This is a genomic window from Alsobacter sp. R-9 (genome assembly GCF_054612375.1).
In genome coordinates, this window is sequence record NZ_JBTSWJ010000003.1 from 167,956 (window position 1) to 543,065 (window position 375,110).

Consider the following 375,110-nt stretch of genomic DNA (forward strand, 5'->3'; position numbering starts at 1 on the left):
CTTCTCGAGCGTCCGTTCGATCATGCCGTCCCCGCGCGAATCAGCGTGCCTTCACCTGCACCATATGCGCAGGCGCGGCGCCAGCGGATGACTCACGGGGCGCAATCCCCATGGGGAGACGGGGCGGGACCCCGCCCGCCGGTCAGTCGTTGGCCTCGGGGGGCAGGAAGTCGACCTCGTGCTCCTGCGACAGGGCGATGATGCGCGGGATGTCGGTGAGGTCGTGGAGCGCGTCGAACAGCGCCTCGAGCTTGCGCGACGGCGACACCCAGAACAGCGCCCGGGCCGGCTGGTCGGACTTGTTGAAGTAGCCGTGCGGGATGCCGCGCGGCATGCGCACGAGGTCGCCGGCGCGGGCCTGCGTCCAGACGCCGTCGAGCTTGAGGTCGAGGACGCCGTCCAGCATCAGGATGAACTCGTCCTGCGTCGGGTGGATGTGCACGGGCACGAACTGGCCCGGCGCGCTGTTGGTCTCGAAGGCGAAGGTCGAGTCGCAGGTGGCCTTGGGGTAGTAGACCTGCCCCAGAATGTTCCAGACCTTGCCGCGATAGCCCTCGCCGACGCGGGTGATGCCCTTCTCCAGATCGCCCATGGTGTCCTCCCCCCGACGGCCGTTCGCGACGGCCCGACCCAGCATGGCCGGGCGGCGGGCGGGAGTCCATGCGTCGGCCCGAGCGGCCACAGGAGCCCCCGCTGCTCCGCGCCGTGCGGCCGGGAGGCCCCCACCCCCTGCCCCTCCCCACGAGGGGGAGGGGAGAAGGGCAGGGCCGGCCGGAGGCGGAGCGGCGTGGAGGAGGGGTATCGATGGGCCTTGGCGCCGCGCCGGGCGGTGGAACCCGACCGTGGCGGGGGCCGACTCAGGCGGTGCCGGCTGCGGAAGAGGCAGGCTCAGGCCCGGTGGCGCGGCGAACGTTGCGCCCCCGCGACCGCCCGCGGCGGCGGGAGACGACGCCCGATCAGGCCTTCTCGACCGGCAGTCCGGTGGCGGCGAGGTCCTTGAAGCCGCCGGCGTTGAAGACGTTGGCGTAGCCCATGTCCTTCAGCGTCTTGCCGGCCAGCGCCGAGCGGCCGCCCGAGGCGCAGTGGACGAGGATGGTGGCGTCCTTGCTGAAGGCCTTGTCGTGGTAGGGGCTGTCCGGGTCCGCCCTGAACTCCAGCATGCCGCGCGACACGGCGACGGCGCCGGCGATCTTGCCGGACTGCTGCACCTCCGTGGGGTCGCGCACGTCGAGCACGAGGACGCCGCCGGCGCGGATCTTCTGGGCCGCCTCCTCGGGGGCGAGCTTCGGCACGACGGCGTTGGCGGCGGCGAGCATGTCCTTGACGGAAGAGGGCATCGGCGGGGTCTCCGGTGGCAGGCGATGGCGATGACAGCGACAGGCCGGGGAATCCGGCCCGCCGCTCCTGGAGGATAGCAGGTCTTCACTCGGCCGGGATCGCCGACGGGGCGGCTGCCTGCGCCCGGTTGCGGAACACCAGCCACGCGAAGAACGCCATGTCGGCGAAGACGACGATGGAGGAGACGCCGGCAATGGGGTCGCCAATGTCCCGTCCGGAATGGACCAGGCCGACGCCGACCGCCAGCACCACGGTGGCGACGATCCACACCCACACCTGCGCCAGCGCGGCGCGCGAGCGGTCGAGCGCTGGGTGCAGGTGGTAGAAGATTCCGAAGAGGAAGAGCGACACCCAGCCGAGGAGGTTGAGGTGCGCATGGGCCGGATGCGTGCTGTGGTCGCCGCTGGCGGCCATCGCGATGCCCCAGCCCATCCCCACGAGGACGAGCAGAACAGCAGCCTGGAAACTCAGGGTTGAAGCCTTCATCGGGACGCTCCTGCAAGGCGGCGGTCGCCGCGGGGGAATCGCGCAGGGACGGCGCCGCGGCCGGAGGACGATCCGGCGTGAGCGTGGCCGTAAACCACAGACGCGACACGGGAAATCATGCCACCACCGCGTGTGGCGCACAATGCGATTGCAGGACGTCGGAGGTTTTTGGTGCGTCCCGGGCCGGACGAGGCCGCTCATCGGCTGGGCCACGGGCGCGGGCCGCTGCCCGCTCCCGCCCCTCATCCGCCCCTTCGGGGCACCTTCTCCCCGCCTGCGGGGAGAAGGGTATCCCCGGCCTCCGCACGGTTCCTCCGGACGGGCGCGCGGGTGCCGCGGCCCTTCGCCCCGCTTGCGGGGAGAAGGTGGCGCGAAGCGCCGGATGAGGGGCGGCGGGCCAAGCGTGCGAAGCGCCGGATGAGGGGCGGCGGGCCAGGCGTGCGAAGCGCCGGATGAGGGGCGGCGGTCCAGGAGCGCGAAGCGCCGGATGAGGGGCGGTCGGCGAAGAGCGGGGGCGGCGGATGGGCGGAGCCCCTCCTATCTCAGCAACATCGAGACGAGTGCACAGCCACGCGGAGTGTCAATCGGCATTGTCATGTACAATGTCACTGTTGCATCGCACAAAACTTCCGACGAGCTTTATTGAACAGCTGTAACGTGGAGAATAGTTCCACGAACGACGGCTGTTATTCCAAAGGCTAAGTAGATTTACCGATCACGAAGGATTGAAGCCGGCTGAAGCTGAACCATCTTCCACCGGTCCTCCGTGGGAGGGGGGCAAGGGCAACGGCCGTGACGCCCCCGAGCGGGTGCGCGGCCCCAATGGAGGGTAACGCATGTCGGCTGTGGTCGGATCCACGGTCGCCGAACGGCGCAGGCCGATGACCCGCGAGGAGAAGCGCGTCATCCTGGCCTCGTCCGCCGGCACCATCTTCGAGTGGTACGATTTCTATCTGTACGGCTCGCTCGCCGCGATCATCGGCGCGCAGTTCTTCTCGGCCTTCCCGGAGGCCACGCGCAACGTCTTCGCGCTGCTGGCCTTCGCCGCCGGCTTCCTCGTGCGCCCGTTCGGCGCGCTGTTCTTCGGCCGCCTGGGTGACCTCGTCGGCCGCAAGTACACCTTCCTCATGACCATCCTGATCATGGGTGCGTCGACCTTCATCGTCGGCCTGCTGCCGTCCTACGAGACGATCGGCTGGGTCGCGCCGGTGATCCTCATCGTGCTGCGCATGCTGCAGGGCCTCGCGCTCGGCGGCGAGTACGGCGGCGCGGTGGTGTACGTGGCCGAGCACGCCCCCCCGGGCCGCCGCGGCTACTTCACCTCGTGGATCCAGACCACGGCGACCCTCGGCCTGCTGATGTCGCTGATGGTCATCCTGGCGGTGCGCAGCTGGACCGGCGAGGCGGAGTTCGCCAAGTGGGGCTGGCGCATTCCGTTCCTGCTCTCGATCTTCCTGCTCGCGATCTCGGTGTGGATCCGCATGCAGATGGAGGAGAGCCCGGCCTTCAAGAAGATGAAGGAGGAGGGCACCCAGTCCAAGGCGCCGCTGTCCGAGGCCTTCGGCCAGTGGAAGAACGCCCGCTTCGCCGTCATCGCGCTGCTCGGCCTCGTCGCCGGCCAGGCGGTGGTCTGGTACACGGGCCAGTTCTACGCCCTGTTCTTCCTGCAGAGCATCCTGCGCGTCGACATGTTCACGGCCAACGTGCTGATCGCGTGGTCGCTAATCCTCGGCACGGCGGGCTTCATCGTGTTCGGCTCGCTGTCGGACCGCATCGGCCGCAAGCCGATCATCCTCGCCGGCTGCCTGCTCGCCGCGCTGACGTACTTCCCCGTCTTCAAGTTCCTCTCGGAGACGGCGAACCCGATGCTCTTCAAGGCGCAGACCACGGCCAGCGTCGTCGTCGTCGCCGACAAGGACCAGTGCTCGTTCCAGTTCAACCCGACCGGCACGTCCAAGTTCACCAGCTCGTGCGACATCGCCAAGGCGACGCTCGCCCGCAGCTCGGTCAACTACACCGTGCAGGAGGCGCCGAAGGGCTCGGTCACGAAGATCAAGATCGGCAACACGGAGGTCGCCTCCTACGAGGCCGGCTCCCTGACCGCCGAGCAGGCGAAGACGGTCCCGGCCGCCTTCACCAAGCAGGTCAACGACGCGCTCGGCGCGGTGGGCTACCCCGTCGCCGGCGTGAAGAACGACACGATCGTCAAGATGTCGGGCTTCTTCGACATCTTCCGCGCCCAGACCTTCACCCTCGTGCTGGTGCTCACCTACCTGGTGATCCTGGTGACGATGGTGTACGGCCCGATCGCGGCGGCGCTCGTCGAGCTCTTCCCGACCCGCATCCGCTACACCGGCATGTCGCTGCCCTACCACATCGGCAACGGCTGGTTCGGCGGCCTGATGCCGGCCACGGCCTTCGCGATGATCGCCCAGTCCGGCGACATCTTCTTCGGCCTCTGGTACCCGATCGTCATCGCCATGATGACCTTCGTCATCGGCATGATCTTCGTGCCGGAGAACAAGGACAAGGACATCTTCGCCGAGGACGCGGCGCGCTGAGCGCCGCCGTCACCGGACGGACCGCAACGAGGCCGGCCCCGCGAGGGGCCGGCCTTCGTCGTCGATGGGGGCCGTGCGGCGGGGCCGCGAAGACGCCCGCGCAGGCGCGCGGCGGGCGGAAGAGGTCCCGGTGGGCTCCGTGACCGGGGTTGGCGCGGGGAACTACAAGGGTGGGAGCCAGGACCGCCCTTCGCGACCGCCGGAGGTTTCCGGACCGGTAACACGCGGTCTATCGGCAGCGCGAAACGCTGTCGGAATTGCGAAGCTCAAGCTGCCCTGCCGGCGGCCGGGCGGGACGCGCGGCCGGCCTGCAGGGTCTGCGACGGGCGCTCCCCGAAGGCTGCCTTGTAGGCGGCGGCGAACTCGCCGAGGTGCGAGAAGCCGCAGTCGAGCGCCACCGAGGTGACCGTGTCGCCCGTCGAGGGGGCGCCGAGGCGCTCCCGCGCCGCGGTCAGCCGCAGCCCGCGCAGGTAGCCGGTGATCGTGGTGTCGAGGTGGCGGCGGAACAGCATCTGCGCGGCGCGCAGGCTGACGCCGGCCTCCCGGCCCATGGCCTCGAGCGACACGTCGTCGAAGGCGTGCGCGTGCAGGTAGTCGAGGCAGCGCCGCAGCGTCGCCGGTTCCAGCGCCGCCGCCGCCTCCGGCAGGCCGGCGGCGGCCGACAGCAGGTGGGCAAGGCGGATGGCGAGCAGCTCGTCGTTGGAGCGCTTGAAGGCGTCCAGCGCCAGCAGTGCTGCGGGCGCCTCGTCGAGCGACCGGCAGATGGCCGCAGCCTGCGCCACGAAGGCCGGGGCCTCCGGCAGGCCGGCGAGGCCGAAGCTGGCGTCGAGCGCGGCCTCGGCGCGGGCGGAACTGCCGAGCGCCTCCATCAGGCCCTGGATCCGGGCGCGCTCGGCCGTCACCACGGTGGAGGCGTAGCGGCCGGGTACAGTGGTCGTGACCGGCGCCGCGGGAAGCAGGCAGGCGTCGCCGCGCGCCCCGAAGCTGCGTTCCACGCTGCCGGAGGCGAGGCGGATCTCGCCCATCGTGGGGATCTGGACCCGGATCAAGCCGTCGGGCTCGATGTCGACGGCGTAGGGCGAGCAGCGACCGGAGATGAGCGACGTCGTGCCAAGCCGGACATGGTTCGCGACGAGCATCATGCTGTCTCGGCCGCTGGGAAGGGAGACCCGCCTGACCCCCGGATTTCGCCCTTTGATGCTGGCGTAAATCTCGTCAGGATCGGTGGATCGTACAGCCGGGAACCGGATGAGCGATAGCACGAAGCCTCCAGCGGGGGGTCACGGATGTGACCGACCGGGCAACGAGGCTAGCAAACCAGAGCTTGGCCGGTGTCGGTAAGAATACGTACATCCGATTGTATAATTGCGTCGTCACGGCTGGAGATTGCGCCGATTTCACAGGCAAGCCGCGCGTGAGCACGCCCGTTTTCCTCGCCGTGCTCGTCGCCGCGCTGCTGCATGCCAGCTGGAACGCGGTGCTGAAGGTCCGAATCGAGCCGCTGCTGGCGATGACGCTGGTCAACGGCGGCGCCGGCCTGTTCGGCGCGGGGCTGATGCTGTGGACCGGCTTCCCCGCCGCGCCGTCCTGGCCCTGGCTGGCGGCGTCCACCGTGCTGCATCTCGGCTACGCGCTGGCGCTGACGCAGGCCTACCGGCGGGCCGACATGGGGCTCGTCTATCCCATCGCCCGCGGTTCGGCGCCGCTGATGACCATGCTGGGCTCGCTCGTGCTGGTGCGCGACCCGCTGGCGCCGCTCTCCGTCGCCGGCATCCTCGTGCTGGCGACGGGCATCGGCCTGCTGGCGCTGCGCGGCCGCAGCGGCCTCGACCGCTCCGCCGTCCGCTGGGCGCTGCTGACGGCGGTGACGATCTCGCTCTACACGCTGGCGGACGGCATGGGAGCGCGCGCCGCCGGCGACCCGCACGCCTACATCGCGGCGGTGTTCCTGTTCGACGGCCTCACCTGCCTCGCCTTCGTGGCCGGCCTGAGGGGCCTGCGCGGCATGGCGCCGATGCTGACCGTGCTGGGCCCCGGCCTCGCCGGAGGCGCGGCCGCCTTCGGCGCCTACTGGATCGCGGTGTGGGCGATGACGCAGGCCCCCATCGCCCTCGTCGCCGCGGTGCGCGAGACGAGCGTGCTCTTCGCCACCGCCATCGCGGTGATCGTGCTGCGCGAGCCGCTGATGCCGCACCGCATCGTCTCGGCCGTGCTGATCGTCGCCGGGCTGGCGCTGATCAGGATGGGGTGAGGGCGCGGACACCTCGTCCGCCGCGCGGGCGCGGGCTGCTGCCCGCTCCCGCCCCCCTCGTCCGCCCGCTGCGCGGGCACCTTCTCCCCGCAGGCGGGGCGAAGGTGGCCCGAAGGGCCGGATGAGGGGCCGCCCGCCGAACGGATTATTTACGGCGCATGGGATGAAGTCGGGCGCCTGCAACCCGAGCGACCGCGCCGATGAGCCTCCCCCATGCGTCCCCTTCGCGGGACGCCGCAACGCCGCTGGCCGGCCAGCGCCGGGCTCCCTGGCCACCCGGTCTCGTCGCCACGCTCGCCGCGTGGGCGGCGGCGACGGCGATGGCCGTGGCGTCGGCGCGCGACGTCGGGACCGTCTTCGGCGATACCGACGACGCGATGCGCCTCGTTCAAGTGCGCGACCTGCTCGCCGGGCAGGGCTGGACCGACCTCGTGCAGCACCGGCTCGACCCCGGCGCCGGCATCCCGATGCACTGGTCGCGCCTCGCCGACCTGCCGCTGGCGCTGGCGATCCGCGGGCTGGAGCCGTTCATGGGCACCCGCGCCGCCGAGGTGGCGGCGATGACGTGGTGGCCGGCGGTGCTGCTGCTCGTCGCCATGCTGGCGCTGCGCGCCATCGCCGAGCGCCTCGCGGGACCCGCCGCCGCCGGCTGGGCGGGCATCGCCGCAGCGGTGCTGGCGGCGAGTTCGCTTGCCATCGTCTGGCAGTTCGCGCCGGGCCGGATCGACCACCACGGCCTGCAGGCGACGCTGCTGCTGTGGGCCTTTGCGAACCTCCTCGCCGGCCCCGCCGCGCGCCACGGCGTCGCCGCGGGCCTCTGCAGCGCCGCGGCGCTGGCCGTGGGGCTGGAAACGCTGCCCTTCCTCGCCATGGTCGCCGGCGGCGCTGCGCTGGTGCTCGGACTCGACCCCGCGACGCGGCGGGCGGCGGCGGGCTACGGCCTCTCCTTCGCCGCCGGCACGGCCGCGCTCTATGCCGGCACCATCCCCGCCGCCCGCTGGGGCGTGGCGGCCTGCGACGCGCTGTCCCTGCCGTGGCTGGCCGCCGCCGTCGTCGGCGGCGCCGGCCTCGCCGCGGTGGCGCTGCTGCCGGCCGCCCGGACCTCGACGGCGGCGCGCGTCGGCGGGCTGGTGATGGTGGGCGCCGCTGCGGCCGCCGCCGTGATCGCGATCGATCCCGCCTGCCTGCGGGGCCCCTACGCGAAGCTGGACCCGGCGCTCTACGCCGCGTGGCTCGACAACGTGCAGGAGACGCTGCCCCTTCATCGGGTCTGGGCGGCGAACCGCTCGGCCGCGCTGGTGCTCGGCGCCGGGCCGCTGCTGGCGCTGGCGGCGCTGCCGTGGCTGGCGCGGCGCACCCGGGCGGCGCCGATGGCGCGCACGGTCCTCATCGCGTGGGCCGTGGCTTTCCTGATCGCGCTGGCGCTCGGCCTCGTGCAGCAGCGCATGATGTTCTACGCCAACGTGCTGGCGCTGCCCGTCCTCGCCGCCACCATCGGCCTCGTCGCCGAGCGGCGCCGGGAGGCCGGCGGCTCGCCCGCCGTGGCGCTCGCCGCGGGGCTCGTCGTCGCCAGCTCCGCCACGCCGACCCTCGCCGTGGCGATGGTGCCGGGCCTCGCCGGGGCGGGGGACACCGCAGCGGTGACGGCGCAGACCGGCTACCGCCAGTCCTGCTTCTCCACGGCGAGCTACGCGCCGCTGCGCGGCCTGCCGCCCGGCATCGTGGCGGCCTTCGTCCACAGCGGGCCCTTCATCCTCGCCGGCACGCCGCACGCCGTGCTGTCGGCCCCCTACCACCGCATGGAGCACGGCATCCTCGCCGGCTACCGCTTCCTCGCCCTGCCGCCGGACGAGGCGCGGGCGGCGGCGAAGCGGCTCGGCATCCGCTATGTGGCGGCTTGCACCGCCGCCGAGGAGGTCGAACACTACGCCGCCACCGCACCCGACGGGCTCGCCGCGCGGCTGATTCGCCGCGAGGTGCCCGGCTGGCTGGCGCCCGTGCCCGGCGCTCCGCCGGGCCTGCTCCTCTACCGGGTGCTCGACCCCTGAGCCGGCGCGGCCGGCCCCGACGGAGAGCCGGCATGCCGCGTCCCTGGTCCCCCGCACGGTTGGCGCTCGCCCTCGTCGCCGCCCCGTTCGCGCTGTTCGCGGCCCGGCCCGCCGCCGCCGCCGAACCGGCCGCGCGCGACCTCTTCGGCGCCGTCGCCGGGCCGACGACGACGCTGCCCGCGACGCCGGTCGGCAGCTACGCCAAGGGCTGCCTCGCCGGCGGCGTGATGCTGCCCACCGAGGGCCCGCACTGGCAGGCGATGCGCCTGTCGCGCAACCGCAACTGGGGCCACCCGGCGCTGGTCGCGATGCTGACCTCCTTCGCCGCCAAGGTGCCGGCGACGGCCGGCTGGCCGGGGCTGCTGGTGGGCGACATCGCCCAGCCGCGCGGTGGGCCGATGAAGACCGGGCACGCCTCCCACCAGATCGGCCTCGACGCCGACGTCTGGCTCACGCCGATGCCGTCGCGCGTGCTGTCGCGGCAGGAACGCGAGGACATGATCCCCCATGAGATGGTGGCCGCCGACGGGATGGACGTCGACCCGGCACGCTGGACGAAGGCGCACGTCGCCCTCATCCGCGCGGCGGCCATGGAGCCGCGCATCGAGCGGGTGTTCGTCAACCCGGCCATCAAGAAGGCGCTGTGCCGCGAGGCGGGGACGGACCGCGCGTGGCTCGCCCGCGTGCGGCCGATCTGGGGCCACACCTTCCACATGCACCTGCGCATGGCGTGCCCCGCCGCCTCGGACGACTGCGTGCCGCAGGAGCCGCCGCCCGGCGGCGACGGCTGCGGCAAGGAACTCGACTGGTGGTTCACGAAGGAGGCCCGCGCGCCGGCGAAGCCCTCCAGGCCCGTGCCGCCCATGACCATGGCCCAGCTGCCCCCCGCCTGCCGACAGGTGCTGACGGCGCCGTAGCAAGGGAGAGGTGCCGCGCTCTCTCTTCTCCCCGCCTTCGGGGAGAAGGAAAGGGGCCGTGCACCGGTCATCTGCCGCGTCTCCGGCTTCGATTAAACGAAGAAAAATGTGAAATTATTCGATTCACATCACCTCCCGTTCTGTTTGACAAACCGAACGGACGTCCCTAAAGAACAAACACGCGCCGATTTGAGCGAGCAGCTTGCTGGGCGCGGCGGGGCCGGAGCGATCCGGGACCCCGGGACAAATGCAGCTAAAGCGCCGCGGGCGAGGCCTGATCATCCTCCGTCCCACGACCGCACCCCCTGCACGTGGAACACGATAGGAGGACCGCCATGGTCACGATCAGCCGCCGTTTCGCCCTCGCAAGCCTTGCGTTCACGGGTCTTGCCGCCGCCACCCTCGCCGCCGCGCCGGCCTCGGCGCAGGTGAAGGAGATCCGCATCGACTGGGCCACCTACAACCCGGTCAGCCTCGTCCTGAAGGACCAGGGGCTCCTCGAGAAGGAGTTCGCCAAGGACGGCATCACCATCCGCTGGGTGCAGTCCGCCGGATCGAACAAGGCGCTCGAGTTCCTCAACGCCGGCTCGCTCGACTTCGGCTCGACGGCGGGCGCCGCCGCGCTGGTCGGCAAGATCAACGGCAACCCGATCCAGTCGATCTACGTCTACTCGCGCCCCGAGTGGACGGCGCTGGTGACCAAGGGCGACAGCCCGATCAAGACGGTCGCCGACCTGAAGGGCAAGCGCGTCGCCGTGACCCGCGGCACCGACCCCCACATCTTCCTCGTGCGCGCGCTCGCCGAGAACAAGCTCACCGAGAAGGACGTGAAGCTGGTGCTGCTGCAGCACGCCGACGGCCGCCTGGCGCTGGAGCGCGGCGACGTCGAGGCGTGGGCCGGCCTCGACCCGATCATGGCCGCGGCCGAGATCGAGGGCGGCGCGCGGCTGTTCTACCGCAAGCCGGAGGCCAACACCTGGGGCGTGCTCAATGTCCGCGAGGAGTTCGCCAAGCAGAACCCCGAGATCGTCAAGCGCGTGCTGAAGGTCTACGAGGAGGCGCGCAAGCAGTCGCTCGCCAACAAGGCCGAGCTGACCAGGAGCCTCGTCGCCGCGACCAAGCTCCCCGACACCGTCATCGCCCGCCAGCTGGAGCGCACCGAGCTGACCTTCGGCCCGATCGGCCAGCAGCAGGCCGACACCATCGTCGCCGCCGGCATCGCCCTGCAGGAGGCCGGCGTGCTCGACGCCAAGCTCGACATCAAGGCGGTCGTCGCCGGCCTGATCGAGCCCAAGTACCTCGGCTCCTCCGCCACGCAGTAAGCCCGCACTCGACGGCACGGCGCGGGCGGGGCAGAGTGCGCCGCCCGCCGCCGGACCGGATGCCTCCAACGCATGTCGATCCCCTCTCCGATCATCGCAGACGAGGCTCTCGCGGCGCCGCAGAAGGCGCCGCGATCGCGCGTCCCCTCGGCCCGGATGCTGCTCGGCCTCCTGCTGCCGCTCGCGCTGGCGCTCGGCTGGGAGCTCGCTGTGCGCGCCGGCTGGGCGCAGGGCCGGCTGATGCCGCCGCCCTCGCGCATCCTCGACACGCTCGCCGACCTCGCCCGCTCGGGCGAACTCACCACGCACATCGTCGCCACGCTGCTGCGCGTCGCCGCCGGCTTCGCGCTGGGCGCCGCCGCCGGCACGGTCATGGGCGCGCTGGCCGGCACGTCGGACACCGTGCGCCGCATCTTCGACCCCAGCCTGCAGGCGCTGCGCGCGGTGCCCTCCATCGCCTGGGTTCCGCTGTTCATCCTGTGGCTCGGAATCTTCGAGGCGTCGAAGGTGGCGCTGATCGCGGTCGGCGTGTTCTTCCCCGTCTATCTCGGCGTCGCCGGCGCCATCGAGGGCATCGACCGCAAGCTGGTCGAGGTGGGCCGCGTGTTCCGGCTGTCGAAGTTCGACATGGTGCGCCGGGTCGTCCTGCCCGCGGTGCTGCCGGCCTGGCTCATCTCGCTGCGCTCGGGGCTCGGCCTCGGATTCATGTTCGTGGTCGCCGCCGAGTTCATGGGCGCGTCGGAGGGGCTCGGCTACCTGCTGGTCGACGGCCAGCAGATGGGCCGGCCTGACCGCATCCTCGCCGCCATCATCACCTTCGCGCTGCTCGGCAAGCTGTGCGACACCATCCTCGTCCAGTCGACGCGCCCGCTGGTGCGCTGGCAGGACACCGTGCGCGACAGGCTCTGAGCGATGTTTGTCGTCGAGGCCCTGTCCAAGACCTACGCCGACGGCACGCGCGCGCTGTCGGGCATCAACCTCAAGGTCGAGGCCGGCGAGATCGTCGCCCTCGTCGGCGGCTCGGGCTGCGGCAAGACCACGCTGCTGCGCCTCGTCGCCGGGCTCGACCAGGCCACCGAGGGCCGCATCGTCGTCGACGGCGAGACGATCCTCGCGCCGCACCCCTTCGTCGGCATCGCCTTCCAGGAGCCGCGCCTGCTGCCCTGGCTCACCGTGGCCGACAACGTCGCTTTCGGCATCCACGACCTGCCGGCCGGCGAGCGCGCCGCCCGCGTCGCCGACGCGCTGGAGCGCGTCCACCTCGCCGAGCACGCGAAGCGCTGGCCGCGCGAGCTCTCCGGCGGCCAGCAGCAGCGCGTCAGCATCGCCCGCGCGCTGGTGGCCAGGCCCCGCGTGCTGCTGCTCGACGAGCCCTTCTCGGCGCTCGACGCCTTCACCCGCGCCAGCCTGCACGAGCACCTGCTCACGCTGTGGGAGGCGAGCCGGCCGACCGTCGTCATCGTGACGCACGACGTGGAGGAGGCGGTGACGCTGGCCGACCGCGTGGTGGTGATGCGCCCGCGCCCCGGGCGCCTCTACGAGTCGATCACCGTCGGCGCGCCGCGCCCCCGCGACAAGCTGGCGGTGGGCTTCGACAAGGCCAAGCGGCGGGTGCTCAACGCCCTTGACCGCTCGCTCAAGACATCCGACACCGAGCCCCCGAAGACGGCCGACAGCGGCGCCGCGCTCTGGTGGTAGGCGTCGCCCCGGCATCAACGACACACAGGACGGAGACGGTCATGGACGCCGACGCGCTGCGCGCCCTGCAGGCCCCCATCAAGGCGAAGTACCGCGAGGCGCCCGACGCGGCGGTCATCACGCTGAAGGCCTCCGGCGAGGTCGACGAGAGCAAGATCGCCTGCAAGCTGGAGACCGGCCGCGCCATCGTCGAGGCTGGCCTGCACCCGGCCTCCGGCGGCACCGGGATGGAGCTGTGCTCCGGCGACATGCTGCTCGAGGCGCTCGTCGCCTGCGCCGGCGTGACGCTGAAGGCCGTGGCCACGGCGCTCGAGATCCCGCTGCGCCGGGGCACCGTGCGCGCCGAGGGCGACCTCGACTTCCGCGGCACGCTCGGCGTCGACCGCGAGGCCCCCGTCGGCTTCCGCGAGATCCGCCTGACCTTCGACGTCGACACCGACGCCCCGCAGGAGAAGCTCGACTCCCTGCTCAAGCTCACCGAGCGCTACTGCGTCGTCTTCCAGACGATCAACCAGAAGCCGCAGCTGACGGTGCGCATGAACCGCGGCTGAGCGGAGGCCGGCGGGCGTTCATCCGAGGGTGGGAGCCCGCCCGGAGAGACCCCCACCCCTGCCCCTCCCCACAAGGGGGAGGGGGCGCCGGCGCGGTCGAAGAGCCCTTCTGAGGGCGCTGCGGCTCTGCGCCATGGATGCGGGGGCCCGGCGGCGATTGACTGAACGTGGAGCCCCTGCTCGGAGAGACCCCAACCCCTCCCCACAGGGGGAGGGGATGCCGGCGCGGTTGAAGAGGCCTGTTGACGGCGCCTCGGTTGTGCCCGGCGCGCTCCTGGACCTTCCCGCCCGAGAACATCGAAAAGGCCCGGACCTCTCCGCCCCCCTCCCCCTTGTGGGGAGGGATCGGGGGTGGGGGTCACTCCGCCTTCATGTCTTCCCACCCGCCATGGCGGCCGGCCACGGGCCTTGTCCGGCTCATGCTGCGGCCCGTCTCGCCCCGGCGCCACCTCAAGCCCGGACCTCTCCGACCCCTCCCCCTCGGAGGGAGGCATTGGGGGGTGAGGGGCGCGTCAGGGCGGGGTCGCAGTCGTCCGGATGGCCGGCGGGATGGCTCCCCGCGCGGTTCTGCGATACCACAGCTTCAGGCGTACCCCCGCGAGGGCAGCATGAACGTGACCATCCGGCCGGCCGGCGAGGCCGACCTCCCGGCCATCCTCGACATCACCAACGACGCGATCCTCAACACGACCGCGATCTGGTCGCACCATGCGACGGACCTCGAGAGCCGCCGGACGTGGCTGCGCGACCGGCAGGACAAGGGCTACCCGGTACTGGTCGCCGACCTCGCCGGGACCGTCGTCGGCTTCGCCTCCTTCGGCGACTTCCGCCCCTGGGACGGCTACGCCCACACGGTCGAGCACTCGATCTACGTGCACCGCCACCACCACGGGAAGGGTGTCGGCAAGCAGCTGATGCCGCCGCTGATCGAGGCGGCGCAGGCCCTCGGCAAGCACGTCATGATCGCCGGGATCGAGGCCGGCAACCGGGCCTCGATCCACTTCCATCACGGCTTCGGCTTCGTCGAGGCGGGGCGGCTTAAGGAGGTCGGGTGGAAGTTCGACCGCTGGCTCGACCTCGTGCTCATGCAGAAGACGCTGGCCTGACCGCCGCCGCGCCCGGCTGGTCCGGGCGCCCGGGACGGGCGATGGTCGGCGGTCGTTCCCCCACCGTCCCCGGACACGCTCCTCGCCCGTGACGCTGCTCGTCTTCCTCGCCGGCCTCGCCAGCGCCATCCTGCACGCGGGATGGAACATGGCGACGCGCCAGCGCCCGGACCCGGGCACGGCCTTCGCCTCCGTCGTCATCATGAGCGGCGTCATCTGCGTGCCGCCGCTGCTGTGGCTGGGCCTGCCGAGCCGCGAGTCGCTCGTCTGGATGGCGGTCGGCGCCGTCTTCAACGTGCTGACGATGCGCCTGATCATGGCGACGTACCGGCGCATGCCCTTCGCCGTGGGCTACCCGATGATCCGCGGCACGTCGCCGCTCGCCGTGGCGCTGATGGGCTTCGGCGTCTTCGGCGAGCGCATCTCCACGCTCGGCGCCGGCGGCGTCGCGCTCATCTCGTCGGGCGTGTTCCTGCTGGCGCTCTCGGGCCGCCGGGCCGGCGAGGCCGACGGGAAGGGCATCGCGCTGGCCATCGCCGCCGGCCTCTCCAACGCCTGCTTCGTGCTGGCCGACGCCCGCGGCGTGCGCCTGTCGGGCGACATCTGGACCTACGGCATGCTCGTCGCGGCGGTGAATGCGCTGCTGCTGGCGGTCCTCATGAGGCTGGAGAAGGTCGACATCGTCGGCGCCATCCGCCGCACCTGGGCGTTCTCCAGCGCCGCGGCCGCGGTGTCGATGCTGTCCTATTTCGCCATCCTCTACGGCTTCACGCATGGGCCGACCGGGCCGGTGTCGGCGCTGCGCGAGACGAGCGTGTTCTTCGGCGTGCTGATGGCCGCGACGATCCTGCGCGAGCGCATCGGACCGCTGCGCTGGACGGCGGCCGGGCTGGCGGTGGCGGGCATCGTGCTGATCCGCCTGTCCTGAGCCTCCCGGCACCGCAGGCGCCGGCGCGATGGCGAATTGACGCGGCCGCGCGAAAGGGGCAGGCAAAGGCGGCGGGTGCGCGCACCCGCCGCCCCGCCCCGACGACCGTGACCCGCATGGCCTCTGCCGCCCCCCCCTTCCAGGCCTCCCCCGTCTTCGACCGTGCGGCGCTGCAGGCCGGCGCCCGAAAGGCCCTCCTGGAGGCCGGCCAGGACCAGGCCGCCCGGCGCGCCGCCGTGGTCGGCGTGCTGCGCGAGGCGCTCGGCACCGGCCGCGAACGCGCCCGCGACCTGCTGGAGAAGGAGCGCAACGGGCTCAACTGCGCCTGGCGCCTGTCCGACCTGATGGACGCCATCGTCGTGACGCTGCACGACCTCGCGGTGCGCGAGCTCTATCCGGTCGACAACCCGTCGTCGTCGGAACGGCTCTGCGTCGCCGCCGTCGGGGGCTACGGGCGCGGCACGCTGGCGCCGGGATCCGACGTCGACCTGCTGTTCCTGCTGCCCTACAAGTCCACGCCGTGGTCCGAGAGCATCGTCGAGGCGATCCTCTACGCGCTGTGGGACCTCAAGCTGAAGGTCGGCCACTCGGTGCGCACCGTGGAGGAGTGCATCCGCGAGGCCAAGGCGGACATGACCATCCGCACGGCCATGCTGGAGGCGCGCTACCTCGCCGGCGACACCGGCCTCTACCGCGAGATGGAGGAGCGCTACGACCGCGACGTGGTGCAGGGCACGGCGGCCCAGTTCGTCGCCGAGAAGCTCTCCGAGCGCGAGAAGCGCGTCGGCCGCGCCGGCTCCTCGCGCTACCTCGTCGAGCCCAACATCAAGGAGGGCAAGGGCGGCCTGCGCGACCTGAACACGCTGTTCTGGATCGCCAAGTACGTCTACCGCGTGAAGGACACGCAGGACCTCGTCTCCGCCGGCCTGTTCGACGAGGAGGAGCGCCAGCTCTTCCTGCGCTGCGAGGAGTTCCTGTGGCGGGTGCGCTGCGAGATGCACTTCGTCACCGGACGGGCCGAGGAGCGGCTCACCTTCGACCTGCAGCGCCTCGTCTCCGACCGCATCGGCTATGCCGGGCGCGGCGGGCTGTCGTCGGTCGAGCGCTTCATGAAGCGCTACTTCCTCGTCGCCAAGGACGTCGGCGACCTCACCGCCATCGTCTGCGCGGCGCTGGAGGCCCGCCACACCAAGCCGCGCGCCATGCTGGACCGGCTCGTCGGCCGCTTCCGCCGCTCCGGCCGCGCCATCGCCGACAGCGCCGACTTCGTCATCGACAACGACCGCCTCGGCGTCGGCAACCCCGACGTGTTCCGCAAGGACCCGGTCAACCTGCTGCGGCTCTACCGCCTCGCCGACAAGCTGAACCGCCTCATCCACCCGGATGCCAGCCGCCTCGTCACGCGGTCGCTGAAGCTGGTGGACCCGGCGCTGCGCCGCAACCCCGAGGCGAACCGGCTGTTCCTGGAGATCCTCACCTCGCGCAACGCGCCTGAGGTGGTGCTGCGCCGCATGAACGAGTCGGGGCTGCTGGGCCGCTTCATCCCCGAGTTCGGCCGCGTCGTGGCGATGATGCAGTTCAACATGTACCACCACTACACGGTGGACGAGCACCTTCTGCGCTCGATCGGCATCCTCGCGGACCTGGAGAAGGGCCTCCTGAAGGAGGAACTGCCGGTCGCCAACGAGATCCTGCCGACCATCATCAACCACCGCGTGCTGGCGGTGGCGCTGTTCATCCACGACATCGCCAAGGGCCGGCCGGAGGACCACTCCACCGCTGGCGCCCGCATCGCGCGCAAGCTCGGGCCGCGGCTCGGCCTCGACGAGGCGGAGGTCGACAACGTCGCCTGGCTCGTCGAGCACCATCTGGTGATGTCGACGACGGCGCAGAGCCGCGACCTCTCCGACCCGCGCACCATCGAGACCTTCGCCGCCACGGTGCAGACTCTGGAGCGGCTGAAGATGCTGCTCGTGCTCACCGTCTGCGACATCAAGGCGGTGGGTCCGGGCGTGTGGAACGGCTGGAAGGGCCAGCTGCTGCGCACGCTCTACTGGGAGACGGAGATCGTGCTTGCGGGCGGCCACTCCGCCATCGACCGCCAGCAGCGCGTGCGCCGGGCGCAGGAGGAGCTGCGCCGGGCGCTGCCGGGCTGGTCCGACCCCGACCTCGATGCCTATGTCGCGCGCCACTACCCGGCCTACTGGCTCAAGGTGGACCTCGCCCGCAAGGTGAAGCACGCCAAGTTCCTGCTCGCCGCCGAGCAGGAGATGCGCTCGCTGTCGACCGAGGTGGCGACGGACGGCTTCCGCGGCGTGACCGAGCTCACCGTCGCGGCCCCCGACCACCCGCGCCTGCTGGCGATCATCACCGGCGCCTGCGCCGCCGCCGGGGCGAACATCGTCGATGCGCAGATCTACACGACGACGGACGGGCTGGCGCTCGACACGATCTTCATCTCGCGCGCCTTCGACCGCGACGAGGACGAGCTGCGCCGCGCCGGCCGCGTCGCGCAGCACATCGAGCGCGCGCTGAAGGGCGAGACCCGCATCGCCGAGGCGGTCGCCGCCCGCGCGCCGGAGCGCCCGGTGTCGAAGGCCTTCACCGTGCCGCCGGACGTCGTCATCGACAATGCCGTGTCGGCCCGCTACACGGTCGTCGAGGTCAGCGGCCTCGACCGTCCGGGCCTCCTCTACGAGCTGACGACCGCGCTCGGGAAGCTCAACCTCAACATCGCCAGCGCGCACATCGCCACCTTCGGCGAGAAGGCGGTCGACGTCTTCTACGTCACCGACCTCACCGGCACGAAGATCGCCAACCCGGCCCGCCACGCGGCCATCCGCCGGACCCTTATCGAGGTGCTGGGCGGCAACGGCACGAAGGACAAGGAGCCCGTGCGCCCGAAGCCCGTCGCCGCGGGGCGGTGAGGCCGAAGGGGCCCCCGCTCACAGGCGCCGGCAGAACACCGTGGTGTCGCACAGGCCGCCGTCGGGCCAGAGCGCGTAGTCGGGGATGACGCCGCAGCGCTCCCAGCCGAGCCGCGGGTAGAGGCGCTCGGCGTCGGAGCCGGTGGCGGTGTCGAGCACCAGCACGGTCAGGCCCCGCCTGCGCGCCTCGTCGTCGACGGCCCCCATCAAAGCCGCTCCGATTCCGCGGCCGCGCGCGCTGGCGTGGACGAGCAGCTTCGACACGTCGGCCCGGTGCGGCTGGTTGGGCTTGGTGGCCGGGATGAGCTGTGCCGTGCCCACGGCGCGGCCGCCGTCGAACGCGGCGAAAAGCACGGTCCGCCCCGCCGCCACCTCGTCGATCACGCCGTCCCACCACGGCTGCGCGTCGGCGGGGCCAAACGGATTCATGAAGCCGACGGAGGCGCCGCCGTTGACGCAGTCGACGAGGATGCCGACGAGGTCGTCCCGGTGGGCGCGGGCCGCGGCGGCGTCGAGGATGCGGATGTCGTGCGGCATGGCGGCTCCGGGTGCTGGGCGGTCAGGCGGGCGTGCACAGCACCACGGCGTAGCGGGCCGGGGTGCTGCCGGGATTGTGGAACACGATCGGCCGGTCGAGGTGCATGTGCAGGCAGTCGCCTGCGGAAAGCCGCGTGGTCGCCTCGCCCCAGGTGAGGTCGAGCGTCCCCTCCAGCATCCAGACACACTGCTGGGTCGGACGGCCCGTCCACACCGCGTCCATGCGCACGGTCTCGCCGGGCGGGAAGGTGACGTCGACGATCTCGAGGGGCGAGCCGGACACGCGCGGCGACACGTTGCGGCGGACATAGCCGGAGGCCGGGTCTCGCCACACGGCCTGGTCCGCGGCGCGCGACAGCGGCGAGGCCGCCTCCGGGCCAGCGGCGAAGAAGGCGGACAGGCTCACGTCCATCGCCGCGCAGAGCTTGCCGAGCAGCGCCGCCGTGGGGCTGGCCTCCCCGCGCTCGATGCGCGAGATCATGGCCCGGCTGACGCCCGAGGCCGACGCGAGGCCATCCATGCTGAGCCCGCTCGCCGCGCGCAGGGCGCGCAGGCGGTCGGCGATGAAGCGGTCGTCGGCGATATCCATTATCGTACCATAGACTCTACTATGGTAGCGTCAAGGTTGCTCCCGAGCCCCGTCGCCAGCCGACCCGGCCGTGCCGAATCCGCGGCCATTCGTGCCAGCTCCGCGGCCGCAATTCTCACGCTCCCATCCCTCCGCCGTCATCCCCGGCGGCGCGCAGCGCCGGGAAGGGGATCCAGCGGCCCCGGCATGGGGAGGGCTGGCGAAGTGGGCACGCCTCGCCGACGGACGCGGTCCTGGATCCCCTTCCCCTCCGCGGCTTCGCCGCTCCGGCCGGGGATGACGGGGGAGAGGCGGACCGGGCGGGGATGAGGGGGGCTACGCAGAGGTGGCCGGAGGGGTCGAGCCGGCGGCGATGGCTACGGCGTCGGCGGGTCAGGCGCGATAAGGCCGCTTCCTCAGCGGGCGGCGACCTTGTCCTCGATGCACTCCCAGATGGAGACGGCGAGGTCCGGGCCGCCGAGGCGCTTGATGGCGCGCAGGCCGGTGGGGGAGGTGACGTTGATCTCGGTGAGGTGGCCGTCGATGACGTCGATGCCGACGAAGATCAGGCCCATGTCCCTGAGCGACGGGCCGATGCGGGCACAGATCTCGCGCTCGCGGTCGGAGAGCTGGGTGGTCTCGGCCGCGCCGCCGCGCACCATGTTGGAGCGGATGTCGTTGGGGGCGGGGACGCGGTTGACCGCGCCGAGCGGCTCGCCGTCGACGAGGATGATGCGCTTGTCGCCGTCCACCACCTTCGGCAGGAAGCGCTGCACCACCCACGGCTCGCGGAACGTCGCGGCGAACATGTCGTAGAGCGAGCCGAAATTGGGGTCGTTCACCGACACCTTGAACACCGCCGCGCCGCCGTTGCCGTAGAGCGGCTTCATGACGACCTCGCCGTGCTCGGCGCGGAAGGCCTCGATCTCGGCCCGGTCGCGCGTGATCAGCGTCGTCGGCATCAGGTCCGGGAAGCTCGTGACGAAGATCTTTTCCGGCGCGTTGCGCACCTGCGCGGGGTCGTTGACGACGAGCGTCTTCGGGTGGACGCGCTCCAGCAGGTGCGTCGAGGTGATGTAGGCGAGGTCGAAGGGCGGGTCCTGCCGCAGCAGCACGACGTCGAAGTCGGAGATGGCGCGGCGCTCGCTCTCGCCCAGCGCGAAGTGGTCGCCCTTCACGTCCTGCACGCGCAGCGGCTGGACCGGGGCCGAGACGACGCCGTCGCGCATCGAGAGCTTGTCGGGCGTGTAGTAGAAGAGGTGGTGCCCGCGCGCCTGCGCCTCGAGCAGCAGCGCGAAGGTGGAATCGCCGGTGATGTTGATGCGTTCGATGGGGTCCATCTGGACGGCGACGGTCAACGGCATGGCGATCGGTCCCTCGGTCTCGGCGTCCGGCGCAGCAGGCGGGCTGTTGCGGCGCACCTTGGCCCGCCGGCCCCCGTCTGGCAACGCCCCCGGCCGCCGTCCGGTCCCGCGTCAGGCGTCGACCGGGAAGGCGTCCTCGACATGGCGGGGCCAGCGCCACGGCGCCAGAAGCACCGCGTCGCCGCGCAGCGCGTAGCGCTCGCACCACGGGTTGCGGCTGCGCCAGTGGGCGATGGCGCGCGCGAGCCGTCGCCGCTTGGGGCCGTCGATGGCCTCTGCGGCCGCGTCGAGCCCCGCCCTCCGCTTCACCTCGACGAACACCACCGTGTCGCCGCGCAGCGCCACGATGTCGATCTCGCCGCCCCCGCCGGCGTGGTTGCGGGCGAGGATCCGGTACCTCTTGAGGGCGAGGAAGGCCGCAGCAGCAATCTCAGATTGTGATCCTCGGCGCAGCGCGGCCTGCCGTTCGGGGCGGCCGCGCCGCCCGGTCATCCGCCCTTCACCAGGGCGACGGCCCGGGCGTAGACGCGCTTGCGGGGCTGGCCGGTCTCCTGCGCCACCACCGCGACGGCATCCTTCACCGACAGGTGGGCGAGCGCGGCCCTCAGGCGGTCGTCGAGGGAGGCGTCGTCGACGCGGGCACCGTCGCCGCTGGACGGCGGACCGATGAGCACGACGATCTCGCCCTTCGGGTCGGGCTCGCCCGCATAGGCCTCGGCGAGCTCCGGCAGGCGGCCGCGCCGCACGGTCTCGAACAGCTTGGTGAGCTCGCGCGCCACCGCGGCCGGCCGGTCGCCGAGGACGGCGGCGGCGTCGGCCAGCATCTCGGCGACGCGCCGCGGGCTCTCGAAGAACACCAGCGTGCCGGGGATGTCGCGCAGCACCTCCAGCCGCTCGCGCCGCCCGGCGGACTTGGGCGGCAGGAAGCCCTCGAAGAAGAAGCGGTCCGTCGGCAGGCCCGCCACCACGAGCGCGGCGAGCACGGCGGAGGGGCCCGGCACCGTGGTGACGGCGTGCCCGGCCTCGACCGCGGCGTTGACCAGCTTGAACCCCGGGTCGGACACGAGCGGCGTGCCCGCGTCGGAGACCAGCGCCAGCGCCTGCCCTTCCGCCAGCCGCGCGAGGAGCTTCGGCCGCATCTCCTCCGCGTTGTGCTCGTGGTAGGGCACCAGCGGCGTGGTGATGCCGTAGTGGGCGAGCAGCGTGCGGGTGACGCGGGTGTCCTCCGCCAGCACCGCGTCCGCCGCGGCCATGGTGGCGAGCGCGCGGAACGACACGTCGCCGAGGTTGCCGATGGGCGTGGCCACGACGTGCAGGCCCGGCGCGATCGGCGCCGCCTCCGCCCGCATGCCGAAGGCGGTGTAGGCCGAGGCTGGCCCCGCCGCTGTGGCCTTGTTGCTGCTCATCGGGCGATTCTCATGGTCGGCGGACCTTGGCATGGCGGCCGGGCTTCGCAAAGTCGCCCTCGTTGGGTTAACAATCGCTCCCGGAGGCCGTGCACGCTCAGGATGCAGCCGTCGGGTTCGCCACCGCGACGCCGCCGCAACCGACCTCGTGGCAAGGCCGTGGAGGAGGAAATCCGGTGTCGCGTATGCTCGAGAGCGCAGGTCCCGTCCCGTCCCTTCTGGCGCGCTGGCGCCCCGTCGCCGTGGCCGCCGCCGCCGCCCTGGGCCTTGCCGCGTGCACGACCGCGGGCCTGCCCGGGCTCGGCGGCTCGGAGCAGGCGCCGTCCGGCTCGGCCGAGGTCCCGGTGATCCCCGGCAAGGTCCGCGTCGGCCTCATCCTGCCGCTGTCGGCCGCCGGCAGCCTCGGCGCCGCCGGCAACTCCCTCAAGAACGCGGCCGAGATGGCGGTCGCCGAGTATCCGGGCTCCAAGGTGCAGCTGATCGTCAAGGACGACCGCGCCGAGGCCGGCGCCGCGCGCGAGGCGGCGCAGCAGGCGCTGGGCGAGGGCGTCGAGATCATCCTGGGCCCGTTGACCGCGCCGTCGGTGCAGGCCGTCGGGCAGGTGACGCGCGGCGCCAACCGCCCGGTCATCGCCTTCTCCACCGACGCGACGGTCGCCTCCCGCGGGGTCTACCTGCTGAGCTTCATGCCGGAGTCCGAGGTCGACCGCATCGTCGAGTTCGCGGCGAGCCGGGGCAAGCGCTCCATCGCGGCGATGATCCCGACCACCGCCTATGGCAACGTGGTCGCGGCGGCCTTCCAGGAGGCGGCCTCCCGTCGCGGCCTGCAGGTCCCGGCGCTGGAGCGCTACGACCGCAACGGCATCGACTCCGCAGCCAAGCGCATCGCCGCGCTGGGCGCCGGGGCCGACGCCCTGTTCGTGCCCGACAACGCCGAGGGCCTCGCCGCGGTGACGCCGCTGCTCGCCTCGAACGGCGTGCGGCTGCAGCTGCTCGGCACGAGTGCCTGGGACGGCGCCTTTGCCAACCGCGGGTTGCAGGGTGGCTGGTATGCCGCGCCCGACAAGGCCGGCTTCAACAGCTTCGCGGCCCGCTATCGCGCCCGCTTCGGCAGCGAGCCCGCCCGCGTCGCCTCGCTGGCCTACGACGCCGTGTTCCTCGTCGAGGCGCTCTACGCGAAGTCGGGCTCGGCCGGCTTCTCGGACGCCACGCTGACCAATCCGGAAGGCATCATCGGCACGGACGGCCTGTTCCGCTTCCGCCCCGACGGTACCAACCAGCGCGGGCTCGCCGTGCTGCAGGTCGGCGCCGGCTCGGCGACCGTGGTCAGCCCCGCGCCGCGCAGCTTCGCCGGCGGCGACGGCACCTGAGGGGAAATCGCGTCCTCGCCGCGCGGGCGGCAAGGTCTGCCACGCCACTCGCCGCCGCTCAGGCGGCGAGATCGGCGACGATGGCGTCGAGCACGGGGAAGCCCTCGCGCGAGACGCGCAGGCGCTTCTCTGCCGTCACCTCGACCAGGCCCTCGGAGACGAGGCTCTCGACCCGCCGCGGGTCCAGGCTGCGGCCGGACAGGCGCGCATAGCGCTCCGGGTCGATCCCCTCGGTGAGCCGCAGGCCCATGAGCAGGAACTCGTCGCCCTCCGCCTCGCCGGACAGGCGCTCGGCCTCGATCACGCCGTGCCCCTCGGCCTCAACCTTGGCCAGCCACGCCTCCGGCACGAGCTCGGTGGACATGGCGATGCGGCCGGTGCCGGTCGAGAGGCGGGCGTGGGCGCCCGGGCCGACGCCGGCATACTCGCCGTAGCGCCAGTAGACGAGGTTGTGGCGGCACTCGGCGCCCGGACGGGCGTGGTTGGAGATCTCGTAGCCCGGCAGCCCGCGCGCCTCGCAGATCTCGCGCGTCGTGTCGTAGAGCGCGCGTGCCGTGTCGGCGTCCGGGACGACCAGCCGCCCGGCGTCGCGCAGGCGCTCGAACATCGTGCCCGGCTCGATGGTCAGCTGGTAGAGCGACAGGTGCTCGGCTGCGCGGTCGATGGCCTCGTTCAGCTCGGCCGCCCAGGCGGCGGGCGTCTGGCCCGGACGGGCGTAGATGAGGTCGAACGAGTAGCGCTGGAAGATGCCGGCGGCCATGCCCACCGCTTCCATCGCCTCGGAGGCCGAATGCAGCCGGCCCAGCGCCCGCAGGTCCGTGTCGTTCATGGCCTGCACGCCGAGCGACAGGCGGTTGACGCCTGCGGCGCGGTAGCCGCGAAGGCGCGTCGCCTCGACGCTGGTGGGGTTGGCCTCCAGCGTCACCTCGACATCGGAGGCGACGCTCCAGTGGGCGGCGATGGCGTCGAGGATCGCCGCCACGGTTTCCGGCTGCATCAGCGAGGGCGTGCCGCCGCCGAGAAAGATGCTCGTCACCGTGCGCCCCGGCGCCAGCCCCGCCTGGTGCGCGATCTCGCGGCCGAAGGCGGCGGCGAAGCGCGGCTCGTCGATGCGCTGGTGCCGGACGTGGCTGTTGAAGTCGCAATAGGGGCACTTCGACGCGCAGAACGGCCAGTGCACGTAGACGCCGAAGCCGGCGTCGAACGGAGGATGAGCGGTCATCCCGCTCATGTCGCGGTTTTGGGCCGCGAACGCAAGCGCAGGGATTGGGCAGCAGCCCCGTCCTAGGGGGTGACCCGGCGCAGGGTGAGGTTGATGCGCCCGCCGCGCTCCAGCAGGGTCGACGAGCCGGGCAGGATGCGGTCGATGCCGTGGAAGGCGAGCCGGGCCTCCCCGCCGAACACGAGGGCGTCGCCGGAAGCGAGCTTCACCGAGCGCGTCGGCCCGCCGCGGCTGGTGCCGCCGATGCGGAAGACGGCGGTGTCGCCGAGCGACAGGGACACGACGGGCGCGTCGAACGTCTCCTCGTCGCGGTCCTGGTGCAGGCCCATCCTGGCCTCGGCGCCGTAGTAGTTGACCAGGCAGGCCTGCGGCTCGCGCGGCTCGCCGGCGAGGTCCCGCCACGCCCGCAGGGCCAGCGCCGGGATCGGCGGCCAGGGGGCGCCGGTGACGGGGTGCACAGGCTGGTAGCGGTAGCCGGCCGCGTCCGAGACCCAGCCCAGCGCCCCGCAGTTCGTCATGCGCACGGAGAACGGCTTGCCGGTGCGCGGCATCGTCGGCGTGAAGAACGGCGCCGCCGATGCCGCCTCGCGCAGGTCGGCGACGAGGTCGGCCTGCTCGGCGGGGCTCAGGTAGCCGGGATGGACGGTGACGCCGGGCTGCAGGACGAGCATGGGGTGATGGTCTCGGGACGTCCCCGTCTTGGCGCCATCCCCTTCCCGACCGACAGCGCCGGTCGCCGGGGCCGACGGCGAGGTGTCAGCCCGCGAGCACCTGCTTCGAGGCCACCGTCGAGTCCGCGTTGAGGCGGTAGACGAGGGGGACGCCCGTATCGAGCTCCATCGACGGGATGGTCTGCGGCGTCAGCCGGTCGAGCACCATCACGAGGGCGCGCAGCGAGTTGCCGTGGGCGGCGACGACGACGCGCTCTCCGCGAAGCACGCGCGGCAGGATCTCCTGGCAGTAGTAGGGCAGCACGCGCGCCACCGTGTCCTTGAGGCTCTCGCCGCCGGGAGGGGCGACGTCGTAGGAGCGGCGCCACACGTGCACCTGCTCCTCGCCCCAGCGGGCGCGGGCGTCGTCCTTGTTGAGGCCCGAGAGGTCGCCGTAGTCGCGCTCGTTCAGAGCAGCGTCGCGGATCGTCGCGAGGCCCGGCTGGCCGAGTTCCTCCAGCACCAGCCGGCAGGTGTGCTGCGCGCGGGTGAGGGCGGAGGTGTAGGCGACGTCGAACCCGATGCCGAGCGCCTTCAGCCGCTGGCCGGCGGCCCTCGCCTCGGCGATGCCCTTCTCGGTCAGGTCCGGGTCCTTCCAGCCGGTGAACAGGTTCTTGAGGTTCCAGTCGCTCTGGCCGTGGCGGACGAGGACGAGCAGGCGGTCCATGGGCGGTGTCTCCGGTCGGGAAGTGCGGTCTGTCCGCGGAGGCCTTAGCGGATTTCGCCGCCGCGCGCCCCCGCGACCTTGGTTCAGTCGGTAAGGCCGAGCACGTCGGCCATCGAGTACAGGCCGGGCTTGCGCCCGCGGGCCCACAGCGCGGCCTTCACCGCGCCCTTGGCGAAGAGGGAGCGGTCCTCCGCGATATGCGTGAGCACGAGGCGCTCGCCGGGTCCGGCGAAGACGACGCTGTGCTCGCCCACCACCGTGCCGCCGCGCAGCGACGCGAAGCCGATGGCGCCTGGCTTGCGGGCGCCAGTGATGCCGTCGCGCCCGCGCTCGGAATGGTCCTTCAGGGGGATGCCGCGCCCCTCGGCCGCCGCTTCGCCGAAGAGCAGCGCGGTGCCTGAGGGGGCGTCCACCTTCATGCGGTGGTGCATCTCGACGATCTCGATGTCGAAGTCCTCGCCCAGCGTCGCGGCCACCTTGCGGGTCAGCGCCGCGAGCAGGTTGACGCCCATGCTCATGTTGCCCGAGCGCACGATGGTGGCATGGCGCGCGGCGGCATCGAGCTTCTCGAGGTGGCTTTCCTCCATGCCGGTGGTGCCGACCACGTGGACGATGCGCGCCTGCGCCGCCAGCGCCGCGAACTCGACCGTGGCGGCGGGCGCAGTGAAGTCGAGCACGCCGTGCGCCTGCGCGAAAACGGGGAGGGGATCGTCGGTGATCAGAACGCCGGTCGCGCCGATCCCCGCGAGAAGGCCCGCGTCCTGCCCCAGCGCGATCGACCCCTTCTGTTCGATCGCGCCCGCCAGCGTGGCACCGGAGGTCTCGTGGATGGTCTTGATCAGCATCCGGCCCATGCGGCCGGCGGCGCCGACGACGACGAGACGCATTTCGCTCATGGGTGCCTCCCTTGGCTGCGGGCGGTATAGCGCGCGCCGACCGGCGGCGGAAGACGGCGTCAGAACCGCTTGGTCAGGACCGGCCGCCCGGCGCCGAGACGCCGGACGTCCTCCGGCATCCGGGCGGCGTCGACCGCCAGCCATCCGCGGCGGAACAGGAAGTCGACCGCTGCCCGGCTGCGCGCGGTGATGAGCCCCTGACCGAAGAAGGCCCAGCGCGCGAACTCCTCGACCGCCGTCAGCAGCGCGGTGCCGACGCCGCGGCCGCGCCAGTCCTCCAGCACGCACAGGCTCTCGACCGCGAGCACCCCGTCGAGCTCGCCCACCACGGCGACCGCCACCGCCTCGTCCGTCGCGACGTCCTGCCCGACGAACACGCGCCCCGCGGCGGCATAGGCGTCGATGAGGTCGGCCTCCACCGGGTCCCCGGCGCGGCGGGCGAGGTCCGCCAGGACGGGTGCCTCGCCGACGGCTGCGAAGCGGATCGACAGGCCGTCGGCGAGCTTGCGCTTCATGGCGTCCCTCAGGACGGCTGGGGCCCGTCGTAGCCCTCGATGATGATGAGGTCGCCGACCGACGCCGTGAGGCGGTGCTTGATGGCGGCCTGATACTCGGGGGATTCGTAGCACGCGACCGCCGTCGCGTAATCGGGGAACTCGATGACGACGTTGCGGGAGCGGGCGCTGCCCTCCCTCACCTCGTGGCGGCCGCCGCGCACGATGAAGCGCGCCTTGTACTTGGCGAAGGCGGCGGCGTTGGCGGCACGGTAGTTGTCGTAGGCGGCCGGGTCGGAGACGTCGACCCGCGCGATCCAGTAGGCCTTGCTCATGGCTGCGGTCCCTCGTAGGCCTCGACGACGATGAAGTCGCCGGAGCTGCCGTTCTTGCGGTGCTCGCGGGCCGCCTGGTACTCGGGCGACTGGAAGTAGCGCTTTGCCTGCTCGTAGCTCTCGAACTCGAGGATGACGTTGCGGGGGCGGATCTCTCCCTCCAGCGCCTCCGACCGGCCGCCGCGGGCGAGGATGCGCGCCCCGTACTTCTGCATGGCGGCAAAGGCGCCCTTGGCGTATTCGGCGTAGCTCTCGCTGTCGTTCACCGTGACCCGGGCGATGATGTAGGCTTTCGGCATGGGCGTCCTCCTGCTGTTTCGCTGGCAGACAAGACCATGCACCGCGGCCGGTCAACCGGTGGCGAGGCGGGTTCCGGCCGGCGTGGCCGCTGCGCTGGCGACGCTGCTTTTCGCCACGTGCCCCGTGGCCGCCAGGCCCCTGCCCCCGCCGCCGGCACGCGACGTGCTGGTCTGCCCGTTCCCCGCTCCCGACGACGTGACGGCACCCCTGCTCGTCCAGCAGGAGGACGATGGCGACGACTCGTCGGACGACCCGTCCGGGGACGGTTCGGACGACGATGACGAGGGGGACGACGACGCCGGCGACGGCTCCGGCGACGACGGGGGATCGGACGGCCCTTCCGGCTTCGTCGCCGCCCAGGGCTGCGTGAAGATGGGGTTGACGCTCGACGCGGGCGTCACCGTCGGGCGCGTCGTGCTGCCGCGGCTCAAGGGGCTCGGCCGCCTGCAGGGCGTGACCACCTACACGCCCAAGAGCACGTTCGACCTGTGGCACACCATGCCGTCCGACTGGGGCGACGTGACGACGCGCCTCGAACTGGAGACCGTGCCCGGCTCGAGCGACCTGAGCCGCGCCTCGATCCAGGTCGGAGCCGTGATCGCGGGCGTCGAGACGTCGTTCTTCGACGCCTGGTCGGCGGACGAGTTCTCGTTCCGCGCGCTCGCCTCGTCGCAGTCCCCGACGCTGCTGGGCGTGGTCGGGCGGCCGAGCGACCGGGCCACGCTGTCGATGTCGCTGGAGGACACCACGTTCCGGCGCGTCGCCGTGTTCGGCTATGCCGGGCAGGCGATGCCGGACGTTGTGGGCCGCCTGCGCTACTACACGGCTCCCGTGGACCTGACGTTCAGCGCGGCCTTGCGCGAGACGCGCCTGACGCTCCCCGGTGCCTCGACCATCCACGGTGTCGCGGCGCTGGCGAGCGCCAGGATCACCGTCCCGACGGCGCAGGACGGCAGCTACGTCATCGTGCAGGGCGCGTGGGCCGACCAGGCGCCGGGCTACCTCGGCGTCTCCACGCGCACCAGCGTCTTCGCCATCCCGCTCGGCAACGTCCTCGACGCGGCGGTGGCGGAGAAGGGGCGCGGCTGGAACGCCGCGCTCGTCGGCAACTGGCAGTGGGCGGAGACGTGGGCCTCCGCCGCCTTCGTGTCCTACGTGTCGCTGGACATCCCCGGCACGGCGGGCACCGGCCGGCTGAAGTCGACGCGCGGCGCGGCCAACGTCACCTGGCAGGCCTCGCAGACCTTCACCATGACGGCCGAGGTCGGCGCCGCCCGCTTCGATTCCGGCATTCCGCTGGTGCCGTCCTCGCGCAGCTACCAGGTCATCCTGTCAATGTCGCAGGCCTTCTGAGCGCGGTCAGGCCGCGCGCATGCCGCGAGACGGCCGGGTCGCGGCGAGCGTGAACTGTCCCGCGAGCGCCTCCAGCCGTGCCGTCTCGTCCTCTGTGGAGCGGATGGCCGCGTGGGTTTCCTCCACGAGCGCGGCGTTCTGCTGCGCCACGTCGCCGAGCCGGTTCACGGAGTCGTTGAGCCCCAGGATCGTGCGGGCCTGCTCGCTCGAGGTCTCGGCGATCGTGGCGATGACCTCGGTGACGTCCGACACGGCCGTGAAGATCGAGCCGAGCTGGTTCGACGTCTCCTCCACCAGCGACACGCCGGACGCGATCTCGCTCTGCGCCTGGTCGATCAGGGCCTTGATCTCCTGCGACGCCTCGGCGGCGCGCTGTGCGAGAGTGCGCACCTCCGACGCCACGACCGCGAAGCCGCGGCCCACCTCGCCGGCGCGCGCCGCCTCGACGGCGGCGTTGAGCGCCAGCAGGTTGGTCTGGAAGGCGATGCCGTCGATCAGCTCGACGATGTCGGAGATGCGGCCGGAGGAGGCGCTGATCCGGTTCATCGCCTCGCGGGCGGAGTTGAGCACCGCGCCGCCCTGCTGGGCCTGCGTCTCGGCCGAGCGGACGACGGAGGCGGCCCTGTCGGCGCGCGTCGCGTTCTCGCGGATGCCGGCGGTGAACCGGTCGAGGGCGGCGCAGGTCTCGGTCACGGTCGCCGCCTGCTCCGAGGTGCGGTTGGCGAGGTCGTGGATGCCCATCGAGATTTCGCCGGTCGCCGAGCGCACGGCGAGCGCCGATTCGTTGAGCCGCGCCATCGCCTGCGACAGGCTGTCGGCGAGGCTGTTGGTGCCGTCCTTCAGGGAGCCGAACGCCCCGCGGTACTCGCCGCGGATGCGCATCGTCAGGTCGCCTTGCGCCAAGGTGCTCAGCACCATGATGGTCTCGCCGAGCCCGTCGTCGATGGTCTGGACGAGGTCGTTGAGCCGGCGCGACACGGCGAGCATGTCCTTGTCGCCGTCCGTGGCCGAGATGCGCTCGGAGAAGTCCCCGCGCGCGGCGGCGTCCACCACCACGCCGATCTGCCGGGTGAGTTCGCTGAGCACGCGGCGCCGGTCCTCGGTGGCCGCGAGCTCCGTCTGCATGCGGCGGTATTCCTGCTCGGCCCGCTCGTCGATGGCCTGCCGGAAGACGGCGATGGTGCGGGCCATCGAGCCGATCTCGTCCGTGCGCGCGGTATGGGGGATGGGGACGTCCGTCTTGCCGCGGCCGATCTGCTGCATCGTGGCGTCGATCTCGGCGATCGGCCGCACGACGCTGCGCCCGACGAGCGCGTAGAGCGCGCCCGCGGCGGCCAGCGACAGCAGCAGGCTCCCGATGGCCAGCAGGTCGGCGAGGCGCCGCGCGGTGGAAGCCTTGGCCTGTGCCGACCGCGCATCCTCCTCGAGCACGTCCCCGGCGGCCTCCATGGCGCCCTCGAGGGCGGTGAAGCGCTTGTCGAACAGGGGCATCTCGGCCAGCGCCGCGGCGCGATCCTTGAACGCGAGGGCGGCGATCCGCTCGGCCTGGCTGATGTATTCGTCGAGCGGGACCTGCAGTTCGTCGAGCCGGGCCTTGCTCTCGGCGGTGGTGACGATCCGGCGGGTCGAATCGATCTTTTCGCGGAACTCCCGGGCGTGCTCGGCCGTCTCGCGCTGTGTCTGCGCGCCGTCCTCGCCGGAGTCCGAGCGCAGCAATGCGGCATAGACGTCCGCCCGCAGCCCGTCGTGCAGCATGTCGCCGACGGTGTGGTTGCGGATCGCGACCGCCGACGTGGCGATCTCGTCGATGGCCGCGCCGAGATGCTTGGAGGCGAGATAGCCGCCGCCCGCGATGGAGCCGGCGAGAAGCGCGAGGAACAAGCAGAAAAATGCAGCCCGATGCTTGAGCGACGACATGACAATGAATTCCGGAGTTACAACGTGTCCGGAACGTTAAACGCTGAACGTTACTTTAGGTCTAATCGATGACTTGATGTCGATCATCCCTGACGGACGATCAGGACAGCGCGGCGGCAATCTCTTCGACGATCGACTGGGCTGCACGCCGGGGATCGCTCGCCTGCGTCACGGGCCGGCCCACGACGAGCCGGTCCGCCCCGGCGGCGATGGCGCGCGCGGGCGTCATCACGCGCTTCTGGTCCCCGACGGCCTCGCCCGCCGGCCGGATGCCGGGCGTGATGAGCGCCAGCCGGTCTCCCACCGAGGCCCGCATCGCGGCGACCTCCTCCGGCGACAGGATGAGCCCGTCGACGCCCGCCGCCACGGCCTGCGAGGCGCGGCGCGCCACGAGGTCCTTCACACCGAAGGCGTAGCCGGCCTCGGCGAGATCGCCGTCGTCACAGGAGGTCAGGACGGTGACCGCAAGGATCTGCAGGCCGGACGTGCTCCGACCGGCCACGGCCGCCGCCATCGTCTGCGGGTAGGCGTGGACGGTCAGGTAGGTGGCGCCCAGGCCGGCGACGCGCTCGGTCGCCTTCTGCACGGTGTTCGGGATGTCGTGCAATTTCAGGTCGAGGAAGACCTTCTTTCCGCCGCGCACCAGGTCCCGGACGAGGTCGAGCCCGCCTCCGTACACGAGCTCCATGCCGACCTTGTAGAAGCTCACCGCGTCGCCAAGCCGCTCGACGAGGGCATTCGCCTCGGCGACGGAAGGGACGTCCAGCGCCACGATCATCCGGTCGCGGGCGTCGGCGAGGCGGTCGCTCATCAGGGCTCTCCGATTCTGGCGTCCTCCAGGGCGCGCCAGGGGTGGAGCACGGCGAGGCTCTCCCTGTCAAAGGCGATCACGTTGCCGCCGCCCGGCGGCTGGTCATGGATGCGCTGGATCGGCAGCCCGGCGAGCGCGCAGTAGAGCAGGGTGCCGACGCCGCCGTGGCCGGAGAAGGCGACGTCGCCCGCAGGTGCCTCGGCCAGCGCCTCGCGGACGCCGCGCAGCACGCGCGCCTGCGCGTCGGCGGCCCTCTCCCAGCCGCGCACGCTCTCGAGCGGGCGGGCGAAGAAGGCGTCCGCCATCCGCTCGAACTCCGGCGGCGGCAGGAAGCCCGTGGCGGAGCGGTCGTTCTCGTGCAGCCCGTCGCGCACCGAGACCGGCGCCCGGGAGGAGGTGGCGAGCAGTTCGGCCGTCTCGATGGCCTTGGTCTCGTCCGAGGACACGACAGCGGCCAGTCCCCGCACCCAGGCCCGGTCTGCGACGGCGACGAGCCGGGCGCGGCCGGCGTCGGACAGGGACCACTTCGGGACCGGCACCGCCGGGTCGATCTTCACCTGCGGGTGGCTGACGTAGAAGACCCGGGCCATCGCTCAGTCGCGGCCTGGTCGCCGGTCACGGCCCCGCAGCGCCGCGTCGGCCGCCACGTGCGTGTCGGGCCCCTCGAGGTGGGCGTTGATCTTGCGCAGCAGGTCGAGCGTCGGTTGCAGCCGACGGTCGTCGCGCACCCGGTCGGCGGTCTCCTCGAGCACGTGGAGCACCTTCTCCGTCCGGTCGAGGAAGCCGTCGCGCATGCGTCCGGTCTGCACCCTCAGCTTGCGCAGCAGCTCGGGCTCTGCGCGCGGCAGCGTCTCGTCCGCACCGGCCGAGCGCCGGTACACCCAGACGCGCGCCGGGGGGATGTTGCGCCAGACCGGCGCCGACACCGTCGACGCCACGCCCGGCCCGCGCGGCACCGGCGAGACGAGCCCGTAGGTGAACTGGACGAAGGGAGCCTCCGGCGCCATCAGCCCGAAGGCCCGGATGAGCAGGTGCGCGCGCTCTTCCTCCGGTCGCGTCAGCAGCGGCAGGCTCGACACGACGGCCGCCGCCGGCTGGTCGAGCAGGCCGCGCAGGGTGTCGTCGAGGCGGTAGGCATCGCCCCGCACGACGCGGGCGCGCGGGAAGCGCTTCGCCAGCAGCTTGCAGAACTCGGGGTCGTATTCGACGAGGACGAGCCGTTCCTGCGCGATCCCGCGCTCGATGAGCGCCTGCGTCACCGGCCCGGTGCCCGGCCCGAGCTCGATCACGGGACCCGGAAGGGTCGGGTCCACCTCGCGCGCCATCGCGCTGGCGAGGAACGGACTGGAAGGCGAGATCGCGCCCGTCAGCAGGGGATTGTCGAGCCAGCTGCGCAGGAAGCGCGCTTCGTCCTGGAAGGTCCTCGCGAGATGGGTCCCCGGCCCGCGCCGTGAGGACGGGCGCGAGGACCGGCGCGGAAACGGCGGTTGGGACGGCACGTCGTCGCTCCTCCGTCGGCCTTGACGGCCCGTGGGCGGGCGTTGGACCACCTCTACGGCCGGGAAGGGTAGTCGGACCTCCGCGGCCGTCAACCTCGGGCTCGGCCGCTACTCGCCTCCGCCCCCGAAGAAGTCGCGCACGCGGGAGAAGAAGGACGCGCTTTCCGGCTGCGTGTCCTTCGAGCTCTCCTGCTCGAACTCGCGCAGGATCTCGCGCTGGCGGGCGTTGAGCTTCTGCGGCGTCTCCACGACGATCTGGATGTAGAGGTCGCCCTGCTCGCGCGCCCGCAGCACCGGCATGCCGCGCCCGCGGATACGGATCTGCTTGCCCGTCTGGGTGCCCTCCGGCACCTTCACCGGCACCTCCTGGCCGTCGAGGACGGGCACGGCGAGGTCGCCGCCCAGCGCCGCCGTGACCATGCTCACCGGAACGCGGCAGAACAGGTCCGCCCCGTCCCGCTGCAGGAACGGGTGGGGCTTGATCGACAGGAAGATGTAGAGATCGCCCGACGGCCCGCCGCGCAGGCCGGCCTCGCCCTCGCCGGCGAGGCGGATTCGGGTGCCGTCCTCGACGCCCGCCGGGACGTTGACGGAGAGGGTCCGCTCGCGGGTGACGCGGCCGGCGCCGCCGCAGGAGCGGCAGGGATCGTCGATGGTTTCGCCGCGGCCGCCGCAGCTGGGGCAGGTCCGCTCGATCGAGAAGAAGCCCTGGCTCGCCCGCACGCGGCCCTGGCCGCCGCAGGTGGAGCAGGTCTTCGGCTTGGACCCGGGCTTGGCGCCCGAGCCCGAGCAGGCGTCGCAGGCCACGGAGGTCGGCACCTTGAGGGTCGCCGTCTTCCCCTTGTAGGCCTCCTCCAGCGTGATCTCGAGGTTGTAGCGCAGGTCCGAGCCGCGCTCCCGGCCGTCCGGGCGCCGCCCGCCGCGGCGTCCCGAGAGGTCGCCGAACAGGTCCTCGAAGATGTCCGCCATCGACGAGGCGAAGTCGCTGCCGAAGCCGGGGCCGCCGCCCATGCCGCCGTTCTCGAAGGCGGCATGCCCGAAGCGGTCGTAGGCGGCGCGCTTCTGCGTGTCGCTGAGGACCTGGTAGGCCTCGTTGAGCTCCTTGAACTTCGCCTCGGCCGCCGTGTCGCCGGGGTTGCGGTCCGGGTGGTACTTCATCGCGAGCTTGCGGAACGCCGACTTCAGCTCGGCTTCCGTCGCGGTGCGGCTCACGCCGAGGAGCTCGTAGTAGTCAGCCTTGGCCATGGTCGTCGTGTTCAATCCGGAGTTGCGGCGTCAGGGTCCGGAAGGGCCGGCCAGGACGAAAGCGGAGGGGCACGTCACGTCGCGCGTCACCGTCTCCCAGATCGCGGCCGCGCTCAAGGCCCGGCGTCCGTCCTGTCTCGCGGAAAACGTGGCCGACGGCGCCGGAGGCAGGTCGACCCTCGGAAACCGGAGGCGGCCGGGATCGCTCCCGGCCGCCCTGCGGATCAGGCCCGCTTCTTCTTGTCGTCGTCGCCGACCTCGCGGAAGTCGGCGTCGATGACGTCGTCCTTGGCCCCGCCGGCGGGATCCTGGTCGTCACCGCCGCCCGCGTTGGCCTCGTACATGGCCTGGCCGATCTTCATCGAGAGCTGCATCAGCTCGTTCGTCCTGGCCTTGATGGCCTCGACGTCCTCGGTGCCGATCGCGGCGCGCAGCGCCGTCACGGCGCCCTCGACCGCGGACTTGTCGGACGCGCCGGCCTTGTCGCCCAGTTCCGCCAGGGACTTCTCGGTCTGGTGGATGAGGCTCTCGGCCTGGTTGCGGGTCTCGACGAGCTCGCGCCGCTTCTTGTCCTCGGCGGCATGCGCCTCGGCGTCCTTGACCATCTTGTCGATGTCGGCGTCGCTGAGGCCGCCCGAGGCCTGGATGCGGATCTGCTGCTCCTTGCCCGTCGCCTTGTCCTTGGCTGACACGTTGACGATGCCGTTGGCGTCAATGTCGAACGTGACCTCGACCTGCGGCACGCCGCGGGGCGCCGGCGGCAGCCCGACGAGGTCGAACTGGCCAAGCAGCTTGTTGTCGGCCGCCATCTCGCGCTCGCCCTGGAAGACCCGGATCGTGACCGCCGTCTGGTTGTCCTCGGCGGTGGAGAAGACCTGGCCCTTCTTGGTCGGGATCGTCGTGTTGCGGTCGATCAGCCGGGTGAACACGCCGCCCAGCGTCTCGATGCCCAGCGACAGCGGGGTCACGTCGAGCAGCAGCACGTCCTTGACGTCGCCCTGCAGCACGCCCGCCTGGACCGCGGCGCCGATGGCGACGACCTCGTCCGGGTTGACGCCCTTGTGGGGCTCCTTGCCGAAGAACTGCTTCACGGCCTCCTGGACCTTCGGCATGCGCGACTGGCCGCCGACGAGGATGACCTCGTCGATCTCGGCCGCCGAAAGGCCGGCGTCCTTGAGCGCCTTGCGGCAGGGCTCGATGGTCTTCTGGACGAGGTCGTCGACCAGCGCCTCGAACTTGGCGCGCGTCAGCTTCAGGGTCAGGTGCTTCGGGCCGGAGGCGTCGGCCGTGATGTAGGGGAGGTTGATCTCCGTCTGCATCGCGGAGGACAGCTCGATCTTCGCCTTCTCGGCGGCCTCCTTGAGGCGCTGCAGGGCGAGCTTGTCCTTCTTCAGGTCGATGCCCTGCTCCTTCTTGAACTCGTCCGCCAGGTACTCGACGAGGCGCATGTCGAAGTCTTCGCCGCCCAGGAACGTGTCGCCGTTCGTGGACTTCACCTCGAACACGCCGTCGCCGATCTCGAGGATCGAGACGTCGAAGGTGCCGCCGCCGAGGTCGTAAACGGCCACGGTGCCCGACTTCTTCTTGTCGAGGCCGTAGGCTAGCGCCGCCGCGGTGGGCTCGTTGATGATGCGCAGCACCTCGAGACCGGCGATCTTGCCGGCGTCCTTGGTGGCCTGGCGCTGGGCGTCGTTGAAGTAGGCCGGGACGGTGATGACGGCCTGCGTCACGCCAGTGCCGACGAAGGCCTCGGCGGTCTCCTTCATCTTCTGAAGGATGAAGGCGGAGATCTGGGACGGCGAGTACTGCTTGCCGTCGGCCTCCACCCAGGCGTCGCCGTTGCCGGCGCGCGTGATCTTGTAGGGCACGAGGCCCTTGTCCTTCTGCGTCATCGGATCGTCGTAGGTGCGGCCGATGAGGCGCTTGATGGCGAAGAAGGTGCGCTCGGGATTCGTCACCGCCTGGCGCTTGGCCGGCTGGCCGACGAGGCGCTCCCCGTCGTCGGTGAACGCGACGATGGACGGCGTCGTGCGCGCGCCCTCGGCGTTCTCGATGACCTTCGGCGTCGTGCCTTCCATGATGGCCACGCACGAATTCGTGGTGCCGAGGTCGATTCCAATGACTTTAGCCATGTATTGTCCCCTTTCGCGGCGAGACCGCCGGGCCCCGCAGGCGCTCCGGCCGTGACGTCCTTCAACCCCCTCGCGAAGGTCGCCGGACGTGTGGTCCCCTCAGGATTTCACGGGGGTTTCCCGTGTTCCCGCGGTATATAAGGAGGGGCTTATGGGGGCGCAAGGCGCGAGCGTCGCAAAGCCGTGGGCAAGCCCGTGCCGGCCGTCGACAGCCTTTCGACGCCGTAACCGACGCATCGAGGCCACAGCCCGCGCCGATCTGGCGAACGGGGGCGACAGGCCGCTCGCGCCGGCTGGCGGGCCTTGCTAGGGTCCCGCCGATGATCGCGGCGGTTCGGCACCTTCCGGCGGCGGTTCTCCTGGCGGCGCTGGCCGCAGGACCCGCCCAGGCACAGCTCATGCTTCCGGGCGCACAGGCCCCGGCCGGCGGCGGCGCGCCCGCCGCACCGGGCGGGTCGGCGCCGGGCACCGTCGTGCCGGGAACGCCTCCCGCGCCGCCACGGCCCGTCGCCGTGAAGGCTCCGGCGGAGTCGGCGGTCCTCGGGCGCACGCTCTTCTTCAACGGCACGCGAGGCCGGCTGGTCATCGAGCGCAAGGACAAGACGGCCCTCCAGGTGACGCTCATCGCCGTCGGGGAGAAGATGTCGGCGCCCGGCCAGGCCTGCGGGCTGGATCTGGGCGGCGGCAAGCCGCTCGACATGACTCCCGTCGGACGCCCCGACGGCGTGCCGCGCTACCGCATCGACATCCCGGCCTGCGCCCTCGACGTCGACCTCCTCGATGGGTCCGTCCTCGTCAGCGGCCCGACGGCCGCCTGTCCCTTCCCGGAAGGTGACTGCCGCATCGATCCGCGTGGCATGTGGGGCCCCAACCCCGGGTCGCTGGAGAGCCAGCTGCGCGCGATCGAGAGTGACCGCGCCGCCGCCGATCGCGCGGTGCGCGAGAACTTCAAGGCGCTTCTCGCGCGCACCAAGGACAAGAACGGCGTGAAGGCGGTGGCCTCGGAGCAGGCGGGCTTCACCTCGGAGCGCGAGACGGTCTGCCGCGACTACTCCCGCGAGAGCGTCCACGGGTTCTGCTCGGCCCGTTTCACGGAGCTGCGCGCGGCCGAGCTCGCGGCCCGCGTCGCCGCGCTCGGCGGCCCGCCGCCCGTCGCCGCTCGTCCCCCGAGGCCGCGGCCGGAGGGCCAGCCGGGCCAGCCGGGAGGGGCGGCGCCGCCGTCCCAGCCCGCCGCGGCACCCGCGCCGCCACCGCCGGCGCCGTCGCGCTCGATCTTCGATATCTTCCGCTGAACGTCAGGTCGTGCCGACGAGGCCGGCCTCCCAGGCGAGCATGGCCTGCTTGCGCGCCACGCCCCAGTGGTAGCCCGTCAGCGACCCGTCGCGCCCGATGACGCGGTGGCACGGGATCACGAAGGAGATCGGGTTCCGTCCCACCGCACCGCCGACCGCCCGCGCGGCGCCGGGAGGGTGGCCGAGCGTCCTGGCAAGGGCACCGTAGGTCGTGGCGCCTCCCACCGGGATGCCCGCGAGTTCCGTCCAGACGGCGACGTCGAAGGCCGGGCCCAGCAGGACGACGGGCAGCGGATCGCTCCACCGCTGGGGCGAGAAGGCGGCCTCCGCCAGCGGCCCCGTTGCCCCGCTGTCCGGCCGCAGGGCCGCCGCGGGCCAGCGTCGGCGCATGTCGTCGAGGGCCGCCGCCCGGTCGCCGTCGTCCACGAATCCCAGCGCGGCGAGTGCGCCGTCGCAGGCGAGGACAAGGGCCTCGCCGAACGGCGAGGGATGGAAGCCCCACGACAGCCGCAGCCCGTTGCCGCGCACATGGTGGGGCGGCGCCTCGAAGCGGACCGGGAGCACCACCGTCCGCGACGGCCGGCTGAGCAGGTCTCCGCCGCCCTGTGCGTCGCCGACGAGGCTGCGCGCGTGACCCGGGCTCCCGGCCAGCGCGAACCCGGGGACCGACAGCCCGCCCCAGCGCTGCAGGAGAGCGTCGAGTTCGGCGCGACCGAGCCCCATCCGCAAGGCGGCGGCCTCGAGCGCGGCCGGCGAGGCCGACGTGGTGGAGAGTGTGGCGACGAGCCGGCGGATCAGGGCGTAATCGGCGACCGGCCCCGAGCCGGCGGGGCCCGTCACGCCCCGAAATCGGGTCCGCGACGCGCCCGGGCGAGTGCCCGGCCCAGTTCGTCGCCGAAGCTCGCCTTCTCGTCCGGGGTGAGGAAGTGGCCCACGCTGACGCTGCGGCCGCGCGACACCAGCGCGAGCTGCTGCACGCCGAACTCCTCGTGCTCGATTCGGTCGAGCCGGGTCCACACGGGGTTGAACCGGTACTCCGCCGGCTGGCCGCGCAGGGGCACCTTGCGCAGCAGGAGCTCCACCGGGCTCACGGTGACCTCCTCGTAGCTGCGCGCCTCGTTGCGGCTCGTGTGGAGGGCGAACCAGATCAGGGCGAAGTCGAGGCCGTAGAAGCCGGCCACCGGCCAGAAGCCCATCACCACGAAGGGAATGCTGGCGGCCATGCTCGCGCCGGCAACGAGGAGCAGCACGAGCCGGTAGCCGCGCAACCCGAGCGAGCGGTGCGGATGCAGCACGGCGCTGAACAGGGGGCGCTCGGCGGGGTGTGGATCGGGGGAGACGTGCGACATCGCGGCCTTGCCGTTCGAAGACACCCCTCACTATAACGCGGGCATGCCCGCGCGAAAGACACCCTCACGACGGCTTGAAGCCGCACCCGGCGCCGCCCCCTCCCGCCGGAAGGCGGGGGTGAACGCCAAGGCCGCGGCCCCGGCCGGGACGGCCAAGGCGGCCGCAGCCGGAGGAAAACGCAAGACCCGCGCCCCCAAGCCGCTCGAGGCGCCGCTTGTCGCCGAGCTCTTCGCCCGGTTCCGGGAGGCCAACCCCGAACCGAAGGGCGAGCTCGAGCACGTCAACCCGTTCACCCTTCTCGTGGCGGTGGTGCTGTCGGCGCAGGCGACCGACGCCGGCGTCAACAAGGCGACCCGGCCCCTCTTCGCCCTCGTCGACACCCCGCAGAAGATGCTGGACCTCGGCGAGGACCGCCTGCGCGACGCCATCAAGACCATCGGCCTCTTCCGCAACAAGGCGAAGAACGTCATCGCCCTGTCGAAGCGGCTCGTCGAGGAGTTCGGCGGCGAGGTCCCGCAGGACCGCGCCGTGCTGGAGACGCTGCCCGGCGTGGGGCGCAAGACCGCCAACGTCGTCCTCAACATGGCCTTCGGCCAGGAGACGATCGCAGTCGACACGCACCTTTTCCGGGTGTCGAACCGGATCCCGCTGGCGCCGGGCAAGACGCCGCTGGCGGTCGAACTCGGCCTCGAGCGGATCGTGCCCGCCCCCTACCGGCTGCACGCCCATCACTGGTTGATCCTGCACGGGCGCTACGTCTGCAAGGCGCGCAAGCCCGAGTGCTGGCGCTGCATCGTGTCGGATCTCTGCCGCTTCGAGCCGAAATCGACGCCGGGCAAGCCCGTGAAGGGGACTGAAGACGCAGCCGAGGCTTGACCGGCCGCGCCGGCGCCCGACCTTTGGGTCGATGGTCCCGGGGCTGCTGATTCTCCTCGCCTGCCAGCTCGTCGGCGAAGTCGCGGCGCGCGGGCTGTCGCTGCCCGTGCCGGGGCCTGTGCTCGGCCTTCTTCTGCTCGTCGTTGGCCTGCTGGCCTGGAACCGCTGGCGCCCGTTCGACGACGCCGCCCTCCAGGAGAGCAGCGTCGGGCGGGTCGCCGCGGCCCTTCTCGCCAACCTCGCGCTGCTCTTCGTGCCCGCCGGCGTCGGCGTCACCCAGCACCTCGGCCTGGTGGGCGAGCACGGCGTGGCGCTGGGCATCGCCCTCGTCGTCTCCACGTTCGTCACGCTGCTCGTCACCGTCGGTGTGTTCCGGGCGGTGAAGCGCATGACCGGCGGCGACGCCGGTCCGGGGGAAGGGTCCGCATGACCGCCTCCACCCTGTGGGTCTACCTCGCCGCATCGCCGCTTCTGTGGCTCACGATCACGCTGGCGGCGTGGCTGGTGGCCGACGGGCTGGCGAAGGCCAGCGGCCGCCATGCGCTCGTGAACCCCGTGCTGATCGCCGTCGTGTTGGTTGCAGTGCTGCTGCGCTGGACCGGGACCGACTACCGCACCTATTTCGACGGCGCGCAGTTCGTGCATTTCCTGCTGGGCCCGGCGACGGTGGCGCTCGGCATCCCCCTCTACCGCAACCTCGCGCTGGTGCGCCGGAACCTGCTGCCGATGGCGGCGGCGCTGGCCGTCGGCTCCGTCGTGGCCGTCGTCTCCGCCGTCGGCATCGCCGCGTTGCTCGGCGTGCCGCGCCCGGTGCTGGTGTCGCTCGCGCCGAAGTCCGTCACGGCCGGCATCGCGATGGGCGTGTCGGAGGCGCTCGGCGGCGTGCCCTCGCTGACGGCGGCGCTGGTCATCACCACCGGCATCATCGGCGCCGTCATGGTGACGCCGCTGATGAACGCGCTTGGAATCCGGGACTATGCGGCGCGGGGCTTCGCGGTGGGCCTTGCCTCGCACGGCATCGGAACCGCACGGGCCTTCACGGTCGATCCGGTGGCGGGGACGTTCGCCGGCATCGCCATGGGGCTCAACGCCGTCGTGACGGCCGTTCTGGTGCCGCTTCTGGCGACGCTGGTCTGATCAGCCCCAGACAAGGAGGCCGGCGAGGCCTGCGGAGCCGACGATGATGCGCCACCACGCAAACAGCCCGAAGCCGTGCCGCGACACGTAGCCGAGCAGCCAGCGCACCACGAAGATGCCGGACACGAAGGCCGCGATGAAGCCGACGACGATGGCCGCCGCGTCGTTCAGGTCGAGGACCTTGTAGTTCTTGTAAAGGTCGTAGGCGAAGGCGCCGGCCATGGTCGGCATCGCGAGGAAGAACGAGAACTCAGCGGCGGCGCGCTTGTCGGCCCCCATCAGCATCGCCCCGACGATCGTCGCGCCGGAGCGCGACACGCCCGGGATCATGGCAAGGCACTGGCACACGCCGATCTTGAGGTACATCGACAGCGGGAACCGCGTGGCGTCGTCGTAGCGCGGCTTCAGCGGCAGGTCGTCGACCACCATCAGGATGAAGCCGCCGACGATCAGCGCGATGCACACGATGAGCGGGTTGAACAGGACGTCCTTGATGAAGCCGTGCAGCACCACGCCGATCAGCGCGGCCGGCAGGAACGCTACCAGCACGCCGATCACGAAGATCCGTGCCTGCGGGTTGCTCGGCAGCTCCAGCGCGATGCCGAGCAGCTTGCGGAAATAGACGAGCAGCAGCGCCAGGATCGACCCGAACTGGATCAGGACCGAGAATGTCTTGGAGAACTGGTCGTCGCCGAAGCCGAGGAAGTGCTGGGCGAGGAGGAGGTGCCCCGTCGAGGACACCGGAAGATATTCCGTGAAGCCCTCCAGCACGCCGAGGATGGCGGCCTTCAGGACCATGATCATGTCCATGGCGTGCAACCCCCGTTCGCGCCTCGCAGACACCGGCGCGAATCGGGTTGTTCGTGCCGCGTCCGGGTTTTATACGGGGCACCCGGCCGACGCCACCTGCCAGCCCATGGTCATGATTCCTTAACCAGCCCCGTCGCATGGCCCAGAGCCGCAGCCATCTTCCCGCCCTTCTCGCAGTCCAGTAGCCGAAGGCCATGGCGACGCTCTATCACCACCCGCTCTGCCCGCATTCGCGCTTCGTGCGCCTGGTCCTCGGCGAGTTCGGCCTCGAGGCCATGCTCGTTGAGGAGCGCACCTACGAGCGGCGCACTGACTTCCTGACGATGAACCCGGCCGGGACGACGCCCGTCTTCGTCGAGGAGCAGGCCGGCCCCGTGCCCGGCGCCTCCGTGATCGCGGAATATCTCGACGAGACCCGCGGCCTCGCGCTCGGCGAGAAGCGGCTCCTGCCGCTCGACCCGCGCGGCCGCGTCGAGGTGCGCCGGCTGGTGGAGTGGTTCAACGGCAAGATGTTCGACGAGGTGACCACGCATCTCGTCGCCGAGAAGGTGATGAAGCGCTTCATGCCGGCCGAGGCCGGCGGCGGCGCTCCGGACATGGCGGCGATCCGTGCCGCGCGCGCCAACATCCGCTATCATCTCGCCTATGTCGGCTGGCTCATCGGCACGCGCAACTGGCTCGCCGGCGACCGGCTCACCTATGCCGACCTCGCGGCGGCGGCACAGCTTTCGGCGGCGGATTACCTGGGCGACGTGCCGTGGCACGAGAACGAGACGGCCAAGAACTGGTACGCCCGGGTGAAGTCCCGCCCGTCCTTCCGTCCGCTTCTGGCGGACCGGATTCCGGGGACGGAACCGGCCGCGCATTACGCGGACCTGGACTTCTGAGCGGCGCCGGCCTCAAGGCGGCGGTGCGGGCGGCGGCCCGGTCGCACGGCTTCGACGAGGTGCGCGTCGCCTTGCCAGACGCCATCCCGGACGCGCCCGCCCGGCTCGCCGCGCACCTGGCCGCCGGCCACCATGGCGACATGGACTGGATGGAGGAGACCGCCTGCCGCCGCGCCGACCCCCGCGTGCTCTGGCCCGAGGTCCGCAGCATCGTCATGCTGGGCACGAGCTACGCGCCGCAGGACGACCCGATGGCCACGCTGGCACGCCGCGACCGCGGGACGATCTCGGTCTACGCCCGCTCGCGCGACTACCACGACGTCATCAAGGGCCGCCTGAAGCAGGTGGCCGGGGTGCTGGCCGCGCGGGGCGGCGCGCAGGTGAAGGTCTTCGTCGACACGGCGCCGGTCATGGAGAAGCCGCTCGCGGCGGCCGCCGGCCTCGGCTGGCAGGGCAAGCACACGGTGCTGGTGTCGCGCCGCCACGGGTCCTGGCTGTTCCTCGGCGCCATCTTCACCACCGCCGAGCTGCCGCCGGACGCGCCGCACCGCGACCACTGCGGCTCGTGCACGCGGTGCCTCGACATCTGCCCGACGCAGGCCTTCCCGGCTCCCTACCAGCTCGATTCGCGGCGCTGCATCGCCTACCTCACCATCGAGCACAAGGGCCCGATCCCGCGTGCCCTTCGCCGCGGCATGGGCAACCGCATCTTCGGCTGCGACGACTGCCTCGCCGTCTGCCCGTGGAACCGCTTTGCGCAGGCCTCGCACGACCAGAAGCTGGCCGCCCGCGCCGACCTCGACGCGCTGCCGCTCGCCGATCTCGCGGACCTCGACGACGCGTCCTTCCGCTCGCTCTTCGCCGGCACGCCGGTCAAGCGCACGGGCCGCGACCGGTTCGTCCGCAACGTGCTCGTCGCCATCGGCAATTCGCGCGACCCAGGGCTGGCGGAGGTTGCGGTCCGTCGGCTCGACGATCCGTCGGCCCTGGTCCGCGGCGCCGCGATCTGGGCCCTGGCGCAACTGCTGCCCGCCCAGAGGTTCGACGCCCTGCGGCGCGAGAGGATGCCCCGGGAGGACGAGCCGTCCGTCCGGGCGGAGTGGGAGGGGCTCGACCCGTGAACCTGTTCGTCTTCGGCTACGGCTACACCTCGCGGACCCTCGTCCGCATGGCCCGCGACCGTTTCTCCGGCGTGACGGCAACCGTGCGCAGTCCCGCGAAGGCGGCCGCCCTGGCCGCCGACGGTGTCGTGGGCCGGGTCTTCGACGGCACCAGCGGTGACCCGGCGATAGCCGCCGATCTCCAGGCGGCCGACGCGGTGCTCGTGTCCGTGCCGCCGGACTCAACGGGCGACCCGGTGCTGCGGGCCTATGCCCGCGAGCTCGCCTCGTCTGCGCGGCTGCGATGGATCGGCTACCTGTCGACGGTCGGCGTCTACGGGGACCACGACGGCGGCTGGGTCGACGAGACGACGCCGCCGGCGCCCGTGAGCGAACGGTCGGTGCGCCGGCTCGAGGCCGAGAACGCATGGCTGGCGCTGGGCCGGGAGAGCGGCAAGGCCGTCCACGTCTTCCGGCTGGCGGGCATCTACGGCCCGGGGCAGAACGCCCTCGTCAACCTGCGCGAGGGCACTGCGCGGCGCATCGTGAAGCCCGGGCAGGTCTTCAACCGCATCCATGTCGAGGACATCGCCGGGGCCGTGCTGGCCTCGCTCGAGCGGCCTTCGGCGGGCGCAGTCTACAATGTGACGGACGACGAGCCGGCGCCGCCCCAGGATGTCGTGGCCCACGCGGCGGGTCTGCTCGCGGTGCCGGTGCCGCCCGACCTGCCGTTCGAGACGGCGACGTTGTCGCCGATGGCCCGCAGCTTCTATGGAGAGAACAAGCGCGTCTCCAACGCGCGGCTGACGCAGGAACTCGGCTATCGCCTGCGCTACCCGACGTATCGCCAGGCGCTGCAGGCGCTCCACGCGGCGGGGGAGGGGCGCTGAGCCTCAGGCGGCCTCGCTGCCGAAATGGCCGAGATAGCGTGCCGGGATGAACTCCGTCGGCAGCACGACGAGCACGTCGGTCGTGCCGAACTGGTGGTCGACGACGGCGCCCTCGCCAATGCGGGCGCCGAGCCGCAGGTACCCCTTCAGCAGGGGCGGCAGGCCGTGAAGCGTGCGCCGCGAATCGACCGCGCCCACCGGCAGGAGGTCCACTGGCGCGCGGCGGGACGGCAGCGCCGAGACGCGCCAGAGGTCCGGCGCGGCTGCGTGATGGTGCAGGAACGACAGGGCCTCGACATGCGCCGCCGGGTTCGTCCCCTCGAGGCTCGCGCAGCCGAACATGACGTCGACCCGGTGGTGCCGGACATAGGTCCAGATTCCCTGCCACAGCAGTTCCACGGTCCGCTTGTCACGATAGCCGGGCAGCACGCAGGAGCGCCCCAGCTCCATGAAGCGCCGGTGCGGGTTCGCCGACAGCATGGGATCGATGTCGAACTCCGCCGCCGAGTAGAAACCGCCCGCGGCGTCCGCGCGCTCCTGCCGCAGCAGCCGGTAGGTGCCGACGACCGCCGGGACGGGTCGCGGGCCCCTGCGCGTCAGCACCATGCGGGGCGGCGCATCGTGGTCGATGACCAGAAGGTGGTCGCAGAAGGCATCGTAGCCGTCCATGTCGCGCCGCTGCAGGCGCGACATCATGTCGGGGATCGCCGACATCTCCTCGTAGAAGACGCGGTAGCGCAGGCGCTGCGCCCATCGCACCTCGCGGGCCGTGGTCGCGAGACGGACCTCCAGGCGCCCGAGCCGGCCGAGGCTTGCCGGAAGCCCGGCCGTCGCCGGCGCGGCGGCACCGCCCGGGGGCGGGAGCAGGAGGCGGGACCCGCGTTGCAGTCCGTCGAGCAGCCGGCCGGCCACGGGGGCGAGGGGCAGGGACGACAGGACGGGACCGCGAGGCGGCATGCGGGTTGGCTCCGGTGGCTCGACGGCGTCGGCACCGTCAGCTCAAACATAGGGTCCTGACGCTGATGTGACAAAGATGACGGCGGTCGCTCAGGCCATGCGGGCCGCGGGCAGCGGCGTGGCCAGCGCATCGACGAGCACCTGCTCGCTGACCGGCTTGCCGATGGCGTCGTCCATGCCGGCGGCCAGCGCGCTGCGTCGGTCGTCGTCGAACACGTTGGCCGTGAGCGCGATCACGCGGGCCGCCGGGCGGCCGTGCTCGCGCTCCAGGGCCCGGATCCGCCGCGTCGCCTCGTGCCCGTCGAGGCGGGGCATGCGCACGTCCATCAGCACTACGTCCGGCAGGCGCGCGAGGCCGCGGCAGGCGTCGGCGTAGTGGTCGACGGCGGCGAGCCCGTCATGCACTCGCACCACGGTCGCCCCGTTGCGCTCGAGCATGCGCGTGGCGAGCAGCGCGTTGATGTCGTTGTCCTCGGCCAGCAGGACCGCGAGGCCACCGAGCCTGTGGCGCGCGGCCTCCGTGCGTTGCGGCTGCATCATCCGGCCCGCCGGTGTGCCGTCTTCGCCGGCGAGCCGAGCCGCCAGCGCGCCCTGCCGCAGAGGCTTCACGAGATATCCGTCGAAGCCGGCCGCGGCAGGCGGTCCCAGCGTCCGCCGCTCGAAGGGAGACATGAGGACGAAGCGCCGGGCAACGCCGGCGGCGACCGCAGCCGCTGCCACGGCGCGGAGCGGTTCCTCGCCGAGCGCGCCGTCGACGACGAGCAGGTCGACCGGATGCCCGCCGCGAAGCCGCTCCGCCGCGTCCTCGGGATCAGGCGTGATCTCCGTCGCGACGTCCGCGTTGCGCAGGCGCGCGGCGAGATAGGGCGCCTCGAACGGCGACCGAGACACGATGAGCGCACGCCTGCCGCGCCACTGGGAGAGCGGCGTGGAGGCCTCGGCCGGCGCAAGCGTCGGCAGCGGGATTTCGAGCCGGAACACAGAACCGACCCCGGGGTGGCTCGCGACGGCCAGCGTTCCGCCCATCCGCACCGCGAGCCGGCGGGATATGGCGAGGCCGAGACCCGTGCCGCCGTGGCGCGACGATGCGGAACCGTCCACCTGCTCGAACTCGTCGAAGATGCGCTCCAGCCGGTCCGCCTCGATTCCCGGCCCCGTGTCGGCCACCTCGAAGACGGCGCGGCCGGCGGTGTAGGACATCCGAACGCCCACGCCGCCGCGCTCTGTGAACTTCACGGCGTTGCCGGCGAGGTTCATCAGCACCTGCCGAAGGCGCGCGGCGTCGCCCAGCACCTGCGCCGGGACCCCGGGCTCGACCAGCCCTGCGATCTCGATCCCCTTGCCCTGCGCCCGTGGCGCTAGCAGCTCGACGACGCCCTCCAGGAGTGGCGCAGGCGAGAACGGCTCCTCGGCGAGATCGAGGCGTCCGGCCTCGATCTTGGAGAAGTCGAGGATCTCGTCGAGGATCGAGAGCAGTGCCTCGCCGGACGTCTTGACGGCGCGGGCATAGGTCGCCTGCTCGGCGTCGAGGCGCGTGCCGGCGAGCAGGTCGGTCATCCCGAGGATGCCGTTGAGCGGCGTGCGGATCTCGTGGCTGACGGTGGCGAGGAAGCGCGACTTCGCCTCGCTCGCCGCCTCCGCCCGGGCCCGGGCCTCTGCCAGCGCGGCCTCCGACTGGCGTCTTTGCGTGACGTCCCGGCCAACGGCCTGGATCTCCGCGCCGCCGCCGCGGCCGTTGCGCACCGGGGTCTGGACCCAGGCGATCCATCGGGTCCCGCCGGGCGTCTCGAAGGCCTGGTCGAAGCTCTCGGCCCCGTCGACACCGGCACGGGCCGGCTCGCTCCCGGCGAGCGTGAAGGCCGTCCCGACGAGGTCCGCGGCGGGGCGTCCGACGAGCGTGGCGAACGCGTCGTTGACGTAGGTGAGCCGCCCGCGGGCGTCGCGCCGCACGATGACGTCGCCCTGCCCCTCGACGAGGCTGCGGTAGCGGTCGGCGTTCTCGCGGAGCTCCCAGATCGAATCCTGAAGCCGCTCGCGGGCCTCCTCCCCGGCCTTCACGAGGCCCTCGAGCCGGACATGATCGCGGATCATGAACACCAGCGCGACCAGTGCGCAGACCGTCACGGCCGCCAGCACGCACACGGTCACCGCCGCCAGCGTCGGGTCCGCCAGTGCCTGCGCGAGGCTCGCGCGCCAAGTCTGCGAGGGTACGGTGCCGTCCATGCTCCACCAGCCGCGGGCATGGTGGCGCAGAGGGATTGATTTTCCGTTGGCCGGCGACTCAGGGGCCCGGATCGGCTGCGCGGCGGTACGACAGGGCCTCCGCCAGATGCACGCGCCCCACCTTCTTGTCCCCGTCGAGGTCCGCGATCGTGCGGCCGAGCTTCAGCACCCGGTGGAACCCGCGGGCGCTGAGGCGCAGCGCTTCGGCGGCCTGTCGCACAAGGGCGAGGCCCTGCGCGTCCGGTGCCGCGACCGCGTCCAGCAATGAGGGAGGGCAGGCCGCGTTCGTGGTGGAGGCCGGCAGTCCAGCCGTCTCGTAGCGCGCCGCCTGCCGGCTCCGGGCCGCGGACACGCGGGCGGCGACCGCGCGCGACCCCTCGCTCGGCGCCGGCAGCATCAGGTCGGCGGGACTGACGGCCGGAACCTCGAGCGAGAGGTCGATGCGGTCGAGCAGCGGGCCCGACAGCCGGGCCTGGTACTGGGCCATGCAGCGGTCGTTCGGCTGGCGCTTGCAGGCGAAGCCGGCCTCGGTCGCGCGCCCGCACCGGCAAGGGTTCATCGCGGCCACCAGCTGGAAGCGCGCCGGATAGACGACGCGGCGGTTGGCGCGGGCGATGGCGACGGTCCCCGTCTCCAGCGGCTGGCGCAGGCTGTCGAGCACCTGCGGCGTGAACTCCGGGAGTTCGTCGAGAAACAGCACGCCCTGGTGCGCGAGCGAGATCTCGCCCGGGCGCGCCTGCATCCCGCCGCCCACGAGGGCGGCCATGGAGGCCGAATGGTGCGGCGCGCGGAACGGGCGCCGGTCGGTGAGCGCGCCGTCCGCCAGCAGCCCGCCCATCGAGTGGATCATCGACACCTCGAGGAGCTCGGCGGGGGCCAGGGGCGGCAGGATCGAGGGCAGGCGCATGGCCAGCATCGACTTGCCCGCGCCAGGCGGTCCGCTGAACAGCAGGTTGTGCCCGCCGGCCGCTGCAATCTCGAGGGCCCGCTTCGCCGTCTCCTGGCCGCGGACGTCGCCGAGATCGGGGGCGTCGCCGGCGGGCGGCCGGATCGCCGGCTCCGGCGGCGCCAGCACCTGGATGCCGCGGACGTGGTTGGCGAACTGGATCAGCGAGCGCGGCGCGATGATGGTCATGTCGCGTGCCGCCCACGCCGCCTCCGGGCCACAGGCGTGCGGGCAGACGAGCCCGTGCCCGCGGCCGTTCGCCGCGATGGCGGCCGGGAGCACGCCCGATACCGGCGTGGTCGAGCCGTCGAGGGCCAGCTCGCCCAGCACGGTGAGGCCGTCGAGGCTGTCCGCCGGAATCGCGCCGATGGCGGCCATCACGGCGAGCGCGATCGGCAGGTCGAAGTGGCTGCCTTCCTTCGGCAGGTCGGCCGGGGCGAGGTTCACCACGATCCGTCGCGACGGCAGCGCCAGTCCCGACGCCACGAGCGCAGCCCGGATGCGTTCCCGGGATTCGCCGACCGCCTTGTCCGGCAAGCCGACGACGATGAAGTTCACGGCGCCGGGGATGATCTGCACCTGCACGTCGACCGGACGCGCCTCGATACCCTCGAACGCCACCGTGGAGACGCGCGTCACCATGCCCGGGGACCCCGTGGACATCGGGCAGTGCTGCGGCTGACGGGCGGTTCGAGATTCAACGGGCGATGAAGGAACGGATGAAACGAGAAGGCACCGGCAATGCCCGAAGGATGCGGCCGCGGCTGCAAGTCGTCAACGATCGAGGCCTTGCCCGCAGGAGATTATTCATCCTTGGTTGAGTATGCTCATTTTCACAATTTCTAGTGTCATGTTTTCCGCCTTGCCCATTTCATCGAGCAAACCGACGTGCTGCGCCTGATCATCATTGGCGAATCCGCCGAAACGGCACTCTCCTGGTCTGCGCGCCTCGGGCCCCGCTGTGCCGCCGTATCGATGGGCGTCAACGAGGCGGCCGTGCGCGGCTTCGACGCCGGCGCAGACCTGATCGTGGACATCGATCTCGGCAATGTGGAGCAGGTGCAGAAGTTCATCACCGCCATGCGCCACAACGTGCTGTCGGGCCACGTGCGGCTCTTCGCCGTTGGCGAGCCGGGCGGCAGGGACCACACGCAGGCCGCCGTGCTGGGCGCGACGGGCACCGTGACGCGCGGCGCGTCCTCCGCCGAGATCGGCGCCCTGCTTGCCGGCCTGACCCTCCCGCGCCCGCCGGATCTGACGGGCGTGACCCCGGGCCTTCGGCGCGGTCTCGATTCCGGCCACGGCCTCGTCAGCCACTTCATGGGGGGCGGCCGGGTCGACCCCGTCTTCGTCGACGCGGCCGCGGCGGACATGACTAGAGCCGTCGCGGACGAGGGGCTCGGCCGGTGGATCGAGGCCGTGCGTCGACACCACCGCGGCACGTTCCAGCACTGCCTGCTCGTCGGCGGCCTCGCGGCGGGCTTCGCCAGCCACCTCGGGTTCCGCCGTGCCGATCTCCACGCCCTTGCGGTCGCCGCGACCCTTCACGACGTCGGCAAGGCCCGCGTGCCGGCGGAGATCCTCGACAAGACGTCACCCCTCACGCCGGCCGAGGCCGACCTGCTCCGGCGCCACCCGGAGGAGGGCCACGCCATGCTGACGAACTCCGGGACCTTCGACCCGGTGACCCTCGACGTCGTCCTCCACCACCACGAGCGGCCGGACGGGACGGGCTATCCTTTCGGGCTCCAGGGAGCAGACGTCAGCGATCCGGTCCGCCTCGTCTCGATCATCGACGTCTTCGCCGCCCTGATCGAGGAGCGCTCCTACAAGCCGAGCCTGCCGCCTCAGGCCGCCTTCGAGGCCCTGCGCCAGCATGGCCCCCGCCTGGACCAGGCGCTCGTGCGCGCCTTCCAGCCAGTGGCGATGGCCTGCCGCGGCGAGCAGGATGATGCGGTCAGCCGCCTTCGCGGCACAGCTGCCTGAGCCGGTAGAGCGCCTCCAGCGCTTCGCGGGGGGTCATCGAATCCGGATCGAGCCCCGCGACGGCCTCCCGCACGGGGTCGGGTCCCGTGGCAACCGGTGACGTCGGCGCCGCCGAGGACGGTCGTGACGCCGCAAACAGCGGCAGATCGTCGACGAGTTTCTCCACCGGCGCCTGCCGGTCCGCCGCCTCAAGTTCGTCGAGGATGATGCGCGCCCGCTCCAGCACGGACCGCGGCAGGCCGGCGAGCTTGGCCACCTGCAATCCGTAGCTGCGGTCCGCCACGCCGGGCACGACCTCGTGCAGGAAGACGACATCGCCCTGGAACTCGGTGACGCGGACCGTCGCGGTCATCAGCCGCGGCAGGCGGCGGGTGAGGGCGGTCAACTCGTGGAAGTGCGTGGCGAACAGCGCCCGGCAGCGGTTCACGTCGTGCAGGTGCTCGATGGTCGCCCAGGCGATGGACAGGCCGTCGAAGGTCGCCGTCCCGCGCCCGATCTCGTCAAGGATGACCAGCGAGCGGTCCGTCGCCTGGTTGAGGATCGCCGCCGCCTCGATCATCTCGACCATGAAGGTGGACCGTCCGCGGGCGAGGTCGTCGGCGGCGCCGACCCGCGAGAACAGCCGGTCCACCACGCCGAGATGGGCGTGCCGGGCCGGCACGAAGCTGCCCATCTGCGCCAGCACGGCGATGATGGCGTTCTGGCGCAGGTAGGTCGACTTGCCGGCCATGTTGGGGCCGGTGATGAGCGCGACCCGGCCCGAGGACGCGCCCGGAAGGGCGGAAAGGTCGGAATCGTTGGCCACGAAGGGTTGCCCCTGCTCCGCCAGCGCCGCCTCCACCACCGGGTGACGCGCCCCCGCGAGCGAGAAGGCGAGCGTTTGGTCGACGCGCGGCCTGGTCCAGCCGCCGCGATCGGCGAGGTCGGCGAGCGCCGCGGCCACGTCGATCTCGGCCGCCGCGTCGGCTGCCGCCTTGATCGCCTCGCCGGCCCCGAGGACGAGGCCTGCCATCCGGTCGAAATGGGTGAGTTCGATCGCCAGTGCCCGGTCTCCGGCGGACGCGATCCGGCTCTCCAGGTCGGAGAGTTCGGCGGTCGAGAACCGCATGGCGTCCTGCATCGTCTGGCGGTGCACGAACCGCTGGTTGTGCGGCGGCCGCAGGAAGCTCTCGCCCGCCGCCTGAGGCACCTCGACGAAGTAGCCGAGGAAGCTGTTGTGCTTCACCCGCAGCGTGCGGACAGCCGTCTCCTCGGCATAGCGGGCTTGCAGGCCGGCGATGACGCGCCGGCTCTCGTCGCGCAGCGCCCGCGTTTCGTCGAGCACCGGGTCCGCGCCGGGCCGGACGAAACCGCCGTCCCGGCGCGCGAGCGGCAAGTCCTCTGCGAGCATGTCGGCCAGCGCCGGCTCGAGGCCGTCGTCCGGCGCACGCAGGGCGTCCACGGCGCGGGCAAGCTCCGCCGGCAGGATGGCAGCCTCGGCCAGCATGCCCGCAAGGTCGCGCGTCGTGCGCAGTCCGTCGCGGACGGCCGCGAGGTCGCGCGGCCCGCCGCGCTGGAGCGAGAGGCGCGCCAGCGCCCGCGCCATGTCGGGCGTGCGCTTCAGCGCGTCGCGAACGCGGATCCGCAGGTCGGGGTCGTCGACCAGCCACGCCACGGCGTCCAGCCGCGCGTCGACCGCGGCCGGGTCGACCAGCGGCCCGGCGATGCGCTCGGCCAGCAGCCGGCCGCCGGCCGGCGTCAGCGTGCGGTCGATGGTGGCCAGCAGGCTCCCCTGCCGCTCGCCGGACAGCGTCCGGGTGAGTTCCAGATTGGCCCGCGTCGCTGCGTCGATGCGCATGACCGAGGCGGCGACCGCCCGCGACGGCGGCGACAGGGGCGGCCGCGCGCCCAGCTGCGTGCGCTCGACATAGGCGACGGCAGCCGCTGCCGCCGCAGTTTCGGCGCGGGAGAAGGGGCCGAAGCCGTCCAGCGTCGCGACGCCGAAGAACGTCGTGAGGCGCCGCTCGCCCGCCACGGCATCCAGACCGTCCCGGGCCAGCGGCGTCACCGCCGACCGCGTCTCCCGCCACAGGGTCTTGAGGTCGGGGTCATCGAGGACGCTGTCGGGAACGACGATTTCCCGCGGATCGAGCCGCGCCAGTTCGGATGCAAGCTCGCCCGGTTCAGCCTCGCCGACGACGAAGGCCCCCGTGGAGATGTCCACGCTGGCGAGCCCGTAGATCCAGCCGCCGGCGGGCGTGCGCACGCGGGACACGGCGGTGAGCCAGTTGGAGCGCGCGGGCTCCAGCAGCGTCTCCTCGGTGATGGTGCCGGGCGTCACGAGCCGCACCACGTCGCGGCGGACGACGGCCTTGCCGCCGCGCTTCTTGGCCTCGGCGGGGTCCTCCGTCTGCTCGCACACCGCGACGCGAAGGCCCGCCGCGATCAGGCGTTGCAGGTAGTCCTCGGCCCGCACGACCGGCACGCCGCACATCGGGATATCCTGCCCGAGGTGCTTGCCCCGCTTCGTCAGCACGATGCCGAGCACCCGCGAGGCGACCTCCGCGTCCTCGAAGAACAGCTCGTAGAAGTCGCCCATCCGGTAGAACAGGATGCAGTCGGCGTTCGCCGCCTTGATCTCGAGGTACTGCTCCATCATCGGCGTCACCCGGCCATCGGCGGCGGCGGGCTGCACGGGAGAGGGGACGGCGGGCGCGTTCATGGCCGGCACGCTACCAGAGACCCCGGTGCGGTTCAGCCGACCGCCGGTCGTCATCCCCAGCGAGGTTGGCCGCGCAAAAGCGGTTCCCACGGCCGCAAGTCGTGCTCTAAGGTGACCGCCCCGCCGCATCACACGCCCGTGACCCGACCGAGAACGCCATGCCGAACGACCAGCCCCTGAAACGCACGCGCCCCACCATCAGCGACCAGGAGGCGCTGCAGTTTCACCAGCAGGGGCGGCCGGGCAAGCTGGAGATCGTGCCCACCAAGGCCATGGCGACGCAGCGGGACCTGTCGCTCGCCTACTCACCCGGCGTCGCGGTGCCGGTGAAGGCCATCGCGGAGGATCCCTCGCGGGCCTTCGACTACACTACCCGCGGGAATCTGGTCGCCGTCATCTCCAACGGCACGGCCATCCTGGGCCTCGGCAACCTCGGCGCGCTGGCCTCCAAGCCCGTCATGGAAGGCAAGGCGGTGCTGTTCAAGCGCTTCGCCGACGTCGATTCCATCGACCTGGAGGTCGACACGGAGGACCCGGACGCCTTCATCAATGCCGTGCGCTACCTCGGCCCATCCTTCGGCGGGATCAATCTCGAGGACATCAAGGCGCCCGAGTGCTTCATCATCGAGGAGCGCCTGCGCGAGCTCATGGACATCCCGGTGTTCCATGACGACCAGCACGGAACGGCCATCATCGCCGCCGCCGGCATCCTCAACGCCATGCAACTGACGGGGCGCGACATCAAGACGACGAAGCTCGTCTGCAACGGCGCCGGCGCCGCTGGCATCGCCTGCCTCGAGCTCATCAAGGCCATGGGCTTCGCCCCCGAGAACGTCCTGCTCTGCGACACCAAGGGCGTGGTCTACAAGGGCCGCACCGAGGGCATGAACCAGTGGAAGTCGGCGCACGCCGCCGTCACCGACGCGCGCACGCTCGAGGACGCCATGAAGGGCGCCGACGTGTTCTTCGGGCTTTCGGCCAAGGGAGCGCTGTCGGCCGACATGGTCCGCTCCATGGCGCCTGACCCGATCATCTTCGCCATGGCGAACCCCGACCCGGAGATCACGCCCGAGGAGGCGCATGCCGTCCGCCAGGACGTCATCATCGCCACCGGACGCTCGGACTATCCCAACCAGGTCAACAACGTCCTCGGCTTCCCCTACATCTTCCGCGGCGCCCTCGACGTGCGCGCGACGACGATCAACATGGACATGAAGATCGCCGCGGCGCTGGCGCTGGCCAAGCTGGCACAGGAGGACGTGCCGGACGACGTCGCGGCCGCCTACCAGGGCGCGCGCCCGCGCTTCGGCCGGGACTACATCATCCCCGTGCCTTTCGACCCGCGGCTGATCCACGTCATCCCGCCGGCGGTGGCGCAGGCGGCGATGGACTCCGGGGTCGCCCGCCGCCCCATCGTCGACATGGCGGCCTACAAGGCGCAGCTCTCGGCGCGGCGCGACCCCATCGCCGGCGCGCTGCAGCGCATCATCGAGCGCGTGCGCCGCTATCCCAAGCGCGTCGTCTTCGCCGAGGGCGAGGAGGAGCAGGTCATCCGCGCTGCGGTGTCCTTCGTCAACCAGGGCTTGGGCAAGGCCATCCTCGTCGGCCGCGAGGACCGCATCTTCGAGACGGCGGCCTTCGCCGGCATCGACCTCGAGGGGAAGGACGGCGTCGAGATCCACAACGCGCGCCTGTCGCACCGCAACGCCGCCTACGCGCACTACCTCTACGAACGGATGCAGCGGAAGGGCATGCTGTTCCGCGACTGCCAGCGCATCATCAACCAGGACCGCAACCACTTCGGCGCCGCCATGGTGGCGCTGGGCGACGCGGACGCCATGGTGACCGGCGCCACCCGCAACTATTCGGTGGCGCTGGGCGACGTGCGCAACGTCATCGACCCCAAGCCCGGCCACAAGATGATCGGCGTCTCGCTGGTGCTGGCGCGCGGCAAGACGGTGCTCGTCGCCGACACGGCGATCACCGAGATGCCGACGGCGCAGGAAATCGCCGACATCGCCGTCGAGGCCGCCGGCGTCGCGCGGCGCCTCGGCTACGAGCCGCGCGTCGCGCTGCTCGCCTTCTCGTCCTTCGGCCATCCGCCGGGCGAGCGTTCCGCCAAGGTCATCGAGGCGGTGAAGATCCTCGACCAGCGCCGCGTCGACTTCGAGTACGACGGCGAGATGGCCGCCGACGTGGCGCTGAACAAGGAACTGATGGCGCAGTACCCGTTCTGCCGCCTGTCCGACACGGCGAACGTGCTGGTCATGCCGGCGTTCCACTCCGCCTCGATCTCGACGAAGATGCTGCAGTCGCTCGGCGGTTCCACCGTCATCGGCCCGCTGCTCGTCGGCCTCGACAAGGCCGTCCAGATCGTGCCGCTGGGTGCCAAGGACAGCGACATCGTCAACATGGCCGCCCTCGCCGCCTTCAACGTGGGCGGGTAACGCGGCTTTTCCTGACGTCGAACGTGTCCTCGCGGGACGGGCCCGTACCCGTCCCGCTCATGAATCCTGAACTGCTGGCCGGAGTCCGTCCTTGGCATCCCCCACCACCGTCGTCTTCGATATCGGCAACGTCCTCCTCGACTGGGACCCCCGCCACCTCTACCGCAAGGTGTTCGACGACCACGACCGGATGGAGTGGTTCCTGTCGACCGTCTGCACGCCGGCCTGGAACATCGAGCAGGACCGCGGCCGCACCTTCGCCGAGGCGGTGGCGCACCTTGTCGCCCAGCACCCGGACCTGGAACCGGAAATCCGCGCCTTCGACGAGCGCTGGCCGGAGACGGTGAGCGGCGTGATCGACGGGTCCCGCGACATTCTCGAGCGACTGCGGTCGGAGAAGGTGCCGGACTACGCCATCACCAACTTCTCTGCCGAGAAGTTCGCCCACGCCCGCGTCCTCTGGCCGTTCCTCGACGGCTTCCGCGACGTGGTCGTGTCGGGCGAGCACCGCATGCTGAAGCCGGATCCGGCCATCTACCACCTGCTGCTGGACCGCAACGGCCTCGCCGCCGGCGACTGCGTGTTCATCGACGACTCGCCGAAGAACGTGGAGGGCGCCCGGGCCGTGGGCATGCACGCGCTGCACTTCACCACTCCCGAACAGTTGCGCCGCGACCTCGCCGGGTTGGGCTTCCCGGTCTGACGGACCACCCGTCGGCACCGCCGACGCGCGGCGTCGTCGTGAAAGGCACGGCGGCCGCGGGGCCTTGCCAACGGCCCTTTTCGGCGCCAAACCCCGGCCGATGCGCCGCTTCGACACGCCCCTGCCCATCGACGAGGTCCTCGACCGTCTCGCCGGCACGCTCGCCGGGCGGGCGTCCGCAGTCCTCGTGGCGCCGCCGGGCGCCGGCAAGACGACCCGCGTTCCGCTCGCGCTGCTCGACGAACCCTGGGTGAAGGGCGGGCGGATCATCCTGCTCGAGCCCCGGCGCCTCGCGGCGCGCGGCGCGGCGGACCGCATGGCCCGCACGCTGGGCGAACAGGTGGGGGAGACCGTGGGCCTGCGTGTGCGCCTCGGCTCCCGCATCGGCCCGAGGACGCGCATCGAGGTGGTGACGGAGGGCGTCTTCACCCGGATGATCCTCGACGATCCCGAACTCTCCGGCGTCGCGGCGGTTCTCTTCGACGAGTTCCACGAGCGCTCGCTCGACGCCGACCTTGGCCTCGCGCTCGCCCTCGACGCGCAGGCCGGGCTGCGCGAGGACCTCCGCATCCTCGTGATGTCCGCCACGCTCGACGGCGCCCGGGTCGCGGGGTTGCTCGGCGATGCGCCGGTGATCTCCAGCGAGGGTCGCGCCTTCCCGGTCGAGACGCGTTATCTCGGCCGCGACCCGCGACAGCGCGTCGAGGAGGAGGTGGGGCGCGCCATCCTGCGGGCGCTGGCGGAGGAGGCGGGTTCGGTCCTCGCCTTCCTGCCCGGGCAGGGAGAGATCCGCCGGGTCGAGACCCTGCTGCAGGAGCGGGTGCGCGACCCGGCCGTCGACATCGCCCCGCTCTATGGCGCCATGGACCAGCGCCAGCAGGATCTGGCCGTGCAACCGGTTGCACAGGGTCGCAGGAAGGTCGTGCTGGCCACCTCCATCGCCGAGACGTCGCTGACCATCGAGGGTGTCCGCGTGGTCGTCGACAGCGGGCTCGCCCGCGTGCCGCGCTTCGAGCCGGCCATCGGCCTGACGCGTCTGGAGACCGTTCGGGCCTCGCGGGCGGCCGTCGACCAGCGGCGCGGCCGGGCCGGGCGCACGGAACCGGGCGTCTGCTACCGCTTGTGGGAGGAGGCGGCGACGGGCGCGCTGCCCGCCTTCTCGCCGCCGGAAATCCTCGCGGCCGACCTCGCGGGCCTCCTGCTCGACTGCGCCGCATGGGGCGTCGCCGATCCACGCGACCTGCGCTTTCTCGATCCGCCCCCGGCGCCCGCGCTGGCAGAGGCGCGGGCCTTGCTGGAGGGCCTCGGCGCGCTCGACGAGTCCGGCCGCCTCACGGATGAAGGCAAGGCCATCCGCAACCTGCCCTTGCCGCCCCGACTTGCGCGGATGCTGGTGAGCGCCGGCCGTACGGGAGACGCCGGCCTCGCCGCCGACGTCGCGGCAGTCGTGGTGGAGCGCGGCCTCGGCGGCGACGGCACGAACCTCGTCCACCGGTTGGAGGCCTACCGGCGCGATCGCTCGCGACGCGCCGAGGACATGCGCCGCATGGCGCGCGGCTGGGCCGGTTCGGCCGGGCAGGGCGGCGGACCGGGCGATCCGGTCGATGCGGGCCGGATGCTGGCTCTCGCCTTTCCGGACCGGGTTGCCAGGGCCAGGGGGGCGCCGGGGACGTTCCTGATGGCCAACGGCCGTGCCGCGTCGGTCGAGCCGCATGATCCGCTGGCGCGCGAACCGTACCTCGCCGTGGCCGAGATTGCCGGCGCGGCTGGCGCCGCCCGCATCCTGCTGGCCGCCCCCCTCTCCGCCGAGGATATCGAGGCGGATTTCGCCGACCGCATCGTCGAGCGCGACGAGGTGACCTTCGATCGCGCCGCCAGCGCCCTTCGTGCCCGTCGCACCCGCCGGCTCGGCGCCCTGTCGCTGGCGGAGCGCCCGCTCCCTGTGCCCGCCGGTCCGGAGTCGGCGCGCCTGCTGGCCGAGGGGGCCGCCGCGGTGGGCATCGAGCGGCTGCCGTGGACGAAGGCGCTCGACCAGTGGCGGCACCGCGTGGCGTTCCTGCGCCGGGCCGATCCCGCCTTCCCTGACCTGTCCGACGCGGCGCTCGCGCAGACCGCCGCGTCATGGCTCGCTCCCTTCCTTGAGGGCAAGACCGCTCTTCCGCAGATCGGGGCGGACACGCTCGGCGACGCGCTGCACGCCCTGCTGCCGTGGGACTTGGCCCGAAGGCTGGACGCCGAGTGCCCGACGCACTTCGAGGCGCCGACCGGGAACCGACACGCCATCGACTACGAGGCGGAGGAGGGGCCGGTCCTCGCCATCCGCGTGCAGGAGCTGTTCGGGCTCAGGGAGCACCCGTCCGTCGCCGGCGGCAGGCTGCCTCTGGTGCTGCACCTGCTCTCGCCGGCCCACCGGCCGATCCAGATCACCCGCGACCTGCCCGGGTTCTGGCGCGGGTCCTGGGCGGCGGTGAAGACGGAGATGAAGGGCCGTTATCCCCGCCATCCCTGGCCGGACGACCCCGCGTCGGCCGCCCCGACGGCCCGCGCCAAGCCGCGCGGGACGTGAGGCACGGCCAGGCCGTGGCCGGTCAGTTGCCCCAGCGCTGCTGCCAGCTGCGTTCGCCGAACATGCAGTTGGAGCGCGGGGCCTCGACCTGCAGGGGCGTGTACTGCGCCGGCACCATCTGCGCGGGCATTTCCGCGGGCGGCGCGAGGGCGATCTCCAGCAGGATCTTGGTGCGCGTCGCATCGATGAACTGGTTGCGCTCGCGGATCGGGATCATGAACGACCCCGGCCCGCCGATCACGCAGTCCGAATAGTACTCGTCCAGCCGCTCGACCTCGGGGTAGCCGAAATTGGGCCGGTTCAGCATCACCGGCAGGCCGTTGATGGTGATCCCGCGCGCGACGGCGTCGTCCCGGGCGATCGTCACCGGCCGGCCCTGGTTGTTGGAGCCGTCGCCGGAGATGTCGATGACCTGCTTCAGGCCGTGATAGCCGTTGTTCTCGATCAGCGGCACGGCGAAGTCGATCGCCCCCGAGATCGAGGTCCGGTAGAGCCGTCGGGTCGGCCGGTCGACCAGGCGGCTGATGAAGTCCTCCGCCGACGCCGGGCCGTCGATCACCATCCATGGCACGATCACGTCCTGCGAGGCGCTCCCCGCCCATTCCATGTAGGTCACCGCGATCTTGCCGTTCACGCCCTTGCGGATGGCGGCGTGGATCTCAGGCGAACGAAGCGCCTCGATATAGCCCTGCCGCTGCAGGGCCTGCTCCTCGGGGTCCATCGAGTAGGACACGTCCACGGCGAGGACGAGTTCGACGTCGACCTCCTCCGCCCCGCCCTTGGCCAGCGCGGGGACGGTCGCCGCTGCGACGGAGCCGAGGAAGAGGGCCGCCAGCGCCAAACGGCGGACGCTGTTCCGGAAGGAAAGGCTGGTCGTCATGCCGTTCTCCCGTGTCGGACGATGCCGAGTGTGCCACCGGTGCCGGCAGGCTCCAATCCCCCGCCGGCTGCGGCCTTTGCCCGCTTCACCTCGGGCGGGGCGCATGCCATGGTGCGCGCCAGACGGAGCGAATGATGGCCCCACGGCCATGGCTTCGCAGTTCACAAAGAGGGGAACATTCACATGCGTTCATGGATCCTGGGCCTTGCCGCCGCGGCCAGCCTCGGCGGGGCCGCCGTTGCGCAGGACGTCAAGCCGGCAATCGTCTATGACCTCGGCGGGAAATTCGACAAGTCCTTCAACGAGGGCGTTTACAACGGGGCCGAGCAGTTCAAGAAGACGACCGGCATCGAGTACCGCGACTTCGAGATCCAGAACGACGCGCAGCGCGAGCAGGCCCTGCGCCGCTTCGCCCGCGACGGCTTCTCGCCGATCCTCGCCGTCGGCTTCAGCCAGGCGACCGCGCTCGAGAAGGTCGCCAAGGAGTTCCCGAACACCAAGTTCGCCATCATCGACATGGTGGTGGAGCAGCCCAACGTGCAGTCGATCGTGTTCAAGGAGCACGAGGGCTCGTTCCTCGTCGGCCTGCTGGCCGCCAAGGCCTCCAAGACCGGCAAGGTCGGCTTCGTCGGCGGCATGGACATCCCGCTGATCCGCCGCTTTGCCTGCGGCTACGTGCAGGGCGTCAAGTTCGCCAACGCCCAGGGCGAGGTGTTTCAGAACATGACCGGCACCACCGGCGCGGCGTGGAACGACCCGGTGAAGGGCGGCGAACTCGCCAAGGCGCAGATCGACCGCGGCGCGGACGTGGTCTACCACGCCGCCGGCGGCACGGGCGTCGGCGTTCTGCGCGCCGCCGCGGACGCGGGCAAGCTCGGCATCGGCGTCGACTCCAACCAGAACGGCATGCACCCGGGCAAGGTGCTGACCTCGATGCTGAAGCGCGTCGACACCGCGACGATCACCACCTTCACGCAGGCCAAGGAAGGCAAGTGGAAGCCGGGCGTCTCGGTGCTCGGCCTCGCCGAGAACGGCGTCGGCTGGGCGCTCGACGACAACAACAAGGCCCTGATCTCCGCCGACATGAAGGCCGCCGCCGACAAGGCCGCCGCCGACATCGTCTCGGGCACGATCAAGGTGCACGACTACATGTCCGACCAGAAGTGCCCCGGCTGAGGGCGCTCGACGGCGCTCCCCGGCCGGTGCCGGGGAGCTGCCATCGTCCCGCACATCATCGCCCGGATGGCCCGGCGACCTGTGGCGTCGGGCGCGCGGGGATGACCCCGCGTGACGCCGGCGGCCCCGTTTCCCCACTCCGCGATCCGCGCCCGTGACAGCCGCGTCCCCCGCCATCCAGCTCGTCGGGATCGACAAGCGCTTCGGTGAGGTCCACGCCAACAAGGCCGTGGACCTGACGGTCGGCGCCGGCACGATCCACGGCATCGTCGGCGAGAACGGCGCCGGCAAGTCGACGCTGATGTCGATCCTCTACGGCTTCTACGAAGCCGACTCCGGCGTAATCCGGGTGGCCGGCCGGCCCGTCTCCATCCGCGCTCCGCGCGAGGCCATCGCCGCCGGCATCGGCATGGTCCACCAGCACTTCATGCTGGTGGAACCGCTCTCCGTGCTCGACAACGTCATGCTCGGCGCCGAGGGCGGCGCCCTGCTGGCGGGAGGAGCACGCCGCATCCGCGCCGAGCTCGACCGCCTCGGCCGGGACTACGGCCTCGTCATCGACCCCGACGCGACGGTCGGCGACCTCCCCGTCGGCCTGCAGCAGCGCGTCGAGATCCTCAAGGCCCTCGTGCGCGGCGCCGAGGTGCTCGTCCTCGACGAGCCGACGGCGGTGCTGACGCCGGACGAGGCGGACGCCCTGTTCCGCCTGCTGAAGATCCTTGCCGGCGAGGGCAAGACGATCATCCTCATCACCCACAAGCTGCGCGAGATCATGGCCGTCACCGACACCGTGTCGGTCATGCGCCGCGGCGAGATGGTGGCGACGCTGCCGACGGCGTCGACCTCGCCGTCGGAGCTCGCCGAGCTGATGGTCGGCCGCCGCGTGCTGCTGCGCGTCGAGAAGGCGCCCGCCGCGCCCGGGCCCGTCCGCCTCGCCGTCGACCGGCTGGTCGTCCGGGACGCGCGCGGCACGCCGCGTGTCGACGACGTCTCCTTCGAGGTGCGCGGCGGCGAGATCGTCGGCATCGCGGGTATCGCCGGAAACGGCCAGAGCGAGTTGCTGGAGGCACTGGCCGGGATGCGGCCGCTGGACGGCGGCAGCATCGCTGTCGACGGCACCGTCCTGCCGCCGGAGGAGCGCGATCCGTTCCGGCTGCGCCGGCGCGGCCTCCTCCACGTGCCGGAGGACCGCCTGCGCATGGGCCTCGTGCCGCCCTTCGAGGCGTGCGAGAGCGCCATCCTCGGCTTCCAGCAGGAGGCGCGCTACGGCGCGGGGCCGGTGATGGACCGCGGCGCGGTCATCGCCGACACGGCGGACAAGATGGAGGCCTACGACGTGCGTCCACGGGCGCCGCTGCTGAAGACGTCGAAGTTCTCCGGCGGCAACCAGCAGAAGCTGGTCCTGGCCCGCGAGATCGAGCGGGCCCCGCACGTGCTGCTCGTCGGCCAGCCGACCCGCGGCGTCGACATCGGCGCCATCGAGTTCATCCACCGCCGCCTCGTCGCGCTGCGCGACGCGGGCGTGGCGATCCTGCTCGTGTCGGTCGAGCTCGAGGAGATCATGGGCCTCGCCGACCGCATCCTCGTGATGTGCGGCGGCCGCATCACCGGCGAGCGGTTGCCGGACGCCACCGACGAGCGCGACCTCGGCCTGCTGATGGCCGGTGTCGACGAGCGCGTCGGCCAAGGCGCAGGTTCGGGAGCGGCGGCATGAGTGCGGCGCCCATCGAATTGCCGCGCTGGGTCGACCTCGTGCTGGTGCCGGCGCTCGCCGTGGTGGCGGCATTCTTCGTCGCCGGCCTCGTCGTGCTGGCCATCGGCGAAAACCCGCTGCAGGCCACGGCGCTGCTGCTGCGCGGCGCGCTCGGCAGCGGCGAGGGCATCGGCTTCACCCTCTACTACGCCACCAACTTCATCTTCACGGGCCTCGCCGTGGCCATCGCCTTCCACGCGGGGCTCTTCAACATCGGTGGCGAGGGGCAGGCGACGCTGGGCGGCCTCGGCGCGGCGCTGATGTGCCTCGCGTTCCCCGGCCTGCCCGGCTGGCTGCTGGTGCCGCTCGGTGTGCTCTCGGCGGCGGCGTTCGGGGCCGCGTGGGCCTTCGTTCCCGCCTACCTCCAGGCGAAGCGCGGCAGCCACATCGTCATCACGACGATCATGTTCAACATGCTGGCCTCGGCGCTGCTCGTGTACCTGCTCGTCAACGTCATGGGCAAGCCGGGGTCGATGTCGCCGGAGACGCGCACCTTCTCGGCCTCGGCGCACGTGCCGTTCATGCACGAGATGCTCGGCGCGCTGGGGCTGAAGGTGCCGACGTCGCCACTCAACCTGTCGTTCCTCCTGGCGCTCGCCTGCGCCGCCGCAATGTGGGTGCTGATCTGGCGCACGCGCCTCGGCTACGCCATCCGCACCGTCGGCGCGAACCCGACGGCGGCGGTCTATGCCGGGCTCTCCATCGCCCGCGTCACCGTGGTCGCCATGCTGATCTCCGGCGCGCTCGCCGGCCTCGTCGCCGTCAACGAGATCATGGGCGTGCAGGAACGCCTGCTGCTGGAATTCACCGCCGGCGCCGGCTTCATCGGCATCGCCGTGGCGCTGATGGGGCGCTCGCACCCGGTCGGGATCGTGCTGGCCTCGATCCTGTTCGGGGTGCTGTTCCAGGGCGGCACCGAACTGGCCTTCGAGCGCCCCGCCATCACGCGCGACATGATCGTGACGATCTCCGGCCTCGTCATCCTCTTCGCGGGGGCGCTCGACGGGCTGTTCCGCCGGCCGCTCGGCGCCTTCTTCGCGCGACGCAAGGGAGGCTGACCCGTGGACTGGCTCTCCATCGGCATCACCGTGTTCGACAGCGGTGCCCGCCTTGCCGTGCCGCTGCTCTTCGCCTGCCTCGCCGGCCTCTGGTCGGAGCGGTCCGGCGTGGTCGACATCGGGCTCGAGGGCAAGATGCTCGTGGCCGCCTTCGCCGGCGCGGCGGCGGCGCACGCCACCCACAGCGCCTGGGCGGGCCTCCTCGCCGGCATCGTCGTCTCCGTCGGCTTCTCGCTGGTCCACGGCTTCGCCGCCATCACCCAGCGCGGCAACCAGATCGTGTCGGGCGTCGCCATCAACATGCTGGCGGCAGGGCTCACCGCCCTCGTCGGCAACGCGTGGTACGGCCAGGGCGGCCGCACCCCGCCGCTCGAGGGCGCCGCGCGCTTCCAGCCGCTGACGCTGCCCTTCGCGGAGGCGATCCGTCCCGTCCCAATCGTCGGGCCGCTCTACGCCGACGTGCTCTCCGGGCACACGATCCTCGTCTACATCGCCGTCGCCGCGACGGTCGTGACGGCGTGGGTGCTGGCGACGACCCGCTTCGGCCTGCGGCTGCGCGCCGTCGGAGAGAACCCGGCCGCCGTCGACACCGCCGGCATTTCCGTCACGGCGCTGCGCTACGCCGCCGTCGTCATCGCCGGCGTGCTGTGCGGCCTCGGCGGCGCCTATCTCTCGGTCGCCCAGGCGGCGGGATTCCTGCCGCTGATGACGGCGGGCAAGGGCTTCATCGCGCTGGCCGCGCTCATCTTCGCCAAGTGGCGCGCGTGGCCGGCATTCTGGACGTGCCTGCTGTTCGGCCTGCTCGACGCCGTCGCCATCCGGCTCCAGGGCGTCGTCATCCCTGGCCTCGGGCAGGTGCCGGTGCAGGCCATCCAGGCGCTGCCCTATGCCCTGACGGTCATCCTGCTGGCGGGCTTCATCGGCAGGGCCATCCCGCCGCGGGCGTCGGGCCTGCCCTACGTGAAGGAACGCTGACATGGCCGACGCGCCCGAGGCAGGTGAACCCGAGGCAGGTGCCCCGGAGGATCTGTTCGCCGCCGCCTTCGCCGTACGCGACAGGGCCTACGTGCCCTATTCCCGCTATGGCGTGGGTGCGGCGCTGAGGACCAAGAAGGGCACCGTGTTCGTCGGCTGCAACGTCGAGAACGCCTCCTATCCCGTCGGCACCTGCGCCGAGGCCGGCGCCATCGCCGCCATGGTGGCCGGAGGAGAGGAAGATATCGTCGAGATCGCCGTGGTGGCCGAGGGCTCGACGCTGGTCACGCCCTGCGGCGGATGCCGCCAGCGCATCATGGAGTTCGGCGGGCCGCAGGCCGTGGTGTGGGCAGGCGACTTGCGCGGGCGGCGGCGGCGCTTTACGGCAGAGGGCCTCCTGCCGCACGCCTTCGGGCCGAAGTCCATGGCGCTGGAGTGAAACCGCCGGGACCACCGCCCATGACCGCCTCCGTCGACGACGCCGTCGCCGCCCTCGAACCCCGCCTCGGCGGCCCCGTCGACCTCGCCGTCGTGCTCGGAACCGGGCTGGGCGGCTTCGCCGAGGCGGTGACGGACCCGCTCACCATTCCCTACGCCGACATTCCCGGCTGGCCCTGCGGCAATGTCACCGGACACGCCCATCGCCTCGTGGTGGGTGTCCTTGAGGGCCGTCGGATCGCCGTCCTCCAGGGCCGCGCCCACTACTACGAGACCGGCGACGCCGCCGCGATGAGGACGCCGATCGAAACGCTGCGCCGTCTCGGCGTTTCGACGCTGGTCCTCACCAACGCGGCGGGCTCGCTGAAGAAGGACATCCTGCCTGGCCACCTCTGCCTGATCACCGACCACATCAACCTCTCGGGCGGAAATCCCCTGATCGGTGACCGGGGAGACGGCCGCTTCGTGCCGATGAACGACGCCTACTCGCTGCGGTTGCGAAACCGGATGAAGCGCGCGGCCGTTGCTGCCGGCGTGAGGCTTGCCGAGGGGGTCTACTGCTGGATGTCCGGCCCGTCCTTCGAGACGCCGGCCGAGATCCGCATGATCCGGACGCTCGGGGCCGACCTGGTCGGCATGTCCACCGTTCCGGAGACGATCCTCGCGCGCCGCTTCGGCATTGATGTGGTGGCGGTCTCGATCGTGACGAATTTCGGTGCGGGACTGGAAGTCTCGGCGCCCTCCCATGCGGAGACCAAGGAGGTCGCCGCCACGGGCGGGATCGCACTGCGCCGCCTGCTCAACGCCTTCGTGAAGGGGCTCGACGATGTCTCGTGAAGCCGACGCCGCGCTGGCGCTGCGCCTGTTGGGCCTGCTCGACCTGACGAACCTCGAGGCCAACTGCGGACCGGCGGAGATCAAGCAACTCGTTGCCCGGGCCGTCGGCGAGCCGGCGCCCGTCGCCGCCGTCTGCCTTTGGCCCCAGTTCGTGAGCGAAGCGTCGCGTGCGCTGCGAGACACGGGCGTCACGGTGGCCACCGTCATCAACTTCCCGGCGGGCGGCGAGGATCTCGAGCGCGTGCTCGAGGACATGGAGGAGGCGCTGGGCGACGGCGCCCAGGAGATCGACCTCGTCCTGCCCTACAAGGCGTTCCTGCGGGGAGAGACGGCGCTCGCCACCGACATGGTGCGCGAGGCCAAGGGCGTCGTCGGCGACAGGCGCCTTCTCAAGGTGATCCTCGAGACGGGTGCCTTTTCCGACACCGACAGCATCGCCGCCGCCTCGCGGCTGGCGATCGGTGCAGGCGCGGACTTCCTCAAGACGTCGACGGGCAAGATCGCCGTCTCGGCTACGCCTGAGGCTGCGCGCGTGATGATCGGCGAGATCGCCCGCGCGGGCCGCCGCGTGGGCTTCAAGGCTGCGGGCGGCATCCGCACCGTGGGGGACGCCGCGCTCTATCTCCGTATCGCGGAAGAGGCGATGGGCGCAGGCTGGGCGACGCGCGACACCTTCCGGATCGGCGCCAGCAGCCTCCATGCCGCGCTCGCGACCGCGGTCACGGGCACTGCTCCCGCCGCGCCGCAGAAAGGCAGCTACTGATGCTTCCGCAGGAAATCATCCGCAAGAAGCGCGACGGCGGCGAGCTCAGCACCGGCGAGATCGCCTTCCTCATCCGCGGCCTCGTCTCAGGGGCGGTGACGGAGGGACAGGCGGCGGCCTTCGCGATGGCCGTGTTCTTCAACGGCATGTCGGTACGCGAGCGCGTGGCGCTGACGCAGGCCATGACGGGCTCGGGGTCGACGCTGGAGTGGGACCTCGACGGCCCCGTCCTGGACAAGCATTCGACGGGCGGCGTCGGCGACAATGTCAGCCTCATGCTGGCGCCTGCCGTGGCCGCCTGCGGCGGCTTCGTGCCGATGATCTCGGGTCGCGGCCTCGGGCACACCGGCGGTACGCTCGACAAGCTGGAGTCGATCCCTGGCTACCGTGCGCAACCGGACGTCGCTGCCTTCCGAAAGGTGGTCGCCGACGTCGGCTGCGCCATCATCGGCCAGACCGAGGATCTCGCCCCGGCCGACAAGCGCCTCTACGCGATCCGTGACGTGACCGCGACCGTCGAGTCCGTGCCGCTCATCACCGCCTCGATCCTGTCGAAGAAGCTCGCCGCCGGGCTCGACGGTCTCGTGATGGACGTGAAGACGGGGTCGGGCGCGTTCATGCCGACCTTCGAGCGCTCGACCGAACTGGCCGAGAGCCTCGCCCTGGTCGCGACGCAGGCGGGACTGCCCACCACCGCGCTGATCACCGACATGAGCCAGCCGCTGGCCTCGGCCGCCGGCAATGCCGTCGAGGTGATGAACGCGATCGCCTATCTCGCCGGGGATCACCGCGACGAGCGCCTCCACCAGGTCGTCGTCGCGCTGGGTGGCGAGATGCTGCAGCTCGGCGGCCTCGCCGAGAGCGTCGAGGACGGCTGGGCGCAGATCGACGCCGCGGTCGGGTCCGGGCGCGCCGCCGAGGTCTTCGCCCGCATGGTCGCCGAACTGGGGGGCCCCGGAGATCTCCTGGAACGGCCGCAGGCCCATCTTGCGGAAGCTCCCGTGCGCCGGCCGGTGCACGCGCCGGCGGCGGGCTTCGTGCGCGAGATCGACGTCCGGGCCGTCGGCCTGGCCGTCGTGGCGCTCGGCGGCGGGCGCACTCGGCCGCAAGACCAGGTGGACCCGGCCGTGGGCTTCACCGGCCTCGCCGAGCTCGGCGCGGAGGTCGGCCCGGATGCTCCCATCGCCATGGTGCATGCGCGGACGGACGCCGCGGCGGATGCCGCGGCTGCGGCCCTGCGGGCGGCATACCTCATCGGCGAGACGGCACCCGAGGCGGAACCGACTGTCCTCGCCCGGTTCGCCGCGACGGGCGACGAGCCCGCCTCGACCCCACACTGAGGCGGCGACGCATGACGATACTGGTCGTGGCCCAGGGGAACATGGATCCGCGCGCATGGGTGGCGCGGTTCCGCGAGGTGCTGCCGGGCCGCGACGTGGTGATGGCCGGCGAGCCGTTCGACCGGCGGGCCGTCCACTACGCCGTGACGTGGAAGCATCCGCCCGGCGCGCTCGCCGGACTGCCGAACCTCTCCGCGATCTTTTCCCTGGGCGCCGGCGTCGATCACCTGATGGGGGATCCGCGCCTGCCGGACGTGCCCGTCGTGCGCGTGGTGGACGACGACCTCACCCGGCGGATGAGCGAGTACGTGGTCTTGCACGCTCTGCGGATCCTGCGGCAGCACGACCGCTACGTCCGCCAGCAGCATGAGAAGGTGTGGCTGGACGACGACGCCCAGCCTTCGGCGCGCGACGTCCGGGTCGGAATCCTCGGCCTCGGCGTCCTCGGGCAGGATGCGGCCGCGAAACTTGCCGTAATGGGCTTCGACGTCGCGGGCTGGAGCCGCACCCGGCGTCCCCTGCCGGGTCTCCCGACGTTCGCCGGAGCCGAGGAACTGGCACCGTTCCTCGCCCGCACGAACATCCTGGTCTGCCTGCTGCCGCTCACGCCGGCGACGACGGGCATCATCGACGCACGGATGCTGGCGGGGCTGGCGCGCGACGGCCGCGTCGGCGGCCCCCACCTGATCAACGCCGGGCGGGGCGGGCTGCAGGTCGAGGCGGACATCCTCGCCGCGCTCGATGCCGGAACGCTCGCATCCGCGACGCTGGACGTGTTCCAGACGGAACCGCTGCCGCAGGAGTCACGGCTGTGGACGCACCCTCGCGTCACGGTCACGCCGCACAACGCGGCGATGTCGTCACCTCCCGCCATCGCCCGATTGATCGCCGAGCAGATCCGCCGGCACGAGGCCGGCGAACCGTTCCTGTACCTCGTGGATCGCGAGCGCGGCTACTGACTGGCGCCGAAAGGCCTTTCAGGCGCCGGACTTGATCTCGATCCGCCGGCTCGTGCGGGTGGTGTCCGCCGCCCGTGGCACCGTCACCTTCAGCACGCCCTTGTCGAAGCTCGCTTCGATGCGATCCTCGTCGACCTCGAAGGGAAGGGCGAAGCGGCGCATGTAGGTGCCCTCCGAGCGTTCGACGAGATGCCAGTGACGCGCCTCGTCCTTCTGCTCCGTCTCCGACTTGCGCTCGGCCTTCAGGGTGAGGACGTTGTCCGCGACGTCCAGCGCGATGTCCTTGGGGTCGATGCCCGGGAGGTCTGCCGTCATCTCGAGGCCGGCCTCGGTCTCTGACAGGTTGACGCGAGGCGTCAGGAAGCCGACCGCCCCTGCCGATGGTTGCGACGACGGCCATTCGCGCGTGAAGTCGTCGAGAAGACGGTCCATCTCCCGGCGCATGGCGGTGAAGGGATCGCCCGACCGGGCGATGCCGGTGCGGTTGAACGGAACGAGCGAACGGAAATCCATGACGTCACCTCTCGGTTCACGTGTCGTGCCCCCGAGGCGGGACCGCGGCCGGTCCCGGCCACTGCATGAGCAAGATGTGCGTTTACACCCGTTCGGCTTCAAGGGCCTTGAGGAGGCTCAAGGCGCGTGACCCAGCCGCCGGCGTCCCGTCACCGGTCCGCCGCCCTTGGCAAGGATCCGCTCCACCGCGACGTCCAGCGGCTCGCTCCGGACGAGCATGTGATACCCGTTCGCATGCAGGAGAACCTGCCCGTCGCGCATAATCCCGACATGTCCCTTCCAGAACACGAGGTCGCCCCGGCGCAAGGGTTCGTCCGGCGGAAGCGGGTGCCCGAGGCCGCGCTCCTGCATGTCGCTGTCGCGTGGGGCCGCCATGCCCGCCATGCCGAGCGACACCTGCACCAGGCCGGAACAGTCGAGGCCGAGGCTCGACCGCCCGCCCCACAGGTAGGGGACATCCTCGAACCGCTCGGCGACTGCGACGAAGTCCGGCTCGGTCACGCCGAGCGGCGCGAGGTGGGCGGCGAAGATCGCGCCCTGCGGCGTCACTGCGAAGTCGCCCTGTTGCCGCAAGAACTCCACGCGGCTGCCGATCGACAGCGCGCAGACGGGCGGCAGCTTGATCGAGGGGCCCGGATAGAGAAACGTCCGCATCGTCGTCACGCGATGCGTGGGCTCGCCCGTGGTGTCGATCAGCGCCCCGGCAGGAAGCCAGCCGACATATCCATCGTGGTCGAGTTGTCCCCAGGCCCAGCCCTCGTCGTCGATGTCGTAGACCGTCACGGTGTCGCCGTGCAGCGCTTCCGTGTCGAGCGGCGCGTCAGGGGCCGGAGCGCGGCGGAGAGGCGCCACGGCGTCGAGCACCCGCATCCTGCGCCCCTCTGCGTAGCGCGGCGCCTCCACGACCCCGCGCAGGTGCGCGGCGGCGAGGTCCGGGCGGACCGGCGTGATGCGGCGGTCGAATGCGGCGGCCTGGCTCATCGTGGAAGGTCCTTGCTGCGGGCGACGATAACGTCTCCCAGGCGCTCCACATAGAGTGCGCCCTTCACCGTCCTCTGCACGACGACGTTGCGCCGGTCGGCCTCGTCGCGCCGGCGGGCGACGAGATCCATCTTGCCCATCGTGTCGAGCGCGCGGGTGATGGCAGGCTTGGTCACCCCGAGCTTGCGTGCAAGGCCGCGCACCGTGTGGGGGGGCGGCTCGAGATAGATGGTCAGCAGGATCGCGATCTGGCGGGCCGACAGGTCCGGATCCTCGTCACGGACGAGGTCCAGGTTGACGTCGTGCCAGAGTTTGAGGGCCTGCGACGGACGCAACGGGAGGGTCATGCGGGCGGCGGTCCGGTCGTGTCAGGCCGGCGCACGCGCCGGCCGGGGGGTCCGAGGCAGCGCCGGCCGGGTCAGGGGCGTGGAGGGAACCGCTCGTGCAGCAGCGCTGCGACGAGGCGGGCCGCCTGTGGCTCGCCACCCTCCGGTCGTCCGGGCTTGGCAGACGGTACCCACCCAAAGATGTCGAAATGAGCCCACGACTTGGCCTTTTCCACGAAACGCCTCAGAAAAAGCGCTGCGACGACCGATCCGGCGAAGGATCCGCCCGAGACGTTGTTCATGTCGGCGATCTTGCTGTCGATCATCGCATCGTAGGCGGACCACAACGGCATGCGCCAGACCGGATCGTTGACGGCGGAACCCATTCTCACGATGTCGGCGGCCAGCGTCTCGTCGTCGGTGTAGACCGGCGGCAGGTCGGGTCCCAGCGCCACGCGGGCGGCACCCGTGAGGGTGGCGAAGTCGACGAGCAGCGCGGGCTCCTCCTCGTCCGCCAGCGCCAGCGCGTCGGCCAGGATGAGGCGACCCTCGGCGTCCGTGTTCCCGATCTCCACCGTGAGGCCCTTGCGGCTCTTCAGGATGTCTCCGGGGCGGAACGACGTGCCGGAGACGCTGTTCTCGACGGCCGGCACGAGCACGCGAAGGCGGACCGGCAGCTTCGCCTCCATGACGATCCGCGCCGCCGCCAGCGCCGTCGCGGCGCCGCCCATGTCCTTCTTCATGAGGAGCATGCCGGCGTCGGTCTTCAGGTTCAGGCCGCCGGTGTCGAAGCACACGCCCTTGCCCACGAGGGTCACGCGAGGATGGGCCGGATCGCCCCAGGTGATGTCGATCAGCCGCGGTGCCCGTGCCGATCCGCGACCAACGGCGTGGATCAACGGGAAGCTGTCGGCAAGGAGATCGTCGCCCGTCGTCACCCGTATCGTCGCCCGGCAGCGCGCGGTCAGAGCGCGGGCGTGGTTCTCGAGTTCCGCCGGGCCCATGTCGTTCGAGGGCGTGTTGATGAGGTCGCGGCCGAACGCCACGGCCTCGGCCTCGCGGCTCACCGCCTCGGCATCGACGCCCGCCGGAACCACGAACCGCGCGCCTCCACCGTTGCGGGCGCGGTAACGCGTGAACCGATAGGCGGAGAGAAGGATGGACAGCGTCGCGAGGTGGGCGTGGCCGGGCAGGCCCTCCAGCCTGTAGACCCCGGCCGGCAGCGATGTCGCGAGGCGCCCGGCATGGAACGGGTTCGGTGTCCCGGTCGTGTCGGCGCCGAACAGCCACGCAGCGATGGAGCCGTCCGGGCCCGGCAATGCGAGGATCTTCCCCGCCGCGCCGTCGTATCCCTGCGCGTCGGCGAAGGCGACAGCCGCGGCCGCCACCGTGGACGCGGCATCGCGCCAGCCTGAGGCGGTGACCACATGGACCGGCACCGCCTGTGCGGCGGCCTGATCGGAAGCATCGACGAGGAGAGGGTGCACGGCGGGCTCCGGCTTGGGATCGCCCGTCGCTGATAGCACGACGCCGGTCCGCGGCAAGCGCCGAAGCGGACCCCCGCCGGGCCTTTAACGAAGCGTTAGGGTTAACGCTTTATTGCTCGTCCAAGAGTTGCTGACGTCGCATCGACGGCGCAGCGGTTGCAGATTGCGAGCCGAGGCCATGGTCATGCCCGTTCCGGACCGTTCGTCCGCCTTCCGCACCCTCCGGATGGTGGCCGCCGTTTCCCTTCTCGCCCTCGCGACCGCCGGCTGCCTGAAGAAGGACGGCGACGTGACGGGCTCGCTGGCGACCCCGGCGAGCGGCACGCCCGAGGCGTGGCGCGCCTATGCCGACGAGTGGGGCAAGCGCTACGACGCCAAGCCCGGCGACAAGACGGCTTCGCTCAACTACGCCCGCGCGCTGCGTGCCCTGGATCAGCGACAGCAGGCCGTCGCGGTGCTGCAGTCCGCGGCGCTCAAGAGCCCGAAGGACACCGACATCCTCGCCGCCTACGGCAAGGCCCTCGCCGAGAACGGCGACCTGAAGCAGGCGCAGGAGGTCCTCTCCCGTTCGCACACGCCTGAGCGGCCGGACTGGCGGATCCTCTCCGCCCAGGGCGCCGTCGCCGACCAGATGGGCGATCACCTGCAGGCCCAGAGCCTCTACGCCGCCGCCCTGAAGATCCAGCCGAACGACCCGGGCGTTCTATCCAATCTCGGCCTGTCCTACGCGCTCTCCAAGCAGTTGCCGCAGGCCGAGCAGACGCTGCGGCTCGCCGCCGAGCAGCCCACGGCCGATGCCCGCGTGCGCCAGAACCTCGCGCTCGTCCTCGGCCTGCAGGGGAAGTTCGGCGAGGCGGAGACCGTCGCCCGCCGCGACATGAACGCGGTCGAGGCCGCGCAGTCCGTCGCGTCGATGCGCCAGATGGTGTCGCAGCCCAACAGCTGGGCGAAGATCAAGGCGGCCGACGGCGGCGGCAAGACGACGACCGTCGCGAAGTCCCCGGCGACGGGCACGTCGGGATTCGCGAGCGCGGCGAAGGGCCGTCCGCTCGCACTGGCACCGGCCGCGTCCGCAGAGGACCAGTAAGCCTGACGGTCCACTGACCGCTGGACCCCAAGCGTCTTTCCGCCGATTGAGCCCGGTTCGCCCGCCCTTCGCCCACAGCGGCTAGTGCGCGCGTGCCGGCGCGCCCGTGTGCAGTCGCGTCGCGAACATCTTCGCCATCACGGCGGGGACCGCGGCGAACGACAGGGTGCCGAGGATGACGGCGAAGATGATCCCGACGTCGTTGTGCGCCACCTTGAAGATCAGGGCAAAGACGAGGACGCCGACGATGGGCGCCGCGACGAGCGTCGCGACGAGGCCGAGCGTTTCGCGGCTGGTGAGGTCGTTCCGGAACATGTTTCCCCCTGGGGCTGTGCAACGCGGAGTGTCTGGTGCGCTCCCGGACAGGCGGGGGATGACCTGTTCTCAGCAGGCTACATCGGCGCGATGGCGGGCTGGCATCCGGACATCTGCGGATGCGTGCATCAGTTCCAGCCGAAAACCTGGATCACCGCCGGCACGAGGATGACGATCAGCAGGACGGGAAGGAAGAACAGGATCATCGGAACGGTGAGCTTGGGCGGCAGCGCGGCGGCCTTCTTCTCGGCGGCGTTCATGCGCTCGTCGCGTCCTTCCTGGGCGAGCACGCGCAGAGCCTGCCCGAGCGGCGTGCCGTAGCGCTCGGCCTGCACGAGGGCCGTGGCGACGCTCTTCACCGTATCGAGGCCGGTGCGGTTGGAAAGGTTCTCGTAGGCCTGGCGACGATCCTGCAGGAACGACAGTTCCGCCGTCACGAGCGAGAGTTCCTCCGCGAGCGGGATCGACTGGGTGCCGATCTCCTGGGCGACGCGGCGGAACGCCTGCTCGATCGACATGCCGGACTCGACGCAGATCAGCAGCAGGTCCAGCGCGTCCGGGAAGGCGAGGCGCATCGACTGCTGGCGCTTGGTGATCTGGTTCTTGAGATAGATCTCCGGCGCCTTGATGCCGACGAAGGCGCCGCCAAGCGAAACCGCGAACTTGACCATGGACGGCTGGTCGGTCTGCCAGAAGAAGAACGCCCAGACGGTCGCCACCACGAACATCGTGATCGGCATCACGAGGCGGAAGAAGAGGAAGCCGATCTCGGCCTGCGGGCCTCGGTAGCCGGCCATCGTCAGCTTGGCCTTGGCGTCGTCCGTGCCGAGCCATTTGCCGAGCTGGAACTGCTCGACGACGTGCTTCATGTAGGCCTTCGGCTGCTGGCGCAGCGTCGGCCGTTGCTCCTGTCCCTGGCGGTTGAGCCTCTCGCGCTCGCGGGCCCGGATCATGTCGCGCTCGACGGCGACCGCCTTCATCCGCTTGTTGAGCTGGTCGGAGGCGAGGAGCGGCATCGCCAGCGCGAGCACCGTGGCCGCGGCGGCGATGGCCGACAGTGCCATGACGATGAACTGCGGATCCGTCAGTTTGTAGGCGATCGAGGGCAGCATCGCGTCGCCTTCAGATGTCGAAGTTGATCATCTTGCGCATGACCAGGACGCCCAGCAGCATCATGAACGCGCCGATGCCCATCCAGATGCGGCCATGGATCGTGGTCCACAGCAGGCTGATGTAGTCGGGGCTGGTGCCGTAGACGAGCACGCCGACGACGATCGGCAGCGAGCCGATGATCGCCGCCGAGGCCTTCGCCTCCATGCTCATGGCGCTGATCTTGCCGCGCATGCGCTTGCGGTCGCGAATGACGCGCGAGAGATTGTTCAGCACCTCGGACAGGTTGCCGCCAGACTTCGCCTGGATGTTGATGACGATCGCGAAGAAGTTCGCCTCCGGCACCGGAACGCGCTCGTAGAGCTTCATCACCGCCTCGCCGACGGGCATGCCCATCGTCGTCGCTTCCATGATGGTGCGGAACTCGGTCTTCAGCGGTTCCTGCGCCTCGTTGGCGATCATGCGCATGCAGTCGTTGAGCGGCAGGCCGGAGCGGATGCCGCGGACGATCACGTCCATGGCGTTCGGCAACTCGTCCGTGAAGCGCTTGATGCGCCGCTTCTTCAGGTAGTTGAGCATGAAACGCGGCAGGCCGAGCGAGCCGACGAACATGCCCACGGCCGCGCCGATCGGGTTGCCGAGCGCCACCATCAGGACGATGGCGGTGACGAGGCCCATGATGACGCTGACGAGGAAGAACTTCTTCTTGTCCCAGTCGAGGCCCGCCTGCATCAGCCGGCGTTCCAGCGTGAGCTTCGTGATCTCCTTCTGGCGGCTCTCGAGCTCGCGAAGGCTGGTCGCGATCTTCTCCTTGCGGTTCGTCTGGGAGACGGCCGCCTGGCGCGCCGCGGCGTTTCGCACGGGCTGTCCGACGAGCGCCTTCGTGCGTTGCTCGCCGCGGCGCGTGCCGGAGATGTACGGGTAGACGAGCGCGTAGGCCACCCCGCCGACCGCGAGGGCGGCGAGGGCGCCGACGGCGAGGCGGCTCATGTCCATGGGCCGGGCTCCGCGCGCGAAATCGGGGCGGCGTCAGGTAGTCTTGGCTTCATCCGCCACCTCCATGGCGTCGAGCGCGGCGGCCAGCCGCTTCTCCTCGCCGTAGTAGCGGGCGCGCTCCCACATCCTGGGGCGTCCGATGCCGGTCGACATGTGCTTGCCGATCAGGCGGCCGTTCTGGTCCTCGCCCATGATGCGGTAGACGACGAGGTCCTGCGTGACGATGGTGTCGCCTTCCATGCCCACCACCTCCGTGATGTGCGTGATGCGGCGCGAACCGTCGCGCAGGCGTGCGGCCTGCACGATGACGTCGACGGACGACACGATCATTTCGCGGATGGTGCGCGACGGCAGCGAGAAGCCGCCCATCGTGATCATGGACTCGATACGGCTCAGGGCCTCGCGCGGCGAGTTGGCGTGCAGCGTGCCCATCGAGCCGTCATGGCCCGTGTTCATGGCCTGCAGGAGGTCAAACGCCTCCGGTCCGCGCACCTCGCCGACGATGATGCGCTCGGGACGCATGCGCAGGCAGTTCTTGACGAGGTCGCGCATCGTGATGGCGCCCTGGCCCTCGAGGTTGGGCGGGCGCGTCTCGAGGCGTACCGTGTGCGGCTGCTGGAGCTGCAGTTCCGCTGCGTCCTCGCAGGTGATGATGCGCTCGTCGTCGTCGATGTAGCGCGTCAGGCAGTTCAGCAGGGTGGTCTTGCCCGAGCCTGTGCCGCCTGAGACGACAACGTTGCAGCGCACGCGGCCGACGATCTTGAGGACGTCGGCACCCTCCGGCGAGATCGAGGCGAACTTGACCAGCTGCTCGAGGGTCAGCTTGTCCTTCTTGAACTTACGGATGGTGAGGGCGGCGCCATCGATGGCGAGCGGCGGCGCGATCACGTTGACGCGCGAGCCGTCGGGCAGGCGCGCGTCGCAGATCGGCGAGGCTTCGTCGACGCGGCGGCCGACCTGACTGACGATGCGCTGGCAGATGTTCATCAACTGCCCGGCGTCACGGAATCGGACGTTCGTCAGCTGGATCTTGCCGCCCACTTCGATGTAGGTCCGTGTCGGCCCGTTGACCATGATGTCGGCGATGTCGTCGCGCGCCAGCAGCGGCTCCAGCGGCCCGTAGCCGAGGACGTCGTTGCAGATGTCGTCGAGCAGTTCCTCCTGCTCGGCGATCGACATCACGAGGTTCTTGAGCGCGATGATCTCGTTGACGATGTCGCGGATTTCCTCGCGCGCCGCCTCGCTCTCCAGCTTGGACAGCTGCGAGAGGTCGATCGCCTCGATCAGGGCGCCGAAGATCGTGCTCTTGGTCTGGTAGTACTCCTCGGACTTCGCCCGGTCGACCGGGGCCGCCTTCGGAGGAGCTGCGGCGCCCGGCATCGGCATCGCCGGGCTCACGGGGTCCGGCGCGCGCGCCGGCGCCAGCGCCGCGGCCGTCGGGGGCGGCGGGGCGGCGGGTGTGACGCCGAACTGGGAGCGCTTGCCGAACATCCTGGTTCCAAAATCTGCCGTGCGCGATTTACCGAATTGCTAAGCCTGCCACCTCAGGTTGCGCGCGTCGTCACGCCCGCCTGCGAAGCCTCCCGAGCAGCGGGGCGAGGATCGAACCCTTGTGCTTCTTGGTCTCGACGCGCCCGATCAGGACCCGGGCGAGGTCGACGAGCGCCTCGTTGATCTTTCCGTTGGCCTGGACCTCGGCGATCATCTGGCCGTTGTTGGCCGCGGTGCCAAAGAGCTGCGGGTCGAACGGGATGACCGCCGACGGCTCGCACTCGAGCGCCTTGGCGAAGTCGGCCACCGGGATCTCCGGCCGCTTGGGAACGCCGGCCATGTTGAGGACGAGCTTGGGCTTGCGGTCGTTGGGGCGTGCCGAGCGCAGGACGTCCATCAGGACCTTCGCGTTGCGCAGGTTCGCGAGGTCGGGCGACGCGACGAGGACGATGTCGTCCGCGCCGATCATCATCCGGCGCGACCACGCGGTCCAGACGTGCGGGATGTCGAGCACGATGCAGGGCGTCGAGCTGCGCAGGATCTCGATCACCCCGTCGAAGCTCGTTTCCTGGAAGTCGTAGAGCCGGTCCAGCGTCGCGGGGGCCGCGAGCAGGCTGAGCGTCTCCGAGCACTTGGACAGGAGGCGGTCCAGGAAGTTCGCATCGAGGCGCTCGGGCGAGAACACGGCCTCGGCGATGCCCTGCGGCGGATCCTGGTTGAAGTCGAGGCCGGCCGTGCCGAAGCCGAGGTCCATGTCGGCGATCACGGTGGCGGTGGAGAGCGCCTTGGCGATCGACCAGCCGATGTTGTGGGCGATCGTGGAGGAGCCGACGCCGCCCTTGGTGCCCGTGACGGCGATGGTGCGTCCCAGAGGTTCCGCCCCCGGCGCGTTGTAGAGGTCGGACAGCGCGCCGATGAAGCCGAGCGTGTCCACCGGCGTGATCAGGTACTCGCTGACGCCGCGACGGATCAGCTCGCGGTAGAGCCCGACGTCGTTCACGTGGCCGATGACGAGGACCTTGGTGCCCGCGTCGCAGCTCTCCGAGAGCTCATCCAGGGACGACAGGAGCTTCGGGCCGTCTCCGGCCGCGAACTCGAGCACGATCACGTTGGGCGTCGGGGCGGTGCGGTACATCTCGACCGCCGCCGGTGCGCCGCCCATCTGAACCTTCAGGAAGGCCTTGTTCATGCGCCGGTCGGCGCTGGCCTGCTCGATGACGGTGGCGACATCGGGCGTCTCGCAGAAGGCCTGGATGGCAATCCGCGGCACGGGGCCCACGTGGACCCCCGCCTCTGTGCCGTCCAGACGTCCCGGGCTGGCAGCGTTGGCCATCGTCAGTTGCCTCCCGTCGCGACGCTGTTGGCGACGCTCGCCGCTTCGCTCTTCCACTGCGTGGAGGGATCGGTGCCCTTGCGCGCGTCGTCGAAGACCTTCATGCGGCGAAGCACGTCAGGCCGTGTCTCGGCCCGCGGGCGCTGGAGGTCGAGGGGATCCTCGACCTGCGCGGCGATCGCCGTCTGGTAGGCGCATCCCGCGTTGAAGTAGGGCTTGTTCTGCCACCCCTGCAGCGTGGCGCCTGTGCCAGTGATGTCCTGGTTGAAGTTGCCGCACTGCGTCATCACCTTGGCCTGCAGCTTGGTGTACGACAGGCGCACCGGCGAGGCGATCTCGCCGGCCGGCGCCTCGTAGGTGGTGCTGCGGACGAGGCCGTGCGGGACGCCGTTCGCCGCGAGGCCCGAGCGCACCGCGGCGGCGCCCTGGTGGCTGCGGCCGGCGCCGGGCGAGGGCACGAACATCATGATCGGGCCCTGTCCGTGCATCCGGTAGTCGGCGACGAACTGGCGCAGGTCCTGCGCCTGCCGGGGGTCGAGGCCCGGCGCGTTCCGGCCGACGAAGAGGTCGAGATCCGTCGGCGCGTTGACGAGGGCGATCGGATGGCGGAGCCGGTAGTCGTCGGGATAGGTGGATCCCGTGGTCATGCCGTCCGACTGGCACGCGGCGAGCGGAGCCGCGAGCAGGGCGAGTGCGGCGACACGCCGGAGAGCACGCAGGGGCGGCCTTTGGTCGGTGGAGCGCGGAGCCATCGCGGTCGTCCCTCTGTGCGTCAGTCGATCACGAAGCCGGCCCGGCCGCGGTACGAGGCGGGGGCAGGGGCGCCGGCGGCGCCGTAGATGCGGTTGAGGCGGCCGAGCAGGATCGCCTGCGGGTCGCTGGAGTCGGAGTACCCGTCGTCCGGCCGGGCCAGCGCCGACTGGCTGTTGGCCTTGGCGATGTAGGGCGTGACCATGATCAGCAGCTCGGTCTCGCGCCGCTCGTAGTCGCGGGACCGGAACAGGGCGCCGAGGATCGGTAGGTTCATCAGGCCGGGGACGCCGTTGATCACCTGGCCGCTGGAGTGCTGCATCAGGCCGGCGGACATCAGCGAGGCGCCCGAAGGCAGCTCGACAGTCGTCTCCATCTTGCGGGTCTTGAAGGCCGGCGCGTTCGAGGCGACGGCGCGCAGCTGGTTCTCGTAGTCGAGGTCGGTGACCTCGGTCGAGACGTGCAGGCTGATCCGGCCTTCCGACTGCACGATCGGCGTGAAGTTCAGCGCCACGCCGATCTGGCGGTAGGTGACGCTGATCACGCATTGCTGTTGGTTGAGGATGTTGGTCGTGCACGACTCGCCGGACGGCACCGGGATGTCGCCGCCGGCGGTGAACTTGGCGCTCTCGCCCGAGATCGCCGTCAGGGTCGGCTCGGCGAGGGTCCGCATCAGGCCGGCGCGTTCGGCGGCCCTCAGGGCCACGTTCGTGCTGCCGCCCAGACCGCCGCGGGCGAGCGTGTCCGAGATGACCTGCCGCTGCAGCGTGAGCGGGTTGTCGGTGACGAAGCTGCCGGCAATGTTGCCGATCTGCCATTCGCCCGCGACGTTGATGCCCAGCTGCTTGAGGACGACGCGCTGGATCTCGGCCACGGTCACCTTGAGCATGACCTGGTCCTTGCCCTTGACCGTCAGCGAGTTGACGACCTGGCCGGCCACCGCGACGCCGCCCACCGCGCTTGTCGACACGAAGCCCTTGGCGATGTCCATGGCCTGCAGGGCGTCTCCCGCGGACGCCACCTGCCCCGTGAGGACGATCGTGTCGCCGACCGGCACCACGTTGATCTGGCTCGACGGCATCGCCGCCTTGAGCGTGCGGCGCAGGAGGTTCAGGTCGCGCCCGATGTTGATGTCGATGTTGGCGATCTGCCGGCCCTCGCCGTCCATGATCACGACATTGGTCTGCCCGTCGGCCTGGCCGATGATGAAGATCTTCCGGCTGGAGCGGACGACCGCGTTGGCGACCTTCGGGTTGGCGACGAACACCTCCTTGGCGTCGCGCGGAAGATCGACGATCACCGACTTGCCGATACCCAGCTCGATGCGCCGTGGGTTCCCGGCGTCCGACTCGGTGACCGTGATGTTGGTCGGGATGACCGTCGTCTGCGCCGAGAGCGGCAGCGAGGCCGCCAAGAGCGCGATGGCCGCGAAGGCGACCTGACGGGCGATCGGCGGAAGGGATGGGGAGGTGCTCATCTCGCTGCGTGCCATGGCTGTCGGGTTCCGTCGCGTCATGATCGTCACCGCTGCGATGCGGTGCCGTACCGCACGATCGTCAGGCTGTCGTCGTCGGTGCGCGCCGCGACGTTGTCGGCCTTGTTGGCGTCCTGCAGGCTGCGCAGGGACAGGGAGAGCTGGCCCAGCCGCTGGGCCAGCGAGATAATCTCGACCTGGCGCGGGTCGAGTTCGAGCGTCGCCGTCTCGCCGACCACCACCTTCTCGCCGTTGCGCTCCTGGATGTTCTGGCCGATCGCCAGCACCCGCACGTTGCGCAGCAGCGTCTCGCTGACGAAGACGTCGGTGCCGGTGACCTTCGAGGCCGCCTCGTCACGCGAGGTGCGGATCACGTCGACGCGGTCGTTCGGGAGGATGAAGCCGCCGGCGGTGTTGGCGCCGCGGTTGTCGATGGTGATGGCAAGGGCCCGCGAACCGGAGGGAAGCAGCGCCGACATGACGCCGCCCTGGTTCGCCTTGATGATCTTCTCGGTACGGATCGGTTCGCCCGGGATCATGGCCATCCGCGCGATGGCTCCGCCGAACTCGGTCAGCGCGTTGGGCTGCTCGGCCTTGGTCACCATGCCGGGCGAGGTGCCGTCGGCGGGCCAGGTCTGCCACCGCAGTTCCTTGCCGGTGATCGTCGATCCCAGCGGGATCTCCACCGCCGCGACGAGGACGTCCGTCGTCCGGATCGACTGCTGGACGACCGGCGCGGGAGCAGGCGCCTCCGAGGTGCCGGAGGCCAGATAGGCCGCGACGACGCCGGCGACGAGGGCGATGCCGAGAACGAGGAGACGAGCGGGGTTCATGACGCCTGTTGGTCCGTTGCTGGTGCGGGGCACAGTCCGGATTACAGCCGTGACGATCGTCTTCTTATGGTTAAGGAAACGTTGAAAATTCGCGTAATGCGGGAAAAACGGGCGTGATCAAACCTTTGCGATCACCCGTCGCGGGCTCATGGCCGGCCGCGACCGGCCTTCAGCCTCCGGTCGCGAGTCGCCATAGCGGGCTGCCCGGGTAGACGGCGAGTCCCCCCGCGGCGAGGGCGATGCCGTAGGGAATGCCCGTCTTGGGATGATGAAGGTGGAGGAGCCACGGCATGTTGGCGGCCACGCGAGGCAGGGGGAAGGTGCGGAACTGAAGCAGGCCGAGCGTCAGCGCCCCGCCGAACAGCGACGCGGCGATCCCGTAGTCGAGCAGGCTGTCCCAGCCCAGCCAGAGGGCCGTCGCGGCCGCGAGCTTGGCGTCTCCCCCGCCGATCCATCCGGCCGCGAACATGCCGAACGTGATCGCCAGCACGAGCCCGCCCGCGGCGAGGTGCCAGCCATACGCCGCGAGCGGAAGCCCGAGCGCCAGCGACACGACGATGAAGCCGCAGACAAGGGTCAGCGAGACCTTGTTGGAGATCCGCATCGACACAAGGTCGCTCGAGGCCGCATAGGCCATCAGGGCCGGAAAGAGGAGCAGGATCAGCAGATCGGTCACGCCTGGGGGTCCTGTCGAAACGGAGCCCCGACGCTAGCGCGGGGTTGTTGTCGGCCGGTTACCGCCGCGAATGCAAAGGCCCCGGACGATGCCGGGGCCCCTTCGTCCGAAGCGAGTTGGCGGGGTCAGTTCGCCGACTTCACCGCATTGCCGATGTTCGTGAACGTCTGCGAGAGGTTGCCCTTCAGCGTGCCGAGCGCGCTGATCAGGCCGACGGCGATGATGGCCGCGATCAGGCCGTACTCGATCGCGGTAGCGCCGGACTCGTCGTTCATGAAGCGGGAGAAGAGGGTCGTCATGTTTGGCTCCTGTCGTCTGTTGGCCCGTCAGCCGGTCGCTTGTTTGTTGTGCCTTTCGGCCTGAGCGGAGCGGACGCTATCGGCGCCGTGTTGCGGCCAAGTTAATTCGAATGCCGAATAAACAACCTAGGGTCGAAAAGACCGCATCGGTTACCACGCGATTAATCTTTTCTTCGCAATCCGAGTGAATCCGCCCGTCGATGGCGGGAACGCTTGCAATCAACGCTGGAGAATCGACGTGGCCGCCCCGGTGCACGAAAGGGCGGATCCGGCATGCAGGTGCGTTGAGGAATTGTTCACCATTCCGCAGGCAAATAAAGGTTGCATCAACCTCGTTTCACCCAGGGGTTGGCCCGGTCGTGTGGAGCGCTTTCGCCATGCTGAAGAGGTCATTGGGGATCCTCCTCGCCGCGTCGGTCGTCGCGACCACGCCTGCGGTCGCTCTGGACGCGATCACCGTGAAGACCGACCATGCGCAGGTGCTCAAGCTCCCGCCGCGCACGAACACCATCATCATCGGAAACCCGATGATCGCCGACGTGAGCGTCCAGAAGAACGGCTCGATGGTCGTCACCGGCAAGAGCTATGGAACCACGAACCTGATTGCACAGGACTCCACGGGAGCCGTCATCGGGGAATCGATCATCAAGGTGGAAGCGCCGACCGAGGATACCCTCGTCCTCCAGAGGGGCCTCGAGCGCGAGACCTACTCGTGCACGCCCAAGTGCCAGCCCACGCTGAGCCTTGGCGACGTCCAGCGGCACTTCGACGGCGTTTCGGGGCAGACGGCGAACCGCAACGGCCTGGCGAAGTAATGCCAGACTCGATCGATTGCTCTTGATCGATCCTGTGCACCGCCGGTTAAGCGTAACCAAAACGATAATCAAGCATCAACGGTTGAAAAACCTCCCGGGTGCATCCTGACGTTCCCAAGTGAGAGCAGTCTCACGAGACGGAGGCGTCTGATGCTGTCGAAGACGGGCGGTGAACGGTGCGGGCAGAAGGGCCGCGGCGGAGCCCGGCTCTTGTCCCGGTTCGGTCGCGACCGTCGCGGCTCGACTGCCGTGGAATTCGCCATGCTGGCGATCCCGTTCCTGAGCCTCGTCTACGCGATCTTCGAGACGTCGATGGTGCACATGACGGGACAGGTCCTGCAGACCGCCGTCACGGACGCCTCGCGGCTGATCATGACGGGCCAGGCCCAGAATGCGAAGTACACCGGGGTGGACTTCAAGACGGAGGTCTGCAAGCGCGTGAAGGCGACCTTCGACTGCCCGAACCTGCTGCAGGTCGACGTCCAGACCTTCCCGAACTTCGCCTCGGCCACTGCGCCGCCGCCGCCGATCAAGAACGGCAAGCTGGACAGCACGGGCTTCGGCTTCGTGCCCGGCGGCCCCAACCAGATCGTCGTCGTTCGTGCGGCGATCGAGTACCCCATCGTCGTGCCCCTGATCGGCCAGACGATGGTGAACCTCGCCAACAACCGCCTGCTCATCATGGCTTCGGCCGCGTTCAAGAACGAACCCTACAACTGATGTCGGCCACCCCTCCCGTTCACGTCACGCCCGTCGCGTCGCGGCAGCGGCCTTCGCGCGCCCGCCGCGTGCTGGCACGCTTCGCGCGTGACCGGAAGGCGGTCGCGGCGGTCGAGTTTGCCCTGCTGCTGCCGGTCATGCTGACGCTGTACATCGGGTCGGTCGAGGTAAGCCAGGCGCTCAACGCCGACCGCCGCGTGGTCCTCCTGGCAAGAACGGTCGCAGATCTGACGACGCAGTCCTCGAAGCTCAACGCCACCGACATGAACGGCATCGTTGCGGCCGCGAGCGCCGTGCTCTCGCCGCTGTCGACGGCGAATGCCAAGATCCGGATCACCAGCGTCGCGATCTCGGGCTCTGGCTCGCCCGACCCGAAGGTCGCCAATCCGGCCTCTGTATGCTGGAGCTACCAGCAGGGGTGGTCCGCCTACGCGCGCGGCACCCTCCTCAACCAGACCCAGATCCCATCCGCGCTGCGGGCCGAGCCCGGGACATCGATCATCTTTGCCGAGGTGGAATTCACCTACAAGCCCGTGATCGGCTACGTGCTCACCGGGTCGATGACGATGACCGAGAAGATCTACATGCGGCCGCGCATGTCGACCTATGTCGAGCGCAGCGACCTCGCCAACAACGGCATTCCCAACCCGACCACCGGCCCCTGCACCTGACCTGCGGCGCCGGAACGCCGCCCGGGGCTTCAGATCGACTGGTTGTAGGCTCCGACCTCGGGGTTCTCGCGCAGGATCGCGTCCACCGCGGCGAACATCTCCCGCATGCGCCCCTCCGCCACGGGGCTCTCGATGACCACAACAAGCTCGGGCTTGTTCGACGAGGCGCGCACCAGCCCCCATGTGCCGTCGTCCACCGTCACGCGCACCCCGTTGACGGTCACGATGTCGGTGATCGAATGGCCGGCGAGCCGTTCTCCCGACGCCCGCAGCGCTTCCATCCGCTGCGTAACGCGATCGACGACGTCATACTTCACCTCGTCGGCGCAGTGGGGCGACATGGTCGGCGTGCCGAAGGTCCTGGGAAGGGCCCGGTAGAGGTCCGCCATCGAGCGGCCGGGGTTGCGGTCCAACATGTCGAGCACCGCGATCGCGGTGACAAGGCCGTCGTCGTAGCCGCGGCCCACGGGCGCGTTGAAGAAGAAGTGCCCTGACTTCTCGAAGCCGGCGAGGGCGCCGAGATCCTGCACGCGGCGCTTGATGTAAGAGTGGCCCGTCTTCCAGTAGTCCGCCCTGACGCCGTTGGCGGCCAGAACCGGGTCGGACGCGAAGAGGCCGGTCGACTTCACGTCGACGACGAACGTCGCCCCCGGATGCAGCGAGGAGAGATCGCGCGCGAGCATCACGCCGATCTTGTCGGCAAAGATCTCGTTGCCCTCGTTGTCGACCACGCCGCAGCGGTCGCCGTCGCCGTCGAAGCCCAGCGCGAGGTCGGCTCCGTGCTCGCGCACTGCATGCGCCATCGCATGCAGCATCTCCATGTCCTCGGGGTTCGGGTTGTAGCGCGGGAACGTGTGGTCGAGCTCGGTGTCGAGCGGGATGACCTCGACGCCCAGCGCCTCGAGGATGCCCGGCGCGAAAGCACCGGCCGTGCCGTTGCCGCACGCCGCGATGGCCTTGATCCGACGCTTGAAGGGCGCGCGCCGGGTCAGGTCGGCGGCGTACCGGGCCGGGAAGTTCTCGACGAAGCGGTAGGACCCGCCCGGCGCCGTCCGGAAGGCGCCCGACAGCACGATCTCCTTGAGCCGCGACATCTCCTGCGGCCCGAAGGTCACGGGGCGCTGTGCACCCATCTTCACGCCGGTCCATCCGTTGTCGTTGTGCGAGGCCGTCACCATCGCCACGCACGGCACGTCGAGATCAAACTGGGCGAAGTAGGCCATGGGCGAGATCGCGAGCCCGATGTCGTGTACCGTGCAGCCGGCGGCCATCAGCCCGCTCGTCAGCGCGATCTTGATCGAAGCCGAGTAGCCGCGGAAGTCGTGCCCGGTGACCACTTCCGGCTTCACGCCCAGTTCCCGGATGAGCGTGCCGAGGCCCATGCCAAGGGCCTGGACGCCCATGAGGTTGATCTCCTTCTCGAACAGCCAGCGCGCGTCGTACTCGCGGAAGCCCGTCGGCTTCACCATCGGCTGGGTCTCGTAGGCCAGCGTGTTGGGGCGCAGGGAGGCGACAGGCGTCGGGAAAGCGGCGTGTTCTGCCTTCATCGTCATCGGCATCGAAGCCCCATTGCAAGGCGGACTCGCACGCCTGCCGGCGCGCTCTCTGAACCGCACATCGCACGGATCGACCGAAAGGTCACTGTCTGAGGACGAGGGTTCCGCTGTTCACGGTAAAGCTGGAGAGCCGCTTCAGGAATGACATCCCGAGAAGGCTCGTCTGCAGCCGACCGCTGGGCATGACCAGTGCGTCGACGTCCTGCAGGCGAATGCGGTCGATCTGCATCTCGCGGATCCGGACCGGCGCGGCCTTGATGACACCGTTCGCCGTGCTCACGCTGACGCGAAAATCGTTGGCCGAGGGGAAATAGCCGGCGCGCGAGGCATCCTCGGCGGAAAGGGCCACGGTCGACGCCCCGGTGTCGACGAGCATCGAAAGCCTGACGCCGTTGATCTGAGGCTGCGCCATGAAGTGGCCCCGCGAATCCTGGGCCAGCATCACGACGCTCCCGGTCTCCGGTGCCGACCTGGCGGCCGCGCTGGCAGAACCGCTCCCTGGCGCATTGCCGGTCGTCGCCACGCCGCGCGCCATGTGCGCGCCGCCCCACGCGGCGGCGATCAGGATGACGGCGGGGACTGCGACCTTCATCATGGACGGAACCGTCTGTTCGGACCGGCATGATGATGGCAGCCAACGCTTTCACCGCCGTGCGGACGATCGCATGCAATCGAGCGCGCACGGCAACCGCCGGTTCACCACGACGAGGTCAGGCCTGGAACCCGGCAACGGCCTCGTCGATCGCAACTTTGCGCGGAATGCTCGTCTGGGCGCCCGCAGCGGCGCAGGCGAGGCTCCCGGCGGCAGCGGCGCGGGCGAGGGCGAGCGTGAAGCCGAAGCCGGCGTCGAGGGCTGCCGCGAAAGCGCCGCAGAAGGTGTCGCCGGCCGCCGTGGTGTCGACGACGGTCACCGGCATCGCGGGGACCCTCCGTCGCACACCTCCCGTCCAGCCGACGGCTCCCTCTGCGCCCAAGGTCACGACGGTCGCGACGCCGTGCCGGGCATCGATCTCCCGCGCGATGCCATCGGGCTCGCCCTTCAGCCCGAGCGCTCCTCCCACCACCGCCACCTCGTGCTCGTTGACGATGAGCACCGAGAGCGCGGCCATCAGGTCCGCCGGGATGGCTCCAGCCGGGGCGGCATTCAGGATCACGCGGGCACCGGCGGCACGGGCCCTGGCTGCGACCTGCGTTGCCTGCTCCTCCGGAACCTCCCTCTGCAGCAGCAGCGTATCGCGCTCCGTCCATGGGTGATCGTCGAGAGACGATGCCGACGCGGCGGCATTCGCACCGGCCGCGACCACGATTGCGTTCTCGCCGGCCGCATCGACGCTAATGAACGCCGCTCCCGTCGGCGCACCGACCCGCGCCACGCAGGTACAGTCGACGCCATCGGCGACGAGCAGCGAAAGCGCGATGTCAGCGAAAGGATCGTCTCCCACCGCTCCCGCCAGCCGTACCGCGGCGCCGGCCCGTCGCGCGGCCAGGGCCTGGTTCGCGCCCTTGCCCCCGGGAATGACGGCGTAGCCGGGCCCCAGCACCGTTTCGCCGGGTCGGGGGATGGCCGGCACGCGGGTAACGAAGTCGACGTTGACGGAGCCGAAGACGACGATCATCCGATTGTCCTCAGGTGGCCTGCCACGCCGAGACGAAGGCTTCGGCCCGCTCCCGCACAGCCGCCACGTCGAGCCCCGGCCTGTAGAGCGCCGAGCCGATGCCGAAGCCGTGCACGGGCCCGCCGCGATACTCCTTGAGGGACTGGGGCGTGACGCCCCCCACCATCACCAGCCGCGTCCCTGCCGGCAGAACGGCAGCCATGGCCTTCGCCCCGGCAGGGCCGATCACCTCGCCGGGAAAGAGCTTGAGCACGTCGGCACCGGCGTCGAGCGCCGCCATGGCCTCCGTGGGCGTCATGACCCCTGGAGCCGACACCAGTCCCAGCGCCTTGCTCTGCGCGATCACGCTCGGGCTCGCGTTGGGCGAGACGATGATCTGTCCTCCGGCCGCGGCCACGTCGTCGACCTCCCGCGATCGATAGACCGTGCCAGCGCCGACGACGGCCCGGCCGGCGAGGGCGGAGCCGAGTGCGCGGATGCTGTCGAGCGGCGAGGGGGAGTTCAGCGGCACCTCGATGATCGTGAAGCCGGCCTCGACCAGCGTCTCGCCGACGGGAACGGCTTCGTCCGGCCTGATGCCTCTCAGGATCGCGATCAGCGGGCAGCGCGCGAACGCGGTCTCGAAAGTGGCGAGATGGGACATGGCACGCTCCTCAGAACCCGTCGCCCGCCGCAGCAGAGATGGCGCGAAGGCCGGCGAGGAAGACGACGTCGGGCGCAGCAACGCGGTGGCGCCGTCCACGGTCCGTCAAGGCAGTCGAGTAGGCGCGGGCGTAGGCGCCTTCCGCCACGAGCACGATCTCCTCGTCCGGCGTTCCCATGGCCAGCGCATGGTCGATCTCGGTCCCGATGAGGAGCCCGGAGAGGAACGGCGAGACCTGCGCGCCCGGCATGTCTCCCAGCAGCACCGACGAGCGGGCTGCGAACAACTGGTGCGTCAGGCCGCCGGGGCGTCTTGCCGCAGCAAGCCCTTTTGCAAATCCAGCCTCGTCCGCCGGTTCCTCGGCCAGCCGCCCGAGGATCGTGTGGTCCTTGAACGTGGCAAACAATTCGCCCGTCATGAAGGTCGCGAAGGAGCGGATGGTGCCGCCGCGCAGCTGCGCCCACTTCCCGTGCGTCCCCGGCATCACGACCGTCCCGTCGGAAAGCCCGCATCCGGCGAGCTTCGTCTCCTCCCCGCGCAGGACGTCCGGCACGCCGGCGGCGTCGCGACAGGACAGGCCGGGCACGATCGCCGCGGTGCGACCGCCTCCGATGTCGACCCGGGCCAGAGACTTGGCGATCCCCGAGACGTCCGTGGGGCATGAGACGTAAGGCGCCTCGAACCAGCCGTTGCGGCTGCCGATCATGCCCGCCATGACGACCGGCAGCCGTGGATGAGCGTCCAGCCATGACCCGACGTTTCGACGCAGCGTCTCGGGAAAGCCGCCCGGCGGGACGGTCAGGATGCCGTCGTCTGCGCTCTCGGTGGCGACCACGGCGCCGTCCTCGCCGAGGAGCCATGCCCGCAGCCGCGAGGTGCCCCAGTCGATCGCGATCAGTGCCGGTTGTGCCAAACGGGGGTCCTCCCGGCCACGAAGTCTCGACCGCCGGACGCTATCAGACCCAGCCGCCGTCCACCACGTAGTGCTGGTTGGTGCAGGCGCCCGCCTCGTCGGAGGCGAGGAACACCGTGAACTTCGCGATGTCGGCCGGCACGAGCTTGCGCTTCAGGCACTGGCGGTTCATCAGCTCCCGCTCGCCCTCCGGCGTCAGCCAGAGGTCGATCTGCCGCTGGGTCATGATCCAGCCGGGCGCGATGGCGTTGCAGCGGATGTTGTAGGGGCCGAAGTCGCGGGCGAGCGAGCGGGTGAGCCCGATGACCGCCGACTTCGCCGCAGTGTAGGCGGCCATGCCGCCCTGGCCGGCCATCCAGGACGTCGACCCGAAGTTGATGATGGAACCGCTGCGTGCGGCCTTCATGTCCTCGATAACGGCCTGGGCGCAGAAGAACTGGTGCTTGAGGTTCACCGCGATCCGCTGGTCCCAGTAGGCCTCGGTCACGTCCTCCATCTTGTGGCGCTCGTCGTGCGCGGCGTTGTTGACGAGCACTCCCACGGGGCCGAGCTCCTTGCGAAGGCCCGCGATGGCCTCGCGCAGCGCACCGATGTCGGTGAGGTCGCAGTGTCGGAACGCAACCGGCGTCCCGGCCTTTTCCATCGCCGCGACCACGCCGTCTGAGGCAGGACGGTTGATGTCGAGGAAGCCAACCCTGGCCTTCTGCCGTGCGAAGTGCTGGACGATGGACTCGCCGATGCCGCTGCCGCCGCCGGTTACGATGACGACCTTGCCCTCGAGATCCGGATAGATCGCGCCCTGCGCCATGGCGTTTCCTCGTCGCTCTGCCGTGCCGTGGCCTCTCTCAGGCCGTTGCCTTGGTCATACACGCCCCGACGGTACCGCCGCAAGCGCGACCTCCACGCCACCGATGGGCGTACCTCAATGAAATTGGTCCTGTTGTCAGGAGCCTACGCACGACAGGTGGGCACAGGGAGTGGCGCCCATCATCCCAATTGATTTTGCTGCTGGACCCTTTAGCTTCGCCGCAGCGGCCGGCTCGATCCGGCGGCGACCCAACGTATCCGGGAGGAAGCCATGAAGAATGCCCTGCGTCTGGCGGCGCTCGCCGCCGGCATCTCGCTGTTCAGCCTGTCCGCCCACGCCCAGTCGGGCGTCCTCAACAAGGCCGTCGGAGGCTATTCGTTCGACGACGCCGCCAAGGAAGCCGCCGACACCAAGAACTTCAACAACAAGGACGGCAAGCTCACCTTCGCCATCGTCACGCACACGGCGGGCAACGGCTTCTTCGACCCGACCTATGTCGGCGCGCAGGTGGCGGCCAAGGCCTTCGGCATCAACCTGATCATGCTGGGCTCCGAGGCGCCGGTCGACGACATCCCGCGCCAGATCGCCATCCTCAACCAGATCATCCAGGACCCGACCATCGACGGCGTCATCATGACGACGCCCCAGTCGGGCGCCTACAACGACATGATCAAGAAGCTGACGGAGCGCGGCATTCCGGTCGCCACGACGAACTCGTTCGACGGCAACCTGCTCAACCGGTCCGGCATCTCCCACACCGGGCAGGACGCGTCGGCCGCCGCCATCGGCGGCGAGGCGCTGGTGCAGTGCCTCATCAAGAACAACGTCAAGGGCGGGACGATCATCTTCCCGAACACCACGACGCTCGGCAACGTCGAGGTGAACAACCGCATCACCGCCGCCTTCCAGGCCGCCGTGAAGGCGCTCAACGCTGCCGGCCGCCTGAAGGACTTCAAGGTCGACGCCGGCCCGCAGAACATCGGCATCGACGTCGACAAGGACAACATCGTCAACTCGGTCGTGACGCTGATCGAGAGCCGCAAGGACGTCGTCGGCGCCTTCGCCGCCAACGGCTTCGTCACTCCGGCGCTGGGCGACGCCATCAGCCAGCTCAAGAAGAACGGCCAGATCTGCGCCTTCGGCTTCGATCTCGGCCCGAAGCAGCAGGAGCAGATCCGCACGGGCGCGCTCTCGGGCTCACTCGGGCAGCAGCCCTTCCTGCAGGGCTTCTGGCCGGTCGCCCAGCTCTACCTGCAGATCGACCGCGGCATCTCCGCCGCCAACCTCGACACGCGCGCCCAGCTCGTGACGAAGGAGAGCGTCGACAAGATCGGCAAGCGCTTCGAGAACTGATCCTCATGCGGGCGGCCGGAGCCTTCCGGCCGCCCGTTTCCCTTCCGCGCCCGTCCGGCGGGACACCCAAGGGACCTGAATGACGAGCCTCGCCGCATCCCCCACGGCACCGACCCCGCCCAGGCGCCTGCCGCTCCAGATGGTCGGGGGCTGGGAGGTCGGGCTCCTCGTCTTCATGGTCCTGCTGTACCTCGTCGGGGTCTACATCAACCCCGGCTTCTTCGGCACGACGGACGCGTTCTCGGCCGTGCTCCGCGACACGGCCCGCTTCGGCGTCATGGCCGTCGGCATGACGTTCGTCATCGTCAACAAGGAGCTCGACCTCTCCGTCGGATCGATCCTCGGCCTCGTCGCCACCGTTTTCTCCATTGCCTACGCCCCGTCCCATCTCGACCTCGGCATCGGCTGGGCGGTCTTCGCCGCCGTCGTGACCGGGCTCGCCGTGGGGCTGATCAACGGGATCCTCGTCACGCGGCTGAAGGTGCCGGCCTTCATCGCCACGCTGACCATGCTGTTCATCGGCCGAGGTCTGGTGCTCGGCCTCACCGGCGGCAAGACCATTGCCTACGAGCGCAAGGCCGTTGCCGACCCGTGGTTCTTCTCCATCGGCGAGACGAACGCATTCGGCTTCAACAACCAGATCCTCATCTTCCTTGCGATGATGGTCTTCGGCGCCGTCCTGCTGGCCAAGACGCGGACGGGCTACGAGACCTACGCCGTCGGCGGCAACGAGCAGGCCTCCACTTACGCGGGCATCCCGGCGAAGTGGGTGCGCATGCGCGCTTACCTCTTCTCCGCGCTCACGGCGACGCTCGCCGGCCTGATGAACGTGGCGCAGGACAAGGGCATCACCTCCCAGTACGGGCAGGGAGCCGAGCTCATCGTCATCGCCGCCGTCATCGTCGGCGGCGCCTCCATCGCCGGTGGCCGGGGCCGTGTCATCGGCGCCTGCATGGGCGCGGCACTGGTCGTGCTCATCGACAAGGTGCTGCGCGAGGGCGTGCCGATCACACGCATCGTCGACGTCGCCGGCGTGAAGATGGAGGTGCAGGCCTACGCCCAGCTCCCGCCGGGCGCCGTGCCGGCCTTTCTCGGCCTCATCCTGTTGATCGCGGTGCTGCTGGAGCCGTGGGCCATCAAGGGTGGCGGCGCTGCCCGCATCTGGGCGCGCCTGCGCGGGCGGCCCGCACCGCCGGCGCCCGACCGGGGCGAAGCGGCCATTGTCGGCGCACAGACCAAGGGCGCCGCGACCGACGCCCGCGGCATGGGCGCCACCGGGTTGCGGGCCTTTCTCGCGCGACGCGACGCGGCGGCCATCATGCTCGCGGTCGTGCTGTGGAGCGTCGGTTTCGCGCTGCGGCCGGACTTCTGGGGCTCGCTCGACAACTCGTTCAGCCTGCTGCTCGCATTCACCGAGATCGCGCTGGTTTCGATCGGCCTCACCTACGTCATCGCCAACGGCGACGTCGACCTTTCCGTCGGCTCGGTGCTGGCCTTCTCGGGCGCCATCGCCGCCTTCCTGATGAAGGAGCTCGGCGCCGACCCGTTCGTCGCGGTGGTCGTCGCCCTCGTCGGCGGGACGCTGTGCGGCGTCGTCAACGGCGCGCTCACGGTGCGATTCGGTCTCCCGGCCTTCGTGGCGACGCTCGGCACCTTCTACATTGCGCGCGGGCTCGGCGCGTGGCTTGTCGCGGGGCGCCAGCTCTCCGGCTTCCCGGAGAGCTACAACCTCATGGGCCGCAACCTGTTCGAGGTGCTCGACTACGTCGGCGCCGCCCCCGGGCCGGGGCTCATGCTCGCCATCGCCAAGGCCGTCAGCGTCCAGACGCTGTTCATGGCGCTGCTGGCCCTCGTCGCCGGGATCGTGCTGGCCCGCACCGTCTGGGGGCAGATGATCTACGCGGTGGGCGGCAACGAGCGCGCCGCGCGCTACGCGGGTATCAACACCAGCGCCGTCCGGTTCTGGTCGCTGGTATTCTCGGCCTTCTGCGCGTCCATCGCGGGCGTCATCTACGTCGCCTACTTCCGGTCGTTCAACCCGTCGGCCGGCGCACTTCGTGAGCTCGACGGCATCGCCGCGGTCATCATCGGCGGCGGCTCGATCTTCGGAGGCTACGGCACGGTGCTCGGCGCGATGGCCGGCGCGGCGGCGATCACGCTGATCCGCTCGCTGCTGTCGCTGCAGATCATCCTGCCCGACGGCTCGAGCTTCGTGATGCCGCAGCACTGGATGAACGTCTTCATCGGGCTGATCCTCATCGGCGCCGTCATCGGCGACATCTGGATCCGCCAGGAACGAATCCTGTCGCGCCTGTTCGGGCGGCGGGGACGGGAAGGAGCGCACGCATGACCACGCCCATCGTCGAGATGCGCGGCATCCAGAAGCACTTCGGCGCCGTGCACGCGCTGCGCAACGTCAACTTCCACCTGATGCCGGGCGAGATCCTCGGCCTCGTCGGCGACAATTCCGCCGGCAAGTCGACCCTGATGAAGACGATGACCGGCGCCTACCAGCGCGACGGCGGCGACGTGTTCGTCGACGGCAGGCTCACGCATTTCAAGAGCCCGCAGGAGAGCCGCGACGTCGGGATCGAGATGATCTACCAGGACTTCGCGCTCTGCGGGAACATGGACATCGGCCAGAACATCTTCCTCGGCCGCTGGCCCCGCCGCTTCGGCATGTTCGTCGACCGCGCCCGCATGTACGAGGAGGCGCAGGCCGTCCTGAAGCGCCTCAAGGTCGACGTCAACTCGGTGTTCCAGAAGGTCGAGAGCCTGTCGGGCGGGCGCCAGCAGTCCGTTGCCATCGCCCGCGCCATCTCGTTCAACCCACGCGTGGTGATCTTCGACGAGCCTACCGCCAACCTCTCTGTCATGGCCACCGAGCGCCTGCTCGAGACGATGGCGGAACTGAAGCGGCAGGGCGTCGCGCAGATCATCATCTCGCATCGCCTCACCGACATCTTCGAGGTCGGGGACCGGGTCATGGTGCTGAAGCGCGGCGAGAACGTCGGCGACCGCTACATTCGCCACACCACCGAGCAGGAGGTGCTGGAGCTGATCGTCTCCGGGACGCCCGAGACGGCGCTGACCGCGGACGAGGCGGTGAAGCGGGCCGCGTGACGGCTGTCGGCGGGCCCTCGCGCCTTCACGCAGATTCGCTTCGGCAGGACCTGACACCGCGGCCGGATGTCGCGTAGGCTCGGCCAAGTCCTGGGAGGCTCTGCCATGATCGTCGCCGTTCGCCCGGCCCGCCTGCGGCTCGCCGCGGCCGCCTTTGCCGCAGCAACCCTCCTCGCCATGCCGGCCCACGCGCAGACAGCGGCTCCGGCCGCCCCTTCGCCGGAGGCCGCGACCGGCCGCTCCGTCAAGGTCCGCGGCGAGGCGACCCGCTACATGGTCGCCGCCGCCAACCCGCTGGCGGCCGAGGCCGGGCGCGAGATCCTGCGGGCCGGAGGCAGCGCCGTCGACGCCGCCATCGCCGTCCAGCTGGTGCTCAATCTGGTCGAGCCGCAGAGCTCCGGCCTCGGCGGCGGCGCCTTCATGGTGCACTGGGATCAGGCCGGGCGTTCCGTCTCGACGCTCGACGGCCGCGAGGTGGCGCCCAGGGCAGCCAAGCCCGAACGGTTCCTGGGCGCCGACGGCAAGCCGATGAAGTTCTACGACGCCGTCGTCGGGGGCCTCTCCGTCGGCGTCCCGGGGACGCCGCGGCTTCTCGAGGAGGCGCATCGGCGGTGGGGCAAGCTGCACTGGGAGAAGCTGTTCGAGCCCGCCATCCGGCTGGCCGAGCAGGGTTTCCCCGTCTCGCCGCGGCTCAACGGCCTGCTCGGCAAGGAGAAGTTCCTCGCCAACGACCCGCGCGCCCGCGCCCTCTACTACAATGCGGACGGCACTCCTCTCGCGGTCGGCACGGTCCTGCGCAACCCCGCCTTTGCGGCCACGCTGCGCCTGATCGCGGCCAAGGGCATGGACGCCTACTACCAGGGCGACATCGCCGCCGACATCGTCGAGACCGTCCGCTCGCACGCGACCAACCCGGGCGACATGACGCTGGAGGATCTCGCATCATATTCCGTCGTCGAGCGCACGCCCGTGTGCGGCGCCTATCGGGCCTTCACGCTGTGCGGCATGGGGCCTCCCAGTTCCGGCGCCGTCGCCGTGCAGCAGATCATGGGAATCCTGCAGAGCCAGCCCGCCATCAAGCTGAAGCCCGGCCCCGATGCCGCGCACTGGCTGACGGAGGCGGGCCGCCTCGCCTTCGCCGACCGCGCGCTCTACCTCGGCGACCCGGCCTTCGTGCCGGTGCCGGTGGCGGGCCTCGTCGACAGCGGCTACGTCGCGGGCCGTGCCGCGCTGGTGAACCCCGAGCGCTCGATGGGACGCGCCAGGGCCGGCGAGCCCCCGCAGAAGCGCACCTTCCTCTACGCGCCTGCAGACGGGATCGAGAACGGCACGTCGCATATCGCCATCATCGACAACGACATGAACGCCGTCTCCATGACGACGACCATCGAGGACGGCTTCGGCGCGCGGCTGATGACGAAATCCGGCTTCCTGCTGAACAACGAGCTCACCGACTTCAACTTCGCGCCGACCGAGGACGGCAAGCCGGTCGCCAACCGGGTGGAGCCCGGCAAGCGGCCGCGCAGCTCCATGGCACCGACCGTAGTGCTGGACGCCTTCGGGCGGCTCTACGCGGTGGTCGGGTCGCCCGGCGGCAGCCAGATCATCGGCTTCGTGACCAAGACCCTCGTCGGCCTCCTCGACTGGAAGCTCGATCCGCAACAGGCGGTCGACCTGCCCAACGTGCTCAGCCGCAACGGGCCGACCGAACTCGAGGCCGGCACCGAGGCGCAGGGATGGAAGGCGGCGCTCGAGGCCCGCGGGCACGAGGTCCGCATGGTCGAGATGACGTCCGGCATCCAGGCCATCGTCGTCACGCCGGAGGGGTTCATCGGCGGTGCGGACTCCCGCCGCGAGGGCGTCGCCATCGGCGACTGAGCCGCGCGGGCGTCAGATTGCCGTGCGCTGCCGAAGGGCCGCGGAGAGCGTGCCCTCGTCGAGATAGTCGAGCTCCCCGCCCACGGGCACCCCATGGGCGAGGCGCGTCACCTTGACCCCCAGCGGCGCGAGGAGATCGGTGACGTAGTGGGCGGTCGTCTGGCCGTCGACTGTGGCGTTGAGCGCGAGGATGACCTCCGTCACGCCGCCCTCCGCCACGCGGGCGACGAGCCGGTCGATGGAGAGATCCTTGGGCCCGACGCCGTCGAGGGCCGAAAGCGTGCCGCCGAGCACGTGGTAGCGCGCGCGGATCGCCTGCGCCCGCTCCAGCGCCCACAGGTCCGACACGTCCTCCACGACGACGATGATCGAGGCGTCGCGCCGCGGGTCGGCGCACAGCGTGCACGGGTCGCTGGTGTCGACGTTGCCGCAACTGGAGCAGACGACGATCCGCTCCGTCGCCACCCGCATCGCCTCAGAGAGCGGGCCGAGCAGCTGCTCGCGCTTCTTGATGAGGTGCAGCGCGGCGCGGCGTGCCGAGCGGGGCCCGAGGCCCGGGAGCCGGGCCAGAAGCTGGATCAGCCGTTCAATCTCGGGACCGGCGACGGACGCCATGGAGCTGGTACCGACCTCAGAACAGTTTCAGGCCGGGCGGGATCGGCAGGCCTGCCGTCAGCGACGACATGCGCTCCTGCGCCGTGCGATCCGCCTTCGTCCGGGCGTCGTTCATGGCGGCCACGAGCAGGTCCTCGAGGATGTCCTTCTCCTCGGGCTTCATCAGGCTGTCGTCGATGGTGACGGACTTCACCGCACCCTTGGCGGAGGTGACGACCTTCACCATGCCGCCGCCGGCGGCGCCCTCGACCTCGATCTCGTCGAGCTCGGCCTGGAGCGAGGCCATCTTGGCCTGCATCTCCTGGACCTTCTTCATCATGCCCATGATGTCTTTCACGCGGAGGCTCCTGCGCTGCGGTCAGGGAAGGGGTTCGAAGCCGTCGAACTCGTCGTCGCCGTAGCCGGCGGGATACTCGTCGGGCGGCGGCGGATCGTCGTCGTCCGACGCAGGTCGCGAGGCTGGGGCGGGCGCCGTCGTGTCCCGGACGTCGACGATCTCGGCGCCGGGAAAACGCTCCAGCACGGCGCGGACGAGCGGATCGGAGCGGATGCCGGCGAGCCGGTCGCGGGCCTGCGCCTCGGCCTGCTCGCGCAGCGTCGGCTGGCCCGCGTCCGACGACAACGCCACGATCCAGCGGCGGCCGGTCCACTCCGCCAGCCTCTTGGACAACTCCGACGCGAGCTGTGGCGACGCGCCGTCGGCGGCGGCGAACTCCAGCCGCCCGTCCTCGAAGCGCACCAGCCGCACGTCGCGCTCCAGCGCGAGCTTCATGGCGATGTCGCGCTGCTCGCCAGCGAGCGCGACGAGATCCTCGAAGCGGGCGAGACGCATGGCAGGGGCCGCCGGGGCGGCGGCTGGCTGCGGCGCAGCCGAGGCAGCCACCTGCGGCTCGCAGCGCGTGGCCACGTGCAGGCCGCCGGCCACTGCGCGGGCCGATGGCCCGGGGCCGGGGGCCGGCGGGGGAGCAGCGGCACCCGCCGATGCGTTGAACTGCCCGGACTGCAACTGCCGAATGAGATCGTCCGGCGTCGGCAGGTCGGCGGCGTGCGCCAGGCGGATGAGCACCATCTCCGCCGCGGCGAGCGGCTTCGGCGAGCCCTGAACCTCGGAAATGCCCTTGGTCAGCATCTGCCAGCAGCGCGACAGCACGCGGATCGACAGGCCGCTGAACTCCTGCCCGCGCCGACGCTCCGTCTCGGTGAGCGCCGGATCGTCCGCCGCAGCGGGGACCAGCTTCAGGCGCGTCACGAGGTGGGTGAACTCGGCGAGGTCGGTGAGCACCACCGCCGGGTCGGCGCCGATGTCGTACTGGTCGCGCAGCTCCGCCATCGCCCGCGCCACGTCCCCGCGGATCACGGCATCGAAGAGGTCGATCACGCGCCCGCGGTCGGCGAGGCCGAGCATCGTGCGGACCGTCTCCGCGTCGATCCGGCCGGCCCCGTGCGCGATGGCCTGGTCGAGCAGCGACAGCGAATCGCGGGCCGAGCCTTCCGCCGCCCGCGCGATCATCGCCAGCGCCTCCGGCTCGATACTCACGCCCTCGCGCTCACAGATCCGGCCGAGATGCGCCACCAGGAGCGGGGCGTCGATGCGGCGCAGGTCGAAGCGCTGGCACCGGGACAGGATCGTCACCGGCACCTTGCGGATCTCCGTCGTGGCGAAGATGAACTTGGCGTGGGGCGGCGGCTCCTCGAGCGTCTTCAGGAAGGCGTTGAACGCCTTCTCCGAGAGCATGTGGACCTCGTCGATGATGTAGACCTTGTAACGCGCCGAGGCCGGAGCGTAGCGCACGCCGTCGGTGATCTGCTTCACGTCCTCGATGCCGGTGTGGGACGCGGCATCCATCTCGAGCACGTCGACGTGCCGCGATTCCATGATCGCGCGGCAGTGCACTCCCTCAACGGGCATGTCGACGGTCGGTCCGCCGGAGCCGTCGGGGAGGAGGTAGTTCAACCCACGGGCCAGGATGCGGGCCGTGGTCGTCTTTCCCACGCCGCGGACGCCTGTGAGGATCCACGCCTGCGGGATGCGGCCCGACGAGAACGCGTTGCGCAGCGTCCGCACCATCGCGTCCTGCCCGACGAGGTCATCGAAGGTTTGCGGCCGGTACTTGCGCGCCAGCACCCGGTAGCCCGCCGCGCCGGCAGGCTGCGCGCCCGCGCCGGTGGCGGGCTGAGACGGGAAGAGGGCGGCTTCGTCGGTCATCGAGCCCGAATCGCGAGTGATGTGCGTCGACCCGGGCCGCGGCCATGCTCCGGCGCGGTTGCCGGGCGGTCGCACGGTGGGAGGCTGGACAGAGACCCGCCCGATCTCGTTAGGGCTGCTTCCTTCCGGACCTGACCCGGTTGGCGAGTGGAACGTCCACCGCCAACCTCCCGGACCCTATATCGTCGATGCACCGGCCGATGACAAGCGGCGTCAGTGCGGCGGGGGGCTGGATCGATCCCGGCGTCATGGTCGGCCGCCGCGTTTCGCCGGTCGCCTGTCTGGGTTGCCGGTTTCTCCCTCGCCATCCGCCGGGCGCTGCACTAGCCTCGCGCCCATGACAGGACAGCCCGCCTCCTTCTCCCTTCACCCGCAACTCGCCCGCGAGAGCGTTCTCGTCGGCGACCTGGCCCTCTCGCGCGTCATGCTGATGAACAACCGCCGCTTTCCGTGGCTGATGCTCATCCCCCGCCGCTCGGGGCTCCGGGAGATCATCGACCTGCCGGAAACCGAGCAGATCGTGCTGCTGCGCGAGATCACGGCGGCCTGCAACCTGTTGCGGGAGATGTTCCGCCCGGACAAGCTCAACGTCGCGGCCATCGGCAACATGGTGCCGCAACTCCACGTCCACCTCGTCGCCCGCTACGAAAGCGACGAGGCCTGGCCCAAGCCCGTATTCGGCTTCGCCCCGCCGATCCCTTACGAGCCGGCGGAACTCGACTCGCTGAAGGCGCGAATCGCCGTCGGCCTCGGCAACATCGCGGAGGTCCGGCCGTGAGCGCCGCCGTGGAACGGTCGGCCAGCCTCGGCTACGCGGTCAACAGCCTCGACCGGCTCGCCGAGCACCGCGACGACGCCGCTCGCATGGACGCCTATCGCACATCACCGGCGGCAAGGACGCTGGTGATCGCGGGCGAGGTCCCCGTCCTGCGGCAGCATGACAACGTGCTCGATCCCTTGTGGACGCTCGCCGAGGCTGCCGACCTGGGCCAGGGCCGGGAAAGCGTCTTCCTCGGGCTCGACGGTGAGACGCCCGTCTTTGCTTCCGTCCTCGACGCCCCCGCGGCGGATTCCGACCAGGGACGCGCCGACATCGCGCGGATCGACCTGCGCACGCTGGCCGTGCAGGGCCTCCTGCCGCCCGAGACGCTCGGCCGGCTCGCGCAGGCCAAGAGCCTGCTGTTCTGGCACCAGCGCCACCGGTTCTGCTCCGTCTGCGGCCAGCCGTCCGCTGTGGCGGCCCAGGGCTGGCGGCGGGAATGCACGGGCTGCGGCGCGCAGCATTTCCCGCGCACGGACCCGGTTGCGATCATGCTCGCTGTCCGCGGCGACCGCTGCGTTCTGGGCCGGCAGGCCCGCTTCGTCACGGGGAGCTATTCCTGCCTCGCCGGCTTCATCGAGCCAGGAGAGACGCTGGAAAACGCGGTGCGGCGCGAACTGTTCGAGGAAGCAGGGGTGGCGACGGGGCGCGTCCGCTACCTGGCGTCGCAGCCTTGGCCCTTCCCGGCGTCGCTGATGATCGGCTGCCTTGCAGAGGCGACGGCGGACGACCTGACCGTCGACCACAACGAGCTCGAGGACGCGCGCTGGTTCTCGCGCGACGAGGTGCGCCTCATGATCGAGCGGCGCCACCCCGGCGGCCTCATCTGCCCGCCGCCCATCGCCATCGCCAATGGCCTGATGCGCGCGTGGGCGTTCGACGGCGAAGAGCCCTGACGCGCGGGCGCTACTCTGCCGCCTTCTGGCTCTCCACCCGGTAGGGATGCGCCGGATAGACGCCGAGGACGCGCACTTCCTTGGAGAAGAAGGCGAGTTCCTCCAGCGCCAGTCGCAGGCTCCGGTCTTCCGGGTGGCCGTCGACGTCGGCGAGGAACTGCGTGGCCGAGAACTCGCCGTCGACCATGTAGCTCTCGAGCTTGGTCATGTTCACGCCGTTGGTGGCGAAGCCGCCCAGCGCCTTGTAGAGCGCCGCCGGCACGTTGCGGACGCGGAACAGGAATGTCGTCACCGTCGGGCTGCCGTCATTCGGTGCCCAGGCCGGGGTCTTCGACAGCACGACGAAGCGGGTCGTGTTGTGCGCCTCGTCCTCCACGTCCGTCGCGAGGGTCTGCAGGCCGTAGATCTCGGCGGCGAGGCTTGTCGCGAGCGACGCCCGGGTCGGGTCGTTCCACTCCGCCACCTCGCGGGCCGAGCCCGCGGTGTCGCCCGTGATGATCGGCTTCAACCCCAGCTTGCGGATGATCTTGCGGCACTGCCCCAGCGCGTGGACGTGGCTGTAGACCGACTTGATCGTCGCCAGCGAGGCGCCCTTGAGCGCGAGCAGCTGGAAATGGATCGGGAGGAAGTACTCGCCGATGATGTGGAGGCCGGAGGCCGGCAGGAAATGGTGGATGTCCGCCACGCGTCCGGCGATCGAGTTCTCGATCGGGATCATCCCGAGGCCGGCGACGCCGTCCTTGATGGCCGCGAACGCGTCCTCGAAGGTCGCGCAGGGCAGGGGTTCCCAGTCGGGATACACGTCGCGGCAGGCGATGTGGGAATTGGCTCCGGGCTCGCCCTGGTAGGCGATCACCTTCGGTCTGTCGGGCATGTCAGTGTCCTTTGCGGCGCGCGGCGAGGATGGCGCGGGCCCTGTCGAGGTCGTGGGGCGTGTCGACGCCCAGCGGAACGTCGTCCACCATCGCCACGTCGATCCGCATGCCGTCCTCGATGGCGCGCAGCTGCTCCAGCCGCTCGCGCTTCTCCAGGGTGGACGGCGGCAGGCCGACGAACCGCGCCAGCGCACGGCGCCGGTACGCGTAGAGGCCGATGTGGTGGTAGAGCGGGCCGTCGCCCGACGGCGCCGTGGCCCGCGTGAAATAGATGGCCCGCATCTGCCCCGGCAGCGTCGGCGAGCCGATGATCTTGACCACGTTCGGGTCGGTCCGCTCCTCGATGCGGGTGATTTCGACCGCGATCGTGGCGATGTCGACCGCCGGGTTGGCGAGTGGCAGGATCGAGGCTTGCACAGCCGCGGGGTCGATCGTGGGCAGGTCACCCTGCACGTTGACCACAACGTCGTGCCGCCCCTCGGGGTCGAACAGCTCCACCGCCTCGAAGATCCGGTCCGAGCCGGAGGGGTGGTCCGCTCGCGTCATCACCGCGATTCCGCCCACGGCCTCGATCGCCTGGACGATGCCCGGCTCGTCCGTGGCAACCACGACGGGGCCGAGCCCCGCCTCCACGGCGCGGCGCCAGACGTGGACGATCATCGGCTCGCCGAGGATGTCCGCGAGTGGCTTTCCCGGCAGGCGCGTGGAGGCCATCCGGGCGGGAACGAGGACGACGGGATCCGACATCGGTGCGATCTCAGCCGCGAAGGCGGCAAAAAGTATCAATGGCGAGGGTGCTTATACGAGTTGCCAAGGACGCGGCAAAGCGGGTAATCAGTCGCCGCCCGGCGGAGAAGACGCGGGGAGCCTGTCCTTTGGGCCAAGAGCCCGGTGCCGGCTCCGTCGCGGGTCCCGGCGGACGATGGGGTCGGAGAGACTGATGTTCGGGATGGATTCCTTCGAGTTCAACAAGATCGCCGGTGCCGTGCTCGGCAGCCTGCTGTTCCTCATGGGGCTCGGGATCGTCGGCGACATCATCTTCGCGCGTCCCCACACGATCGTTGCCGGTTACGCGCTGCCTGCGGGCGAGGAAGCCCCTGCCGCCGCCGCTGCGCCGGCCGCCGCGACGGCGGAGCCGCTGCCTGTGCGTCTCGCCAAGGCCGACGCCGCCAAGGGCCAGGCCGCAGCCAAGGCCTGCGCGTCCTGCCACGCCTTCGAGAAGGGCGGCCCCAACAAGATCGGCCCGGGCCTGTGGAACGTCGTCAACATCGCCAAGGGTACGCACGAGGGCTTCAAGTACTCGGCGGCGATGCAGGAGCGCACCGCGAAGGGCGAGAAGTGGACCTTCGACGCGCTTGACCAGTTCATCGCCAACCCGAAGGGCTACATGCCCGGCACCGCCATGGGCTACGCCGGCCTGAAGGAGGCGGACCGCCGCGCCGACATCCTGGCGTACCTGCGCACGCTGGCCGACACGCCGGCCGAGCTGCCGAAGCCCTGATCACCCTCCCGCGAGGATGACGCGAAGGCCGGGGACACCCCGGCCTTTTTCATGCCCGGCGCCCGGCGTCCGCTGGCCCGGGACCGAAAAAGCGACATAATCCGACCCTTGGTTGCGCCGTGCGAGGCGGTGCCGGAGGGTCGCGATGACGGGTTCACGGTTTCGGGCGGTGGTGGCCGCCGCGTTCTGGGTCGGGCTGGTCGGCGCCGGTCCCGCTGTCGCCCAGCAGGATCCGTGGCGGCATGCGCTGTCGCTGATGGGTGAGCCCCGCTACGCCCCGGACTTCAAGGCCTTCGACTACGTCAACCCGAACGCACCCAAGGGCGGCACGGCCCGTCTCGCCCGCCAGGGCGCCTTCGACAACTTCAATCCCGTCGTCGCCGGGGTGAAGGGCCAGATCGAGGCCGGGGTGGGGCTCGTCTACGAGCAACTCACGGACCAGTCCCTCGACGAAGTCTCCACCGCCTACGGCCTGCTGGCCGAGGCCATGCGGCATCCCCCCGACTACTCCTCCGTCACCTACCGGCTGCGCGCCGAGGCCCGCTGGCACGACGGCAAGCCGGTCACGCCCGAGGACGTCATCTTCTCGCTGGACGCCTACAAGGCCAACAGCCCGATGTATGCGTTCTACTTCCAGCACGTGGTGAAGGCCGAGAAGACCGGGGAACGCGAGGTGACATTCACCTTCGACCAGCCCGGCAACCGCGAGCTGCCGCAGATCGTCGGCCAGCTCACCATCCTGCCGAAGCACTGGTGGGAGGGCACGGCGCCCGACGGGCGCAAGCGCGACATCCGGCAGACGACGCTGGAGCCGCCGATGGGGTCGGGCCCCTACCGCCTGAAGGGCTTCGACGCGCAGCGCAATGCCGTCTACGAGCGGGTTCCCGACTATTGGGGCAAGTCCATCCCGGTCCGGGTGGGGACCAACAACTTCGACGAGATGCGCTTCGAGTACTACCGCGACAGCACCGTCCTCGTGGAGGCGCTGAAGGGCGACCAGTACGACTTCCGCATCGAGAACAGCGCCAAGAACTGGGCCACGGCCTACGATTTTCCTGCCGTGAAGGACGGCAAGGTGGTCAAGGAAGAGTTCGCCGAACGCGCCAGCGGCCGCATGCAGGCCTTCGCATTCAACCTGCGGCGAGCCAAGTTCCAGGACCCGCGGGTGCGGCGGGCGTTCAACTTCGCCTTCGACTTCGAGGAGATGAACAAGCAGATCTTCTTCGGCCAGTACCAGCGCATCGACAGCTACTTCGAGGGCACCGAGCTGGCGTCCTCCGGCCTGCCGGAAGGCAAGGAGAAGGAGATCCTCGAGAGCGTGAAGGACAAGGTCCCCGCCGAGGTCTTCACCACGCCCTACACCAATCCCGTCGCCGGCAACCCCAACGCGGTGCGCGAGAACTTGCGCGAGGCCGACCGGCTTCTGAAGGAGGCGGGCTGGGAGATCCGCAACGGCAAGCGCGTGAACGCCAGGACAGGCGAGCACCTGACGGTCGAGTTCCTCGGCTTCGACCCGACGACGGAGCGCTACGTCCTCTTCTACAAGCCGTCGCTGGAGCGGCTCGGCATCGGCGTCTCGCTGCGCGTCGTCGATCCGTCGCAGTACGAAAACCGCATGCGCGACTTCGACTTCGACGTGACGACGGAGCTGTGGGCGCAGTCGCTCTCGCCCGGCAATGAGCAGCGCGACTTCTGGGGCTCGCGCGCCGCCGGCACGCCGGGCTCGCGCAACGTGCTGGGCATCAAGGACGCCGGCATCGACGCCCTGATCGACCGGATCATCTTCGCCAAGGACCGCGAGGAGCTCGTGGCCGCCACGAAGGCGCTGGACCGGGTGCTGCTCGCCCACCAGTTCGTCGTGCCGCAGTGGACCTACCCCTACACGCGCACCGTCCGCTGGAACCGCTTCGGGCGTCCTGACCCGATGCCGAAGTATTCCGCGCCGGCCTTCCCCACCATCTGGTGGTGGGACGCGGAACTCGCGAAGAAGACCGGATCCGCCCGCTGAGGAGCCCCAGGTGACGCACGCCGACGACCCGATGCCGATCTCCCGGCGTTCCGCGATCGTGTGGGGCGCCGCCGCCGCGGCCGCCGCGCTCTGGCCCCGCCGCGGGATGGCGCAGGCGACCGCGGACTGGTCGCACGGGATGTCCGGATTCGGCGAGCTGAAATACGCCGCCGGCTTCCAGCGCTTCGACTACGTCGATCCCGCGGCGCCCAAGGCCGGCGCGGTGGCGCTGCAGATCTCGTCGACGACCGGCAACCAGGCCTTCGACACCTTCAACACCCTGAACATCTTCGTGCTGAAGGGCGACGGCGCGGCGGGCATGCCGCTCACCTTCGACAGCCTGATGGCGCGCGCGCTGGACGAGCCGGACGCAATGTACGGCCTCGTCGCCGAAGCGGTGCGGGCGGCGCCGGACGGCCTGTCGCACAGCTGGCGCATCCGGCCGCAGGCGCGCTTCAGCGACGGCTCGCCCCTGACGGCCGAGGACGTGGCCTTCTCCATCATGCTCCTCAAGCAGAAGGGCCATCCCGCCTTCTCGCAGGCGCTCCGCTTCGTGGCGGGCGCCGAGGTCACGGAGGCCGGCGTCGTCACCGTGCGCTACGACAGGGGCCGTTCGCGCAACCTGCCATTGCTGGTGGCAGGCCTGCCGATCTTCTCGAAGCCCTATTACACGGCGCGCCCCTTCGAGGAGTCCACGCTGGAGGCGCCTCTCGGGTCCGGTGCCTACAAGGTGGGCCGCTTCGAGCAGGGCCGGTTCATCGAGTTCACCCGCAACCCGGACTACTGGGGCCGCGACCTGCCGGTGAACGTGGGTGTGAACAACTTCGACCGCATCCGCTACGAGTATTACCGTGACCGGCAGGTGGCGCTCGAAGGCTTCAAGGCCGGCTCCTTCACCTTCCGCGAGGAGTTCACCTCGCGCGACTGGGCCAACAGCTACGATTTTCCGGCCGTGCGCGAAGGCCGCGTGAAGCGCGAGACGATCCCGGACGAGACGCCGTCGGGGACGCAGGGCTGGTGGTTCAACACGCGGCGGGAGCAGTTCGCCGACCGCCGCGTCCGTGACGGGCTCAACTACCTGTTCGACTTCGAATGGACGAACGTCAACCTGATGTTCCGGTCCTACCAGCGCACGACCTCGTTCTTCGAGAACTCCGACATGAAAGCCGCCGGGAAGCCCTCCCCGGAGGAACTGAAGCTGCTGGAGCCGTGGCGCGGCAAGGTGCCGGACGAGGTCTTCGGCGACCCCTTTGTTCCCCCGGCGAGCGACGGCAGCGGGCAGGACCGCAACCTGCTGCGCCGTGCCGACACGCTGCTGCGCGAGGCTGGATGCCGCCGGGAGGGCAACGTGATGCGCCTGCCCTCCGGCAAGCCGTTCGAGATCGAGTTCCTCGACTTCTCAGGTGCGCTGGAGCCGCACACCTCGACGCTGATCAAGAACATGAAGCTGATCGGCATCGAGGCACGCTACCGGGTCGTCGATGCCGCCCAGTACCAGCGCCGGGTCGATGCCTTCGACTTCGACGTCATCACCCGTCGCACCAGCATGGGCATGACCCCCGACGAGGGCCTGCGCACCATGTTCGGCTCCCGCACGGCGACGGTGGAAGGCTCGTCCAACATCGCCGGCGTGCGCGATCCGGCCGTGGACGCGCTGATCGACGCCGCGCTCACGTCGGCGACCCGGGCCGAGCTTGTCACCGCCTGCCGGGCACTGGACCGCGTGCTGCGTGCCGGGCGTTACTGGATCCCGATGTGGTTCAAGGCCGAGCACTGGCTCGCCTACTGGGACATGTTCGGCCGTCCCCCGGTGAAGCCGCGCTACGATCGCGGCGCGCCGGCCACATGGTGGTATGACGAGGCGAAGGCCAAGCGAATCGGAAAGGCTTGATGGTCGCCTACATCGCGCGCCGCATCCTGCTGATGATCCCGACCCTGTTCGGGATCATGCTCATCTCGTTCGTCATCGTGCAGTTCGCCCCCGGCGGGCCGGTTGAGCGCGTGCTGGCGCAGCTGCAGGGCAACGACGCCTCGGCCACCTCCCGCATCGCGGGCGGCGGCGGCGACTTCGCCGGCGGCCAGCAGATGCAGCCTGGCGGCAACGCGGCCGAGACGACGTCGAAGTACCGGGGCGCGCAGGGGCTCGACCCCGCCTTCGTCAAGCAGCTGGAGGCGCAGTTCGGCTTCGACAAGCCGCCCGCCGAGCGCTTCGTCGTGATGCTGTGGAACTACCTGCGCTTCGACTTCGGCAAGAGCTACTTCCGCGACGTGCCGGTGGTGCAACTGATCAAGGAGAAGCTGCCCGTCTCCATTTCGCTCGGGCTGTGGATGACACTGCTGTCCTACGCCATCTCGATCCCGCTCGGCATCCGCAAGGCGGTGAAGGACGGCACGCCGTTCGACACCTGGACCTCCGGCGTCGTCATCATCGGCTACGCCATCCCGGGCTTCCTGTTCGCCATCCTGCTGATCGTGCTGTTCGGCGAGGGGTCGTCGTTCTTCCCGTTCTTCCCGCTGCGCGGGCTGACCTCGGAGAACTTCTGGCAGCTGCCCTGGTACGCGCAGGTCGCGGACTACGCCCGCCACATCGCGCTGCCGATCCTGTCGATGGCGCTCGGCGCCTTCGCCACCTCGACGCTGCTGACCAAGAACTCGTTCCTGGACGAGATCCGCAAGCAGTACGTCCTGACGGCGCGCATGAAGGGCCTGAGCGAGCGGCAGGTGCTCTACGGGCATGTCTTCCGCAACGCCATGCTGATCGTCATCGCGGGCTTTCCCGGCGCCTTCATCCACGCCTTCTTCACCGGCTCGCTGCTGATCGAGACGGTGTTCTCGCTCGACGGGCTCGGGCTCCTGTCGTTCGAGTCGATCGTCAACCGCGACTATGCGGTGGTGTTCGCGACGCTCTACATCTTCTCGCTGCTCGGCCTCATCGTGAACCTGCTCTCCGACCTCACCTACACCTGGATCGATCCGCGGATCGACTTCGAGACGAGGGAGGTCTGAGGTGACGATCGCGCTCGAGCGTTCCGCCGACGGCGCGATGGCCAAGGCCCCGCCGCTGCCGCGGCAGGGCTGGCTGCGCCTGACCCCGCTCTCGCAGCGCCGCCTGGCCAACTTCAAGGCCAACCGGCGCGGTTACTGGTCGTTCTGGATCTTCATGGTCCTGTTCGTGCTCTGCCTCTTCGCCGAGTTCATCGCCAACGACCGGCCGATTCTCGTGCGCTACAAGGGCGAGACGCTGTTTCCGGTGTTCGTGAACTACCCGGAGGAGAAGTTCGGCGGCTTCCTCGCACAGACCGACTACCGCGACCCCGTGATCCAGAAGGAGATCGAGGAGAACGGCTGGGCGCTGTGGCCACCCATCCGCTTCGGCTCCAACACGATCAACCTCGACCTGCCGACGGCGGCGCCCTCGCCGCCCACGTGGATGCTCAAGGAGGAAATCTGCAAACCGATCGCCGAGAAGAAGGGCGGACGGGGCTGCCGGGACCTCGAGTACAACTGGCTCGGCACCGACGACGGCGGGCGCGACGTCCTCGCCCGCATCATCTACGGCTTCCGCATCTCCGTCCTGTTCGGGCTGATCCTTGCCGGCATCTCCTCGGTCGTCGGCATCCTTGCCGGCGCCGTGCAGGGCTACTTCGGCGGCCGGATCGACCTCTACTTCCAGCGCATCATCGAGATCTGGTCGGCGATCCCCTCGCTCTACCTGCTGATGATCCTGTCGAACTTCTTCCAGCCGTCGTTCTTCACGCTGCTGTTCATCCTGCTGCTGTTCTCGTGGGTGGCGCTCGTGCACGTCGTGCGCGCCGAGTTCCTGCGGGCGCGCAACTTCGACTACGTCCGCGCCGCCCGGGCACTGGGCCTCTCCGACGCGCGGATCATGGTCAAGCACGTCCTGCCCAACGCCATGGTCGCGACGATGACCTTCCTGCCCTTCATCCTGAACGGCTCGATCACGACGCTGACCTCGCTCGACTTCTTGGGTTTCGGCCTGCCGCCCGGCTCGCCGTCGCTCGGCGAGCTGCTGCTGCAGGGCAAGAGCAACGTCTCAGCCCCGTGGCTTGGCCTCACCGGCTTCACGGTGATTGCGGTGATGCTCTCGCTGCTGATCTTCATCGGCGAGGCCGTCCGCGATGCCTTCGACCCGCGCAAGACCTTTGCGTGAGGGCCGGCGGATGACGTCTCCCCTCCTCTCCGTCCGTGACCTCTCCGTCGTCTTCCGCCAGGGCGGGCGGGAGACGCTGGCGGTGGATCGCGTGTCGTTCGAGGTGGCGCCGGGGGAGACGGTGGCGCTCGTGGGCGAGTCCGGCTCGGGTAAGTCCGTCAGCGCGCTATCCGTGCTGAAGCTGCTCAGCTACCCGCCCGCCTCGCACCCGTCCGGCGAGGTCCTGTTCAAGGGCGAGAACCTGCTCGCGCTGGGCGAGGACGAGCTTCGCAAGGTGCGCGGCAACGCCATCACGATGGTGTTCCAGGAACCCATGACCTCGCTGAACCCGCTCCACACGATCGAGCGGCAGATCGGCGAGATCCTCTCGCTCCACAAGGGCCTCTCGGGCGACGCGGCGCGCGCCCGGACGCTCGAGATGCTGACCCAGGTCGGCATCCGCGACCCGGAATCGCGCCTCGGCGCGTATCCGCACGAACTCTCCGGAGGACAGCGCCAGCGCGTCATGATCGCCATGGCGCTCGCCAACGAGCCGGACCTGCTCATCGCCGACGAGCCGACGACGGCGCTCGACGTGACCGTGCAGGCGCAGATCCTGAAGCTGCTCGCCGAGCTCAAGGCGAGCCGCGGAATGGCGATGCTGTTCATCACCCACGACCTCGGCATCGTCCGCAAGATCGCCGACCGCGTCTGCGTCATAACGCGCGGCCGGATCGTCGAGCAGGGGCCGGTGGCAGACGTGTTCGAGCGGCCGCAGCACGAGTACACGCGCAAATTGCTCGCCGCCGAGCCGAAGGGCCGGGCAGCGCCGCTGCGCGACGGCGCGACGACCGTCGTCTCGACCGACGACCTCAAGGTCTGGTTCCCGATCCGCAAGGGCTTCTTCAAGAAGATCGTCGGCCACGTGAAGGCGGTGGACGGCATCAGCGTCGCCATCCGCGAGGGCGAGACGGTCGGCGTCGTCGGCGAATCCGGCTCAGGCAAGACGACGCTCGGCCTTGCCATGCTGCGGCTGATCGGGTCGCAGGGGCCTGTCGTCTACATGGGCAAGCGCCTCGACGGTCTCTCGTCGAAGGAGATGCGTCCGCTCCGCCGCAACCTGCAGGTGGTCTTCCAGGATCCCTATGGCTCGCTGTCGCCGCGCATGTCGGTGGCCGAGATCGTCGCCGAGGGCCTGAGCGTGACCGGGGAGGCCGGTTCGCTGGAGGCGCAGCGCGAGATCGTGGCGCAGGCGCTCGTCGACGTCGGGCTCGATCCGGCGACGATGGACCGCTATCCGCACGAGTTTTCCGGCGGCCAGCGCCAGCGCATCGCCATCGCCCGGGCCATGGCGCTGAAGCCGCGCTTCGTGGTGCTCGACGAGCCGACCTCGGCGCTGGACATGTCCGTGCAGGCGCAGATCGTGGAACTCCTGCGCGACCTGCAGGCCCGCAACAACCTCGCCTACATGTTCATCAGCCACGACCTGCGCGTCGTGCGTGCGTTGTCGAACCACGTCGTCGTCATGCAGAATGGCCGGGTCGTCGAGCAGGGGCCGGCGGACGAGCTCTTCGAGCGGCCCCAGACCGACTACACCCGCGCCCTGATGGCGGCGGCCTTCCGGCTTGAGGCCGCCGAAAGCCACGTCGTCAGGGACTGAGAAACGACAGTCCCGGAGGGCCCGCGCCCGTGGTCACCGAACGCGACATCCGCACCGTTGCCGAAATCCTGAAGGAGGCGGCGCAGCGCGAGATCCTTCCCCGCTTCCGGCGCCTCGGCACCGGCGACATCCGCACGAAATCGTCCGCCATCGACCTCGTCACCGACGCCGACGAGCAGGCCGAGCGCCTGATCGAGGCGAGACTCGCCGCGGCGTTTCCGGGCGTGCTGGTGGTCGGCGAGGAGGGAGTCTCGAAGGGCGCGGGCCGGCTCAAGGGCCTCGGCGAGGCTGACCTCGCCATCCTCGTCGATCCCGTCGACGGCACCGCCAACTTCGCCGCCGGCCTTCCGCTCTTCGCTGTCATGGCCGCGCTGGTGGTGCGCGGCGAGATCGTCGGCACCGTCATCCTCGATGCGCTGAGCGACATGTGCTCCTTCGCGCTCCGGGGGGAGGGCGCCTGGTGGGAGGACTCGCAGGGCCGCCGCACCGACATGCGGGTGGCCCCACCCGTGCCGGTTTCGCAGATGGTCGGCACGGTCTCGTGGCACTGGACCCCCGAGCCGAAGCGCTCGATCCTCACCGGAAACCTCGGCAAGGTCGCCACGGCGCTCTCCTACCGGTGCGCCGCGCACGAGTACCGGCTGGTGGCGTCCGGCAACACCCATTTCGTCCTGTTCAGCAAGCTCATGCCGTGGGACCACGCGCCCGGCTGGCTGCTGCACCGCGAGGCCGGCGGCTACGCGGCCCGCTTCGACGGAAGCCCCTACGGCGTCACCCACCTCGATGGCGGCCTGATCGCCGCGCCGGACAAGGACAGCTGGACCGCACTGCGCGACGCGCTCCTGAACCCGTCGGAGCCTGTCGCGTGAGCCGCGCCTTCCTGATCGTCCTCGACTCCGTCGGCTGCGGCGGGGCCGAGGACGCGGAGGGCTACGGCGACGGCGGTGCGGACACGCTCGGCCACATCGCCGGCGCCTGCGCCCGCGGCGAGGGCGACCGGGCAGGCCTTCGCCATGGCCCCCTGCAACTCCCGGCGATGGCCGGCCTCGGTCTCGGCCAGGCGATGGCCGCGTCCACCGGGCAGACTGCGACGCCGTGGCCGCAGGCCTCGGCGCCGCGCGGCCAGTGGGGCTACGCGGTCGAGACATCGCGCGGCAAGGACACGGTCTCCGGACACTGGGAGATCGCCGGCACGCCGGTCCCCTACGCCTTCGGCTACTTCCCTGACACGCGCCCCGCGTTCCCTGCCGCCATCAGCACCGGGATAGCGGCCGCCGCCGGCACGGCCGGGATCCTCGGCGATTGCCATGCCAGCGGGACGGCGATCCTCGACGCGCTCGGCGCCGAGCACATGCGGACGGGCTGGCCGATCTGCTACACGTCGGTCGACAGCGTCCTGCAGATCGCCGCGCACGAGGAGACGTTCGGCCTCGAGCGGCTCTACGCCCTGTGCCGGGCCGTTCGCGAACTGGTCGATCCGCTGCGCATCGGCCGCGTGATTGCCCGCCCCTTCATCGGAGACGGCGCCAAGGGCTTCGTCCGGACCGGCAACCGCAAGGACTTCGCCATTCCGCCGCCGGACGGGACCCTGCTCGACCGCGCCGTGGCGGCGGGGCGAGACGTCGTCACCGTCGGCAAGATCGGCGACATCTTCTCCCACCGCAGCACGGGCCGGGAGGTGAAGACGCCTGGCAACATGGCGCTTTTCGACACCATGATCGCCGAGGTGCCGCGGCTCGGCGACGGCGGGCTCCTCTTCGCCAACTTCGTCGATTTCGACACCGATTTCGGCCACCGTCGCGACGTGGCGGGCTACGCGGCTGCGCTGGAGGCGTTCGACCGCCGGCTGCCCGAGTTCGAGACCCTTCTGCGCCCTGGCGACGTGGCGATCCTCACCGCCGACCATGGCAACGATCCGACGTGGCACGGGACGGATCACACCCGCGAGCACGTGCCGATCCTTGCCTTTGGCCCCGGCCTGCCGGCAGGGCGGATCGGCCGGCGCGACAGCTACGCGGACATCGGCGAAACGCTGGCCGCGCACCTGGGGCTCCCGGCCGGACCGGCTGGAAAAGGCTGGTCGCTGCGCGGCCGTTGACGTTCCGTCAAGCAAACACCACGATGATTCGGCACGAGGGCCCCCGGCCGGATCCGGCGGGGGGCTTCGTGTTTTGGGCACCCTTCCAGGGGTGCCGGCCGAGGACGACGCGCCATGGCGGAGAACCGCTCGACCCATATCCGGCTGACCTCCCATCCCGAACCCGGGGCGGGAGTCGGGCGCTGGCCGGTGCGCTGGGGTGCCGGCGACCCGAAGGCGCGCGGACCCATCGTGGGCTCCGTCACCAACCCGGGCGACCGCAATGTCATCGGCGCCCATGGCGGAGCTTACTCTCTCTACCGCGCGCTCGCGGTCTCGTCAGGCGCGCTCAACCCGCTGGCGCGGCCTGACCTCACGAACACGCATCCCGTCGTCGGCATCGGCCCGCATCCGCAGTGGACCGAGCCCGGCCGCATCGTGTCCCTGGATCCGTGGGGCCACATGGCCGGCCAGGCCTTCTCGGAAGAGATCGCGCAGGGCCTCGACGTTCGCCCGACGATCGCCATCACCCGCGCCCGTCTCAACATGCCGGAGATCGTCTCCGCCCTGTCCGGCGGCCGGCTGCGGCAGGACGACGAGATCCTGCACGGCACCGGCGACGTCTCGGTGACGAAGATCGCCATCGACCCGGTCTGGCACCTGCCGGGCGTCGCCGCCCGCTTCGGCGTGACGGAGACGGTCCTGCGCCGCACGCTGTTCGAGCAGACGGGCGGCATGTTCCCCGAACTGGTGACGCGGCCGGACCTCAGCGTGTTCCTGCCGCCCATCGGCGGCACGACGGTCTACATCGTCGGCGACGTCGAGGCCCTCACCGATCCGCGCCGCACCGTGGCGTGCCGCGTCCATGACGAGTGCAACGGATCCGACGTTTTCGGCTCCGACATCTGCACGTGCCGTCCCTACCTCGTGCACGGCATCGAGGAGTGCGTGCGCGAGGCGCAGAAGGGTGGGGCAGGGGTCATCGCCTACAACCGCAAGGAAGGCCGCGCGCTGGGCGAGGTGACGAAGTTCCTCGTCTACAACGCGCGCAAGCGGCAGGAGGGCGGCGACCAGGCTGCGACCTATTTCGAGCGGACGGAGTGCGTGGCCGGCGTGCAGGACGCGCGCTTCCAGCAACTGATGCCGGACGTGCTGCACTGGCTCGGCATCCGCCGGATCGACCGGTTCATGTCGATGTCCAACATGAAGTACGACGCCATCGTCGGCGCAGGCATCGAGATCGTCGAGCGCGTGCCGATCCCCGACGAACTGATCCCGCCGGACGCGTCCGTTGAGATGGAGGCCAAGAAGGCCGCGGGATACTATGCGCCGGACGGCTCGCCGAGCCGGGATGCCCTGCGCGACACGGTCGGCCGGCCGCTCGAACGCTACTGAGTTTCACTGCATGGCGCCCACCGACGCGGATCTCGCCCGCTCCCTCCTGTCGCCGAGGGCCGTGCGCGAGCGCGCGCACACCCTCCTCGCCATGGGTATCGAGGGTCACCTGCCCAACTTCCGGGTCGATTCCGGGCGGCTCGTGCGCTGCTCCAACTACGTGCTCGACACGATCCGCCGGAACTACCCGACGCTCGACGTGCCCTTCCACGCCCGCTGGCGCCACTTCTCCGCGGGAGGCTTCGACCGCTGGGGCACGCTGGACCGCGCGACGACATGGCCCACCCCGGCTGCGAAGGGGCGGGCGGCGTTCGACCTCGCCATCACCTCCGTGCTGCTGGACGCCGGCGCCGGCCCGGCCTGGCAATACCGGGAAGCATCGAGCGGCGAGACCTTCGCACGCTCCGAGGGCCTCGCGGTGGCGAGCTTCGACATGTTCGTGGCTGGCGCGTTCTCTGCGACGGCGGGCGACGCGCTGCGGGCGGACGCCGACGGCCTGCGCCGCCTCGCGGCGGAAGATGTCGGCGCGGCGTTCCAGGTATCGCCCGAGAACCCGCTCGTCGGGCTCGAGGGGCGGGCGTCGCTATTGCGGCGGCTGGGTGACGTCGTCGCCGCCAACCCCGCCGTCTTCGGGCGTGCCGACACCCCGCGGCCGGGCGGGCTGTTCGACCATCTGGCCGCGCAGGCCGAGGGCGGCCTGCTGCCGGCCGAGGCCATCCTGCGCGCGCTGCTCGACCATCTCGGCCCGATCTGGCCCGGGCGCATCACGCTCGGCGGCATCGACCTCGGCGACACGTGGCGGCATCCCTCGCTGGTGACCCGGGACGGCACGAGCGGGCTCGTGCCCTTCCACAAGCTCTCCCAGTGGCTCGCTTACTCGCTGATCGAGCCGCTGCAATGGGCCGGCATCGGCGTCACCGGCATCGACGCGCTCACGGGCCTCGCCGAGTACCGCAACGGAGGGCTCTTCGTCGACGCTGGCGTCATCCGCCTGAACGACCCGAGCGAGGCGGCGATCCCGCAGCGGGTCGACTCGACGCTGGTGGTCGAGTGGCGGGCGCTCACCGTGGCGCTGCTCGACGACGTCGCGGCGCTGGTGCGGCAGGCGCTGGGCCGCCCGCCGGAGCAGTTTCCGCTCGCCAAGGTCCTCGAAGGCGGCACCTGGGCGGCCGGACGGCGCATCGCCCGCGAAAAACGCGTGGATGGATCGCCGCCGCTCACCGTCATCAGCGACGGAACGGTTTTCTGAGGCGGAAGCCGCGCTAGACTGCGCCCGTAACTGGCCAGTCGAGGTTGTCCATGGAAGGCGTCACCGTCGTTTCCCATCCGCTCGTGCAGCACAAGCTGACGCTGATGCGGGACAAGAAGCGCTCGACCAAGGGCTTTCGGCAGCTGCTCAACGAGATCGGCATGCTGCTCGCCTACGAGGTGACGCGCGACCTGCCGCTCGAGGACGTCGAGATCGAGACGCCGCTGACGACGATGCAGGCGCCCACCATCGCCGGCAAGAAGCTCGTCTTCGCGCCCATCCTGCGGGCGGGCGTCGGCATGCTGGACGGCATGCTCTCCCTCGTCCCCTCGGCGCGCGTCGCCCATATCGGCCTCTACCGCGACCCCGAGACGCTGACGGCCGTCGAGTACTACTTCAAGGCGCCCTCCGACATCGCCGACCGTCTGGTCATCGTCGTCGACCCGATGCTGGCGACCGCCAATTCCGCCGTCGCGGCGATCGACCGGCTCAAGGAGCGCGGGGCGAAGGACATTCGCTTCGTGTGCCTGCTGGCGGCGCCCGAGGGCGTGTCCCGGCTCACCGGAGCGCATCCCGAGGTGCGCATCTGGACGGCGGCCATTGACGACCACCTCAACGACCACGGATACATCGTGCCTGGCCTCGGGGACGCCGGCGACCGGATGTACGGCACCCGCTGACGCCGGGCGTTTCCGGCCTATATCCCGGCGCAGAATCCGCTTCCCCCGACGCCGTCGCATGCTCTAAGGACGCGGCGGTCCTGCTTCACTCCGGTTCCGCCAAAGGTCGTCCCATGTCGCACGCCGCACTTGCCACCGCCATCGAAGCCGCCTGGGAGAGCCGGGCCGAGATCGGACTGACGACGAAGGGCGAGGTTCGCGAGGCCGTCACGGAGGCCCTGAACCTGCTCGATACCGGCAAGGCGCGCGTCGCCGAGAAGGGCGCCGGCGGCTGGACGGTCAACCAATGGCTGAAGAAGGCGGTTCTTCTGTCGTTCCGGTTGAACGACATGACCCTGATCGGCAACGGGCCCGGCAACGCGTCGTGGTGGGATAAGGTCCCCTCCAAGTTCGACGGCTGGGGGGAAAGCGAGTTCCGCGCCGCCGGCTTCCGCGCCGTGCCGAACTGCATCGTGCGCCGCAGCGCCTACATCGCCCCCGGCGTCGTGCTGATGCCCTCATTCGTCAACCTCGGCGCATATGTCGACAGCGGCACGATGGTGGACACGTGGGCGACGGTCGGCTCCTGCGCCCAGATCGGCAAGAACGTCCACCTGTCCGGCGGCGTCGGCATCGGCGGCGTGCTGGAGCCGCTGCAGGCCGGGCCGACGATCATCGAGGACAACTGCTTCATCGGCGCCCGGTCCGAGGTCGTCGAGGGCGTCGTCGTCGGCGAGGGGTCGGTCATCTCGATGGGCGTGTTCATCGGCGCCTCGACCAAGATCATCGACCGCGCGACGGGCGAGGTACACATGGGCAAGGTGCCGCCCTATTCGGTGGTCGTGTCCGGCAGCCTTCCCGGCAAGCCGCTGCCCAACGGCGAGCCCGGCCCGTCGCTCTACTGCGCCGTGATCGTGAAGCGCGTCGACGAGCAGACCCGTTCGAAGACCAGCATCAACGAGCTCCTGCGCGACTGACCGCGCCGTGCCCCCTTTCGATCCGACGGATGCCGTCGCGCTGACCCAGGCGCTCGTCCGCTGCCCCTCCGTCACGCCGGCCGAGGGCGGCGCGCTCGCCCTGCTCGCCGAGGTTCTGGCGGCGGAAGGCTTTGCCGTGTCCCGGCCGGTGTTCTCCGAACCCGGCACCCCGGACATCGAGAACCTCTACGCCCGGATCGGCGAAGGGGTTCCCTGCCTCGTCTTCGCCGGCCACACCGACGTGGTCCCGCCCGGCGACGAGGGCCGCTGGACGCATCCGCCGTTCTCGGGCGCCATCGCCGGGGATGAACTCCACGGCCGGGGCGTCGTCGACATGAAGGGCGGCGTCGCGGCGTCGGTCGCCGCCGCCATCCGCCATTGTCGCGCCCACGGCGGCCGGCCGGCGAAGGGTTCCATCGCCTTCCTCATCACCGGCGACGAGGAAGGGCCGGCCGTGAACGGCACGGTCAAGCTGCTCGACTGGGCGAAGGCGCGGGGCGAGCGGTTCGACCACTGCATCCTCGGCGAGCCGACCAACCCGGATGCCCTCGGCGACATGATCAAGATCGGCCGGCGCGGCTCGCTCACCGGCCGGATCGTGGTGGAAGGCCGGCAGGGCCATGTCGCCTATCCGCATCTCGCGGCGAACCCGATCCCGGCGCTGGTCGCGATGCTCGCCGCGCTGAAGGCGGCTCCGCTCGACGCGGGCACGGCGCATTTCGACCCCTCGAACCTCGAAGTCACCACGGTCGACGTCGGGAACTCCGCCACGAACGTCATCCCGGCGACGGCGCGCGCGACCTTCAACATCCGCTTCAATGACGTCTGGACGCCCGCGACGCTGGCCGACGAGATCCGCCGCCGTCTCGCCGCTGCGGCCGGAGACGCCACGTGGTCGGTGACGTTCGACCCGACCAACGCCACCGCCTTCGTCACGGAACCCGGTCCCTTTGTCGCCTTCATGGTCGACGCCGTCGAGGCGGCGACCGGGCGCCGGCCGGTGCTCTCCACGACCGGCGGCACGTCCGATGCCCGTTTCATCAAGGACGTGTGCCCCGTGCTGGAGTTCGGACTCGTCGGGCAGACCATGCACCAGGTGGACGAGCGGGCCTCGCTTTCGGACATCCGGAGCCTTGCGGATATCTACCTCGCCGTGATCGATCGATACTTCGCCACTGTCACGTCTGCGTGATCTCGCAAGCGCGAAGTGGACGGGCCCGGTCGGGCGGAGTCAGGCTTGCGGGAAGATCATCTCCCGGAGCACCAGCCATGCTCACGTCTGATGAAGTCGCTCGCCATCTGTCCGGTTCGCTCAAGCTGCTGAACCAGGACACGCATGGTCTCGACCGGTTCAACGTGTCCCTCGAGGCCTTCTGGCACTCCTTCCTCGCAGTGTTCCTCACCGCACCCGCCTTCGTCGCCGTCCTGGCGTCGGACCGCGTCCGTCTCGGCCTGCCGCTGCAGGAGGGATTGTTCCACGATCCGGAACTGGTGCTTGTCCGATTGATCGCCGCGGGCGCGGCGTGGGTGGCCTTCCCGCTTCTGATGATCCTGGTCGTTCGGGCCCTCGGCCTCGGCCACCGCTATGTCGGCTACATCATCGTCTACAACTGGTCGGCGGTGGTGACGACGACGGCCTTCGCGATCCCGGCCGCTGCCTACGCGCTGGGTTTCATCCCGTCCGGGGTCGTCATTTTGTTCGGCATCGGCTTCTCGATCGTCGTGTTCCACTACCGCTGGTTCATGACGCGCGCCGCGCTCGGGGTGTCCGGAGGCCTCGCCGCCGTCCTGGCCGCGGGGGACCTCGGCCTGAGCACGCTCGTGTCGGCCGCCGCCCGCGCCATCGTCTGAGGTCTAGACGAAAGTCGCAGACGCTCTAGCTCCAAGCAATAGCTGGGCTGGAGGCGCCGGATGCTGTCTGCCGATGAGGTTGCGCGTTCGCTGAAGGGCTCGTTCCACCTCTTCAACCGCGAGGAAGAGGGTATCCATCTCTTTCCGGCGTCGATCGAGGCGTTCTGGCGCTCCTTCGCCGCCATTGTCCTCACTGCACCCGCTCTCGTCACCGCGCTTGCCGCCGACCGCATCCGCGCAGGCCTGCCCTTGCACGAAGGGCTCTTCTCGGATCCCGGCCTCGTGGCCCTCCGGCTCATGATCGCGGGAACCGGCTGGATCGCCTTCCCGCTCCTCATGATCGTGGTCGTCCGCAGGCTCGGGCTGGGACACCGATACGTGGGTTTCGTCGTCGCCTACAACTGGACGGCGGTGGTGGTGTCCTTCGTGCTCGCCATCCCGACGGCGCTCTACGTGCTCGGGCTCGCCAGCAGTACCCTGGCGACCGTCTATGGTGTCGCCTTCGGTATCCTCGTCTTCCGCCTGCGTTGGTTCCTCGTCAAAGCCGCCCTCGGCACGCCGGGCAGGGTCGCCGCGTTGATCGCTGCCGCGGATCTGGGCCTCTATGCGCTGCTCGGGGCGGCCGGCGCGTCGCTCGTCGCGTCCGCGTAGTCGACACCCACGAGATAGAGCCCGCACGGGGGCGCCAAGGGCGCGCAGCGGCTTCTGTCCCGGGCGTGCAGCGCATCTGCGAGGTCGCGTGCCGTCCAGCGTTCCGAGCCCACCTGCTGCAGGCAACCGACGAACGAACGCACCTGATGATGCAGGAACGACCGGGCCGAGGCGAACACCCGCACCTCGTCACCCACCCGTTCGACGTCGAGCCGGTCCAGCGTCTTCACCGGGCTGGCCGACTGGCACTCCGCCGCGCGGAAGGTCGTGAAGTCGTGCCGCCCCACCAGCACCTGCGCCGCCTCGTGCATCGCCCCGGCATCGAGCGCCCATTTCACATGCCACGCCCGGTTGAGGTCGAGCGCCAGGGGCGCCCGCCGCGTGACGATCCGGTAGAGATAGTGGCGCCTGGTCGCCGACGTCCGCGCGTTGAAACTGTCCGCCACCCTCGTCGCTGCCAGCACTGCAACGGGCTCGGGGCGAAGATGGGCATTGAGTGCGTCGCGGATCGTGTCGGTCCGCCAGTCGCGATCGAGGTCGACATGCGCGACCTGATGGGTGGCATGGACACCTGTATCGGTGCGGCCGGCCCCCTGGATACGCTGGGGCGAACCCGTCAGGCGTGCAAGCGCCTCCTCGATGGCGCCCTGCACGGTGCGGCCGTTCGCCTGGAACTGCCAGCCGACGAACGGCGTCCCGTCATACTCGATGACGAGCTTGTAGCGTGGCATCAGCCGAGCCTCGTGCCCGCCGGCACGGGCTGCCCGCGCAGGAAGTCGCCTGCGGCCATGGCACGCGACCCGCTGCGCTGCACCTGCAGCAGCCGGACCGCGCCGCTTCCGCAAGCGATGGTGAGGACGTCGTCGAGCGCCGTCCCCGGCGCGCCGGTCCCCTCCGCCGGTTCCGCGCGGAGCACCTTCATGCGTTCAGGGCCGCGCCCGAGATCGACGCTGGTGAAAGCGCCGGGGAACGGCGACAGGCCCCGGATGAGATCGTGCACATGGCGCGCCGGCTGCGCCCAGTCGATCCGGGAATCCTCGTTGGAGATCTTCGCGGCGTAGGTGACGCCCTCGGAGGGCTGCGCCCGGAACGTCAGGCCCCCGCGCGACAGCGCGGCGAGGGCACGGGCCATCAGGTCGGCTCCCAGCGTCGCGAGCCGGTCGTGCAGTTCGCCGGCAGTCATGTCATCCGGGATGGCGACGCGCTCCACCATGGCGACCGGGCCCGTGTCGAGGCCCTTCTCCATCTGCATCACTGCGACCCCGGTCTCCGCATCGCCGGCCATGATCGCCCGCTGGATCGGGGCGGCGCCCCGCCAGCGCGGCAGCAGGGACGCATGGAGGTTGAGACACCCCATGGCAGGCACCGACAGGATGCTCTCGGGCAGGATCATGCCGTAGGCGACGACGACGGCGACGTCGGCCCCGTGGGCGGCGAAGTCGGCCGCGGCCTCGTCGCCGCGCAGGTTCGCCGGCGTGAAGACGGGGATGCCGAAGCGCAGGGCGGCCTCGTGCACCGGTGACCGCCGCTCCTCCATGCCGCGGCCAGCCTTGGCCGGCGCGCGCGTGTAGGCGGCGACCACCTCGTGGCCGTGGCCGACGATGGCGGAGAGGGTGGGGACGGCGAAGTCCGGCGTTCCCATGAAGACGACGCGCAGCGTCATGAGGACCTCGCAGGCGGGGGGAGCCGGCCGTCAGGCGGACTGGTCGCGCTTCGCCGCCTTCTGGAACTTCTTCATCACCCGCTCCCGCTTCAGGCGCGAGATGTGGTCGATGAACAGCTTGCCGTCGAGGTGGTCGATCTCGTGCTGCAGGCAGGTGGCGAGGAGCCCGTCGGCCTCCATCTCGCATTCACCGCCGTCCCGGTCGGTGAAGCGCACCTTCACCTTCGCCGGCCGCTCCACCTCCTCATAGTACTCGGGAATGGAGAGGCAGCCCTCCTCGTAGGTCGAGAGCTCGGGTGACGACCAGAGGATCTCGGGATTGATCAGCGCGATCGGCTTGCGCGGTTCGTCCTGCCGGGCCGTGTCGATCGTCACGATGCGCTGCGGCACGCCGATCTGGATCGCCGCAAGGCCGATGCCCGGCGCGTCGTACATCGTCTCGAACATGTCGTCGATCAGCGTCTTCAGGTCGGACGTGACCTTCGGCACGGCATCCGAGACGAGACGCAGCTTGGGATCGGGTATGATCAGGATCGGACGGATGGACATGGCGTGCAGGACATAATCACTCGCACGAGGCGGGTCAATCGTTCCGCTTTCGTTCTCGCGACGCCAACGAATCGAAGCTAGACTGCGACGATGGACAGGATCGTCATCGTCGTCGCCGACCACGCCGTGACATGGGGACAGGCCGTGCTCGGCCTCCTGGGCCTCGCGGTCGCGGGGCTGCTGGTCCTTGCCGTCGCCCTCGGGCGCGCGTCGCGCCGCAGCGCGCTCGACGCCGCGGCGGCGGCCGAGCGGCAGCGCGAACTGGACGAGAAGCTCGCCGAGGTCGCGCGCATCCAGTCCGAGATGACCGGGCGCATGCAGACCATGAACGAAGTCTTCGGCACGCGGCAGGCGGACCTCGTCCGGCTCTTCGCCGAGCGGCTCGACACGCTGCAGGCCCGCGTCGGCGACGGCCTGCAGCAGAACGTGAAGCAGACGGTCGAGAACCTGTCGAAGCTCAACGAGCGCCTCGCCGTCATCGATGCCGCGCAGCAGAAGCTGACCGACCTGACCGGCCAGGTGCTGACCCTCAAGGACGTGCTGGCCAACAAGCAGGCGCGCGGTGCCTTCGGACAGGGCCGGATGGAGGCGATCGTGCGCGACGCCCTGCCGGCCAACGCCTACGCCTTCCAGGCGACGCTTTCCAATGGGCGGCGTCCCGACTGCATCATCCACCTGCCGGGGGACGAGCGGCCGCTCGTCGTCGACGCGAAGTTCCCGCTGGAGGGCTTCACCGCCTTCCGCGAGGCGCGCGGCGAGGAGGATCGGCGGGCGGCGGCGCAGCGAATCCGCACCGATGTCGGCACCCACATCCGCGACGTCGCCGAGAAATACCTCCTCGCCGGCGAGACCCAGGACATCGCCGTGCTCTTCGTGCCGGCGGAATCGCTCTTCGCCGACCTGCAGGAGCATTTCGAGGACGTCGTGCAGCGGGCCCACAAGGCGAGGGTCCTCGTCGTCTCGCCCTCGTTGCTCACCATGGCGATCCAGGTGATGCAGGCCATCGTCCGCGACGCGCGCATGCGCGAGCAGGCCCACCAGATCCAGGCCGAGGTCGGCCGGCTGCTGGAGGACGTGGGCCGCCTGCGCGATCGTGTCGGCAAGCTCGACGGGCATTTCCGGCAAGCGCAGGACGACGTGGCACAGATCGTGATTTCCGCCGACAAGGCGCTGAAGCGGGGCGACCGCATCACCGCGCTGGAATTCGAGGGGCCGGAGCCCGGCAGCGCCGCCGCGGGCCGGTTGCCCGGCACCGGGCGCACGGCGGCAGAGTGACGGTCATGCGGACGTGGATCCGGTCTCCCCTGGCGATCCTGGCGGACGGCGCGGGCGAGGGGCTCGTCGTCGAGGACAGCCGCATCGTCGAACTCGTGTCGTCGGGGGCCAAACCGGCGGCCCCTGTTGACTCGGTCTTCGACGCCTCGCGGCACGTGGTGCTGCCCGGGCTCGTCAACACGCACCACCACTTCTACCAGACGCTGACGCGAGCGCATCCGGACGCGATCAACCGCGAGTTGTTCCCCTGGCTCGTGGCCCTCTACCCGATCTGGAGCCGCCTCGATCCCGACAGCTTCCGCCTCGCGGTGCGGCTGGCGCTGGTGGAGTTGCTGCTCTCCGGATGCACCACCGCCTCGGACCACCACTACCTGTTCCCGAAGGGGCTCGAGAGCGCCATCGACATCGAGGTGGAGGAAGCGCGGGCGCTCGGCGTGCGCATGACCGTGACCCGCGGCTCCATGAACCTGTCGAAGAAGGACGGCGGACTGCCGCCCGACAGCGTCGTGCAGGACGAGGACGAGATCCTCGCCGACAGCGAACGGCTGCTCGGCCGCTACCATGACCGGTCCGACGGCGCGATGATCCGCGTGGCGCTGGCACCCTGCTCGCCCTTCTCGGTGACGAAGCGGCTGATGGCCGAGAGCGCCACCCTCGTCGAGCGGCACGACGCGCGGCTCCACACGCACCTCGCCGAGACGAAGGACGAGGACGCCTTCTGCCTGGCCACCTACGGCTGCAGACCGCTCGAACTGCTCGAAGAGGTTGGCTGGCTCGGTCCGCGCACGTGGCTTGCACACGGCATCCATTTCACCTGCGAGGAATGCGGCACGCTCGGGCGACACGGCGTCGGCGTGTGCCACTGCCCCACCTCCAACGCCGTCCTCGCCTCGGGCTTCTGCAGGACGCGCGAACTTGAAAGCGCCGGCGCGCCTGTGGGGCTCGGCGTCGACGGTTCGGCCTCCAACGACAGCTCGAACCTGATGGAGGGCGTCCGTCACGCGGTGATGGTCAACCGCCTCCACTATGCCTCCGCCTCGGCGGTCACGCACCTCGACGCCTTCCGCTGGGCCACCGAGGGCTCGGCGCGCTGCCTCGGCCGCAGCGACATCGGCCGCATCTCGCCCGGCCTCCAGGCCGACCTCGCGATGTTCACCATGGACGAACTGCGGTTCTCCGGCGCGCATGATCCGCTGGCCGCGCTTGCGCTCTGCGGCGCCACGCGGGCCGACCGGGTCATGGTCGCCGGGCGCTGGCGCGTGATCGACGGTCTGCCGGTGGGTCTCGATGTCGGCGAACTGCGCAAGCTGCACGGCGCGGCGGCGAAGCGGTTCGCCTGACGATCGACGCGTGGGTCAGCCGCGGGGTTCGGTGTCCGGCAGAGTCGCGCGCATGCGGGCGAGGAACGACGCGAGGTCCCGCGTCGTGTGATGGATGTAGGGAGCCTCCACCGACGCCTGCTCCTCGGCCTCGCGGAACGGGTCGGTGGTCTGCGGCAGCACCAGCACGGTCGTCATGCCGAGCGCGGAGGGGACGACGAGGTTCTTGGCGAGATCCTCGAACATGGCGGACCGCGAGGGGTCGACGCCATGCTTGTCGAGGAACCGCTCGTACGTGCGGGCCTCGGGCTTCGGCACGAGGTCGGCGGCTACGATGTCGAAGATCTCCTCGAAATGGTCGAGGATGCCAAGCTTGCCCGCGACGTTGAGGGCATGCTGGCGCGAGCCGTTCGTCAGGATGAGCTTGCGCCCGGGAAGGGATTCGATGGCGACCCCGAGCGCGGGGTCCGGATCGAGCAGCGACAGGTCGATCGAGTGCACGAAGTCCAGGAATTCGTGCGCGTCGATGGCGTGTTCGTCCATCAGACCCTTCAGGGTCGTCCCGTAGCGCGTGTAGTAGTACTTCTGGAGGGCGCGAGCGGAGATCTGGTCGAGGCCGAAGAGCTCGGACAGGAACAGCGTGATCCGCTCGTCGACCTGCGGCCAGAGCTTGGCGTGATGCGGATAGAGCGTGTTGTCGAGGTCGAAGATCCACGTCTCGACGTGATCGAAGCCCGGGACGCCCTGGCGGGTGGCCCCTTGTGTAGGGGGCGGCGGCGGAAACGCTTGGGTCATGGGATCGTCGAGGATTGCGCCGTTGAAAGGCGAATATGTGGCGGAACGCCACTCTCCGCCACCGATCCTTGACGAAACGTCAGCACCCCGGGGAGGCGCGCCCGCCCGGACGGCCTCCCGCCGGGCGGGCTTCGTCTTTCAGCGGGTGATGAGCGTGCCGGCCCCGAGATCCGTCAGGAGCTCCAGCAGCACGGCGTGTGGCACCTTTCCGTCGAGGATCACGACGCCCTCGACGCCCTTCTCCAGAGCGTAGATGCAGGTCTCGACCTTCGGGATCATGCCGCCGGTGATCGTGCCGTCGGCGATCAGGGCGCGGCACTGGTCGACGGTCAGTTCCTTGATGAGGTTCTTGTTCTTGTCGAGCACCCCGGGAACATCGGTGAGCAGCAGCAGGCGCTTCGCGCCCAGCGCCCCGGCGATGGCACCGGCGAAGGTGTCGGCATTGACGTTGTAGGTCTGCCCGTCGGCGCCATTGGCGACCGGGGCGAGGACCGGGATGACCTCGCGGCCGAGGAGCGCGTCGAGGACGGCGCGATCCACGCGCTCCGGCTCGCCGACGAACCCGAGGTCGACGACCTTCTCGATGTTCGACTCGGTGTCGGTCACGGTGCGGGTCACCTTGCGGGCGGTGACCATGTTGCCGTCCTTGCCGCAGAGCCCGATGGCACGCCCGCCCTCGGCGTTGATGAAGCCGACGATCTGCTTGTTGATCAGGCCCGCGAGGACCATCTCGACCACCTCGACGGTGGCCTTGTCCGTGATGCGCAGGCCTGCGCTGAACTCGCTCTTGATGCCGAGCCGGGCCAGCATGGCGCCGATCTGCGGGCCGCCGCCGTGGACGACGACCGGGTTCACGCCCGACTGCTCCAGCAGGACCATGTCCTTGGCGAAGTCACGGGCCACCTGCTCGTCGCCCATGGCGTGGCCGCCGTACTTCACCACCACGGTGGCCTCGTCGTAGCGCAGCATGTGGGGCAACGCCTGAACGAGGATTTCGGCCTTCATGTGGGGATCGATGTCGGTCATGGCGGGCTCGCGCGACGGTGAGGTGCGGCGGGTCTCTTAGCCGAAAAGCGGCGCCGTGTCGCCCCGCTCAGCGCGGTCGCAGCAGGGCGGCGACGGCAAGGCCGAGCCAGCCCAGAATCGTCAGTGTTCCGCCCGTCGGAGCCGCCATCGGGAAGGGCCGGACGCCGGCGAACGCGACCAACGACAGCGTCCCGCTGAAGAGCAGCACCCCGACGGACATGCCGCCGCCGGCCACGAGCGCGGCCTTTCGGTGGACCCGTCCGGTTGCCACGAGGGCAGACAGACCGACCAGCGCGGCGGCGTGGACCAGCAGCATCTCCGCGGCGCTTGCGAGCGAAGGGGTGCCGCCATGCGCGGCTGCGGCCGAGAGCGCAACCCCGGAGGCGCCGAAGAGGGCGGCGACCAGGGTCAGCAGGCGTTCGCCCGGCATCACGCGCCGCGCTCGGCGAGGAGCTTCGCCACCGCGGCGCGGAGTTCGGGAACACCGGCGCCGGTCCGGCTGGACGTCAGCAGCACCTCCGGGAAGGCCGCGGGCCGGCGGGCGAGGGCGGCGCGCGTCTCCGCGAGGCGCGGCTCGACCTCGGCCTGATTGAGATCGTCCGCCTTGGTGAGGACGATCTGGTAGGACACCGCCGCCTTGTCGAGGGAGTCGAGCACGGCCAGGTCGTTGGGCTTCAGCCCGTGCCGCGCATCGATCAGCACGAACACCCGTGCGAGACTCGCGCGGCCGCGCAGGTAGTCGTGGATGAGGCCGGTCCACGCCTGGACCTTCGACTTCGCCACCGCGGCATAGCCGTAGCCGGGCATGTCGACGAGCAGGAAGCGATCGCCGATATTGAAGAAGTTCAGCTCCTGCGTGCGGCCGGGAGTATGCGAGGTGCGCGCGAGCGTCTTGCGGCCGGTCAGGGCATTGACGAGGCTCGACTTGCCGACATTGGAGCGTCCGGCGAAGGCGACCTCGACCCCCTTCATGGGCGGCAGGCCGCCGAGGCTTCCGGCGGCCCAGATGAACCCGGCTTCGCCGGCGAAGAGCTTGCGCCCTTCCTCGACGAAGTCACGCCCGGGGCTGTCTTCGCCCGCTCCGCTCACCGCATGGCCTCCGACGGCACAGGGGCCGCGTGTCCGATCAGGCCGGCTTGTCGGCCTTCTTGCCGAACAGGCCGCGCAGGTTGTCCCACAGCTCCACCTTCACGCCCTGCCGCTTCATGATCGCGTACTGCTGCAGCACGGAGAGCAGGTTGTTCCACGACCAGTAGATGACGAGCCCGGCCGGGAAGGAGGCGAGGAGGTAGGTGAAGAACACCGGCATCCAGGTGAACATCGTCTTCTGGATGGGATCCTGCGGCTCCGGGTTCATCTTCATCTGCACGAACATCGTGAAGCCCATGATGATCGGCCACACGCCGATCAGCAGGAAGGCAGGCACGCTCCATGGCAGAAGCCCGAACAGGTTGAAGATCGACGTCGGATCCGGCGCGGCGAGGTCCTTGATCCACCCGAAGAACGGCGCATGCCGCATCTCGATGGTCACGAACAGGACCTTGTAGAGGGCGAAGAACACCGGAATCTGCACGATCACGGGCAGGCAGCCCGCCAGCGGGTTGATCTTCTCCCGCTTGTACAGCTCCATCAGCTCCTGCTGCTGCTTCACCCGGTCGTCGGGATAGAGCTCCTTCAGCCGCTGCATCTCGGGCTGCACGGCCTTCATCTTCGCCATCGAGACGTAGCTCTTGTTGGCGAGCGGGAAGAAGACGAGCTTCACCAGCACCGTGACGATGAGGATCGCCACGCCGAAGTTGCCGACGAGGTGGTAGATGATGTCGAGCAGTTTGAAGAGCGGCTTGGTGATGAAGTAGAACCAGCCCCAGTCGATCATCAGGTCGAAGCGCTTGATGTTTAGGTTCTGCTGGTAGCTGTCGATCAGCCGGACTTCCTTGGCGCCGACGAAAACGCGCGTGGTCGCCGTTGCGGGCGTCGCCGCATCCACCTTCTGCGGGGAGTGCGTAACGACCGTCTGGTAGGTCTTCACCGACCCCGGAGTGCCGGGGATCGTGACGCCGAAGGTGGCGTTGTAGGGCTTCGTCTGGTCGGGGACGAGCGCCGAGGCCCAGTACTTGTCGGTGATGCCTGCGAAGCCGCCGGTGGCGTCCTTGAACTCGCGCGTGCGCTCGGTGGGGGAGCGCGGCGTCTCCTTCTCCATCGCGGCGTAGGTGAGTTCCTGCAGGCCATTGTCGCCGATGACGCCGAGCAGGCCTTCGTGAAGGATGTAGAAGCCGGAGACGTGGGGAGTCCCGACGCGGCGGATGAGGCCGTAGGGGGCGAGCGACGCCTCCGTCCCGGCCTTTGCCTCGACGCTGTCCGTCACCGTCAGCATGTAGTTGGCATCGATCCCGATGCTGCGCTTGAAGGTGAGGCCCTGGCCGTTGTCCCAGGTCAGCGTGACGGGCTCCTTCTCCGTCAGGGTCGTCGCAGACGCCGTCCAGACCGTGTTGGCATCCGGAACGGCGACGTTGCCGGCCGGCAGCCAGCCGAGCCGCGCGAAATAGGCATCCGGGCCGTTGGCCGGCGAGAAGACGATGATGTTCGGGCTCTTGGGGTCGACCGTCTCGCGGTAGTCCTTGAGCGCGATGTCGTCGATGTCGCCACCCTTGAGCGAGATCGACCCGCGCACGCGCGGCGTGTCGATGACGATGCGCTGTGTCGCGGCGATCGCCGCGTCGCGGTTCGGCGCGGTGCGGGAGGCATCCGCGTTGACGGGCGCGCCGGGAGCCGCGGGGGCGGCCGGCGTCGCCGGCGACGGGGTGGTGCCCGTTCCCTGCTGGGCTTGCGTCTGGACCGCCGCTTCCTTGCGGTGCTGGTCTAGCGTCGGCATGCCGAAGAACACGTTCCAGCCGACGAGGACGATCATCGACAGGGCAATGGCGAGGAAAAAGTTCTTGTTGTCCTGCATGGCTCAGTCGGTGGCTGCGGGTGTGGGTCGGCCGGGCTTCGCCTCGCCGCGGGGCCTGTGGACGCCGCGGATCGCGCCGACGATGTCGCCGGTGAGCGTCTGGAACGGGGCCGTCAGGACGTCGCGGCGAGCGACGATGACGTAGTCGAAATACGATGGGCCGGGTGATCCACCAGGATCCCCGGCAATCTGTCGCAGGGCTGCGCGGAGCCGCCGCTTCACGCGGTTGCGCTCCGTGGCGGTGCCGATCTTGCGCGTGACGGTGATGCCGAACCGGGGTCCCGGCAGGTCCCTGTCGCTTCCCCTGCGCTCGATGCCCTGGAGGCTGAACGTCCGCGAGGAGATACGACGACCCTTGGCCGCCGCCACGTATTCCGCGCGCCGTCTCAGCCGTTCAGGCCTCGTCGAGCCGCGCGCGGGATCGCTCATGTCGGCTGGCCGTGTCTCCGCCTCAGGCGGACAGGCGCTTGCGACCGCGGGCGCGACGGGCGGCGAGAACCTTGCGGCCGCCGGTGGTGGCGAGGCGCGCACGGAAGCCGTGGCGGCGCTTGCGCACGAGCTTGCTGGGCTGATAGGTGCGTTTCACGGAACTGGTCTCCGGTCGGCCCGGCCGCCCCGGAGAGGACGTCGGGCCCGTGCTGGGCATCTCTCGAAAAAACAACACCGGCGGTTGGCCCACCGGCGCCTGTCTTCTCACCTTGTTCGATAGCGCTCGAAAGCTGGGCGGCTTATGACGGAAGCCTCCGGGAAAGTCAACGCGCCGGCGCATGCCGGAGTGCCTCGGGCGGTGCTTGTGCCTTGCCTCGGCCGCGCCGAAGGCCCACCTTCTGCGGCGACGGTGCCGAACGCCAGAGGAACCGCGATGCAGCAGGCGGGCCGTCCGGCCCCATCGGATGACAGGCAGGCGGGCCGGCCCCCCCGGTTCCCCCTCCGCAGGGCCGTTCCGCTCCTCGTCCTGGGCGTGCTGTTCGCCGCCGGCCTCGTCCTGTCGCGCCGGTTCGGTTCGGCGGAATGGCTGCTGGCTCACTATGATTCCCTGCGCGCCTCCGTCGCCGCTCATCCCGTGGCCACCATCGCCGGTTACGTGGCCGTCTACACGGCCGCGGTGGCGGTGTCCCTCCCGGGCGCCGCGGCCCTGACGATCGTGGGAGGGCTCCTGTTCGGGTGGCTTGCGGGCGGGTTCGCGGCCATGGTGGGATCCATCGCCGGCGGAACCATTCTCTTCCTCGTGGCCCGGACGACGTTGGGGAACTGGCTCGCAGGGCGGGGCGGACCGCGGTTGCGTGGGCTGATGGCGGGGTTCCGCGAGGACGCGGTCAACTACCTTCTCTTCCTGCGCCTCGTTCCCGTGTTCCCGTTCTGGCTGGTGAACATCGCCGCCGGGATCGTCGGCATCCGGCTGAGGCAGTTCCTTGCCGCAACGGCGATCGGGATCGTTCCCGGCACCTTCGTCTACGCCAGTGCGGGGGCTGCGCTCGATGGCGTCGTCGCGGTCCAGAAGGGGGCCTTCGAGGCCTGCCGCGCGGCCCGGCGGCTCGATTGCGGGTTGGACCTCGCGCCACGCAACATCCTGACGCCGGGCATGCTCGTGGCCCTTGCCGGCCTCGGCCTGCTCGCCATCCTTCCCGTTCTCCTCCGGCGCTGGCGCCGGTCCCGATCCGCGGCGATGCCTGCTGCCCTGCCCCCGGAGACGCTGCCTTGAGCGAGGACCTGCGGCCCGATCTCTGCGTCGTCGGCGCCGGTGCCGCCGGGCTCTCCGTGGCGGTCGTCGCGGCCGGTCTCGGCGTACCCGTCGTGCTCGTCGAGAAGGGCGAGATGGGAGGCGAGTGCCTGAACGTCGGCTGCGTGCCCTCCAAGGCGCTGCTCGCCGCGGCCCACGCGGTGCAGGGGGCCCGGACGACCGGCGTGTTCGGCCTGCCTGCCTCTCGCGCGAAGGTGGATTTCGAGCGCGTGCACCGCCACGTGCATGACGTCATCGCCGCGATTGCGCCCAACGACTCTGCAGAAAGGTACCGGGCGCTCGGCGCGACCGTGATCGAAGGAGAGGCGCGCTTTCTCGACGCCCGGACCCTCGCCGTGGGGGAACGCCGCATTCGCGCCCGCCGCTTCGTCGTCGCCACGGGGTCTCGACCTGCCGTTCCGGACATTCCGGGTCTGGCCGAGGCTCCGTACCTCACCAACGAGACGATCTTCGGTCTCACGAGCCGGCCCGACCATCTCGTGATCCTCGGCGCGGGCCCAGTGGGGCTGGAACTCGGCCAAGCCCATGCGAGGCTAGGCTCGCGCGTGACGATCCTGGAGCCCGGCGCCGCGCTCGGCCGGGTCGACCGCGAGATCACCAGCCACCTGCTCGCCTGCCTCGAGGGCGAGGGGGTCGCGATCCGGGAGGGCGCCGCCGTGTCCCGGGTCGAGGACTGGGCGGGCGGCGTGAGGGTCTTCCTGGGGGACGGGACCGCGGTCGAGGGCACGCATCTCCTCGTCGCGGCCGGCCGCCGCCCCACCACCGACACGCTCGACCTCGACAAGGCCGGCATCCGGCATGACCGCACCGGGATTCTCGTCGACAAGGGGCTGCGCACCTCCAACCGCCGGGTCTACGCCATCGGCGATTGCGCCGGCGGCCCCTTCGCGGGAGACCGCCTGACGCATGTCGCTGCCCACCACGCCGGCCTCGTCATCCGCAGCGCGCTGTTCCGGACTCCGGTCGACGTCAGCAAGGCGGTTGTGCCGCGGGTGGTCTACACGGACCCGGAGGTGGCCACGGTCGGCCTGTCCGAGGACGAGGCCCGGGCCCGCGATGCCCGCGTGCGGACGCTGCGGTTCCCCTTCGCCGAGAACGACCGGGCCCAGGCCGAGCGCCAGACGGTGGGCGAGGTCAAGGCGGTGGTCGACCGCAAGGGTCGCATCCTCGGCGCGGCCATCGTCGGGGCGCGTGCGGGCGAACTCATCGTTCCCTGGACCCTCGCGGTCCAGAAGGGGATGGACGTCGCAGACCTCAGGGACCTGATCGTTCCCTATCCGACGTTCTCGGAGGCCTCGAAGCGGGCGGCCGTCTCCTTCTACGCCAGCGAGGCGCGACGGCCGGCCGTGGGCCGGCTGCTGCGCTTCCTGCGGATCTTCGGCTAGCGGCCATGAAGACGGACGCGCCACCCACCGAGCCGGATGTCGCGCCCGTCCGGCGCGTCCCCGGCCTGTCGGCACGGCTGCTCGTCCTCACCATCCTCTTCGTCATGCTGGCGGAGGTGCTGATCTACGTCCCGTCGATCGCAAACTTCCGCCGAACGTGGCTCAACGACCGGATCGCCGTCGCCCAGATCGCCGCGATGGTCCTCGATGCCTCGCCGACAGGTGCCGTGCCGATCGAACTCGAGCGCAAGCTCGTGGCGCAGGTGGGAGCGGTCAGCGTCGCCATCCGCTCGGGTGGTGCCCGCCGGCTGCTGGCCGTCACCGACATGCCGCCCGCGATCGACCATGACGTCGACATGCGGGCCGCCACGCCATGGAGCCTCGCCGTCGACGCGCTCGAGACCCTCGTCTCGAAGCAGCCGCGCGCCATCCGGGTGGTCGGCCCGGGCACGGACGACGTCGAGTTCGTCGAACTCGTCCTCGACGAGCGGCCCCTGCGCGACGCGATGGTGCGCTATTCGATCAACATCCTGATCCTGTCGCTGATCATCTCCGCGATCACCGCGCTGCTCGTGCTCATCGCGCTGCATCGGCTCATCGTCGCGCCCGTCCGCCGCTTGACGTCGAGCATCATCGAGTTCGGACGGGACCCGGAGAACACGTCGCTGGTGATCACGCCCTCGTCGCGCGGCGACGAGATCGGCCTCGCCGAGCGCGCGCTGTCGACCATGCAGTGGGTGCTCGCCACCGAACTGCGGGAAAAGAAGCACCTCGCCGCGCTGGGACTCGCCGTCAGCAAGATCAGCCACGACCTGCGCAACATCCTGGCATCAGCCCAGCTCTTCTCCGACCGGCTCGCGGCGGTGGGCGACCCCACGGTGCAGCGGCTTGCTCCGCGCATCGTTTCCGCGCTCGACCGCGCGATCGGCCTGTGTCGATCGACGCTCGCCTACGGAAAGGTGGTGGAGCGCCCGCCCCAGAAGCAGACGGTGCTCGTCTCGCCGATGGTGGATGACCTGCGCGACCTGCTGGGGCTCGGCGAGGGGCACCCGGTGACGCTCGTCAACCTGGTGCCGCCCGGGCTCGGCGTGGATGCGGACCCCGAACAACTCTCGCGCGTGCTCCTGAACCTCGGCCGCAACGCCGTTCAGGTGCTGACGGACACCGACGCCGTCGGAGCGAAGGTCATCACCGTCGCCGCGCGCCGGGCCGGGGACACCATCGAGATCGAGGTGTCCGACACCGGGCCCGGCGTTCCCGTGCGGGCGCGCGAGCACCTGTTCGAGGCGTTCCAGTCCTCGACCCGGCCGGGCGGCACGGGCCTCGGCCTCGCCATCGCCGCTGAACTGGTCGCCGCCCACAGCGGGCGGATCGAGTTGCTCGAGACCCCGACGGGAGCGTCGTTCAGGATCACGCTGCCGGGCAGGGTCGTCCGGAGAGCGTAGCGGCCATGGCGTTCCCTGCCATCACCTCGACTGGCATGGTCAACGACAGGCTCCGGACCGATCGGGAAGCCCTGATGGCGGAGGATGCTGTGAGGCTCCAGGTCCTGGTCGGTCGCATCCTGCGGCTGCACTGGGCGGCCTGCGCGAACGGCATGGTCCTGCCGGACGGTCCACCGCCAGCAGAGATCGACTCGCCGCCGGTGCGGCGACTGATGGCCGATCCGCGCATCCGCTACATGAACGGCCGCGACCGCCATGCGCGGTTCTGGCTGCGCGAGCAGGCATACGTGCTGCTGCTCACGGCCCTCGCATTGCGCTCCTCGTGGCTGAACGGATCGCCGCTTCCGGTTGCGCCGCGGGACCTGCCGCGCCTGTGCGGACTGTCGGAGCGCATGGTGCGGAACACGTTGAAGCGCGCCGTCGCCACTGGCGATCTCATTCGGACGAAGCCGGCTGCAGGCACGCGCGGGCTGCTGCTCGACCTGTCACCGGGTGTCGTCGCCGCGATCGAGGCGCGCAATGCCGGTTATCTCTCTGCGGTGGCGGAGGCGATCGTCGAGCCCGTGCCCGAACTGCCACCCGCGGCGAAACCTGCCTTCGAGCGATTGCGCTGTCGGATGCTGCTGACCTCGTATGGGCCGCCGGGCACGCCGCCCGACCCGCTCTTCCTGCGCCGCAGCTTCGCCTACCTTGTGCTCGACGGCTTGCTCGAAGGACCGAAGCACCGGGCCGCTGTGGTGGCAGCAGCGGCCGCACGCACCGGCGTGACCGCCATGACCATCCGAAACACCTTGATGCGCGCCGCGCGTACCGGCTGGATGACGGACGGGGACACTGTCGCGTGCACGCCGCTGGCCCGCGAAAGGGTCGGGCGAATGGCCTCGGCGATGATCACGCGCTGGACGCTGGCGCTCGAGGTGATGGCGCTGCTGGCCCGCAAGCCCGCGCTTGCCACGGAGCTCGACAAGGCCTGCTTCGCCGCGTGGCCGGCCACGTCCGGCTGAACTCACCAGGAAAAAAAAGTGCCGCCCCGCGGCTTTGCTGCTGCGCGGCGCACTCCGCCGGATAACATCCCGGCTCTCAGGACCTTGAGCTGTACAGCGGTCGAGCGCTCGCCGTCGGCCTGACTTGCAAGCTGAAAGGCTGCGAAACTCTGCCAACAGGAAGGTGTTCGATGTCGAAGAACCTCAATCGTGTCCTGGCCGCTGCTCTAGTGGGTCTGCTATCGACCGAGGCTGCCCTGCCGTGCACGCGGGTCCTCTGGGCCTCGCAGGACAACCAGGTGTTGGTGGGTCGGGCGCAGGACTGGACCGAGAAGGCCAACTCGGCGTTTCGGGTCTATCCGCGCGGGATGGACCGGACGGGGGCGGTCGCCGAGAACCCCCACAAGTGGACCTCGAAGTACGGCAGCCTCGTGATTACCGGCTACGACCTCGCCACCCATGAGGGCGTGAACGAGAAAGGGCTGAGCGCGCAGATCCTCTACCTGGCCGGAGAATCCGACTACGGCAAACGGGATCGCAGGCTGGAGGGCATCGGCGTCACCCAGTGGGTGCAATACTTCCTGGACAACTTCGCGACCGTCGCGGAAGCGGTCGAGGCGCAGAAGTCCATCGCTTTCCAGATCGACTCCCTGATCCTGCCGAACGGCTTCCCGACGCTGGTGCATCTGTCGCTCTCGGACAAGTCGGGCGACTCCGCCGTCATCGAGTACATCGCCGGCAAGCCGAAGGTCTATCACGACAGACGGTTCACGGTGATGACCAACGAACCAACCTACGACAAGCAGATCGAGAACCTGAAGCAGTACCGCACCTTCGGCGGGGACAAGCCACTCCCCGGCGAGCGGACGCCCTCGGACCGTTTCGTCCGGGCGGCGTTCTACGCCAATGGACTGCCGAAGCCGGCGAGCCGCGCGGAAGCCGCCGCATTCGTCTTCAGCGTCATCCGGAACGTCTCCGTGCCCTTCGGCTCCGGCGACCCCGACCGACCGAACGTCTCGAGCACGATCTTCCGGACGGTGCAGGACCTGACCGGAGGGCGCTACTACTTCGAGAGCACCTACGCCCCAAATGTGGTCTGGATCGACTACGACAGGCTGGACTACAGCCCGGGGAAGCCGGAACTGGAACTGCAGGTCGAGAAGATGATCTTCTCGCTCAATGGCGAGGTGTCCAGCCTCCTCCAGCCGGCGAAGCCGTTCGTGTTCGGCGTGAACAAGCACTGATGCTTCGATGATCCGACTGACGGGCGATGCCGGGGGCATCGCCCGGGGCACAACAAGGCGCCGCTCCAGCCTGGCTGCGTCATTCCACGATCACCGCTCGACGTGATCGAACTTGCTGCGCCCTGCAATAAGGTCGCGCAACGCTGGAATCCTTACGGATGTTCGACGGGTAGAATGGCGCACCGCGCCGGGTGAAGATGATAACTATGTTTACGCCATAGCCCTCCCAAAATAGTCCTTGAAAATTAGCGTCAACCCTATGAAATCCATCAATATCTTCGGTCAACGCTAACGCGAAACCTGTTGTTGGAAGTCAGAACGGAATTTCATCATCCATCTCGTCATTCCGGGACGTAGCGGTTGAAGCCGGCTGCAATTCCACTGGCTGGGCAGCCGTATCACTGTGCTCAGGCTTGGCCGCTAATCCCCAGTTCTCAACGACATCGATTAAGGGGAAGGCTTCAGTCGTTGCCCAGTCGATGTAGGGTGCTGCCGTTGCACTCCATGGCTCGCGCTTAGGCAACTTGATCTGAACGCGGGCTGGGACGTGCAGCGCGCTACCGAATACAATCGCCTCGCCCGCCGCAAGCACCGTCACCTGATCGAGCAGACGTTGAGCCTGTTTCGGGATGATCCGGCGAAAATGGTCAATGTCATCTGGATTTTGCAAGCGATGCGAAAAGAAGTTGGCGCACTGGCTAATAATGGTAGGGCTGATTTCGCTCGGGCGCTGGCTGGCCACTACCAGGGATAAGCCAAATTTCCGGCCTTCCTTGGCGACCCGTTCAAAAGCGCGACGCGAGAGGGTCTGACCGCGATCCTCGACCTTGCCCGGCGGGCGGGCATAGTTATGCGCCTCTTCCAAAACTAGAACCCATGGATAACGGCTGCGCCGGTCGGGGCGGAGCATTTCGCGTGCTTCGAGCAGCAGACGCCCCAGAATCGCGCACGCGAACGGCAGCACCTCCGAGGCCAGCATCGAGAAATCCAAAACGGAGACGCGCGGACCAGAACACCGACCCACGCCGAGTTTTTCCATCCAAGTCTGAAAGCTGCGGATATCCTGTTGCTCATAGCTGAATAACGATTGCCAACGCCGATCATCGAGACGAGTCCGCAAACGTAGTTTCAGCGTGGTGAGATACTGGTCGATCTTCTTGCCGCTCTCCTGATCGGTCGCGCGATCAACAAGGCGTGGGTCGCGAAACTCCGCTGCCGCGACGAAGCGCGGCGAGTCAGCCGATTTGGCAAAGTTGACCCCTTCATTCTGGCGCGCCGAAATGCTTTCCAGCATGGAGGTGCGGATCGTCGCCAGGCCGTCTCTTACCTGCCTGTCATTTATAATTTTCCGCCATTGATCCGTACCCGACCATGTAATTGAATTGCGGAACGCATTCCAATCAGCACCCGTCGCATACTGCTCAGCGTGATTGATGAAGATGTCGAATGATCCGCTAGCGGGCGAGCGAGGATCGTCCATCCAGGATAGCGCAGAGTCGATCTTGCCGATAGCAACCTGCAATGGGTCATATAGGCTTCCGTCGTCGGCAGCAGCCTTGGCAATCGCCCACCAGTCTTTCAGGACAGGTTCTTGCGTCGCTTCAGATGCCTGAAGCCACTCGCAAATTTCCTCGCCATTCATCAGCCAAACTGGAAGGCAAAACTCCGTGCCGTTGAGGTAAATCCGATTCGGCTCGCGCTGATACGTTGCCTTCTCTGTGGGCAGAAAAGCGTTAGCGTATTCTCCGTTGATATCTAGAATAAAGATGTGAGGATCGGCCTTTGCCTCGGCTCCGAATCCCTCGTGCTCGATGATGCCTCGGATAAGGCTCGCCACCGTGTACGACTTGCCGGAGCCTGTATTGCCCACCACCGCAAGCGGCCGAGAAAAAAGGTCGTTGAAGGACGCCTTAACCTTCGTGTTCTCGTCGCCGGTCTGGTGGCCAATCTCCAGCGCATAGTCGAACGGCTTGCCGTCCCAAAGATAAGGGCGGTTTCGCTGCGGTGGACTTGCAAAGATACCTGAGAGGATATCCGGGTCGGCCACCTCCGCTGGCGTGTCCAAAGTGGGCAGGACTGTGATGCCACTGTCAAACTTCCAAAGGCTTTTCCCAAGGTGCCTGACAGTTCCGAGAAGCTGGACCGAGGCGATCCGGCGCGGCTTCATCAGTTCCAACGAAAGCTCATCGTCCCGCATCGGATCAAAGCTTTCCCGCGCCTCAAGATCGCTGAGAATTCCAATAGCATGCGATCCTGCTCCCAGATCAAAGGTCAGAAACGCATTGATGGCGACGGCGCGCTGAACGCCATCCGGGGTGGCTCGGGAGGACGACTTAGAATCAGGCGACAACTCAACCTTGAGCCGGAACCCGTTGACGGCGACCACATGGCCGATAACGCGGGGCTGTTCCATCAGACGGCCGCCGCCGGCTCGCCCGAAGGCCGATCCTCAACCTTGCGAAGCTGATCCTCGAAGTTGCGCAGGCGTTTGTAGTCATCCAGCCATTTGACATCGGGCATGACGTTTTGGGCAAAATCGGCGAAAGTAGCCACCTCGAAGGAGCAGCCTGCACCTTCGCCCGCCCGCTCAGTCAGCACAAATGCGCGCTGCCCAAGGCTCTGATAGCGGCGAACCCGCTGGACGATGGCGCTGGTGGGGTTCGGCTCCACCACCAGCATTACCAGCGACGGATTCATCAGCGCCGTCTCAATGATTCGTGTGATGTGATCGTCGCCAAAGCCGTATCCCAGAACCATCAAGAAAGTTTGCGGCTGATTTAGCCGAGCATGAAGGAGCCGGAATAGGTGCGCGTAAGGCATGTCCAGCGTCCGGGCGAATTTCTGGGAGGTAGGGAGAATTCCAAACGAGCTGATTGATTCGAAATTCGGGGAGACAAGTTGTTCGGCCTTTTTCGCTGCGTCGGCCGCCCGATACGATGCGGCAAATCCGAGGTCACGGTGACGAGCACGCATGATCCCACTTGCGTCAGCCTGCCAGTGAATTGAGCCATGCAACTTGTAGAATTGAAGGAATTTGTCGAAACGGCGAACACGGCCTTCCGCGACATCACCGGGATAATAGATATCAAGGCCATAGACCGCCGGATCGAAGCGTGCGTTTGTCTTGCCAGAGAACCCATCAAAATATTGGATTCCTAGTTCCTCCATGGCCTGCTCAAACAGGGTGTCATAGTTCAGGGTAAAGAGATGCGTCCGCCCGAGATTTGTGTCGCGCGCCGCAAGCTTGGCCAGAAATGGGATATGGCCCGATGTCTGCTTACCATCCGGCTCGGAAAGCTCGCGGCGATCAATCTCAAGAGCGCATTCCGCGAAGATTGCACGCTCGATTAGCGCCCGCAGCGTTTCCATGGTGGCCGCATCGGGATTAGCATCAGAGTCCTTCCCGTCAGCGTACTTGCCTTTCCAGCTTACCGCGCGGATCGGGGACTTTTCCGGCTGGGAAAGTTCCGCAGCATTGAACAGGTAGCTCAGCCACTCCTCAAAACCTACCGGCCCCTGCTTCGGCTCAGCCGGCCATAGGGATATGCGGTTCCTAATGATGGCTGCTGCGTCCGTTGCCAGCGCGCATCGCTGAACAGCTTCGAGAACTTGGCACTCAAGGTTGGTCGCTCGCCCGCCGGCCATCAGGCGGCCGCCCGCGCTGAATGACGTGCCGGCGGCAGTCAGCACCACCACGTTTTCCATGCGAAGCCAGTCCGCTAGGAGCGCCTGCATCCGGCGCAACCCATCGTCCGGCGATTTGCTCGCAAGAAGATCATCGCTTTCGCCGGCTGAGACTGGCGAAAGCAGCTTATATTTGCAAAGCTCCGTCAATTACCTTTCCCCCAACTTTGGCAGGTTCATCAACCTTCTTTTTTTATTCCGCGTCTCTACATTTGCCCCGGAAGATACAGCGTTCTTACGAACATAGTCCCGCATGAACTCCCGCAAGAGCTGCGACGCAGGGCGATCCTGAATCTTGCAAGCTGCGAGGAATTCATCTCGCAGCTCGCGATCCAGTCTGATCCGCATGCCAACATCTTTCTTCATAACTCGATAGTGTAGCCGATGGATACACATCCGCCCAGCGGCATTCGTGCCGTCGTGGCAGGAGCCTTTTAGTTCTTATTTTCATTGGCTTGGGTCGGGTGAGCTAAGGGCGCTGCCCTCGCGCGGCGCAAGAAAACTCTCCGACCTTTCGCGGCATAAACGGCTTCCTCCCCGTAAACGGGTGCCCCTCCATTTATTCCACGGTGCCAAAGAGTTGTCTGGCACCTTACTACCCCGGTCTCGCCGACGGGCAAGGGTTCAGGAGCGGCGCTTCGCTGCTCTGAACCCCAAACCCGAAGGAACAGAGACATGACCAGCGCAACCGACAGCAAGCCCCGCATCTATGTCGCCTGCCTTGCCGCCTACAATAACGGTTATCTGCATGGGGCGTGGATTGAAGCGGATCAGGACGCCGACGAGATCAGGGACGAGATTGCGGCGATGCTCGCACGATCCCCCATTGAGGACGCAGAGGAATATGCCATCCATGATTATGATGGTTTCGAGGGCGTCACCATTAACGAGTATGCCGGCATCGAGAGCGTGGCACGAATGGGCGCTTTCATCGCCGAGCATGGCGCGCTAGGCGCGGGTTTGCTGGAGCAGTTCGTCGGCGACATCGACCAGGCCGAAACTGCCTTGCAGGATTGCTATCATGGTCAGTTCGCCAGCCTCGCCGATTTCATGGAGGAGCTGACCACCGAAAGCGGCGTCACAATCCCCGAAGCCTTGCGCTATTACGTTGATTGGGAGGCAATGGCGCGGGACGCTGAAATGAGCGGCGAGTTCTTCACGGTGGAGACAGCACGCGATGAGGTGCATGTCTTTTCCAGCAGGTAGGGACTAGGACGCTTTTCCGGCATTCGTCGGCAGAGCGGTTTGTTGAACGATGTGCAAATGTGCCGGCCGGCTCACGTATTACTACGCGCATCTGGAGCGATTGAGAAAAATCCGCCGACTAGCGGAATCACGCAATCATTGTTAAGAAGAAAATTAACTATAAACGTCCAATCCGTCCGAACAACGTTTCGGATAAATCTGACTATTTCCCGCAGCAACAGTTTCAGAAACTCTCTATCCGGGCGTTGTCTCGCGCGCTCGTGAGTAGAGAGAGTGCGCCATGCTTCGCATTGATTGGCGTGCGCCCGCGTCTTACGGGCACGCAAAAGCTATTCCTCCCGCCGGCTTCGCTTGGGAGTATCTTCGTCGCCATGACGATTATCATCGCGACTTTGAGACAATCGCCAGCATGAAGGAACCGGCCGCGACCCAACTGGACGCATTCACGCAGCGATGGGGTTTGCGATTTCCCATGCGATCCCGAAACCCCGTCTGATCGACAATCCCTGTTCTGGATTCCAAGCCTACAGCCACACGCGGTTCTCTTGTCTCCGATGCAACCTCGCGAAGGGGTGACCGAACCCATTGTGACGCTGGCGCATCTGTCCGGCCTCGACCTGCGACACGCGGCGGACGGATGGCATGGCATCTGGCATGTCGATGGCGTCACGCATCAATTCTGGCTGCCCCAGGCCGTGCCCGACGCAGCCGCCTTCTATGCCGTATCCCTTCCGATGGATTCCTACATGGAGCTTCGCGCCCATGCTGCGCGCCGCCTCTGGCGATCCCTGAATGGGCGAGCGCCAGGTGCAGACTTCCGCACCATGCCCGCGCAGCTTCGCCGGTTTCATATCTTGTCCCTGCGTGCGCTCGACGCTCGCTTGCGGGGCGAAAGCTATCGCACCATCGCGGAAGTGCTGCTCGGCTTTCGCGGAACCAAGGAAGATTGGGAAGTCGATCCCCGGAAGAATCAGGCCCGGCGATTGGTCGCGCACGGCCTGAAAATGATGCGGGGCGGCTATCGGCTGTTGCTGCACTATCCAATTAGGCACAACAGCGGTTGATTTTCGGACGCTTGAGCCTGGACCATGCTGGATCAGTGTTCCGCCTCGACGGGAGCGGCGCGTCGGCCGTCGCGCTCATACCAGCCTTTCGAGCGGTTCACGATCCAAACGACCGAGAGCATCACCGGCACCTCAATCAGCACGCCGACCACGGTTGCGAGCGCGGCCCCGGAGTGGAAGCCGAACAGGCTTATGGCGGCGGCAACCGCCAACTCGAAGAAGTTGGATGCGCCGATCAGCGCCGAGGGACCAGCAACGCAATGCTGTTCGCCGAAGGCCCGGTTGAGCAAATAGGCCAGCCCCGCGTTGAAATAGACTTGAATCAGGATCGGCACCGCCAACAGGGCAATGACGAGCGGTTGCGCGATGATTTGTTCGCCCTGAAAGCCGAATAGCAGCACCAGCGTCGCCAGCAGGGCGACCAACGACAGCGGCCCGAGCCTCGCCAGCAACGCGGCGAGCGCCGGAGCGACGCCCCTCGCAAGGAGCCGTCGCCGGACGATCTGCGCGACGATCACCGGAATGACGATGTAGAGCACAACCGAGAGGACTAGCGTTCCCCACGGCACGGTGATGGCGGACAGACCAAGCAGCAAGCCGACAATCGGAGCGAAGGCCACCACCATGATGGCGTCGTTGAGTGCAACCTGACTCAACGTGAAATGCGGCTCGCCTTTGGTCAGATTAGACCAGACGAACACCATTGCGGTGCAGGGTGCGGCGGCGAGGATGATGAGGCCGGCGATATAGCTGTCGATCTGCTCGGCCGGCAGATAGGGCCGGAACCACCAGCCGATGAACAGCCAGCCGAGCAGCGCCATCGAAAAGGGCTTGATCGCCCAATTGATGAATAGCGTCACGCCGATTCCGCGCCAGTGCCGGCCGACTTCCCCGAGGGCGGCGAAGTCGATCTTGAGCAGCATGGGAACGACCATGAGCCAGATCAGCACCGCGACCGGCAGATTGACCTTGGCGATTTCCAGCCCGCCGACAGCGTGGAACACGTTGAGGAACCAATGTCCGAGGGCGATGCCGACGACGATGCACAGCGCCACCCAAAGGGTGAGATAGCGTTCAAAGGTGGACATGGATCATCCTCACGCCGTCGCCACGCGGCGACCATGCCCGTCCACCACAGGCTCGCCGTCTTCCTTGAAAAACTCGCCTTGCTGCGGCGGCAGCAGATCGAGCACGTCTTCGGAGGGGCGGCAGAGCTTTACGCCCTTGGGACTGACGACGATTGGCCGGTTGATGAGGATCGGATGCGCCATCATCGCGTCAAGAAGCTGACCGTCGCACAACTGCGGATTATCCAAGCCGAGTTCGGCGTAGGGAGTGCCCTTCTCGCGGAGCAAAGCCCGAACCGAAATCCCCATGCGCCCGATAAGCTGCGTGAGCATGATCCGAGTCGGCGGCGTCTTCAGATACTCGATGATGTGCGGCTCAATGCCTGCGTTACGGATCATCGCCAGCGTGTTGCGAGACGTGCCGCAATCTGGGTTGTGGTAGATAATGATGTCCATGACCGGCCTCATGCCGCGCTGCCGCGCGGCGAGCTTGCGCCTTCGGATTGGCCGATTTCGACAAGGCGGGCTCGCAGCGTCGATTTGTCGAGGCTGGAGACGGGAAGCGCGGCAAAGACCGCGATACGATTCCGCAAATAGCGAAACGCGGTCACGAACGCCGTTTGTCGGGCAATCTCGGGGCCTTCTACAGTGGCGGGGTCTTCGATCCCCCAATGCGCTGTCATCGGCTGACCGGGCCAGACCGGACAGGCTTCACCGGCCGCGTTGTCGCAAACCGTGAACACGAAATCCATGACCGGAGCGTCAGCCCCGGCAAACTCATCCCAAGCCTTCGAGCGCAGGCCATCGGTCGGATAGTCAAAATTTTTGAGGGTCGCGATGGCGAGCGGGTTGACCGTCCCCTTGGGCTGGCTTCCGGCCGAGTAGGCGCGGAAGCGGCCCCCGCCATCCTTGTTCAGGATGCTTTCGGCCAGGATCGAGCGGGCCGAATTGCCGGTGCAGAGAAACAGGACGTTGAAGATGCGTTCGGGCGTAGTGTTATCAGACATGGGCTTTGTCCGTGGCAGGTTCACAGCAGGCGATAAGTTTGCTCGCGACCGGGCTGCACACTTCGGGATGACCTTGGCAGCAGTCGCGCATGAGAAATTCGAGCAGGCCGGACAGCGCCGGATAGGAGGCGCTGTAGATGATCGAGCGTCCGTCGCGGCGCGACTCGACAAGGCCGGATTGTTCAAGGTGGCTCAAGTGGAAGGACATGCGCGACGAGGACGCGCTATCCATCGCTTCCCCGATGGCCCCGGCCGGCATCCCATCCGGCCCGGCCGTGACCAGCAGGCGCACGATACGCAGGCGGGTTTCCTGCGAGAGCGCCGCGAAGGCGGAGAGGGCTTGCTTTTCGTTCATTAATATCTCAACATCTCAAGAATCGTTGAAATATGGATACACGGACATGAACGTTCACGCCAGCCCCCTAAAGACGGATTTTCAGGATGACGCTTCGCTCGGGGCGATCCTCGACGTTCTGGAAGCCCATGCCGACAAGGCTCTTGTCCTCACCTATGGCGACGGACGGCAGGTGCAGGCCGGCTATCACGTCACCGAGGTTAAAGCCGGTTCATTCGTCACGCTCGATTGCGGCGGCAATCCCGATGCGTGGCGGGAAACCGTCTTGCAGGTCGAGGACATTCCTCTGACCAAGGGCAACGCGCCCATGACCGTCACCAAGTTCCGGTCGATTCTCGGCAAGGTCGGCAGCAGAGTGCAACTCGACGCGAATGCGCGGCTGACCTGGGAAGTGAGCCGACCCGGCGATCCGATGCAAGTTTATGATGTGGCGGGCATCGAAATCGAGAGCGAACGGGCAGTTGTGCGCCTCAGCCCGCGCCCCGCGATTTGCAAGCCCAGGCATCGCGCGCAGCAGACGGGAGCGCCGGCCTGTTGCGGGTAGGTTATTGCAGCAACGATCAGCGCCCGGCTGCCACCGCCTGTTCCAGGATTCGGCGATAGCCCGCGCGTGAAAGCCATTCGGCGCGCGCGAGGTGGCTTTCCCAACATCGGCGCGTCAGCGTTTCGTCGCCGACCGGATCGCGATGCAGCACGATTCGCGCGGCTTCCTTCCAGTCCGCGCCGTCCGCCTTCGCGTCGAGAAGGCGCAAATAAGTGACGTAGTGCTGTTCGTCGTAAGGCGTAATGTCGTTTCCCGCTGGCGCTTCGTCGTCCACATCGGGATCGAGTTCGACAGGCTTTCGCATGTCTGTTCCCCGTATCCGAGAGGGTTTGTCTGCGGTGCGCCCCCGCAAACGGTGCTCTCTGACTCTGGTGATCGGGGAGTTAGTAACCGCATGACACGGCCCCACGGCCTTTAGTTCGGAGAACCTGTTGCATACGCCGCAGGCTCCCCGACCATAGGTCGAAGAGTGGTGCCAATTCGGCGACACCTTCCTAGTCATGAGGGGTTACTACGCCCCAGAGCGGCGCGTCCGCTCCACTTTCATGTCTAGCCGAACCGCGCCCGGATGTCTTTCCCTATTCGGCGCGACAGGCAATGACGCGCTGAAATCCATCATCTTTTCAGCTTGCCGGCGCGTCCCAAGGGGTGCCGCCAGCGCATAGGCGCAAATGCGGCACGCTACGCGCCGCCGATCCCCCGCCAAGGTTCGCCACAGCCCGCCGAAGTTTGCGGCGGCCACATCAACGAACCCAAGGTGATCTTATGGCCATCCGCCGCAATGCGGAGCTGCCGCCGCGCCTGTTGCGCACACAGGAAGCCGCGCGCTTTCTCGGCATCTCCATCCGCACGCTTGAAAAACATCGCACCTACGGCACCGGCCCGACCTATCGCAAGATCGGCGGCCGTGTCCTTTACACCGTTCGCGACCTTGAAGCCTGGAGCGCGGTCGGCACCCGCAAATCCACGCGCGACAAGAACGCCGGCACGGTCTTTCCCGCTCGCCCGCTCACGCCCGACGAGCGGGGCAAGCTCTGAATGCCGCGCGACGATCATAGACCCACGCGGCCGACCGACATCAGCGAACGCAGCCGGCTCGACCCCTTCATAGTCGCTACGGGCGACGCCGCGCCGCGTGACCAGCGCGATTTGATGGAGCGGCCTTTCTTCTCGCTGGCGAAGACACCGCGCACCAAGCCGATTCTCTACAAGGCTGCCGATGTCGAGGTGCAGGTGCTCGCCATGCCCGAACACGGCATGGCGACCATATGGGACGCCGATGTGCTGATATGGGCGGCCTCGCAGATCGTCGCGGCCGAGAATAGCGGCCTTCGCACGTCGCGCTTCTTCCGCTTCACGCCTTACCATCTGTTGCGCGCCATCGGGCGGCCGACCGGCAATCATCAATATCTATTGCTGAAAGCCGCGCTCGCGCGCCTGCAATCGACCGTCATCGCCACAACGATCCGCAACGGCCCGCATTGGCGTCGCCGGCAATTCTCCTGGGTGAATGAATGGGAGGAAATGACGACGCGCGCCGGCCGCGTCGAGGGCATGGAGTTCGTCCTACCAGAATGGTTCTACAACAGCGTCATTGACCGTTCGCTAGTTCTCACCATCGACCCGGCCTATTTCCGGCTCACAGGTGGTATCGAGCGTTGGCTTTACCGTGTCGCGCGCAAGCACGCCGGCCACCAGCGCCACGGCTGGACGTTCGAGGTTTCGCACCTTCACGCGAAGTCCGGCAGCCTCGCGCGGCCGTCAGACTTCGCGCTCGACATCCGCCGCATCGCCGAGCGCCAGCGGCTCCCCGGCTATCGGCTCCAGATCGAGCGGGAGAACGGCCGCGAGCTGCTGCTTATGCGGCCGGCAAAAGCATCCACAGTGCCTGTTGAAAACCGTGTGGACGCCATCGGCACATCAGGCGCACGCACTATCGGCACATCAGGCGCAAACCGCGCGCCGGACTCTATAGAAGAATCTAACAGAGAATCTAACTCTTGTTGTTTGGCGCGCGCGCAAGCGCGCCGTGGTGCCGGTGCCACGCCGAAGGGCGAGCCATGACACGCGCCCCCGGCATGGCGCTCGCGCGCAATCCCCATCCCATCCCCGGAGACGAACAATGACCCGCAGCGCGCATCGCGGCGCACACGGCCGTCCGCTGCCGGACGGGCCTGCGCCCTTCACGACGCTGGTTGAACTGACCTTCGACAAACGCAAGGTCGAGCACTGGATACGCTTCGGCCGTAAGAGCTACGAACAGATACTCGACCGTCGCCGCAGCGTCGTCGGCTTCGCGCCGGAGAGCACATTCGCCTTCGTCCGCTGGGCTGCCGGCGAGCATGGCACGATCATTTCCCGCATCGACATCGTGCGCGCCATCGGCCGGGGCGAGCCGTTTCAGACATTGCCCTTCGTGCGGCCGGGGGGCGACATCATGCTACGCCTCGACGGTTGGCCGAAGGTGCAGCGCGCGCTTGCCGTCATCGACGCCGTGGAGGCGCTGGGCCTCGACCCGGCCGACGTGTCCCCGGACTACTGGCGGCACGCGCACAACCGCCTGTCCGCGAATCTGGAGCCGAGCGCCTACACGCCGGAACGTCATGCCGCGTGGATCGGGCGGCGTAGGATCGGCCCATGACGCGCGCCGGCCTCCTTATCGCAACGGCGCTCGCGGCTGTCGGCGTCGGCTATCCCGGCCTCACGCCGATGCCGATCAAACTCATCTGGAACGCATCGGCCAGCGCGCCAATCGGCTTCTACACAATCGACTTCGACGGCCCGTTCGAGGTGACTGATCTTGTCGCCGCTGATGCACCCGAACCGCTCGCGACCTTTCTTAGCGAGCGCGGCTATCTGCCGAAGGGCGTGCCTCTGTTGAAGCGCGTGCGCGCCGTTTCCGGCCAGACCGTTTGCAGGATCGGCCACGTCATCACCGTCGATGGCATCATTGCCGGTGCCGCGCTCGAACGCGACCGGATCGGCCGTGCGCTACCCGTCTGGCAGGGCTGCCAGCGCATCCATACCGGCGAAATCTTCCTCATGAACTGGCAAGTCCGCGACAGCCTGGACGGCCGGTATTTCGGGTTGATTTCCACGGACCAGATCATCGGCCGAGCGGTGCCGCTCTGGACCGACGAGGACGGCGACGGCCGCTTCCAATGGCGCGCGCCGACGCACTGACTTCGCATTTCCCCCCACCAACCAGAAGGAGACTGACAATGCCTGCCAATATCTTTGAACCTACCGCCAACGGTTACGCCGGCCGCGTCCGGCTGTTCGGAATCGACGAGGCAATCGTGCTCGTCGCCATCGAGCCGAGCGACGCCGACAACGCGCCGGCCTACCGCATCCACCTCGACGACGAGGACGGCCCCGAAATCGGCGGCGGCTGGAAACGTGTCGGCGAACGCGCTGGCGACTACATCGCCCTGGAGATCGACAGCCCGCTTTTCCCCGCGCTATTTCGTCCGGCACTGTTCCAGGCCGACGACGAGGGACGCACCTTTCGGCTGGCGTGGAAACGGCCAAAGGCGCGCGAGGATCGGAACTGATCGGTGCGGTTTCCGATCATCCCTTTGTTCGCGGGAACGCACTCGCATCCCTTCGTCCCGCTCGGCGACAAGACGGCCGGCGCGCGCAGCGAAGGTCAGGGGCGGCCATCGGCCGGCGCTTTGCGCGCACCCTTGACCGTAGCGAGCACGCTGGCAGGCTGGCGTCATAGCGGCGATGGGGCGGCATGGCGCTGTGCCGTCCTGTTGCTCGCCGGGGCGCTTTCCGTCTGCGCCGGGCCGGGCGTCGCGGTCGCGCAATCCGCGCCGGTCGCGCGTCCTGCCCCCGATCCTTATGCCGCTCACATCGCCGAGGCGTCGCAGCGGTTCGGCATCCCCGAACCCTGGATTCGCGCCGTGCTGCGCGCCGAGAGCGCGGGCGACATGCGCGCGATTTCATCGGCCGGGGCGATGGGATTGATGCAGATCATGCCCGACACCTGGGCGGCCCTGCGCGTCCGCTACCAGCTCGGTCGCAATCCCTATGACCCGCGCGACAGCATCATGGCGGGCGCGGCGTATCTGCGCGAAATGTGGGACCGCTACGGCAATGTCGTAGCCATGCTCGCGGCCTACAATGCCGGTCCCGGTCGCTATGACGATCATCGTTCGACCGGCCATCCGCTGCCGGCCGAGACGCGCGCCTATGTCGCCGCGCTCGCGCCGATCCTGGGCGGCACGGCGACATCCGAAGCACCGTTAGCACCACCGCCGCCGCCGCCCGACTGGCGCGACGCTCCGCTCTTTATCGTGCGGCCGACCGACAGCCGGGCGACGGTCGCGCCGTCATCCGATGCGCAATCCGGCGATCTGTTTGCGTCCGTTTCGGAGCGGGACCGTCGATGAAAATCGCCTACGCGGACCCGCCCTATATCGGCTGCGCGCATCTCTACCGCGACCATCCCGACTATGCCGGCGAGGTCGATCATGCACGCCTGATAGAGCGGCTGGAGCGCGACTATGACGGCTGGATTTTGCACGCCGCCGCGACGCCGCGCTCCGTCGCGACGCTCGCGCCTTTGGTCGAGCGGACGGGCGCGCGGTGGATGGCCTGGGTGAAGGGATTTGCCGCGTTCAAGCGCAATATCCCCGTCGCCTTTGCGTGGGAGCCGGTCATCGTGAAGGCCGCGCGAAAGCCAGTCGTCAGCAAGCGGCTAGTGATGCGGGACTGGATTCAGGAGAGCATCACGCTTCGCCGTGGCCTCACTGGCGCGAAGCCCGAAGCGGTCTGCCATTGGGCGTTCGAGATGGTCGCCGCGCGCCCCGAAGACACGCTCGACGACCTGTTTCCCGGCAGCGGCGCGGTCGCGGAAGCATGGCGCACATGGCGTCTCAAATTCGCATTGCCGGACGAGCCAGCAGCGCGGGTCGCGGCATCCATCGGTGTTCGGAATCAGGCAGCGGATGGAGCAGAACCGTGAAGGCAGGAAGCGGAGAAAGGGCCGAAGGAGCGGAGGGCAAGATTAAAGAAGCCGGCACCATGTCGGGCCGCTTCTGGAAATTGTTGTTGTCTGCACACTGTTTAGGGGAGCCGCGAGCGGCACCGTGTTTTTGGACCCCGCGAGCCGTGATCTTGTGCAAAGCCTTGGCTTTGCTGGGTTTCGACCGGCACCATGACCGCCGAACGCCCGATTTTCTTGGGTTTAGGCCGGAGGCGCTGGCATGAGCGCCGACGACGAAAACCGCTTCCGGCCGAAGCCCGGTCGCATCCGATCCGATGCGCCACGCGCGGGCAAGACAAGGAGCTTCTTCACCCAGGCGAAGAAGATCGCCCGGCAGCAGCGAGCGGCCGTTTCCCATGCGCCCGCCGCGCCATCGTCTTCCCGGTCAACAGCGTCGCGCGGCTCCCGCGCCATCATCGCCAGCGGTAAGGGCGTGAAGCGCGGCCGGGGCGCGAGCTTCGTCCGCGCCCGCAACATATCCGGCAACTGGCATCACCGGCAGCCCGGCAGCCGGCGCGTCATGGTCAAGCAACGCAGCGTTCGGGCCGCGTGGAAGGACGGTCGCGCCCGCGCGCATCTTCGCTACATCCAGCGCGACGGCACATCGCGCGATGGCGAGCGCGGCCAGCTCTATTCGGCGCGTGAGGACCGCGCCGATGGCGACGCCTTCCTTGATCGCGGCAAGGAGGATCGCCACCAATTCAGATTCATCGTCTCGCCGGAGGATGGCGCGGACCTGTCCGACCTTACGACCTATACCCGCGACTTCATGCGCCAGGTGGAGGCCGACCTTGGCACGAAACTCGATTGGGTTGCGGTCAATCACTACAACACCGGGCATCCCCATGTGCATATCGTCGTCAACGGCCGCGATGACACAGGCGCGGATTTGGTCATCAACGGCGATTATCTCTCTGCCGGGCTGCGCGAGCGGGCGAGCGAGCTTGCGAGCCTCGAACTTGGCCCCGTCACCGAGATCGAGCAGGCTCACAAACTGTCGGCCGAGATCGACCAGGACCGTTTCACCCGCATCGACCGGGCTATGGTCGAGGAAGCCGACGACAGGTTCCTCGACCTTCGCCAAGAGCCGGCCGCGCCGCGCCGCCAGTTCAATCGCGCGCTGCGCCTGCGCCGTCTTGCCAAGCTGGACAAGATGGGGCTGGCGACCGAGCACGCGCCGGGCGTTTGGGAGTTGAGCGAGCGCATGGAGCCGACCTTGCGCGAGATGGGCGAGCGCGGCGACATCATCCGCAACATGCACAAGGCGCTAAGGGCCGATGGCTTGGAGCGCGACCCGCTCACCTTCCAAATCCATGACGGGCCGCCCGAAAAGCCCCTCGTCGGCCGCGTCGTCGATAAGTATCTATCCGACGAGTTGGGCGAGAACCTGACCGTTGTGGTGGACGGGATCGACGGCCGGACCCACCATGTAGCCGGCATCGACCCGGCGCGCGTTGAAGATGCGCGGATCGGCAGCATCGTCGAGATCGGCCCGGCCGACACCGCGCAGCGGCCATCCGACCGAAGCATTGCCGCCATCGCCGAGGATGGCGTCTATCGACCGAGCCGCCATCTGGAGCGGGCGAAGTTCGAGGGCCGCGTTCCGGGCGGCGATTATGAGGGCTATGTCGATGCTCATGTGCGCCGGCTGGAGGCGTTGCGCCGCGCCGGGATCGTCGAGCGGATCGACGCCGACCAATGGCGCATCCCCGAGGACTTCGAGAGTCGCGCCGCCGCCTACGATGCCGGCCGCAACCGGCAGGCCAGCGTTCGCGTCCTGTCGGTGCTCGATCTTGAAAAGCAGATCGGCGCGGACGGCGCGACGTGGCTCGACCGCCGATTGGTAGTGCCTGACGCATCCGACCTTGCTTCGGCCGGCTTCGGCCAGCAGGTGCGCGAGGCGATGGACCAGCGCCGCGAGCATCACATCGAACAGGGCGACGCTACACGTCGGCAGGACGGCCGCGTGTTCTATCGGCGCAATCTTCTCGCGACATTACGCGAGCGCGAGGTCGCCAGCGTCGGAGCGGAGATCGCCGCGAACAAGGCGCTGCCGTTCCGCGCCGCCGCCGATGGCGAAACCGTCAGCGGCAAGTTCACCGGGACCGTGCAGCTAACTAGCGGCAAGTTCGCCATCGTGGAACAGGCGCACGAGTTCACTCTCGTCCCATGGCGGCCAGTCATCGACCGGCAGCTTGGCCGCGAGGTCGTAGGCGTCATGCAAGATGGGTCGGTGTCGTGGCATCTCGGAAGAGCGCGTGAGATGGGGCTCTAAATGTCGGTGTGCAATTTCTCGCTGACGCTGAACAGATCGCAAAACGTCTAAAGAGGTTGCGGCGTTTGCCGGCTTGGTTAATCACCCGCAATCTCATTCAGCCAATCGTCGCTCCGCAATGGAATGTGATGCTTTTAGGTGAGAATGCCTGCACCTGATCTATCGGCAATGGTGGCGCTAACCTTGTGAGCATATCGCTTTAAGTGCGGACAACGTGTGTCTGAGACCCGTATCCACACGCTTGTCACGACGAACCACGACAGCAAGCTGACGAGAGAGCTGTGGAGAGAGGGAGCGAATGGCCAAACTCTGCCGGGCTTGTTCATTGCGTAGAGCCATGCTCGGAAGAATGGCGCAGCCAAGTCCCACACGAACAATCTCCTTGATAGCTTCCACGCTCCCAAGTGACATAGCAGGTTTTAATGATACCCCACCACGCAGGAACCAATTATCCGCAATGCGCCGTGTATTGCTATTTGGCTCGTAGAGGATGACTGCCTTCGCCGAAAGAACGCTAGGCGTAATGCGGAGCGGAAGCACCATGTCTGTCGGTGCAATCAGCACGAACTCGTCTTCGATGACAGGCATGATCTCGAACATTCGCCCTGACAGCGGCAAAGTAACGAGCGCAACGTCGATCGTATTCTCTTCCAACGATTTGGCGATATCCGCTGTGTTGCCTGTGACAACGGTGATTTCAAGCGCGGGATATTTTTTTCGCAGTTTTCCGAGAATCGACGGCAACAGGAAGATACAGGCGGTTGCGCCGGTGCCGATACGCACACGACCTGCAACGCCCTTGGTTCGGCTGCCGACCGCCTCCAGGGCGGCGGCGACGGCATCCTGAATCTGACCGGCATGGCTGAGCAACTCGACGCCGGCGGCTGTCGGCCTCGCCTTCCGCCCGACGCGTTCGATGAGCCCCGCTCCGAGCGTTCTTTCAAGTTGGCGAATCTGCAGGCTGACGGCGGGCTGCGTAAGCTGCAGGCGCTCCGCCGCCGCCGAGAAGCTGCCGTGCTCGACGACGATGACGAAGGTTTGCAGGTAGTCGAGGTTGAGACTTCTCATCAAAGCATCTCTTATGCTTCGTATAATTCCTAAAATCTTCTTTTATATAGCCCGATCTGGCATGGTCAAGCAACGGCGGCCATAGGGGCCGCCGCTTAAGGTCGGCGACAGACGTTGTGGCGAGTCAAAACGTTTTGCGGTTTCTGGATCGAGCTGGGGCGATATCTCGCCTGCTCGTCACGGTCGCGAATCCGGCAGTTGCAGCAGTTGCGAGAGCTCGACGACCACCTGCTTGCGGACATCGGCCTCTCGCGACGGGAAGCGCGGCGGGGACGCCGCGATCCAGACGACTAAAGCCCGCGGCCTGCGCAGAACGACGTGAAAAGGAAACTCAGATGAGTCGTTGGGGGCGAGGAAAGTGCCGATGAATAATGCTGTGATCGTCCGGGATGCAAACGAGGCCGATATGACAGCGATCCAGGCCATCTATCAGCATTATGTGCTGAATGGCCTGGCGACCTTTGAGGAGATTCCGCCCTCGGCTGAAGAGATGGTGTCGCGGCGTGCCTCGGTGGTTGACGCCGGTCTGCCGTATCTGGTCGCGGAAGCCGACGGACGGATTGTCGGCTATTCCTACGCAACCTCCTACCGGCCGCGTCCGGCCTACCGCCACACGATCGAGGATTCGGTCTACGTCGCGGATGGGCTGGGCGGCCGTGGCATTGGCGCGGCCCTGCTTCAGGCGCTGATCGTGCGCTGCGAGGCTGGTCCATGGCGGCAGATGCTGGCCGTGATCGGCAACAGCGGGAATGCCGGATCGATCGCGCTTCATCAAAGACTGGGCTTCCAGCATGTCGGCACGCTTCGCTCGGTCGGCTTCAAGCTCGGCCAGTGGGTCGATACGGTCCTGATGCAGCGCGCGCTTGGGCCGGGAGATACGGCGCTTCCCTTGACGGTCCGGCAAGAGCGAACGAGGTGATCGCGCGCCGGACCGTCGTTGCGCTCGGGTTCAGCCAGCTCATCTCGTGGGGCATCACCTATTATCTGATCGGCGGTTTCGGCGAAGAGATCGCGTCGGACCTCGGCTGGACCCGTGATATCGTCTATGGCGGGTTCTCCGCCGCATTGCTGGTGATGGGGCTGACGTCGCCCGTCGCTGGCCGTTGGGTGGATCGCCATGGCGGCCGCAGAATCATGAACGTCGGCGCGGTCATGAACGCCGTGGGCTGCTTTGGGCTTGCGTGCTCGCACACCGTCGCGATGTATTTTGCTTCCTGGATCGTTCTCGGACTCGGCATGCGTCTGACACTCTACGACGCGGCCTTCGCCGCCCTGGCGCGTATCGGCGGGCCGGAGGCGCGCGGCCCGATATCTCAGATCACGCTGCTGGGCGGATTGGCGTCTTCTGTCTTCTGGCCCTTCGGGCATCTGCTATCCACGCAGTTCGGCTGGCGCGGCGCACTGGTCGGATACGCCGTGCTGGCGATCGCGACGATCCCGCTGCATCTTCTCATTCCGAACGCGAGCTATGACCACTCGCCGGATCGCGTGTCAGCCGCAGCGAGCGTCCCCCTCGCGGTAGCGCGTCGCGATATCTTCGTCGCCGGCACTCTCTATGCGGTGATCACGACGGGGGCGAACTGCCTCAACGCGGGCATGTCCGCACACATGATCCCTGTGTTGATCGGTTTAGGAATCGGCGCGCCGGTGGCCGTGTGGATCGCGACGTTGCGCGGCATCGGACAATCAGCGGCGCGGCTTTGCGAAATATTGTTCGGACGTCGGGTCGATCCGGTCGCTCTTAATCTGCTGGCGTGTGTCATCATGCCAATTTCCTTTGTTCTTGGCTTGTTTAGCGGAAGCTCTGTGGCGATTGGCCTCGGATTCGCGTTTCTATATGGGGCCTGTAACGGCATCCTGACGATCACGCGAGGCACACTTCCACTCGTGTTGTTTGATCATCGCAGCTACGGGCGGCTCGTTGGCGTTCTCATTATCCCGAGTTTCATCCTGTCGGCGGCAGCCCCGCTCATCTACGCCATGTTCATGAGTTGGTTTGGTGATGTCGGTGCGCTTTACGTATCAACAGGCATTGCGCTGATCGCGCTCTTCGCGGCATTGCTCTTGAAATGTCTGTTTCCACCTTCATCCTCGAACGGTTCTGCCGATATGAAAGGCAATTAAATCGAGATACCGTCGGGGTGCTAAGCGTTTCGTTGCATCGCCTGATGACCTGTGTGTGCGTTCTAACGAAAGCATCGCTTATTGAGGTCATAAGACTGAGTCCCTTTCAGTATTTCTATATGATCTTATAGTGGGTTCATTATCGTGTATGTCATGGCGAATGTAGAGATGTCTCAAGATAGACAACCATATGCGACAATTGCGATCCAAATTAAACGGCACATTTGAAAGAAGAATTCCTCCTTTATTAGGAAGCAGAATTCCACTGGCAGCACTGATTCAGACTCTCGCCGTTGCTGAGCACTTGAATTTTCGCCACGCCGCCAATGCGCTCGGCGTCAGCCTGTCGAGCGTCAGCGCCCGCGTGAAGACGCTGGAGGAAGACCTTGGCATCCTCCTGTTCGAGCGTCATGCGCGGGGCGTCCGACTGACAGAGGCCGGTCGCCGCTTCGTCGAGCATGTCGCGGCAGGCGTCGATGAACTCGACCACGCCGTAAAAACGGCGGGCATGGCGGCAGCAGGGGAATGCGGCCGTTTGCGTATCGGCGTCCACGCCCTCATTCCTGGCAGCTTCCTGGCAGAGTTGATCGAGCGATACCGTAACGAGCATCAAAGTATCGAAATCGAGATCACGGAGGGCACGGCCCGAGAGGCGGTCATGCAACTGCGCGCAAACCGGCTCGACATTGTATTCGTAGCCGGAACACCCGAATTGCCCGATTGTCACACGCGGCGAATCTGGACAGAATCGCTTGCCGTCGCGCTTCCGGAGCGGCATCCGCTCGCCGAACAGTCCTCTGTGACCTGGGCTAATTTAACCGAGGAAACATTCCTTGTCCGCTATGGCGGCACCGGGCCGCAGGTGCAGGACCATATTGTGCTGCGTCTCGCCGGGCGATGGTCTGCACCGTCGATCCTGCGTTTCAATGTCGAGCGCGGCACGCTGCTTTCGATGGTCGGTCAAGGCTTCGGCATCACCATCGTCGGGGCGGCCACGTCGCTGCTTCAAACGTCCGGCGTGGTTTTCTTACCCATCGCGGATGAACCCGAGCCGGCGTCGTTTTCTGCCGTGTGGTCGCCATTCAATCAAGGCGCGGCTCTCCGAAACCTGCTCACTCTCGCCAGTGAAATAGGCCGGGCCAATCCGACCGGATTGAGCCGTCGCGATTCGATTCAGCCCGTTGCGCAGCAGTAACAACGCGGGCGATAACTAAAGCGCAACCCATCCTATTCGCCGCCGATAGTATCCGGCAGCCCTCCCGCATCCTCTTTCCTGTTGCCTGTCCCATAATTGCCTACTCTCTGATCGGCTCCGTCCCTTTTCTCGACTGGAGCCTTTATGCGCGGAGGCCGAATCCTTTGGGGTCAGATCGCCGTGGTCTTCACCATCGTTCTGGTGATGACCTGGGCGGCGACGCAATGGACCGCATGGCGTCTCGGCTTTCAGGCACAGCTTGGCAATCCGTGGTTCGAGCTGGCCGGCTGGCCGATCTACTACCCGCCTGCGCTGTTCTGGTGGTGGTATGCGTTCGACGCCTACGCGCCTTCGATCTTCGTCGAGGGCGGCGCTATCGCGGCATCGGGCGGCATCATGTCCATCGCCGCCGCCATCACCATGTCCATCATCCGGGCGCGGGAGGCGCGCAACGTCGCGACCTATGGTTCAGCACGATGGGCGGAAGACAAGGAAATCCGCGCCGCCGGATTACTCGGTCCCGATGGCGTCCTGCTCGGCAAGCAGGATCGGGAATATCTGCGCCACGATGGGCCGGAGCATGTCCTATGCTTCGCGCCGACCCGCAGCGGCAAGGGCGTTGGCCTTGTGGTGCCGACGCTGCTGACCTGGCCCGGAAGCTGCATCGTCCACGACATCAAAGGGGAGAACTGGACGCTGACGGCGGGCTTTCGCGCGAAGCACGGTCGCGTCCTGCTGTTCGATCCGACCAACGCCAAATCGTCGGCCTACAATCCGCTGCTGGAGGTCCGGCAAGGCGAATGGGAAGTCCGCGACGTGCAGAACATCGCGGATATTCTGGTCGATCCCGAAGGCAGCCTCGACAAGCGCAACCATTGGGAAAAGACCAGCCACAGCCTGCTTGTCGGCGCGATCCTCCATGTCCTCTATGCCGAGGCCGACAAGACACTGGCTGGCGTCGCCAACTTCCTGTCCGACCCGCGCCGTCCCATCGAGGCGACGTTACGGGCAATGATGGACACGCCGCACCTAGGCGAAGCCGGCGTTCATCCCGTCATCGCATCGTCAGCGCGCGAGCTGTTGAACAAGAGCGAGAACGAGCGGTCGGGCGTGTTGAGCACCGCCATGTCGTTCCTGGGACTGTATCGCGATCCGGTGGTGGCGCGCGTCACGGCGCGCTGCGACTGGCGCATTGCCGATCTCGTCGGAAGCAAGGAGCCGGTCAGTCTCTATCTCGTCGTCCCACCGTCCGACATCAACCGCACCAAGCCGCTCATTCGCCTGATCCTCAATCAGATCGGCAGGCGGTTGACCGAGGAATTGAACACCACCAGCAAGCGCCATCGGTTGCTGTTGATGCTCGACGAGTTTCCCGCGCTCGGCCGCCTCGACTTTTTCGAAAGCGCCTTAGCCTTCATGGCGGGCTACGGCATCAAGAGTTTTCTGATCGCGCAGAGCCTCAATCAAGTTGAACGCTCCTACGGCCCGAACAATTCCATCCTCGACAACTGCCACGTCAGAGTCGCCTTCGCCACGAACGATGAAAGGACGGCCAAAAGAGTTAGCGACGCGCTCGGCACCGCGACCGAAATGCGCGACTCCACCAATTACGCCGGCCACCGCCTCGCGCCGTGGTTAGGACATTTGATGGTGTCGCGGCAGGAGACGGCCCGGCCGCTGCTCACGCCGGGCGAGATCATGCAGCTTCCGCCATCCGACGAAATCGTGATGGTCGCGGGAACGCCGCCGATCCGGGCCGCAAAGGCGCGCTATTTCGAAGACGCGCGGTTGATGGAACGCATCCTGACCCCGCCCGATCCGGCAGCCAATCCCACCGCCGCGCCGTCATCCGACGATTGGTCGAGCCGCGTGGTGTCGGCAGCGAAGCCCACAGTCGCGCCCGCGCCCGGAGCGACCGAGAGCGATCCGGCCAATGCCGGCATCCGCCGCGAGCCGGAATTGCCGGAGCATGAGGAAATCGTCGCGCCGCCACGTCCGCCCGAACAGGAGTTCGACTTGCCGGACGACGAGCCGGACGTTGACGCCGCCAAGGCCCGCGCGCTGCGCCAGCGGATGCGGGTGGTCGCGCGGCAAGCGTTGCTCGACCCCGGCGACGGTATCGAGCTTTGAAGGACACGCCCATGACCACCAAAACCCGGATGAACGTCTATTTCGAGTTTGAGCTATTGAAACAGGTCGAGGCGCTGGCGCTGCGCCGGCAAGTGTCGAAATCCGCGATCATCGAGGCGGCCGTCGCGTCCTTCCTATCCGGCGACACTTCGGATCGGCTGGAGGCGGCGATGTCGCGACGCCTCGACAAGCTCGGCCGCGAGATCCACGCGCTCGACGAGGATCTGGCCGTGCTCGGCGAAACCGTTTCGCTGTTCGTCAACATCTGGCTTGCCTCCACGCCGCCGCTGCCGGAGAGCGCGCAAGCATCCGCGCGCGCGAAAGGAGCCGAACGGTTCGAGGGCTTCATGCAGACGCTCGGCCGGCGTCTTGCGACCGGCGACAGGTTCCTCAAAGAGTTGTCGCGCGATGTCGATTCGCTTCGTGACAGTCCTACGCAAGATCAATCCGAGGCGACGGGCGATCCATCCTGAATATTCAACCCGTCCTATTCGCCGCCGATAGCCGCCGATCACCGCATCCGTTTCGATAGTTGTTGAATCGGTCCGACTTCCGCCTTTCTTAATCAGCCCCGTTGCGGGGACCGTCAATTGCGCCCCGTCAGGAAATGGGGCCGAGATTGACCACCACACATCATAAGCCGGAAGCGGTCCAGCGCGGCGCGCGCATGTTGCGCACCGCGCTCGGTGCAGCCATCGCCAGCTTTCTGGAAGACCCGGCCGTGGTCGAGGTCATGCTGAATCCAGATGGTCGCATCTGGATCGACCGACTTTCCGAAGGGCTGGTCGATACGGACGAAACCATGTCTCCGGCGGATGGCGAACGCATCGTCCGTCTTGTTGCTCACCATGTAGGCGCGGAGGTTCATGCCCGCGCGCCGCGCGTGTCGGCGGAATTGCCGGAAACCGGCGAACGATTCGAGGGGCTTTTGCCGCCTGTTGTCGCCGCGCCGGCCTTCGCCATCCGCAAGCCCGCCGTCGCGGTGTTCAGCCTCGACGACTATGTGGCGGCCGGCATCATGTCCGCCGACCAGGCCGCGACGCTGCGCGCGGCCGTCGCGTCGCGTGCAAACATCCTCGTCGCAGGCGGCACGTCCACCGGCAAGACGACGCTGACCAATGCGCTGCTCGCCGAGGTGGCGAAGGGCGCGGATCGCGTCGTCATCATCGAAGACACGCGCGAGCTGCAATGCACCGCGCCCAACCTCGTCGCCATGCGGACGAAGGACGGCGTGGCGACGCTCTCCGACCTTGTGCGCTCGTCGCTGCGCCTGCGCCCCGACCGCATTCCCATCGGCGAGGTGCGCGGCGCGGAAGCCCTCGACCTGCTCAAAGCCTGGGGCACCGGCCATCCAGGCGGCATCGGCACCATCCATGCCGGCACAGGCATGGGCGCGCTGCGCCGCCTTGAACAGCTCATTCAAGAGGCTGTCGTCACCGTCCCCCGCGCCCTGATCGCGGAAACCATCGACCTCGTTGCCGTCCTCGCCGGTCGCGGTTCCGCGCGCCGGCTCGCCGAACTCGCCCGCGTCGAAGGGCTGGGGCCGGACGGCGATTACCGCATCACCCCCGCCAGCACAGGAGAACCCGAATGATTCAATCCGTCTCGCACATCCGTCGCCGCTTCGCGACGGCCACAGCTTTCGTGACCGTCACGCTGCTCACGGCCCCGGCCGCCCATGCGTCCGGCTCGTCGATGCCGTGGGAGCAGCCCTTGCAGCAAATCCTGCAATCCATCGAAGGGCCGGTTTCCAAGGTCATCGCCGTTATCATCATCATCGTGACCGGCCTCACGCTCGCCTTCGGCGACACCAGCGGAGGCTTCCGCCGCCTCATCCAGATCGTGTTCGGCCTGTCGATAGCCTTCGCCGCGTCGAGTTTCTTCCTGTCGTTCTTCTCGTTCGGCGGCGGGGCGCTCGTTTGATGGCGGCCGTCCTCGAACAACTCGACGCGGTGCCGGGATTTTCCATTCCCGTCCATCGGGCGCTGACCGAGCACATCATGCTCGGCGGCGCACCGCGCTCCATCGCTATCATGAACGGGACGCTGGCCGGGGCCGTGGGCCTTGGCCTGCGTCTTTGGCTTGTCGGGCTGGCGATATGGGCCATCGGCCATTTCGCAGCCGTATGGGCGGCGAAGCGCGACCCGCTCTTTGTCGAGGTCGGGCGGCGGCATCTGCGCATCCCCGCGAACCTCGCAGCGTGAGGGCGCGGCCATGATGAACCTTGCCGAATATCGCCGCACCGCCAGCCGGCTTGCCGACTTTCTGCCGTGGGTGGCGCTCGTCGCCGAAGGCGTCGTTCTCAACAAGGACGGCAGCTTTCAGCGCACGGCGAAGTTTCGCGGTCCCGACTTGGATTCCGCCGTCGCGGCCGAGCTGGTCGCGGTCGCCGGCCGCATCAACAACGCTTTCCGCCGTCTCGGATCGGGTTGGAGCATTTTCGTCGAGGCGCAGCGCAGCGAAGCCGCGACCTATCCCGACAGCACGTTTCCCGATCCCGCATCGGCCTTGCTCGACGCCGAGCGCAAAGCCGGTTTCGAGGAAGCCGGCACGCATTTCGTGTCAGGCTATTTCCTGACCTTCCTCCATCTGCCGCCCGCCGAGGAAGCCGCTCGCGCCGAGACATGGCTTTACGAGGGCCGCGAGCAATCGGGCGTCGATCCCCATGAAGTCATGCGCGCCTTCATCGACCGCACCGACCGCGTGCTCGCATTGCTCGACGGCTTCATGCCGGAATGTGCATGGCTCGACGATAGCGAGACGCTGACCTTTCTTCATTCCTGCGTCTCGACGAAACGCCATCGTGTCCGCGTGCCGGAAACGCCGGTCTATCTCGACGCGCTGCTCACAGACGAGCCGTTGACCGGCGGACTGGAGCCGCGCCTTGGCGGCCAGCATCTCCGCGTTCTCACCATCGTGGGATTCCCCACCGCGACGACACCGGGCCTGTTCGACGATTTGAACCGGCTGGCGTTCCCGTATCGTTGGAGCACGCGCGCGATCCTGCTCGACAAGACCGACGCTACCAAACTGCTCACGAAGATCAGGCGGCAATGGTTCGCCAAGCGCAAGAGCATCGCCGCGATTCTGAAAGAGGTGATGACGAACGAGGCGTCCGTTCTCGTCGATACGGACGCGGCGAACAAGGCCGCCGACGCCGACATGGCCTTGCAGGAGCTTGGGGCCGATGTCGCCGGTATGGCCTATGTCACGGCCACCATCACCGTATGGGACGCCGATCCCCGGATAGCCGACGAGAAATTGCGCCTCGCCGAAAAGGTCATCCAGGGCCGCGATTTCACGGCGATGGTCGAGACGGTCAACGCGGTTGACGCATGGCTCGGCAGTTTGCCTGGCCACGCCTACGCGAACGTCCGGCAGCCGCCTATCAGCACTTTGAATCTCGCCCACATGATCCCGCTTTCAGCGGTGTGGGCGGGGCCGGAACGGGACGAGCATTTCGGTGCGCCCCCTCTGCTTTATGCAAAGACCGAAGGCTCGACCCCGTTCCGGTTATCCCTCCATGTCGGCGACGTGGGCCATACGCTTGTCGTCGGCCCGACCGGAGCGGGCAAGTCGGTGCTGCTCGCGCTCATGGCCTTGCAGTTCCGGCGCTATCCCCGTTCCCAAGTCTTCGCGTTCGACTTCGGCGGCAGCATCCGGGCCGCGTCGCTCGCGATGGGCGGCGACTGGCACGACCTGGGCGGCGGCCTGACAGAAGGTTCCGACACTTCCGTTTCGCTCCAGCCGCTCGCGCGCATTCACGACACCTATGAACGCGCCTGGGCGGCCGACTGGATCGTGGCGATCCTCATGCGCGAAGGCATCGCGATCACGCCGGAGGTGAAGGAGCATCTTTGGACCGCGTTGACCTCGCTAGCTTCCGCGCCCGTCGAGGAACGCACCATCACCGGCCTTGCGGTGCTGTTGCAGTCCAACGACCTGAAACAAGCCCTTCGGCCGTATTGCGTCGGCGGTGCTTATGGCCGGTTGCTCGATGCCGAGGCCGAGCAGCTTGGCAGCTCGGACGTGCAGGCGTTCGAGATCGAGGGGCTTGTTGGCACCGGCGCGGCCGGTCCGGTCCTGGCCTATCTCTTTCACCGCATCGGCGACCGGCTCGACGGCCGCCCGACGCTGCTCATCATAGATGAAGGCTGGCTTGCGCTGGACGACGAGGGTTTCGCCGGCCAGCTCCGCGAATGGTTGAAGACGCTCAGGAAGAAAAACGCTTCCGTCATCTTCGCCACGCAAAGCCTGTCCGACATCGACGGCAGCAACATCGCGCCCGCGATCATCGAGAGCTGCCCGACGCGGCTGCTCCTGCCGAATGAACGCGCCATCGAGCCGCAAATCACCGCCATCTATCGGCGGTTCGGCTTGAACGACCGGCAGATAGAAATCCTCGCGAGGGCGACGCCCAAGCAGGATTATTACTGCCAGTCGCGGCGCGGCAATCGCCTGTTCGAGCTGGGCCTGTCCGAAGTCGGCCTCGCGCTCTGCGCCGCATCTTCCAAATCCGACCAGACGCTCATTGCGCAGATCGTCGCCGATCACGGCCGCGACGGCTTTCTCGCCGCGTGGCTCGCCGCCCGCGATGTCGGCTGGGCCGTCGATCTTCTTCCCGGCTTCCCGACGCTCATCCCCCAAACCGAAAAGGAGTTCCGCTCATGACCATTCGTCGTTTCCGTTCGCGCGCTTTCTGCATAGCCGCGACCGTGTTCGCCGCGCCGCTCGCCATCTCGCCCATGCTGGCGACGCCGGCAGCCGCGCAATGGATTGTCTATGATCCGACCAATTACGCGCAAAACGTGCTGACTGCCGCGCGCGCCCTCCAACAAATCAACAACCAGATCACCAACCTGCAAAATCAGGCGCAGATGCTCATCAATCAGGCGCGCAATCTGGCGAGCCTGCCGTTCTCCGCGCTCCAGCAGATTCAGCAGAACGTCCAGCGCACGCAGCAGCTTTTGAGTCAGGCGCAGAACATCGCCTTCAACGTCCAGCAGATCGACCAGGCGTTCCAACGCCAATACGGCAACGTGTCGATGTCGGCAACCAACCAGCAGCTTGTCGCTGATGCACGCGCGCGCTGGCAGAACACCGTGGGCGGCTTGCAGGACGCGATGCGGGTTCAGGCTGGCGTCGTCGGCAACATCGACACCAACCGCACGCAGATGTCGGCGCTTGTCGGTCAGAGCCAGGGCGCGACCGGCGCGCTGCAAGCCACGCAGGCGGGCAACCAGATTCTCGCGCTCCAGTCGCAACAGCTTTCCGACCTAATCGCGTTGCTCGCCGCCAATGGCCGGTCAAGCGCGCTGACAGAGGCCGAGCGAGCGGCAGCCGCCGACCAGGGCCGCGAGCAACGCCGCCGCTTCCTCACGCCGGGCAGCGGCTACACGCCCGGCAATGCGCAGATGTTCAACAACGGCAATTGAGGGCGGGCGCATGGACGGCAAGTTGCTGGCGCGCATCGGCGCAATCGTGTTCGTCGCCATCGCCATCACGGCGACAGCCATTCAGATGACCCGAAAGGAAGACGTGCCGGCAGAGGCGCCGGCACGTCCTGTCCAGCCCGACAGCGACCCGCTGCGCGCAGGGCAGCGGCGGTGCCAGCAGCTTGGGCAGAAAGCGGCCGACGATGCGGAATGCCTGCGCGTATGGGCCGAAACCCGCGACCGCTTTCTCGGCCGGACCCACGCGCCGGCCGCGCCGGAAGGGCGGTGACGCATGGGCGGCGCTGGCGTCATCGACAATTTTCTCGGCACCTTCACCCGCTACATCGACAGCGGGTTCGGGCTGCTATCCGGCGAAGTCGCCTTCGTGGCGACAACGCTCATCGTCATCGACGTGACGCTCGCTGCGCTGTTCTGGAGCTGGAGCGCGGATGACGACATCATTGCCCGGCTGGTGAAGAAGACGCTGTTCGTCGGCGTCTTCGCCTATCTTATCGGCAACTGGAACAACCTTGCGAAGATCGTGTTCGACAGCTTCGCGGGCCTTGGCCTGAAGGCGAGCGGGACGGGATTTTCGGCCGCCGACCTGATGCGGCCCGGCAAGGTGGCGCAAACCGGCCTAGACGCCGCCCGGCCGCTTCTCGACTCCATTTCCGACCTCATGGGTTGGGTGTCGTTCTTCGAGAACTTCATCCAGATCGCTTGCCTGATGTTCGCCTGGGCGCTGGTCATCCTCGCGTTCTTCATCCTCGCCATCCAGCTTTTCGTGACGCTGATCGAGTTCAAGCTGTCCACCTTAGCCGGCTTCGTCCTCATCCCGTTCGGGCTGTTCGGCAAGACCGCGTTCATGGCCGAGCGCGTGCTTGGCAACGTGATTTCCAGCGGCATCAAGGTTCTGGTGCTCGCCGTCATCGTCGGCATCGGCTCGACGCTGTTCTCGCAATTCACGCAAGGCTTCGGCGGGCAGACGCCGAGCATCGACGACGCAATGGCTATCGTGCTCGCGGCGCTGTCGCTCGTCGGCCTTGGCATATTCGGTCCCGGCATCGCGTCCGGTCTTGTCAGTGGCGGGCCGCAGCTTGGCGCGGGCGCGGCAGTCGGCACCGGCCTTGCCGTTGGCGGCGCTGCCCTTGCCGCAGGCGGCGCGGTCGGCCTTGCCGCAAAGGGAGGCGCGGCGGCCGTGCGCGGTGGCGCGACCACAGCCGGCGCGGCATCCGCCGCTTATAGCCTTGGTTCGTTCGGGCAGTCCGGCGCGGCGGGCGTCGCTTCCGGCCTGGGCGGCGTGGCGCGCGCCGCAGGCAGCGCGGCCACATCGCCGCTGCGTCGCGCGGCCGCAAGCGTCAAATCCAGCTTTGCCGATGGCGTGAAGGCCGGGTTCGGCGCGACCGGCGGCACATCGACCGCTGGCACGGTTGGCGGCGCGTCCGCATCCGCGCCGGCCGCTGGCGCATCGCCCGGCTGGGCGCAGCGGATGCGGCAGGGCGGACACACCGCCCATGCCGTTCAGACAGCCGCGCACGCCGTCCGCTCCGGCGACGGCCATGCCTCCAGTTCTTCCGTCAACCTCTCTGAAAGCGACCGCACATGAGCATCTTCAAGCGACCCGCCGTGCATTACGGCAAGACCCCACAACCCGAAACGCCATATCAGCGCGCCGCGCAGGTTTGGGACGAGCGGATAGGTTCTGCTCGCGTCCAGGCTCGCAACTGGCGCTATATGGCGTTCGGCAGCCTGATCCTATCGGCCGGCTTCGCGTCCGCCCTTGTCTGGCAGACCGCACGCGGGACTGTCGTGCCCTGGGTGGTTCAAGTGGACAAGCTCGGCCAGGCGCAAACCGTCGCGCCGGCCACCGCCGACTATCGGCCGACAGACCCGCAAGTGGCGTGGCATCTGGCGCGCTTCATCGAGCAGGTCAGGAGCATCCCCGCCGATCCCATCATTGTCCGGCAGAACTGGCTTCGCGCCTACGAATGGACGACCGACCAGGGCGCGGCGGCGCTCAACGATTATGCGCGCGCCAACGACCCGTTTGCAAAAGTCGGCAAGCAACAGGTTTCGGTCGATGTGTCGAGCGTCATTCGCGCCTCGCCCAATAGCTTCCGCGTGGCCTGGACCGAGCAGCACTATGAAGACGGCAAGCTCGCCACCACGGAACGATGGACCGCGATCCTGACCATCGTGATTCAGCCGCCGCGCGACGCCGACCGGCTGAAAGCCAATCCGCTCGGCATCTACGTCAACGCAATTTCGTGGTCGCGGGAGATGAGCCAATGAGAGCATCCATCCACACGCCCGCTGTCGCGGCCGTCCTGCTCTCCGCGACTATGTTGGCCGGCTGCGCGACCTACAAGCCGCCGCAAATCAGCTACGACGCCAACGTGCCGCCATTGCCGGCCGTGCCCGCCGCCGTCATCGACACGACGCCGAAGCCGTTGCATATCCCGCCAGCCTGGACCCCCGCCAGGGGAGGCACGGCAGCCGGCACGCCGCTTGGCCGCGTCGAGAACGCCAACGCCGCCGCCCGCGTGCAGCCGCGCCGCGAAGGCTATTACAACGCCATCCAGATTTATCCCTGGAGCGAAGGCGCGCTCTATCAGGTCTATGCCGCGCCCGGCCAGATCACCGACATTGCGCTTGAGCCGGGCGAGAGCCTGACCGGCGCGGGACCGATTGCAGCCGGCGACACGGCGCGCTGGATCATCGGCGACACGGAATCCGGCTCCGGCGTCACCCGCCGCGTGCATATCCTTGTGAAGCCGTCCCGGCCGGACCTCACGACGAACCTTGTCGTGACCACCGACCGGCGCGTTTACATGCTCGAGCTGCGCTCGGATCAGAAGCCCTATATGCCCGCCGTCGCCTGGGCCTATCCGCAGCCACCAGCCAACCAGCGGCAGGCGGTGCCGGCCACCCCCGTCATTCCGGCCGCCGCGGCGCGCAACTACCGCTATGGCCTGACCGGCGACAATCCGCCGTGGAAACCCGTCGCGGTCTATGACGATGGCCGCAGGGTCTATGTCGAGTTTCCGCGCGGCATCGTGCAGGGCGAAATGCCACCCATTTTCGTCATCGGCGCGGACGGCGAAGCGCAAATCGCCAACAGCCGCATCTATCAAAACATCCTGATCGTGGACCGCCTGTTCGGCGCGGCCGAGCTGCGCCTTGGCGGCGGCAAGAGCCAGCAGACCGTCAGGATTGTCCGCACGGACGGGAGGCCATCGTAATGACCGATACCGAAACCAACACCGCCGCTCCAATGCGGCTTCGTGCCGAACCGCCGCGCGTCACCCGCCTGTCGCGCAAGGTGCTCGCTAGCGCGGCGGCCGTCGCGCTTGTCGGGATCGGTGGAACGCTGATCTATGCGCTCCAGACCCGCGCGCCCGGCGACGGAGGCAAGGAGCTGTATTCGACTTCCAACCGCCAGCCTGCCGATGGCCTCGCCGGGTTGCCGAAGGATTATACCGGCCCGGTCCTGGGGCCGCCGCTGCCAGGCGATCTTGGCCGCCCGATCCTCGACGCGCAGAACAGGGGGCAGCCGGTTGTTCCGCCGACGATCACCGCGCCGGCCGTAGATCGCGCCGAGGAACGCCGGCTCGCCGAGGCAGAATCCGCGCGCACCAGCCGCGTGTTCTTCCAGACCGAGGCGCGCACCGCGAGTCCGCCCGGCACGTCCACGCCGGGGCTTGCCGGCCTCGACCTTGCCAACCTCACAGGGCAGCCCGGCCAGCAGACCGCGCAGGACAAGCAGCTTGCTTTCCTCAATGCGCCGGTCGATCGCCGCACCACATCGGCGGATCGCGTCACGGCTCCCGCATCGCCCTTCGTGCTTCAGGCCGGGGCCGTGATCCCGGCCGCGCTCATCACCGGCATCCGCTCCGACTTGCCCGGCCAGATCACCGCCCAGGTGACGGAGCCGGTCTATGACAGCCCGACCGGGCGCATCCTGCTCGTGCCGCAGGGGACGCGGATCATCGGCCAGTATGACAACAACGTGCAGTTCGGCCAGCGGCGCGTGCTGCTCATCTGGAATCGCCTCATTTTCCCGAATGGCCGCTCTATCGTGTTGGAGCGGCAGCCGGGCGCGGACAGCCAGGGCTATGCCGGGCTTGAGGATGGCGTCGATTATCATTGGGGCGAATTGTTCAAGGCCGCGCTGCTCTCGACCGTTCTTAGCGTCGGCTCGGAAGCCGGCTATTCGGGCAACGAGAGCGACATTGCCCGCGCTCTGCAACAGGGCGCGTCGAACAGCACCAGTCAGATCGGCCAGCAGATCGTCGGACGCCAGCTCAACATCGCGCCGACGCTGACCATCCGGCCGGGCTTCCCGGTCAGGATCGTGGTCACGCACGACCTTGTGCTCGAACCCTACAGGAGTTGACCATGACCAAGCTGAAACTCGGCGCGCTCCCCGACGACAAGCCGGTCAAGGTGTCGCGCGAATTGCCCGCGACGCTCTTTCGGGACTTGCAGCTTTACGGGCGCTTGCTGGCCGGCGCAGGACAGCCGCCAATCGAGCCGGAAAAACTCATCGTGCCGATGCTGGAACGCTTCCTCGCCACGGATCGAGAGTTTCAGAAAGCCCGGCGCGCGGCCGGCTGATCTACCGGCGGCACCCGACAGCAGGGGTGCCGCCAGCACAGCAGCGCAAATGCGGCACGCTACGCGCCGCCGATCCCCCTCCATGCTTCGCCTAATTCCGGGGCTTCCAGCTGCCCGGAATCCAGCAGCGAACCACGGAGGACTCCATGTGCGCACAACGCCGTCGCACCAGAAAGGGCCGCCCCCGGCAGCCGGCCCCGAAGACACTCCCCGACGACCTATACAGCTATGACGACGAGCCAGCGCCGACGCGCCAGCGCCGTAACTCTTTGCTTGACGCCATAGACGGGGAGAACTTTTCCGTCACCGACGATTGGCCCGATGATGTGCCCGTCACCGAGGCTGAGATAGAGGTATTCGAGCGATGGTTCGGCGATGTTTTCGATGAGCTGCTAAGCCCGAAAAAACTGAAAGACGGCTTGCCATTCCTATCACAAACTGATAGGAAAAAGGCATGAGCGAGGATCGCGATCCGAACCTCGACACGCTTCTGGACCTCGACGGCCAAGTGCTCGTTGTCGATCCCGAAGGCGGCCATTGGGTGAAGTTCATCGTCACCCGCGTTCCGGCGTCGCCGGAAAAGCCGCATGGCCTCGATTACTCGCTCACGCTTCATGGGCCTTCGGGCGAACGGCTGGTCGGCTTCGACAACGCCCATCCGGTCGGCCGAGGCAGGCGCGGCGAGCCGATGGACCATCGGCATCGCCTCCAAACCGTGAAGCCTTACGCCTACGAGGATGCGGCCACGCTGCTGGCCGACTTCTGGCAGGCGGTGGACGCGGTGTTGAAGGAGCGAGGCGTGATATGACCACATTGAAAGTCGGGATTGCCGACTACGAGGAAATGAAAGCCCGCACCATGCGGATTGCGCGCGGCGAGGAAAAGTCGGCGGCAGGCGATCCGAAGGTGTGGTTCACTTCGACCGAATCTTTCGCCAAGGTGCTGTCGGCCGGCAATCGCGAATTGCTGCGCATCATCGCCGAGAAAGCGCCTGCATCGCTTGAGGAGCTGGCGGAGATCACCGGGCGGGCGGCTTCCAATCTCTCGCGCACCCTGAAAACGATGGAAACCTACGGCCTCGTCCGTTTCGAGCGCGGCCACGGCCGCAAGCTCGCGCCCAGGGTCGTTCATGACCGTGTGGAACTGGCGTTGCCGTTGATCGGTCGCGTCGAAACGCGGAAAGCTGCGGGAGGAAGCCGATGAACTTCCACAATCCCAACGTCGCCACCCGCGCCGCGCTCTATCTGCGCGTCTCGACAGCGCGGCAGGCCGAGCATGACGTGTCGATTCCCGACCAGCGCAAGCAGGGCGAAACCTGGTGCGCCTCGCGCGGCTACCAGCTTGTCGAAACCTTCGTGGAAGCCGGCGCTTCCGCCACCAACGACAAGCGCCCGGAATTCCAGCGCATGATCGAGGCGGCAACGACCAAGCCCGCGCCGTTCGATATCGTCGTGGTGCATTCGTTCAGCCGTTTCTTCCGCGATCACTTTGAGCTGGAGTTCTACGTCAGGAAGCTCGCAAAGAACGGCATCAAGCTCGTCTCCATCACGCAGGAGATGGGCGACGATCCGATGCACCAGATGATGCGGCAGATCATGGCGCTGTTCGACGAATACCAGTCGAAGGAGAACGCCAAGCACGTCCTGCGCACCATGAACGAGAACGCCCGGCAAGGCTTCTGGAACGGCGCACGGCCACCTATCGGCTATCGCATCCTCGCGGCCGAGCAGCGGGGATCGAAGATCAAGAAGAAGCTGGAGATCGACCCGCTGCACGCCGACACCGTGCGGCTGATCTATCGCCTGTTCCTTGAAGGTGATGGCACGTCCGGCGCAATGGGCGTCAAGGCCATCGCGACCTACCTCAACGAGCGCCGCATCTTCACCCGCGACGGCGGCCGATGGGGCTTGGCGCAAGTCCATGCCATCCTGACCCGCACCACCTATATCGGCGAGCACAGGTTCAACACGCGGTCGCACAAGGACCGCCAGAAGAAGCCGGAGAGCGAGGTCGCTATCATGGCGGTGCCGCCCTTGATAGAGCGGGAGCTTTTCGACGCGGTGCAAGCCCGTCTCAAATCCCGTCAGCCGATGGTGACGCCGGCGCGCGTTTCGAGCGGCCCCACGCTTCTGACCGGCATTTGCTTCTGCGCCAAGTGCGGAGGCGCAATGACGCTGCGCACCGGCCGAGGCAGCGCGGGTGGCACATATCGCTATTACACCTGCTCGACCAAGGCGCGGCAGGGTAAGACCGGCTGCGAGGGGCGCACGATCCAGATGGACAGGCTTAACCATCTTGTCGTCGATCACATCGAGGGCCGCTTGCTCCGGCCGACACGGCTGGAAACCATCCTTTCCAGCATCATCGACCGTCGCCAGGAGCGAACCGAGCGCCGTCGCGAGCATCTTGCCGAACTGCATCGGCGAATCACGGAAGCAGACCAGCGGCTCGGCCGTCTCTTTGACGCCATCGAATCCGGCTTGGTCGATAAGGACGATTCGGTGGCGAGAGATCGCATTGCCGGCCTCAAGGCGGTCAGGGATCAAGCTCAGGCCGACGCTGACCGCATAGAGGCCGCGCTAGAAAGCGAGGGCGGCGAAGCCGTCACCGCCGACATGCTCAAATCCTTCGCCCGCAAGGCGCGCGAGCGGATACGGCTGGAAGATGGCGGCTATCGCCGTGACCATCTGCGCGCACTCGCACAGCGCGTCGAAGTTGACGACGCCGAGGCTCGCATCATGGGATCGAAGTCGGAATTGCTGCGAACGCTCGTCGCCGCCGCTTCGGGAGGGAAATCGGCGGCGTTCGGCGTTCATAGTTCTGTACTGAAATGGCGCGCCCGAAAGGATTCGAACCTCTGACCCCCAGATTCGTAGTCTGGTGCTCTATCCAGCTGAGCTACGGGCGCGCGGTGCGTCGGCGGCAAACGCCGTGCACGGGCGGGTTCATTAGCGGCTCCGGTCCGGCATTGCAACCCCCTGCTGGTGCCGCATCCGCAAGCGCCGGCTGCTCCGGGACGCCACGACGCGCCGGTTCAGGTGATTGGCCGGGACCCATCCGGACGCGCGGATCGGGAAAGGTGCCCCACGACGTCATCCGAGGGGGCGGGACAGGGCGGTACGACGCTTGAGGCGACAGGCGATCCGACGTCACAATGGCGAAGCCCGAGTCGCCCGCCGCAACATGTCCCTCGACCAGATCCAGCCCATCCAGCGCCTCCCCGCCGTCGAATGGCCGACCGTCGCGCTTTTCGTCGTCATCTATGGGCTCTGGCTCGCCCTGACCTGGCTCCATGATGCGCTGCCGTTGTGGCTCTGGCTGCCATTGGCGGCGTGGACGGCTGCATGGTGGGGCTCTGCCCAGCATGAGGCGCTTCACGGGCACCCCACGCGCAACCGGGCCCTGAACACCGCGCTGGCCACTCCGCCCTTCTGGCTGTGGCTGCCCTTCGAGTGCTACCGCCGGTCACACCTGATCCATCACTGCGACGAGCGCCTGACCGACCCGCTGGATGACCCCGAGAGCCGCTATTGGACCGCCGAGGGCTGGCGTGAACTGGGGCCGCTCGGCCGGCGCCTCGTCGGGATGCAGGGGACGCTGCTGGGACGGCTCGTCATCGGTCCGCTCTGGTCGATCGGGCACTTCTGGTTGACCGAAGTCCGCAAGGCGCTCGCGGGCGACGAGGAGACGATCCGCAACTGGAGCTGGCATGTCCTCTGGGTGGGGCTGCTCGCGGTCTGGGTCATCGCCGTCTGCGACATGCCTGTCTGGCAGTACCTGCTCGGCTTCGTCTATTGCGGGACGTCGCTGGCGTTGGTGCGCTCCTTCGCCGAGCACAAGGCGCGCGATGCGGTGGACCAGCGGACCGCCATCGTCGAACGGGCTCCCGTGCTGGGTCTGCTGTTCCTGCACAACAACCTGCACGTCGTCCACCACCGATGGCCCACGCTGCCGTGGTACCGGCTCCCCGAAGTGTACGGGGATTACCGGGAAGCCGTCCTCGAATCCAATGGTGGCCTCGTCTATCGAGGCTATGCGGAGGTGTTCCGGCGCTTCCTCCTGACCCGGCATGACGCGCCGGTGCACCCGACGGGCCGGGCTGCGTTCCGGGATGGCAGCATGCCGGACGCGAAGGACGAACGGCAGCAGGCACAGGCGCCGGTCGAGCTTCAGCGCGGCACGGTGTAGCCTGCGGCGACTGCCTCGCGGTCCCACGCCAGCGTGGGCGCGAAGTCGTCCCGGGAGACCGGCACGAACCCTTCGACGAGCAGGGTGTCTGCCAGCGGCGCGAACCATGCCCGGTCGCGTGCGACGGAGAAGGCTGCCCGAAGCCGGGCGATCGCGTCCGGTGCCGTCGCGGGGCCGGCGACGAACGCCGGCATCGGCGCGACGTCCGTCGATGCGATGATGCGGACGCCGTCCGTCAGCGCCGGGTTGTGCCGCCGGATCAGCGCGTGCCAGTAGGCGTCGAGCGGTCCCACGTCGATGCGGCCCTCGCGCACGGCGTCGAGGATGGCCCGCGCCGTCACGAGCGACCCAACCATCTCGGCGTAGAGGACAGGACGTTCCGACGTCCGGTAGGCCAGCAGATGGTGCCGGAAGGCGTTGAAGCCCGAGTGCGAGTGCTCGACCGTCCAGCCCGCGCGATGCCCGAACGTGTCCTCCAGCGTGCGGAAGGGAGAATCGTCGCGCACGATGAGGTCGGACCTGTACACCGGCCGGTGTTGCGCCCAGGTCAGCGAGGGGACCGGCGCGGCAATGGGCGTCACGTCGGCCAATCGTAGAGCGATGGGATAGCCGCACATGAAGGCGCAGCCGAGGTCGGCGCGGCGCCACAGCGTCTCCAGCGGTTGGGGCGCGGGATAGGGGAGGTAGTCGAGCGTGACGCCGGCTTCCTCCGCGACATGCGCGAGAAGGGTCCGCCAGGCCTCCTCCACGGCCGGCGTCACGGCATACATGCGCGCATTCGCGAAAAGGGTGGGGCGTGTGCTCATGCGGCCGCGGTCGCCAGTTCCACCTTGCGACGCGCCACATAGGCATCGAGCTCATCCGCCACGGCGGGGTCGAGTGGCGGCTCGACATGGCTGTCGCGTGCCGTCTTCCACACGCCCAGGGCGCGGTCGGTCGCGGTCTTCGACCCGGCGTCGCGCCAGTTCTCGTAGTTCGACCAGTCGGAGACGATGGGGCGATGGAACGCGGTCTCGTAGCGGGCGAGGGTGTGGGGGGAGCCGAAGAAGTGCCCGCCCGCCGCCACGGCGCCAATGGCGTCGAGCGCAAGGTCGTCGTCGGAGAAATCCAGCGGCTTCAGCACCTCGGCCCAGCCGCGCAGCACCTCCGCGTCGAGGACGATCTTCTCCATCGACGCGGTGAGGCCACCTTCCAGCCATCCGGCGGCGTGGTTGATCAGGTGGCTGTGGCTCATGATCGCAGCCCATAGCGAAAAGTCCGTCTCCCATGTCGCCTGCGCGTCCGGCGACGGCGACGCGTTCACCGCGCTGGAGCGGACCGGCAGGCCGAGCCTCCGGCCCAGCTGCGCCGTGGCGATGGCGGCCTTCACGTATTCCGGCGTGCCGAAGGCGGGCGAGCCCGTCCGCATGTCGACGTTGGAGGTGAAGCCGCCCATGACGCAGGGGGCGCTCGGGCGGATCATCTGGCACAGGGCGACGATGGCCAGCGCCTCTGCGGTCTGCTGCACGAGCGCGCCCGCCAGCGTCACCGGCGCCATCGCGCCCATCAGCGTGAAGGGCGTGATCACGACGCACTGGCCATGGGCGGCCATCGTCATGATGTTGTCGAGGATCTCCTCGTCGACGCGCCGGGGCGAGTTGACGTTGGTGACGGACATCAGCGTGGGGCGCTCTGCCAGTGCCTCCACGCTCGTTCCGTGCTCGATCGCCGACATCGCGATGGCGTCGACCGCCTGCACCTTGCCGACGCCGCGCGCCGCCCACGGGATGTCGGAGAGCGCGATGTGCGCGCGGTACATGTCGAGATGCCGTGTCGCGACCGGCAGGTCGACCGGCTCCACCACGACGCCGCCCTGCCAGTGCAGCACGCCGAGCCGGTGCGTCACCTTGAGGATGTCGCGGAAGGCCTCGATGTCCCCGTAGCGCCGTCCGCGCTCGAGGTCGCTGACGTTCGGCGCGCCGTTGACGGGGCCGAAGTTAACGACATTGCCGCCGACATGGAGGTCGCGGGCCGGGTTGCGCGCATGGATCACGAAGCGCGACGGCGCGTGCGCCAGCATCGCCTCGACGATCTCGCGGCCGATGCGAACGAGGCCCGTGGCCTCGTCCACGATCGCCCCGTGCCGGGCGAAGATCGCCCGCGCCTCGGCGCTGCGGATCTCCATGCCGTGCTCCTCCAGCACGGTCCAGGCGCCTCCCACGATTCGCTCCACCTGCTCGACGGTGAGGATGTCCAGCGGAGCCCATGGATTCACGAGGCGCGGCAGGGGGGCATGCTCGAAAGCTCCGCGCCCCGCCCCGCCCCGGCGCTCTCGGCGCCGTCCAGTCCCCTCGCTCACGACCGCAGCCTCGCTCCGTCGGGGTCGTGCAGAGGCACGGCAGTCACCACCGCCCGGCACTCCTCGCCGAGAATGTCGATGGCGAAGGTCTCGCCGTCCCGGGCGAGCTCCGCCGGCACGTATCCGGCCGCGAGGCTCTTGCCGACCCAGTGCCCGAAGCTGCCGGAGGTGACGTGCCCCACCGGCGCGCCGTCCTTGAGGATCACTTCGTAGCCGACGACGTCGGCATGCGGGGCGTCCACCGCCATGACGACGAACCGGCGCTTCGCACCCCGCTCTCGTTCGGCGACGACGGCTGCCTTGCCCATGAAATCCACCGGCTTGTCGAACGCGACGAAGCGGTCGAGGCCGGTCTCGCCCGGCGTGTAGTCGGGCCGGAAGTCGCGGTTGAAGGAGCCGTAATTCTTCTCCAGCCTCAGCGACGACAGCGCCCGGCCGCCGTAGAGCGAGAGGCCGAGATCCTCGCCGGCCGCCAGAAGGTCGTCGTACAACTGCAGCTGGTAGTCGGGCGTCACCCAGATCTCGTAGCCGAGCTCGCCCGTGAAGCCGCAGCGCTGCACGATCGCCGGCGCCATGCCGACGGCCCCCTCGCGCACCGCGAAGAACCGGAAGGCCTCGTTCGAGACGTCGAAGTCCGCAAGCCGTGCGAGGAGGGTGCGTGCCTTCGGGCCCGAGATGGCGAAGCCCGTCAGAGTGGAACAGGCGGACCGGACAAAGACGTCGTCCGGCGGCGCCTGCCGCGCGAACCAGCGCATGTGGAACGCCTCGGCGAAGCCCGATCCGACAATGAGGTAGCGATCCTCCGCAAGCGTGGCGATGGACAGGTCGCCCATGATCCGCCCCCGTTCGTTCAGCATCGGCGCGATGGCCATGCGACCCGGCAGCGGGAGGCGGCAGGCGAAGACCCGGTCGAGCCACTGGCGTGCGCCGCGCCCCGTCACCTCGTACTTGGCGTAGTTCGAGGTCTCGTAGAGCCCGACGCCGGTGCGCACCGCATGGCACTCCGCCCGGATGATCGGGAATGCCTCGGACCGGCGATAGGTGGGCGTCTCCTTCGGCTCGACGCCGGGCGGCGCGAACCACAGAGCCGATTCGAGCCCGAAATTGGCGCCGAACAGGGCGCCGCGCTCCTTGAGCCGGTCGTAGACGGGTGTGCGGCGGAACGGTCGGGCGTCCAGCATCTCCTCGTTGGGATAGAGGAGGCGGAACCGCCGGCGGTAGTTCTCCTGCACCTTCACCCGGGTGTAGGCCGGCGTCGCGAACAGGCCGTAGCGGGCGCTGTCCATCGCCATCACGTCCTGGCCGGGGTCGTTCTCCGCGATCCAGCGCGACAGCACGAGCCCGATGCCGCCGCCCTGGCTGAAGCCCGCCATCACGGCGCAGGCGTTCCAGTAGCCCGGCAGGCCTTTCACCGGGCCGACGAGCGGATTGCCGTCGGGGGAGAAGGTGAAGGGGCCGTTGATGATCTTCTTGATCCCGACCCGGCCGGCGGCCGGGAAGTGCCGGAAGCCGCGCTCCAGCTCCGGCGCGATCCTCTCCAGGTCGTCGGGCAGCAACTGGCTGTGGAAGTCGTGCGGTGTGGTCTCCGGCGCCCACACGCGGCAATTCTGCTCGTAGGTACCGAGCAGGACGCCCTGCCCCTCCTGCCGGAGATAGATCTCGCCGGTGAAGTCGGAGGTGTTGATGATCTCCCGCTCGAGGCCGGCGAGCTCCGGCACGGGCTCTGTGACGATGTAGTGGTGTTCCATCGCCAGCACCGGCAGCGACAATCCCACCATCCGCCCGACTTCGCGTGCCCACAGGCCGGCGGCGTTGACGACGTGCTCGGCGCGGATCGTCCCCTTCGTCGTGACGACGTCCCACCCGCCCTCGGGCAGGGGCTTCAGGGCCGTCACCTCCGTGAACCGTTCGATCTGGGCTCCAAGCGCCCTCGCCGCCGTCGCGTAGGCCTGGGTCACCAGCCACGGATCGACATAGCCGCCGTCCTCGCGCCAGAGTGCACCCTTGAAGTGGCTCTCCTCGATGAGGACGTTGCGGCGCTTCGCCTCGGACACCGGGATCATCTCGGTGTCCATGCCGAGATACCGAGCCCGCGAATGGATCAGGCGCAGGAAGTCCATCTGCCCGTCGGTCGTCGCGAGGTAGATGCCGCCGTTGTGATGGATGCCGCACGACTGGCCGGTCACCCTCTCCAGCTCGCGGTAGAGGTCGAACGTATACTTCTGCAGTCGCGAGACATTGGCGTCGGAGTTCAGCGTGGTGACGCCGCCGGCCGCGTGCCACGTGGAGCCCGAGGTGAGCTCGTTCTTCTCGACGAGGACGACGTCCGACCACCCGATCTTCGCCAGATGGTAGAGCACGGAGACGCCGACGACGCCTCCGCCGATGACGACGACACGCGCATGCGACTTCATGGACGGGGGATCCTCCCGGAGGACACGGGCAGGCACCCGGTCTTGTAGCCGAGGACGGTGCTATGGCCTCCGCCGCCGCGCAACGCCAAATTTGCGTTCCGGCGTGGCCGGGACCGGCCTCCCACCGCGGCTACATGTTCCTCAGGATCTTCATCTTCGAGCTGAAGTCCTCCGCGACGTGCCAGTTGAACGATGCGATCAGCGTTCCCTGGGCGGAGGTGTAACGGCGCAGCACGCACAGAGCGACGGTGCCGGGCTCGCGGCCGAGATGATCCGCCACCTCTTCGTTCATGGCCTCCCCCCGGATCTCCTGGTCGGCCTCGACGATCTCCTCCCCGGAGCGCTCGGCGAGATGCGCGTAGAAGGGCCCTACCGTTCCCGGAAGCGACCGCACGAGCCGGCGCAGGCGGTCCGGAACGTAGGAGTGCGTGTAGCAGACGACGTCCCCGCCCCTCTGCGTGCGGCGGATGCCCTTGATCAGCGACCACGAAGCACCCGGCGTTCCACCCACCGCCTCGGCCAGCGCCGCCGGCAGCTTCACCGTGCCGATCGAGAGCACCTCGTAGTGCGTGTCGAGCGCGAACTGGAAGAGGTCGGCCAGCGACGAAAGCGAGTGGACGTAGCGGGCCTGCGGCTTCTGCGCCACCACGACGCTTCCGGCGCCCTGCCGCCTCAGGACCATGCCCTGCTCCACGAGCCGCCGCAGGGCTTCCCGGATCGTGTAGCGGCTGGCGCCGAACTCCTCGCAAAGCTCGCTCTCGGTCGGAAGGCTCTGGTCGAGAGGATAGGAGCCGTCCTCGACCCGCCGGCGCAGGACGTCGAGGATCTGCTGGTAACGCGGCGGATCGACGCTCATCGCGGTCGCATCCCCGCCGCGAGGCATGGCGGGATCAGTCGGGATCCGGACGCTTCACTCCACCTCGGCGTAGCGCTTCTCGAAGTCCCACACATCCTTGAACCCGATCAGCTCGTTGAAGGCGGCGAAGGAGTACATCGGCACGGCGGCGCTCGTGGTGCCGTGATCCTTCAGATCCTGGTAGGCCGTCGTCAATGCCTGCGCCGTGGCGAGGAAGCCCACGGCCGGGAAGATGGCGGCGGCGTAGCCGAGCTCCTTCAGCCGCGCGACCGGCAGCATCGGCGTGCGCCCGCCATTGACCATGTTGGCGATGACCGGCTTGCCGACGCGCCGCGCGATCTCGGCGAGCTCCGCCTCGCTCTCCGGCGATTCGATGAACACGATGTCGGCGCCCGCCTCCCCATAGGCGATGCCGCGACGGATGGCCTCGTCGAGGCCGAGCGACGTGCGCGCATCCGTGCGGGCGATGATGAGGAAATCGGCGCTGGACCGGGCGTCGGACGCCACCTTCACCTTGCGGACCATGTCGGCGATGGGCACCACGCGTCTGTTGGGCGTGTGCCCGCACTTCTTCGGAAACTCCTGGTCTTCGATCTGGATCGCCGTGACGCCGGCCTTCTCGTAGCCGCGCACCGTGTGGCGCACGTTGAGGAGGCCGCCGTAGCCGGTGTCTGCATCGGCGATGACCGGTGTCTTCGACATCTCCGCGATGCGGCCGATGTGCTCGATCATCTCGCTGTAGGAGGCGAGCCCCGCGTCGGGCAGCCCGAGCGCGGAAGCCACCGTGCCGTAGCCGGTGACGTAGAGGGCGGGAAATCCCATCCGGTCGGCCACGAGGGCCGAGATCATGTCGTAGACGCCAGGCGCGAAGATGAATCGGCCGGCCTCGAGATGCTGGCGCAATGCGGCGTCCGCCATGGTGCTCCTGCCCGTCGGAGGGTCCTCGATCTTGTCCGGACATATTCTGCGAGGGATGGCTCCGTTGCAAGCGCTGCATTGCAGCGAGCGATGCCCGTCCGAAGGATTTGTCCGGACAGATTTTCTGTGCCAGCCTGTCGGCGAAAGGGCCTCGGGAGGAGTGCCGCGATGAGCGAACTCGACATCTACAAGAAGCAGGGTTTCGCCGGCCGCGTCGGAATCGGCGCGCAGCCCGCGCTCGTCATCGTCGATTTCGTCGTCGGCTTCACCGATCCCGCCCATTTCGGCGGTGGCAATATCGGGCCGGCCATCGAGAAGACGGTCGGCGTGCTCGCCGAGGCCCGGGCCCGCGGCTGGCCGGTGGCGCACACGCGCGTCGTCTACGCCGACGACGGATCGGATGCCGGTGCGTTCGCCCGAAAGGCCCCCGGCCTCCTGAAGCTGACCGAGACCAGCCCGCTGAGCCAGATCGTCACGGAGCTGACGCCGGCCGCGGGCGAACTCGTGGTGCGCAAGCGGCAGGCGTCGGCCTTCTTCGGCACCGAGTTCGCCGGCTGGCTGGCCTGGCATCGCGTCGACACGTTGTTCGTCGCCGGCTGCACGACCTCCGGCTGCGTCCGGGCGACCGTCGTCGACGCCGTGTCGCACAACATGCGCACGATCGTGCTGACGGATTGCGTGGGCGATCGCGCCATCGGGCCCCACGAGGCCAACCTCTTCGACATGGGGCAGAAGTACGCGGACCTGATGACGGCCGACGAGGCGCTGGCCGCCGCCGCCCGCTGACACCCCGCACGACGCAAGGAGCGCAAGATGGTCGACCACCAGGGCTGGCGGAAGAAGTTCGGCGTCCTCGGGCCCTCGACGAACACCATCGTCCAGCCGGACTTCGACGCCATGCGTCCGCGCGGCGTCACCAACCACTACAGCCGCATCTTCACGCCCAACGCCAACGCGGTCTCCAACGAGAGCTTCCGCGCCGGTGCTGAGGTGATCGCCTCCAATGTGCTGGATGCCGTGCGCAGCGTGATGACCTGCTCGCCCGACTACCTCGTCATGGGCATGTCGGCCGTGACCTTCTTCAACGGCGCCAAGGGGGCCGACGCCTTCGTCAAGCAGGTCGAGGACGTGTCCGGGGTGAAGATCTCGGTCGGCAGCCACGCCTGCACGGCCGCGCTGCGCGCCTATGGCGGCGTGAGGCGGATCGCGATCCTGTCGCCCTACTGGCCGGTGATGAACACCGAGGTCGCCCGCTACTTCGGCGACATGGGCTTCGAGACCGTCCGCGACGTGCCGTTGCAGTGCCGCTCGTGGACGGCCATCGCGGAGGTCGACGACATCACCATCCGCGACGCCATCAAGCGCCTCGACGGCGACGACGTCGACGCGATCGTGCAGGTGGGCACCAACCTCTCCATGGTGAGGCTCGCGGCCTTTGCCGAGATGTGGCTCGGCAAGCCGGTCATCGCCATCAACACCGCGACCTACTGGCACGCGCTGCGCGCCAACGGCATCACGGATCAGATGGACGGCTTTGGCCGCCTGCTGGCCGAGTTCTGATGGCGGGACCACTGTTGGCCCAGGCTGCACCCGATCTCGCCATCGGGGACGTGAGCGTCCACCGCGTGATCGACCTCGACCCCTTCGCCCTGCCGCTGGGGTTTCTCTTCCCCGATGCGGCTGCCGCGGCGCTGGAGGCGCATCGCGCCGAACTCGCGGGTCACGTCGATCTCGATGCCGGGACCGTGCTGCTGGCCGTGCAGACCCACGTCGTCCGCACGGGCGGGCTCACGATCCTCGTCGACACCTGCGTCGGCGAGGGCAAGCCGCGGCCGCGCCGCGCGGAATGGAACGACCGCGCCGCCAGCGGCTACCTTGACCGCCTCGCCGCCGCCGGCTGCCGGCCGGAGGACGTCGACGTCGTGATGTGCACGCACCTCCATGCCGACCATGTCGGCTGGAACACGCGCCGGGAGGACGGACGCTGGGTGCCGACGTTCCCCCGGGCCCGCTACGTCATGGGCCGCGCGGATCTCGAACATTGGTCGGCGGAAACAGCGCGCGATCCCTCCATCGGCCACGGCTCCTTCCTCGACAGCGTCCTGCCGATCGTGGAGGCCGGCCGCGCCGTGCCGGTGCAGCCAGGCGACGACATCGCCGGGAACGCCGCGGTGATCCCGCTGCCCGGCCACTCGCCGGGCCAGGTGGGGCTCGACGTGGCCACGTCGGCCGGGACGCGGCTGGTGTTCTGCGGCGACGCCATCCACAGCCCGGCACAGGTGATTCGCCCCGAGTGGTCGAGCGCCTTCTGTTGCGACGCGGGTGTCGCACGGGATACGCGCACCGGCTTGCTGGAGCGTGCCGCAGCCGACGACGTCATTCTCGTCCCCGCGCATTTGCGCAGCGCAGGACTTCGCGTCCACCGGACCGGGGGAGGATTTCGCCCGGCCTGCTGTGGGCGCGACGGCCGGGTCTGACCGCCTCGCTCAGTCGATCAGCGCGACGTCGCGCAGCGACTGGATCATCGAGGTGCGCAGCAGATAGGCCTTGTGCGCAGCCGGATCTGCCACCGTCCGGCGCAGATCGTCGTAGTAGGCCTGCCTGGCCGCCGGCTCCCGGGTGTTCAGGATGGCCCGGTTGCGCAGCGTCGTCTGCTGCACGACGTCGAGGGCGACCTTTCGGCGCTGGCGCTCGTAGCGCTTGAGCGTATCGAGCGGTGCGCCCTGCAGAACCTGCGTCAGCGCGGCGGCGAGGTTGAACGCGTCGTGGATGCCGCCGTTGAGGCCCATCCCGCCGAGCGGATTGTTCACGTGCGCCGCGTCGCCGGCGATCAGCAGGCGCCCGGCGACATAGTAGGACGCCACGCGCTCGTGCACGCGGTAGGCCGTCCGGTGCAGGACCTCGTAGGGCACGTCGCGCTTCGCGGCCCCCTGCAGCAGCCGCTCGCCGCGCTCGGCAGACGTCACCTCCGCATCCGAGAGCGTCGGATCGACGGGGAAAAGCGCCCGCCACACGCGGGCGGTGCGGATCAGCACGAACCACTCGGTCGGGTCGGAGATGTAGGAGATGTTGGCGATGTCCGGCATCGCCTCGCGGAAATCGTAGGTGGTCGACAGGGTCAGGAAGATCTCGGGGATGGTCAGCCCGTCGAACGCGGCGCCCATGGTGCGCCGCACCACGCTGCCGATCCCGTCCGCCCCGACGCAGAAGGCCCCCGTCAGGGTCTCCTGCGACCCGTCCGGAAGCGTCACGTCGAGCGCGACGCCGTCGTCATTCTGGCGGACTGCGGTCGCCTTCGTGCCGAGCCTCACCTCGGCGAGGTCAGAGCCTTCGAGCTGCTCGTAGAGCATCTCGCCGAGCCGCCACTGCTCGCACTGGAGCCGGTAGGGGTGGTTCGTCTCGTCCTTGAGGCGGTCGAGCTCGAAGGTGGCGACGACTCCCTCGGTCCGGTCGCGGAACTGCCACGTGGGGCAGATCAGGCCCTGCGCGATCATGCTGTCCACGACGCCGAAGCGCTCCAGCATGTCGAGGGTCGGCGGATGGAAGGTCGACGCCCGCAGGTCTCGAGGGAGCTGCGCCGCCGCCTCGACGACCGTCACCGGGATGCCGGCTTCGACCAGCAGGCGGGCCGCGACGAGGCCCACCGGGCCGGCTCCGACGATCAGCACTTTATTGCTCATGGTACCTGTCCGACGAGGCTTCCTTGACAGGCCGCGCGGGCCGGTCATCATGCAGTTGTCCGGACAAACATGACCGGCTTCGGCCCGCCCGACAAGGGACATCGCGGCCGCTGCCGGAGGGCCGGGCAAGCCGGGTGACTGGACGAGGTGACGATGCGCTATCCCTTCGTGCCCATGCCGATGCGCGGTCCGCTGCGCTGGCCCGACGGCAAGCGGCTGGCTCTGATCGTCACCATCAACCTCGAGTACTGGGACCTCGTGAAGGACACGAGCGCGCCCTACTATGCGGGCGGGCCGCCCATCCTGCCGGACATGCTGCCCGGCAACATCCCCGACTTCCCGAACTGGTCCTGGCGGGAGTACGGCCAGCGGGTCGGCGCGTGGCGGCTGTTCGACGCCTTCACCGAGGCCGGCGTCCGTGCCAGCTGCACCATGAACGCCAAGATGGCACTGGAACGTCGCGCGGTGATCGACGGCGCGCTGTCGCGCGGCTTCGAGCTCATCCCGCACAACTACGAGCAGGGCGAGTTGCTCTGCCATCTCCAGCACAAGCCCGAGGAAGAGCGCCGGGTCATCGGCGAGACGCTGCGGGTCTACGAATCGGTGACGGGCCTCAAGGCGAAGGGCTGGCTTTCGTCGTCGCTGCGCGGGACCACCAACACGCCGGCCATTCTCGCGGAGAACGGGCTGGAGTTCTGGTGCGACCTGATGAACGACGACCAGCCCTACATGATCGATACCCCCTCTGGTCCGATCGTCGGCGTGCCCTATTCCATCGAGATGAACGACTTCACCCTGCTCGCCCGCCGCGGCCTCACCAACGCCGCTGCGCTCGACGCCCTCAAGGAGCAGTTCGACGTGCTGTATGCCGAAGGGGCGCGGACGGGGATGATGATGAACGTCGGGTTGCACCCGCATGTCATCGGCGTGCCGCACCGCATCAACCTGCTGCGCCAGTTCCTCGCCTATGCGAAGGGCTTCGATGGCGTGTGGTGGGCGACGCGCGAGGAGGTGGCCGCCTGCTACCGGGGCCAGCACGCCACGCATATCCCGCCGGGCGGCGCGTCGTGACGGACGCTGCCGCCCCCGCACCGAGGGTCAGGCCCTCGCTCGGCAAGCCTGCTGCCGTCGCGGCCGCCTGCGTGGCTCTCTTCGCCGTCGCAGTGCTGATTGGCGGAAAGGTGATCGCCCAGCAGATCGTTTCGGGCCTGATGCTCGGCGCCATCTACATGACGGTGGCGATGGCCTTCACGCTGACCATCGGCGTGCTGAACTTCCTCAACTTCACCATCCCGACGCTGTTCATGCTGACCGGCATGGTCGCCTGGGGCCTCGTCTCGCGCGGATGGCTCGGGTTTGCCGGCGGCTGGTCGTGGCTCGTCGCGCTGGTCCTCGGGGTGGCGGCGGCAGTGGCGGCGTCGCTGATCGTCGAGCGCTTTACGTTCCGCTACCTCAAGACCAAGCACGGCGACGCGACGGAGCACGCCATTCCGCTGGTGTCCTCCCTTGGCTTCCTGCTGATCTTCGAGCATCTCGTGCTGATCGCGCTCGGCTCGGAGTCCCAGCGCTTCGCCGTCCCGTTCAAGGCCGACATCCACGTCTTCGGCGTCGTGCTCGGCGGCGCCCAGTTGATGAGCCTGGCGCTGGCCGTCGCGATCGTGGCGGTGTTGACCTACATCCTGAAGCGCACACGGATGGGCCGGGCCCTGCGCACCATCGCCGAGAACCCCGACACCGCCTCGCTGCTCGGCGTCGAGGTGACCCGCATCGTTCCGGTCGTCTTCATCCTCACCGGGCTGCTGGCGGGCGTGGCAGGCGCGCTCTTCACCATCAACTACGGCGATGTCTCTCCCTTCATGGGAGACCACGTCGGTACGAAGGCCATCGCCGCGATGGTGCTAGGCGGGCTCGGCTCCATCTGGGGCGCCATTGCCGGCGGCTTGCTCGTCGGCCTCACAGAGACGCTGTCGATCCACCTGTTCGGCGGCGACAGCGTGCAGATGGTGGTGTGGGGCCTGCTCCTCGCCGTCATCATCCTGCGGCCGCAGGGCCTGTTCGGCGCAGCCTCCATCGGCAAGGGAAAGATGTGATGGCTGGACGCCGGCAGCCTTCCGTCCGCCCGCGCCCCCTTGCGAGGGGAGGCTCGGCATGAGCGGCTACATGGCCGGGATCGTCGCGATCCTGTGCATCAACCTCATCTTCGCCTACGCCATTTTCGTGACCGCCGCCGCCGGGCAGCTGAACCTGGGCGGAGCGGGATTCCAGGCGATCGGCGCGTACGGCGCGGCTTACCTTTCCAGCGTCGCAATGCAGCCGGTGTGGGTCACCATTCCGGCGGCGATGGCGATCACGGCACTGGTCGGCTTCCTCATCTCGTTTCCGGTGCTGCGAACGCGCGGCGTCTACATGGTACTGGCCACCTTCGCCTTCGCGGAGGTGGTGGCCGGCTTTTTGCTCCGCTCCACAACCTTCGGCGGCGCCATCGGCATGGTGGTCCCCGATCACGTCGGCGTCCCGCTGCTGATCGTCTCTGCCGTTCTGGTGACGTTGCTGGTGTTCTACCTCATGGCGACTCGCATCGGCCTCGCCATGCGCTCGATCCACGACGACGAGCCCGTCGCCACGTTGATGGGCGTGAACGTGCGGGCCATGCAGGTGTTCGCCTTCACGCTGGGCGGGGCTCTGGCCGGCCTGTCGGGCGCCCTCTATGCGCACCACTTCAGCTTCGTCGAGGCGCAGTATTTCAACGCGCTGCTGTCGATCTACGTCCTGCTGTTCGTGCTGATCGGGGGAACGCAGACGGCCTGGGGCCCGCTTGTCGGGAGCCTCTTCTTCACGCTGATCCCGGAGGTCCTGCGCGTCGGCGGCTCGTGGCGCTACGTCGTGTTCGGCGCCGCCATCGTGCTGATGATGGTGGTCCGCCCGGAGGGAATCGTCACCCGGTCGCTGGTGGCGCGGTTGTCCCCGCGCCAGTGGCTCGGAGGCCGCAAGGACGTGCTGGGAGAGCGCCATGCCGGCTGACGCGATCCTGCGCATCGCCAACCTTGTGAAGCGCTTCGGCGGCCTCACCGTCACCGACGATGTGAGCTTCGACGTGCCGCGTGGCTCGCGCATGGCCCTCATCGGACCCAATGGCGCGGGCAAGACCACGCTCTTCAACCTGATTTCGGGCGTCTACCCCATCGACGGAGGGGCGATCTCGCTCGACGGGACGGTCATCGACGCGCTGCCGCCGCGCAAGCGCATCGCCGCCGGGCTGTCGCGCTCCTTCCAGAACATCCGGCTCATGCCGCATCTCTCGGTCGTCGAGAACGTGATGCTCGGCCAGCATGCGCAGGCGGGGCTCGCGGACCTCCTCGCCCCCATCGCGTGGCAGCGCAACGGACGCTGGCGCCGCATGGCGGAGGAGCGCCTGCGCGAGGCGGGGATCGACGTCGATCCGGATGCTGCCGTGTCCGGCCTGCCTTACGGCGTGCGCAAGAAGATCGAGGTCGTCCGTGCGCTGATGAATCGTCCGCGCTTGCTGATGCTCGACGAGCCCGCGGCGGGCCTGAACCCGCGCGAGACGGCCGAGCTGTCGGCCTTTCTCAAGGGGATTTCGGCAGACGGACTGACGCTCCTGGTCGTGGAGCACGACATGTCCTTCGTGCACGACCTGTGCGAGCGGACCGTCGTGCTCAACTTCGGTCGCCTGATCTACGACGGGCCGACGCGCGGCGTGCAGGAGGACGAGGCGGTGCGCGAGGCCTATCTCGGCACGCGCCGCGTCGGGACGACCGGGGAGGCCGGCCGTGCTGCTTGAGGTCGAGGCGCTCGACGTCCGCTACGGCCGCACGCACGCCGTGCGCGGCGTCTCCCTGTCCGTCGCCTCGGACGAAATCGTGACGGTGCTCGGCTCGAACGGGGCCGGCAAGACGTCGCTGCTGCGCGCGCTCCAGGGGCTCGTGCCGGCGGCGGGCGGAAAGGTCATCTTCGACGGGCACGACATCACGCGCCTGTCGCCGCCGCAGCGGCTGCGCCGCAACCTCGCGCTCGTGCCGGAGGGCCGGCAGATCGTGCTGAGCCTCACGGTGCACGAGAACCTGCAGATGGGCGCGTACTGTCGCGACGACGGCGAAGTGAGCCGCGACATCGACGCCATCTACGATCGCTTCCCCAACCTCGCAGCGCGTCGGTTGATGCCGGCCTCCGTGCTTTCGGGCGGCGAACAGCAGATGCTGGCGATCAGCCGTGCCCTGCTGGCGCGGCCCAAGCTGATGATGCTCGACGAGCCGTCGCTCGGCTTGTCGCCGCTGCTCGTCGAGCGCCTCTTCGGGCTGATCACCGCCCTGCGGGGCGAGGGGATCGCCATCCTGCTCGTCGAGCAGAACACCCACATGGCACTCGAGGTCGCTTCGCGCGGCCTCGTCATGGAACTCGGGCGCGTGGTCCTCGAGGGGCCCGCCGAGGAACTGCGGCAGAGCGATCGCCTCGCGGCGGCTTATCTCGGTCACGCCTGAGGCGCGGCCGGGTCAAAAGGGAGAGGGACAATGGCATTCCGACTGAAGACACTGCTCCTCACCGCGGCGACCGCCGCGGCGTTCGGCTGGGCCGCGACGGCCTCGGCCCAGGAGATCGTGCTGGGCCTCGCGATGGTGAAGTCCGGCCCGCTCAAGACGGTGGGAGAGGCGACCGAGACCTCGGTCGACATCGCGGTCGAGGAGATCAACGCCAAGGGCGGCATCAACGGCAAGAAGATCAAGCTCGTGAAGTTCGACACGGGCTCCGATCCCAAGCAGGCCGCGACGGCGACGCAGAAGTTCGTGCAGGACGACAATGCGCTGGCCATCATCGGCCCGTTCTCGTCCGGCGAGGCCGCCGTGGCCTTCCCCGTGGGCGAGCGCCTCGGCATCGTGCAGATGCCCAATGCGGCCTCCACGCCCGGCCTCACCGCCAACTTCAGCTATGCGTGGCGCCTCACGGCGGACGAAGGCAAGCAGTTCACGCGCCTCATCAACACGCTGCGCAACAAGAACATCAAGCTCGAGAAGGCCGAGATCATCTATGTCTCGGACGAGCGCGTCTCCAACATCTCCGGCACCCAGTTCTACCCGGCGATCTTCAAGGCCAACAACATCGCCTTCGGCGAGCCGGTCGCGGTGCAGTACAAGAGCTTCGACGTCGCGCCGCAGGTGGCGCAGATCATCGAGCGCAAGCCCGACGTCGTGGCGCTGGCCGCCACGCCCGACAGCGCCGGCAAGGTCATCAAGGAGTTGCGCCGCCAGGGCTTCCAGGGTCGCGTGATCGGCTCGCAGATCTTCGCCGACCCGAATGCGCTCGACCTCTTCGGCCGCGACGCCGACGGCCTGCTCATCGTCGCCGGCTACTGGTCCGACCGCAACGACGCGACGCGCAGCTTCACCAGGAAGTTCGCCGAGGAGAACGCCAAGCGCGGCCTCGCCAACAAGAAGGTCCCGCACCACACGGACGCGCAGGCCTACGACATCGTCTACCTGCTGAAGCAGGCCATGGAGAAGGCCAACGTCACCGGCGATCCGTCCAAGATCGCGGCCGAGCGTACCGCCGTGCGTGATGCGATGAAGGGCATCCGGTTCACCGGCGTCACGGGCGACAACACCTGCTTCAACGCCGCCCGCGATGCGCAGCTGCCTGGCTTCGTCATCGAGATCAAGGACCTGAAGTGGAATCTGTTCGACCAGCATGCGGCCGACCCGTGCCCGCAGAGCTGAGCGCGACGGCAGGACCTGCATCATGAGGGTTGCCGTTCTGGGAGGCTGCGGCGGCATCGGCCGCAGCCTCGTCGCCGCCCTGGTCGGGCAGGGTGACACGGTCGCCGTGCTCGACCTGCCCGCCTCGCTGGAGCGCCATCCCCCGCCCGATGGCGTTCTGGCGATCCCCGTCGAGGGGAACAGCGAAGGATCCGTGAAAGAGGCTTTCGCCCACCTCGAAATGGCCTGGGGCGCGCTCGACGGGTTCGTCAATCTCGCCGGCTTCATGATGGGCATGAAGCCGCTGCGCGACGTGACGGCGGACGTCTTCGACACCACGATCGAGGGAAACCTGCGCACCACCTTCCTCGCCTGCGCGGCGGCGATGCCGCTGCTGGAGAAGGGGGAGGGGCCGAGCCTCGTCAACATCGCGTCGGGCCTCGCGCAGTTCATCCGTCCGCACTACGGCCCGTATGCCGCGGCCAAGGCCGGCATGATCGCGCTCACCAAGACGCTGGCGCTGGAACACGCACCCACCGTGCGCTGCAACTGCGTCGCGCCGGGGGCCGTCGACACCGCCTTCCTGCGCGGCGGCACGGGCCGCTCCGACGAGGATGGCCAGACCACGATCGACATCGCCGCCTACAGCGCGATGATGCCGCTGAAGCGCATTGCCGTGCCTGAGGACGTCGTGGGCCCGATCCTGTTCCTCCTGGGGCCTGGCAGCCGCTACATGACCGGCCAGACGCTGTGGGTGAATGGCGGCGCCTACATGCCGTGAGGCAGCGTCACCAGCGGAACGCCGGCAGCGTGAAGTCGGGCTCCGGCCCGCCTTCGTCGCCCCCGAGACTGTGGACGCCCCCCAGCACCAGCGCCGCCGCCATCCCGGCGCCGCGCGCACCGGCGATGTCGTGCGCAACGCTGTCGCCAATGGCCACGACGTCCGAGAGGGGCGGATCCCCCAACTGCCGCAGCGCGAAGCGGTAGATTTCCGGGTACGGCTTGCCGATCATCGTGACCGTCCCGCCCATGTCGCGGTAGAGCGCCGCGATCCGCCCGGCACCGAACCGCGGGCCAACCCGCGTCAGCATGACGTCGTCCGGGTTTGTGCAGAGCGCGGGGACGCCAGTGCGCGCGGCAGGCTCCAGTTCCGCCGCGTAGTCCGCCAGCGTGCGGCGGTCTCCCTCGCTGCCCGCGATCAGGATCAGGTCGGCCTCAGCCGGCGACGGCGCGGGGTCGAAGCCGAGCCCGAGGATGGCGGACGAGTCCCGATCGCGCGCAATCAGGTAGCAGCGCTCGCGGGACGTGCTGCTGCGTCGCTGATGCAGGATGTGCCATGCCACCTCGCCGGACGTCACCAGTGCATCCCAGCTGGTGGGGTCGAAGCCCAGCCCGACGTTCCGCCTGCGATTGGGCTCGGACCGTTTGCCGGAGTTGGAGAGAAGGGCGACCCGGACGCCTGCCGACTTGAGGCGTGACAGCGCCTCGACGGCCCCGGGGTAGGGCGCCGAGCCATCGTGCAACACGCCGAACTGGTCGATCAGCGCGACCTTGAACCGGGTGGCGAGCTCCGCCACCCCCGCGAGCGCCACCGTCACGCCGCCACTCCGGCCTGCCGCGCACCCTGCCATGCCAGCCGCGCCGCCCCGGCTGCCGTGTCCTCGGAGGCCGCCGGCAGCACCGGCACGCCAAGGATCCGCTCGCGCATCGCGGTCCAGACCGGGTTCGCCGCCCCGCCTCCCACGCTCCGTACGCTGGTGGGGTAGGGGGCGCCCAGCGCCGCCAGCCGCTCGTAGCCCAGTCGCTCGATGCGCGCGATGCCTTCCAGCAGTCCGTGCAGGAACATCGCATCGTCCTCAGGTCGCGGCTCGAGCCGCGGCTGGAGCGCGGGATCGTTCACCGGGAAGCGCTCGCCGGGGCGGGGCAGCGGATAGTAGTCCAGCCCGCTGTCGCGCATCGGGTCGATCCGCGTGGAAAGGCGCGCGATCGCTTCGCCGTCGAAGAACGGAGCCAGCGCACCGCCCCCGCTGTTGGAGGCTCCGCCGGGAAGCCACATCGCGCCGAGCCGGTGGCTGTAGATGCCCTGCGTCGGGTCGCCCACCGGTCGGGCGGCTCCGACCTTCAGCACCAGCGTCGTCCCGAGGGACGTTACCGCCTCGCCGGGCGCCGACGCGCCGGCCGCAAGAAAGGCGGCACAGCCATCGGTAGTTCCCGCGCAGATGAGCGTCGTTGCCGGCAGCCCCGTTTCATGCGCAGCGGCGTCGGTCGCGGGACCGATCGGCGTCCCGGGGGTCACCACGCGCGGCAGGCAGGCGCTGTCGAGCCCGGTGGTGGCGATCCAGGAGGGCCAGTCGGCCCCTCCCGGGTCGAAGCCGGTCTTGAGCGCGTTGTTCGTGTCCGTGAGGTCGGTGCGGCCCGTGAGCCGGCCCAGCACCCAGTCGGCCTGGTGCAGGACGCGGGCCGCTCCGGGACGGCGCATCAGCACCAGCGCCCGCGCGAGCGGCGACGTCGTGCCCCGGGCAGGGCTGTCGAGCGGCGCGAGACGGTTCACGAGATCGACGAGGTCGGCATCCTCGACCGGGTCGGAATAGAGAAGCGCCTCGCCGACGGGTGCGCCCCGCTCATCCACCGCCAGCAGGGTCCCTGAGGTCGCATCGACGCTGAGCGCGGCAATATCCCGCGCGCGGGCCTTCGCGGTGACGGCCTGCAGGCATTCGACGGTTGCGGCCCACCATGCACGCGGGTCTGTCGCGGCCCTGCCGCCTCCCGACGATCGCAGTGGCGCACCATGCCGCGCCACGACGGAGCCGTCGGCGGCCATCGCCACCGCCCGGACGCCCGAGGTTCCCACGTCGATCCCGATCGCTATCGCCGCCATGCGTGAGGCCAATTCCCCCCCCCCGATCCCGCAGGCTCTTCGCCGGGGACGCGTGCCGGAAGGTGCAGCACGCCGGCACCGGCGACAAGCCGCCCGTCGCCGGCTTGCGAAAATGCCGCTCGTTCCGGTCTTGAAGGCGAAACGCGACCCGGCAAATATGCTCGGGCCGTGCTGCCGCGAGGAGGCGGTCGCGGAGTCGGTCGCGCCGGGTCTGGCGTGTCCGGGACAATCAGCACTGCGGAGGCACCGCCCCTCGCACGGGCCGCTTCCGTCGCGACAAAAGCAAGGGTCCACCAACGGGCCCGCACGGAGGAAACCCCATGAACAGGCGTGAAGTCCTTTCACTGCTCGGCGGCACGGCGGCCGCGGGCGTCGTCGGCCTGCCCTCGCTCGCGTCGGCGCAGGCCGGCAAGACCATGGTCACCGTGGTCAAGATCGCGGGCATCCCGTGGTTCAACGCGCTCGAGAAGGGCGTCCAGAAGGGCGGCAAGGAGTTCGGGATTCAGGCCACCATGGTCGGCCCGGCCAACGTCGACCCGGCGCAGCAGGTCAAGCTGCTCGAGGACCTCATCGCCAGGAAGGTCAACGTCATCGGCCTCGTGCCCCTCGACGTGAAGGTCTGCGAGCCGGTGCTCAAGCGCGCCCAGGCCGCCGGCATCACCGTCATCACCCATGAGGGTCCCGAGCAGGAAGGCCGCACCTGGAACGTCGAGCTCATCGATTCGGTGAAGTTCGGCGAGGTCCAGATGCAGAAGCTCGCCAAGGAGATGAAGGAGGAGGGCGAGTACGTCGTCTACGTCGGCACGCTCACCACGCCGCTCCACAACAAGTGGGCGGATGCCGCCATCGCCTACCAGAAGAAGAACTACCCCAAGATGAAGCTGGTCACGGACCGCTTCCCGGGCGCCGACGAGATCGACACGAGCTACAAGACGACGCTCGACGTCATCAAGGCCTATCCGAACCTGAAGGGCATCCTCGGCTTCGGCTCCAACGGCCCGATCGGCGCCGGTAATGCCGTCCGCGAGAAGCGCCTCGGCAACAAGATCGCGATCGTCGGCACGGTGCTTCCGTCGCAGGCCAAGTCGCTGATCATGGACGGCACGATCCGCGAGGGCTTCTTGTGGAACCCGACGGATGCCGGCTACGCCATGGTCGCGGTCGCCAAGCTCGTCCTCGACGGCAAGGAGATCAAGGACGGCGTCGAGGTGCCAGGCCTGGGCAAGGCCTCGGTCGACGTGGCCAACAAGCAGATCAAGGTCGACAAGATCATGCAGATCAACAAGCAGACCGTGGACGGGCTCATCGCCCAGGGCCTGTGACCGGCTGATCCAGGAGTGGCCGGGCCGGCTTCGGCCGCGCCCGGCCCAACCTTGTCCGCGCGACCCTTCGGCACGCCGCGGAGTTCGCTGCTGCTCTTGATCCAGAGGCCTCCTTGGCGCCCTTCCTGGAACTGTCCCGCATTTCGAAAAGGTTCGGCGGCGTTCGCGCGCTCGAGGACGTCGACCTGACGCTCGAGGCGGGGGAGGTCCACTGCCTCGTGGGCGAGAACGGCTCCGGCAAGTCGACGCTGATCAAGATCATCTCCGGCGTCCAACCGCCGGAGCCGGGCGGGCGGATCATCATCGAGGGCCGGGAGCACCCGCACCTCGATCCCGTGCAGAGCACGCGGCATGGAATCCAAGTCATCTACCAGGACCTGTCCCTCTTCCCCAACCTCACGGTGGCGGAGAACATCGCCGTGGGCCAGCATCTCGGCGGGCTGCGTACGGTCGACTGGTCGCGCATCCGCGACACGGCGCGCTCGGCGATGGCGAAGATCGGCGTTTCGCTCGATCTCGAGGCCAGGGTCGAGGACCTGTCCATCGCCAACCGCCAGTTGGTCGCAATCAGCCGCGCCATGGCGGCGGACGCGAAGCTCGTGATCATGGACGAGCCTACCGCCTCGCTGACGCGCCATGAGGTCGATGCGTTGCTCGCCCGCGTCCGGGACCTGAAGCGGCAGGGCATCTGCATCGTCTTCGTCAGCCATCGGCTCGACGAGGTGCTGGAGGTCGCCGAGCGGGTCACCGTGCTGCGCGACGGGCGCAAGGTCGGCACGTTCGATGCGGCGGAGATGAGTGACCATCGCCTCGCCGTCCTGATGACCGGGAAGGAATTCCGGTACGACCTGAAGGATGTCGATCTCGCGGATCGGCCCGTCGTGCTCGACGTCGAGCGCCTGAGCCGCGCCGGTGACTACCGCGACGTGTCGCTGCAGGTCAGGGCCGGCGAGATTCTCGGCATCACGGGCCTCCTCGGGTCCGGCCGGACGGAGCTGGCGCTCTCCCTCTTCGGCATGAACCCGCCGGACTCTGGGACCATCCGGCTCGACGGGAAGCCGCTGGCGCTCGCCACCAACCGGGAGGCGATCGAGAACGGCATCGCCTACGTCTCCGAGGACCGGCTCACGCTCGGGCTCGTGCTCGAGCAGCCCATTTCCTCCAACCTCGTCCTCACCATCATCGACAAGCTGGCCGGCGCCTTCGGGATCATTCCGGGCGGCACGCGCCAGAGCACAGTGCGCCGCTGGGTTCGAGACCTCGCGATCAAGGTGTCCAACCCGGAGAACCCGGTGAAGACCCTGTCGGGCGGCAACCAGCAGCGCGTCGTCCTCGCGAAGTGGATGGCGACGGGGCCGCGGGTGCTGATCCTCGACAGCCCGACGGTGGGCGTCGACATCAGTGCCAAGGACGGCATCTACGAGATCGTCAAGCGGCTCGCAGCGGAGGGCGTCGCGGTGATCATGATCTCCGACGAAATTCCGGAGGTCCTGTACCACACGCACCGTGTGCTCATCATGCGCGCCGGGCGCATCACGGGCGAGTTCAGCCCGCACCGCTCGTCGGAGGAGGAACTGAGGGTGGCGGTCAATGCGTGAGGCTTTCGGACGCTTCCGCCAGACGCACGAGTTCCGATTGCTCGTGGTGATCCTCGCGCTTGCCGCGCTCCTGTCGGTCACGACCGACAGCTTCCTGACCCTGCAGAACCTCTTCGACCTGCTCACTTCGAATGCCTTCGTCGGCATCCTTGCCGCCGGTCTTCTCGTCGTCCTTATCGCGGGCGGGATCGACATTTCCTTCACCGCGACCGCATCGATCGCGCAATACGCGGCGATGACGCTCGCCAACGCCTATGGCATGGACTGGGTCAGCGTGTTCCTCGCCGGGATGCTCGTCGGCGCGGCGTGCGGCGCCGTCAACGCATTCCTCATCGAAGGGCTACGGATTTCCAGCATCATCGCCACCGTGGCGACGCTGAACATCTTCTACGGCCTGCTCGTCTTCGTGACGGGAGGCAAGTACATCTACTCGCTCGCCGACTGGTTCGCGAAGGGCATCTGGTGGTTCGAGTACGTCGACGCCAACGAGATGCCCTACGCCATCAACCTGCAGATCCTGGCGCTCGTGCTGAGCTTCGTCGCAACGTGGCTCTTGCTCAACCGCACCAACATCGGCCGCCAGATCTACGCGCTCGGCGGGAACCGGGACGCGGCACAACGGCTGGGCTTCAATGTCTTTCGGCTCAACCTGCTCGTGTATTGCTACATGGGCGTGATGGCCGGCGTGGCTTCGCTGGTGCAGGCCCAGCTCGCCCAGTCTGTCGCGCCGACGGTTCTCGTGGGCAAGGAGCTCGACGTGCTGGCGGCGGTGGTGCTCGGCGGCGCCAGCCTGCTCGGCGGCGTCGGCACCGTGCTCGGCACGGTTCTGGGCCTCGTGCTCCTCGCCATCATGCAGAACGGGCTCGTCCTGGCCGGGGTCTCCTCCTACTGGTCGCAGTTCTTCACCGGGCTCGTCATCCTGGTGTCGGTGTCGTCGACGGCGCTCGCCATGCGGCGCAAGCGAGTGGGAAGCATCACGGCATGACCACGGGCCCCGCCGACCTCGCCGACGACGGCCGAACCGCATGGCAGCGCCTGCTCGTGCTCGGCGGGGACGGCGTCAATGCCAAGCTCGCCGCGCTCATCGTCGGGGCGCTCGCCGTCTTCGGCCTGCTGCTCGGGGACCGGCTCTTCAGCCCGGCTGCGCTCCAGTCCATGGCGTTCCAGATGCCCGAGCTCGGCATCCTGTCCCTCGCCATGATGATCACGCTGCTCTCCGGCGGCATCAACCTCGCCATCATCTCCACCGCCAACCTGTGCGCGTTGACGATGGCGTGGATCCTCACGACCATGATCCCGGGCACCGAGGGAGCGGCGTGGGTGTTCTGGCAGGTGGCGGCGCTGGCCGCGGGCCTCGCCGTGGCTGCCGTGATCGGCCTCCTCAACGGCGTGGTGATCGCCTACCTGAACGTGTCGCCGATCCTCGCCACGCTCGGCACGATGACGCTCGTGAAAGGCATCGCCATCGGCATGACGCGGGGCAACGTCATCTCGGGGTTCCCCGACCCGATCGTGTTCATCGGCAACGGCACGGTGTTCGGCGTGCCCGCGGCGCTGATCGTCTTTGCGCTGGTTGCCATCCCGGTCGCGATCATGCTCGGGCGCACCCCGCTGGGGACGGCGATCTACATGATCGGGTCCAACGAGAAGGCGACGCGCTTCTCCGGTATCGACACCCGCCGGGTGATCGTGAAGGTCTACCTGATCTCCAGCCTGCTCGCCGCGGTTGCTGCCGTGGTGATGATGGCGCGGTTCAACTCCGCCAACGCCTCCTATGGCGAGAGCTATCTCCTGGTGACGATTCTCGCCGCGGTGCTCGGTGGCATCAATCCGATGGGCGGGTTCGGCAAGGTCAGCGGACTCATCCTCGCGCTCGTCCTGCTGCAGATCATCTCGTCGGCCTTCAACCTGTTGAACTTCAGCCAGTTCCTGACGCTCGCCATCTGGGGCGGCATTCTCGTCGCCGTCACCGGCATGACGGTGCTGAAGCAGCGGCTGTTCGGGTGAGGCGCCCATGACCGAGGGCCCCCGCGTCGCCGTCCTCGACATCGGCAAGACCAACCTGAAGGTGCTCGTCGCCTCCGCAGACGGTCGGCCGGTCGAGGCCGTGTCTCGCGCGCACGAGGCGGTGAAGGACGGTCCCTACCTCTCCATCGACATCGAGGCGATCGAGGCCTTCTTCCTCGATGCCCTGCGCGAACTTGCCACCCGCCACCCGATCGGGGCGGTCGTGGCGACCGCGCACGGCTGCGGGGCGCTGCTCGTCGACGAGACGGGCCCGGTCCTGCCGATGATGGACTACGAGACGCCGTGTCCGGCCTGGCTGGACGAGGCCTACGCCGCGCAGGCTCCGACCTATGGCGAGGTGTTCTGCAGCATCGGGCCCGGCGCCATGCGCCTCGCCAAGCAGTTGATGTGGCAGGAGCGGGACTTTCCGGACGCCTTCCGCAGCGCAAAGTGGTACCTGACGACCGCGCAGTACATGGCTTGGCGGCTCGGCGGCAGGCCCGCGAGCGAGATCTCGCAGCTGGCTGCGCAGGGGCACCTGTGGGCGCCGGAAGCGGCTGCTCTCTCATCCGTCGTCCGGCGTCACGGGTGGGATAGGCTGTTCCCGCCCATGGCCCGTGCGGGCGAGGTGCTCGGCACGGTGGCCCCGGGGGTTGCTGCCCGGACCGGGCTCTTGCCGGGCACGCAGATCCTCTGCGGTGTCCACGACAGCAACGCCAACCTCTTCCGCTACAAGGCCTCCGGCATGGCCGGGACGGCCGTGCTCTCCACCGGCACGTGGATGATCGGCTTCAACCGCGGCCGCCCGCTGCGGACGCTCGACGAGCGCCGGGCGATGGTCTCGAACATCGACGTCGACGGTGAGCCCGTCGCCTCGACGCTCACCATGACCGGCCGCGAGTACGCGATCCTCGCGGGATCGCAACCGTCGGCGGACGACGAAACGATGGCCGCGATCGGCCGGCTCCTCCAGCGCGGCACGTGGGCCTATCCCAGCTTCGTCGAGGACGACGGGCTCTTCCCCGGGTCCTCCCGCCGCGGCGATGTCGCTGGCCCGCCTCCGACCGACCCTGCGGAAAGGCGCGGGCTGGCAGCCCTTTATGCCGCCTTCAGCGCCGATTTCTGCCTGGACGTGCTGGGAACGGATGCCCCCGTCGTGGTCGACGGCGGCTTCGCCCTGAACGTGCCTTTCGGCCGCCTGCTGGCGACCTTGCGACCGCAAAAGTCCGTCTCGATGAGCCTGTCCAAGGACGGCACCGCGCTGGGCGCGGGACTGCTGTGGAACCGCTTCGACCGCAGGGGCCCGGTGACAACGCCTGAACTGGTGTCCGTGCAACCGTTTGCATGGCCGGGTCTCCGGGAGGCGGCGACGCGGTGGCGGCGCGAGGCGGAGAGCCGGCTTGCGCGGACGCCGGAGGCCTGAAAGAACCGGAACGGGGCCGGGCCCGCATGAAACGCGCGGTGCGGCGGTCGATGGCAGGGAAGAGAGGACGTCATGTCGAAAGTCGCGCACCGGGACCTGCGGCAGGGCATCATCAGGACCTGCCGCGAGATGAACCGCATCGGCCTCAACCAGGGCACTTCGGGCAACCTCTCGCACCGGATCCCCGAGGGGATGCTCATCACGCCCACGAGCCTGCCCTATGACGACATGAGCCCCAAGGACATCGTCGAGATGGCCTTCGACGGCACCTATGTCGGCCGGCACCGGCCGTCGTCGGAGTGGCGCTTCCATCGCGACATCCTGAAGAACCGCAGCGACGTGAACGTCGTGCTGCACACGCACTCGACCTATTCGACGACGCTGGCCGTGCACGAGAAGGCCATCCCGGCCTTCCACTACATGGTGGCGGTCGCAGGCGGGACCGACATCCGCTGCTCGCCATACGCATGTTTCGGCACGCAGGAGTTGTCGGACGCGGCGCTCGCGGCCCTCGACGGACGGCTCGCCTGCCTCCTCGGCCACCACGGGCTGATCGTGCTGGCCGACAGCTTCGAGAAGGCCCTGTGGCGCGCCGTCGAGGTTGAAACCCTTGCGAAGATGTACGTCCACGCGCTGGCCATCGGCGAACCGCCGCGGCTCACGCAGGCCGAGATGGAGCAGGTGATCGAGCAGATCCGGCGCATGAGCTACGGCCAGGCGCCGGACCTCGACGCAGTCGGTGACACGCCGCAGGCGCGTCGCGGAAAGGTGGGCGAGGACGAATCGGACGCTCCTTCAGCGGCCTCTGCCGAGGCGCCTCCGCCTCTCTCCGCGGCGGCAAAGCCACTGTCGCCGGTCTCCTCAACCGCTGGTTCGGGCGAGAAAGGAAAGAAGCGTCGTTCCGCGGCCTCCGGAGGGCAAGCGTCGACCCGGTTGGCCACGGCGCCCGCTCCCGTTGTGGCAGCCGTACTCAGCACGCGACGGTCGCGTGCCGCGGCACGACCGGCGGCGTCGCCGGCCCGTGCCACCCGTCTTGCAGCGGCGCCGGTCGCAAAGTCGCCCGCCGCAGGACCGTCGCCGAAATCCTCGGCTTCGACGCCGCCTGGTGCCGCGTCGGGCCGCAAGGCGAAGGCCGGCAAGGTACCCTCGGCAGGCAAGCCGAAAAGCCCTCCGGACTCGACGTCGGCCGGGCCGGCCGCACCGCGCAAGTCGCCGCGGACATCGACCCGCCGGCCACCGCCGCCACGCAAGCCCCGCTGAGGCCCAGCCGATCGCCGATGCGACCCGCCTCTCGGATGTTCTGCGCCGTGCAAGACGGCTCCTGCGCTGCCACCTCGTCGAATGTGCGGGGGGCACCAGCCTTGCGACGGTCGAGGGCGCTTGAGGTGCGAGGGAGTGTTCGCGATGGATGGTGAGGCACGGGTGACCCTGGCCGGAGGGCCGGGGTATGCGCCGCTCGGGGAGGACACGCTGCGCCCGTTCCTCGCGGCGCTGCCGGACGTGCGGCTGCGCCTCGGCGGCGACCCGGCCGGGTGGACGGTGCGCGAGGTCGGCGACGGCAACCTCAACCTCGTCTTCATCGTCAAGGGCGCAGCGGGTGGCGTCGTGGTGAAGCAGGCGCTGCCCTATGTCCGCCTCGTCGGCGACAGCTGGCCCCTGCCGCTGGAGCGCGCCTTCTTCGAAGCGCGGGCGCTCTCAACCCAGGCGCGCGTCGTCCCCGAGCTGATCCCGACGGTCTATTGCTTCGACCCGGTCCGCGCGGCCATCGTGATGGAGTTGCTCGAACCCCACGTCATCATGCGCAAGGGCCTGATCGCCGGCACGCGGTACCCCGGCGTCGCGGACGCCATCGCGACGTTCTGCGCGCGGACGCTGTTCTCGACGAGCGACCTCGGCGAGCCGGCGGCCGCCAAGCGCGAGCGGCAGGCGCTGTTCAGCCGCAACGTCGCGCTGTGCAAGATCACCGAGGACCTCGTCTTCACCGACCCCTACCGCGTCGCTCCGCTGAACCGCTGGACGAGCCCGCAACTCGACGCGGTGGCGGTGCGCTTCCGCGAGGATGCGCCATTGAAGGTGGCGGCGCAGGAGCTGAAGTGGGCCTTCCTGTCGCGCGGCGAGGCGCTGATCCACGGCGACCTCCACACCGGCTCGATCATGGTGACGGAGACCGACACCCGCGTCATCGACCCCGAGTTCGCCGTCTACGGCCCGATGGGCTTTGACACCGGCGCCTTCCTCGCCAACCTGCTGCTGGCCTTCTTTGCGCAGGAGGGCCATGCCACGCCCGGTGACGACCGCGAGGCCTACCGCGGCTGGATTCTCGACACCGCCGAGCGGTTCTGGCTCGGCTTCCACGACCGCTTCCTCGCGCTTTGGCGGGAGGGCGGTCCGGGCGACGTGTTCCCGGCCGGGCTGATGGAGGACGATGGCTCGCGCGCCGCGCTGGAGGCGTACCGCCATGCCACCATGCGGCGGCTGTTCGAGGATACGCTCGGCTTCGCCGCCTGCAAGATGATCCGCCGCATCCTCGGCCTCGCCCACGTGGCGGACCTCGAGAGCATCGCCGACCCGGACGTGCGGGCCCGCTGCGAGGCGAAGGCGCTGTCCATGGCCCGCACGCTCATGCTCGGCCGCGCCACCATGGGATCGATGGCCGACGTCCGCAGCCTCGCACTGGCGGTGGCCAGGGAACGACACTCGTGACCCAGAGACACGCATGAACATCGGCGGCAGGCACTACCGGACGATCTGGCCCACGGCGGACGGCCGCGCGGTCGAGGTCATCGACCAGACGTTGTTGCCGCACCGCTTCGCCGTGAAGCGGCTCGGCACGCTGGGGGAGGTGGCGGACGCCATCCGTACGATGGTGGTTCGTGGCGCCCCGCTCATCGGCGCGACGGCCGCCTACGGCATGGCCATTGCCATGGACGACGACGGGTCGGACGAGGGCATCGCCCGCGCCTACGAGACGCTCTACCGCACGCGCCCCACTGCGGTGAACCTGCGCTGGGCGCTGGACCGGCTGCGCGGCGGCCTCGCCCCGCTGCCGCCGGCCGCACGCCGGGACGCCGCATGGGCGATGGCAGCGGACATCTGCGACGACGACGTCGAGACCTGCCGGCGCATCGGCGAGGCCGGCGCGGCGCTGATCGCCACGCGGCACCGCGAGACGGACGCCACGGTGAACGTGCTCACCCACTGCAACGCCGGGTGGCTCGCCACTGTCGACTGGGGAACGGCGCTGGCGCCCATCTACATGGCGCACGACGCGGGCGTGCCGGTTCATGTTTGGGTCGACGAGACGCGCCCGCGCAACCAGGGCGCGTCGCTTACCGCCTACGAGCTCGGCGCCCATGGCGTGCCGCACACGGTGATTCCGGACAACGCCGGCGGCCACCTGATGCAGCACGGGCAGGTGGACCTGTGCATCGTCGGCACCGACCGCACGACCCGGCGCGGCGACGTCTGCAACAAGATCGGCACCTACCTGAAGGCGCTGGCGGCGCACGTGAACGGCGTGCCCTTCTACGTGGCGCTGCCGCACTCGACGATCGACTGGACGCTGGACGACGGCGTGCGCGACATCCCCATCGAGCAGCGCGACGCGACCGAGGTCACCCACATCACCGGGCGCCTCCCGGACGGCGGTCTGGCGACGGTGGAGATCGTTGCGCCGGGCAGTCCGGCGGCGAACTACGCCTTCGACGTCACCCCCGCCGCCTACGTCACCGCCCTCATCACCGACCGCGGTGTCTGCCCGGCGACCCGCGAGGGACTGGCCGGCTTGTTCCCGGAGCACGCGGCGGGCTGAGGGAGACGCGGCTTTCGTCCCGCCCGTCGTGCCCTTCCGCCGTCATCCCCGGCGGCCCGTGCAGCGGGCCGGGAAGGGGATCCAGCGGGATGGTGACAGCGGCGCGTGACTGATGGCGCCGGACAGCGGGTCGGGCGGGCTGCCATTCAGCAGCCGTTCGCTGGATTTCCCTCACCTCCGCGGCTGAGTCGCTCCGGCCGGGGATGACGGCGCGGAAGAGGCGGGTTCCAGCCGCAATTGGCTGCCTCGCGCCCATCCCGCCGATGGAACCCCTTCGCAAGCCCCGCGCTTCTCATGGAATGGCGCGTTCCAGGCAGTCGGGGGCGTGGAGAGACACGTCGTCAACGCCCTGTTAGCGTGTCATGCGGCTGTAATCGAATTGTCGTCTCAGCCGGCGGCCCCCGACCGCCAGGACCTCGACCGCCAGGACCCCGCCCCCATGTCCGCACAGCATCTGGTGCTCAACCTTCTCGGCGGCGTGGCCCTCCTCATCTGGGCGACGCGCATGGTGCGCACGGGCATCCTGCGGGCCTTTGGCGAGAACCTGCGCCACATCATCGCCCGCGCCACCGACAACCGGGTGAAGGCGTGCTTTGCCGGCGTGGCCGTGGCGGCGTCGCTGCAGAGTTCTGCGGCGGCGGGACTGCTCGTCGTCTCCTTCGCCGAGCGCGGGCTCATCGCGCTCGCCCCGGCGCTGGCGGTGATGCTGGGCGCAGACATCGGTTCGACGCTGGTGGTGCAGGCCATGGCGGTGGACCTGAAGGCTCTCGTGCCGGTCCTGCTGGTGGCCGGCGTCGCTGCCTTCATGCTGTCGTCCTCCGCGACCGTGCGGCAGGTGGGGCGCATCATGATCGGCCTCGCGCTGATGATCCTGGCGCTCGGCCTCATCGTCACGGCGTCGGAGCCGCTGCGCTCCAACTGGCTGCTCGCCATGGTGCTGCAGCACCTCGGCGACTCGCCGGTACTGGCGCTGGTGCTGGCGGCGGGCCTCACCTGGCTCGTGCACTCCAGCGTCGCAACGATCCTGCTGTTCGTGTCGCTCGCTTCGGCCGGCGTGCTGGAACCGAAGCTGGCGCTGACCATGGTGCTCGGCGCCAATGTCGGCTCTGGACTGATCCCGCTTGGCATGAGCTTCGCCGCCGGCGCGACGACGCGCCGTGTCCTGTTCGGCAACCTCGCCTTCCGCGCCGTCGGCGCGCTCGCCGCGCTGGCGCTCGTCGACGAGACGGCGGCCTTGCTCGCCGGCCTCGGCGCGCCGGCCCGCCAGCTGGCGATGTTCCACACGGCGTTCAACATCGTGCTCGCGGTCGTCTTCCTGCCGCTGACGGGGAAGGCGGCCGATCTGCTGACCCGCTTCGTCACCGAGGATCGCGCGCCCGCCGCCGAGCGCCGGCCCGAGCACCTTGACGACGCCCTGCTCGACCGGCCCGCCGTGGCGCTCTCCGGCGCGACGCGCGAGGTGCTGCGGCTCGCCGACACCGTCGAGCTGATGCTGCGCGAGGCGATCCACCCCTTCGAGGACAAGGACGACGCGCGGCGCGAGGAGATCCGCCGGCTCGACAGTGCGGTGGACCGGCTGCAGGAGGAGATCAAGCTCTACCTGACGAAGCTCACCCGCGCCCCGCTGGCGACAGAGGATTCCCGGCGCGCCTTCGACCTGATCCTGTTCATCACCAACCTCGAGCACGTCGGCGACATCATCGACAAGAACCTGCTCGTGCTCGCCGCCAAGAAGCAGCGGCTCGGCCTCTCCTTTTCCGAGGAAGGCTGGTCGGAGCTGCGGGCGCTGCACGCCATCGCGGTGGAGCAGATGCGCCTCGCCGTGACCGTGTTCGTCACCCGCGACACGGGGCTGGCACGCGAGCTGGTGGAGGCCAAGGACAAGGTGCGGATCATCGAGAAGGAGGCGACGGAGAACCACCTGCGCCGCCTGCGCGAGGGCGCCGTGGCCTCCATCGAGACCTCGTCGCTGCACCTCGACATGCTGCGCGATCTCAAGCGCATCGTCGCTCACCTGACCACGGTCGCCCACCCGATCCTCGAGGAGGCGGGCGAATTGCGCGAGTCGCGCCTGCGCGGCCCCGCGCCGCCCCAGCCCGAGGCCCCGCGCCCCGCCGCCGGCTCGGCCTGACCGGAGCGCCCCCGGCGCGCCCCGCCCCCCGTTTCTTCCACCGGTTCCGGGATAGGCCGGCCCGGCCCTTGCAGGGTCCGCGGGACGGCGTGCTACATCTGGCGCGACGGTCGTGGAGGGGCAGGCATGGCGTTCGATCTCGTGGTGCGCGGCGGCGTCCTGCCGGACGGGACGCGGGCCGACATCGGCATCGTCGGCGACCGCATCGCCGCCATCGCGCCGGACCTGCCGGGCGCGGCGGGGCGGACGCTCGACGCCGCCGGCCACCTCGTGTCGCCGCCCTTCGTGGACGTGCACTTCCACATGGACGCGACGCTGTCCTACGGCCTGCCGCGCATCAACCGCTCGGGCACGCTGCTGGAGGGCATCGCCCTGTGGGGCGAGCTGAAGCCGCTGCTCACCCACGAGGCGGTGGCGGAGCGGGCGCTGACCTACATCGACTGGGCCGTGTCGATGGGCCTGCTGGCGGTGCGCACGCATGTCGACGTGTGCGACGACCGGCTGCTCGCGGTGGACGCGCTCCTCGACGTGAAGCGGCGCGTGGCGCCCTACTTCGACCTGCAGCTCGTCGCCTTCCCGCAGGACGGCTACTACCGCAGCCCCGGCGCGGTGGATAACCTCGCCCGCGCGCTCGACCGGGGCGTCGAGGTAGTCGGCGGCATCCCGCACGGCGAGCGCACCATGGAGGACGGCCGCCGCTCCATGACGGCGCTGTGCGAGATCGCGGCGGAGCGGGGGCTCAGGGTCGACATCCACTGCGACGAGACGGACGACCCGCTGTCGCGCCACATCGAGCAGCTCACCTACGAGACGCAGCGCCTCGGCCTGCAGGGCCGCGTCGCCGGCTCGCATCTGACCTCGATGCACTCGATGGACAACTACTACGTCTCCAAGCTGATCCCGCTGATGGCGGAGGCGGGCGTGGCGGCGATCCCCAACCCGCTCATCAACATCGTGCTGCAGGGCCGCCACGACACCTACCCGAAGCGCCGCGGCATGACGCGCGTGCCCGAGTTGCTCAAGGCCGGCGTCACCGTCGCCTTCGGCCAGGACTGCGTGCTCGACCCGTGGTACTCGCTTGGCACCGCCGACATGCTCGACGTCGCCTTCATGGGCCTGCACGTGGCGCAGATGACGAGCCCCGCCGACATGCGCCGCTGCTACGACCTCGTAACGGAGACGCCGGCGCGCATCATGGGGCTCGACGGCTACGGCCTGCACGTCGGCGCGACGGCGAGCCTCGTCGTGCTGCAGGCCAACGACCCGGTCGACGCGCTGCGGCTGCGCGCCAACCGCCTCGCCGTGGTGTCGAAGGGCAGGGTGGTGTCCACCACGCCGCCGCGCACCGCGGCGCTCGACCTGCCGGGCCGGCCGAAGGCCATCGACCGGCGCTTCACGCCGCCCGGCGCCTGAGAGGGAGGAACCGCATGGACGCATCGTCCGCAGAGGACCAGCCGCGAGGCGAGCTCACCGTCCGCACCATCGCCATGCCCTCCGACACCAACGCCAACGGCGACATTTTCGGGGGCTGGGTGATGTCGCGCATGGACCAGGCCGGCGGCATCGCCGGCGTCGAGTTCACCGGCGGCCGCGTCGTTACCGTGGCGGTGGAGGCGATGAGCTTCATCCGCCCGGTGAAGGTGGGCGACGTCCTGTGCGTCTACACCGAGGTGGAGAGCACCGGGCGCACCTCGTTCCGGATCCACATCGAGGCGTGGGCGCGTCGCTTCATGACCAAGATGCGCGAGAAGGTGACAGACGCGACCTTCACCTTCGTCGCCATCGACGACGACGGCCGGCCCCGGCCGATCCCGCGCCCGGCCGACCGCCGCGAGGCGTGAGCCCGCCCCTCAGCCGGGCGGCCGCTCCAGCACCACGACGGGCTTGTCGTGGTGCAGCGCCTCGCGCACCGGGGCGAAGCCGAGGCGCCCGGCGAGCCGCAGAGACGGGGCATTCTCCGGCGCGATGATGCAGGTGGTGAGCGTGTCGCCGAAGCGCGGCAGCGACCATGCCATCGCCGCCTCCATCGCCTCGCGCGCGTAGCCCTTCCCATGCGCCCACGGCGCCACGATCCAGCCGGCCTCCGGCCCGCGCAGCGGCGGGTCGAGCACGCGGCGGAAGTCGGCGTAGCCGACCTCGCCGACGAAGCGGCCGGTGTCCGTCTCGCGCACGGCCCAGTAGCCGAAGCCGAGCGCCGCCCAGTGCCCGACATAGCGCAGCAGGCGGTGCCACACCTCGTCGCGGCCGAAGGGTCGCCCGCCGATGAAGCGGGTGACCTCCGGGTCCGCCCACATCGCCACCATGTCCTCGTGGTCGGCAGGCGCGTGGGCGGCGAGGGTGAGGCGCGCGGTCGCGAGCGTCGGCGCGGCGGCGACTCCGGTCACGACAGCGCCCGGTCGAGGCTGGCGATCAGGCGGTCGACTTCCTCGACGGTGTTGTAGTGGACCATCGAAACGCGCACGACGCCGCTGCCGTCCACGAGGCCCAGGCGCTCGACGAGCCGGCGCGAGTGGAAGTCGCCGAAGCGGATGCCGATGCGATCGTCGTCGACCTTGCGCACGATCTCGGCGCTGTCGCGGCCCTCCACCTTGAAGGCGATGGTGGGCACGCGCAGCGCCCGGTCCGCCTCGCGGTGGCCGACGATGCGCACGTCGTTGCGGTGACGCAGCCAGTCGAGCAGGCGCTCGGCCAGCACCTCCTCGTGCCCGGCGATGGCGGCGAAGGCACGTTCGAGCGCGGCGCGGTCGCCGGTGCCGCCGCCCAGCGCGTCGAGGTAGTCGACGATGCCGGTGCAGCCCCAGGCGAGCTCGTAGTTGGCGTTGCCCGGCTCGAGCTTCGTGGGGACTTTGTCCTTGCCGTAGAACCAGTGGTAGAGGCCGTCGAGCTCCAGCAGGTGCTCGTGCCGCCCCCACATCATGGCGAAGTGCGGTCCGTAGACCTTGTAGAACGAGAACACGTAGTAGTCGGCGCCGCAGGCCTGCACGTCGACCGCGCGGTGCGGGGCGTAGGCGACGGCGTCGACGCACAGCCGTGCGCCGTGGGCATGCACCCGCTCGGCGATGGCGGCGACAGGATTGATCGTGCCCAGGATGTTGGAGGTGTGCGTCACGCAGACGAGCCGCGTGCGAGGGCCGAGCAGCGCCTCGAGGTCGGCCAGGTCGACCTCGCCCGTGCGCGGGTCGCAGCGCCACGTGCGCACGACCACGCCCCGCTCGGCGAGCCCCAGCCACGGGCCGATGTTGGACTCGTGGTCGAACTCGGTGAGGACGATCTCGTCCCCCGGCGCAAACTGCGACGCCATGGCGGCGGCGAGGTTGCGCATCAGTTGCGTGGTGGAGGGGCCGAAGACGATCTCTTCCGGCCGGCGGGCGTTGACGAGCCGCGCCACCGTGGCGCGCGCCTGCGCGAAGCGGGCGGAGGCGAGCTGCGACACCTCGTAGCTCGCCCCGAGTTGGACGCTCGTCGTCAGGAGATAGTCCGAGATGCGCTCGGCGACGGTGCGCAGCACCTGCGAGCCGCCGGCATTATCGAAGAAGGCCCAGCCGGAGGCCAGCGCCGGGAAGGCGGCGCGGACACGGTCGAGGTCGAGGGCGAAGTCAGGCGAGTGCGCCATGGCGCGGAAGCTCCATTCCCTCCGCGCGGCGAAGCTCGAGGCACCGTGCGGACAATCGAAAACACGGTCGCCGCGAAGCGACGACCGTGTCCGATCATAGACGGAATGACGCTGGCGTCTGCCCCCGGGCGGAAAACCGGCCGGTGCAGTCCTGCGGGCTTACGCCGCGGGACGCGGGGGACGGGCCGGCTTCACGACCTTCTTGGGGGCCGGGAGCAGGCCTTCGCGCTGCGCCTGCTTGCGGGCCGCCTTGCGGGCGCGGCGGACGGCCTCGGCCTTCTCGCGCGCCTTCTTCTCGGAGGGCTTCTCGTAGGCCTTCCGCTGCTTCATCTCGCGCAGGATCCCTTCGCGCTGCATCTTCTTCTTCAGCACGCGGAGAGCCTGGTCGACGTTGTTGTCGCGGACGAGAACCTGCATTGCGGACTTCCGTTCCTTCGGGGTTTGGCCGGTGCGTGCCGATGGCGGCCGCGGACTCCGGCGACAGTCTGAGCGCGATGGCGTGCCGTCAAGCGCGCCGAATGTCAAGTGTCTCGACGGGTTCTGCGAATCTTTCCGCCAGATGCCAGCGCAGTTCGCGCATCGACTGGTAGGGATAGGTCCGGTCCACGAGGTGGCTCACCTCGCGGCGGTTTCCGCCGTCTTCGTCCGTCCAGAGCCTCGCCACGCGGAACGTGGCGGCATCGGTGACGGGATTGCGCCGCGACGGGCGCGACGTGAACGTGAATGTCATGTCTGGTCTCTTGTTGTTCTTGCGATTGAGCGACCAGAAGGGGTGTGCGGCCATGCCGCAGCCTTGCCGTGGGTCGCGGAGGCGGCGAGGCCTTGGCCCCGCCGCTCCCGCTTCAACGCTTACGCAGGCTGGATGTTGCCGACGGCGATCTTGCCGGTGCGACGATCCTCGCGCGTGTCGAAGGCAACCTTCTGGCCTTCATTCAGTCCGGACATGCCGGAACGCTCCAGCGCGGTGGCGTGGACGAAAACGTCCTTCTCGCCGTTGTCCGGCTGGATGAAGCCGTAGCCCTTCTGAACGTTGTAGAACTTCACGGTGCCAGTCAGCATAGCAGTCCCCATCTGGGAAGTTTGGATAAGTGGCAAAGCCCTCGCCACGAGCCGTGGCGCGGTCCTGCCGGTCGTCGATGTTTGGGGAGCGTCTGAACGTGCGCCGTGGAATGCGGCGATACGGCCCGATAGTCCGGCCAAATGTCGATGCGTGTTACGTAGCGGTTGACGCGCGCAATTGCAAGGTGCAGCGCAGCAGCAGACTTTCAGGGCCATGAAGAGAAGCGCCCGCGCGGCTCTCCGACGGGTGGGCGGCTTTGCGCTTGCGCCGCTTCAGGACTGCGAAGAGGGGGCGCACGCACCCATCCCCTTGTGGGGCAGGGCCTGGGATGAGGGTCTCGCCGCAGGGGGATGCTTCCGTCCCTGCCTTCCCGCGCCTGCCCCTCGTGACACCGCGCGCCCCCCGACCCCCTACCCCTCCCCACGGGGGGAGGAGGCGGCACCGTCGCGTTCAATGCCAGGCCACTAAGGCCGCACGGCCGGCGTCTCCACGGGCATCCCTCGCGCCCGCCAGGCGAGGAAGGCCTCGAGCGCCGTGAACTCGCGCGAGCCGTAGGCGAAGGGGTCGGCGCGCACACCCGTCATGCAGTTGCGCAGGCGGCGCTGCAGGCTGCCGACGCCCTGCCACTCCAGCCGGTAGAGCGGGTAGCCGGTCGGGTGCGCCTGCGGGATCGGCGCCGCGCCCAGCCGCCCGCCAGCGTTGTCGTCGTGGCAGTTGGCGCAGGAAAAGTTGAGCTGGCCCTGCCGCTGCCTGTAGAGCGCGAGGCCCTCCTCGCGCACGGGCGCCATGCGCGGGTCGTTCGGCGGCGTGATCGGGACCCCGCGCGAGCGGAACCCGACGAAAGCGGCCAGCGCCAGCAACTCGCGGGACTCGTGGGCGAGAGCCGGGGCCTTCTGGTGTCGCTCGCGGCACAGGTTGACCCGGCCCTCGAGCGTTACGGCCTGCCCGGTCGCGGCGTCGATGGCGGGATATCGGGCGGCGGCACCGGCGAGCGCCTCGCCGGCCGCGCCGTGGCAGGAGGCGCAGGCGCGCCCCGCTTCGCCGGCGGGTTGTGCGAACAGGCTCTCCCCCTCCGCCACCCAGAGCATGCCGGGGTTGGAGGCGTCGTCGGTCTGCATCGCCTGCGTGTCGGGTCCCATGAAGGTGAAGCCCGACCGCCGGCCGTCCGTCTGCCCTTCCGCCTGCCCGAGTGCAGCGACGGCCCACAGGCCCCCGGCGAGCGACAGGGCCAGCGCGGCGAGAATCGGACCGCGCTTCATGCCCCGCGTCTCACTCGACGGTGATCTTCGCCGTCTCGACCTGCGCGCCGCCTCGGTCGTCGATCCAGCGGAAGGCGACGGTGCCGCTTTCCGTCGCGACGGTGGTGAAGGCGAAGTAGGGGTTGGCGGCGATCGCGGGGTAGAGGTCGGCGCTGAAGATCTCCTCGCCGTTCCACGTCACAACGAAGCGGTTGATGATGTCGCGCGGCACGAGCTTGCCGTCGGAGCCGGTGCGGTAGCCCGTCTCCATGGGGTGCGACACGAGCGCCTTGATCTCGATGATTTCGCCCTTTCGGGCCTTCGGCGGGACGTTGATGAGGGCGCGGCCCATGGAAGTCCTCAGCTCTCGACGCAGGCGGGCAGGGTGACCACGAGTTCGGCGCTCGCCTGAAAGAAGCGGCCGTCCTGCGTTTCGGCGATGGCGACGATCATCTGCGAGTCGCCCAGGCGGATGCGCGTCGACACCTGCGCCCGTCCGGATCGCGGCGAGAGGTGGAACGTCGCCACATAGGGCTGCGGGTTCAACTGGTTGAAGACGCCGATGCGGCGGATGAAGTCGGTCGGCGTCATCGGGCTGTCGACGCGCACGGTGAGGGGCACCGAGTTGCCGTTCTCAACCAGCGCGGGAATGTCGATCGTCACCCGCGCGACCTCGGCCTTCGCGCCGCGGGTAAACTCGTCCATCGCCTTCTGCATCGTCGCCTGCGTGGCGCCGGCCGGCCTTACGAGCGCGAGCGCGAGGAGGCCGGCGCCCCCGGCCAGAAGCCGGCGGCGGTCAGTGGGTTGAAGCAGCGGCAGGCGGTCGGTCATGGCGATCCCTGTCTTGGCGGAACCCGTGTTGGCAACCCGGTCACGGAGCGGCCCCGGCGGCGGGGTCGCGCAGCGTGGCGAGGAAGGCGACAACGTCCTCGATCTGCTGGGCATCGAGGATCGGCTTGCCCTGGAAGGCCCGCGCCACGCGCACGAGGCCCTCCACCCTGTAGTACGAGGGCATGATGGTCTCCGGATCGATGCGACGGCCGTCGGCGACGCGCAGGCGCAGCTGCGCGGCGCTCCAGCGCGACCCCGCCCCGGCCAGAGACGGCGCCAGCGTCCCCTGGAAGCGCTGCTCCGGAAACGGTCCGGTGTGGCAGAGCAGGCAAAGCCCCCGCTGCCGGTCGACTACGATGGCACGGCCCCGCGCCGCATCACCGGAAAGGCCGCCGATCGGCTCGGGAATGCCGTCGTCCACGATGGCAAACGGCAGGAGCGGGGCCTGCGCCACACTCGTGACCGGCGACAGCGACGCGGCGAGCGCGGCGGCGAGGGCGACGGCGAGCCTCATCTCAGCCGAACACCTCGGCCCCTATGGTGCGGAACCAGGCTTCGGCGTAGGCCGCCTCCTGTGCTCGCACGCTGCGCGGCGCCTCCGCCGGGCTGGTGCCTCCGGCGCCTTCGACGTCCGCGAGGAGGCCGTTGGCCGGTCGGTATACGCCCGCCACCGAGATCCCGTAGTCCGGCGCCACGAGGCTGTAGCAGGTGTTGATGAGCTTCGGCGGCACCGGCATTTTGCCGGCGAGCAGCGTGGCGATGGCCGCCGCGGCAGCCTTTCCCTGGGCGTTGGCGGCGAAGGCCGACTTCGGCATTCCGCCGGCAATGGCGGCGTCTCCCACCACGTGGACGCCGGGCAGGAGTTTCGACTCGAAGGTCACGGGGTCGATCGGGCACCAGCCGCTGCGGTCGGCGGCGCCGGCGAGCCGCGCGATGCCGCCGGCCCGCTGCGGCGGGATGACGTTGGCGACGTCCGCCTTGTGGCGGCCGAACTCGGTGACGAGCGTGCCTTCGCTCGCGATGACCTCGGTGACCTTGCCGCCCTGCGAGAGGCCAACCCACTCGATCAGGCCGGGGTAGAGTTCCTCCCACGCCGCCTGGAAAAGCTTCTGCTTGGAGAACGTGTCCTTGGCGTCGAGGATCAGCAGCTTCGAGCGCGGCTTGCGGGTCTTCAGGAAGTGGGCGACGAGGCTCGCCCGCTCGTAGGGCCCTGGCGGGCAGCGGAACGGGTTGGCCGGCGCAGCGATGACGACAGTGCCGCCGTCTTCCATGGCCTCCAGCCGGCGGCGCAGGAGGATCGTCTGCTCGCCCGCCTTCCACGCGTGCGGCATCACGTTGGCGGCGATCTCGTCGTAGCCCGGCAGCGCGTCGTAGCGAATGTCGATGCCCGGCGCCAGAACCGCGCGGTCGTAGCCCAGCACCGTCCCGTCCGCGAGCGTGACCTTGCGCGCCGCCGCGTCCAGTCCCGTCGCCGCGCCGGTGACAACCGCGATGCCCTCGGGCCCGAGGGCGGCGTAGTCGAACTGCTGCTCGGCGATGCCGCGCAGGCCGGCGATAACCGCGTTGCTCATCGGGCAGGCGGTGTAGACCGGACTCGGCTCGACCAGCGTGACGGCGACGCCCTCGCGGCGCAGCGCTCGGGCGACGGTCGTCCCGGCGAAGCCGCCGCCGACCACGACGACACGTTGTGCAGACTGCGCGAGCACGGCGGGCGCGGTGAGCGCGGCAGCGGCGCCGGCGACGAGCGCGCGCCGGGTGATGGCGCCCTTCACGGCTTGACCCCCGCCTGTTCCGACCACCACCGGGCGATGGCCTCGGTCTCGTCGGTCGTGAATCCCTTTGCGATGCGCGGCATCACGGTGCCGGCCCTTGCCCCCGAGCGATAGGCGTCCATGGCCGAGGCAATGTCGGCCGCCGCACGTCCGGCGATGGGCGGGCCCACGCTCGCAGGCGCCTCGCGGCCGTGGCAGCCCGAGCACGCGGTCGCACCTGGCGGCGCGGAGGCCGCGAGAGCGGCTCCGGGCGTAAGGCCGAGGGCGAGGATCAGCGCGGTGGCGCGGCGCATGCGTCACCTCCTGTGAAACGGGCGGCGCATGGGATGACGCGCCGCCCGGCCGTTCGGTTGCCTGCGATCAGGCCTTGCGGATGTCCTGGTCGCGCAGCGGCAGCGAGCGGATGCGCTTGCCCGTTGCCGCGAAGATCGCGTTGAACACCGCAGGCGCTGCGACGAAGATCGTCGGCTCGCCGACGCCGCCCCAGAAGCCGCCGGAGGGCATGACAATGCTCTCCACCGCGGGCATCTCGTCCATGCGCAGCACCTGGTAGGTGTCGAAGTTCTCCTCCTGCACCTTGCCGCCCTTCACGGTGATCTCGCCATGCAGGGCCGCGCTCAGGCCATACGCGAAGGAGCCCTCGATCTGAGCCGCGATCTGCTGCGGGTTGACCGCGTGGCCGCAGTCCGTGGCCGCGACGATGCGGTGGATCTTCAGCTTGCCCTTGTCGTCGACCGACACCTCGGCGCAGGCGGCGACGTAGCTGCCATAGCCCATGTGCTGGGCGAGGCCGCGGTAGACGCCGGCCGGCGCCGGCTTGCCCCAGCCGGCCCGCTCCGCGACCGCGTTGAGCACGGCGAGGTGCTTCGGGCTCTTGGCCAGCATCTTCTGGCGCAGCGCCAGCGGATCCTGTCCGGTCGCGTGCGCCACCTCGTCGATGAAGCACTCGAGGTAGAAGGCGTTCTGGTTGTTGTTGACGCCGCGCCAGAAGCCCGGAGGCACCGGCGGGTTCCGCATCGCGTGGTCGATGAGGAGGTTCGGGATGGTCGTGTAGCCGAACACGCCCTCCGCCCCGCTCGGGTTCAGGCCCTGGAAGGTGGCCGGGTCGCGGCCGTTCTGCAGGCCCTGCGGATTCACGCCCGCGAGGATCGACTGCCCGGAGATGCGCATGTGCAGGCCGGTCACGTTGCCCTGCCCGTCCACGGCGGCGGTCAGCTTCGCCATGGTGTAGGGGTGGTAATGCCCGTGCAGCTGGTCTTCCTCGCGGGACCAGACGAGCTTCACCGGCGTGCCGGGCAGTTCCTTGGCGATGAGCACCGCCTGACGCACGAAGTCGTGGCTCGTCGCGCGCCGGCCGAAGCCACCGCCGAGGTTGAGCCGGTAGACGTCGCACTTGTTGATCGGGTGGCCGGAGGCCGACACCGTGGTGGCGAGCGCCGCCTCGGCGTTCTGCGTCGCGGTCCATACCTCGCACTTGTCGGCCGTCCAGAGCGCCGTGGCGTTCATCGGCTCCATCGTGGCGTGGTGCTGCCACGGCACGCGGTAGGTGGCCTCGACCACCTTCGCCGCTCCCGCGAGAGCCGCCTTCACGTCGCCGGCCTGGTTGCCGACGAAGGCCTGCTCGGCGGTGAGCCCTTCCTTCAGCGTCTGGGCGAAGCCCTCGCTGGAGAAGGAGGCGTTCGGGCCTTCGTCCCAGACGATGGGCAGGGCCTCGAGCGCGGTCTTGGCGCGCCACCACGTGTCGGCGACGACGGCGACGGCATTGTCGTCGACCTTCACCACCTTCTTCACGCCCGGCATGCCCTCGACCTTGGCGGCGTCGAAGCTCTTCAGCTTCCCGCCGAACACCGGGCAGGCCTTGATGGCGGCGTTCAGCATGCCCGGCAGCTTCATGTCGAGGCTGTAGACCTGCTTGCCCGTCAGCTTGTCGGCCGTGTCCAGCCGCTTCAGCGGCTTGCCGGCGATCGTCCAGTCCTTCGGGTCCTTGAGCGGGATGTCCTTGGGCGCCTCGAGCTTCGAGGCGGCCATGGCAAGCTGCCCGTAGGTGGCGCTGCGCCCGGAGGCGGCATGGGTGACGACGCCCTTCGACGCCTTGCACTCGCCGACCGGCACGTTCCACTGGTTGGCGGCGGCCTGCGTGAGCATCATCCGGGCCGCGGCGCCGCCCTTGCGCATGTAGTCGTGCGAATCGCGGATGCCACGGCTGCCGGCCGTTCCGAAATTGCCCCAGATGCGGTTGCGGGCGACGTTCTCGCCGGGCGTCGGGTACTCGGTGCGGACCTTGGACCAGTCGCAGTCGAGCTCCTCGGCGACGAGCTGGGCGAGGCCGGTGAGCGTACCCTGGCCCATCTCGACGCGACCCACGCGCACGATGACGGTGTCGTCGGGCTTCACGACGACCCAGGCGTTGATCTCGTCCGGGGTGAGCGCCGCCTCGGCTGTCGAGGCGAAGGGCAGCTGGAAGCCGAGGGACAGGCCCGCGGCGGCGGCGCCCGAGCCCACGAGGAACCCGCGCCGGGTGGTGTCGATGGTGGTCATGGTGTTGGTGCCCCCGCTCAGCCGGCCATGCCGTTCGCCGCCTGCTTGATGGCGGCGTGGACGCGGTTGTAGGTGCCGCAGCGGCAGATGTTGGTCATCTCGGCCTTGATCTGCTCGTCGGTCGGCTTGGGGTTGGCCGCCAGCAGGGCCGCGGCCGTCATGATCTGCCCCGACTGGCAGTAGCCGCACTGCGGCACGTCGAGCTCGAGCCAGGCCTTCTGGAGCGGGTGTGAGCCGTCGGGCGAGAGGCCTTCGATCGTCACGATCTTCTGGTCCGCCTTGAGTGCGCTGACCGGGATCGAGCAGGAGCGGATGGCGACGCCGTCGACGTGTACCGTGCAGGCTCCGCATTGGGCGACGCCGCAGCCGTACTTGGTGCCGGTGAGGCCGAGTTGCTCGCGGATGACCCAGAGCAGGGGCGTCTCGGGATCGGCGTCGATGTCGCGCGCGATCCCGTTGATAGTGAGCTTGACCATGTGTCCTTCCCCACAGAATTCGTTTTGCGGACGTCCTGCGTCCGGTTTTCGCCATGCGGTCGCCGTCCCGTCGGTTGGCAACCGGCATCCGTAGAATTGCTAACAGGCCCGCGGTCCGTGGGAAGACACAAGCTTGTGTGCCGACCGCGGGCCTGATCCTCGCGGCATGCATGCCGGCCGGGGAGCCGCCGCATCTCGGCGAGGCCCATGACCGAAAGGGCGCCGGTGCGCTCGAAGCCGAGCCGGCCGTACCACGCCTCGAGACCACCCTGGTCCGGGCCCGCGCCGCCCTCGGCGAGGCTGAGGGCGTAAAGCGTCACCGGGACGCCCCAGGCGTCGGCGAGCGCGACGACGCCACGCATCGCCTTGCGGCCGAGCCCGCGGCCTCGGGCTTCCGGGTCGACTTTCACAAGATCGAGAAGCAGCCGACCGTCGTCGGCGCTCAGGCGCAGTGTCACTTCGGGGGCCGCGGAGCGTTCGAGTGCCTTGGCCGCTGCCGCGAGCCGCGAATCGGCCCCGGCCGGAGCGGGATGCCCGAGGCGGGGGAGAGAACCCTGAACGAACGCCATGACGCCCGGCCAACGCCGCAGCGCAGGACCGGTTCGCCGGAGGCGCGACCGCCGTCGCACGCCAGCCGCAATCCCCAGCCTGCTTTGACCTGCTCCGCGAGGAGCCGGTACAAGCGCCGCCCGTCCCCCATCCGGAGGCCCGATTCATGCTCTCGATCAGCCAGCGCATCGCCCAGGAACTCGGCGTCGCTGAGAGCCAGACGCGCGCCGCCATCGACCTCCTGGACGGCGGCGCAACGGTTCCCTTCATCGCCCGCTACCGCAAGGAGGCGACAGGATCGCTGGACGACGCCCAGTTGCGCACGCTGGACGAGCGGCTGCGATACCTGCGCGAGCTGGACGAGCGCCGCAAGGCGATCCTCCAGAGCATCGAGGAGCAGGGCAAGCTCGATGCCCCGCTTCGCAAGGCGATCGAGGAGGCCGACTCCAAGGCGCGGCTCGAGGACCTTTACCTACCCTACAAGCCCAAGCGGCGCACCAAGGCGCAGATCGCCCGCGAGGCCGGGCTGGAGCCGCTCGCCGACGGCCTGCTCGCGAAGCCGGAGACCGATCCGAAGACGGCTGCAGCGGCTTTCGTCAATGCCGACAAGGGCGTGTCGACCGTCGAGGAGGCTCTGGAGGGGGCCCGCTCGATCCTGGTCGAGCGGTTCGCCGAGCACCCGGCGCTGGTCGGGTCCCTGCGCGAGGAGTTCTGGCGCGGCGGACGGCTCGTCTCCCGGGTGCGGGAGGGAAAGGCGACGGAAGGCGCCAAGTTCTCCGACTACTTCGACTGGAGCGAGCCGCTTGCCAGGATGCCGTCCCACCGCATCCTCGCGCTGTTCCGCGGCGAGAAGGAGGAGGTGCTCGACCTCCGGCTGGAGGCCGAGGAGGCCGACACGCCCCCCGGCCAGCCGGGGCTCTACGAGCGTCGCATCGCCGCGCAGTTCGCCATCGCCGACCGCGGCCGTCCGGCCGACCGCTGGTTGCAGGACTGCGTCCGCTGGGCGTGGCGCACGCGCATCATGACCAACATCGGCGTCGACCTGAGGCTGCGCCTCTGGCAGCACGCCGAGGATGAGGCGGTGAAGGTGTTCGCCGGCAACCTGCGCGACCTCCTCCTTGCGGCCCCGGCCGGTACCCGGCCGACCATGGGGCTCGACCCCGGCTACCGAACCGGCGTCAAGGTCGCGGTCGTCGACGCCACGGGTAAGGTCGTCGACACCGCCACCATCTACCCGCACGAGCCGCAGCGGCGGTGGGACGAAGCCCTCGCGGTGCTGGCGGCGCTTTGCCAGAAGCACAAGGTCGAGCTCATCGCCATCGGCAACGGCACGGCGTCGCGCGAGACCGACAAGCTCGCGGCCGAACTGGTGCAGAAGATGCCGGTCAAGGCGACCAAGGTGATGGTGTCGGAGGCGGGCGCCTCGGTCTACTCGGCGTCGGCCTATGCGTCGCAGGAGCTGCCGGGGCTCGACGTCTCGCTGCGCGGCGCTGTCTCGATCGCGCGGCGGTTGCAGGATCCGCTGGCGGAACTCGTGAAGATCGACCCCAAGTCGATCGGCGTCGGCCAGTACCAGCACGACCTCGCCGAGCACAAGCTCTCGCGCTCCCTCGACGCCGTCGTCGAGGATTGCGTCAACGCGGTAGGCGTCGACGTCAACACGGCCTCCGCGCCGCTTCTGGCCCGCGTTTCGGGCGTCGGCGAGACGCTGGCGCAGAACATCGTCCAGCACCGCGACGCCAACGGGCCGTTCCGCAGCCGTGCGAAGCTGAAGGACGTGCCGCGCCTCGGCCCCAAGGCCTTCGAGCAGTGCGCCGGCTTCCTGCGCATCCCGGACGGGGACGACCCCCTCGACCGCTCCGGCGTGCACCCGGAGGCCTACCCGGTCGTGCGGCGGATCCTCGCGACGACCCGCCGCGACATCAAGGGGCTGATCGGCGACGCCGCGGCGCTGCGCCAGCTGCGCCCGCAGGACTTCACCGACGAGACCTTCGGCGTCCCGACCGTCAGCGACATCCTGAAGGAGCTCGAGAAGCCCGGCCGCGACCCGCGCCCGCAGTTCAGGACGGCGGAGTTCCGGGAAGGGGTCGAGAAGATCGGCGACCTGCGCCCCGGCATGGTGCTGGAGGGCGTCGTCACCAACGTCGCCGCCTTCGGAGCCTTCGTCGACATCGGAGTCCACCAGGACGGGCTCGTCCACATCTCGGCCATGTCGCGCACCTTCGTGAAGGACCCGCGCACGGTGGCCAAGCCCGGCGACGTCGTGAAGGTCAAGGTCCTGGAGGTCGACGTGCCGAGGAAGCGCATTGCCCTCACCATGCGCCTCGACGACGATGCCACCGCCCGTCCGGCCGGCCGGGAGGCGAGCGCAGCGCGGCCCGCGTCAGGCCCACGCCCGGCCCGCGACGAGCGGCGGCCGGGAGGCGGAAGCGGTGGTGGGGGCGGCGGGACGGGCGGCGGCAACGCCTTCGCCGACGCCTTCCGCAAGGCCGGCCTGCAGCCCCGCAAGGACCGCTGAGCCGCCCGGGCCGGCCTTCGGTTCCCTCGTCCCGCGCATCCGCCCCACCCTATGCCCGGCGTCATCCCCGGCCGTGGCGCCGTCCCCGCGGAGGGGGAGGCGATCGGTTCCGGCTCGGCCGATCGGTCTTGTCGGGTTGGACGGCGAGGCTCTGGATACCCTCCCCCGGCGTGCTGCGCCTGCCGTCGGGGATGACCGGGGGGATCACAGGGGAGGGTCCGAGTAACGGAGGGGTGGGGTCGAAGCGAGGGCCGCGATGAGGCGGCCGGGCCACGGACGTCCCCAACCCACAGCTGTGGCCCTGTCTGGACTTGCGTCGCGGTGCGCACCCTGCCTTGATCGCCGCGCCATGGTGTCCTGTCGCGTTCCTGTCCTGCTGGGCCTGCTTCCCGCGCTCCTGCTCGGCGGATGCCTCGCACCCGAGCCGCCGGACCCGAAGCTCGACGTTCCCTCCGCCTTCAGGAACGCCGCTGCGGCACCAGTTCCGTCCATGCGGGCGGACTGGTGGAAGGGTTACGGCTCGGCCGAACTCACCCGGTTCGCCGAGGCGGCGGAGACGGGCAATCTCGACATCGCGGCTGCTGCGGCGCGCATCCGGCAGGCGGATGCGAGAGCCCAGATCGCCGGGGCGCCCCTGCTGCCGCTCATCGGCGCCACGGCGGATGCGCGGCGCTCGCGGGCGGGATCGGCGGACGGCACCCGGGTGGGGGAGGGCATCAACCGCTACGGCGTTGGCCTGAATGCCAGCTACGAAATCGACCTGTGGGGCCGCAATCGCGACATCGCGACGGCCGCCCAGACGGATGCGCTCGCGTCCCGCTACGACCGCGATGTGATCGCTCTGACGAGCACGGCGTCGGCGGTGCAGCTCTACGTGCGCATCATGGCCGGCCGGGATCGGCTCCGGATCGCTCGCAAGAACCTCGAGAGCGCGCAGCGCGTCGAGACACTGATCCGCGAGCGGGTCGAGGCCGGCACGGCGACCGCGCTCGACCTTGCCCAGCAGGAGAGCGTCGTCGCGGGACTGCGGGCCGACATCCCGCCCATCGAGCAGGCGATCGAGGAGAACACGGCCTCCCTCGCGGTGCTGATCGGCCGGGCGCCGGAGCGGATCGGCGTGCGCGGGACCGGCATGGGCACCCTTGGCCTGCCGCTGCCGCGTCCTGGCCTCCCGTCCGAGCTGCTTTTGCGCCGGCCCGACATAGCCGCCGCCGAGGCGCGGCTCGCCGCTGCCAACGGCGACGTGCAGGCGGCGCGAAAGGCCTTTTTCCCGACGATCTCTCTCACTGCGGCGGGCGGGTTCGAGAGCATCGCCCTGCGCAACCTCTTCAACCCGGGCGCCGGCTTCTACTCCATCGGGGCGGGGCTGACCCAGCCCATCTTCCAGGGTTTCCGGCTGGAGGGAGAACTCGAACTCGCCCGCGGGCGCGAGGCGGAACTGCTGCAGGAGTACCGCAAGTCGGTGATCTCGGCCTTCGCCGACGTGGAGCGGTCACTGGTCGCCGTGCGGCAACTCGCCGAGCAGGAACGGCTGCAGCGCCAGTCGCTGGAGAGCTCCCGGCGCGCCTACGAACTCGCCGGACAGCGCTTGCGCGAGGGCACGGTCGACATCGTGACGGTCCTGAACGTCCAGCAGAGCCTGTTCCAGGCGGAGGACGCCCTGACGCTGGTGCGCCTCGCCCGCCTTTTGGCCTCCATTTCGCTTTATCAGGCCCTCGGTGGCGGATTTGTGAGAACCCCGGGCATCACGGCGGCCGAGCACGCGCCGCCGTCCTGACGTAAGCTGTGCATCGCGCGGGCGTCCGGGCGGCGCCGCGGTGGAGACGAGTGATGAAGCGCAAGTGGCGCGTCGCCGTGCCTGCGATCGTGCTGATCGCCGCGGCGGCCGTCGTCGCGCCGGTCTTTCTCGACCGGCCGACGCCGACCGACCCGCCGCGGCAGGGCCGCCGCAACCGGGACCGAGGGTCCGAGGATCCGGTGCCCGTGCTGGCGAGCGCGGCGCGGGCGGCCGACGTGCCCGTCTACATCGACGGCGTCGGCACGGTCCGGCCCGCCAGCACCGTCACCGTGAAGCCGCAGGTCGAGGGCCAGCTGCTCGCCGTGCTCTTCCGGGAGGGCCAGGACGTGCGAAAGGGCGACGTCCTCGCGCGCATAGACCCGACCACCTACAAGGCCCAGCTCGACCAGGCCTTGGCGCGAAAGGCGCAGAACGAGGCGCTTCTCGAGAACGCGAAGCGCGACCTCGAGCGCTACCAGCGACTGGCCGAGACAAACGCCGTGACCCGCCAGCAGGCGGACACGCAGCGCGCCACAGTCGCCCAGATCGAGGCCCAGCTGCGCGCCGACCAGGCCGCCATCGACAGTGCGCGGGCGACGCTGGCCTTCACCACCGTCACGGCCCCCATCGACGGACGGACGGGCATCCGCACGGTGGACGAGGGCAACATCGTCAAGCCTTCGGACCCGAACGGCCTCGTGGTGATCTCGCAGATCAGGCCGATCGCGGTCGTCTTCGCGGTGCCGCAGCAGCAGCTGCCGCGGATCAACAGGGCCACGGCGGCGGCCGCGCTGCCGGTCGAGGCGCTCGATGCCGACAACCGCGGCGTCGCCGACCGCGGCACGCTGCAGGTGGTCGACAACGCCGTCGACGTGCAGACGGGCACCGTGCGGCTGAAGGCCGAGTTCCCCAATCCCGATCTTGCCCTCTGGCCCGGCGCCTTCGTCAACGTCAGGCTCCTCGTCGAGACGCTGAGGGGCGTCACCGTTGTGCCGACCGGTGCCGTGCAGCGCGGCCCGGACGGTCCGTTCGTCTACGTCGTGACGGACGGCGCCGTCGCCATGCGCAAGGTGTCCGTGGCGCTCCAGAACGACAGCGAGGCGGTGATCTCGGCCGGCGTGAACCTCGGCGACGTGGTGGTGACGACCGGGTTCTCGCGGCTGGCCGACGGAACCAAGGTGTCGGTAAGCGATCCGGCGGCGCCGGCGCCGCCCACCGAGCAGCGACCGCGGCCGCGCCCCAACCGGACCGAGTCGTCGGCCGGCGCCACCACGTCGCGGTGAGGCTGGAGCCGGACCGGACACACGATGAACGTCTCTGCCCCCTTCATCCTTCGGCCGATCGCGACGTCGCTGATCGGCCTCGCGGTGATGATCGCGGGCATCCTCGGCTATGTCGGCCTGCCGGTGTCGGCGCTCCCCCAGGTCGAGTTCCCGACCATCCAGGTGACCACGCAGCTCCCCGGCGCCAACCCCGACACGATGGCCGTGCTGGTGACGGCGCCGCTTGAGCGCCAGCTCGGGCAGATCCCGGCGCTGACGACGATGACCTCGCAGAGCGCCTTCGGCATCAGCCAGATCACCCTCCAGTTCGGCCTCGACCGCGACATCGACGCCGCCGCGCAGGATGTGCAGGCAGCCATCAACGCCGCCTCCTCGACGCTGCCGCGCAACCTGCCGTACCCGCCGATCTACGCCAAGGTGAACCCGGCCGACGCGCCCATCATCACGCTGGCGCTGACCTCGCCGAGTTACTCGCTGCGCCAGCTCAGCGACTTCGCCGACACGCTCATGGTGCAGCGCTTGAGCGAGGTGTCCGGCGTCGGCAGCGTCGCCGTGCAGGGCGGCGTGCGGCCGGCCGTCCGCGTGCAGGTTGACCTCTCCCGCCTCGCCCAGTACGGCGTCAGCATGGCCGACATCCGCACCGCCATCGTCGCCTCCAACGTGGCGGGGGCGAAGGGCGCGCTCGACGGCCCGCAGCAGGCCTACACCATCGCCGCCAACGACCAGATGGTAGCCGCCGCGGCCTATCGCACGCTGGTCGTGGCCTACCGCAACGGCGCACCCGTATTGCTGTCAGATGTCGCCGACATCGTCGACGGCCTCGAGAACGCGCGCGTCGGCGGCTGGTACCAGGGGCAGGCCGCCGTCATCCTCGACGTGATGCGTCAGCCGGGCGCCAACGTGGTCGAGACGGTGGAGCGCGTCCGCGCGCAGCTCCCGCGCCTGCAGCGCTCCATCCCCTCCGGCGTCGAGCTCACCGTCGTGCACGATCGAACCGGGACGATCCGCGCCTCGATCCGCGACGTGCAGTTCACCCTGACGCTGGCGGTGGCGCTGGTCGTGCTCGTCGTGCTGCTGTTCCTGCGGACGGCCCGCGCCACCTTCATCGCCGGGATGGCGCTGCCACTGTCGCTCGTCGCGACCTTCGCCGTGATGTGGGCGTGCGGCTTCAGCCTCGACAACCTGTCCCTGATGGCCCTGACGATCGGAACCGGCTTCGTCGTCGACGACGCGATCGTCATGATCGAAAACATCGTCCGCCACATCGAGAACGGCGAGAAACCCCGCGATGCCGCCCTCAAGGGTGCCCGCGAGATCGGTTTTACGATCATTTCGCTCACCGCTTCGCTGGTGGCCGTGTTCATCCCGCTGCTGTTCATGGCGGGCCTCGTCGGCCGGATGTTCCGCGAGTTCGCGCTGACGCTCACCATCGCCGTGGTGGTGTCCGCCATCGTGTCGCTGACGCTCACCCCGATGATGTGCGCCCGGCTCCTGAAGCCGCAGCCGGAGGAACATGCCGCGGGTCGCGGCGCCCGCGCCGTCGCGGCGGTGGTCGAGGGGTATCGACGCAGTCTCCTCGTGTGCCTGCGCCACCCCGCGCTGATGATGCTGTCGCTGTTCGCCACGCTCGCGGCGACGGTGTGGCTCTACGTGATCGCGCCGAAGGGGTTCCTGCCGGCGCAGGATACCGGTCTCGTGACAGCGGTGGCTCAGGCGGAAGCGACGGCGTCGTTCGAGGAGATGCGCCGGATCCAGGCGACCGTCGCCGATGCCCTGAAACGCGATCCCGACGTGACGGCCGTCGTCACGGTGGTGGGTGTCACCGCGGTGAACCTGACGGCCAACACCGTGCGCCTGATGGTGACTCTGCGCGACCGTCGCGACCGTGACGAGGATGCCGCCGGCGTCATCGAGCGGTTGAAGGCGTCGGTGGCGAGAATTCCGGGCGTCACGGTCACCTTCCAGACGGTGCAGGACGTGCAGATCTCGACGCGTGCCAGCCGCGCGCTCTACCAGTACAGCCTCACCGGTCCTGACGGCGAGGAGGTGCTGACCTGGGCGCAGCGGCTCGCCGAGCGCCTGCGGCGCGACCCGGTGTTCCGCGATGTCACCACGGAGACCCAGACCGGCGGCGGACAGCTGTTCGTCCGCGTCGACCGGGAGAAGGCCGGACGCCTCGGCGTCACGCTGCAGACGGTCAACGACGCGCTCAACGACGCCTTCGGCCAGCGCCAGATCTCGACCATCTACGGCCACGCGAACCAGTACCGCGTGATCCTGGAGGCGCAGCCTCGCTATCAGCAGGACAGCGACAGCCTCTCGCGGCTCTACGTCCCCGGCAGCGGCGGCGCCCAGGTTCCGCTGTCATCCTTCGCCACCGTGACGCGCACAACCGCGCCTCTCGTCGTCGGCCGCGACGAGCAGTTCCCCTCGGTGGTCGTCAGCTTCAACGTTTCGCCGGAGGCCTCGCTGGGGGAGGCGCTGCGCGCCATTGCCGCCGCCGAGCGGGACACCGGGATCCCTGATGGCATCGTGGGCCGGTACTACGGCGATGCAGCGGAATTCTCGCGCTCGCTGCAGGGCCAGCCGTGGCTGATCCTCGCCGCGATCGTCACGATCTACATCGTCCTCGGCGTTCTCTACGAGAGTGCCATCCATCCACTGACGATCCTCTCGACGCTGCCGTCCGCGGGCGTGGGCGCGCTGCTGGCCCTGCGCGCATTCGACATGGACCTGTCGCTGATCGCCGTCATCGGCATCGTGCTGCTGATGGGCATCGTTAAGAAGAACGCGATCATGATGATCGACTTCGCGTTGGAGGCGGAGCGCACCGAGGGGCTGAGCCCTCGGGAGGCGATCGTCAAGGCTTCCGTCCTGCGCTTCCGGCCGATCATGATGACGACGCTGGCCGCACTCTTCGGCGCGCTGCCGCTGGCGCTCGAGGACGGCGTTGGCTCGGAACTGCGAAACCCGCTCGGCGTGACCATCGTCGGGGGCCTCCTGCTCAGCCAGCTGCTGACACTCTACTCGACGCCGGTGATGTATCTCGTCATGGAGCGCCTCGCCTCCGCGATCCGGAGACGTCGGCGGGCTGCTGTCGTCGACGGCGCACCCCACGCGGCGGAGTGAGGCATGACCCTCTCCGAGCCCTTCATCCGCAGGCCGATCGGGACGACACTGCTGGCATTGGGTCTTCTGATGCTCGGCTTCGTCGCCTACCGCCACCTGCCGATCGCGGGGCTGCCCACAGTGGAGCTGCCGTCCATCAGCATCTCGGCGAGCCGCCCCGGCGCCGACCCCGAGACGATGGCGCGCACGGTGGCCGCCCCCCTCGAGCGGCGCCTCGGCAAGATCGCAGGCGTCACCGGGGTGTGGTCCTTCAACACCCTCGGCATCACCAACATCTGGATGGAGTTCGAGCTCGGCCGGTCGGTGGACGGGGCCGCCCGCGACGTGCAGGCCGCTCTCAACGCGGCGGCGACCGACCTGCCGTCCGACATGCCCAATCCGCCGACCTTCAGGAAGACGGATCCCAACGGCGCACCGATCCTCGTCATCGCCCTGACGTCGCCGGCGATGACCCCTGCGATGATCTTCGACGTGGCCGACACGACCATCGCGCAGCGACTGATGCAGGTGCCGGGGGTCGCCGACGTCACCATTTCCGGCTCCGAGCAACCGGCCGTGCGGGTCCGGGTCAATCCATCGCGGCTCGCGGCCATGGGGGTCAGCCTGGACGCCGTGCGGCGGGCGATCTCCGAGTCCGTGGCGCTGGGTCCCGTAGGATCCATCGACGGCGCGGACCAGACCTTCACCATTGCCACGAACGACCAGATGCGCCGGCCGGCCAGCTACGCCAATCTCGCCGTCCGGACCGTCGACGGGAACACGGTTCGGCTCGGCGCCGTCGCGGAACTTGAGGAGGGGGTCCGAAACAGCCGTGCAGCCGCGTGGTTCGACGGGCGCCCGGCGGTCATCCTCAACATCACCAAGCAGCCGAATTCGAACGTCATCGAGACCGTGAGCGCCGTGAAGGCGCTGCTGCCCGAACTGACCCGGTGGGTCCCCGCCTCGATCGAGGTCACCGTCGTCGCAGACCGGACGACGTCGGTGCGCACGAGCGTCGAGGACATGGAGAAGACCCTCGCCGTCACGGTCGGTCTCGTGATGCTGGTGGTGTTCGTCTTCCTGCGGCGGGGCGCTGCCACGCTTGCTGCGGGCGTGACGGTGCCGCTCGCCTTCGCCGGAACCTTCGCCGCCATGTGGCTCGTGGGCTACTCGATCGACAACCTGTCGCTGATGGCGCTCGCCATCGCGGTCGGGTTCATCGTCGACGACGCGATCGTGATGGTGGAGAATATCGAGCGCAAGATCGGCGAAGGACTGACCCCGATGCGCGCCGCGATCGAGGGCGCATCGCAGATCGCGCTGACGGTGGTCGCGATCAGCATCGCGCTGCTGGCGGCGTTCATCCCGCTGATCTTCATCGGCGGCATCACGGGCCGCTACTTCCGCGAGTTCGCTCTCACGCTGGCTTTCGCCGTAGGGATTTCGACCGTCGTCGCACTGACGCTGACCCCGATGATCTGCGCGCATCTCATCCGTCCGGGCGGGCGTCCCGCGAACTGGTTCGATCGGCTGGTCGAAGGGGTGACCGGCGCCCTCCACCAAGCCTATGCCCGCTCGCTGCCGTGGGTGCTGCGACACCGTTACGTGGCGCTGGTCGCCGTCCTGCTCACCACGGGTGCCACGGTATGGCTCTACATTGCGACGCCGAAGGGGTTGATCCCCGAGGACGATACCGGACTCGTCGGTGGCTGGGTCGGCGCATCGTCCGACGTTTCCTTCCCTGCGATGGTCGAATTGCAGAAGCGGGTTGCTGCGCGCGTTGCCGAGGATCCGGCGGTGCGCCACGTCAGTTCTTCCGTCGGCGGCAGCGGTTGGGCCGCAACTGTCAACAATGGCAGGTTGACCATCGTCCTCAAGCCGCCGGCAGAGCGGGATGCGAGCACACAGCAGGTTCTGGAGCGCTTGCGAAAGTCGACGCGGCATGTAGCGGGCGCGGACACGTGGTTCTGGTCGATCCAGGACGTGCGCCTGGGCGGGGGAGGCCAAGGGCAGCGCTCGCCGTATCAATTCACGCTGTGGGGCGACAACTATGGTGAGATCCAGACCCACGCGCGGCGCGCGGTTCAGACGCTGAAGACCGTTCCGGGCATTACCGACGCCAGCGGTGACCAGTCGGGCGGCAGCGGCCTTCAGGCAACGGTCGTGGTCGATCGCGAAGAGGCGGCGCGGCTCGGCGTCAGCATGCAGGACGTATCCTCGGCGCTGCAGAACGCGTTCGCGCAAAGGCAGGTTGCGACCCTCTACGGGCGCCGCAACCAGTACCGCGTCGTGCTGGAGGTGGAGGCGGAGTATCGGCAGGATCCCAACGACCTTGCGCTCGTGTACGTGCCCTCGAAGTCGGGACGACAGGTGCCGCTGTCGGCCATCGCGCGGGTGGAGCAGGGGCCGGCACCATTGACGATCCGCCACCAGAACCAGTTTCCGTCGTCGAGCATCAGCTACAGCGTGACGCCAGGGACGAAGATGGCCGATGCGCTTTCAGCCGTGCGGCAGGCCGTGGCCGAACTCCATCTGCCTGAATCGGTCCGCGTCGACTTCGACGGCGACCTTCGCGCGCTGCGCCGTGCCGCGAACGATCAGCCCCTGCTCATCCTCGCCGCGATCCTGACCGTCTACATTGTGCTGGGCGTGCTCTACGAGAGCCTGGCCCACCCCCTGACCATTCTGTCGACCCTGCCGGCGGCGGGGCTCGGGGCGCTGCTCGTGCTCCAGGCCACCGGGACGGAGCTCTCCGTCATTGCCTTCATCGGCATCATCCTGCTCATCGGAATCGTGATGAAGAACGGCATCCTGCTCGTCGACTTCGCCATCGAGGCGGAACGCGAGCGGGGACTGACGCCCGAGCAGGCTGCGCTGGAGGGCTCCCTGGCCCGCTTTCGTCCGATCCTGATGACGACGCTCGCTGCGATGCTGGGCGCCCTTCCGCTGGTGCTCGCGACGGGGCCGGGATCGGAACTGCGCCGCCCCCTCGGCCTCACGATCGTCGGCGGTCTCCTCGTGTCGCAGTTGCTGACGCTCTACACCACGCCGGCGATCTACGTGCTGATGGACCGTCTCGCGCAGCGCCTGACGCGCCGTCGTCGGCGTCGGGACGCGCCACCCGTCCCGGCGGAGTGAGGTCAGGCAGCTGCGAGCCGCCGGCCGAGCAGTTCCCACGCCCGGCCGCTCAGGCCGATGTGGGTTCGCATCGCCCGGGACGCACCGTCCGAGTCGCCGCGCAGGATGGCGGTCACGATCGCCCCATGCTCGTCGTGCGAGCGCGTCAGGCGGTCGACGCTGGCGTCGAACTGCGCCCGGCGGAACGGGGCGAGGCGCCGCTGGGTCGCGGCGGTCAGTTCTGCCAGATAGGCGTTGTGGGACAGCTCCGCGATCATCCGGTGAAAGACGGTGTTCGCATCCCTGTAGCCGGCCGTGTCGCCGGCCTGCACCAGCGCGCGCATCGCGAGGTGGTGGGCCTCGAGGGCGTGCCGTTCTCCCGGAGTCATCGCTGCCGCCGCGCTGCCGGCTGCGAGGGCCTCCAGTTCGGCCATGACGGCAAACATCTCCCGCAGGGTCCGCTCGTCGGGCTTGGCGACGATCGGCGCGCGGTGCGGGCGAATCTCGACGAGGCCGATGGCCGCCAGTTGCCGCACGGCCTCGCGCACGGGCGTCCGCGACACTCCGAAGGCGCCGGCGATGCCGACCTCGTCGAGAGCCTCGCCGGGCTTGAAGCGCCCGCCGACGATGTCCTCGGCGAGCCGGTTCGCCAGGATTTCGGCACGGGTCCGGCCCTGCTGGGCAAGCCCCGCCCCCGAATGCGGACCCGTCATCATCGCGCCGTGCTCATCTGTGGATCGCGGACCCTTGGCAGCCGTTGTCGGCTGCGACAGAACTATCGAAGGGCTCGCGTAGCGTAAAGCGAGCCACGCAGCGAAGGGAGGCCCGGACGCCATGCTTGTTCCGGCGGACACTTACGACGATCTGCGGCGCCGCTTCTCGTGGATCGTGCCGGAGCAGTACAACATCGGCCATGACGTCTGCGACCGTTGGGCCGATGTCGAGCCGGACCGCGTCGCCATCGTGGAGGTCGATGACCGCGGAAACGGCCGGGACGTCACCTACGCGGAGCTTCGCGCGCTGTCGAACCGGATCGCCAACCTGCTGGTCTCGCGCGGCGTGGGGCGCGGCGACAGGGTCGGCATCCTCCTGCCGCAGATGCTGGAGACGGCCGCAGCCCACGTCGCCGTGTACAAGCTGGGTGGTATCGCCATCCCTCTCTTCACGCTGTTCGGCGCCGAGGCGCTGGAGCATCGCCTGCGCGACTCGGGGGCCCGGGCCGTGATCACCAACCGGGAGGGGGCCGGGAAGCTGGTGCCCCTGCGCGGCAAGCTCCCCGACCTGCGGGTCCTGCTCGCGACCGAGGATGGCGTGGACGGAGCCGAGCCTCTGCATGCCGCCCTGCGCGGCTGTCCGGACACCTTCGCGACGGTGGACACGCTTGCCGACGATCCCGCGCTCATCATCTACACGTCCGGAACGACGGGCCTGCCGAAGGGCGCCCTGCACGCCCATCGTGTTCTGCTCGGGCACCTCCCGGGCGTGGAGATGAGCCACGACCTGTTCCCGGTGGAGGGGGACCGGATCTGGACGCCCGCCGACTGGGCCTGGATCGGCGGACTTCTCGACGTGCTCATGCCTGCGCTCCACCACGGGGTGCCCGTCGTCGCCCGGCGGTTCGCCAAGTTCACCGGCGAGGCGGCGTTCGACCTGCTCGCCCGACACCGCGTGCGGAACGCCTTCATCCCGCCGACGGCACTGAAGACGATGCGGGCCGTGCCGGACGTGCGGTCGCGTTTCTCGTTCGACCTGCGCACCGTGGCGAGCGGCGGCGAGACCCTCGGTGCCGAGCTCCTCGACTGGGGGCGCGAGGTGCTCGGCGTCACGATCAACGAGTTCTACGGGCAGACCGAATGCAACATGGTCGTCTCGTCCTGCCAGCGCATCATGCCGTCGCGACCCGGGCTTATGGGACGCGCGGTGCCCGGCCATCGTGTCGAGGTCGTCGACGAGGAGGGTCGGCCCTGCGCGGATGGAGAGCAAGGTGCCATCGCCGTCGCGTCGCCCGATCCGGTGATGTTCCTGGGTTACTGGAACAACGAGGCGGCGACGCGCGCCAAGTTCCGGGGGGAGTGGCTCCTGACGGGCGACACCGGCGTCCGCGAGCCGGACGGCATGCTCCGCTTCGTGGGTCGCGACGACGACGTCATCACGTCGGCCGGCTACCGGATCGGTCCGGGGGAGATCGAGGACTGTCTGCTCCGCCATCCCGCCGTTCGGATGGCTGGCGTCGTGGGCAAGCCGGATCCCCTGCGAACGGAGATCGTGAAGGCCTATGTCGTCCTCAAGGATGGCTTCGCGGGCTCGCCCGCGCTCGCGCGCGACATCCAGGATTTCGTGCGCACCAGGCTTGCCGCGCACGAGTATCCGCGGGAGGTGGCCTTCGTCGGCGAACTGCCGCTCACCACCACGGGAAAGATCGTACGCCGCACGCTGCGCGAACGGGCTCGTCAGGAGACAACCGGCGGTTGATATGCCTGCGAAGCCCTGGCGTCACGGCTCCTGCTTGGGGTCGGGCCGCCGCGGCGCAAGGCAGTAGAGGGCCGTGGCGCCGGCGAGCACGATGGCGAAGCCCGTGTGAAGGACCGCGTAGGTGTCCTGCGGCGCCCACCCGGCGTTCTGGGTCGCCTGCACGAACCGGCCGGAAATCCACTGCACGATCCCGGCGCCGCCGATGAAGACGAAATTCATCAGGGTGACGCCTCGGCCGAGCAGCTGGGGCGGGAAGAACAGGCGCGAATGCGCCATCAGGATGCCGTAGCTCATGCCGAACGCGCCGATGGCGGCGAACAGCGCGACGCTGGCCGTCGCCGACCGGTCGCCCCAGAGACCGAGGGCGGCCAGCATGATCACGGTGACGATGCTGCCTGCCAGGACGGTGATCTTGGCGCTGCCGAGGAAGCGGTCGACGGGGCCGTAGGCGAGCGCTCCAATCGACATTGCAGCCGCCATCAGGAGTGCCGCCTCGCCGCGCGCGACGGCGTCGAAGCCGTGCACGGACTGCAGGAAGGGCGCGATCCAGAGGCTGCGGAGCGCGATGACGAAGGCATAGCCGACGAGCGCGAGCGGCGCGATCAGCCATAGCGGGCGCAGCCGCAGGAGGTCCGTCAGCCGCCCGTTGTCGGACGGCGAGCCGCTCCTCGCCGGCCGCGGCGGCTCCCGCAACAGGACGAGCACGAGCAGGCAGCTCACGGCGGTGACGCCGGCGATCGCCGTCATGCTGGCCCGCCATCCGATGGCGGCGACCGCCCATGCCAGCGGTGCGGCGCCGAGCAGGTTGCCGGCCGAGCCCAGCCCGATGATGAGCGAGGTGAGCATGGCGAAGCGTTCGGGCGGATAGGCCCTCCCGAAGACATAGAGGCTTCCCATCAGCACCGGTGCACAGCCGATGCCGATCAGGGCCATGGCGACGAGTGCTCCGGCGAAGTTCGTCACCGTCGCGAAGAGCGCCGACCCGGCGACCGCGGCCAGCATGAAGCCGAAGATCGTCAGGCGAGCGCCGAAGCGGTCGAGCGCGATTCCCACCGGGAACTGCGTCAGCGCGAAGCTGATGAACCAGACGGCCGAGAGGTCCCCCAGCTGCCGGGCGTCCAGCCCGAGGTCGGCCGTCAGGTTTCCCGCGACGATGGCAAGGAAGGCCCTGAAGAACTGGCTCAGCGTGTAGGCGAGCAGAAGGACGATGAAGGCGGTCATGCCGGGGCGGGGGGATCGAGGGCGCAACTGCTCCTCTTATCCCCCTCCCGCTCCCACGGGAAAGCCCCGCGCCTCAGAATCATGCGGACCATGCCGCAGGCGCAGGCATAAGGGTCAATCCGTATGCTGCTTCCGGAGCCGCTTAAGAATTTATCCGTGTTTCTCGTGTGAAATACTATCAGAAGGCGAACGTAAGATCAGCAGTTACATCAATTTGAGCAATCAGATCTTGTGCGGCTGAGAATATCATCAGCAGGCTTGACAAAAATCAAAGGTGACGCATGCCAGATCGTCTTGTCACGTTCCAGACCGATGGTCGTGCCTTCGGGATCGACGTGTCTGCGGTTCGCGAGATCCGCGGCTGGCAGCAGACCACGCCCCTGCCGAATGCATCGGAGCATGTGCTGGGGGTGATCAACCTGCGCGGCGCGATCGTTCCCGTCGTGGACCTGCGCCGCCGTCTCGGGCTCGGTCCGACCGAAATCTCCCGCGCCAGCGTCGTCATCGTGACGGACATCGGCGACCGCCTCGTCGGCGTGCTCGCCGATGCGGTGTCCGACATCGTCGACGTCAGCGAAACAGAACTTCACGCGGCGCCGGCCCTCGACGGCCACGGCGACGAGATCGTGCGCACCCTGGCCGTCAAGGGCAGCTCCGTTGTGGCGTTGCTCGAGCTTCCCTCCATCATGAACGGATGACAATGACGTCGATCCCGCTCAAGCCCGTCCTCCTCCTCCTGTCCGCGTCGACGCTGGCGCTTTCCGCCGCCGGAGCATGGCTGGCGAGCGACGCAGGCATTACCCTCGCCGCCGGTGCGACGATCGCCGCCCAGGGCCTTTGCCTCGCGGTCGCCGGATGGCTCGTGCAGGCGCGGCTGATGGGCCCGGCGGCGCGCCTTGCCGCCGCGAGCGGCAACGCCGCCGGCGGCCTTGTCGGCGTCGAGGCCAGCCTTGACGGGCTGAAGACGGGTTCGGTCGACGCCACCAGGACCTACGCCGCGCTCAACACGGCCCCGACGAACGTGATGCTGATCGACAACGAGTCGCGCATCGTCTTCATGAACAAGTCGGTCAAGACGCTGTTCCGCACCTACGTCGCCGATTTCCGCACGGCGTTTCCGCAGTTCGACCCGGACGCGATCCTCGGCAAGTCGATGGGCCTGTTCCACAGGAACCCCGCCCACCAGGAGCGCATGATCGAGCGGATGAGCCAGCCGCACGTCTCGCGCATCCGCATGGGTGCGCGTACTTTCGATCTCGTCGTCTCGCCGATCCTGTCGGACGCCGGCGAGAAGATGGGCGCGATGCTTGAGTGGCGCGACATGACGGGCGAGGTCGCGATCCAGACGCAGGTGGCCGAGGTGGCCCGCGCGACCGCGCAGGGCGACTTCTCGCGGCGCATCCCGCTAGACGGCAAGTCCGGTTTCATGCACGACCTGTCGGTTGCCATCAACGACATCAGCACCGTGATGGACGAGGCGACAGGAGAGATCACGACTGCCATCTCCCACGTCGCCGCCGGCGACCTCACCCACCCGATCACGCGCGACTATGGCGGCAAGCTCGCCCTGCTGCGCGACGCAGTGAACGAAACGATCGGCCGGCTGAGCGACACCGTCGCGACCATCCAGACAACTGCCGTCGATGTCGCCGGTGCCGCCCGCGAGATCAACGCCGGTGCCGACGATCTCTCCCGCCGCACCGAGGAGCAGGCATCCTCGCTGGAGGAGACGGCCGCCACGACGGAGGAACTCGCCGCGTCGGTGAAGGCCTCCGCTCAGTCGTCCCGTCAGGCCGTCGACCTTGCCGAGGAGGCGATGAAGGTCGCCGAGAACGGCGGCTCGATCGTGACGCAGGCCGTCGAGGCGATGACCCGCATCGAGCAGGCGAGCCAGAAGATCTCCGACATCACGTCGGTCATCGACGACATCGCGTTCCAGACGAACCTGCTGGCTCTCAACGCCGCGGTCGAGGCGGCCCGTGCCGGGGAGGCCGGGAAGGGCTTCGCGGTCGTTGCCAGCGAGGTTCGCACGCTGGCGCAGCGCTCGTCGGAAGCGGCCAAGGACATTACCGGGCTGATCTCGTCCTCGACCGCCGAGGTCGCGCAGGGGGTGAAACTCGTGCGCTCGGCCGGCGACGCGCTCGGCCGCATCGTCGACGCATCCCAGAAGGTGGCCGGGACGGTGAGCGAGATCTCGGCGGCGACGAGCGAGCAGGCCAACGGCATCGACGAGATGAGCCAGGCCGTCGCCCACATGGATGAGATGACCCAGCAGAACGCGGCTCTGGCCGAGGAAAGCGCGGCGTCCGCCGCGTCCCTCTCCAGCCAGATCCAGCGCCTCAACGACCTCGTCGCGACGTTCCGCACCAGCCAAGCCGGCGCCGTGCGCGGCAGCGCGACGCCCACGAGCGAACCCGACAGGCTGCGTCGCCTCGCGGCGGACGCCTTCGCGGAGGAGCCGCGCCCGTCGGGCGCCGTGAGGCCCTCGCCGAGGCCTTCGGCAAGGCCGGCCGCCAAGCCGGCTGCGTCGCGGCCGGCCCCTCAACCCCGTCGTGCCGCCGGAGGCGGGGGCTGGGAAGAGTTCTGAAGGTCAACAATTCGTCGCCAGGAAGCGCCCGGAACCTCGTTCCGGGCGCTTTTCTTTTCCGGCCCATTAACATTCTGCCTGCAGGTCAATCACGCTGCACAAGCAATAGGCAAATAGAGTCTTGCGGATTGCATAGCCACTCAGCGCCTTTTTAACAAATGCTCTGTACAAACCCCGGAAGTTATTTCAGGGGCACACTATGCCATCGCTTGTATCTCGGTTGAACGTGAACAACCTGGGAATTGGCGCCAAGATCGGCGTGATCATGGCACTCACCAGCGTGCCGCTAGGCCTGATGGTCTGGCTCTTCATCGCTCAGGCACGCAAGGAAATTGCATTCTCCGCCGCCGAGGTTGCCGGCATGGCGGCCGTCGAGCCGCTCTGGAAGGCCCATTGGGCCGCCGGCGCCCCCGTTCCCGTTCCCGCGTCCCTCGCGACGGCCGGACGGGACCTGACGGCGAAGGCCTCCGGGAACGAGGAACAGTTCAAGGCCGGTACCGCCACGCGCGCGTTCGGGCAGGCCCTCGTCGCGCCGCAGGATGGCGTCGACCTGCTGTCGCTCGGCAAGACGGCCATCCAGAAGGTCTCCGACGGCTCGAACCTGACCCTCGACCCGGACGTCGACAGCTACTACCTCATGGACGTCACGACCGTCCGCCTGCCCGAGCTCGTCGCTGCGGCGGCCGAGCTGCGCCAGTCGGCGGCGATCTACTTCCAGCCGGGCGCCAGGCCCAGCTCGTCGGACTTCGTCACCTTCATCCGCGCGGTCGGCCGCTTCGAGGCCGCCGCGGATCCTGTCCAGAGCTCGCTCGCCTCTTCGATCGGCGGCAATGCAGACGGCTCCGCGCAGAAGGCCCTGGAGAGCAAGGCCGCGCTCGTGAAGAAACTCAGCGCCGCGCTCCTGAAGGCTGCGCTCGACGTTTCCGAGCAGGTCCAGAAAGGCCAGCCCACGGCCCAGCTGAAGGCACCCTTCGACAAGGCTGACTCCGATCTCCATGCATTCGCCGGCACCTTGTGGACCGGCGCCGCGGGAGAACTGAACCGTCTGCTCGACACCCGCATCGACGGCCTCCAGTCGAATGCCGTGCGCCAGCTCACCATCGCGGGCGGCATCCTGCTCATCGCCGTGCTGCTCGCGTTCTTCATGGCGCGCCGCATCCGCGGCGAAATCGGGGACGTCGTGGACGCGCTGCAGCGCTTCCGCAAGGGCGACTACCGCTTCGAGGTCGCACACACCGAGAAGCCAAACGAGACCGGCGAGATCGCACGTGCCCTGAAGCGCTTCCAGGACCTCGGCGCCCAGCAGGCGCTGACCATGGCGGCGCTCGACGGCTCCTCGACCATGCTGATGATCACCGACCCTGACGAGAAGGTCGTGTTCATGAGCGGGTCGCTTCTCAACCTCTTCATGCAGCTTGAGCCGACATTCCGCGCCGCGCGCCACGACTTCTCGGTCGAGAAGATGTTCGGAGAGCACATCGATTACTACAATCAGAACGCGAACCTGCGCCGCGAGCTGATCATCGACGACGGCAAGGTGCGCAAGGTGCGCCTGATGGTCGACGGCAAGACCATTCTCGTCGACATGAGCTACATCTACGCGCCCGATGGCGCCCGCCTCGGTCACACGCTGCTGTGGCACGACACCACGGCCGAGCTCGAGGCGCAGATCGAGATTGCGCAGGTTGTCAGTGCGGCCGCCGAGGGGGACTTCTCGAAGCGCCTGGACATGTCGGGCAAGACCGGCTTCGTCCGTGACATCTCCGAGGGCCTCAACAAGGTCTCCGGTACGGTGCAGGCCGCCGTCGAGGATTTCGCAGCGGTGATGGGCGCCGTCGCCTCCGGCGACCTCACGCGCCGGGCGACGAACACCTACCGTGGCGTCCTCGGAGAACTCCAGGCCAGCATCGACGATACGATCGACCGGCTGTCGGAGACCGTGACGACGATCCAGACGACCGCGGTCGACGTCGGGACGGCCGCCACGGAGATTTCGAGCGGCGCCGACGACCTCGCCAAGCGCACCGAGGAGCAGGCCTCCTCGCTCGTCGAGACGGCCTCCACCGCCGAGCTTCTCTCGGCATCCGTGAAGGCCTCCGCACAGGCCTCCCGCGACGCGGTGGGCCTCGCGGATGGCGCGACGCGGGTCGCGGAGACGGGCGGCTCCATCGTGACGCAGGCCGTCGAGGCGATGACCCGCATCGAGCAGGCCAGCCAGAAGATCACCGACATCACGTCGGTCATCGACGACATCGCCTTCCAGACGAACCTTCTCGCGCTCAACGCAGCCGTCGAGGCGGCCCGGGCGGGCGAGGCCGGCAAGGGCTTCGCCGTCGTGGCGAGCGAGGTCCGCACGCTGGCGCAGCGGTCTTCGGAAGCAGCCAAGGACATCACGGGGCTGATCAACACGTCGACCGCCGAGGTGGCGCAGGGCGTGAAGCTCGTGCGGTCGGCCGGCCAGGTTCTGGGCGAGATCGTCGAGGCGTCCAAGAAGGTCTCGACGACGGTCACGCGCATTGCCGACGCCGCGAACGAGCAGGCGAGCGGCATCGGCGAGATGTCGACGGCGGTGGCCCATATGGACGAGATGACTCAGCAGAACGCGGCACTCGCCGAGGAGAGCGCAGCGTCCGCCTCGTCACTGTCGAACCAGATCCGACGGCTCAACGACCTCGTCGCCGCGTTCCGCACCCAGGGCGGTCACCCGGTGGCCCCGGCGCGACACGATGCCGGCCCTGCGACGCCCGAGCCCGAGCGTCTGCGCCGCCTCGCGCAGGCCGCTTTCGGCGGCTCCGGAAGCCCCTCGCGGGGCGAGCCGAAGCCGGCGAGGACCGTCGATCCCAAGCCGGTCCGTCGCCAGGCGGCGGGTGGCGGTCGGTCGACCGGCGGCTGGGAAGAGTTCTGAAAGCCAAAAGTCTTCGCGTCAGGCGCGCCGGAGCGGCTCAGACCGGCTCCGGCGCGTCGATCGAGATGACCATCGTCCGCACGAAGCCCTCGCCGGGTTCGAGCCGGATCATTCCGGGCTTGTCGGTGATGTCGCCGTCGAAGCCCTCCGGGCAGTGGTGGCCCTGCCACGGCTCGATGCACAGGTAGGGCGCGCCAGGCCGCATCCACAGGCCGAGATGCGGGCAGTCCGGGAAGTCGGCCCGCACGCCGCCGAGGCCCGGCCGGCCGAACCACACGGACCGGCTCCGCACCGCATCGAAGACCATGGCGTCAACCGCGAACAGGCCCGGATGCAGGTGCAGCGTCCGGCCGTCGAGCTCGTTGGAGAAGGTCGCGCGCGTCAGCCGGCCATCGACGATACGGCGGATCGGGGCGGGTTCGTCCTTCTCGAAGCGCACGACATAGGCGTCCTGGGCACCGCCTGGATCGTTCGGCGTCGGCCACTGGAAGCCCGGGTGAAAGCCGACCGACGCCACGCCCGTCCCGGTGCCGACGTTCGTCACCTCGGCGCGCTGCGTGAGAATGCCGTCGGCGACCGAGAAGGTGACGTCGAGCCTCATGTCGAACGGGTAGCAGCGGCGCGTCTCGGCGTCTGGATCGAGCCGCCAGCGGCAGGATGCGGCGGTCGACGACACCAGCGAGAAAGCGCGCTCGGGGGCGTAGCCGTGCCCGCGCGGCATGGGATAGTCGTGGCCCTGGTGCCGCAGGATCCCGTTCGCGCACCGGCCCACGACAGGAAACAGCATGGGCGCCTGGCGCGGCCAGGAGGCTTCGTCACCCTGCCAGAGCCACTCCCGGCCACGGGCATCACGGAGCGAGAGCAGTTCGGCGCCCTTCGCCCCGACCGTGACGGCGAGGAGGTCGTCCCCGAAGCTCCAGCTGTCGGCCATCTGCGCCTCTGTCCTTACAGGTGCGCCAGCTGCAGGCAGGTGATCGAGGTGCAGGCGATGCCGTAGGCCAGCATCGCGAGAACGGCGAAGCGCCGGATGGCCCGATCGTGACCGAGAGCGGAACGGATTTGCTTGGATTCGCTCGACATCGCTGCCTCCTGCATAACCATGAAGACAGAATGGCGGGCCGGGCGCCAGAGCGATGTGCGCCGGCGCACACGGCTCACGCGGTCTCCGCGTCCCGCAGCACGACCACGCGCGTCCCGGTCGGGACACGGCCGTAGAGGTCGATCACGTCCTGGTTGATCATGCGGATGCAGCCGGACGACACGCGTGTGCCGATGGTGCTCGGCTCATTGGTGCCGTGGATGCGGAACAGCGTGTCCCTGTCGCCCTGGTAGAGATACATGGCCCGCGCGCCCAGGGGATTGTCCAGGCCCGGCGGCATGCCCGAGGCATAGGGCTCGAGCTCCGGCTGGCGACGGATCATCGAGGAGGGCGGCGTCCATGTCGGCCACTCGCTCTTGCGCCTGATAGTGGCCGCTCCGCTCCACCCGAACCCTTCCCGACCCACGCCGACCCCGTAGCGGATGGCCTGGTTCCCCGGCTGCACGAGGTAGAGGTACCGGTTGGGCGAGTCGACGATGACGGTGCCGGGCGGCTCCCGCCCGCCGTAGTCGACGACCCGGCGCAGGAAGTCCGGGTCGACGTCGTAAAGGTCGACCGCCGGGACCGGATAACGCTCGCCGGGAATCTCGGCGTAGATGCGCTCGAAATAGGGATCGATGACCGGCAGCATCGCCGTGGGCTGCGGGCGGGGCTGTGACACGCAGCCGCCGAGGGCGACGGGCAGTCCCAGCAGGAAGAGGCGTCGATCGATCATCAGGCGCTTGTCCATTCTCTGTTCCGGCTGCCGTCAAGCGACAACGCGGGCATTCGGTTCCCGTCCGGCGTTGCAACCCATGACTGTGGCTGCAATGCGGAAGCTGTGCCGACGTCAGCCACAGAAGTCGAGTGCCGTTGCCGTGAGGATGTCGGCGAGCTGCCGGACGGAGGCGATCTCGGCCCATTCCGTAGCCGCGTGCGCCCCGCCCCCGTCGGCACCGAACATGACGCAGGGGATGCCGGCCGAGGCAAGGATGGCGCAGTCCGTCCAGAACGGTTCGCCCCGCCAGACCGGCGGCGTCCCCAGATGCGATTGCGCCGCACGCGCCAGCGATGCGACGACCGGTTCCGTCGGCGCAACCTCGAAGGGCGGTCGCTCGAGGCTCATCTCGATGCGCCAGCGCAGGTCGGGATCGTCCGCCGCAGCCGCGGTCATGATCGCCTCCAGCTCCGCGGCGAAGAGCGCGCCCGTCTCGCCCGGAATGGTCCGCCGCTCCAGCCCGATCCGGCACTCGGCCGGGTAGCTCGACAGCTCCTGCCCGCCGCTGATCAGCGAGGCGTGAACCGAGCCGCTGCCGAGGAGCGAATGGGTCGGGTGCGCCCGCAACCGGCGGTCGAGCGCTTCGATCCCCACGAGAAGGTGTCCGGCCTTCGCGATGGCGTCGATCCCGAACTCGGGCCGGGATCCGTGAGCGGCGCGCCCCTCGATCACCACGGTGGCCCACACGAAGCCGCGGTGCGCGACCGTCGGTTGAAGGTGGCTCGGCTCGGTCACGATGGCGGCGTCGGCCCGGAAGCGCGCGGCGACCTGCTCCGTGCCGAAGCTCGCATACTCCTCGTCCGCGACGCAGGCGACGAGGACGTCGCCACGCACGCCTGCAGCGGCCACGCGCTCCGCCGCGACCATCATGGCCGCCACCCCGCCCTTCATGTCGAACGAGCCGCGGCCATAAAGCCGCCCGTCGCGCTGTACGGGCGCCAGAGCGTCGCCGTCGTAGCCCTGCAGCGTCACCGTATCGATGTGGCCGTTGAACATCAGGCTGCGGCCCCCGCCCTTGCCGCGCGCGATGCCGACGACCGAAGGTCGACCCGCGACCTCCTCGACGAGGTGCACCTCGAAGCCCCGCGCGTCGAGCCACTCGGCGCAGAAGCGCGCGATGGCCGCTTCGCCCCGCGCGCCGGGCACGAGGTCGGGATTGACGCTGTCGATGGCGACGAGGCGGGCAAGGAGTTCGACGGGATCGCTGGGCATGAGGTCCTTCATGGGAACGGTCACGGCGTCAGCCATTGCCGGATCTGGTCCGGCGTCAGGTTGCCGCCGCACAGGATGGTGCCGACACGCCGGCCTGCGAAGCGGGCAGGATCCGCGAGAATCGCAGCGAGACCTGAGGCGCCGGCCGGCTCCACGACGAGGCCGAGATGCTCGTGGGCGAGCCGCATGGCCCCGACGATGACGTCCTCGTCGACCGCCAGGACCTCGTCGACAGTCCCCCGCATCGTGTCCAGCGCGTAGGGCACCGGCACGCGCACCGCGATGCCGTCGGCGATCGTCGGGGCGTCCTCCGTCTCGACGACGCGGCCGAGGTCGAAGGAGAGCTTCATCGAAGGCGCCACCGACGCGACGACGGCGATGACCTGCGTCCGCGGCGACATCGCCTTGATCCAGGCGCCGATGCCCGTGGCGAGCGCCCCGTTGCCGAGCGGCACGACGACGCACTCGAGATCGGGGGCATCGCGGAGCATCTCCAGGGCGATCGTGCCGGCGCCCTCCGCGATGGCCGGCTCGTCGCCGTCCACCACCAGCCGGCCCCCGCCGCCCTCGGCGAAGAGCCGCGCGGCGGCCTTGGCCTCGTCGAAGTCGTCGCCGACCTGCCGCACCTCGGCGCCGAGCCGGCGCATCGCGGCCACCTTCAGCGGATTGGCGTTCACCGACGCAAACACGACGATGGCACGTCCGGCCGCGACGGCGGCGCGGGCGAGCCCCTGTCCGAAGTTTCCCGCCGAGGCCGTCACAAGCGGTTCGGTCCCTTTGTCCGTCCGGACAAACCAGTCCGTCCCCCGGCCCTTGAAGGAGCGGATGGGATTGAGCGTCTCGACCTTCGCCAGCAGGCTGCAGCCGAGCGCGGCGTCGAGGGCGGGGTTCGAGAGTTGCGGCGAGTTCACGAAGACGGGATCGATGGCCCGGTGGGCTTCGGCGATCCGTTCGTGAGAAGGTGGGGCACGGTGGAGCATGACGGTCCGGTACGGTTGACACGGACCTTCTAGCGGCCCCGGGCGAACCGGCGCAATGGCCGGGGGGTTGAAGGGCAGGCCGGCACTGCCCGCGGCAAGGGGAGGTGACATGCGCGGCGTCCTCGCGGCTCTCGTGGCTCTGGTACTTCCGGCGGCGATGTTCGCGCCCGCGTCGGCGCAGCAATCCGCACCGGAGCGGCAGCAGGGTCAGGGCCAGTCCGAGCGCGCTCGCGGCGAGCAGGACGGCCGCAAGCTGCCGCCCGAACGCACGACGCGCCACGAGATTGCGCTCGGCAACGGGCGTCTCGCCTTCACCGTCACCCTGGGAACGATCCCGCTCTACGACGGCGAGGGCGGGCCGCTGATCGCCGAGATAGGCTTCGTTGCCGTGCGCAAGGAGCAGGAGGAGGCCGCGCGCCGCCCGCTGGCTTTCCTCCTCAACGGCGGTCCCGGCGCCGCCTCCGCCTTCCTGAACATCGGCGGCGTGGGGCCGTGGCGCCTGCCGCTCGACACCATAGCCCCGTCCACCGATCCCGCCGTCGTGCCCAATGCCGAGACCTGGCTGCCGTTCACGGACCTGGTGTTTCTCGACCCCGTGGGCGCCGGCTACAGCTGGACGAACCAGCGTGGCGACGACGCCCGCCGTCGGTTCTACTCCGTGGACGGCGACATCGGGTCGCTCGCCGTCGCCATCCGGAAGTATGTCGAACGGGAAGGGCGGCAGGCCTCGCCCAAGATCCTCGTCGGGGAGAGCTACGGCGGTTTCCGCGTGCCGAAGCTGGCGCGCGCCCTGCAGTCCGAGCAGGGCGTGGGCGTTCGCGGTCTCGTCATGGTGTCGCCCGTCCTCGATTTCGGCTGGCGGTTCCAGAACCGGCACACGCCGCTACGCTGGATCGCCGAGTTGCCGTCGATGACGGCCGCGGCCCGCGGGGGAACGGTCGGGCGGGACGCCCTCGCCGACGTCGAGGGCTACGCCGCCACCGAGTATGTCGCCGATCTCCTGCGCGGGCAGCGCGACAGGGCGGCCCTCGACCGGATGTCGGCCCGCGTCGCGGGTTTCACCGGCCTCGACCCTGCGCTCGTGCGGCGGCTGGGCGGGCGCGTCGAGGCGTCCGTCTTCGTCCGTGAGCGCAACCGCGGGCAGGAGCGCATCGGCAGCCTCTACGACGCCCTTGTCACCGGGCTCGATCCCAACCCGCTGGCCTATGTCTCGCGCGCCGAGGACCCGATCCTCGACGCCGTCGACGCCCCGCTCACCGCCGCGATGACGGACCTCTACCGGCAGTGGGGCTGGCAGATCGACCGGCCCTACCGAGTGCTCAACCGGGAGGTCGGGAACAGCTGGATGTGGGGCAACCGCCGCGCCGCTCCGGAGGCGCTCGACGACCTGAGGCAGGCGGCGGCGCTCGATCCGGCCCTGCGCGCCCTTGTCGTGCACGGCGTGACTGATCTGGTCACGCCCTATTTCGAGAGCAAGCTCCTCATCGACCAGCTGCCGCCGCTCGGCGATCCCGATCGCGTGCGCCTCGAAGTCTATCCCGGCGGGCACATGTTCTACTTCCGCGACGACGCACGCCGCGCCTTGCGCGACGACGTGGCGGCGCTGGTCGCAGCGGTGACATTGCGCGAGGCCGTTCGCTGACGCGACGGCCCGTCATGTCGTGGGCTGTCCGGCGGGTGGGGTGGCGGTCAGTTCGAAGGCCTTTCGGGCGGCCGCGGCCGTGGCCTCGCCCTCGCCTCCGGCCACCTGCACGACGGGGAAGGCGAACCGGATGCCGTTCTCCGCGAAGGCCTTCTTGATCAGTGCGTAGGCGCGACGGCGGATGGCGAACTGCTCGCCCGGCCGCGTCATCATCTTCAGCCGCAGCTGGATCGCGAAGTCGCCCATCTGCTCGACGCCCTGCATCTTCAGCGTCTCGATGATGTTGGGCGCGAACTCGGGATCGGCGGCGAGCTCCTTGCCGATCTGCTTGATGATCTTCTTTGCCTTGTCCAGGTCGGTGTCGTAGGTGACGCCGATCGTCACCTTGTCGATGACCCAGTCTCGGCTGAGGTTCTGCACCGCGCCCAATTCCCCGAAGGGCACGGTCGTGATCGGCCCGCGGTGGTGGCGCAGTTTCACCGAGCGCAGCGAGAAGGATTCCACCGTCCCCTTGTGGCTCCCGGCCTGGATGTACTCGCCCACGCGGAACGCGTCGTCGAGCAGGTAGAACACGCCGGAGATGATGTCCTTGACGAGCGTCTGTGCGCCGAAGCCGATGGCGATGCCCACCACGCCGGCGCCGGCGAGCAGCGGGCCGATCTGGATGCCCAGCGCGTCCAGCACCATCAGGATGCTGATCGAGGCGATCAGCACCAGCAGGAAGTTGCGCAGGATGGGAAGCAGCGTGCGCAGGCGCTGCCGCCGACGCGCCTCCGGGGAGTCGTCGTGCGTACTCACGGCCTCGCCGTCCATCTGGCCGTCGATCAGCGCCTTGATCAGGCGCCAGGCGAGGTCGGCGACGAGCAGGACGATGACGATGCGCAGCACCGCCCGCAGTGTGCGCGTGAACCCGGTCTCGCCCATGGCGATGTCGCCGAGGTCGACCCCCCAGGCCCCCGCGAGGACCGAGGCGCCGGCCATGACGATGCCGACCCGTAGCGCCCGCTCGACCACGACGGCCCACGCCAGCACGGCCGAGTTCTTCGATGCCGCATCCTCGGCCCGGACCACGTTGCGGACCCCGAGCCGCACGATGGCCGCGGCCAGCGGCGCGAGCGAGAACACCAGCACCGTGCGCAGCAGCGCCGGCATGTCGAGGGCGAAGAACAGCCAGGCCAGCATGATCGCCGTGGTCAGCACCACGGCGACGAGACGGCTGATCTGCGGCTCTTCGGGCATCGTCACGCGCCGCCAGATGACCCCGATCACCATCAGCGCGATGAGGCCGAACCAGGCGACCACGATCACGTCCTGAGCGTCGCGGGAGACGCCGACGAGCTTGAGCACGTTCAGCACGGCCCAGCCCACGCTGGCGAAGAACACCGTGCGCATCCACCAGCGGTACCAGAAGACGGCCAGCGGCGTGCTCAGCGGCAGGACGCGGAAATAGTCGTGCCGCGCGCCCGGCGCGATGACGACCCGCCCGAAGGCCGTCGCCAGCCCGAGCATGATGAAGACGGTCAGGAACGTGAGCAGCGCCTCGCGGAAGACGGGCGGCCACGGGAACAGCAGGAAGGCGCCCACGCTGCCCAGCGTCGTCGCCGTCAGGACGTAGATCGACATCGACACGCGCAGGCCGAGCAGCCGCACGCGGTCGCCCGGCGTTGCCCCGGGCGCCTCGAGGATGCGGTTGAGGAGGCCGCGGGCGGACCACCATGCCAGCCGCCGGAACAGCAGGCCACCGCCGGCGAAGAGGGCGAAGGCCGCCAGCAGCCATGGCAGGTGAAACCGGTTGCCCATCGCCATGAAGGTCCGAAAGCCGGACTCCACCGCCTCGGGAACACGGGGCACCGCCATGATGAGCTTCTCGCCGCGGTCGCGCACCGAGGTCAGCTGCTCGGCGGCCATGGACGGGACCATCATGCCTCCACCCGGCTCGTTGGCAGCGGAGGGCGAGGCCCCCGGCGCCGCGGTCGGGCCGGCGGGAGGCGCAGTCGTCGGCTTCGCCTCGCTGCCCAGCTTCGGCATGAGCTTGTCCGCGACGAAGGCCTTCCCCGCGTCGTCGTTGGGCACCTCGATGATCACGCGAATGGGTGGCGCTGTTGGCGTCCCCTGCGTCGACTGCTGGGCGGACACCGCGAGCGTCGAGGCCGCGAGGAGGGCGGCCGCTGCGGCAAGGCGGAGCATCGAGGCCATGGCGAGGCGGGATCCGGTGAAGTGGCGGGCGCGTGTCACGGGCCCAGTCTAGCCCCGCTTCCGTTGACGTTCCATGAGACGGCCACCCACGGGCCGAGTTCGTTCACGCCCCCACTGCCTACGCTCCACCCGCAGGCCCGGTAGAAGGAGAGCGCCCGCTCGTTCTGCGCCTGGCACTTCAGCCAGGACCAGTCGCCGAACGTGACCTCCGCATGCTCGAGCAGCTGGCGCCCGATGCCGCGGCCGTGAAAGGGCGGGTCGACGAAGAGCAGGTGGATGAAGTGGTCCGGCATCCACAGGGAGAGAAAGCCGACGACCGTCTCATCCAGCGTCGCCACCGTGATGACCTCGCCCCGGCTGTCCGCCTCGAAGTCTTCGGTGCGGAACTGCTCGGGAGGGCACCAGTGAAAGGCGTGGCGCCTGGCCCGCACGTAGATCCCGGCGCAGGCGGCCCGGTCGGATGGGCGGTAGGGGCGCAGGGTCGCGCCGGGGCTGGCACACGTCCTCATCGACGCGGTTTCCCGCGAAAGGCGCGGCACCCCTTCCGGCGATGCATGGCGCAGACGGCTCCCGAGCATGGACGCAGGCGGCGGTGCGGCTTATCCCTATCATTCAAAGCCCCCGGCGGTGAACCGTCCTCGCGCGCAACGGGCCCATCGCAGCAGAGGAGACGTCCAGCAGTGTCGACCGACCCTGCCCTGCGAGGCGCCGTCCAGCCCGACCGGCGGATGGCGACGGTGAAGGGCATCGCGTCCGCCCTGTTCGCCTATTTCCTGTTCTCCTCGTCCGACGCCGTCATCAAGTCGCTGGTGGGCCGGTACTCGACCTTCCAGATCCTGCCGTTCCAGGCCGTGTTCGCCATGATTCCGGTCACGTTCATGATCCTGGGCGGCCGCGGCCTGCGCATGCCGCGCGGCAACAACCTCGTCTGGGTTCTGGCGCGCGGCGTCCTCGCCGGGGTCGGCGCCATCCTCGGCTTCTATGCCTTCCGCCATCTCCCGCTCGCCGACGTCTATGCGCTTGCGTTCTGTGCGCCGCTCATCGTCACCGTGCTGGCGCCTTCCATGCTTGGCGAGAAGATCGGCGCCCGGCGCTGGGCGGCGGTGATCATCGGCTTCATCGGCGTGCTGGTGATGGTCCGCCCGGGCTTCGCCGAGCTCAAGCTCGGCCATCTGGCCGCCCTGGCGACGGCCTTCAGCGGGGCCGGGACGCTCATCATCATGCGGCGCCTGCGCGGCATCGAGACGGCGTCGACCATGGCGACCGCCGTCATGCTCGGCCTCGTGGCGGTGAGCCTGCCCGTGCTGCCGTTCGTTTGGGTGACGCCCGACCTGCGCTCCATCGGCATGCTGGCGGCATCCGGGCTTATGATGGGCACGGCCCAGTTCTTCATCCTGCGGGCGCTCAGCCTCGCCTCGGCCGCGGTCATCGCACCGATGCAGTACACGATGATGATCTGGGCGGTGGTCTACGGTTTCGTCGTGTTCGCGACGGAGGTGAGCCCCTTCACGCTGCTCGGCAGCGCCATCGTCGTCGCATCCAGCCTCTACACGATGTATCGGGAGCGCGTGCGCGGAGTGGCGGAGCGGGGAGTCGCGGCCGTTTCTCCCGCCGCGCCTCCCGTCCGGCCGGCCGAGTAGCCCTCCGAAGCTTGATCCGGCGCCGTTTCCCCGCTACCTCCGGCGGCGAAGCCTGCGGACAGGGCGCCGCGGCGCGCCCGACGGACCGCCCGAAGCGACAGCCACCATGAACGACATCGCCGATCCGGTCGCCCGGCGCCGGACCTTCGCCATCATTTCCCACCCGGACGCGGGCAAGACCACGCTCACCGAAAAGCTCCTGCTCTTCGGTGGCGCGATCCAGCTCGCCGGCGAGGTGAAGGCCAAGAAGAACCGCGTCAGCGCCCGCTCCGACTGGATGGGCATCGAGAAGGAACGCGGCATCTCCGTCGTGACCTCGGTGATGACGTTCGAGTATGACGGGCGCGTCTTCAACCTGCTCGACACGCCGGGCCATGAAGACTTCTCGGAGGACACGTACCGGACGCTGACCGCCGTCGACAGCGCCATCATGGTCATCGACGCCGCCAAGGGCATCGAGGCGCGCACGCGCAAGCTGTTCGAGGTGTGCCGCCTCCGCGACATCCCGATCGTCACCTTCGTCAACAAGATGGACCGCGAGAGCCGCGACCCGTTCGACCTGCTCGACGAAATCGAGAAGACGCTCGCCCTCGACACGGCGCCGGCCAACTGGCCGATCGGCCGGGGCCGCAGCTTCGCCGGCACCTACGACATCGCCCGCAGGCAGGTGCGGCGGCTCGACGCCGACGAAACGCCGATGTCGGTCAGCGGGCCGGACGATCCGGCGCTGCTCGCCCTGCTTCCCGCCGAGGAGCGCGACGCCTTCGCCGAGGAGATCGCGCTGGCAGCCGAGGCCTGCCGCCCCTTCGACGAGGCCGCGTTCCGCGAGGGGCACCTCACGCCGGTGTTTTTCGGCAGCGCCCTGCGCAACTTCGGCGTGCGTGACCTCATTGACGCCCTCGCCGCAATCGCCCCCGCACCCCGAGCCCAGCAGGCGGACGGCCGCATGGTCGCGGCCGACGAGGGCCGGATGACCGGCTTCGTGTTCAAGATCCAGGCGAACATGGATCCCAACCACCGCGACCGCATCGCCTTCCTGCGCGTGTGCTCCGGCCGTCTCACCCGCGGAATGAAGGCGAAGCTCGTGCGCACGGGCAAGCCGATCAGCCTCAACACGCCGCAGTTCTTCTTCGCCCGCAACCGCGCGCTGGCCGAGGAGGCCTATGCCGGCGACGTTGTCGGCATCCCCAACCACGGCACGCTGCGCATCGGCGACACGCTGACCGAGGGCGAGGACATCCTCTTCCGCGGCGTCCCGTCCTTCGCGCCCGAGATCCTGCGCCGCATCAAGCTTGGCGACGCGATGAAGGCCAAGAAGCTGCGCGAGGCCCTGCAGCAGATGGCGGAGGAGGGCGTCGTCCAGCTCTTCATCCCGCACGATGGCTCCGGCGCCATGGTCGGCGTCGTGGGTGCCCTGCAGCTCGACGTGCTGCAGGAGCGCCTGCAGGCCGAGTACGGCCTGCCGATCGGCTACGAGCAGACGCGGTTCTCGATCTGCCGGTGGATCTCCTGCCCGGACCGGGCCGAACTCGACCGTTTCATCGACTCCCACTTCTCGTCGATCGCTGCCGACCTCGACGGCGCGCCGGTGTTCATGGCGCCCAACGCCTTCCAGCTGCGCTACGACCAGGAGCGCTGGGAGAAGATCACCTTCTCCGACGTGAAGGACTACCAGATCCGCGACCGGGCGGCCTGACGGGTCAGTCGACCTCCGCCAGTCGCGGGTATGGCGTCAGGACCACGGAGACGTTGTCCAGGAAGTCGCCGCCGAGCACGAACACCTGCTTCTCGAAGCGCTCGAGAAGGGCGGTCTCGTAGAACGGGACGGCGTCGCGCCGGCACATCACGTATTTGGCCGCCGCGACAATGTCCTCGCGGTCGATGAGCAGCATCACGCACCACTCCCGGTTGGTGTCCAGCCAGCGGTGCACGGTATCGACCAGCCGCGGATAGGCCGGATGCAGCATGTCGTCGAGGCAGATCAGGCCCTGCGGATGCATCAGCGGCAGGGCGAGCGCGAGGTCCTTCGTGAGCGCCTCGTCGCCGTGCTCGCCGTCGATGTGAAAGAAGCGGACGTCCCCTTCGCCGAACACCGCACGCAGCTCGTCCGGGGCCATCGTGCGGCTGTCGCGCTTCAGGGCCGTGAAGCGCTCCGCGTCTAGGCCGTGCCGCGCGCAGTGGGAGAGGAAGAGGTCCTGCACCCGGTTGTTCGGCCAGTCGAAGAGGTCGAGGCCCACCGCCCGCTCGCCCTCCTCGAGCGCCAGCGCGAGGGCGATGAAGAAGCGGCCCTCGAAGGTCCCGATCTCGGCGAAGTGCCCGCGGATGCCCAGGCTCGCCTGGTGCTTGAGCAGCCACGAGCAGATGCTGGCCGCGAAGCGCGAGGACATGCCCCGCACCTTGTCGTAGCCGTGCTCGATGTAGCGGTCGACGTTGGGGGTGCCGGTGGGAATGAACATCGTGTCCTCTCTGAGTGCAGCCGAGCCTAGGCTACCGTCAGCGGCCCTGGAAGACGAAGAAAGCGCCCGCGGCGATGAGGCAGAAGCCGATGGCGTGGTTCCAGCCGAGCGGCTCCTTCAGCACCAGCACCGAGAATCCCGCGAAGACGAGGAGCGTGATGACCTCCTGCATGGTCTTCAGCTCCGCCGCCGAGTAGACCTGATGGCCGATCCGGTTCGCCGGCACGGCAAGGCAGTACTCGAAGAAGGCGATGCCCCAGCTGGCGACGATGACGAGGGGCAGGGCCCGGTCCGGGACCTTGAGGTGCCCGTACCATGCGAAGGTCATGAAGACGTTGGACGCGAGAAGCAGCAGGATGGGCAGGACGTGCGGGCTGGCGAGAGAGCTCATGGACGACTCGAGGGATCAGGGGACGGGGGGCAGCCTAGACGGCGCGGTGCAAGCGGGACAGGGGCGGGGCTGACATGCGCTGGCTGACCCTCGCCTTCGTCGCCGCCCTCGCGCTCGCCGGACTGAGCCTCGCGTTGCGCGACCGCCCCTTCGGCATCGAGCGCGTCTGGAGCGCACTCTTCGGCAACCCGGACCTCGGCCCGGTCGATTTCACCCGCATCGTCCGTCGTTCGACACCGAACGACGCGCTCGCCTGCCCGCCCGGGCTGTGCGGAACCGCAGCGGTCGACATCATGATGCCCGCCTACGACCTGCCGTTCCATGCTCTGCGCGAGCGTCTTCTGGCGCTCGTCGCGGCCGAGCCCGGCGCCGTGCGCGTGGCCGAGGCGGGCGGCGGGCGCGGCGACCGCTTCGTCGTGCGAACGCCGCTGATGCGATACCCGGACACGGTCGACATCATGGTCCTGCCCGCGGAGGGCGGGCGGTCCACCGCCGCGATCTACTCCCGCAGCCAGCTCGGCCGCTCCGACCTCGGCGCCAACATCGCCCGCATCCGCCGCTGGCTCGACGACCCGGCGTTGAAGGCGGCGCAGGCGAAAGGTTAGGCCCGGCCGGCAGCTGCTTATGGCGCGATCCGGCCTTCCACCGCCACCCGCCCGTCCTGCCCCCGCACCAGCACGAACTCCCCTTCCCGCGGCGTGACGCCCGTCAGCGCGGTGATGTTCACCTGGTGGGTCACCAGCACCAGAAGGCCGGGGCCCCGCCAGTCGAGGATGGCCGCGCGGACGGCGGCGGTCTGCTCGGGCTCGTCGGTCCGGTCGGCGAAGAAGGAGTTCAGGGCCGGGAAGTCGGTCGCCGACCCGAAGCCGAGCGTGGCCGTCTCGCGGGCGCGGCACCACTGGCTGGTCAGGACCCGCCCGACCTCGACGCCGCTGGCGCGGACTGTCTCCCCGATCCGGCGGGCCTGGGCCCGCCCCTCGTCGGAGAGGTTGCGCTGGGTCGTGCAGTCGCCCAGCCGGAATCCCGGCGGGTCGCCCACGCCGGGAGCGCGTGCGTGGCGGATAAGGGCCACCACGCCGGGTTGCCTCATGACCTCCCAGGCCGGGTCGGCAGCCTGCGCCTTCGCAGGGGGCGAGACCCATCCGAAAAGCAAGGCGCAGAAAGCGACGGCAAGGGCGGTTGCTGAGCGGATCATGCGGCGGACATGGATCCGTCGCCGGGCCGGTCAACGGCGGCGGAACGTCTCAGACGTGGCTGACGCGCCCCTCCAGCGGGTAGGCGGGGTCGTTGTAGCCGGGCGTCGAGGGATGGCCCGGGGCCACCAGCCGGTCGATCAGCGCCTCGTCCTCCTTCGTGAACACGTAGTCAAGAGCGGCGATGTAGTCGTTCCACTGTTCCATCGTCCGCGGTCCGCCGATCACGCCGGTCACGAGCCGGTTGTTGAGCACCCACGCCACCGCCAGATGGTTCGGGGACGCCCCCTTGGCGGCCGCGTGCGCCTTGATCTCCTGGGCGATCTCCAGCGACTCCCGCCGCCACTCGGTCTGCATCATGCGCGGGTCCTGCCGGCCCGCGCGCGTGCCCTCGGGCGGCGGCAGGGCCGGGTCGTACTTTGCCGTCAGAACGCCGCGCGCCAGGGGCGAGTAGGGGAACACGCCGATCCCGAAATGCGCGCAGGCCGGCAGCTGCTCGACTTCCGGCATCCGGTTCATCGCGTTGTAGTAGGGCTGGCTCACCACCGGCCGGTCGATGCCGAGTTCGTCCGCGAGGCGGCAGATCTCGGCGATCCGCCACGCGCGGTGGTTGGAGACGCCGAAGTACCGGATCTTGCCGGCGCGCACGAGGTCGGCCATCGCCCGAACCGTCTCGCCGAGCGGCGTGTCGTGGTCTTCCTTGTGCAGGTAGTAGATGTCGATGAAGTCGGTCCCGAGCCGCTTCAGGCTGCCGTCGGCCGCCTCCATCACCCACTTGCGCGACAGGCCTCGGCCGTTCGGGCCTGCACCCATCGGGTTGGCCACCTTGGTCGCCACCACCCAGCGGTGCCGGTCGCCGGCGATGCCGCGCCCGACGACCTCCTCCGACCGGCCCTCGACATAGATGTCGGCCGTGTCGATGAAGTTGACGCCCACGTCGCGGGCCCGGCCGATGATTGCGTGGGAGGTCGCCTCGTCCGTGGGGCCGCCGAACATCATCGTGCCGAGGCACAGCTTCGACACCTTGAGCCCGCTGCGGCCCAGCGTCCGGTACTCCATCGCGATCCTCCCGTGTTGGTGCGAGGGAGACTGGTTCGCGCCGAGCCGCTTGGCAAGCGCGGCGGCTGCAGGGCAGGGGGCAGCGGGCCGCATCCGGGGCCGGCCGCCGCGGCCAAAGCGGGTCGGAACCGCATGCGGCGCCGGACATTGGGGTCCACCCCCTCCAGCGGAGGCTGCCCATGCCGCATCCGACACCCCCTTCGCCCGATCCGGGGCGTCATCCCGTTCCGCCCGGGCCGGCGCCCGGCGGATCGATCCCCGGAGAGACGCCGCCCGCGCCGGAGCCGGACGAGCGGCCCGTGCCCGGCCCCCACGGGCCGCGGACACCCTATCCGGTCGATGATCCTCCCGCCGAGCCGGCGGGCGGCGAGCCGGACTACCTGCCCGGCGTGCCGACCGATCCCGGGACCCGCATCTAGGTGCAGGCGAGCCCCCGGCGCCGGGCGGTCATGTCCTGGCGTCGGCGCTGGCGGCCTTGCCATGGGGGCCGCCAGCGGAGAATGTCGCGGAAGCGGCCGCTTCGAGCCGCACGGGAGGGCGCGACGCGGCCATGGCCAGCGAGATCATCATCACCGAGCCCGGGTTACGGGCAGCCGTCGAGGCCCTCTTCGCCGCGGCGGGCTCCTCCCCGCGGGAGTGCCGGCTTGCCGCCGACCACCTCGTCGAATCCAACCTGCGTGGCCACGATTCTCACGGCGTGGGCATGATCCCCGCCTACCTGTCGAACCTGAAGGCCGGCGAGCTCATCCTCAACCAGACGCCCGAGGTGGTGCTCGATACGGGGGGCATGATCGTCTGCGACGGCCGCCTCGGCCTCGGGCAGACCATCGCCCACGACGCCGTCGACCTGGCCATCGAGCGCACACGGCAGAACGGGTCCTGCATCCTGGCCCTGCGCAACTCCCACCACATCGGCCGCATCGGCCACTGGTCGGAGCAGTGCGCGGCGGCGGGGCTCGTCTCCGTGCACATGGTCAACGTGGTGTCCGAGCCTGTCGTGGCGCCGTTTGGCGGACGCGCGGCACGGCTTGTGACCAACCCGTTCTCGGCGGGCATCCCCCGTCGCGACGCTCCGCCGGTGATCGTCGACTTCGCCACCAGCAAGCTCGCCATGGGCAAGGTCCGGGTCGCCTACAACAAGGGCATTCCGCTGCCGCCGGACACGCTTCTCGACCACGAGGGCGAACCCACCACCAACCCGGCCCACATGTTCGAGGAGCCGCTCGGCGCCATCCTGCCCTTCGGCGGGCACAAGGGCTGGGCGCTCGGCCTCGCCTGCGAGCTCATTGCGGGCGCGCTGACGGGTGGCGGCACCATGAACGGCCGCCGGAAGCGGCCGGCCATCATCAACAACATGGTGTCGTTCGTCATCTCGCCGGAGGCGATGGGCACCAGCGAGCGGTTCAACGAGCAGATGGAGGCCTTCATCGCGTGGGCGAAGTCGCCGCCGCCGGGCCGCGAGCCCACCGTGCTCCTGGCCGGCGAGCCGGAACTCGCCATGCGCGCCGCGCGGCTCTCCGGCGGCATCCCCGTCGACACGACGACCTGGGAGCAGATCCTCGCCTCGGGAGAGACGGTCGGCATCGACCGCGCCCGCCTGTCGGCCGCAGCCGGCCTGTCCTGATCCGGAGCATCCCATGAGCACCGAACCGTTGCCGCGTAGCGTCCTCGACGCCCTTGGCCGCTACGACACGCCGACCATCTGCAACGCTCTCGAGCTGGTGGTGCCGGAGCGGCGTCTCACCGGCTACACCGTCCGCCCGCTCGTCTGCCCGTTCCCGGACCTGCCGCCCATCGTGGGTTATGCCCGCACGGCCACGATCCGCGCCACGACCGCTTCGGCGCGCGGGAAGCAGGAGGAGCGCGCCCTGCGGCTCTCCTACTATGACTACGTCGGCAGCGGCGCAGGGCCGCGGATCAGCGTCATCCAGGACCTGGACGGCGAGCAGGCCGGTTTCGGCGCATTCTGGGGCGAGGTGCACAGCGCCGTCCACAAGGCGCTCGGCTGTCTCGGCGTCGTCACCGACGGCAGCATCCGCGACATTCCGCAGTGGGCGGAGGGATTTCAGGCGCTCGCCGGCATGATCGGGCCCTCTCATGCCCACGTCCATCTCGCCGGCTTCGGCGAACCCGTGAAGGTCGCCGGGATGACCGTGCGCTCGGGCGACCTCGTCCATGCGGACAGGCACGGCGCCGTCGTCATTCCGGTCGACGTCGCCGCGAAGGTTCCCGCAGCCGCCGATCTCTGCGCCCGGCGCGAGGAGCCCATCCTGGCCGTGGCCCGGAGCCGGGACTTCTCGCTCGAGAAGCTCCGCGATGCGCTCTCGCGCGCCGACGAGATCCACTAGGCCGGCCCTTCCGACCCTGGCGCGCGGCCGCCGGCCCGCCCCGGCATTTCGCCGCGCCGGGTTGCCGTGCGCCGCCGACGCTGCGATAGAGGCGGCGCGACGCCATCGTCCGGCAGGAACGCTTGCATGCAGACCAGCGCCCCCCCTCCCGAGGGGCATGACGAGGAGGAAGGCAGCGGCATCGTCCGCTCCCGCTCCCGCTGGCGCTGGATCGGGTCTGTCCTCAGCGTCCTGCTCTTTGCCCTCTCCATCGTCGTCCTCTGGCAGATCCTCAAGCAGGTCCGTTTCGAGGACGTGACGGCGGCCTTCGCAGGAAAGGCGCGCGAGCAACTGGCGCTCGCCTTCCTTTTCACCGTGCTGAGCTATGCGCTGCTCACAGGGTACGACGCGCTCGCCCTGCACCAGATGCGCGCGAAGATCGCCTACCGCTTCACGGCGCTCGCGTCCTTCACCAGCTACGCCATCTCGTTCACGCTCGGCTTCCCGCTCTTCACGGCGGGCGCCGTCCGCTACTGGATCTACGCCCCGCGCGGGCTGCCTGCGAGCAAGGTCGCCGGCCTGACGCTCATCGCCGGCTCCACCTTCCTCATCGGCATGGGCGCCGTGGTCGGCGCGGGGCTGGTCTTCCGGGCGGAGGCCATCGCCGAGATCAACCGGCTGGCGGTGTCCGTGAACCGGCTCATCGGCATCGCCGTGCTGGGCTGCATCGGCGCCTACATCGTCTATTCGTGGCTCGGCCGGCGACGCATCCGCATCGGCCGCTGGCGGCTGGAACTCCCGAGCTTCAGGGTGTCGGTCGGGCAGATCCTGCTCGGCGTCGGTGACGTCTGCTGCGCCGCCACCGTGCTCTACGTGCTGCTGCCCGCCGGATACGGCGTCGAATTCGGGACCTTCGCCGCGGTCTACGCCTTCGCCTGCATCCTCGGCATGGTCAGCCACGCCCCGGGCGGGCTGGGCGTGTTCGAGGCGACCATCCTGCTCGCCTTCTGGCGCCTGCCCTACGAGGGGCTGATCGGCGCGTTGCTGCTGTTCCGCATCTGCTACTACCTCGTGCCGTTCGTCATCGCGCTTCTCGTGCTCGGCGGGCTCGAGATCGCCACCCGGGTCCGGGCCTTCCGGGCGCGGGTGGAAGAAGGCACGGTCCGCGAGGACTGACACGCCACCGTCGCACGACGCATGACCATGATGCTGCGACCGGAGGAGACCATGCCGCGCGTCGACGATCCCGATCCGTCCGGGCAGGCCCTGATGCGGGCCATCCTCGCCGCGCTGTCCGATCCGGCCATCGTCACGGATCCCGGCGGCGTCGTGCTGGCCTTCAACGCATCCGCCGGCGCGGCATGGCCGGCGCTGGCCGCCGGCCGGCCGCTCTCCTTCGCCGTTCGCTCTCCGGACGTGGTGGACGCACTGCGACGGCTGCGCGACGGGGAAACCCGCGTGATCGGTTCCTATGCGGAGCGCGTTCCCGTCGAGAAGTTCTTCGACGTGACCGCCAGCATCCTCGCGCCGGACGCCGGGCGCGGCGAGCCCTCGGCGCTGCTCCTGTTCCGCGACCGCACCGAGCAGCAGCGCCTCGACATGATGCGCGTCGACTTCGTCGCCAACGCCAGCCACGAACTGCGGACGCCGCTGGCCTCCGTCCTCGGCTTCATCGAGACGCTCCAGGGGCCGGCCCGCGACGATGCGGTGGCGAGGGAACGGTTCCTCGGCATCATGCGCGAGCAGGCCCGGCGCATGGCCCGGCTGATCGACGACCTCCTGACGCTGTCGCGGGTCGAGATGGCCGAGCATCGCCGCCCGGAGGCGCCGGTCGACCTGGGCGCCGTCGTCCGGCAGGTGATGGACACGCTGCGGCCCCTCGCGGACGACAGGGGCGTCGCCCTCGCCCTCGACCAGCGTCTCCCGGCACCGGTCGTGCCCGGCGACCGGGACGAGCTGCTGCGGGTCGTCGAGAACCTGATCGAGAACGCGATCAAGTACGGACAATCCGGCGGAAAGGTCGATGTCACGCTGGACGAGGAACCGGACGCGGGCACCGGCGGGACGGTTCGCCTGTCGGTCCGGGACTACGGGCCGGGGATCGCGCCCGAGCACGTGCCGCGCCTCACCGAGCGGTTCTATCGCGTGGACACCGGTCAGAGCAGGGTCCAGGGAGGCACGGGTCTGGGCCTTGCCCTCGTCAAGCACGTCCTCAACCGCCACCGCGGACGCCTTGTGATCGAGAGCCGCCCGGGCGAGGGCGCCACCTTCCGGGTCCTTCTTCCCTCGAGGGTCGAAGACGGCCGCGTCGGCTGACGGGTGTTATAAAAGCGTCATCCCGCAGTCATAGAAGGAACGCGTCCCAGCGGGGGTGTGACCATGGCGAGCGTGCCGCGAATCCTGATCGTCGAGGACGAGGAGCCGCTGACCCTGCTCCTGCGCTACAATCTCGAGTCGGAAGGCTATGCCGTGGAAACCGTTGCGCGCGGTGACGACGCGGAGCTGACCCTGCGCGAGACCGTTCCCGACCTTGTCCTTCTCGACTGGATGCTGCCCGGCCTGTCGGGGATCGAGCTCTGCCGCCGGCTGCGGCAGCGCCCCGAGACGCAGCGGCTTCCCGTGATCATGCTCACCGCCCGCGGAGAGGAGAGCGAGCGCGTCCGCGGCCTCGCCACCGGCGCCGACGACTACATCGTCAAGCCGTTTTCGGTGCCCGAGCTCCTCGCCCGCGTGCGGGCCCTGCTGCGCCGGGCCTCCCCCGAACGCGTCGCGAGCGTTCTGGAGGCCGGCGACATCGCGCTCGACCGCGAGACGCGGCGCGTGCGCCGGGGCGGCCGGGAACTGCACCTCGGGCCTACTGAATTCAGAATGCTGGAGTTCCTGATGGAGAAGCCGGGCCGGGTCTTCAGTCGCGCCCAGCTTCTCGACGGCGTGTGGGGCATGGACAGCGAGATCGACGAGCGCACCGTCGACGTCCATGTGGGCCGCTTGCGCAAGGCACTCAACCGTCCGCGGGAGCGTGATCCGATCCGCACGGTGCGCGGCGCCGGGTATTCCTTCGACGAGACCTTCTCCCGCCGCGCCTGAAGGGTTGCACGACGCCGCACTGTCCGGCGCGCATGGCTCCCCGCTTGGCCCGGAGGGGCGACGCGGCTACGCTCTTCCCATGTCGGAGATCCGGACCCGTCCCATCCGCCGCCCGCCGCCGGCGCGCCCGCCCGAGCGACGGCCCGCGCCCGCCATCGCCGAGGCTCTGGCGGGGATCGTCCTGCGCGTGCCGACGTCCCGCATCGCCCTGCGCCAGTCGCCGACGACCTTCTCGGTCGAGGGAACCGGTTCGCCGGGCCTCTGCTGGTTCTTCATCGGGCTCGACGTCCGCCGCGGTCGCTACGAGGTCCATGTCGAGGACGTCGAGCAGCACGGCAGCCTGCGGGGCCTGCGCCACGGCGAGCTCGAAGCGGTGCTGAGGGCACTGGTGGCGGGAGAGGTCTGGGTCGTCTCGACGGTCGATCGCCGGGCTTCACGCACGCGCATCCGCCTGCGGGAGCCCGGGCTTTCAGACTGGGTTCACCGGCGCTCGCGCTGGCTCGTGCCGCGCCGCCCCGGATACCGGCGGCAGCGCTTTGCCGACTATCGCGACGACGGCGCCTGAGCGGCCTAGTCGCGCGCGACGGTCCGGTTGCGGTCGCGGCGACGCTCCAGCGACGGCTGATAGGCGATCTGCGCGTGATAACCGCAATAGGGGGTGCCGGGCGGGGACTTCGCGCCGCAGAAGCGGAAGTCCGGCGACGTCGGGTCGCCATGCGGCCAGCGGCACATGGATTCCCGCAGCTCCATGATCGTGACCCGCTCCGACATCGGGATCACCACCTCCGGCGCGGGCGCCGGGGCCACGTGAACGACGGGGGCCGGCGTCGGCGCCGCCTTCGGGCTGAGCGCGAGGTTGCCGCGCACGGCGGGCCCGTGGCTCATCGGATGGCTGGGCGCGCGGGTGGTCTTGCGCGGCCGTGCGGCCTGCGGCGCCGGCGCCTTGGCGCGACCCGACAGTCCAAGGCGGTGCACCTTCCCGATCACGGCGTTGCGCGTCACGCCGTTTCCGAGCTCGGCGGCGATCTGGCTGGCGCTGAGACCCTGGTTCCAGAGTTTCTTCAGCAGCTCGACGCGATCGTCGTTCCAGGACATCGGCCTCATCCCCGTCTGTGTTGAGCGGCGCCTCGAATCCGCCTCCGTTCGCTCCCCCCGTTCCCCGGACGAGCGCACGCAAGATATCGATGGTTCCGTAGTTTGCCGCACCAGATGTCGTATTCGACAGGGGCGAACCTACGCCAGCCGCGGACTCCGGTGCAACCGGACAGTCCGCCGGTCCCGCGTTTTCAACAAGGATCGTGGCGCCACCGCGGCGGGGGTGCCGCGACGCTCGCGCGCAGCCGCGCGTTGACAAGAAGAAAGGCCTGCCACATTAGTTTTTCGGTCGTGCCGCCCGTGTCGGGCGGCTTTTTGATTTTGCAGGCCCGAACGAGAGACAGGACCATGGCCTCCGTGAACCAGACACCGTCGCCGCTGCTGCCAACCTTCGCGCGCGCCGAGCTGTCGTTCGAGCGAGGCGAGGGGCCGTGGCTCATCACCGATCGAGGCGACCGCTACCTCGACTTCGGCTCGGGCATCGCCGTCAACGCGCTCGGCCACGCCCACCCCCATCTCGTCGCCGCCCTGAAGGAGCAGGCGGAGAAGGTGTGGCACGTGTCCAACCTCTACCGGATCCCGGAAGGGGAACGGCTGGCGCAGCGGCTCGTCGACAACACGTTTGCCGACCACGTCTTCTTCACCAACTCCGGCGCCGAGGCGCTGGAGTGCGCGATCAAGATGGCGCGCAAGTACCACCACGCGAACGGCCATCCGGAGCGCTTCCGGATCGTCACCTTCGAGGGCGCCTTCCACGGCCGCACGCTGGCGACCATCGCAGCCGGCGGGCAGAAGAAGTACCTCGAGGGCTTCGGCCCGAAGGTCGAGGGCTTCGACCAGGTGCCGTTCGGCGACCACGAGGCGCTCAAGGCCGCCATCGGCCCGGAGACCGCTGCGATCCTCGTCGAGCCCGTGCAGGGCGAGGGCGGCGTGCGCCCCGTGCCGCCGCAATGCCTGCGCGGCCTGCGCGAGCTGTGCGACCAGCACGGCCTGCTGCTGATCTTCGACGAGGTGCAGACCGGCGTCGGGCGCACCGGCAAGCTCTTCGCGCACCAGAAGGTGGGCGTCACGCCGGACATCATGGCGATCGCCAAGGGCATCGGCGGCGGCTTCCCCGTCGGCGCCTGCCTGTCGACGCGCGAGGCCGGCAAGGGCATGACGGCAGGGGTCCACGGCACCACCTTCGGCGGCAATCCGCTGGCGATGGCGGTGGGCAACGCCGTTCTCGACGTCGTGCTGGCGCCCGGCTTCCTCGAGCATGTCGAGCGCATCGCGCTTCTCATGAAGCAGCGCCTCGCCGAGCTCAAGGACCGCCATCCCTCGATCATCGAGGAGATCCGCGGCGAGGGCCTCCTCGTCGGCATCAAGTGCCGCGTGCCGAACACGGACCTCGCCGCCGCCGCGCGGGCGGAAAAGCTGCTCACCGTGCCGGCCGGTGACAACGTGCTTCGCCTGCTGCCGCCGCTGACCATCGACGAGGCGATCGTGACCGACGCCGTCGCGCGGCTCGACCGCGCCGCGACGGCGCTGGAGGCGGCCGCGGTCAAGGGGGCGGCCGAATGACGGCGGCCCCCCGGCATTTTCTCGACCTCGCGGACTTCGACGGACAGCAGCTCCGGCGCATCGTCGATGCGTCGGCCCGTCTCAAGACGGAGCGCCGGCGCGGCCAGCGCCCCGTCGACCGCCCGCTCGAGGGCAAGACGCTCGCGATGATCTTCGACAAGCCGTCGACCCGCACGCGCGTGTCGTTCGACCTCGCCATGCGCGAGCTCGGCGGCGACACGATCATGCTCACCGGAGCCGAGATGCAACTCGGCCGTGGCGAGACGATCGGCGACACGGCCCGCGTGCTGTCGCGCTACGTCGACGCCATCGTCATCCGCATGCTTGACCAGAACGCAGTGCGCGAGCTGGCCGAGGCCGCCGACGTTCCCGTCATCAACGGCCTGACCAAGGCGTCGCATCCGTGCCAGGTGATGGCCGACGTGCTCACCTTCGAGGAGCACCAGGGCCCGATCCGCGGTCGGACCGTGGCGTGGGTCGGGGACAGCAACAACGTCCTCGCCTCCTGGGTGCATGCCGCGGCCCGCTTCGACTTCCGGCTCAACATCGCGTCCCCGGACGAACTCGCGCCGCCCGCCGACCTGCTGGCATGGGCCCGCGGGGAGGGCGCCCGCGTCGCCTACATCTCGGATCCGCACGAGGCCGTCGGCGGCGCCGACTGCGTCGTCACGGATTGCTGGGTCTCGATGGGCGACGAGGACGCGGGCCGACGCCACAACCTGCTGGCGCCCTACCAGGTCAACGCGAAGCTCATGAAGGCGGCCGGGGACAACGCCATCTTCATGCATTGCCTCCCGGCGCATCGTGGCGAGGAGGTCACCGACGAGGTCATGGACGGGCCGCAGTCGGTCGTGTTCGACGAGGCCGAGAACCGGCTCCACGCTCAGAAGGGCGTGCTGGCGTGGTGTCTCGGCGCCATCGGCTGAGACCCGCGTGAGCGCATCCGACCTGCACGCCGACCGCGACGACCGCGTCGTGCCCTTCGCCGTCGAGGCGCTGGACGCGCGCGGGCGTGTCGTGCGGCTGGGCCACCTCGTCGACCGGATCCTCGAGCGGCACGCGTACCCCTCGCCCGTCTCGCGGCTTCTCGGCGAGATGATCGCGCTGGCCGTCCTGCTGGGCACCTCCCTGAAGTTCGACGGCCGCTTCCAGTTGCAGACCCGGTCCGACGGGGCCGTCGACATGCTGGTCGTCGACTTCGAGGCCCCCGACCGGGTCCGTGCCTATGCGCGGTTCGACGCGGAGCGCCTCGCCGCGCTGCCGGACACGGCGACGCCGCCGCAGCTGCTCGGGCGCGGTCACCTTGCCCTGACCATCGACCAGGGCCCGACGATGCAGCGCTACCAGGGCATCGTCGCGCTGGACGGGCAGTCGATCGAGGAGGCGGCACACCAGTACTTCCGCCAGTCGGAGCAGATCCCCACACGGGTCCGCCTCGCCGTGGGCGAGACACTCGGCGGCGACGGCTCGGGTCACGCTTGGCGCGCCGGCGGGCTGATCGTCCAGTTCCTCCCGACCTCGCCCGAGCGGCAGCGCCAGGCCGACCTCTCGCCGGGCGATGCGCCGGAGGGGTCCGTCCTTCCCGAGGCCGCCGAGGACGACGCCTGGGTCGAGGCGAGGTTGCTCGTCGACACGGTCGAGGACCACGAGCTCGTGGATCCCACGCTCACCAGCGAGGCGCTGCTCTTCCGGCTGTTCCACGAGCGCGGGGTCCGGGTCTTCGATCCGCAACCCGTGGTCGAGCGCTGCCGATGCTCGCGCGACCGGATCCTCACGATGCTGCGCCAGTTCTCCGACGATGAACGCCGCGCGATGGTGGGCGACGACGGCCGCATCGGCATCACCTGCGAGTTCTGCTCGACGCACTACCACGTCGAGCCCGCTGACGTGGGCCTCCTGCCGGGCGATCCTCCGGCGGTGTAGACGCGCCTCTGCGCGTCAGCGGCAGGTCTCGATCAGGTCCCGCACGAAAGCGATGCCGCGCTCGATCTCGGCGAGCGTGATGTACTCGTCAGGCTGGTGGGCCTGGTCGATCGAGCCCGGGCCGCACACCACCGTCGGCAATCCGCGCCGCTGGAACTGTCCCGCCTCGGTGCCGTAGGGGACCGTGATGGTGCTGTTTCGACCGGCGAGGCGCAGCGCCAGCGTCTCCGCCGGCGAGCCTGGATCCGGCGCCAGGCCCGGTACCGAGACCTCCACGACCGTCTCGACCGAGGCCGGCCAGCCATGGGCGCGCAGCCGCGGCAGCACGTGCGCCTCCGCATGTGCCTGCAGCAGGCGCACGGCCTCCATTTCGTCGGTTCCCGGGACGCCACGCACCTCCCAGTTGAAGCTGCACAGCTTGGGCACGATGTTCCGCGCGGTGCCGCCGAAGAGCGTGCCGACATGAACGGTGGCGTAAGGCGGATCGAACCGTCCGGTCGGGTCGCCGCGCTCCCGGAACAGGTCGGCGATCCGGTCGAGCTCCACGACGAGCGCGGCTGCGCCTGAGATCGCGTTGGCGCCGAGCGCCGGCTTCGACGAATGCGACTCGTGCCCGTGCACGTGCGTCATGAGCGACACCACGCTCTTGTGCGCGTCCGCGACCTGCAACTCGGTCGGTTCGCCGACGATGACGACGCCCGGCCGTGGCGCCACCGAACCCATGCGCTCGATGGCGTCGATGACGCCGAGGCACGTCGTCTCCTCGTCATAGCTCAGCAGGACGTGGATCGGCCGGCGCAGCGGCCGGCTGAGCATCTCCGGCAGGAGCGACAGCACGACCGCGGCGAAGCCCTTCATGTCGACCGCGCCGCGGCCATAGGCGCGCCCATCCGCGATGCGCAGCGTGAAGGGGTCGCTCGTCCAGGCCTGCCCTGCCACCGGGACCACGTCGGTGTGGCCGGAGAGCACGATGCCGCCGTCGACCTCGGGGCCCACGGTCGCATAGATCGCCGCCTTGTCGCCGTCCGCGTTGGGCAGTCGGACGAAAGGGACACCATGCCGGCTGAAGATGTCAGCGACGTAGTCGATCAGCGGCAGGTTCGACCGCTGGGTCTCGGTATTGAACGAGACGAGACGGGACAGGATGTCGAGCGTGGTCTGCAAGAGAAGGGTCCAATGAAATCGGCCGGCACCGGGCGGATGCCGCAACCCCGGCGTGTCCGGCCGGTCAGTTGATGATGCGCCGCGTGTCGGGGATGTCGAGCGAAAACGCGGGCACGGTCACCTCGAACCGCTCTCCGTCCTCCGTTTCCATGACGTAGTGGCCGGACATGATCCCCTCCGGCGTGGTGAGGGGGCACCCGCTCGTGTAGGTGAAGCTTCGGCCGGCGGCGATGCGCGGCTGCTTGCCGACGACGCCTTCGCCGCGCACCTCCTGCACGCGTCCCTCGGCGTCGACGATGTGCCAGTAGCGCGACAGGAGCTGCACCGGCGTGCTGCTCCGGTTGACGATCTCGATCGTATAGGACCAGAAGTACCGCCCGTCCTTCGGCGAGGATTGGTCCTCGAGATAGGCCGGCGTGACGGTGACCTGGATCTCCCGCGTGACGGCTCGGTACATGATCCTGCTCTCGCCTCGGCGACCCGGCTCCCCGAGGGATGCCGCTCCCGCCCGGGTCGTATTCGGCGCGCCGCATGGCGTCAACGGGGCGGCCTGTCGCCATGCTTGACGGGTTGATGCGCCGCATCATCGATCCGCCGCTCGACGCCGCCGCCGCCAGGCTCGCCGCGGTCGGCATCGGGGCGGACGCCGTCACCGGCCTTTCCCTCGCCTGCGGGCTCGGCTGCGCCGCGGCGATCGCCTTCGGCTGGGACGGCTGGGCGCTCCTGCTGCTGGCCGTGGGCCGCATCGGAGACGGGCTCGACGGGGCCATTGCGCGCGTCACGCGCCGCACCGATCGCGGCGGGTACATCGACATCGTCTGCGATTTCGCCTTCTACGGCGCCGTCCCGCTCGCCTTCGCGATTCGCGATCCCGCCGTGAACGCCCTTCCGGCCGCGGTGCTTCTCTTCACCTTCTACGTCAACGGCGCGAGCTTCCTCGCCTTCGCTGCGATTGCTGCCAAGAGGGGCATGAAATCGCGCAGCCGCGGCGTGAAATCGCTCTATTTCACCGCGGGACTGGCCGAGGGGACCGAGACGATCGCGGTCTTCACCGCCGCGATCCTCTTTCCTTCGCTGTTCCCGGCCCTCGCCTTCGGCTTCGGGGCGCTGTGCGTCGTGACGGCGGGGGCTCGCTCGCTCCTGGCCTGGCGCAGCTTCGGCTGACCCGTGCGCGAATTGGGCTGTGCGTTGCGGCGCGATCCGCTGGACACGCGCGCCCCGTGGGCTACCAAGGCAGTGGAACCACGAGGGGACCTGCATCCGTGACGACCGCGCCCGGCATCCTGCCGTCCCAGGCCATCGAGACGCTCGTGGCCGAGGGCCGCGTGACGACGGCCGCGCCGCTCGCGGCGGGGCAGATCCAGCCGGCCAGCCTCGACCTGCGCCTCGGACGCCGCTGCTTCCGCGTGCGGGCCAGCTTCCTGCCGGGGCGGGACATGCCTGTCGCCGAGCGCATCGCCTCGCTCTCGCTCTTCGAGATCGACCTGGCACAGGGCGCCGTGCTCGAGACGGGCGCCGTCTACATCGCCGAGCTCATGGAGGGACTGGACCTTCCGGGCGATCTCGCCGCGGCGGCCAATCCCAAGAGCTCCACGGGCCGGCTCGACGTCTTCACCCGCGTCATCACCGACGGATCGCGCGAGTTCGACCAGATCGGCACCGCCTACCGGGGCCCGCTCTACCTCGAGATCTCCCCGCGCACCTTCCCCGTGCTGGTGCGGATGGGCTCTCGGCTGTCGCAGCTGCGCTTCCGCACCGGAAGCGCCCGCCTCGACGATGCCGAGGTGGCGGCGCTGCATGCCCGCTCGCGCCTCGTCACCTCGTCCGAGCCGTCGATCCAGAGCGGCATCGCCGTCAGCGTCGACCTCTCGGGCTTCGGGCCGGAGCGGCTGATCGGCTACCGGGCCAAGCGCTACACGGCGGTCGTTGACGTCGACCGGGTCGGCGCCTGCGACGTGCTCGACTTCTGGGATCCGATCCACGCCCGCGGTGCGGCCGAGCTCATCCTCGACCCCGGCCAGTTCTACATCCTCGCCTCCAAGGAAGCGGTGCACGTGCCGCCGGACCACGCGGCCGAGATGACGCCGTTCGATCCGCTGGTGGGCGAATTCCGCGTCCACTACGCCGGGTTCTTCGATCCGGGTTTCGGACATGCCGAGGCGGGCGGCTCCGGCAGCCGGGCCGTGCTCGAGGTCCGCTCCCGCGACGTCCCGTTCATCCTCGAGGACGGCCAGATCGTCGGCCGGCTCGTCTACGAGCGCATGGCGGCGATGCCGGCGACGCTCTACGGCCGCGACCTGGGATCGAACTACCAGGCGCAGGGCCTCAAGCTGTCCAAGCATTTTCGCGGCGGCTAGCGCGTCCGCGACCCCGTTGCGCACCGGCGGCCTGATCCCGTATACAGGACCCGTCGCGGGTGTAGTTCAGTGGTAGAACGACAGCTTCCCAAGCTGTATGTCGAGGGTTCGATTCCCTTCGCCCGCTCCAGTTCAGGCCCCGCCGCGCGCCCGCGCCGGCGGGGCTTTTTCGTGGGCGGTTCCGTTCGGCGCCGATCCGGTGTTTGCTGGCGGGGCAGGGGGGCAGGCGCGATGGGAAGGACGACGACCGCAGCCGTGATCGGCAGCGTGGCCAGGCGATGGACTGCGGGAGGAACGCGGTGACCGCCGCGGTGCGCCCCGCCGGCGGTGTCGCGCCCGTCTCGCGGCGCGTGATGAACCTGTCCTACTGGCTCACCCGCAACGCGCGCCGGTTCCCGGACCGCCCGGGCCTCCTCTGGGGCGACCGGCGCTGGACCTGGGCCGAAATCGAGCGGACGGTCGAGGCCTTCGCCGCGGCGCTGGCCGCCCGTGGCATCGGCAAGGGCGACCGCATCCTCGTCCACTCGCGCAACTGCGACGAGATGCTGTGGTCGATGTTCGCGGCGTTCCGCCTGGGCGCGGTCTGGGTGCCGACCAATGTCCGGCTCGTGCCCGAGGAGATCGTCTACCTCGCCACGTCGTCCGGCGCCTCGGCCTTCCTCTGCCACGGCGCCTGCCCGGCCCACGCCGCCATCATCGAGGAGCGGGCACCCGCGGTGCGCTTCACCTGGCGCCTCGGCGACGAGGGTAGCTTCGGCGAGGCCGCGGCGGCGGAGCGGATCGCCGCCCATGCCGGCCAGGTATGCCCGGCGGCGGCCGTCGAGTACGACGACCCCTGCTGGTTCTTCTTCACCTCCGGCACGACGGGGCGGTCCAAGGCGGCGGTGCTGACGCACGGGCAAATGGCGTTCGTCATCAACAACCACCTGTGCGATCTGCTCCCCGGCACGACGGAGGAGGACGCCTCCCTCGTCGTCGCGCCGCTCAGCCACGGAGCCGGTGTGCACCAGCTCAACATGATAGCACGCGGGGCGCCGACGATTCTGCTGCCGACCGACCGCTTCGACATCGAGGAGGCCTTTCGGCTGATCGAGGCACACCGGGTGACGAACCTCTTCACGGTGCCGACCATCCTGAAGATGCTGGTCGAGCACCCGGCCGCGGCCCGCCGCGACCACTCCTCCCTGCGCCACGTGATCTACGCCGGCGCCCCGATGTACCGGGAGGACCAGAAGCGGGCGCTGGCGGTGCTCGGCAAAGTGATCGTCCAGTACTTCGGCCTCGGCGAGGTGACCGGGGCGATCACGGTGCTGCCGCCGGCCCTGCACGAGCCGGAGGACGGACCGCACGCCCGCGTGGGCACCTGCGGCTTCGAGCGCACCGGCATGCAGGTGTCGATCCAGGACGACACCGGGCGCGAGCTGGGGCCGAACGAGACGGGAGAGATCTGCGTCATCGGGCCGGCCGTCTTCGCCGGCTACTACGACAACCCGGAGGCGAACGCGAAGGCCTTCCGCGACGGCTGGTTCCGGACCGGCGACCTCGGGCACCGGGACGAGCAGGGCTTCGTCTACATCACGGGCCGGGCCTCCGACATGTTCATCTCGGGCGGCTCGAACATCTACCCCCGCGAGATCGAGGAGAAGATCCTCACCCACCCGGCGATTGCCGAGGTGGCGGTGCTCGGCGTGCCCGACCCGTTGTGGGGCGAGGTCGGTGTCGCCGTCTGCGTGCCGCGCGAGGGGGAGGCGCCGAAGGAGGAAGACCTTCTCGCGTGGCTGGGGCCGCAGCTCTCGCGCTACAAGCTGCCCAAGCGCATCCATTTCTGGGAGGCGCTCCCGAAGTCGGGCTACGGCAAGGTGCCGAAGCGCCTCGTGCGCGACGAACTGGAGCGCCGCGGCCTCCTGTCATCGGGGCCCTCCGCGTGACCCGGCCCACCTTCATCCGCCAGCCCGGCCCGCCCCCGGCCGAGCGGCTCGCGGTCGTCGAGGGGCGCGGGCGCAGCCTCACGCTGTCGCTCGAGCGCGGCCGGCGGCTCGTCGATGCCGTGGCGGACGGCTTCGCGGCGCACGGATTTCCCGGCGGGACGGTGGACCTGCGGGGCCTGCGTCTCGGCCCGTTCGGCTACGTCATGCCGGCCTTGTCGGCGACGCCCCAGCACGCGGCCTTCTACAGCGACACGTTCCGGCCGACCGGCGTGACAGTCGTCGAGGGCGGCGCGATGACGTTCGGCGTCCGCGACGGCGCGCCCTTCTTCCACGCCCACGCGCTCTGGCAGGAGGCCGACGGCCACCGCAGCGGCGGCCACATCCTGCCCGACGAGACCCTGCTCGCCGCCGAGGCGGTGGTGGAGGCGTTCGGCTTCGACGGCGGCGTCTTCACCGGCACGGTCGACCCTGAGACCAACTTCAAGCTCTTCGAGCCGGCGCCTGCGCCGTCGCGACCGGTCGATGCATCGTCCCGCGCCTTCGCGGTCCGGTTGCGGCCCAACCAGGACTTCGCCGGGGCACTGGAGGCTCTCTGCCGGCGCGAAGGCATCGCGCGGGCCCGCCTGCGCGGCGGGGTCGGCAGCACCATCGGTGCGCACTTCGACGAGGGACAGGTGGTCGAGGCCTTCGCCACCGAGGTGTTCCTGGACGGGGCCACGATCGAGGCGGGTCCGGACGGTCCGGTTGCCCACCTCTGCGCCGGTCTCGTCGACTACACGGGCGCGATGGCGCGCGGCGTGCTCGCGCGCGGCGACAACCCGGTGCTGATGACGTTCGAACTCGTCGTCGAACAGGTCGGTTGATGCCGACATCGGGCTCAATTGCCCCTTAACCCGATCTGCGGCACTGTGTCTTGCGGCGAGAGGCGACCTCGGGAGCGTGCGATGGATCGACGCCTGTTCCTTCTGGCGACGGCGGCCATGCTGGGCGGCGGCGCCCTGCCTGCCGCGGCAGCGGCCCCGAAGGCCTACATCCTCCTCGTGATGGCGCGCGACTGTCCCTGGTGCATGGACTGGAACGCCCATGACCGCCCGACCTTCGAGCGGCTCTGCCGCCAGTCCGGCGCGCCGGTCCGCGAGGTCGAGGTGATGCGCTACAGCGACATCCGGGAAGCCTCGGCCTGGCCGGAGGACCTCAAGCCCGTGCTGGCCCAGATCCGCCAGACGACGGGCACGCCCCGCTTCATCATCGTGCGCGACGGCAAGATCATCCAGCACGCCGTCGGCCGGCGGCAGTACGAACTGGGCATCCTCCCCTTCATCTCCTGAGCGCAGCAGACCTGCCGCGCCCCGCCTTGTGGGGGGCCGGCCGGCATGCCACCTGTAGGCCGCAAGCCCAGGGGCCGCCCATGACCGCGACGTCACCCGTGCGATCGACCGTCGAGGACGGGATCGCGTGGATCCTGATCGACCACCCGCCCGTCAACGCCACCTCGCACGCCGTCCGCGTGGGACTCGACGAGGCGCTGGCCCGCGCCATGGCGGACCCCGCCGTTGTCGCGGCGGTGATCGCGTGCGAGGGAACCACCTTCGTAGCTGGGGCCGACATCCGCGAGTTCGGCAAGCCGCCCGTGGCACCCGTCCTGCCGGACGTGCTGCAGCGGATCGAGGACGCGCCCAAGCCCGTGGTCGCCGCCGTCCACGGCACCGCGCTCGGCGGCGGCTGCGAACTCGCGCTCGCCTGCCACGCTCGCGTCGCCCACGCGAAGGCCTCTCTTGGCCTGCCCGAGGTGAAGCTCGGCCTCGTTCCGGGCGCCGGCGGCACGCAGCGCCTGCCGCGCCTCGTCGGCCTCGTGCCGGCGCTCGACATCGTCGCCAGCGGCCGCACCGTGCGGGCGCAGGAAGCCCTGTCGCTCGGCATCGTCGACCGGATCGCCACGGGCGACTTGCGGCAGGTGGCCGCGGAACTGGCCCGTGACCTTTCCGGGAAGCCGCCGCGGCGGACGCTGGCGCGGCCTGCGCCGACCGACGTCGCGGCGTTCGATGCAGCCGCGGCCAAGGTCGTTGCCCGCGCGCGCGGCCAGCTCTCTCCGGTGAAGGCCGTCGAGGTCCTTCGTCTCGCAGCGACCCTCGAGCCCGCCGAAGCGCTGCGCCGTGAGCGCGAGGCATTCCTCGAACTGGTCGCGTCTCCGCAGTCGGCGGCGCTGCGGCACCTCTTCTTCGCCGAGCGGGCCGTGGCCCGGGTTCCCTTGCTGGAGGGCGTCGCGCCCCGCCCGGTCGCCCGCGCCGCCGTCATCGGCGGCGGCACCATGGGCGCCGGCATCGCCGTGTGCTTCGCCGACGCGGGACTGCCCGTCACGGTTGTCGAGACCAGCATCGCCGCCGTCGGCGCCGCCCGGGACCGCGTCGCCGGCCTCTACGACCGCCAGGTCGCGTCCGGCCGCCTCACCCCGGCGCAGCGAGAGGAGCGGCTGTCCCGGGTCATGGTGACGGACGACTTCGATTCGCTCGCTGAGGCCGACCTCGTCGTCGAGGCGGCCTTCGAGGACATGGCGGTCAAGGCCGACATCTTCGGGCGGCTCGGGCGCCTCGCGCGCCCGGGCGCGGTGCTGGCCACCAACACCTCGGCGCTCGACGTCGACGCCATCGCCGCCACGTCCGGCCGTCCGCAGGACGTGGTCGGGCTGCACTTCTTCTCGCCCGCCAACGTGATGCGCCTCGTCGAGGTGGTGCGCGGCGCGGCGAGCGCCCCCGACGCACTCGCCACCGGCGTGGCCATCTCCCGCCGGCTGGGCAAGCTGCCGGTCGTGTGCGGCAACGCCGACGGCTTCGTCGGCAACCGCATCCTCGCCACGTGGCGTCAGCAGGCCGAGTTCGCGGTGGAGGAGGGCGCCCTGCCGCAGGAGGTGGACGCGGCGCTCGAGGCCTTCGGGCTGGCCATGGGGCCTTTCGCCGTCTCCGATCTCGCCGGGCTCGACATCGGCTGGGCGCGGCGCAAGCGCCTCGCGCCGACCCGCAACCCGCTCGCCCGCTACGCCTCCACGGTCGCCGACGAGCTTTGCGCGCGCGGTCGCTTCGGCCAGAAGAGCGGCGCCGGCTGGTACCGCTACGCCGACGGCAAGCGCATGGTCGATCCGGCGGTGACCGAGATCGTGACGGCGGTGTCGGAGCGGCTCGGGATCGTCCGCCGACCGGTTCCGGCCGAGCTGATCCAGCGCCGGGTGTGCGCCGCCATGGTCAACGAGGGCGCCCGCCTGCTCGGCGAGGGCATCGTGCCCACCTCGGCGGCCATCGATCTCGTGCTGGTGCACGGCTACGGGTACCCCGCGTGGCGCGGCGGCCCGATGTTCGAGGCCGACGCGGTCGGGCTGGCGTCGATCCTCGCCGACGTGCAGGAGATCGAGGCGACCTTCGGCGCGGGCTGGGAGCCGGCGCCGCTGCTCGTCGATCTCGCCCGCAGCGGGAGCCGTTTCGCCGACCTTCCGCCGCGCGGCCCACTGGCGGGTTGACGCAGGGGCCGGCCGGACCATGATTTCGCCATCAACGGCTTCCAAGCGGGCGCCATGATCCACGAGGCAGACCCCTCCGCCATCGTCCCGGCCGCCCCCGTGGCGGATGCGGGCCGATGGGCACGCCGGCTGCTGTGGGGTGGTGCGCTCGTCCTCACGGTCGCCGCGGGGCTGGTCCTGTGGTCGTCGCGCGGGGCGGCTGTGTTCGTCGACATGGTGTCGGCCGCCGTCGCCTGGTGCCTCTGAGGGACCGCCCGTCCGTTCCGAAAGTCAGTCCGATGAACACTCCCGAGAAGGCCCCCTCCCGCGCGTCGCGCCTCGCGCTGCCGCTGCTCGCGTTCCTGTTCGGGGCCGTTGGCCTGCTGATGGCGGTGGCGGTCGTGTTCATGCCCTCGGGGGACCGTTCGCCGGCGGCGGTGGGCGGCCCGTTCCGGCTGGTCGACCAGAACGGGACGCCCGTGACCGAGAAGGTGCTGGAGGGCAAGCCCTCGCTCGTCTTCTTCGGCTTCACCCACTGCCCGGACGTGTGCCCGACCGCGCTGCAGGAGATCACGATGATCTATGACGCGCTCGGGCCGAAGGGCGACGGGCTGAAGAGCTTCTTCGTCACCGTCGATCCCGAGCGTGACACGGCCGACATCCTCAAGACCTACCTGTCCAGCTTCGATTCACGCATCGTCGGGCTGACGGGCGACCGCGCCGCCGTCGAGGCGATGCTGAAGTCGTACCGGGTGTTCGCCCGCAAGGTGCCGCTCGACAACGGCTCCTACACGATGGACCACACGGCGCTCATCTACCTGATGGACAAGAAGGGCCGCTTCGTCGGCGGCTTCAACATCCAGCGCACCCCGGCGGATTCCGCCCGGGAACTGGAGGCGATGTTCTGAAGCGAGGCCATGCGCCGTCTTGTTCCAGCGGTGCGGCGCGTCGAGGAGCTCCCATAAGGCGACCCACGCCGCGGCGGAGATGAGCAGCCAGTAGATCGGCAGCAGCGCGAGGTCGGTGCTTCGCACCGGCAGTCCGGCGCGCGTCAGGCCGACCGCTGCGGGCAGGAAGGCCGAAACGACTCCGGCCGCGAGGACGACCGCGTTCAAGCCCGCCAGCAGCGCGGACGCCAAGGATGTGCCTGCCGTCTCACCCAAGCCGGTTGCGAGCGTCAGCAGCCACCAGGGCGCGAAGAGCGCCGACAGCGTCGTTCCCAGCGTGTGTGCGATAGCCGTCGCCTGGTCGAGGGGTTCGCGGGCGGCGAGGTGCGGGAAGCGGCGCAGCACGACAACGGTCGTCTGCATCCACCCCTTCATCCAGCGCACCCGCTGGGGAAACCAGTCGCGCAGGCGTTCTGGCGCTTCTTCCCGCGTCCGCGCCGGCAGCGCGAGGATCCGGTACCCCTGTCGCGCCAGCCTCAGCCCGAGATCGGCGTCCTCGGTGACGTTCCAGGCATCCCATCCCCCCGCCCGCACCAGCGCGGCACGGCGGAAGTGGTTCGACGTGCCGCCGAGCGGAAGCGGCAGCGCCATGGCGGAGAGGCCGGGCAATACCGCGTTGAAGAGAGCTCCGTATTCCAGCTGGAACAGCCGCCCCAGCCGTGTGCCCCGGCGCGGTTCCACCCGCAGCGTCGCCTGCAGCGCCACGACGCTCCGGTCGGCGCGCGCGAACGCCGCTGCAGCCTGCCGCAACTGGTGGCGGTCGGGTTCGTCCTCCGCGTCGAAGACGACCGCGAGAGCCCCGCGGGCCAGCTGCAGGCCGATGTTGAGGGCACGGGGCTTGGTGCGCACAGGGCCGGATGGGCAGACGACAACCCGCTGCGTTCTCGGGTCCAGCGTCGCTTCGAGCGCCTCGCGGGTCGCTTCGTCCCCTTGCTCCACCAGGAACAGCACCTCGAGCTTCGCGCGGGGGTAGTCGAGGGCGGCGAGAGCGGCGCAGAGGTCGCGCGCCATGTTCGCCTCCCGGTAAAGTGGTACCAACACGGAGTAGTGGGGCAATAGCCTGTCCGGCAGCGAAGTCTCCCGGAGCTTATCGGGCGGGAGCGGTTCGAGCGCTGCGGCGATCCTGATCGTCGCCGTGAGCGCGAAGCAGAGGCCGAGGACGAGGATCGACGCGTCCGCCGCGATGCTCGGGAACAGGGTGGCAAGGAAGGCGATGACGAGGATCGCGGCCAGCAGCGCGACCCTTTCCTTCGGACCCGCCTCACCCCGGTAGGAGTCGGCGGGAGCCTGGTCGGGGAGCGCGTGGACGGCGTGGTCTGCGATCGATCCGCCGCCCGCCTCCAGCACCGCCCGCTCGAACCGTGCCGGCGTCGTGATGCCGATGTCCGGCGGGCCGTGTCCGGTGAGCGCCATGTCGACGAGCAGCCGCAGGCGAGGGCCGCGCGGGGCCGCGACCCAGCGCGGGTCGCCGGGTCCGGCGGCGCGGGCGTGGCCGGCGGCGATCACCACCAGCGGCGGTGCGTCGAGCACCACGCGCGGCCGCGCGAGGAAGGGCGCCCGGCATTCCTGCGCCACCGCGCGGTAGAAGGTATCCGCGTCCATCAGCCCCGACGCGATCACCTGTTCGTCGAGCCCCACGCCGATGCGCCGCGCCTCGTCCCGGCAGGCGTCGAGCGCCCCGCGCGGAATGCCGTGCCGCAGCAGGAAGCCGAGGTCCGCCGGCTCGAGCGTGTCGCTCTCGCGCGGCGCTCCGTCGGCTTCGGTTTCGGACGGTGCGCCCGCCTCGTGCCCCGGCCCTGCCTGTCCCATGGCATCCGCTCCGTTTCGCGCGCCGGCCGGGGGTGGTAATCAACCCGCAGGCGACCGCGATCCGATTCAAGCGCCGTCCCCGGCGCCGCGCTACGGAGGGGGAGTTGATCCGTCCGGAATTGCGAAGGGCATGTCTCGCGCTCTGGCTGTGTTTCCTCGCTTTCGCGGGGTCGGGAGCGTTCGCCCAGACCAACCAGGCGGAGAACAAGGTCTTTCTGCCCAACTTCTGGGAGACATCGCAGCGGCTCGACCGGCCCGACCTCACGGGCCTCCGCTCGATCCGCTTCCTGACCGACGACGACTACCCGCCGATGCACTTCCTCACGGAGGACGGCAAGCTGGCGGGGTTCAACGTCGATCTCGCGCGCGCCGTCTGCGACGTGCTGAACGTCGCCTGCACCATCCAGTCGCGCCGGTGGGACACCCTGCTCGACGCCCTCAAGGAAGGGCGTGGCGATGCCGTGGTCGCCTCCATGCGCGCCACGGCGCAACTGCGTGCCTCGAACGCGGTGTCGCGGCCTTACCTGCGCACGCCGGCCCGCTTCATCGGCCGGACCGGCGGGGCTGCGCCGCTGTCGCCTGACGACGCGGCCGGCCGGACGGTCGGCGTGGTCGCCGGCAGCGCCCACGAGAACTACCTGCGCACCTTCTTCGCCAGCGCCGCGATCCGGCCCTTCGAGACCCTCGACCTCGCGCTGGCGGCACTGCGCAACGGCGAGGTCGAGTTCCTGTTCGGCGACGGGCTGACGCTCGCGATCTGGCTCAACGGCACCGACGGGGCGCGCTGCTGCGTCTTCGCGGGCGGGCCCTACACCGAGAGCCGGTGGTTCGGGGAGGGCGTGGTCATCGTCATGCGGCCCAACGAGCCGACGTTGCGCCGCGCCGTGGACTACGCCTTGCAGCGGCTCGCCGAGACGGGCAAGCACGCCGAGCTCTACCTGCGCTACTTCCCCGTCGGCTTCTACTGACCGTCCGCGTTCATTGACCCGGGGCGGCATCGTCCATAGTGTGCCGCCGCCTTGCGGCGGGCCCGATCGGCCCGGCCGCCTCCTTCGCCAGCAAGCCCCGGATGCCGCGCCCATGACCGCGCCCGTCGACAGCCCGTCCCTCGCCGAAGCCGCCCTCCAGGCCACCGCGTGGCCCTTCGAGGAGGCGCGAAAGCTCGTCGAGCGGGTCAAACGGACCGGCCAGTCCTCGGTGCTGTTCGAGACCGGCTACGGCCCCTCGGGCCTGCCGCACATCGGCACCTTCGGCGAGGTGGCCCGCACCACGATGGTGCGCCATGCCTTCCGCGTGCTCACCGGGGACCGCATCCCGACACGGCTCGTCGCGTTCTCGGACGACCTCGACGGCCTGCGAAAGGTGCCGGACAACGTCCCCAACCGGGACGAGATGGCGCTCCACCTCGGCAAGCCGCTGACGCAGGTGCCGGATCCCTTCGGCACCCACCCGAGCTTCGGCGAGCACAACAACGCCCGCCTGCGCGCCTTCCTCGACCACTTCGGCTTCGACTACGAGTTCCTGTCGTCGACGCAGTGCTACCGCTCGGGCCGCTTCGACGCGACGCTGCTGCTGATGCTGGAGCGCTACGAGGCGGTGATGGCGATCATGCTGCCGTCGCTGCGCGAGGAGCGGGCCCAGAGCTACTCGCCGTTCCTGCCGATCCATCCCGAGACGGGCATCGTCATGCAGGTGCCGGTCGACGAGGTGAACCGGAGCGCCGGGACCATCGTCTGGCGCGACCCCGCCGACGGGCGGCGCTTCGAGACGCCGGTCACGGGCGGCCACTGCAAGCTGCAGTGGAAGCCGGACTGGGCGATGCGCTGGGTGGCGCTGGGCGTCGACTACGAGATGGCGGGCAAGGACCTGATCGACAGCGTCAAGCTGTCCGGCGAGATCTGCCGCGCGCTGGGTGGCACGCCGCCGGAGGGATTCAACTACGAGCTGTTCCTCGACGACAAGGGGCAGAAGATCTCCAAGTCCAAGGGCAACGGGCTCACCATCGAGGAGTGGCTCACCTACGCCAGCCCCGAGAGCCTCTCGCTGTTCATGTTCCAGAAGCCCCGCGAGGCGAAGCGGCTGCACTTCGACGTCATCCCGCGGATGGCGGACGACTACCTCACCTTCCTCGACAAGTTTCCGCAGCAGGCGGAGCGCGAGCGCCTCGCCAACCCGGTCTGGCACATCCACTCCGGGGAGCCGCCGGCGCCCGAGACCGTGCGCGCCGCCGGCAGCAACGCGCCAGGGACCTCGATCTCCTTCGCCATGCTCCTCAACCTCGTGGCGGTGGCAAACTCCGAGGACCCACAGGTGTTGTGGGGCTTCATTCGCCGCTATGCGCCGGAGGTCTCGCCACAGAACCATCCGCGGCTCGACCGGATGGTCGGCTACGCCGTCGCCTACTTCCGCGACTTCGTGCGTCCCGCGAAGACCTACGCGGCCGCCACCGACGCGGAGCGGGCGGCGCTCGCCGACCTCGCCGGCGTCCTCGCGGAGCATCGCGGCTCGACCGACGCGGAGGCCCTGCAGGCCGTCGTGTACGAGGTCGGTCGCCGCCACTTCCCCGACCTCAGCGGCAAGTCGAAGAGCCCCGACGGCCGCCCCGGCGTGTCGCAGCAGTGGTTCCAGACGATCTACCGCATCCTGCTCGGGCAGGAGCGGGGACCACGGTTCGGGTCGTTCGTCGCGCTCTACGGCGTCGACGAGACGCGCGGCCTGATCGAGAAGGCCCTGAGCGGGGCGCTGATCGCGGAACACGAGGCGTTCCTGGCGGCCCGCAAGGCGCGTTGAGGTGATCGTCTCGGCCGGCTCCGTCGCGATTCTCGGCGGCGTCGTCTTCGGCACGAGCGTTCTGTCCGGCGTCTTCGGCATGGCCGGCGGCATGGTGTTGCTGGGCGTGCTCCTACTCGTCATGGACGTGGCGCCGGCGATGATCCTGTTCGGGATCATCCAGTTCGCGGCCAACGGCTGGCGGGCGTGGCTGTGGCGCTCCTACGTGCGCTGGCGGATCGTCGGCGGCTATGTCGCGGGTTCGCTCGTCAGCTTCGCGGCCATGAAGGCCGTCGCTCTGCTGCCGGACAAGGCGGTCATCTACATCCTGCTCGGCCTGGTGCCGTTCGTCACCGCCAAGGCGCCGCCTGCGCTCGCGCCTCACATCACCCGCCGGGGCGTGCCCTTCCTGTCCGGGCTCGTCCTGATGCCTCTGCAACTGATCGCGGGCGCGACCGGCAGCGTCCTCGACATGTTCTTCAACCGGAGCGAGCTGGACCGGAAGACGATCGTCGCAACCAAGGCAGCCACCCAGACGGCGGCGCATGCGTTGCGCATCGCCTATTTCGGGAGCGTCGCCTTCGCGCTCGGGGACCTGCCCCCGGGGTGGGTGATCGCGCTGGCCGTCGTCTGCGCCATCGGCGGAACGACGTTTGCGGCGGGCATCCTGCACCGCATGACGGACAGCGGCTTCAAGCGCTGGAGCAACGTGCTCATCAACGCGATCAGCATCGTCTACGTCGCGCGAGGCCTGTGGCTGCTTGCGACGGGCTGACGCCTACTGGCTCACCCACATCACCCGCGCGACCCACGCGACGTTGGCGGTGGGGATCACGCGGTCCGGCTCGCGAGGGGCGAGGGAGGCGAGCTCGATCGTGCGGGCCGTCCGCCGCTTCAGCTCCTTCACCATCAACTCCCCGTCGAGCGTCTTGACGACGACCCGGTCGCCCCTGCGGACGGGAGCCGTCTGCGAGCAGATGAGGAAGTCGCCCCTGCGGAACACGGGCAGCATCGAGTCACCGTTGACTTCGACGGCATAGACGCCCTGGGCCGGGAGGTCCGGAAAGTTGATTTCGTCCCACGCCGCTCCGGAAGGCTGCCCCTCGACGCTGAAGCTGCCGTCCGCGCCGGCCTCGGCCAACCCGATAAGCGGGATCGTGCGGCTGGAGATGTGCGGTGCGCGGGTGCCCACCAGCGTGATGAACTCGTCCAGAGAGGCGCCGGTCGCGTCGAGAACCTTGGCCAGCGATTCGGTCGACGGCCAGCGAAGGCGACCGTCGGTGGAAATCCGCTTGGACTTGTTGAAGGTCGTCGGGTCCAGTCCGGCACGCTTGGCCAGGCCCGAAGCCGTCAGGCCGTAGCGCGCTGCGATGGCGTCGATCGCCGTCCATATCTGCGCGTGTGTCAGCATGGACCCCCCTTGGCCCGCTGCTCCGCTAGTCCCCGCATGGGGCTGAGACAAGACGCTCACCACTTTCTTCCACCTTCCGGCCCGCTGTCTCACGCTGACTTCTTCGATTGATCGGATCCGCTCCGCACCCTATCCCTAGGGAGCGCCTCCTGCGGACGTCGTATCGTGACAATCATATATAAGATAGTGACTGCCAAGCTCTGGCAAGACGCCATGGCTGTCGGCTCTCTTCAAGGCGCACCTGTCGACTTGATCGATGGTTATATCCATTTATCAACATTCAAGCAGGTGCGGGAGACGGCTAGGAAGCATTTTTGCGGCCAGAGCGCTTTGATTTTGGTCGCCGTCGATGAAAAACTGCTCGGTGACGCCCTGAAATACGAGCAATCGCGGGGCGGAGACCTCTTTCCTCACCTATATGGGCCACTTCCGATGGAGGCCGTCCTCTGGGCGAAACCGCTCCCCGTCGACGCGGCCGGCGTGCACCTTTTCCCAGCGGAGGTGCCCGAATGATTCGCTCCCTGGCCCTGCGGACGCTGTCCGCCACGATCCTTCCGGCGTTGCGGACACTCGACGCCGAGACGGCCCATGAGATGACGATCCGGGCGCTGTCGAACCTTCCCCTGCTGCCCTGCCGGGACGACCCGGCCCTCGGCACGCGCGTCTTCGGGCTCGACTTTCCCAATCCGATCGGCATGGCCGCCGGCTTCGACAAGAATGCGGAGGTGCCCGACGCTCTGCTCGCGCTGGGGTTCGGCTTCACCGAGATCGGCACGGTCACGCCGCGCCCCCAGGACGGCAACCCGCGTCCGCGGATGTTCCGGTTGCCCGACGACGAGGGCGTCATCAACAGGCTCGGCTTCAACAACCGGGGCCACGACGCGGCCTACGCGCGGCTCGCGGCGAGGGCGACGCGCGGCGGCATCGTCGGCGTCAATATCGGAGCGAACAAGGACAGCACGGATCGCGCCGCCGACTACGTGGAGGGCATCCGCCGCTTCGCGCCGCTCGCCTCCTACTTCACGGTCAATGTGTCGAGCCCCAATACGCCCGGCCTGCGCGACCTGCAGCACGAGGCCGCGCTCGACGACCTGCTCGCACGTGTCGTCGAGGCGCGTGACTCGGCCGACGCCGCGCGCCGTCCCGTGCTCCTGAAGATCGCCCCAGACCTGTCGCGGCCGGAACTCGACGGGATCGTCTCCGTCGCCCGGCGCCGGGAGGTGGATGGGCTGATCGTGTCGAACACCACGGTCTCGCGGCCGGGGACGCTTCGCAACAAGGTCGTAGCCGCTGAGCAGGGCGGCCTGTCGGGACGGCCGCTGTTCGCGCTGTCCACCCGCATCCTCGCGGAGGTGTACCAGCGGCTCGACGGCAGCATGCCGGTCGTCGGCGTCGGCGGCATCCACTCTGCCGAATCGGCGCTCGCCAAGATCGAGGCGGGCGCGTCGCTGGTGCAGCTCTACTCGGCGCTCGTCTACCGGGGGCCGGCGCTGGTGGACGACATCAAGGCCGGTCTCCTCGCCTCGGCAAAGGGGGCCGGAGGGCTGGACCGTCTCGTCGGCCGGCGCGCCGCGGCCCTGTGCGCGGAGCCCTATCCGGGGACCTGAGTGCCGAAGCTGCGCCTGGCCAGGGCCGGATAGGCGAGCGCCTGGCCGATCCCGCGGCTCCCGAGAAAGACGAGGAACGCGATCCAGAGCCCCGCGGCGGACCATCCCGAGGCGAGCCACCACGTCGCCAGGTAGAGAGCCAGCGATATCAGCATCAGGTCACGCATCGCGCGCGTCCATGTCGCCCCGACATAGATCCCGTCGAACGCGAACGCGGCCGCCCCGACCAGCGGTGTCAGTGCCGCGTAGGGCAGGAAGGCGAGCGCGGTGGCGCGCACCTCGGGATGGGTCGTCACGAAGGCGATGAAGTGGCCGCCGCCGGCCAGCACGAGCAGCGTGACTCCTAGACCGGTGGCGATGCTCAGCCAGACCGCATTGCGGACGCTGCGGCGGAAGCCGCTCTCGTCGCGGGCGCCGATGGACTGCCCCGTCAGCTGTTCCGCAGCGGCGGCGAAGCCATCGAGAAAGTAACTGCCGAACAGGAAGAGGTTGTACAGCACCGCGTTCGCGGCGAGGGTCAGGTCGCCCGCCCGAGCTCCCTGCGCCGTGAAGAACGCGAAGGCGGTGACGAGCGCGAAGGACCGGATGGCCACGTCGCGATTGACGACCAGGAGCCGTTTCAGCGCCGGCCCCTCCACGAGCGCCGCAAGGCGTATGGCGCGGAACCCCGTGCCGAGCCGGACCAGCACGGCAAGCCCGGCGACGGTTCCGAGCAACTCCGCGAGCACCGTGGCCCAGGCGGCACCCGCGATGCCCCAGTGGAGCCCCGGGACGAAGGCGATCGTCAGCGCGATCTTCGACACGTTGATTCCGACCTGCAGCGCCAGTCCGAGGTCCGTCCGGGCACGGCCGATCAGCGAGCCGAGGATCGAGTAGTTGGCCAGCGCGAATGGCGCCGACCAGATCCGCACCGCGATGTAGGTGCGAGCTGCCTCTTCGACTGCGGTGCTCGGTCCCATCGCGCCCAGCACGGCACCCGTGAGGGGCCCCTGCAGCAGGATGAGCGCGCCGCCGATTGCCGTGGCCAGCAGGAGCGCGCGGGCGACGGCGAGGCTCACCTCGTCGTCCTGCCCCGCCCCGTGCGCCTGCGCCGTGAAGGCGGCCGTGCTCATGCGCAGCGAGCCGAGCCCCCAGAAGAGTAGGTCGAACACGATGGCGCCCATCGCCACCGCGCCGAGAAGGTGGACCTCCCCCAGCCGCCCGATCACCGTCGCATCGACGAGGCCGAGCAAAGGCTCGGTGAGATGCGCGAGCATCATCGGCAGGGCGAGCGCGACGAGCCGGCGCACGGAAGGATCGATGCGCCGGGCAGCGGCGGCGCCGCCGGGCAAGGTCGTCACTGGAGGAAGAACTCAGCTGCTGCGGCTGCCGAAGAGCCGCATGAGGAGCCAGATCGGCACCACGATCACCGCCCCGTAGACCAGCCACCGGAGCAACTCCCTGACGGCCCCGAAGCCGAGGTCGAGGATCGAGTCGATCAGGGACTTGATGCCGCGGATGATGTCGGGCGGCGTCAGGCCGAAGAGCGAGAGGAAGGCCCCGACGAGCAGCGACAGGAAGATGAGCTTGACCAGGACGGAGCCGGGCGAACCCCCGAAGAACCGCGAGACGTTGTCGTTCATCGGGGCTACTCCGATCCCGGCGCCGTCACGCGGAGCCGAGCGGCACGGGCTGGCCGGCAGCGATCTTCGAGGCGGCGATCACCGCCTGAGTGCGGCTCTCGACGCCGAGCTTCTGGAGGATCGCGGACACGTGGGCCTTCACCGTCGCTTCCGAGACGCCCAGCTCGTAGGCGATCTGCTTGTTGAGGAGTCCTTCCGACAGCATCATCAGCACCCGGACCTGCTGGGGAGTCAGGCTGCCGAGGCGCTTCACGAGGTCGCTCGTCTCCCGGTCGGCGGGAGCCGAGAGATCGACGTCGGCTGGCGTCCACGTGCCGCCGTCGAGCACGGTCCTGATCGCCCCGCGCATCGTGTCCACGTCCACGGACTTCGGAATGAAGCCCGACGCGCCGAACTCGATGCAGCGGCGGATGACACCCCTGTCCTCGTTGCCGGAGACGATCACGACGGGCGTGCCGGGATGCTGGGCCCGCAGGTACATGAGGCCCGAGAAGCCCTGCACGCCGGGCATCGTCAGGTCGAGCAGGACGAGGTCGATCTCGACGCCGCGCCCCAGTTGGTCGCTCACCTCGTCGAACGTGCCGGCCTCGACGATGCTCGTGCCGTCGACGAGCCCGTTCACCGCCTCGCGCAGGGCTCCGCGCACCAGCGGATGGTCGTCCGCGATCATGATTTTTGTCTGCGAAACGTCCGCCAATGCCTGTCCCCCTCGGAATCTTGTTCTTCCGTCTTGTCCCCAACCACATAGTGGGGCCGGGAATGCCCCCGGCGCAAGGGGCTGGCCCCCGGCCCGGACTTGCGCGACGCGCCCCCGCCTCCCATGGTGCGCCTGCGGATGATGCGGGGCACGGGATGAGCGAGGGCCAGCGCAGGGACGTTCCGGTTCTGCTGAGGGCCGGGCTGGCGACGGTGGCCGTGCTGGCGGTCGCGGGGCTCGTCGGGGTCGTGCTCAATCGCCTGGGAGCTCCCGGGGGCGTCATCGCGGGTGCCGCCGCCTCCCTCGTCGTGGTCATCGTGGTCGCCAGCGGCGCCAGCGGCGGCACGATGCGCCTTCGCACGTTCATCACTGCCGGCCGCAATGCCTCCACCAGTTCCGTCGGGCTGGCGATCGGCGCCGCCAGCGTCACGAGTGTCTCGGGACGTCCTTTCGAGACGGCGCTCGGTCTCGTCGCAGGAGGGCTCCTTCTCGCGCCGGCCGTGCGGGCGTCAGGATGGCCGGGTCTCGCCGGTTGGCTCGGCCATCGGTTCGGCGATCCCGCCCTGCGGATGGTCGTCGCCCTGCTGCTGGCCCTCGCCGTGATTCCCCTCGCGGCCGGACGCGTCTCCGACCTCGCCGACACCCTCGTCCTCACCTCGGGCCTGTCGAGGGCGACATCCGTCGCTTTCGTGACTTTCGCTGCCCTCGTCGTTCTCCTCCCGGGAGGACTCCGGGGCGTGGTGCGGGCCGGGCTCAGCGCCGCGCTCGTGGCCGTCGCCGCGGTCCCGCTCGCGGCGTCGGGGGAGGCGCTCCTCACGTCCCCGTCCCTGCGGGCCTTTCCGCCGCTGGCGGAACCGGCGGTCCTCGCCGCCGTTTTCGCCGCGTTGCTGTCTCCGCACGCGGTGCAGCTGTCGTCGGCCTGTGCCTCCGCCAGGGATGCGCGCTCCGCCTGGCTCGGCGGCGCCGTCGTCGCCTTCGGGCTCTCCATCGTCCTGCAGGGGCAGGGTGGCACCGCCTCCCTGTTCCCCGCGATCGGACAGGCCGCGCTGCGGATCGCCCTCGACCTGTGCGGCCTTCTCGCCATGCTCTATGCGGCCGGCGTCGCGCTCGGGCATGAGCTGCCGGGGCGTCTCGATTCGCGTCGTCATCCGGCATCGAAGCGGTTTGCCCGGCTCCGTCTCACGATCCTGGTCGTCTGCGCGGCGACGGCGGCGGCAGCGATGCAGGATCCGGCCCGGCTCTCCTCGCTGGCAGCCGTCGCGGGTGCCCTGTTCGTGGCCGCGGCCTGTCCGGCGGTCATTCTCGGCCTGCTGGTCTCGAGGGCAGGCCGCTGGGCCGGACTGCTGGCCGGCGTCGCGGGCCTTGCCACGGCCGGGCTTTTGCTCGAAGGGCGCCTGGCGCCCTCGGTCGACGCGTCCGGTGCGGCGCTGGGCGGGATTGCGGCCGGTCTTGCGACGGGGCTCGTCCTCGCGTTGCTCGTCCGCTCGCCGCCCGTCGCCGTGCCGGTCGAGGACGCGGCGCTGTAGCCGTCAGGCGAGGCGCGTCTTCAGGAGCGACCACCCCCGGGCCGCGAGCCAGAGCAGCGTGACGACGTTGCCGAGCACCATCAGCGCCACGAACAGCAGCACCGCCACCAGCGGCCGTTCGAAGAGGAAGAACAGCGCGGTCGTCGCCAGGAACCCGGCGTAGAGGTCGCCGAGCATCACGAGTCCCCACGGGTCGGCCACCACCCTGGCCACGCTCGCCCAGAAGGGCGCCTGCCCGAAGGCCCACAGGATGAGGCCGGCCAGGGCGAGCGCGACGATGACGAAGAGGCTGCGCACGATCATTCACGATCTCCCGTTGTCGGTTGTCTACGCCGCGTCACCGTCCGTGGACCTGCGGCGCCCGCCCGTCTCGATCAGCCGCTCGAGGAGGTCGATTCGATCCGCCTCGCCCGGTGGCTTGTCCCAACGGATGCGCGAGATCCGTGGAAACCGCATCGCGACGCCGGACTTGTGCCGCGTCGAGCGGTTGATCCCCTCGAACGCCACCTCGAGCACCAGCCCCCGGTCCGCCTCGTGGACGACCTCCCGCACCGGGCCGAAGCGGTTCACCGTATGGCGGCGGACGAAGCGGTCGAGATCCTGCAGCTCGCGGTCCGTGAAGCCGAAATAGGCCTTTCCCACCGGCACCAGTTCGTCGCCGCCCGGGCCTCCGCGCCAGACCCCGAAGGTGAAGTCCGAGTAGAAGGACGAGCGCTTGCCGTGCCCGCGCTGCGCGTACATCAGCACCGCGTCGATCACGAAGGGATCGTGCTTCCACTTGAACCACAGGCCCTTCGGGCGCCCGGGGACGTAGGGGCTGTCCAGCCGCTTGATCATGCAGCCTTCGACCGCCTCCGCGTCCGGTCCCGCGCCGGCCTCGCCCGGTGCCGCGCGGGCGGCGGCGAGTTCGTCCCACGTGTCGAAGGCGATCATCGTCGAGATGTCGATCCGCGGATGCTCCAGCCGCGCGACGAAGGCTTCGAGCCTCTGCCGGCGCTCGACGAAGGGCAGCGGCCTGAGGTCCTCCCCGTCCAGCGTCAGCAGGTCGTAGGCGCGAATGTGGGCCGGGAACTCGACCAGCATGCGCGGCGACACGCTTGCGCGGTTGAGTCGCTGTTGCAGCACGTTGAACGGTTGCACGCGTCCTTCCCGCAGGATCAGCAGCTCCCCGTCGATCGCACCGTCGAAGGTGAGCGCCTCGACGACGTCGGGGAAGCTGCGCGAGATGTCGTCGCCCGTCCGCGAGAAGAGCCGCGCGACGCGTCGCCCGTCCGGCCGCGTGCCGGCGACCGCCTGCACGCGGATGCCGTCCCATTTCCACTCTCCGGCCATCTCCCGCGCATCGAGCGCATCGAAGTCGGCGTCCTCGATCGGATGGGCCAGCATCGGCGGGCGGAATGGCGCCGGGTCGCTCGCCTCCGGGCGCGCCCCGCGCCCCTCCGCCCACGCGAACAGGCGTTCATAGGGCGGCTCCAGACCGTGCCAGACCTCCTCGATGTCGTCCGGCTTCAGCGGGCCTAGCGCCGCGACCGCGCTCTTGGCGAGGCGGGCCGACACGCCGATCCGCAGCGCACCGGTGATCAGCTTCAGGAGCGCCCATCGTCCGGTCTCGTCGAGGCCGTCGAGCCACCGGGCGAGAAGACCCGGCAGTTCGGACTTGCCGACGCTCTGCAACCGCTCGACCACCTCCGCCAAAGAGGGGGGAGGGTGCGTCGGGTCGTGTGCGGGCGCCGGCCACATCAGGGCGACCGTTTCGGACAGGTCGCCCACATAGTCGTAGGACAGGCCGAAGAGGACCGGGTCGGTCCGTTCGGCGATGAGAGCCCGCACGAGCCCCGGCTTGGCGTTGGCGAAGGTCAGGCCGCCGGCCATCGCCGCCAGCGCGAAACCGCGCTCGGGGTCGGGCGTCGAGCGGAAATAGTCGGTCAGCAGGCGCAACTTGGCATTGCGGCCGGGCTCGTAGGCGAGACGGTCCAGCAGCGCGGCGAAGCGGTTCATGCGGCGCCTTCTCCCGCTGCCGCGGTCGCCGGAGTCTCAGGCTCGACCTCGCCCTCGTCGCCGTAGCCGACGAGGTTGAGCGAGCGGGCGCGGATGCCCTGCGTGACGCACCAGTGCACCAGCGCGTCCTCCTGCCCGTGCGTCACCCACACCTCCCCGGCGCCCGTCTCGCGGATCGTCCGGCAAAGGTCGTCCCAGTCGGCGTGGTCGGACACGACGAGCGGCAGTTCCACGCCGCGCTGCCGCGCCCGTGCGCGCACCCTCATCCAGCCGGACGCGAACGCCGTCACCGGGTCCGGGAAACGGCGCGACCACAGGTCCTGGATCGAGCCGGGCGGGCAGATCACGATCGCCCCGGCCAACTCGAACCGCTTTGGCGCGGCAACCTTCCGGATGTCGCCGAGGTCGATCCCCTCCCGCTGATAGAGCGCCGTGAGCTTCTCCAGCGCTCCGTGGATGTGGATCGGACCGTCCCAGCCGGCCTGCCGGATCAGGCTCATCAGTCGCTGCGCCTTGCCCAGGGCGTAGGCGCCGACGATGTGCGTGCGCTCGGGGAAGAGCGCCACGGACGCGAGCAGTCGCGCGACCTCGGCGCGGGTGTCGGGGTGCCGGAAGACAGGCAGCCCGAAGGTCGCTTCCGTGATGAAGACGTCGCAGGGCACCGGCTCGAAGGCGGCGCAGGTCGGGTCGGGCGCGCGCTTGTAGTCGCCCGACGCGACGATCCGCAGCCCGTGGGCCTCGATGGCGATCTGTGCCGAACCGAGCACGTGTCCGGCGGGATGGAAGGTGACGCGGGCGCCGCCGAGGTCGATGGCCTGTCCGAGCGTGGCCGCCTGCGTCGTGCCGGCGAAGTCTTCGCCGTAGCGGACCGCCATGATCGCGAGCGTCTCGCGCGTCGCCAGCACGGTGCCGTGCCCGGCCCGAGCGTGGTCGGAATGGCCGTGCGTGACGAGGGCGCGGGCGACCGGGCGGACGGGATCGATGTGGACGTCGGCCAGCGGACAGTAGAGCCCCGCGGGCGTCGGGAAGAGAAGGTCGCTCGGCCGCATGCTCCACACATAGGTCGTCGGCGGGAGCGGTCAAAGCGGTGCCCCGACAAGAATGGCCCCGCCGCGAGGCGGGGCCAGTGGGTACTGCTGTGGGAGGGCAGCACCGGGAAGGACGCCCGGCCGGAGGGGAGTGGCCGGTACGGGAATGACCATGCCTCACGCCGGCGCGGCCGGACGTGCGCCAACGCACACGCCGCCATCATGGAAAAGGGCTGCGAGCCTCCCGGCTCGCAGCCCCTTCGATCCTGTCGGTGTCGGGCGTCAGTACTTGCGGACGATCGGGCCTTCCGGGACGGGAAGCGGCTCGGCCAGCATCCAGCGGACGCCGAAGCGGATGTCGTTGGACGCGACGTCCTTGATCTTGCCGCTGTAGCCGCACGCGCCGCCGCCCGGGCAGACGCTGGCGCCGAGCTTCGCGTCGCCGAGGTTGAGGTAGCGGTAGCCGAGCTCGAGCTTCAGATTCGGCGCCACGGCGTAGGAGAGGCCGGCCATGAGCGCCCACGAGAAGTTCCACGTGTCGGCGCTCTCGATCCAGCCGACTGCGAGCGTCTGCGGGCCGTAGTCATAGCTCTTGCCGGTGTTCAGGTAGCTGGCGCCGATGCCGAAGCCGACGAAGGGCGTCAGGCCGCCCCAGGTGCCGAGATCGACATAGGCATTGGCCATCCAGGTCGAGCCGGAGATCGTGCCGCCGTCATAGATGTCGTAGCAGGTGCCGGCCGGGCAGAAGGCCGTGTAGGAGGCCACCGCGCCAACCCCGACGCCCCAGCGGTACTCGCCCGTCAGGTCGGCCCGGAACCAGTTGTTGAACTGGTAGCCGACGCCGCCGCCGACGAAGCCGGCGTTGCCGATGCTGTGCTCGTTCCAGACTGCCGTCGCCGTGTTGCTGATGGCACCGTGCTGCCAGGAGCCGCTCGTGTAGACGCTGCCGCCGGCGTCGCCGCGCAGGTACCAGCCGCCGAAGTCGGCAACCATCTCCGGAGGCGGCGCGGGCGGCGGCGGAAGCCGCAGGTCTGCCGCGTTCGCCGACTGGAAGGTTCCGGTCGCCCCCAGAAGGGTGGCACCGATGATCGCCCACTGCCTGATACCCATGACTCGCATCCCTCGTTGCGCGGGTTGCACGAACCACGCTCGACAACTTCGTGTTGATGCTTGCCACGGGGGCGTTACCAGCCGGTTAACCTTACCGCTTAACCATGATCATTCAGAAACCCATGAAAAAGGGCCGCCCGCAGGCGACCCCGTTTCCGTGCGCGTTCCGGTGGGGCCGTTCAGGCGGCCACGGACTGCAGCGCTTCGACGACGTCGTCGACGACCCGCTCGACGAGATCACGGTCGTCGCCTTCCGCCATGACACGGATGACCGGTTCGGTGCCGGAGGGCCGGATGACCAACCGTCCACGCACGCCGAGCCGCTCGCGCGAGGCGTTGATGGCGCTCACCACCGCTCCGGCCTCGAGCGGCTGGCCGCTCTTGAACCGGACGTTCTTGAGGATCTGCGGCAGCGGCTCGAAGCAGTGGCAGACCTCGCTCACCGGCCGGCCCTGCGCCTTGACCACTGCGAGCACCTGCAGCGCCGCCAGCAGTCCGTCGCCCGTCGTCGTATAGTCGGACAGGATGATGTGCCCCGACTGTTCGCCGCCGAGGTTGTAGCCGTGCTCGCGCATGTGCTCGAGAACGTAGCGGTCGCCCACCGAGGTGCGCGCCAGCGACAGCCCGAGATCGCCGAGGAACCGCTCCAGTCCGAGGTTGGACATCACGGTGGCGACCACGCCGGGGCGGGTCAGCCGGCCGTCGTCGCGCCAGCTCTTGGCGACGACAGCCATCAACTGGTCCCCGTCCACGAGGTGTCCCTTCTCGTCGATGATGACGACGCGGTCGGCGTCGCCGTCGAGCGCGATGCCGATGTCGGCGCGCAGCTCGCGCACCTTCCGGGCCAGCGCGTCGGTCGAGGTCGAGCCGACATCGCGGTTGATGTTGAAGCCGTCCGGCTCGACGCCCATGGAAACGACCTCGGCCCCGAGCTCCCACAGCGCCTCCGGTGCAACCTTGTAGCCGGCGCCGTTGGCGCAATCGACGACGATCCGCAGGCCATCCAGGTCCATGTTGCGGGGCAGGGTGCGCTTGGCGAACTCGATGTAGCGCGCATGGACGCTCTCCACGCGCTTCGCCCGGCCGAGGGCGGCCGAGGCGGAGAGCCGGTCCGTCAGGTCGGCGTCGATGAGCGCCTCGATCTCGTGCTCCGTCTCGTCGGAGAGCTTGAACCCGTCCGGCCCGAACAGCTTGATGCCGTTGTCGTGGTAGGGATTGTGGGAGGCCGAGATCATCACGCCGAGGTCGGCGCGCAGCGAGCGGGTGAGCATGGCGACGGCCGGCGTCGGCATTGGTCCGAGCAGCAGCACGTTCATGCCGACCGAGGTGAAGCCGGCCACCATCGCGTACTCGATCATGTATCCCGACAGCCGCGTGTCCTTGCCGATCACCACCCGGTTGGGGTGGTCGCCGCGCTGGAACGCCAGCCCCGCTGCCTGCCCCACCTTCAGCGCGAGCTCGGGCGTGATGACACGGTTGGCGAGGCCACGAATGCCGTCGGTACCGAAGTATTTCCTGCTCATTCCTGCCTCATGGTCGGGCGCTGATGCGGGCGGCCGCGGGCCGGCCCTGCATCCGGGAAGACGGAGATGTCCCCGGATCATCGGTCGAAATCGTTTATCATCAATTGGCGGCGTGCGGGAGCAACCCGGTCTTCACCAAGTCTTACAGGCTGAAACACGGCGCCGGAACGAAAACGCCCCGCATTGCGGGGCGTCTGTCGGTCCGCTTCCGGCGAAGGCCGTCAGGCCTGAGGCTGCGGCTCCATGCCGGCATCCGGCTCCTGGCGCGGCCGGCCCTTGCCGGCGGTCGGCACGGCAGGGGCCGAGCGGGACGGCGGGTCGTCGGGCATGTCGCGCACGGGAGGCTTTCCCTTGAGCAGGTCGACGATCTCCTCGCCGGAGAGCGTCTCGTACTCCAGCAGGCCCTGCGCCAGCGACTCCAGGTCGTCCTTCTTGTCGTTCAGGATCCGGGTCGCCTCGCTGTAGCCCTCCTCGACCAGGCGCCGCACCTCGGCGTCGATCTTCTGCGCCGTGGCCTCGGAGATGTTCTGCTGCCGGGAGACCGACATGCCGAGGAACACCTCGTCCTGGTTCTCGCCGTAGGCCACGGTGCCGAGTTCGCTCGAGAATCCCCAGCGCGTCACCATCATGCGGGCGAGGCGCGTCGCCTGCTCGATGTCGGAGGCGGCGCCCGAGGTCACCTTCTCCGGACCGAACACGATCTCCTCCGCCACGCGGCCACCCATCATGATGGCGAGGCGGGAGGTCATCTGCTCGTAGCTCATCGAGAGCTTGTCGCGCTCGGGCAACTGCATGACCATGCCCAGCGCGCGGCCGCGAGGGATGATCGTCGCCTTGTGCACGGGATCGGTGGCCTTGACGTTGAGCGCGAGGATGGCGTGGCCGGCCTCGTGGTAGGCGGTCAGGCGCTTCTCGTCGTCGCTCATGACGAGGGTGCGCCGTTCGGCGCCCATCATCACCTTGTCCTTGGCGTCCTCGAACTCCTTCATCGTCACGATGCGCTTGCCGCGGCGCGCCGCGAGCAGCGCTGCCTCGTTGACGAGGTTCATCAGGTCGGCGCCCGAGAAGCCAGGCGTGCCGCGCGCGACCGTCTTGAGGTCGACGTCCGGCGCCAGCGGCACCTTGCGGACATGCACGCGCAGGATGCGCTCGCGGCCGACCACGTCCGGATTGGGCACGACGATCTGCCGGTCGAAGCGGCCGGGGCGCAGCAGCGCCGGGTCCAGCACGTCCGGACGGTTGGTGGCGGCGATGAGGATGATGCCCTCGTTGGCCTCGAAGCCGTCCATCTCGACGAGGAGCTGGTTCAGCGTCTGCTCGCGCTCGTCGTTGCCGCCGCCCAGCCCGGCGCCGCGGTGCCGGCCGACGGCGTCGATCTCGTCGATGAAGATGATGCAGGGCGCGTTCTTCTTCGCCTGCTCGAACATGTCGCGGACACGGCTCGCACCGACGCCGACGAACATCTCGACGAAGTCGGAGCCCGAGATGGTGAAGAACGGCACGTTCGCCTCGCCGGCGATGGCGCGGGCGAGAAGCGTCTTGCCGGTACCGGGAGGGCCGACGAGCAGCACGCCGCGCGGGATGCGCCCGCCCAGGCGCTGGAATTTCTGCGGATCGCGGAGGAACTCGACGATCTCCTGCAGGTCCTCCTTGGCTTCCTCGACGCCCGCGACATCCTCGAAGGTGACGCGGCCATGCGCCTCGGTGAGCAGCTTGGCCTTCGACTTGCCGAAGCCCATCGCCTTGCCGCTGGCGCCCTGCATCTGCCGGGACAGGAAAATCCACGCCGCGATGAAGACGATCAGCGGCATCCAGTTCACGAGCAGCGCGAGGAACCATGGCAGGTTTTCCTGCTGCGGCTTCGCGGAGAAGTTGATGCCCTTCTGGGACAGGCGCTGCACGAGCGTCGGGTCGTTGGGCGAGTAGGTCTGGAACTGGCGGCCGTCCGAGAGCTGTCCGTGGATCTCGGGCCCCTGGATCACCACGTTCGAGACGCGCCCGGCCTCAACCTCGTTGATGAAGCTGCTGTAGGGCATCTCGTACGACGCCGTCCGCTGGCCCGGATTCTGGAACAGGGTCACCAGGGCGAGGACGAGCAGGAAGATGATCACCCAGAGGGCGAAGTTGCGGACGTTCGGGTTCATTACCGATCGGTCGCCTTGGTCGGCCCGGGACAGCGCGACGCCCCGGACGGGTTGAATAAATGCAATCTAGGTCCGCGGCCACCGTCTGCCAAGTCAGGCAAGAGGCGGATGCGGGCCCGACGGCCGGTCGAAGGGCGGGGGCGCCGCCCGCCAGTGCGCGAAAGATCGGTGTCCGTCGCCAAACGGAGCGCAGATCGATCTCGTCGCACTCCCTTATGTCGCAAATGTGTTGAAGGCGAGTGTGCAGAAGCGGCCGGCCCGCCATGTCGTCCCGTCACGCGATGGAGCCGCGCCCGCGCCGCCTCGGTCCTTCGGGGCGAAGGCGCAGGTTGCCGTCCCGGTCGAGCTCCACGATGTGGCCGGCCGCGGTGCGGCGCAGCGTCATTCCAGCGTCGCGCGCCTCCCGAAGCTCCGCGATGAGCCGCTCCAGCCTCTCGAGTCTGGTCGCCGTCGGACCGCCGAGCTGTGTCTGCAGCACCCTGATGACGATGTCGTCCGGATGATCGAGAACGTGGCGGTCGAAGCCCCGGTCATGTCCGAGGCGATGTCGCTCCTGCACGTCGCTGGCTGCGCCGGCCAGCGCCTCGTCCGCCCGCGCGGCGCGCTCGGCCAGTTGCACCAGACGCTCCCGTGTCAGGCCCAGGGCCTCGAACCGTGGCATGGCGGCGCGCAGGCGGCCCCGCTCGGTGCGTGGGCTCGCGTTTCCGGGATCGGTCGCGAAGGGGAGGCCGAGCGCCTGCGCGGTGGCGACCAGCCGTGCCTTCGTCCAGCGCAGGCACGGGCGCGCGACACCCAGGTCCCTTTCGATTGCGCGCCATGGGCGCATGCCGGCGAGCCCCGCCGGGCCGCTGCCGTGGAGCAGCCGGGCCAGCACCGTTTCCGCCTGGTCGTCCGCATGGTGGGCCGTGACGATGGTCCGGGCGCCGCAGTCGCGCGCCACCGACGCCAGGATGGCGTATCGGGCGGCACGGGCCGCCTCCTGGATCCCCGTGGCGGGCAGTGGCGTAGTGACGGGATGCGATGTCGCAGGGAGATCGAGTTTCCCGGCCTCGTCGACGACCATGAGTGCTTCGCCGGCGCTCTCGGGGCGCAGCCTGTGGTCGACGCAGCAGACGTTGAGCCGGGGGCCGCGATCGAGCCCGCGGCGCCATCGGGCCATGAGCCCCATCAGCGCCATCGAATCCGGGCCGCCCGAGACGGCGAGGAGGAGGGCGTTCTCGGTGCGAAGGGAGGAGAATGCCGCAGAGGCCTCGGCCTCGCCGATGGGCTCGACGCCCTCCATCGGCTCAGCAGTTGCCGCGGCGCTGCTCGCGATCCACGCCCGCCTTCAGCTCGGCCGAGGCCGACGGGTACTTCCGCCCCACCTCCGCCAGCGTGGCACAGGCCTGCTCGGGCTGGCCGATTCCGCGCAGCGACAGGGCCATCTTGTAGAGGCTGTCGGGAGCCACGGGGGACGAACCGAAGGTCTTGTAGACCTTCAGGTACTGCTCGATCGCATCGGTATACCGGCCGCGCCGGTAGTAGGTCTCGCCGAGCCAGTAGGTGGCCTGCGGGGCCATGCGGTCGCGCGGCCAGGTCTGCAGGAACTGGCGGAAAGCCTGCTCGGCCTGGTCGTACTGGCGCTGCAGCACCAGTCCGTAGGCGATGTCGAAATCGTCGCGCGCCGTGCCCGAGCCCGAAACGGCGACGGGCGTCGGCGCGGTCGCCTGCCGGCCTGCCGTCTGCGGCACGGCGGCGGGCGGCGCCGGGAGGGCGGGGGCGGGGAGGGCGCCCGAGGGCAACCCCGGCGCCGGCAGGCCGCCGGCGCGGCGCGACAGGTCGAGCGGGCCGGTCGGCTCCTCGTCGTCGGCCATGATGTCCTCGATGCCGGGCTGGATCGGGCCGCGGGCGATCGTGGCGGTCTCTCCCGCCGAGCCCAGGACGCGGGGCGCACCGGGGGCATTGGGTTGCTGCGACGGATCGAAGGCGTCGCCGCGCTTCTGCGGCTGGGCGGCGGGCGGAGCGGCGGGGGCCGGCGCCGGCCGGGCGGGAGCGGCGGCCGGGGGTGTCGCGGCACCGGAGGCCACGCCGGGGCGGGTACCCTTGTTCAGGTCCTGGAAGCGGAACTCCACGTCTTCCTGGAACTTGCGCAGCTGTTCCTCCAGCCGGCGGTTCTGGAACTGCAATTGCTCGATCTGCCCGGAGAGTTGCCGTACCTGGCCTTCGAGCCGGTTGACCCGCACGAGCAGTTCCGCGGCGTCCTGCGCCATGGCGGCCGCAGGGGACAGGGCAAGGACGAGAACGGCGACGGCACGCACGACGAAGCGGTTCATGGCGGCTGTGTCTTCAGGCTCCGGATGACGAGACGTCTACCATGGGACCACTTGCGGACCAAAATGTGTCGAAGGCAGAAAAACGCAAACCGGCGCCCGATGGGCGCCGGCCGCGATTGCAGGATCGAAAGGAACGGGGACGTCAGGAGCCCGCAGCGCCGCCCAGGACGGTGACCGCCCGGCGGTTCTGCGACCAGCACGAGATGTCGTCGCAGACGGCAACCGGCCGCTCCTTTCCGTAGGAGATCGTCTTGATCCGGCCGGCGTTGACGCCCTTCGAGACGAGATAGTCGCGGGCGGCCTGGGCGCGTCGGGCGCCGAGGGCGAAGTTGTACTCGCGCGTGCCGCGCTCGTCGGCGTGGCCCTCCATGGTGATGGCGTAGCGCGGATACTGGTTGAGCCAGGTCGCCTGCTTGTCGAGGGTCGCGGTCGCCTGGGGCGTGAGGTCGCTCGAATCGGTCTCGAAGAACACGCGGTCGCCGACGTTCACGACGAAATCCTGTGCGGAACCTGGGGTACCGGCGCCGCCGGCCCCGAACGCGCCGGCGCCGCCGGCCGCGCCGTCGGCGGCCTTGTTCGACGAGCAGGCGGCGAGCGCGAGCAGGGCCGCGAAGGCGACGGCCATTCGGACGGAGGTCCGGGAATTCACGATCATCGAGGGGGCTCCTGGCCTTGAATACGTGGTTCGACCCTTAGGCCGGCAGGGTTAAGCGAAGGTTCCATCAACCTTTCCGAAGGGTTTTCGCCCGCTGTGGCATTCGAGCGATTGCCGCCATGGTTAACGGACGATGAATGGCAAAACTGCGGCACTTCTGGCCGTCACGGCGTGACCTCGGCGGCTTCGCAGGACCAGAAAACGAAAAAGGGCCGGGAAAACCCGGCCCTCGTCACTCCGCAACAGTTGCATGAAGGTGCATGGACAGGAGGCTTGGCCCGTCCGCGTTCACTCCTGCGTCTTCAGCTGCTTCAGCTTCGCGAAGACGCTGGCGACGTCGATGTCGTCCTCCTCGGTCTTCTCCTTGGGCGCCGTCAGGTTGGCGAACGGCTGGGCCGGCGCCTCGCGGGCGGTCGTCACCTCGGCGGGCAGCAGCGTCTGGCCGGACTCCTCCGCCACCTGCGGACGATCCTTCGCGGCGCGGCCCACCTCGAAGTCGAGGTCGATCTGCGAGCACAACCCCAGCGTGACGGGATCCATCGGCGCCAGCGTCGCGGCGTTCCAGTGCGTCCGGTCGCGGATCTGCTGGATGGTGTTCTTGGTCGTGCCGACGAGACGCATGATCTGCGCGTCCTTCAGCTCCGGGTGGTTGCGCAGCAGCCACAGGATGGCGTTGGGCCGGTCCTGGCGGCGCGACAGCGGGGTGTAGCGCGGGCCCTTCTTCCGCTTCTGCTCAGGCAGGCGGACGGTCGAGGCCTGGAGCTTCATCCGGTAGCCGGCATCCTTCTCCGCCTTCTCGATCTCGTCCCGGCTGAGCTGCCCGGCGACCGTCGGGTCGAGCCCCTTGATCCCTGCCGCCACCTCGCCGTCGGCAATGCCCTTCACCTCCAGCGGGTGGAGCTTGCAGAAGTCGGCGATCTGGTCGAACGACAGCGCGGTGTTGTCGATGAGCCAGACGGCGGTCGCCTTCGGCATCAGCGGTCCAGTGCTCATGGTCCATCTCCTTTGGCGGGCCGCGGGGCGCGGTTCCGGTCGTTGCGTCGGGACGGCAGCCCGCGGGCAAGGGTTCCCGTTCTCCGACCGGGCCTTTCGGCCGGAGCCCCTGCGTCGCATGACTGACGGGAAACTGCCGCTCATATAGAGCGAACGGCGCCGCCGCGCAATTCGGCCGGTGGACGATCGTCGACCGGGGAGCGAAGACCCGCTCAGGCCCCGGTCGTCAGGACGATCTTCCCGATGTGGGCGCTGGATTCCATGAGCGCGTGGGCCCTGGATGCGTCCGCCAGCGGGAAGGTCGCATGGATGACCGGCTTGCAGCGCCCGTCGGCAAGCAGAGGCCAGACCGCCTCGCGCAGCGCCGACGCGATCGACGCCTTCTCGGCGACCGAGCGGCTGCGCAACGTCGATCCGGTATGGGTCAGGCGCTTGAGCATCAGCCGACGGAAGTCGACTTCCGCGACCGACGGCCCCTGGAAGGCGATCTGCACGATCCGGCCGTCCACGGCCGCCGCCTCGTAGTTGCGCCCGATGTAGTCGCCCCCGACCATGTCGAGGATGACATCCACGCCGCGGCCCGTGATGGCCTTGCAGCGAGCGACGAAGTCCTCCTCCCGGTAGTTTACCGCGTGGTCTGCGCCGAGCGCGATGCAGGCCTCGCACTTTGCCTTCGAGCCGGCCGTGACGATCACGCGCGCTCCCTTGGCCTTCGCGATCTGGATGGCGGTGGTGCCGATGCCGGAGGACCCGCCGTGCACGAGCAGCCATTCGCCCGGCCGCAGCCCGCCGCGCTCGAACACGTTCGTCCAGACGGTGAAGTAGGTCTCGGGGATGGCCCCCGCCTCGACGTCCGACACGCCGGCGGGCACGGGCAGGGCGTTGCTCTCGTGGACGCAGCAGAACTCTGCATAGCCGCCGCCCGCGACAAGGCCGCACACCCGGTCACCGATCGCATGCGCCGTGACGCCGGTGCCGACGCCCACGACGGTGCCCGCGATCTCGAGCCCCGGGATGTCGGAGGCGCCGGGCGGCGGCGGGTAGAGGCCCTTGCGCTGCAGCACGTCGGGTCGGTTGACGCCTGCTGCCGAAACCCGGACCAGGACCTCGCCCGGTCCCGGTGCAGGCATGGGGCGCGTTTCCGGCACGAGGACCTCCGGCGCTCCGGGCGCCTTGATGCCGATGGCGGTCATGGTGGCGGGAAGGGACGCGGTCATGCGGTACTCCGGCGTTGCTGCGGCGTCTTGTAGCCGTCCGGCGGCTGCCCCACCATAGAACGGAAAGGACGCTCCTGCGGGAAGGCGACCGAAACGAGAGGATGAGCCATGGCCGAACCCTTCGAGGATCTCCCGAAGCCCAAGCCGGCGCGGCACGCGCTCGGGGAGGATCTGGCCCTGCTATCCGTCGACGAGCTGGACGAGCGGATCGGGCTCCTGAAGGCCGAGATCGTGCGGCTGGAGCAGGCCCGGGAGGCCAAGCGCGCCTCGCGACAGGCGGCAGACGGCTTCTTCAAGCGATAGTCGTCAAGTCGCAGCTGCACTTTTTTGTGACCGAATTCGTGCAAATTCGACTCAAGCGCGAAATGTTAAGGTTGCATTAGGCTTTCGGGCGCATTGAGGAGATGTCCAGAATCCCTCTGGATTGAGTGGCTCCTGTCCACTCTGTTTGACGCCTCCCTGTTATCAAACTTCACAAGCCGCCCTCGGGCGGCTTTTTTTCGGTCCGATTGCTATCCGGAGAGGGGAAGACCCCGCGTTGCCATGCGCGCGGCGGCTCCGCCACGCACCTGCCGGCGGCGTGCCGCAACTTCACCGTCATTAGGGTTAACGGTACGTTACCCGCGCGGGGCCGCAGCCGTCCCTGTATCGTGCAATTCGACCCGGACAGGAACCGTGACGGCATTGCGCGCCGCGGGCCGGGTGCGTGGAGAGTGGCGTTGAGCAGCGATAGTGCACCCGAACGAGCGGCCGAGGCGCCGATTTCCTTTGGCGCGACCTTTGTGAACTCGGATGCGTTCCGGGCCCTCTTCCGCGAAGGCATGGGCCTCGTGGAGACCACCGCCGCCTATCTGGACGGGCCCGGACGAGAGGAATCGAAGTCGCTGCCGCGCATGCTGGCGCTGGCCTATGCCAGCGAGAGCATGCGCCTGACCACGCGGCTCATGCAGCTGGCCTCCTGGCTGCTCCTGCAGCGCGCCGTCGCGGAGGGCGAGATGTCGCCCGACGAGGCCCGCCGGCAGAAGGAGAAGGTGCGCCTCGCGCAGCAGACGCCCATCAACGGACCTGACGCGATCGAGGCGCTGCCCGCGACCCTGCAGGACCTCATCGCCCAGTCGCTGCGGCTGCAGGCCCGCATCAAGCATCTGGACGACCTGATGGACGGCCCGCCGCCGGCCGAGGAGATTCCGGTCGGGAACCCGGTCCACGCCCACCAGCGACTTCTGGCGACCGCCTTCCGGGCCTGAGCCGGCGACGCCTGCTCGCGCCGGGCACGGGCGCCGCGTCTTTGGCGCCTTTCGACGTTCTCGTCAGATGACCGCGCGCGGGCAAGCGCCCGCGCGGAACGGTCGTCGGCCTGTCACGCGGCGGCGGTCGCCGCGGGCGAGAAGCGCCCGTAGAACGTCTCGCCTCGCTTGGCCATCTCCTTGAGAAGCGCGCAGGGCGCAAAGCGCTCGCCGTGGCGCGACGCGAGGTCCTCGCACAAGGCGACGAAAGCCTTCGCACCCATCCCGTCGATGTAGGAGAGCGTGCCTCCCGTGTAGGGCGCGAAACCGAACCCGAGGATCGAGCCGACGTCGGCCTCGCGCGGGTCGGTGACGATGCCTTCCTCCACCGTGCGGGCCGCTTCGACCGCCTGCACCACGAGGAAACGGTGCTTCAGTTCGGCGACGTCGATCGTGTCCGGATCGAGCGCGGCGCCCGCGACGTCCCGAAGCCCGGGCCAGAGGGTTTTCGGGCCCTTCTCCGGATAATCGTAGAAGCCCTTGCCGTTCTTGCGGCCGAGCCGGCCGTGCGTCTCGACCATGGCCGTCAGGATTCTCTCCTGAACAGGGTCAACCGCGGCGGGGCCCAGCTGCGTCTTCGTCGCGCGGACGATGCGCAGGGCGAGGTCGACCGCGACCTCGTCGTTCAGGGACAGCGGGCCTACGGGCATGCCCGCCATCCTGGCAGCGTTCTCGATCATCGCCGGCGGAATGCCCTCCGCCAGCATCAGGTGGCCTTCCCGGAGATAGGCCCCGACGCAGCGGTTGGCGTAGAAGCCGCGACCGTCGTTGACCACGATGGGCGTCTTGCGGATCGCGCGCACGTAGTCGAGAGCGGTGGCGAGCGCCCTCGGCCCCGTCTCCCGGCCCATGATGACCTCGACCAGCATCATCTTCTCGACCGGCGAGAAGAAGTGAATGCCGATGAAGTCCGCCGGCCGGGCAAAGGCCCTGGCGAGCCCGCTGATCGGAAGGGTCGAGGTGTTGGACGCAAAGACCGTGTCGGGCCGCATCGCCGCCTGCGCGCGGCCGATCACTTCCGCCTTGACCGCCGGGTCCTCGAAGACCGCCTCCACCACCAGGTCGCAGCCGGCGAGCAGCCCGTAGTCGGCCGACGCCGTGATGCGGGAGAGCAGGGCGTCGCGGTCGGCGGTTTTCGCGCGGCCCTTCATGACCTGGTCGGTCATCAACTTGTGCGAGTGAGCCTTGCCCTTCTCGGCCGTCTCCGCGTCCCGGTCGATGAGCACGACCTCGATCCCGGCCTGCGCGGTGACGTAGGCGATCCCCGCGCCCATGAACCCCGCCCCCAGCACGCCGACGCGCTTCAGGCTGGTTGCAGGCTCGCCGCGCGGGCGGCGCGCACCCTTGTTCAGCTCCTGCATCGAGAGGAACAGCGTGCGGATCATCGCCGCCGCCTCCTTCGACTGCAGGATCTTCGCGAACCAGCGGCTCTCGACGCGCAGCGCCAGGTCCATGGGCAGCTGCAGGCCCTCGTAGACGGCATGCAGGATTGCCTTCACGGCGGGGTAGTTGTCGTAGGTCTCGCGCCGGTAGATCGCGTTGGCGGGCGGCCACGTCATCATCCCCGCCGGCGAATAGACCTTGCCGGACGGCGCGCGCCAGCCTTCGGCGTCCCAGGGCGCCACGCCCTTGCCGCCGCCGAGGATCCAGGCCTTGGCGCGGGCCACGATCTCGCCGCGCGGCGCCACGTCATGGACGAGACCCATCGACTTCGCCATGGCCGGGCGCAGCTGCTCGCCCTTGAACAGCATCTGCAGCGCGTCGCCCGTCTGCATCAGGCGAGCCACGCGCTGCGTGCCGCCCGCGCCGGGGAAGAGGCCGACCTTCACCTCCGGCAGCCCGACCCGCGTCGCGGCGTCGTCGGCGACGACGCGGTGGTGGCAGGCGAGCGCGAGCTCGAAGGCGCCGCCCAGGCACACGCCCCCGACGGCGGCTGCGAACGGCTTCCCGCAGGTCTCGAGGCGTCGGTAGAGCAGGCTCAGCCGACGGCTCTCCTCGAACAGGTGGCGGGCCGCCGCCTCCTGTCCCTGCTCGCGGGCGAGCTTCGCGACGGCGGCGCCGAGGCTCTGCAGCATCGACAGGTCCGCGCCGCCGGAGAAGCTGTCCTTCCCCGACGTGATCACGCACCCCTTGATGGCGTCGTCACCGGACACCCGGTCGATCAGGGCGGCGAGTTCGTCGATCACCTGCGGCGTGATGACGTTCATCGAACGTCCGGCCATGTCCCAGGTCGCCAGCGCGATTCCGTCGCCGTCGACCTCGATGCGGAAGGCGGTGTCCTGCATGGTCGTTCTCCCGCTCAGACGCGCTCGATGATGGTGGCGGTGCCCATGCCCGCGCCGATGCACAGGGTGACGAGCGCGGTGCTCTTGCCCGTGCGCTCCAGCTCGTCGAGGGCCGTGCCGAGGATGATCGCCCCCGTGGCGCCGAGCGGATGGCCCATGGCGATGGCGCCGCCGTTCACGTTCACCTTCGCCGGGTCGAGGTCGAAGGCCTGCAGGAAGCGGAGCACCACGGCGGAAAACGCCTCGTTCACCTCGAAGAGATCGATGTCCGACAGGTTCATGCCGGAGCGTTTCAGCACCTTGCGGGTCACGTCCACAGGACCGGTCAGCATCAGCGCCGGCTCGGATCCGATGTTGGCAAAGGCCCGGATCCGCGCCCGCGGCTTCAGGCCGGCGGCGCGGCCGGCCTCGGCGCTGCCGACCAGCACCGCGGCCGCGCCGTCGACGATGCCGGACGAGTTGCCGGCGTGGTGCACGTGGTGGACGCGCTCCAGCTCCGGATGGGCCTGCACGGCGACGGCATCGAACCCGCCCTGGTCCCCCATGACGGCGAAGGAAGGCTTGAGCGATCCGAGCGACTGCATGTCGGTGCCCGGGCGCATGTGCTCGTCACGGTCCAGCAGCGTGATGCCGTTGACGTCGCGCACTGGCACGACCGAACGGGCGAACCGCCCGTCCTCCCACGCGGTCGCGGCGCGGCGCTGGCTCTCCACGGCGTACGCGTCGACGGCGTCGCGCGAGAACCCGTACTTGGTGGCGATGAGATCCGCCGACACGCCCTGCGGCATGAAGTAGGACTTGATCGCGATGGAGGGATCGACGGGCCACGCCCCGCCCGAGGCGCCGATGCCCACGCGGCTCATGGATTCCACGCCTCCGGCGACCGCCATGTCCTGCTGGCCCGCCATCACCTGCGCCGCGGCAAAGTTCACGGCGTCGAGTCCGGAGGCGCAGAAGCGGTTGATCTGCACGCCCGGCACGCCATTGCCGTAGTCCGCGACAAGGGCCGCCATGCGCGCGATGTCCCCGCCGGCCTCGCCGACCGGGTCGACGCAACCGAGAACGACATCGTCGACCAGGCCGGTGTCGAGGTCGTTGCGCTCGCGCAGCGCCGTCAGGGTCTGGGCGGCCAGCGACAGCGCGGTCACCTCGTGCAGCGAACCGTCGGGCTTGCCCCGCCCGCGCGGCGTGCGCACCGCGTCATAGATGAAGGCCTCGGCCATCGCGTCCTCCCAACGGCGTTTCGTCGTTTCCGTCACTCAACCATGATGCGCGGCATCGGCCAACCGGAGGCTGCCGCTCAGAACGCCTCGGCGGGCAGTGCCATCACGGCGTCTGCGCCGGCCGTGATCCGGGCGAGCTGGGCGCCCGTCTCCGGCAGGATGCGCTCCATGAAGAAGCGTGCCAGCACCAGCTTGATGTCCATCGTTTCGGCGCTCGCCGGATCACGGGCCTTCCGGGCGAGGGCCGCTTCCGCCATCCGAACCCACATGGTGCCCATGGCGACGAGGCCCATCATGTGCATGTAGTCGGTGGAGCCCGCCGCGGCGTGGTCCGGGTTCTTCATGCCGTTCTGCATGAACCACATCGTGGCCTGCTGCAGTTGCCCGAGCGCCGCGAGGACGGGCGCGGCCAGCGGGTTCAGGGTCTCGTCGCCGGTCTTGTCCTTGAGATAGGCGGCGGTCTCCCCGAAGAAGGCCATCACGGCACGGCCGCCGTCCTTGGGCAGCTTGCGGCCGACGAGGTCGAGCGCCTGGATGCCGTTGGCACCCTCGTAGATCATGGCGATGCGGGCATCGCGCACGAATTGCTCCATCCCCCACTCGGCGATGTAGCCGTGCCCGCCCAGCATCTGCTGCGCCATGACCGTGTTGGCGAAGCCGAGATCGGTGAGAACACCCTTGATGACCGGCGTCATGAGGCCGAGTCGGTCGTCTGCCGCCTGCACGGCGGCTGCATCGCCGCTGCGATGCGCGACATCGCTCTGCAGGGCCGTGGCGATGACAAGCGCGCGCCCCGCCTCGTTGATCGCGCGGATGGTCATCAGCGTGCGCCGCACGTCCGGGTGGACGATGATGGGGTCGGCCGCTTTGTCCGGCGCCTTGACGCCGGTAAGGGAACGACCCTGCAGCCGCTCCCGGGCGTAGGCGGCCGCGTTCTGGTAGGCGACCTCGGAGAGCCCCAGGCCCTGGATGCCGACTGCGAGGCGCGCCTCGTTCATCATCACGAACATCGCGTTGAGGCCGCGGTTCGCCTCGCCGACGAGCCAGCCCGTCGCGCCGTCGTAGTTCATCACGCAGGTGGCGTTGCCGTGGATGCCCATCTTGTGCTCGAGGGAGCCGCAGCCGACGGCATTGCGGGCACCGCTCGTGCCGTCCTCGTTGAGGAACCGCTTCGGCACGAGGAACAGCGAGATGCCGCGGGTGCCTTCCGGCGCGCCCTCGATGCGGGCGAGCACGAGGTGCACGATGTTCTCGGCGAGGTCGTGGTCGCCGGCCGAGATGAAGATCTTCGTCCCGCTGATCCGGTAGCTGCCGTCCGGCTGGGGCACGGCCCTGGTGCGGATGAGACCGAGGTCGGTGCCGCAGTGCGGCTCGGTCAGGTTCATCGTGCCGCAGAAGCGGCCCTCGATCATCGGCGGCAGCCACGTCGTCTTCTGCTCCGGCGAGCCGTGGCGGGCAAGGGCGGCGATCGCTCCCATCGTGAGCCCGGGGTACATGCCGAGCGCCACGTTGGCCGACGAGGCGAACTCGTTCATCACGGCCGTCAGCGTGTAGGGCAGCCCCTGGCCGCCGTACTCCGCAGGGGCCGAAAGGCCGACCCATCCACCCTCCGCGTAGGCCCGGTAGGCATCCGGGAAGCCTTTCGGCGTGGTGACGCTGCCGTCCGCGTGCCGCGTGCAGCCTTCCACGTCGCCGGTCCGGTTCAGCGGTTGCCAGACCTCCTCCTGGAGGCGCGCGCCCTCGGCGAGGATCGCGTCGAGGGTCTCCCCCGCAATGTCGGCGAAGCCGGGCAGGTTCGCATAGCGCTCGATGGCGAAGACGTCGCGAAGGAGGAATGTCACGTCCGCGACGGGAGCCTTGTAGACGGGCATGGGCCGACCTTTCGAATATGGTTCATATATAAACGATCGGTCGAGCCGCGCAAGCGTGAGCAGGTCGCGGCGGTCGCGCTTTCCTGTGTCCAGCCATTGCGCCGGGACGGTCGCCGGATGGGGAAGGGGCTGCCTCGCAAGGTGGCCGCACGCGGGAAAGGCGCTCCGGATGAACCGGGTTCCCCAGGCGATGGTTGCAAATTTATGAACGTCCAGACAACGAAACTTAACCCTCTGTTTACCATAAACCTCAACAGTCGGCGCCGAGGCCGGGCTCTCGTGGCGCGGCCGTGCGCCGGCTCCCCGAGCCGGCAGGGACGCGAGGCAGGGGCGGGGCATGTCGTCCGGAACAGGCGCGATGAAGATGCCGTGGAGCGTGAAGGGCGTGGACGTCCAGGCACGCGACGCAGCCAAGGAGGCCGCGCGCCGAGCGGGGATGACGCTCGGCGAATGGCTGAACACCGTCATCGCCGAGGAGGCTGCCGGTCCGGCGGCACCGGCTCGCTCCGGCCGCAAGGGACACGATCTCCGCGAACTCGCCGAGCGCCTCGCGCGTCTCGACCGGGCGGCTGCCGATACGGCCGTCGCGGCACAGACCGCCCAGACCGATCTCGAATCCGTCCTGCGCCGCGCGATCGCCGATACCTCCCGCCGGGCCAACGCTGTCGAGGAGCGGACGGCCGGCGCGCTCGACGCCATGGTGCGCTGGATGGAGCGCGCCGACGAGAAGCGTCGCGAGGAGGTGGGGCTCATCGCCGCTGCGCAGGAGCGGACCTCGACTGCCCTGCGCGATGCGTTGTCGCTCGTCACGTCGCGCATGGACTCCATGGAGCGCACGCTGGCAGAAGGCGGCGACGCCGGCCTTCGTGCCGCCGTCGTGCGGTTGGAGAAGCGCATCGACGTGCTCGATGCCAGGGAAGCGGCCGGCGCCGTGCCGCCCCGCATCGAGGCTTCGCTCCGCGATCTCGAGCAGCGGCTCGTCGCCGTGGCCGAGCGGTTCGATTCGCGCGGACCGGTTCGCGGCGAACAGGCCGATCGCATCGCCACGATCGAAACGGCTCTCTCCGCGATCCTCGAGCGCCTCGACATGGCCTCGGACGAGGAACCCGCGACGCCCGACGCCTATCCCGCGGTGCCAGGAAACCTCGACGAGGCCATGGCCCAGATTCGCGCCAGGCAGGCTGAACTCGAGGGCCGGCCACGCCGAGCCCCGCAGTCGGCGCCTGCCGACGCTCTCGTCGCCTCCCTGAAGGGCGACATCGCGCAGCTCTCCGCCCGCATCGACGACCTGCGGCGGGCATCCGCCACCTGGGCCGCCGCCGGAGAGCATCGCGAGCGCGCCGACGTCGCCACCCTGCGCGGCGACCTTGCCGACCTCACGACGGCCGTGAAGGCCCTCGCGCCGCAGTCGCGCCTTGACGCGATCGAGCACAACCTCACCGGCCTCGCGGCCGGCATCGAGGCGTTGCGGGCGAGCCTGCCCGCCCGCCAGGACACTGGCCCGTTCGACGCGCTGCGTGCCGAGATCACCACGATGGGCGAGGCGCTCGCCCCGCTTCGCTCGCTTTCCGACCTTCGCGCCGACATCGCCGCCCTGGACCGTCGTCTCGATCGCGCCCAGGCCAGCGACGAGCCGACCGCGATCGCCGCGATTTCCGACGAGATCGCCGGCCTCAAGGCCGGTGTCGCGGAGGCTGCCGGCGGCGTTGCTGCCGTGGGACAGCTCGAGCGCCGGCTCGACTCTCTCGGCGAGACAATCGAGCAACTGCTCACGCGTCGCGAGAGCGAGGGCACCGCGGCCCTCCAGGCCGTTGCGCAGGATATTCGAGATGCCCTCGCCGGAATGGCGGCGCCGGACCTCACGGCCGTCGAGAGCCGCCTGAAGTCCATCGAGGAGCGCGTGTCACAGCCGGCGGCGCCTGCTGCGGTGGCAGACACGTCCGCGCTGGAAGGCTTGATCCGCGGCCTCGGCGAGAAGATCGAGGCGGCCGGCCGGCCTGAGGCCAGCCCCTCGCACTTCGACGCTCTCGAACGCCAGCTCGCGGCGATGACCGAGGCGCTGGGGCGCAACGACGAGAGCCTGACCGCGCTTCAATCCATGGAGCGCTCGATCACCGAGCTCTTTGCCCGCATCGAGGAGACACGCGCGGCCACCGTCTCGGTCGCCGCCGAGGCCGCCGAGACCGCGGCCAGCCGCGTGGCCGAGTCCGTTCTCACGCTGCCCGAGCGGGACGACCGCACGGGCGAGGCGATGGACGCCGTGCAGGCCACGCTCGGGCGGATCGTCGAGCGGCTTGCACGCCTCGAGAACACCATCGAGACCCGTCGCGACGGCGAAGAGACGCTCGTGCTCTCCCAGCCCGTCGCGCCTGCACCCGCCGGGCCGAGTGTCGCCGAGAAGATCGCCGCCGCTGCCGCTGCCGCGAGGGCCGCCCGCGACTCCGAGCCGCCCGCGCGCCCGGCGACCCGACTGCAATCCTCCGTGCCTCCCGCCGCGACGGTCGAGGCGCCGCGGGTCGAGGCAGTCCCGCCCGCCCCTGTCGGCGCGGCTGCGGCTGCCCAGGCCGCCGAACCCGCCGAAAGCTCCGCCGACCCCGAGGAAGAGGCCAGGCAGCTCGTCGCCGCCGCCCGTGCGTCCGCCGAGCTGGCGCTCGAAGTCCTCGCCGTCGAGCAGGCGCAATCGATGGCAGTGGCCTCCGCTATTGCGTCCGTGCCACCCGCCCTGTCCGGCGATCTCGACGACCGGCCGCTGGAGCCAGGGACCGGCAGGCCCGTCCCGATCCAGGCCGAACTGCCGGCCGAGGAGCCGGCCGTCGAGCCTGAGCCGGCCCGCAACAGCTTCATCGCCGCGGCCCGTGCCGCCATGGCGAAACCGTCAGGCAAGAGCGCGCGCGCCAAGGCGGTGGCCGCCGATGCCGGGACGCTGGCGGCGGATGCCGTCGCCCCCTCGTCCGGCGGAGCCCTCGCGGCCCTGCGCGCGACGATCGAACGCCGGCGCCGTCCGATCCTGCTCGGTCTCGCCGTCGTGGTGCTCGCGGTCGGCACGGCACACGTCGTTCGCAACATGCTGGTTCCCAAGGCGCCGGTGCTCGAGGGCGTCCCGACGGCTCCCGCGGAGCCTCCCCGGCAGGATCCTCCGTCGACCGGGGCGATTCCGCCCGCGGATCCGAAGACCCCGCTGCCGCTCGCGGTCCCCTCCGAGGCGCCTGCGGGCAGCTTCAGCCGCGACGTTCCGGCCACCCCGCCGACCGACGGCTTTGCTCCTTCCCGCAAGGCTGAACCGGACACCGTGGGGGCGCTCGGCAGCCAGCCCGTGCTTCCGCCGGTGCCCTCGTTGACAGACCCTGTCCCCGCCGGGGGCTCGCAGCTCGGCGACGTGGCGCGGGCCATGCTCCCGCCGGGCCTGCAGAAGGCCGCCTCCGCCGGCAACCCCGCGGCCGCCTACGAGGTCGGGATGCGGATGATCGACGGCCGCGGCCTGCCGAAGGACCCGGCCCAGGGCGCCCGCTGGCTCGAGAAGGCCGCGTCCGCCGGGCTGGCCCCCGCCGAGTATCGGCTCGGCAGCCTGTATGAAAAGGGCACGGGCGTCCCTGTGGATCTCGCCAAGGCGCGCGAGTGGTATGCCCGCGCCGCCGGGAAGGGCAATGCGAAGGCGATGCACAACCTCGGCGTCCTGATCGCGGATGGCGGCGGAGACAAGCCGGACTATGCGTCCGCCGTAGCGTGGTTCAGGCGGGCCGCCGAACTGGGCGTCCGCGACAGCCAGTACAATCTCGCCATTCTCGCCGCTCGCGGCCTCGGGATGAGCCAGAACCTCGGCGAATCCTACGTCTGGTTCTCGATTGCCGCGACCCAGGGTGACGAGGACGCCGCGCGCAAGCGGGACGAGGTGGGGGCACGCCTCGACGCTGCGGCGCTCGCGACCGCCAAGGCGACCGCTGCCGGCTTCCAGCCGCGCAAGCAGGATGCCGCGGCCAACGACGTCGCGATGCCGGCGAACTGGGAGGACGTGGTTCCCGCCAAGGAGGGCAAGAAGGCGCGCAGCTGAGGGCGAACCCGCGCCCCGGCGCCAGCGCTGCACTTCGCGCGGGGCCGCCGCGACAGCCTGACGGTTGACGGCAGGGCCCCTGACAGGCCCCATGGCGTCCGCCCGAGACCGCCCACCGGCCCGACGAGGAACCGGCCGTGCAGATCTACCTTCCCATCGCCGACATGCCGATCAGCATCTTCCTGGTGCTGGGCCTGAGCGCCGCCGTCGGCTTCATCTCCGGCATGTTCGGGGTCGGCGGCGGATTTCTGCTGACGCCCCTGCTCATCTTCATCGGAGTGCCGGCGGCCATCTCCGTCGCCACCGTGTCCACGCAGATCACGGCGTCGTCAATGACCGGCGCGCTGGCCTACTGGCGACGCCGTGCCCTCGATGTGAAGCTGGGAACGCTCCTGCTGGCGGGCGGGCTGATCGGAACGCTCCTCGGCGTCTGGTTCTTCAACGCCATGCGCCGCATCGGCCAGCTCGAGCTCGTCATCATCCTGTCCTACATCGTGCTGCTGGGCGGTGTCGGCGGGCTGATGCTGGTGGAGAGCCTCAAGGCCATGTGGGCCGGGCGGAAGGGCGCCGTTCCGCCACGCCGCAGCGGGCCGCACCACCCCTGGTACTTCGGCCTGCCGCTGCGCATGCGGTTCCACCGCTCCAAGCTCTACTGCTCGATCATCCCGCTCGCGGTCCTGTCCGTCATCATCGGGTTTCTCGGGGCCGTCCTGGGCATCGGCGGCGGCTTCCTGATTGTTCCGGCGCTGCTCTACCTCTTCCGGGTCCCCACGGCCGTGGTCGTCGGCACCTCGCTCTACCAGATCCTGTTCACGATGGTCGCGGCGACGGTACTCCACGCCGTCACCAACCAGGCCGTCGACGTGATCCTCGCGTTTCTCCTGGTCCTCGGCGGCGTGTTCGGTGCGCAGTTCGGCGCCCGCGCGGGCCGCAACGTGAAGGGCGAGCACTTCCGGCTCCTGCTCGCGCTGATCGTGCTCGCGGTGGGCGTGCGCTTCCTGGCCGAGGCCACGATCCGGCCGGCAGACGTCTTCTCGCTGGGTGCGACGGAGCTGCGGCAGTGATGCGTGACTGGCGCGCGGCATTGGTGCTGATGCTCGCCGCAGGCGCGGCCGCACCGGCGCGGGCCGAAGCGTTGATCGTCTCGCTGTCGAGCCACCATGTCCGCATCACGCAGACCTACACCGGCGCGGAGCTCGTCATCTTCGGCGTTATCACGCGGGACCGCGCCAGCATCGCCCGCCAGGGGCCCTACGACGTCGTCGTGACGGCCAAGGGTCCTGCCGGGAACATGACGGTGCGCGAGAAGGTCCGCTTTGGACCGATCTGGGCCAATCTGGAACAGCGCAAGTTCGGAGCGCTGCCGGTGACGCTGGCGGTCCTGTCGACGCGGCCGATCGACGACATCGCCACGCCTGACCTGCGCCAGCGCTACCGCATCGGCCTCGACGCGCTCATACCGCGCCCCGGGCTGGGCACGCCCGACGACGACGATTTCCGCAATGCCCTGCTGCGCCTGCGGAGCGAGGCGGGCCTGTACGTCGAGCGCGGCGACGCCGTGACCTTCATTGCACCCGACATCTTCCGCGCCCCGGTCCCGGTGCCCTCGACAGCGCCCGTGGGGACTTACGAGGTCAACATCGCGCTGCTGGCCGACGGCGTCCAGATCGCGCAGGAGACCACCAACTTCGAGGTGTCGAAGGCGGGGTTCGAGCAGGTTCTCTACCAGTCCGCCCGGGACCGCCCGTGGCTCTACGGGGCCGGAACCGCGTTCATGGCGGTCGTGATGGGCTGGCTCGCCTCGATGATCTTCCGGCGGGACTGAACCGGCCGCCCCGCGCGGTCGCATAAGGATGACCTGCGCATTCCAACCCAGGACCCGCCCGTGACGGACGCCCGACCCATGAGCCAACACGACGATCCGAGGTCCGTGCCTCCCGACGCGCTGCTGCTGGGGGCAGGGGGCGTGCTGCCCTTCGCGGCGCTCGCCACGGCGGCGCTGCTGGGGCTCGATTGGCGCTACGGCTTGCCGCACGACACCTTCCGGCAGGCTCTCGTGGGCTACGGAGCGGTGATCCTCTCGTTCCTCGGCGGGGTGCGCTGGGGCGTCGGCCTGCGACCGGGCCACCCCGACCGCGTCCGCCTGCTCGCCGTCTCGGTCATCCCGGCGCTGGCCGCATGGGTGGCGCTGGTCCTGCCGCGGCCGCACGACCTGGCGCTGCTGATCGCATGCTTCCTGGCGCTCGCCGTCGCCGATGTATCGATGGTCCGGCGGGGTCACGCCCCGGGATGGTACGCGACGCTGCGGCTGGGGTTGACGGCCGCGGTCGTGCTGGTCCTGATCGTCGCGCTGGCCATGCTGCCGCTCGCGCCACCGTGACGGCGGGACGGATCGGTCAGTCCGGTGCCAGAGCCGACGAGGGAACGGCGTAGACGCGTCCCGAGCCCAGCACGTGCGCCGTGAACGGACCGGGAAAAAGCGGCCGGAAGGCCGGATCGAGCACGTTGAGACCGCCGGCGTAGGCGCCGAAGGCCGGGAGCACGCAGCGCCGACCGTCGGCCGCGAAGCAGCGCCGACGCAGGCTCCGTCCCCCGCCTCGCACCTTCCCGGCGGGGTGGAGGTGTCCGGCGATCTCGGCTCCCGTCTCCCGCGCTGACGGCTCGTGCCGCAGCGTCACGCCGGCGATGGCCAGCTGCGCCAGCACCGTTCCGCCGAGATCCCGCGGCAACTGCGGATCATGGTTTCCAGTGAGCCACAACCAGTCGCGCCCGGCCTGGAGGCTCGCCAAGGTCGCGAGGTCGCCGCGGTCGATGCGCGCCATCGCTGCTGCGTCGTGCAACGTGTCGCCGAGCACCGCCACGCGCCGGGGCTGCCATCGTGTCAGGGCGTCGGCGAGCGCCGCGAGCGTCGCCCGGCTGTCGTAGGGCGGGAGGAACACGCCCCGTCGGGCGAAGGCGGAGCCCTTCTCGAGGTGCAGGTCGGCGACGAGGAGCAGACTCTCCTCCTGTTGGACCAGTGCACCCGCCGGATCGGCGACGAAGGCGATCCCGCCGACGACGACGGTCGCCGCCGCATCCCTGCGCTCGTCCCGGGCCACGCTCACGCCAGCGCCTCCTCCAGAAGCTCAGCCTCGGCCTGCGCCAGCAGGTCCTCTGCAGCTTCGCCATAAACCGCCTCGCGGCCGATCTCCAGCATGACGGAGACGGCAAGCGGCGACACGCGGTCTAGATCCTTGTGCACGATTCGCCCGCGGATGCGCGAGAGCAGCCCGGCAAGCCGCCTCAGGTCGAGCAGGCCCGTCGCCGCGTCGGCGCGCGTCGCCTGCAGGAGCACGTGGTCCGGCTCGTGCCGGCGCAGGACGTCGTAGACGAGGTCGGTCGACATGGTGACCTGCCGACCCGTCTTCTGCTGGCCCGGGAAGCGGCGCTCGATGAGCCCGGCGATGATCGCGCAGTGCCGGAAGGTCCGCTTCATCAGCGCGGATTCCGCCAGCCATTCCTCGAGGTCGTCGCCCAGCATGTCCTCGCCGAAGAGCGCTTCGAGCGAGATTCGTCCCGATCCGATGGCGGCGCCGACATCCGACAACCCCCAGACGGCGAGCCCGTAGTCCGTGCACACGAATCCGAGCGGGCGCAGCCGCGCGCGCTCCAGCCGCCGTGTCAGGAGCATGCCGAGCGTCTGGTGCGCGAGGCGCCCCTCGAACGGGTAGGCGACGAGGTAGTGCCGCCCGGCGCGCGGGAAGGTCTCGACCAGCATCTGGTCGCGCCGGGGGAGAAGGGACTTGCGCTTCTGCGTCTCCAGCCAGTCGGCGACGCCGCCTTCCATCCGACGCCAGACCGGCGGGTCGGCCAGCATGCCGCGCACGCGTTCGGCGAGGAACGTGGACAGCGGGAACTTGCCGCCTGCATAGGAGGGGATCTTGGGGTCCGTGCCTGGGGCAGTGCGGGAGACGACGACGTCGGTCTCGACGATGGCCTCGAAGCGCAGCACCTCGCCCGCGAAGACGAAGGTGTCGCCCGGCAGCAGCGTCTCGGCGAAGTACTCTTCCACCTCCCCGAGCACTCGTCCGCCCCGCACCGGCGCCGTGGGGGCACCTGGCGCGGACCGGCGCACCCGCCCGAGCCGCACCTTCAGCATCGGTTCCTCGACGATGGTGCCGACGTTCAGGCGGTACTGCTGCGCGACGCGCGGGTTGGACACCCGCCACAGCCCGTCCCGCCCCTGGCGGATCCGGGCGAAGCGGTCGTAGGTCGACAGCGCATAGCCGCCGGTCGCGACGAAGCGCACCACCCGGCCCAAGGTCTCCCGGTCGAGCCACGCGTAGGGCGCTGCCGCGCTGACCTCGGCGTGCAGGTCGTCCACGTCGAAGCCGCCGGCGCACGCCATCCCGAGCACGTGCTGGGCCAGGACGTCGAGCGCGCCGGTGCGCGGCTCGGGCGTGTCCTGCGCCGCGGCGGCAACGGCATCGACCGCCGCGCGGCACTCCATGACCTCGAAGCGGTTCGCCGGCACGAGGATCGCCTTCGACGCCTCGTCGAGGCGGTGGTTCGACCGGCCGATCCGCTGCATCAGCCGGCTCGCGCCCTTCGGCGCTCCCACATTCACCACGAGATCGACGTCACCCCAGTCGATGCCGAGGTCGAGAGTCGACGTGCACACCACTGCCCGAAGGGCGCCGGAGGTCATCGCGGCCTCGACCTTCCGCCGCTGCCCGGCATCCAGCGAGCCGTGGTGCAGCGCGATCGGCAGGCCCTCCTCGTTGATCCGCCAGAGCTCCTGGAAGACGAACTCGGCCTGCATGCGCGTGTTCACGAACACGAGGGTCGTCCGGTGCGCGGCGATGGCCGCATAAATCTCGCGCATGGCGTGCAGTGCCGTGTGCCCCGCAAGCGGGGGGCGCCGCGCCGTGTCCATGATGTGGATGTCGGCGCGGGCGCCGCCGCGCACGACGACGTGCGCAGCAATCGCGTCCGGAGCGGTCTGCGGCACGAGATAGCGCCGCAGGTCATCCGGCTCCCGAACCGTCGCGGAGAGTCCGATGGCCGTGAGGCCAGGAGCCAGCCGGTGCAGCCGGGCGAGCCCCAGCGACAGCAGGTCGCCGCGCTTCGAGGTGACGAGGGCGTGCAGTTCGTCGAGCACGACGCGCCGGAGGCTCCCGAACAGCGTCGCGGCCTCGCGATGGGCGAGAAGAAGCGCAAGCTGTTCTGGGGTCGTGAGAAGGATGTCCGGCGGACGCTCGATCTGCCGGGCGCGCTTGTGGGCCGACGTGTCGCCCGTGCGGGTCTCCAGCCGGACGGGAAGCCCCATCTCGTGGACCGGGGCCTCGAGGTTGCGGGCGATGTCGACCGCCAGCGCCTTCAGCGGCGAGATGTACAGCGTGTGAAGGCTCGGCTTGCCGGCGCCGGCCGGGCTCCGCTCCGCGAGGTCGACCAGCGTCGGCAGGAAGCCGGCCAGCGTTTTTCCCGCGCCGGTGGGGGCATCGAGCAGGACGGACGAGCCCCCGCGGGCGAGCGACAGCAGTTCGAGCTGGTGCGGGCGCGGTGTCCAGCCGCGCGCGGCGAACCAGTCCGCGAAGCGCGGCGGCAGCGGAGCCGGCGATACTGCATCCGGAGGTGGCGAGCCGGCGGAGCGGGAACGGGAGGCGGGCACGCACCAGAGCTAGCGCGCGGCGGCCCCTACGTCACCTGCGGCGCAGAACCGCCACGAGGCCGGGCACGGGTTCGCCGCGTTCGCGGCGCACCCAGTCGGGCCGCTCCTCGTCCAAGGCGAAGCCAGCGTCCGAGGCCTCGGCCCGAAATCGGGCCGGGGCATGGTGCACGCGCAGGTCGGGTCCGATGACTTCTCCCGCGCCTGTGGTCGTCTGCAAGGTCAGGGCGAAGAGCCCGCCGGGCTGCAGGGCCCTGGCCGCGGCCGCGAGGACGGGCCCGAGCCGGGGCACGTAGATCAGGACGTCGGCAGCGACGACGAGGTCCAGCGACGCCGCCGGCTGGCGTGCCAGCGTCGCGGCAAGATCCTCGCAGGCCACCTCGTCATAAACGCCGCGCGTCGTCGTGCGCCGAAGCATCTCCCGGGAGAGGTCGCAGCCGGCGAGCCATTCGACCCGGTCCCTCAGGGCCACGCCCGCAAGCCCGGTGCCGCAGCCGAGGTCGAGGGCGCGGGCGAAACGACGAGCCGGGGCCACCCGGTCCAGCGCCGCGGCTACCAGCTCCGGACCGCGGTAGGAGAGCGCACCCGTCAGATGACCCTCGAAACGAGGCGCATAGTCGTCGAAAAGCGCCGCGACGTAGGCCGGCGGCATCGCCGTGTCCGGCGGCAGATGCCCCGCCTCCGCCAGCCGCAGCCCCGATCCCAGCACGTCCTGCGGGTCGAGTGCCCGGCAGCGCAACCATGCCGCTACGGCCTCGTCGCTGCGAGCCTGTCGCTGACAGGCGTCTCCGAGGGCGAGCCACGCCGGCGCCCAGTCCGGGGCCAGGTCGAGCGTCTGGCGGAGCAGGTCCTCGGCGCCCGCCGCATCGCCATCCGCGAGCGCCGCGACGGCCCAGGCGTAGCGCCGATCGGCCGCGAGATCGCCGGAGGAATGCAGGGTCGCAGGCATGGCGCGGGAGATGGAACGGCACGTGGCCGGGGTCAAGTTGCCAGGTCCTCCCGACGACTTGTCCCTCCGCGACGCTGCCTTTGCTGTTGACGCCGTCCCGGCGTTCGCCTAGTCCGGATGGCGGGACACCCTTCCCCAACGAAGGGCGCCCATCTGGAAGGATGGAGACATCAGATGGCGAATCCGACGCCCGGCGTGCGGCCGGTCAACCCGCATTTCTCGTCCGGCCCCTGCGCCAAGCGCCCCGGCTGGTCCCTCGACTCCCTCAAGGATGCCTCGCTCGGCCGGTCCCACCGCGCCAAGGTGGGCAAGGCCAAGCTCAAGCAGGCCATCGACCTCACCCGCGAAGTCCTCGGGGTGCCCGCCGACTATCGTATCGCCATCGTCCCGGCGTCCGACACGGGCGCGGTCGAGATGGCGATGTGGTCGCTGCTCGGCGCGCGTGGCGTCGACATGGTGGCGTGGGAGAGCTTCGGCGAAGGCTGGGTCACGGACGTCGTCAAGCAGCTTAAGCTGAAGGACGCGCGCGTCCTCAAGGCGGGCTACGGCGAGATCGTCGACCTCGCGACCGTCAACTTCGACAACGACGTCGTCTTCACCTGGAACGGCACCACCTCCGGCGTGCGCGTCCCGAACGGCGACTGGATCCCCGCCGACCGCAAGGGGCTGACGATCTGCGACGCCACCTCCGCCGCCTTCGCACAGCGGCTGGACTGGCCGAAGCTCGATGTCGTCACCTTCTCCTGGCAGAAAGTGCTGGGCGGCGAGGCGGCGCACGGCATGCTCATCCTCTCGCCGCGTGCGGCCGAGCGCTTGACCTCCTACATGCCGGCCTGGCCGCTGCCGAAGATTTTCCGCATGACCTCGGGCGGCAAGCTCACCGAGGGCCTGTTCCAGGGCGAGACGATCAACACCCCCTCCATGCTCTGCGTCGAGGACTACATCGACGCGCTGCTGTGGGCCAAGTCGATCGGCGGACTCGAAGGGCTGATCGCGCGTGCGGACGCCAATACGAAGGCGGTCGCCGACTTCGTCGCCGCGCACGAGTGGATCGACTTCCTCGCCAACGACCCGGCGATCCGCTCGAACACCAGCGTCTGCCTCGTGTTCAGCGACCCCGCGGTCAAGGCGCTGCCGGCCGAGGCGCAGGCGGCTTTCGCGAAGGGGGTCGTCGATCTCGTGGAGAAGCAGGGGGTCGGCTTCGATCTCGGCGCCTACCGCGACGCACCTCCCGGGCTGCGCATCTGGTGCGGCGCGACGGTCGAGACCTCCGACGTCGCCGCCCTGATGCAGTGGGTCGGCTGGGCCTTCCACGAGACGAAGGCTGGCCTCGCCAAGGCGGCCTGAGCCGGCTTGCATTCCCCGTCTGGATCCCCTTCCCGACCGGCTGCACCGGTCGCTGGGGATGACGCAGGAGGCACCGCGCCTTCGCTGCCGTCATCCCCGGCCGGAGCGGCGAAGCCGCGGAGGGGCAGGGAACCCGACAGCGCCTCCTCAGGCGGGTGACCCTCCGCTGCCACCCTTACCCCTCAACGACAAGCCGGCGCCACGCGCCGCCCCTCCTGCGGGAGGGATGAAGGAGACCCACCATGGCACCCCGCGTTCTGATTTCTGATGCCCTGTCGCCCGCCGCCGTCGCCATCTTCAAGGAGCGCGGCGTCGAGGTGGACGTGAAGCCAGGCCTCGACAAGGACGAACTCGCCGCCATCATCGGCGACTATGACGGCCTCGCCATCCGCTCGGCGACCAAGGTCACGGCGAAGCTGCTCGAGACCGCGACGCGGCTGAAGGTCGTCGGCCGCGCCGGAATCGGTGTCGACAATGTCGACATCCCCGCCGCCACGGCGCACGGCGTGATCGTCATGAACACGCCGTTCGGCAACTCGATCACCACGGCCGAGCACGCCATCGCCATGATGTTCGCGGTCGCCCGCGAGATCCCCGCGGCCGACGCCTCCACCCAGGCCGGCAAATGGGAGAAGAACCGCTTCATGGGCGTCGAGATCACCGGGAAGGTGCTCGGCATTATCGGTTGCGGCAACATCGGCTCGATCGTCGCGGACCGTGCGATCGGCCTGAAGATGCGCGTCATCGCCTTCGATCCCTTCCTGTCGCCCGAGCGCGCCCTCGACCTCGGCGTCGAGAAGGTGGAACTGGACGACCTCCTCGCCCGGGCCGACTTCATCACCCTGCACGTGCCGATGACCGCCCAGACGAAGAACGTCCTCTCGGCCGAGAACCTCGCCAGGACGAAGAAGGGCGTTCGCATCGTCAACTGCGCCCGCGGCGGCCTCGTCGACGAGGCGGCGCTGCGCCGGCTGCTCGACGAGGGGCATGTCGCGGGGGCGGCCTTCGACGTCTTCTCGGTCGAGCCGGCGAAGGAAAACCCGCTGTTCGGCCATCCCAACGTCGTCTGCACCCCGCATCTCGGCGCCTCCACCACCGAGGCGCAGGAGAACGTGGCGCTGCAGGTCGCCGAGCAGATGTCCGACTACCTGATCCGCGGCGCGATCTCGAACGCCATCAACTTCCCCTCGATCACGGCCGAGGAAGCGCCGAAGCTGAAGCCGTTCATCGCGCTGGCCGAAAAGCTCGGCTCCTTCGCCGGACAGCTCACCGAGAGCGGCATCAAGGAGATCCGGATCACCTTCGAGGGCGGCGTGGCCGGCCTCAAGATCAAGGCGCTCACGGCCTCGGCCATCGCCGGCCTTCTGCGGCCGCTGCTGCAGGACGTCAACGTCGTCTCCGCACCGGTCGTCGCCAAGGAGCGCGGCATCGTCATCGAGGAGACGACGCGGGCAGCGGAGGGCGACTTCGAGTCGCTGATCACGCTGACCGTCGTCACGGAGACGATGGAGCGCTCGGTGTCGGGCACGGTGTTCCACGACGGCAAGCCGCGCATCGTCAACATCAAGGGCATCAAGGTGGACGCCGAGTTCGCGCCCTCGATGATCTACGTGACGAACGAGGACAAGCCCGGCTTCATCGGCCGCTTTGCCGGCCTGCTCGGAGACGCGGGCGTGAACATCGCCACGTTCGCCCTCGGCCGCGACGCGCAGGGCGGCTCGGCCATTGCGCTGGTGGAGGTGGACGGCGCGGTTCCGGCGGACGTGCTGGCGCGCATCCAGACCATTGCCGGGGTCAAGCAGGCACGCGCCCTGAAGTTCTGACGGCTGGGGCTGGGGCGGCTCAGCGCCGCCCCAACCGCTCGGCGATCCAGATGCCGCCGAGCACGAGGGCCAGCGCGACGCCGCTGTGCAGGCCGAAGGGCTCGCGCAGGATCACCACGGCGAGGAACGAGCCGAACACGGGCACGAGGTTGACGAAGAGCCCCGCCCGTCCGGGCCCGATCAGTTCCACCCCGCGCATGAAGAACAGTTGCGAGAACAGCGACGGGAACAGCCCCACATAGGCGACGACGAACAGTCCCTTCAGCGTCGGCAGTTGCATTTCCCCCCGTGCCGCCTCAACGGCGAGCAGCGGCATCGCCGAGAGGATGGCGACGATGGCCATCGCGGCGAAGAGCGTGAGTCCCGACACCGGCGGACGCTGCCGGAGCGCCACGGTGTAGCCGGCGTAGAGCACGCAGGCGATCAGCATCCAGACGTCGCCGATGTTGAAGCTGAGACCGAGCAGCACTGCGAGTTCACCGCGGCTGGCGAGGACGAGAACCCCGGCCGTGGTCACCAGCATGCCGATGATCTGCAGCGGCGTGACCGGGGTTCGATAGAGGAGCAGCGCCCCGATCAGCACGAAGACCGGGATGGCGCCCTGGAAGATCGTCAGGTTCACCGCGCTGGTGTAGTGCGCCGCCTCGTAGAAGAGCGCGTTGAAGCCGGTGAAGCCAAGCATCCCCATGACGACGATGCGCTTCCAGTAGGGCGGCAAGGCCACGATCTCGGCGCGGATCTCGCGACCGGCGATGAGCAGGAGGGCCGAGCACGCGATGAACCAGCGGCCGAAGGTGATCACCATCGGCGAGACTTCGCCCACCGCAAGGCGCCCGGCCACGGCATTGCCGCCCCACATCAGCATGGTCAGGCACAGCAGCACGTAGGGCTGGGCCCACAACCAGCGGCCCATCCGCGTCTCGCGCATGTCGTCTCGTCTCCCGTGCGCCGCGCCGTTGGCCGCGACCGCACCCGGTGCTATCAGGGCCGGACCCGCCCCACCGCGAGCCCCCGGACCATGCCCTTACGTTTTCTCGTCGTCGACGGCAACACGCGCGAAGGACGCGAAACCCATCGCGCCACCTACGGGCAGAGCTATTGCGAATCCTACGCGGCCGTCATCCGCGACATCGAGCCCGCCGCTGTCTGCGATTTTGCGATGCCGGCGGACGAGGGAGCCAACCTTCCGGATTCTGCGGGACTGGAGAGCTACGACGCTGTAGTCCTGACCGGTTCGGCCCTGCATGCCTACCATGCCGTTCCGGCGGTTCTGCGGCAGGTGGAACTCGCCCGGGCGGTCTACAGGTCGGGCACGCCGTTCTTCGGCTCATGCTGGGGCATCCAGATCGCGGCGGTCGCAGCAGGCGGCGAGGTCCGGGCCAACCCGCGAGGCCGTGAAGTGGGTTTTGCGCGGAACGTGTCGCCCACGGATGCGGGGAGGGGGCACCCCCTGCTGGCTGGTCGCGCCGGCGCGTGGGATGCGCCCGCCATCCATCTCGACGAGGTCGCCGTGCCGCCTGGTGATGTCACCGTGCTTGCCACCAATGCCGTATCCCCGATCCAGGCGGCTGAGATCCGTCACGACGGCGGTCTGTTCTGGGGCGTGCAGTACCATCCCGAGTTCAGCCTGCGGGAGATGGCGGCGATCCTCGGGCGCTACGGCACGACGCTCCAGCAGGAGGGGTTCTTCCGTGATGCCGCCCAGCAGGCGGCCACGGTCGAGGACCTGCGAACGTTGCATGAGGATCGCGGCCGCAGCGATCTTGCCTGGCGCTACGCCATCGGGCGCGACCTGCTCGACGACTCGATCCGCACGACGGAGATCCGCAACTTCATCGCCCACCGCGTGAAGCCCGGGGCTTCCCGCCGCGGCCGCGCCTGAAGACAGTTCGACCGACCCGCTTCACCCGGCGATAACGACGGGAGGCGTCGATCCTTGCGCGAGCCGTTCCGCGTCGAGCCCAATGGGCCGAAAGCGAGGAACGGCGACACGCATGCAGCTCCGCAACGAAGCCTCCTACCGCGGCAGGCTCTTCCGGCATTGCCGCGACCTTCGCCATGCACGTGGCTGGGCGACCGTTCCGCTGATCGCGTCGGAGATCTACGCCGTCTGCCACGAAATGCCCGTTCTGTTCGAGAAGCGGGGGGATGCCTGGTCCGTCGTTGGATTGCTCGGCGACCCGGCGCTTCGGGCGCCGCGGCTGCGGGACGACGGGTCCTGGGCGGGCGACTATTCGCCCTTCATGCTGCGGATCCATCCTTTCCGGCTCGGCCCGGACGGCGTGTGGGACGTGGCGCCGGAGGGGATCGCCGAGCCGCCGGCACGGGGCAATCCCTTCTTCGCGGCCGACGGGCGGCTGTCGCCGGCCTACGCGCGCGTCAAGGCGATGCTGCTGGAGGCGACCGACGGACTGCGGCGGCTGTCCGCCCTCGCGTCGGCGCTGGAGGGCGCGGGGCTCCTCGTGCCGGTCGCCACCGGCTATCTGGCGGAGCCGCTCTCGGAGACCGTTGCGACTCTTTTCTGTATCGATCGCCTGCGCCTTGCCAGGACCCGGGCGCCCATGCTCGCGCGCCTGGCCGAAGGAACGCCCTCGGCCCTCGACCTCGCCTTCTCGTCGGTGCATTCGATGCGGCTCGTCGCAGGCGATTATCCGCGCGCGGCGACGGCGGACCTCGAAACCCGAATTGCGTCCCTGATCGGGGAGTCGCTGGGAGAACGTGGCCAGCAGCGCGACGACCAAGCCGGGCCGCCGCCCAATGACGATCCGCCCGCGCCATTGATGGTCTTCGATCTCGATCGATCCGAGACGATCGACTTCTCCCGCCTCTACTGACCGGGCTGGCGCCGACGTCAGCTGGCCTTCGCCATGTCCCGCAGCACGGCGTTGATGCGGTGCTGGGCGATCCGGTGGATGGACACCACCTGGGCGGCCAGCCAGCCGTGCTCGGCCACGAGTCGCCGGTGGGTCACCGAGCCGAAGAAGCCCTCGGCGAGGACGTGGAGGCCGCCGATCCCGTAGTGCGACTCTCCTCGCGAAAAGGTGAGGTCCCAGGGCACGAATGCGCCCGCCTCCTCGAGTGCGGCATGGATCGGCACGAGGGCCCGGCGGGAGTTGACGTAGGTCCACAGGGCCTGGCACCGACGCTCGACTTCGGCCTCCCGAACACCGCGTTCCTCCTCGTCGAGGCGCGGACTGCCCCACGCCAGCGCCGTCTCGTCCACCAGCACCGGCAGGTCGTCGGTCGATCCGTCGTCGACGAGCGTCAAGGGATAGGCCTGCAGCAGGAGCGGCGAGACGAGGCTGCCATCGGGTGCGGTCGCAGGCTCATGGTAGTCGTGCCAGCGGGTCAGACCGGTCACGGCCACGAGGTCCCACCCCTCCGGCAACCTCCGCCAGGCGACGGGAAAGCGCTGCGCGAGCAGGGCGACCTCGACCGGCGAGATCGAGACCACGACCGGATTGCTGCGCGGCCGCGACTGCCCAGCTTCCGGTAATCGCGGCAAATCTAGAATGCGATCAAATGGCCTTAGAGAAAGATACAAGATGATGCCGCCCTATTCGTCGTGGACCGGGTTCCGGTCTAGCCCAGAACCCTTGACCACTTCGAAACATGGCCCGCAGCAGTCTCACGATTGCGCAAGACATCGCCGGCATGACGTCTCCCCGGCCCGGCAAGGCCGACGCGGCCGCCCCGCGTCGCGAGGGCGCCCGTGCGGGGATGGAGCGCGTCGTCTCCCGCTTCGCATCGTTCTTTTTCGACGAGACGCGCCATCGCTCTTCGCTGCCGCTGATGGCCAGTTGGCTCGTCGGCGACGGACGGCACCGTGATGCCCTATCGATCCTCGATCGCTACTGGAGGACGGGTCCCGACGGTGTCGACGACCGGCTTCTCCAGGGCGCGATCCTCGCCCAGCTGGACGGCACGGCCGCCTCGCTGGACGCGTTCCAGCGAGCCTTCGACATCGACCCCAACGACGCGCGGGCCCAGCGGGCGCTCATCGGTAGCCTGACCGAACTCGGCCGGGAGAAGCCGCTGCGGCGTCTGGCACGCCGGCTGGTCGACAGGGCACGCGACCCGGCCGTGATCGAACTCGCGCTGAACGCACTGGATCCGGACTGGTCGTTCTTCGGGTCGGTCGAGGAGCGCGACGGCTTCTGCGCCGGATGGTGCGCATGGCGCGGCGATGCGTCGCGCAGTCTCACCGTCATTGCCGACGGTCGCCGCGCGTCACTTCCGCTTTCGGCAGTGGGACACGCCCATTGGTCCCGAGCGGGTTTCCGATATGCCCCGTTCCGGTTCGAATGGCCCGCCAGTACGGCGGTCGTCGACGTCAGGGACGGCGACGACGGCACCTCGCTGCGCGGCGCTCCGATGCTCGATGACGGGATCCTCGAGCGCCTGCCGGCGCGCGACAGCGTGCAGGCACAGGTGGCCGTGATCGTTCCCGTCTATGACGACGCCGTGGCGACGCGCCGCTGCTTCGACTCGCTCTTTACCGACGGCACGCGCCTGGCGCGCCGGATCATCGTCGTCGATGACGCCAGTCCCAGTCCCATGATCCGCGCCCATCTCGACCGGCTCGCCTCTGACGGGCGGATCGAGCTGATCCGCAATCCGCACAACACCGGCTTCATCCGAGCGGTCAACCGTGCCCTGCGACGCGTCGGCGGCGAGGACATCGTCCTTCTCAATGCGGACACGCATGTACCGCGGGGATGGCTCGACCGGCTCCACGCCATCGCCGCGCAACCCGGCGTGGGCACCGTCACGCCACTTTCCAACAATGGCGAACTGGTGAGCGTGCCGTCGCGGTTTCGCGCCAGCCCCATGCCGACCCCAGAGCGGATCGAGGCCATCAATGCCGCGGCCCGGGCCGCGGCCATTCCGCCCGTTGACCTTCCCAACGGCATAGGCTTCTGCCTCTACGTGAGGAACGAGGCCCTGCGTGCCGTGGGAGGCCTCGACGCCGACCGGTACGAGCGCGGCTATCTGGAGGAAGTCGATTTCTCCCTCAGGGTAGCGGAGGCAGGCTACCGCAACATCTGCGCGCCGACGGTCTTCGTCGGCCACCAGGGCGAGGCCTCCTTCGGGGCGACGAAGCGAAGCCTCGTGACCGCGAACGCCGCCGCGCTCATGCGGCGATGGCCCGAGATCGAGCAGCAGACCTCCGCGTTCCTGCGCGACGATCCCCTTCGGCCGGTGTGCGGAGCCCTTGCATGGGCGACCCTCGATCCCGGGCGATCGAGACGCCTCGTCTTGAGCTCATCGGCTGCGCTCGACCCGTCCGTCGGGACACGGCTGGGATCCTCCGTGGACGCCGGGTCGGTCGACCTGGCGGCGCTCTGTGGCCGACCGGGCGACCCGAGTACGTGGCGCGTCCGCCTGCCGGGAATCGACGCCGCCACGGCCCTTCCGCCCGACGCGCGGGGTCTGCCATCCGCCGAGGCGCTGGTCGAACTCGCGAGCGCTGCCGCCGCAACCGACGTCGTGGTGGTGCTCGACAAGGCGATCGACCCTGAGTGGCTCGACGTCGCCTGCCAGTCCGGCCTTCCGGTCGATGTCCTGCCACGGGAGGAGTGGGCGGTCTCGCCGCCAGGCCTGACAGCCTTCAGGCTGGGACGTTCAGGGCGGCCCGGCCTGCGCCACATCCTCGCTCCGACTGCGACGGCCGCCGGCCGCCTCGACGCGGCTCTTGACGCCGGGCCTGCCGCGAGCGTCGTGCGGCTTCCTCCACCAGCCGTCCCGGCCGTGGCGAACTCCGTTCCGCCCGATGCCTCCGCGGCGGTGGTACAGACGATCGGCATCGTACCGACCGACCGGTCCCCCGCGAGCTTTGCCTTCGTCCGCGAATTCGCACAGGCGATGCTGCGGCGCCGTTCCAACCGCAGCCTGATCGTCCTCGGCGACACGATCCGAGACATTGGCCTCATCCGCCTGGGGAACGTTTTCGTCACCGGACCGCTGGAGGACGAGGATCCGGCGGAGGTGCTTTCCGTCCACCGGTGCCGGTCGCTGCTGCTGGTCCAGCGCGACCGCAGCTTCATCAATCCCGGAATCGACTTCGTCCGGCGCAGCACGCTGCCCTTCGCGGCATTCGCGACCGGCGGCGCGGTCGACCTGCTGCTCGACCGGGGCGACGGTCTCGCGCTCGACCCCGGCTGGTCGATCGACACCGTCGCGTTCGTGGTCGACCGCGTGCTCGGCCGCCCCGGCACGGGAATACCGGTGCTCGACAAGCGCACGGAGCGCCTTGCGTCATGACGGCCCTGAACGCCCTTCCACTCATCCCGGCCGGATCCGCGCAGCCCAGCCCGGCATCGCTGTCCGCGTCATTCCATCCGATCGGCGACTGCGCCGTCGGGGGGTGGGTGCTCGACCCGCAGCGTCCGGGCCACCGCTTCGTCGTGGAGATCCGGGCCGACGGCGAGCATGTTGCCCTGGCGCTGGCCGAGACCTTCTCGGCGGAGGTCCGCGATCTCTTCGGAGGGGACGGCTGCCACGGCTTCGCCGCCGTGCTGTCCTCCACGCAACTGGAGGCAGCCACCACGATCGAGGCGGTGATCGCCAACACCGGAGTGGTGATCGGCACGATCGACCGGACGACGGCCGCCGCGGACGACGCGCGCCCGCGGGCAGTGGTCGGCGAGGCGCTCTGGATCGGGGGGCTGCGTGTCAGTGGCTACGCCTACGACTTCGGAGATCCCGGTCGCCCGGCCGTCGTGGAGGTCCATGTCGATGGTGACCTCGTGTGCCGCGTCGCGGCCGACAAGTGGCGGGACATGGGTGACGGCTCGGCCGTTCCCAGTGGACGCGTCGGCTTCGACATCGCGCTTCCCCTGTCGATGGCCGACGGCGCGCCCCACGCGCTCAGGGCCAGTGTCAACGGTGTCGACCTCGGCGGCTCGCCAACGACCGTCATCGTCCATGACGGTGGTTTCGCCGGGCTCGCCGGGGAGCTGGATCCGGACGGGCGGAGCGGCGCCCTGATCCGGGCGAGACTGCTCGACCGGCTCATGCCCGGCGCCCTGCCGCTGTCCGAGGCGGCGTCGTGGCTCGGGCACTTTCCGGTCGAGGAGCCCATCGCGGCGATAGGCCTCGTCGCGGTCCTCGTGATCGGCGACGAGGACGCCGCGGCCGCCACGATGACCTCGCTCGAACGCCAGGATCACCCGGGCTGGATCGGCTTCCAGGTGCCGACCGGAGCCTCCCCCGAGGAGGACGCCGCAGCCCTCGAGGATGCCCGGAAGGCGATCGCCGATGCGGGTGCCGACTGGGTCGCCGTCGTGGCTGCAGGAGCCCGCCTCGATCCGTTGGCGATCGGCCACCTCGCCGCGGCGCTGGAGCACCGCAGCGCGCCGGGGCTCGTCTATGCAGACATCGTGTGCACGGTCGATGGCAAGCCGGTGCCCATGGCGCTTCCCGCCTACGACCGGTTCAGGATGAGGTCGCAGGCCTACTGCGCCGACCTCTTCGCCGTTCCCGTGGACCGCTTCGAGCAGCCCTTCCCGCCCAGCCTGTCGAGCGCCTGCGACCTGCTGCTGTGGTGTACCGGAAGTTGCGAGGACGCGGCCGAGCCGGTAGGCCACGTGCCCCAGTTCCTCGCAGTTCTCCCGGAACGGGACGCGGCGCAGCGGGCTGAAACTCTTGCCCGTGCAGTCGAGGCGGACCTCGCCCGCAGAGGGAAAGGGCCGGTCCCGCCGGTCGAGCCTGTCGTGGGCCGGGTGCTCTCGGCTGTGTCGGTCGGGCGGTCGGTTCCGCTGGACGGCTGCGGCGTCTCGATCATCATCCCCACGCGCGACCGTCTCGACCTGCTGAAGCCCTGCGTCGAGAGCATCATCGAGCACACCCGCGGGATCGACTACGAGATCGTCGTCGTCGACAACGGATCGCGCGACGAGGCGACCCTCGCCTACCTCTCCGAACTCGCGGATCTCGGACACGGCGTCGTGCGCGCCGACATCCCGTTCAACTATGCGACGCTCAACAACATCGCGGTTGAACACGCCCGCCATCCGCTGCTCTGCCTGCTCAACAACGACGTCGAGGTGCTCGAGCCGGACTGGCTGGCGCAGATGGCCGCGCTTCTCCACGAGGACGACGTCGGCATCGTCGGGGCCACGCTGCTGTGGCCAAGCCGGATCATCCAGCACGGTGGCGTGGTGGTCGGGTCGCACATGGCGGCGCACCATGCCTTCACGGCCTGTCTGGACGGCGAGAGCGGCTACGGCGACATGCTCCTGTGCGAGCGGCAGCACAGTGCCGTCACCGCGGCGTGTCTCCTCCTGCGGCGGGAGGACTACGTGGCCGTCGGCGGCCTCGACGAGGTCGCGTTCCCGGTGAACTTCAACGACGTCGATCTCTGCCTCAAGGTCGGGCGGCTCGGAAAGGCGGTCGTGATGTCGCCGCGCGCACGCCTCCTTCACAAGGAGAGCGCGAGCCGGGGCCAGGACCTCACCCGCGAGAAGCACGCGCGCTCCCGCAAGGAACTGGCCGCGCTGCGTGAGCGGTGGGCCGAGGTGCTCGGCAACGATCCCTTCTACAACCCCAACCTCGGGCTCGACCTGTTCCCGTTCGAAGGCCTTGCGACGCCGCCCCGCCATCGCGGCCTCCGCCTTCGGCCGTCGCGACCCGGGCGACCGTGACCGGTCGGATTGAAGGCAAAAGCTTAACTCCCATTAACCCCCCGCCGTGCGATGTCGAGGCAGGGGCCTCCGGCCTGACCCGTGCAACCTCGGGGCGAGGAGCGACATGCTCAAGGCGCTGCTGGACACGACCAAGACGACCCCGCTGCGGGATGCGGCGCGAGAACTCGGGCCGGCGCTGCGATCCATTGCGGCGATCAGCCTGTTCCTGAACCTGCTGGCCATCGCGCCGGCGCTCTACATGATGAGCGCCTACGAGCGCGTCCTGTCGTCACGCAACGACGTCACCTGGGCCTTCCTGACCTTGCTGCTCGTGGCGATGGGGTTGGCCTATGCCCTGCTGACCAACCTGCGGACGCGCGCCCTGGTGCGGATCGGCATCGCCTTCGACAACAGGCTCAGCGACGATCTCTTCGCAGCCGTGCACCGCGCGACGCTGAATCGCAAGGGGACCAGCCCGACGCTGGGCACGCCCGTGCAGGCCATGCGGGACCTCGACACCCTGCGTGACAACCTGTCCGGAAGGCTGGTCGCGTCCGGTGTCGATCTCTTGTTCGCGCCCCTGTTCCTGCTGGCGTGCGCCATGCTGCACCCGCTGATCGGCGTGGCGACGCTGGCGATCATGGCCGCCGTCGGCATTCTCGGCTTCGTGATGAATTCAACCGCGTCGAAGTGGTCGATGCGGTCCATGGCCGTCTCGATCACCGCTTCCGAGTTCGCAGGGTCCATGATGCGGAACGCGGAAGCGATCCAGGCGCTGGGAATGGTCGGGGCGCTCCAGTCGCGCTGGAAGAAGCTTCGTGACGCGGGACTGGGCTGGTCGGCCATGTCGGCGGACAGCGGCTCGTGGGCGAGCGTCGGATTGACGTTTGCCACCTTCGCCGGCGCCACGCTCGTCGCCTCGGTCACGCTGTTGCTCGTCATCGAGAACATCGCATCGGCGTCTGTCCTGTTCGGCGCGATGATCCTGTCCGGCAAGGCGATCGCCCCGATGAGTGCGCTCGCCTCCAACTGGAAGGCCTACCTCTCGACAAATTATGCCTTCGAACGGATCGACCGGCTGTTCCTGAGTGCTCCGGCAGCGGCCGACCGGGTGGAACTGCCGAAACCGCTGGGCGGGCTGGCCTTCGAAAACGTCTCCGTCGTGCCACCGGGCGGGAAGAAGCCGGTCCTTCGCAACATCAGCTTCGATGTCGAACCCGGCGAGATCCTCGGCGTCATCGGTCCCAGCGCCGCCGGAAAGTCGAGCCTCGCCCGCGTCATCACGGGCGTCTGGCAGCCGACGGAAGGCAGCGTCCGCCTTGACGGTTCGGAGCTGAACCAGTGGCATCCGGACGAACTCGGCCGGCACGTCGGCTACATCCCGCAGGACGTCGAGCTCTTCGCGGGATCCGTCGCCGAGAACATCGCCCGGTTCTCCTCCACCTCAAGCGAAGCGGTCATCAAGGCCGCTCAGCTTGCCGGCGTCCACGAGATGATCCAGAACCTCGAGGACGGATACAACACGGAGATCGGCGAGGCCGGGGCGAAGCTGTCGGGCGGCCAACGCCAGCGCCTCGCGCTCGCGCGGGCCGTGTTCGGACGGCCGCCGCTCATCGTCCTCGACGAACCGAACGCCAGCCTCGACACCCGGGGCGAGGAATCGCTGGTCCAGGCAATCCGGGCCCTGGCGAAGGCCGGCTCGACGGTGGTGCTGATCACCCATCGGGCAAACATCATGTCGCATGTCGACAAGGTGCTCGTCATGGCGGACGGGGGCGTGCACCTCTTCGGGCCGCGTGACGAGGTGCTGCGTCGCCTCGCGACGCCGAACACCGTCCAGTTCCGGCCGGTGGTGAGGGCCTCCTGATGCTGGCCGGATTGCGCGAGAAGATGATCGCCGCGGCGCCGCGTGCTCCGCTGACGACGCCGGTGGCTCCCACCGACTGGCAGCGGCTGATCCACCGGGCCTGGTGGGTCATCGTCGTGTTTTTCGGGCTCGGCGGACTATGGTCGGTGACCGCGCGCCTCGACCAGGGCGCGATCGCGCCGGGCGTCATTTCAGTGGCATCCAACCGCAAGGCCGTCCAGCATCTGGAGGGCGGCATCGTGCGCGAGGTGCGGGTGCGCGACGGCGACCTCGTGGAAGAGGGGGCCGTCGTCGTCCGGCTGGACGAGACCCAGTCACGGGCCGCGCTCGAGGTGGTGCGCAAGCAGCTTGCCGCGGCGCTCGCCGAGGAGGCGCGGCTCGTCGCCGAACGGGACCTCGCCGACCAGGTCACGTTTCCCGACGAAGTCCGCCAGATGCAGGGTGACCCGATGGTCGACCGGGCCGTCGCGGATCAGGTCGCTGCGTTCAGGGAACGTCGCACCAACCTCCTCAGCCAGCAGAACATCCTCGAAGCGCGCATCCAGCAGGTGCGGGAGGGAATGGCAGGGACGCAGGGGGAGAAGGAAGCAGGCGAGGAACAGGTCGCCACGATCCGGAGAGAGCTCGCGGGCCTGCGCGACCTGCTCGCCAAGAACCTCGTCCAGCTGCCGAGGGTGCTGTCGCTCGAACGGGAAGAGGCGAGGCTGAAGGGCGTCATCGGCCGCGCCGTCGCCGACATGGCCCGATATGAGCAGACGATCGGCGAGACGAGGATCCAGATCCAGCAGTTGCGGCAGCAGTTCCTCGAGGGCGTCAGCCGCGATCTGCCGGCGGTGCGCAAGACGATCGCCGAGATGCGGGAGAAGATGTCCGTCCAGATCGACGTGCTGAGGCGCGTTGAGATCAGGGCGCCGCAGACCGGGGTGGTCCAGTCGCTCAAGGTGTTCACCGTCGGCGGCGTTGTCCGGCCGGGGGAAGTCCTGATGGAGATCGTGCCCGTCTCCGACGAACTCGTGATCCGCGCCAAGGTCAGCCCGCTCGACGTCGACAACGTGCACTTGGACTCCACGGCCGAAATCCGCTTCCCGGCGTTCTCGAGCCGACATCCGCCGATCTTCTTCGGGAAGGTGCGGACGATCTCGCGCGACCGTCTCGTCGACGACAACGCCAACCGCGATCCGTACTTCGCGGCCGAGGTCACCGTCGACCAGGCCTCCATTCCGAAGGAGTTCCGCGACAAGATCGTCGCGGGCATGTCTGCCGACGTGGTCGTCGCGGTCGGCGAGCGGACGGCGATCTGGTACATCCTCGGCCCGCTCCTGAACCGGCTGCAGCTCGGCATGCGGGAACACTGAATCCCTCAGGGGGAGGACGACGCGCGAGGGCGCCCGCGGAGATGCGGGCGCCTTTTTCATTGCGCGCGTGGGCGACGCCTGCGGAGCCGCGAGGCTGCCTTCATCGTGCGCTCTGTGACAAGCATCCACCGGATGCACAAGGCCGGGCCGCCGCCGCAGCCTCCAGAGGCCATCCCGCCCCTTCACGTCGCCCTGCTGCAAGAACACACCGGCCCGGGCGCCCCCAAACGTTGCGCTCACGCAAGTACGAAACGCTCCAAAAGAGACGAAACGCACAGGATCGTCAGAAATCACGTCGTTGGTTAATCGATGATTACTTGTAAATCGGAATCGAACACTGTCGAGGGGGTAGAACAATCCAGAGAAAAAGACCTGATCGCATCAAAGGCGGTGCCGCACGCGTACGAAAGAAGGTAGTAGGAAAAAGAATATCGATGAATAATTGCGGGTGTATGTTGCGATTTCGCATGGAGTAAGACCTATTACTGCTGTAAAATAGAAAAATGTAGTGAAATTCAATCTCAATAGAACTGCTTATGATCATTATGCAGCGTGTTTTGAAGTAATATTCAGCCGAAACAACGCTAGTTTGGGTGGCGTTGTCGACTTAACCTGCGTTCCTCGATCCCGTACATCTTTGGGCGTGAGTTGAGGGGGTGAGTATCCCAAGACCGGGCGTGCGGGGGTGCATCCGGTTCGGTGAAGCCAAGTTGTCAGGGAAGGTCAAAAAATGGCGAGTTACACCTACTCATTGAATGGCGGCGATCAGACTCCGATCGGAGCGATCCTGGGCAAGTACGACAGCGAGTTCCGCGCTGCGGTGCAGAACGCGATCGGTTCGCTCGTCGACGACACCGATGCCGACCCGAACAACGCGAACGTCGACCTGCAGCTGTTCGATCAGGACGGCACCGACTTCGACGCAGACGGATACGGCGGTGCCTTCGTCCGCGACGGCCAGGATTTTGCGGGTCTCGAAGATGCCCCGATCCTGATCTTCGACGACTCCGCCAGCGACGGCGATGGCGTCAGCGTCACGGTGGACGGCGACATCGAGGAGCAGCTCGTCGGTCTCACCACCTTCGGCGACAAGTTCATCGTGAAGGCCAGCGACGATGACGGCGACATCACCGTCGACGGCGCCGGCGGCAACGACACCATCACCACGGGCCGCGGCGACGACCTCGTCTTCGGTGGCACGGGTGACGATCGGATTTCCGCCGGCAAGGGCGACGACATCGTCGACGCCGGCAAGGGCAATGACTCCGTCAGCGGCGGCGCAGGCGACGACCTCCTGCTCGGCGGCGACGGCAACGACACCATCCTGGGCGACTCCGGAGACGACGAGATCTGGGGCGGCGAGGGCGACGACAGCATCTATGGCGGCGTCGGCAACACGACCGTCTACGGCGGCGCCGGCTTCGACGTGGCCGTCATCAAGGCGAACATCGCCGGCTTCGAGTTCGAAGACGGTGCCTGGACGAACGGTGGCAACGTGATCACCGACGTGGAGTACACCAAGCTCAACAATGGCGTGCTCATCACGGTCGGGACGGACCAGGAGGCCGACGTGGCGCGCCTGTTCCAGCTGCTCACGGACAAGGATCCGACCGCGGCCCAGCTCCACGATGCGCTCTACAGCTTCAACGAGGGCGGCCTCGGCCTCGACGCGATCGCGCAGCAGATCGATGAAGCGCAGCCGGCGGGGTCTCAGCTCGGCCTCGACGAGGCGCTGACCGACCACTCGGAGATCAAGAGCTTCGTCGCGAGCCTGATCAACAACGCGTTCGACGCCGATCCCTGGAACAACGCCCAGCTGGAGAACTACGTCGACGACCTCATCAGCACGTATGGCGACGCGATCGAGAAGAAGCTCATCGTCGCGGACCTCGTCACGAAGCTCGATGCGGCCGACGAGCACATCCACATCGCTGTCAGCGGCTCGTCCGTCTGAGCAGTGACCTCCGCAACAGCGAATTGAGTGGAGACACACGATGGCAAGGATCATCGGAAGAGGTGGTGACGACGAACTGGTCGGCACGGGCGATGACGACGTCATCCTCGGACGCAGCGGCGACGACAAGCTGTGGGGCGGCCTGGGCGACGACAGCATCAACGGCGGCAGCGGCGCGGACAAGCTCTACGGCAACGAGGGCGACGACCAGCTCCGCGGCGGCAGCGGCGAGGACAGCCTGAACGGCGGCGAGGACGACGACGACCTCGGTGGCGGGAGCGGCGACGATACCCTCGACGGCGGCAGCGGCAACGACCAGTTGAGCGGCGGAAGCGGCAGGGACTGGTTCGTGTTCAGCGGCGATGACGTCGGTGAAGACACCATTGGCGACTTCGACGCGGACAAGGACATCATCGACGTGACCGGGATCACCGGCGTCGATGGTCCCGAGGACGTGAAGATCGAGTACGTCGACGGCAACGCGGTGATCACATGGACCGGCGACACGCCCGGGTCGATCACCGTGGAAGGCGTCAAGCCGGGATCGCTCGTCCTCGGCGAAAACGTGATCGCATGCTTCCAGCGCGGCACGTTGATCCGCACGCCGGACGGCGAGGTCCCGGTCGAGAGCCTCGCCATCGGCGACATGGTGATCAACCTCGACGGGGTCGCAAGGCCGGTGAAGTGGATCGGTCGCCGTTCGTACCGCCGCCGCTTCGTGGGCCCGAACTCCGAAGCGAGCCCGGTCGTCATCCGTGCAGGTGCCCTGGGGCCGAACGTGCCCCATCGCGACCTGACGCTGTCGGCCAAGCATGCGATGTTCTTCGACGGCGTCTTCGTCCGCTCGGAGGACCTCATCAACGGCGACAGCGTCGTGCGGGACCGCGACCTGGACCTGATCGAGTACTTCCACGTGGAACTCGACAGCCACGACGTGATCTTCGCCAACGGTGCGCCGACGGAGACCTACGCGAACCACAACAGCCGCCGGATGTTCGCCAACTGGCAGGAGTACGTCGACCTCTACGGGGCCGAGGACAGCCTGGAGCCGGACGCGAACGGCGACTTCCCGCGGACGTGGCCGCTGGTCGAGCATGGTCCCGCATTCGAGCGGGTCATGGCGATCGTCGGAAAGGCGCTGGCTCGCGCCGCCTGACCCGGCAGGAGCTGAAGGGAAGGGCCGCCCGGCAGGGCGGCCCTTTCCGCTTTCCGGGCCTCACGCGACCCGCCGCGCTCCGTGCCGGAAAGGCGCGGCACGCGCTGGCTCCGCGTCCGTCCGGTAGCCCGCGGCCAGCGCCTGCAGGCGTTCGAACTGGTCAAGCACGGCTCCCGCCGAGGCGGAACTTGCCTCCGCCAGCGCCGCGTTCTGCTGGGTCATCTCGTCCATGTGCGCGACGGCCTGGCTCACCTCGTCGATCCCGCTGGCCTGCTCCGTTGCGGCGACGGAAATCTCTTCCACCGTGTTCGCGACCTTCTGAGAAGCCTCGACGATCCGTCCCAACGTCGTCCCTGCATCGCGGACAAGACGGACACCCTGGCCGATCTCGCGGGTGGAGGAAGAGATCAAGGCTCCGATGTCGCGTGCCGCCTCGCTCGAGCGCTGTGCCAGCGTCCTGACCTCCGCGGCAACCACGGCGAATCCCTTCCCGGCTTCACCCGCCCGCGCCGCCTCCACCGCTGCGTTGAGCGCGAGCAGGTTCGTCTGGAAGGCGATCTCCTCGATCACGGATGTGATCTCGGTGATCTTGCCTGACGCCTGCTCGATGCGCGTCATGGCGTCCACCGCCTCGCCGGCGATCCGGCCTCCCTCCTCGGCCACCCTCCTGGCCTCGTCGGCAAAGCCCACGGCCTGCCGTGACGCGAGTGCGCTGGCCTTGACCGAGGCCGCCAGTTGCTCGGCCGTCGCTGCGGTTTCCTCAAGGGCGGAGGCTTGCTGCTCCGTCCGCGCCGCAAGGTTCCTGCTGCCGTGCGCAATCTCGTCGAAGGCTGCGGTGGTCTCGGACGACGCGGCAAGGACGGCGCCGACGAGATCGGTCATGGCCTCGACCAGCTCGTTGACCCCTGACGACAGCACCTGCAGCGAACCGTCCGCCTCGCCGACGATCCTGATGCGGCCGGTCAGGTCCTTTCGGCGGGCGGTCTCGACGACGCCGGCAACCTGGCGCATCACGTCTTCGAGCCGCAGTCTCTCCCTGACCGTCTCCGTCACGTCGGACGCGAACTTCACCACGCGGTAAGGCTTGCCCTGGGCGTCGAGGATGGGGTTGTAGGTCGCCTGGATCCAGATCTCCCGACCGCCCTTCGCAAACCGCCGGTATTGTCCCGAGTGGAACTCACCGCGGCGCAGCTTGTCCCAGAAGGCGACGTATCCGGCACTCGTCCGCTCGTCCTCGGCGACGAACATCCGGTGATGATGTCCTCTGATCTCGTCGAGGGAGTACCCCATCGCATCGAGGAAGTTCGCATTGGCGTCGACGATGGTGCCGTCGAGTTCGAAGACGATCATGGCCTGCGAGCGCGAGATGGCCTCGCGCAGGCTTTCGAGATGCGCCTCACGCATCCTTCGTTCCGAGATGTCCGCGGCGATCATCATGATCCGCGTCACCCGGCCCGACCGATCGCGGACCGGGTGGTAGGCCCCCTGAAGCCAGGCGACGTCACCTGCCTTCCTCAGCCGCCGGAATTCCGAGACCTCCCTGCGCCCCTGCCGGAGGCGATCCCAGAAGGCCGAATGGGCAGCGCTCGAGGCTTCGGCCGCGTCCACGAACATGCTGTGCGGCCTGCCGCGGATGTCATCCAGCGCGTAGCCCATGGTGGACAGGAAGTTGGCATTGGCGCTGACGATCGTCCCGTCAGGCTCGAAGGTGATGACGGCAAACGACTCGTCGACGGCGTCGGCCCGGTCTCGCTTGGCGGGATCCGACAAGATCGGCAGCGACAAGACCATGAAGCAGCCCCTGTGGCATAGATGACGCCAACCGATCTACTGCCCAAGTCCTAAGCATCGATTATTGCAATTTGAGACTAAATCACTGATTTTTCGAGGTGAATGCAAACGTTACATTGCGACCAAAGCAGTTTCGTTTGCTTGACCAAGCTCCTCAACCGGATGTTCGGCGGCGCCCATTAGGGACTGAAGGCCGACCGATCCAAGCCGCGATCACGCCCGGACACCTTGCAGGCGCATGCGACGCATCCTCTTCGTCCACCAGAATTTCCCCGGACAGTTCGTCCATCTCGCGCGGATGCTGTCGCGCAGTCCGGACTGGACGGTCGCCGCCATCGGGGGAGCCACCGCCAAGACGATGCAGGGCATCAGGCTCGAGCGGCATGAGCCGGACGCGGTCCCCGGCCTCCTGGCCGACGCCGCAGGCGCGCGCTACGGGCTCGACAGCCGGTGCGGCGAGGCGGCCGCACGCGCCGCGGCCAGGTTGAGGGCGGACGGCTTCGTCCCCGACGTCATCGTCGGCCATACCGGCTGGGGCGAGATGCTGCTGATGCGCGACGTCTTTCCGTCCGCGCGGATCGTCTCGTACCTCGAGTTCTTCTTCACGGCCGAAGGCGGGGACGTGAACTTCGATCCGGAGTTTCCGGCACTCGAAGGCGATCCCGTTGCGTTGCAGGCCGCACTGATGGCGCGCAACGCCGCCGTGGTGCTCTCGGCCGAGCGCTCGGACGTGCTCGTCTCGCCGACGGCCTGGCAGGCGTCTCGCTTCCCGCTGCCCCTGCGCGACCGGATCCGGATCGTGCACGAAGGCGTGGATACCGAGCGACTGGCCCCGCACGACGGCGTGAAGATCGAACTCCCCAACGGACGCACGGTCCAGTCCGGAGACGAGGTGCTGACCTATGTGGCGCGCAACCTCGAGCCCTACCGCGGCTTTCATCGCTTCATGCGCGCGCTCCCGGCCATCCTCGAGCGGCGTCCCGAGGCCCAGGTGCTGATCGTCGGCGGCGACGAGGTGTCCTACGGCCTGCCGCCGAAGGCGCGCGCGACGTGGCGCGAGGCGCTGCTGGACGAAGTCGGCTCGCGCCTGCCCGCCGGCCGGGTCCACTTCCTCGGCAAGCTGCCCTACGACGCCTACATCGGCGTGCTGCAGGTGGCGCGGGTCCACGTGTATCTCACCTATCCGTTCGTGCTGTCGTGGTCCCTGCTCGAGGCGATGAGCTGCGGCGTCGCGATCGTCGGATCGGACACTGCTCCTCTCCGCGAGGTCGTGAGCGACGGACTGACGGGGCGCCTCGTCGGCTTCTTCGACGAGCCGGCACTGGTCGAGGCGACGAGCGCGGCTCTGGCTGATCCGGCCTCGTCCCATGCGTTCGGCGCAGCAGCCCGCCTGCATGTGAAAGACCGGTTCACGGTCGAGCAGAGCATCGCCGCGTATCGCGATATCATCGGCGGCGCCTGACCGGGACGCGACGGACAGCGCCTCGTCTGCGGCAGACGAGATTCGACGTTCAGGCCAGAGATTGCAGGCCAAGTATTTCGTCAAATGCCAAGCGCTTTTGCCTAAAAACTACTGGCGTTCGAGCTGTTCTCCGTGACCGGAATCGTAACAGACCGCTCCTAACGTGCATTCACCGATACCGGCGACGCCAGAGAGCGCTGCGGGTCAGGCACGTTCAGGGGTCCGGGGAACAGGTGGCGGTCTGCACCGCGACACGGCCGACGGATTCGGGAACGGTCGGCCACGCGGGAATGTCGCCGGACCTGCGACGGAACGAGCGGACCCTGGGGGCGGCGGGAATGAGCATACAGGTTGTCGTCGGCAAGAAGCGGATCGATGTGCGCAAGCTGCTCGTCGATCAGAATCTGTTCGACGAGGCATACTATCTCGCCTCCCATCCCGACATCCGAGAGGCAGGCGTCGACGCGTTCGAGCACTTCTTCCTTTACGGCCACAAGGAAGGCCGCAAGCCGAACCCGCTGTTCGATCCGCTCTGGTACACGGCGTCCAACCAGGACGTGGCCTCCACCGACATCCAGCCGCTCCTGCACTACGTCCTCTACGGCGAGAGCGAGTCGCGGCGGCCTTCTCCGCTGTTCGATCCGGGCTGGTACCGCTCGCGCTACGGCGTCGCCGAGGGCGAGAGCTGCCTCGGGCACTATCTCTGCAACAGGACCGGCGCCTTCAGCCCGATTCCGGAGTTCGATGCCGAGTACTACCTGAAGACGTACAAGGACGTCGCGGGAGCCGGCGTCGACCCGTTCGAGCACTTCATGAACTACGGCTACCGCGAGGGCCGCAATCCCTCCGCCGAGTTCGACACGCGCTTCTATGTCCAGCGCTACTTCCAGGGCCAGGCCGAGCAGAACCCGCTCATCCACTTCCTGGAGAACCGCGGGCAGCCCGGCATCTACTCGCGCCCGCCGGAGAACGAGGCTACCATTCCGGCGGAGATCCGCCGCTTCACCAAGCCGAGCAGCCACTTCGAGGAGCCGCGCGCCGTCAAGGCGGCAGCGAAGAAGCGGGCGAAGGTGCTCTGCTACTATCTCACGCAATTCCACGCCTTCCCCGAGAACGACCGCTGGTGGGGCACCGGTTTCACCGAGTGGACGAACATCGCGAGGGGCGTGCCGCGCTTCAAGAACCACTACCAGCCGCGGGTCCCTCGCGACCTCGGCTTCTACAACCTCATGAACCTCGACGTGATGCGCCGCCAGGTGGAGATGGCGCAGAGCGCGGGTGTCCACGGCTTCGTCTTCTACTACTACTCCTTCAACGGCCACCGGCTGATGGAGAAGCCGCTCGAGCAGTTCCTCGGCGCCCGCGACATCGACATGCCGTTCTGCCTGATGTGGGCGAACGAGAACTGGACCCGCCGCTGGGACGGCGAGGAGAGCGAGGTCCTGATCGCGCAGAACTACGACCCGGAAGACGACGCGGCGCTCGTCGCCGACTTCGCCCGCCATTTCGCCGATCCCCGCTACATCCGCGTCGGTGACCGCCCGCTGCTGATGGTCTATCGCCCGGGCATCATCCCCGACAGCAAGGAGACGCTGGCGCGCTGGCGGACGCTGTTCCGCGACAACCACGGCGAGGACCCGATCCTCGTCATGGCGCAGACGTTCAACCAGAAGGACCCGACCGAGTTCGGGCTCGACGGAGCCATCGAGTTCCCGCCGCACAAGGTCACCGCCGAGATCCGTCAGGTGAATGACCAGATCCAGCTGATGGACGACACGTTCGGGGGGCAGGTCTTCTCCTACGACGACGTGGTGCGGCACTCGCTCGAGGAGCCCAATCCTCCTTATCCGCTGATCAAGACGGTCGTGCCCAGTTGGGACAACGACGCCCGGCGGCAGGGCACCGGTCTCGTCGTCCACGGCTCCACGCCGGCCAAGTACGAACGCTGGCTGTCCGCCCTCGTCGAGAGGGCGCAGCGCGAGCGCTTCTTCGGCGAGTCCTTCGTCTGCGTGAACGCGTGGAACGAGTGGTGCGAGGGGGCCTATCTGGAGCCTGACCTGCACTTCGGCTCTGCCTATCTCAATGCCACCGGGCGGGCGATCACCGGCCTCTCCGCGGACGTGCAGACGCCGCGGCTGCTTCTCGTGGGGCACGACGCCTTCCCCAGCGGCGCGCAGCACCTTCTGCTCAACATTGGCCGCACGCTCAGGAACGGGTTCGGAATCGAAGTCGAGTATCTCCTGCTCGGGCCGGGCGCCATGGAGGACGACTACGCGCGGGTCGCGCCGACGACCGTCGTTCCCGAGCCTTCCCGCCTCGCCCAGAAGATTCTCGAGTTCCGCGAGCGGGGGTTCCGCCACGCGGTCGCCAACACGGTCGTGACCGGAGAGGCCGTCAAGGTGCTGGCTGACGCCGGGATCCGGGTGGTGCTCCTCGTCCACGAATTACCCCGGATCCTCAAGGAAAAGGGACTCGAGACCCGCGCCCGTATCGGCATGCGCGCCGCCGACCAGGTGATCTTCGCGGCGGAGTTCGTCCGCGACCGTACCGCCGGAGCCCTGGGCCTGACGGGTGCCTCGAACTTCCTCATCCGCCCGCAAGGCAGCTACAAGGCCGTTGCGTTCTCGGAGGAGGCGCGCGCCGGCGTGCGCGAAGAACTCGGTCTCGGCCCTGACGACCGGCTCGTGATCGGCGTCGGCTATGCCGACATGCGCAAGGGCTTCGATCTCTTCCTCCAGACCTGGCGTCTGATGGGCCAGCAGGGGCCCGGCACGCACTTCTGCTGGATCGGGGACATGGACCCCGTGATGGCCGAGTGGTTCGGGCCGGAGATCGAGGATGCGAAGGCCTCGGGCACTTTCCACGTCACGGGGTACAGGAAGGACGTCGAGGCCTTCTTCTCGGCGGCCGACGCGTTCGTCCTGACCTCGCGCGAGGACCCGTTCCCGACGGTGGTGCTCGAGGCGCTGGCGGTCGGGCTGCCGGTCTTCGCCTTCGACCGCAGCGGCGGCATTCCCGACTTCCTGCGGGAGGGAGACCTTGGCTGCGTCGTCCCCTACGGCGACACGGCAGCACTGGCGGGGGAACTGGGTCGTCAGCTGTCGGCCGGCGTCTCCGAGGAGGTCCGGGAGCGCTATCGGGCCACGATCGAGGAGCGCTTCGGCTTCACCGACTATGTCCGCGACCTGCTTCACGTCGCCGTGCCTGACCTTCCGTCGATCTCGGTCGTCGTGCCGAACTACAACTACGCGCACTGCATGGAGGAGCGTCTCACCACGATCTTCGAGCAGTCGCACCCCGTGGAGGAGATCGTCGTCCTCGACGATGCGTCGAGCGACAACAGCGTCTCGGTGATCTGCGACGTCGCCCAGTCGCGCGACCGCGACGTGCTCCTGGCCGTCAACGAGAAGAATTCCGGATCGGTCTTCGCGCAGTGGATGAAGGCGGCCGAGATGGCGAGGGGGGAGTTCGTCTGGATCGCGGAGGCGGACGACCTGTCGGAACGCACGTTCCTGTCGACGCTCGTCAACCTGATGCGGACCGACCCGGCGATCGACATCGCGTTCTCGGATTCGCGCGCCATCGACATGCAGGGCGGCCCGGTTTTCGACAGCTACAAGCCCTACTTCGGGACCATCGAGCCTGGCGCGCTGACGCGGACCCAGATCTTCGACGGCAACGACTTCGTGTCGCGCTACCTGGGCATCAAGAACGTGATCCTGAACGTCAGTTCGGTCCTCTGGCGCCGCGACGCGTTGCGGCGTGCGCTGGAGGCGAGCTGGTCGGATCTCAAGCGCCTCAGGATGGCCGGCGACTGGCGGATCTATCTCGAGGTCCTGTCGTGGCCCGGCGCCAAGATCGCCTACAGCGCCGACATGCTGAACGTTCACCGCCGCCACTCGGCGAGCGTGACTCACAGCCTCGACAAGAAGGCCCACGTGGGCGAGATCCGCACGCTGCAGGAGTTCGCCGCGTCGAGCTTCAAGCTTCCGCCGCGCTGCCGCAAGGCGCAGGGCGATTACCTGCGCGAGGTGACCGAACAACTTCTGGGCTCGAAGCAAGGGGCCGTCTTCTAGCCCGGACAACTGGTCCGGCACGCGGGGGCAGTTGCCGGGCCTGAACATCGAGACGATGGGTGGGACGTCGACATGAAGGGATACGTCGAAAGCGCGGACTTTCGGGTTGTCTCGGGCTGGGCCTACGACCCGGCCCGCCCGGATGCCGCCGTGGAGGTCGAGGTGCTGGACGGCGACCGGCCGTTGCTGCGCGCACTCGCCGACGAGTTGCGCGGCGACCTTCAGGCGGCCGGCCTCGGGAACGGGTGCCACGGCTTCCGCGTCAGGTTGCCGGACGGCCTGCTCCCCGCCAGTCGCCACGTCCTGCGCATTCGCTACGCCGGCACCGACGTCGACGTGCCGGGTTCCCCCTGCGTGCTCGAGGTGCAGGGTGGCTTCCGCGCCACCCGCGCGGCCGATCTGACGCGTGACTACGTGGCGCGCGAAATCGCCGGTGCCCGCGTCGCCGCCGATCTTGGCCCGGCGATCGGTTTCGTGCTCCAGCAACTGGACCAGCTTCTCGAGGCCCGGAGCCGGCTGACGGACGCTGGCGTCGGGCCCGAAGCCGGGCTCTCCGACGGCGTCTCCGGGAACGCGCTGCGCAATCTCCTGCAGGATCTCCAGACGAGCTATCCGCCGCTGGCACTTCAGCGATCGGCGCGGCCCGACCTCAGCATCATCCTGCCGGCGTTCAACCAGTTCCACGAGGTCTACGCCACCGTGCGCAGCATCGCGGAGCACGAGAGCAGGTTCAGCACGGAAGTCATCGTCGTCGATGTCGGCTCGGAAGACCTGCTGATGCTGTCTTCCTTCGTGTTTCCGCCGGCGGTTCGCGTCTTCCGCACGAAAGGCCGCGAGGGTTGGACCAACGCCGTCAGGGCGGGCATGGCGCTGGTGTCGGCTCCCGTGGTCTGGGTCATGGACCCTGGTCTCACGCTGGCGGCCGGCGCCGTCGACGGACTCATGGAGTGCCTGGCTGCGGATCCGGGTATCGCGCTGGTGTCTCCGGTCATCGCCGACCAGAACAACAGGGTCCTCGAGGCCGGGAAGATCATCTCGCCCCTTGGTGAAATCTCTGCCGACCATGGCGGGCTGGACGTCGATTCACCGGCCGTGACGGTCACGCGCGATTGCGCCGTGGCGTCGCACCTCGCCATGGCGTTCCGGCGCTCGCTCTGGCAGCGCCTGCAGGGTTTCGACCGCGCCTACGATCCCGCGGGGCACCACGAGGCCGACTTCACCGCCAGAACCCGCGCGGCCGGCTTCCGCTCCATCGTCGCCGGACATGTCCGTCTCGGGGCCCGGGGAGGAATTGGCGAGCGCTGGAAGGCACGCTGGCCGGTCGAGAACCATCTGCGCCACTGGCTTGACCGCTGGTCGGGCGAGGAGCGCTCCAGGCTGCCGGCATCCAGGCCGTCCATCCTCTTCATCGACGACCATGTGCCGACACCCGATCGCGACGCGGGCTCGCGGGCGATCGTGGACCACATGCTGGCCTTCCAGCGAATGGGCTACGATGTCTCGTTCATGCCGAACATCACCGCGAGCCGGATCGACCCGCAGACTCGGGCCCTCGAGGATTGCGGCGTGCGCTGCCTCGTTGCCCCGTTCGTCCACGAGGTGCGGGACGCCGTCCAGATCAACGACGGGCCCTTCGACGCGGTCTACCTGCACCGCTACACGACGGCGATGAGACGGATGGACAGCATCCGCGCCGTCATGCCCGGGGCCCGGGTGCTCCTGAATGTTGCCGATCTTCACGCACTTCGGGTGGCGCGGGAGGCCGAGCTTGCAGGGAGCGACGAGATGCGGGCCCGCGCGCGGCAGGTCGAGGCCGACGAGGTCGGGATGATCAGGCTCGCGGACGCCACGATCGTGCACTCGCATGTCGAGCGCGACCTGCTCAAGGATCGCTTCGCCATCACGGACGTCCACGTGGTCCCCTGGTCCATGCCGCTTGCATCGCCGATCGAGGACTGGCAGCGCCGGACCGAGCTCGCCTTCGTCGGCAGTGGTCGTCACCGGCCGAACATCGACTGCATCGACTATCTTCTGAGCGAGATCATGCCACGCGTCCGCGAGCGACTGCCCGACGTCGGGCTGAGGCTGATCGGACCCGACATCCCGCTCGAGTATGCCGACGACGCGCGGCGCGTCCGCGTCGATGGATGGGTTCCGAGCCTGCCCGGCGCCTTGTCGACTGCGCGTCTGACGGTGGCTCCCCTTCGCTTCGGCGCCGGCGTCAAGGGAAAGGTCCTCGACAGCTGGGCGCTCGGCATTCCCTGCGTCATGTCGTCCATGGCGGCCGAGGGATTGCCCGTCGACCGGCTGCCGCACGGCACCGTCTTCGACGGCCCGGATGCGTTCGCAGAGAACCTGGTCAGGCTCTACCAGTCGCCTGATGTGCTGGAGCAACTCAGCACGGCATCTCAGTCCATCATTTCGTCGCTCTATTCGAGGCGGGAGGTCGAGCAATGTTTCTCAAGGATTTTCGCCCATATGGAAGCATCGCGACTGCCGCAGAGTGTGAGATCATGAAGCCGATGCGTGTCTTCCTGCTGGGCGCGACGCCCGAGTTCGACGTGGCTCCGGGTCAGTCCATCGACCATCGGCTTGCCAAGACGGGGGGCAACACCGGCAACCAGGTGATCGCGCACGGACTTCTGCGCACGATCGAGTATCAGCACGTCTCCTGGGACTACGGGATCGGTCCGCGTCGGGTCGACGAGGAGTACGACCTGATCCTGATTGCCGCAGCCAATTTCCTGTTTCCGGGCTTTGATTTCGGCGGCATGGCCTCGTTCATCGAGAGCACGAAGCTCCCCGTCGCCGTGGCTGGTCTCGGCGCGCAGAGCAATGACTACTCGCCGGCGATCGATCTCAAGCCCGGCACCGAGCGTCTGGTGAAGGTCCTGTCCGAAAGGGCCAGGACGATCGGCGTGCGCGGACACTTCACGGCCGAGGTGCTGGCGCAGCGCGGCGTCCACAACGTGAAGGTGCTCGGCTGCCCGTCCTTCTACATGCGCGGTGATCGTGGCTACGCGGTCGAACGAAGCCTCGCCACTCATCCGCGCGTCGCCCTGAACCTTTCGCGGGACGTGGTGAAGCATTCCTTCAACCCGGAGTTGGTGCTCGGGCTGCTCGCCAAAGCCATGACGTTCGCCGTCCAGAATGGTGCCGATTTCGTCGCGCAGACCGAGCAGCAGGAGATGCGCATCCCGGACCTGCCGCCGGGCAGCGAGCGGGACGCCATGGTGGCGCAGATCGCGCAGGCCTATTTCAACGGAGCAGAGCCGCCTGCCGGCTTCCGCGAGTGGACCGAAAGCCATCTCCTGACGTTCTGGTCCGTCGCGGAGTGGGTGGACGCCATGACCCGGTACGGCTTCGTGTTCGGCCAGCGGTTCCACGGCAACATGATCGCCCTGGCCTCGGGAACGCCGGCGGTCTGGATCCATCACGACAGCCGGACCGAAGAGATGTGCCGGTTCTTCGGCCTGCCGGCCGTGTCCCTGGAGGACGCCTCCCGTCGTGAGATCGCTTCGCTGGCGGACGCGTTCTCGATCGAGGGGATCAACGCACGTTACCCGGCGCTCCTGGCCGAGTACCGTTCGTTCCTGTCCGACAACGGGCTCTCGCCGGTCCGCCAGAGGGCAGCGGCGCACACGGCCGCGGCGTAGAAGGGCGGCCACCGGCGCGCCGCCAGCCATGCATTCGGCTCTCGTCAGGGCGGAGAGGATCCGCCGGCCTGGCGGAGAGGGCGGGCCCTGCCGACGATGCCGTCGGCGCGCGATCCTTCGCATGACGGATCGAGCGACACGAAGCGGTCGGAACCGCGTCCCTGGCACCGGTAGACGACGGCGGTGCCTTCCAGAGCATCCTCGAACGAGTACCCGAGCAGCGAGTGCAGCCTGCCCCGGTTCTCGCAGTCCCGCCGCAGCGACGGGAAGTCCGCGCCCGAGGTGTCGATGCACCGGAAGATCGGAGAGGCCGGCGCACCGGGGCGGGGCGCCTCGCTGAATCGGAGCACCGCTTCCACGGTGCCTGCGGTCTCGCCTGCCTCGCGGGCCTCGCGACGGGATCCGTCCGGCGTCCGGATCCGGAACAGCGTGTAGTCCGCTTCGCCCTTCTTACGCAGGCTTGGAGTGGTGTCTGTCTGGACGTTCGCCGCCTGACGTGCCCTTGTCAGGTTGGAGAACGCATAGTCGAAACCATGCACGGTGTTGTCCGTGATCGAGACGGTATCGTCCACGGAGAGCCCGCGATTGCCGAAGAAGGCCTGCCCCGCGCTGTTGAACAGGTAGTTCCGTGTCATCACGACGGACTGCAACCGCTTTGGCCCGAGTTCGATCCCCCACACGACGGGGTTGTCACAACCCCTGCAGCCCCCATCGCCGATGACGTTCTCGCTGATGGTCACGTTTGCGGCGTCGGGAACGTAGATCTGCCCGCCATTGTAGGGCTTGCCCATGGCCCTGTTGGGATAGGCTCCGGCGAAATGGTTGGCGTTGAGGACGTTCCGGGCCACGACGTTGTCACCCGGCGCGTCCCCGTCGACGCCCTGCAGGGCGATGCCGTTCGCACGGCTACGGGCGACGACGCTGTCGGTGATCGAGATGCTGCGGCTCGGCTCGCCACGGAAGGCCCCGACATAGATCCCGACGATCCCCGCGTCTGCCACCGCGCCGCCCGCGAAAGCCACGGAGCGACTGCCGAGAATCGACACGCCGAAGCGCTTGGCGTGGAACACGCTGACCGCGCGCAGCGCGACACCCGACGAGCGCTGCACCGAAAGCGTGTCGGCGCAGGACTCCTCGGGGCGGCAGGGAGCACCGTCCGCCTCGTCGAGGTCGAGGTCCCGGACCTCGATGTTCCGGGCCTCGGAGATCCGCAGGGCATGGCAGTCGCGTTGGCCGGACAGCCGGCGGATCCGATGTCCGCCACCCTCGACGATGAGCCCGTCGATCCCCTTGAGGTCGATCAGCGCGCCGCCACCCCCGCAGCAGCCGCGGGCACAGGTGACGTCCCCGGTGAAGCGGATCACCCGAAGCGTCGGCGCGGACGAGACGCAAGCGCGCAGGCTCTCCAGGTCCCGGACTTCGCAAGCGGGGCCGGCAGCGGGCTGGCCGGCCGCGACGGATGACCACCCCGTCAAGCCGACGAAAGCGATGGCCGCAAGTGTCGCACGGCCGGCCGTCACGAAGTCACCCCCGCCCCACGCCGACGTACTGGAAGCCCCTGCGCCGCATGTCGTCGGGGCGGTAGATGTTGCGCAGGTCGACGACGACGGGGCTCTTCATGAGGCCGTGGACGCGGCCGAGATCCAGCGCCCGGAAGGCGTCCCACTCGGTGACGATCACGAGGGCGTCCGCACCCTCGACGCAGGCATAGGCGTTGGGCGCATAGTCGACGCCTCCCAGCATGGCCCTCGCGGCCTCCATGCCCTCGGGATCGTAGGCACGGATGCGGGCGCCCTGGTCCTGCAGGGCGGTGATGATGGCGAGTGAGGGTGCGTCGCGCATGTCGTCGGTGTTCGGCTTGAAGGTCAGGCCGAGCACGGCCACGGTCTTGCCGCGCACGCTGCCGCCGCAGGCGGCGATCACCTTCTTGGCCATCGCACGCTTGCGCTGCTCGTTGACGGCGACCACCGTCTCGACGATCCGCACCGGGGTGCCGGCATCCTGCGCCGTCTTGGTCAGGGCCTGCGTGTCCTTGGGAAAGCACGAGCCGCCATAGCCGGGGCCTGCGTGCAGGAACTTGGAGCCGATGCGGTTGTCGAGGCCGATGCCGCGGGCGACCTCCTGCACGTCCGCGCCGACGGCCTCGCACAGGTCGGCGATCTCGTTGATGAAGGTGATCTTCACCGCGAGGAATGCGTTGCCGGCGTACTTGATGAGCTCCGACGTGCGGCGCGAGGTGAACAGGAGCGGCGCCTGGTTGAGGTAGAGCGGACGGTAGAGCTCGCTCATCACCTCACGGGCGCGGGCGTCGTCCGTGCCGATGACGATGCGGTCGGGGCGCTTGAAGTCGGCGATCGCTGCACCCTCGCGCAGGAACTCCGGGTTCGAGACCACGGCGAAGTCGCCGTCCGGGCGAACCTCCCGCAGGATGCGCTCCACCTCGTCGCCGGTCCCCACCGGAACCGTCGACTTGGTGACCACGACGAGGGGGCCCGCCGTGACCTCCGCGATCTCGCGGGCCACGGCGTAGACGTAGGAGAGGTCGGCATGGCCATCGCCGCGGCGCGACGGCGTCCCCACGGCGATGAAGGCCGCGTCGGCGCCGGAGAGGGCGGCGGCCAGGTCGGTCGTGAAGGTGAGGCGGCCCTCGCGGACGTTGGTCTCGACCAGGGTCTCCAGGCCGGGCTCGTAGATCGGGATCGCTCCTCCGCGCAGCGCCTCGATCTTCGCCGCGTCCTTGTCGACGCACGTCACCACGTGCCCGAAGTCGGCGAAACAGGCCCCCGAGACGAGCCCGACGTAACCCGAGCCGATCATTGCAACGCGCATTCTCTGTCTCCGTCACGATGCCCTGCCGATGGGGCGATCCCCGGGACAGGCCATGCAGGCTGCGGTTGCTTTAGATCGAAACGATCAACTTTTCCACGGTCGGCCCCGTCCATGGGGCATGCCATCGTCGCGCGGTCTGCCTTTCTGAACGGCAGATGTTGGCGATTCATTGTTCCCACGCGCTTTTCGATTGCCCGTTTCCTCTCGATCTCTTTCAAGAAAATTGAAACCGTCAATAATTAAGCTCGATTTACGTTTGTCTCGGGGTGGCTGCGTGGCACGGTCTCCCGGCCCGGCACCCGGCTCCTCCGGGGTGACGTCGGGCTGGCCCCGGTCTCTCGGAACGCGACATGATGCTGGCACAGAAGACGCGCGATGCGGCGAACGAAGCTCGTCACGAAATGTTTGAACAGCTGTCCATCCCCGAGGTGATCCTGGTGCGGCCCCGTCGCTTCGGCGATGCGCGCGGCTGGTTCATGGAGACATGGTCGCGTTCCGTCTTCGCGGCCGGCGGCATCGATGCGGATTTCGTGCAGGACAACCAGTCCTTCTCGGCGCAGGTGGGCACCGTCCGCGGGTTGCATTTCCAGCGGCCGCCGACGCCTCAGGCAAAGCTGGTGCGCGTGGTGCGGGGCGCGATCTTCGACGTCGCGGTGGACCTTCGCCGCCTGTCCCCGACCTATGGCCGCTGGTGCGCAGCGACGCTCACGGCGGAGGGCGGGGAACAGCTCTTCGTGCCGCGCGGCTTCGCGCACGGTTTCGCCACCCTGCAGCCGGACACAGAGGTCGCCTACAAGGTGGACGGCCCCTACGATCCCGCCTGCGACAGCGGCATCGCGTGGGATGATCCGGACCTCGGCATCCCCTGGCCGGTCGCGCCGGGCGCGGCGGTGCTTTCGGCCAAGGACAGGATGCAGCCGGCCTTCGCGGCCTTCGTTTCGCCCTTCGCGTGATCTTTCACTGGAACTCACTGCCATGACCGACACTCTTCCCCGGCGCATCCTCGTCACCGGCGGCGCCGGGTTCATCGGCTCCGCGCTGGTCCTCAAGCTCGTGCTGGAGCGCGGCATCGAGGTGCTGACGGTCGACGCCATGACCTATGCCGCCAATCCGGCCTCGCTGGCGGTCCTGAACGGACATCCCGGCCATCGCCTCGTCGAGGCCGACATCTGCGATGCACCCAGGATGCGGGCGCTGATCTCCGACTTCGCGCCGGGCGCGGTGATGCACCTCGCCGCGGAGAGCCACGTCGACCGCTCGATTACGGGGCCGGCGGCCTTCGTGCGCACCAACGTCATGGGCACGCAGTCGATGATCGACGCGGCGCGGGCCTATCATGGCGGGCTCGAGGGGGACGCGAAGGCGGCGTTCCGCTTCCTGCACGTGTCCACGGACGAGGTCTTCGGCTCGCTCGGGCCCACGGGCTACTTCGACGAGGAGACGCGCTACGACCCGCGCTCGCCCTATTCGGCGTCCAAGGCCGCGTCCGACCACCTCGTTCGCGCGGCCGGCGAGACCTACGGCCTGCCGATCCTCATCTCCAACTGCTCGAACAACTACGGCCCGCGGCAGTTCCCCGAGAAGCTGATCCCCCTGATGATCCTCAACGCGCTGGAGGGCAAGGCGCTGCCGGTCTACGGCGACGGCCAGAACGTGCGCGACTGGATCCACGTCGAGGACCACGCCGAGGCGCTGATCGGCATCGTCGGAAAGGGGCGCGTCGGCGAGACCTACTGCGTGGGAGCCCGCTCCGAGCGCACGAACCTGCAGGTCGTCAGGGCGCTCTGCGCCGCCATGGACCGGCTGCGCCCGGACGCGGGGCCGCACGAGCGGCTGATCACCTTCGTCGCGGACCGGCCGGGCCACGACCGGCGCTACGCGATCGACTCCGCCAAGGTCGAGCGCGAGATCGGCTGGAGCCCTTCGCGCAGCTTCGAGGCCGCGCTCGAGGACACGGTGCGGTGGTATCTCGACAACGAGCGGTGGTGGCAGCCGATCCGCACGGGCCGGTACCGCGGCGAGCGGCTCGGCCTCGTCGGCTGAGGCGGCACCATGGACATCCTCATCCTGGGCGGAGCGGGCCAGCTCGGGCTCGAACTGCAGCGCGCGCGCTGGCCGCAGGGGGTTGCGTTGTTCGCGCCCACCCGCGCCGATGTCGATCTCTCGGACATGGCGGCCGTCGCGCGCGTCGTGGCGGGACGGGCGTGGAAGGCGGTCATCAACGCCGCGGCCTATACGGCGGTGGACAAGGCCGAGAGCGACGTCGCCGCGGCCTGGACGCTGAATGCCGTTCTTCCCGCCGTATTGGCTCATGAGACGGCCAGGGCCGGCGTCCCGATCGTGCACGTCTCGACCGACTATGTCTTCGACGGCACGTCGCCCACCCCCTACGAGACGGACGATCCCGTGGCTCCCCTGGGTGTCTACGGCGCCAGCAAGGAGGGCGGCGAGCAGGGCGTTCGGACGGGCAATCCCCGCCACGCCATCGTGCGCACGGCATGGGTCGTGAGCCCGTTCCGGGCCAACTTCGTCAAGACCATGCTGCGCCTGGCGTCCGAGCGTCCCTCGCTGCGCGTCGTCGCCGACCAGCACGGCACGCCCACCGTCGCAGCTGACCTCGCGGCCGCCCTCGTCACGGTGGCGACGGCCCTTGCAAGGGGAGACGCGCCGACCGGCACGTTCCACTTCGCAAATGCCGGCGAGACCACGTGGCACGGCCTCGCCAGCGAGGTCATGGCCCTTTCGCGGAGCATGGGCGGACCGGGCGTTCCGGTCGAACCCATCGCCACCGCGGACTATCCGACGCCGGCCCGCAGGCCAGCCAACTCCAGATTGTCGACGTCCCGGATGACCCGCGACTACGGCATCGCGCCGCGGCCCTGGCAACAGGCCGTCGCCGACGTCGTGCAGGAACTCCAGGGCGCGCCCATGCACAAGAAGGTCATCGGGGCATGAAGGGCATCGTCCTCGCCGGAGGGTCCGGCACCAGGCTGCATCCGGCCACGCTGGCCATCAACAAGCAGCTGCTGCCGATCTACGACAAGCCGATGATCTACTATCCGGTGTCGGTGCTCATGCTCGCCGGCATTCGCGACATCCTGATCATCTCGTCGCCGGAATTCCTCGACAACTACCGCCGCCTGTTCGGCAGCGGCGACCAGTTCGGCGTGCGGTTCTCCTACGCCGTGCAACCGCGTCCCGAGGGCCTGGCGCAGGCGTTCATCATCGGCCGGGAGTTCGTTGGCGAGGATCGCGTGGCGCTCGTGCTGGGCGACAACATCTTCTACGGCGCAGGCCTCACCGGGCTCCTGAAGTCGGCGGCCGAGCGGGAGGGCGGGGCGACCGTCTTCGCCTATCACGTGGATGATCCGGAGCGATACGGCGTCGTGGCGCTCGACGCCCGCGGCCGGGCGACCGACATCGTGGAGAAGCCCAAGAACCCGGTGTCGTCCTGGGCGGTCACGGGCCTCTACTTCTACGACAACTCCGTGCTCGACATCGCCGCGGCGGTGAAGCCGTCGCCGCGCGGCGAACTGGAGATCACGGACGTCAACCGCGCCTATCTCCAGCGAGGGGACCTCCACGTCGAGCGGATGGGGCGCGGCTATACGTGGCTCGACACGGGCACGCACGACAGCCTCATCGAGGCCTCGGAGTTCGTGCGCACCATCCAGCGCCGCCAGGGCAACCAGATCGCCTGCCTGGAGGAGATCGCCTACCTCAACGGGTTCATCGACGCGCGCCAGCTCGAGGCGCACGCGAAGACCTACGAGAAGACGAGCTACGGGCAGGCCATGTATCGCCTGCTGCGCGAGACGAATCCGGCCGCCTGAGCGATGGGCCGGCCAAGAGCACGGCCGGCCCCCGAGGAGGGCGTGCGGTGCGTCGCCGAAGGCGCCACCGCGGCCGCGTTCCGTCAGTCCGCGCTCGATCCTGCCGGCGTGCTCTGCGCGGGAGCAGGCGTCGGCGGGTAGAGCCGGTCGAGTTGCCAGCAGCGCCGCCCTTGCGCTGAAAGCGTGGCAAGCACCGCCGCCATCATCCGCCCGTTGGCGAGCAGGAAGCCTTCCACCATCAGGATGCGCGGTTCGACGGGCAGGATGCGCGCGAGCAGCTCGGCGCCGCCGGCGGCAACCGCGTCGTCGTCGATGGCGGCGACGAGCTCGTGGATCCGGGTGGAGGTGAAGCGTTCGCGGACGAACGTTCCGAAGGGTCCGTCATCGGAGACGAACCCGGCCGCGACCTGCTGAAGCACATAATCGAGCGAGCATGTGGCGATGCCGCGCTCGGAGAAGTTGCGCAGCAGGCTGGTCTTCCCGGACTGAGGAGGGGCCGCCCCGAGCAGGACGTCCTGCCGCCAGTGCTGGACCCGCACGAGGAAGCGGCGCCAGTTCGGGAACAGGCCCTCTGCCTCCCGCTGCACGCGGAAGGCGGTGTCCCTGAGGAGTTCGCGTTCGAACAGCAGGCGGCCCGGAGCCTCCCACGTGCCGTCGGCGCCGTTCCGGACCGACCACGACCACAGCGGTTCGCCGCAGGCCTGCATGTCGATCAGGAGCGTTCCATCGTCTCCCGTACGCGCCAGCGTGGCCTCGATCACCTCCCGCGGCAGCCTTGCCCTGCGGTCGGCCCAGGACAGGACCACGTGGTCGAACCGGCGCGCGCCGAGGGCGGCAAGTCCGCGCAGCGCCGTGATGGCCGGCGCCGCACTCTGGTCGGGCCCGGCCGGGTCGAGGGGAACGCCCACCACGAAGCGGGCCCCCGCCTCGCGCGCGGCCCGGCCCAGCGTGCCGTCTCCGCATCCCACATGCAGCACCGACCGGCCCGCCAGATCGCTGACGGCGAGGTCCTCAAGGTGGGTGGGTGCGACGGCTGTCAAAACGAGGCTCCACGTGGACGACACGTGGCGTCCGACGCCCCATTATCAGGTGCCGCTTGTCCTTGAGTTAAGCGTGTGATGCCGGGCACGATGAACGAGGCGCAATTGGAGCGTCGCATCCATCCTGTCCCATTCCGGCGGTCTCATACTCCAACTGTCGGATGACCCTCTCGATCGAATGCGGGATGGCGCCATCATCATAGCGGGTCATGATGAAGGCAGCGCCGTCAGAACTGGCGATCGAGGGCTGGGGCGCATCCGGTGCGAGGACCGTCACGGAACGGGACCGAAAGCGCACAAAGCGGTTCAAAACTGTCATCACAATCACCTTGAACAAAAGCATCGAGAACAATGCTCGAAGGTGTCGGATGACTGGACTTGCTAATCAAAGAAAACATGCCAACAACGCTAACAAACTGGAAATGGCTTGCGCGAGAGGACCCGGCGCCGAGGAGAACTCCCGCCTTCGCGAAACGGGTCGTCTCTCCGAACGTCGCGTTATCCTGCCGGCATTGTCAGACCACAAGCGTATCGCCGCCCTTTAGGGACAGCATCTGCCGTGCTTCGTCGGGTGTGGCAAGGGAGTACCCTAGGCCTTCGATGATCTGCCGCGCAAGACGAACCTGCTCGGCATTGCTCTCGGCCAGCTTGCCCGGACCGGCCCACAGCGAATCCTCCAGGCCGACCCGCACGTGACCGCCCATCGCCGCTGCCATCGCGGCCACTGGAAGCTGATTACGTCCTGCGCCCAGCACGGACCAGGCATAGGCTTCGCCGAACAGGCGATCGGCCGTCCGCTTCATGTGCATGACGTCGTCCGGGTGCGCGCCGATGCCGCCGAGGAGCCCGAAGACCGTTTGGACGAAAAGGGGGGGCTTGACCAACCCGCGCTCGAGGAAATGGGCGAGGTTGTAGAGATGGGCCGTGTCGTAGCATTCGAACTCGAAGCGCGTCCCCGTCGCGGAGAGCGTCGTGAGCACGTATTCGATGTCCCGGAACGTGTTGCGGAAGAGGATGTCCTTGTTACCCAGGTACTCCGGCTCCCAGGAATGCTTGAATGCCTTGAAGCGGTTCAGCATGCCGAAGAGCCCAAAGTTCATCGATCCCATGTTCAGGGACGCGACCTCCGGCATGAAGGTGGCCGCCGGGCGCACGCGCTCCTCGACGCGCATCGTCGGCGCACCGCCCGTGGTGAGGTTCACGACGCAGTTCGATCGCTGCTTGATCACCTTCAGGAACGGCGCGAAGGCCTCGGGTGTCTGGTCAGGCTGTCCGGTGGCGGGGTTGCGGGCGTGCAGGTGCACGATCGCCGCCCCAGCCTCGGCGGCCCCGATCGCCGCCTCGGCGATCTCCTCGGCCGTGACCGGCAACGCCGGCGACATGGAAGGGGTGTGGATGGCGCCGGTGACGGCGCAGGTGATGATGACCTTGCGTGACATGGCGGTTCCGATCAGTCGGTTGCGGGGTCTTGCGATTGCTTGTGCCGGCGCAGCGCCGCGAGCCGTTCGTTGCGCCACGCCGTCCGGTCCGCGATGCGCCGTGCGTCCGCGGGCGATAACCACGTAGTCTTAACGCGCTCGAGGGACGCTTCGTCAAAGGCGCTGGCGCCTGCTGCTTGCGCGGCGATGCGCCTGTAGAAGCCCATGTAGCGATCGCAATACTCCGAAAGCCCGCCCGGGGAATTCAGGTCGATCGTCTCGAACGGGCCCATGAAGCTCCAGCGCAAGCCGAGGCCATCCTTGATCGTGTGATCGACGTCCTGCGGCGACATCACGCCCTCGGCGACAAGCCGGAACGCCTCGGCGAGAACCGCTCCCTGAAGCCGGTTGAGCACGAAGCCCTCGACCTCCTTGCGCACCATCACGGGCACCTGACCTATGCTTGTGTAAATGGCGGTCGCCTGTTCCACGACGGTCGGATTGGTCCACGGCGCTGGGCAAACCTCGACGAGCGGAACGAGATGGGGCGGGTTCACCGGATGGCCAACGAGGCATCTCTGGCGATGGGCGAGGCTCTCGGTGAAGCGCGAGGGCACAACGGCCGACGTCGACGAGGCCAGGATGGCGTCCGCGTCGGCGAGGCGGTCGAGTTCTGAAAAGATCGATCGCTTGGCCTCCTCGGTCTCGGGGCCGTTCTCCTGGACGAAACAGGCGCCCGAGACGGCCTCCGCCAGGCTGCCGACGACATGAACGGACCGGCGAGCGCTCTCGGGATCGTCGCAGAGGCCGTGGCGGGCGAGAAGGTGCAACTCGGTCGCGATCCGCTCCGGCGCATGGGCGAGCACCTCGGGGACCGGATCAAAGACCCGCACCTCCCAGCCGGAGCGGGCGAAGAGCGCGGCCCACGCTCGGCCGATCAGTCCTGCTCCGATGATGGCGACGGTCGGGGTCTGCGTCATGGGTCATGTCCCACATGGCCGGTTCGGCCGTTCCCGCTGATCCTCCAGCATCGCACGCCAGAAGCAAGGGCCGCCGGACCATATCCATCCATCCGTTCTGGGTCGTGACCTCCGCTCGCGGCTCGTCTAAGAGTGCCACGAATTGGCATGGCGCGGGCAAAGGACGACGGTCATGGATCTTGGCCTTAGGGGCACGCGTGTGCTGGTCACGGCCGGTGCGGCTGGCATCGGTCGAGAGATCGCGCGCGCCTTCATTCGCGAAGGAGCGCGCGTGCACGTCTGCGATGTGGACGCCGATGCGCTCGCCTGCCTGGCTCACAGTGATCCGCCCGTCGGACGGTCGATCTGTGACGTCGCTGATAGGACTGCGGTCGGCGTGATGGTCGATGAGGCGGTGTGTGCGCTGGGTGGCCTCGACGTGCTGGTCAACAACGCGGGGATTGCAGGACCCACGGGCAAGGTCGAGGAGATCCCGCCCGACGCGTGGGACCGGACCCTGGCGGTGTGCCTGACCGGCCAGTTCAATTGCGTGCGCGCCGCCATGCCTCATCTGCGCGCAAGCCGCAACGCCTCGATCGTCAACCTGTCCTCCGTGGCGGGGCGGGTCGGCTTCGCGCTGCGCACGCCCTATGCGGCTGCAAAATGGGGCGTCGTCGGATTCACGAAGTCGCTTGCCATGGAACTGGGTTCCGACGGGATCCGCGTCAACGCGATCCTTCCCGGTCTTGTGGCGGGCGACCGCCAGCGCCGCGTCCTCGAGGCCAAGGCGCAGCAGCGCGGAATCCCGTTCGCGGAGATGGAGCGGATCGCGTTCTCCTATACCTCCATCAAGCAGTACGTGACACCGCAGCAGGTTGCCGACCAGATCCTGTTCATCGCCAGTGAACGGGGGCGGTCGATCTCAGGGCAGGCCATATCCGTGTGTGGCGACACGCAGATGCTCGGTTAGGCCCGTCCGGTCCTGCAACCGCCGGAGCCAGCCGGCGCCATGGGCACCGTACTCGGAGCGTCGACTGTCCGGTCTGGACAAGGGCGTCCTCCTGTTGACTTGCCTCGACATCAACTAAAGGCTCGTAGTTGGATTTTGCCGTTGAGCAGCCAAGAGCAGCGTTGTGCCCGAGCCTAGATCGACCTCTGTCATCGCCTTCATCGATCTCGCGGGCTTCAGCGCATCCACTGACGTTTATGGCGACGCACTTGCGCTTGCGATGTTGAGCGTCTTCGAGGGCATCGTTCATGATGCACTGGGCGACGATGCGCCCCTCAAGTGGATCGGCGACGAAGTGATGCTCGCCTTCGATGATTGCGAATCTGCGTTGACCTGCTTGGGCACTCTCTTGAGCCGCTGCCGCAACGAACCTCGCATTCCCCTGACAAGAACCGGTGCCCACACCGGACCCGTGATCCGCCGGGGTGGCGATGTCTTCGGAGCCACGGTGAACATTGCGGCGAGGCTCACGGAACTGGCCGGTCCCGGCGAATTCCTGACCACGAAGCCGCTGGCGGATGCCGCAAGGGCGGCTGGCGTCACAGTCGAGGATCGCGGCGATCATCGGCTCCGCTCGTTGTCGAATCCAATCGGACTGTTCGCTCTAGGATTGGCGCCTGCCGTTGATCCCAGATGGATCGATCCCGTCTGCAAGATGCACGCTCCGTTGGCCGTCTACAAGAAAGCGGACGAGGGCAAGTGGTTCTGCTCGAACCGATGTGCCGAGGCGTATGCTCGCAACCCCGGCATCTACGAGGCTAAGCGCCGCTAGGATTGCTTATCGGCCAGATGGAGGTCGCGCGCACAAATGTGGCGAGCCTCGTCGCTGCCATGGGCCAGTTCACGCGTGCCCCTGCCCTAGAGAATTCTCCAACCCCTTCAAAACCCGCGGGGCCAGCGCGACATCGGCAAGCGTGAACCGATCCAGAAAGGCATGGAACGCATCGAGTGCTCCGTGGAGGGTACGTTCCAAGCCGCATTTTCCAACGATGGGGCACGGCTCCTCGCAACCAAAGCAGGCGGCCAGTGTCTGGTCCTGTTCGAGAAACCGGACCAGCGTCCCGAGGCGCACGGAGCTGGGATCAACACCCAATTCGAGCCCGCCGCCCCGGCCACGCGTGCTCTTCAGGTAGCCGGCCCGCGCGAGCCTTTGGACGATCTTCAAGCCGCTTGGCCCCTAGCTGCTGAAGCGTCCCAGCTGGACCCATCGCTCATGCCCCCGATCCACGCGGTCAGACCTGCACCCTTCCGGCTGCTCGGTCAGCATGTACCGGCATCAGCGAGCAGCGTCAGCATCTTCGCCGATCAGTATGCCTGCGCGCTCACCAATCATGATGGCCGCCGCATTTGTATTGCCGGAAATCAGGCGCGGCATGATCGAACAGTCGGCGACGCGAAGTCCGGTCAAACCATGGACGCGCAAGCGGGCATCCACGACATCTCCGCGGTCGGGATCGGGTCCCATGCGACAAGTGCCGATCGGATGGTAGATTGAACTGGCAGCTGCCCGAATGAAGCCGAGGATGTCGTCGTCTGTCTCGACCTCAAGCCCGGGTCTGTACTCCTCGGCAGTGACGGATGCGAGCGCCGGTGCGCGAGCGATGCGCCGTGCCAATCGAAAGCCTTCGATCATCGTGCGCCGATCGCGGTCAGTCGAAAGATAGTTCGCGCGGATTTCAGGATGTGAGGATGGGTCAGGTGACGTGATGAAGATACTTCCTTCGCTCTCTGGACGAAGCTGGCACGCTGAAATGGTCGCCCCCGGAAATGGGTGAAGGCCGCCGTCGTAGGTGTCCAGGCTGAGGGGCTGAAAATGGAACTGAACGTCAGGACGGTCGGCTGCCAGAGGCGTGCGCGCGAACCCTCCCGCCAGTGACGCGCCGAAGCTGAGAACGCCACTACGGCGGAAAAGATAATCGACTCCGATCCAAAACTTGCGCCACGGTCCCCGGGTGAGATTGTTGAGACTGATAGGGCGATTAAGCTTGAGCGTCAGCCGAGACTGAAGATGATCCTGAAGATGGCGACCCACGCCCCTGACCGGATGCAGGGGCGTCACACCAGCGGCCAGCAGTTTTTCAGGGTCGCCGATGCCGGAGAGTTGCAGAAGCTGCGTCGAGCCGATGGTGCCCGCTGCGAGCACGATCTCGCGGCGACTGCGAAACGTGATCGTGTCGTCGCCACGCCTGCACCGAAGCCCCGTCACCCGATGGCCGTCGATCTCCAGGCGCTCCGCTGCAATCCCGGTCATTATCCGGACGTTGTGACGGTGCAGCACCTGGCTCAGGAACGCCCTCGCGCTTGAGGACCTGCGTCTGCCTCGCGTCGTCAGTTGGTAACGACCGACCCCCTCCTGCTTGGCTCCGTTGAAATCGCGATTGAGGGGAAGTCCGGCCTGCTGCCCCGCTTCGATGAAGCGATCGACGAGTTCCAGCTCAACCGGTGGATCCTCGACGCCTAGCGGCCCATCTGCGCCATGAAACTCGCTCTCTCCGCGAGCCTGGGCCTCAACGGAGCGGAAGGCGGGAAGGACATCCGCCCAGCTCCAGCCAGGATTGCCGCGCTGGGCCCAGTCGTTGAAGTCGTCAGCCTGCCCGCGAATGTAGATGAGGCCATTGATGGCACTAGAACCACCCAGCACGCGCCCCCGAGGCCAAGCGATGCTGCGATCATTCAGTTCAGGTTCCGGCTCGGTCTTGTACCGCCAATCATACTTGGGGTTGTTGATGGTCTTGAAGAAGCCCGACGGGATGTGCAGCCAAGGATTGCGATCCGCGGGACCTGCTTCCAGCAAGAGGACACTGGCGTCCGCGATTTCGCTCAGCCGTGCAGCGACGACGCATCCTGCCGATCCACCGCCTACGACGATGTAGTCAAACGTTTCGCTCTGCATCGCATCCTGCCGCCGACTTTGCGGCCCTTGACGAGTCATCCCTTTACGGCCCCGGCGGTGAGACCGGCGACGAGATAGCGGCGGGCAAACACAACCAGCAGCACAACAGGAAGAAGCTGGAGCGTGACCCCCGCGAACAGCACGCCCCACTCGGTCCCATCCACGGCGCCCATCAGCTCGCTCAGGATGAGCGGTGCCGTCTTGGCATGGCTCGTCGTGAAGATCATCGCGAAGAGATACTCGTTCCATGCATAGACGAAGATGAAGATCGAGCCCGCGATCATTCCTTGCAGGGTCAATCTCACCATGATGCGCGTGAGCAACTGCCACTCCGAGGCGCCATCGACGTAGGCCGCCTCATCCAGCTCGTAGGGCACCTGATCGAAAAAATTCTTCATGATCATCGTGTTGAGCGAGACCCAGAAGGTTGCGTACAGGAGAATGAGCAGCAGGTGCGTGTCGCTGAGACCCAGTCGGTCGGCGAGCGGAAACAGCGGCAGAGTGACGACGATGGGCGGAAGGACCCTGACGGCGATTATGTAGACGGCCGTCCACGAGGTAAGGCGGCCCCGGTAGCGGGAATAGGCATATCCGCCGAGGAAGCTGACGGCTCCTCCCAGCAGGGTCGCGCCGGACGCGACCACGAGGCTATTTCCCATGGCCCGGAAGAACCCGTCCCACTGGGCAAACAGGGTCGCGTAGTTCGCGAGCGTGGGGACGAAGAGGAACCTTGGTGGGTAGACGAAGATGTCCACCTGCTGCTTGAACGACGACGCCACGATGAACAGGATCGGGAAGGCCGACCAGACGATGGCGACGGCCAGGAAGATCGTTCGCCCAAATCGCTCGAGGGGTGAGAAGGCGTTGTCCATCATGCACCCTTCATGCTGCGCTGGACGGCGGCCAGGAAGCCCGAGGCGATGATCAGCGAACCCAGGACCATCAACCAGCCGGTGGCTGCGGCGACGCCGAAGTCGCCGTACCGGAATCCGTGCTGGTAGAGGTACACGGCCAGCAGTTCGGACATCCGGGCCGGGCCTCCCTTCGTCAGGAGCCACACTTCCGTGAACATCCGGAACGCGAAGATGAGACGGAAAATCAGGGTGATCAGCAGCGTCGGGACGAGGAGCGGGAGGGTAACGCGCCAGAAGCTTTGCCACCGCGTCGCACCATCGATCCGTGCGGCCTCGTAGAGCGAGGAATCGAGGGACAGGACGCCCGCGTAGATCATCAGGAAGGTGAAGGGCAGGTGCGTCCAGATGTTGATGACGCCCACTAGCGTCAGGCCGGTCGTCGGTGACACGCTCCAGTTGAGGCGCCCGAGGCCCATGTCCTCCAGCGTCCGGGCGATGATGCCGACGTTGGGATCCATCATCATCTTCCAGACAAGGACCGCGACCACCTCGGAGATCGCATAAGGCATGAGGATGATCGCGAACAGCACGCCCTTCATTGGCAGGGGCGTGGCGAAGAGCGTCGCAAGGCCGAGGCCGATCAGCAACTCGACGGCCACGACGCCCGTGATCACGGCAAGGGTGTTGAGGCCTGCCCGCCAGAAGTATGGATCGCTCAGGACGCTGCGATAGTTTTCCAGCCCGACCCAGGTGAGACCCGTCCCGTAGCTCGACTGGTTGAGGCTCAACCACAGGACGTAGAGGGACGGCAGGGTGAGGATCAGCAGAAGCAAGATATGCAGCGGCGAAAGATAGAGCCACGTGGATGGTCTTGGCCGGTTCTGCATCGCGTCTGCTTCTCTGCCGTTGCTACGGGCCCCGACGCGAGCATGCGTCAATTCCCTTTCAGGGTCAGCAGGCCACACAAGCCCGGCCGTCGGCACGGCCAGGCTTGTCTCCGAAACTCGTCTGTTGCGCCGACGTCCCTGGAGCCCAGCTGACGGTTTGCATATTGCATCATGGATCCAATAATGCAATGACCATGGGGACCGGATGACGGAGACGGGACATGAAGGTCGCTGAGTTTGATGTCGTTGTTCTGGGGGGCGGCAGCGCAGGAATCTCGGCCGCTGTCGCGGCCGCGCGCAGCGGAGCACGCACGGCCCTGATCGAGGCCGGCCCGATGCTGGGCGGCGAGTTGCTGACGGGAATGACCGTCGACGGGGCCATCAACGGGCGCGGTGAAGACACCGTCGGAGGTGTCCTGAACGACTTGATGGCCCTCTGTCGCGACATGGGCGGCTTCGTCGCGAAGTTGAACGACTGGAGGCTGATCCAGTACATCGCCTACGATCCCGAAATCATCAAGATTGCCATCCCCCAACTCGTTTTCGGGGCCGGAGTGACCGTCTACCTCCAGACGTTCGCTGAAGACATCGTTCAATCAGCGGGGCACGTCACCGGGGTCGTCGTCCGCAACAAGGGGGGGCGGCAGATGCTGCTGGCCAAGGCCTTCGTCGATGCCTCCGGCGACGGCGATCTCTGCGCCATGGCGGGTGCCGAGATGCTGAGCGTGGAGCGGGACCAGAAGCCTCAGCCCATGTCGATGATGTTTCGGATGTCCGGCGTCGAGACCAGCGCCCTGCTCTCGTATGTTCGCGCGCATCCGGAGTGCGTGGCCGTGGGCGAGAGCGATGCGATCCGGGGCGGGCGAACCGACCGGGAGATCACGGAGGAGATCTACCGGCAGGGGCAGCCGTGCGTCTTCTTTAAGGGCAACGGTCCGTTGCTGGCCGACGCCATCGCCCGGGGCCGGATGTTCCCGACGGCGCTTGTCATGATCCAGCCCACCTCGGATGTCCGCCGGGAGGTCTGCATCAACGCCACCCGGATCTCCCTCGACGAGCCGACGCGCCCTGACAACATGGCGAAGGCGCTCCAGGTCCTCACGGGACAGGTGTTCCAGTGCGCCCAGTTCCTGCGCTCGTCCGTTCCGGGCTTCTCGGACGCCAGCATCTCGGGCATGTCGCCACGGATCGGGATCCGGGAGACGAGGCGGGTGCTGGGCGATTACGTCCTCACGGAGGAGGATGTTCTCGAGGCGCGGAAGCGACCCGACGGCGTCGCAAAGGGTTGCCATCACGTCGATATCCATCAGGACGGCACCGGGCAGATCCGGATCCCCGTCGCCGATGGCGGGTCCTACGACATTCCGCTGGGCAGCCTCCTGCCGAAGGGCATCGCGAACGTCGTGGTGGCTGGCCGGTGTCTTTCGGCAACCCGCGAGGCTCAGGGATCGGCGCGTGTGATGGGGAGCTGCATGGCCATGGGTCAGGCGGCGGGAAGTCTGACCGCGATGGTTGCGACCCAGAGCAATCAGGCCAACCTGCGTGACATCCCGGTCTCGCGCTTGCGCCAGGCACTGCGTGCGCAGGGCGCCGTTCTCGACGGCACGCATTGACCAGCAACACGCCTCAGTCTTCGCAGTCCTGATCCTCGCCGAGCAACGCCCGGATGTGATCCTGTGTCCCTCGATTGTGGGCCTTCAACTGGTCGAGGAGTGTCTCGAGTTCTCCATCACGCAGGGACTGCATCATCGCCGCATGCTCCTCCCGCGACTGGCTCTTGCGCTTCCTGGAGTTTAAGGCCGTGCGCTGGTACCGCTCGGACAAGTCGAAGAGCATCGTGATCGTGCGCAGGAGATGCCGGTTGCCACAGTCGGCATAGAAGGCGAGATGGAAGGCCCGGTTCTCGAACATGTACCGCTCGATATCGGCCTCCGCGTTCCGGGCGTTCAGGCGCTGGTGGATCGCTTCGATCTCGGTCAGGCGCTGCGCTCTCAAGGTTGGCCAGCTTGCGCGCAGGGCCATTTCCTCCAGCGTCTCGCGAAGCGAATAGAGCTCGTTGAGGTCGCTGATGGAATGGCCCGTCACGACCGCGCTGCGATGGGGGCTCAGCAGGACGAAGCCGCGTTCGGCCAAGCGCTCGATGGCTTGCCGGATCGGGTGACGGCTCACTTCCAGCTGTTCGGCGAGGCGGACCTGGTCCAGCCGCTCCCCGGCGGCGAGTTCACCGGCGAGGATCATGCGCTGGATCTCGGACGTGGCGTAGTCGGCTGTACTCTTGAAGCGAACTGCGCGTGCCACCAAAGCCTCCGGTCGAGCTCCCGCATATTGGATCCATGAAATTAGGAGCGTGAACATGGCTTGTCCAGAAGCGCCCCAAACGGTTGACGCATTGCACCTTTCCTGATTGGATCCAAAACGCTGGATCCAATCTGGCGCGCTCCATAACGGGGGGAACGATGGGTTTCATCAGACGCAGCGCTTTCGGTGTCGCTTCGGCGGCCTACCTGTGCGCAACGATCGCAGCCGGTGCTCAGACCACGATCACGGTGCTTTCGCACAAGGTCCACGAGAACGTCGCTCGCGGCCTCACGGCCGGAACGACGGGTGGCGACGTGGCGGGCGAATGGGCGGCCGCCAACGGCGTCAAGTTCAACTGGGTGACCGGAAACATCGACCCGATCCACGATCGGCTCGGACGCGAGCTGTCCCTTGGCGAGAGCTCTGTCGATGTCGCTTTCGTCATCAACAAGTTCCACACGCCGAGGATCGCGGCTCTGCTCGAACCGCTCGACGGGCGGATGGCCGCGGCACCCATCGAAATACTTCCGTCGATCCCCGCGCCTCTCAAGAAGGCGCTCATGCACGACGGGAAGCTGACGGCCATTCCATTCCGCCACGCCACCACGGGGCTTCACTGGAACAAGGCGCTGTTTGCCGAGCGCGGCGTGACGAAGGCTCCCGCGACGCTGGACGAGTTGCTCGAGACCGCTCGCAAGATGAGCTACACGCGGGCCGACGGCACCCGTGTCTCTGGGCTGGTGATGAACTCGGGGGACGAGCACGTGGCGGTCCTGACGCTTCTGTCGGCCTTCGGCGCACGGCTCTTCGACGACAACGGAAAGGTCGTCGCCAACAGTCCCGAGATGATCAAGGGGCTGACGACGATGGCAGCGCTTTACAAGGAGGGCGTCCTGCCCAAGAACTACGCCACCATGACGATCGATGACGTGATCACGGCGGTTCAGACGGGACAGGCGGCAATGGCGATCGACCCGTTCGCCCGCTATGCCGTGTACAACAACCCGGCCAGCTCCAAGTTTCCGGGGCAGATCGACGTGGTCGTCGTGCCGTCTGCGGTCAATCCGGAAGGGACCGCGATCACCGAAATCTGGTCGATGGCGATACCCCGCAACGCGAAGAACAAGGAACAAGCATACGCCCTGATCCGCGCCCTGGCCACCAAGGACGCCACGGTCCGGATAGCGCTGAACGGCAACGGACCGGTTGATCCGACGGCCTATTCCGACCTCCGCCTGCAGCAGAAGCTGCCCTACACGAAGGCTGAGGCCAAGGCTCTCGAGATTGCGCAGGTCATCCCTTCGTCCTTCCGTCGCTCGGTCGAAGCCGCGGCGATCTTCCGCGAGGAATCGCAGGCTGCTGTACTCGGAATGAAGTCACCTAAGGACGCCGCAGCCGCGATGCAGACGCGTATTGAAAAGCTAATTGACTGATGACGTGGCCTGGGCCGCGAAAACATGGGACCGCGGCCCGGCCATCCTGCGAACGAGTCGCAGAATGGCCCGGTGATAGCTCGCGACGGAAGTCGCCACATCCTCCTTCCGGCGCGCCCCCCGGGGATCAGGGCGCGGGGTCCGCTGCCTGACGCTCTTCTTCTTCTTCTTCGGCAACAGCAAGCACCTGGAAGTAACAAGACCGGGGGGCTCCTCAGCGATGAGCATAAAGGCGCAAGACGGAAATGGTTCTCGAGCACGACTGGCGGCTGCGGTGATCATCCCGCAGTCCGGTCTTCGGGCTGATCACCCCTGCCGCGCCGCGAGCTACAACACACGTACGCTTCACTGAAGGCGTATCGCCTGCACGCGGCCCGGACGGCAGCGCAAGCGACTGCCGCTTTGGCAGTTCTAGACCGCCTCGAACGCCTGGGCGAGGTCGGAGATCACGGTCTCGGGATGCGGCCTGCGGTTGGCAATCCAGTCCTTCCCGCGAGCGTGCCCAGGCTTCTGTCTCTTTGCTCAATGTGCTGCCTGCCGTGCTCGGCATACCGCGGGCGTTGTTGCTCCTCCAACCTACGCTGCTCCTTGTTCTTCCCCGCCTTCGCAGGAAGCCGCCTCGCGGCACGTGCCGGGCTGCGTCTGGCGCACGGCCTCTCTCCTTCTGGGCGGGCGGCGCAGTTGGCGATAGGGATCCTGCTGGGTGTCGCCATCGCTGTGACTGATCACGGACTGCGAGGTCTGTGGCAGACCGCACCGAGTCTTCCGCCCAGCATCATTGAGGCGTGGACCGCCGGCAGCCTGCTCGTGGGGTTGCTCTATGGCGGCGTGGTGGAAGAAGTGATGTTCCGCTGGTGCGTGATGTGCCTGCTGATGGTCGTGCTGGTACGATGCGTCGCCGGCCGAACCGAGCATCCGCCCCGCTGGATCTTGCCTCGACGACGATGCTTCGGATCCACCGATGGGGTGGGTCCGTCTCCATACGCGGATGCCAGATCAGCGAGACGGTGATCTCTGGCACGGGAAACGGAAGCTCGAAACGGTGCATGCCGGCTTGGAGGTCTTCGGTGTGTCGGGCTGGCACCGTTGCCACGAGATCTGTTCTCCGAGCCAGTCCGATAGCTTCCGCAAACCCTCCGACGACTGCCACCGCGTCGCGGCTCAGGCCACGCTCTTCGATGGCGCGATCGACAGGCCCCGTCTCGCGTCCCCGCCGCCACACGACGACGTGCCTTGCCGCCGTATACTGGGCGAGATCGGGCAACCGGCCGGCAAACGGATGACCGTCACGCACCACGCCGACGAAGCGGTCGCGGAACAAGGCGTGCGTGCGCAACTCTGGCCCGTTCGTGTCTCGGACGATGCCGGTTTCGAGATCCACTGATCCGTCCCGAAGCTGAACATTGTCGCGTTCGTCCTTCGGCAGGAAGCGCAGACGCACGGACGGGGCGTCGTCCGCGAGGCGATGGAGGAGGGCCGGCCCAAAAGTTTCGACAAAGCCCTCGCTCGACCTGATCGTAAAGGTTCGCGCCAGTGTACCGAGATCGAGAGCCACGGAGGGACGCAAGACCGCCTCCGCTTCATCAACCAGCCGGCGTACCTGGTCCCGCAGCGCCAGCGCTCGTGGAGTCGGCACGAGGTCCCGGCCGGCGCGCACAAGCAGCTGGTCGCCCATGGTGCGGCGCAGCCGCGCCAGCGCCCGGCTCATGGCGGAGGAACTCAGCCTGAGCCGGCGTGCCGCACGGACGACGCTCCCTTCCTCAAGCAGGACGTTGAGCGTCGTGAGCTGGCTGAGATCGGGTCGAGTCATCGGGGGCCTTCCTCGGACGAAGATGTGGCGTTTGATGCATTGATAAAATGCGATCGTTGCGTCTACCGCCATGTGGAGCCGCAGACGATGTTGGCCTCCATCGTGCCCCATCGGAGGTCCATCAATGTCTTCCCGCTTTGTTCCCGTGCTCTTCGGCCTGGTTCTGTCCGGGCTGATGTCTTTTCTCGTGTCCGGCATTTCCTCGATCCGGGTGACCGGCGTCGGCGACGCCTTCGCAGCATCGTGGTTGACAGCCTGGCTGCCGTCCTGGGCTGTGGCGTTCCCCGTGGTGCTCGTCGTTGCTCCCCTGACGCGGCGCATCGTAGCGACGCTGGTGCGGCCATGACGACCATTCGAACGCCCGCAGACGGCGCCAGCGGCCCAGTGTCCCTCACGACCATGGGAGGCGTTTCGCCGCGCGGCGGCCTGGCCGCCCTCGCCTCGGCAACGTTGCTCGCCTCGCTTGGGACGAGCAGCGCCAATGTCACGCTGCCTTTCGTTGCGGAAACGCTGTCCGCGTCCTTCGACGCCGTGCAGTGGGTGGTCCTGTCCTATCTCGTCGCCATGACCGCGCTCGCCGTGACTGTCGGGCGCATCGCCGACGTCATCGGGCAGCGACGCGTTCTGGTCGTCGGCCTTCTCGTCTTCTCAGGTGCATCCCTCGTGTGTGCGAGCGCCCCGGGACTTGGAGCCCTTGTCGCCGCAAGGGCTGTCCAGGGTGCAGGATCCGCAGCCATGATTGCTGTGTCTCTCGCGATGGTTCCCCGGATCGCAGCGCAGGATCGGATGGGAACAGCGATGGGGCTGATGGGAACGATGTCTGCCATCGGCACCGCCCTGGGCCCGGCCGCCGGCGGATTGTTGATCGGTCTGTTGGGATGGAGGGGCGTCTTCCTGGCCAATGTTCCGTTTGGTCTGACGGCTGCCTTAGCGGCCTGGGCGCTTCTCCCGGTGTCCCGGGCAGGAGCGGCGTCTTCCGCGTCTCGCTTCGATTGGCGCGGATCGCTGCTCCTGACCGCCGCGCTGACCGCGTATGCCTTGGCGATGACCAGCGGTCGTGGCGCTTCGATGTGGGTGACCGTCGGACTGACAGCGGCCGCGGTTGTTGCCACTCTTGGCCTCGTTCGCGTCGAGAGGATCGCGCCGTCGCCCGTCGTTCCCATGGCCACGCTCAGCAAAGGACTTTTCCGAGCCGGCTATATCGCCTCCGCCGTAGTATCGAGCGTGATGATGGCCACCCTCGTGATCGGTCCGTTCTACCTGTCTGCCGTGCTGGACCTGGACCCTGCTGGTACCGGTCTCGCCATGGCTTGCGGTCCGGTCGCCTCAGCGCTGGCAGGCGTGCCGGCGGGCCGCATGGTGGACCGCTTCGGCGGTAGGCGGGCCGCGCTAGGAGGCCTGGTCACGATGCTTCTCGCCGCCATCCTGCTGATGGTCATACCCGATCAGTTCGGTGTCGCCGGCTATATCGTGCCCCTCATGGTCCTGACGACGGGGTATGCGCTGTTCCAGGCCGCCAACAACACAGTCATCATGAGTGCCGCCGGCCTGGAGGCACGCGGCTCGGTGTCAGGAATGTTGAGCCTGTCGCGAAACCTCGGCCTGATCACCGGAGCTGCGTTGCTTGGAGCAGTATTTTCCGCCTTCGCAGGTGGCCCGGGATCGGGGCAGATGCTGCCTGCATCTGCCATCACCGGTACTCATGCCGTCTTCGCGGCGTCATCGCTCGTGCTCGCGATGGCCCTTGTTGTCGTCCATTTCGCTGATCGGACGGACAGCATCGGTAGCGCGTGCGACGCGAAGCAACACCACTGAGCAATCTCGTTCCAAAGACGCTGATTTTCGTCGTTGGCTTCGACAGTGGCGCGGTGCCAAGCAGTGAGCGGCGGCGCATGCCGCTCCTTTGATTGCTTATCTGCATGAATGTTGATCGAAAGTTGACATTTGGCGGGACTAAGCCCCTTCGCCGGAGAGTCAACTCTCGGTGCATTCGCGTTTCCCTCAACCTCCGGGAGTTTCTATTGGGCAGCTGGTCCCTCCGTCGGAGGATGGTTCGGTAAAGGTGGCATCGCGTCCCCGCAACGTTCGAGAGTTAATGTTCAACTGGCCGATCCCTCCGCATGATGATCGGCCAGTAAAGGTGGTTGCGTGTCTGGTACTCCGGCCTGAACTTGCTCAACCCGCTCGCCGCGCGGTCGGCGTACTTGCCCACGATTGACCAGTCGCGCTCGCCTGGCGAAGGGCGGCCTCGGTGGCATCGGGCTCGCCGTCGGTGTTTAGCACCAGGACGACCTTGCACGTTGCTTGGAGGCAGCGCGTCGTCACGTCGAGCAGGGCGGATTGGTGGGGCCTAATCTGGCCGATCAGCAGGCAGACGATAGCCGTGCGACGGACACGACCAGCGGAACGGCCACGAGTCTTACGAAGGCAGTCGGTGGGCCGGCGACACCGAGAACATGCCAGCGAGGAGGGTCCGGCGAGTTCCCGACCACTCGATCTTCTGGCCACCGTTCCCCCGAACACGGGAAGCCACTCCGACTGAGGGACGGGACCCGCAAAGTCTTGATTGTCCGGTCCGGAACACCGCCGATGAAGTCTGGGCGGATGGCGGCTTAGCTCCCTGAACCCTCTCCCCGTTGATCGCGATCGAATACGATCAGCTTCGTGACAGTTCGCGTGCAAGAATGGGATTGTGTCTTGTCTGGGCCGTTTGACGCGCCTTTGTTTGGTTAGACAGAACCCGGACCGGACGGAATCCAGCATCAGATACGGCCAAGTCGCGTAGAAGGGCTATTGACTTTCCTCCCGCATGTGATCGCTATAGAGCATAACGTGATCGCCAACGCTCACGGTGAAGGGATGAACGCCCCATTGTCGGCGCCTCAGCGGCAGGTCCGCCTCCTGGAGGAGGTCCACGCCCACAGGTTCGTGGATGTCCAGGCTCTGACGGAGCTTTTCGGCGTTTCCGTCGCGACCGTACGGCGTGATCTCGCGGAACTCGAAGCACAGGGCCTGTTGCGGCGAACTCATGGGGGGGCGCTGTTCGTCGATCAGGTCACCCGCGACCAAGCCAACCGCGACCGCACTGTCGCCAACGTCGAGGCCAAGCGGCGCATCGCAAAGGCAGCAGCAGACCTGGTTCTCGATGGCGACACGGTGATCATCGACGCCGGAACAACGACGCTCGAGGTTGCCCGGATCCTCGGCCTGCGCAGTGGTCTGACGATCATCACCAATGGCCTCGATGTCGCCCGGGAGTTGGCCAACGCGCCGGGCGGCAACAGGTTGTTCGTGATCGGTGGCGAGTTCCACCCCGTCAACCATTCCTTCGCAGGGCCGCTCGCAGCAGAGGCCATGCGCAAGTTCAATGCCGACAAGGCCATTCTCAGCGTCGCCTCCGTGGATGTCGAAGGTGGGACGATTGGTGTTACCAGTCCGCAGTTTGCCTGCGTCCAGCAGGCGATGATCGAGGCAGCGAAGACGTCCATCGTCGTTGCGGACTCGTCGAAGTTCGGTCGCGCATCCCTTTCCGTCGTGAGCCGGTTGGGTGCGCTGGAATACATCGTGACGGACGAGCAAGCGCCCGCGGAAACGGACACCAAGGTCGTTGCCCATGGCTCCCTGCTTCTCCGTTCTTAGGTGAGCGAATGTCGGCGATCGAAGTCAGCGGTCTGACCAAAACCTGGGGTGCGGTGCACGCCGTTGATCGCATCGATTTCCGGGTCGAATCGGGCGAACTCCTCGCCTTGCTCGGTCCGTCCGGCTGCGGAAAGTCCACGACTTTGCGTCTGATCGCAGGGCTCGACACACCGACTGCGGGCCGGATCGTGATCGATGGCCGGGATGTCACGGCACTACCGCCTGCCAGGCGTCAGCTTTCGATGGTGTTCCAATCGTATGCGCTGTTTCCGCATCTGAACGTCGCCGACAACATCGTCTTCGGGCTCTCGGTGCGCGGCGTGCGCAAGGCCGAGCAGCGCGATCGCCTCGACAAGGTCGTTGAATTGCTCGGCCTCTCGCACCTGCTCGAGCGCAAGCCGTCGCAGTTGTCCGGCGGGCAGCAGCAGCGGGTGGCATTGGGGCGCGCGCTGATCGCTCAGACGCGCGTCTGCCTGATGGACGAGCCGCTCTCGAATCTCGATGCGAAGCTGCGTCAGGAGATGCGCACCGAGATCCGTGCCCTGCAGCGGCGGCTCGGCATCACGATGGTGTTCGTGACCCACGACCAGTCCGAAGCGATGAGCATGGCTGATCGGGTCATCCTGATGCGCAACGGACGGATCGAGCAGAACGGCGCGCCGGCCGATCTTTACGAGCGGCCCGCCTCGGTTTTTGTCGGCGAGTTCATCGGCACGCCGCCGATGAACATCGTGCAGTTGCCCGATGCATCGGGCACTGGCCACATCCGCAAGGTCGGCATTCGTCCGGAGCACATCACGTTCGCTGAGAGCGGTCTGCCGGTCGTGGTGGAAGGATCTGAGTACTTCGGCGCCGACACCGTGACGTCCTGCCGCCACGAGGGACAACACTTGCTGGTTCGGACGTCAGGCAGACCGCCAGCCGACGTCGGAGCGGTTGCTCACCTGACCTGGTCCAAGCACGCCGAAAGCCTGTTCGACGACACAACCGGCCAGAGGCTGCCCGAAGTGCAAGGAAGTCTCGTGGCGTAGTGCTCAACGGTACGTGTGCCGAACAAAAACACAGGAGGAAGCGATGAGAATATCTCGCAGGACAATGGGAAAAGGCGCCCTGGCCGCGCTTGGTACGCTGGCGATGCCGACGATCACGCGTGCGCAGGCAGCAAAGATCAGCTTCTACTATCCCGTCCAGGTCGGCGGGCCGTTGACCAAGGTCATCGACGGATACGTCGCGAATTTCAAGGCCGCGAATCCTGGCATCGATGTCGAGGCCGTCTATGCCGGCAACTACCTCGACACCACCACCAAGTCCATGACGGCGGCGAAGAGCGGCAGGCCCCCGTCGGTCGCGGTGTTGCTCGCGACCGACATCTACACCTTCCTCGACGAGGGCCTAATCGACCCACTCGATAACTTCATCAAGACCGATGAAGATCGCCGCTGGGTTGCCGGATTCATGCCGGCCTTCCTCAAGAGCGCGCAGGTTGACGGGAAGCTCTGGTCGGCGCCGTTCCAGCGCTCGACGGCTGTACTCTACTGGAACAAGAAGGCCTTCTCGGAATCCGGACTCGACCCCGAGAAGTATCCGACGACCTGGGACGAGATGGTTCGTTACGGAAAGGCCGTCGTGCGCAAGGACGCCTCGGGCCGTACGACGCGCTGGGGCGTCGGCATCCCGGGCAATGTCGGTTCGTCGCAGTGGCTGTTCGGGGCGCTGGCTGCGCAGAACGGCGCCACGCTGTTCAAGGAGGACGGCACGCAGGTAACGTTGACGGACCCGCGTGTGGTCGAGGCGCTTCAGTTCTGGGTCGACCTGAGCGCCAAGGAAGGCATACATCCGCCCGGGATTCAGGAGTGGGGCACGACGCCCAGTGACTTCCTCGAGAACCGGATCGCGATGATCTGGACGACGACGGGCAATCTCACCAACATCAAGCGGCAGGCCACCTTCGACTTTGGACTGGCGCCATATCCCGGCAAGGTCAGGCCGGCGTCTGTGCTGGGTGGCGGCAACTTCTACATTTTCGCCAAGGCCCCACAGGCCGAGAAAGAGGCGGCGTTCAAGTTCGTCAAGTTCATGACGTCCGACGAACTGCAGGCCGATTGGTGCGTCCAGACCGGATATGTAGCGCCGCGCGACGGAGCCTGGGAAACCGAGACGCTGAAGAAATACGTCCAGGAGACGCCTGCGGCCACCGTTGCGCGAAAGCAGATCCCGAACTCGGTGCCGGAGTTCTCGACCTACGAGAACGCCCGCACGACCAAGGTGCTCAACGATGCCATCGGCGCGGCGCTCACCGGCTCGAAGACGCCGCAAAAGGCGCTGGCGGACGCGCAGGTCGAGATCGACGCGATCCTCAAGCCCTATCGACGCTGAAGTGCCGGGATCTGTTCGATGAGCGTCTCGCGCAACGCGCTCTGGGGAAGCCTTCTACTGCTACCGGCAACGGTACTGCTGTGGGTCTTCACCTATCAGCCGATCCTGACGACGCTCATCAACAGCTTCTATTCAACGCCTCGTGGTCGGCGCCCATCGGTCTTCGTCGGCGCCGACCACTACGCCCGCTTGCTCGCCGATCCGGTGTTCTGGAAGGCGATGACCAACAACGTGATCTACGCCGCGGTCACGATCCCTCTGTCGATCGTGCTCGCCCTCGTGATGGCTTTGCTCGTACAGGGCAGCTTGCGCGGCACGACCGCGATGCGCATGGCGTTCTTCACGCCAACCGTCCTGCCGATGGTCGCCGTGGCCAATGTCTGGCTCTTCTTCTACGCACCTGACTACGGTTTGATCGATCAGGTCCTCTCCCTGTTCGGGCTTGGCGGAAACAACCTTCTGGGCAGTCGCGAGACGGCGCTGTGGGCCCTGATTGCCATCACGGTCTGGAAGGAAGCCGGCTTCTTCATGATCTTCTACTTGGCCGGCCTCCAGCAGATCTCGCCGACGCTGCTGGAGGCAGCGAACCTGGAAGGCGCAACCTACTGGCAGCGGCTTTGGCGGGTGGTGATTCCGCTGCTGATGCCCACGACGCTCTTCATCGCGATCAATGCGGTGATTGGTGCATTTCGTCTAGTCGATCATGTCGTCGCCATGACGAAGGGTGGGCCGGACAACTCGACGATGCTGCTCCTGTACTATCTGTATCAGGTCGGGTTCGGCTTCTGGGACACGAACTACGCAGCCGCCATCACCGTCGTGCTGCTCGCCCTGCTGGCGGTCATCGCATTGTTCCAGTTCGGCTATGCCGACAAGCGGGTTCACTACAGATGATCGTTGCCGCCTCAGACCGATCCGGCAGCGTCCTCGTCCACGTCGCGGGCTGGGTCCTGGCCCTGATCTGGGTCGCTCCGCTGCTCTATGCGATCTGGACGGCGTTCCATCCGCCGGCTTTCGCTGCCCGTTTCGACCTCTCGGCGCCGATCACGCTCGAGAATTTCGCGCGCGCCTGGCATGCAGCTCCGTTCGCACAGTATTTCCTCAACAGCTTCATGCTCGTGACGCTGATCCTTGCCTGCCAGTTGGTGATCTGCACGCTCGCTGCGTACGCCTTCGTCTGTTTTCCGTTCCGTGGGTCGGATCTGCTGTTTCCGCTGGTTCTGCTGCAACTCATGGTCATGCCGGAAGCGCTGCTGGTCGAGAACTACCGGACCCTCGGCAAACTAGGCCTGATTGACACGATCCTCGGCATGGGTCTGCCCTACATGGCGTCAGCCTTCGGCATTTTCCTGATACGGCAGACGTTCAAGGGAGTGCCGAAGGAGCTGGAGGAGGCCGCAAGGCTCGAAGGGGCCAATCCGATGCAGACACTCTGGCGCGTGTACATCCCCATCGCGCGGCCAACCCTGATCGCCTTCGGCTTGGTGACGGTCAGCTACCACTGGAACAACTTTCTGTGGCCGCTGGTCGTGTCCAACTCGGTGGGCACGCGCCCGATCACCGTCGGCCTTCAGGTGTTTGCGACCATCGAGCAGGGCGTCGACTGGAGCCTCGTGACGGCGGCGACGCTGCTGTCGGTTGCGCCACTCTTGCTCGCGTTCCTCATCTTCCAGCGTCAGTTCGTGCAGAGCTTCATGCGCGCGGGTATCCGGTAGCGGCGAGGCGGATCGATGCTTCTCGCCCACATCTCAGACTTTCATGTCTTCGCCGACCGCAAGGAGACGCCACTGGTCCGTGACGATGCGGCCGCCGCTGCGCGTCGGGTCGTTGCGGATGCGGCGTCGCTCGATCCGCCGCTCGATGCCGTCGTTCTCACCGGCGACCTCACTGACGGCGGTTCGGTTGACGACTACCGTTTGCTTCAGGACATCCTGGCCCCGCTGCGCTGCCCAATCGTCGTCGTCCCGGGCAATCATGACCGACGCGCGACGCTGAGAGCCGCTTTCGCCGACCGCGTGGCCTTCGCCGATGCGAACTTTCTCCATTACGAGGTGCGCATCGGCGGCGTTCGGATCCTGGCCCTTGACACGTTGGTCGAAGGGCGCGTCGAGGGTCGCCTGTGCCCAGCGAGGCTCGCATGGGTGGCGGAGCGTCTGGCCGAGCCGTATGGCGGTCCAACAGTGGTGGCGATGCATCATCCCCCCTTTGCGACCGGCATTCATGCCCTGGACGCCGCCACCCTCGTGGAGGGAGCCGAGGAACTCCGTGGCCTGATCAGCGAGGTCCGCGGGGATGTCTGCATCCTTGCCGGGCACGTCCACCGTCCGGTTCAGGTGCGCTGGGCAGGTCGCTTCGCTGCGGTGGCCGGAAGCCCCGCGTTCCAGATTGGCCTCGATCTCACGGGTCGGGTCGAGGAGCCAGGATTGGTCGAAGAGCCCTACGCCTACTTCTTGCACCGCATCGGTACGCGCGGCGACGTCGCGATCCACACGCGCTACCTGGACCTCGGATGTCGCTGAATCAGCCCACACTCGCTCCCGTCGACGGTGAAGCCGTCGCGTCCCTCGCCAAGTCGGCCGGCGCCCTGGCCATGCGCCATTTCGCCGAGGTCGCGACGTTGCCCGTGACGATGAAGGGCCATCTCGATCTCGTGACGGAGGCCGATCGATCAGTCGAGAAACACATCCTCGAGGGCCTTCGGCGATTGTTTCCGAACGACGGCGTCCTCGGCGAAGAGGGTGCGAGATTGGATGCCCATAGCGGCCGCCTTTGGGTTGTTGATCCAATCGATGGCACGGCCAATTTCGTACGAGGCAATGACCAGTGGGCTGTATCGATCGGTCTCTTCGCCGATGGTCGACCGCAGTTTGGCGTGATCTATGCTCCCGTCAGGGACCAGTTGTTCCGAGGTGGTCTCCAGGAGCGAGGGACGATGAACGGAACGGCCTTGCGGGCGCCGGTTCCATTCGACATGTCGCGGTCGCAGATTGGTCTCAGCCTGCATCCGGCCATCTCGGCCACGCGCCGTTTGTCGGTCATCCGCCATATCATCGACAGCATGAAACTTGATTTCAGGAGTTGCGGGTCGGCCGCCATCACGTTGATGGACCTCGCCCAGGGCTACCTTGACGGCTTCTACGCCGACGGCATCGCAACCTGGGACGTCATGGCTGCTCTGCCCATCGTGAACAGCCTTGGGTTGGTCGACACCCTCAGCTGGGCCGAGATCCCTCTCACCGAACCCATTCGCTTCGCCTGCGGCCCCGAGCAGTTTGTCGCCGCAATGGCGACTATCTGAGGGCGCCGCAGTGGTGCAGCAAATCTGAATCAAGCGAGTGTTTACGTCGGGTCCAGACGTCTAGCCGTCTGGACAAATGGCGCGACTCGAGCAGAGCAGAATTCAAAACTCGTCGACCTACGTTGATGTCGCGAGTTGGAAGACGAGGGATGCGGCCCGACAACTTATCGAAGCAACGCTGGTTGCGGGACCCCTCCACCCCCGACAGTCGTTATTGGGCAGGCTGGTCTCTCCGTCGAAGGATGGTTCGGTAAAGGCGGTTGCGCGTCCCCGCTTTGAACCTGTCAGCGGCGCTCCACCACCCTCCCATCGATTGTTCTTTTCCATTTCGAGTCCTTCCCTCCC

At 68.9% G+C, this 375,110-nt stretch carries 338 protein-coding genes, 2 tRNA genes, 1 other RNA gene and 4 pseudogenes (1 of these 345 running past the window's edge); 196 read left to right on the plus strand and 149 right to left on the minus strand.

Features of this window, described 5'->3' with window-relative positions; translation table 11 throughout:
• From ACX9GQ_RS06280 to ACX9GQ_RS06295, 4 genes are all read right to left on the minus strand, one after another.
• Positions 1-24, minus strand: partial view of a TIGR00645 family protein gene (locus ACX9GQ_RS06280; protein WP_459628692.1) — the 5' end (the start) only. 492 nt of this gene lie to the left of the window's left edge; 24 of the gene's 516 nt are visible here — the first part of the coding sequence; it begins with the start codon at positions 22-24; its stop codon lies off the left edge, out of view.
• 118 nt (positions 25-142) lie between these two features.
• Positions 143-592 (minus strand): cupin domain-containing protein, encoded by a 450-nt coding sequence (locus ACX9GQ_RS06285; RefSeq protein WP_459628693.1) that lies wholly within the window; start codon positions 590-592, stop codon positions 143-145.
• Between the two features lie 364 nt (positions 593-956).
• Positions 957-1,337, minus strand: coding sequence for a rhodanese-like domain-containing protein (locus tag ACX9GQ_RS06290; protein ID WP_459628694.1), 381 nt, complete (start codon positions 1,335-1,337; stop codon positions 957-959).
• Positions 1,338-1,422: 85 nt separating this feature from the next.
• The gene (locus tag ACX9GQ_RS06295) at positions 1,423-1,824 is read right to left on the minus strand and encodes a hypothetical protein (protein WP_459628695.1); all 402 of its coding nucleotides are present in this window, start codon (positions 1,822-1,824) and stop codon (positions 1,423-1,425) included.
• A gap of 881 nt (positions 1,825-2,705) precedes the next feature.
• Between ACX9GQ_RS06295 and ACX9GQ_RS06300 the strand changes: the two genes are divergently transcribed.
• Positions 2,706-4,385 (plus strand): MFS transporter, encoded by a 1,680-nt coding sequence (locus ACX9GQ_RS06300; protein WP_459628984.1) that lies wholly within the window; start codon positions 2,706-2,708, stop codon positions 4,383-4,385.
• A gap of 266 nt (positions 4,386-4,651) precedes the next feature.
• Here ACX9GQ_RS06300 and ACX9GQ_RS06305 read toward each other — a convergent pair whose 3' ends face one another.
• Complete coding sequence (locus tag ACX9GQ_RS06305) at positions 4,652-5,527, minus strand: helix-turn-helix domain-containing protein (protein WP_459628696.1); 876 nt, start codon at positions 5,525-5,527, stop codon at positions 4,652-4,654.
• A gap of 272 nt (positions 5,528-5,799) precedes the next feature.
• Here ACX9GQ_RS06305 and ACX9GQ_RS06310 point away from each other — a divergent pair, with 272 nt between their 5' ends.
• From ACX9GQ_RS06310 to ACX9GQ_RS06355, 10 genes are all read left to right on the plus strand, one after another.
• Positions 5,800-6,636 (plus strand): EamA family transporter, encoded by an 837-nt coding sequence (locus ACX9GQ_RS06310; RefSeq protein ID WP_459628697.1) that lies wholly within the window; start codon positions 5,800-5,802, stop codon positions 6,634-6,636.
• A 200-nt stretch (positions 6,637-6,836) separates the two neighbouring features.
• Positions 6,837-8,684: a hypothetical protein gene (locus ACX9GQ_RS06315; RefSeq protein WP_459628698.1), complete on the plus strand. Its 1,848-nt coding sequence runs from the start codon at positions 6,837-6,839 to the stop codon at positions 8,682-8,684.
• A gap of 32 nt (positions 8,685-8,716) precedes the next feature.
• Positions 8,717-9,601 carry a penicillin-insensitive murein endopeptidase gene (gene mepA / locus ACX9GQ_RS06320; protein WP_459628699.1) on the plus strand — a complete coding sequence of 295 codons (885 nt, stop codon included), beginning with the start codon at positions 8,717-8,719 and terminating at the stop codon, positions 9,599-9,601.
• Positions 9,602-9,936: 335 nt separating this feature from the next.
• Positions 9,937-10,923 carry an aliphatic sulfonate ABC transporter substrate-binding protein gene (locus ACX9GQ_RS06325; protein ID WP_459628700.1) on the plus strand — a complete coding sequence of 329 codons (987 nt, stop codon included), beginning with the start codon at positions 9,937-9,939 and terminating at the stop codon, positions 10,921-10,923.
• 72 nt (positions 10,924-10,995) lie between these two features.
• The gene (locus ACX9GQ_RS06330; RefSeq protein WP_459628701.1) at positions 10,996-11,832 is read left to right on the plus strand and encodes an ABC transporter permease; all 837 of its coding nucleotides are present in this window, start codon (positions 10,996-10,998) and stop codon (positions 11,830-11,832) included.
• Positions 11,833-11,835: 3 nt separating this feature from the next.
• A complete protein-coding gene (locus ACX9GQ_RS06335; protein ID WP_459628702.1) occupies positions 11,836-12,621 on the plus strand; it encodes an ABC transporter ATP-binding protein in 786 nt (261 codons plus the stop codon).
• A 41-nt stretch (positions 12,622-12,662) separates the two neighbouring features.
• Positions 12,663-13,172: an OsmC family protein gene (locus ACX9GQ_RS06340; protein WP_459628703.1), complete on the plus strand. Its 510-nt coding sequence runs from the start codon at positions 12,663-12,665 to the stop codon at positions 13,170-13,172.
• Between the two features lie 614 nt (positions 13,173-13,786).
• A complete protein-coding gene (locus ACX9GQ_RS06345) occupies positions 13,787-14,278 on the plus strand; it encodes an N-acetyltransferase family protein (protein WP_459628985.1) in 492 nt (163 codons plus the stop codon).
• Positions 14,279-14,366: 88 nt separating this feature from the next.
• A complete protein-coding gene (locus tag ACX9GQ_RS06350) occupies positions 14,367-15,206 on the plus strand; it encodes an EamA family transporter (protein WP_459628704.1) in 840 nt (279 codons plus the stop codon).
• 116 nt (positions 15,207-15,322) lie between these two features.
• Positions 15,323-18,133, plus strand: coding sequence for a [protein-PII] uridylyltransferase (locus tag ACX9GQ_RS06355; protein WP_459628705.1), 2,811 nt, complete (start codon positions 15,323-15,325; stop codon positions 18,131-18,133).
• 18 nt (positions 18,134-18,151) lie between these two features.
• Here ACX9GQ_RS06355 and ACX9GQ_RS06360 read toward each other — a convergent pair whose 3' ends face one another.
• The 5 genes from ACX9GQ_RS06360 to rsmI all read right to left on the minus strand — a co-directional run bounded on the left by ACX9GQ_RS06360 (position 18,152) and on the right by rsmI (position 22,008).
• Positions 18,152-18,670 carry an N-acetyltransferase family protein gene (locus tag ACX9GQ_RS06360; protein ID WP_459628706.1) on the minus strand — a complete coding sequence of 173 codons (519 nt, stop codon included), beginning with the start codon at positions 18,668-18,670 and terminating at the stop codon, positions 18,152-18,154.
• Positions 18,671-18,692: 22 nt separating this feature from the next.
• Positions 18,693-19,259, minus strand: coding sequence for a helix-turn-helix domain-containing protein (locus ACX9GQ_RS06365; RefSeq protein ID WP_459628707.1), 567 nt, complete (start codon positions 19,257-19,259; stop codon positions 18,693-18,695).
• Positions 19,260-19,654: 395 nt separating this feature from the next.
• Complete coding sequence (gene gshB / locus ACX9GQ_RS06370; RefSeq protein ID WP_459628708.1) at positions 19,655-20,602, minus strand: glutathione synthase; 948 nt, start codon at positions 20,600-20,602, stop codon at positions 19,655-19,657.
• Between the two features lie 111 nt (positions 20,603-20,713).
• Complete coding sequence (locus tag ACX9GQ_RS06375; RefSeq protein WP_459628709.1) at positions 20,714-21,094, minus strand: YraN family protein; 381 nt, start codon at positions 21,092-21,094, stop codon at positions 20,714-20,716.
• On the minus strand, positions 21,091-22,008 hold the full coding sequence (gene rsmI, locus ACX9GQ_RS06380; protein WP_459628710.1) for a 16S rRNA (cytidine(1402)-2'-O)-methyltransferase: 918 nt from the start codon (positions 22,006-22,008) through the stop codon (positions 21,091-21,093). The genes ACX9GQ_RS06375 and rsmI overlap by 4 nt, the downstream gene beginning before the upstream one ends.
• Positions 22,009-22,193: 185 nt before the next feature.
• Between rsmI and ACX9GQ_RS06385 the strand changes: the two genes are divergently transcribed.
• Entirely contained in the window at positions 22,194-23,378 is a 1,185-nt protein-coding gene (locus ACX9GQ_RS06385; protein ID WP_459628986.1) for a penicillin-binding protein activator, read from the plus strand.
• Between the two features lie 58 nt (positions 23,379-23,436).
• Here ACX9GQ_RS06385 and hemW read toward each other — a convergent pair whose 3' ends face one another.
• The 7 genes from hemW to ACX9GQ_RS06420 all read right to left on the minus strand — a co-directional run bounded on the left by hemW (position 23,437) and on the right by ACX9GQ_RS06420 (position 28,001).
• The gene (gene hemW / locus ACX9GQ_RS06390) at positions 23,437-24,600 is read right to left on the minus strand and encodes a radical SAM family heme chaperone HemW (protein ID WP_459628711.1); all 1,164 of its coding nucleotides are present in this window, start codon (positions 24,598-24,600) and stop codon (positions 23,437-23,439) included.
• Positions 24,601-24,662: 62 nt separating this feature from the next.
• Positions 24,663-25,271 carry an alpha-ketoglutarate-dependent dioxygenase AlkB family protein gene (locus ACX9GQ_RS06395; protein WP_459628712.1) on the minus strand — a complete coding sequence of 203 codons (609 nt, stop codon included), beginning with the start codon at positions 25,269-25,271 and terminating at the stop codon, positions 24,663-24,665.
• 85 nt (positions 25,272-25,356) lie between these two features.
• Entirely contained in the window at positions 25,357-25,977 is a 621-nt protein-coding gene (locus tag ACX9GQ_RS06400) for a 2,3-bisphosphoglycerate-dependent phosphoglycerate mutase (RefSeq protein WP_459628713.1), read from the minus strand.
• Between the two features lie 83 nt (positions 25,978-26,060).
• Entirely contained in the window at positions 26,061-26,873 is an 813-nt protein-coding gene (gene dapB, locus ACX9GQ_RS06405) for a 4-hydroxy-tetrahydrodipicolinate reductase (protein ID WP_459628714.1), read from the minus strand.
• 59 nt (positions 26,874-26,932) lie between these two features.
• Complete coding sequence (locus tag ACX9GQ_RS06410) at positions 26,933-27,388, minus strand: GNAT family N-acetyltransferase (RefSeq protein WP_459628715.1); 456 nt, start codon at positions 27,386-27,388, stop codon at positions 26,933-26,935.
• 8 nt (positions 27,389-27,396) lie between these two features.
• Positions 27,397-27,702, minus strand: coding sequence for a DUF1330 domain-containing protein (locus tag ACX9GQ_RS06415; protein WP_459628716.1), 306 nt, complete (start codon positions 27,700-27,702; stop codon positions 27,397-27,399).
• Positions 27,699-28,001, minus strand: a complete 303-nt coding sequence (locus ACX9GQ_RS06420) for a DUF1330 domain-containing protein (RefSeq protein ID WP_459628717.1) — start codon at positions 27,999-28,001, stop codon at positions 27,699-27,701. Before ACX9GQ_RS06420 ends, ACX9GQ_RS06415 begins: the two co-directional genes overlap by 4 nt.
• An 82-nt stretch (positions 28,002-28,083) precedes the next feature.
• Between ACX9GQ_RS06420 and ACX9GQ_RS06425 the strand changes: the two genes are divergently transcribed.
• Positions 28,084-29,355, plus strand: a complete 1,272-nt coding sequence (locus ACX9GQ_RS06425; protein WP_459628718.1) for a porin — start codon at positions 28,084-28,086, stop codon at positions 29,353-29,355.
• Positions 29,356-29,361: 6 nt separating this feature from the next.
• On the opposite strand, the gene ACX9GQ_RS06430 is transcribed toward ACX9GQ_RS06425, so the two are convergent.
• The 6 genes from ACX9GQ_RS06430 to dnaK form a co-directional block, all read right to left on the minus strand.
• Entirely contained in the window at positions 29,362-31,236 is a 1,875-nt protein-coding gene (locus ACX9GQ_RS06430) for a methyl-accepting chemotaxis protein (protein ID WP_459628719.1), read from the minus strand.
• 136 nt (positions 31,237-31,372) lie between these two features.
• On the minus strand, positions 31,373-32,083 hold the full coding sequence (gene pyrF, locus ACX9GQ_RS06435) for an orotidine-5'-phosphate decarboxylase (RefSeq protein ID WP_459628720.1): 711 nt from the start codon (positions 32,081-32,083) through the stop codon (positions 31,373-31,375).
• On the minus strand, positions 32,083-32,673 hold the full coding sequence (locus ACX9GQ_RS06440; protein WP_459628721.1) for a histidine phosphatase family protein: 591 nt from the start codon (positions 32,671-32,673) through the stop codon (positions 32,083-32,085). Before ACX9GQ_RS06440 ends, pyrF begins: the two co-directional genes overlap by 1 nt.
• 3 nt (positions 32,674-32,676) lie before the next feature.
• Positions 32,677-33,582 (minus strand): class I SAM-dependent methyltransferase, encoded by a 906-nt coding sequence (locus ACX9GQ_RS06445; RefSeq protein ID WP_459628722.1) that lies wholly within the window; start codon positions 33,580-33,582, stop codon positions 32,677-32,679.
• Positions 33,583-33,690: 108 nt separating this feature from the next.
• The gene (gene dnaJ, locus ACX9GQ_RS06450) at positions 33,691-34,827 is read right to left on the minus strand and encodes a molecular chaperone DnaJ (RefSeq protein WP_459628723.1); all 1,137 of its coding nucleotides are present in this window, start codon (positions 34,825-34,827) and stop codon (positions 33,691-33,693) included.
• Between the two features lie 224 nt (positions 34,828-35,051).
• Positions 35,052-36,959: a molecular chaperone DnaK gene (dnaK, locus tag ACX9GQ_RS06455; protein WP_459628724.1), complete on the minus strand. Its 1,908-nt coding sequence runs from the start codon at positions 36,957-36,959 to the stop codon at positions 35,052-35,054.
• A gap of 320 nt (positions 36,960-37,279) precedes the next feature.
• On the opposite strand from dnaK, the gene ACX9GQ_RS06460 reads away from it, so the two are divergent.
• Positions 37,280-38,251, plus strand: a complete 972-nt coding sequence (locus ACX9GQ_RS06460; protein ID WP_459628725.1) for a hypothetical protein — start codon at positions 37,280-37,282, stop codon at positions 38,249-38,251.
• Positions 38,252-38,254: 3 nt separating this feature from the next.
• On the opposite strand, the gene ACX9GQ_RS06465 is transcribed toward ACX9GQ_RS06460, so the two are convergent.
• Together ACX9GQ_RS06465 and ACX9GQ_RS06470 are read right to left on the minus strand one after the other, a co-directional pair.
• Entirely contained in the window at positions 38,255-39,091 is an 837-nt protein-coding gene (locus tag ACX9GQ_RS06465) for a methylated-DNA--[protein]-cysteine S-methyltransferase (RefSeq protein WP_459628726.1), read from the minus strand.
• On the minus strand, positions 39,088-39,600 hold the full coding sequence (locus ACX9GQ_RS06470) for a DUF2244 domain-containing protein (RefSeq protein WP_459628727.1): 513 nt from the start codon (positions 39,598-39,600) through the stop codon (positions 39,088-39,090). The genes ACX9GQ_RS06465 and ACX9GQ_RS06470 overlap by 4 nt, the downstream gene beginning before the upstream one ends.
• A 43-nt stretch (positions 39,601-39,643) precedes the next feature.
• On the opposite strand from ACX9GQ_RS06470, the gene nth reads away from it, so the two are divergent.
• Genes nth through ACX9GQ_RS06485 form a run of 3 tightly spaced genes read left to right on the plus strand, consistent with a single transcriptional unit; the run spans position 39,644 to position 41,614 of the window.
• Positions 39,644-40,477 (plus strand): endonuclease III, encoded by an 834-nt coding sequence (nth, locus tag ACX9GQ_RS06475; RefSeq protein ID WP_459628728.1) that lies wholly within the window; start codon positions 39,644-39,646, stop codon positions 40,475-40,477.
• A gap of 31 nt (positions 40,478-40,508) precedes the next feature.
• Positions 40,509-40,907: a CidA/LrgA family protein gene (locus tag ACX9GQ_RS06480; RefSeq protein ID WP_459628729.1), complete on the plus strand. Its 399-nt coding sequence runs from the start codon at positions 40,509-40,511 to the stop codon at positions 40,905-40,907.
• A complete protein-coding gene (locus tag ACX9GQ_RS06485) occupies positions 40,904-41,614 on the plus strand; it encodes an LrgB family protein (protein WP_459628730.1) in 711 nt (236 codons plus the stop codon). The genes ACX9GQ_RS06480 and ACX9GQ_RS06485 overlap by 4 nt, the downstream gene beginning before the upstream one ends.
• Here ACX9GQ_RS06485 and ACX9GQ_RS06490 read toward each other — a convergent pair whose 3' ends face one another.
• Positions 41,615-42,424: an undecaprenyl-diphosphate phosphatase gene (locus ACX9GQ_RS06490; protein WP_459628731.1), complete on the minus strand. Its 810-nt coding sequence runs from the start codon at positions 42,422-42,424 to the stop codon at positions 41,615-41,617.
• Positions 42,425-42,618: 194 nt separating this feature from the next.
• On the opposite strand from ACX9GQ_RS06490, the gene ACX9GQ_RS06495 reads away from it, so the two are divergent.
• Genes ACX9GQ_RS06495 through ACX9GQ_RS06505 form a run of 3 tightly spaced genes read left to right on the plus strand, consistent with a single transcriptional unit; the run spans position 42,619 to position 45,301 of the window.
• Positions 42,619-43,311, plus strand: coding sequence for a glutathione S-transferase family protein (locus ACX9GQ_RS06495; RefSeq protein ID WP_459628732.1), 693 nt, complete (start codon positions 42,619-42,621; stop codon positions 43,309-43,311).
• A gap of 23 nt (positions 43,312-43,334) precedes the next feature.
• Positions 43,335-44,432 carry a tRNA epoxyqueuosine(34) reductase QueG gene (gene queG / locus ACX9GQ_RS06500; protein ID WP_459628733.1) on the plus strand — a complete coding sequence of 366 codons (1,098 nt, stop codon included), beginning with the start codon at positions 43,335-43,337 and terminating at the stop codon, positions 44,430-44,432.
• Complete coding sequence (locus ACX9GQ_RS06505) at positions 44,429-45,301, plus strand: SDR family oxidoreductase (RefSeq protein ID WP_459628734.1); 873 nt, start codon at positions 44,429-44,431, stop codon at positions 45,299-45,301. Before queG ends, ACX9GQ_RS06505 begins: the two co-directional genes overlap by 4 nt.
• A 3-nt stretch (positions 45,302-45,304) precedes the next feature.
• Here the strand turns inward: ACX9GQ_RS06505 and olsB are convergent, their stop codons facing one another.
• The 3 genes from olsB to ACX9GQ_RS06520 all read right to left on the minus strand — a co-directional run bounded on the left by olsB (position 45,305) and on the right by ACX9GQ_RS06520 (position 50,069).
• Positions 45,305-46,258 (minus strand): l-ornithine N(alpha)-acyltransferase, encoded by a 954-nt coding sequence (gene olsB, locus ACX9GQ_RS06510; RefSeq protein ID WP_459628735.1) that lies wholly within the window; start codon positions 46,256-46,258, stop codon positions 45,305-45,307.
• Positions 46,259-46,348: 90 nt separating this feature from the next.
• Positions 46,349-48,481 carry an ATP-binding protein gene (locus ACX9GQ_RS06515; RefSeq protein ID WP_459628736.1) on the minus strand — a complete coding sequence of 711 codons (2,133 nt, stop codon included), beginning with the start codon at positions 48,479-48,481 and terminating at the stop codon, positions 46,349-46,351.
• Between the two features lie 58 nt (positions 48,482-48,539).
• The gene (locus ACX9GQ_RS06520) at positions 48,540-50,069 is read right to left on the minus strand and encodes a YifB family Mg chelatase-like AAA ATPase (protein ID WP_459628987.1); all 1,530 of its coding nucleotides are present in this window, start codon (positions 50,067-50,069) and stop codon (positions 48,540-48,542) included.
• 246 nt (positions 50,070-50,315) lie between these two features.
• On the opposite strand from ACX9GQ_RS06520, the gene ACX9GQ_RS06525 reads away from it, so the two are divergent.
• Positions 50,316-51,413, plus strand: a complete 1,098-nt coding sequence (locus ACX9GQ_RS06525; protein ID WP_459628737.1) for an HD-GYP domain-containing protein — start codon at positions 50,316-50,318, stop codon at positions 51,411-51,413.
• Here ACX9GQ_RS06525 and mutS read toward each other — a convergent pair.
• Positions 51,385-54,114: a DNA mismatch repair protein MutS gene (mutS, locus tag ACX9GQ_RS06530; RefSeq protein WP_459628738.1), complete on the minus strand. Its 2,730-nt coding sequence runs from the start codon at positions 54,112-54,114 to the stop codon at positions 51,385-51,387. The two genes, ACX9GQ_RS06525 and mutS, sit on opposite strands and share 29 nt — an antisense overlap.
• Before the next feature lie 158 nt (positions 54,115-54,272).
• Here mutS and ACX9GQ_RS06535 point away from each other — a divergent pair, with 158 nt between their 5' ends.
• The 3 genes from ACX9GQ_RS06535 to hrpB all read left to right on the plus strand — a co-directional run bounded on the left by ACX9GQ_RS06535 (position 54,273) and on the right by hrpB (position 59,830).
• Complete coding sequence (locus ACX9GQ_RS06535) at positions 54,273-56,561, plus strand: NADP-dependent malic enzyme (RefSeq protein WP_459628739.1); 2,289 nt, start codon at positions 54,273-54,275, stop codon at positions 56,559-56,561.
• A gap of 91 nt (positions 56,562-56,652) precedes the next feature.
• Positions 56,653-57,264, plus strand: a complete 612-nt coding sequence (locus ACX9GQ_RS06540) for an HAD family hydrolase (RefSeq protein ID WP_459628740.1) — start codon at positions 56,653-56,655, stop codon at positions 57,262-57,264.
• 100 nt (positions 57,265-57,364) lie between these two features.
• Complete coding sequence (gene hrpB / locus ACX9GQ_RS06545) at positions 57,365-59,830, plus strand: ATP-dependent helicase HrpB (RefSeq protein ID WP_459628741.1); 2,466 nt, start codon at positions 57,365-57,367, stop codon at positions 59,828-59,830.
• A gap of 22 nt (positions 59,831-59,852) precedes the next feature.
• Here the strand turns inward: hrpB and ACX9GQ_RS06550 are convergent, their stop codons facing one another.
• Entirely contained in the window at positions 59,853-60,710 is an 858-nt protein-coding gene (locus ACX9GQ_RS06550) for a DUF1194 domain-containing protein (RefSeq protein ID WP_459628742.1), read from the minus strand.
• A gap of 183 nt (positions 60,711-60,893) precedes the next feature.
• Between ACX9GQ_RS06550 and ACX9GQ_RS06555 the strand changes: the two genes are divergently transcribed.
• The 9 genes from ACX9GQ_RS06555 (at position 60,894) to ACX9GQ_RS06595 (ending at position 70,009) form a co-directional block, all read left to right on the plus strand.
• Positions 60,894-61,886, plus strand: coding sequence for a BMP family lipoprotein (locus ACX9GQ_RS06555; protein WP_459628743.1), 993 nt, complete (start codon positions 60,894-60,896; stop codon positions 61,884-61,886).
• Positions 61,887-62,040: 154 nt separating this feature from the next.
• Positions 62,041-63,600, plus strand: coding sequence for an ABC transporter ATP-binding protein (locus ACX9GQ_RS06560; RefSeq protein ID WP_459628744.1), 1,560 nt, complete (start codon positions 62,041-62,043; stop codon positions 63,598-63,600).
• On the plus strand, positions 63,597-64,697 hold the full coding sequence (locus ACX9GQ_RS06565) for an ABC transporter permease (protein ID WP_459628745.1): 1,101 nt from the start codon (positions 63,597-63,599) through the stop codon (positions 64,695-64,697). The genes ACX9GQ_RS06560 and ACX9GQ_RS06565 overlap by 4 nt, the downstream gene beginning before the upstream one ends.
• A gap of 3 nt (positions 64,698-64,700) precedes the next feature.
• Positions 64,701-65,672 carry an ABC transporter permease gene (locus ACX9GQ_RS06570; protein ID WP_459628746.1) on the plus strand — a complete coding sequence of 324 codons (972 nt, stop codon included), beginning with the start codon at positions 64,701-64,703 and terminating at the stop codon, positions 65,670-65,672.
• A gap of 1 nt (position 65,673) precedes the next feature.
• A complete protein-coding gene (locus tag ACX9GQ_RS06575; RefSeq protein WP_459628747.1) occupies positions 65,674-66,111 on the plus strand; it encodes a cytidine deaminase in 438 nt (145 codons plus the stop codon).
• A 20-nt stretch (positions 66,112-66,131) separates the two neighbouring features.
• Positions 66,132-66,947, plus strand: a complete 816-nt coding sequence (locus ACX9GQ_RS06580) for a purine-nucleoside phosphorylase (RefSeq protein WP_459628748.1) — start codon at positions 66,132-66,134, stop codon at positions 66,945-66,947.
• Positions 66,937-67,710, plus strand: coding sequence for a deoxyribose-phosphate aldolase (gene deoC / locus ACX9GQ_RS06585; RefSeq protein ID WP_459628749.1), 774 nt, complete (start codon positions 66,937-66,939; stop codon positions 67,708-67,710). Before ACX9GQ_RS06580 ends, deoC begins: the two co-directional genes overlap by 11 nt.
• Positions 67,710-69,050 (plus strand): thymidine phosphorylase, encoded by a 1,341-nt coding sequence (gene deoA / locus ACX9GQ_RS06590; protein WP_459628750.1) that lies wholly within the window; start codon positions 67,710-67,712, stop codon positions 69,048-69,050. The genes deoC and deoA overlap by 1 nt, the downstream gene beginning before the upstream one ends.
• A gap of 11 nt (positions 69,051-69,061) precedes the next feature.
• A complete protein-coding gene (locus tag ACX9GQ_RS06595; RefSeq protein ID WP_459628751.1) occupies positions 69,062-70,009 on the plus strand; it encodes a 2-hydroxyacid dehydrogenase in 948 nt (315 codons plus the stop codon).
• Positions 70,010-70,027: 18 nt separating this feature from the next.
• Here ACX9GQ_RS06595 and ACX9GQ_RS06600 read toward each other — a convergent pair whose 3' ends face one another.
• The 4 genes from ACX9GQ_RS06600 to ACX9GQ_RS06615 form a co-directional block, all read right to left on the minus strand.
• Positions 70,028-70,522, minus strand: a complete 495-nt coding sequence (locus tag ACX9GQ_RS06600) for an Hsp20/alpha crystallin family protein (RefSeq protein WP_459628752.1) — start codon at positions 70,520-70,522, stop codon at positions 70,028-70,030.
• A gap of 117 nt (positions 70,523-70,639) precedes the next feature.
• Positions 70,640-71,503, minus strand: a complete 864-nt coding sequence (locus ACX9GQ_RS06605; protein ID WP_459628753.1) for a C40 family peptidase — start codon at positions 71,501-71,503, stop codon at positions 70,640-70,642.
• A complete protein-coding gene (locus tag ACX9GQ_RS06610) occupies positions 71,500-71,850 on the minus strand; it encodes a MarR family transcriptional regulator (RefSeq protein WP_459628754.1) in 351 nt (116 codons plus the stop codon). Before ACX9GQ_RS06610 ends, ACX9GQ_RS06605 begins: the two co-directional genes overlap by 4 nt.
• A 71-nt stretch (positions 71,851-71,921) precedes the next feature.
• Positions 71,922-73,316, minus strand: a complete 1,395-nt coding sequence (locus tag ACX9GQ_RS06615; protein WP_459628988.1) for a leucyl aminopeptidase family protein — start codon at positions 73,314-73,316, stop codon at positions 71,922-71,924.
• Positions 73,317-73,494: 178 nt separating this feature from the next.
• On the opposite strand from ACX9GQ_RS06615, the gene ACX9GQ_RS06620 reads away from it, so the two are divergent.
• Positions 73,495-74,403: a tetratricopeptide repeat protein gene (locus ACX9GQ_RS06620; RefSeq protein WP_459628755.1), complete on the plus strand. Its 909-nt coding sequence runs from the start codon at positions 73,495-73,497 to the stop codon at positions 74,401-74,403.
• Between the two features lie 81 nt (positions 74,404-74,484).
• Here ACX9GQ_RS06620 and ACX9GQ_RS06625 read toward each other — a convergent pair whose 3' ends face one another.
• From ACX9GQ_RS06625 to ACX9GQ_RS06670, 10 genes are all read right to left on the minus strand, one after another.
• The gene (locus ACX9GQ_RS06625) at positions 74,485-74,718 is read right to left on the minus strand and encodes a hypothetical protein (RefSeq protein ID WP_459628756.1); all 234 of its coding nucleotides are present in this window, start codon (positions 74,716-74,718) and stop codon (positions 74,485-74,487) included.
• Positions 74,719-74,846: 128 nt separating this feature from the next.
• A complete protein-coding gene (locus tag ACX9GQ_RS06630) occupies positions 74,847-75,830 on the minus strand; it encodes a type II secretion system F family protein (RefSeq protein ID WP_459628757.1) in 984 nt (327 codons plus the stop codon).
• 10 nt (positions 75,831-75,840) lie between these two features.
• Positions 75,841-76,824, minus strand: a complete 984-nt coding sequence (locus ACX9GQ_RS06635) for a type II secretion system F family protein (RefSeq protein ID WP_459628758.1) — start codon at positions 76,822-76,824, stop codon at positions 75,841-75,843.
• Between the two features lie 33 nt (positions 76,825-76,857).
• The gene (locus tag ACX9GQ_RS06640; RefSeq protein ID WP_459628759.1) at positions 76,858-78,315 is read right to left on the minus strand and encodes a CpaF family protein; all 1,458 of its coding nucleotides are present in this window, start codon (positions 78,313-78,315) and stop codon (positions 76,858-76,860) included.
• A 70-nt stretch (positions 78,316-78,385) separates the two neighbouring features.
• A complete protein-coding gene (locus ACX9GQ_RS06645; protein ID WP_459628760.1) occupies positions 78,386-79,648 on the minus strand; it encodes an AAA family ATPase in 1,263 nt (420 codons plus the stop codon).
• A gap of 2 nt (positions 79,649-79,650) precedes the next feature.
• Entirely contained in the window at positions 79,651-80,400 is a 750-nt protein-coding gene (locus ACX9GQ_RS06650) for a CpaD family pilus assembly protein (RefSeq protein ID WP_459628761.1), read from the minus strand.
• 20 nt (positions 80,401-80,420) lie between these two features.
• A complete protein-coding gene (locus ACX9GQ_RS06655; RefSeq protein ID WP_459628989.1) occupies positions 80,421-81,875 on the minus strand; it encodes a type II and III secretion system protein family protein in 1,455 nt (484 codons plus the stop codon).
• Between the two features lie 44 nt (positions 81,876-81,919).
• Complete coding sequence (gene cpaB / locus ACX9GQ_RS06660) at positions 81,920-82,705, minus strand: Flp pilus assembly protein CpaB (RefSeq protein WP_459628762.1); 786 nt, start codon at positions 82,703-82,705, stop codon at positions 81,920-81,922.
• A gap of 169 nt (positions 82,706-82,874) precedes the next feature.
• On the minus strand, positions 82,875-83,381 hold the full coding sequence (locus tag ACX9GQ_RS06665; RefSeq protein ID WP_459628763.1) for an A24 family peptidase: 507 nt from the start codon (positions 83,379-83,381) through the stop codon (positions 82,875-82,877).
• 125 nt (positions 83,382-83,506) lie between these two features.
• Positions 83,507-83,680: a Flp family type IVb pilin gene (locus tag ACX9GQ_RS06670; protein ID WP_459628764.1), complete on the minus strand. Its 174-nt coding sequence runs from the start codon at positions 83,678-83,680 to the stop codon at positions 83,507-83,509.
• Between the two features lie 377 nt (positions 83,681-84,057).
• Between ACX9GQ_RS06670 and ACX9GQ_RS06675 the strand changes: the two genes are divergently transcribed.
• From ACX9GQ_RS06675 to ACX9GQ_RS06685, 3 genes are all read left to right on the plus strand, one after another.
• Positions 84,058-84,495 carry a pilus assembly protein N-terminal domain-containing protein gene (locus ACX9GQ_RS06675; protein WP_459628765.1) on the plus strand — a complete coding sequence of 146 codons (438 nt, stop codon included), beginning with the start codon at positions 84,058-84,060 and terminating at the stop codon, positions 84,493-84,495.
• 150 nt (positions 84,496-84,645) lie between these two features.
• Complete coding sequence (locus ACX9GQ_RS06680; protein ID WP_459628766.1) at positions 84,646-85,215, plus strand: TadE/TadG family type IV pilus assembly protein; 570 nt, start codon at positions 84,646-84,648, stop codon at positions 85,213-85,215.
• Positions 85,215-85,886: a TadE/TadG family type IV pilus assembly protein gene (locus tag ACX9GQ_RS06685; protein WP_459628767.1), complete on the plus strand. Its 672-nt coding sequence runs from the start codon at positions 85,215-85,217 to the stop codon at positions 85,884-85,886. The genes ACX9GQ_RS06680 and ACX9GQ_RS06685 overlap by 1 nt, the downstream gene beginning before the upstream one ends.
• 29 nt (positions 85,887-85,915) lie before the next feature.
• Here ACX9GQ_RS06685 and ACX9GQ_RS06690 read toward each other — a convergent pair whose 3' ends face one another.
• From ACX9GQ_RS06690 to ACX9GQ_RS06715, 6 genes are all read right to left on the minus strand, one after another.
• Positions 85,916-87,433: a phosphomannomutase/phosphoglucomutase gene (locus ACX9GQ_RS06690; protein WP_459628768.1), complete on the minus strand. Its 1,518-nt coding sequence runs from the start codon at positions 87,431-87,433 to the stop codon at positions 85,916-85,918.
• A gap of 91 nt (positions 87,434-87,524) precedes the next feature.
• Complete coding sequence (locus ACX9GQ_RS06695; protein WP_459628769.1) at positions 87,525-88,037, minus strand: retropepsin-like aspartic protease family protein; 513 nt, start codon at positions 88,035-88,037, stop codon at positions 87,525-87,527.
• Positions 88,038-88,152: 115 nt separating this feature from the next.
• Complete coding sequence (locus ACX9GQ_RS06700) at positions 88,153-89,058, minus strand: ribokinase (protein WP_459628770.1); 906 nt, start codon at positions 89,056-89,058, stop codon at positions 88,153-88,155.
• A gap of 10 nt (positions 89,059-89,068) precedes the next feature.
• A complete protein-coding gene (locus tag ACX9GQ_RS06705; RefSeq protein ID WP_459628771.1) occupies positions 89,069-89,701 on the minus strand; it encodes a 2-dehydro-3-deoxy-6-phosphogalactonate aldolase in 633 nt (210 codons plus the stop codon).
• Positions 89,702-89,711: 10 nt separating this feature from the next.
• Positions 89,712-90,614, minus strand: coding sequence for a 2-dehydro-3-deoxygalactonokinase (locus ACX9GQ_RS06710; RefSeq protein ID WP_459628772.1), 903 nt, complete (start codon positions 90,612-90,614; stop codon positions 89,712-89,714).
• Positions 90,615-90,657: 43 nt separating this feature from the next.
• Positions 90,658-91,422, minus strand: coding sequence for an SDR family NAD(P)-dependent oxidoreductase (locus ACX9GQ_RS06715; RefSeq protein WP_459628773.1), 765 nt, complete (start codon positions 91,420-91,422; stop codon positions 90,658-90,660).
• Between the two features lie 270 nt (positions 91,423-91,692).
• Between ACX9GQ_RS06715 and ACX9GQ_RS06720 the strand changes: the two genes are divergently transcribed.
• From ACX9GQ_RS06720 to ggt, 4 genes are all read left to right on the plus strand, one after another.
• Positions 91,693-92,775 carry a substrate-binding domain-containing protein gene (locus ACX9GQ_RS06720; RefSeq protein ID WP_459628774.1) on the plus strand — a complete coding sequence of 361 codons (1,083 nt, stop codon included), beginning with the start codon at positions 91,693-91,695 and terminating at the stop codon, positions 92,773-92,775.
• A gap of 79 nt (positions 92,776-92,854) precedes the next feature.
• Positions 92,855-95,125, plus strand: coding sequence for an ABC transporter permease (locus ACX9GQ_RS06725; RefSeq protein WP_459628775.1), 2,271 nt, complete (start codon positions 92,855-92,857; stop codon positions 95,123-95,125).
• Positions 95,122-95,898, plus strand: a complete 777-nt coding sequence (locus ACX9GQ_RS06730) for an ATP-binding cassette domain-containing protein (protein ID WP_459628776.1) — start codon at positions 95,122-95,124, stop codon at positions 95,896-95,898. The genes ACX9GQ_RS06725 and ACX9GQ_RS06730 overlap by 4 nt, the downstream gene beginning before the upstream one ends.
• A 105-nt stretch (positions 95,899-96,003) precedes the next feature.
• Complete coding sequence (gene ggt, locus ACX9GQ_RS06735) at positions 96,004-97,776, plus strand: gamma-glutamyltransferase (protein WP_459628777.1); 1,773 nt, start codon at positions 96,004-96,006, stop codon at positions 97,774-97,776.
• Between the two features lie 12 nt (positions 97,777-97,788).
• Here the strand turns inward: ggt and recR are convergent, their stop codons facing one another.
• The 4 genes from recR to ffs form a co-directional block, all read right to left on the minus strand.
• The gene (gene recR / locus ACX9GQ_RS06740; protein WP_459628778.1) at positions 97,789-98,391 is read right to left on the minus strand and encodes a recombination mediator RecR; all 603 of its coding nucleotides are present in this window, start codon (positions 98,389-98,391) and stop codon (positions 97,789-97,791) included.
• A gap of 16 nt (positions 98,392-98,407) precedes the next feature.
• Positions 98,408-98,728 carry a YbaB/EbfC family nucleoid-associated protein gene (locus ACX9GQ_RS06745; protein ID WP_459628779.1) on the minus strand — a complete coding sequence of 107 codons (321 nt, stop codon included), beginning with the start codon at positions 98,726-98,728 and terminating at the stop codon, positions 98,408-98,410.
• Between the two features lie 21 nt (positions 98,729-98,749).
• The gene (locus ACX9GQ_RS06750) at positions 98,750-100,597 is read right to left on the minus strand and encodes a DNA polymerase III subunit gamma/tau (protein ID WP_459628780.1); all 1,848 of its coding nucleotides are present in this window, start codon (positions 100,595-100,597) and stop codon (positions 98,750-98,752) included.
• Between the two features lie 75 nt (positions 100,598-100,672).
• Positions 100,673-100,769, minus strand: an RNA gene (gene ffs, locus ACX9GQ_RS06755) — signal recognition particle sRNA small type.
• 165 nt (positions 100,770-100,934) lie between these two features.
• Between ffs and ACX9GQ_RS06760 the strand changes: the two genes are divergently transcribed.
• Both ACX9GQ_RS06760 and nudC read left to right on the plus strand, forming a co-directional pair.
• On the plus strand, positions 100,935-101,375 hold the full coding sequence (locus ACX9GQ_RS06760) for an HIT family protein (RefSeq protein WP_459628781.1): 441 nt from the start codon (positions 100,935-100,937) through the stop codon (positions 101,373-101,375).
• Complete coding sequence (nudC, locus tag ACX9GQ_RS06765; protein WP_459628782.1) at positions 101,372-102,313, plus strand: NAD(+) diphosphatase; 942 nt, start codon at positions 101,372-101,374, stop codon at positions 102,311-102,313. The genes ACX9GQ_RS06760 and nudC overlap by 4 nt, the downstream gene beginning before the upstream one ends.
• Positions 102,314-102,323: 10 nt before the next feature.
• On the opposite strand, the gene ACX9GQ_RS06770 is transcribed toward nudC, so the two are convergent.
• Complete coding sequence (locus ACX9GQ_RS06770) at positions 102,324-103,187, minus strand: prephenate dehydratase (protein ID WP_459628783.1); 864 nt, start codon at positions 103,185-103,187, stop codon at positions 102,324-102,326.
• A 1-nt stretch (position 103,188) separates the two neighbouring features.
• Positions 103,189-103,935: a 3-deoxy-manno-octulosonate cytidylyltransferase gene (locus ACX9GQ_RS06775; RefSeq protein WP_459628784.1), complete on the minus strand. Its 747-nt coding sequence runs from the start codon at positions 103,933-103,935 to the stop codon at positions 103,189-103,191.
• 193 nt (positions 103,936-104,128) lie between these two features.
• Here ACX9GQ_RS06775 and ACX9GQ_RS06780 point away from each other — a divergent pair, with 193 nt between their 5' ends.
• The 15 genes from ACX9GQ_RS06780 to ACX9GQ_RS06850 all read left to right on the plus strand — a co-directional run bounded on the left by ACX9GQ_RS06780 (position 104,129) and on the right by ACX9GQ_RS06850 (position 121,366).
• Positions 104,129-104,689, plus strand: a complete 561-nt coding sequence (locus ACX9GQ_RS06780) for a c-type cytochrome (protein WP_459628785.1) — start codon at positions 104,129-104,131, stop codon at positions 104,687-104,689.
• Between the two features lie 145 nt (positions 104,690-104,834).
• Complete coding sequence (locus ACX9GQ_RS06785; protein ID WP_459628786.1) at positions 104,835-106,697, plus strand: extracellular solute-binding protein; 1,863 nt, start codon at positions 104,835-104,837, stop codon at positions 106,695-106,697.
• 31 nt (positions 106,698-106,728) lie between these two features.
• Positions 106,729-108,588 (plus strand): extracellular solute-binding protein, encoded by a 1,860-nt coding sequence (locus ACX9GQ_RS06790; RefSeq protein ID WP_459628990.1) that lies wholly within the window; start codon positions 106,729-106,731, stop codon positions 108,586-108,588.
• Positions 108,588-109,703 carry a microcin C ABC transporter permease YejB gene (locus ACX9GQ_RS06795; RefSeq protein ID WP_459628787.1) on the plus strand — a complete coding sequence of 372 codons (1,116 nt, stop codon included), beginning with the start codon at positions 108,588-108,590 and terminating at the stop codon, positions 109,701-109,703. The genes ACX9GQ_RS06790 and ACX9GQ_RS06795 overlap by 1 nt, the downstream gene beginning before the upstream one ends.
• A 37-nt stretch (positions 109,704-109,740) precedes the next feature.
• Entirely contained in the window at positions 109,741-110,868 is a 1,128-nt protein-coding gene (locus ACX9GQ_RS06800; protein ID WP_459628991.1) for an ABC transporter permease, read from the plus strand.
• A 10-nt stretch (positions 110,869-110,878) separates the two neighbouring features.
• Positions 110,879-112,507, plus strand: coding sequence for an ABC transporter ATP-binding protein (locus ACX9GQ_RS06805; RefSeq protein WP_459628788.1), 1,629 nt, complete (start codon positions 110,879-110,881; stop codon positions 112,505-112,507).
• 29 nt (positions 112,508-112,536) lie between these two features.
• Positions 112,537-113,376: an inositol monophosphatase family protein gene (locus ACX9GQ_RS06810; protein WP_459628789.1), complete on the plus strand. Its 840-nt coding sequence runs from the start codon at positions 112,537-112,539 to the stop codon at positions 113,374-113,376.
• Positions 113,373-114,605, plus strand: a complete 1,233-nt coding sequence (locus ACX9GQ_RS06815) for a phosphopentomutase (RefSeq protein ID WP_459628790.1) — start codon at positions 113,373-113,375, stop codon at positions 114,603-114,605. Before ACX9GQ_RS06810 ends, ACX9GQ_RS06815 begins: the two co-directional genes overlap by 4 nt.
• Before the next feature lie 114 nt (positions 114,606-114,719).
• Positions 114,720-115,979, plus strand: a complete 1,260-nt coding sequence (locus tag ACX9GQ_RS06820; RefSeq protein WP_459628791.1) for a GTP cyclohydrolase II — start codon at positions 114,720-114,722, stop codon at positions 115,977-115,979.
• 10 nt (positions 115,980-115,989) lie between these two features.
• Positions 115,990-117,228 carry a URC4/urg3 family protein gene (locus ACX9GQ_RS06825; protein WP_459628792.1) on the plus strand — a complete coding sequence of 413 codons (1,239 nt, stop codon included), beginning with the start codon at positions 115,990-115,992 and terminating at the stop codon, positions 117,226-117,228.
• Positions 117,229-117,278: 50 nt separating this feature from the next.
• Positions 117,279-117,908 carry a uracil phosphoribosyltransferase gene (gene upp, locus ACX9GQ_RS06830; protein WP_459628793.1) on the plus strand — a complete coding sequence of 210 codons (630 nt, stop codon included), beginning with the start codon at positions 117,279-117,281 and terminating at the stop codon, positions 117,906-117,908.
• A gap of 113 nt (positions 117,909-118,021) precedes the next feature.
• Positions 118,022-118,864 (plus strand): 2,3,4,5-tetrahydropyridine-2,6-dicarboxylate N-succinyltransferase, encoded by an 843-nt coding sequence (gene dapD / locus ACX9GQ_RS06835; protein WP_459628794.1) that lies wholly within the window; start codon positions 118,022-118,024, stop codon positions 118,862-118,864.
• A gap of 7 nt (positions 118,865-118,871) precedes the next feature.
• Positions 118,872-120,056 carry a succinyl-diaminopimelate desuccinylase gene (gene dapE / locus ACX9GQ_RS06840; RefSeq protein ID WP_459628795.1) on the plus strand — a complete coding sequence of 395 codons (1,185 nt, stop codon included), beginning with the start codon at positions 118,872-118,874 and terminating at the stop codon, positions 120,054-120,056.
• 77 nt (positions 120,057-120,133) lie between these two features.
• The gene (locus ACX9GQ_RS06845; RefSeq protein WP_459628796.1) at positions 120,134-120,715 is read left to right on the plus strand and encodes a hypothetical protein; all 582 of its coding nucleotides are present in this window, start codon (positions 120,134-120,136) and stop codon (positions 120,713-120,715) included.
• 60 nt (positions 120,716-120,775) lie between these two features.
• Complete coding sequence (locus tag ACX9GQ_RS06850; protein WP_459628797.1) at positions 120,776-121,366, plus strand: hypothetical protein; 591 nt, start codon at positions 120,776-120,778, stop codon at positions 121,364-121,366.
• Here ACX9GQ_RS06850 and truA read toward each other — a convergent pair.
• The 3 genes from truA to def are packed head-to-tail and all read right to left on the minus strand — an operon-like array spanning position 121,318 to position 123,578.
• Positions 121,318-122,097, minus strand: coding sequence for a tRNA pseudouridine(38-40) synthase TruA (gene truA, locus ACX9GQ_RS06855; protein ID WP_459628798.1), 780 nt, complete (start codon positions 122,095-122,097; stop codon positions 121,318-121,320). The two genes, ACX9GQ_RS06850 and truA, sit on opposite strands and share 49 nt — an antisense overlap.
• Entirely contained in the window at positions 122,097-123,029 is a 933-nt protein-coding gene (gene fmt / locus ACX9GQ_RS06860; protein WP_459628799.1) for a methionyl-tRNA formyltransferase, read from the minus strand. The genes truA and fmt overlap by 1 nt, the downstream gene beginning before the upstream one ends.
• Positions 123,030-123,059: 30 nt before the next feature.
• Entirely contained in the window at positions 123,060-123,578 is a 519-nt protein-coding gene (def, locus tag ACX9GQ_RS06865; RefSeq protein WP_459628800.1) for a peptide deformylase, read from the minus strand.
• 90 nt (positions 123,579-123,668) lie between these two features.
• Here def and ACX9GQ_RS06870 point away from each other — a divergent pair, with 90 nt between their 5' ends.
• Positions 123,669-124,853 (plus strand): DNA recombination protein RmuC, encoded by a 1,185-nt coding sequence (locus tag ACX9GQ_RS06870; protein WP_459628801.1) that lies wholly within the window; start codon positions 123,669-123,671, stop codon positions 124,851-124,853.
• 5 nt (positions 124,854-124,858) lie between these two features.
• Entirely contained in the window at positions 124,859-126,193 is a 1,335-nt protein-coding gene (locus ACX9GQ_RS06875) for an 8-oxoguanine deaminase (RefSeq protein WP_459628802.1), read from the plus strand.
• Between the two features lie 15 nt (positions 126,194-126,208).
• On the opposite strand, the gene ACX9GQ_RS06880 is transcribed toward ACX9GQ_RS06875, so the two are convergent.
• From ACX9GQ_RS06880 to rpmH, 7 genes are all read right to left on the minus strand, one after another.
• The gene (locus ACX9GQ_RS06880) at positions 126,209-126,967 is read right to left on the minus strand and encodes a pyrimidine 5'-nucleotidase (RefSeq protein ID WP_459628803.1); all 759 of its coding nucleotides are present in this window, start codon (positions 126,965-126,967) and stop codon (positions 126,209-126,211) included.
• A 138-nt stretch (positions 126,968-127,105) separates the two neighbouring features.
• On the minus strand, positions 127,106-127,993 hold the full coding sequence (gene argB / locus ACX9GQ_RS06885) for an acetylglutamate kinase (protein ID WP_459628804.1): 888 nt from the start codon (positions 127,991-127,993) through the stop codon (positions 127,106-127,108).
• Between the two features lie 67 nt (positions 127,994-128,060).
• On the minus strand, positions 128,061-128,423 hold the full coding sequence (locus tag ACX9GQ_RS06890; RefSeq protein WP_459628805.1) for a DUF423 domain-containing protein: 363 nt from the start codon (positions 128,421-128,423) through the stop codon (positions 128,061-128,063).
• Complete coding sequence (gene yihA / locus ACX9GQ_RS06895) at positions 128,423-129,082, minus strand: ribosome biogenesis GTP-binding protein YihA/YsxC (RefSeq protein WP_459628806.1); 660 nt, start codon at positions 129,080-129,082, stop codon at positions 128,423-128,425. The genes ACX9GQ_RS06890 and yihA overlap by 1 nt, the downstream gene beginning before the upstream one ends.
• A gap of 37 nt (positions 129,083-129,119) precedes the next feature.
• The gene (yidC, locus tag ACX9GQ_RS06900) at positions 129,120-130,943 is read right to left on the minus strand and encodes a membrane protein insertase YidC (RefSeq protein WP_459628807.1); all 1,824 of its coding nucleotides are present in this window, start codon (positions 130,941-130,943) and stop codon (positions 129,120-129,122) included.
• A gap of 3 nt (positions 130,944-130,946) precedes the next feature.
• Positions 130,947-131,372 carry a ribonuclease P protein component gene (rnpA, locus tag ACX9GQ_RS06905; protein ID WP_459628808.1) on the minus strand — a complete coding sequence of 142 codons (426 nt, stop codon included), beginning with the start codon at positions 131,370-131,372 and terminating at the stop codon, positions 130,947-130,949.
• Positions 131,373-131,394: 22 nt separating this feature from the next.
• Positions 131,395-131,529, minus strand: coding sequence for a 50S ribosomal protein L34 (rpmH, locus tag ACX9GQ_RS06910; protein WP_006609582.1), 135 nt, complete (start codon positions 131,527-131,529; stop codon positions 131,395-131,397).
• A gap of 375 nt (positions 131,530-131,904) precedes the next feature.
• Here rpmH and ACX9GQ_RS06915 point away from each other — a divergent pair, with 375 nt between their 5' ends.
• The 5 genes from ACX9GQ_RS06915 (at position 131,905) to ACX9GQ_RS06935 (ending at position 137,741) form a co-directional block, all read left to right on the plus strand.
• On the plus strand, positions 131,905-132,645 hold the full coding sequence (locus tag ACX9GQ_RS06915; RefSeq protein ID WP_459628809.1) for a TVP38/TMEM64 family protein: 741 nt from the start codon (positions 131,905-131,907) through the stop codon (positions 132,643-132,645).
• Positions 132,642-134,069: a dihydrolipoyl dehydrogenase family protein gene (locus ACX9GQ_RS06920; RefSeq protein WP_459628810.1), complete on the plus strand. Its 1,428-nt coding sequence runs from the start codon at positions 132,642-132,644 to the stop codon at positions 134,067-134,069. Before ACX9GQ_RS06915 ends, ACX9GQ_RS06920 begins: the two co-directional genes overlap by 4 nt.
• Before the next feature lie 5 nt (positions 134,070-134,074).
• Complete coding sequence (locus ACX9GQ_RS06925; RefSeq protein WP_459628811.1) at positions 134,075-135,514, plus strand: ATP-binding protein; 1,440 nt, start codon at positions 134,075-134,077, stop codon at positions 135,512-135,514.
• A gap of 5 nt (positions 135,515-135,519) precedes the next feature.
• Positions 135,520-136,518 carry a hypothetical protein gene (locus ACX9GQ_RS06930; RefSeq protein ID WP_459628812.1) on the plus strand — a complete coding sequence of 333 codons (999 nt, stop codon included), beginning with the start codon at positions 135,520-135,522 and terminating at the stop codon, positions 136,516-136,518.
• 170 nt (positions 136,519-136,688) lie between these two features.
• A complete protein-coding gene (locus ACX9GQ_RS06935; RefSeq protein ID WP_459628813.1) occupies positions 136,689-137,741 on the plus strand; it encodes a linear amide C-N hydrolase in 1,053 nt (350 codons plus the stop codon).
• A 313-nt stretch (positions 137,742-138,054) separates the two neighbouring features.
• Here the strand turns inward: ACX9GQ_RS06935 and ACX9GQ_RS06940 are convergent, their stop codons facing one another.
• Together ACX9GQ_RS06940 and ACX9GQ_RS06945 are read right to left on the minus strand one after the other, a co-directional pair.
• Positions 138,055-140,154, minus strand: coding sequence for an ATP-binding protein (locus ACX9GQ_RS06940; protein WP_459628627.1), 2,100 nt, complete (start codon positions 140,152-140,154; stop codon positions 138,055-138,057).
• Entirely contained in the window at positions 140,154-141,575 is a 1,422-nt protein-coding gene (locus ACX9GQ_RS06945; protein ID WP_459628628.1) for an SIR2 family protein, read from the minus strand. Before ACX9GQ_RS06945 ends, ACX9GQ_RS06940 begins: the two co-directional genes overlap by 1 nt.
• 525 nt (positions 141,576-142,100) lie before the next feature.
• Here ACX9GQ_RS06945 and ACX9GQ_RS06950 point away from each other — a divergent pair.
• From ACX9GQ_RS06950 to ACX9GQ_RS06960, 3 genes are all read left to right on the plus strand, one after another.
• Positions 142,101-142,631 carry an antirestriction protein ArdA gene (locus ACX9GQ_RS06950; protein ID WP_459628629.1) on the plus strand — a complete coding sequence of 177 codons (531 nt, stop codon included), beginning with the start codon at positions 142,101-142,103 and terminating at the stop codon, positions 142,629-142,631.
• Positions 142,632-142,911: 280 nt separating this feature from the next.
• On the plus strand, positions 142,912-143,127 hold the full coding sequence (locus ACX9GQ_RS06955) for a transcriptional regulator domain-containing protein (protein ID WP_459628630.1): 216 nt from the start codon (positions 142,912-142,914) through the stop codon (positions 143,125-143,127).
• A gap of 58 nt (positions 143,128-143,185) precedes the next feature.
• Entirely contained in the window at positions 143,186-143,695 is a 510-nt protein-coding gene (locus ACX9GQ_RS06960) for a DUF2285 domain-containing protein (RefSeq protein WP_459628631.1), read from the plus strand.
• A 32-nt stretch (positions 143,696-143,727) separates the two neighbouring features.
• Here ACX9GQ_RS06960 and arsB read toward each other — a convergent pair whose 3' ends face one another.
• The 4 genes from arsB to ACX9GQ_RS06980 are packed head-to-tail and all read right to left on the minus strand — an operon-like array spanning position 143,728 to position 146,124.
• Positions 143,728-144,783, minus strand: coding sequence for an ACR3 family arsenite efflux transporter (arsB, locus tag ACX9GQ_RS06965; protein ID WP_459628632.1), 1,056 nt, complete (start codon positions 144,781-144,783; stop codon positions 143,728-143,730).
• 9 nt (positions 144,784-144,792) lie between these two features.
• Positions 144,793-145,218 carry an arsenate reductase (glutaredoxin) gene (gene arsC, locus ACX9GQ_RS06970; protein ID WP_459628633.1) on the minus strand — a complete coding sequence of 142 codons (426 nt, stop codon included), beginning with the start codon at positions 145,216-145,218 and terminating at the stop codon, positions 144,793-144,795.
• 8 nt (positions 145,219-145,226) lie between these two features.
• On the minus strand, positions 145,227-145,769 hold the full coding sequence (locus tag ACX9GQ_RS06975; RefSeq protein ID WP_459628634.1) for an arsenate reductase ArsC: 543 nt from the start codon (positions 145,767-145,769) through the stop codon (positions 145,227-145,229).
• Positions 145,762-146,124: an ArsR/SmtB family transcription factor gene (locus ACX9GQ_RS06980; protein ID WP_459628635.1), complete on the minus strand. Its 363-nt coding sequence runs from the start codon at positions 146,122-146,124 to the stop codon at positions 145,762-145,764. Before ACX9GQ_RS06980 ends, ACX9GQ_RS06975 begins: the two co-directional genes overlap by 8 nt.
• Before the next feature lie 46 nt (positions 146,125-146,170).
• On the opposite strand from ACX9GQ_RS06980, the gene ACX9GQ_RS06985 reads away from it, so the two are divergent.
• The gene (locus tag ACX9GQ_RS06985; RefSeq protein WP_459628636.1) at positions 146,171-146,668 is read left to right on the plus strand and encodes a DUF6428 family protein; all 498 of its coding nucleotides are present in this window, start codon (positions 146,171-146,173) and stop codon (positions 146,666-146,668) included.
• 16 nt (positions 146,669-146,684) lie between these two features.
• Here ACX9GQ_RS06985 and ACX9GQ_RS06990 read toward each other — a convergent pair whose 3' ends face one another.
• Positions 146,685-146,972 (minus strand): DNA -binding domain-containing protein, encoded by a 288-nt coding sequence (locus ACX9GQ_RS06990; protein ID WP_459628637.1) that lies wholly within the window; start codon positions 146,970-146,972, stop codon positions 146,685-146,687.
• Positions 146,973-147,433: 461 nt separating this feature from the next.
• Here ACX9GQ_RS06990 and ACX9GQ_RS06995 point away from each other — a divergent pair, with 461 nt between their 5' ends.
• From ACX9GQ_RS06995 to ACX9GQ_RS07035, 9 genes and pseudogenes are all read left to right on the plus strand, one after another.
• Positions 147,434-147,706 carry a helix-turn-helix transcriptional regulator gene (locus tag ACX9GQ_RS06995; protein WP_233026536.1) on the plus strand — a complete coding sequence of 91 codons (273 nt, stop codon included), beginning with the start codon at positions 147,434-147,436 and terminating at the stop codon, positions 147,704-147,706.
• Positions 147,707-148,732 carry a replication initiator protein A gene (locus ACX9GQ_RS07000; protein ID WP_459628638.1) on the plus strand — a complete coding sequence of 342 codons (1,026 nt, stop codon included), beginning with the start codon at positions 147,707-147,709 and terminating at the stop codon, positions 148,730-148,732.
• Between the two features lie 58 nt (positions 148,733-148,790).
• Positions 148,791-149,309, plus strand: coding sequence for a DUF2840 domain-containing protein (locus ACX9GQ_RS07005; protein ID WP_459628639.1), 519 nt, complete (start codon positions 148,791-148,793; stop codon positions 149,307-149,309).
• On the plus strand, positions 149,306-149,851 hold the full coding sequence (locus tag ACX9GQ_RS07010) for a S26 family signal peptidase (protein WP_459628640.1): 546 nt from the start codon (positions 149,306-149,308) through the stop codon (positions 149,849-149,851). Before ACX9GQ_RS07005 ends, ACX9GQ_RS07010 begins: the two co-directional genes overlap by 4 nt.
• Positions 149,830-150,222: a DUF736 domain-containing protein gene (locus ACX9GQ_RS07015; protein WP_459628641.1), complete on the plus strand. Its 393-nt coding sequence runs from the start codon at positions 149,830-149,832 to the stop codon at positions 150,220-150,222. Before ACX9GQ_RS07010 ends, ACX9GQ_RS07015 begins: the two co-directional genes overlap by 22 nt.
• A gap of 3 nt (positions 150,223-150,225) precedes the next feature.
• Positions 150,226-151,065, plus strand: coding sequence for a lytic transglycosylase domain-containing protein (locus ACX9GQ_RS07020; RefSeq protein WP_459628642.1), 840 nt, complete (start codon positions 150,226-150,228; stop codon positions 151,063-151,065).
• Positions 151,062-151,640: a hypothetical protein gene (locus ACX9GQ_RS07025; protein ID WP_459628643.1), complete on the plus strand. Its 579-nt coding sequence runs from the start codon at positions 151,062-151,064 to the stop codon at positions 151,638-151,640. The genes ACX9GQ_RS07020 and ACX9GQ_RS07025 overlap by 4 nt, the downstream gene beginning before the upstream one ends.
• 541 nt (positions 151,641-152,181) lie before the next feature.
• Positions 152,182-152,526, plus strand: a pseudogene (locus ACX9GQ_RS07030) (relaxase/mobilization nuclease domain-containing protein); the annotation flags it as partial.
• A 177-nt stretch (positions 152,527-152,703) separates the two neighbouring features.
• Positions 152,704-153,936, plus strand: coding sequence for a DUF3363 domain-containing protein (locus ACX9GQ_RS07035; protein WP_459628980.1), 1,233 nt, complete (start codon positions 152,704-152,706; stop codon positions 153,934-153,936).
• Between the two features lie 177 nt (positions 153,937-154,113).
• Here ACX9GQ_RS07035 and ACX9GQ_RS07040 read toward each other — a convergent pair whose 3' ends face one another.
• A complete protein-coding gene (locus ACX9GQ_RS07040) occupies positions 154,114-155,004 on the minus strand; it encodes a LysR family transcriptional regulator (protein ID WP_459628644.1) in 891 nt (296 codons plus the stop codon).
• Between the two features lie 153 nt (positions 155,005-155,157).
• Here ACX9GQ_RS07040 and ACX9GQ_RS07045 point away from each other — a divergent pair, with 153 nt between their 5' ends.
• From ACX9GQ_RS07045 to ACX9GQ_RS07145, 21 genes are all read left to right on the plus strand, one after another.
• Entirely contained in the window at positions 155,158-155,298 is a 141-nt protein-coding gene (locus ACX9GQ_RS07045; RefSeq protein ID WP_459628981.1) for a DUF1127 domain-containing protein, read from the plus strand.
• Between the two features lie 70 nt (positions 155,299-155,368).
• Positions 155,369-155,923 (plus strand): N-acetyltransferase family protein, encoded by a 555-nt coding sequence (locus ACX9GQ_RS07050; protein WP_459628645.1) that lies wholly within the window; start codon positions 155,369-155,371, stop codon positions 155,921-155,923.
• A complete protein-coding gene (locus ACX9GQ_RS07055; protein WP_459628646.1) occupies positions 155,920-157,128 on the plus strand; it encodes an MFS transporter in 1,209 nt (402 codons plus the stop codon). The genes ACX9GQ_RS07050 and ACX9GQ_RS07055 overlap by 4 nt, the downstream gene beginning before the upstream one ends.
• Before the next feature lie 265 nt (positions 157,129-157,393).
• Positions 157,394-158,323, plus strand: coding sequence for a LysR family transcriptional regulator (locus ACX9GQ_RS07060; protein ID WP_459628982.1), 930 nt, complete (start codon positions 157,394-157,396; stop codon positions 158,321-158,323).
• 144 nt (positions 158,324-158,467) lie between these two features.
• Positions 158,468-160,453, plus strand: coding sequence for a conjugal transfer protein TraG (locus ACX9GQ_RS07065; RefSeq protein WP_459628647.1), 1,986 nt, complete (start codon positions 158,468-158,470; stop codon positions 160,451-160,453).
• Positions 160,454-160,464: 11 nt separating this feature from the next.
• Positions 160,465-160,926: a ribbon-helix-helix domain-containing protein gene (locus ACX9GQ_RS07070; protein WP_459628648.1), complete on the plus strand. Its 462-nt coding sequence runs from the start codon at positions 160,465-160,467 to the stop codon at positions 160,924-160,926.
• 134 nt (positions 160,927-161,060) lie between these two features.
• Positions 161,061-162,047, plus strand: a complete 987-nt coding sequence (gene trbB / locus ACX9GQ_RS07075; protein WP_459628649.1) for a P-type conjugative transfer ATPase TrbB — start codon at positions 161,061-161,063, stop codon at positions 162,045-162,047.
• Positions 162,044-162,376: a TrbC/VirB2 family type IV secretion system protein gene (locus ACX9GQ_RS07080; protein ID WP_459628650.1), complete on the plus strand. Its 333-nt coding sequence runs from the start codon at positions 162,044-162,046 to the stop codon at positions 162,374-162,376. The genes trbB and ACX9GQ_RS07080 overlap by 4 nt, the downstream gene beginning before the upstream one ends.
• Positions 162,376-162,657 (plus strand): VirB3 family type IV secretion system protein, encoded by a 282-nt coding sequence (locus ACX9GQ_RS07085; protein ID WP_233023572.1) that lies wholly within the window; start codon positions 162,376-162,378, stop codon positions 162,655-162,657. Before ACX9GQ_RS07080 ends, ACX9GQ_RS07085 begins: the two co-directional genes overlap by 1 nt.
• Positions 162,658-162,667: 10 nt before the next feature.
• A complete protein-coding gene (trbE, locus tag ACX9GQ_RS07090) occupies positions 162,668-165,124 on the plus strand; it encodes a conjugal transfer protein TrbE (protein WP_459628651.1) in 2,457 nt (818 codons plus the stop codon).
• The gene (trbJ, locus tag ACX9GQ_RS07095; protein ID WP_459628652.1) at positions 165,121-165,888 is read left to right on the plus strand and encodes a P-type conjugative transfer protein TrbJ; all 768 of its coding nucleotides are present in this window, start codon (positions 165,121-165,123) and stop codon (positions 165,886-165,888) included. The genes trbE and trbJ overlap by 4 nt, the downstream gene beginning before the upstream one ends.
• 10 nt (positions 165,889-165,898) lie before the next feature.
• Positions 165,899-166,177 carry a putative entry exclusion protein TrbK-alt gene (gene trbK-alt / locus ACX9GQ_RS07100; protein WP_459628653.1) on the plus strand — a complete coding sequence of 93 codons (279 nt, stop codon included), beginning with the start codon at positions 165,899-165,901 and terminating at the stop codon, positions 166,175-166,177.
• Between the two features lie 3 nt (positions 166,178-166,180).
• On the plus strand, positions 166,181-167,494 hold the full coding sequence (trbL, locus tag ACX9GQ_RS07105) for a P-type conjugative transfer protein TrbL (protein WP_459628654.1): 1,314 nt from the start codon (positions 166,181-166,183) through the stop codon (positions 167,492-167,494).
• The gene (gene trbF / locus ACX9GQ_RS07110; RefSeq protein ID WP_459628655.1) at positions 167,491-168,180 is read left to right on the plus strand and encodes a conjugal transfer protein TrbF; all 690 of its coding nucleotides are present in this window, start codon (positions 167,491-167,493) and stop codon (positions 168,178-168,180) included. Before trbL ends, trbF begins: the two co-directional genes overlap by 4 nt.
• Positions 168,177-169,130 (plus strand): P-type conjugative transfer protein TrbG, encoded by a 954-nt coding sequence (gene trbG / locus ACX9GQ_RS07115; protein ID WP_459628656.1) that lies wholly within the window; start codon positions 168,177-168,179, stop codon positions 169,128-169,130. The genes trbF and trbG overlap by 4 nt, the downstream gene beginning before the upstream one ends.
• The gene (locus ACX9GQ_RS07120) at positions 169,130-170,284 is read left to right on the plus strand and encodes a TraB/TrbI/VirB10 family type IV secretion system protein (protein WP_459628657.1); all 1,155 of its coding nucleotides are present in this window, start codon (positions 169,130-169,132) and stop codon (positions 170,282-170,284) included. Before trbG ends, ACX9GQ_RS07120 begins: the two co-directional genes overlap by 1 nt.
• 2 nt (positions 170,285-170,286) lie before the next feature.
• Positions 170,287-170,505 carry a DUF2274 domain-containing protein gene (locus tag ACX9GQ_RS07125; protein WP_459628658.1) on the plus strand — a complete coding sequence of 73 codons (219 nt, stop codon included), beginning with the start codon at positions 170,287-170,289 and terminating at the stop codon, positions 170,503-170,505.
• 146 nt (positions 170,506-170,651) lie between these two features.
• On the plus strand, positions 170,652-170,963 hold the full coding sequence (locus ACX9GQ_RS07130; protein WP_459628659.1) for a hypothetical protein: 312 nt from the start codon (positions 170,652-170,654) through the stop codon (positions 170,961-170,963).
• Positions 170,960-171,313 (plus strand): toxin-antitoxin system TumE family protein, encoded by a 354-nt coding sequence (locus ACX9GQ_RS07135; RefSeq protein ID WP_459628660.1) that lies wholly within the window; start codon positions 170,960-170,962, stop codon positions 171,311-171,313. Before ACX9GQ_RS07130 ends, ACX9GQ_RS07135 begins: the two co-directional genes overlap by 4 nt.
• Positions 171,310-171,708: an HVO_A0114 family putative DNA-binding protein gene (locus ACX9GQ_RS07140; RefSeq protein WP_459628661.1), complete on the plus strand. Its 399-nt coding sequence runs from the start codon at positions 171,310-171,312 to the stop codon at positions 171,706-171,708. Before ACX9GQ_RS07135 ends, ACX9GQ_RS07140 begins: the two co-directional genes overlap by 4 nt.
• The gene (locus ACX9GQ_RS07145; protein ID WP_459628814.1) at positions 171,705-173,366 is read left to right on the plus strand and encodes a recombinase family protein; all 1,662 of its coding nucleotides are present in this window, start codon (positions 171,705-171,707) and stop codon (positions 173,364-173,366) included. Before ACX9GQ_RS07140 ends, ACX9GQ_RS07145 begins: the two co-directional genes overlap by 4 nt.
• On the opposite strand, the gene ACX9GQ_RS07150 is transcribed toward ACX9GQ_RS07145, so the two are convergent.
• Positions 173,337-173,413 (minus strand) — tRNA-Arg (locus tag ACX9GQ_RS07150). The two genes, ACX9GQ_RS07145 and ACX9GQ_RS07150, sit on opposite strands and share 30 nt — an antisense overlap.
• A 275-nt stretch (positions 173,414-173,688) precedes the next feature.
• Between ACX9GQ_RS07150 and ACX9GQ_RS07155 the strand changes: the two genes are divergently transcribed.
• Positions 173,689-174,693, plus strand: coding sequence for a fatty acid desaturase (locus tag ACX9GQ_RS07155; RefSeq protein ID WP_459628815.1), 1,005 nt, complete (start codon positions 173,689-173,691; stop codon positions 174,691-174,693).
• On the opposite strand, the gene ACX9GQ_RS07160 is transcribed toward ACX9GQ_RS07155, so the two are convergent.
• From ACX9GQ_RS07160 to ACX9GQ_RS07180, 5 genes are all read right to left on the minus strand, one after another.
• Positions 174,675-175,499, minus strand: coding sequence for a phosphate/phosphite/phosphonate ABC transporter substrate-binding protein (locus ACX9GQ_RS07160; RefSeq protein ID WP_459628816.1), 825 nt, complete (start codon positions 175,497-175,499; stop codon positions 174,675-174,677). The two genes, ACX9GQ_RS07155 and ACX9GQ_RS07160, sit on opposite strands and share 19 nt — an antisense overlap.
• A complete protein-coding gene (locus tag ACX9GQ_RS07165) occupies positions 175,496-177,031 on the minus strand; it encodes a trimethylamine methyltransferase family protein (RefSeq protein WP_459628817.1) in 1,536 nt (511 codons plus the stop codon). The genes ACX9GQ_RS07160 and ACX9GQ_RS07165 overlap by 4 nt, the downstream gene beginning before the upstream one ends.
• The gene (locus tag ACX9GQ_RS07170) at positions 177,028-179,445 is read right to left on the minus strand and encodes a GcvT family protein (protein WP_459628818.1); all 2,418 of its coding nucleotides are present in this window, start codon (positions 179,443-179,445) and stop codon (positions 177,028-177,030) included. The genes ACX9GQ_RS07165 and ACX9GQ_RS07170 overlap by 4 nt, the downstream gene beginning before the upstream one ends.
• Positions 179,446-179,575: 130 nt before the next feature.
• Entirely contained in the window at positions 179,576-180,301 is a 726-nt protein-coding gene (locus tag ACX9GQ_RS07175; protein WP_459628819.1) for a GntR family transcriptional regulator, read from the minus strand.
• 54 nt (positions 180,302-180,355) lie between these two features.
• Positions 180,356-181,219, minus strand: a complete 864-nt coding sequence (locus ACX9GQ_RS07180; RefSeq protein WP_459628820.1) for an isocitrate lyase/PEP mutase family protein — start codon at positions 181,217-181,219, stop codon at positions 180,356-180,358.
• Positions 181,220-181,387: 168 nt separating this feature from the next.
• Here ACX9GQ_RS07180 and ACX9GQ_RS07185 point away from each other — a divergent pair, with 168 nt between their 5' ends.
• The 3 genes from ACX9GQ_RS07185 to ACX9GQ_RS07195 are packed head-to-tail and all read left to right on the plus strand — an operon-like array spanning position 181,388 to position 183,696.
• Positions 181,388-182,005: an isochorismatase family protein gene (locus ACX9GQ_RS07185; protein ID WP_459628821.1), complete on the plus strand. Its 618-nt coding sequence runs from the start codon at positions 181,388-181,390 to the stop codon at positions 182,003-182,005.
• A 27-nt stretch (positions 182,006-182,032) separates the two neighbouring features.
• Positions 182,033-182,779, plus strand: a complete 747-nt coding sequence (locus ACX9GQ_RS07190) for a maleate cis-trans isomerase family protein (protein ID WP_459628822.1) — start codon at positions 182,033-182,035, stop codon at positions 182,777-182,779.
• The gene (locus ACX9GQ_RS07195) at positions 182,779-183,696 is read left to right on the plus strand and encodes an MBL fold metallo-hydrolase (RefSeq protein ID WP_459628823.1); all 918 of its coding nucleotides are present in this window, start codon (positions 182,779-182,781) and stop codon (positions 183,694-183,696) included. Before ACX9GQ_RS07190 ends, ACX9GQ_RS07195 begins: the two co-directional genes overlap by 1 nt.
• 9 nt (positions 183,697-183,705) lie before the next feature.
• On the opposite strand, the gene ACX9GQ_RS07200 is transcribed toward ACX9GQ_RS07195, so the two are convergent.
• Positions 183,706-184,899: an FAD-dependent oxidoreductase gene (locus tag ACX9GQ_RS07200; protein ID WP_459628824.1), complete on the minus strand. Its 1,194-nt coding sequence runs from the start codon at positions 184,897-184,899 to the stop codon at positions 183,706-183,708.
• A 153-nt stretch (positions 184,900-185,052) separates the two neighbouring features.
• Between ACX9GQ_RS07200 and ACX9GQ_RS07205 the strand changes: the two genes are divergently transcribed.
• Genes ACX9GQ_RS07205 through ACX9GQ_RS07235 form a run of 7 tightly spaced genes read left to right on the plus strand, consistent with a single transcriptional unit; the run spans position 185,053 to position 191,388 of the window.
• Entirely contained in the window at positions 185,053-185,970 is a 918-nt protein-coding gene (locus tag ACX9GQ_RS07205; protein ID WP_459628825.1) for a polysaccharide deacetylase family protein, read from the plus strand.
• Entirely contained in the window at positions 185,967-186,989 is a 1,023-nt protein-coding gene (locus tag ACX9GQ_RS07210) for a branched-chain amino acid ABC transporter permease (RefSeq protein WP_459628826.1), read from the plus strand. Before ACX9GQ_RS07205 ends, ACX9GQ_RS07210 begins: the two co-directional genes overlap by 4 nt.
• Before the next feature lie 58 nt (positions 186,990-187,047).
• Positions 187,048-187,920 (plus strand): branched-chain amino acid ABC transporter permease, encoded by an 873-nt coding sequence (locus tag ACX9GQ_RS07215; protein ID WP_459628827.1) that lies wholly within the window; start codon positions 187,048-187,050, stop codon positions 187,918-187,920.
• Positions 187,910-188,701 carry an ABC transporter ATP-binding protein gene (locus ACX9GQ_RS07220; protein WP_459628828.1) on the plus strand — a complete coding sequence of 264 codons (792 nt, stop codon included), beginning with the start codon at positions 187,910-187,912 and terminating at the stop codon, positions 188,699-188,701. The genes ACX9GQ_RS07215 and ACX9GQ_RS07220 overlap by 11 nt, the downstream gene beginning before the upstream one ends.
• Positions 188,694-189,398 carry an ABC transporter ATP-binding protein gene (locus ACX9GQ_RS07225; protein ID WP_459628992.1) on the plus strand — a complete coding sequence of 235 codons (705 nt, stop codon included), beginning with the start codon at positions 188,694-188,696 and terminating at the stop codon, positions 189,396-189,398. Before ACX9GQ_RS07220 ends, ACX9GQ_RS07225 begins: the two co-directional genes overlap by 8 nt.
• Positions 189,399-189,428: 30 nt before the next feature.
• Positions 189,429-190,628: an ABC transporter substrate-binding protein gene (locus tag ACX9GQ_RS07230; RefSeq protein WP_459628829.1), complete on the plus strand. Its 1,200-nt coding sequence runs from the start codon at positions 189,429-189,431 to the stop codon at positions 190,626-190,628.
• A gap of 22 nt (positions 190,629-190,650) precedes the next feature.
• On the plus strand, positions 190,651-191,388 hold the full coding sequence (locus tag ACX9GQ_RS07235; RefSeq protein ID WP_459628830.1) for an SDR family NAD(P)-dependent oxidoreductase: 738 nt from the start codon (positions 190,651-190,653) through the stop codon (positions 191,386-191,388).
• A gap of 7 nt (positions 191,389-191,395) precedes the next feature.
• Here the strand turns inward: ACX9GQ_RS07235 and ACX9GQ_RS07240 are convergent, their stop codons facing one another.
• Positions 191,396-192,238, minus strand: coding sequence for a TIGR01459 family HAD-type hydrolase (locus ACX9GQ_RS07240; RefSeq protein ID WP_459628831.1), 843 nt, complete (start codon positions 192,236-192,238; stop codon positions 191,396-191,398).
• Complete coding sequence (locus ACX9GQ_RS07245) at positions 192,202-193,485, minus strand: FGGY-family carbohydrate kinase (RefSeq protein ID WP_459628832.1); 1,284 nt, start codon at positions 193,483-193,485, stop codon at positions 192,202-192,204. Before ACX9GQ_RS07245 ends, ACX9GQ_RS07240 begins: the two co-directional genes overlap by 37 nt.
• A gap of 320 nt (positions 193,486-193,805) precedes the next feature.
• Between ACX9GQ_RS07245 and ACX9GQ_RS07250 the strand changes: the two genes are divergently transcribed.
• From ACX9GQ_RS07250 to ACX9GQ_RS07300, 11 genes and pseudogenes are all read left to right on the plus strand, one after another.
• On the plus strand, positions 193,806-194,807 hold the full coding sequence (locus tag ACX9GQ_RS07250; protein WP_459628833.1) for a substrate-binding domain-containing protein: 1,002 nt from the start codon (positions 193,806-193,808) through the stop codon (positions 194,805-194,807).
• Positions 194,808-194,920: 113 nt separating this feature from the next.
• Positions 194,921-196,405, plus strand: coding sequence for a sugar ABC transporter ATP-binding protein (locus ACX9GQ_RS07255; protein WP_459628834.1), 1,485 nt, complete (start codon positions 194,921-194,923; stop codon positions 196,403-196,405).
• Complete coding sequence (locus tag ACX9GQ_RS07260; protein ID WP_459628835.1) at positions 196,398-197,390, plus strand: ABC transporter permease; 993 nt, start codon at positions 196,398-196,400, stop codon at positions 197,388-197,390. The genes ACX9GQ_RS07255 and ACX9GQ_RS07260 overlap by 8 nt, the downstream gene beginning before the upstream one ends.
• Positions 197,387-198,412 (plus strand): ABC transporter permease, encoded by a 1,026-nt coding sequence (locus ACX9GQ_RS07265; protein WP_459628836.1) that lies wholly within the window; start codon positions 197,387-197,389, stop codon positions 198,410-198,412. Before ACX9GQ_RS07260 ends, ACX9GQ_RS07265 begins: the two co-directional genes overlap by 4 nt.
• A gap of 7 nt (positions 198,413-198,419) precedes the next feature.
• Positions 198,420-199,835: an FGGY-family carbohydrate kinase gene (locus tag ACX9GQ_RS07270; RefSeq protein WP_459628837.1), complete on the plus strand. Its 1,416-nt coding sequence runs from the start codon at positions 198,420-198,422 to the stop codon at positions 199,833-199,835.
• 72 nt (positions 199,836-199,907) lie between these two features.
• A pseudogene (locus ACX9GQ_RS07275) lies at positions 199,908-200,594 on the plus strand (class II aldolase/adducin family protein); the annotation flags it as partial.
• Between the two features lie 645 nt (positions 200,595-201,239).
• Positions 201,240-202,538, plus strand: coding sequence for an S-methyl-5-thioribose kinase (gene mtnK / locus ACX9GQ_RS07280; protein ID WP_459628838.1), 1,299 nt, complete (start codon positions 201,240-201,242; stop codon positions 202,536-202,538).
• Positions 202,539-202,551: 13 nt separating this feature from the next.
• A complete protein-coding gene (gene mtnA, locus ACX9GQ_RS07285; RefSeq protein WP_459628839.1) occupies positions 202,552-203,646 on the plus strand; it encodes an S-methyl-5-thioribose-1-phosphate isomerase in 1,095 nt (364 codons plus the stop codon).
• Positions 203,647-204,085: 439 nt separating this feature from the next.
• Complete coding sequence (locus tag ACX9GQ_RS07290) at positions 204,086-205,777, plus strand: Na/Pi cotransporter family protein (protein WP_459628840.1); 1,692 nt, start codon at positions 204,086-204,088, stop codon at positions 205,775-205,777.
• A 126-nt stretch (positions 205,778-205,903) separates the two neighbouring features.
• Positions 205,904-207,190, plus strand: coding sequence for an amidohydrolase family protein (locus tag ACX9GQ_RS07295; RefSeq protein ID WP_459628841.1), 1,287 nt, complete (start codon positions 205,904-205,906; stop codon positions 207,188-207,190).
• 14 nt (positions 207,191-207,204) lie between these two features.
• The gene (locus tag ACX9GQ_RS07300; protein WP_459628842.1) at positions 207,205-207,618 is read left to right on the plus strand and encodes an acyl-CoA thioesterase; all 414 of its coding nucleotides are present in this window, start codon (positions 207,205-207,207) and stop codon (positions 207,616-207,618) included.
• Positions 207,619-207,627: 9 nt separating this feature from the next.
• Here ACX9GQ_RS07300 and ACX9GQ_RS07305 read toward each other — a convergent pair whose 3' ends face one another.
• The 13 genes from ACX9GQ_RS07305 to ACX9GQ_RS07365 all read right to left on the minus strand — a co-directional run bounded on the left by ACX9GQ_RS07305 (position 207,628) and on the right by ACX9GQ_RS07365 (position 217,305).
• On the minus strand, positions 207,628-208,161 hold the full coding sequence (locus ACX9GQ_RS07305) for a GNAT family N-acetyltransferase (RefSeq protein WP_459628843.1): 534 nt from the start codon (positions 208,159-208,161) through the stop codon (positions 207,628-207,630).
• Positions 208,158-209,390, minus strand: coding sequence for a cysteine desulfurase-like protein (locus ACX9GQ_RS07310; RefSeq protein WP_459628844.1), 1,233 nt, complete (start codon positions 209,388-209,390; stop codon positions 208,158-208,160). Before ACX9GQ_RS07310 ends, ACX9GQ_RS07305 begins: the two co-directional genes overlap by 4 nt.
• A 159-nt stretch (positions 209,391-209,549) precedes the next feature.
• Positions 209,550-209,807, minus strand: coding sequence for a 30S ribosomal protein S21 (gene rpsU, locus ACX9GQ_RS07315; protein WP_459628845.1), 258 nt, complete (start codon positions 209,805-209,807; stop codon positions 209,550-209,552).
• Positions 209,808-209,895: 88 nt separating this feature from the next.
• Positions 209,896-210,120 (minus strand): hypothetical protein, encoded by a 225-nt coding sequence (locus ACX9GQ_RS07320; protein ID WP_459628846.1) that lies wholly within the window; start codon positions 210,118-210,120, stop codon positions 209,896-209,898.
• 119 nt (positions 210,121-210,239) lie between these two features.
• Entirely contained in the window at positions 210,240-210,449 is a 210-nt protein-coding gene (locus ACX9GQ_RS07325) for a cold-shock protein (protein ID WP_459628847.1), read from the minus strand.
• Positions 210,450-210,914: 465 nt separating this feature from the next.
• A complete protein-coding gene (gene soxA / locus ACX9GQ_RS07330) occupies positions 210,915-211,709 on the minus strand; it encodes a sulfur oxidation c-type cytochrome SoxA (protein WP_459628848.1) in 795 nt (264 codons plus the stop codon).
• A gap of 10 nt (positions 211,710-211,719) precedes the next feature.
• On the minus strand, positions 211,720-212,040 hold the full coding sequence (soxZ, locus tag ACX9GQ_RS07335; protein ID WP_459628849.1) for a thiosulfate oxidation carrier complex protein SoxZ: 321 nt from the start codon (positions 212,038-212,040) through the stop codon (positions 211,720-211,722).
• Between the two features lie 8 nt (positions 212,041-212,048).
• Positions 212,049-212,519, minus strand: a complete 471-nt coding sequence (locus tag ACX9GQ_RS07340) for a SoxY-related AACIE arm protein (protein WP_459628850.1) — start codon at positions 212,517-212,519, stop codon at positions 212,049-212,051.
• A 40-nt stretch (positions 212,520-212,559) separates the two neighbouring features.
• Positions 212,560-213,033, minus strand: coding sequence for a sulfur oxidation c-type cytochrome SoxX (soxX, locus tag ACX9GQ_RS07345; RefSeq protein ID WP_459628851.1), 474 nt, complete (start codon positions 213,031-213,033; stop codon positions 212,560-212,562).
• Position 213,034: 1 nt separating this feature from the next.
• Positions 213,035-214,291, minus strand: a complete 1,257-nt coding sequence (locus tag ACX9GQ_RS07350; RefSeq protein WP_459628852.1) for an FCSD flavin-binding domain-containing protein — start codon at positions 214,289-214,291, stop codon at positions 213,035-213,037.
• A complete protein-coding gene (locus ACX9GQ_RS07355; RefSeq protein WP_459628853.1) occupies positions 214,288-214,584 on the minus strand; it encodes a c-type cytochrome in 297 nt (98 codons plus the stop codon). The genes ACX9GQ_RS07350 and ACX9GQ_RS07355 overlap by 4 nt, the downstream gene beginning before the upstream one ends.
• A 67-nt stretch (positions 214,585-214,651) precedes the next feature.
• Positions 214,652-216,829: a xanthine dehydrogenase family protein molybdopterin-binding subunit gene (locus ACX9GQ_RS07360; RefSeq protein ID WP_459628854.1), complete on the minus strand. Its 2,178-nt coding sequence runs from the start codon at positions 216,827-216,829 to the stop codon at positions 214,652-214,654.
• A 17-nt stretch (positions 216,830-216,846) separates the two neighbouring features.
• Entirely contained in the window at positions 216,847-217,305 is a 459-nt protein-coding gene (locus ACX9GQ_RS07365) for a (2Fe-2S)-binding protein (protein ID WP_459628855.1), read from the minus strand.
• Positions 217,306-218,020: 715 nt separating this feature from the next.
• Here ACX9GQ_RS07365 and ACX9GQ_RS07370 point away from each other — a divergent pair.
• From ACX9GQ_RS07370 to ACX9GQ_RS07390, 5 genes are all read left to right on the plus strand, one after another.
• Positions 218,021-220,372, plus strand: a complete 2,352-nt coding sequence (locus ACX9GQ_RS07370; RefSeq protein ID WP_459628856.1) for a Tex family protein — start codon at positions 218,021-218,023, stop codon at positions 220,370-220,372.
• A gap of 349 nt (positions 220,373-220,721) precedes the next feature.
• On the plus strand, positions 220,722-222,149 hold the full coding sequence (locus ACX9GQ_RS07375; protein ID WP_459628857.1) for an efflux transporter outer membrane subunit: 1,428 nt from the start codon (positions 220,722-220,724) through the stop codon (positions 222,147-222,149).
• 53 nt (positions 222,150-222,202) lie between these two features.
• Positions 222,203-223,432 (plus strand): efflux RND transporter periplasmic adaptor subunit, encoded by a 1,230-nt coding sequence (locus tag ACX9GQ_RS07380; protein WP_459628858.1) that lies wholly within the window; start codon positions 222,203-222,205, stop codon positions 223,430-223,432.
• Between the two features lie 24 nt (positions 223,433-223,456).
• Complete coding sequence (locus tag ACX9GQ_RS07385; protein ID WP_459628859.1) at positions 223,457-226,561, plus strand: efflux RND transporter permease subunit; 3,105 nt, start codon at positions 223,457-223,459, stop codon at positions 226,559-226,561.
• Between the two features lie 3 nt (positions 226,562-226,564).
• Positions 226,565-229,678: an efflux RND transporter permease subunit gene (locus ACX9GQ_RS07390; RefSeq protein WP_459628860.1), complete on the plus strand. Its 3,114-nt coding sequence runs from the start codon at positions 226,565-226,567 to the stop codon at positions 229,676-229,678.
• Positions 229,679-229,680: 2 nt separating this feature from the next.
• Here ACX9GQ_RS07390 and ACX9GQ_RS07395 read toward each other — a convergent pair whose 3' ends face one another.
• Positions 229,681-230,373 carry a GntR family transcriptional regulator gene (locus ACX9GQ_RS07395; RefSeq protein ID WP_459628861.1) on the minus strand — a complete coding sequence of 231 codons (693 nt, stop codon included), beginning with the start codon at positions 230,371-230,373 and terminating at the stop codon, positions 229,681-229,683.
• Between the two features lie 118 nt (positions 230,374-230,491).
• On the opposite strand from ACX9GQ_RS07395, the gene ACX9GQ_RS07400 reads away from it, so the two are divergent.
• Entirely contained in the window at positions 230,492-232,129 is a 1,638-nt protein-coding gene (locus tag ACX9GQ_RS07400) for an acyl-CoA synthetase (protein ID WP_459628862.1), read from the plus strand.
• 21 nt (positions 232,130-232,150) lie between these two features.
• On the opposite strand, the gene ACX9GQ_RS07405 is transcribed toward ACX9GQ_RS07400, so the two are convergent.
• Positions 232,151-233,350, minus strand: a complete 1,200-nt coding sequence (locus ACX9GQ_RS07405) for an MFS transporter (protein WP_459628863.1) — start codon at positions 233,348-233,350, stop codon at positions 232,151-232,153.
• A 281-nt stretch (positions 233,351-233,631) separates the two neighbouring features.
• Here ACX9GQ_RS07405 and ACX9GQ_RS07410 point away from each other — a divergent pair, with 281 nt between their 5' ends.
• The 3 genes from ACX9GQ_RS07410 (at position 233,632) to ACX9GQ_RS07420 (ending at position 238,842) form a co-directional block, all read left to right on the plus strand.
• Entirely contained in the window at positions 233,632-234,048 is a 417-nt protein-coding gene (locus ACX9GQ_RS07410; protein WP_459628864.1) for a chemotaxis protein CheW, read from the plus strand.
• Between the two features lie 2 nt (positions 234,049-234,050).
• Positions 234,051-235,937, plus strand: a complete 1,887-nt coding sequence (locus tag ACX9GQ_RS07415) for a methyl-accepting chemotaxis protein (protein WP_459628865.1) — start codon at positions 234,051-234,053, stop codon at positions 235,935-235,937.
• A gap of 226 nt (positions 235,938-236,163) precedes the next feature.
• Positions 236,164-238,842, plus strand: a complete 2,679-nt coding sequence (locus tag ACX9GQ_RS07420; RefSeq protein ID WP_459628866.1) for a methyl-accepting chemotaxis protein — start codon at positions 236,164-236,166, stop codon at positions 238,840-238,842.
• A 37-nt stretch (positions 238,843-238,879) separates the two neighbouring features.
• On the opposite strand, the gene ACX9GQ_RS07425 is transcribed toward ACX9GQ_RS07420, so the two are convergent.
• From ACX9GQ_RS07425 to ACX9GQ_RS07445, 5 genes are all read right to left on the minus strand, one after another.
• The gene (locus tag ACX9GQ_RS07425) at positions 238,880-239,773 is read right to left on the minus strand and encodes an aldose 1-epimerase family protein (RefSeq protein ID WP_459628867.1); all 894 of its coding nucleotides are present in this window, start codon (positions 239,771-239,773) and stop codon (positions 238,880-238,882) included.
• A gap of 14 nt (positions 239,774-239,787) precedes the next feature.
• Positions 239,788-239,922: a hypothetical protein gene (locus ACX9GQ_RS07430; RefSeq protein ID WP_459628868.1), complete on the minus strand. Its 135-nt coding sequence runs from the start codon at positions 239,920-239,922 to the stop codon at positions 239,788-239,790.
• A gap of 74 nt (positions 239,923-239,996) precedes the next feature.
• Complete coding sequence (locus ACX9GQ_RS07435) at positions 239,997-240,671, minus strand: L,D-transpeptidase (protein WP_459628869.1); 675 nt, start codon at positions 240,669-240,671, stop codon at positions 239,997-239,999.
• A 99-nt stretch (positions 240,672-240,770) separates the two neighbouring features.
• Positions 240,771-241,946 carry a M20/M25/M40 family metallo-hydrolase gene (locus ACX9GQ_RS07440; protein WP_459628870.1) on the minus strand — a complete coding sequence of 392 codons (1,176 nt, stop codon included), beginning with the start codon at positions 241,944-241,946 and terminating at the stop codon, positions 240,771-240,773.
• Entirely contained in the window at positions 241,931-242,890 is a 960-nt protein-coding gene (locus tag ACX9GQ_RS07445; protein ID WP_459628871.1) for a threonine ammonia-lyase, read from the minus strand. The genes ACX9GQ_RS07440 and ACX9GQ_RS07445 overlap by 16 nt, the downstream gene beginning before the upstream one ends.
• Before the next feature lie 109 nt (positions 242,891-242,999).
• Here ACX9GQ_RS07445 and ACX9GQ_RS07450 point away from each other — a divergent pair, with 109 nt between their 5' ends.
• A complete protein-coding gene (locus tag ACX9GQ_RS07450) occupies positions 243,000-244,532 on the plus strand; it encodes a S10 family peptidase (protein WP_459628872.1) in 1,533 nt (510 codons plus the stop codon).
• A 12-nt stretch (positions 244,533-244,544) separates the two neighbouring features.
• Here ACX9GQ_RS07450 and ACX9GQ_RS07455 read toward each other — a convergent pair whose 3' ends face one another.
• Positions 244,545-246,767: a mechanosensitive ion channel family protein gene (locus ACX9GQ_RS07455; RefSeq protein WP_459628873.1), complete on the minus strand. Its 2,223-nt coding sequence runs from the start codon at positions 246,765-246,767 to the stop codon at positions 244,545-244,547.
• The gene (locus ACX9GQ_RS07460; RefSeq protein ID WP_459628874.1) at positions 246,764-247,237 is read right to left on the minus strand and encodes an N-acetyltransferase family protein; all 474 of its coding nucleotides are present in this window, start codon (positions 247,235-247,237) and stop codon (positions 246,764-246,766) included. The genes ACX9GQ_RS07455 and ACX9GQ_RS07460 overlap by 4 nt, the downstream gene beginning before the upstream one ends.
• A gap of 171 nt (positions 247,238-247,408) precedes the next feature.
• Here ACX9GQ_RS07460 and ACX9GQ_RS07465 point away from each other — a divergent pair, with 171 nt between their 5' ends.
• Together ACX9GQ_RS07465 and ACX9GQ_RS07470 are read left to right on the plus strand one after the other, a co-directional pair.
• Complete coding sequence (locus ACX9GQ_RS07465; protein WP_459628875.1) at positions 247,409-248,368, plus strand: DMT family transporter; 960 nt, start codon at positions 247,409-247,411, stop codon at positions 248,366-248,368.
• Positions 248,369-248,474: 106 nt separating this feature from the next.
• Positions 248,475-250,064 carry a peptide chain release factor 3 gene (locus ACX9GQ_RS07470; protein ID WP_459628876.1) on the plus strand — a complete coding sequence of 530 codons (1,590 nt, stop codon included), beginning with the start codon at positions 248,475-248,477 and terminating at the stop codon, positions 250,062-250,064.
• Positions 250,065-250,068: 4 nt separating this feature from the next.
• Here the strand turns inward: ACX9GQ_RS07470 and ACX9GQ_RS07475 are convergent, their stop codons facing one another.
• Both ACX9GQ_RS07475 and ACX9GQ_RS07480 read right to left on the minus strand, forming a co-directional pair.
• Positions 250,069-250,824 carry a class I SAM-dependent methyltransferase gene (locus tag ACX9GQ_RS07475; RefSeq protein WP_459628877.1) on the minus strand — a complete coding sequence of 252 codons (756 nt, stop codon included), beginning with the start codon at positions 250,822-250,824 and terminating at the stop codon, positions 250,069-250,071.
• Positions 250,825-250,861: 37 nt separating this feature from the next.
• Positions 250,862-251,215, minus strand: coding sequence for a DMT family protein (locus tag ACX9GQ_RS07480; RefSeq protein WP_459628878.1), 354 nt, complete (start codon positions 251,213-251,215; stop codon positions 250,862-250,864).
• A 74-nt stretch (positions 251,216-251,289) separates the two neighbouring features.
• Here ACX9GQ_RS07480 and ACX9GQ_RS07485 point away from each other — a divergent pair, with 74 nt between their 5' ends.
• Positions 251,290-251,820 carry a DUF1499 domain-containing protein gene (locus tag ACX9GQ_RS07485; protein ID WP_459628879.1) on the plus strand — a complete coding sequence of 177 codons (531 nt, stop codon included), beginning with the start codon at positions 251,290-251,292 and terminating at the stop codon, positions 251,818-251,820.
• 17 nt (positions 251,821-251,837) lie between these two features.
• Here ACX9GQ_RS07485 and ACX9GQ_RS07490 read toward each other — a convergent pair whose 3' ends face one another.
• Together ACX9GQ_RS07490 and ACX9GQ_RS07495 are read right to left on the minus strand one after the other, a co-directional pair.
• Positions 251,838-252,305: a histidine phosphatase family protein gene (locus tag ACX9GQ_RS07490; protein WP_459628880.1), complete on the minus strand. Its 468-nt coding sequence runs from the start codon at positions 252,303-252,305 to the stop codon at positions 251,838-251,840.
• A gap of 154 nt (positions 252,306-252,459) precedes the next feature.
• A complete protein-coding gene (locus tag ACX9GQ_RS07495; RefSeq protein ID WP_459628881.1) occupies positions 252,460-253,467 on the minus strand; it encodes an aldo/keto reductase in 1,008 nt (335 codons plus the stop codon).
• A gap of 179 nt (positions 253,468-253,646) precedes the next feature.
• Here ACX9GQ_RS07495 and ACX9GQ_RS07500 point away from each other — a divergent pair, with 179 nt between their 5' ends.
• From ACX9GQ_RS07500 to ACX9GQ_RS07530, 7 genes are all read left to right on the plus strand, one after another.
• A complete protein-coding gene (locus ACX9GQ_RS07500) occupies positions 253,647-253,886 on the plus strand; it encodes a hypothetical protein (protein WP_459628882.1) in 240 nt (79 codons plus the stop codon).
• A 131-nt stretch (positions 253,887-254,017) separates the two neighbouring features.
• On the plus strand, positions 254,018-255,091 hold the full coding sequence (locus ACX9GQ_RS07505; RefSeq protein ID WP_459628883.1) for a malate/lactate/ureidoglycolate dehydrogenase: 1,074 nt from the start codon (positions 254,018-254,020) through the stop codon (positions 255,089-255,091).
• 13 nt (positions 255,092-255,104) lie between these two features.
• Positions 255,105-255,815: an RraA family protein gene (locus ACX9GQ_RS07510; protein WP_459628884.1), complete on the plus strand. Its 711-nt coding sequence runs from the start codon at positions 255,105-255,107 to the stop codon at positions 255,813-255,815.
• Between the two features lie 126 nt (positions 255,816-255,941).
• Entirely contained in the window at positions 255,942-256,970 is a 1,029-nt protein-coding gene (locus ACX9GQ_RS07515; protein WP_459628885.1) for a lysylphosphatidylglycerol synthase domain-containing protein, read from the plus strand.
• 27 nt (positions 256,971-256,997) lie between these two features.
• Positions 256,998-258,110 carry an ATP-binding protein gene (locus ACX9GQ_RS07520; protein WP_459628886.1) on the plus strand — a complete coding sequence of 371 codons (1,113 nt, stop codon included), beginning with the start codon at positions 256,998-257,000 and terminating at the stop codon, positions 258,108-258,110.
• Between the two features lie 63 nt (positions 258,111-258,173).
• Positions 258,174-258,881 (plus strand): phosphate regulon transcriptional regulator PhoB, encoded by a 708-nt coding sequence (gene phoB / locus ACX9GQ_RS07525; RefSeq protein WP_459628887.1) that lies wholly within the window; start codon positions 258,174-258,176, stop codon positions 258,879-258,881.
• A gap of 79 nt (positions 258,882-258,960) precedes the next feature.
• Positions 258,961-259,446, plus strand: a complete 486-nt coding sequence (locus ACX9GQ_RS07530) for a hypothetical protein (RefSeq protein WP_459628888.1) — start codon at positions 258,961-258,963, stop codon at positions 259,444-259,446.
• A 5-nt stretch (positions 259,447-259,451) separates the two neighbouring features.
• Here ACX9GQ_RS07530 and ACX9GQ_RS07535 read toward each other — a convergent pair whose 3' ends face one another.
• Positions 259,452-259,976 (minus strand): GcrA family cell cycle regulator, encoded by a 525-nt coding sequence (locus tag ACX9GQ_RS07535; protein ID WP_459628889.1) that lies wholly within the window; start codon positions 259,974-259,976, stop codon positions 259,452-259,454.
• 348 nt (positions 259,977-260,324) lie between these two features.
• On the opposite strand from ACX9GQ_RS07535, the gene ACX9GQ_RS07540 reads away from it, so the two are divergent.
• From ACX9GQ_RS07540 to ACX9GQ_RS07550, 3 genes are read left to right on the plus strand one after another with little or no spacing between them, the layout of a single operon-like run.
• A complete protein-coding gene (locus ACX9GQ_RS07540) occupies positions 260,325-261,539 on the plus strand; it encodes an acetylornithine transaminase (protein WP_459628890.1) in 1,215 nt (404 codons plus the stop codon).
• Positions 261,536-262,465, plus strand: a complete 930-nt coding sequence (gene argF / locus ACX9GQ_RS07545) for an ornithine carbamoyltransferase (RefSeq protein WP_459628891.1) — start codon at positions 261,536-261,538, stop codon at positions 262,463-262,465. The genes ACX9GQ_RS07540 and argF overlap by 4 nt, the downstream gene beginning before the upstream one ends.
• Positions 262,466-262,472: 7 nt before the next feature.
• Positions 262,473-263,462, plus strand: coding sequence for an Hsp33 family molecular chaperone (locus ACX9GQ_RS07550; RefSeq protein WP_459628892.1), 990 nt, complete (start codon positions 262,473-262,475; stop codon positions 263,460-263,462).
• A 15-nt stretch (positions 263,463-263,477) separates the two neighbouring features.
• On the opposite strand, the gene argE is transcribed toward ACX9GQ_RS07550, so the two are convergent.
• Both argE and apaG read right to left on the minus strand, forming a co-directional pair.
• On the minus strand, positions 263,478-264,626 hold the full coding sequence (argE, locus tag ACX9GQ_RS07555; RefSeq protein WP_459628893.1) for an acetylornithine deacetylase: 1,149 nt from the start codon (positions 264,624-264,626) through the stop codon (positions 263,478-263,480).
• Positions 264,627-264,690: 64 nt separating this feature from the next.
• Positions 264,691-265,083 (minus strand): Co2+/Mg2+ efflux protein ApaG, encoded by a 393-nt coding sequence (gene apaG, locus ACX9GQ_RS07560; protein ID WP_459628894.1) that lies wholly within the window; start codon positions 265,081-265,083, stop codon positions 264,691-264,693.
• 101 nt (positions 265,084-265,184) lie between these two features.
• Between apaG and ACX9GQ_RS07565 the strand changes: the two genes are divergently transcribed.
• The 9 genes from ACX9GQ_RS07565 (at position 265,185) to ACX9GQ_RS07605 (ending at position 273,306) form a co-directional block, all read left to right on the plus strand.
• A complete protein-coding gene (locus tag ACX9GQ_RS07565; protein ID WP_459628895.1) occupies positions 265,185-265,790 on the plus strand; it encodes a CDP-alcohol phosphatidyltransferase family protein in 606 nt (201 codons plus the stop codon).
• 98 nt (positions 265,791-265,888) lie between these two features.
• A complete protein-coding gene (locus ACX9GQ_RS07570) occupies positions 265,889-266,983 on the plus strand; it encodes a 2'-deoxycytidine 5'-triphosphate deaminase (protein WP_459628896.1) in 1,095 nt (364 codons plus the stop codon).
• Positions 266,984-267,038: 55 nt separating this feature from the next.
• Positions 267,039-267,113: transfer RNA gene (locus ACX9GQ_RS07575), tRNA-Gly, on the plus strand.
• Between the two features lie 169 nt (positions 267,114-267,282).
• Positions 267,283-268,911 carry an acyl-CoA synthetase gene (locus ACX9GQ_RS07580; protein ID WP_459628897.1) on the plus strand — a complete coding sequence of 543 codons (1,629 nt, stop codon included), beginning with the start codon at positions 267,283-267,285 and terminating at the stop codon, positions 268,909-268,911.
• Positions 268,908-269,774, plus strand: coding sequence for a PCC domain-containing protein (locus ACX9GQ_RS07585; protein ID WP_459628898.1), 867 nt, complete (start codon positions 268,908-268,910; stop codon positions 269,772-269,774). The genes ACX9GQ_RS07580 and ACX9GQ_RS07585 overlap by 4 nt, the downstream gene beginning before the upstream one ends.
• Positions 269,775-269,855: 81 nt before the next feature.
• Positions 269,856-270,239 (plus strand): hypothetical protein, encoded by a 384-nt coding sequence (locus tag ACX9GQ_RS07590; RefSeq protein WP_459628899.1) that lies wholly within the window; start codon positions 269,856-269,858, stop codon positions 270,237-270,239.
• A gap of 80 nt (positions 270,240-270,319) precedes the next feature.
• Entirely contained in the window at positions 270,320-272,419 is a 2,100-nt protein-coding gene (locus ACX9GQ_RS07595) for a 3-hydroxyacyl-CoA dehydrogenase NAD-binding domain-containing protein (protein WP_459628900.1), read from the plus strand.
• A gap of 54 nt (positions 272,420-272,473) precedes the next feature.
• Complete coding sequence (locus tag ACX9GQ_RS07600; RefSeq protein ID WP_459628901.1) at positions 272,474-272,665, plus strand: hypothetical protein; 192 nt, start codon at positions 272,474-272,476, stop codon at positions 272,663-272,665.
• 32 nt (positions 272,666-272,697) lie between these two features.
• On the plus strand, positions 272,698-273,306 hold the full coding sequence (locus ACX9GQ_RS07605) for an SCO family protein (RefSeq protein ID WP_459628902.1): 609 nt from the start codon (positions 272,698-272,700) through the stop codon (positions 273,304-273,306).
• 270 nt (positions 273,307-273,576) lie between these two features.
• On the opposite strand, the pseudogene ACX9GQ_RS07610 reads toward ACX9GQ_RS07605, so the two are convergent.
• Positions 273,577-275,154, minus strand: a pseudogene (locus tag ACX9GQ_RS07610) (glycosyltransferase); the annotation flags it as partial.
• Positions 275,155-275,258: 104 nt separating this feature from the next.
• Here ACX9GQ_RS07610 and ACX9GQ_RS07615 point away from each other — a divergent pair.
• The 3 genes from ACX9GQ_RS07615 (at position 275,259) to ACX9GQ_RS07625 (ending at position 278,698) form a co-directional block, all read left to right on the plus strand.
• Positions 275,259-276,122 (plus strand): transporter substrate-binding domain-containing protein, encoded by an 864-nt coding sequence (locus ACX9GQ_RS07615; protein ID WP_459628903.1) that lies wholly within the window; start codon positions 275,259-275,261, stop codon positions 276,120-276,122.
• A gap of 112 nt (positions 276,123-276,234) precedes the next feature.
• On the plus strand, positions 276,235-277,944 hold the full coding sequence (locus ACX9GQ_RS07620; protein ID WP_459628904.1) for a lysine--tRNA ligase: 1,710 nt from the start codon (positions 276,235-276,237) through the stop codon (positions 277,942-277,944).
• A gap of 1 nt (position 277,945) precedes the next feature.
• Positions 277,946-278,698 carry a TSUP family transporter gene (locus tag ACX9GQ_RS07625; RefSeq protein WP_459628905.1) on the plus strand — a complete coding sequence of 251 codons (753 nt, stop codon included), beginning with the start codon at positions 277,946-277,948 and terminating at the stop codon, positions 278,696-278,698.
• Positions 278,699-278,701: 3 nt separating this feature from the next.
• Here ACX9GQ_RS07625 and ACX9GQ_RS07630 read toward each other — a convergent pair whose 3' ends face one another.
• Positions 278,702-279,334, minus strand: a complete 633-nt coding sequence (locus ACX9GQ_RS07630; protein ID WP_459628906.1) for a S24 family peptidase — start codon at positions 279,332-279,334, stop codon at positions 278,702-278,704.
• A gap of 162 nt (positions 279,335-279,496) precedes the next feature.
• On the opposite strand from ACX9GQ_RS07630, the gene ACX9GQ_RS07635 reads away from it, so the two are divergent.
• Positions 279,497-279,847: a DUF952 domain-containing protein gene (locus tag ACX9GQ_RS07635; protein ID WP_459628993.1), complete on the plus strand. Its 351-nt coding sequence runs from the start codon at positions 279,497-279,499 to the stop codon at positions 279,845-279,847.
• Positions 279,844-280,941: a quinone-dependent dihydroorotate dehydrogenase gene (locus ACX9GQ_RS07640; RefSeq protein WP_459628907.1), complete on the plus strand. Its 1,098-nt coding sequence runs from the start codon at positions 279,844-279,846 to the stop codon at positions 280,939-280,941. The genes ACX9GQ_RS07635 and ACX9GQ_RS07640 overlap by 4 nt, the downstream gene beginning before the upstream one ends.
• Here ACX9GQ_RS07640 and ACX9GQ_RS07645 read toward each other — a convergent pair.
• From ACX9GQ_RS07645 to ACX9GQ_RS07655, 3 genes are read right to left on the minus strand one after another with little or no spacing between them, the layout of a single operon-like run.
• Complete coding sequence (locus ACX9GQ_RS07645; protein ID WP_459628908.1) at positions 280,926-282,281, minus strand: MATE family efflux transporter; 1,356 nt, start codon at positions 282,279-282,281, stop codon at positions 280,926-280,928. The genes ACX9GQ_RS07640 and ACX9GQ_RS07645 overlap by 16 nt on opposite strands.
• A gap of 12 nt (positions 282,282-282,293) precedes the next feature.
• Positions 282,294-282,563, minus strand: a complete 270-nt coding sequence (locus tag ACX9GQ_RS07650) for a DUF6460 domain-containing protein (protein WP_459628909.1) — start codon at positions 282,561-282,563, stop codon at positions 282,294-282,296.
• Between the two features lie 25 nt (positions 282,564-282,588).
• Positions 282,589-283,233, minus strand: coding sequence for a response regulator (locus ACX9GQ_RS07655; RefSeq protein ID WP_459628910.1), 645 nt, complete (start codon positions 283,231-283,233; stop codon positions 282,589-282,591).
• 182 nt (positions 283,234-283,415) lie between these two features.
• On the opposite strand from ACX9GQ_RS07655, the gene ACX9GQ_RS07660 reads away from it, so the two are divergent.
• Positions 283,416-284,786, plus strand: coding sequence for a hypothetical protein (locus ACX9GQ_RS07660; protein WP_459628911.1), 1,371 nt, complete (start codon positions 283,416-283,418; stop codon positions 284,784-284,786).
• Positions 284,787-284,789: 3 nt separating this feature from the next.
• Here ACX9GQ_RS07660 and ACX9GQ_RS07665 read toward each other — a convergent pair whose 3' ends face one another.
• From ACX9GQ_RS07665 to ACX9GQ_RS07715, 11 genes are all read right to left on the minus strand, one after another.
• Positions 284,790-285,089, minus strand: coding sequence for a hypothetical protein (locus ACX9GQ_RS07665; RefSeq protein ID WP_459628912.1), 300 nt, complete (start codon positions 285,087-285,089; stop codon positions 284,790-284,792).
• A 24-nt stretch (positions 285,090-285,113) separates the two neighbouring features.
• Positions 285,114-286,784, minus strand: a complete 1,671-nt coding sequence (locus ACX9GQ_RS07670) for a cisplatin damage response ATP-dependent DNA ligase (RefSeq protein ID WP_459628913.1) — start codon at positions 286,782-286,784, stop codon at positions 285,114-285,116.
• Entirely contained in the window at positions 286,781-287,833 is a 1,053-nt protein-coding gene (locus ACX9GQ_RS07675; RefSeq protein ID WP_459628914.1) for a ligase-associated DNA damage response exonuclease, read from the minus strand. Before ACX9GQ_RS07675 ends, ACX9GQ_RS07670 begins: the two co-directional genes overlap by 4 nt.
• Before the next feature lie 261 nt (positions 287,834-288,094).
• Positions 288,095-288,922, minus strand: a complete 828-nt coding sequence (locus tag ACX9GQ_RS07680) for an outer membrane protein (RefSeq protein WP_459628915.1) — start codon at positions 288,920-288,922, stop codon at positions 288,095-288,097.
• A gap of 179 nt (positions 288,923-289,101) precedes the next feature.
• Positions 289,102-290,445 carry a phosphoglucosamine mutase gene (gene glmM / locus ACX9GQ_RS07685; RefSeq protein ID WP_459628916.1) on the minus strand — a complete coding sequence of 448 codons (1,344 nt, stop codon included), beginning with the start codon at positions 290,443-290,445 and terminating at the stop codon, positions 289,102-289,104.
• Between the two features lie 221 nt (positions 290,446-290,666).
• On the minus strand, positions 290,667-292,589 hold the full coding sequence (gene ftsH / locus ACX9GQ_RS07690) for an ATP-dependent zinc metalloprotease FtsH (RefSeq protein WP_459628917.1): 1,923 nt from the start codon (positions 292,587-292,589) through the stop codon (positions 290,667-290,669).
• 274 nt (positions 292,590-292,863) lie between these two features.
• A complete protein-coding gene (gene tilS, locus ACX9GQ_RS07695; protein ID WP_459628918.1) occupies positions 292,864-293,871 on the minus strand; it encodes a tRNA lysidine(34) synthetase TilS in 1,008 nt (335 codons plus the stop codon).
• A 4-nt stretch (positions 293,872-293,875) separates the two neighbouring features.
• A complete protein-coding gene (gene ybgF / locus ACX9GQ_RS07700) occupies positions 293,876-294,901 on the minus strand; it encodes a tol-pal system protein YbgF (protein WP_459628919.1) in 1,026 nt (341 codons plus the stop codon).
• A gap of 142 nt (positions 294,902-295,043) precedes the next feature.
• On the minus strand, positions 295,044-295,556 hold the full coding sequence (gene pal, locus ACX9GQ_RS07705; RefSeq protein ID WP_459628920.1) for a peptidoglycan-associated lipoprotein Pal: 513 nt from the start codon (positions 295,554-295,556) through the stop codon (positions 295,044-295,046).
• 288 nt (positions 295,557-295,844) lie between these two features.
• A complete protein-coding gene (locus ACX9GQ_RS07710; RefSeq protein WP_459628921.1) occupies positions 295,845-296,549 on the minus strand; it encodes a DUF1013 domain-containing protein in 705 nt (234 codons plus the stop codon).
• A 212-nt stretch (positions 296,550-296,761) separates the two neighbouring features.
• Entirely contained in the window at positions 296,762-297,766 is a 1,005-nt protein-coding gene (locus ACX9GQ_RS07715; RefSeq protein ID WP_459628922.1) for an NAD(P)H-quinone oxidoreductase, read from the minus strand.
• 108 nt (positions 297,767-297,874) lie between these two features.
• Between ACX9GQ_RS07715 and ACX9GQ_RS07720 the strand changes: the two genes are divergently transcribed.
• Both ACX9GQ_RS07720 and rcdA read left to right on the plus strand, forming a co-directional pair.
• Positions 297,875-298,069, plus strand: coding sequence for a DUF1192 domain-containing protein (locus ACX9GQ_RS07720; protein WP_459628923.1), 195 nt, complete (start codon positions 297,875-297,877; stop codon positions 298,067-298,069).
• Positions 298,070-298,479: 410 nt separating this feature from the next.
• Entirely contained in the window at positions 298,480-299,013 is a 534-nt protein-coding gene (rcdA, locus tag ACX9GQ_RS07725) for a protease adaptor protein RcdA (RefSeq protein ID WP_459628924.1), read from the plus strand.
• A gap of 113 nt (positions 299,014-299,126) precedes the next feature.
• Here the strand turns inward: rcdA and ACX9GQ_RS07730 are convergent, their stop codons facing one another.
• The 3 genes from ACX9GQ_RS07730 to ACX9GQ_RS07740 all read right to left on the minus strand — a co-directional run bounded on the left by ACX9GQ_RS07730 (position 299,127) and on the right by ACX9GQ_RS07740 (position 304,431).
• On the minus strand, positions 299,127-301,337 hold the full coding sequence (locus ACX9GQ_RS07730) for a 3-hydroxyacyl-CoA dehydrogenase NAD-binding domain-containing protein (protein ID WP_459628925.1): 2,211 nt from the start codon (positions 301,335-301,337) through the stop codon (positions 299,127-299,129).
• A gap of 14 nt (positions 301,338-301,351) precedes the next feature.
• The gene (locus ACX9GQ_RS07735) at positions 301,352-302,560 is read right to left on the minus strand and encodes an acetyl-CoA C-acetyltransferase (protein WP_459628926.1); all 1,209 of its coding nucleotides are present in this window, start codon (positions 302,558-302,560) and stop codon (positions 301,352-301,354) included.
• A 77-nt stretch (positions 302,561-302,637) separates the two neighbouring features.
• Positions 302,638-304,431: an acyl-CoA dehydrogenase C-terminal domain-containing protein gene (locus ACX9GQ_RS07740; protein ID WP_459628927.1), complete on the minus strand. Its 1,794-nt coding sequence runs from the start codon at positions 304,429-304,431 to the stop codon at positions 302,638-302,640.
• 337 nt (positions 304,432-304,768) lie between these two features.
• Between ACX9GQ_RS07740 and ACX9GQ_RS07745 the strand changes: the two genes are divergently transcribed.
• The 4 genes from ACX9GQ_RS07745 (at position 304,769) to ACX9GQ_RS07760 (ending at position 310,859) form a co-directional block, all read left to right on the plus strand.
• Positions 304,769-308,479: an SEL1-like repeat protein gene (locus tag ACX9GQ_RS07745; RefSeq protein WP_459628928.1), complete on the plus strand. Its 3,711-nt coding sequence runs from the start codon at positions 304,769-304,771 to the stop codon at positions 308,477-308,479.
• Between the two features lie 137 nt (positions 308,480-308,616).
• Positions 308,617-309,543: a sulfite exporter TauE/SafE family protein gene (locus ACX9GQ_RS07750; protein ID WP_459628929.1), complete on the plus strand. Its 927-nt coding sequence runs from the start codon at positions 308,617-308,619 to the stop codon at positions 309,541-309,543.
• A complete protein-coding gene (locus ACX9GQ_RS07755) occupies positions 309,543-310,304 on the plus strand; it encodes a TIGR02186 family protein (protein WP_459628930.1) in 762 nt (253 codons plus the stop codon). Before ACX9GQ_RS07750 ends, ACX9GQ_RS07755 begins: the two co-directional genes overlap by 1 nt.
• Before the next feature lie 78 nt (positions 310,305-310,382).
• Entirely contained in the window at positions 310,383-310,859 is a 477-nt protein-coding gene (locus ACX9GQ_RS07760) for a DUF3429 domain-containing protein (RefSeq protein WP_459628931.1), read from the plus strand.
• 16 nt (positions 310,860-310,875) lie between these two features.
• Here the strand turns inward: ACX9GQ_RS07760 and pdeM are convergent, their stop codons facing one another.
• The 3 genes from pdeM to ACX9GQ_RS07775 are packed head-to-tail and all read right to left on the minus strand — an operon-like array spanning position 310,876 to position 315,111.
• A complete protein-coding gene (gene pdeM, locus ACX9GQ_RS07765) occupies positions 310,876-311,583 on the minus strand; it encodes a ligase-associated DNA damage response endonuclease PdeM (protein WP_459628932.1) in 708 nt (235 codons plus the stop codon).
• Positions 311,580-314,129: a ligase-associated DNA damage response DEXH box helicase gene (locus tag ACX9GQ_RS07770; protein WP_459628933.1), complete on the minus strand. Its 2,550-nt coding sequence runs from the start codon at positions 314,127-314,129 to the stop codon at positions 311,580-311,582. Before ACX9GQ_RS07770 ends, pdeM begins: the two co-directional genes overlap by 4 nt.
• 31 nt (positions 314,130-314,160) lie before the next feature.
• The gene (locus ACX9GQ_RS07775; protein ID WP_459628934.1) at positions 314,161-315,111 is read right to left on the minus strand and encodes a class I SAM-dependent DNA methyltransferase; all 951 of its coding nucleotides are present in this window, start codon (positions 315,109-315,111) and stop codon (positions 314,161-314,163) included.
• A 138-nt stretch (positions 315,112-315,249) separates the two neighbouring features.
• Between ACX9GQ_RS07775 and ACX9GQ_RS07780 the strand changes: the two genes are divergently transcribed.
• Complete coding sequence (locus ACX9GQ_RS07780) at positions 315,250-316,422, plus strand: phosphoserine transaminase (protein ID WP_459628935.1); 1,173 nt, start codon at positions 315,250-315,252, stop codon at positions 316,420-316,422.
• 242 nt (positions 316,423-316,664) lie between these two features.
• The gene (gene serA, locus ACX9GQ_RS07785) at positions 316,665-318,245 is read left to right on the plus strand and encodes a phosphoglycerate dehydrogenase (RefSeq protein WP_459628936.1); all 1,581 of its coding nucleotides are present in this window, start codon (positions 316,665-316,667) and stop codon (positions 318,243-318,245) included.
• 19 nt (positions 318,246-318,264) lie between these two features.
• Here serA and ACX9GQ_RS07790 read toward each other — a convergent pair whose 3' ends face one another.
• Positions 318,265-319,173, minus strand: coding sequence for a DMT family transporter (locus ACX9GQ_RS07790; protein WP_459628937.1), 909 nt, complete (start codon positions 319,171-319,173; stop codon positions 318,265-318,267).
• A 90-nt stretch (positions 319,174-319,263) separates the two neighbouring features.
• Here ACX9GQ_RS07790 and ACX9GQ_RS07795 point away from each other — a divergent pair, with 90 nt between their 5' ends.
• Positions 319,264-320,127 (plus strand): type 1 glutamine amidotransferase, encoded by an 864-nt coding sequence (locus ACX9GQ_RS07795; protein ID WP_459628938.1) that lies wholly within the window; start codon positions 319,264-319,266, stop codon positions 320,125-320,127.
• 112 nt (positions 320,128-320,239) lie between these two features.
• Complete coding sequence (locus ACX9GQ_RS07800) at positions 320,240-321,079, plus strand: SapC family protein (RefSeq protein ID WP_459628939.1); 840 nt, start codon at positions 320,240-320,242, stop codon at positions 321,077-321,079.
• 17 nt (positions 321,080-321,096) lie between these two features.
• On the opposite strand, the gene ACX9GQ_RS07805 is transcribed toward ACX9GQ_RS07800, so the two are convergent.
• Entirely contained in the window at positions 321,097-321,699 is a 603-nt protein-coding gene (locus ACX9GQ_RS07805) for a SapC family protein (RefSeq protein WP_459628940.1), read from the minus strand.
• Between the two features lie 200 nt (positions 321,700-321,899).
• On the opposite strand from ACX9GQ_RS07805, the gene ACX9GQ_RS07810 reads away from it, so the two are divergent.
• The 6 genes from ACX9GQ_RS07810 (at position 321,900) to ACX9GQ_RS07835 (ending at position 333,204) form a co-directional block, all read left to right on the plus strand.
• On the plus strand, positions 321,900-324,509 hold the full coding sequence (locus tag ACX9GQ_RS07810; protein ID WP_459628941.1) for a glycosyltransferase: 2,610 nt from the start codon (positions 321,900-321,902) through the stop codon (positions 324,507-324,509).
• Positions 324,506-326,890 (plus strand): glycosyltransferase family 2 protein, encoded by a 2,385-nt coding sequence (locus ACX9GQ_RS07815; RefSeq protein WP_459628942.1) that lies wholly within the window; start codon positions 324,506-324,508, stop codon positions 326,888-326,890. Before ACX9GQ_RS07810 ends, ACX9GQ_RS07815 begins: the two co-directional genes overlap by 4 nt.
• Before the next feature lie 106 nt (positions 326,891-326,996).
• Positions 326,997-328,739 carry a type I secretion system permease/ATPase gene (locus tag ACX9GQ_RS07820; RefSeq protein ID WP_459628943.1) on the plus strand — a complete coding sequence of 581 codons (1,743 nt, stop codon included), beginning with the start codon at positions 326,997-326,999 and terminating at the stop codon, positions 328,737-328,739.
• The gene (locus ACX9GQ_RS07825; RefSeq protein WP_459628944.1) at positions 328,739-330,094 is read left to right on the plus strand and encodes an HlyD family type I secretion periplasmic adaptor subunit; all 1,356 of its coding nucleotides are present in this window, start codon (positions 328,739-328,741) and stop codon (positions 330,092-330,094) included. Before ACX9GQ_RS07820 ends, ACX9GQ_RS07825 begins: the two co-directional genes overlap by 1 nt.
• A 730-nt stretch (positions 330,095-330,824) precedes the next feature.
• Positions 330,825-332,048: a calcium-binding protein gene (locus ACX9GQ_RS07830; protein ID WP_459628945.1), complete on the plus strand. Its 1,224-nt coding sequence runs from the start codon at positions 330,825-330,827 to the stop codon at positions 332,046-332,048.
• A gap of 40 nt (positions 332,049-332,088) precedes the next feature.
• Complete coding sequence (locus tag ACX9GQ_RS07835) at positions 332,089-333,204, plus strand: Hint domain-containing protein (protein ID WP_459628946.1); 1,116 nt, start codon at positions 332,089-332,091, stop codon at positions 333,202-333,204.
• A gap of 60 nt (positions 333,205-333,264) precedes the next feature.
• Here the strand turns inward: ACX9GQ_RS07835 and ACX9GQ_RS07840 are convergent, their stop codons facing one another.
• Complete coding sequence (locus ACX9GQ_RS07840) at positions 333,265-334,995, minus strand: methyl-accepting chemotaxis protein (RefSeq protein ID WP_459628947.1); 1,731 nt, start codon at positions 334,993-334,995, stop codon at positions 333,265-333,267.
• Between the two features lie 238 nt (positions 334,996-335,233).
• Here ACX9GQ_RS07840 and ACX9GQ_RS07845 point away from each other — a divergent pair, with 238 nt between their 5' ends.
• The 4 genes from ACX9GQ_RS07845 (at position 335,234) to ACX9GQ_RS07860 (ending at position 344,189) form a co-directional block, all read left to right on the plus strand.
• Positions 335,234-336,457: a glycosyltransferase gene (locus ACX9GQ_RS07845; protein ID WP_459628948.1), complete on the plus strand. Its 1,224-nt coding sequence runs from the start codon at positions 335,234-335,236 to the stop codon at positions 336,455-336,457.
• A 338-nt stretch (positions 336,458-336,795) separates the two neighbouring features.
• Entirely contained in the window at positions 336,796-340,533 is a 3,738-nt protein-coding gene (locus tag ACX9GQ_RS07850; protein ID WP_459628949.1) for a glycoside hydrolase family 99-like domain-containing protein, read from the plus strand.
• A gap of 72 nt (positions 340,534-340,605) precedes the next feature.
• The gene (locus ACX9GQ_RS07855; protein ID WP_459628950.1) at positions 340,606-343,050 is read left to right on the plus strand and encodes a glycosyltransferase; all 2,445 of its coding nucleotides are present in this window, start codon (positions 340,606-340,608) and stop codon (positions 343,048-343,050) included.
• Positions 343,047-344,189, plus strand: a complete 1,143-nt coding sequence (locus ACX9GQ_RS07860; RefSeq protein ID WP_459628951.1) for a polysaccharide pyruvyl transferase family protein — start codon at positions 343,047-343,049, stop codon at positions 344,187-344,189. Before ACX9GQ_RS07855 ends, ACX9GQ_RS07860 begins: the two co-directional genes overlap by 4 nt.
• A gap of 44 nt (positions 344,190-344,233) precedes the next feature.
• Here ACX9GQ_RS07860 and ACX9GQ_RS07865 read toward each other — a convergent pair whose 3' ends face one another.
• Positions 344,234-345,553, minus strand: coding sequence for a right-handed parallel beta-helix repeat-containing protein (locus ACX9GQ_RS07865; protein WP_459628952.1), 1,320 nt, complete (start codon positions 345,551-345,553; stop codon positions 344,234-344,236).
• Positions 345,554-345,713: 160 nt separating this feature from the next.
• Positions 345,714-347,018: a UDP-glucose dehydrogenase family protein gene (locus ACX9GQ_RS07870; protein WP_459628953.1), complete on the minus strand. Its 1,305-nt coding sequence runs from the start codon at positions 347,016-347,018 to the stop codon at positions 345,714-345,716.
• Positions 347,019-347,419: 401 nt separating this feature from the next.
• Between ACX9GQ_RS07870 and rfbC the strand changes: the two genes are divergently transcribed.
• From rfbC to rfbA, 4 genes are read left to right on the plus strand one after another with little or no spacing between them, the layout of a single operon-like run.
• Complete coding sequence (gene rfbC, locus ACX9GQ_RS07875; protein ID WP_459628954.1) at positions 347,420-347,971, plus strand: dTDP-4-dehydrorhamnose 3,5-epimerase; 552 nt, start codon at positions 347,420-347,422, stop codon at positions 347,969-347,971.
• A 22-nt stretch (positions 347,972-347,993) separates the two neighbouring features.
• The gene (rfbB, locus tag ACX9GQ_RS07880) at positions 347,994-349,061 is read left to right on the plus strand and encodes a dTDP-glucose 4,6-dehydratase (RefSeq protein ID WP_459628955.1); all 1,068 of its coding nucleotides are present in this window, start codon (positions 347,994-347,996) and stop codon (positions 349,059-349,061) included.
• A 9-nt stretch (positions 349,062-349,070) separates the two neighbouring features.
• Complete coding sequence (gene rfbD / locus ACX9GQ_RS07885; protein ID WP_459628956.1) at positions 349,071-349,973, plus strand: dTDP-4-dehydrorhamnose reductase; 903 nt, start codon at positions 349,071-349,073, stop codon at positions 349,971-349,973.
• On the plus strand, positions 349,970-350,851 hold the full coding sequence (gene rfbA, locus ACX9GQ_RS07890; RefSeq protein ID WP_459628957.1) for a glucose-1-phosphate thymidylyltransferase RfbA: 882 nt from the start codon (positions 349,970-349,972) through the stop codon (positions 350,849-350,851). The genes rfbD and rfbA overlap by 4 nt, the downstream gene beginning before the upstream one ends.
• Before the next feature lie 83 nt (positions 350,852-350,934).
• Here rfbA and ACX9GQ_RS07895 read toward each other — a convergent pair whose 3' ends face one another.
• The 3 genes from ACX9GQ_RS07895 to ACX9GQ_RS07905 form a co-directional block, all read right to left on the minus strand.
• On the minus strand, positions 350,935-351,891 hold the full coding sequence (locus ACX9GQ_RS07895) for a class I SAM-dependent methyltransferase (protein WP_459628958.1): 957 nt from the start codon (positions 351,889-351,891) through the stop codon (positions 350,935-350,937).
• 515 nt (positions 351,892-352,406) lie between these two features.
• Complete coding sequence (locus ACX9GQ_RS07900) at positions 352,407-353,330, minus strand: beta-keto acid cleavage family enzyme (RefSeq protein ID WP_459628959.1); 924 nt, start codon at positions 353,328-353,330, stop codon at positions 352,407-352,409.
• An 11-nt stretch (positions 353,331-353,341) separates the two neighbouring features.
• On the minus strand, positions 353,342-354,289 hold the full coding sequence (locus ACX9GQ_RS07905; RefSeq protein WP_459628960.1) for a 3-hydroxyacyl-CoA dehydrogenase: 948 nt from the start codon (positions 354,287-354,289) through the stop codon (positions 353,342-353,344).
• Positions 354,290-354,461: 172 nt separating this feature from the next.
• On the opposite strand from ACX9GQ_RS07905, the gene ACX9GQ_RS07910 reads away from it, so the two are divergent.
• Both ACX9GQ_RS07910 and ACX9GQ_RS07915 read left to right on the plus strand, forming a co-directional pair.
• Positions 354,462-355,238, plus strand: a complete 777-nt coding sequence (locus ACX9GQ_RS07910; protein ID WP_459628961.1) for an SDR family oxidoreductase — start codon at positions 354,462-354,464, stop codon at positions 355,236-355,238.
• A gap of 163 nt (positions 355,239-355,401) precedes the next feature.
• Positions 355,402-356,049: an adenylate/guanylate cyclase domain-containing protein gene (locus tag ACX9GQ_RS07915; RefSeq protein WP_459628962.1), complete on the plus strand. Its 648-nt coding sequence runs from the start codon at positions 355,402-355,404 to the stop codon at positions 356,047-356,049.
• 69 nt (positions 356,050-356,118) lie between these two features.
• On the opposite strand, the gene ACX9GQ_RS07920 is transcribed toward ACX9GQ_RS07915, so the two are convergent.
• From ACX9GQ_RS07920 to ACX9GQ_RS07935, 4 genes are all read right to left on the minus strand, one after another.
• Complete coding sequence (locus tag ACX9GQ_RS07920) at positions 356,119-356,442, minus strand: Rrf2 family transcriptional regulator (RefSeq protein WP_459628963.1); 324 nt, start codon at positions 356,440-356,442, stop codon at positions 356,119-356,121.
• Between the two features lie 111 nt (positions 356,443-356,553).
• On the minus strand, positions 356,554-358,170 hold the full coding sequence (locus ACX9GQ_RS07925; RefSeq protein WP_459628964.1) for a GMC family oxidoreductase: 1,617 nt from the start codon (positions 358,168-358,170) through the stop codon (positions 356,554-356,556).
• A gap of 35 nt (positions 358,171-358,205) precedes the next feature.
• Complete coding sequence (locus ACX9GQ_RS07930; RefSeq protein WP_459628965.1) at positions 358,206-359,045, minus strand: carbohydrate ABC transporter permease; 840 nt, start codon at positions 359,043-359,045, stop codon at positions 358,206-358,208.
• On the minus strand, positions 359,042-359,911 hold the full coding sequence (locus tag ACX9GQ_RS07935; protein ID WP_459628966.1) for a carbohydrate ABC transporter permease: 870 nt from the start codon (positions 359,909-359,911) through the stop codon (positions 359,042-359,044). The genes ACX9GQ_RS07930 and ACX9GQ_RS07935 overlap by 4 nt, the downstream gene beginning before the upstream one ends.
• A 221-nt stretch (positions 359,912-360,132) precedes the next feature.
• On the opposite strand from ACX9GQ_RS07935, the gene ACX9GQ_RS07940 reads away from it, so the two are divergent.
• Complete coding sequence (locus tag ACX9GQ_RS07940) at positions 360,133-361,524, plus strand: FAD-dependent oxidoreductase (protein ID WP_459628967.1); 1,392 nt, start codon at positions 360,133-360,135, stop codon at positions 361,522-361,524.
• Positions 361,525-361,537: 13 nt separating this feature from the next.
• On the opposite strand, the gene ACX9GQ_RS07945 is transcribed toward ACX9GQ_RS07940, so the two are convergent.
• Positions 361,538-362,266, minus strand: coding sequence for a GntR family transcriptional regulator (locus ACX9GQ_RS07945; protein ID WP_459628968.1), 729 nt, complete (start codon positions 362,264-362,266; stop codon positions 361,538-361,540).
• Between the two features lie 26 nt (positions 362,267-362,292).
• Between ACX9GQ_RS07945 and ACX9GQ_RS07950 the strand changes: the two genes are divergently transcribed.
• On the plus strand, positions 362,293-363,642 hold the full coding sequence (locus ACX9GQ_RS07950) for an extracellular solute-binding protein (RefSeq protein WP_459628969.1): 1,350 nt from the start codon (positions 362,293-362,295) through the stop codon (positions 363,640-363,642).
• Positions 363,643-364,573: 931 nt separating this feature from the next.
• Here ACX9GQ_RS07950 and ACX9GQ_RS07955 read toward each other — a convergent pair.
• A pseudogene (locus tag ACX9GQ_RS07955) lies at positions 364,574-365,452 on the minus strand (LysR family transcriptional regulator); the annotation flags it as partial.
• A 124-nt stretch (positions 365,453-365,576) separates the two neighbouring features.
• On the opposite strand from ACX9GQ_RS07955, the gene ACX9GQ_RS07960 reads away from it, so the two are divergent.
• The 9 genes from ACX9GQ_RS07960 to ACX9GQ_RS08000 all read left to right on the plus strand — a co-directional run bounded on the left by ACX9GQ_RS07960 (position 365,577) and on the right by ACX9GQ_RS08000 (position 374,765).
• Positions 365,577-365,798, plus strand: coding sequence for a DUF2798 domain-containing protein (locus tag ACX9GQ_RS07960; RefSeq protein ID WP_459628970.1), 222 nt, complete (start codon positions 365,577-365,579; stop codon positions 365,796-365,798).
• A complete protein-coding gene (locus tag ACX9GQ_RS07965) occupies positions 365,795-367,267 on the plus strand; it encodes an MFS transporter (RefSeq protein ID WP_459628971.1) in 1,473 nt (490 codons plus the stop codon). Before ACX9GQ_RS07960 ends, ACX9GQ_RS07965 begins: the two co-directional genes overlap by 4 nt.
• A gap of 1,017 nt (positions 367,268-368,284) precedes the next feature.
• Positions 368,285-369,091, plus strand: a complete 807-nt coding sequence (locus tag ACX9GQ_RS07970) for a DeoR/GlpR family DNA-binding transcription regulator (RefSeq protein ID WP_459628972.1) — start codon at positions 368,285-368,287, stop codon at positions 369,089-369,091.
• 8 nt (positions 369,092-369,099) lie between these two features.
• The gene (locus tag ACX9GQ_RS07975) at positions 369,100-370,122 is read left to right on the plus strand and encodes an ABC transporter ATP-binding protein (protein WP_459628973.1); all 1,023 of its coding nucleotides are present in this window, start codon (positions 369,100-369,102) and stop codon (positions 370,120-370,122) included.
• 103 nt (positions 370,123-370,225) lie between these two features.
• Complete coding sequence (locus tag ACX9GQ_RS07980; RefSeq protein ID WP_459628974.1) at positions 370,226-371,467, plus strand: ABC transporter substrate-binding protein; 1,242 nt, start codon at positions 370,226-370,228, stop codon at positions 371,465-371,467.
• An 18-nt stretch (positions 371,468-371,485) separates the two neighbouring features.
• A complete protein-coding gene (locus tag ACX9GQ_RS07985; RefSeq protein ID WP_459628975.1) occupies positions 371,486-372,361 on the plus strand; it encodes a carbohydrate ABC transporter permease in 876 nt (291 codons plus the stop codon).
• Positions 372,358-373,182, plus strand: coding sequence for a carbohydrate ABC transporter permease (locus ACX9GQ_RS07990; protein ID WP_459628976.1), 825 nt, complete (start codon positions 372,358-372,360; stop codon positions 373,180-373,182). The genes ACX9GQ_RS07985 and ACX9GQ_RS07990 overlap by 4 nt, the downstream gene beginning before the upstream one ends.
• Before the next feature lie 15 nt (positions 373,183-373,197).
• The gene (locus tag ACX9GQ_RS07995) at positions 373,198-373,986 is read left to right on the plus strand and encodes a metallophosphoesterase (protein ID WP_459628977.1); all 789 of its coding nucleotides are present in this window, start codon (positions 373,198-373,200) and stop codon (positions 373,984-373,986) included.
• Complete coding sequence (locus tag ACX9GQ_RS08000) at positions 373,977-374,765, plus strand: inositol monophosphatase family protein (protein WP_459628978.1); 789 nt, start codon at positions 373,977-373,979, stop codon at positions 374,763-374,765. The genes ACX9GQ_RS07995 and ACX9GQ_RS08000 overlap by 10 nt, the downstream gene beginning before the upstream one ends.
• Positions 374,766-375,110 lie beyond the last annotated feature (345 nt).

What these genes read in the sequence shown, in the direction of transcription:
- ACX9GQ_RS06285 (WP_459628693.1), bottom strand. Translation starts at nt 592, where the DNA reads ATGGGCGATCTGGAGAAGGGCATCACCCGCGTCGGCGAGGGCTATCGC.
- ACX9GQ_RS06290 (WP_459628694.1), bottom strand. Translation starts at nt 1,337, where the DNA reads ATGCCCTCTTCCGTCAAGGACATGCTCGCCGCCGCCAACGCCGTCGTG.
- ACX9GQ_RS06295 (WP_459628695.1), bottom strand. Translation starts at nt 1,824, where the DNA reads ATGAAGGCTTCAACCCTGAGTTTCCAGGCTGCTGTTCTGCTCGTCCTC.
- ACX9GQ_RS06300 (WP_459628984.1), top strand. Translation starts at nt 2,706, where the DNA reads ATGACCCGCGAGGAGAAGCGCGTCATCCTGGCCTCGTCCGCCGGCACC.
- ACX9GQ_RS06305 (WP_459628696.1), bottom strand. Translation starts at nt 5,527, where the DNA reads ATGATGCTCGTCGCGAACCATGTCCGGCTTGGCACGACGTCGCTCATC.
- ACX9GQ_RS06315 (WP_459628698.1), top strand. Translation starts at nt 6,837, where the DNA reads ATGAGCCTCCCCCATGCGTCCCCTTCGCGGGACGCCGCAACGCCGCTG.
- mepA (WP_459628699.1), top strand. Translation starts at nt 8,717, where the DNA reads ATGCCGCGTCCCTGGTCCCCCGCACGGTTGGCGCTCGCCCTCGTCGCC.
- ACX9GQ_RS06325 (WP_459628700.1), top strand. Translation starts at nt 9,937, where the DNA reads ATGGTCACGATCAGCCGCCGTTTCGCCCTCGCAAGCCTTGCGTTCACG.
- ACX9GQ_RS06330 (WP_459628701.1), top strand. Translation starts at nt 10,996, where the DNA reads ATGTCGATCCCCTCTCCGATCATCGCAGACGAGGCTCTCGCGGCGCCG.
- ACX9GQ_RS06335 (WP_459628702.1), top strand. Translation starts at nt 11,836, where the DNA reads ATGTTTGTCGTCGAGGCCCTGTCCAAGACCTACGCCGACGGCACGCGC.
- ACX9GQ_RS06340 (WP_459628703.1), top strand. Translation starts at nt 12,663, where the DNA reads ATGGACGCCGACGCGCTGCGCGCCCTGCAGGCCCCCATCAAGGCGAAG.
- ACX9GQ_RS06355 (WP_459628705.1), top strand. Translation starts at nt 15,323, where the DNA reads ATGGCCTCTGCCGCCCCCCCCTTCCAGGCCTCCCCCGTCTTCGACCGT.
- ACX9GQ_RS06360 (WP_459628706.1), bottom strand. Translation starts at nt 18,670, where the DNA reads ATGCCGCACGACATCCGCATCCTCGACGCCGCCGCGGCCCGCGCCCAC.
- ACX9GQ_RS06365 (WP_459628707.1), bottom strand. Translation starts at nt 19,259, where the DNA reads ATGGATATCGCCGACGACCGCTTCATCGCCGACCGCCTGCGCGCCCTG.
- gshB (WP_459628708.1), bottom strand. Translation starts at nt 20,602, where the DNA reads ATGCCGTTGACCGTCGCCGTCCAGATGGACCCCATCGAACGCATCAAC.
- ACX9GQ_RS06375 (WP_459628709.1), bottom strand. Translation starts at nt 21,094, where the DNA reads ATGACCGGGCGGCGCGGCCGCCCCGAACGGCAGGCCGCGCTGCGCCGA.
- rsmI (WP_459628710.1), bottom strand. Translation starts at nt 22,008, where the DNA reads ATGAGCAGCAACAAGGCCACAGCGGCGGGGCCAGCCTCGGCCTACACC.
- ACX9GQ_RS06385 (WP_459628986.1), top strand. Translation starts at nt 22,194, where the DNA reads ATGCTCGAGAGCGCAGGTCCCGTCCCGTCCCTTCTGGCGCGCTGGCGC.
- hemW (WP_459628711.1), bottom strand. Translation starts at nt 24,600, where the DNA reads ATGACCGCTCATCCTCCGTTCGACGCCGGCTTCGGCGTCTACGTGCAC.
- ACX9GQ_RS06395 (WP_459628712.1), bottom strand. Translation starts at nt 25,271, where the DNA reads ATGCTCGTCCTGCAGCCCGGCGTCACCGTCCATCCCGGCTACCTGAGC.
- ACX9GQ_RS06400 (WP_459628713.1), bottom strand. Translation starts at nt 25,977, where the DNA reads ATGGACCGCCTGCTCGTCCTCGTCCGCCACGGCCAGAGCGACTGGAAC.
- dapB (WP_459628714.1), bottom strand. Translation starts at nt 26,873, where the DNA reads ATGAGCGAAATGCGTCTCGTCGTCGTCGGCGCCGCCGGCCGCATGGGC.
- ACX9GQ_RS06410 (WP_459628715.1), bottom strand. Translation starts at nt 27,388, where the DNA reads ATGAAGCGCAAGCTCGCCGACGGCCTGTCGATCCGCTTCGCAGCCGTC.
- ACX9GQ_RS06415 (WP_459628716.1), bottom strand. Translation starts at nt 27,702, where the DNA reads ATGAGCAAGGCCTACTGGATCGCGCGGGTCGACGTCTCCGACCCGGCC.
- ACX9GQ_RS06420 (WP_459628717.1), bottom strand. Translation starts at nt 28,001, where the DNA reads ATGCCGAAAGCCTACATCATCGCCCGGGTCACGGTGAACGACAGCGAG.
- pyrF (WP_459628720.1), bottom strand. Translation starts at nt 32,083, where the DNA reads ATGAGCGACCGCCTCGCCGACGCCCGCGACCGGATGATCGTGGCGCTG.
- ACX9GQ_RS06440 (WP_459628721.1), bottom strand. Translation starts at nt 32,673, where the DNA reads ATGGCCCGGGTCTTCTACGTCAGCCACCCGCAGGTGAAGATCGACCCG.
- dnaJ (WP_459628723.1), bottom strand. Translation starts at nt 34,827, where the DNA reads ATGGCCAAGGCTGACTACTACGAGCTCCTCGGCGTGAGCCGCACCGCG.
- dnaK (WP_459628724.1), bottom strand. Translation starts at nt 36,959, where the DNA reads ATGGCTAAAGTCATTGGAATCGACCTCGGCACCACGAATTCGTGCGTG.
- ACX9GQ_RS06460 (WP_459628725.1), top strand. Translation starts at nt 37,280, where the DNA reads ATGATCGCGGCGGTTCGGCACCTTCCGGCGGCGGTTCTCCTGGCGGCG.
- ACX9GQ_RS06470 (WP_459628727.1), bottom strand. Translation starts at nt 39,600, where the DNA reads ATGTCGCACGTCTCCCCCGATCCACACCCCGCCGAGCGCCCCCTGTTC.
- nth (WP_459628728.1), top strand. Translation starts at nt 39,644, where the DNA reads ATGCCCGCGCGAAAGACACCCTCACGACGGCTTGAAGCCGCACCCGGC.
- ACX9GQ_RS06480 (WP_459628729.1), top strand. Translation starts at nt 40,509, where the DNA reads ATGGTCCCGGGGCTGCTGATTCTCCTCGCCTGCCAGCTCGTCGGCGAA.
- ACX9GQ_RS06485 (WP_459628730.1), top strand. Translation starts at nt 40,904, where the DNA reads ATGACCGCCTCCACCCTGTGGGTCTACCTCGCCGCATCGCCGCTTCTG.
- ACX9GQ_RS06490 (WP_459628731.1), bottom strand. Translation starts at nt 42,424, where the DNA reads ATGGACATGATCATGGTCCTGAAGGCCGCCATCCTCGGCGTGCTGGAG.
- ACX9GQ_RS06495 (WP_459628732.1), top strand. Translation starts at nt 42,619, where the DNA reads ATGGCGACGCTCTATCACCACCCGCTCTGCCCGCATTCGCGCTTCGTG.
- olsB (WP_459628735.1), bottom strand. Translation starts at nt 46,258, where the DNA reads ATGCCGCCTCGCGGTCCCGTCCTGTCGTCCCTGCCCCTCGCCCCCGTG.
- ACX9GQ_RS06515 (WP_459628736.1), bottom strand. Translation starts at nt 48,481, where the DNA reads ATGGACGGCACCGTACCCTCGCAGACTTGGCGCGCGAGCCTCGCGCAG.
- ACX9GQ_RS06520 (WP_459628987.1), bottom strand. Translation starts at nt 50,069, where the DNA reads ATGGTGACGCGCGTCTCCACGGTGGCGTTCGAGGGTATCGAGGCGCGT.
- mutS (WP_459628738.1), bottom strand. Translation starts at nt 54,114, where the DNA reads ATGAACGCGCCCGCCGTCCCCTCTCCCGTGCAGCCCGCCGCCGCCGAT.
- ACX9GQ_RS06535 (WP_459628739.1), top strand. Translation starts at nt 54,273, where the DNA reads ATGCCGAACGACCAGCCCCTGAAACGCACGCGCCCCACCATCAGCGAC.
- hrpB (WP_459628741.1), top strand. Translation starts at nt 57,365, where the DNA reads ATGCGCCGCTTCGACACGCCCCTGCCCATCGACGAGGTCCTCGACCGT.
- ACX9GQ_RS06550 (WP_459628742.1), bottom strand. Translation starts at nt 60,710, where the DNA reads ATGACGACCAGCCTTTCCTTCCGGAACAGCGTCCGCCGTTTGGCGCTG.
- ACX9GQ_RS06555 (WP_459628743.1), top strand. Translation starts at nt 60,894, where the DNA reads ATGCGTTCATGGATCCTGGGCCTTGCCGCCGCGGCCAGCCTCGGCGGG.
- ACX9GQ_RS06565 (WP_459628745.1), top strand. Translation starts at nt 63,597, where the DNA reads ATGAGTGCGGCGCCCATCGAATTGCCGCGCTGGGTCGACCTCGTGCTG.
- ACX9GQ_RS06575 (WP_459628747.1), top strand. Translation starts at nt 65,674, where the DNA reads ATGGCCGACGCGCCCGAGGCAGGTGAACCCGAGGCAGGTGCCCCGGAG.
- ACX9GQ_RS06580 (WP_459628748.1), top strand. Translation starts at nt 66,132, where the DNA reads ATGACCGCCTCCGTCGACGACGCCGTCGCCGCCCTCGAACCCCGCCTC.
- deoC (WP_459628749.1), top strand. Translation starts at nt 66,937, where the DNA reads ATGTCTCGTGAAGCCGACGCCGCGCTGGCGCTGCGCCTGTTGGGCCTG.
- deoA (WP_459628750.1), top strand. Translation starts at nt 67,710, where the DNA reads ATGCTTCCGCAGGAAATCATCCGCAAGAAGCGCGACGGCGGCGAGCTC.
- ACX9GQ_RS06595 (WP_459628751.1), top strand. Translation starts at nt 69,062, where the DNA reads ATGACGATACTGGTCGTGGCCCAGGGGAACATGGATCCGCGCGCATGG.
- ACX9GQ_RS06600 (WP_459628752.1), bottom strand. Translation starts at nt 70,522, where the DNA reads ATGGATTTCCGTTCGCTCGTTCCGTTCAACCGCACCGGCATCGCCCGG.
- ACX9GQ_RS06605 (WP_459628753.1), bottom strand. Translation starts at nt 71,503, where the DNA reads ATGAGCCAGGCCGCCGCATTCGACCGCCGCATCACGCCGGTCCGCCCG.
- ACX9GQ_RS06610 (WP_459628754.1), bottom strand. Translation starts at nt 71,850, where the DNA reads ATGACCCTCCCGTTGCGTCCGTCGCAGGCCCTCAAACTCTGGCACGAC.
- ACX9GQ_RS06620 (WP_459628755.1), top strand. Translation starts at nt 73,495, where the DNA reads ATGGTCATGCCCGTTCCGGACCGTTCGTCCGCCTTCCGCACCCTCCGG.
- ACX9GQ_RS06625 (WP_459628756.1), bottom strand. Translation starts at nt 74,718, where the DNA reads ATGTTCCGGAACGACCTCACCAGCCGCGAAACGCTCGGCCTCGTCGCG.
- ACX9GQ_RS06630 (WP_459628757.1), bottom strand. Translation starts at nt 75,830, where the DNA reads ATGCTGCCCTCGATCGCCTACAAACTGACGGATCCGCAGTTCATCGTC.
- ACX9GQ_RS06635 (WP_459628758.1), bottom strand. Translation starts at nt 76,824, where the DNA reads ATGGACATGAGCCGCCTCGCCGTCGGCGCCCTCGCCGCCCTCGCGGTC.
- ACX9GQ_RS06640 (WP_459628759.1), bottom strand. Translation starts at nt 78,315, where the DNA reads ATGTTCGGCAAGCGCTCCCAGTTCGGCGTCACACCCGCCGCCCCGCCG.
- ACX9GQ_RS06645 (WP_459628760.1), bottom strand. Translation starts at nt 79,648, where the DNA reads ATGGCCAACGCTGCCAGCCCGGGACGTCTGGACGGCACAGAGGCGGGG.
- ACX9GQ_RS06650 (WP_459628761.1), bottom strand. Translation starts at nt 80,400, where the DNA reads ATGGCTCCGCGCTCCACCGACCAAAGGCCGCCCCTGCGTGCTCTCCGG.
- ACX9GQ_RS06655 (WP_459628989.1), bottom strand. Translation starts at nt 81,875, where the DNA reads ATGAGCACCTCCCCATCCCTTCCGCCGATCGCCCGTCAGGTCGCCTTC.
- cpaB (WP_459628762.1), bottom strand. Translation starts at nt 82,705, where the DNA reads ATGAACCCCGCTCGTCTCCTCGTTCTCGGCATCGCCCTCGTCGCCGGC.
- ACX9GQ_RS06670 (WP_459628764.1), bottom strand. Translation starts at nt 83,680, where the DNA reads ATGACGACCCTCTTCTCCCGCTTCATGAACGACGAGTCCGGCGCTACC.
- ACX9GQ_RS06675 (WP_459628765.1), top strand. Translation starts at nt 84,058, where the DNA reads ATGCTGAAGAGGTCATTGGGGATCCTCCTCGCCGCGTCGGTCGTCGCG.
- ACX9GQ_RS06680 (WP_459628766.1), top strand. Translation starts at nt 84,646, where the DNA reads ATGCTGTCGAAGACGGGCGGTGAACGGTGCGGGCAGAAGGGCCGCGGC.
- ACX9GQ_RS06685 (WP_459628767.1), top strand. Translation starts at nt 85,215, where the DNA reads ATGTCGGCCACCCCTCCCGTTCACGTCACGCCCGTCGCGTCGCGGCAG.
- ACX9GQ_RS06690 (WP_459628768.1), bottom strand. Translation starts at nt 87,433, where the DNA reads ATGAAGGCAGAACACGCCGCTTTCCCGACGCCTGTCGCCTCCCTGCGC.
- ACX9GQ_RS06695 (WP_459628769.1), bottom strand. Translation starts at nt 88,037, where the DNA reads ATGATGAAGGTCGCAGTCCCCGCCGTCATCCTGATCGCCGCCGCGTGG.
- ACX9GQ_RS06700 (WP_459628770.1), bottom strand. Translation starts at nt 89,058, where the DNA reads ATGATCGTCGTCTTCGGCTCCGTCAACGTCGACTTCGTTACCCGCGTG.
- ACX9GQ_RS06705 (WP_459628771.1), bottom strand. Translation starts at nt 89,701, where the DNA reads ATGTCCCATCTCGCCACTTTCGAGACCGCGTTCGCGCGCTGCCCGCTG.
- ACX9GQ_RS06715 (WP_459628773.1), bottom strand. Translation starts at nt 91,422, where the DNA reads ATGGCGCAGGGCGCGATCTATCCGGATCTCGAGGGCAAGGTCGTCATC.
- ACX9GQ_RS06720 (WP_459628774.1), top strand. Translation starts at nt 91,693, where the DNA reads ATGAAGAATGCCCTGCGTCTGGCGGCGCTCGCCGCCGGCATCTCGCTG.
- ACX9GQ_RS06725 (WP_459628775.1), top strand. Translation starts at nt 92,855, where the DNA reads ATGACGAGCCTCGCCGCATCCCCCACGGCACCGACCCCGCCCAGGCGC.
- ACX9GQ_RS06730 (WP_459628776.1), top strand. Translation starts at nt 95,122, where the DNA reads ATGACCACGCCCATCGTCGAGATGCGCGGCATCCAGAAGCACTTCGGC.
- ggt (WP_459628777.1), top strand. Translation starts at nt 96,004, where the DNA reads ATGATCGTCGCCGTTCGCCCGGCCCGCCTGCGGCTCGCCGCGGCCGCC.
- recR (WP_459628778.1), bottom strand. Translation starts at nt 98,391, where the DNA reads ATGGCGTCCGTCGCCGGTCCCGAGATTGAACGGCTGATCCAGCTTCTG.
- ACX9GQ_RS06750 (WP_459628780.1), bottom strand. Translation starts at nt 100,597, where the DNA reads ATGACCGACGAAGCCGCCCTCTTCCCGTCTCAGCCCGCCACCGGCGCG.
- ACX9GQ_RS06760 (WP_459628781.1), top strand. Translation starts at nt 100,935, where the DNA reads ATGACAGGACAGCCCGCCTCCTTCTCCCTTCACCCGCAACTCGCCCGC.
- ACX9GQ_RS06770 (WP_459628783.1), bottom strand. Translation starts at nt 103,187, where the DNA reads ATGCCCGACAGACCGAAGGTGATCGCCTACCAGGGCGAGCCCGGAGCC.
- ACX9GQ_RS06775 (WP_459628784.1), bottom strand. Translation starts at nt 103,935, where the DNA reads ATGTCGGATCCCGTCGTCCTCGTTCCCGCCCGGATGGCCTCCACGCGC.
- ACX9GQ_RS06780 (WP_459628785.1), top strand. Translation starts at nt 104,129, where the DNA reads ATGTTCGGGATGGATTCCTTCGAGTTCAACAAGATCGCCGGTGCCGTG.
- ACX9GQ_RS06785 (WP_459628786.1), top strand. Translation starts at nt 104,835, where the DNA reads ATGACGGGTTCACGGTTTCGGGCGGTGGTGGCCGCCGCGTTCTGGGTC.
- ACX9GQ_RS06790 (WP_459628990.1), top strand. Translation starts at nt 106,729, where the DNA reads ATGCCGATCTCCCGGCGTTCCGCGATCGTGTGGGGCGCCGCCGCCGCG.
- ACX9GQ_RS06795 (WP_459628787.1), top strand. Translation starts at nt 108,588, where the DNA reads ATGGTCGCCTACATCGCGCGCCGCATCCTGCTGATGATCCCGACCCTG.
- ACX9GQ_RS06800 (WP_459628991.1), top strand. Translation starts at nt 109,741, where the DNA reads ATGGCCAAGGCCCCGCCGCTGCCGCGGCAGGGCTGGCTGCGCCTGACC.
- ACX9GQ_RS06805 (WP_459628788.1), top strand. Translation starts at nt 110,879, where the DNA reads ATGACGTCTCCCCTCCTCTCCGTCCGTGACCTCTCCGTCGTCTTCCGC.
- ACX9GQ_RS06820 (WP_459628791.1), top strand. Translation starts at nt 114,720, where the DNA reads ATGGCGGAGAACCGCTCGACCCATATCCGGCTGACCTCCCATCCCGAA.
- ACX9GQ_RS06825 (WP_459628792.1), top strand. Translation starts at nt 115,990, where the DNA reads ATGGCGCCCACCGACGCGGATCTCGCCCGCTCCCTCCTGTCGCCGAGG.
- upp (WP_459628793.1), top strand. Translation starts at nt 117,279, where the DNA reads ATGGAAGGCGTCACCGTCGTTTCCCATCCGCTCGTGCAGCACAAGCTG.
- dapD (WP_459628794.1), top strand. Translation starts at nt 118,022, where the DNA reads ATGTCGCACGCCGCACTTGCCACCGCCATCGAAGCCGCCTGGGAGAGC.
- ACX9GQ_RS06845 (WP_459628796.1), top strand. Translation starts at nt 120,134, where the DNA reads ATGCTCACGTCTGATGAAGTCGCTCGCCATCTGTCCGGTTCGCTCAAG.
- ACX9GQ_RS06850 (WP_459628797.1), top strand. Translation starts at nt 120,776, where the DNA reads ATGCTGTCTGCCGATGAGGTTGCGCGTTCGCTGAAGGGCTCGTTCCAC.
- truA (WP_459628798.1), bottom strand. Translation starts at nt 122,097, where the DNA reads ATGCCACGCTACAAGCTCGTCATCGAGTATGACGGGACGCCGTTCGTC.
- fmt (WP_459628799.1), bottom strand. Translation starts at nt 123,029, where the DNA reads ATGACGCTGCGCGTCGTCTTCATGGGAACGCCGGACTTCGCCGTCCCC.
- def (WP_459628800.1), bottom strand. Translation starts at nt 123,578, where the DNA reads ATGTCCATCCGTCCGATCCTGATCATACCCGATCCCAAGCTGCGTCTC.
- ACX9GQ_RS06870 (WP_459628801.1), top strand. Translation starts at nt 123,669, where the DNA reads ATGGACAGGATCGTCATCGTCGTCGCCGACCACGCCGTGACATGGGGA.
- ACX9GQ_RS06875 (WP_459628802.1), top strand. Translation starts at nt 124,859, where the DNA reads ATGCGGACGTGGATCCGGTCTCCCCTGGCGATCCTGGCGGACGGCGCG.
- ACX9GQ_RS06880 (WP_459628803.1), bottom strand. Translation starts at nt 126,967, where the DNA reads ATGACCCAAGCGTTTCCGCCGCCGCCCCCTACACAAGGGGCCACCCGC.
- argB (WP_459628804.1), bottom strand. Translation starts at nt 127,993, where the DNA reads ATGACCGACATCGATCCCCACATGAAGGCCGAAATCCTCGTTCAGGCG.
- ACX9GQ_RS06890 (WP_459628805.1), bottom strand. Translation starts at nt 128,423, where the DNA reads ATGCCGGGCGAACGCCTGCTGACCCTGGTCGCCGCCCTCTTCGGCGCC.
- yidC (WP_459628807.1), bottom strand. Translation starts at nt 130,943, where the DNA reads ATGCAGGACAACAAGAACTTTTTCCTCGCCATTGCCCTGTCGATGATC.
- rnpA (WP_459628808.1), bottom strand. Translation starts at nt 131,372, where the DNA reads ATGAGCGATCCCGCGCGCGGCTCGACGAGGCCTGAACGGCTGAGACGG.
- ACX9GQ_RS06925 (WP_459628811.1), top strand. Translation starts at nt 134,075, where the DNA reads ATGAAGACGGACGCGCCACCCACCGAGCCGGATGTCGCGCCCGTCCGG.
- ACX9GQ_RS06930 (WP_459628812.1), top strand. Translation starts at nt 135,520, where the DNA reads ATGGCGTTCCCTGCCATCACCTCGACTGGCATGGTCAACGACAGGCTC.
- ACX9GQ_RS06935 (WP_459628813.1), top strand. Translation starts at nt 136,689, where the DNA reads ATGTCGAAGAACCTCAATCGTGTCCTGGCCGCTGCTCTAGTGGGTCTG.
- ACX9GQ_RS06940 (WP_459628627.1), bottom strand. Translation starts at nt 140,154, where the DNA reads ATGGAACAGCCCCGCGTTATCGGCCATGTGGTCGCCGTCAACGGGTTC.
- ACX9GQ_RS06950 (WP_459628629.1), top strand. Translation starts at nt 142,101, where the DNA reads ATGACCAGCGCAACCGACAGCAAGCCCCGCATCTATGTCGCCTGCCTT.
- ACX9GQ_RS06955 (WP_459628630.1), top strand. Translation starts at nt 142,912, where the DNA reads ATGCTTCGCATTGATTGGCGTGCGCCCGCGTCTTACGGGCACGCAAAA.
- ACX9GQ_RS06960 (WP_459628631.1), top strand. Translation starts at nt 143,186, where the DNA reads ATGCAACCTCGCGAAGGGGTGACCGAACCCATTGTGACGCTGGCGCAT.
- arsB (WP_459628632.1), bottom strand. Translation starts at nt 144,783, where the DNA reads ATGTCCACCTTTGAACGCTATCTCACCCTTTGGGTGGCGCTGTGCATC.
- arsC (WP_459628633.1), bottom strand. Translation starts at nt 145,218, where the DNA reads ATGGACATCATTATCTACCACAACCCAGATTGCGGCACGTCTCGCAAC.
- ACX9GQ_RS06975 (WP_459628634.1), bottom strand. Translation starts at nt 145,769, where the DNA reads ATGTCTGATAACACTACGCCCGAACGCATCTTCAACGTCCTGTTTCTC.
- ACX9GQ_RS06980 (WP_459628635.1), bottom strand. Translation starts at nt 146,124, where the DNA reads ATGAACGAAAAGCAAGCCCTCTCCGCCTTCGCGGCGCTCTCGCAGGAA.
- ACX9GQ_RS06985 (WP_459628636.1), top strand. Translation starts at nt 146,171, where the DNA reads ATGAACGTTCACGCCAGCCCCCTAAAGACGGATTTTCAGGATGACGCT.
- ACX9GQ_RS06990 (WP_459628637.1), bottom strand. Translation starts at nt 146,972, where the DNA reads ATGCGAAAGCCTGTCGAACTCGATCCCGATGTGGACGACGAAGCGCCA.
- ACX9GQ_RS06995 (WP_233026536.1), top strand. Translation starts at nt 147,434, where the DNA reads ATGGCCATCCGCCGCAATGCGGAGCTGCCGCCGCGCCTGTTGCGCACA.
- ACX9GQ_RS07000 (WP_459628638.1), top strand. Translation starts at nt 147,707, where the DNA reads ATGCCGCGCGACGATCATAGACCCACGCGGCCGACCGACATCAGCGAA.
- ACX9GQ_RS07005 (WP_459628639.1), top strand. Translation starts at nt 148,791, where the DNA reads ATGACCCGCAGCGCGCATCGCGGCGCACACGGCCGTCCGCTGCCGGAC.
- ACX9GQ_RS07010 (WP_459628640.1), top strand. Translation starts at nt 149,306, where the DNA reads ATGACGCGCGCCGGCCTCCTTATCGCAACGGCGCTCGCGGCTGTCGGC.
- ACX9GQ_RS07015 (WP_459628641.1), top strand. Translation starts at nt 149,830, where the DNA reads ATGGCGCGCGCCGACGCACTGACTTCGCATTTCCCCCCACCAACCAGA.
- ACX9GQ_RS07025 (WP_459628643.1), top strand. Translation starts at nt 151,062, where the DNA reads ATGAAAATCGCCTACGCGGACCCGCCCTATATCGGCTGCGCGCATCTC.
- ACX9GQ_RS07035 (WP_459628980.1), top strand. Translation starts at nt 152,704, where the DNA reads ATGGTCGAGGAAGCCGACGACAGGTTCCTCGACCTTCGCCAAGAGCCG.
- ACX9GQ_RS07040 (WP_459628644.1), bottom strand. Translation starts at nt 155,004, where the DNA reads ATGAGAAGTCTCAACCTCGACTACCTGCAAACCTTCGTCATCGTCGTC.
- ACX9GQ_RS07050 (WP_459628645.1), top strand. Translation starts at nt 155,369, where the DNA reads ATGAATAATGCTGTGATCGTCCGGGATGCAAACGAGGCCGATATGACA.
- ACX9GQ_RS07065 (WP_459628647.1), top strand. Translation starts at nt 158,468, where the DNA reads ATGCGCGGAGGCCGAATCCTTTGGGGTCAGATCGCCGTGGTCTTCACC.
- ACX9GQ_RS07070 (WP_459628648.1), top strand. Translation starts at nt 160,465, where the DNA reads ATGACCACCAAAACCCGGATGAACGTCTATTTCGAGTTTGAGCTATTG.
- trbB (WP_459628649.1), top strand. Translation starts at nt 161,061, where the DNA reads ATGGGGCCGAGATTGACCACCACACATCATAAGCCGGAAGCGGTCCAG.
- ACX9GQ_RS07080 (WP_459628650.1), top strand. Translation starts at nt 162,044, where the DNA reads ATGATTCAATCCGTCTCGCACATCCGTCGCCGCTTCGCGACGGCCACA.
- ACX9GQ_RS07085 (WP_233023572.1), top strand. Translation starts at nt 162,376, where the DNA reads ATGGCGGCCGTCCTCGAACAACTCGACGCGGTGCCGGGATTTTCCATT.
- trbE (WP_459628651.1), top strand. Translation starts at nt 162,668, where the DNA reads ATGATGAACCTTGCCGAATATCGCCGCACCGCCAGCCGGCTTGCCGAC.
- trbJ (WP_459628652.1), top strand. Translation starts at nt 165,121, where the DNA reads ATGACCATTCGTCGTTTCCGTTCGCGCGCTTTCTGCATAGCCGCGACC.
- trbK-alt (WP_459628653.1), top strand. Translation starts at nt 165,899, where the DNA reads ATGGACGGCAAGTTGCTGGCGCGCATCGGCGCAATCGTGTTCGTCGCC.
- trbL (WP_459628654.1), top strand. Translation starts at nt 166,181, where the DNA reads ATGGGCGGCGCTGGCGTCATCGACAATTTTCTCGGCACCTTCACCCGC.
- trbF (WP_459628655.1), top strand. Translation starts at nt 167,491, where the DNA reads ATGAGCATCTTCAAGCGACCCGCCGTGCATTACGGCAAGACCCCACAA.
- trbG (WP_459628656.1), top strand. Translation starts at nt 168,177, where the DNA reads ATGAGAGCATCCATCCACACGCCCGCTGTCGCGGCCGTCCTGCTCTCC.
- ACX9GQ_RS07120 (WP_459628657.1), top strand. Translation starts at nt 169,130, where the DNA reads ATGACCGATACCGAAACCAACACCGCCGCTCCAATGCGGCTTCGTGCC.
- ACX9GQ_RS07125 (WP_459628658.1), top strand. Translation starts at nt 170,287, where the DNA reads ATGACCAAGCTGAAACTCGGCGCGCTCCCCGACGACAAGCCGGTCAAG.
- ACX9GQ_RS07130 (WP_459628659.1), top strand. Translation starts at nt 170,652, where the DNA reads ATGTGCGCACAACGCCGTCGCACCAGAAAGGGCCGCCCCCGGCAGCCG.
- ACX9GQ_RS07135 (WP_459628660.1), top strand. Translation starts at nt 170,960, where the DNA reads ATGAGCGAGGATCGCGATCCGAACCTCGACACGCTTCTGGACCTCGAC.
- ACX9GQ_RS07140 (WP_459628661.1), top strand. Translation starts at nt 171,310, where the DNA reads ATGACCACATTGAAAGTCGGGATTGCCGACTACGAGGAAATGAAAGCC.
- ACX9GQ_RS07145 (WP_459628814.1), top strand. Translation starts at nt 171,705, where the DNA reads ATGAACTTCCACAATCCCAACGTCGCCACCCGCGCCGCGCTCTATCTG.
- ACX9GQ_RS07155 (WP_459628815.1), top strand. Translation starts at nt 173,689, where the DNA reads ATGTCCCTCGACCAGATCCAGCCCATCCAGCGCCTCCCCGCCGTCGAA.
- ACX9GQ_RS07160 (WP_459628816.1), bottom strand. Translation starts at nt 175,499, where the DNA reads ATGAGCACACGCCCCACCCTTTTCGCGAATGCGCGCATGTATGCCGTG.
- ACX9GQ_RS07170 (WP_459628818.1), bottom strand. Translation starts at nt 179,445, where the DNA reads ATGAAGTCGCATGCGCGTGTCGTCGTCATCGGCGGAGGCGTCGTCGGC.
- ACX9GQ_RS07175 (WP_459628819.1), bottom strand. Translation starts at nt 180,301, where the DNA reads ATGAGCGTCGATCCGCCGCGTTACCAGCAGATCCTCGACGTCCTGCGC.
- ACX9GQ_RS07180 (WP_459628820.1), bottom strand. Translation starts at nt 181,219, where the DNA reads ATGGCGGACGCCGCATTGCGCCAGCATCTCGAGGCCGGCCGATTCATC.
- ACX9GQ_RS07185 (WP_459628821.1), top strand. Translation starts at nt 181,388, where the DNA reads ATGAGCGAACTCGACATCTACAAGAAGCAGGGTTTCGCCGGCCGCGTC.
- ACX9GQ_RS07190 (WP_459628822.1), top strand. Translation starts at nt 182,033, where the DNA reads ATGGTCGACCACCAGGGCTGGCGGAAGAAGTTCGGCGTCCTCGGGCCC.
- ACX9GQ_RS07195 (WP_459628823.1), top strand. Translation starts at nt 182,779, where the DNA reads ATGGCGGGACCACTGTTGGCCCAGGCTGCACCCGATCTCGCCATCGGG.
- ACX9GQ_RS07200 (WP_459628824.1), bottom strand. Translation starts at nt 184,899, where the DNA reads ATGAGCAATAAAGTGCTGATCGTCGGAGCCGGCCCGGTGGGCCTCGTC.
- ACX9GQ_RS07205 (WP_459628825.1), top strand. Translation starts at nt 185,053, where the DNA reads ATGCGCTATCCCTTCGTGCCCATGCCGATGCGCGGTCCGCTGCGCTGG.
- ACX9GQ_RS07215 (WP_459628827.1), top strand. Translation starts at nt 187,048, where the DNA reads ATGAGCGGCTACATGGCCGGGATCGTCGCGATCCTGTGCATCAACCTC.
- ACX9GQ_RS07220 (WP_459628828.1), top strand. Translation starts at nt 187,910, where the DNA reads ATGCCGGCTGACGCGATCCTGCGCATCGCCAACCTTGTGAAGCGCTTC.
- ACX9GQ_RS07230 (WP_459628829.1), top strand. Translation starts at nt 189,429, where the DNA reads ATGGCATTCCGACTGAAGACACTGCTCCTCACCGCGGCGACCGCCGCG.
- ACX9GQ_RS07235 (WP_459628830.1), top strand. Translation starts at nt 190,651, where the DNA reads ATGAGGGTTGCCGTTCTGGGAGGCTGCGGCGGCATCGGCCGCAGCCTC.
- ACX9GQ_RS07240 (WP_459628831.1), bottom strand. Translation starts at nt 192,238, where the DNA reads ATGGCAGGGTGCGCGGCAGGCCGGAGTGGCGGCGTGACGGTGGCGCTC.
- ACX9GQ_RS07245 (WP_459628832.1), bottom strand. Translation starts at nt 193,485, where the DNA reads ATGGCGGCGATAGCGATCGGGATCGACGTGGGAACCTCGGGCGTCCGG.
- ACX9GQ_RS07250 (WP_459628833.1), top strand. Translation starts at nt 193,806, where the DNA reads ATGAACAGGCGTGAAGTCCTTTCACTGCTCGGCGGCACGGCGGCCGCG.
- ACX9GQ_RS07260 (WP_459628835.1), top strand. Translation starts at nt 196,398, where the DNA reads ATGCGTGAGGCTTTCGGACGCTTCCGCCAGACGCACGAGTTCCGATTG.
- ACX9GQ_RS07265 (WP_459628836.1), top strand. Translation starts at nt 197,387, where the DNA reads ATGACCACGGGCCCCGCCGACCTCGCCGACGACGGCCGAACCGCATGG.
- ACX9GQ_RS07270 (WP_459628837.1), top strand. Translation starts at nt 198,420, where the DNA reads ATGACCGAGGGCCCCCGCGTCGCCGTCCTCGACATCGGCAAGACCAAC.
- mtnK (WP_459628838.1), top strand. Translation starts at nt 201,240, where the DNA reads ATGGATGGTGAGGCACGGGTGACCCTGGCCGGAGGGCCGGGGTATGCG.
- mtnA (WP_459628839.1), top strand. Translation starts at nt 202,552, where the DNA reads ATGAACATCGGCGGCAGGCACTACCGGACGATCTGGCCCACGGCGGAC.
- ACX9GQ_RS07290 (WP_459628840.1), top strand. Translation starts at nt 204,086, where the DNA reads ATGTCCGCACAGCATCTGGTGCTCAACCTTCTCGGCGGCGTGGCCCTC.
- ACX9GQ_RS07295 (WP_459628841.1), top strand. Translation starts at nt 205,904, where the DNA reads ATGGCGTTCGATCTCGTGGTGCGCGGCGGCGTCCTGCCGGACGGGACG.
- ACX9GQ_RS07300 (WP_459628842.1), top strand. Translation starts at nt 207,205, where the DNA reads ATGGACGCATCGTCCGCAGAGGACCAGCCGCGAGGCGAGCTCACCGTC.
- ACX9GQ_RS07310 (WP_459628844.1), bottom strand. Translation starts at nt 209,390, where the DNA reads ATGGCGCACTCGCCTGACTTCGCCCTCGACCTCGACCGTGTCCGCGCC.
- rpsU (WP_459628845.1), bottom strand. Translation starts at nt 209,807, where the DNA reads ATGCAGGTTCTCGTCCGCGACAACAACGTCGACCAGGCTCTCCGCGTG.
- ACX9GQ_RS07320 (WP_459628846.1), bottom strand. Translation starts at nt 210,120, where the DNA reads ATGACATTCACGTTCACGTCGCGCCCGTCGCGGCGCAATCCCGTCACC.
- ACX9GQ_RS07325 (WP_459628847.1), bottom strand. Translation starts at nt 210,449, where the DNA reads ATGCTGACTGGCACCGTGAAGTTCTACAACGTTCAGAAGGGCTACGGC.
- soxA (WP_459628848.1), bottom strand. Translation starts at nt 211,709, where the DNA reads ATGAAGCGCGGTCCGATTCTCGCCGCGCTGGCCCTGTCGCTCGCCGGG.
- soxZ (WP_459628849.1), bottom strand. Translation starts at nt 212,040, where the DNA reads ATGGGCCGCGCCCTCATCAACGTCCCGCCGAAGGCCCGAAAGGGCGAA.
- ACX9GQ_RS07340 (WP_459628850.1), bottom strand. Translation starts at nt 212,519, where the DNA reads ATGACCGACCGCCTGCCGCTGCTTCAACCCACTGACCGCCGCCGGCTT.
- soxX (WP_459628851.1), bottom strand. Translation starts at nt 213,033, where the DNA reads ATGAGGCTCGCCGTCGCCCTCGCCGCCGCGCTCGCCGCGTCGCTGTCG.
- ACX9GQ_RS07355 (WP_459628853.1), bottom strand. Translation starts at nt 214,584, where the DNA reads ATGCGCCGCGCCACCGCGCTGATCCTCGCCCTCGGCCTTACGCCCGGA.
- ACX9GQ_RS07360 (WP_459628854.1), bottom strand. Translation starts at nt 216,829, where the DNA reads ATGACCACCATCGACACCACCCGGCGCGGGTTCCTCGTGGGCTCGGGC.
- ACX9GQ_RS07365 (WP_459628855.1), bottom strand. Translation starts at nt 217,305, where the DNA reads ATGGTCAAGCTCACTATCAACGGGATCGCGCGCGACATCGACGCCGAT.
- ACX9GQ_RS07370 (WP_459628856.1), top strand. Translation starts at nt 218,021, where the DNA reads ATGCTCTCGATCAGCCAGCGCATCGCCCAGGAACTCGGCGTCGCTGAG.
- ACX9GQ_RS07375 (WP_459628857.1), top strand. Translation starts at nt 220,722, where the DNA reads ATGGTGTCCTGTCGCGTTCCTGTCCTGCTGGGCCTGCTTCCCGCGCTC.
- ACX9GQ_RS07380 (WP_459628858.1), top strand. Translation starts at nt 222,203, where the DNA reads ATGAAGCGCAAGTGGCGCGTCGCCGTGCCTGCGATCGTGCTGATCGCC.
- ACX9GQ_RS07385 (WP_459628859.1), top strand. Translation starts at nt 223,457, where the DNA reads ATGAACGTCTCTGCCCCCTTCATCCTTCGGCCGATCGCGACGTCGCTG.
- ACX9GQ_RS07390 (WP_459628860.1), top strand. Translation starts at nt 226,565, where the DNA reads ATGACCCTCTCCGAGCCCTTCATCCGCAGGCCGATCGGGACGACACTG.
- ACX9GQ_RS07395 (WP_459628861.1), bottom strand. Translation starts at nt 230,373, where the DNA reads ATGATGACGGGTCCGCATTCGGGGGCGGGGCTTGCCCAGCAGGGCCGG.
- ACX9GQ_RS07400 (WP_459628862.1), top strand. Translation starts at nt 230,492, where the DNA reads ATGCTTGTTCCGGCGGACACTTACGACGATCTGCGGCGCCGCTTCTCG.
- ACX9GQ_RS07405 (WP_459628863.1), bottom strand. Translation starts at nt 233,350, where the DNA reads ATGACCGCCTTCATCGTCCTTCTGCTCGCCTACACGCTGAGCCAGTTC.
- ACX9GQ_RS07410 (WP_459628864.1), top strand. Translation starts at nt 233,632, where the DNA reads ATGCCAGATCGTCTTGTCACGTTCCAGACCGATGGTCGTGCCTTCGGG.
- ACX9GQ_RS07415 (WP_459628865.1), top strand. Translation starts at nt 234,051, where the DNA reads ATGACGTCGATCCCGCTCAAGCCCGTCCTCCTCCTCCTGTCCGCGTCG.
- ACX9GQ_RS07425 (WP_459628867.1), bottom strand. Translation starts at nt 239,773, where the DNA reads ATGGCCGACAGCTGGAGCTTCGGGGACGACCTCCTCGCCGTCACGGTC.
- ACX9GQ_RS07430 (WP_459628868.1), bottom strand. Translation starts at nt 239,922, where the DNA reads ATGTCGAGCGAATCCAAGCAAATCCGTTCCGCTCTCGGTCACGATCGG.
- ACX9GQ_RS07435 (WP_459628869.1), bottom strand. Translation starts at nt 240,671, where the DNA reads ATGGACAAGCGCCTGATGATCGATCGACGCCTCTTCCTGCTGGGACTG.
- ACX9GQ_RS07440 (WP_459628870.1), bottom strand. Translation starts at nt 241,946, where the DNA reads ATGGCTGACGCCGTGACCGTTCCCATGAAGGACCTCATGCCCAGCGAT.
- ACX9GQ_RS07445 (WP_459628871.1), bottom strand. Translation starts at nt 242,890, where the DNA reads ATGCTCCACCGTGCCCCACCTTCTCACGAACGGATCGCCGAAGCCCAC.
- ACX9GQ_RS07450 (WP_459628872.1), top strand. Translation starts at nt 243,000, where the DNA reads ATGCGCGGCGTCCTCGCGGCTCTCGTGGCTCTGGTACTTCCGGCGGCG.
- ACX9GQ_RS07460 (WP_459628874.1), bottom strand. Translation starts at nt 247,237, where the DNA reads ATGAGGACGTGTGCCAGCCCCGGCGCGACCCTGCGCCCCTACCGCCCA.
- ACX9GQ_RS07470 (WP_459628876.1), top strand. Translation starts at nt 248,475, where the DNA reads ATGAACGACATCGCCGATCCGGTCGCCCGGCGCCGGACCTTCGCCATC.
- ACX9GQ_RS07475 (WP_459628877.1), bottom strand. Translation starts at nt 250,824, where the DNA reads ATGTTCATTCCCACCGGCACCCCCAACGTCGACCGCTACATCGAGCAC.
- ACX9GQ_RS07480 (WP_459628878.1), bottom strand. Translation starts at nt 251,215, where the DNA reads ATGAGCTCTCTCGCCAGCCCGCACGTCCTGCCCATCCTGCTGCTTCTC.
- ACX9GQ_RS07485 (WP_459628879.1), top strand. Translation starts at nt 251,290, where the DNA reads ATGCGCTGGCTGACCCTCGCCTTCGTCGCCGCCCTCGCGCTCGCCGGA.
- ACX9GQ_RS07490 (WP_459628880.1), bottom strand. Translation starts at nt 252,305, where the DNA reads ATGAGGCAACCCGGCGTGGTGGCCCTTATCCGCCACGCACGCGCTCCC.
- ACX9GQ_RS07495 (WP_459628881.1), bottom strand. Translation starts at nt 253,467, where the DNA reads ATGGAGTACCGGACGCTGGGCCGCAGCGGGCTCAAGGTGTCGAAGCTG.
- ACX9GQ_RS07500 (WP_459628882.1), top strand. Translation starts at nt 253,647, where the DNA reads ATGCCGCATCCGACACCCCCTTCGCCCGATCCGGGGCGTCATCCCGTT.
- ACX9GQ_RS07505 (WP_459628883.1), top strand. Translation starts at nt 254,018, where the DNA reads ATGGCCAGCGAGATCATCATCACCGAGCCCGGGTTACGGGCAGCCGTC.
- ACX9GQ_RS07510 (WP_459628884.1), top strand. Translation starts at nt 255,105, where the DNA reads ATGAGCACCGAACCGTTGCCGCGTAGCGTCCTCGACGCCCTTGGCCGC.
- ACX9GQ_RS07515 (WP_459628885.1), top strand. Translation starts at nt 255,942, where the DNA reads ATGCAGACCAGCGCCCCCCCTCCCGAGGGGCATGACGAGGAGGAAGGC.
- ACX9GQ_RS07520 (WP_459628886.1), top strand. Translation starts at nt 256,998, where the DNA reads ATGATGCTGCGACCGGAGGAGACCATGCCGCGCGTCGACGATCCCGAT.
- phoB (WP_459628887.1), top strand. Translation starts at nt 258,174, where the DNA reads ATGGCGAGCGTGCCGCGAATCCTGATCGTCGAGGACGAGGAGCCGCTG.
- ACX9GQ_RS07530 (WP_459628888.1), top strand. Translation starts at nt 258,961, where the DNA reads ATGTCGGAGATCCGGACCCGTCCCATCCGCCGCCCGCCGCCGGCGCGC.
- ACX9GQ_RS07535 (WP_459628889.1), bottom strand. Translation starts at nt 259,976, where the DNA reads ATGTCCTGGAACGACGATCGCGTCGAGCTGCTGAAGAAACTCTGGAAC.
- ACX9GQ_RS07540 (WP_459628890.1), top strand. Translation starts at nt 260,325, where the DNA reads ATGGCCTCCGTGAACCAGACACCGTCGCCGCTGCTGCCAACCTTCGCG.
- argF (WP_459628891.1), top strand. Translation starts at nt 261,536, where the DNA reads ATGACGGCGGCCCCCCGGCATTTTCTCGACCTCGCGGACTTCGACGGA.
- apaG (WP_459628894.1), bottom strand. Translation starts at nt 265,083, where the DNA reads ATGTACCGAGCCGTCACGCGGGAGATCCAGGTCACCGTCACGCCGGCC.
- ACX9GQ_RS07565 (WP_459628895.1), top strand. Translation starts at nt 265,185, where the DNA reads ATGCTTGACGGGTTGATGCGCCGCATCATCGATCCGCCGCTCGACGCC.
- ACX9GQ_RS07590 (WP_459628899.1), top strand. Translation starts at nt 269,856, where the DNA reads ATGGATCGACGCCTGTTCCTTCTGGCGACGGCGGCCATGCTGGGCGGC.
- ACX9GQ_RS07595 (WP_459628900.1), top strand. Translation starts at nt 270,320, where the DNA reads ATGACCGCGACGTCACCCGTGCGATCGACCGTCGAGGACGGGATCGCG.
- ACX9GQ_RS07600 (WP_459628901.1), top strand. Translation starts at nt 272,474, where the DNA reads ATGATCCACGAGGCAGACCCCTCCGCCATCGTCCCGGCCGCCCCCGTG.
- ACX9GQ_RS07605 (WP_459628902.1), top strand. Translation starts at nt 272,698, where the DNA reads ATGAACACTCCCGAGAAGGCCCCCTCCCGCGCGTCGCGCCTCGCGCTG.
- ACX9GQ_RS07620 (WP_459628904.1), top strand. Translation starts at nt 276,235, where the DNA reads ATGACCGCGCCCGTCGACAGCCCGTCCCTCGCCGAAGCCGCCCTCCAG.
- ACX9GQ_RS07630 (WP_459628906.1), bottom strand. Translation starts at nt 279,334, where the DNA reads ATGCTGACACACGCGCAGATATGGACGGCGATCGACGCCATCGCAGCG.
- ACX9GQ_RS07640 (WP_459628907.1), top strand. Translation starts at nt 279,844, where the DNA reads ATGATTCGCTCCCTGGCCCTGCGGACGCTGTCCGCCACGATCCTTCCG.
- ACX9GQ_RS07650 (WP_459628909.1), bottom strand. Translation starts at nt 282,563, where the DNA reads ATGAACGACAACGTCTCGCGGTTCTTCGGGGGTTCGCCCGGCTCCGTC.
- ACX9GQ_RS07655 (WP_459628910.1), bottom strand. Translation starts at nt 283,233, where the DNA reads ATGATCGCGGACGACCATCCGCTGGTGCGCGGAGCCCTGCGCGAGGCG.
- ACX9GQ_RS07660 (WP_459628911.1), top strand. Translation starts at nt 283,416, where the DNA reads ATGAGCGAGGGCCAGCGCAGGGACGTTCCGGTTCTGCTGAGGGCCGGG.
- ACX9GQ_RS07665 (WP_459628912.1), bottom strand. Translation starts at nt 285,089, where the DNA reads ATGATCGTGCGCAGCCTCTTCGTCATCGTCGCGCTCGCCCTGGCCGGC.
- ACX9GQ_RS07670 (WP_459628913.1), bottom strand. Translation starts at nt 286,784, where the DNA reads ATGAACCGCTTCGCCGCGCTGCTGGACCGTCTCGCCTACGAGCCCGGC.
- ACX9GQ_RS07675 (WP_459628914.1), bottom strand. Translation starts at nt 287,833, where the DNA reads ATGCGGCCGAGCGACCTTCTCTTCCCGACGCCCGCGGGGCTCTACTGT.
- ACX9GQ_RS07680 (WP_459628915.1), bottom strand. Translation starts at nt 288,922, where the DNA reads ATGGGTATCAGGCAGTGGGCGATCATCGGTGCCACCCTTCTGGGGGCG.
- glmM (WP_459628916.1), bottom strand. Translation starts at nt 290,445, where the DNA reads ATGAGCAGGAAATACTTCGGTACCGACGGCATTCGTGGCCTCGCCAAC.
- ftsH (WP_459628917.1), bottom strand. Translation starts at nt 292,589, where the DNA reads ATGAACCCGAACGTCCGCAACTTCGCCCTCTGGGTGATCATCTTCCTG.
- tilS (WP_459628918.1), bottom strand. Translation starts at nt 293,871, where the DNA reads ATGGAGGGCGTCGAGCCCATCGGCGAGGCCGAGGCCTCTGCGGCATTC.
- ybgF (WP_459628919.1), bottom strand. Translation starts at nt 294,901, where the DNA reads ATGAACCGCTTCGTCGTGCGTGCCGTCGCCGTTCTCGTCCTTGCCCTG.
- pal (WP_459628920.1), bottom strand. Translation starts at nt 295,556, where the DNA reads ATGATCGTGAATTCCCGGACCTCCGTCCGAATGGCCGTCGCCTTCGCG.
- ACX9GQ_RS07710 (WP_459628921.1), bottom strand. Translation starts at nt 296,549, where the DNA reads ATGAGCACTGGACCGCTGATGCCGAAGGCGACCGCCGTCTGGCTCATC.
- ACX9GQ_RS07715 (WP_459628922.1), bottom strand. Translation starts at nt 297,766, where the DNA reads ATGACCGCGTCCCTTCCCGCCACCATGACCGCCATCGGCATCAAGGCG.
- ACX9GQ_RS07720 (WP_459628923.1), top strand. Translation starts at nt 297,875, where the DNA reads ATGGCCGAACCCTTCGAGGATCTCCCGAAGCCCAAGCCGGCGCGGCAC.
- ACX9GQ_RS07730 (WP_459628925.1), bottom strand. Translation starts at nt 301,337, where the DNA reads ATGCAGGACACCGCCTTCCGCATCGAGGTCGACGGCGACGGAATCGCG.
- ACX9GQ_RS07735 (WP_459628926.1), bottom strand. Translation starts at nt 302,560, where the DNA reads ATGGCCGAGGCCTTCATCTATGACGCGGTGCGCACGCCGCGCGGGCGG.
- ACX9GQ_RS07740 (WP_459628927.1), bottom strand. Translation starts at nt 304,431, where the DNA reads ATGCCCGTCTACAAGGCTCCCGTCGCGGACGTGACATTCCTCCTTCGC.
- ACX9GQ_RS07745 (WP_459628928.1), top strand. Translation starts at nt 304,769, where the DNA reads ATGTCGTCCGGAACAGGCGCGATGAAGATGCCGTGGAGCGTGAAGGGC.
- ACX9GQ_RS07755 (WP_459628930.1), top strand. Translation starts at nt 309,543, where the DNA reads ATGCGTGACTGGCGCGCGGCATTGGTGCTGATGCTCGCCGCAGGCGCG.
- ACX9GQ_RS07760 (WP_459628931.1), top strand. Translation starts at nt 310,383, where the DNA reads ATGAGCCAACACGACGATCCGAGGTCCGTGCCTCCCGACGCGCTGCTG.
- ACX9GQ_RS07780 (WP_459628935.1), top strand. Translation starts at nt 315,250, where the DNA reads ATGGCGAATCCGACGCCCGGCGTGCGGCCGGTCAACCCGCATTTCTCG.
- serA (WP_459628936.1), top strand. Translation starts at nt 316,665, where the DNA reads ATGGCACCCCGCGTTCTGATTTCTGATGCCCTGTCGCCCGCCGCCGTC.
- ACX9GQ_RS07790 (WP_459628937.1), bottom strand. Translation starts at nt 319,173, where the DNA reads ATGCGCGAGACGCGGATGGGCCGCTGGTTGTGGGCCCAGCCCTACGTG.
- ACX9GQ_RS07795 (WP_459628938.1), top strand. Translation starts at nt 319,264, where the DNA reads ATGCCCTTACGTTTTCTCGTCGTCGACGGCAACACGCGCGAAGGACGC.
- ACX9GQ_RS07800 (WP_459628939.1), top strand. Translation starts at nt 320,240, where the DNA reads ATGCAGCTCCGCAACGAAGCCTCCTACCGCGGCAGGCTCTTCCGGCAT.
- ACX9GQ_RS07810 (WP_459628941.1), top strand. Translation starts at nt 321,900, where the DNA reads ATGACGTCTCCCCGGCCCGGCAAGGCCGACGCGGCCGCCCCGCGTCGC.
- ACX9GQ_RS07815 (WP_459628942.1), top strand. Translation starts at nt 324,506, where the DNA reads ATGACGGCCCTGAACGCCCTTCCACTCATCCCGGCCGGATCCGCGCAG.
- ACX9GQ_RS07820 (WP_459628943.1), top strand. Translation starts at nt 326,997, where the DNA reads ATGCTCAAGGCGCTGCTGGACACGACCAAGACGACCCCGCTGCGGGAT.
- ACX9GQ_RS07825 (WP_459628944.1), top strand. Translation starts at nt 328,739, where the DNA reads ATGCTGGCCGGATTGCGCGAGAAGATGATCGCCGCGGCGCCGCGTGCT.
- ACX9GQ_RS07830 (WP_459628945.1), top strand. Translation starts at nt 330,825, where the DNA reads ATGGCGAGTTACACCTACTCATTGAATGGCGGCGATCAGACTCCGATC.
- ACX9GQ_RS07835 (WP_459628946.1), top strand. Translation starts at nt 332,089, where the DNA reads ATGGCAAGGATCATCGGAAGAGGTGGTGACGACGAACTGGTCGGCACG.
- ACX9GQ_RS07840 (WP_459628947.1), bottom strand. Translation starts at nt 334,995, where the DNA reads ATGGTCTTGTCGCTGCCGATCTTGTCGGATCCCGCCAAGCGAGACCGG.
- ACX9GQ_RS07845 (WP_459628948.1), top strand. Translation starts at nt 335,234, where the DNA reads ATGCGACGCATCCTCTTCGTCCACCAGAATTTCCCCGGACAGTTCGTC.
- ACX9GQ_RS07850 (WP_459628949.1), top strand. Translation starts at nt 336,796, where the DNA reads ATGAGCATACAGGTTGTCGTCGGCAAGAAGCGGATCGATGTGCGCAAG.
- ACX9GQ_RS07855 (WP_459628950.1), top strand. Translation starts at nt 340,606, where the DNA reads ATGAAGGGATACGTCGAAAGCGCGGACTTTCGGGTTGTCTCGGGCTGG.
- ACX9GQ_RS07860 (WP_459628951.1), top strand. Translation starts at nt 343,047, where the DNA reads ATGAAGCCGATGCGTGTCTTCCTGCTGGGCGCGACGCCCGAGTTCGAC.
- ACX9GQ_RS07870 (WP_459628953.1), bottom strand. Translation starts at nt 347,018, where the DNA reads ATGCGCGTTGCAATGATCGGCTCGGGTTACGTCGGGCTCGTCTCGGGG.
- rfbC (WP_459628954.1), top strand. Translation starts at nt 347,420, where the DNA reads ATGTTTGAACAGCTGTCCATCCCCGAGGTGATCCTGGTGCGGCCCCGT.
- rfbB (WP_459628955.1), top strand. Translation starts at nt 347,994, where the DNA reads ATGACCGACACTCTTCCCCGGCGCATCCTCGTCACCGGCGGCGCCGGG.
- rfbD (WP_459628956.1), top strand. Translation starts at nt 349,071, where the DNA reads ATGGACATCCTCATCCTGGGCGGAGCGGGCCAGCTCGGGCTCGAACTG.
- rfbA (WP_459628957.1), top strand. Translation starts at nt 349,970, where the DNA reads ATGAAGGGCATCGTCCTCGCCGGAGGGTCCGGCACCAGGCTGCATCCG.
- ACX9GQ_RS07900 (WP_459628959.1), bottom strand. Translation starts at nt 353,330, where the DNA reads ATGTCACGCAAGGTCATCATCACCTGCGCCGTCACCGGCGCCATCCAC.
- ACX9GQ_RS07905 (WP_459628960.1), bottom strand. Translation starts at nt 354,289, where the DNA reads ATGACGCAGACCCCGACCGTCGCCATCATCGGAGCAGGACTGATCGGC.
- ACX9GQ_RS07910 (WP_459628961.1), top strand. Translation starts at nt 354,462, where the DNA reads ATGGATCTTGGCCTTAGGGGCACGCGTGTGCTGGTCACGGCCGGTGCG.
- ACX9GQ_RS07925 (WP_459628964.1), bottom strand. Translation starts at nt 358,170, where the DNA reads ATGCAGAGCGAAACGTTTGACTACATCGTCGTAGGCGGTGGATCGGCA.
- ACX9GQ_RS07930 (WP_459628965.1), bottom strand. Translation starts at nt 359,045, where the DNA reads ATGATGGACAACGCCTTCTCACCCCTCGAGCGATTTGGGCGAACGATC.
- ACX9GQ_RS07935 (WP_459628966.1), bottom strand. Translation starts at nt 359,911, where the DNA reads ATGCAGAACCGGCCAAGACCATCCACGTGGCTCTATCTTTCGCCGCTG.
- ACX9GQ_RS07940 (WP_459628967.1), top strand. Translation starts at nt 360,133, where the DNA reads ATGAAGGTCGCTGAGTTTGATGTCGTTGTTCTGGGGGGCGGCAGCGCA.
- ACX9GQ_RS07945 (WP_459628968.1), bottom strand. Translation starts at nt 362,266, where the DNA reads ATGTTCACGCTCCTAATTTCATGGATCCAATATGCGGGAGCTCGACCG.
- ACX9GQ_RS07960 (WP_459628970.1), top strand. Translation starts at nt 365,577, where the DNA reads ATGTCTTCCCGCTTTGTTCCCGTGCTCTTCGGCCTGGTTCTGTCCGGG.
- ACX9GQ_RS07965 (WP_459628971.1), top strand. Translation starts at nt 365,795, where the DNA reads ATGACGACCATTCGAACGCCCGCAGACGGCGCCAGCGGCCCAGTGTCC.
- ACX9GQ_RS07975 (WP_459628973.1), top strand. Translation starts at nt 369,100, where the DNA reads ATGTCGGCGATCGAAGTCAGCGGTCTGACCAAAACCTGGGGTGCGGTG.
- ACX9GQ_RS07980 (WP_459628974.1), top strand. Translation starts at nt 370,226, where the DNA reads ATGCCGACGATCACGCGTGCGCAGGCAGCAAAGATCAGCTTCTACTAT.
- ACX9GQ_RS07985 (WP_459628975.1), top strand. Translation starts at nt 371,486, where the DNA reads ATGAGCGTCTCGCGCAACGCGCTCTGGGGAAGCCTTCTACTGCTACCG.
- ACX9GQ_RS07990 (WP_459628976.1), top strand. Translation starts at nt 372,358, where the DNA reads ATGATCGTTGCCGCCTCAGACCGATCCGGCAGCGTCCTCGTCCACGTC.
- ACX9GQ_RS07995 (WP_459628977.1), top strand. Translation starts at nt 373,198, where the DNA reads ATGCTTCTCGCCCACATCTCAGACTTTCATGTCTTCGCCGACCGCAAG.
- ACX9GQ_RS08000 (WP_459628978.1), top strand. Translation starts at nt 373,977, where the DNA reads ATGTCGCTGAATCAGCCCACACTCGCTCCCGTCGACGGTGAAGCCGTC.